Annotated in this window: 414 protein-coding genes, 4 tRNA genes, 1 other RNA gene and 1 riboswitch (1 of these 420 cut by a window edge); of the genes, 222 read left to right on the forward strand and 197 right to left on the reverse strand. The window is 69.1% G+C overall.

Annotation, left to right across the window (positions count from 1 at the left end):
- Positions 1-76 carry the beginning of a radical SAM/SPASM domain-containing protein gene (locus BLTE_RS00685; RefSeq protein ID WP_126396662.1) on the reverse strand. The gene continues 992 nt to the left of window position 1, outside the view, so the window shows 76 of its 1,068 coding nt (coding positions 1-76); the start codon lies at positions 74-76; the stop codon falls past the left edge of the window.
- Positions 77-315: 239 nt separating this feature from the next.
- Between BLTE_RS00685 and BLTE_RS00690 the strand changes: the two genes are divergently transcribed.
- Positions 316-1,038, forward strand: coding sequence for a type 1 glutamine amidotransferase (locus BLTE_RS00690; protein WP_126396665.1), 723 nt, complete (start codon positions 316-318; stop codon positions 1,036-1,038).
- A 40-nt stretch (positions 1,039-1,078) separates the two neighbouring features.
- On the opposite strand, the gene BLTE_RS00695 is transcribed toward BLTE_RS00690, so the two are convergent.
- Entirely contained in the window at positions 1,079-2,557 is a 1,479-nt protein-coding gene (locus BLTE_RS00695; protein WP_244600061.1) for an alpha/beta hydrolase, read from the reverse strand.
- A 364-nt stretch (positions 2,558-2,921) separates the two neighbouring features.
- On the opposite strand from BLTE_RS00695, the gene BLTE_RS00700 reads away from it, so the two are divergent.
- On the forward strand, positions 2,922-3,632 hold the full coding sequence (locus BLTE_RS00700) for a hypothetical protein (protein ID WP_126396667.1): 711 nt from the start codon (positions 2,922-2,924) through the stop codon (positions 3,630-3,632).
- 76 nt (positions 3,633-3,708) lie between these two features.
- Here BLTE_RS00700 and BLTE_RS00705 read toward each other — a convergent pair.
- Positions 3,709-3,793, reverse strand: a tRNA-Leu gene (locus BLTE_RS00705).
- Between the two features lie 156 nt (positions 3,794-3,949).
- Between BLTE_RS00705 and BLTE_RS00710 the strand changes: the two genes are divergently transcribed.
- Positions 3,950-4,390: a thiol-disulfide oxidoreductase DCC family protein gene (locus tag BLTE_RS00710; RefSeq protein WP_244600062.1), complete on the forward strand. Its 441-nt coding sequence runs from the start codon at positions 3,950-3,952 to the stop codon at positions 4,388-4,390.
- Between the two features lie 16 nt (positions 4,391-4,406).
- Here BLTE_RS00710 and ribA read toward each other — a convergent pair whose 3' ends face one another.
- Positions 4,407-5,510, reverse strand: coding sequence for a GTP cyclohydrolase II RibA (gene ribA, locus BLTE_RS00715; protein WP_244600063.1), 1,104 nt, complete (start codon positions 5,508-5,510; stop codon positions 4,407-4,409).
- 141 nt (positions 5,511-5,651) lie between these two features.
- Positions 5,652-6,080 carry a nucleoside deaminase gene (locus BLTE_RS00720; RefSeq protein WP_126401973.1) on the reverse strand — a complete coding sequence of 143 codons (429 nt, stop codon included), beginning with the start codon at positions 6,078-6,080 and terminating at the stop codon, positions 5,652-5,654.
- A 79-nt stretch (positions 6,081-6,159) separates the two neighbouring features.
- On the opposite strand from BLTE_RS00720, the gene BLTE_RS00725 reads away from it, so the two are divergent.
- Positions 6,160-8,322 (forward strand): pseudouridine synthase, encoded by a 2,163-nt coding sequence (locus tag BLTE_RS00725; RefSeq protein WP_126396671.1) that lies wholly within the window; start codon positions 6,160-6,162, stop codon positions 8,320-8,322.
- 3 nt (positions 8,323-8,325) lie between these two features.
- Positions 8,326-8,886: a 16S rRNA (guanine(966)-N(2))-methyltransferase RsmD gene (gene rsmD / locus BLTE_RS00730; RefSeq protein WP_126396673.1), complete on the forward strand. Its 561-nt coding sequence runs from the start codon at positions 8,326-8,328 to the stop codon at positions 8,884-8,886.
- 3 nt (positions 8,887-8,889) lie between these two features.
- Here rsmD and BLTE_RS00735 read toward each other — a convergent pair whose 3' ends face one another.
- The 5 genes from BLTE_RS00735 to BLTE_RS00755 all read right to left on the reverse strand — a co-directional run bounded on the left by BLTE_RS00735 (position 8,890) and on the right by BLTE_RS00755 (position 13,890).
- A complete protein-coding gene (locus BLTE_RS00735; RefSeq protein WP_197723250.1) occupies positions 8,890-9,231 on the reverse strand; it encodes a type II toxin-antitoxin system PemK/MazF family toxin in 342 nt (113 codons plus the stop codon).
- On the reverse strand, positions 9,228-9,482 hold the full coding sequence (locus BLTE_RS00740) for an AbrB/MazE/SpoVT family DNA-binding domain-containing protein (protein ID WP_126396675.1): 255 nt from the start codon (positions 9,480-9,482) through the stop codon (positions 9,228-9,230). The genes BLTE_RS00735 and BLTE_RS00740 overlap by 4 nt, the downstream gene beginning before the upstream one ends.
- A gap of 54 nt (positions 9,483-9,536) precedes the next feature.
- Complete coding sequence (gene mutL, locus BLTE_RS00745) at positions 9,537-11,321, reverse strand: DNA mismatch repair endonuclease MutL (RefSeq protein WP_126396677.1); 1,785 nt, start codon at positions 11,319-11,321, stop codon at positions 9,537-9,539.
- Between the two features lie 271 nt (positions 11,322-11,592).
- Positions 11,593-12,576: an acrylyl-CoA reductase (NADPH) gene (gene acuI, locus BLTE_RS00750; RefSeq protein WP_126396679.1), complete on the reverse strand. Its 984-nt coding sequence runs from the start codon at positions 12,574-12,576 to the stop codon at positions 11,593-11,595.
- A 45-nt stretch (positions 12,577-12,621) separates the two neighbouring features.
- Complete coding sequence (locus tag BLTE_RS00755) at positions 12,622-13,890, reverse strand: MFS transporter (protein WP_126396681.1); 1,269 nt, start codon at positions 13,888-13,890, stop codon at positions 12,622-12,624.
- Positions 13,891-14,611: 721 nt separating this feature from the next.
- Here BLTE_RS00755 and nadA point away from each other — a divergent pair.
- The 3 genes from nadA (at position 14,612) to nadC (ending at position 18,761) form a co-directional block, all read left to right on the forward strand.
- Positions 14,612-15,709 (forward strand): quinolinate synthase NadA, encoded by a 1,098-nt coding sequence (gene nadA / locus BLTE_RS00760; RefSeq protein WP_126396683.1) that lies wholly within the window; start codon positions 14,612-14,614, stop codon positions 15,707-15,709.
- A gap of 300 nt (positions 15,710-16,009) precedes the next feature.
- A complete protein-coding gene (locus BLTE_RS00765) occupies positions 16,010-17,632 on the forward strand; it encodes an L-aspartate oxidase (protein ID WP_126396686.1) in 1,623 nt (540 codons plus the stop codon).
- 262 nt (positions 17,633-17,894) lie between these two features.
- A complete protein-coding gene (nadC, locus tag BLTE_RS00770; protein WP_126396688.1) occupies positions 17,895-18,761 on the forward strand; it encodes a carboxylating nicotinate-nucleotide diphosphorylase in 867 nt (288 codons plus the stop codon).
- Between the two features lie 45 nt (positions 18,762-18,806).
- On the opposite strand, the gene BLTE_RS00775 is transcribed toward nadC, so the two are convergent.
- The gene (locus BLTE_RS00775; protein WP_126396690.1) at positions 18,807-19,532 is read right to left on the reverse strand and encodes a class I SAM-dependent methyltransferase; all 726 of its coding nucleotides are present in this window, start codon (positions 19,530-19,532) and stop codon (positions 18,807-18,809) included.
- 331 nt (positions 19,533-19,863) lie between these two features.
- Here BLTE_RS00775 and hemA point away from each other — a divergent pair, with 331 nt between their 5' ends.
- Positions 19,864-21,093, forward strand: a complete 1,230-nt coding sequence (hemA, locus tag BLTE_RS00780) for a 5-aminolevulinate synthase (protein ID WP_126396692.1) — start codon at positions 19,864-19,866, stop codon at positions 21,091-21,093.
- A gap of 296 nt (positions 21,094-21,389) precedes the next feature.
- Here hemA and BLTE_RS00785 read toward each other — a convergent pair whose 3' ends face one another.
- Entirely contained in the window at positions 21,390-22,628 is a 1,239-nt protein-coding gene (locus BLTE_RS00785; RefSeq protein ID WP_160140477.1) for a glycosyltransferase, read from the reverse strand.
- Positions 22,629-23,091: 463 nt separating this feature from the next.
- Here BLTE_RS00785 and BLTE_RS00790 point away from each other — a divergent pair, with 463 nt between their 5' ends.
- From BLTE_RS00790 to BLTE_RS00800, 3 genes are all read left to right on the forward strand, one after another.
- Positions 23,092-23,658, forward strand: coding sequence for an HD domain-containing protein (locus tag BLTE_RS00790; protein ID WP_425290284.1), 567 nt, complete (start codon positions 23,092-23,094; stop codon positions 23,656-23,658).
- A gap of 58 nt (positions 23,659-23,716) precedes the next feature.
- Complete coding sequence (locus BLTE_RS00795) at positions 23,717-24,244, forward strand: tyrosine phosphatase family protein (protein ID WP_126396698.1); 528 nt, start codon at positions 23,717-23,719, stop codon at positions 24,242-24,244.
- Positions 24,245-24,325: 81 nt separating this feature from the next.
- On the forward strand, positions 24,326-25,303 hold the full coding sequence (locus tag BLTE_RS00800; RefSeq protein WP_126396700.1) for an NUDIX hydrolase: 978 nt from the start codon (positions 24,326-24,328) through the stop codon (positions 25,301-25,303).
- A 29-nt stretch (positions 25,304-25,332) separates the two neighbouring features.
- Here BLTE_RS00800 and aptA read toward each other — a convergent pair whose 3' ends face one another.
- Positions 25,333-26,676 carry an omega-aminotransferase AptA gene (gene aptA, locus BLTE_RS00805; protein WP_126396702.1) on the reverse strand — a complete coding sequence of 448 codons (1,344 nt, stop codon included), beginning with the start codon at positions 26,674-26,676 and terminating at the stop codon, positions 25,333-25,335.
- Between the two features lie 242 nt (positions 26,677-26,918).
- Between aptA and BLTE_RS00810 the strand changes: the two genes are divergently transcribed.
- On the forward strand, positions 26,919-28,298 hold the full coding sequence (locus tag BLTE_RS00810; protein ID WP_126396704.1) for a sigma-54-dependent transcriptional regulator: 1,380 nt from the start codon (positions 26,919-26,921) through the stop codon (positions 28,296-28,298).
- Between the two features lie 142 nt (positions 28,299-28,440).
- Here BLTE_RS00810 and BLTE_RS00815 read toward each other — a convergent pair whose 3' ends face one another.
- A complete protein-coding gene (locus tag BLTE_RS00815) occupies positions 28,441-28,872 on the reverse strand; it encodes a hypothetical protein (RefSeq protein ID WP_126396706.1) in 432 nt (143 codons plus the stop codon).
- A gap of 218 nt (positions 28,873-29,090) precedes the next feature.
- Here BLTE_RS00815 and hisS point away from each other — a divergent pair, with 218 nt between their 5' ends.
- From hisS to BLTE_RS00830, 3 genes are all read left to right on the forward strand, one after another.
- Entirely contained in the window at positions 29,091-30,644 is a 1,554-nt protein-coding gene (hisS, locus tag BLTE_RS00820) for a histidine--tRNA ligase (protein WP_126396708.1), read from the forward strand.
- A gap of 342 nt (positions 30,645-30,986) precedes the next feature.
- Complete coding sequence (locus tag BLTE_RS00825) at positions 30,987-31,955, forward strand: IS110 family RNA-guided transposase (protein ID WP_126396710.1); 969 nt, start codon at positions 30,987-30,989, stop codon at positions 31,953-31,955.
- A 242-nt stretch (positions 31,956-32,197) separates the two neighbouring features.
- Positions 32,198-33,073 (forward strand): TIGR01459 family HAD-type hydrolase, encoded by an 876-nt coding sequence (locus tag BLTE_RS00830; protein WP_126396712.1) that lies wholly within the window; start codon positions 32,198-32,200, stop codon positions 33,071-33,073.
- Positions 33,074-33,348: 275 nt separating this feature from the next.
- Here BLTE_RS00830 and BLTE_RS18245 read toward each other — a convergent pair whose 3' ends face one another.
- Positions 33,349-34,200 (reverse strand): protein phosphatase CheZ, encoded by an 852-nt coding sequence (locus BLTE_RS18245; protein WP_197723251.1) that lies wholly within the window; start codon positions 34,198-34,200, stop codon positions 33,349-33,351.
- 81 nt (positions 34,201-34,281) lie between these two features.
- Positions 34,282-34,665: a response regulator gene (locus BLTE_RS00840; RefSeq protein ID WP_126396716.1), complete on the reverse strand. Its 384-nt coding sequence runs from the start codon at positions 34,663-34,665 to the stop codon at positions 34,282-34,284.
- Positions 34,666-34,903: 238 nt separating this feature from the next.
- Here BLTE_RS00840 and BLTE_RS00845 point away from each other — a divergent pair, with 238 nt between their 5' ends.
- The 14 genes from BLTE_RS00845 (at position 34,904) to BLTE_RS00910 (ending at position 53,734) form a co-directional block, all read left to right on the forward strand.
- On the forward strand, positions 34,904-35,335 hold the full coding sequence (locus tag BLTE_RS00845; protein WP_126401975.1) for a MaoC family dehydratase: 432 nt from the start codon (positions 34,904-34,906) through the stop codon (positions 35,333-35,335).
- A 226-nt stretch (positions 35,336-35,561) separates the two neighbouring features.
- Complete coding sequence (locus BLTE_RS00850; protein ID WP_126396718.1) at positions 35,562-36,524, forward strand: bifunctional riboflavin kinase/FAD synthetase; 963 nt, start codon at positions 35,562-35,564, stop codon at positions 36,522-36,524.
- A gap of 240 nt (positions 36,525-36,764) precedes the next feature.
- Entirely contained in the window at positions 36,765-38,729 is a 1,965-nt protein-coding gene (locus tag BLTE_RS00855) for a methyl-accepting chemotaxis protein (RefSeq protein WP_126396720.1), read from the forward strand.
- Positions 38,730-39,276: 547 nt separating this feature from the next.
- Positions 39,277-42,300: an isoleucine--tRNA ligase gene (gene ileS / locus BLTE_RS00860; protein WP_126396722.1), complete on the forward strand. Its 3,024-nt coding sequence runs from the start codon at positions 39,277-39,279 to the stop codon at positions 42,298-42,300.
- Positions 42,293-42,814 (forward strand): signal peptidase II, encoded by a 522-nt coding sequence (gene lspA / locus BLTE_RS00865; RefSeq protein WP_244600064.1) that lies wholly within the window; start codon positions 42,293-42,295, stop codon positions 42,812-42,814. The genes ileS and lspA overlap by 8 nt, the downstream gene beginning before the upstream one ends.
- Before the next feature lie 132 nt (positions 42,815-42,946).
- On the forward strand, positions 42,947-43,648 hold the full coding sequence (locus BLTE_RS00870) for a hypothetical protein (protein ID WP_126396724.1): 702 nt from the start codon (positions 42,947-42,949) through the stop codon (positions 43,646-43,648).
- A 206-nt stretch (positions 43,649-43,854) separates the two neighbouring features.
- Complete coding sequence (locus BLTE_RS00875; RefSeq protein WP_126401977.1) at positions 43,855-45,216, forward strand: M16 family metallopeptidase; 1,362 nt, start codon at positions 43,855-43,857, stop codon at positions 45,214-45,216.
- A complete protein-coding gene (locus tag BLTE_RS00880) occupies positions 45,213-46,652 on the forward strand; it encodes a M16 family metallopeptidase (protein WP_244600066.1) in 1,440 nt (479 codons plus the stop codon). The genes BLTE_RS00875 and BLTE_RS00880 overlap by 4 nt, the downstream gene beginning before the upstream one ends.
- 295 nt (positions 46,653-46,947) lie before the next feature.
- Positions 46,948-47,631 carry a hypothetical protein gene (locus tag BLTE_RS00885; RefSeq protein ID WP_126396728.1) on the forward strand — a complete coding sequence of 228 codons (684 nt, stop codon included), beginning with the start codon at positions 46,948-46,950 and terminating at the stop codon, positions 47,629-47,631.
- A gap of 199 nt (positions 47,632-47,830) precedes the next feature.
- A complete protein-coding gene (gcvT, locus tag BLTE_RS00890; protein WP_126396730.1) occupies positions 47,831-49,024 on the forward strand; it encodes a glycine cleavage system aminomethyltransferase GcvT in 1,194 nt (397 codons plus the stop codon).
- 80 nt (positions 49,025-49,104) lie between these two features.
- The gene (gene gcvH, locus BLTE_RS00895; RefSeq protein WP_126396732.1) at positions 49,105-49,482 is read left to right on the forward strand and encodes a glycine cleavage system protein GcvH; all 378 of its coding nucleotides are present in this window, start codon (positions 49,105-49,107) and stop codon (positions 49,480-49,482) included.
- Between the two features lie 58 nt (positions 49,483-49,540).
- Positions 49,541-50,902: an aminomethyl-transferring glycine dehydrogenase subunit GcvPA gene (gene gcvPA / locus BLTE_RS00900; protein WP_126396734.1), complete on the forward strand. Its 1,362-nt coding sequence runs from the start codon at positions 49,541-49,543 to the stop codon at positions 50,900-50,902.
- Positions 50,902-52,452, forward strand: a complete 1,551-nt coding sequence (gcvPB, locus tag BLTE_RS00905; protein WP_126396736.1) for an aminomethyl-transferring glycine dehydrogenase subunit GcvPB — start codon at positions 50,902-50,904, stop codon at positions 52,450-52,452. The genes gcvPA and gcvPB overlap by 1 nt, the downstream gene beginning before the upstream one ends.
- 313 nt (positions 52,453-52,765) lie before the next feature.
- On the forward strand, positions 52,766-53,734 hold the full coding sequence (locus BLTE_RS00910; protein ID WP_126396738.1) for an IS110 family RNA-guided transposase: 969 nt from the start codon (positions 52,766-52,768) through the stop codon (positions 53,732-53,734).
- 110 nt (positions 53,735-53,844) lie between these two features.
- Here BLTE_RS00910 and BLTE_RS00915 read toward each other — a convergent pair whose 3' ends face one another.
- From BLTE_RS00915 to BLTE_RS00950, 8 genes are all read right to left on the reverse strand, one after another.
- Complete coding sequence (locus BLTE_RS00915; protein WP_126396740.1) at positions 53,845-54,330, reverse strand: F0F1 ATP synthase subunit B family protein; 486 nt, start codon at positions 54,328-54,330, stop codon at positions 53,845-53,847.
- A complete protein-coding gene (locus tag BLTE_RS00920) occupies positions 54,327-54,872 on the reverse strand; it encodes a F0F1 ATP synthase subunit B (RefSeq protein ID WP_126396742.1) in 546 nt (181 codons plus the stop codon). The genes BLTE_RS00915 and BLTE_RS00920 overlap by 4 nt, the downstream gene beginning before the upstream one ends.
- Positions 54,873-55,048: 176 nt before the next feature.
- Entirely contained in the window at positions 55,049-55,276 is a 228-nt protein-coding gene (locus tag BLTE_RS00925) for a F0F1 ATP synthase subunit C (protein ID WP_055038050.1), read from the reverse strand.
- Between the two features lie 33 nt (positions 55,277-55,309).
- The gene (locus tag BLTE_RS00930; protein WP_126396744.1) at positions 55,310-56,059 is read right to left on the reverse strand and encodes a F0F1 ATP synthase subunit A; all 750 of its coding nucleotides are present in this window, start codon (positions 56,057-56,059) and stop codon (positions 55,310-55,312) included.
- Positions 56,060-56,103: 44 nt separating this feature from the next.
- Complete coding sequence (locus BLTE_RS00935) at positions 56,104-56,481, reverse strand: AtpZ/AtpI family protein (protein WP_126396746.1); 378 nt, start codon at positions 56,479-56,481, stop codon at positions 56,104-56,106.
- Between the two features lie 439 nt (positions 56,482-56,920).
- The gene (locus BLTE_RS00940) at positions 56,921-60,376 is read right to left on the reverse strand and encodes a chromosome segregation SMC family protein (protein WP_126396748.1); all 3,456 of its coding nucleotides are present in this window, start codon (positions 60,374-60,376) and stop codon (positions 56,921-56,923) included.
- 63 nt (positions 60,377-60,439) lie between these two features.
- Positions 60,440-61,096 carry a DsbA family protein gene (locus tag BLTE_RS00945; RefSeq protein ID WP_126396750.1) on the reverse strand — a complete coding sequence of 219 codons (657 nt, stop codon included), beginning with the start codon at positions 61,094-61,096 and terminating at the stop codon, positions 60,440-60,442.
- Between the two features lie 96 nt (positions 61,097-61,192).
- Entirely contained in the window at positions 61,193-61,672 is a 480-nt protein-coding gene (locus BLTE_RS00950; RefSeq protein ID WP_126396752.1) for a DUF721 domain-containing protein, read from the reverse strand.
- An 18-nt stretch (positions 61,673-61,690) separates the two neighbouring features.
- Between BLTE_RS00950 and mutY the strand changes: the two genes are divergently transcribed.
- From mutY to BLTE_RS01000, 10 genes are all read left to right on the forward strand, one after another.
- Positions 61,691-62,821, forward strand: coding sequence for an A/G-specific adenine glycosylase (mutY, locus tag BLTE_RS00955; protein ID WP_126396754.1), 1,131 nt, complete (start codon positions 61,691-61,693; stop codon positions 62,819-62,821).
- Between the two features lie 123 nt (positions 62,822-62,944).
- The gene (locus tag BLTE_RS00960; RefSeq protein WP_126396756.1) at positions 62,945-63,517 is read left to right on the forward strand and encodes a FixH family protein; all 573 of its coding nucleotides are present in this window, start codon (positions 62,945-62,947) and stop codon (positions 63,515-63,517) included.
- 10 nt (positions 63,518-63,527) lie between these two features.
- Entirely contained in the window at positions 63,528-65,807 is a 2,280-nt protein-coding gene (locus BLTE_RS00965; protein ID WP_126396758.1) for a heavy metal translocating P-type ATPase, read from the forward strand.
- Positions 65,808-65,833: 26 nt separating this feature from the next.
- Positions 65,834-66,046, forward strand: a complete 213-nt coding sequence (gene ccoS, locus BLTE_RS00970) for a cbb3-type cytochrome oxidase assembly protein CcoS (RefSeq protein ID WP_126396760.1) — start codon at positions 65,834-65,836, stop codon at positions 66,044-66,046.
- Positions 66,047-66,227: 181 nt separating this feature from the next.
- The gene (locus BLTE_RS00975; RefSeq protein WP_126396762.1) at positions 66,228-67,037 is read left to right on the forward strand and encodes a universal stress protein; all 810 of its coding nucleotides are present in this window, start codon (positions 66,228-66,230) and stop codon (positions 67,035-67,037) included.
- Positions 67,038-67,208: 171 nt separating this feature from the next.
- Positions 67,209-67,715, forward strand: coding sequence for a carboxymuconolactone decarboxylase family protein (locus tag BLTE_RS00980; RefSeq protein WP_126396764.1), 507 nt, complete (start codon positions 67,209-67,211; stop codon positions 67,713-67,715).
- A 198-nt stretch (positions 67,716-67,913) separates the two neighbouring features.
- A complete protein-coding gene (locus BLTE_RS00985; RefSeq protein WP_126396766.1) occupies positions 67,914-68,150 on the forward strand; it encodes a hypothetical protein in 237 nt (78 codons plus the stop codon).
- Positions 68,151-68,838: 688 nt separating this feature from the next.
- Entirely contained in the window at positions 68,839-69,432 is a 594-nt protein-coding gene (locus BLTE_RS00990; RefSeq protein ID WP_126396768.1) for a hypothetical protein, read from the forward strand.
- 383 nt (positions 69,433-69,815) lie between these two features.
- Positions 69,816-70,922, forward strand: coding sequence for an ImmA/IrrE family metallo-endopeptidase (locus BLTE_RS00995; RefSeq protein WP_244600067.1), 1,107 nt, complete (start codon positions 69,816-69,818; stop codon positions 70,920-70,922).
- The gene (locus BLTE_RS01000) at positions 70,919-71,386 is read left to right on the forward strand and encodes a PIN domain-containing protein (RefSeq protein WP_126396773.1); all 468 of its coding nucleotides are present in this window, start codon (positions 70,919-70,921) and stop codon (positions 71,384-71,386) included. Before BLTE_RS00995 ends, BLTE_RS01000 begins: the two co-directional genes overlap by 4 nt.
- 67 nt (positions 71,387-71,453) lie before the next feature.
- On the opposite strand, the gene BLTE_RS01005 is transcribed toward BLTE_RS01000, so the two are convergent.
- A tRNA-Ser gene (locus BLTE_RS01005) sits at positions 71,454-71,547 on the reverse strand.
- A 277-nt stretch (positions 71,548-71,824) separates the two neighbouring features.
- Entirely contained in the window at positions 71,825-72,094 is a 270-nt protein-coding gene (locus BLTE_RS01010) for an SEL1-like repeat protein (protein ID WP_126396775.1), read from the reverse strand.
- 279 nt (positions 72,095-72,373) lie between these two features.
- Between BLTE_RS01010 and glk the strand changes: the two genes are divergently transcribed.
- Positions 72,374-73,345, forward strand: a complete 972-nt coding sequence (gene glk / locus BLTE_RS01015) for a glucokinase (protein ID WP_126396777.1) — start codon at positions 72,374-72,376, stop codon at positions 73,343-73,345.
- A 229-nt stretch (positions 73,346-73,574) separates the two neighbouring features.
- Entirely contained in the window at positions 73,575-73,844 is a 270-nt protein-coding gene (locus BLTE_RS01020) for an SWIB/MDM2 domain-containing protein (RefSeq protein ID WP_126396779.1), read from the forward strand.
- Between the two features lie 529 nt (positions 73,845-74,373).
- Here BLTE_RS01020 and BLTE_RS01025 read toward each other — a convergent pair.
- Genes BLTE_RS01025 through BLTE_RS01035 form a run of 3 tightly spaced genes read right to left on the reverse strand, consistent with a single transcriptional unit; the run spans position 74,374 to position 78,430 of the window.
- Positions 74,374-76,176: a glycoside hydrolase family 15 protein gene (locus BLTE_RS01025; protein WP_126396781.1), complete on the reverse strand. Its 1,803-nt coding sequence runs from the start codon at positions 76,174-76,176 to the stop codon at positions 74,374-74,376.
- A complete protein-coding gene (otsB, locus tag BLTE_RS01030; protein WP_126401978.1) occupies positions 76,173-77,003 on the reverse strand; it encodes a trehalose-phosphatase in 831 nt (276 codons plus the stop codon). The genes BLTE_RS01025 and otsB overlap by 4 nt, the downstream gene beginning before the upstream one ends.
- Positions 77,004-77,023: 20 nt before the next feature.
- Positions 77,024-78,430 carry an alpha,alpha-trehalose-phosphate synthase (UDP-forming) gene (locus BLTE_RS01035; protein ID WP_126396783.1) on the reverse strand — a complete coding sequence of 469 codons (1,407 nt, stop codon included), beginning with the start codon at positions 78,428-78,430 and terminating at the stop codon, positions 77,024-77,026.
- Positions 78,431-78,682: 252 nt separating this feature from the next.
- On the opposite strand from BLTE_RS01035, the gene BLTE_RS01040 reads away from it, so the two are divergent.
- Positions 78,683-79,456 (forward strand): SDR family NAD(P)-dependent oxidoreductase, encoded by a 774-nt coding sequence (locus BLTE_RS01040; protein ID WP_126396785.1) that lies wholly within the window; start codon positions 78,683-78,685, stop codon positions 79,454-79,456.
- A gap of 481 nt (positions 79,457-79,937) precedes the next feature.
- Here the strand turns inward: BLTE_RS01040 and menA are convergent, their stop codons facing one another.
- The 6 genes from menA to BLTE_RS01070 form a co-directional block, all read right to left on the reverse strand.
- On the reverse strand, positions 79,938-80,855 hold the full coding sequence (gene menA, locus BLTE_RS01045; protein ID WP_126396787.1) for a 1,4-dihydroxy-2-naphthoate octaprenyltransferase: 918 nt from the start codon (positions 80,853-80,855) through the stop codon (positions 79,938-79,940).
- The gene (locus BLTE_RS01050) at positions 80,852-82,042 is read right to left on the reverse strand and encodes a geranylgeranyl diphosphate reductase (RefSeq protein WP_126396789.1); all 1,191 of its coding nucleotides are present in this window, start codon (positions 82,040-82,042) and stop codon (positions 80,852-80,854) included. The genes menA and BLTE_RS01050 overlap by 4 nt, the downstream gene beginning before the upstream one ends.
- Positions 82,043-82,045: 3 nt before the next feature.
- On the reverse strand, positions 82,046-83,389 hold the full coding sequence (locus tag BLTE_RS01055; RefSeq protein WP_197723286.1) for a BCD family MFS transporter: 1,344 nt from the start codon (positions 83,387-83,389) through the stop codon (positions 82,046-82,048).
- A complete protein-coding gene (gene chlG, locus BLTE_RS01060) occupies positions 83,389-84,264 on the reverse strand; it encodes a chlorophyll synthase ChlG (RefSeq protein ID WP_244600172.1) in 876 nt (291 codons plus the stop codon). Before chlG ends, BLTE_RS01055 begins: the two co-directional genes overlap by 1 nt.
- Positions 84,265-84,416: 152 nt before the next feature.
- Positions 84,417-85,847 (reverse strand): transcriptional regulator PpsR, encoded by a 1,431-nt coding sequence (gene ppsR, locus BLTE_RS01065; protein WP_174769503.1) that lies wholly within the window; start codon positions 85,845-85,847, stop codon positions 84,417-84,419.
- Between the two features lie 681 nt (positions 85,848-86,528).
- On the reverse strand, positions 86,529-87,392 hold the full coding sequence (locus BLTE_RS01070) for a cobalamin B12-binding domain-containing protein (protein ID WP_160140478.1): 864 nt from the start codon (positions 87,390-87,392) through the stop codon (positions 86,529-86,531).
- Between the two features lie 323 nt (positions 87,393-87,715).
- Between BLTE_RS01070 and bchF the strand changes: the two genes are divergently transcribed.
- The 11 genes from bchF (at position 87,716) to puhE (ending at position 101,447) form a co-directional block, all read left to right on the forward strand.
- On the forward strand, positions 87,716-88,261 hold the full coding sequence (bchF, locus tag BLTE_RS01075; RefSeq protein ID WP_197723252.1) for a 2-vinyl bacteriochlorophyllide hydratase: 546 nt from the start codon (positions 87,716-87,718) through the stop codon (positions 88,259-88,261).
- Positions 88,262-88,274: 13 nt separating this feature from the next.
- On the forward strand, positions 88,275-89,570 hold the full coding sequence (locus tag BLTE_RS01080) for a ferredoxin:protochlorophyllide reductase (ATP-dependent) subunit N (protein ID WP_126396799.1): 1,296 nt from the start codon (positions 88,275-88,277) through the stop codon (positions 89,568-89,570).
- 3 nt (positions 89,571-89,573) lie between these two features.
- Positions 89,574-91,235 (forward strand): ferredoxin:protochlorophyllide reductase (ATP-dependent) subunit B, encoded by a 1,662-nt coding sequence (gene bchB, locus BLTE_RS01085; protein WP_126396801.1) that lies wholly within the window; start codon positions 89,574-89,576, stop codon positions 91,233-91,235.
- Positions 91,210-94,929, forward strand: a complete 3,720-nt coding sequence (locus tag BLTE_RS01090) for a magnesium chelatase subunit H (RefSeq protein WP_126396803.1) — start codon at positions 91,210-91,212, stop codon at positions 94,927-94,929. Before bchB ends, BLTE_RS01090 begins: the two co-directional genes overlap by 26 nt.
- A gap of 33 nt (positions 94,930-94,962) precedes the next feature.
- Positions 94,963-95,853, forward strand: a complete 891-nt coding sequence (gene bchL / locus BLTE_RS01095; protein ID WP_425290291.1) for a ferredoxin:protochlorophyllide reductase (ATP-dependent) iron-sulfur ATP-binding protein — start codon at positions 94,963-94,965, stop codon at positions 95,851-95,853.
- Entirely contained in the window at positions 95,853-96,566 is a 714-nt protein-coding gene (gene bchM / locus BLTE_RS01100) for a magnesium protoporphyrin IX methyltransferase (RefSeq protein WP_126396807.1), read from the forward strand. Before bchL ends, bchM begins: the two co-directional genes overlap by 1 nt.
- Positions 96,563-97,984 (forward strand): BCD family MFS transporter, encoded by a 1,422-nt coding sequence (locus BLTE_RS01105; protein ID WP_126396809.1) that lies wholly within the window; start codon positions 96,563-96,565, stop codon positions 97,982-97,984. Before bchM ends, BLTE_RS01105 begins: the two co-directional genes overlap by 4 nt.
- Before the next feature lie 91 nt (positions 97,985-98,075).
- Entirely contained in the window at positions 98,076-98,792 is a 717-nt protein-coding gene (puhA, locus tag BLTE_RS01110; protein WP_280177359.1) for a photosynthetic reaction center subunit H, read from the forward strand.
- Positions 98,789-99,541: a photosynthetic complex putative assembly protein PuhB gene (gene puhB, locus BLTE_RS01115; protein ID WP_197723253.1), complete on the forward strand. Its 753-nt coding sequence runs from the start codon at positions 98,789-98,791 to the stop codon at positions 99,539-99,541. The genes puhA and puhB overlap by 4 nt, the downstream gene beginning before the upstream one ends.
- Before the next feature lie 18 nt (positions 99,542-99,559).
- Positions 99,560-100,057 carry a photosynthetic complex assembly protein PuhC gene (gene puhC, locus BLTE_RS01120; RefSeq protein ID WP_126396813.1) on the forward strand — a complete coding sequence of 166 codons (498 nt, stop codon included), beginning with the start codon at positions 99,560-99,562 and terminating at the stop codon, positions 100,055-100,057.
- A 214-nt stretch (positions 100,058-100,271) separates the two neighbouring features.
- The gene (gene puhE, locus BLTE_RS01125) at positions 100,272-101,447 is read left to right on the forward strand and encodes a putative photosynthetic complex assembly protein PuhE (RefSeq protein WP_126396815.1); all 1,176 of its coding nucleotides are present in this window, start codon (positions 100,272-100,274) and stop codon (positions 101,445-101,447) included.
- A 356-nt stretch (positions 101,448-101,803) separates the two neighbouring features.
- Here puhE and rpe read toward each other — a convergent pair whose 3' ends face one another.
- From rpe to BLTE_RS01165, 8 genes are all read right to left on the reverse strand, one after another.
- Positions 101,804-102,484 carry a ribulose-phosphate 3-epimerase gene (gene rpe, locus BLTE_RS01130; RefSeq protein WP_126396817.1) on the reverse strand — a complete coding sequence of 227 codons (681 nt, stop codon included), beginning with the start codon at positions 102,482-102,484 and terminating at the stop codon, positions 101,804-101,806.
- A complete protein-coding gene (gene fba / locus BLTE_RS01135) occupies positions 102,481-103,563 on the reverse strand; it encodes a class II fructose-bisphosphate aldolase (protein WP_126396819.1) in 1,083 nt (360 codons plus the stop codon). The genes rpe and fba overlap by 4 nt, the downstream gene beginning before the upstream one ends.
- A gap of 45 nt (positions 103,564-103,608) precedes the next feature.
- A complete protein-coding gene (gene tkt / locus BLTE_RS01140) occupies positions 103,609-105,627 on the reverse strand; it encodes a transketolase (protein ID WP_126396821.1) in 2,019 nt (672 codons plus the stop codon).
- Positions 105,628-105,644: 17 nt separating this feature from the next.
- Positions 105,645-106,520, reverse strand: coding sequence for a phosphoribulokinase (locus BLTE_RS01145; protein ID WP_126396824.1), 876 nt, complete (start codon positions 106,518-106,520; stop codon positions 105,645-105,647).
- A 101-nt stretch (positions 106,521-106,621) separates the two neighbouring features.
- Positions 106,622-107,680: a class 1 fructose-bisphosphatase gene (locus tag BLTE_RS01150; protein ID WP_126396826.1), complete on the reverse strand. Its 1,059-nt coding sequence runs from the start codon at positions 107,678-107,680 to the stop codon at positions 106,622-106,624.
- 42 nt (positions 107,681-107,722) lie between these two features.
- Positions 107,723-108,679, reverse strand: a complete 957-nt coding sequence (cbbX, locus tag BLTE_RS01155; protein ID WP_126396829.1) for a CbbX protein — start codon at positions 108,677-108,679, stop codon at positions 107,723-107,725.
- A gap of 206 nt (positions 108,680-108,885) precedes the next feature.
- Positions 108,886-109,275 carry a ribulose bisphosphate carboxylase small subunit gene (locus tag BLTE_RS01160; RefSeq protein ID WP_126396831.1) on the reverse strand — a complete coding sequence of 130 codons (390 nt, stop codon included), beginning with the start codon at positions 109,273-109,275 and terminating at the stop codon, positions 108,886-108,888.
- Between the two features lie 14 nt (positions 109,276-109,289).
- Positions 109,290-110,759, reverse strand: coding sequence for a form I ribulose bisphosphate carboxylase large subunit (locus tag BLTE_RS01165; protein ID WP_126396833.1), 1,470 nt, complete (start codon positions 110,757-110,759; stop codon positions 109,290-109,292).
- Positions 110,760-110,851: 92 nt separating this feature from the next.
- Here BLTE_RS01165 and BLTE_RS01170 point away from each other — a divergent pair, with 92 nt between their 5' ends.
- Complete coding sequence (locus tag BLTE_RS01170; RefSeq protein WP_126396835.1) at positions 110,852-111,826, forward strand: LysR family transcriptional regulator; 975 nt, start codon at positions 110,852-110,854, stop codon at positions 111,824-111,826.
- Positions 111,827-111,894: 68 nt separating this feature from the next.
- Here the strand turns inward: BLTE_RS01170 and BLTE_RS18270 are convergent, their stop codons facing one another.
- The 9 genes from BLTE_RS18270 to BLTE_RS01210 all read right to left on the reverse strand — a co-directional run bounded on the left by BLTE_RS18270 (position 111,895) and on the right by BLTE_RS01210 (position 121,522).
- Complete coding sequence (locus BLTE_RS18270) at positions 111,895-112,359, reverse strand: hypothetical protein (protein WP_174769504.1); 465 nt, start codon at positions 112,357-112,359, stop codon at positions 111,895-111,897.
- Between the two features lie 31 nt (positions 112,360-112,390).
- Complete coding sequence (locus BLTE_RS17950) at positions 112,391-112,546, reverse strand: hypothetical protein (RefSeq protein ID WP_160140479.1); 156 nt, start codon at positions 112,544-112,546, stop codon at positions 112,391-112,393.
- Between the two features lie 108 nt (positions 112,547-112,654).
- Positions 112,655-113,809, reverse strand: coding sequence for a phytoene/squalene synthase family protein (locus BLTE_RS01180; RefSeq protein ID WP_126396837.1), 1,155 nt, complete (start codon positions 113,807-113,809; stop codon positions 112,655-112,657).
- Positions 113,790-115,319, reverse strand: coding sequence for a phytoene desaturase family protein (crtI, locus tag BLTE_RS01185; protein ID WP_126396839.1), 1,530 nt, complete (start codon positions 115,317-115,319; stop codon positions 113,790-113,792). Before crtI ends, BLTE_RS01180 begins: the two co-directional genes overlap by 20 nt.
- Before the next feature lie 186 nt (positions 115,320-115,505).
- Entirely contained in the window at positions 115,506-116,390 is an 885-nt protein-coding gene (bchO, locus tag BLTE_RS01190; protein ID WP_126396841.1) for an alpha/beta fold hydrolase BchO, read from the reverse strand.
- Positions 116,387-118,219 carry a magnesium chelatase subunit D gene (locus BLTE_RS01195; protein ID WP_126396843.1) on the reverse strand — a complete coding sequence of 611 codons (1,833 nt, stop codon included), beginning with the start codon at positions 118,217-118,219 and terminating at the stop codon, positions 116,387-116,389. The genes bchO and BLTE_RS01195 overlap by 4 nt, the downstream gene beginning before the upstream one ends.
- Positions 118,216-119,244, reverse strand: a complete 1,029-nt coding sequence (gene bchI / locus BLTE_RS01200; RefSeq protein ID WP_126396845.1) for a magnesium chelatase ATPase subunit I — start codon at positions 119,242-119,244, stop codon at positions 118,216-118,218. The genes BLTE_RS01195 and bchI overlap by 4 nt, the downstream gene beginning before the upstream one ends.
- 311 nt (positions 119,245-119,555) lie before the next feature.
- Entirely contained in the window at positions 119,556-120,590 is a 1,035-nt protein-coding gene (gene ispH, locus BLTE_RS01205; RefSeq protein ID WP_126396847.1) for a 4-hydroxy-3-methylbut-2-enyl diphosphate reductase, read from the reverse strand.
- 149 nt (positions 120,591-120,739) lie between these two features.
- A complete protein-coding gene (locus tag BLTE_RS01210) occupies positions 120,740-121,522 on the reverse strand; it encodes a bestrophin-like domain (protein ID WP_126396849.1) in 783 nt (260 codons plus the stop codon).
- A gap of 216 nt (positions 121,523-121,738) precedes the next feature.
- Here BLTE_RS01210 and BLTE_RS01215 point away from each other — a divergent pair, with 216 nt between their 5' ends.
- From BLTE_RS01215 to BLTE_RS01295, 17 genes are all read left to right on the forward strand, one after another.
- Positions 121,739-122,608: a polyprenyl synthetase family protein gene (locus tag BLTE_RS01215; RefSeq protein ID WP_126396851.1), complete on the forward strand. Its 870-nt coding sequence runs from the start codon at positions 121,739-121,741 to the stop codon at positions 122,606-122,608.
- Between the two features lie 981 nt (positions 122,609-123,589).
- Positions 123,590-124,528, forward strand: coding sequence for a chlorophyll synthesis pathway protein BchC (gene bchC / locus BLTE_RS01220; protein ID WP_126396853.1), 939 nt, complete (start codon positions 123,590-123,592; stop codon positions 124,526-124,528).
- Positions 124,525-125,535, forward strand: coding sequence for a chlorophyllide a reductase iron protein subunit X (locus tag BLTE_RS01225; protein WP_126396855.1), 1,011 nt, complete (start codon positions 124,525-124,527; stop codon positions 125,533-125,535). The genes bchC and BLTE_RS01225 overlap by 4 nt, the downstream gene beginning before the upstream one ends.
- A gap of 16 nt (positions 125,536-125,551) precedes the next feature.
- Positions 125,552-127,138 carry a chlorophyllide a reductase subunit Y gene (bchY, locus tag BLTE_RS01230; protein WP_126396857.1) on the forward strand — a complete coding sequence of 529 codons (1,587 nt, stop codon included), beginning with the start codon at positions 125,552-125,554 and terminating at the stop codon, positions 127,136-127,138.
- Positions 127,138-128,589 carry a chlorophyllide a reductase subunit Z gene (gene bchZ, locus BLTE_RS01235; RefSeq protein WP_126396860.1) on the forward strand — a complete coding sequence of 484 codons (1,452 nt, stop codon included), beginning with the start codon at positions 127,138-127,140 and terminating at the stop codon, positions 128,587-128,589. The genes bchY and bchZ overlap by 1 nt, the downstream gene beginning before the upstream one ends.
- Before the next feature lie 179 nt (positions 128,590-128,768).
- Positions 128,769-128,978, forward strand: a complete 210-nt coding sequence (pufB, locus tag BLTE_RS01240; protein ID WP_126401981.1) for a light-harvesting antenna LH1, beta subunit — start codon at positions 128,769-128,771, stop codon at positions 128,976-128,978.
- A 15-nt stretch (positions 128,979-128,993) separates the two neighbouring features.
- Positions 128,994-129,203 carry a light-harvesting antenna LH1, alpha subunit gene (gene pufA, locus BLTE_RS01245; protein WP_126396862.1) on the forward strand — a complete coding sequence of 70 codons (210 nt, stop codon included), beginning with the start codon at positions 128,994-128,996 and terminating at the stop codon, positions 129,201-129,203.
- A 122-nt stretch (positions 129,204-129,325) separates the two neighbouring features.
- Positions 129,326-130,150, forward strand: coding sequence for a photosynthetic reaction center subunit L (gene pufL, locus BLTE_RS01250; RefSeq protein WP_126396865.1), 825 nt, complete (start codon positions 129,326-129,328; stop codon positions 130,148-130,150).
- A gap of 12 nt (positions 130,151-130,162) precedes the next feature.
- A complete protein-coding gene (gene pufM, locus BLTE_RS01255; protein WP_126396867.1) occupies positions 130,163-131,161 on the forward strand; it encodes a photosynthetic reaction center subunit M in 999 nt (332 codons plus the stop codon).
- A complete protein-coding gene (gene pufC / locus BLTE_RS01260) occupies positions 131,158-132,222 on the forward strand; it encodes a photosynthetic reaction center cytochrome PufC (RefSeq protein ID WP_126396869.1) in 1,065 nt (354 codons plus the stop codon). The genes pufM and pufC overlap by 4 nt, the downstream gene beginning before the upstream one ends.
- 1,220 nt (positions 132,223-133,442) lie before the next feature.
- Positions 133,443-134,375, forward strand: a complete 933-nt coding sequence (locus tag BLTE_RS01265; RefSeq protein ID WP_126396871.1) for a hypothetical protein — start codon at positions 133,443-133,445, stop codon at positions 134,373-134,375.
- Positions 134,376-135,099: 724 nt separating this feature from the next.
- Complete coding sequence (locus tag BLTE_RS01270; protein WP_483189279.1) at positions 135,100-137,940, forward strand: monovalent cation/H+ antiporter subunit A; 2,841 nt, start codon at positions 135,100-135,102, stop codon at positions 137,938-137,940.
- Positions 137,931-138,260, forward strand: a complete 330-nt coding sequence (locus tag BLTE_RS01275) for a Na+/H+ antiporter subunit C (protein ID WP_126396875.1) — start codon at positions 137,931-137,933, stop codon at positions 138,258-138,260. The genes BLTE_RS01270 and BLTE_RS01275 overlap by 10 nt, the downstream gene beginning before the upstream one ends.
- Positions 138,257-139,780, forward strand: a complete 1,524-nt coding sequence (locus BLTE_RS01280; RefSeq protein ID WP_126396877.1) for a monovalent cation/H+ antiporter subunit D — start codon at positions 138,257-138,259, stop codon at positions 139,778-139,780. The genes BLTE_RS01275 and BLTE_RS01280 overlap by 4 nt, the downstream gene beginning before the upstream one ends.
- A complete protein-coding gene (locus BLTE_RS01285; RefSeq protein WP_197723255.1) occupies positions 139,777-140,289 on the forward strand; it encodes a Na+/H+ antiporter subunit E in 513 nt (170 codons plus the stop codon). Before BLTE_RS01280 ends, BLTE_RS01285 begins: the two co-directional genes overlap by 4 nt.
- Positions 140,290-140,321: 32 nt before the next feature.
- Positions 140,322-140,552: a K+/H+ antiporter subunit F gene (locus tag BLTE_RS01290; RefSeq protein ID WP_244600068.1), complete on the forward strand. Its 231-nt coding sequence runs from the start codon at positions 140,322-140,324 to the stop codon at positions 140,550-140,552.
- A 91-nt stretch (positions 140,553-140,643) separates the two neighbouring features.
- Positions 140,644-140,979, forward strand: a complete 336-nt coding sequence (locus BLTE_RS01295; protein ID WP_126396880.1) for a Na+/H+ antiporter subunit G — start codon at positions 140,644-140,646, stop codon at positions 140,977-140,979.
- Positions 140,980-140,983: 4 nt separating this feature from the next.
- On the opposite strand, the gene BLTE_RS01300 is transcribed toward BLTE_RS01295, so the two are convergent.
- The 6 genes from BLTE_RS01300 to BLTE_RS01325 form a co-directional block, all read right to left on the reverse strand.
- Positions 140,984-141,259, reverse strand: coding sequence for a hypothetical protein (locus tag BLTE_RS01300; RefSeq protein ID WP_126396882.1), 276 nt, complete (start codon positions 141,257-141,259; stop codon positions 140,984-140,986).
- Positions 141,256-142,203 (reverse strand): 50S ribosomal protein L3 N(5)-glutamine methyltransferase, encoded by a 948-nt coding sequence (prmB, locus tag BLTE_RS01305; protein ID WP_126396884.1) that lies wholly within the window; start codon positions 142,201-142,203, stop codon positions 141,256-141,258. Before prmB ends, BLTE_RS01300 begins: the two co-directional genes overlap by 4 nt.
- An 80-nt stretch (positions 142,204-142,283) precedes the next feature.
- Complete coding sequence (locus tag BLTE_RS01310) at positions 142,284-142,598, reverse strand: hypothetical protein (protein WP_126396886.1); 315 nt, start codon at positions 142,596-142,598, stop codon at positions 142,284-142,286.
- 233 nt (positions 142,599-142,831) lie between these two features.
- On the reverse strand, positions 142,832-143,176 hold the full coding sequence (locus tag BLTE_RS01315; protein ID WP_126396888.1) for a DUF2293 domain-containing protein: 345 nt from the start codon (positions 143,174-143,176) through the stop codon (positions 142,832-142,834).
- Entirely contained in the window at positions 143,173-143,646 is a 474-nt protein-coding gene (tsaA, locus tag BLTE_RS01320; protein WP_126396890.1) for a tRNA (N6-threonylcarbamoyladenosine(37)-N6)-methyltransferase TrmO, read from the reverse strand. Before tsaA ends, BLTE_RS01315 begins: the two co-directional genes overlap by 4 nt.
- 195 nt (positions 143,647-143,841) lie before the next feature.
- Positions 143,842-146,628, reverse strand: a complete 2,787-nt coding sequence (locus BLTE_RS01325) for an HAD-IC family P-type ATPase (protein WP_126396892.1) — start codon at positions 146,626-146,628, stop codon at positions 143,842-143,844.
- Positions 146,629-146,962: 334 nt separating this feature from the next.
- Here BLTE_RS01325 and BLTE_RS01330 point away from each other — a divergent pair, with 334 nt between their 5' ends.
- On the forward strand, positions 146,963-147,835 hold the full coding sequence (locus BLTE_RS01330) for a universal stress protein (protein WP_126396894.1): 873 nt from the start codon (positions 146,963-146,965) through the stop codon (positions 147,833-147,835).
- A 272-nt stretch (positions 147,836-148,107) separates the two neighbouring features.
- Here the strand turns inward: BLTE_RS01330 and ettA are convergent, their stop codons facing one another.
- Positions 148,108-149,763, reverse strand: a complete 1,656-nt coding sequence (gene ettA, locus BLTE_RS01335; RefSeq protein WP_126396896.1) for an energy-dependent translational throttle protein EttA — start codon at positions 149,761-149,763, stop codon at positions 148,108-148,110.
- A 256-nt stretch (positions 149,764-150,019) separates the two neighbouring features.
- Between ettA and BLTE_RS01340 the strand changes: the two genes are divergently transcribed.
- Positions 150,020-151,654: a putative bifunctional diguanylate cyclase/phosphodiesterase gene (locus tag BLTE_RS01340; protein WP_126396898.1), complete on the forward strand. Its 1,635-nt coding sequence runs from the start codon at positions 150,020-150,022 to the stop codon at positions 151,652-151,654.
- Between the two features lie 15 nt (positions 151,655-151,669).
- A complete protein-coding gene (locus BLTE_RS01345; protein ID WP_244600069.1) occupies positions 151,670-152,167 on the forward strand; it encodes a BLUF domain-containing protein in 498 nt (165 codons plus the stop codon).
- A gap of 62 nt (positions 152,168-152,229) precedes the next feature.
- Here the strand turns inward: BLTE_RS01345 and BLTE_RS01350 are convergent, their stop codons facing one another.
- Positions 152,230-152,865: a 2-dehydro-3-deoxy-6-phosphogalactonate aldolase gene (locus BLTE_RS01350; protein ID WP_126396900.1), complete on the reverse strand. Its 636-nt coding sequence runs from the start codon at positions 152,863-152,865 to the stop codon at positions 152,230-152,232.
- 373 nt (positions 152,866-153,238) lie between these two features.
- Positions 153,239-154,309, reverse strand: a complete 1,071-nt coding sequence (locus BLTE_RS01355) for a CHAD domain-containing protein (RefSeq protein ID WP_160140480.1) — start codon at positions 154,307-154,309, stop codon at positions 153,239-153,241.
- 326 nt (positions 154,310-154,635) lie between these two features.
- Between BLTE_RS01355 and BLTE_RS01360 the strand changes: the two genes are divergently transcribed.
- Positions 154,636-154,712, forward strand: a tRNA-Met gene (locus BLTE_RS01360).
- Between the two features lie 82 nt (positions 154,713-154,794).
- Here the strand turns inward: BLTE_RS01360 and BLTE_RS01365 are convergent.
- Genes BLTE_RS01365 through BLTE_RS01375 form a run of 3 tightly spaced genes read right to left on the reverse strand, consistent with a single transcriptional unit; the run spans position 154,795 to position 156,465 of the window.
- Entirely contained in the window at positions 154,795-155,913 is a 1,119-nt protein-coding gene (locus BLTE_RS01365) for a hypothetical protein (RefSeq protein WP_126396904.1), read from the reverse strand.
- The gene (locus BLTE_RS01370; RefSeq protein ID WP_126396906.1) at positions 155,879-156,118 is read right to left on the reverse strand and encodes a DUF2249 domain-containing protein; all 240 of its coding nucleotides are present in this window, start codon (positions 156,116-156,118) and stop codon (positions 155,879-155,881) included. The genes BLTE_RS01365 and BLTE_RS01370 overlap by 35 nt, the downstream gene beginning before the upstream one ends.
- Positions 156,118-156,465, reverse strand: coding sequence for a metal-sulfur cluster assembly factor (locus BLTE_RS01375; RefSeq protein WP_244600070.1), 348 nt, complete (start codon positions 156,463-156,465; stop codon positions 156,118-156,120). The genes BLTE_RS01370 and BLTE_RS01375 overlap by 1 nt, the downstream gene beginning before the upstream one ends.
- A gap of 188 nt (positions 156,466-156,653) precedes the next feature.
- Between BLTE_RS01375 and BLTE_RS01380 the strand changes: the two genes are divergently transcribed.
- Positions 156,654-156,869 carry a DUF1858 domain-containing protein gene (locus BLTE_RS01380; protein ID WP_126396910.1) on the forward strand — a complete coding sequence of 72 codons (216 nt, stop codon included), beginning with the start codon at positions 156,654-156,656 and terminating at the stop codon, positions 156,867-156,869.
- A gap of 11 nt (positions 156,870-156,880) precedes the next feature.
- Here BLTE_RS01380 and BLTE_RS01385 read toward each other — a convergent pair whose 3' ends face one another.
- From BLTE_RS01385 to BLTE_RS01400, 4 genes are all read right to left on the reverse strand, one after another.
- Entirely contained in the window at positions 156,881-157,576 is a 696-nt protein-coding gene (locus BLTE_RS01385; RefSeq protein ID WP_126401984.1) for a Crp/Fnr family transcriptional regulator, read from the reverse strand.
- 408 nt (positions 157,577-157,984) lie between these two features.
- On the reverse strand, positions 157,985-159,793 hold the full coding sequence (locus BLTE_RS01390; RefSeq protein WP_160140481.1) for a serine/threonine-protein kinase: 1,809 nt from the start codon (positions 159,791-159,793) through the stop codon (positions 157,985-157,987).
- A 28-nt stretch (positions 159,794-159,821) separates the two neighbouring features.
- Positions 159,822-160,610 (reverse strand): protein phosphatase 2C domain-containing protein, encoded by a 789-nt coding sequence (locus BLTE_RS01395; RefSeq protein ID WP_160140482.1) that lies wholly within the window; start codon positions 160,608-160,610, stop codon positions 159,822-159,824.
- 180 nt (positions 160,611-160,790) lie between these two features.
- Positions 160,791-162,497, reverse strand: coding sequence for a trypsin-like peptidase domain-containing protein (locus BLTE_RS01400; protein ID WP_160140483.1), 1,707 nt, complete (start codon positions 162,495-162,497; stop codon positions 160,791-160,793).
- 464 nt (positions 162,498-162,961) lie between these two features.
- Between BLTE_RS01400 and BLTE_RS01405 the strand changes: the two genes are divergently transcribed.
- Positions 162,962-163,375: a hypothetical protein gene (locus BLTE_RS01405; RefSeq protein ID WP_126396918.1), complete on the forward strand. Its 414-nt coding sequence runs from the start codon at positions 162,962-162,964 to the stop codon at positions 163,373-163,375.
- 157 nt (positions 163,376-163,532) lie between these two features.
- On the opposite strand, the gene rnpB is transcribed toward BLTE_RS01405, so the two are convergent.
- The 3 genes from rnpB to BLTE_RS01420 form a co-directional block, all read right to left on the reverse strand.
- An RNA gene (gene rnpB / locus BLTE_RS01410) (RNase P RNA component class A) lies at positions 163,533-163,918 on the reverse strand.
- Positions 163,919-164,204: 286 nt separating this feature from the next.
- Entirely contained in the window at positions 164,205-165,008 is an 804-nt protein-coding gene (locus BLTE_RS01415) for an N-acetylmuramoyl-L-alanine amidase (RefSeq protein WP_244600071.1), read from the reverse strand.
- Positions 165,009-165,019: 11 nt separating this feature from the next.
- Complete coding sequence (locus tag BLTE_RS01420; RefSeq protein WP_126396923.1) at positions 165,020-165,748, reverse strand: TerB family tellurite resistance protein; 729 nt, start codon at positions 165,746-165,748, stop codon at positions 165,020-165,022.
- Positions 165,749-166,192: 444 nt separating this feature from the next.
- Here BLTE_RS01420 and BLTE_RS01425 point away from each other — a divergent pair, with 444 nt between their 5' ends.
- The 10 genes from BLTE_RS01425 (at position 166,193) to murC (ending at position 177,885) form a co-directional block, all read left to right on the forward strand.
- The gene (locus BLTE_RS01425; protein ID WP_126401985.1) at positions 166,193-166,672 is read left to right on the forward strand and encodes a division/cell wall cluster transcriptional repressor MraZ; all 480 of its coding nucleotides are present in this window, start codon (positions 166,193-166,195) and stop codon (positions 166,670-166,672) included.
- Entirely contained in the window at positions 166,669-167,703 is a 1,035-nt protein-coding gene (gene rsmH / locus BLTE_RS01430; protein WP_126396925.1) for a 16S rRNA (cytosine(1402)-N(4))-methyltransferase RsmH, read from the forward strand. The genes BLTE_RS01425 and rsmH overlap by 4 nt, the downstream gene beginning before the upstream one ends.
- Before the next feature lies 1 nt (position 167,704).
- Positions 167,705-168,070, forward strand: coding sequence for a cell division protein FtsL (gene ftsL, locus BLTE_RS01435; RefSeq protein ID WP_126396927.1), 366 nt, complete (start codon positions 167,705-167,707; stop codon positions 168,068-168,070).
- 17 nt (positions 168,071-168,087) lie between these two features.
- The gene (locus BLTE_RS01440) at positions 168,088-169,836 is read left to right on the forward strand and encodes a peptidoglycan D,D-transpeptidase FtsI family protein (RefSeq protein ID WP_126401986.1); all 1,749 of its coding nucleotides are present in this window, start codon (positions 168,088-168,090) and stop codon (positions 169,834-169,836) included.
- Positions 169,833-171,284, forward strand: a complete 1,452-nt coding sequence (locus tag BLTE_RS01445) for a UDP-N-acetylmuramoyl-L-alanyl-D-glutamate--2,6-diaminopimelate ligase (RefSeq protein ID WP_126396929.1) — start codon at positions 169,833-169,835, stop codon at positions 171,282-171,284. Before BLTE_RS01440 ends, BLTE_RS01445 begins: the two co-directional genes overlap by 4 nt.
- Positions 171,285-171,385: 101 nt before the next feature.
- Positions 171,386-172,471, forward strand: coding sequence for a phospho-N-acetylmuramoyl-pentapeptide-transferase (mraY, locus tag BLTE_RS01450; RefSeq protein ID WP_126396931.1), 1,086 nt, complete (start codon positions 171,386-171,388; stop codon positions 172,469-172,471).
- Positions 172,471-173,883 (forward strand): UDP-N-acetylmuramoyl-L-alanine--D-glutamate ligase, encoded by a 1,413-nt coding sequence (gene murD / locus BLTE_RS01455; protein ID WP_126396933.1) that lies wholly within the window; start codon positions 172,471-172,473, stop codon positions 173,881-173,883. The genes mraY and murD overlap by 1 nt, the downstream gene beginning before the upstream one ends.
- 312 nt (positions 173,884-174,195) lie before the next feature.
- On the forward strand, positions 174,196-175,356 hold the full coding sequence (gene ftsW, locus BLTE_RS01460; RefSeq protein ID WP_126396935.1) for a putative lipid II flippase FtsW: 1,161 nt from the start codon (positions 174,196-174,198) through the stop codon (positions 175,354-175,356).
- A complete protein-coding gene (gene murG / locus BLTE_RS01465; protein WP_244600073.1) occupies positions 175,353-176,462 on the forward strand; it encodes an undecaprenyldiphospho-muramoylpentapeptide beta-N-acetylglucosaminyltransferase in 1,110 nt (369 codons plus the stop codon). The genes ftsW and murG overlap by 4 nt, the downstream gene beginning before the upstream one ends.
- 7 nt (positions 176,463-176,469) lie before the next feature.
- A complete protein-coding gene (gene murC, locus BLTE_RS01470) occupies positions 176,470-177,885 on the forward strand; it encodes a UDP-N-acetylmuramate--L-alanine ligase (RefSeq protein WP_126396937.1) in 1,416 nt (471 codons plus the stop codon).
- Between the two features lie 8 nt (positions 177,886-177,893).
- On the opposite strand, the gene BLTE_RS01475 is transcribed toward murC, so the two are convergent.
- Positions 177,894-178,304, reverse strand: coding sequence for a PIN domain-containing protein (locus BLTE_RS01475; RefSeq protein WP_244600074.1), 411 nt, complete (start codon positions 178,302-178,304; stop codon positions 177,894-177,896).
- Positions 178,304-178,654 carry a hypothetical protein gene (locus tag BLTE_RS01480; protein ID WP_244600075.1) on the reverse strand — a complete coding sequence of 117 codons (351 nt, stop codon included), beginning with the start codon at positions 178,652-178,654 and terminating at the stop codon, positions 178,304-178,306. Before BLTE_RS01480 ends, BLTE_RS01475 begins: the two co-directional genes overlap by 1 nt.
- Here BLTE_RS01480 and murB point away from each other — a divergent pair.
- The 8 genes from murB to ligA all read left to right on the forward strand — a co-directional run bounded on the left by murB (position 178,653) and on the right by ligA (position 190,506).
- Positions 178,653-179,576, forward strand: a complete 924-nt coding sequence (murB, locus tag BLTE_RS01485) for a UDP-N-acetylmuramate dehydrogenase (RefSeq protein ID WP_126396941.1) — start codon at positions 178,653-178,655, stop codon at positions 179,574-179,576. The genes BLTE_RS01480 and murB overlap by 2 nt on opposite strands.
- Before the next feature lie 410 nt (positions 179,577-179,986).
- Positions 179,987-180,883 (forward strand): cell division protein FtsQ/DivIB, encoded by an 897-nt coding sequence (locus BLTE_RS01490; RefSeq protein ID WP_244600076.1) that lies wholly within the window; start codon positions 179,987-179,989, stop codon positions 180,881-180,883.
- Entirely contained in the window at positions 180,880-182,199 is a 1,320-nt protein-coding gene (gene ftsA / locus BLTE_RS01495; RefSeq protein ID WP_165439190.1) for a cell division protein FtsA, read from the forward strand. The genes BLTE_RS01490 and ftsA overlap by 4 nt, the downstream gene beginning before the upstream one ends.
- An 84-nt stretch (positions 182,200-182,283) precedes the next feature.
- On the forward strand, positions 182,284-183,954 hold the full coding sequence (ftsZ, locus tag BLTE_RS01500) for a cell division protein FtsZ (RefSeq protein WP_126396945.1): 1,671 nt from the start codon (positions 182,284-182,286) through the stop codon (positions 183,952-183,954).
- Positions 183,955-184,250: 296 nt separating this feature from the next.
- Complete coding sequence (gene lpxC / locus BLTE_RS01505) at positions 184,251-185,204, forward strand: UDP-3-O-acyl-N-acetylglucosamine deacetylase (protein ID WP_126396947.1); 954 nt, start codon at positions 184,251-184,253, stop codon at positions 185,202-185,204.
- Between the two features lie 384 nt (positions 185,205-185,588).
- Entirely contained in the window at positions 185,589-186,443 is an 855-nt protein-coding gene (locus BLTE_RS01510) for an outer membrane protein assembly factor BamD (RefSeq protein ID WP_126396949.1), read from the forward strand.
- 272 nt (positions 186,444-186,715) lie between these two features.
- Positions 186,716-188,386 carry a DNA repair protein RecN gene (gene recN, locus BLTE_RS01515; protein ID WP_126396951.1) on the forward strand — a complete coding sequence of 557 codons (1,671 nt, stop codon included), beginning with the start codon at positions 186,716-186,718 and terminating at the stop codon, positions 188,384-188,386.
- Positions 188,383-190,506 carry an NAD-dependent DNA ligase LigA gene (gene ligA, locus BLTE_RS01520; protein WP_126396953.1) on the forward strand — a complete coding sequence of 708 codons (2,124 nt, stop codon included), beginning with the start codon at positions 188,383-188,385 and terminating at the stop codon, positions 190,504-190,506. The genes recN and ligA overlap by 4 nt, the downstream gene beginning before the upstream one ends.
- A 72-nt stretch (positions 190,507-190,578) precedes the next feature.
- Here ligA and purU read toward each other — a convergent pair whose 3' ends face one another.
- Entirely contained in the window at positions 190,579-191,484 is a 906-nt protein-coding gene (gene purU / locus BLTE_RS01525) for a formyltetrahydrofolate deformylase (RefSeq protein ID WP_126396955.1), read from the reverse strand.
- Between the two features lie 380 nt (positions 191,485-191,864).
- Positions 191,865-192,179 (reverse strand): 30S ribosomal protein S21, encoded by a 315-nt coding sequence (gene rpsU / locus BLTE_RS01530; RefSeq protein ID WP_126401990.1) that lies wholly within the window; start codon positions 192,177-192,179, stop codon positions 191,865-191,867.
- A gap of 350 nt (positions 192,180-192,529) precedes the next feature.
- On the opposite strand from rpsU, the gene BLTE_RS01535 reads away from it, so the two are divergent.
- From BLTE_RS01535 to BLTE_RS01560, 6 genes are all read left to right on the forward strand, one after another.
- Positions 192,530-192,739: a cold-shock protein gene (locus BLTE_RS01535; RefSeq protein ID WP_126396957.1), complete on the forward strand. Its 210-nt coding sequence runs from the start codon at positions 192,530-192,532 to the stop codon at positions 192,737-192,739.
- 221 nt (positions 192,740-192,960) lie between these two features.
- Positions 192,961-193,145: riboswitch (cobalamin riboswitch) on the forward strand.
- A gap of 88 nt (positions 193,146-193,233) precedes the next feature.
- Positions 193,234-193,377, forward strand: a complete 144-nt coding sequence (gene cbpA, locus BLTE_RS01540; protein WP_126396959.1) for a modified peptide precursor CbpA — start codon at positions 193,234-193,236, stop codon at positions 193,375-193,377.
- Positions 193,374-194,810 (forward strand): peptide-modifying radical SAM enzyme CbpB, encoded by a 1,437-nt coding sequence (gene cbpB / locus BLTE_RS01545; protein WP_244600077.1) that lies wholly within the window; start codon positions 193,374-193,376, stop codon positions 194,808-194,810. Before cbpA ends, cbpB begins: the two co-directional genes overlap by 4 nt.
- A gap of 321 nt (positions 194,811-195,131) precedes the next feature.
- Positions 195,132-196,046, forward strand: coding sequence for a retron St85 family effector protein (locus tag BLTE_RS01550; protein ID WP_126396961.1), 915 nt, complete (start codon positions 195,132-195,134; stop codon positions 196,044-196,046).
- Positions 196,036-196,965, forward strand: a complete 930-nt coding sequence (locus tag BLTE_RS01555) for a retron St85 family RNA-directed DNA polymerase (RefSeq protein ID WP_126396963.1) — start codon at positions 196,036-196,038, stop codon at positions 196,963-196,965. Before BLTE_RS01550 ends, BLTE_RS01555 begins: the two co-directional genes overlap by 11 nt.
- Positions 196,966-196,989: 24 nt before the next feature.
- Positions 196,990-197,424, forward strand: coding sequence for a DUF3592 domain-containing protein (locus tag BLTE_RS01560; protein WP_126396965.1), 435 nt, complete (start codon positions 196,990-196,992; stop codon positions 197,422-197,424).
- A gap of 203 nt (positions 197,425-197,627) precedes the next feature.
- Here BLTE_RS01560 and panD read toward each other — a convergent pair whose 3' ends face one another.
- The 3 genes from panD to BLTE_RS01575 are packed head-to-tail and all read right to left on the reverse strand — an operon-like array spanning position 197,628 to position 200,595.
- Positions 197,628-198,032, reverse strand: a complete 405-nt coding sequence (gene panD, locus BLTE_RS01565) for an aspartate 1-decarboxylase (RefSeq protein ID WP_126396967.1) — start codon at positions 198,030-198,032, stop codon at positions 197,628-197,630.
- Between the two features lie 34 nt (positions 198,033-198,066).
- Positions 198,067-198,756 carry an SDR family oxidoreductase gene (locus BLTE_RS01570; protein ID WP_126396969.1) on the reverse strand — a complete coding sequence of 230 codons (690 nt, stop codon included), beginning with the start codon at positions 198,754-198,756 and terminating at the stop codon, positions 198,067-198,069.
- A gap of 15 nt (positions 198,757-198,771) precedes the next feature.
- Complete coding sequence (locus tag BLTE_RS01575; RefSeq protein WP_126396971.1) at positions 198,772-200,595, reverse strand: aminopeptidase P family protein; 1,824 nt, start codon at positions 200,593-200,595, stop codon at positions 198,772-198,774.
- Positions 200,596-200,795: 200 nt separating this feature from the next.
- Here BLTE_RS01575 and BLTE_RS01580 point away from each other — a divergent pair, with 200 nt between their 5' ends.
- Complete coding sequence (locus BLTE_RS01580) at positions 200,796-201,065, forward strand: SemiSWEET family sugar transporter (protein ID WP_126396973.1); 270 nt, start codon at positions 200,796-200,798, stop codon at positions 201,063-201,065.
- Positions 201,066-201,338: 273 nt separating this feature from the next.
- Here BLTE_RS01580 and BLTE_RS01585 read toward each other — a convergent pair whose 3' ends face one another.
- The 3 genes from BLTE_RS01585 to BLTE_RS01595 all read right to left on the reverse strand — a co-directional run bounded on the left by BLTE_RS01585 (position 201,339) and on the right by BLTE_RS01595 (position 203,996).
- Positions 201,339-201,542, reverse strand: coding sequence for a cold-shock protein (locus BLTE_RS01585; protein ID WP_055036222.1), 204 nt, complete (start codon positions 201,540-201,542; stop codon positions 201,339-201,341).
- 574 nt (positions 201,543-202,116) lie between these two features.
- Complete coding sequence (locus tag BLTE_RS01590) at positions 202,117-202,773, reverse strand: glucosaminidase domain-containing protein (protein ID WP_174769505.1); 657 nt, start codon at positions 202,771-202,773, stop codon at positions 202,117-202,119.
- Between the two features lie 215 nt (positions 202,774-202,988).
- Positions 202,989-203,996 (reverse strand): PfkB family carbohydrate kinase, encoded by a 1,008-nt coding sequence (locus BLTE_RS01595; protein ID WP_126396977.1) that lies wholly within the window; start codon positions 203,994-203,996, stop codon positions 202,989-202,991.
- A gap of 150 nt (positions 203,997-204,146) precedes the next feature.
- Here BLTE_RS01595 and BLTE_RS01600 point away from each other — a divergent pair, with 150 nt between their 5' ends.
- Positions 204,147-204,827 carry a GNAT family N-acetyltransferase gene (locus BLTE_RS01600; protein ID WP_126396979.1) on the forward strand — a complete coding sequence of 227 codons (681 nt, stop codon included), beginning with the start codon at positions 204,147-204,149 and terminating at the stop codon, positions 204,825-204,827.
- Positions 204,824-205,690, forward strand: coding sequence for an isocitrate lyase/PEP mutase family protein (locus BLTE_RS01605; protein ID WP_126396981.1), 867 nt, complete (start codon positions 204,824-204,826; stop codon positions 205,688-205,690). Before BLTE_RS01600 ends, BLTE_RS01605 begins: the two co-directional genes overlap by 4 nt.
- A gap of 16 nt (positions 205,691-205,706) precedes the next feature.
- On the opposite strand, the gene radC is transcribed toward BLTE_RS01605, so the two are convergent.
- Positions 205,707-206,384, reverse strand: a complete 678-nt coding sequence (radC, locus tag BLTE_RS01610; protein WP_126401992.1) for a RadC family protein — start codon at positions 206,382-206,384, stop codon at positions 205,707-205,709.
- A 38-nt stretch (positions 206,385-206,422) separates the two neighbouring features.
- Positions 206,423-207,247 carry a type I methionyl aminopeptidase gene (gene map, locus BLTE_RS01615; RefSeq protein ID WP_126396983.1) on the reverse strand — a complete coding sequence of 275 codons (825 nt, stop codon included), beginning with the start codon at positions 207,245-207,247 and terminating at the stop codon, positions 206,423-206,425.
- A 153-nt stretch (positions 207,248-207,400) separates the two neighbouring features.
- Between map and BLTE_RS01620 the strand changes: the two genes are divergently transcribed.
- The gene (locus BLTE_RS01620; protein ID WP_126396985.1) at positions 207,401-208,357 is read left to right on the forward strand and encodes an FkbM family methyltransferase; all 957 of its coding nucleotides are present in this window, start codon (positions 207,401-207,403) and stop codon (positions 208,355-208,357) included.
- Between the two features lie 16 nt (positions 208,358-208,373).
- Here the strand turns inward: BLTE_RS01620 and BLTE_RS01625 are convergent, their stop codons facing one another.
- The 5 genes from BLTE_RS01625 to rimI form a co-directional block, all read right to left on the reverse strand.
- A complete protein-coding gene (locus BLTE_RS01625; RefSeq protein WP_126396987.1) occupies positions 208,374-209,093 on the reverse strand; it encodes a protease inhibitor Inh/omp19 family protein in 720 nt (239 codons plus the stop codon).
- Positions 209,094-209,161: 68 nt separating this feature from the next.
- Positions 209,162-210,097 (reverse strand): 2-hydroxyacid dehydrogenase, encoded by a 936-nt coding sequence (locus BLTE_RS01630; protein WP_174769494.1) that lies wholly within the window; start codon positions 210,095-210,097, stop codon positions 209,162-209,164.
- Positions 210,018-210,989: a DMT family transporter gene (locus BLTE_RS01635; RefSeq protein ID WP_126401993.1), complete on the reverse strand. Its 972-nt coding sequence runs from the start codon at positions 210,987-210,989 to the stop codon at positions 210,018-210,020. The genes BLTE_RS01630 and BLTE_RS01635 overlap by 80 nt, the downstream gene beginning before the upstream one ends.
- Before the next feature lie 382 nt (positions 210,990-211,371).
- Positions 211,372-212,847 (reverse strand): RimK family protein, encoded by a 1,476-nt coding sequence (locus BLTE_RS01640; protein WP_126396991.1) that lies wholly within the window; start codon positions 212,845-212,847, stop codon positions 211,372-211,374.
- Positions 212,848-212,849: 2 nt separating this feature from the next.
- Entirely contained in the window at positions 212,850-213,950 is a 1,101-nt protein-coding gene (gene rimI / locus BLTE_RS01645) for a ribosomal protein S18-alanine N-acetyltransferase (protein ID WP_126396993.1), read from the reverse strand.
- 267 nt (positions 213,951-214,217) lie between these two features.
- On the opposite strand from rimI, the gene BLTE_RS01650 reads away from it, so the two are divergent.
- The 4 genes from BLTE_RS01650 (at position 214,218) to BLTE_RS01665 (ending at position 217,066) form a co-directional block, all read left to right on the forward strand.
- Positions 214,218-214,763 (forward strand): L,D-transpeptidase, encoded by a 546-nt coding sequence (locus tag BLTE_RS01650; protein ID WP_126396995.1) that lies wholly within the window; start codon positions 214,218-214,220, stop codon positions 214,761-214,763.
- A gap of 139 nt (positions 214,764-214,902) precedes the next feature.
- Positions 214,903-215,550 carry a DUF1007 family protein gene (locus BLTE_RS01655; RefSeq protein ID WP_126396997.1) on the forward strand — a complete coding sequence of 216 codons (648 nt, stop codon included), beginning with the start codon at positions 214,903-214,905 and terminating at the stop codon, positions 215,548-215,550.
- Positions 215,541-216,497, forward strand: coding sequence for a nickel/cobalt transporter (locus tag BLTE_RS01660; protein ID WP_126396999.1), 957 nt, complete (start codon positions 215,541-215,543; stop codon positions 216,495-216,497). Before BLTE_RS01655 ends, BLTE_RS01660 begins: the two co-directional genes overlap by 10 nt.
- Before the next feature lie 245 nt (positions 216,498-216,742).
- Positions 216,743-217,066, forward strand: a complete 324-nt coding sequence (locus BLTE_RS01665) for a high potential iron sulfur protein (protein WP_126397001.1) — start codon at positions 216,743-216,745, stop codon at positions 217,064-217,066.
- A 169-nt stretch (positions 217,067-217,235) separates the two neighbouring features.
- Here the strand turns inward: BLTE_RS01665 and BLTE_RS01670 are convergent, their stop codons facing one another.
- From BLTE_RS01670 to BLTE_RS01720, 11 genes are all read right to left on the reverse strand, one after another.
- A complete protein-coding gene (locus tag BLTE_RS01670) occupies positions 217,236-217,787 on the reverse strand; it encodes a 2-oxoacid:acceptor oxidoreductase family protein (protein ID WP_126397003.1) in 552 nt (183 codons plus the stop codon).
- Positions 217,788-217,789: 2 nt separating this feature from the next.
- Complete coding sequence (locus BLTE_RS01675; RefSeq protein WP_126397005.1) at positions 217,790-218,635, reverse strand: 2-oxoacid:ferredoxin oxidoreductase subunit beta; 846 nt, start codon at positions 218,633-218,635, stop codon at positions 217,790-217,792.
- Positions 218,628-219,770, reverse strand: coding sequence for a 2-oxoacid:acceptor oxidoreductase subunit alpha (locus BLTE_RS01680; protein WP_126397007.1), 1,143 nt, complete (start codon positions 219,768-219,770; stop codon positions 218,628-218,630). The genes BLTE_RS01675 and BLTE_RS01680 overlap by 8 nt, the downstream gene beginning before the upstream one ends.
- On the reverse strand, positions 219,770-220,717 hold the full coding sequence (locus tag BLTE_RS01685; protein ID WP_126397009.1) for a 2-oxoacid:acceptor oxidoreductase family protein: 948 nt from the start codon (positions 220,715-220,717) through the stop codon (positions 219,770-219,772). Before BLTE_RS01685 ends, BLTE_RS01680 begins: the two co-directional genes overlap by 1 nt.
- A gap of 166 nt (positions 220,718-220,883) precedes the next feature.
- A complete protein-coding gene (gene iorA, locus BLTE_RS01690) occupies positions 220,884-222,692 on the reverse strand; it encodes an indolepyruvate ferredoxin oxidoreductase subunit alpha (RefSeq protein WP_126397011.1) in 1,809 nt (602 codons plus the stop codon).
- A gap of 196 nt (positions 222,693-222,888) precedes the next feature.
- On the reverse strand, positions 222,889-223,590 hold the full coding sequence (locus BLTE_RS01695) for an ABC transporter ATP-binding protein (protein WP_126397013.1): 702 nt from the start codon (positions 223,588-223,590) through the stop codon (positions 222,889-222,891).
- 22 nt (positions 223,591-223,612) lie between these two features.
- Positions 223,613-224,407, reverse strand: a complete 795-nt coding sequence (locus BLTE_RS01700; protein ID WP_126397015.1) for an ABC transporter ATP-binding protein — start codon at positions 224,405-224,407, stop codon at positions 223,613-223,615.
- Positions 224,404-225,351: a branched-chain amino acid ABC transporter permease gene (locus BLTE_RS01705; RefSeq protein ID WP_126397017.1), complete on the reverse strand. Its 948-nt coding sequence runs from the start codon at positions 225,349-225,351 to the stop codon at positions 224,404-224,406. Before BLTE_RS01705 ends, BLTE_RS01700 begins: the two co-directional genes overlap by 4 nt.
- Positions 225,351-226,223, reverse strand: coding sequence for a branched-chain amino acid ABC transporter permease (locus tag BLTE_RS01710; RefSeq protein WP_126397019.1), 873 nt, complete (start codon positions 226,221-226,223; stop codon positions 225,351-225,353). The genes BLTE_RS01705 and BLTE_RS01710 overlap by 1 nt, the downstream gene beginning before the upstream one ends.
- Before the next feature lie 19 nt (positions 226,224-226,242).
- Positions 226,243-226,455: a hypothetical protein gene (locus BLTE_RS01715; protein ID WP_126397021.1), complete on the reverse strand. Its 213-nt coding sequence runs from the start codon at positions 226,453-226,455 to the stop codon at positions 226,243-226,245.
- 33 nt (positions 226,456-226,488) lie between these two features.
- Positions 226,489-227,682, reverse strand: coding sequence for an ABC transporter substrate-binding protein (locus BLTE_RS01720; RefSeq protein WP_126397023.1), 1,194 nt, complete (start codon positions 227,680-227,682; stop codon positions 226,489-226,491).
- Positions 227,683-228,547: 865 nt separating this feature from the next.
- On the opposite strand from BLTE_RS01720, the gene paaI reads away from it, so the two are divergent.
- From paaI to BLTE_RS01740, 4 genes are all read left to right on the forward strand, one after another.
- Positions 228,548-228,970 carry a hydroxyphenylacetyl-CoA thioesterase PaaI gene (gene paaI, locus BLTE_RS01725; RefSeq protein WP_197723256.1) on the forward strand — a complete coding sequence of 141 codons (423 nt, stop codon included), beginning with the start codon at positions 228,548-228,550 and terminating at the stop codon, positions 228,968-228,970.
- A 51-nt stretch (positions 228,971-229,021) separates the two neighbouring features.
- Positions 229,022-229,636, forward strand: coding sequence for a hypothetical protein (locus BLTE_RS01730; RefSeq protein ID WP_126397025.1), 615 nt, complete (start codon positions 229,022-229,024; stop codon positions 229,634-229,636).
- Between the two features lie 161 nt (positions 229,637-229,797).
- Complete coding sequence (gene paaK, locus BLTE_RS01735; protein ID WP_126397027.1) at positions 229,798-231,108, forward strand: phenylacetate--CoA ligase PaaK; 1,311 nt, start codon at positions 229,798-229,800, stop codon at positions 231,106-231,108.
- A gap of 227 nt (positions 231,109-231,335) precedes the next feature.
- Complete coding sequence (locus tag BLTE_RS01740) at positions 231,336-231,668, forward strand: c-type cytochrome (protein ID WP_126397029.1); 333 nt, start codon at positions 231,336-231,338, stop codon at positions 231,666-231,668.
- Positions 231,669-231,700: 32 nt separating this feature from the next.
- Here the strand turns inward: BLTE_RS01740 and BLTE_RS01745 are convergent, their stop codons facing one another.
- Positions 231,701-232,777, reverse strand: a complete 1,077-nt coding sequence (locus BLTE_RS01745) for a coiled-coil domain-containing protein (protein ID WP_126397031.1) — start codon at positions 232,775-232,777, stop codon at positions 231,701-231,703.
- A gap of 332 nt (positions 232,778-233,109) precedes the next feature.
- Positions 233,110-233,706: a DUF1134 domain-containing protein gene (locus tag BLTE_RS01750; RefSeq protein ID WP_126397033.1), complete on the reverse strand. Its 597-nt coding sequence runs from the start codon at positions 233,704-233,706 to the stop codon at positions 233,110-233,112.
- 245 nt (positions 233,707-233,951) lie between these two features.
- Here BLTE_RS01750 and BLTE_RS01755 point away from each other — a divergent pair, with 245 nt between their 5' ends.
- The gene (locus tag BLTE_RS01755; RefSeq protein ID WP_126397035.1) at positions 233,952-234,356 is read left to right on the forward strand and encodes a YHS domain-containing (seleno)protein; all 405 of its coding nucleotides are present in this window, start codon (positions 233,952-233,954) and stop codon (positions 234,354-234,356) included.
- A 443-nt stretch (positions 234,357-234,799) separates the two neighbouring features.
- Here BLTE_RS01755 and BLTE_RS01760 read toward each other — a convergent pair whose 3' ends face one another.
- Positions 234,800-235,621, reverse strand: coding sequence for a 3'(2'),5'-bisphosphate nucleotidase CysQ family protein (locus tag BLTE_RS01760; RefSeq protein WP_126397037.1), 822 nt, complete (start codon positions 235,619-235,621; stop codon positions 234,800-234,802).
- A gap of 140 nt (positions 235,622-235,761) precedes the next feature.
- Between BLTE_RS01760 and chpT the strand changes: the two genes are divergently transcribed.
- From chpT to BLTE_RS01790, 6 genes are all read left to right on the forward strand, one after another.
- Positions 235,762-236,487, forward strand: coding sequence for a histidine phosphotransferase ChpT (gene chpT / locus BLTE_RS01765; RefSeq protein WP_126397039.1), 726 nt, complete (start codon positions 235,762-235,764; stop codon positions 236,485-236,487).
- A 270-nt stretch (positions 236,488-236,757) separates the two neighbouring features.
- The gene (locus BLTE_RS01770) at positions 236,758-239,589 is read left to right on the forward strand and encodes a hybrid sensor histidine kinase/response regulator (RefSeq protein WP_126397041.1); all 2,832 of its coding nucleotides are present in this window, start codon (positions 236,758-236,760) and stop codon (positions 239,587-239,589) included.
- A gap of 17 nt (positions 239,590-239,606) precedes the next feature.
- On the forward strand, positions 239,607-240,068 hold the full coding sequence (locus BLTE_RS01775) for a chemotaxis protein CheW (protein WP_126401995.1): 462 nt from the start codon (positions 239,607-239,609) through the stop codon (positions 240,066-240,068).
- A 14-nt stretch (positions 240,069-240,082) separates the two neighbouring features.
- Entirely contained in the window at positions 240,083-240,448 is a 366-nt protein-coding gene (locus BLTE_RS01780; RefSeq protein WP_126397043.1) for a response regulator, read from the forward strand.
- Positions 240,449-240,524: 76 nt separating this feature from the next.
- Entirely contained in the window at positions 240,525-241,676 is a 1,152-nt protein-coding gene (locus BLTE_RS01785; protein ID WP_244600078.1) for a protein-glutamate methylesterase/protein-glutamine glutaminase, read from the forward strand.
- Positions 241,673-242,548: a CheR family methyltransferase gene (locus BLTE_RS01790; protein WP_126397045.1), complete on the forward strand. Its 876-nt coding sequence runs from the start codon at positions 241,673-241,675 to the stop codon at positions 242,546-242,548. Before BLTE_RS01785 ends, BLTE_RS01790 begins: the two co-directional genes overlap by 4 nt.
- Positions 242,549-242,699: 151 nt before the next feature.
- Here the strand turns inward: BLTE_RS01790 and BLTE_RS01795 are convergent, their stop codons facing one another.
- Together BLTE_RS01795 and ctrA are read right to left on the reverse strand one after the other, a co-directional pair.
- Complete coding sequence (locus BLTE_RS01795; RefSeq protein ID WP_126397047.1) at positions 242,700-243,143, reverse strand: DUF411 domain-containing protein; 444 nt, start codon at positions 243,141-243,143, stop codon at positions 242,700-242,702.
- A gap of 179 nt (positions 243,144-243,322) precedes the next feature.
- Positions 243,323-244,024, reverse strand: a complete 702-nt coding sequence (gene ctrA / locus BLTE_RS01800; protein ID WP_126397049.1) for a response regulator transcription factor CtrA — start codon at positions 244,022-244,024, stop codon at positions 243,323-243,325.
- 374 nt (positions 244,025-244,398) lie between these two features.
- Between ctrA and fliI the strand changes: the two genes are divergently transcribed.
- Both fliI and fliJ read left to right on the forward strand, forming a co-directional pair.
- Entirely contained in the window at positions 244,399-245,727 is a 1,329-nt protein-coding gene (gene fliI, locus BLTE_RS01805; protein ID WP_126397051.1) for a flagellar protein export ATPase FliI, read from the forward strand.
- A gap of 368 nt (positions 245,728-246,095) precedes the next feature.
- Positions 246,096-246,503 carry a flagellar export protein FliJ gene (fliJ, locus tag BLTE_RS01810; protein ID WP_126397053.1) on the forward strand — a complete coding sequence of 136 codons (408 nt, stop codon included), beginning with the start codon at positions 246,096-246,098 and terminating at the stop codon, positions 246,501-246,503.
- 439 nt (positions 246,504-246,942) lie between these two features.
- Here fliJ and BLTE_RS01815 read toward each other — a convergent pair whose 3' ends face one another.
- Complete coding sequence (locus BLTE_RS01815) at positions 246,943-247,188, reverse strand: hypothetical protein (protein ID WP_126397055.1); 246 nt, start codon at positions 247,186-247,188, stop codon at positions 246,943-246,945.
- 652 nt (positions 247,189-247,840) lie between these two features.
- Between BLTE_RS01815 and BLTE_RS01820 the strand changes: the two genes are divergently transcribed.
- The 6 genes from BLTE_RS01820 to BLTE_RS01845 all read left to right on the forward strand — a co-directional run bounded on the left by BLTE_RS01820 (position 247,841) and on the right by BLTE_RS01845 (position 253,840).
- Positions 247,841-248,878, forward strand: a complete 1,038-nt coding sequence (locus tag BLTE_RS01820; RefSeq protein ID WP_126397057.1) for a TRAP transporter substrate-binding protein — start codon at positions 247,841-247,843, stop codon at positions 248,876-248,878.
- 230 nt (positions 248,879-249,108) lie between these two features.
- The gene (locus BLTE_RS01825) at positions 249,109-249,759 is read left to right on the forward strand and encodes a TRAP transporter small permease (protein ID WP_162499889.1); all 651 of its coding nucleotides are present in this window, start codon (positions 249,109-249,111) and stop codon (positions 249,757-249,759) included.
- A 35-nt stretch (positions 249,760-249,794) separates the two neighbouring features.
- Positions 249,795-251,081, forward strand: a complete 1,287-nt coding sequence (locus tag BLTE_RS01830) for a TRAP transporter large permease (protein ID WP_425290292.1) — start codon at positions 249,795-249,797, stop codon at positions 251,079-251,081.
- A gap of 390 nt (positions 251,082-251,471) precedes the next feature.
- Positions 251,472-252,173, forward strand: coding sequence for a B3/B4 domain-containing protein (locus BLTE_RS01835; RefSeq protein WP_126397063.1), 702 nt, complete (start codon positions 251,472-251,474; stop codon positions 252,171-252,173).
- 230 nt (positions 252,174-252,403) lie between these two features.
- Positions 252,404-253,036: a bacteriochlorophyll 4-vinyl reductase gene (bchJ, locus tag BLTE_RS01840; RefSeq protein WP_244600079.1), complete on the forward strand. Its 633-nt coding sequence runs from the start codon at positions 252,404-252,406 to the stop codon at positions 253,034-253,036.
- Positions 253,037-253,369: 333 nt separating this feature from the next.
- On the forward strand, positions 253,370-253,840 hold the full coding sequence (locus BLTE_RS01845; RefSeq protein ID WP_126397067.1) for a MarR family winged helix-turn-helix transcriptional regulator: 471 nt from the start codon (positions 253,370-253,372) through the stop codon (positions 253,838-253,840).
- Between the two features lie 27 nt (positions 253,841-253,867).
- On the opposite strand, the gene BLTE_RS01850 is transcribed toward BLTE_RS01845, so the two are convergent.
- The 6 genes from BLTE_RS01850 to BLTE_RS01875 form a co-directional block, all read right to left on the reverse strand.
- On the reverse strand, positions 253,868-254,974 hold the full coding sequence (locus BLTE_RS01850) for an ATP-dependent DNA helicase (protein WP_126397069.1): 1,107 nt from the start codon (positions 254,972-254,974) through the stop codon (positions 253,868-253,870).
- A gap of 112 nt (positions 254,975-255,086) precedes the next feature.
- Positions 255,087-255,458, reverse strand: coding sequence for a hypothetical protein (locus tag BLTE_RS01855; RefSeq protein WP_126397071.1), 372 nt, complete (start codon positions 255,456-255,458; stop codon positions 255,087-255,089).
- Between the two features lie 249 nt (positions 255,459-255,707).
- Positions 255,708-256,292: a hypothetical protein gene (locus BLTE_RS01860; protein ID WP_126397073.1), complete on the reverse strand. Its 585-nt coding sequence runs from the start codon at positions 256,290-256,292 to the stop codon at positions 255,708-255,710.
- 264 nt (positions 256,293-256,556) lie between these two features.
- A complete protein-coding gene (locus BLTE_RS01865; RefSeq protein ID WP_126397075.1) occupies positions 256,557-257,279 on the reverse strand; it encodes an SIMPL domain-containing protein in 723 nt (240 codons plus the stop codon).
- Positions 257,280-257,552: 273 nt separating this feature from the next.
- The gene (locus tag BLTE_RS01870) at positions 257,553-258,224 is read right to left on the reverse strand and encodes an Abi family protein (RefSeq protein ID WP_126397077.1); all 672 of its coding nucleotides are present in this window, start codon (positions 258,222-258,224) and stop codon (positions 257,553-257,555) included.
- 122 nt (positions 258,225-258,346) lie between these two features.
- Positions 258,347-258,844 carry a helix-turn-helix domain-containing protein gene (locus tag BLTE_RS01875; RefSeq protein WP_126397079.1) on the reverse strand — a complete coding sequence of 166 codons (498 nt, stop codon included), beginning with the start codon at positions 258,842-258,844 and terminating at the stop codon, positions 258,347-258,349.
- Positions 258,845-260,258: 1,414 nt separating this feature from the next.
- On the opposite strand from BLTE_RS01875, the gene BLTE_RS01885 reads away from it, so the two are divergent.
- The 4 genes from BLTE_RS01885 to BLTE_RS01900 all read left to right on the forward strand — a co-directional run bounded on the left by BLTE_RS01885 (position 260,259) and on the right by BLTE_RS01900 (position 264,390).
- Positions 260,259-261,131: a YicC/YloC family endoribonuclease gene (locus BLTE_RS01885; protein ID WP_126397080.1), complete on the forward strand. Its 873-nt coding sequence runs from the start codon at positions 260,259-260,261 to the stop codon at positions 261,129-261,131.
- Positions 261,132-261,237: 106 nt separating this feature from the next.
- Positions 261,238-261,855 (forward strand): guanylate kinase, encoded by a 618-nt coding sequence (gene gmk, locus BLTE_RS01890; RefSeq protein WP_126401997.1) that lies wholly within the window; start codon positions 261,238-261,240, stop codon positions 261,853-261,855.
- A 1,569-nt stretch (positions 261,856-263,424) separates the two neighbouring features.
- Positions 263,425-263,790 carry a DMT family protein gene (locus BLTE_RS01895; RefSeq protein WP_126397082.1) on the forward strand — a complete coding sequence of 122 codons (366 nt, stop codon included), beginning with the start codon at positions 263,425-263,427 and terminating at the stop codon, positions 263,788-263,790.
- A gap of 99 nt (positions 263,791-263,889) precedes the next feature.
- The gene (locus BLTE_RS01900) at positions 263,890-264,390 is read left to right on the forward strand and encodes a hypothetical protein (protein ID WP_126397084.1); all 501 of its coding nucleotides are present in this window, start codon (positions 263,890-263,892) and stop codon (positions 264,388-264,390) included.
- On the opposite strand, the gene BLTE_RS01905 is transcribed toward BLTE_RS01900, so the two are convergent.
- Positions 264,380-266,401 (reverse strand): putative bifunctional diguanylate cyclase/phosphodiesterase, encoded by a 2,022-nt coding sequence (locus BLTE_RS01905; RefSeq protein ID WP_126397086.1) that lies wholly within the window; start codon positions 266,399-266,401, stop codon positions 264,380-264,382. The genes BLTE_RS01900 and BLTE_RS01905 overlap by 11 nt on opposite strands.
- Positions 266,402-266,663: 262 nt before the next feature.
- On the opposite strand from BLTE_RS01905, the gene BLTE_RS01910 reads away from it, so the two are divergent.
- Positions 266,664-268,010 carry a globin-coupled sensor protein gene (locus tag BLTE_RS01910; RefSeq protein ID WP_126397088.1) on the forward strand — a complete coding sequence of 449 codons (1,347 nt, stop codon included), beginning with the start codon at positions 266,664-266,666 and terminating at the stop codon, positions 268,008-268,010.
- Positions 268,011-268,020: 10 nt separating this feature from the next.
- On the opposite strand, the gene BLTE_RS01915 is transcribed toward BLTE_RS01910, so the two are convergent.
- The 7 genes from BLTE_RS01915 to lgt all read right to left on the reverse strand — a co-directional run bounded on the left by BLTE_RS01915 (position 268,021) and on the right by lgt (position 273,749).
- Positions 268,021-268,497 carry a MaoC family dehydratase gene (locus tag BLTE_RS01915; RefSeq protein WP_126397090.1) on the reverse strand — a complete coding sequence of 159 codons (477 nt, stop codon included), beginning with the start codon at positions 268,495-268,497 and terminating at the stop codon, positions 268,021-268,023.
- The gene (locus BLTE_RS01920; RefSeq protein ID WP_126397092.1) at positions 268,494-268,952 is read right to left on the reverse strand and encodes a MaoC family dehydratase; all 459 of its coding nucleotides are present in this window, start codon (positions 268,950-268,952) and stop codon (positions 268,494-268,496) included. Before BLTE_RS01920 ends, BLTE_RS01915 begins: the two co-directional genes overlap by 4 nt.
- A gap of 63 nt (positions 268,953-269,015) precedes the next feature.
- Positions 269,016-270,113, reverse strand: a complete 1,098-nt coding sequence (ychF, locus tag BLTE_RS01925; protein ID WP_126397093.1) for a redox-regulated ATPase YchF — start codon at positions 270,111-270,113, stop codon at positions 269,016-269,018.
- A gap of 61 nt (positions 270,114-270,174) precedes the next feature.
- Positions 270,175-270,786, reverse strand: a complete 612-nt coding sequence (gene pth / locus BLTE_RS01930; protein ID WP_126397095.1) for an aminoacyl-tRNA hydrolase — start codon at positions 270,784-270,786, stop codon at positions 270,175-270,177.
- A 136-nt stretch (positions 270,787-270,922) separates the two neighbouring features.
- Positions 270,923-271,585: a 50S ribosomal protein L25/general stress protein Ctc gene (locus tag BLTE_RS01935; RefSeq protein ID WP_126397097.1), complete on the reverse strand. Its 663-nt coding sequence runs from the start codon at positions 271,583-271,585 to the stop codon at positions 270,923-270,925.
- Between the two features lie 248 nt (positions 271,586-271,833).
- Positions 271,834-272,916 (reverse strand): class I SAM-dependent methyltransferase, encoded by a 1,083-nt coding sequence (locus BLTE_RS01940; RefSeq protein ID WP_126397099.1) that lies wholly within the window; start codon positions 272,914-272,916, stop codon positions 271,834-271,836.
- Positions 272,913-273,749, reverse strand: a complete 837-nt coding sequence (lgt, locus tag BLTE_RS01945; protein WP_126397101.1) for a prolipoprotein diacylglyceryl transferase — start codon at positions 273,747-273,749, stop codon at positions 272,913-272,915. Before lgt ends, BLTE_RS01940 begins: the two co-directional genes overlap by 4 nt.
- Before the next feature lie 241 nt (positions 273,750-273,990).
- On the opposite strand from lgt, the gene BLTE_RS01950 reads away from it, so the two are divergent.
- The 4 genes from BLTE_RS01950 to BLTE_RS01965 all read left to right on the forward strand — a co-directional run bounded on the left by BLTE_RS01950 (position 273,991) and on the right by BLTE_RS01965 (position 277,392).
- Entirely contained in the window at positions 273,991-274,242 is a 252-nt protein-coding gene (locus tag BLTE_RS01950) for an accessory factor UbiK family protein (RefSeq protein ID WP_126397103.1), read from the forward strand.
- A 304-nt stretch (positions 274,243-274,546) separates the two neighbouring features.
- Complete coding sequence (locus tag BLTE_RS01955) at positions 274,547-275,047, forward strand: type III secretion system chaperone family protein (protein WP_126397106.1); 501 nt, start codon at positions 274,547-274,549, stop codon at positions 275,045-275,047.
- Positions 275,048-275,128: 81 nt separating this feature from the next.
- Complete coding sequence (gene proC, locus BLTE_RS01960; RefSeq protein WP_126397108.1) at positions 275,129-275,953, forward strand: pyrroline-5-carboxylate reductase; 825 nt, start codon at positions 275,129-275,131, stop codon at positions 275,951-275,953.
- A gap of 470 nt (positions 275,954-276,423) precedes the next feature.
- Complete coding sequence (locus BLTE_RS01965) at positions 276,424-277,392, forward strand: IS110 family RNA-guided transposase (protein WP_126397110.1); 969 nt, start codon at positions 276,424-276,426, stop codon at positions 277,390-277,392.
- A 97-nt stretch (positions 277,393-277,489) separates the two neighbouring features.
- Here BLTE_RS01965 and BLTE_RS01970 read toward each other — a convergent pair whose 3' ends face one another.
- Positions 277,490-278,215 carry a TetR/AcrR family transcriptional regulator gene (locus tag BLTE_RS01970; RefSeq protein WP_126397112.1) on the reverse strand — a complete coding sequence of 242 codons (726 nt, stop codon included), beginning with the start codon at positions 278,213-278,215 and terminating at the stop codon, positions 277,490-277,492.
- 185 nt (positions 278,216-278,400) lie between these two features.
- Between BLTE_RS01970 and uvrC the strand changes: the two genes are divergently transcribed.
- The 5 genes from uvrC (at position 278,401) to BLTE_RS01995 (ending at position 282,963) form a co-directional block, all read left to right on the forward strand.
- Positions 278,401-280,512: an excinuclease ABC subunit UvrC gene (gene uvrC, locus BLTE_RS01975; RefSeq protein ID WP_126397114.1), complete on the forward strand. Its 2,112-nt coding sequence runs from the start codon at positions 278,401-278,403 to the stop codon at positions 280,510-280,512.
- A gap of 69 nt (positions 280,513-280,581) precedes the next feature.
- On the forward strand, positions 280,582-281,214 hold the full coding sequence (gene pgsA, locus BLTE_RS01980) for a CDP-diacylglycerol--glycerol-3-phosphate 3-phosphatidyltransferase (RefSeq protein ID WP_162499890.1): 633 nt from the start codon (positions 280,582-280,584) through the stop codon (positions 281,212-281,214).
- A gap of 127 nt (positions 281,215-281,341) precedes the next feature.
- Complete coding sequence (gene moaD, locus BLTE_RS01985; protein WP_126397116.1) at positions 281,342-281,593, forward strand: molybdopterin converting factor subunit 1; 252 nt, start codon at positions 281,342-281,344, stop codon at positions 281,591-281,593.
- A 12-nt stretch (positions 281,594-281,605) separates the two neighbouring features.
- Positions 281,606-282,055: a molybdenum cofactor biosynthesis protein MoaE gene (locus tag BLTE_RS01990; protein WP_126397118.1), complete on the forward strand. Its 450-nt coding sequence runs from the start codon at positions 281,606-281,608 to the stop codon at positions 282,053-282,055.
- Between the two features lie 329 nt (positions 282,056-282,384).
- Positions 282,385-282,963: a hypothetical protein gene (locus BLTE_RS01995; protein WP_126397120.1), complete on the forward strand. Its 579-nt coding sequence runs from the start codon at positions 282,385-282,387 to the stop codon at positions 282,961-282,963.
- 152 nt (positions 282,964-283,115) lie between these two features.
- Here BLTE_RS01995 and BLTE_RS02000 read toward each other — a convergent pair whose 3' ends face one another.
- Positions 283,116-284,003, reverse strand: a complete 888-nt coding sequence (locus tag BLTE_RS02000) for a branched-chain amino acid aminotransferase (RefSeq protein ID WP_126397122.1) — start codon at positions 284,001-284,003, stop codon at positions 283,116-283,118.
- A 199-nt stretch (positions 284,004-284,202) separates the two neighbouring features.
- Between BLTE_RS02000 and BLTE_RS02005 the strand changes: the two genes are divergently transcribed.
- Genes BLTE_RS02005 through BLTE_RS02015 form a run of 3 tightly spaced genes read left to right on the forward strand, consistent with a single transcriptional unit; the run spans position 284,203 to position 286,883 of the window.
- Positions 284,203-284,748: a MarR family winged helix-turn-helix transcriptional regulator gene (locus tag BLTE_RS02005; protein WP_126397124.1), complete on the forward strand. Its 546-nt coding sequence runs from the start codon at positions 284,203-284,205 to the stop codon at positions 284,746-284,748.
- Positions 284,749-284,770: 22 nt separating this feature from the next.
- Positions 284,771-285,481, forward strand: a complete 711-nt coding sequence (locus tag BLTE_RS02010) for a response regulator (protein WP_126397126.1) — start codon at positions 284,771-284,773, stop codon at positions 285,479-285,481.
- Between the two features lie 10 nt (positions 285,482-285,491).
- Positions 285,492-286,883, forward strand: a complete 1,392-nt coding sequence (locus BLTE_RS02015) for an ATP-binding protein (protein ID WP_126397128.1) — start codon at positions 285,492-285,494, stop codon at positions 286,881-286,883.
- 136 nt (positions 286,884-287,019) lie between these two features.
- Here the strand turns inward: BLTE_RS02015 and BLTE_RS02020 are convergent, their stop codons facing one another.
- Together BLTE_RS02020 and BLTE_RS02025 are read right to left on the reverse strand one after the other, a co-directional pair.
- Entirely contained in the window at positions 287,020-287,781 is a 762-nt protein-coding gene (locus tag BLTE_RS02020; protein ID WP_126397131.1) for an SDR family oxidoreductase, read from the reverse strand.
- The gene (locus BLTE_RS02025) at positions 287,778-288,566 is read right to left on the reverse strand and encodes a glycosyltransferase family 2 protein (RefSeq protein ID WP_126401999.1); all 789 of its coding nucleotides are present in this window, start codon (positions 288,564-288,566) and stop codon (positions 287,778-287,780) included. Before BLTE_RS02025 ends, BLTE_RS02020 begins: the two co-directional genes overlap by 4 nt.
- A 338-nt stretch (positions 288,567-288,904) precedes the next feature.
- Here BLTE_RS02025 and BLTE_RS02030 point away from each other — a divergent pair, with 338 nt between their 5' ends.
- Positions 288,905-289,519 carry an outer membrane protein gene (locus tag BLTE_RS02030; RefSeq protein WP_126397133.1) on the forward strand — a complete coding sequence of 205 codons (615 nt, stop codon included), beginning with the start codon at positions 288,905-288,907 and terminating at the stop codon, positions 289,517-289,519.
- A 305-nt stretch (positions 289,520-289,824) separates the two neighbouring features.
- Here BLTE_RS02030 and BLTE_RS02035 read toward each other — a convergent pair whose 3' ends face one another.
- From BLTE_RS02035 to BLTE_RS02045, 3 genes are all read right to left on the reverse strand, one after another.
- Positions 289,825-290,721, reverse strand: coding sequence for a 23S rRNA (adenine(2030)-N(6))-methyltransferase RlmJ (locus tag BLTE_RS02035; protein ID WP_126397135.1), 897 nt, complete (start codon positions 290,719-290,721; stop codon positions 289,825-289,827).
- Between the two features lie 193 nt (positions 290,722-290,914).
- The gene (locus BLTE_RS02040) at positions 290,915-291,571 is read right to left on the reverse strand and encodes a ribonuclease T2 family protein (protein WP_126397137.1); all 657 of its coding nucleotides are present in this window, start codon (positions 291,569-291,571) and stop codon (positions 290,915-290,917) included.
- Positions 291,568-292,077, reverse strand: coding sequence for a hypothetical protein (locus tag BLTE_RS02045; RefSeq protein ID WP_126397139.1), 510 nt, complete (start codon positions 292,075-292,077; stop codon positions 291,568-291,570). The genes BLTE_RS02040 and BLTE_RS02045 overlap by 4 nt, the downstream gene beginning before the upstream one ends.
- Before the next feature lie 259 nt (positions 292,078-292,336).
- On the opposite strand from BLTE_RS02045, the gene BLTE_RS02050 reads away from it, so the two are divergent.
- Positions 292,337-293,554: an alanine racemase gene (locus BLTE_RS02050; protein ID WP_126402000.1), complete on the forward strand. Its 1,218-nt coding sequence runs from the start codon at positions 292,337-292,339 to the stop codon at positions 293,552-293,554.
- Between the two features lie 226 nt (positions 293,555-293,780).
- Here BLTE_RS02050 and BLTE_RS02055 read toward each other — a convergent pair whose 3' ends face one another.
- From BLTE_RS02055 to lptF, 7 genes are all read right to left on the reverse strand, one after another.
- Positions 293,781-294,197, reverse strand: coding sequence for a hypothetical protein (locus BLTE_RS02055; RefSeq protein ID WP_126397140.1), 417 nt, complete (start codon positions 294,195-294,197; stop codon positions 293,781-293,783).
- A 222-nt stretch (positions 294,198-294,419) separates the two neighbouring features.
- Positions 294,420-295,274 carry a 16S rRNA (adenine(1518)-N(6)/adenine(1519)-N(6))-dimethyltransferase RsmA gene (gene rsmA / locus BLTE_RS02060; protein WP_126397142.1) on the reverse strand — a complete coding sequence of 285 codons (855 nt, stop codon included), beginning with the start codon at positions 295,272-295,274 and terminating at the stop codon, positions 294,420-294,422.
- Entirely contained in the window at positions 295,271-296,269 is a 999-nt protein-coding gene (pdxA, locus tag BLTE_RS02065; protein WP_126397144.1) for a 4-hydroxythreonine-4-phosphate dehydrogenase PdxA, read from the reverse strand. Before pdxA ends, rsmA begins: the two co-directional genes overlap by 4 nt.
- Positions 296,270-296,275: 6 nt before the next feature.
- The gene (locus BLTE_RS02070) at positions 296,276-297,211 is read right to left on the reverse strand and encodes a SurA N-terminal domain-containing protein (RefSeq protein WP_126397146.1); all 936 of its coding nucleotides are present in this window, start codon (positions 297,209-297,211) and stop codon (positions 296,276-296,278) included.
- Positions 297,212-297,240: 29 nt separating this feature from the next.
- Positions 297,241-299,688, reverse strand: coding sequence for an LPS-assembly protein LptD (locus tag BLTE_RS02075; RefSeq protein ID WP_126397148.1), 2,448 nt, complete (start codon positions 299,686-299,688; stop codon positions 297,241-297,243).
- Positions 299,688-300,782 (reverse strand): LPS export ABC transporter permease LptG, encoded by a 1,095-nt coding sequence (lptG, locus tag BLTE_RS02080; protein WP_126397150.1) that lies wholly within the window; start codon positions 300,780-300,782, stop codon positions 299,688-299,690. Before lptG ends, BLTE_RS02075 begins: the two co-directional genes overlap by 1 nt.
- Before the next feature lie 10 nt (positions 300,783-300,792).
- Positions 300,793-301,980, reverse strand: coding sequence for an LPS export ABC transporter permease LptF (gene lptF, locus BLTE_RS02085; RefSeq protein ID WP_126397152.1), 1,188 nt, complete (start codon positions 301,978-301,980; stop codon positions 300,793-300,795).
- Positions 301,981-302,125: 145 nt separating this feature from the next.
- Between lptF and BLTE_RS02090 the strand changes: the two genes are divergently transcribed.
- The 5 genes from BLTE_RS02090 to BLTE_RS02110 all read left to right on the forward strand — a co-directional run bounded on the left by BLTE_RS02090 (position 302,126) and on the right by BLTE_RS02110 (position 306,236).
- The gene (locus tag BLTE_RS02090; protein ID WP_126397154.1) at positions 302,126-303,664 is read left to right on the forward strand and encodes a leucyl aminopeptidase; all 1,539 of its coding nucleotides are present in this window, start codon (positions 302,126-302,128) and stop codon (positions 303,662-303,664) included.
- Between the two features lie 29 nt (positions 303,665-303,693).
- Complete coding sequence (locus BLTE_RS02095) at positions 303,694-304,152, forward strand: DNA polymerase III subunit chi (RefSeq protein ID WP_126397156.1); 459 nt, start codon at positions 303,694-303,696, stop codon at positions 304,150-304,152.
- 124 nt (positions 304,153-304,276) lie between these two features.
- Positions 304,277-304,648, forward strand: coding sequence for a hypothetical protein (locus tag BLTE_RS02100; protein ID WP_126397158.1), 372 nt, complete (start codon positions 304,277-304,279; stop codon positions 304,646-304,648).
- 208 nt (positions 304,649-304,856) lie between these two features.
- A complete protein-coding gene (locus BLTE_RS02105) occupies positions 304,857-305,111 on the forward strand; it encodes a hypothetical protein (RefSeq protein ID WP_126397160.1) in 255 nt (84 codons plus the stop codon).
- 156 nt (positions 305,112-305,267) lie between these two features.
- The gene (locus BLTE_RS02110) at positions 305,268-306,236 is read left to right on the forward strand and encodes an IS110 family RNA-guided transposase (RefSeq protein WP_126396710.1); all 969 of its coding nucleotides are present in this window, start codon (positions 305,268-305,270) and stop codon (positions 306,234-306,236) included.
- Positions 306,237-306,466: 230 nt separating this feature from the next.
- On the opposite strand, the gene BLTE_RS02115 is transcribed toward BLTE_RS02110, so the two are convergent.
- Positions 306,467-308,350, reverse strand: coding sequence for an ABC-F family ATP-binding cassette domain-containing protein (locus tag BLTE_RS02115; protein WP_126397162.1), 1,884 nt, complete (start codon positions 308,348-308,350; stop codon positions 306,467-306,469).
- A 113-nt stretch (positions 308,351-308,463) separates the two neighbouring features.
- A complete protein-coding gene (locus BLTE_RS02120; RefSeq protein WP_126397164.1) occupies positions 308,464-309,579 on the reverse strand; it encodes a glycosyltransferase family 4 protein in 1,116 nt (371 codons plus the stop codon).
- A gap of 828 nt (positions 309,580-310,407) precedes the next feature.
- Between BLTE_RS02120 and BLTE_RS02125 the strand changes: the two genes are divergently transcribed.
- A complete protein-coding gene (locus tag BLTE_RS02125; protein WP_126397166.1) occupies positions 310,408-311,376 on the forward strand; it encodes an IS110 family RNA-guided transposase in 969 nt (322 codons plus the stop codon).
- 171 nt (positions 311,377-311,547) lie between these two features.
- Here BLTE_RS02125 and BLTE_RS02130 read toward each other — a convergent pair whose 3' ends face one another.
- The 5 genes from BLTE_RS02130 to petA all read right to left on the reverse strand — a co-directional run bounded on the left by BLTE_RS02130 (position 311,548) and on the right by petA (position 315,826).
- On the reverse strand, positions 311,548-312,075 hold the full coding sequence (locus BLTE_RS02130; protein ID WP_126397168.1) for an adenine phosphoribosyltransferase: 528 nt from the start codon (positions 312,073-312,075) through the stop codon (positions 311,548-311,550).
- Positions 312,076-312,139: 64 nt separating this feature from the next.
- Complete coding sequence (locus BLTE_RS02135; RefSeq protein WP_126397170.1) at positions 312,140-313,018, reverse strand: S-methyl-5'-thioadenosine phosphorylase; 879 nt, start codon at positions 313,016-313,018, stop codon at positions 312,140-312,142.
- Positions 313,019-313,110: 92 nt separating this feature from the next.
- Positions 313,111-313,971, reverse strand: coding sequence for a cytochrome c1 (locus BLTE_RS02140; RefSeq protein ID WP_126397172.1), 861 nt, complete (start codon positions 313,969-313,971; stop codon positions 313,111-313,113).
- 20 nt (positions 313,972-313,991) lie between these two features.
- Positions 313,992-315,251 (reverse strand): cytochrome b, encoded by a 1,260-nt coding sequence (locus BLTE_RS02145; RefSeq protein ID WP_126397174.1) that lies wholly within the window; start codon positions 315,249-315,251, stop codon positions 313,992-313,994.
- Between the two features lie 32 nt (positions 315,252-315,283).
- Complete coding sequence (gene petA / locus BLTE_RS02150; protein WP_126397176.1) at positions 315,284-315,826, reverse strand: ubiquinol-cytochrome c reductase iron-sulfur subunit; 543 nt, start codon at positions 315,824-315,826, stop codon at positions 315,284-315,286.
- Between the two features lie 285 nt (positions 315,827-316,111).
- Here petA and BLTE_RS18365 point away from each other — a divergent pair, with 285 nt between their 5' ends.
- The 3 genes from BLTE_RS18365 to BLTE_RS17955 all read left to right on the forward strand — a co-directional run bounded on the left by BLTE_RS18365 (position 316,112) and on the right by BLTE_RS17955 (position 317,981).
- On the forward strand, positions 316,112-316,585 hold the full coding sequence (locus tag BLTE_RS18365) for a tRNA (cytidine(34)-2'-O)-methyltransferase (protein WP_197723257.1): 474 nt from the start codon (positions 316,112-316,114) through the stop codon (positions 316,583-316,585).
- A 52-nt stretch (positions 316,586-316,637) separates the two neighbouring features.
- The gene (gene hemF / locus BLTE_RS02160; RefSeq protein ID WP_126397180.1) at positions 316,638-317,537 is read left to right on the forward strand and encodes an oxygen-dependent coproporphyrinogen oxidase; all 900 of its coding nucleotides are present in this window, start codon (positions 316,638-316,640) and stop codon (positions 317,535-317,537) included.
- A gap of 246 nt (positions 317,538-317,783) precedes the next feature.
- Positions 317,784-317,981, forward strand: a complete 198-nt coding sequence (locus BLTE_RS17955) for a YodC family protein (RefSeq protein WP_160140484.1) — start codon at positions 317,784-317,786, stop codon at positions 317,979-317,981.
- A gap of 89 nt (positions 317,982-318,070) precedes the next feature.
- Here the strand turns inward: BLTE_RS17955 and BLTE_RS02170 are convergent, their stop codons facing one another.
- The 4 genes from BLTE_RS02170 to BLTE_RS02185 are packed head-to-tail and all read right to left on the reverse strand — an operon-like array spanning position 318,071 to position 320,866.
- Positions 318,071-319,330, reverse strand: a complete 1,260-nt coding sequence (locus BLTE_RS02170) for a CCA tRNA nucleotidyltransferase (protein ID WP_126397207.1) — start codon at positions 319,328-319,330, stop codon at positions 318,071-318,073.
- On the reverse strand, positions 319,327-319,590 hold the full coding sequence (locus BLTE_RS02175) for a DUF6111 family protein (protein WP_126397209.1): 264 nt from the start codon (positions 319,588-319,590) through the stop codon (positions 319,327-319,329). Before BLTE_RS02175 ends, BLTE_RS02170 begins: the two co-directional genes overlap by 4 nt.
- Positions 319,590-320,246 (reverse strand): CoA pyrophosphatase, encoded by a 657-nt coding sequence (locus BLTE_RS02180; RefSeq protein WP_244600080.1) that lies wholly within the window; start codon positions 320,244-320,246, stop codon positions 319,590-319,592. Before BLTE_RS02180 ends, BLTE_RS02175 begins: the two co-directional genes overlap by 1 nt.
- Complete coding sequence (locus BLTE_RS02185) at positions 320,243-320,866, reverse strand: DUF1285 domain-containing protein (protein WP_483189280.1); 624 nt, start codon at positions 320,864-320,866, stop codon at positions 320,243-320,245. Before BLTE_RS02185 ends, BLTE_RS02180 begins: the two co-directional genes overlap by 4 nt.
- A 166-nt stretch (positions 320,867-321,032) precedes the next feature.
- Between BLTE_RS02185 and BLTE_RS02190 the strand changes: the two genes are divergently transcribed.
- From BLTE_RS02190 to BLTE_RS02210, 5 genes are all read left to right on the forward strand, one after another.
- Positions 321,033-322,037, forward strand: coding sequence for an AAA family ATPase (locus BLTE_RS02190; protein ID WP_126397211.1), 1,005 nt, complete (start codon positions 321,033-321,035; stop codon positions 322,035-322,037).
- Entirely contained in the window at positions 322,034-322,972 is a 939-nt protein-coding gene (locus BLTE_RS02195) for a DUF58 domain-containing protein (protein WP_126397213.1), read from the forward strand. Before BLTE_RS02190 ends, BLTE_RS02195 begins: the two co-directional genes overlap by 4 nt.
- Entirely contained in the window at positions 322,972-325,815 is a 2,844-nt protein-coding gene (locus BLTE_RS02200; RefSeq protein ID WP_126397215.1) for a DUF4159 domain-containing protein, read from the forward strand. The genes BLTE_RS02195 and BLTE_RS02200 overlap by 1 nt, the downstream gene beginning before the upstream one ends.
- A 250-nt stretch (positions 325,816-326,065) precedes the next feature.
- Positions 326,066-328,138 carry a hypothetical protein gene (locus tag BLTE_RS02205; protein ID WP_126397217.1) on the forward strand — a complete coding sequence of 691 codons (2,073 nt, stop codon included), beginning with the start codon at positions 326,066-326,068 and terminating at the stop codon, positions 328,136-328,138.
- 39 nt (positions 328,139-328,177) lie between these two features.
- Positions 328,178-328,885 carry a hypothetical protein gene (locus BLTE_RS02210; protein WP_126397219.1) on the forward strand — a complete coding sequence of 236 codons (708 nt, stop codon included), beginning with the start codon at positions 328,178-328,180 and terminating at the stop codon, positions 328,883-328,885.
- 74 nt (positions 328,886-328,959) lie between these two features.
- Here the strand turns inward: BLTE_RS02210 and BLTE_RS02215 are convergent, their stop codons facing one another.
- From BLTE_RS02215 to BLTE_RS02230, 4 genes are all read right to left on the reverse strand, one after another.
- Positions 328,960-329,475 (reverse strand): GNAT family N-acetyltransferase, encoded by a 516-nt coding sequence (locus tag BLTE_RS02215; protein WP_126397221.1) that lies wholly within the window; start codon positions 329,473-329,475, stop codon positions 328,960-328,962.
- A gap of 114 nt (positions 329,476-329,589) precedes the next feature.
- Entirely contained in the window at positions 329,590-330,894 is a 1,305-nt protein-coding gene (locus BLTE_RS02220; RefSeq protein WP_126397223.1) for a hemolysin family protein, read from the reverse strand.
- A gap of 136 nt (positions 330,895-331,030) precedes the next feature.
- Entirely contained in the window at positions 331,031-331,810 is a 780-nt protein-coding gene (locus tag BLTE_RS02225) for a DUF1499 domain-containing protein (RefSeq protein ID WP_126397225.1), read from the reverse strand.
- A gap of 221 nt (positions 331,811-332,031) precedes the next feature.
- A complete protein-coding gene (locus tag BLTE_RS02230) occupies positions 332,032-332,763 on the reverse strand; it encodes an HAD family hydrolase (protein WP_126397227.1) in 732 nt (243 codons plus the stop codon).
- Positions 332,764-332,962: 199 nt separating this feature from the next.
- On the opposite strand from BLTE_RS02230, the gene BLTE_RS02235 reads away from it, so the two are divergent.
- Positions 332,963-334,420, forward strand: coding sequence for an amidase (locus BLTE_RS02235; protein WP_126397229.1), 1,458 nt, complete (start codon positions 332,963-332,965; stop codon positions 334,418-334,420).
- 13 nt (positions 334,421-334,433) lie between these two features.
- Here the strand turns inward: BLTE_RS02235 and BLTE_RS02240 are convergent, their stop codons facing one another.
- Together BLTE_RS02240 and BLTE_RS02245 are read right to left on the reverse strand one after the other, a co-directional pair.
- Positions 334,434-335,417 (reverse strand): magnesium transporter CorA family protein, encoded by a 984-nt coding sequence (locus tag BLTE_RS02240; RefSeq protein WP_126397231.1) that lies wholly within the window; start codon positions 335,415-335,417, stop codon positions 334,434-334,436.
- Positions 335,418-335,686: 269 nt separating this feature from the next.
- Entirely contained in the window at positions 335,687-335,902 is a 216-nt protein-coding gene (locus tag BLTE_RS02245) for a hypothetical protein (RefSeq protein ID WP_126397233.1), read from the reverse strand.
- A 440-nt stretch (positions 335,903-336,342) separates the two neighbouring features.
- On the opposite strand from BLTE_RS02245, the gene BLTE_RS02250 reads away from it, so the two are divergent.
- Positions 336,343-336,957: a L,D-transpeptidase gene (locus BLTE_RS02250; protein ID WP_126397234.1), complete on the forward strand. Its 615-nt coding sequence runs from the start codon at positions 336,343-336,345 to the stop codon at positions 336,955-336,957.
- A 41-nt stretch (positions 336,958-336,998) separates the two neighbouring features.
- On the opposite strand, the gene BLTE_RS02255 is transcribed toward BLTE_RS02250, so the two are convergent.
- The 3 genes from BLTE_RS02255 to BLTE_RS02265 form a co-directional block, all read right to left on the reverse strand.
- The gene (locus BLTE_RS02255) at positions 336,999-337,862 is read right to left on the reverse strand and encodes a metallophosphoesterase (RefSeq protein WP_126402003.1); all 864 of its coding nucleotides are present in this window, start codon (positions 337,860-337,862) and stop codon (positions 336,999-337,001) included.
- Positions 337,863-337,893: 31 nt separating this feature from the next.
- Complete coding sequence (locus tag BLTE_RS02260) at positions 337,894-339,273, reverse strand: aminotransferase (RefSeq protein WP_126397236.1); 1,380 nt, start codon at positions 339,271-339,273, stop codon at positions 337,894-337,896.
- A gap of 146 nt (positions 339,274-339,419) precedes the next feature.
- Complete coding sequence (locus tag BLTE_RS02265) at positions 339,420-340,571, reverse strand: extensin-like domain-containing protein (RefSeq protein WP_160140485.1); 1,152 nt, start codon at positions 340,569-340,571, stop codon at positions 339,420-339,422.
- Between the two features lie 461 nt (positions 340,572-341,032).
- Between BLTE_RS02265 and BLTE_RS02270 the strand changes: the two genes are divergently transcribed.
- Positions 341,033-342,499: a succinyl-CoA:acetate CoA-transferase ScpC gene (locus tag BLTE_RS02270; protein ID WP_174769506.1), complete on the forward strand. Its 1,467-nt coding sequence runs from the start codon at positions 341,033-341,035 to the stop codon at positions 342,497-342,499.
- Positions 342,500-342,598: 99 nt separating this feature from the next.
- Here the strand turns inward: BLTE_RS02270 and BLTE_RS02275 are convergent, their stop codons facing one another.
- Positions 342,599-343,030 carry an NUDIX domain-containing protein gene (locus tag BLTE_RS02275; RefSeq protein WP_126402004.1) on the reverse strand — a complete coding sequence of 144 codons (432 nt, stop codon included), beginning with the start codon at positions 343,028-343,030 and terminating at the stop codon, positions 342,599-342,601.
- Positions 343,031-343,231: 201 nt separating this feature from the next.
- Between BLTE_RS02275 and BLTE_RS02280 the strand changes: the two genes are divergently transcribed.
- Complete coding sequence (locus BLTE_RS02280; protein WP_244600082.1) at positions 343,232-344,194, forward strand: metallophosphoesterase family protein; 963 nt, start codon at positions 343,232-343,234, stop codon at positions 344,192-344,194.
- Between the two features lie 89 nt (positions 344,195-344,283).
- Here the strand turns inward: BLTE_RS02280 and BLTE_RS02285 are convergent, their stop codons facing one another.
- The 3 genes from BLTE_RS02285 to purE all read right to left on the reverse strand — a co-directional run bounded on the left by BLTE_RS02285 (position 344,284) and on the right by purE (position 347,577).
- Positions 344,284-345,525 (reverse strand): calcium-binding protein, encoded by a 1,242-nt coding sequence (locus BLTE_RS02285; protein ID WP_126397242.1) that lies wholly within the window; start codon positions 345,523-345,525, stop codon positions 344,284-344,286.
- Between the two features lie 451 nt (positions 345,526-345,976).
- Positions 345,977-347,074, reverse strand: a complete 1,098-nt coding sequence (locus BLTE_RS02290) for a 5-(carboxyamino)imidazole ribonucleotide synthase (RefSeq protein ID WP_126397244.1) — start codon at positions 347,072-347,074, stop codon at positions 345,977-345,979.
- A gap of 11 nt (positions 347,075-347,085) precedes the next feature.
- Positions 347,086-347,577 (reverse strand): 5-(carboxyamino)imidazole ribonucleotide mutase, encoded by a 492-nt coding sequence (purE, locus tag BLTE_RS02295; protein WP_126397246.1) that lies wholly within the window; start codon positions 347,575-347,577, stop codon positions 347,086-347,088.
- A gap of 122 nt (positions 347,578-347,699) precedes the next feature.
- On the opposite strand from purE, the gene BLTE_RS02300 reads away from it, so the two are divergent.
- Positions 347,700-348,368, forward strand: coding sequence for a GGDEF domain-containing protein (locus BLTE_RS02300; RefSeq protein ID WP_126397248.1), 669 nt, complete (start codon positions 347,700-347,702; stop codon positions 348,366-348,368).
- Positions 348,369-348,569: 201 nt separating this feature from the next.
- On the opposite strand, the gene rnhA is transcribed toward BLTE_RS02300, so the two are convergent.
- From rnhA to BLTE_RS02330, 6 genes are all read right to left on the reverse strand, one after another.
- Positions 348,570-349,061: a ribonuclease HI gene (rnhA, locus tag BLTE_RS02305; protein WP_126397250.1), complete on the reverse strand. Its 492-nt coding sequence runs from the start codon at positions 349,059-349,061 to the stop codon at positions 348,570-348,572.
- Positions 349,058-350,023 (reverse strand): homoserine kinase, encoded by a 966-nt coding sequence (locus BLTE_RS02310; RefSeq protein ID WP_126397252.1) that lies wholly within the window; start codon positions 350,021-350,023, stop codon positions 349,058-349,060. Before BLTE_RS02310 ends, rnhA begins: the two co-directional genes overlap by 4 nt.
- A 216-nt stretch (positions 350,024-350,239) precedes the next feature.
- A complete protein-coding gene (gene ispH, locus BLTE_RS02315; protein ID WP_126397254.1) occupies positions 350,240-351,214 on the reverse strand; it encodes a 4-hydroxy-3-methylbut-2-enyl diphosphate reductase in 975 nt (324 codons plus the stop codon).
- A gap of 31 nt (positions 351,215-351,245) precedes the next feature.
- The gene (gene pyk, locus BLTE_RS02320) at positions 351,246-352,718 is read right to left on the reverse strand and encodes a pyruvate kinase (RefSeq protein WP_126397256.1); all 1,473 of its coding nucleotides are present in this window, start codon (positions 352,716-352,718) and stop codon (positions 351,246-351,248) included.
- Between the two features lie 19 nt (positions 352,719-352,737).
- Positions 352,738-353,229 (reverse strand): DUF1036 domain-containing protein, encoded by a 492-nt coding sequence (locus tag BLTE_RS02325; protein ID WP_126397258.1) that lies wholly within the window; start codon positions 353,227-353,229, stop codon positions 352,738-352,740.
- 412 nt (positions 353,230-353,641) lie between these two features.
- Complete coding sequence (locus BLTE_RS02330) at positions 353,642-354,343, reverse strand: DUF1013 domain-containing protein (protein ID WP_126397260.1); 702 nt, start codon at positions 354,341-354,343, stop codon at positions 353,642-353,644.
- 290 nt (positions 354,344-354,633) lie between these two features.
- On the opposite strand from BLTE_RS02330, the gene ruvC reads away from it, so the two are divergent.
- Both ruvC and ruvA read left to right on the forward strand, forming a co-directional pair.
- A complete protein-coding gene (gene ruvC, locus BLTE_RS02335) occupies positions 354,634-355,122 on the forward strand; it encodes a crossover junction endodeoxyribonuclease RuvC (protein ID WP_126397261.1) in 489 nt (162 codons plus the stop codon).
- A gap of 63 nt (positions 355,123-355,185) precedes the next feature.
- The gene (gene ruvA / locus BLTE_RS02340) at positions 355,186-355,803 is read left to right on the forward strand and encodes a Holliday junction branch migration protein RuvA (RefSeq protein WP_126397263.1); all 618 of its coding nucleotides are present in this window, start codon (positions 355,186-355,188) and stop codon (positions 355,801-355,803) included.
- A gap of 13 nt (positions 355,804-355,816) precedes the next feature.
- Here ruvA and BLTE_RS02345 read toward each other — a convergent pair whose 3' ends face one another.
- On the reverse strand, positions 355,817-356,401 hold the full coding sequence (locus BLTE_RS02345; protein WP_244600083.1) for a Uma2 family endonuclease: 585 nt from the start codon (positions 356,399-356,401) through the stop codon (positions 355,817-355,819).
- A gap of 128 nt (positions 356,402-356,529) precedes the next feature.
- Between BLTE_RS02345 and BLTE_RS02350 the strand changes: the two genes are divergently transcribed.
- The 15 genes from BLTE_RS02350 to BLTE_RS17960 all read left to right on the forward strand — a co-directional run bounded on the left by BLTE_RS02350 (position 356,530) and on the right by BLTE_RS17960 (position 369,645).
- Complete coding sequence (locus BLTE_RS02350) at positions 356,530-356,805, forward strand: type II toxin-antitoxin system ParD family antitoxin (protein ID WP_126397265.1); 276 nt, start codon at positions 356,530-356,532, stop codon at positions 356,803-356,805.
- Positions 356,795-357,106, forward strand: a complete 312-nt coding sequence (locus tag BLTE_RS02355; RefSeq protein WP_126397267.1) for a type II toxin-antitoxin system RelE/ParE family toxin — start codon at positions 356,795-356,797, stop codon at positions 357,104-357,106. The genes BLTE_RS02350 and BLTE_RS02355 overlap by 11 nt, the downstream gene beginning before the upstream one ends.
- Before the next feature lie 125 nt (positions 357,107-357,231).
- On the forward strand, positions 357,232-358,278 hold the full coding sequence (gene ruvB / locus BLTE_RS02360) for a Holliday junction branch migration DNA helicase RuvB (protein WP_126397269.1): 1,047 nt from the start codon (positions 357,232-357,234) through the stop codon (positions 358,276-358,278).
- Positions 358,279-358,281: 3 nt separating this feature from the next.
- Positions 358,282-358,917: a hypothetical protein gene (locus BLTE_RS02365; RefSeq protein ID WP_126397271.1), complete on the forward strand. Its 636-nt coding sequence runs from the start codon at positions 358,282-358,284 to the stop codon at positions 358,915-358,917.
- Positions 358,918-358,971: 54 nt separating this feature from the next.
- The gene (locus BLTE_RS02370; RefSeq protein WP_126397273.1) at positions 358,972-359,484 is read left to right on the forward strand and encodes a phasin family protein; all 513 of its coding nucleotides are present in this window, start codon (positions 358,972-358,974) and stop codon (positions 359,482-359,484) included.
- Positions 359,485-359,580: 96 nt separating this feature from the next.
- Positions 359,581-360,018, forward strand: a complete 438-nt coding sequence (gene ybgC / locus BLTE_RS02375) for a tol-pal system-associated acyl-CoA thioesterase (protein WP_244600175.1) — start codon at positions 359,581-359,583, stop codon at positions 360,016-360,018.
- Between the two features lie 158 nt (positions 360,019-360,176).
- Complete coding sequence (locus BLTE_RS02380; protein ID WP_126397277.1) at positions 360,177-360,638, forward strand: hypothetical protein; 462 nt, start codon at positions 360,177-360,179, stop codon at positions 360,636-360,638.
- A 241-nt stretch (positions 360,639-360,879) separates the two neighbouring features.
- Complete coding sequence (locus BLTE_RS02385) at positions 360,880-361,353, forward strand: hypothetical protein (RefSeq protein ID WP_126397278.1); 474 nt, start codon at positions 360,880-360,882, stop codon at positions 361,351-361,353.
- Between the two features lie 108 nt (positions 361,354-361,461).
- A complete protein-coding gene (locus BLTE_RS02390) occupies positions 361,462-362,112 on the forward strand; it encodes a TetR/AcrR family transcriptional regulator (RefSeq protein ID WP_126397280.1) in 651 nt (216 codons plus the stop codon).
- Positions 362,113-362,230: 118 nt separating this feature from the next.
- Positions 362,231-362,740 (forward strand): DUF2852 domain-containing protein, encoded by a 510-nt coding sequence (locus BLTE_RS02395; RefSeq protein WP_126397282.1) that lies wholly within the window; start codon positions 362,231-362,233, stop codon positions 362,738-362,740.
- Between the two features lie 500 nt (positions 362,741-363,240).
- Positions 363,241-363,933, forward strand: coding sequence for a protein TolQ (gene tolQ / locus BLTE_RS02400; RefSeq protein WP_126397284.1), 693 nt, complete (start codon positions 363,241-363,243; stop codon positions 363,931-363,933).
- Positions 363,934-363,998: 65 nt separating this feature from the next.
- Positions 363,999-364,457 (forward strand): protein TolR, encoded by a 459-nt coding sequence (tolR, locus tag BLTE_RS02405; RefSeq protein ID WP_126397286.1) that lies wholly within the window; start codon positions 363,999-364,001, stop codon positions 364,455-364,457.
- Positions 364,457-365,485, forward strand: a complete 1,029-nt coding sequence (locus BLTE_RS02410) for a cell envelope integrity TolA family protein (RefSeq protein WP_126397288.1) — start codon at positions 364,457-364,459, stop codon at positions 365,483-365,485. The genes tolR and BLTE_RS02410 overlap by 1 nt, the downstream gene beginning before the upstream one ends.
- 24 nt (positions 365,486-365,509) lie before the next feature.
- Positions 365,510-366,841, forward strand: coding sequence for a Tol-Pal system beta propeller repeat protein TolB (tolB, locus tag BLTE_RS02415; RefSeq protein WP_126397290.1), 1,332 nt, complete (start codon positions 365,510-365,512; stop codon positions 366,839-366,841).
- 227 nt (positions 366,842-367,068) lie between these two features.
- On the forward strand, positions 367,069-369,645 hold the full coding sequence (locus tag BLTE_RS17960) for a response regulator (RefSeq protein ID WP_160140486.1): 2,577 nt from the start codon (positions 367,069-367,071) through the stop codon (positions 369,643-369,645).
- 99 nt (positions 369,646-369,744) lie between these two features.
- Here the strand turns inward: BLTE_RS17960 and BLTE_RS02425 are convergent, their stop codons facing one another.
- The gene (locus BLTE_RS02425; protein WP_126396489.1) at positions 369,745-370,701 is read right to left on the reverse strand and encodes an IS481 family transposase; all 957 of its coding nucleotides are present in this window, start codon (positions 370,699-370,701) and stop codon (positions 369,745-369,747) included.
- Between the two features lie 677 nt (positions 370,702-371,378).
- Between BLTE_RS02425 and BLTE_RS02430 the strand changes: the two genes are divergently transcribed.
- Entirely contained in the window at positions 371,379-371,588 is a 210-nt protein-coding gene (locus BLTE_RS02430; protein WP_126397292.1) for a cold-shock protein, read from the forward strand.
- Between the two features lie 392 nt (positions 371,589-371,980).
- Complete coding sequence (locus BLTE_RS02435; protein ID WP_126397293.1) at positions 371,981-372,229, forward strand: hypothetical protein; 249 nt, start codon at positions 371,981-371,983, stop codon at positions 372,227-372,229.
- Between the two features lie 307 nt (positions 372,230-372,536).
- Here the strand turns inward: BLTE_RS02435 and BLTE_RS02440 are convergent, their stop codons facing one another.
- The gene (locus BLTE_RS02440) at positions 372,537-373,124 is read right to left on the reverse strand and encodes a TetR/AcrR family transcriptional regulator (protein WP_160140487.1); all 588 of its coding nucleotides are present in this window, start codon (positions 373,122-373,124) and stop codon (positions 372,537-372,539) included.
- A 213-nt stretch (positions 373,125-373,337) separates the two neighbouring features.
- Between BLTE_RS02440 and BLTE_RS02445 the strand changes: the two genes are divergently transcribed.
- The 6 genes from BLTE_RS02445 (at position 373,338) to ftsH (ending at position 382,973) form a co-directional block, all read left to right on the forward strand.
- The gene (locus tag BLTE_RS02445) at positions 373,338-374,468 is read left to right on the forward strand and encodes an efflux RND transporter periplasmic adaptor subunit (RefSeq protein WP_126397295.1); all 1,131 of its coding nucleotides are present in this window, start codon (positions 373,338-373,340) and stop codon (positions 374,466-374,468) included.
- Positions 374,465-377,554 carry an efflux RND transporter permease subunit gene (locus BLTE_RS02450; protein WP_126397296.1) on the forward strand — a complete coding sequence of 1,030 codons (3,090 nt, stop codon included), beginning with the start codon at positions 374,465-374,467 and terminating at the stop codon, positions 377,552-377,554. The genes BLTE_RS02445 and BLTE_RS02450 overlap by 4 nt, the downstream gene beginning before the upstream one ends.
- 350 nt (positions 377,555-377,904) lie before the next feature.
- Positions 377,905-378,411 carry a peptidoglycan-associated lipoprotein Pal gene (gene pal, locus BLTE_RS02455; RefSeq protein ID WP_126397298.1) on the forward strand — a complete coding sequence of 169 codons (507 nt, stop codon included), beginning with the start codon at positions 377,905-377,907 and terminating at the stop codon, positions 378,409-378,411.
- A gap of 188 nt (positions 378,412-378,599) precedes the next feature.
- Complete coding sequence (ybgF, locus tag BLTE_RS02460) at positions 378,600-379,769, forward strand: tol-pal system protein YbgF (RefSeq protein WP_244600084.1); 1,170 nt, start codon at positions 378,600-378,602, stop codon at positions 379,767-379,769.
- Positions 379,756-380,829, forward strand: coding sequence for a tRNA lysidine(34) synthetase TilS (tilS, locus tag BLTE_RS02465; RefSeq protein WP_126397300.1), 1,074 nt, complete (start codon positions 379,756-379,758; stop codon positions 380,827-380,829). Before ybgF ends, tilS begins: the two co-directional genes overlap by 14 nt.
- 233 nt (positions 380,830-381,062) lie before the next feature.
- Positions 381,063-382,973: an ATP-dependent zinc metalloprotease FtsH gene (gene ftsH / locus BLTE_RS02470; RefSeq protein WP_126397302.1), complete on the forward strand. Its 1,911-nt coding sequence runs from the start codon at positions 381,063-381,065 to the stop codon at positions 382,971-382,973.
- A gap of 281 nt (positions 382,974-383,254) precedes the next feature.
- On the opposite strand, the gene BLTE_RS02475 is transcribed toward ftsH, so the two are convergent.
- The 4 genes from BLTE_RS02475 to BLTE_RS02490 form a co-directional block, all read right to left on the reverse strand.
- Positions 383,255-383,869, reverse strand: coding sequence for a tetratricopeptide repeat protein (locus BLTE_RS02475; protein ID WP_244600085.1), 615 nt, complete (start codon positions 383,867-383,869; stop codon positions 383,255-383,257).
- 222 nt (positions 383,870-384,091) lie between these two features.
- Positions 384,092-384,217, reverse strand: coding sequence for a type B 50S ribosomal protein L36 (gene ykgO, locus BLTE_RS02480; RefSeq protein ID WP_055038661.1), 126 nt, complete (start codon positions 384,215-384,217; stop codon positions 384,092-384,094).
- A 189-nt stretch (positions 384,218-384,406) separates the two neighbouring features.
- Positions 384,407-384,480: transfer RNA gene (locus tag BLTE_RS02485), tRNA-Cys, on the reverse strand.
- Between the two features lie 263 nt (positions 384,481-384,743).
- Positions 384,744-385,886 (reverse strand): MGDG synthase family glycosyltransferase, encoded by a 1,143-nt coding sequence (locus BLTE_RS02490; protein ID WP_126397304.1) that lies wholly within the window; start codon positions 385,884-385,886, stop codon positions 384,744-384,746.
- A 137-nt stretch (positions 385,887-386,023) separates the two neighbouring features.
- Here BLTE_RS02490 and BLTE_RS02495 point away from each other — a divergent pair, with 137 nt between their 5' ends.
- Positions 386,024-387,025, forward strand: a complete 1,002-nt coding sequence (locus BLTE_RS02495) for a threonine ammonia-lyase (protein WP_126397306.1) — start codon at positions 386,024-386,026, stop codon at positions 387,023-387,025.
- On the opposite strand, the gene BLTE_RS02500 is transcribed toward BLTE_RS02495, so the two are convergent.
- From BLTE_RS02500 to dgcN, 3 genes are all read right to left on the reverse strand, one after another.
- Complete coding sequence (locus BLTE_RS02500; protein WP_126397308.1) at positions 387,018-388,736, reverse strand: hypothetical protein; 1,719 nt, start codon at positions 388,734-388,736, stop codon at positions 387,018-387,020. The genes BLTE_RS02495 and BLTE_RS02500 overlap by 8 nt on opposite strands.
- Positions 388,737-388,978: 242 nt before the next feature.
- Positions 388,979-389,965 carry an N-acetyl-D-Glu racemase DgcA gene (dgcA, locus tag BLTE_RS02505; protein WP_126397310.1) on the reverse strand — a complete coding sequence of 329 codons (987 nt, stop codon included), beginning with the start codon at positions 389,963-389,965 and terminating at the stop codon, positions 388,979-388,981.
- The gene (gene dgcN / locus BLTE_RS18370) at positions 389,962-390,975 is read right to left on the reverse strand and encodes an N-acetyltransferase DgcN (protein WP_126397312.1); all 1,014 of its coding nucleotides are present in this window, start codon (positions 390,973-390,975) and stop codon (positions 389,962-389,964) included. Before dgcN ends, dgcA begins: the two co-directional genes overlap by 4 nt.
- Positions 390,976-391,163: 188 nt before the next feature.
- Here dgcN and BLTE_RS02515 point away from each other — a divergent pair, with 188 nt between their 5' ends.
- From BLTE_RS02515 to BLTE_RS02530, 4 genes are all read left to right on the forward strand, one after another.
- On the forward strand, positions 391,164-392,297 hold the full coding sequence (locus tag BLTE_RS02515) for an MlaE family ABC transporter permease (RefSeq protein WP_126397314.1): 1,134 nt from the start codon (positions 391,164-391,166) through the stop codon (positions 392,295-392,297).
- A gap of 10 nt (positions 392,298-392,307) precedes the next feature.
- Complete coding sequence (locus BLTE_RS02520; RefSeq protein ID WP_126397316.1) at positions 392,308-393,078, forward strand: ABC transporter ATP-binding protein; 771 nt, start codon at positions 392,308-392,310, stop codon at positions 393,076-393,078.
- Between the two features lie 383 nt (positions 393,079-393,461).
- The gene (locus BLTE_RS02525) at positions 393,462-394,388 is read left to right on the forward strand and encodes an MlaD family protein (protein ID WP_126397318.1); all 927 of its coding nucleotides are present in this window, start codon (positions 393,462-393,464) and stop codon (positions 394,386-394,388) included.
- Between the two features lie 140 nt (positions 394,389-394,528).
- The gene (locus tag BLTE_RS02530; protein ID WP_244600086.1) at positions 394,529-395,134 is read left to right on the forward strand and encodes an ABC-type transport auxiliary lipoprotein family protein; all 606 of its coding nucleotides are present in this window, start codon (positions 394,529-394,531) and stop codon (positions 395,132-395,134) included.
- Between the two features lie 239 nt (positions 395,135-395,373).
- On the opposite strand, the gene BLTE_RS02535 is transcribed toward BLTE_RS02530, so the two are convergent.
- On the reverse strand, positions 395,374-402,675 hold the full coding sequence (locus BLTE_RS02535) for an apolipoprotein A-IV repeat region-like domain-containing protein (RefSeq protein ID WP_126397320.1): 7,302 nt from the start codon (positions 402,673-402,675) through the stop codon (positions 395,374-395,376).
- 246 nt (positions 402,676-402,921) lie between these two features.
- Between BLTE_RS02535 and BLTE_RS02540 the strand changes: the two genes are divergently transcribed.
- Positions 402,922-403,233: a hypothetical protein gene (locus tag BLTE_RS02540; protein WP_197723258.1), complete on the forward strand. Its 312-nt coding sequence runs from the start codon at positions 402,922-402,924 to the stop codon at positions 403,231-403,233.
- Positions 403,234-403,476: 243 nt separating this feature from the next.
- Complete coding sequence (locus BLTE_RS02545) at positions 403,477-403,857, forward strand: Hpt domain-containing protein (protein ID WP_160140488.1); 381 nt, start codon at positions 403,477-403,479, stop codon at positions 403,855-403,857.
- Between the two features lie 57 nt (positions 403,858-403,914).
- On the opposite strand, the gene BLTE_RS02550 is transcribed toward BLTE_RS02545, so the two are convergent.
- Complete coding sequence (locus tag BLTE_RS02550; protein WP_126397324.1) at positions 403,915-404,463, reverse strand: hypothetical protein; 549 nt, start codon at positions 404,461-404,463, stop codon at positions 403,915-403,917.
- Positions 404,464-404,813: 350 nt separating this feature from the next.
- On the opposite strand from BLTE_RS02550, the gene BLTE_RS02555 reads away from it, so the two are divergent.
- Together BLTE_RS02555 and BLTE_RS02560 are read left to right on the forward strand one after the other, a co-directional pair.
- A complete protein-coding gene (locus BLTE_RS02555) occupies positions 404,814-405,134 on the forward strand; it encodes a 2Fe-2S iron-sulfur cluster-binding protein (RefSeq protein ID WP_126397326.1) in 321 nt (106 codons plus the stop codon).
- Positions 405,135-405,349: 215 nt separating this feature from the next.
- A complete protein-coding gene (locus BLTE_RS02560) occupies positions 405,350-406,402 on the forward strand; it encodes an NAD(P)/FAD-dependent oxidoreductase (RefSeq protein WP_126397328.1) in 1,053 nt (350 codons plus the stop codon).
- A 274-nt stretch (positions 406,403-406,676) separates the two neighbouring features.
- Here BLTE_RS02560 and BLTE_RS02565 read toward each other — a convergent pair whose 3' ends face one another.
- Complete coding sequence (locus tag BLTE_RS02565) at positions 406,677-408,734, reverse strand: SGNH/GDSL hydrolase family protein (protein ID WP_126397330.1); 2,058 nt, start codon at positions 408,732-408,734, stop codon at positions 406,677-406,679.
- 352 nt (positions 408,735-409,086) lie between these two features.
- On the opposite strand from BLTE_RS02565, the gene BLTE_RS02570 reads away from it, so the two are divergent.
- A complete protein-coding gene (locus tag BLTE_RS02570; RefSeq protein WP_126397332.1) occupies positions 409,087-410,793 on the forward strand; it encodes a methyl-accepting chemotaxis protein in 1,707 nt (568 codons plus the stop codon).
- 110 nt (positions 410,794-410,903) lie between these two features.
- Here BLTE_RS02570 and BLTE_RS02575 read toward each other — a convergent pair whose 3' ends face one another.
- Complete coding sequence (locus BLTE_RS02575; RefSeq protein ID WP_126397334.1) at positions 410,904-411,476, reverse strand: YdbT family protein; 573 nt, start codon at positions 411,474-411,476, stop codon at positions 410,904-410,906.
- Positions 411,477-411,652: 176 nt separating this feature from the next.
- Between BLTE_RS02575 and BLTE_RS02580 the strand changes: the two genes are divergently transcribed.
- A complete protein-coding gene (locus tag BLTE_RS02580) occupies positions 411,653-412,828 on the forward strand; it encodes a vWA domain-containing protein (RefSeq protein ID WP_126397336.1) in 1,176 nt (391 codons plus the stop codon).
- 111 nt (positions 412,829-412,939) lie between these two features.
- Here BLTE_RS02580 and BLTE_RS02585 read toward each other — a convergent pair whose 3' ends face one another.
- On the reverse strand, positions 412,940-414,364 hold the full coding sequence (locus tag BLTE_RS02585; protein ID WP_160140489.1) for an outer membrane protein: 1,425 nt from the start codon (positions 414,362-414,364) through the stop codon (positions 412,940-412,942).
- 127 nt (positions 414,365-414,491) lie between these two features.
- Here BLTE_RS02585 and BLTE_RS02590 point away from each other — a divergent pair, with 127 nt between their 5' ends.
- Positions 414,492-414,848 (forward strand): DUF423 domain-containing protein, encoded by a 357-nt coding sequence (locus BLTE_RS02590; RefSeq protein ID WP_126397340.1) that lies wholly within the window; start codon positions 414,492-414,494, stop codon positions 414,846-414,848.
- Positions 414,849-414,869: 21 nt separating this feature from the next.
- Here the strand turns inward: BLTE_RS02590 and BLTE_RS02595 are convergent, their stop codons facing one another.
- The 4 genes from BLTE_RS02595 to BLTE_RS02610 form a co-directional block, all read right to left on the reverse strand.
- On the reverse strand, positions 414,870-415,310 hold the full coding sequence (locus tag BLTE_RS02595) for a universal stress protein (RefSeq protein WP_126397342.1): 441 nt from the start codon (positions 415,308-415,310) through the stop codon (positions 414,870-414,872).
- Between the two features lie 81 nt (positions 415,311-415,391).
- The gene (locus BLTE_RS02600) at positions 415,392-416,630 is read right to left on the reverse strand and encodes a YcjF family protein (RefSeq protein ID WP_126397344.1); all 1,239 of its coding nucleotides are present in this window, start codon (positions 416,628-416,630) and stop codon (positions 415,392-415,394) included.
- A 118-nt stretch (positions 416,631-416,748) separates the two neighbouring features.
- Positions 416,749-418,221, reverse strand: coding sequence for a YcjX family GTP-binding protein (locus BLTE_RS02605; protein ID WP_126397346.1), 1,473 nt, complete (start codon positions 418,219-418,221; stop codon positions 416,749-416,751).
- Complete coding sequence (locus tag BLTE_RS02610) at positions 418,221-418,745, reverse strand: SixA phosphatase family protein (RefSeq protein WP_126397348.1); 525 nt, start codon at positions 418,743-418,745, stop codon at positions 418,221-418,223. The genes BLTE_RS02605 and BLTE_RS02610 overlap by 1 nt, the downstream gene beginning before the upstream one ends.
- A gap of 76 nt (positions 418,746-418,821) precedes the next feature.
- On the opposite strand from BLTE_RS02610, the gene BLTE_RS02615 reads away from it, so the two are divergent.
- Entirely contained in the window at positions 418,822-420,285 is a 1,464-nt protein-coding gene (locus tag BLTE_RS02615) for an NAD(P)/FAD-dependent oxidoreductase (RefSeq protein WP_160140490.1), read from the forward strand.
- Positions 420,286-420,329: 44 nt separating this feature from the next.
- Here BLTE_RS02615 and BLTE_RS02620 read toward each other — a convergent pair whose 3' ends face one another.
- From BLTE_RS02620 to BLTE_RS02655, 8 genes are all read right to left on the reverse strand, one after another.
- Positions 420,330-421,175 carry an AAA family ATPase gene (locus BLTE_RS02620; protein WP_126397353.1) on the reverse strand — a complete coding sequence of 282 codons (846 nt, stop codon included), beginning with the start codon at positions 421,173-421,175 and terminating at the stop codon, positions 420,330-420,332.
- A 217-nt stretch (positions 421,176-421,392) separates the two neighbouring features.
- The gene (gene flbT / locus BLTE_RS02625; RefSeq protein WP_126397355.1) at positions 421,393-421,797 is read right to left on the reverse strand and encodes a flagellar biosynthesis repressor FlbT; all 405 of its coding nucleotides are present in this window, start codon (positions 421,795-421,797) and stop codon (positions 421,393-421,395) included.
- 6 nt (positions 421,798-421,803) lie between these two features.
- On the reverse strand, positions 421,804-422,205 hold the full coding sequence (gene flaF / locus BLTE_RS02630; protein ID WP_126397357.1) for a flagellar biosynthesis regulator FlaF: 402 nt from the start codon (positions 422,203-422,205) through the stop codon (positions 421,804-421,806).
- Between the two features lie 45 nt (positions 422,206-422,250).
- Entirely contained in the window at positions 422,251-423,087 is an 837-nt protein-coding gene (locus tag BLTE_RS02635) for a flagellin N-terminal helical domain-containing protein (RefSeq protein ID WP_126397359.1), read from the reverse strand.
- A gap of 185 nt (positions 423,088-423,272) precedes the next feature.
- The gene (locus BLTE_RS02640) at positions 423,273-423,686 is read right to left on the reverse strand and encodes a hypothetical protein (RefSeq protein ID WP_126397361.1); all 414 of its coding nucleotides are present in this window, start codon (positions 423,684-423,686) and stop codon (positions 423,273-423,275) included.
- 318 nt (positions 423,687-424,004) lie between these two features.
- The gene (locus BLTE_RS02645) at positions 424,005-424,424 is read right to left on the reverse strand and encodes a hypothetical protein (protein ID WP_126397363.1); all 420 of its coding nucleotides are present in this window, start codon (positions 424,422-424,424) and stop codon (positions 424,005-424,007) included.
- Complete coding sequence (locus BLTE_RS02650) at positions 424,424-424,738, reverse strand: rod-binding protein (RefSeq protein WP_126397365.1); 315 nt, start codon at positions 424,736-424,738, stop codon at positions 424,424-424,426. Before BLTE_RS02650 ends, BLTE_RS02645 begins: the two co-directional genes overlap by 1 nt.
- Entirely contained in the window at positions 424,738-425,856 is a 1,119-nt protein-coding gene (locus BLTE_RS02655; protein WP_126397367.1) for a flagellar basal body P-ring protein FlgI, read from the reverse strand. Before BLTE_RS02655 ends, BLTE_RS02650 begins: the two co-directional genes overlap by 1 nt.
- A gap of 249 nt (positions 425,857-426,105) precedes the next feature.
- Here BLTE_RS02655 and BLTE_RS02660 point away from each other — a divergent pair, with 249 nt between their 5' ends.
- Both BLTE_RS02660 and dksA read left to right on the forward strand, forming a co-directional pair.
- Positions 426,106-426,528 (forward strand): flagellar assembly protein FliX, encoded by a 423-nt coding sequence (locus BLTE_RS02660; RefSeq protein WP_126397369.1) that lies wholly within the window; start codon positions 426,106-426,108, stop codon positions 426,526-426,528.
- A 220-nt stretch (positions 426,529-426,748) separates the two neighbouring features.
- On the forward strand, positions 426,749-427,114 hold the full coding sequence (dksA, locus tag BLTE_RS02665; RefSeq protein WP_244600176.1) for an RNA polymerase-binding protein DksA: 366 nt from the start codon (positions 426,749-426,751) through the stop codon (positions 427,112-427,114).
- A gap of 142 nt (positions 427,115-427,256) precedes the next feature.
- Here the strand turns inward: dksA and BLTE_RS02670 are convergent, their stop codons facing one another.
- Entirely contained in the window at positions 427,257-428,150 is an 894-nt protein-coding gene (locus BLTE_RS02670) for a LysR family transcriptional regulator (RefSeq protein ID WP_126397371.1), read from the reverse strand.
- 198 nt (positions 428,151-428,348) lie between these two features.
- On the opposite strand from BLTE_RS02670, the gene BLTE_RS02675 reads away from it, so the two are divergent.
- Together BLTE_RS02675 and BLTE_RS02680 are read left to right on the forward strand one after the other, a co-directional pair.
- The gene (locus BLTE_RS02675; RefSeq protein WP_126397373.1) at positions 428,349-429,344 is read left to right on the forward strand and encodes an aldo/keto reductase; all 996 of its coding nucleotides are present in this window, start codon (positions 428,349-428,351) and stop codon (positions 429,342-429,344) included.
- 157 nt (positions 429,345-429,501) lie between these two features.
- The gene (locus BLTE_RS02680) at positions 429,502-430,569 is read left to right on the forward strand and encodes an NAD(P)-dependent alcohol dehydrogenase (RefSeq protein WP_126397375.1); all 1,068 of its coding nucleotides are present in this window, start codon (positions 429,502-429,504) and stop codon (positions 430,567-430,569) included.
- A 225-nt stretch (positions 430,570-430,794) separates the two neighbouring features.
- Here BLTE_RS02680 and flgH read toward each other — a convergent pair whose 3' ends face one another.
- The 4 genes from flgH to flgF are packed head-to-tail and all read right to left on the reverse strand — an operon-like array spanning position 430,795 to position 434,282.
- Positions 430,795-431,562, reverse strand: coding sequence for a flagellar basal body L-ring protein FlgH (gene flgH / locus BLTE_RS02685; protein ID WP_126397377.1), 768 nt, complete (start codon positions 431,560-431,562; stop codon positions 430,795-430,797).
- Between the two features lie 26 nt (positions 431,563-431,588).
- Complete coding sequence (flgA, locus tag BLTE_RS02690; RefSeq protein ID WP_160140491.1) at positions 431,589-432,674, reverse strand: flagellar basal body P-ring formation chaperone FlgA; 1,086 nt, start codon at positions 432,672-432,674, stop codon at positions 431,589-431,591.
- Between the two features lie 30 nt (positions 432,675-432,704).
- Complete coding sequence (gene flgG, locus BLTE_RS02695) at positions 432,705-433,493, reverse strand: flagellar basal-body rod protein FlgG (RefSeq protein ID WP_126397381.1); 789 nt, start codon at positions 433,491-433,493, stop codon at positions 432,705-432,707.
- A 33-nt stretch (positions 433,494-433,526) separates the two neighbouring features.
- Positions 433,527-434,282 carry a flagellar basal-body rod protein FlgF gene (flgF, locus tag BLTE_RS02700; protein WP_126397383.1) on the reverse strand — a complete coding sequence of 252 codons (756 nt, stop codon included), beginning with the start codon at positions 434,280-434,282 and terminating at the stop codon, positions 433,527-433,529.
- A 314-nt stretch (positions 434,283-434,596) separates the two neighbouring features.
- Here flgF and BLTE_RS02705 point away from each other — a divergent pair, with 314 nt between their 5' ends.
- Genes BLTE_RS02705 through BLTE_RS02725 form a run of 5 tightly spaced genes read left to right on the forward strand, consistent with a single transcriptional unit; the run spans position 434,597 to position 441,485 of the window.
- On the forward strand, positions 434,597-435,106 hold the full coding sequence (locus tag BLTE_RS02705; protein WP_126397385.1) for a flagellar basal body-associated FliL family protein: 510 nt from the start codon (positions 434,597-434,599) through the stop codon (positions 435,104-435,106).
- Positions 435,107-435,118: 12 nt separating this feature from the next.
- On the forward strand, positions 435,119-436,345 hold the full coding sequence (gene fliM, locus BLTE_RS02710; protein ID WP_126397387.1) for a flagellar motor switch protein FliM: 1,227 nt from the start codon (positions 435,119-435,121) through the stop codon (positions 436,343-436,345).
- Entirely contained in the window at positions 436,342-436,923 is a 582-nt protein-coding gene (locus BLTE_RS02715) for a DUF6468 domain-containing protein (RefSeq protein ID WP_126397389.1), read from the forward strand. Before fliM ends, BLTE_RS02715 begins: the two co-directional genes overlap by 4 nt.
- 18 nt (positions 436,924-436,941) lie before the next feature.
- On the forward strand, positions 436,942-437,673 hold the full coding sequence (locus tag BLTE_RS02720) for a MotE family protein (RefSeq protein WP_126397391.1): 732 nt from the start codon (positions 436,942-436,944) through the stop codon (positions 437,671-437,673).
- A gap of 53 nt (positions 437,674-437,726) precedes the next feature.
- Entirely contained in the window at positions 437,727-441,485 is a 3,759-nt protein-coding gene (locus BLTE_RS02725; protein ID WP_126397393.1) for a tetratricopeptide repeat protein, read from the forward strand.
- 120 nt (positions 441,486-441,605) lie between these two features.
- Here BLTE_RS02725 and fliP read toward each other — a convergent pair whose 3' ends face one another.
- Both fliP and BLTE_RS02735 read right to left on the reverse strand, forming a co-directional pair.
- A complete protein-coding gene (gene fliP / locus BLTE_RS02730) occupies positions 441,606-442,331 on the reverse strand; it encodes a flagellar type III secretion system pore protein FliP (protein ID WP_126402012.1) in 726 nt (241 codons plus the stop codon).
- A gap of 2 nt (positions 442,332-442,333) precedes the next feature.
- Positions 442,334-443,536 carry a flagellar biosynthetic protein FliO gene (locus BLTE_RS02735; protein WP_126397395.1) on the reverse strand — a complete coding sequence of 401 codons (1,203 nt, stop codon included), beginning with the start codon at positions 443,534-443,536 and terminating at the stop codon, positions 442,334-442,336.
- 255 nt (positions 443,537-443,791) lie between these two features.
- Between BLTE_RS02735 and flgB the strand changes: the two genes are divergently transcribed.
- The 8 genes from flgB (at position 443,792) to BLTE_RS02775 (ending at position 450,869) form a co-directional block, all read left to right on the forward strand.
- Positions 443,792-444,205, forward strand: a complete 414-nt coding sequence (gene flgB / locus BLTE_RS02740; protein ID WP_126397397.1) for a flagellar basal body rod protein FlgB — start codon at positions 443,792-443,794, stop codon at positions 444,203-444,205.
- A gap of 12 nt (positions 444,206-444,217) precedes the next feature.
- Positions 444,218-444,628 (forward strand): flagellar basal body rod protein FlgC, encoded by a 411-nt coding sequence (gene flgC / locus BLTE_RS02745; RefSeq protein ID WP_126397399.1) that lies wholly within the window; start codon positions 444,218-444,220, stop codon positions 444,626-444,628.
- Between the two features lie 105 nt (positions 444,629-444,733).
- Positions 444,734-445,069 (forward strand): flagellar hook-basal body complex protein FliE, encoded by a 336-nt coding sequence (gene fliE / locus BLTE_RS02750; protein WP_126397401.1) that lies wholly within the window; start codon positions 444,734-444,736, stop codon positions 445,067-445,069.
- Positions 445,070-445,201: 132 nt separating this feature from the next.
- Positions 445,202-445,468: a flagellar biosynthesis protein FliQ gene (fliQ, locus tag BLTE_RS02755; protein ID WP_126397403.1), complete on the forward strand. Its 267-nt coding sequence runs from the start codon at positions 445,202-445,204 to the stop codon at positions 445,466-445,468.
- A 46-nt stretch (positions 445,469-445,514) separates the two neighbouring features.
- Positions 445,515-446,282, forward strand: a complete 768-nt coding sequence (gene fliR, locus BLTE_RS02760) for a flagellar biosynthetic protein FliR (RefSeq protein ID WP_126397405.1) — start codon at positions 445,515-445,517, stop codon at positions 446,280-446,282.
- A 12-nt stretch (positions 446,283-446,294) separates the two neighbouring features.
- The gene (gene flhB, locus BLTE_RS02765) at positions 446,295-447,368 is read left to right on the forward strand and encodes a flagellar biosynthesis protein FlhB (protein ID WP_126397407.1); all 1,074 of its coding nucleotides are present in this window, start codon (positions 446,295-446,297) and stop codon (positions 447,366-447,368) included.
- 343 nt (positions 447,369-447,711) lie between these two features.
- Entirely contained in the window at positions 447,712-450,207 is a 2,496-nt protein-coding gene (gene cckA, locus BLTE_RS02770) for a cell cycle histidine kinase CckA (RefSeq protein WP_126402013.1), read from the forward strand.
- A 218-nt stretch (positions 450,208-450,425) separates the two neighbouring features.
- Entirely contained in the window at positions 450,426-450,869 is a 444-nt protein-coding gene (locus BLTE_RS02775) for a cache domain-containing protein (RefSeq protein WP_126397409.1), read from the forward strand.
- Positions 450,870-451,073: the final 204 nt, after the last annotated feature.

Raw genomic sequence — 451,073 nt, forward strand, 5'->3', positions numbered from 1 at the left:
GGCGGAAGCGCTCCTCGTAGCAGTGCCGGCACTTGCGGTGGCAGGCCCAGCACATGACGTAATAGATCGATTCCATTCCGGCCTCTGCCCATTCCGTGATGGCCTGCCGACTGCCGTGGCACATCTCCATAAGATTGTCCGAATCCTCCATGCAACGGCAAGGTGCCGCTGCGTGCGAATTGAGACGATCGCACTCTGCCGGCAGGAGGGTCGACCCGCCGCCTGCCGCCATTGGACAAGCCGTGCCAAGCGTGCCATCGAAGCGACCATCCGTCAGCAAGCCGGGTGGCCAACAGCACCAGAAAAGGGGGAGCCATGCGCTTTCTGGTTTTCCAGCATGTCGATGTCGAGCATCCTGGAACGTTCCGCGAGCTGTGGCGTGAGGCCGGCATCGAATGGGATGCGGTCGAGCTCGATGCCGGCGAACCGATCCCGGCGCTGGAGCCCTATGACGCGCTGGTCGTCATGGGTGGGCCGATGGACGTGTGGGAGGAGGAAGAGCACCCCTGGATGGTGGCCGAGAAGCTGGCGATCAGCCACTGGGTGCGCGCCCTCGACCGGCCCTATCTCGGCGTCTGCCTCGGCCACCAGCTGCTGGCCGACGTCATGGGCGGGGCGGTCGACCTCGCCAAGGAGCCGGAAGTGGGGCTCGGCACCGTCGACCTGACCCCGGCGGGCGCCGCCGATCCGCTGTTCGCCGGCTTTTCGAATCCGGTCGAGACCTTCCAGTGGCACGGCGCCGAAGTGACGCGCCCGCCCACCGGCGCCGTCGTGCTGGCCGCCAATGCTGCCTGCGCGGTGCAGGCGCTGCGCATCGGGCGCGCGGCCTATGGCGTGCAGTACCATGTCGAGATCGGCGAGGACACGGTGCACGACTGGCAGGCGATCCCCGCCTATGCCGCCTCGCTGGAGCGGGCGCTGGGCAAGGAGCGCGCCGACCGGCTGGCCGGCGAGACGCTGGCGCGCCTGCCTGACTTCGCCGCCGCCGCCCGCCGTTTCAACGACAATTTCCTGCGGCTGGTGAGCGGGCGGGGGTGACCTTCCTGCGATTCACCGGCCTTGCAGGCCGGGAACCGTATCATCCGATGATCGGGAAGGTGGTGGCGATGGCCCAGGCGAAGATGATCGCATTGGCCAGCGCCGCGGCCAGCGGCTCGTTGGTGCGGTTGAAGGCCCAGCGGCTGATCAGGCCGTAGACCACGAACATCGCCACCATGATCGGCGAGGCGATCATCAGAAAGAACAGCCGCGGCGGGTTGAGCGCCACCGCCAGAGCGAGCGACACCAGGAAGCACGCCTTGGTGAGCGCATAGGCGCCGCGCAGCGGCTTCAATCCGCGCACCAGCCATTCGTCGGCGACGAAATAGACGGCGGTGCCCGCGGCCATGGCCAGGATCAGCGGCACGCGCGGCTCGATCGGCGCCACCGATGACACGAAATGATCGGCCGGCCAGCCGATGGCGAACAGGCCGTAGGCGGCAATCGCCGCAAAGGCGAGCCCGAACCGCCACAGCGACACCGAGGCCGGCGGCGGGGCGGGGATGGCCTTCCACCAGCGCACCAGCCGCAGTGTGGCGAACGTCACCAGCCCATAAACGGCGAAGTGGAAATAGAGATACTCGCCGAGCAGCAGCGGCAGCGTGTTGACCGGTGACGCCCACAGGATCAGCGGCGTCAGGATGACCGGCGCCACCGCGACCAGCAGAAGCGGGCGCCATGTCAAATTCGCGCCGCGCGGCGCCTGCGCCACCACCGGCAGGAGCCGGGTCAGCGGCCGGGCCAGCACGAGAAGCCCGCCGAACAGCAGCAGGAACCACCAGCCGCGGGCGTCGATCAGGCCGGTCTGGTCGCGGCTGAACACCGCGTTCAGCCAGTCGCGCGCCTCCTTAAGGCTGGTGGCGCTGAACAGCACGGCGATGTGCTCGACGCCGGGGGCGATGGCGACCCGCCGCGCGGTGCCGTCCTCGAACCGCCCATAGGTGACGCCGGCCTCCACCGGCCCGCCGGTGGCCACCGACACCGCCCGGTAGGCCTCCTTCATCAGGTGCGGATCCTCGATGGCGCCGACCACCACCAGCAGGTTGCGCGGCCCCGTGGCGTCCGGCTCCGGCGAGAACAGCGAGATCGTCACGGTGGCGGCGATGTCGGTCCGCGCCTTGGCGTCGCGTGCCACCAGATCCGAGGCCATGGAATGGCCGAGCAGTGCGACGCGGCCATCCACACCCGGCAGCGACTTGGCGTAGGCGATCACCTTGTCGAGCTCGGGCAGCAGCCGCTGGGCGCGGGCGTTGCGGTCGACCAGACCGCCGGCGAGCGCGTTCGGATTGAAGCCGTGGCCGGCGAAATCGAATGTCACCGCAACATAGCCGCTCTGGGCCAGCGTGACGGCGAATGGCTCCATCAGCTTCTGGGAGCCGGCGAAACCATGGGCAATGATGACGGCCGGGGCCGGCGCGCCGCCGGGCAGGCGGAACACGCTCACCGGCGTGTTGCCGATCTGCGTGCGGCGGATCTCGAGCCCGCTGCTGGCCGCGAAGAGCTGCCACAGCGCGAACATGATGGCGATAATTGCGCCGGTGGGGACAAACAGCCGGAGTCCCCGCGCCAGAGGCGTCGGGCCCTCGCCACTGCGCGTCAAGGGACGGTGCCCGCTGGCCTCGGAACTCATGGGGCCGAACGAATGCGCAAGCTTGCGGCCGCGATCAAGCCCAACATTGGCATAACCGGGTTGCCGGGTGTCCACGGCCGCTCCGTTCCTGCCCGGCCCTGGGCGGGCGGGTGCAGGCTTCGTTTACGCAGATTTCGTCTACGCGGGTTTCATCGGCCGGGATCAGGGCCATCGTGACGTTTCGTTGGGACTCTTCACCCGAGAGGAGAGAATCGATTCTATTTTCACGGGGACGTTGAGGGGAAGCCGGGCGATGCGGATCGAGATTCCGGGCGAGCCGAAGCTGTGGCAGCCGGTGCCGCCACCCCAAACGGTGTCGCTGCCGCTGGAGGCGAGGACCCGGATCGGCGTCCTCGGCGGGCTTTTGATCTTGCCGGTGCTGGGGGTGGCCTTGGGCATGGTGTTCGGCGCGGCGATCATGATCCAGTTCCTGGCCACCGCCGAGACGGTGTCCCCGAGCGACGTCGTTGCGGTTCTGCTCGCAGTTTTCGGGGGCGTCACCAGCGTGACGGTTGTTGGGGCGGTGGTGACGCTCCTGGCCGACCGCTGGCGCAACGCCCCGCTTGTCATCGACGCCGGATCGATCCGCGATGGGCGGCTGCGCTTGGCACCGGTTCCCTGGTCCGATGTCGCGCACGCCTGGGTCGTCTATAAAGGTTCGCCTGTCGGAGGTGGCGACATCGAGGGTATCGGCTTTGAGCTTCGAAAGCCGGTCTTTGCCTGCCATGAGCCATACCGGCTCGGGGTCTTCGGGTTTCATTGGTGGCGCGGGCAGCCCGGGGACACCTGGATCAATAGGGAGTATGCGGCCCTGTTCATTTTCACGGGCGGCCTCGTCCGCCGGCACCCGCGCGACAACGAGGTCTATATCCCGCTGCGGGCTTTGTCGGTGCGGCGGCACGTGCTTGTCCACACCATCGCAGCGCTCGTCCGCCAGCATGGCGGCAGCGTGGACATACTGTAGGGCGTGAATTTCTTGGGACTGTCGAAAGCGCGATGCGCGGCGACAACTCGCGGCATCCAGCCTCTCAGCGAGAGACTGGTGCCCAGGAGAGGACTCGAACCTCCACGGCTTGCACCACTGGTACCTGAAACCAGCGCGTCTACCAATTCCGCCACCTGGGCCCGCCTGAGCGGTGGCGCGCTTGGTATGATGCCGGCCGAGGCTTGTCAACATGGCTGTCGCGGATCGTCGTCCCGGCGTGCGTGATCCGCCGGCCGAGGCGGACGTATGGAGGGGTATTGGGGCCGAACGCCCGCTGTCGCAGGAGAACCTCTCGCATGTCGCTGCCGGCCGTGACCGATTCGCCGCCCGCCAAGATGCCCGAAAATCTGCCTGCGGAGGCAGGCGCACCGGCCCTGACCGTCTATTACGACGGTTCCTGCCCGGTGTGCTCGCGCGAGATCGCGCTCTATCGCGGCTGCGAGGGCGCGGACGCCATCGTGTGGACCGACATCACCAAGGCCACGGGCGACGCGCTGGCGCCCGATCTCTCGCGAGCCGAGGCGATGGCGCGCTTCCATGTCCGCCGCGCCGATGGGTCGCTGGTCGATGGCGGGCGCGCCTTCGCCGAGATTTGGCAGGCGCTGCCGCGGTTTCGCCGGGCCGGGCGGCTGTTCGCCAGCGGCGTGGGCGCCCGACTCATCGAGGTGGCCTACCGGCTGTGGCTCCGCGTGATGCCGCTGGTGCGCCGATTCGGCCGGCCGGCTTCGCAAGGATAACCGTTCGATCTCCGAATCAGCCCGGGTCGGAGCGCGTCTTGGACACCGCATCTGCGAGGGGCGCGTCGGCATCGAGCCGGTGGCCGGCGCGGTCGCGCTTGGCGGTGAGGTAGCGGATGTTTTCGGGCGTGCGGCGGCCGAGCACGCGCTCCTCGGCCACCACGTCGAGGCCGGCCTCGCGCAGCGCCGCCACCTTGTGCGGGTTGTTGGTGAGCAGGCGGACTTTTGCCACGCCGAGCTGGCGCAGCATGGCGGCGGCGAAGTCGAATCGCCGGCCGTCGAACTCGAAGCCCAGCGCCTCATCGGCGTCGAAGGTGTCGAAGCCGCGGCTCTGCAGCCGGTAGGCGCGGATCTTGTTGGCGATGCCGTTGCCGCGGCCTTCCTGGTCCAGATAGAGAATGATACCGCCGCCGCCCGCCGCCATGGCGCGGGCGGTGGAGCGCAATTGGTCGCCGCAGTCGCAGGCGAGGCTACCGAACAGATCGCCGGTCAGGCAGGCCGAATGCAACCGCACCGGCACGGTGCCATTGAAATCCGGCCGGCCGATGATCACCGCCACCTGATCGCGCAGGCCCTCGCCGCCGCGGAACACCACGAACTCGGTCTCCGGCGCCCCCTCCAGCGGCACCGGTGCCCGGCCGACGATGCGCAGCCGTTCGATCTCGCCGGCCCGGTAGCGGCCGATCGCCGCGGCCGGAACGGTCATCAGGTCGGCAAAGGCGGCGGAGCCTGCCGCCGCGAGCGGCGCCACCAGCAGGGCCGGCAGGATCAGCGCCAGCCGGGCGAGCTCAAGCGCGGCCTCGTCGATGGAGGCGGCGGGGCCGATCGGGGCATCGAGGGCGGCATCGAGCGCCAGGGTCAGCCGTTCGATGCGGGCGAGATCGATCGCCGGAAGCGCGAGCGTGCCGGCGGCGGTGCGCTCCAGGCCGAGCCGCCGCAGCCGTGCGGCCGGCAGCACCAGCCGTGCCGGGCCGGCCGTGGCCAGGCGGGCGGCGAGTGCGGCATCGAGCCCCTCGACGCCGACGGCGAGAACCGGGCCGCCCTCCCCGGTGATGACCACCGGGCGCCCGGCGCGGATCTCGGCCAGAGCGCGCTCGACCGCCACATGTTCGTCGTGCAACCCACACTCCACTCGTTCATGCGGTTTTCCGGCCTGAACAGCCGAAACCCGTATCGGCCACCTCGGCCGTCATTCCTGTCGACCGCCATTCCTGTCGGCCGCGATGTTCCTAGCAAAACCGCGGCCACCCGCCATTCGATCTCACCGCCGCTCGCGGAAGAAATCGCGGAGCAGCCCGGCCGCGTCCTGCTCGGCGAGGCCGCAATAGACCTCCGGCCGGTGGTGGCAGGTGGGGCTGGCATAGAGCCGCACGCCGCTGTCCACCGCGCCGCCCTTGGGGTCGGCGGCGCCATAATAGAGCCGCCGGATGCGGGCGAACGAGATGGCTGCCGCGCACATCGGGCAGGGCTCCAGCGTCACGTAGAGGTCGCAGCCGATCAGCCGCTCGGAGCCGAGCGCGCAGGCTGCGGCGCGGATGGCGAGCAATTCGGCGTGAGCGGTGGGATCCTTCAGCTCCAGCGTGCGGTTGCCGGCGCGCGCCACCACCGCGCCATCCTTGACGATGACGCAGCCGATCGGCACCTCGCCGCGGCCTGCTGCCGCGCGCGCCTCTTCGAGCGCAATGTCCATGAAGGCGGGGCGCACCGCTCGTATTCCCGTCCGCGCCGTGCTACAGGCGCCCTCCTTCTCCAGGTCGCACGGAACCGCCATGCCCCGCAAGCCGACGGACGATGGTCCGCGCCGCCCGTTTTCCTCATCTCGCGGCCCCCGCAAGGGGGCGCCCGGCCGCGCCGGCGCAAGGTTCGACGACAGGCCCGGCGACGGATTCGCCAAGAGGCCCGGCGCCAAGGCTGGCGCCAAGCCCGGCTTCAAGTCCGGAGCGAAGCCCGGCTTTCGCAAAGGGCCGGCGAAGCCCGGCGCGGGGCCGGAGCGGCCGCCGCGCGATGAGAGGCCCCGCAGCGGGTCGAAGACCCGGACCACGCTCGCCCGCCCGCCGCGCGCGGACCTGCCGGCGCCGGTGGTCAAGGAACGCGAGCGCGTCGCCAAGGTGATCGCCCGTGCCGGGCTCGGCTCGCGCCGCGAGATCGAGGAGTGGATCGAGGCCGGCCGGGTGGCGGTGAATGGCCAGGTGCTCGACAGCCCGGCCTTCACGGTCGCGGAGTCCGACCGCATCGAGGTCGATGGCGCGCCGCTGCCGGAGAAGGAGCGCACCCGCCTTTTTCTGTTCCACAAGCCGCGCGGCCTCGTCACCACCACGGACGACCCCGAGGGACGGCCGACGGTGTTCGACGTGCTGCCTGCCGGACTGCCGCGCCTCGTCAGCGTCGGCCGGCTCGACTTCAACACCGAGGGCCTGCTGCTGCTGACCAATGACGGCGGGCTGGCGCGCGTGCTGGAACTGCCGGAGACCGGCTGGCTGCGCCGCTACCGTGCGCGCGCCTTCGGCGAAGTGACGCAGGACCAGCTCGACCGGCTCGCCGAGGGCGTGGAGGTCGAGGGGTTCCAGTACGGCCCGATCGAGGCCGTGCTCGACCGCGAGCAGGGCTCGAACGTGTGGATCACGGTGGCGCTGCGCGAGGGCAAGAAGCGCGAGATCCGCACCGTGCTCGGCGCGCTCGGCGTCCACGTCAACCGGCTGATCCGCGTCTCCTACGGCCCGTTCCAGCTCGGCGAGCTGGCGGAAGGCGCGATCGAGGAGATCAAGACGCGGGTGCTGCGCGACCAGATCGGCGAGCAGCTCGCGGCGCTGGCCGGCGCCGATTTCGACGCGCCGCTGCGCGACTATGACGAGGTCAAGCCTGCCCGCAGGGAACCGGCTCGCAAGGAGCCCGTCCGGACCGAGCGTCCCGCACGCCCAGAGCGGCCCGAACGGCCGGCGCGCGACCGCTTCGAGGACCGCCCCGAATGTGGTGAACGGCGCGGGCGCCCCGAGCGGAGCGATCGGCCGCTGCGCGAGCCGTCCAATCGCCGCAAGCCCAGCATCTGGCGCGCCGCGCCGGAGGGCGAGGAGGTGCCGAAGCGGCGGCTGCCGCGGCGCGAACGCGCCGCCATTCCGCCGGCCTCCGAGGACACGCGGCCGAAGCGCCGCGGCAAGACCGAGGACCGCAAGGGCCGTTCGATCCTGGTCGAGCGGGTCGGCTCGCCGGCACCGCCGCCCGAGGCGTCGGCAATGTCCGCCGAGCGCGCGCGCCCGTTCATCCGGCACGGTGACAACCCGCCGGGAGATCGTCCGTTCAAGCCGCGGGGCGACAAGCCTTTCCGCGATCGCGGCGAGGGCGGCGAGCGTCCGTTCCGTGCCCGCAGCGAGCGGCCCGAGGGCGACCGGCCGTTCAAGCCGCGTGGCGACCGGCCGTTCCGCGATCGGGGCGAGGGCGGTGAGCGTCCGTTCCGTGCCCGCAGCGAGCGGCCCGAGGGCGACCGTCCGTTCAAGCCGCGTGGCGACCGGCCGTTCCGCGAACGGGGCGAGGGTGGCGAGCGTCCGTTCCGTACCCGCAGCGAGCGGCCCGAGGGGGATCGTCCGTTCAAGCCGCGCGGCGACCGGCCGTTCCGCGACCGGGGCGAGGGCGGCGAGCGTCCGTTCCGCGCCCGCAGCGAGCGTCCCGAGGGCGATCGTCCGTTCAAGCCACGGGGTGACCGGCCGTTCCGGGATCGGGGCGAAGGCGGCGAGCGTCCGTTCCGTGCCCGCGGCGATCGTCCCGAGGGCGACCGCCCGTTCAAGCCGCGTGGCGACCGTCCGGGCGGCAAGTTCGGTGGCAACAAGTTCGGCGGCAAGCCGGGGGGAGCGCGACCGGGCCGCCCCGGCGGCAAACCTGGCTTCGGCAAGCCCGGCTTCGACAAGCCGCGCGGTCCGCGCAAGCCGCGGCCGGAGTAGGCAATGCGCATCGTCGGAGGGCGGTTCAAGGGCCGCGCGCTGGCGAGCCCGAAATCGCACGACATCCGGCCGACCGCCGACCGGCTGCGCGAGAGCCTGTTCAACGTCCTGGCCCACGCCTATGGCGACGTGTGCGAGGGGGCGCGGGTGCTGGACCTCTTCGCCGGCACCGGGGCGCTGGGGCTGGAGGCGCTGTCGCGCGGGGCGCGCTTTGCCGCCTTCGTCGATGACGGCGCCGAGGCGCGCGGGCTGATCCGCGCCAATATCGATGCGTTGGGGCTCGCCGGCATGACGCGGGTGCTGCGCCGCGACGCCACGAAGCTCGGCCCCGCTGCGCCGTTCGAGCCGTTCACGCTGGTGTTCTGCGATCCGCCCTACCGCCGGGGCCTTGCCGAAGTCGCTCTCGCTGGCGCCCGCGACGGCGGCTGGCTCGCGCCCGAGGCGCTGGTGGTGGTGGAGGAGGCGGCCGAGGCCGGCTTCACCGCGCCCGAGGGCTTCGCCGAACTGGAGCGCCGAAGCTATGGCGAGAGCGAGGTGACGGTGCTGCAGCACACGGGCGCTTGAGCTCTACGCTTGGAACATCGTGACAAGCGTCTCCAGCATCTCACCGGCAACTGCCGGATCGAGCGTTCCCAACCGGCGCCGCAGCCGCTGCTTGTCGACCGAGCGGATATGATCGAGCGCAATATCGCCGGTCCTGCCGCCGAACTCGACCACGACCCGGCTCGGCCAGCGTTTGTGCGTGCTGGTCAAGGGCGCCACGATCACGGTGGCGAGGACGGCGTTCATCTGGTCCGGCGAAATCACCACGCAAGGCCGAACCTTGCTGATCTCCGATCCGATTGTCGGATCGAGTGCGACCTGCCAGACCTCGAACCGTTTCGGCTCGGGTCGCACCTGTTCGCTCACCACGTCCAGTCCTTGTCGTCGAACTCGGTCAGGCTGCCGGCCCCGGCCCAGGGATTTTCGTCGTCGGGCCGCGGCGGGTCGGCCCGGAACGCCTCCTCCCAGCCGGCGCGGGGGTGGGTGACCGGGCTCAGCACCAATTCGCCGCCGCGTACGGTCATCTCGACCGCGTCGGTGAAGCCGAGCTGGTCGCGGATCGCCTTGGGGATCCGTACGCCCTTGGAATTGCCGATCCTGACGAGACTGGTCCGCATCACATCCTCCGGACTTACAATGTAGGTCCTCGTCCGTGGCCGAACAAGCGCAGGTTATCGCCGCCCGAACAGCCGCTCGATGTCGGCCAGCGACAGCGTGACATAGGTCGGCCGGCCGTGATTGCACTGGCCGGCGTTCGGGGTGGTCTCCATCTCGCGCAGCAGCGCGTTCATCTCCTCCGGCTTGAGGCGGCGGCCGGCGCGCACCGAGCCATGGCAGGCCATGGTGGCGGCGACGTGCAGGAGGCGCCGCTCCAGCGGCAGCGCGTCGTCCCATTCGGCGAGGTGGTCGGCGAGGTCGCGCACCATCTTCACCACGTCGGCTTCGCCGAGCAGCGCCGGCACCTCGCGCACCATCACCGCGCCGGGGCCGAAACCCTCCAGCACCAGCCCGAAGCCGGCCAGCACTTCGGCCCGCGCCGCGAGCCTTGCCGCGTCGTCGGGGTCCATCTCGATCACCGCCGGCACCAGCAGCATCTGGCGGGCGATGCCGCCATTGGCGAGCTGTCGCTTCATGCGCTCATAGACGAGGCGCTCATGGGCGGCGTGCTGGTCGACGATGACGAGGCCACCCTCGGTCTCGGCGATGATGTAGGTGGTGTGAAGCTGGGCGCGGGCGGCGCCGAGCGGGTGGCCCGCCGGCTCGTTGGCTGGTGCGGCTTGGCCGGCGCGGGCATCGGCCGAGGGCGCAAGGTCCGCGAACGCCGCCTGCCGCGGTTCGCACAGTCCGGGAGGTGCGGCCGGCGAGGTCTCCGGCCGCCAGCCGGCGATGCCGGCGGGACGCGGCGGGCTCATTGGCCTCAGCGTCTGGAACGGCCGGGCGGGGGCGGCAGCCGAGCGGTGGCTTTCGCCGTGCAGTGCGGCGCGCAGGCCCGAGACCAAGAGCCCGCGCACCAGCCCGGCGTCGCGGAAGCGCACCTCGGTCTTGGCGGGGTGGACGTTGACGTCGACCTCGCGCGGGTCGAGTTCCAGCCACAGCGCGGCGGCGGCGAAGCGGCCGGCCGGCACGAGGTCGGCATAGGCCGCGCGCAGCGCGCCGAGCAGCAGCTTGTCCTTCACCGGCCGGCCATTGACGAACAGATATTGCGACAGCGCATTGCCGCGGGCCACCGCCGGCAGGCCGGCGACGCCGGCAAGCCTCACGCCCTCCTTCTCGGCCGACACCGGCACGGCGTTGGCGCGGAACTCGGGGCCCAAGATGTCGCCGACGCGGGCGAGGCGGGCGGCGATGTCGTGGCCGCGCGCGGCATAGGTGACGGGGTCGCGCTCTTCGGTGACCAGCGTGAAGCCGATGTCCGGCCGGCTCATGGCCAGCCGCTTGACGACGTCGGCGGCTGCCGAACTCTCGGCGCGCTCGCTCTTGAGGAACTTCAGCCGCGCCGGCGTGGCGAAGAACAGGTCGCGCACCTCGACGCGGGTGCCGGCGGTGAGCGCTGCCGGCCTGAGGGCGGATTTCCGTCCGGCCACCACCTCGATCTGATGGGCCTCGCCGCCCTGGGTGCGCGAGGCGATCAAGAGTTTCGCCACCGCGCCGATCGAGGGCAGCGCCTCGCCGCGAAAGCCGAGCGTGGCGATGGCGAGCAGGTCGGATTCGGCGGTGAGCTTGGAGGTGGCATGGCGCTCGACCGCGAGTTCGAGGTCGGAGGGCGCCATGCCGATGCCGTCATCGGCAACCCGGATGAGGCGGCGCCCGCCGCCATCCACCACCACCTCGATGCGGCTTGAGCCGGCATCGAGCGCATTCTCGACCAGTTCCTTGACCACGGAGGCCGGCCGCTCGACCACCTCGCCAGCGGCGATGCGGTCGATCACGACGGGAGGCAGCAGGCGGACCGGCATCGGGGTTCGGGGCTCAGGGAGGAGGGGCAGCTCGTCTGGGTGGCTCGCCCGGGCAGGGCGGAATAGCGTCAGCGTAATCCGCCAAAATCTTCTGCCAAGATCAGTCCGGAATCGAGATGGGCGCAACACGCTGACCCTATTGCGCACGCCGCGCTCGTCATCCCGGCCAAGCGGCGAAGCCGCGCGCGCCGGGATCGTCCGCAGGAAAAGGCACCCTTTCCGGAGAACGGTCCCGGCTCGGCGCTTCGCGCCGTCCAGGAATACCAGCGCGTCACCCGATCTCGACCACCAGCCGGCCGCGGACGTGCCCGGCGAGGATGTCGCGGCCGGCTGCCTCGACATCCTTGAGCCCGATGGTGCGGGTCATGGCCGCGAGCTTGGCGCGGTCGAGGTCGGCGGCGAGCCGCGCCCACCCCTCGCGGCGGCGCGGGCCGGGGCACATCACCGAATCGATGCCGAGCAGCGACACGCCGCGCAGGATGAACGGCGCCACCGAGGTGGGGAGGTCCATGCCGGCGGCGAGCCCGCAGGCTGCCACCGAACCGCCATAGCGGATCATCGACAGCATGTTGGCGAGCGGGGTGGAGCCGACGGTATCGATGCCGGCGGCCCAGCGCTCCTTGGCGAGCGGGCGGGGGGCGCCGGCGAGCTCCGCGCGGTCGATCACCTCGGCGGCGCCGAGCTCCTTGAGGTAGTCCGCCTCATTGAGGCGCCCAGTCGAGGCGACGACATGCCAGCCGAGCTTGGCGAGCAGCGCGATCGCCACCGAGCCGACGCCGCCGGCCGCCCCCGTCACGATCACCGGGCCGCGGTCGGGCGACAGCCGCTGGCGCTCCAGCGCCATCACGCTCAGCATGGCGGTGAAGCCGGCGGTGCCGATGGCCATAGCCTCGGCCGCGCTCAGGCTCTCGGGCAGCGGCACCAGCCAGTCGCCCTTGACGCGGGCCTTCTCGGCAAAGCCGCCGAGATGCGTCTCGCCGACGCCCCAGCCATTCAGAATCACCGCATTGCCAGGCTTCCAGTCCGGGTGCGAGGAGGCCTCGACCTCGCCGGCGAAGTCGATGCCGGGGATCATCGGCCAGCGCCGCACCACCGGCGCCTTGCCGGTCAGCGCCAGCCCGTCCTTGTAGTTCACCGTCGAGTGGGTGATGCGCACCGTCACGTCGCCATCCATCAGCTCGGCCTCGTCGAAATCGACGAGGCCGACCGTCTGGCCGCCATCGGTCTTGTCCACCCGGATTGCCTTGAAGGTCATCGTCACCTCCCCTTGCCGCCGGGTCTCTGCCCGCCGGTCTTCTTGTCACGCCGAAACCGGCGCCGCCCGCACCACGGCGCGTTCCTGGATCGGCAGGTGAACCAGCGCCGCGAACAGGCCGAGCGCGACGCCGAGCCACCACACCACGTCATAGCTGCCGGTGGAATCATAGAGGAGCCCCGCCAGCCATACGCCGAGGAACCCGCCGATCTGGTGTGACAGGAACACCACGCCGAAAAGCATCGCCATCCAGCGCGGGCCGAACATCACCAGCACCAGGCCGGAGGTTGGCGGCACGGTCGACAGCCACAGAAGGCCGATGCCGGCGCCGAAGGCGAGCGCGGTCAAAGGCGTCAGCGGCAGCAGCACGAAGCCGACGATCAGGGCAGCGCGAGCCGCATAGATCGCCGACAGGAGGTAGGGCTTCGACACCTTGCCACTCCAATAGCCGGCGAGCAGCGAGCCGGCGAGGTTGAACAGGCCGATCAGCGCCATCACCCAGCCGCCGACGGCGTTCGAGATGCCGTGGTCCACCAGATATTTCGGCAGATGGATGGTGATGAAGGCGAGGTGGAAGCCGCACACGAAGAAGCCGGCCACGAGAAGATTGTAGGAGCGGTGGCCGAACGCCTCGGCGAGCGCCGCCTTCAGCGTCTGGGTCTCGGCGGCCGATGGGTCGCCGGCCGGTTCTTCGGCGCGCGGCGTCATCAGCACCACCGACAGCGGCAGCACCATCACCATGGCGGCGCCGAACAGCGTCAGCGTCGCCTCCCAGCCGATGGTGCCCTTCAGGAACACCGTGAGCGGGGCGAACAGGAACTGGCCGAACGAGCCCGCCGCCGAGCCGGCGCCCAGCGCCATCGGCCGCCAGGACAGCGGCAAGAGCTTGCCGAAGGCCGCCAGCACCAGATTGAACGAGCAGCCGGCGAGGCCGAAGCCGATCAGCACGCCCGCCGACATATGAAGCGAGAACGGGTCGGCGGCGTGGGCCATCCAGACGAGGCCCAGCGCGTAGAGCACCGCGCCGGCCATCAGCACGCGGGTGACGCCGAAACGGTCGGCCAGCGCCCCGGCGAAGGGCTGGCCGATGCCCCACAGGATGTTCTGGATGGCGGCCGACAGCGAAAACACCGCCAGCGCCCAGCCGCGGTCGACCGACATCTCGTTGGTGAAGAAGCCCATGGCCGAGCGCGGGCCGAACGAGATCATGGCGATCAGGCAGCCGGCGAGCACGATCACGCCCGGCGTGCGCCAGCCCGGCCGCGACGCGGAGACGGTGGCCGGGCGCGCGGCGGGGGCGGGCGTCGCGGTCATCAGAAAGGCTCCGGAGAATGGTCGCAGAAACAACCATGACCGCCCGGCGGACGCAATGCATGGGCCCGACACGACGGCGTGACGCAACTGCATGGCTGGCGGTCGCAGAATGATGCGGTTTCCGGCGGGGCGGCCGTAGGGGCATCGCCGGGGCGCGCCTCACCCTCCCGCTCGGGCCATATTGTGACCCTGAGGACACACCCCGCGGAAAATCGCGGATGGACATGCGGTTACGGAAGGGCTGGGTCTGGCCGCCGGCCGGCGGCGGCTCGGGGGCGGGCTCTCAATAAGGCAGGCGAGTCAGTATTTTGCCGGCAACACGGACTTGGCCGTGGCAGGCGGCGGTGGCGCGCCGGGCATTTGTCGACGCCTTCGAGCGGACCAAACATCGCACTTCTCATTTTTGTGACGATGGGGTATAAGGGATGTGCTCTAAATGAGAATAAGTGCTCGGTTCGACGTGCCGGCGAACCAGCCATCCGCGCCCGGACTTTCGACCGATGGGGCGCGACGGAAGACGAACTTGCGGCTGCGATGACCGTTCGACTGCGATAACCGTGCGACCGGCACGACCTTCGCGACAAGATCGGGCTTGCGCGAGCGACAGGCGCTTGCGCGACCTATGACATTCCGCACGAGACGCTGGCGGGTCCGGCTTGCGCCGGGTATTTCGCAACCCATATATGCTCAAATTGAGCATATATGACAGGAGGGACTGCCGATGGCCGCTCTTCATTCCGTTGCTGCACTGCGGGCGGTGCCGACCGCACTGGAAGCGCTGCCGGCCACCGGGCAAGGCCTGCGCTTTCCGCCGGTCCAGGTGCCGGACCTGACCTATACGCCCGAGGTGGCGCGCGAGACGGCGCATCTCTACGACAAGGTCGCGCGGGTCATTCCGCCGGTCGAATGGCCGTTCTTCGCGCCCTATGTGCGGGCGATCAATGAGGTGAAGCGGCAGCGCAACGCCGTCATCCTGGCGCACAACTATCAGACGCCGGAAATCTACAACTGCGTTGCCGACGTGGTTGGGGATTCGCTGCAGCTTGCCCGCGAGGCAGCGCGCGCCGATGCCGAGGTCATCGTGCAGGGCGGCGTGCATTTCATGGCCGAGACTTCGAAGATCCTCAGCCCCGACAAGACGGTGCTGATCCCGGACAGCCGTGCCGGCTGCTCGCTCGCGTCCTCGATCACGGGAGCCGACGTACGGGCGCTGCGCGCCAGCTATCCGGGCGTGCCGATCGTCGCTTATGTCAACACCTCGGCCGAGGTGAAGGCGGAGGTCGACATCTGCTGCACCTCATCCAACGCCATCCATGTGGTCGAGAGCCTCGGCGTGCCGCGGGTGATCATGGTGCCGGACCAGTTTCTGGCCAAGTTCGTCGCCGCGCGCACCAAGGTCGAGATCATCGCTTGGCACGGCGCCTGCGAGGTGCACGAGCGTTTCACGGCCGACGAGATGCGCCGCTTCAAGCTCGACGATCCGTCTGTGCGCATCGTCGCCCATCCGGAGTGCCCGCCGGAGGTGATCGCCGAGAGCGATTTCGCCGGCTCGACCGCGGCGATGATCGACTGGGTGAAGAAGAACCGGCCCGGCCGGGTGGTGCTGGTCACCGAGTGCTCGATGGCCGACAATGTGATGGCGGAGACGCCGGACGTCGAGTTCGTGCGCCCGTGCAATCTCTGCCCGCACATGAAGCGCATCACGCTGCCGAAGATCCTCGACAGCCTCGTCAACATGACCGAGGAGGTCGTGATCGACCCCGACGTCGCGGCGCGCGCCCGGCGCTCGGTCGAGCGGATGATCGCGCTGAAGGCTTGATGCGAAGCGCCGGCTCACGGGCCGGCGTTTCGACGCGTGCGTTTCCGGGCGATGTCATTGAACCCGGAAACCGGATGACACGGCCTCCGCGAGACCGCTTTGCGATCGCGGTTGCCGGCGAGGCTCGTTGCGGGGCATCGGCTCCGCCGGCCTCCTGGGGATGCGCCAGGGTCTGGAGACGCGCCGACGTCGTGCGATGCGTCCGGACCCTGGGACGTCCCGGGGCGCGTTCCGCGCCGACTGCTGAACCGGGCCGCTCTTCCAGCTGTGGGAGAGGCGTCCGGGAGAGGATCAAGTCTGATGTCTGATGAAGCCAAGACCGCCCCGACGCTCGCGCCAGCCTCGTGGGGCGGCATCGACGATGTCGTCATCGTCGGCGGCGGGCTGGCCGGTCTGTTCTGCGCGCTGAAGCTGGCGCCGCGGCCGGTCACCATCGTCACCGCCGCGCCGATGGGCGAGGGTGCCTCGTCGGTCTGGGCGCAGGGCGGCATCGCCGCCGCGCTCGGCGAGGGCGACACGCCCGAGGCCCACGTGGCCGACACCATCGCCGCCGGGGCGGGCATCGTCGATGTCCGCATGGCCGAGCTGATGGCGCGCGAGGCCGACGAACGCATCCGCGATCTGCTGCGCTACGGCGTGCCGTTCGACCGCGACCTCGAAGGCCGGCTTGCGCTGTCACGCGAAGCGGCGCATTCGGCGCGGCGCATCGTGCGGGTGCGCGGCGACCGCGCGGGCGCCGCCATCATGGCGGCGCTGGTGTCGGCGGTGCGCGCCACGCCGTCGATCCGCATTCTGGAGAACTATGTCGCCGAGGATCTGGCGCACGAGGGCCGCTTCGTCGCCGGTCTCGTCGCGCGCCCGGCCAAGGGCCGCGCCGCGGTGCCGGTGATCCTGCCGGCCCGCGCGGTGGTGCTGGCCTCGGGCGGCATCGGCCACCTCTATGCCGTCACCACCAATCCGGTGCAGGCGTGCGGCGGCGGCCTCGCCATGGCGGCGCAGGCCGGCGCGGTGATCGCCGATCCTGAATTCGTGCAGTTCCACCCGACCGCGATCGCGGTGGGGCTCGATCCCGCTCCGCTCGCCACCGAGGCGCTGCGCGGCGAGGGCGCGGTGCTGATCGACCGCGACGGCAACCGCTTCATGGAAAGCCTGCACCCGGCGGCGGAGCTGGCGCCGCGCGACGTGGTGGCGCGCGGCGTGTTCGCCTCGATCGCCGCCGGCAAGGGGGCGTTCCTCGATGCCCGCAAGGCGGTGGGCGCAGCGTTCCCCGACAAGTTCCCCACCGTGTTTGAGGCCTGCCGCGAGGCGGGGCTCGACCCGGTTACCCAGCCGATCCCGATCGCGCCGGCGGCGCACTACCACATGGGCGGCATCCTCACCGACGCCAACGGCCGTACCTCGCTCGACGGGCTGTGGGCGGCGGGCGAGGTGGCCTCCACCGGCGCCCACGGCGCCAACCGGCTGGCGTCGAACTCGCTCCTGGAGGCCGTGGTGTTCTCCGCCCGCATCGCCGAGGACATCCAGGGCCTGTTGCCGGTGTCGAACCAGCTGCCGCTCAGGGTGGCCAATGGCCAGCTCGCGCTTGCCGGCCCCTCCGGCCAGGAGGCCGAGCAGATCACCCGGCTGCGCGGGACGATGAGCGCCGATGTCGGCGTGGTGCGCGCGCATGCCGGGCTCGAACACGCGCTCGTGGTGGCGCGCGACCTTCTGGGGCAGGCGCGCACGGCGCGGCTGAAGGCGATGGCCACATGCGCCCTGCTGATCGCATCGGCGGCGCTGCGCCGCACCGAAAGCCGCGGCGCCCACTGCCGCTCCGACTGTCCGCAGACCGAGCCCGCCTGGGCGCACCGCACCTTCACCAGTCTGGACGAGGCGAAGACGCTGGCCGATGCCATCGCCGCCAAGGCGGGCGTGGCGGCGTGATGATCCGGGGCTGCAACCTGTCGTCCCCGGCGAGCATGGCGAAGCCATGCGAGGGAAGGGGACCCAGGACCTGCACCGTGGACCTGCACTGTTGCCCAGACTTTGGGTTTGGGGTGCCACGGAGTTTCCTTCGGACGCACCGCCCTTCGTATCCAGCGTATCCAGCCGCCTACGCGTGGTCCCTGGGTCCCCTTCCCGCGCGCGATGCTGGCGCGTCGCCCGCGCCGGGGACGACCGCGTGGCCTTTGATTTGGATTCATTCATGACACCGCTTGCGCCCAATGCCTTCCTGTCGCCGCTGATCGTCGAGGACGCGGTGCGCCGCGCGCTCGACGAGGATCTCGGCCGGGCCGGCGACATCACCTCGATTGCGACGATTCCCGCGGGTGCAGCGGCGCGCGCGGTGTTCGTGGCGAGGAAGCCCGGCGTCGTGGCCGGCTTGCCGCTGGCCGATGCCGCGTTCCGGCTGATCGATCCCGCCGTGCGCTTCACCGCTCACGTCGCGGACGGCAGGCGTATCGCACCCGGCGACGTGCTGGCGACCGTCGAGGGGCCGGCGCGGGCGGTGCTGTCGGGCGAGCGGGTGGCACTCAATTTCCTCGGCCACCTGTCGGGCATTGCCACCGCCACCGCCGCCTATGCCGACCGCATCAAACACACCAAGGCCAGGATCACCTGCACTCGCAAGACCACGCCGGGCTTAAGGGCGCTGGAGAAGTACGCTGTGAAATGCGGCGGCGGCTCCAACCACCGCTACGGCCTTGATGATGCGGTGCTGATCAAGGACAACCACATCGCGGTGGCCGGCGGTGTTGCCGCTGTGCTGGGGCGCGCTCGCGCCGCGGTCGGCCATCTCGTGCGCATCGAGATCGAGGTCGATACGCTCGACCAGCTTGCCGAGGTGCTCGCAGCCGGCGGCGCCGACGTGGTGCTGCTCGACAACATGCCGCCCGCCGTGCTGCGGCAGGCGGTGGAGCTTGTGGCCGGGAAGCTGGTGACCGAGGCCTCCGGCGGCATCAATCTCGACACGGTCGCCGCGGTCGCCGAGACCGGGGTCGACTACATCTCGTCGGGCGCGCTCACCCATTCGGTGACCACGCTCGACATCGGCCTCGACATCGAGATGTGAGGTCATTCGGTTTCCGGCCTGCAGGGTCGGAGAACCGTAGTCCGATCAACCTCCCGGCTTCGTCGCGATGTGGATGGCGGCGATGCCGAAGGACAGGTCGATCCAGCGCACGCCCTCCAACCCCGCCTCGCCGATCAGGCCGGCGAACGCCTGCTGGTCGGGGAAGCGGCGGATGGATTCGATGAGGTAGCGGTAGGCGCTGGGACTGCCAGCGACGCCCGCGCCGAGAACCGGGATCACGGTCGAGGACCATGCCCGATAGAAGGGGTGGATCACCGGGTGGGCGCGCGAGAATTCCAGGCACAGGAAGCGTCCGCCTGGCTTCAGCACCCGGCAGATCTCGGTCAGCGCCCGTCCCAGATGGGTGACGTTTCGGATGCCGAACGAGACGGTGAGGCAGTCGATCGAGTTGTCGGCGAACGGCAGGTGCTCGCCCTCGCCGCCGACGAACAGGACCCGGTCATCGGGCCGGCGGCCGGCCAGCATCATCGCGGTGGACGGGTCGACCACCAGCACCGCGGCGCCGCTCTGGGCCATCAGACGTGCGACGTCGCCGGTGCCACCGGCAAGGTCGACCACCGTCTCGCCGGGCTTCGCCGCGGCCAGCGCCGCGAACCGGCGCTTCCACAGCCGGTGGATGCCGAAGCTCATCAGGTCGTTCATCAGGTCGTAGCGCGGGGCGACCTCGACGAACACGCGGCGGATCAGTGCGCGGCGTTCCTGCGGCGAGACGGTCGTGGTGCCGAAGCTTTCGGACAGCGGGTCGGTCATGGCGTGCGCATCCTCTCTGCCGGGCGGCCGGTGGGTCCTGCAAGGTGGATTCTGCATGCGGGATTCCCGCGCGGATTGCCACCGTCAAGCCGTCGGATCCGGCCTTCGCCGCCCGGGCCGGCAAGCGCACTGAAATACCACTGTCAGGGCAGATTGACGCAGCCCCTTTCCATCCTGCTGCATCTGCCTGAAAAATAGGCCTGCGCGGCGCGCGATCGGCGGTCTTTGTCACTTGGTGTTGACACAGATCAAGGCCGTTGCGCGCGACCGGAGTCCATGCTGATTAAAGCATGCACTGGACCGGCCCCAAGAGGGCTCCGAGGAGCGTAGCATGGATTACCAAGATTTTTTCCGCGGTGCCGTCGATAGTCTGAAGGCCGAACGCCGCTATCGCGTTTTCGCCGAACTGGAGCGGCGCGCCGGGGAATTCCCTCACGCCACGTGGCACTCGCCCGAGGGGCCGCGCGACGTGGTGATCTGGTGCTCCAACGATTATCTCGGCATGGGCCAGCACCCGGCGGTGGTCGCGGCGATGACTGAGACAGCATCCCGCATGGGAACCGGCGCCGGCGGCACCCGCAACATCTCTGGCACCAACCATCCGCTGGTGATGCTGGAGGCCGAACTTGCCGATCTGCACGGCAAGGAAGCGGGCCTCGTCTTCACCTCCGGCTACGTCTCCAATCAGACCGGCATCTCCACCATCGCCAAGCTGATGCCGGACTGCCTGATCCTGTCGGACTCGCTCAACCACAACTCGATGATTGAGGGCGTCAAGCAGGCCGGCTGCGAGAAGAAGGTGTTCCGCCACAACGACATGGAACACCTCGAAGACCTGCTGAAGGCTGCCGGCAAGGACCGCCCGAAGCTGATCGTGTTCGAGAGCGTCTATTCGATGGACGGCGACATCGGCAAGATCCGCGAAATCTGCGATCTCGCCGAGAAATACTGGGCGATGACCTATATCGACGAGGTGCATGCCGTCGGCATGTACGGACCGCGCGGTGCCGGCATTGCCGAGCGTGATGGCCAGATGCACCGCATCGACGTGGTCGAGGGTACGCTGGCCAAGGCGTTCGGCTGCCTCGGCGGCTACATCACCTCCACTGCGGCCGTCGTCGACGCCGTCCGCTCGCACGCGGCGGGCTTCATCTTCACCACCGCGCTGCCGCCGGCGATCTGCGCCGCCGCCACCGCCTCGATCCGCCACCTCAAGGCCTCGGGCGCCGAGCGCCAGGGCCAGCAGGCTCAGGCGGCGCGTACCAAGGCGGTGCTGTCGGCTGCCGGCCTGCCGGTGATGCCGACCGACACCCACATCGTGCCGGTGATGGTACGCGACGCCGAGAAGTGCAAGGCGGCCACCGACATGCTGCTTGCCGAGCACGGCATCTACATCCAGCCGATCAATTACCCGACCGTGCCGGTCGGCACCGAGCGGCTGCGCATCACTCCCTCGCCGTTCCACCATGACGGGCTGGTCGACGAGCTCGCCACGGCGCTGGTGGCGGTGTGGAAGAAGCTCGGCCTGCCGCTCAACCGTCAGGCGATCGCCGCCGAGTGAGGCGGGCCCCGGGCCGGCTCAGACGGAGAACGTTTGAGCGCGCCGGCGTCCGGCGCCGATAGACTGCAATCAAGCCGCCGGCCTCACGGTCCGGCGGCTTTTGCGTCTCTGGCGGCTCTTGCGTCCGGGCGCGGCGCTCGCGTCTGCGTCTCTCGCGTCTGTGGTTACGGCGCTATACGGTTTCCGGTTGATCCCTTCGGAATACCGGAAACAGTCTCGCCGAAAATCCCGTGTCCGATAACGGGATTTTCGACGATCGGAATACGGTTCTCCAGCTTGATCAGCCGGAAACCATATTACACCCTGATCCGCCGCCGCTGGAAGCTGCGGCTGATGATCTGGTTCAGGATGGTGGCGATCTCGAACACCGCGAAATTCTTGGGAACGTTCTGGTCGATGTTCTTCCTGTAGGTGTCGAGGTCGCGCAGCATCGTCTGGATCGCCTCGACGATGTCCTTCTCGAAGGACTTCACGGCGATGCCGACGCCCATCTCCAGGATCCAGTCGACATTGGGCCGTTCCTGAACCATGGTGTCGGCGTTGCTTTCGACGATCACCGGGCAGCCCATATGGATGGCTTCGCTGACGGAGCCGGGGCCGGGCTTGCCGATGAAGACGTCGGCCAACTGCATGTAATCGGCGACATTGGACACGAAGCCGACGGCGCGGCAGCCGGCACGGCCGCGCACATTGGCAAAGAGCTTCTTGTTGTGGCCGCACATCACGATCATCTGCAGATTCAGCTTGGCCGCCTCGATCTGGTTGATGATGTCGATGGTTGCCGCAAAGGTGCCGTTGCCGCCGAACATGATGATGGCAGTGGGCACGTCGTCGCGCAGGTTGAGATCGCGGCGGGTCAGCCTGACCTCTCCGGGCTTCCGGTAGAAGGACTTCCGCAGGATCATGCCGGAGACCTCGAAGATGTTCTCCGGCCGGTAGAACCGCGTTGCCTTGGCCTGTCGCACCGCCTTCTTGGTGCCGCAGATGATGAACTGGTCCTGCTTCTCCATCCAGAAGTGCGGCGGGCAGTCCACCATGTCGGTCATGATGGTGACGAAGGGCGTTGCCGGGTAGACGTCCTTCAGGGCGCGGAAGATGACGCCATTGAAATTGGGCACCACCGACACCACGAGGTGCGGCTGCTCGGCGCCCGGCTGGCGCCAGTGCCGCTGCAGGATGGCTTCGATCTTCGGGGCGTTGAGCTCGATATACATCTGCAGGATCGGCTGGATGGCGCCGAGCCCCAGCGACACCCCGCGCTTCAGCGCCGTATTGTAGATGTCCTGCGCCTGCACCGGGCCGACCGTGAGGTTCGGCGCGATCGGCTCCAGGAACCGGTGCAGCGGTCGTGAGATGGTGTTGGTGAGGCGGTGGATCGGGTCAGCCGGCTCGAGCAGCTTCTGCAGATCTACGGGCTTGACGTGCCACGCCGGGTAGCGCGCGTCGAGAAGTTCCTTGAGCGCGCTCATGGCGCTGCGGTGACCGCCACCTGCATCGAAATACAGGATCTCGATCACAGCCCGGTGTCTGATCATGCGACGCGACTCTGCGGCCGGGCAGGGGCGCGACTGGCTGGGGCGCGACTGAAAAGGGCGCGATTGGCAGGGACGATCGGCATCGGCGTGATTGGCGTGGGCATGTGCTCGGAGATGTGCTTGGGCGTGACTGGGTGGAACCGACCGTGTCCGTCCGGGTGGCCCGCAGACGGCGGAAGACGCAACCTCATGCCCACACTCCTGCCGCACCCCGGCCAGCATGCCCGATGAGCCGGACGGATCGATCCCGCCCGGCGGGCGCCCGACACTTTGTTATCCCACCGGCGGGGATCCGGATAGGGCGTCCACGGACGGGCCTGGGGGCTGGCCGCATCCCCGTTCGGCCGGCCGGCGCGGCCCACTGGTGCCGCTCGCGAGGCTTGCCCGCCGCCGCCGCCTCCTGTAGCCCGCACGCACCATGGCCCGTCCCGATACGTCTGAAAAACCGCGAGCCTGGCAGCGCATGCTGTCCGGCCGCCGGCTCGATCTGCTCGACCCCTCGCCGCTCGACATCGAGATCGAGGACATCGCCCATGGGCTTGCGCGGGTCGCCCGCTGGAACGGCCAGACCAAGGGACCGCACATCTATTCGGTGGCGCAGCACGTTCTCCTGGTCGAATCGATTTCGCGGCGGATGGCGCCCAATGTCGACCGGTCGTGGCGGCTTGTCGTGCTGCTGCATGATGCGCCCGAATATGTGATCGGCGACATGATTTCGCCATTCAAGGCGGTGATCGGCGGCGCCTACAAGTCGGTGGAGGCGCGGCTGCTGGCCGCCATCCATATCCGCTTCGGCCTGCCGCCGCTGCAGCCGCCGGAACTGGTGAAGCTGACCAAGGCGGCCGACCGCGGCGCGGCCTATCTGGAGGCGACGCGGCTCGCCGGCTTCTCGGAGGAGGAGGCGCGGCGCTTCTTCGGCGCCCCGCCCGAGCTCGATCCCGCCAGCACCGAGCGGCTGCTCGCGCCGTGGACCGCCGGCGAGGCCGAACGGAAATTCCTGACGCGTTTTCGCGCCCTGTCGGGGAATTGATCGGATTGCACGCACAACGATCACAACAGTTTCGAATTGGGGCCGCATGATATCGGCCATGTCTCAGGTCTGTTCGATCCATGTCTGCTCGCTCGCCCGCCTGCACGACACGGTGGCAACCACGGGTGCCCGCCATGTGGTGACGCTGATCAATGCCGCAACCTCCGTGGCGCGGCCGGCAGCGATCGCCGAATCGAATCATTTGTTCATCGGCATCAACGACATCGTCGAGGAGGTGCCGGGCTTCGTCGCGCCGGGCGAGGCGCACGTGGTCCGGCTGCTCCATTTCGTGCGGGCGTGGCACGCTGAGCGCGCGGCGCCGCTGGTGGTGCATTGCTGGGCCGGCATCAGCCGCTCGACGGCGGCGGCGTTCACCACCGTCTGCGCGCTGGCGCCGGGCCGCGACGAGCTGGAGATCGCGCGGGCGTTGCGCGCTGCCTCGCCGACCGCCACGCCCAATCTGCGCATCGTTCGTCACGCCGATGCGCTGCTCGGCCGCGGCGGCCGCATGGTGGCGGCGGTCGAGGCGATCGGCCGCGGCGTCGAGAGCCCGGAAGGCACGCCCTTCAGCCTCTCGCTCGATTGAGCCGCGCCCGCGCCTCGCGCATAAGGGTGGTACCACCACACGGAACCCGGTGAGCGTCAGTTGCGGACCAGCGATTTGCGGATGAGCGATCAGCGCACGCCCCTCGAGATCGGCCTCGCCGCCGCCATCGTCGCCGTCGATGCCGACCAGCCGCTGATCCTGGCGGCGCGCACCGGCCGCGAGCTCGGCCTGCCCTACGGGCCGTTCGATCCGCTCGCCCACCGGACGTTCGAGATCGCGCTGCGCGCGTTCGTCGCCGAGCAGAGCGCGCTCGACATCGGCTATGTCGAGCAGCTCTACACCTTCGGCGACCGCGGCCGCCACGCCCGCGAGGGCGACACCGGCCCGCACGTGGTGTCGGTGGGCTATCTGGCGCTCACCCGCCTGCCGGAGGACAAGGCGGCGCTGGCCGCCGCCGGCGCCGGCTTCCTGCCGTGGTACCGGTTCTTCCCGTGGGAGGACTGGCGGGGCGGGCGGCCGCGCATCCTCGACGAGCTGGTGCTGCCGGCGATCGACCGCTGGGCCAAGGCCGGCTCGGGCTGCGAGCCCGGCCGGGCGCTCGGCCGGCGCGAGCGGGTGCGGCTCGCCTTCGGCGGCGAGGCGGTGCCGTGGGACGAGGAGAAGGTGCTCGACCGCTACGAGCTGCTCTACGAGGCCGGGCTGGTGGCGGAGGCCAAGCGAGATGGCCGCGAGGCGGCGCTGGCGCGGCCCGACCTGCCGCCGCTCGGCGAGCCGATGCGGTTCGACCACCGCCGCATCCTCGCCACCGCCATCGCCCGGCTGCGCGCCAAGCTGAAGTACCGCCCGGTGGTGTTCGAGCTGATGCCGGCCGAGTTCACTCTCACCACGCTGCAGCGCACGGTCGAGGCGATCTCCGGGCGGCACCTGCACAAGCAGAACTTCCGGCGGCTGGTGGAGGCCGGCGCGCTGGTGGAGCCGACCGGCGAGACCTCGATGACCACCGGCGGCCGGCCGGCGGCGCTCTACCGCTTCCGCCGCGAGGTGCTGCAGGAGCGCCCGGCGCCCGGCCTGCGGCTCGGCGGCAGCCGGGCCGGCTAGGCGATACGGTATCTAAGCACCGTAAGCCGTCACCCCACCTTGCGGATCGCTCCGGCCAGGATGCCGGTGAGCCGGCCGATGGTGGCGTCGTCGACGATCAGCGGCGGCGACAGCGCGATGGTGTCGGCGGTGACGCGCACCATGGCGCCAGCCTCATAGGCCGCCACCATCACCTCATAGGCCCGCCGGCCGGGCGCGCCGGGGCGCGGGTCGAGGTCGATGCCGGCCGCGAGCCCGACGGTGCGGATGTCGAGAATGCCGGGCAGGGACTTCAGCGCCATCACCGCGTCGGCCCATCGCGGCTCCAGCGCGCGGGCGCGCTCGAACAGGCCCTCGTCGCGATAGAGGTCGAGCGCGGCGACGGCCGCCGCCGCCGCCAGCGGGTGGCCGGAATAGGTGTAGCCGTGCGGCAGCTCGATCGCGCCCTCCGGCCCCTGCATGAAGGCGTCGAACACCGGCTTTCTCACAATCGCGCCGCCCATCGGCACGGTGCCGGAGTTCACCGCCTTGGCGAAGGTGAGGATGTCCGGCACCACGCCGTAGCGCTCGGCGGCGAAGGCAAAGCCCAGCCGGCCGAAGCCGGTGATCACCTCGTCGAATATGAGCAGTATCCCGTAACGATCGCAGATCGCCCGCAGCTTCTGCAGGTAGCCCTTGGGGGAGGGCAGCACGCCGGTCGAGCCGGCCATCGGCTCGACGATGACGGCGGCGATGGTCGAGGCGTCGTGCAGGCCGACGATGCGCTCCAACTCGTCGGCGAGGTGGGCGCCCCACTCCGGCTCGCCTTTCGTGAAAGCTTGCTGTTCGCGACTGTAGATTGTCGGCAGATGATCGACGCCGGTGAGCAATGTGCCATACATCTTGCGGTTGCCGACGATGCCGCCGACCGAGATGCCGCCGAAGCCGACGCCGTGATAGCCGCGCTCGCGCCCGATCAGCCGGGTGCGGCCGCCCTTGCCGGTAACATTCTGATAGGCCAGCGCAATTTTGAGCGCGGTGTCGACCGCCTCCGATCCCGAATTGGCGAAGAACACGTGGTCGAGGTCGCCCGGCGCCAGGGCGGCGATGCGGCTTGCCGCCTCGAACGCCTTGGGATGGCCGAACTGGAAGGGCGGGGCATAGTCGAGCTCGCCGGCCTGGCGGCGGATCGCCTCGACGATCGGCGCGCGATTATGCCCGGCATTGCAACACCATAGGCCGGATGTGCCGTCGATGACGCGGCGGCCGTCGGTGGTAACATATTCCAATCCCTCGGCGCCGACGATCAGCCGCGGCGCCGCCTTGAACGCCCGGTTGGGCGTAAACGGCATCCAGAAGCTTTCGAGATCGTTGGGCGTTGGATTGGCGGCGGCGCGCGCGGACGGAGCGGTCATCTCGGCTTTCCCTGTGCGGATGGTTCGGGCCACACTGGTCCTGCCGCCGGTGCCTGTCAAAGTACCATGGGGAAAGCACTGCGGGCGCAAACGCCGGCCCGGCTTCACAATTTCCTGGGCAATTTCCGGGAAGGCCGCAGTGCCAACGCTTTTTTTACCCTGTTGGGCGAAGGTTGCGCCATGCGGAGCGGGGCATCCCGGCTGGCTCCGCGCAATCGTCCTGGTCGAGGGGTCGCCTGGACATGCAGATCAAGACGGGCTCGCACGAGCCCCGGCGCATACTCGTCGTCGATGACGATCCGGTCGTCCGCAGGTTGTGCCTTGCGACGCTCGATCGCCACCATGCACTGGTCGCCGACGACGTTGCGGCGCTCGATCGCGGCCTTGCGCGGCTTCCCGGCTGCGTTGCAGCGGTGGTGGCGATCGAAGGCGACGCGGAACCGATCGAAACCATTCGCGAGGCCGGCTTCACCGGGCCGGTGATCGCCACCAGCCGCTCGGGCTCGGTGTCGCTGGCAGTGGCGGCGATGCGGGCCGGCGCCGACGACGTCATGGTGAAGCCGTTCGCCCCGGCCGAGCTGGTGCGCCGGCTGCAGGCGCTGCTGGCGAAGGAGGCCGCCGCCCCCCGCCGCCCGGCGCGGCGCGCGGCCCAGGCCGAGGCCGAGGCCGAATCATCGTTCGAAGGATTCATCGGCACCTCGGACGTGATGCAGGAGGTGTTCGAGCAGATCGTGCGGATCGCGCCGTCCAAGGCGCCGGCCTTCATCACCGGCGAGAGCGGCACCGGCAAGGAGGTCACCGCCGAAGCGATCCATGCCCGCTCGCCACGAGCGGGCGGGCCGTTCATCGCCCTGAACTGCGGGGCGATCCCCAAGGACCTGATGGAGAGCGAGATCTTCGGCCACGTGAAGGGCGCCTTCACCGGCGCCCATGACGACCGGCCGGGCGCCGCCGAACTCGCCAATGGCGGTACGCTGTTCCTCGACGAGATCTGCGAGATGGAGCTGTCGCTGCAGGCGAAGCTCCTGCGCTTCATCCAGACCGGCGAACTCAAGCGCGTCGGCGACGGCCGTACCCGCACGCTGGATGTGCGCTTCGTCTGCGCCACCAATCGCGATCCGGCGGCGGAGGTCGCGGCCGGCCGCTTCCGCGAGGATTTGTTCTACCGCCTGCACGTGTTGCCGATCCACCTGCCGCCGCTCAGGGCGCGCGGCGGCGACGTGATCGCGCTGGCGCGGGCCTTCCTCGCCCGCTTCGCGGCGGAGGAGGGCAAGAGTTTCCAGGGCTTCACGCCCGAGGCCGAGCGGCTGATCGCCGCCTGCGACTGGCCGGGCAATGTCCGCCAGCTTCAGAACGTCATCCGCCGCGTGGTGGTGCTGCACGATGGCGAGGCGGTCGAGGCGTCGATGCTGGCGCTGCCGATCGTCGCCTCCGGCTCGCCGCTCGCGGCAAGTCCGGCGCCGCAGGCGGGCGCCGCCGTCGAGCCGTTCGTGGTGCAGGAGCAGCGCATCATCGAGCGGGCGCTGAAGGCCTGCGACGGCAATATCCCCAAGGCCGCAGCCGCGCTCGGCATCGCGCCCTCGACCATCTACCGCAAGCGCCAGGCTTGGGGCGCGCAGTAGGTTTTGGTTCTGGGGTCATCCCGGCCAAGCGGCGCCAGCCGCGCGAGCCGGGATCGCCTGCCGACGTGTGACCTTTTCCGGATGACGTTCCCGGGTCTCGCGTCGCTCGCCCGGGACGACGGCCGCCCGCGACGCGCCCCTCTCAATTGCCGTTGATGCAGGCGTTGCCGAAGGCCGCCCGGTTCTTGGAGCCGTAGAGCCCGCCATATTGGTTGCAGCGGATGGCGCGGTCCTGGAACGTCTCGTTGGGCCGCACTTGGCCGGGCACCTCGATGCGCCCGCCATAGGGCGCACTCGGCATCGGCACGGTGGCGCTGCGGTTGTCGTAGCGCTGCGGCGGCGCCGCCTGGATGCGGGGCGTGGGGCGCTGGCGGCGCGCGTTCGCGCCGGTCTCGGGCACGTAGACCTTCAGCCCGGACGACGAGGTCGACGGCATCCGGGTGGTGGGGGCCGAGCCCATGCTCGGCACATAGACCGGCGTCTGGGCGAGAGCCGGCGGCGGCGCGATGGCGAGGCCGGCCGGCATGGCCAAGCCGACCAGCATGGCAGTGAGGACGGCGGGTTTTGCGATCATGGATCCAAGATAGTGTCGGCCGGCGCGGCCGCCAGCCCCCGCCCCGGGCCGCGACGCACCGTTCGCAAAACCGGTTTCCACTTTCGCGGAGAATGCGCTAGCACCCGGCCGAGCGTGTTTTCCGCCAGGGCCGAGCCGGTTTCGCGGCAGACGACGCGAGACTGCAAGCGTTGGAGCCCCGGTCCGGACCGGAGCGAGGCTCCGGACCCGAGAGAGCCATGTCCGAATCGAAGTCCGAATCGAAGCCCGACAAGAAGCCCCACCGCGTGAGCGCCCGCCTGCCGCGCGGCTTTGCCGACCGCGGCCCGGCCGAGCTTGCCGCCACCCGCGACATGCTGGACACCATCCGCAAGGTCTATGAGCGCTACGGCTTCGAGGCGGTCGAGACCCCGGCGTTCGAATACACCGACGCGCTGGGCAAGTTCCTGCCCGATCAGGACCGGCCGAACGAGGGCGTCTTTTCGCTGCAGGACGACGACGAGCAGTGGCTCAGCTTGCGCTACGACCTGACGGCGCCGCTGGCGCGCTTTGTCGCGGAGAATTTCGACCGGCTGCCCAAGCCCTACCGCAGCTATCGGGCGGGCTGGGTGTTCCGCAACGAGAAGCCGGGGCCGGGCCGCTTCCGCCAGTTCATGCAGTTCGACGCCGACACGGTGGGGTCGGGCTCGGTCGCGGCCGATGCCGAGATCTGCATGATGGCCGCCGACACGCTGGAGGCGCTGGGCATCGCGCGCGGCGACTATGTGATCAAGGTCAACAACCGCAAGGTTCTCGACGGGGTGATGGAGGCGATCGGCCTCGCCGGCGACGAGAATGCCGGGCGGCGGCTGACGGTGCTGCGGGCGATCGACAAGCTGGACCGACTGGGCGTCGAGGGCGTGCGGTTGCTGCTGGGGCCGGGCCGTAAGGACGACAGCGGAGATTTCACAAAAGGAGCGGGGCTGAATGAGGAGCAGGTTCAGCGGTTGCTGCTTTTCACAGGGTGGGGTGAGCCTACTGGCGCAGAACGTGCCGTATCTGTGAACAAGCTTCGGCTGGACAGCTTTGAGAGGGCGGTTGGAGAATCTTCATCTGGTCTCGCGGGACACGCTGAGCTCGTTGAGCTTCGCGAATATTGCAAATGCTCCGGCTACGATGATCGAATTATTATAGATCCCTCCGTCGTCCGCGGGCTGGAATACTACACCGGCCCGGTGTTCGAGGCCGAGCTGACCTTCGAGATCCCCGGCGATGACGGCAAGCCGGTGCGCTTCGGCTCGGTCGGCGGCGGCGGGCGCTATGACGGGCTGGTCTCGCGCTTCCGCGGCGAGAAGGTGCCGGCCACCGGCTTCTCGATCGGCGTCTCCCGCCTCGCCGCAGCACTTCAGAAGCTCGGCAAGCTGGCCTCCGCCGAGCCGGTCGGCCCCGTCGTGGTGGTGCCGCGCACCGCGGCGCTGGCGCCGCACTGCATGCGGCTGGTGCAACAGCTTCGCGACGACGAGAGCTTGCGCGCGCTGCCCGGCTTCGCCGCCGAAATGTATCTCGGCGGCGGCTCGTTCAAGGGCGGCCTGCGCTATGCCGACAAGCGGCGCTGCGTCGTCGCCATCATGATCGGCGAGAGCGAGATTGAGGCCGGCAAGGCGGTGGTGAAGGACCTGATCGAGGGCACCGAGCAGGCCAAGGCGATCGAGACCAACGCCGAATACCGCGCCCAGCGCCTCGCCCAGTTCGAGGCCACCGAGGCCGAGCTTCCGGCCGCGATCCGCGAGATCCTGGCGCGGCATTCGGCTTGATGCGCGTTGCCGGGCTGTCGTCCCGGGCAAGGGCGCAAAGCGCCCGCGACCCGGGACCGTTTTCCGTTTCGCGTCGTCCCGGACGGCGCGGGATGCGCAGCATCCGGCGCCGAGCCGGGACCGTTTTCCGGAAGGGGGCCTTTTCCTGCGGACGATCCCGGGTTGGAACGGCGAACTGTGCTTTGATGGGTGCACCGGCTCGGGGTGGCCACCCCGAGCCGGTGCGGGCGGCACGCCGTGTCCCGGGTGAGCCTTCGAGGCCGTCGCGAGCAGAAGCGGCCGTCCGTCCCAAGCCAACCCGAACAGTTGCACGGGGCTTTTGACCCCGCTTCCAAGCCTGGGATGCTTGCCATGCTGCCACACCCGACGCCGCTTGCCACCCACCTTGTGGGCATCGATGTCTCCAAGGACTGGCTCGACATCGCCTTCGACGACACCAAGGTCGAGCGCGTCGATAACACCCCCGCGGCTCTCCAGCGCTTGGCCAGGCGCCTGGTGAAGGCCGGGCTCACCACCGCCGGCCTGGAGCCGACCGGCGGCTATGAACGCCTGGCGGTCGCGGTGCTGCGCGAGGCCGGCCTCACCGTGCTGCAGGTCGACAGCTGGCGCTGCCGCCAGTTCGCCAAGGCCTGCGGCCAGCGCGCCAAGAGCGATCCGCTCGACGCCCGCATCATCCGCGCCTTCATGCTGCATCACCCCTGCCGGCCGTTCCCGGAGCCCTCGCAAGCGCAGAGCGACCTGACCGCCTGGGTGCGCGAAATCACCCGCGCCGAGGCCGACATCCGCCGCCTCGAGAACCGCAAGGCCCACCCCACCCTGGCGGCCATCACCGCCCGGCTCGATGCCGAAATCGCCGCCCTGCGCGAGACCGTCGCCGCGGCCGAACAGGCCATCGAGGCGTTGATCGCCGCCGATCCGGCGATGGACGCCAAGGCCAAGATCATCACCTCGGTGCCGGGGATCGCCAACAAGACGGCCCGCGTCCTGCTCGCAGAAGCTCCCGAACTCGGCCGGTTCACCCCCCGCCAAGCCGGTGCCATCGGCGGCTGCGCACCCTATCGCAACGACAGCGGCAAAGCGCGGCGGCCGGCCCATATCGAGGCCGGACGCCGCGCGCTCAAGCGCGCCTGCTATCTCGCCGCCTTCGCCGCCATCCACTGGAACCCGTGGGCCAAACAGCTCTACGCCGACCTCAAAGCCCGCGGAAAACCCGCTAAGGTCGCCCTCATCGCCATCGCCAGAAAGCTCCTGACCATCCTCAACGCCATGATTCGAGACAACAAACCCTGGCGAGACCCCAAAACCGCATGACAGTTGCTCTTCGCTTCGCTCCGCCCGGGATGACGAGGCACGGAGAAGGGCGATCCCGGCTTTCGCTTTCGCTCGGCCGGGATGACGAGGCACGGAGAAGGGCGACCCCGGGCCACGATCTCGCTCGCTCATGACGGCCATTCCGCGCGCCGCCATTTGCGGCGGCGCGCGTTCGGCCTATGTGTTCGCCCGCCGAGTCGCCCCATCCGCCAATCGTCCTCGTTCCAACCTCACGGCCCCCCATGCTCACAACCTCCCTGCCGCCGATGATCGCCGGCCTGTCGGCGCTGGCCGGCCGCTATGACGTGCTGCTCTGCGACGTGTGGGGGGTGATCCATGACGGCGCCGCGGCCCACGCGCCGGCCTGCGAGGCGCTGCAACGCTTCCGCGCGGGCGGCGGCACCGTGGTGCTGGTCTCCAATGCGCCGCGGCCGGGCCGGGCGGTGATGCCGCAGCTTGCCGGCTATGGCGTGCCGGACGGGACGTTCGACGCCATCGTCGCCTCGGGCGACGTGTCGCGCGCGGTGCTGGCGGCGCGGCCGGGCGTGCGGGTGTTCCATATCGGGCCGGACCGCGACCTGCCGCTGTTCGAGGGGCTCGACGCAAGGCGGGTGCCGCTCGACGAGGCCGAGCTGGTGCTGTGCACCGGGCCGTGGAACGACGAGGTCGAGACGCCCGAGGACTACCGGGCGCTGCTGCAGGACGTGCTCGCGCGCCGGCTGATGATGGTGTGCGGCAACCCGGACGTGGTGGTGGAGCGCGGCGGCCGGCTGATCTATTGCGCCGGCGCCATCGCCGATCTCTACGCCGCTATGGACGGCGAGGTGCTCTATGCCGGCAAGCCGCACCCGCCGATCTATCGGCAGGCGCTGGCCGCGGCCGAGGCGCTGCGCGGCGCGCCGGTCGATCCGGCCCGCGTGCTGGCGATCGGCGACTCGGTGCGCACCGACCTTGCCGGCGCGGCGGCGCAGGGGCTCGACTGCCTGTTCATCCTGGCCGGCATCCATGCCGGCGAGATCGGCGACCCCGCCACCCGCGAAGGGGCGGCGGCGCTGGCGACGCTGTTCTCGGCGGCGCTGGTGCAGCCGGTGGCGACGATGCACCATCTGGCGTGGTGAGGCCGGGAAACCGTATCAGTTTGCCACCGGAAACCCGACCCGCCGGCGAGGAAAACGCCTCGCCGCCGGGAGCCGTCGGGGTGCGGTTGACCCGGACACTCTCGGTTTCGACGACGCGCGCCGGGGCGTTCTGCCCCCCACCCCCGACCCCTCCCCACCATTCACTGCGTTCATGGGGGGAGGGGAGAAGCGGCGCGCCCCCTTCTCCCCTCCCCCCGCGAGCTTTGCGAGCGGTGGGGAGGGGTCGGGGGTGGGGGGCTTCGGACGCTTCCTGTTCAGGCGAACAGCTTGTCGATATCGTCCTGGCTGGCCTTGTCCTCGGCCGCGTCCGGCGCGGTCGGCGGCGCCTTGACCGGCGCGGCGGCGACGGCGGGCTTGGGCGCAGCGGCGGGCTTGGGCGCGGCGGCGGGTTTGGGCGCGGGCGCAGGGGCGGCGGCGGCCTTTGCCGGGGCGGGCTGGGCCGGTTTGGCTGCGGGCTGGGCCGGCGTGCCGCTCAGCATGCTGTCGACGTCCGACTGGCTGACGCCCTGGCCGGCGAGCTGCGGCCCGTGCAGCAGCAGCTTCTCGGCGCGGGCGGCCTTGGCCGCCTCCTCGGCGGTGGCGAAGCCGCGGGCGTCGCGGGTGCGGGTGGCGGCGGCGAAGCGGCCGACGCGGGTCTCGATCGCCTTCAGCGTCTGCACCACCTTGGCGACGCGCTGGCCGGTGATGTCCTGGAACGAGCAGGCCTCGAACACCGCCATCATGCGCTCGTCGACGAACGCCTTGTAGGCGTCGGGGTCGGAGGCGTCCGCGGCCATGATCTCCTCGGCCGCGGTCATGATGGTGTTGGTGGCGGCTTCCGTCGCCTTGACGATGGCGTCGAGCTCCTGGCCGGCCGCGGGGATGCGCGTTTCCTTCAGGTCGTGAACCTGCAGCGCACCGATCTCCTCCTTCATCGACTGGATGTATTCGGCGATCTCGCGCAGCTCGCGATAGACCGCCTTGTCCAGCGTCAGGAAGAATGCCTGCAGAGATTCGGCCGTGATCTCGGCGAGGGCCACAACGTCCGAGAGGGACACTTCAACCCCCTTCTTGTCTCTGAGGAAACCGACGATACGCTCAAGGTGCTCCGTCTGGTAGGCGCTCACGGAACTTACTCCCCGGGACGGCCCGTCCTGGACCGCCATCGCTGTCATCGCTTCGTGTTCTTGGTGTTTTCTTGAAAACCGTCAGTCCGCGAAGACGGCCTCGATCTTGGTCTTGAGCGTCTGCGCGTTGAACGGCTTGACGATGTAGTTGTTGACGCCGGCCTTCTTGGCGGCGATCACGTTCTCGGTCTTGGACTCGGCGGTGACCATGATGAAGGGCGTCTTGGCCAGCGACGGATCGCCGCGGACCTCCTTCAGAAGCTCGTATCCGGTCATCGGCTCCATGTTCCAGTCGGAGATCACGAGGCCGTAGCGCTTCTCGCGCAGCTTGCCGAGCGCAGCAGAACCGTCGGCGGCGTCATCGATATCCTCGAAGCCGAGCTGCTTCAGAAGATTACGAATGATGCGCACCATCGTGCTGTAATCGTCGACAACCAAGATGGGCATCGAAAGGTCGACAGCCATTTCTTCTACTCCGTCGGCATTCTGGCGGCGTTGCGCCTATTATGGACTAATCCGGCAGAGTCTCCCTCTGTCCGAACGTCCCCCTGTACTTGGGCAATTTAGCGAAGAGCTTTGAACATCCGGTTAATCGCCCGGAGCGATGGCCGCGACCTTCGGCGTATTGCGGTGCAGCACGAAGTTCAGCATCCTGATACCAAACACGGAGGCCGAATTGAGCGACGTTCAGACCCGCCTGGGCATGCGCAGCCTGTATTTCGAGGATCTCGCGGTCGGCATGCGCGAGAGCATCATGAAGACGGTGATGGCCGACGACATTGTCGGCTTCGCGGATCTGTCGGGCGACCACAACCCGATCCATCTGTGCGACCTCTATGCTGCCGGCACGCGGTTCGGCGGCCGCATCGCCCATGGCCTCTACACGGCAAGCCTGATCTCGGCCGTGGTCGGCACCCGGCTGCCCGGCCCCGGCGCGATCTACCGCTCGCAGACGCTGAACTTCCACGCGCCGGTGAAGATCGGCGACGTGGTGGCGGTGTCGGTGGAGGTGGCCGAGCTGGTCGAGAAGGGCCGGCGCGCCCGCCTGCACTGCGAGGCGACGGTGGACGGCAAGGTGGTGCTGGACGGCGAAGCCTGGGTGTCGGTGCCGCCGCGGCCGCAACCGCACGCTTGACGGGACAGGGTGGCGGGGGGCAGGGTGCCGCCCACGCGCATCGCCGCCGGCGGGCGGGACGGTTCCCGGTAACGCCGTCGGATACCCAGCCAGCGGACGTGTGGGTGGGACCGGTTAGCTCCGCGCGAACGGTCCTCAATCGCAAGCGGATCCCGTACATCAGCGGACCCAAGCGCCAGCATACGCGACCGCGGCATCCCCGTTACCGTCTCCGCAACCGATTGCCATGACCCCCTTCGATCTCCCTTCCGCGCCCGCCTTCCGGGTGGTTCGCGACCTTGAACCCGTGCCCGCCGACCTGAGGGGCGCAGTGGTGGCGATCGGCAATTTCGACGGCGTCCATCGCGGCCACCGGGCGGTGATCGACGCCGCCGCCGAACGGGCGCGGGCGCTCGGCCGGCCGGTGGCGGCGCTGACCTTCGAGCCGCATCCGCGCGCGGTGTTCGCGCCGCACGCGCCGCTGTTCCGGCTGACGCCGGAGCCGGTGAAGCTGGCGGCGCTGGCGCGCGCCGGCTGCGATGCCGCATTCGTGATGACGTTCGATGCCGCCTTTGCCGGCGTCAGCGCCGATGACTTCGTCGACCAAGTGCTGGTGGAGCGGCTCGCCATCTCCGGCGCGGCGGTCGGTTTCGATTTCCATTTCGGCAGCAGGCGGGGCGGCTCGCCCGCCTTCCTGGTGCAGGCCGGCGCCCGCCGCGGTTTCGCGGTCGATGTGGTCGGCCCGCTGCATCATGAGGGGCGGCCGGTGTCGTCGAGCGCCATCCGCAGCCTGCTCGCCTCGGGCCGCATCGCCGAGGCCAACGACCTGCTCGGCTATCCGTGGTTCATCATCGGCACGGTGATCCGCGGCGACCAGCGCGGCCGCACGCTGGGCTATCCCACCGCCAATATCCGGCTCGATCCAGCCTGCGGTCTGGCGCATGGCATCTATGCAGTGCGCGCAGATGTCGCCGGCCGCCGCTACGACGCGGTGGCGAGCTTCGGCCGCCGGCCGACCTTCGACAATGGTGCGCCGCTTTTGGAAGTGTTCCTATTCGACTTCTCGGGCGACCTCTATGGCGCCGAGTTGGCGGTTACCTTCCACGCCCGCCTGCGCGAGGAGCGCAAGTTCGACAGCGTGGCGGCGCTTGTGACTCAGATGAATGCGGATTCCGCCGACGCGCGCCTCGCTCTGGCCGGCTGCGCCTGAGGGCGCGGCAGCCGCCATCCGCGGCACTGGCGGCCGGACGATTTTAGGAAAATATACCCGAGACGCGCCAGCCATCCGCGCGCCGCTCGGCGGCCCGCGCCTCAACCTCCGGCAGCACGAAATGCCTCCGGCCACGCGATGGTGAAGACGGAATTTCTCCGGCCTGTCGTAATTCCGTGACTCGATTACCATCCGTTAGGATCCCCTGCCCATTTTCACGCCACCTGCAGGGAGGGGAACATGAGGCTTCAAACCGGGCTGACACTGGCAATCTGCGGCAGCCTTGCGGTAGCGGCAGTCGGGTTCTTTTCGACCAGCCGGTGGTTCACCGAAAAAATCGTCTCGGAAAGCCTGCACAGCCGGTTGGCCAGCGAGTCGGCCCGGTTCGAGAGCGAGGTGGCCTCGCAGGCGATGCGGGCGCTGTCGCTGTCGCGGCTGGTCGCCAGCCTGCCGGAGGTGAAGCGCGCCTTCGCCGCCGGGGAGCGCGATGCGCTTCACACCATGCTGGCGCCGGCCTTCGCGGCGCTGCGCGCCGACGGCATCGAGCAGTTCCAGTTCCACACCCCGCCGGCCACCTCGTTCCTGCGGCTGCACAAGCCGGAGCGGTTCGGCGACGACCTGTCGGGCTTCCGCCCGACCGTGGTCGAGGCCAATGCCCGCAAGTCCGAGGTCCACGGCCTGGAGAACGGCGTTGCCGGCGCCAGCGTGCGCGGGGTGGTGCCGGTGCAGGATGGCGACGCCCATATCGGCTCGGTCGAGTTCGGCATCGCCTTCGGCGAGGACCTCGCCATGCAGTTCACCCAGCGCACCGCCACCTGGGTGGCGCTGTTCGTCGACGGCAAGACCGGCTTGACCCAGGTCGCCTCGACCTTCCCCAACGGTTTTGCCCCGACGCCCGAGCAGCTTTCGGCCGCCCGCAACGATGCGGTGCTGGACGACCACGCCATCCTCGACGGCTCGTCGCTGGCGATCAAATACGCGCCGCTGAACGACCTCGAGGGCCGCACCGTCGGCGTCGTCGCGCTCGGCATCGACCGCACCGACCTCGACGCCATGCAGTGGCAGTCGACAATGGTGTTCGGCGCGGTGTCGCTGGCCGCCCTGCTGCTGGGCTTCGGCATCGCCTTCCGGCTCAATGGCGTCATCGCCAAGCCGCTGAATTCCCTGGGCAGCTGCATGAAGGAGCTGGCCGGCGGCTCGACCGCGACCGCCATTCCGCCCAAGACCCAGATCGACGAGATCAACCAGATGACCGAGACGGTCGCGGTGTTCCGCGACACCGCGATCGAGCGCGAGCGGCTGGCGGCCGAGACCGCCCGCGCCCAGGCCGAGCGCGACCGCGCCAACCAGCGCATGGAGGCGGCGATCGAGAGCTTCCGCACCTCGGTGGCCGGCGTGCTCGACGCGGTGGACGCCAATACCGAGCGGCTGCGCGGCACCGCCCATGCGCTGGGCGACCTCGCCGGCAATGCCAGCCGCGAGGCCGGCTCGGCCGCCGTCGCCTCGGAGGAGACCACCTCCTCGGTGCAGGCGGTGGCGAGCGCGGCGGAGGAGCTGTCGTCGTCGATCCAGGAGATCGCCCGGCAGGTGGCCACCGCCAGCGGCGTCATCACCCAGGCCGGCACCACCACCGAGGCTTCGGCGCGCGAGATCGAGGCATTGGCCGCGGCCGGCGCCAAGATCGGCGCGGTGGTCGACCTGATCCAGGCGATCGCCGCCCAGACCAACCTGCTCGCGCTCAACGCCACCATCGAGGCGGCGCGGGCGGGCGACGCCGGCCGCGGCTTCGCGGTGGTCGCCTCCGAGGTCAAGTCTCTGGCCGCCCAGACCGCCAGCGCCACCGAGGAGATCGCCAGCCAGATCGCCACGATTCAGGCCTCGACCAAGACGGCGGTGGGGGCGATCCGCGAGGTGTCGCACGCGATGAGCGACATCCAGGGGGTCACCGGCTCCATCGCCTCGGCGGTCGAGCAGCAGAGTGCCGCGACCAACGAGATCGCCGCGAGCATCCAGCGCGCCGCCGACGTCACCACTTCGCTGGCGGCCAATGTCTCGGGCGTCACGGTGGCGATCAACGAGACCGGCACCTCGGCGACCGAGGTGCAGTCGGCCTCCGACGACCTCGCCCGCCAGTCGGAGCGGCTGGCGGCGGAGGTGAAGGACTTCCTGCACCGCCTGCGCAGCGACGACGCCGCGGCGGCGTGACACCAAGGGCAAGACGTGCGGGATCCGGCCTGAGCGGCCGGGTCCCGTTTCGTTTTCGGGGCAGGGCTGGTTGGCGGGCGGGCGCGCTCGGTCCGGCGGCGACGTGTGGGGGCGCGTGGAGGCAGCGTGTGGGTTCCCTTCCCCTCGCCGCTTCGCGGCTCGGCCGGGAACGACCGCGGCGTTTGGACCGCAGCGCTCATGAAGGATGGCCGGGAGCCACGGCCGGTCGTTCCCGGCGAGCGCACCTGCGGTGCGCGAGGGAAGGGAACCCAGAAGAAGGGAACCTAGTTGAAGGGAACCCAAGCGCCTCCTCCCGCCGATCCGGCGCGACCCGGCGCACGGAATGACCTGCGACCGGCCGGAACATGGCGCGCGACGCTTTATCCGCGCCGCCGGGCTTGCTAAGAGGGGCGCATGCAGCGCGCGCCCGTTCGTCTCCACGTCACGGCACGAATTCGCCGCCCGGCCTCCGGCCGGGCCTGACGGTCCGTCGGGGGTCGGGATCGCCGCCCGAAATCCGTCCCTTTGCTGCCCAAAGCACACCGCCATGACCAAGACTGACGCCGGCGCCTCCGACGCCAACACCGCTTCGACTGAAACCGGGTTCGACTATTCGCAGACCCTGTTCCTGCCGCAGACCGCGTTTCCGATGCGCGCCGGCCTGCCGCAGAAGGAGCCCGAGCTTCTGAAAGCCTGGGAGGAGGGCGACCTCTACGGCAAGCTGCGCCAGGCCGCGGCCGGCCGGCCGAAATTCGTGCTGCACGACGGCCCTCCCTACGCCAACGGCAACATCCACATCGGCCACGCGCTCAACAAGATCCTCAAGGACGTGGTGACCAAGTCCCAGCAGATGCTGGGCTTCGACTCCAACTACGTGCCGGGCTGGGACTGCCACGGCCTGCCGATCGAGTGGAAGATCGAGGAGCAGTACCGCGCCAAGGGCAAGAACAAGGACGCGGTGCCGGTGGTGGAGTTCCGCAAGGAGTGCCGCACCTTCGCCGAGCATTGGCTTGACGTGCAGCGGGGCGAGTTCAAGCGCCTCGGCGTGATCGGCGACTGGGACCACCCGTATTCGACCATGAGCTTCCCGGCCGAGGCCCAGATCGCCCGCGAGATCATGAAATTCGCCATGACCGGCCAGCTCTATCGCGGCTCCAAGCCGGTGATGTGGAGCGTGGTCGAGAAGACGGCGCTGGCCGAGGCCGAGGTCGAGTACGAGGACCACGCGAGCGATACGGTGTGGGTGAAGTTTCCGGTTGTGAGGAAGGCCTACTTCGGGCGCACTACTCCCACGCCCGAGGATATCCTGCCGCGAGAAGACTTGCGCGAAGCCCACGTCGTCATCTGGACGACCACGCCCTGGACCATCCCCGGCAACCGGGCGATCAGTTTCTCGTCGCGCATCGCCTACGGCCTCTATGAGGTGACCGAGGCGCCGGCCGACAATTGGGCCAAGGTTGGCGAAAAACTGATCCTGGCCGACAAGCTGGCGGAAGACGTGTTCAAGCAGGCGCGGGTCACCGCCTACGCTCGCCGGGCCGACATGCCGGCAGAGGTGCTGAAGGATCTCGTTTGTGCTCATCCGCTGCAGGGGGTAGGCGGCGGCTATTACTTCGACGTCCCCCTGCTCGACGGCGACCATGTCACCGACGATACCGGCACCGGCTTCGTCCACACCGCGCCGGGCCACGGCCGCGAGGACTTCGAGATCTGGATGGCGAACAAGCGCGCTCTCGAAGCGCGCGGCATCGAGTCCACCATCCCCTACACCGTTGAGGCCGACGGCACCTACACCAAGGAGGCACCGGGTTTTGTCGGCAAGCACGTAATCACCGCCAAGGGCGAGCAGGGCGACGCCAACAAGGCGGTGATCGCCGCGCTGACCGAGGCCGGCGCGCTGATCGCCCGCGGCAAGCTCAAGCACCAGTACCCGCACTCCTGGCGCTCCAAGAAGCCGGTGATCTTCCGAAACACCCCGCAATGGTTCATCGCGCTGGACAAGCCGGTCGAGACGCTCGACGGCGCCACACTTCGCGAGGTGGCGCTGCGCTCGATCGCCGAGACCCGCTGGGTGCCGGCGGCCGGCGAGAACCGCATCAATGGCATGATCGCCAACCGCCCCGATTGGGTGGTGTCGCGCCAGCGCGCCTGGGGCGTGCCGATCACCGTGTTCGTCAACCGCGAGACGGCTGAAATCCTCAAGGACGAGCGGGTGAATGCCCGCATCGCCGACGCCTTCGCCAAGGAGGGTGCGGACGCCTGGTTCGCCGATGCCGACGGGTCGCGCTTCCTCGCGCCCGACCACGATCCGAAAGACTGGGAGAAGGTCACCGACGTGCTCGATGTGTGGTTCGATTCCGGCTCGACCCACGCCTATACGCTCGAAGACCCGGTGCATTTCCCGGGCCTCGCCGGCATCCGGAGGAAGCGCGACGGCGGCACCGACACCGTGATGTATCTGGAGGGCTCCGACCAGCACCGCGGCTGGTTCCACTCCTCGCTCTTGGAAAGCTGCGGCACGCGCGGCCGCGCCCCCTATGACGTGGTGCTGACCCACGGCTTCGTGCTGGACGAAGAGGGGCGCAAGATGTCGAAGTCGCTCGGCAACACGGTGGCGCCGCAGGACGTCATCAAGGCGTCGGGCGCCGATATCCTCAGGCTCTGGGTGTGTGCGTCGGACTATTCCGACGATCTGCGCATCGGCCCGGAGATCCTCAAGACCACCGCCGACACCTATCGCAAGCTGCGCAACACGCTGCGCTGGATGCTGGGCTCGCTCGCCCATTTCCGCGACGAGGACCGGGTGGCCTTCGCCGACATGCCCGAGCTCGAGCGGCTGATGCTGCACGAGCTCGCCCTGCTCGATCCCGTGGTGCGGCAGGCCTATGCCGACTTCGACTACAAGAAGATCCACGCGGCGCTGACCGCGTTCATGACCTCGGATCTCTCGGCGTTCTATTTCGACGTGCGCAAGGACGCGCTCTATTGCGAGCCGATCTCGTCGGTGAAGCGCAAGGCGGCGCTCACCGTCATCGACCGGCTGTTCCACGCGCTGGTGACGTGGCTGGCGCCGGTGCTGTCCTTCACCGCCGAGGAGGCGTGGCTGGCGCGCTACGGGTCCGGCTCGGTGCATCTGGAGCTGTTCCCGGCCATCCCGGCCGAGTGGCGCGACGAGGCGCTGGCTTCGAAGTGGGAGCAGATCCGCCGCGTCCGCCGCGTCGTCACCGGCGCGCTGGAGATCGAGCGGGCGAACAAGCGCATCGGATCGAGCCTGGAGGCGGCGCCGGTGGTGTTCTTCACTGAGGACGCGTTGCGGGCGGTGATCGGAAGCGTCGATTTCGCCGAGGTGTGCATCACCTCCGGCCTCAAGCTTGAGGCCGGGACCGGTCCGGCCGAGGCCTTCCGCCTTGCCGAGGTCGAGGGCGTTTCGGTGGTGCCGGCCAAGGCGGAGGGGAAGAAGTGCGCCCGCTCCTGGCGCATCACTGCCGACGTCGGCGCCGACCCGGCGTTTCCGGACCTCTCCTTGCGCGACGCGCAGGCGATGCGAGAATGGAAAGCGGCGCATGGCTGAGATGGACCCCGCGACTGCGGAGACCGGGGCGCGGCGGCATGTCCGCCTCGGCCTGATCGCCCTTCTTCTCACCCTGGCGATCGATCAGGGCTTCAAGCTGTGGATGATCCACGGCTTCGACATCGCCGACCGCGGCATCGTCGCCGTCGGCCCCTATCTCGATCTGGTGATGGCCTGGAACAAGGGCATCTCCTACGGCCTGTTCCAGCAGGACGGCGAGACCGGCCGCTGGGTGCTGGTCGGCATCAAGGCGGTGGCGGCGGTGGTGTTCGGGGCGTGGCTGCTCCGGGCCGAGACCCGGCCGACCGCGATCGGGCTCGGGCTGATCATCGGCGGGGCGCTCGGCAACGCCATCGACCGGGTGGCGTGGGGGGCGGTGGCCGATTTCTTCTCGTTCCACGTCGGCACTTTCCGCTGGTACGTGTTCAATCTGGCCGACGCCGCCATCGTGCTTGGGGTTATCCTGCTGCTTTACGATGCGCTTTTCGGCCCTGCCGCAAAAAAGCCGGCATGAGGGACGAGTGAGGGAGTTCAGAGGAAGGGGAGTCGAGGGCCGTCCGGCCGTCGCCCGTTCCGGTCGAATTTCCACGCGATCCCGGCCGCCCTGCCGGCCGCCGCCCTGACCGCGTTTCGAAGGAGTGTCGCGATGAAGGCCCGTCTCGTGCGCCACGTTCTTCCCCTCGTCATGCTCGCCGCGGTGGCAGCGCCGCAGACCGTGCGGGCCGACGATGAGGAGCCCTCCTTCGAGCAGAAGATCATCAAGCAGATCCTCGGCGGCGTCGGACTGATCGAGGACAGGGCGCCGATCGACTATCGCGAACGGGCGCCGCTGGTGGTGCCGCCGACCGCCGAGGCGCTGCCGCCGCCGGCCTCCGAGGACGTCACCGCCGCCAATCCGGCCTGGCCGAAGGATCCGGACGTCGCCCGCGCCAAGGCCGCCGAGGCGGGTTCGGACAAGCCGGTCGTGCGGCTCGATGCCGGGCGCACGCTGGGCATCGACGAGATCCGCCGCGGCACCAGCAAGACCAAGCAGGCCAAGAGCGACCGGCCCGAGACGTCGAGCGACCGCTTCGAAGGCGCCAACGACCGTCTGTCGCCCACCCAGCTCGGCTTCAAGGGCTGGGGCTCGAAGAAGGAAGAGAAGATCGTCTTCACCGGCGAGCCCGAGCGCACGCGCCTCACCCAGCCGCCGCCGGGCCTGCAGACGCCCTCGCCCGACCAGCCCTATGGCGTGGTCGGCGACGACAAGCTCGACGACAACTGGCTGAACCGCATCTTCTCGCCGAGCAAGGTTGCCGAAGGCCGCGACACCGGCGGCAGCCGCACGGCGCGCGACAGCACGCGCTGAGCGCTCGCCGTCCTGAGAGGGCCGGATTTGCGATGGCCGGTCTTGCAGTAACCGGGTTTGCGATGGTCCGGCCTGCGAAAACCGGACCCCTGATGACCGGACTGTGATCGCACGCCGGGCGAGGCGGGCCGGACTTTGCCGCGGTTTCATGTGACAGTCTGGCCGAATCCCCGCCCCGGAGGGAGCCAGTCTTGCTGAAAGCCGCGATGCGAACACTTGCCGCCGCCGCCACCGCCGCCACCCTCGCCTGCCCTGCCCACGCGAAACCTGCCGAGGTCAAGCAGGGTCCCGATGTCTCCCATTTCACGCTGGCCAACGGGCTGGAGGTTGTGGTGATCCCCGACCACCGGGTGCCGGTGGTCACGCACATGATCTGGTACCGGGTGGGCGCGGCCGACGAGCAGCCCGGCAAGTCGGGCATCGCCCACTTCCTCGAACACCTGATGTTCAAGGGCACCAAGGCCAATCCGGCCGGCGTGTTCTCGGCCATCGTCGCCGAGGTCGGCGGCCAGGAGAACGCCTTCACCTCCAACGACTACACCAGCTACTTCCAGCGCGTGGCGCGCGACGAGCTGGAGACCATGATGCGGCTCGAGGCCGACCGCATGACCGGTCTCGAACTCACCGACGCGGTGGTGCTGCCCGAGCGCGACGTGGTGCTGGAGGAGCGCCGCATGCGCACCGACAACGACCCCGCCGCCCAGCTCGGCGAGGAGATGGCGGCGTCGATGTTCCGCAACCACCCCTATGGCGTGCCGGTGATCGGCTGGGAGCACGAGATCAAGGGGCTCGACCGCGACGACGCGCTGGCGTTCTACCGGCGCTTCTACACCCCCAACAACGCCATCCTGGTGGTGGCCGGCGACGTCACCGCCGACGAGGTGCGCACGCTGGCCGAGCGCACCTATGGCAAGATCGCGCCGCGCGCCGAGGTGACGCCGCGGGTGCGGCCGGCCGAGCCGCCGCCGCGCGCCGGCCGGCTGGTGACGCTGGCCGATCCGCGCGTCGCCCAGCCCTCCATCCAGCGCCAGTATCTGGTGCCGTCCTATTCGCGGGCGGCGCCGCGCGAGGCCGAGGCGCTCGACCTCTTGGCCCAGGTGCTGGGCGCCAGCCAGACCAGCCGCCTGCACCGCAAGCTGGTGGTGGAGAAGAAGCTCGCCACCTCGGCTTCGGCCTGGTACCACGGCTCGGCCTATGACGAGACGCGGTTCGGGGTGTGGGCGAGCCCGCGCCCCGACGTGTCGCTGGAAGACCTCGAGGCGGCGATCGACGCCGTGCTGGCCGAGGTGGTCGAGACCGGCATCTCCGAGGACGAGCTTGCCCGCGCCAAGACCCGCCTCGTCGCCGACACCGTCTATGCCCAGGACAGCCAGACCGCGCTCGCCCGCATCTATGGCGTGGCGCTCACCACCGGCTCGTCGATCGAGGATGTCCGCGCCTGGCCCGAGCGGGTGAAGGCCATCTCCGCGGCCGAGGTGCAGGCGGCGGCGCGCAAATGGCTCGACATGCGGCGGTCGGTGACCGGCCATCTGGTCAAGGCGCCGCCGGCCGGGGAGAAGCGCTCGTGACCGGTCTCCATGCGTTCGGGCGCCGGCTCGGCGTTCCGCTGCTTGCCGCAACATCTCTCACTCTGTCGCCGGTCACCTTGATGCCGCTCACCGCCACCACGCTCGCCCTGGTCTCCGAAGCCGATGCCGAAACCGCGACCCGCATCGAGCGGGTGGCGAGCCCCGGCGGCATCGAGGCGTGGCTGGTGCGCGAGCCGGCGGTGCCGCTGATCGCGCTGGAATTCGCCGTCACCGGCGGCTCGACCCAGGATGCGCCCGGCAAGGCCGGCACCGCCAATCTGGTGTCCGGCCTGCTCGACGAGGGGGCGGGCGATCTCGACAGCGCCGCCTTCCAGGACCGGCTCGAAGCCAAGGCGATCGAGCTGCGCTTCAGCGCCGGCCGCGACCATCTGAGCGGCAGCCTCAAGACGCTCGCCGAGAACCGCGACGAGGCGTTCGGCCTGTTGGCGCTGGCGCTGAACACGCCGCGCTTCGACGCCGAGCCGGTGGAGCGGGTGCGCCAGCAGGTGCTGGCCGGCATCCGCCGCAAGTCCACCAATCCCAACTCGCTGGCGTCGGAGGCGTGGTGGGCGGCGGCCTTTCCCGGCCACGTCTATGGCCGCCCGGTCGAGGGCACGGCCGAGACCGTCGCCGCGATCGGGCCGGAGGATCTGCGCGCCTTCGTCGGCCGGGTGCTGACTCGCGACACGCTGAAGATCGCCGTCGTCGGCGACATCGACGCCGCCACCCTGGCGCCGCTGCTCGACAAGGTGTTCGGCCCGCTGCCGGCCAAGGGCCAGCGGCTGGCCGTCGCCGAGGCCGCGCCGCAGGGGCTCGGCCAACGGCTGGTGATCGATGTCGACGTGCCGCAGACGGTGCTGACCTTCGGCTGGCCCGGCCTGAAGCGCAGCGATCCCGATTTCGTGCCGGCCTATGTGCTGAACCACATCCTGGGCGGCGGCACCTTCTCCTCGCGCTTCTACCGCGAGGTGCGCGAGAAGCGCGGGCTGGCCTATTCGGTCTACAGCTACCTGATGCCGCTCGACCATGCCGGGCTGATGATCGGCGGGGTGTCCACCCGCAACGACCGGGCCGCCGAATCGCTGTCGGTGATCGAGGCCGAGATCGCCCGCCTCGCCAAGGAGGGGCCGAGCGCCGACGAGCTGGACAAGGCCAAGAAGTACCTGATCGGCGCCTACGCGCTGCGCTTCGACACCTCCGGCAAGATCGCCGGCCAACTGCTGCAGATCCAGCTCGACGATCTCGGCATCGACTATATCCACCGCCGCAACGGTCTGGTGGCGGCGGTGACGATCGAGGATGTCCGGCGCGTCGCCGCCCGGCTGCTGAACGACAAGCTGCTGGTGACCGCGGCCGGCCGGCCGGTGGGGATCGGCGGCGCGGCCGGCGGCGGGCAGAGCGGCACCGGGCAGGGCGGCACCGGGCAGGGCGGCTGAGCGCTCCCCGCGCAGGCGGACCGGCTTGACCGGACCGGCTTGGCCCGATCGGCGCGGTGGAGAACCGGGGCGGCGAGGGGCCTGAACGTCGTTCCGGTCGAACGGCTGCCGCAAAGTGGCCCTAATCCACAGTCGAAACCATCCATGGTTTCCGGGTGATCGGCTCGGAGGAGCTGCCGGCTGGAGCTGCTCTTCTTCGCTCCGTCGCGAGAGCGCGCGCATGCGAGCGCGCGCCCGGCCGGGAGAGGGAAGGAAGAGCGGGTCGATCATCCGGACTGCGTATGAGGGGGCGTCGATGACGATGAGGGGTTGGCGGATCGCGGGCCGGCTCGGGCCGGCGGTGGCGGTTGCATTGGCGGTGGCCGGCTGCGGCACCACCGGACAGATCGGCGAGACGTCGGCGGGATCGGGGGGATCGGGGGGCGGCACCTCGTTCACCGACCGGGTCGGCCGGATGTTCGCGACCGGGGCGTCCTCGCCCGAGCCGGCGCCGGAGGAGACGGGCAAGATGACCCATTACGAGTGCCCGATGGTGACCGTCCGCACCGGCGCGGCCGCCTATCAGGTGTTCGCGAACACCCGCGATGCCGGCCAGCAGCTGCGCTATCAGGCGACGTTCGGCCAGACCGCGCGCGAATGCGCCGCGCTCGGCCAGATGATGACCATGAAGGTGGGCGTCGAGGGCCGGCTGCTCGCCGGGCAGGCCGGCGGCCCCGGCAAGGTCGACGTGCCGCTGCGCATCGCCGTGGTGCACGAGGGCACCACGCCCAAGACGGTGTGGACGCAGTTCTATCTGGTGCCGGCGCAGATGCCGGACGGACGCACGCAGTCGACCTTCCTGCACATCGAGGAAGACGTCAGTTTTCCGCTGCCGAAGGCGGACGATCTTGAAAACTACGTCGTCTATGTCGGGTTCGATCCCACCGGAAAGCCCGACAAGCCCGGGCGGAAGGCGAAGACATCCGGGCGCAGCGGTTGACGGCCGCGGCGGACCTTTCCGGGCTCCCGGCGCGAACGGGGCGTCGGCCGGCGGGGATGTGCGGGCCGGGCGCAATCGCCGCTTGCCCTGGCGCGCGTTCGGGTCTGAACTCCCGTCTGTGCCTGAAGCCGTGCCGCGCCTGAAGTCCTGCCGCGTCCGAAGTTTTGCCGCGTCCGAAGTCCTGTCCGAGGCCAAGCCCATGACCGATCAATCGACGACCGATCAGCCGTCCGACCGGCCGACCGACGCGCCTGCCGCCGAGCCCCGGCAACCGCTTCGGCAGACGCCGCTCCATGCCCGCCACGCCGCGCGCGGCGCCCGGTTCGTCGGCTTTGCCGGCTATGAGATGCCGGTGCAGTATCCCGCCGGCATCCTGGCCGAGCACGCCCACACCCGCACCAAGGCCGGCCTGTTCGACATCTCGCACATGGGGCAGGCGTTCCTGCTCGGCCCCGACCACGAGACGACGGCGCGGGCGCTGGAGGCGCTGGTGCCGGCCGACATTGTCGGCCTGAAGCCGGGGCGGCTGCGCTACACCCAGCTTCTCAACGACGAGGGCGGCATCCTCGACGATCTGATGGTCACCCGCTCCGACGAGCCGGGCGAGGACGGGGTGCTGATGCTGGTGGTCAACGCCGCCAACAAGGCCGCCGATTTCGACCGGATCGAGCGGCACCTGCCGGACGCCGTGCGGCTGATGCGGGCCGACCACCGGGCGCTGCTGGCGCTGCAGGGGCCGACCGCCGCCGAGGTGCTGGCGCGCCATCTGCCCGGCATCGCCGACATGGTGTTCCTGTCGGCGAAGAGCTTCCGCATCGGCCGCATCGAGGTGTTCGTCTCGCGCTCCGGCTACACTGGCGAGGACGGCTTCGAGCTGTCGGCGCGGGCCGACCGGGTGGTCGAGCTGTGGGACATCCTCTCGGCCGACCGCGACGTGATGCCGGCCGGGCTCGGCGCCCGCGATTCGCTGCGGCTCGAAGCCGGCCTGCCGCTCCATGGCCACGACATCGACGCCGCGACCACGCCGGTCGAGGCGGGGCTCGCCTGGTCGATCCCGCCGCGGCGGCGCGCCGAGGGCGGCTTCCCCGGTGCCGAGCGCATCCTCAAGGAGATCGCCGAGGGGCCGGCGCGGCTGCGGGTCGGCCTGTTGCCGGAGGACCGGGCGCCGGCCCGCGAGGGCGCCGAGATCGTCGATACCGAGGACCGGCCGGTCGGCACGGTGACCTCGGGCGGGTTCGGCCCCAGCGTCGGCGGGCCGGTGGCGATGGGCTACGTCAACCGCCGCTTCGCCGAGCCGGGAACGCCGGTGAAGCTGATGGTGCGGGGAAAACCCCTGGCCGCGCGGGTGGTGGCGCTGCCATTCGTGCCGCATCGCTATGTCCGGGGCGTATGATTGCTGCCGATTCCGGTGGAGCGCGCGAGGGCGTGTGCCGTTTCCGCGAGCATCACGAAGCTGAGAGATGAGGGGTCAGAATGCCGAACACGCGCTACACCAAAGAGCATGAATGGGTTCGCCTGGAGGGCGATGCCGCCGTCGTCGGAATCACCGACTACGCCCAGACCCAGCTCGGGGATGTGGTCTATGTCGAGCTCCCGGCCGTCGGCGCCACGCTGGAGAAGGGCGCGGAAGCGGCGGTGGTCGAGAGCGTGAAGGCGGCGAGCGAAGTCTATGCGCCGTTGGCCGGCGAGGTGGTCGCGGTCAATGACCGGCTGGTCGACGCGCCGGGCCTCGTCAATGAGGATGCCGAGGGGCGCGGCTGGTTCATCAAGCTCAAGCTCAACGACCCGGCCGCGCTCGAGACGCTGATGACAGCCGATCAATACAGATTGTACATAGAAACCGTCAGTTGAGATTCCTTGAGGCTCCCCCCGTCGGTGTCGCGAGCCGGAGCCACCGAAAGACAGGATAATGCGCTATCTGCCGCTGACGCCCGAGGACCGCGCCGAGATGATGGCGCGGGCCGGCATAGAGGGCGTCGATGAACTGTTCGCCGACGTGCCCCCCGGCAAGCTGCTCGGCGACCTGCCCGATCTGCCGCCCGCCAAATCCGAGATCGAGGTCGAACGGCTGATGGGGCGCCTCGCGGCGCGGAACGTCGCCGCCGGCGCGGTGCCGTTCTTCTGCGGCGCGGGCGCCTATCGCCACCACGTGCCGGCCAGCGTCGACCACCTGATTCAGCGCTCGGAATTCCTCACCAGCTACACGCCCTATCAGCCCGAGATCGCCCAGGGCACGCTGCACTATCTGTTCGAGTTTCAGACCCAGGTGGCGCTTCTCACCGGCATGGAGGTGGCCAACGCCTCGATGTATGACGGCTCGACCGCCGCCGCCGAGGCGGTGCTGATGGCCCACCGCATCACCCGCCGCCGGAAGGCGGTGCTGGCCGGCAACCTCCACCCGCACTATCGCGACACCATCGCCACGCTCTCGCGCATGGCCGGCGACGAGCTGGTGGTGGCGCCGCCCGCGCCGAGCGACGCCGAACGGCTCGCCGCGCTGATCGACGATGAGACCGCCTGCGTGGTGGTGCAGACGCCCGACGTGTTCGGCCACCTGCACGACCTCCACACCATCGCCGCGGCCGCCCACGCCAATGGCGTGCTGGTGATCGCGGTGGTGACGGAGGCGGTCTCGTTCGGCCTTGTTTCCCCGCCCGGCGCCATGGGCGCGGACATCGTGGTGGCCGAGGGCCAGTCGTTGGGCAACGGCCTCAATTTCGGCGGCCCCTATGTCGGGCTGTTCGCCACCCGCCAGAAGTTCGTGCGCCAGATGCCCGGCCGCCTCGCCGGCGAGACGGTGGATGCCGATGGCCGGCGCGGCTTCGTGCTGACGCTGTCGGCGCGCGAGCAGCACATCCGCCGCGAGAAGGCGACCTCCAACATCTGCACCAATTCCGGCCTGTGCGCGCTGGCCTTCACCATCCATTTGACGCTGCTGGGCGAGACCGGCCTGCGGCGCCTCGCCGAATTGAACCACGCGGGCGCGGTGGAATTGGCCGACCGGCTCGCCGCCATTCCCGGTGTCAGCGTGCTCAACCACACCTTCTTCAACGAGTTCACCGTGAAGCTGCCCAAGCCCGCCGCCGGCGTGGTGGAGGCGCTGGCCGCGCGCGGCGTGCTGGGCGGCGTGCCGTATTCGCGGCTCGATCCCGGCCATCCCGAGCTCGCCGATCTCCTGATCGTCGCGGCGACGGAGACCGCGACCGCCGAGGATCGCGCGGCGTTCGTCGCGGCGCTGACGGACTTGCTGGCCGGCGGGGAGGGCGCGTGATGCTGAACCGCCAGGGCCGCCCCACCGATATCGGCGAACCCACCGAAGCCATCCCGGAGACCTTCACCGGCAATCGCGCCCTCATCATCGAGGAGCCGCTGATCTTCGAAAGCGGCCGGCCGGAGGTGACGGGCGTCGATCTGCCGGAGGCGCCGAAGGTGGCCCACCGGCTGGGCGCGCTTGCGCGATCCGCCCCGATCGGCCTGCCCGGCCTCTCCGAGCCCGAGGCGATGCGCCATTATGTGCGGCTGTCGCAGAAGAATTTCGGCATCGATTCGGGCATGTTCCCGCTCGGCTCGTGCACGATGAAGCACAATCCGCGCCTGGGCGAGAAGATGGCGCGGCTTGCCGGCTTCGCCGACATCCATCCGCTGCAGCCGCTCTCGACCGTGCCCGGCGCGCTCGAGCTGATGGAGCGGCTGGCGCAGGCGCTGCTCGAACTCACCGGCATGCAGGCGGTGGCGCTGACGCCGAAGGCCGGCGCGCACGGCGAGTTGTGCGGCATGATGGCGATCAAGGCGGCGCTTGAGGCGCGCGGCGAGGGCCAGCGCAAGGTGGTGCTGGTGCCCAATTCGGCGCACGGCACCAACCCGGCCACCGCCGCGCTGCTCGGCTTCCAGGTGTCGCCGCTGGCGGCGCGCGACGACGGCACCGTCGATCCCGCCGAGGTCGTCGACCAGCTCACGCCGGACGTCGCGGCGATCATGCTCACCAACCCCAACACCTGCGGGCTGTTCGAGCGCGACGTGGTGCAGATCGCCGAGCTGATCCATCAGGCCGGCGGGCTGGTCTATGCCGACGGCGCCAATTTCAACGCCATCGTCGGCAAGGTGCGGCCGGGCGATCTCGGCGTCGACGCCATGCACATCAACCTGCACAAGACGTTCTCGACGCCGCACGGCGGCGGCGGGCCGGGGGCGGGGCCGGTGGTGCTGTCCGAAACGCTGGCGCCGTTCGCGCCGGTGCCGTTCCTGCGCCGCGACGGCGGGCGGCTCACGCTGGTCGAGCACGAATCGGGCGAGGGCGTTTCGCCGTTCGGCCGCATGTCGGCGTTCCACGGCCAGATGGGCATGTTCGTGCGCGCGCTCGCCTACATCCTGTCGCACGGCGCCGATGGCCTGAAGCAGGCGTCGGAGGATGCGGTGCTGAGCGCCAACTACATCAAGGCGTCGCTGGCCGACGTGATGTCGCTGCCCTTCCCCGACCGGCCGGCGATGCACGAGGTGCTGTTCGACGATTCCTGGCTGGAGGATACCGGCGTCACCACGCTCGACATCGCCAAGGTGCTGATCGACGAGGGCTTCCACCCGATGACGGTGTATTTCCCGCTCGTGGTGCACGGCGCCATGCTGATCGAGCCGACCGAGAGCGAATCGAAGGCGTCGCTCGATCTGTTCATCGCCACGCTGCGCGACATCGCGATGAGCGTGCGGCGTGGCGATACGGCGCGGTTTGCCGGCGCGCCGCACTTCGCGCCGCGCCGCCGTCTCGACGAGACCCGCGCCGCCCGCACGCCGGTGCTGCGCTGGACGAGGCCCGTGGTGGAGTAGGGCAGGGTCCACCATTGCAGGCACGTCGTCCCGGGCAAGCGGCTGAAAGCCGCGCGACCCGGGACCGTCTTCCGGAAGGGGGCCTATTTTCTGCGGACGGAAGGGGGCGTCATGTTCTGCGGACGATCCCGGGTTGGAACGGCGAACTGTGCTTTGATGGGTGCACCGGCTCGGGGTGGCCACCCCGAGCCGGTGCGGGCGGCACGCCGTATCCCGGGTGAGCCTTCGAGGCCGTCGCGAGCAGAAGCGGCCGTCCGTCCCAAGCCAACCCGAACAGTTGCACGGGGCTTTTGACCCCGCTTCCAAGCCTGGGATGCTTGTCATGCTGCCACACCCGACGCCGTTTGCCACCCACCTTGTGGGCATCGATGTCTCCAAGGACTGGCTCGACATCGCCTTCGACGACACCAAGGTCGAGCGCGTCGATAACACCCCCGCGGCTCTCCAGCGCTTGGCCAGGCGCCTGGTGAAGGCCGGGCTCACCACCGCCGGCCTGGAGCCGACCGGCGGCTATGAACGCCTGGCGGTCGCGGTGCTGCGCGAGGCCGGCCTCACCGTGCTGCAGGTCGACAGCTGGCGCTGCCGCCAGTTCGCCAAGGCCTGCGGCCAGCGCGCCAAGAGCGATCCGCTCGACGCCCGCATCATCCGCGCCTTCATGCTGCATCACCCCTGCCGGCCGTTCCCGGAGCCCTCGCAAGCGCAGAGCGACCTGACCGCCTGGGTGCGCGAAATCACCCGCGCCGAGGCCGACATCCGCCGCCTGGAGAACCGCAAGGCCCACCCCACCCTGGCGGCCATCACCGCCCGGCTCGATGCCGAAATCGCCGCCCTGCGCGAGACCGTCGCCGCGGCCGAACAGGCCATCGAGGCGTTGATCGCCGCCGACCCGGCGATGGACGCCAAGGCCAAGATCATCACCTCGGTGCCGGGGATCGCCAACAAGACGGCCCGCGTCCTGCTCGCAGAAGCTCCCGAACTCGGCCGGTTCACCCCCCGCCAAGCCGGTGCCATCGGCGGCTGCGCACCCTATCGCAACGACAGCGGCAAAGCGCGGCGGCCGGCCCATATCGAGGCCGGACGCCGCGCGCTCAAGCGCGCCTGCTATCTCGCCGCCTTCGCCGCCATCCACTGGAACCCGTGGGCCAAACAGCTCTACGCCGACCTCAAAGCCCGCGGAAAACCCGCCAAGGTCGCCCTCATCGCCATCGCCAGAAAGCTCCTGACCATCCTCAACGCAATGATTCGAGACAACAAACCCTGGCGAGACCCCAAAACCGCATGACAGTTGCTCGCTGCGCTCGCCCGGGATGACGAGGCCCAAGGTGTTGTTGCAAGCGCCCAACAAAAAAGGCCGCTCGCGCGGCCTTTCTCAATCGCAATTCGTAAGCCGGCTCAGTTCAGCCGGGCCTTGACGGCGTCGAGGCCGCTGCCGAGCAGATCCTCGGCGACCTTGCCCTTCACCTCGCGCACCAGCAGGTGCTCGGCGGCCTTGGCGGCAGCCTCGGCGGCGGCGGCGCGCACCTCCTCCATGGCCTGGGCCTCGGCCTGGGCGATCTTGGATTCGGCGAGCTTGGTACGGCGGGCGACGAACTCCTCGACCTTGGCCTTGCCTTCGGCCGCGATGCGCTCGGCCTCCTGGCGGGCGAAGGCGATGATGGCGTCAGCCTCGGCGTGGGCCTCTTCCTCGCGCCGCTTGTAGTCGGCCAGCACCTTGGCGGCCTCCTCGCGCAGGCGGCTCGCCTCGGCGATCTCGGTGCTGATCCGCGCTGCGCGCGAATCGAGCGAGGCGACCATCAGCGTGTGCACCTTGAAGTAGCCAAGGATGCCCAGGAAGATGAAGAAGGCGACGCCGACCCAGAATTCAGGCGACTCGATCATGCCCGTCCTCCCCGCGTCGCGTCGGCCACCGCAGTGCGGACGGCGTCGGACGACGGCGTCTTGCCGATCAGCTTCTCGACGATGGCTGATGCCGCCTCACCGGCGATCGCCTCGACATTGGCCATCGCCTTGGCCTTGGTGTCGGCGATCGTGGTCTCGGCGGCGGCGAGCTTCTCGGCGAGCTGGGCCTCGATGGCCTTGCGGCGCTCGTCGGCCTCGGCGTTGAGCTTGTCGCGAGTCGCCCCGGCAATGGCGTGCGCCTTGCCGCGGGCTTCGGCCAGCGCCTTCTCGTAGGCGGCGACGGCGGCCTCGCTGTCGCGCTTGAACTGCTCGGCCTCGGCGATGGCGCCGTCGATGTGGCCGCGCCGCTCCTCGAGGATCGAGCCGATGCGCGGCAGCGCCACCTTGGCCATCATCACATAGAGCAGGATGAAGGTGATCCCGAGCCAGGTGAGCTGGGAGGGGAATGTCTCCTTGTTGAACGGAGGAAACACGCCCTTGTGCCCGCCCGGCACCTCGGTATGCGCAGTGGTTTCAGCCATCGGCCGACTCCCCGATCACGGCGTCACGCGAAAGCGTCGCGACGTGCTGGTTCTCCAAAGGGTTTCCGGCCGCCCCCTGCGGGGTGCCGGAAACGGCCTCGCCGAAAATCCGCGACGGAGATGGGATTTCCGGCAACCGGACTACGGTTCTCCGGCCGGACCGGCCGGACTCCGTATCAGAGGGCGAACAGCAGCAGCAGCGCGATCAGCAGCGAGAAGATGCCGAGCGCTTCGGTCACGGCGAAGCCGAAAATCAGGTTGCCGAACTGGCCCTGCGCGGCCGACGGATTGCGCAGCGCGGCAGCGAGATACTGACCGAAGATGGTGCCGACGCCGACGCCGGCGCCACCCATGCCGATGCAAGCGATACCAGCGCCGATGTACTTCGCGGCGATCGGGTCCATAACGCAGCTCCTTCTTGAGGTTGAACCGGCGCCTCAGTGGCCCGGGTGGATCGCATCGTTGAGATAGATGCAGGTGAGGATGGTGAAGACGTAGGCCTGGAGGAACGCCACCAGGAATTCCAGCGCGGTCAGCGCCACCACCAGCGCCAGCGGCAGCGCGGCGCCGAGCCAGCCGGCCACGCCGAAGCCGCTGAGCATGACGATGAAGCCGGCGAACACCTTCAAGGTGATGTGGCCGGCCAGCATGTTGGCGAACAGACGGACGCTGTGGGAGACCGGGCGCGACAGGAACGACATCACCTCGATCAGCACGATCAGCGGCAGGATGTAGATCGGCACGCCGCTCGGCACGAACAGCTTGAAGAACTTGAAGCCGTTCTTCCAGAAGCCGTAGACCAGCACGGTGGCGAACACCAGGAGCGCCAGCGCCGCGGTGATGATGATGTGGCTCGTCACCGTGAAGGCACCGGGAATCATGCCGATGAGGTTGGCGACGAGGATGAAGGTGAACAGCGAGAACACCAGCGGGAAGAAGCGCATGCCCTCCCGGCCCGCGGTCGATTGTATGGTGTTCGCGACGAATTCGTAGCTCAGCTCGGCCACCGATTGCAGCCGGCCCGGCACCACTGCGCGCGACGTCGTCGACAGCAGCAGGAAGCCGACGATGATCACCGTGGTGGCGATCATGAACGCCGCCGAGTTGGTGATGCTCATATCGGCGGGGCCGATATTGGCGAGGGGAACGAGAGTTTTGATCTCGAACTGGTGGATCGGATCGGCCATCGCCCGCCCCGGCTCCTCATTGCGGGCTCAGCGCCCGGTCCACACTACCGGTCCGGCGCGCCCGGACCCGATCCGCTCTCCTTCGCCGCCGCGCGCATCACGTTGAGCACGCCGGCCGCGAAGCCGAGCATTAAGAAAACGATCATCCCCCACGGCGTGATGCCGAGGACACGATCAAGCAGCCACCCGAGACCGCCGCCGACCAGCACGCCGCCGACGAACTCGCTCGACAGGCGGGCCGCCCGGGCGTACCCGGACCCGGCCGATTGCGGACTTGGTTCCCCGGTCGCCTGCCCGGATTTCTCCTTGCCCTGCAGCAAGTCGATCTTCCGGCCCAGCCGTTCCAGGCGCGCCGCGAGCTCGGCCTCGCTCGGCCGTTTCCCGGCGCCGTCGCGTCCGTCGCTCGTGCCGCCATTGGTCATAGCCTGGCACCGCTCCCGACTCGACGTTTCGCGGATGGGTTTGAGAGACGCTCCGGCCGCCAACTCCCGCGCCCGGACCACACGACTTCTGCCGCGCCGAAAATGGCGGGCTCCACCCCTGAAAGTCGGCGCGGACCATAGTGACGGCCCGGAACCGTGTCAAGAAACGAGCCAACAGAAGAAGTGTTTGAAACGAAAGTCGGAACAAGCGCGGAACAGGATTCTGCCGGTATTGCGCGGCAGGTTTTTCCGCGCCGCGCGACAAGGCTGTGGACGACTCGGCCGACCGGGCCAAGATGGCGGTAAGAAGGTCCTCTCATGCGGTTTCCGGTCGATCCCTTCGGGATACCGGAAACGGTCTCGCCGAAGAATTCTTGATCAGATGAGGATTCTTCGGCGAACGGCATGCGGTTTCCGGCCTTGCAGGCCGCAAACCGCATCACGCCACGTTCCGGTAGCTCTGGGCCTCTTCCAGATCGACCGCGACGAGCTGGGAGACGCCGCGCTCGGCCATGGTGACGCCGTAGAGCCGGTTCATCCGCGCCATGGTGATCGGGTTGTGGGTGATCACCAGGAATCGCGTGTCGGTCGAGCAGGCCATCTCCTCCAAGAGGTTGCAGAAGCGGTCGACATTGTGGTCGTCGAGCGGGGCATCGACCTCGTCCAGCACGCAGATCGGCGCCGGATTGGTGAGGAACACCGCGAAGATCAGCGCCATGGCGGTCAGCGCCTGCTCGCCGCCCGAGAGCAGCGACAGCGATTGCGGCTTCTTGCCCGGCGGCTTGGCGAGAATCTCCAGGCCCGCCTCCAGCGGATCGTCCGAATCGGTGAGCTGCAGTTCCGCCACGCCGCCGCCGAACAGCTTCTCGAACAGGGTGCGGAAATGGCCGTCGACGGTGGTGAACGAGGCGGCCAGCCGCTCGCGCGCCTCGCGGTTGAGATTGGCGATGCCGGTGCGCAGGCGGCGAATCGCCTCGATCAGGTCGTCGCGCTCGCTCGTCAGGCCGTCGTGCTGGGTCTGGACCTCGGTCAGTTCCTCGTCGGCGCGCAGATTGACCGCGCCCAGCCGCTCGCGGTCGCGCCGGGCGCGCTCAAGCTCGGCCTCGAGCTCGGCGGGATCGGGCAGCGGCTTGCCGGGCTTGAAGTCGGCGTGCTTCACCGCGTCCTCGGGCGCGCAGTCGAGCGTCTCGGCGATCTCGCGGATCGCCGTCTCCAGCCGCTCGCGGCCCTGGGAGAGGCGCTCCTGGGTGCGCACCGCGTCCTCGCGCGCGGCGCTCATCTCGGTCAGCGCGGTGCGGGCGCGCCTGTCGGCGTCGGCCAGCGCGGCCTCGGCCTCGGCCAGCCGGTCGGCGGCCTCGCGCCGGGTGGCCTCGGCGGTGGCGATCTCGCTCATCAGCGCCCGGCGCTGCTCGGCGAATCGCGAGGGCAGGTCGTCGAACTCGGCGCGCTCGGCGGCGGTCTCGTCGCGCCGCGCCTCGATGTCGGCGATGCGGGCGCCGGCGCCGGCCGAGCGATCGATCCACTGCCGCCGCTCCTCGGCGATCGCCTTGAGGCGGCGGGCGGCGGCGTCGCGTTCGCGCTCGATGGTCTGCACCTCGGCGCGGATCTCGGCGAGCTGGGCGCGGTCCAGAGCGAGCCGGGTCTTGGCCTCGTCGAGCGCGCGGTCGAGCTCGGGGGCGGCGGCGAGACCGGCTTCGGCCGCTTCCGCCTCGGCGAGGCTGGCGGCGGCCTCCTCGCGGCTGTCGCCAAGGCGCGCCTTGGCCTCGGCGAGGGCGGACAGGCGCTGGGCGCGCTCGGCGGTGCGCCGCTCGGCTGTGGCCAGCGCCTCGCGGGCCGCGTCGAGCTGGCGGCGGGCGGTGCGCACGCCCTCGCGCGCCGCGGTCTCGGCGCTGGCGGCGGCGCGCAGCCGGGTCTCGGCCTCGTCGAGCACGCTCTTCAGCCGGGCGGCCTCGCGCCGCGCCTCGTCCAGCGTCTCGGTGAGGTCGCCGAGCCGGTTCTTCTCGGCCAGCCGCCGGGCGGCGGCGGTCGGGGCGTGGGCGGCGGCGACGAAGCCGTCCCAGCGCCACAGATCGCCTTCCGGTGACACCAGCCGCTGGCCGGGCTTGAGCCTGTCGCGCAGCGCCGGGCCGTCGGCGCGGGCGACCACGCCGATCTGGGCGAGGCGCCGGGCCAGCGCCTCGGGCCCCTGCACGAAACGGCTCAGCGGCTCGACGCCTTCGGGTAGCGCCGGGTCGGCGGGGTCGAGCGCGGCGCCGCCCCAATGCACCGGCGCGCTGGGCTCGGCGGGAACTTCGAGGTCGTCGCCAAGCGCCGCGCCGAGCGCGGTCTCGTAGCCCTTGGCGACCACCAGCTGCTCCAGCACCGGCGGCCACAGATCGCCGGTGGTGGGGGCGAGCAGCTTGGTCAGCGTGCGCACCTCGGCATCGAGGCGCTGGGCCCTGGTCTCGGCGTCGCGCTGCGGCTTCCTGGCGGCCTCGATCGCCTCGCGGGCCGCTTCGTGCGCGGCCTCCGCGTCGATGGCGCGCTCCTCGGCATAGGCGAGCGACTCCTGGGCCTCCATCATGGCTTCGCGCCGCGCTTCCAGGTCGTCGTCGACGCCGGCATCCGCCAGCCGGGCGAGGTCGGCCTCGACGCCGGCCATCTGGCTATCGAGGCGGCTCAGCCGTTCGCGATGCTCGCGCACCGCACGCTGGGCCTGGGCGCGCTGGGCGGCGAGGTCGGCGGCGGCCGCGGTCGCCTCGGCGAAGCGCTTCTCGCTCTCGGCCAGCGCGCTCTCGGCGGCGGCAAGGCGCGGGCCGGCGGACAGGGCGGCCTCCTCCTGGCGGGCGCGTTCGGCCGCAACCTCCGCCTCCTCGGCGTCGAGCCGCGCCAGCACGGACTGCGCATCGGTGGCCAGCGTCTTCTCGCGGGCAATATCGTGGGCGAGCTGGGCAAGCTGGCGGTCGAGCTCGTCGCGGCGCTGGGCGGCGCGCTGCTCCTCGCGCTCCAGCGCGTCGCGCGCCGCCGACAGGCGGGCCAGCGCCGCGCCGGCCTTGGCCTCGGTGTCGCGCAGCGGCGGCAGGGCGTGGGCCGCGACCGCCTGATCGCGGGCGGCCTCGGCCTGCAGCCGGGTCTTCTCGGCGACGTCCCGCTCGCCCTCGCGCAGCGCCGTCTCGGCAGCGGCGAGCAGCTTGTTCGCCTCGCTCCAGCGCAGGTGCAGAAGGCCGGCTTCCGCCTTGCGGATCTCGGCCGACAGCGCGCGGTAGCGCACCGACTGGCGGGCCTGGCGCTTCAGCGCATCGATCTGGCCTCCGATCTGGCCGATCACGTCGTCGAGCCGGGTGAGGTTGGTCTCGGCGGCCTTGAGGCGGATCTCGGCCTCGTGGCGGCGGGCGTGCAGGCCGGCGACGCCGGCCGCTTCCTCCAGGATGCGGCGGCGCGCCGACGGCTTGGCGTTGATGATCTCGGCGATCTGGCCCTGGCGCACCAGCGCCGGCGAGCGTGAGCCGGAGGAGGCGTCGGCGAACAGCAGCGTCACGTCGCGGGCGCGGGCCTCGCGGCCATTGATGCGGTAGGCCGAGCCGGCGTCGCGCTCGATGCGGCGCGACACCTCGATGGTCTCGTGCTCGTTGAAGGCGGCGGGCGCGGTGCGCGAGGAATTGTCGACCGACAGCACCACCTCGGCGGCGTTGCGCGCCGGCCGGTTGTTGGTGCCGGAGAAGATGACGGCTTCCATGTCGTTGGCGCGCATCGCCTTGTGGGACGATTCGCCCATCACCCAGCGCAGCGCCTCGACCAGATTGGACTTGCCGCAGCCATTGGGGCCGACCACCCCGGTCAGCCCCGGCTCGATCGGCACGTCGGTCGGCTCGACGAAAGTCTTGAAGCCGATCAGCCGCAACCGCGTGAATTTCATGCACAGCCTCCGGCCACGGGCCACCGCCGCCCAGGCCGCGCCGGCCGTCGAGTCAGCCGAACGTCAGCGGACGAGCGGGTCGAGTATCTTGGCGAGATCCTCGAAGGACATGGCCCCGACGTGCTTTTCGCCATTGATGAAGAAGGTCGGAGTCGAATTGACGCCGAATTTCTCCGAGCCGCGTGTGCGGACAGCCTCTATTCCTGACAACACCTGCTGATTCTTCAAGCAGGCTTCGAAAGTTTCCTGTGAGAAACCGGCCTGCTTGGCAAACTGCAGCAGCGAATTATACGGGGTCTTGGTGAAGGCCCAGCCCTTCTGGGTGGCGAAGAGCGCTTCGACCAGTGGGAAATATTTGTCGTCACCGGCGCAGCGCGCCAGCATGTAGCCGGCGGCGGACACCGGATCGAGCGGAAATTCCCGCAGGATCAGCCGCAGCTTGCCGGTGTCGATATAGTCCGACTTGAGCCGGGGGTAGACGTCGGCATGGAAATGCGCGCAGTGCGAGCAGGTGAGCGACGAGTATTCGATCATCGTCACCGGCGCGCTGGCGCTGCCCAGCACCTTCTCGGGCAGCGGGCCGGGCACCAGCAGGTCGGCGGCAGCGAAACTTTCGGCGCCGGCCGGGCCTGCGAACGGGGCACCCGCGAGCGGGGCCAGGGCCAGCGGGGCCAAGGCGGCAAGGCCGGCGGCCAGCACGGTTCTGCGCGTCGGGGTCATCCTGTCTCTCCGTCCGATCCGGCGTGTCGGGTAGCGTGATCGGCCGACGGTGGCAAGGTTGCGGCGGCCGGTGTTCACGCCTTCGTCAGCGTGCTCTCACCGCTTGCGGCCGTGCACGAAGGCGCCGAGCCGCGCCAGACTCTCCTTCAGCCCGTCATCGGCGATCGCGTCGAGCTGCGCGCGCTCCTGCGCCACCAGGTCGGGGTCGGGCTCGGGCGGCGGCGGAGGCGGCCCGGCCTTCGGCGTCACCGGCCCCTGCCGCAGCGCCAGCCGGCCGACGCAGGCCCAGCCGAAGGTGCGGTTGATGCGCTCGACCACCTGCGGGGCGGCGAACTGCAGGTCGAGCGCATGGGTGCCTTCGACCCGCACCACCAGCGTGGCGCCGCGATTGTTGGGGTCGTCCTTGGGCGGCCACACCAGCCGCACCGGCTCGCTCGCCGCCGCGAGATCCTCGCCGACGATCTCCGGCCAGTGGGTCAGAAGCTCGACGGCGGCAAATCCGTGGGCGCGGGCCGCCTCGCCGAGCGAGCCGGCGATCAGGTCGGCGAGCGGCCGGACGCGCGGGCGTTTGGACATCGGGTGGCGGCGCCTAATATGAATCGCGTGGATTCAACAGCGAACCTATCAGCGGCGACTCCCGCCGGGAAGCGCGCCGCGCCCGCGGCCGAACACCTGCTCGTGTGGTACGACCGCCATCGCCGGCGCCTGCCGTGGCGGGCCGAGCCGGGCGTCGCGGCCGACCCCTACAAGGTGTGGCTGTCGGAGATCATGCTGCAGCAGACCACGGTGAAGGCGGTCGGTCCCTATTTCGCGGCGTTCCTCGATGCCTTCCCCACCGTCGAGGCGCTGGCGGCGGTGCCTCTGGAGGAGGTGCTGCGGCGCTGGGCCGGCCTCGGCTATTACGCGCGCGCCCGCAACCTGCACGCCTGTGCCCGCGCGGTGGTGGAGCGGCACGGCGGCCGCTTCCCGGACACCGAGGCGGGCCTGCGGGCGCTCCCCGGCATCGGCCCCTACACCGCCGCGGCGGTGGCGGCGATCGCCTTCGACCAGCCGGCGGCGGCGGTGGACGGCAATGTCGAGCGGGTGATCGCCCGCCTCGTCGCGCTGGAGACACCATTGCCAGCCGCGAAACCGGAAATCCGGGCGCTGGCCGAACGTCTGGTGCCTCTGGCGCGGGCCGGGGATTTCGCCCAGGCGCTGATGGATCTCGGTGCCACAATCTGCACGCCGCGCGCGCCGGCCTGCGTGCTCTGCCCGTGGGGTGAGGCCTGCGCGGCGCGGGCCGCCGGCACCCAGGAGACGTTTCCGCGCAAGGTCGCCAAGGCGGCGCGGCCGCTCAAGCGCGGCGCGGCGTTCTGGTTGGTGCGCGGCGGCGCCGAGGTGCTGCTGCGCCGCCGGCCGCAGAAGGGGCTGCTCGGCGGCATGGCCGAGGTGCCGGGGACGGCGTGGCAGGCAGAGTTCGATGCGGCCGGGGCGCTCGCTGCGGCGCCGCTCGCGGCAGACTGGCGCAGGCTCGCCGGCACGGTGCGCCACGGCTTCACCCATTTCGAATTGGAGCTTCTGGTGTTCGCCGCCGACGTGCCGGCCTCGACGCCGGTGCCGGACGGCGGCTGGTGGCAGCCGGTTGAGGACATCGACGGCGCCGGCCTGCCGACGGTGATGATGAAGATCGCCCGGCTGGCGTCAGCAGTGCGGGACTCTGACCGGGACGGGCGAAGCTGGTAGGATGAGACGGTCGGGCTCTTCGGCAGGCGTGGCCAGTTATGCACCAGTAGCCAAGCCCGGGGAGAGCCCTAAGTGTGCCTGGGGTGCCGGCGTCGGCCGAGCCCCTGCCGGAGACTGCGATCGATGTCGTTTCCCCCCAAATCCGCCTCCGCCCAATCCGCCTCTGCCAAGCCGTCTCTCGTCAAACCGTCCCTTCGCGAATCCGAGCCCGGCACCGGCCGGCCGCTGACCGGCCGCGCGGTGCTGGTCTGGATTCTCGGCTTCTTCGCCGTGGTCATCTGCGTCAATGCGGCGATGGCGTGGCTGGCGATCTCCAGCTTCAGCGGCACGGTGGTCGACAGCGCCTATCGCGCCGGCCAGGACTTCAACCACGAGATCGAGGCCGCCCGCGCCCAGGCCGCCCGCCACTGGGCGGTGAGCGTCGATGTCGCCCGTACCGCCGAGGGCGGCGCCGAATTGCGCCTCACCGCGCGCGACGGCGACGGCCAGCCGGTCGGCGGCCATCACGCGCGGGTGGAGCTGCAGCGGCCGGCCGACCGGCGCGGCGACGTGGTGCTGGAGCTGAACGAGGCGGGCGGCGGGCTGTTCACCGGCCGGGTGGCGGCGCTGGAGGCCGGCCAGTGGGACGTGGTGATCGCCATCGAGGGGCGCGACGGGCCGGTGTTCCGCTCGCGCAACCGCCTCGTCGTGCCGTGAGGGCGCCGCGATGACCACGGGGCGGGACCTGTCGGCGCGGGATCTTTCGGTTTTCGTCACCCGCCTCGATGGCGGCGTCGCCCGCATGGACCTCGCCGTCGAGGGCATCACCTGCGCCGCCTGCATGATCGAGATCGAGGGCGGGCTTTCGACGCTGCCGGCGGTCACCCGCGCCCGCGTCAACCTCACCAACCGCCGCGTCGTGGTGGAATGGAAGGACGGCGAGGTCGATCCGGCGCGGCTGATCGACCGGCTCAGCGAACTCGGCTACCGCGCCCATCCGTTCGACCCCGCCCAGGCCGAGGCCGAGGAGGCGCGCGAGGCGCGCTGGCTGCTCACCTGCCTCGCGGTCGCTGGCTTCGCGGCGATGAACATCATGCTGCTGTCGGTGTCGGTGTGGTCGGGCAATGTGAGCGACATCACGCCGGAGACGCGCGACTTCTTTCATTGGCTGTCGGCGCTGATCGCCATTCCCGCCGTCGCCTATGCCGGCCAGCCGTTCTTCCGCTCGGCGATGCGGGCGCTGCTGCACGGCTCGCTCAACATGGACGTGCCGATCACGCTCGGCGTGCTGCTCGCGGTCGGCATGAGCGTGGTCGAGACCATGAACCACGCCGAGCACGCCTATTTCGACTCGGCGGTGATGCTGCTGTTCTTCCTGCTCACCGGCCGCTTCCTCGACATCAACATGCGCCGCCGCACCCGGGCGGTCGCCGGCAATCTCGCGGCGCTGAAGGCCGAGACTGCCGTCAAGTTCATCACCCCCGCCGAGATTTCCGAAGTGCCGGTGGCGGCGATCAGGCCGGGCGACCTCGTGCTGGTGCGGCCGGGCGAGCGCATCGCCGTCGACGGCGTGGTGGAGGAGGGCCGCTCCGAGGTCGATGCGGCGCTGGTGACCGGCGAGAGCGCGCATGCCGAGGTCGAGCCCGGCACGCCGGTCTATGCCGGCACGGTCAATATCAGCGGCACGCTGCGGGTGCGCGTCGCGGCGGCGGCTTCAGGCACGCTGCTCGACGAGGTGATGCGGCTGCTCGACCATGCGGTGCAGGCGCGCTCGCACTATGTCCGCCTCGCCGACCGCGCGGCGAGGCTCTACGCGCCGATGGTGCATCTCACCGCGCTGCTCACCTTCGCCGGCTGGATGCTGGTTGGCGCCACTTGGCAGACGGCGCTGGTGGTGGCGATCACCGTGCTGATCATCACCTGCCCGTGCGCGCTGGCGCTGGCGGTGCCGACGGTGCAGGTGGTGGCCTCGGGCGCTCTGTTTCGCCGGCAGGTGCTGCTCAATGCCGGCGACGCCATCGAGCGCTTCGCCGCGGTCGATACCGTGGTGTTCGACAAGACCGGCACGCTGACCGCGCCGGAGCCGGCGGTGGCCAATCGTGACGCCATCCCGCCCGACGTGCTGGAACTCGCCGGCCGGCTGGCGCTGGGCAGCCGCCACCCGATGGCGGCGGCGCTGGCGCGGGCCGCCGGCGCCCGCCAGCCGCTGGCGGGGGCGCGCGAGGAGCCCGGCCAGGGCGTTGCCGCCACGCTGGATGGCGTCGAGATCCGGCTCGGCCGGCCGTCCTTCTGCGGCGCCGAGGCGGAGGCCGCGGCGCTGGCCGAGGCCGAGCCCGACGCCTCGCTGATCGCGTTCGCGCGCGGCGAGGCGCGCTGCGTGTTCGCGCTGCGCCAGATGCTGCGGCCGGACGCCGCCGCGGTGGTGGCCGAGATTGCCGCGCGCGGCTACGCGATCGAGATGCTGACCGGGGACCGCGAGGCCCCGGCGGCGCAGGTGGCCGAGGCGCTGGGATTTGCGAACTGGCGCGCCGGACTGACGCCGGCCGAGAAGATCGCCCGCATCGCCGAACTCAAGGCCGCCGGCCGCACGGTGATGATGGTCGGCGACGGGCTGAACGACGCGCCCGCGCTCGCCGCCGCCGACGTGTCGCTGTCGCCGGTCACGGCGGTGCATCTGGCGCAGGCGGCGGCCGATGCGGTGTTTCTCGGCGATCGCCTTGCGCCGGTCGCGGCGACACTGGCGATCTGCGGCAATGCGCGGCAGCTCATGCGCCAGAACCTGATGCTCGCCGTCGTCTATAATGCGATCGCCGTTCCGGTGGCGGTCGCCGGGATGGTGACGCCGCTGATCGCGGCGCTGGCGATGTCCGGCTCCTCGCTGCTGGTCACCGTCAATGCGCTGCGGGCGGGCGTGGGCGCGGACGGGCCGCGTCCTGCCGACGACCAGCCGGCGGATGCGCCGCCGGTGAACCGGCAGCCGGCGCGGGAGCAGGTGGCCGAAAGTTAGAGTGTCCGTGGGAGGAGAGGCGCGCGATGGAGGTTCTGGTCTATCTCGTGCCGATGGCGCTTCTGCTCGGCCTGCTGGGGCTCGGCGCGTTCGTGTGGTCGATGAAGACCGGCCAGTTCGACGATCTCGACGGCGCGGCGTGGCGGGCGATCATGGACGATGACGACGCGCCGCCGCGCCGCCCGGACCAAAGCGAGCCCGCCGCGAAGGCTGCCCCGCCCGGCAAGCCGGCGACGTGAAACAACGCTCTCCCTCCCTGAAAGCACGGATTTGGTCCGCCGGGATGCCGCCGGGCGGCCTCGCCGGCTGGCACCCCCGACCAAGGATGGTTTGACGCGGCGCACGAATTTTCGATGATGTTGGTCCAACGACATCCGGCAGCACGCACGCCGGCAAAGACTTCAGGGAGGACTGACGACTATGGCGCTTGCGAACATCCTGGTTCATCTCGATTCGACCCCGCGCACCGGCGTGCGGCTGGCCTTGGCGGTCCGCCTCGCCGAGCGGTTCGGCGCCCGCCTTACCGGGCTGTTCGCGGAGGTCTCGGAGGCCTACCGCGTCGGCGTCGTCGCCACCTGGCCGAGCGCCGAGCATGTGGCGGCGGTGGCCGCCGCCCGCACCGCCTTCGCGGTCGCGACCGCCAAGCTCGGCGAGCGCGCCGCCTTCGATGAGGTCAATCGCGGCGGCGAGCAGGAGATCCTGGCCCGCACCACCGATATCGCCCGCACCTTCGACCTCGTGATCCTCGGCCAGACCGAGGAGGGCGTGCGAGTGCCGGTCGATCTGCCCGAGCAGGTGATCCTGGAAAGCGGCCGGCCGGTGCTGGTGATCCCCTATGCCGGCAGCTATTCCGATCTCGGACGCCGGCCGCTGTTCGCCTGGAACCGCTCGCGCGGCGCCGCCCGCGCGCTGCACGACGCGCTGCCGCTGATCGCCGAAGGCGCGGCGGGGCTGGTGGTGGAGGCACGCCGCCCCAGCGAGCCGCTCGACGAATTCGCCGAGATGGTGATAGCCCAGCTCGCCGCCCATAAGGTCGCCGCGCGCTTCCAGGGCGTGGTCGTCGACGAGATCAAGCTGATGGATACGCTCTTGAATCAGGCCGCCGACCATTCGGCGGACCTGCTGGCGATCGGCGCGTTCGACAGCAGCGGCTTCTCCTTCCTCGGCCGCGGCTCCGGCACCCGCTACATCCTGCGCCACATGACGCTGCCGACGCTGTTCTCGCATTGATACGGTTTCCGGTTGATCCCTTCGGGATACCGGAAACCGTATGAGGCCGGCGGCCCGGGCCGGCGCTTGCGGCGATCAATAGGTTTTGATGCTGCCTGCGCCGAAGGCAAGGTTCAAAAGCGGCTCTCCTGAACGTTGAACGCCATCGTGCACGCGTTCAGGAGAACTTCCATGCGTAGAGCACATCAAGTCATCGCCCTGATCGGTCTCGCCGTCTCGGCGAATGCGTCAACTCAACTGGTTGCGCCAGCCGCCGCGCAGAATGCTTCGGCTCAAGCTGCCTACCAGGACATCGAGCAGACTTTCGGCTTCGTGCCGGACTTCTTCAGGAAGGTGCCGGAAGCAGCCATCGCCGGGGCCTGGATGGAGATGAAGTCGCTTCAGCTGAACCCGAAGACGAAGCTCGACGGCAAGACCAAGGAGCTGATCGGCCTTGCCGTCTCGGCCCAAGTGCCGTGCCACTACTGCATCTACTTCCACACCCAGGCCGCCAAGGCCTCTGGTGCCACCGACGAGGAGATCAAGGAGGCGGTGGCGATGGCCGGGATCACCCGCCACTGGAGCACGGTGCTGAACGGCATGGACATCGACCTCGCCGCCTTCAAGCGCGACACCGACGCGGCCTTGAAGGCGGCCGGCGAGCGTACCGGCTCGACCACCGGCATGAGCACGCGGTGAGGCCGGCCGAAGGCGATGGCGCGCCGATTCCGCGCGGGCAGTGTTGCGAAATTTTACCTCCGCGCGGCAACGAAGTGTTTCAACTCCGGTCCGGAGGAGTACGATGAGCGTGGAAAGGCGGGGATTCGCAAGCATTTGCCGGCGCGGGCGGCGAGATGGCCGGCGCGTGATGGATTTGGGCTCACGCAGGAGGGCAGGATGCAGGAAGAGGCGCAGACCGAGGGGGTGGTGAAGATCGAGGCCGCCGTCAAGGGACGTCTCCCGTTCGCCGCTGCATTGGTCGCCGTGCTGGCCGTGCTTGCCGTCTACATGCTCATCGCGTGGCTGATCTATGCGCTGGCGGTTCATCTGTGGCCGGTGTTCATCGCGCTGGTGCTGCTGGCGGCGTGGTGGATTTCCCGCCGCCCCGGCGACGGCTTGCCGACGTTGCGCTGAGCGGCCGGCCGGCGCTCCGGCCGGGGGCTGCGCCCGCGTCTCCAGGGGCTCCGGCTCCAGACAGAAAGTGTCCGGGCCGGGCCACCCCCAACGACTTCCGGCGGCGAGGCGTTTCCTCGTCTGTGTGTCGGGTTTCCGGTCGAAAGCCGAGACGGCTTTTCGCCAATTTCCGGTTTCGAGCTGCGCCGCGCCCCCTCGATTGTTCAACCGGGAAGATGGTCGACACTTTGGACCGGGATGATGGTCGACAGGTCTGGGTCGGGGTTTGCGGTTCGTTCCGCCGCTTCGCGGAGCCCCCGACGAAAGCGCCGGCCCGGCGGGGACGGGCGGGCGCCTGTGCGGGGCCATGGGGGGGCGGCGGACCCTGGCGGCTGGTCCGATCGTCGCCCGGGAGGGGCGGGCCTGACCGCGCCGCCCGGCTGTCAACGGGAGCGGCCGGGCATGCTCCGGATGTCGAACAAAGTCGAAATCGTTACCATATCGTTTAACTATAGTTATTAACCGTAGGCGCCCTGCGTCATCTTCAGAATATCGCACCATAAACCAGACGGGTTAAGCCTAATCCACAGATATTTTAGCCAACTCAATATTGAATGATACGTTCCGTGCCGCTTCTGTGGCCGGTCATGACGCTTCCATCAGGCGAGTGACCGGTCAGACCAAGGATAATGGCACGAGGAGTTCCTGTATGACGATCCTGAGGGGCGCTGTGATCGCCGCAGCGGTATCGATTGTTTTGCCCTTTTCCTCAATGGCCTACAGCAAGGAGGCGCGCACCGAGCAGGTTCGGGGTCACAGCGCCGGAAAGACGTGCGCGAAGACGGGGCAGACGGCGTCGAAGAGCTCGCATGCAGCCCGGACCAAGCGCGCCGGGATCAAACGCACCGGGGCCGCGCGCGCCGGGCGCGCGCGCACCCTTGCGGCGCGCGATCCCTCGGGGCTGGCGCTGACCGCCGGCGTGGTGAAGCCGCTGGCCGACAAGGCCGCCGAGATCGTCGCGGCCTGCGGCGCGCGCGTCATCAGCGGCGTCCGCCACACCCGCGTCGCCGGCACCCGGACGATGTCGCTGCACGCCAGCGGCCAGGCGATCGACATGCGGGGCAATCCGGCCTGCATCTACCGGCACCTGCAGGGCTGGCCCGGCGGCTACACCACCGATTACGGCCGCGCGCAGCACGTCCACATCAGCTATGGCGGGCGGGAGCACGGGCTGCGGTTCGCCCATGGCGGAAAGTCCCCGTCGCGCAAGGCAAGCCGCAATATCCAGATCGCCCGCCGTTGAGGGGGACCATCCCGCCGGCCGCTGGCGACGAAAAGTCCCGTAGGCATGCTCGGCGCGGATTGGTATGCGGGCGGGATTTTCAGGAAAGGGCGGAGTTAGGGAAACGGGGTGCGAGTCTTCTAGACTGGCTTGTTCGTAAATGCTCGTAAATTGTGGAAGGTCGAGAATGTTGCGACTAGACCATCCGAGACCGCCGCAGAGCCTCAAGAATCCGATGCGCTCAATCGACTCGCACCTCGATTCGCCGCTTCCGTCGAGCCGCCGCATAAGGCAAGAAGAACCTCTGGTCTACGCCGCTACGCCGAGAGCCTGATATGCCTCGATCCGCACCAGTCATTGGCGTAACGCCAGCTGTTTTGAGATGGGCGCGCGAGAGTGCGAACATGTCGACGGCCGACGTCGCCGAACGGCTTAAGAAAGCGGTCGAACTTATCGAGGCTTGGGAGAGCGGTGAGGATGCGCCGACTTATCCCCAGTTGGAGACGCTGGCCTACGAGGTCTACAAGCGTCCGTTGGCCCTGTTCTTTATGCCGTTCCCGCCGGATGAGCCGCGCGCCCGAGCCGAATTCCGCTCGTTGCCTGATGCCGACCTTGCCCATCTTGCGCGCGAGACGACCTTGCTGATCCGCAAGGCGCGCGCCTTTCAGTTTGCCCTAATCGATCTGTATGGCGATCGGAACCCGGTCGCACAGCCTATCTGGCGACAGGTGCGGGTGGACCCGCGCGGCAATGTTGCGCGGCAGGCTGCGCTCGTCCGGCACGCGTTGGGCGTCAGCCTCGAGGACATTAGGCAGCAGCCTGACGATGACAGCGCCCTGAAACTGTGGCGCCGTGCCATCGAGCGTAGCGGTGTTCATGTCTTCAAGGAGAGTTTCAAGCAGAGAGAACTCTCCGGCTTCTGCCTGTGGCATCCAGAGTTCCCGGTCATCCTAATCAACAATAGCACGACGAAGACCCGGCAGGTTTTCAGCCTGATGCACGAGCTAGCACATTTGCTGTGCGACCGCAGCGGCATAAGCCGGTTCGATGATAGGGGCATTGATGACCTCCCCCCGCCCGATCGGGCCATCGAGCGTTTCAGCAATGCGTTGGCGGGGGAAATACTCGTGCCCATGGTGGACTTTGCGGCCGCCACTGCAGCATTCGCGCCTGACCGGGCCAGCGATGAGCAATTTTCCGCGCTGGCCGCGCGCTATCGTGTGAGCCGGAGCGTGATCCTGCGCCGTTTCGTCGAGCGCGGTGCGGCGACAATGGATTTCTACCTCGCAAAGGACCGCGAGTGGGCGGAGCAACGCCGCGAAACGGCAGGTGGTGGCGGAAGCTACTACAACACCCAAGGGGCTTATCTTAGCGAGCAGTTCCTTCGGGAAGTCGTGTCGCGCTATTCGCGCCGTCTCCTGACCAAGGCCGAAGCGGCAGACCTTATCGGCGTGAAGCCGCGCAATTTCGAGCGGTTCGAAGAACTCGTGCTGCGGGGTGCCGCCGCATGATCTACGTCTTCGATACAAACACGTTTTCGGAGATGAGCCCTCTGCTTCCGGACGTCTTCCCCGCATTCTGGGTACGATTTGAAGCGGCCGTTGCCGCTGGTGAGATCACTTCAACACGTGAAGTGCTACGAGAACTCAGCGACGGCGCAAATAACCATGTGCTTGATTGGTGTAACCGTAACAGGACGATTTTCGCAACGCCTAACGATGCTGAGACCTCGTTCCTCCCGCGCATCTTCGCGGTGCCCCACTTCCAGCAGATTATCAGCGAGAAAGCGCGTCTTCGTGGCACCCCAGTTGCCGATCCCTTCATCATCGCGCGGGCTCACGCGCTGGGCGGAACCGTGGTGACTGAGGAAAGCCCACGCCCCAACAAGCCCAACATTCCCGCCATTTGCCAGCATTTCAACATACCCTGCATGAAGCTTGGCGACTTCATGCGAGCTATGCGCTGGACATTCTAAGGCGCCATCTGGGCAGTACGATTCAATTGATAGCAGCCTTTCGCAATTCTGCGAATTTCTGCGCAAATGGCGGAGCCGGAGGGATTCGAACCCTCGATAGGGCTTTACAACCCTATAACGGTTTAGCAAACCGCCGCCTTCAGCCTCTCGGCCACAGCTCCGTGCGCACAGCTATGCCCGACGACGGCGAGGCTGGCAAGCCGGCTGTGCATACCGAAGTGCGTCCGCCGATCCGATCGCACCAGGCGGGCGCCCCAAGCTCTTGAGGTGTCGCCACCTCCTGCGCAAAACCGGCCCCGCTGTTGCTGAGAATGCTCCGGCACGATGGCACCGTGCCGAGCCTCTGCCTCGCGGGTGCCGCCGGTCGGCCGCGCCGTGGCTTGCGCCGTTGCGAGGTGGCGCCGTCGAAGGTCGCTGCGATCCGGTTGGCGGCCGTCGTCAACGTCCCTTGGCCCATTCGCGGGCGGCGCGCAGCGCGGTGGCGATCTCGGCCTCGGTCATCTCGGCCGCCAGTTCGCGGCGCAGCCGGATCGCCTCGGCATTGCCGCGCATCGCCGCCAGATTGAACCATTTGTGGGCCGTCACCCGGTCCGTCTCCACCGCGCCACCCGTCGAGTACATCAGGCCCAAGCGGTAGAAGATGTCGCCCGATGCCTGCCCGGCGGCGATCGCGGCGGTCTCCAATTCGGCGATCTCGTAACGCCCCATGCTACTCTCCCGTCGGATACCGGCGGTATTGCCGGTGGACTATCCTGTCGCGCCTCCCAAGCCCGACGATCGAAACAATGAAGACAACAATTGAATCGTCGTTTAATCATTGCGCCTAATGAATCGTTGTTTTCGAAAATGGTGGTCGCCATTCAGGACGCGTTAAGCAATACATTTGGTTAAGCCCGACGGCCTCTCCGATGCGGCGGGCGGGCCGCGCGGCTGGCCGGGCCGGGATCGGGGTTGCGCCGTGGCACCCGCTGGCTTAGGCCGGGCGGCATGACCACCGCGCCGGCCGTTCCCGAAGCCACGCTGCTCGCCGATCTCGGCGGCACCAATGCCCGGTTCGCGCTGCATGAGGGCGGCCGGCTCGGCCGCATCGTCCGCCTGCCGGTGGCCGAGCATGCGAGCCTGCCGGCGGCGATTTCCGCGTTCCTGGCCGCTGAGGGCGCCGGCCGGCGCATCGGCCGCGCCGTGCTGGCGATCGCCGGGCCGGTGGAGAACGGGCGCGCCGACTTCACCAATACCGATTGGGTCGCCGATTCAGACGAGCTGGCGCAGCGCTTCGGCTTCGCCGCGGTGCGGCTGATCAATGATTTCGCCGCCCAGGCCTGGGCGCTGCCCGATCTCGCCGCGGCCGACCTCCGCCCGCTCGGCGGCGGGCGGGCGGTGGCCGGCGCGCCGATGGCGGTGCTGGGCCCCGGCACCGGGCTCGGCGTCGCCGCCCTGGTGCCGGCCGCGGGCGGCGCCGTCGCAGTCGCCACCGAAGGCGGGCACGTCACGCTGCCCGGCACCTCGGCGCGCGACGACGCCATCATCGCCATCCTGCGCCAGCGCTTCGGCCACGTGTCGGCGGAATGCGTGCTGTCGGGGCCGGGGCTGGTCAATCTGCACGCGGCCATCGCCACGCTCGACGGCGCGGCCCACGTGCCGCGCAGCGCCGCCGACATCACCGCGGCGGCGCTGGCCGGCACCTGCCCGGTGTGCCGCGCGGCGCTGGATACGTTCTGCGCCATGCTCGGCACGGTGGCCGGCAACCTCGCGCTGTCGTTCGGCGCACGCGGCGGGGTGTTCATTGCCGGGGGCATCGCGCCACGCATCGTCGACCATCTGGCGGGCTCGGCGTTCCGGGCGCGGTTCGAGGCCAAGGGCCGGTTTGGCGACTATCTGGCGGCGATCCCGGTGCATGTGGTGCTGCATTCCGACCCCGCCTTTGTCGGGCTTTCCGCCCTCGCGCGGGCCGGAGGATAGAGCGCGGGCTCGGCCGCCTGGGAAAATCCGCCGATCGGCATTCAAATCTGCCGGGAACCCGCTATGGTGCCGGGAATCGCAGGCGGGTCCGCTCGCGGGCGCCTGGTTCCGGGGATCGACATGCGATCGTCCGGACGCCGGATCATTCGAAAACCCCGACCGGGTCGGTTTCGTCTCGAACCAGCCGTGGTCAGGCCCGGGAAGCCAAGAGGACCAATCGGAGGACACGATGGCCACTACGACAAAGACCACCGGAAAACCCAACGCCCTGCAGAAGCCCATGCAGCCTTCGCCCGAGCTGGCGGCGGTGGTCGGTGCCGGTCCGCTGGCCCGCTCCGAGGTCGTGAGCAAGATCTGGGACTACATCAAGTCCAACAACCTGCAGAATCCCGCCAACAAGCGCGAGATCCTCGCCGACGACAAGCTTCAGAAGGTGTTCGGCAAGGATAAAGTGTCGATGTTCGAGATGAACAAGTTCATCTCCGCCCACCTGAAGTGATGCTGCCGCCGGGGGATCACATCGTGATCCCCCGGGCGATGCAGGGTGCCGGCATTTCCAGACGGTTACCGGTTGATTGGTTCGGCTTCTTCCTTCCCTCTCCCCTTGCGGGAGAGGGTGGCGAGACCGAGCGACGCGAGGTCGAGCCGGGTGAGGGGTAAACCCTGACGCGCCTTTCGGAATTCACCCCTCACCCGCCTCACGATCTTCGATCGCTCGGCACCCTCTCCCGCAAGGGGAGAGGGAAAGAAGGCGGCTCCCGGCCAGCGGTTGATTCCTTTCGGGGCGCCGGAGACGGTCTCGCCGAAAACCCCAAGTCTGCAAGAGACCGTCGATAATTCCAACGGCCCCAGACGCTGACGCGTGGGGCCGTCGTCTCTCGTGGATTTTCTTTTGAAAAAGCGGGGATTTCACGAAAATCCGCGATCGGAACCAACGGTCTGCTTTTGCTGTCGTTGGAATAATGAGATCTTCGGCGATCGGAACACGGCGTTCCGGTTGATCCCGAAGGGATCATCCGGGAGCCGCCTCACAGCGCGTCCTCCCAGCTCCGGCTGAGGCGCACGGCGCTGTTGATCAGGCCGACCATCGAATAGGTCTGCGGGAAATTCCCCCACAATTCGCCGGTCGTCAGGTCGGCGTCCTCCGACAGCAGCCCGAACGAGTTGCGGTAGCCGAGCAACTGCTCGAACAATTCGCGCGCCTCCTCGCGCCGGCCGATCGCCCACAGCGCATCGACATACCAGAAGCCGCAGATCAGGAAGCCGGTCTGCATGTGGCCGAAATCGTCGGCGGTGTCGTAGCGCACGAACAGCGAGCCGCGCTTGAGCTGGCGGCCCACCGCCTCGACGGTGGCGATGAAGCGCGGATCATTGGCGGCGATGAAGCCGAGATCGGCGAGCAGCAGCAGGGTGGCGTCGAGATCCTCGCCGTCGAAGGTGGACACGAACGAATTGCGTTTGGCGTTGAAGGCGCGGTCGGCGATGACCGCGTGCATGCGGTCGGCCTCCGTCCGCCAGATCTTCGCCCGCTCCGGCCGCCCCAGGCCGTTGGCGATCAGGGCCAGCCGGTCGGCGGCGGCCCAGCACATCACGCTTGAGAAGGTGTGGACGGAGGCCTTGGTGCGCAGCTCCCAGGGCCCGGCGTCGGGCACGTCGAACACCGCCACCGCGCGGGCGGCGAGCCGTTCGAGGCCGGCGAACAGGTCGCTCTCGCTGCTGCGGATCAGCCGCCGGTCGAAGAAGGCGTGCACCGAGGCCAGCACGAGGGCGCCATAGGCGTCGTTCTGGATCTGGGTGTAGGCGGCGTTGCCCACCCGCACCGGCCCCATGCCGCGATAGCCGGTCAGCGCCGCGGCCAGCCGCTCGTCGAGCTCGGCCTCGCGGGTGATGCCGAACAGCGGCGGCATGTCGAGCCGGCCGGGCAAGAGGCCGAGATCGCCGGCGATATTGGTCATATAGGTGATGAACGCCTCCATCGTGCCGGTCTGGCCGAGGCGGTTCAGCGCGTTGATGACGAAATAGGCGTCGCGCAGCCAGCAATAGCGGTAGTCCCAGTTGCGCTCGGTGCCCGGCGCCTCGGGGATCGAGGTGGTGAGCGCCGCGACGATGGCGCCGGTCTCCTCGAAATTGCACAGTTTCAAGGTGATCGCCGCGCGGATCACCGCCTCCTGCCAGTCGAACGGGATCGACAGCGCGCGCACCCAGTCGCGCCAATGGTCGACGGTCGAATCCAGGAACTCGCGCGCCGTCGAATCGGCGTTCGAGCGCAGCGGCTCGTCGGCGCCGAGGAAGAACGACATCGGCCGGTCGATCACGAACTGGCGCTGTTCGAGGATGTAGGACACCGGCGCGTCGGTGGTCAGCCGCACCGTCTGGCTCGGCCCGACATAGCGGATGTGGTTGGCGCCGCGGGTGATCTCCGGCTTGCGCGCGCCGCACTCGAAGGTCGGCAGCACCCGCACCACCAGATGCGGCCGTCCGCGCAGCGGCCGCACCCGCCGGATCAGCGAGGGCGGCCGGTGGATGCGGCCGAAATGGGTGAAGCGCGGCGCGAAGTCCGTGATCTCCAGCGCATTGCCGTCGCGGTCGGTGAGCACCGACACCAGCACGGCGGTGTTGTCGAGATAGCGCTGATGGCAGGACACTTGGCCGACCAACTCCATCGCGAAGCTGCCGCAGGCATCGTCGGCCTTGCGGCCGCCGTCGAGCAGCTCGTTGAAGATCGGGTCGCCGTCGAAACGCGGGAAGCAGCACCACACGATGCGGGCGCGGCGGTCGATCAGCGCGGCAACCATGCAGTTGCCGACGACCGCCAGATCGAGCGAACTCATAGAGACTCCGTGGTCGTGTGGGCAGTCGTAGCGGGAGACGCGGCGGCGGGGGACGCGGCAGAGGTTTCGGCCGTCGCGAGGCCGATCGGGCCGCCATCCGCCCAGCGCGCGATCAGGGCGCGCACCTCGGCCGGCGAGGCGAGGCGGGCCTGCGCCCGGGTCGGCCCGGCGCCGACATGGATGGTGAGGCCGCCGCGGGCGTTCACCACTTCGAAACCATGCTCGTCGGTGAGGTCGTCGCCGATGAACACCGGGCAGCGGTCGCGATAGGGCGGCTCGGCCAGGAAGCGCGAGATCGCCACGCCCTTGGAGGCGCCGACCGGCACGATCTCGGCCACGGCCTTGCCGTGCTGCAGCCGGTAGGCGCCGCCGAGATCGGCGACGATCGCCGCCATCGCCGCCATCGCATCCTCGGCGCGCTCGGGCGCCTTGCGCCAGTGCAGCGAGACGGCCTTGCCCTTGTCCTCGACCAGCAGGCCGCTGTCGGCGCCGAACCGGTGCTTCAGGTCGTCGACCACCCGGCGGAAGTGCGTCGGCTCGGGATGGTCGAAATGCGTCCGCTCGCCGAGGCGGCATTCGGCGCCGTGCAGGCCCGAGGCATCGAAGCGGTGGGGCGCGAACAGCGCATCCAGCGTCGCGAGGTTGCGGCCGGAGACGATGGCGAGCGCGCCGCCGAGCCGCCGCTGCAGCCGCACCAGCGCATCGCGCGTGGCGGGGTCGAGCACCACCGCGTCCGGCCGCTCGGCGATGTCGACGAGGGTGCCGTCGAAATCGAGAAACAGGGCGAAACGGCGCGCCGCGAGGCTGCCGGTGTCGGGGCCCGGCATGTCCGGCTGAAGGGAGTCTGTCATGCAATCGTCTCGGTCCGGCTGACGCCGGGGCTGAAGCGGGGGAGGGCGGCGAGCGGCGCGCTTGCGGTGAGGGCGTCGAGGAAGCTTTGCGTCCACCACCCAATATCGTGCCGGCACAGGCCCTCATACAAGACCCGCCAGCGGGCGATGCGCTCGTCCTTCGGCATCGCCAGCGCGGTGCCGATGGCCTCGGCGACCTCGAACTTGTCGAACGGATTGACGATCAGCGCCTCGCGCATCTGCTCGGCGGCGCCGGCGAAGCGCGACAGCACCAGCACGCCGGGGTCGTCCGGGCGCTGGGCGGCGACGTATTCCTTGGCGACCAGATTCATGCCGTCGCGCATCGGCGTCACCAGCCCGACCGCGGCGTTGCGGAACAGCCCGGCCAGCACCGGGCGGGTGTAGCTGCGCTTGACGAAGCGGATCGGCATCCAGCCCGTATCGCCGAGCGAGGAGTTGATGCGGCCGAGCGTCTCGTCGGTCTGGCGACCGACCTGCTCGTATTCGGGCACCTCGCTGCGCGAGGGCGGGGCGATCTGCAGCAGCGTGACGTTGCCGCGCCGGTCGGGATTGGCGACCAGGAAGCGCTCGAAGGCTTCCAGCCGCTCGACGATGCCCTTGGAATAGTCGAGCCGGTCGACGCCGATCACCAGCGGCCGGTCGCCGAGCCCGGAGATCATGCGCTGCACCACCGAATTGGCGTCGGCGTGCTGGGCGGCGGCGCGGAAGGCGGCGGTGTCGATGCCGATCGGCAGTGCGATGATGCGCGGCGCCGCCGGCACCGGCATGCCGCCCACCGGCTCGGCGAAGGAGCGGGCGAGGTTGCCGGCGTCGCGCTCGGTGTGCACGCCGACGAGATCGTAGGCGGCGAGCGCAGTGAGAAGATCGCCCGCGCCCGGCAGCGCGCCGAACACGTCGATCGGCGGCCAGGGGATGTGGTGGAAATAGCCGATGCGGTTTTGGATGCCGAGCCGGCGCAGCTCGGCCGCGAACGGGATCAGGTGATAGTCGTGGACCCAGATCAGATCGTCCGGCTCGATGATCGCCGCCAGCGCCGCGGCGAAGCGCCGGTTGACGCGCATGTAGCCGGCGAACTCGGCGCGGGAGAACTGGGTGAGCCCGAGCCGATAGTGCATGTTCGGCCACAGCGCGCGGTTGGCGAAGCCGAGATAGTATTCGTCGCGGTCGAGGGGGGTGATGTCGACCACCGCGTAGCCGACCCGGCCGCGCTGGACGATGTGCGGCAGCTCGGCCGGCGCCTCCGAGACCCGGCCGCTCCAGCCGAACCACACCCCGCCGCGCTCGCGCAGCGCCGCCCGCAGCGCCACCGCGAGTCCACCGACCCCGGCCTTGCCTTCCCTGTTCGGGGCCGACACCCGGTTGGACACAACGACAAGGCGCATGGATGCTCCAAAGATGGCTGCCAGTAATATGGCGGCCAGACGGACGGCGGCCAGGGCTTTCGCAAGCGCAACGCCTTTCGCAGGCGCAACATCCAACGCCTCAGCTTGGGCAAAGTTCACCGCACTGCGAAAACGCCGGGTGTGGCGGGCCTTGCGGCGGGGAGTCCAGCGGGCGGAGCGCTGCGGCGAGCCTCGCCCGCGGCGCGTGCCTCGCTTATGGTGAAACATCACCTCCATTGCCCGCAGGCCACCATGTACGCGATGCTCGATCCCTCCCGCTTCACCGTGTTCGTCACCGGCGCCACCTCCGGCTTCGGCGAGGCGATCTGCCGCCGGTTCGCCGCGGCCGGGGCCCGCATCGTCGCCTGCGGCCGCCGCGCCGACCGGCTGGAGACGCTCAAGGCCGAGCTGGGCGACCGCTGCCACGCCTTCGCGCTCGACGTGCGCGACGCCAAGGCGGTGCATGCCGCGGTGGCGGCGCTGCCGGCGCCGTTCGACGAGATCGACGTGTGTGTCGCCAATGCCGGGCTGGCGCTGGGGCTGGAGCCGGCGCACCAGGCCGATTTCGACGAATGGCAGCAGATGATCGAGACCAACTGCCTGGGCCTCGCCGCCACGGTGCATGCGGTGCTGCCGGGGATGGTGGCGCGCGGACGGGGTCATGTCGTCACCCTGGGCTCGATTGCCGGCGATCACCCCTACCCCGGGGGCAATGTCTATGGGGCCACCAAGGCATTCGTGCGGCTGTTGGCGCAAAATCTGCGCGCCGACCTCGCCGGCACCGGGGTGCGGGCGACCAATATCGAGCCGGGGCTGGCCGAGACCGAGTTCTCGCTGGTGCGCTTCCGCGGCGATGCCGAGCGGGCAGGGGGCCTCTACCGCGGCGCCGATCCCATCACCGCCGAGGACGTCGCCGAGACGGTGTTCTGGTCCACCACGATGCCGGCGCACCTCAACATCGTCCGCATGGAGATCATGCCGACCTCGCAGGGCTTCGGCCCGACGGTGGTGAAGCGGCGGGGGTGAAAGAGATGACAGGACGGGGCAGGCGTCCGGCCGGACTCATCGCAGCGGGGAGCCGCGTTCCTTCCCTCTCCCGCAAGGGGCTACGGCATTCACGGATCTGATTCTGTGCTGAGCCATCAATGGCTTAATGGACAGGCTGCGGTTGTCTCATCGAGAACGCGGTGGATCGGCAGTTACCGGGGGCCGCAGGATTGAACTCGTCATGCCCGCGCTTGCAGCCAAGCTTGCGCAGGCTGCATGAATTTGCCTGCGCGGGCATCCACGTCTTGAAAACCTATTTGAAAACAAAGACGTGGATGGCCGGGACAAGCCCGGCCATGACGACGGCGGGCTTGTGCCAGACGCCGCAGGCGCAAGTCACGCCGAAAGAGATCGCGTTTCGGCTCGATCTCTCTCGGCCCAGGCGATTCAGATCCATGAATACCATAGCCCGCAAGGGGAGAGGGAAGAAAGGCGCCGCCCCTGTGGGCCGGAACCCGCCTCACACGCCGATCAAGAGCCCGATCATCAGCAGGCCGCCGAGCACGGCCTGGAACTGGGCGGTGCGGGCGAGAATCGCGTTGAGGCCGCGGCCGATCGGCTCGGCGGCCATGTCGCGGCTGAGGCTCAGCGCCAAAGGCAGGGCGGTCAGCGTCGCCAGCGGGCCGAACGAGCGGGTCACCACCGCCACGACGACGCCGAACAGGCAGGCGGCGACCAGGAACAGCCGGTAGAGCCTGCGGGTGGCATCGGGGCCGAGCAGGATGGCCAGCGTGCGGCGGCCGGACGCCGCGTCGCCCTCGCGGTCGCGGTGGTTGTTGACCAGCAGCACGGCCGCCGCCGGCAGGCCGATCTGCAGGCCGCAGACGATCGCGGCGAGCGACCACGTGCCGACCATCAGCCAATAGGTGCCGAGCACCGCCACGCCGCCGAAGAAGGCGAGCACGAACACCTCGCCGAACGGCGAATCGGAGATCGGCCAGGGGCCGCGCGAATAGCAGTAGCCGGCGACGATCGAGGTGGCGGCGATCACCGCCATCGCCGGGCCGCCGATCGCCACGGCGAGCGCGCCGGCCGCCGCCGCATAGAGGAAGGCGGCATAGGCCATGCGCTTCACGGCGTCCGGCGCGATCAGGCCGCTCGCGGTCACCCGCGTCGGGCCGATCCGGTCCACGGTGTCGAGGCCGGTCCTGGCGTCGCGCCAGTCATTGAACAGATTGGTGCCGATCTGGATGGCGAGCGCCGCCGACAGCGCCAGCAGGAACTGCGGCGCAGCGAAGCTGCCGGTGACGGAAAGTGCCGCCGCCGCGCCGGTCAGCACCGGCACGATGGCCATGGTCAGCGTCTTGGGGCGGATGGCGAGCCACCACGCCGCGGCCGGCGTCGGTGCGGCGCCGGCCGGTCCGCTGCCGGCCGTCACGGCCGCACGACGCCGAGCAGGTGGGCGATGTCCTTGAACAGGATCTTGACGTGCGCCGCCGGCTTCTTGCGCACCAGCTCCTTGTTCATATAGGCCTCCCACGTCAGCTTCTGGACGTCCTTGTCCTGGCAGATGCTGACGAAGCGCTCGCGCCGCTTGTCGTTGCTGTAGAAGAAGCGCTGCAGCAGGCCGAGGATCCAGAACACCCGGCCGTGGTCCTTCATGAAGCGCTTCCTGGCGGTGGCGAGCGCGCGGGCATCGCCGGTGGCGAGGAACTGCTCGACCGCCTCGGCGGCGAGGCGGCCGCCGGTCATGGCGTAGAAGATGCCTTCGCCCGAGGCCGGCGCCACCACGCCCGCCGCGTCGCCGGCCAGCAGCACGTCGCGGCCATTGTCCCAGCGCTTGAGCGGATGCAGCGGGATCGGCGCGCCCTCGTGGCGGATCATCTCGCAGCCTTCGAGGCCGGCGCGCTTGCGCAGGATCGCCGTGGCGTCGCGCAGCGCGAAGCCCTTGTGGGCGGAGCCGACGCCGACGCTGACGGTCGGCCCGTGCGGGAACACCCAGCCGTAGAAGTCGGGCGAGACGTCGCCCTGGTAATAGACGTCGCAGCGGCGCGGGTCGTAGGTGCCGGTGCCCGGCTCCGGGGCGTTGATGATCTCGTGATAGGCGAAGACGTAGGGCACCTTGTCGGCGCCCGGCACGGTCTGGCGCGCCACTTCCGAGCGGGCGCCGTCGGCGCCGATCACCGCATGGGCGCGCACGGCCACCATCTCGCCGCCGCCCTTGGGCTGGTAGCGCACCAGCGCCACGCCGTCGCTGTCGCGGTCGATGCGCTCGAAGGTGCCGGCGCGGCGCTCGGCGCCGGATTGGGCTGCGCGCTCGCGCAGCCATTCGTCGAAGGTGGCGCGGTCGACCATGCCGACATAGCCGTCCTCGATCGGCATATCGACTTCCTTGTTCGAGGGCGCCACCATGCGCGCCGCCGTGACCTTGGCGACGATCTGGGAGTCGGGAATTTCGAAGTCGCGGATCGCGCGCGGCGGAATGGCGCCGCCGCACGGCTTGATGCGGCCGGCCTTGTCCAGCAGCAGCACCGTATGGCCGCGGCGGGCGAGGTCGGTTGCCGCCGTCGCGCCGGCCGGGCCGCCGCCGACCACCACCACGTCGAAGGTTTCGTGCCCGCTCATGGCTCATCCCCTCCCTGTGCCGGCGGCGAAGCTCTCCTCGCCCGTCCGGACCCGGTCGCGCGCGACCGGCTGATCAAGACCGTGAATCTGAGTTGCGAGAACGGCGGAGACGACGAACAGCAGCGCTTCCGTCGCGAACACGCCGGTATAGGCGACCACCGGGTCGCCGACGACATAGCGGACGATGTCGACGGCAACCGTGCCGACGAATCCCCCGAGCCCGAAGGCCAATGCCTGCGAGGCGCCCCACAGGCCCATGCGCACGCCTTCGCGTGAGGCATGACCCTGGCCGGCGAGGCCCATCATCGAGGCGATGGCGGCGCCGGCAAAGGCGCCGTTCGCCGCACCGAGCACAAATACCGATGCCCGGAGCGGCCAGCCCGGACCGACCGCACCGGCGGCGACGAGGCTCGCCAGCGCCGCAGCCGACACCAGACAGCCGCCGACCACCCATTGGCGCATCGAGCCCAGCCAGCCGCGGCAGAGCGACGAGCCGGCGAGCGCCACCGCGATCAGGCCGGCGAGCACGCCGCTGTGCTGGATGCCGGACAGCTTGGTCGACTCGCCCGGCGTCATGCCGAACACCGCGCCGGCAAACGGCTCCAGGATCAGGTCCTGGGCGGAATAGGCCAGCATCGACATGAAGAGGAAGATGGTGAAGCGGCGCGCCTCGGGCTCGGCCCACACCTCGGCGAGCGCGACGCGGAAGGGCGGCTTGGCCTCCGGGGCGGCGGCGGGCGCGGCGGCAGCCTTGCCTTCGAGGCCCCACACGGCGACGACGGCGAGCAGGAAGGCTGCGACCGCGAGGCCCGACGTGACGGCCACCAGCCGCTCGGGCGAGAACGGATCGAGCAGGCTGCCGGCGACCCCTGCGGTCACCGCGAAGCCGGCGATCATCATGATCCAGACGATGGTGGCGGCCGGGGCGCGGCGCGGCTCGGCCACGCGCTTGGCCAGCAGCACCAGAAGCGAGGTGCCGGCGGCGCCGACGCCGATGCCGATCAGCGTGAAGGCGATGACGGCCAGCGTCACGCCGGCCGTCACATTGGTCGACATCCAGGCGGTGGCGATGGCCGCGCCGATGCCGCCGAGGCCCAGCACCGCCATGCCGCCGATGATCCAGGGCGTGCGGCGGCCACCGACATCGGAGCCGTAGCCCCAGCGCGGCCGCAGCGTCTGCAGCGCGTAATGCCACGTGACCAGCGCACCGGGCAGCATGGCCGGCAGCGCCAGCTCCACCACCATCACCCGGTTCATGGTCGAGGTGGTGAGGACGATGATGGCGCCCAGAGCCGTCTGGACCAGACCAAGGCGGACGATGCCGAACCAGCTCAGGGGCTTTGCGATCATGCGCCCCCCGAGCCGAGCGCGAAGGCGGCTGTCAGCATCCCCAGGACATAGAGTGTGGTGCCGGTGGCGTTGTACCACGCGGCCTTGCCCTTGGGATCCTTGAGCAGCGGCACCATCAGCACGAACTGGGCCGCCAGCAGCACGGCGACGATGACGGCGTGGACCGGCCGGTCCCAATAGGCGAGGAGGCCGATCACCACCACCTGCGGCAGCGCCATCACCACGCAGGCGAGGCGGGCGGCGGTGTCCTCGCCCAGCATCACCGGCAGCGAGCGGACGCCGAGCTTGCGGTCGCCCTCCACCGCCTTGAAGTCGTTGGTGGTCATGATGCCGTGGGCGCCGAAGCTGTAGAGAAAGGCGAGCAGGATGATCCGCCAGTCCGGCATCACGGCGGCCATCACGGCGGCGCCGGTGAACCAGGGCAGGCCCTCATAGCTCAGCGCCACCGCGCTGTTGCCGAGCCAGCCATTCTGCTTCAGCCGCACCGGCGGGGCGCTGTAGAGCCAAGCCAGCGCCAGCCCGACCACGGCGGCGCCTAGCACCCACGGCCCCAGCATCGCCGCCACCGCCAGCGACAAAGCGGTGCCGGTCATCGCAATATAAAGACCCCAGCGGCCGGGAATGCGGCCCGAGGGGATCGGCCGGTTCGGCTCGTTGATGGCGTCGACGTGGCGGTCGAACCAGTCGTTGATGGCCTGGCTGGTGGCGCACACCAGCGGACCGGCGAGCACGATGCCCGCCAGGATCACCGGCCAGCGCTCCGACGCCGGCAGGCCGGACGAGACCACGCCACAGGCGAAGGCCCACATGGGCGCGAACCATGTGATCGGCTTGAGCAGCTCGAGAACTGCAGCAGGGGTCGGGCGTTGCATGGCGCGGACACTATTCATGACACTTCGGGCCGTCAATTGAACCTGACAGTCGCACAGACCTCGTGCCAGACCGGATGGACGGCGGCACCAGAATGGCGGGGGGAAGGGGTGATACGGTTTCCGGCCGATCGAGCCTTCGAACCGTATCCGGGTCAGCTCTCCTCGCCCTCCTCGGGGCCAAGGTCGCCCATGCCGAAGCGGCGCAGCTTGGCATAGAGGCTCTGGCGGCTCAGGCCCAGCATCTGGGCGGCGGAGGCGCGGTTGTCGCCGGTGTGGGTCAGCGCCGCCTCGATGCACAGCCGCTCGATCACGTCGGTGGTCTCGCGCACCAGCTCCTTCAGCGAGACGCGGCCGACGAGGCTGGTGAGCTGCTCCACCGAGCGCGGCAGCTGCTTCTCGCCCGCCGCCTCGCCGGTTTCGGGCCGCCGGGCGTGGCGGATCATGAAGCCGAAGCACGGCTGGTCGCCGGCATTCACCGCCACCGCCGAGATCTCGACATCCTCGATCGAGCCGAACTCGCCATGCACCACGGTGCTGAAATTGCGCACCGAGCCGTATTCGCGCAGGTTCGCCATCAGCACGTTGAAATCGACGGTGTTGCGGCCGAGCCAGCGATCGAGCGGCTCGCCGCGCGCCTGCTCCTCGGTGGCGAGCTGGGCCATGTCGAGGAAGGCGGGGTTGGCGTCGAGGATGGCGTGGTCGGGCCCGGTGACGACCAGGGCGTCCGGCAGGCTGTCGACCACCTTGAGCAGCTTCGAGCGGGCGCGCGACAGGCCGGGGCCGGGCTCGTTGTGCAGCGAGGACAGCCGGATCAGGAAATGCGAGGCATTCTCCTGACGGAAGATCGAGGCGGAGACCGAGAACTCCTGCCCGCCATCGGCAAGGCGGGCGCGCACGTCGTCGGCCCAGCCGGCGCCGCGCACGGCGACCAGCAGGTTCTGCACCGCTGTCGCGCCACTGCTTTCGAACAGCTCGGTGATCGGGCGGCCGACCAGCCGGCCGGCCGGCACGCCCAGAAGCTGGGCCGCCGCCGGATTGGCCTCGACGATCTTCTGGGTCGAGACATCGACGATCAGCACCGCCTCGGCGGCGAGGTGGAACAGCAGGCGGTAGCGGGTTTCGGCGTGGCGCAGCCGGGCGTATTCGCGCTCCATCGACTGCTGGGCGGCCACCAGCCGCTGCTGCAGGCTGGCGATGGTGCGCAGATCGCGGCCGATCGCCACCGCCCGGCCGTCGTCGCCGAGCCGCACCGTCGAGTAGCGCACGAGGAGATTGGTGCCGCGCGGGGCCGGGTGGCTGATCTCGCGCCAGCGCGGATTGGCGCCGGCAGCCGCCTCCTTGAGAAGCTGCTCGACCTTCGGCCGGCTCTCCAGGCTGACGGTGTCGATCCACTTCTGGCCCAGCCACTGGCCAAGGCCCTCCTTCTGCAGGTCCTCACTGCCGAAGGAGACGTCCTCGATGACCCCCTCCCGATTGACGATCAGCGCGATGTCCGCCGCGGCCGCAATCAGCTTCGCCGCCCCGAGCGTGTCGAGCCCGCCGAGCGACTTCTCCGGAGTCTTGAATCGCGATACCGGGGTCAAGTGACCAGTCAACGTCCCTGATGGGGGCACCCGATCCGACGGCCTCGAGCCGGACGCCCCGCGTTATTGTCTCGCCGCAGTCTCGCCTGCAGAACCGCATTGCCGCTCCTGCGAAGACTGCGACCACTACGCTGCACAGTGAATGGAACCCGACGCCTCAAACCCAACTGGAAGTCGGAACCCGAAGGGAGCGCGGAACCCGATCGGAACCCGACTGGCGGAAGATGTCATTCACGGACTCGGCAACCCATCGACCGACACGCCCTGACCTTTGCAGATAGATTTGCCGATGCAAAGGTCAGGTGTGGACCAATCGAGCATCCGTCCCCTTTTTCGAGGCGGACGGACACTGCAGCTCTTGAGTCAATTCGGTAGCTCTTGAGTCAATTCGGTCTCGTTCGCAAAAACCGGGATCCATTCCTGCGGACAACGGTCGGAGAATGCTCCTGAGCCCCCGCCGATCCGGCTGAACCGGGCGGACGCTCCAAGTCCTTGGTTTATCAAGTTCTTGGCTTATCGCATCCTCTTTCGCAAAACCGGTCCCCACTCTTGCGGAGAATGCTCCAGTGGACGAAATCCGACGCTCGGCGCCCACGCGGCGGAAAATTTCATCCACAGAATCAATAGTTTGTGGGCCGACTTGTCCTGACATTTGCGGATGCGAATGTCAGGGCCGGACCACTAGCACCGCCGCGCCATCAGGCCCAGCAGGCTCTGGGCCTGCAGGATGGCCTGACGCCCGTCGACGGCCACCGCGTCGGCGCCGACCTGCGTCACCCGCTCGGGGTGGTCGGCAAAGGCCGAGCCGCTGACCATGATGCCGACGGCGTGGTTGCACGACGCCCGGCGGACGGCGCGGATGATCGCGGCCACCTGCTCCAGCGCGGTGTCGGTGTTCACCGTCAGGCCGACGAGGTCGAACCATTCGCGGCGGACGATCGAGACCATCTCGTCGGCCGAGCCGGGGCTGCCGCCCCACACGTCCCAGCCGGCGCGGCGGAAGAACTCCTCGGCCATCCGCAGGCCGAAGGCGTTCTGCATGCCGAAGGTGCAGCAGGGGGTGTTGGGCAGCGACGCCCACAGCACGCGCCGGCCGTGGGTGTGGCTCTCGACCTCGGTCTCGAAGGCGGGGCTGTACTCGCGCAGCAGCTGCTGGAGGTGGCACAGGCCGACGGTAACATCCGTCGAATCGCAGAGGTCGGCCTGCCACATCTCCTCGAGCAGGCGGGCGGCCGGCGCCAAGAGGTCGAGGAACAGCGTCTCGAGGGACAGGCCCTGCGTCCGCAGCGCCTCAATGTAGCCGCAGGCCTCGGCGATGTCGTGGGACATCACCAGCTGCGCGAACTCGGCCACCTCGGCGGAGCCGAGGGCCGGACGGTCGGCCAGCGGCAGCGCGGCGCCCGCCGCCTCCATCCGGTGGACCAGCATCAGGCGCGGAATGATCTCGCCCTCGATGGTGCGGGCGAGCTGGGCGGTTTCGAGGTGGGGGCCGCCCGCCTGGGCGAACAGAACTGCGGTCCCCTCGGTTTCGTCACTGTTCGGCAATCCATCTCGCGTTGCCGCGAGCGGCAATACGCCGGCCATGGGCGTCTCCCTGAGCTTGCCTAGACACGCGTGTGGAGGGAATTTTGAAACCGTAGGGGTAGAAGCGGCAGGCGCCTCCCGGCCCTCGGCCCTCTTTTCGGGCCACTTAAGTACATTTCCGGGCAACATGCGATCAGGGCCTCCCCGTATTCGACTCCGTCATCCGTCGGCCGTAAAGTCCCGTTGACGTCCAAATTCTTTGACACGCGCTTGTGCCGGTTTTAGAGTCCGCTGCCTGAGCAAGAAGGCTCGGCACGGTGGACCGGCGCGAGCGAGGAGAAGTGATGCGTCAGCCGGGCCAAAGAATGCCTCTCTATACCCCCGAAGAGCGTCGGCGCCGCGATGAAACGCGGTGGACCCTCGTACAGGGCGTGCTCGCCCCGCTGCAGTTCGCAGTGTTCCTGGTGAGTCTGTGGTTGGTCGTCCGTTACCTCCTGACGGGGGACGGTTACACGGCCGCAACCGTATCGGTCGTCGTCAAGACGCTCGTCCTCTATACCATCATGGTGACCGGCTCGATCTGGGAAAAGGTCGTGTTCGGCAAATATTTGTTCGCGCGCCCGTTCTTCTGGGAGGATGTGTTCTCCATCCTGGTGCTGGCGCTGCACACGGCCTATCTCGTCGCCCTGTTCGCCGGCGCCGAGCCGCGCAACCAGATGTTCCTCGCGCTGGCGGCCTATGTGACCTACGTCATCAACGCCACCCAGTTCCTGCTGAAGCTGCGGGCGGCGCGGCTCGACAGCGCGGCCGCCAAGAGCGCTGGCGAGCAGGACGGCTCCGCTCCGGCGAACCGTCAGGCCAACCCTGGCATGGTGGGGCTGACGAAATGACCGGGCTTGCGACATGAGTGGGCTTGCAGCGGTGCCTCGTTCGACGGTCCCCTCGGGCTGCGGCGAGCTTGCGGTGCTGCGCGAGCGCGGCCAGCGCGAAGTGTTCTGCGGGCTGGCCGGCATCGTCTGGCTGCACCGCAAGATCCAGGACGCCTTCTTCCTCATCGTCGGCTCGCGCACCTGCGCCCACCTGATGCAGTCGGCGGCCGGGGTGATGATCTTCGCCGAGCCGCGCTTCGGCACCGCCATCATCGAGGAGCGCGACCTCGCCGGCACCGCCGACGCCAATGCCGAGCTCGACCGCATTGTCGCCCGGCTCTTGGAGCGGCGCTCCGACATCCGGCTCCTGTTCCTGGTCGGCTCGTGTCCGTCCGAGGTGATCAAGCTCGACCTCAACCGCGCCGCCGAGCGGCTCGACCACGCCTATACCGGGCGCGGCGTGCGGGTGCTCAGCTATTCCGGCAGCGGGCTGGAGACCACCTTCACACAGGGCGAGGATGCCTGCCTCGCGGCGCTGGTGCCGCACATGCCGGCGGAAGCCGCCGACGCGCCGCCGTCGTTGCTGGTGGTCGGCGCGCTCGCCGACGTGGTCGAGGATCAGTTCGGCCGGCTGTTTTCCGATCTCGGCATCGGGCCGGTGCGCTATCTGCCCGCCCGCCATGCCGACGACCTGCCGCCGGTCGGTCCCAACACGCGGGTGCTGATGGCCCAGCCCTTCGTGTCCGACACGGTGCGGGCGCTGGAGCAGCGCGGGGCCAAACGGCTCGTCGCGCCGTTCCCGTTCGGGGCCGAGGGCACCACGGCATGGCTGGCCGCGGCGGCCGACGCGTTCGGCGTTCCGGCCGAGCGGTTCCGCACGGTGACCGCGCTCGGCCAGGAGCGGGCGAAGCGCGCATTGGCGCGCTACCGCGGCGAGCTCGAAGGCAAGCGCATCTTCTTCTTCCCCGACTCGCAGCTCGAAATCCCGCTGGCGCGCATGCTCGCGCGTGAACTCGGGATGACGCTGACCGAGGTCGGTACGCCCTATCTGCACCGCCAGAATCTCGCCGCCGAGCTGGCGCTGCTGCCGGCCGACGTGGTGCTGAGCGAAGGCCAGCATGTCGAGTCCCAGCTCGACCGCTGCCGCGCCGCGCGGCCCGATCTGGTGGTGTGCGGGCTCGGCCTCGCCAACCCGCTGGAGGCCGAGGGGCTGACCACTAAGTGGTCGATCGAACTGGTGTTCTCGCCCATCCATGGCTACGAGCAGGCCGGCGATCTTGCCGAGGTGTTCGCCCGTCCGTTGTTGCGTCGCGCGCGGCTGGAGGTCTAGGCCATGCAGCTTACGGTCTGGACCTACGAGGGGCCGCCCCAAGTGGGAGCGATGCGCGTCGCCACCGCGATGGAGGGGCTGCACTACGTGATCCATGCCCCGCAGGGCGACAGCTATGCGGACCTGCTGTTCACGATGATCGAGCGCCGGGCCAAGCGCCCGCCGGTCAGCTACACCACCTTCCAAGCCCGCGACCTCGGCACCGATACCGCCGAATTGTTCCAGTCGGCGGCGCGCGACGTCTATGAGCGCTTCCAGCCGCAGGCGCTGCTCGTCGGCTCGTCCTGCACCGCCGAACTGCTGCAGGACGATCCCGGCGGCCTCGCCAAGGCCCTGAACCTGCCGATCCCGGTGGTGCCGCTCGACCTGCCCTCCTATCAGCGCAAGGAAAATTGGGGCGCGGCCGAGACCTTCTACCAGCTCGTGCGGGTGCTGTGCTCGCCGCATGCGCCGAAACCCGGTGAGGCGCGCCCGGCGCGGGCGGCGGGGACCGAGTCTGAAGGCGTCAAGCCGCGCTGCAACCTGCTGGGGCCGACGGCGCTGGGCTTCCGCCACCGCGACGACGTGGCGGAGATCACCAAGCTTCTCGGCGAGCTCGGCATCGAGGTGGCTGTGACCGCGCCGCTCGGCGCGAGCCCGGCCGACATCGCCAGGCTCGGCGAGGCCGATTTCAACGTCGTGCTGTATCCCGAGACCGCCGGGCAGGCGGCCGGGTGGCTCAAGCGCACCTTCGGCCAGCCCTTCACCACGGTGGTACCGATCGGCTACGGCGCGACGCGCGACTTCATCAAGGAGGTGGCGCAGCTTGCGGGGGTGGACCCGGCGCCGCTGCTCGACGGCGTGCGCTCGCGCCTGCCGTGGTATTCGCGCTCGGTCGACTCGACCTATCTCACCGGCAAGCGCGTGTTCATCTTCGCCGACGCCACCCACGCGGTGGCCGCCGCCCGCATCGCCACCGAGGAGTTCGGGTTTCAGGTGGTGGGGCTTGGCACCTATGCCCGCGAGTTCGCCCGCGAGGTGCGCGAGGCCGCCAAGCGCTACGGCGTCGAGCCGCTGATCACCGACGACTATCTGGAGGTCGAGGCCAAGGTGGCCGAGGCCCATCCCGAGCTGGTGCTCGGCACGCAGATGGAGCGGCATATCGCGAAAAGGCTCGGCGTTCCGTGCGCGGTGATCTCGGCGCCGGTCCACGTGCAGGACTTCCCGGCGCGCTATTCGCCGCAGATGGGGTTCGAAGGCACGAACGTCATCTTCGACACCTGGGTCCATCCGCTGATGATGGGTCTGGAGGAGCATCTGCTGACGATGTTCCGCAAGGATTCCGAATTCCACGAGGCGCCCTCGCATCTCGGCGCGGCGGTGGCGCCGCCGCTGGCCGCCGAGGTGCCGCCGGCCGCTCCGGACCGCGCGGCGCCGGGCGCCGTTTCAGACACCGTGCCATCTGCCCAGCCTGCCGCATCACCGTCAGGTTCCGTCGCACCGCCGGCGTCGCCGGCGCCTGCGGCGTTAATCTGGGCCCCCGAGGCGGAGAAGGAATTGCACAAGATTCCGTTCTTCGTCCGCGGCAAGGCCCGTCGCAACACCGAACGCTACGCCGCCGAGCGGGGCGTTTCGCTCATCACCGTGGACACGCTCTACGATGCAAAAGCGCACTTCGGCCGCTGACACGACGGGCATCCGCGTCGTTATCGTCACGCTCGACAACCATCTGTCGAGCGCGGCGGAACGCGCCTCCGCCACGCTTCGCCGCGAGTTGCCCGGGCTGACGCTCACCCTGCACGCCGCCACGGAATATCAGGCGGATGCCGAGGCGCTGGAGCGCTGCCGCGCCGACATCGAGAAGGCCGACATCATCATCGCCACCATGCTGTTCATGGAGGACCACATCCAGCCGGTCCTGCCCTGGCTGGAGAAGCGGCGCGACGACTGCGACGCGATGGTGGTGTGCATGTCGGCGGCCGACGTCAGCAAGCTCACCCGGCTCGGCCGGTTCAAGATGGGCGAGGGCGGCGGCGCGCTGGGCTTCCTCAAGCGGCTGCGCGGCAAGGATTCCTCGAAGCCCGGCGGCTCGGCCGGCGCCCAGCAGATGAAGATGCTGCGGCGGATCCCCAAGATCCTGCGCTTCATCCCCGGCACCGCCCAGGACGTGCGCGCCTACTTCCTGACCATGCAGTACTGGATGGCGGGCTCGGAGGAGAACGTCGCCAACATGGTCCGCCTCTTGGTGGACCGTTACGCCGACGGCCCGCGCAAGGGCCTGCGCGGCGCGCTGAAGGCGGCCGCCCCGCTCGAATATCCCGAGGTCGGCGTCTACCACCCGCGGATGAAGGACAAGATCGGCGAGCGTGCCGACAAGCTGCCGACGGTGCCGGGTGCCCGCGGCAAGGTCGGCCTGCTGGTCATGCGCTCCTACGTGCTGGCCGGCAATGCCGGCCATTATGACGGGGTGATCAAGGCGATCGAGGCGCGCGGCCTGTCGGTGGTGCCGTGCTTCGCCTGTGGCCTCGATGCGCGGCCGGCGGTCGAGCAGTTCTTCCTCGACCACGGCCGGCCGACGGTCGATGCCGTGGTGTCGCTCACCGGCTTCTCGCTGGTCGGCGGCCCGGCCTACAATGATTCCAAGGCCGCCCAGGAAGTGCTCGCCAAGCTCGACGTGCCCTATCTGTCGGTCACGCCGGTGGAGTTCCAGACCATCGAGCAGTGGGAGGCCAATGAGCGCGGCCTGCTGCCGGTCGAGGCGACCATGATGGTCGCGATTCCCGAGCTCGACGGCGCCACCGGCTCGATGGTGTTCGGCGGCCGCTCGGTCGCTGCGTCGGACGAGCAGGCGCGCGACATGCAGCCCCACGAGGAGCGCGCGGCGATGCTGGCGGCGCGCGTCGATCGCATGATCAGCCTGCGCAAGCGCGCGCGGGCCGAGCGCAAGATCGCCATCGTGCTGTTCAACTTCCCGCCCAATGCCGGCAACACCGGCACGGCGGCGTACCTGTCGGTGTTCGCCTCGCTGTTCAACACGCTCACCGCGATGAAGGCGGCCGGCTATCAGGTCGAGGTGCCCGAGAGCGTGGATGCGCTGCGCGAGCGCATCGTCAACGGCAACGCCTCGCGCTACGGCGCCCACGCCAATGTCCACCTCCGCATTCCGGCGGCCGACCACGTCAAGCGCGAGCCCCATCTCGCCGAGCTTGAGAAGATGTGGGGGCCGGCGCCCGGCAAGCAGCAGAGCGACGGCTCGTCGATCTTCCTGCTCGGCGAGCAGTTCGGCAACGTGTTCGTCGGCGTCCAGCCCGCCTTCGGCTATGAGGGCGACCCGATGCGCCTTCTGTTCGAGAAGGGCTTCGTGCCGACCCACGCCTTCACCGCCTTCTACCGCTGGATCCGCGAGGACTTCGGCGCCGACGCCGTGCTGCATTTCGGCACCCATGGCGCGCTGGAGTTCATGCCGGGCAAGCAGGCGGGCCTGTCGGCCGCGTGCTGGCCGGACCGGCTGATCGGCGACCTGCCGAACCTCTATCTCTACGCCTCCAACAATCCGTCCGAAGGCACGCTGGCCAAGCGGCGCGGCAATGCCACGCTGATCAGCTACCTCACCCCGCCGATCGCCCATGCCGGGCTCTATCGCGGCCTCCTGGAACTCAAGGGCTCGATCGAGCGCTGGCGCCAGCTGCCGCCGGAGGCGGCGGCCGAGCGGCGCGAGCTCGCCGTGCTGATCCAGGCGCAGGCGGCGACCGTCGACCTCGCCCAGGCCGAGCCGGCCTGGGAGGAGGCGGAGGTCGATCAGCGCATCCTGGCGCTGAACACCGCGGTGCTCGAACTCGAATACACGCTGATCCCGCACGGCCTGCACGTGATCGGCGAGGCGGCCTCGCCGGCCGAGCGCGTCGACCTGCTGCTGTCGGTGGCCGAGGCCACCCACGGGCTGAAGCCCTCGAGGGAGGCGATCGAGGCGCTGGTCGAGGGCGCGCCGGCCGATCAGGCGCTGGCGATGAGCGGCCTCGCCCACGACGAGACGACGCTGGCGGTGTTCCGCGAACTGGCGGAGACCGACCGGCTGCTGGCCAAGGACCACGAGATCGAGGCGGTGCTGCGGGCGCTCGACGGCCGCTTCATCCCGCCGGCGCCGGGCGGCGACCTTCTGCGCACGCCGGCGATCCTGCCGACCGGCCGCAACCTGCACGGTTTCGATCCGTTCCGCATTCCGAGCGCGTTCGCCATCAAGGACGGCGCCCAGCAGGCGGCGCGGCTGCTCGCCCGCTATGTCGAGGACGGCAATCCGTTCCCCGAATCGATCGCGCTGGTGCTGTGGGGCACCGACAATCTGAAGTCCGAGGGCGGGCCGATCGCCCAGGCCTTGGCGCTGATCGGCGCCAAGCCGCGCTATGACAATTACGGCCGGCTGTGCGGCGCCCAGCTCATCCCGCTGGCCGAACTCGGCCGGCCGCGCGTCGACGTGGTGATGACGCTGTCGGGCATCTTCCGCGATCTGCTGCCGCTGCAGATCAAGCTCCTGGCCGAGGCCTCCTATCTCGCCGCCACCGCCGAGGAGCCGGAGGAGCTGAACTTCGTGCGCAAGCACGTGCTGGCCTACCAGAAGGCCAACAATTGCGACATCGACACCGCGGCGCTGCGCGTGTTCTCCAACGCCGACGGCGCCTATGGCTCGAACGTCAACCAGCTCATCGGCAACAGCCGCTGGGAGGACGAGGACGAGTTGGCCGAAACCTATACCCGCCGCAAGTGCTACGCCTATGGCCGCACCGGCGGCGCGGTGCGCCAGCCCGAGCTGCTGACCAGCGTGCTGTCCAACGTCCAGCTCGCCTACCAGAATCTGGAATCGGTCGAGCTCGGCGTCACCACCATCGACCACTATTTCGACACGCTGGGCGGCATCAGCCGCGCGGTGAAGCGCTCCAAGGGCGGCAGCGACCTGCCGGTCTATATCGGCGACCAGACCCGCGGCGACGGCGTGGTGCGCACGCTCGGCGAGCAGGTCGCGCTGGAGACGCGGACCCGCATGTTGAACCCCAAATGGTACGAGGGTATGCTGAAGCACGGCTATGAAGGCGTGCGTCAGATCGAGGAGCACGTCACCAACACGATGGGCTGGTCGGCGACCACGGGACAGGTGGCGCCCTGGGTCTATCAACAGCTCACGCAGACCTATATGCTGGACGACGAAATGCGCCAACGCATGGCAGCGCTGAACCCGACGGCGTCCGCCAAGGTTGCCAACCGCCTGCTGGAAGCGCACGCACGCAATTACTGGAACCCGGATCCCGAGACGTTGGAGGCGTTGCGGCGGGCCGGGGAAGAGCTGGAAGATCGACTCGAAGGCGTCGGCGTCGATGTCGCGGCGTGATCGCGGCAGCGCAGGGAGACTCTGGTGAAGCCCATTACCCTACTCGACAGCGGTTCCCAGCGGCCGGACGGCGAGGGCAGCGTGCAGGTCCATATGGACCAGCGGCTCAACCTCGGCACCGCGAAGATCTTCTCGATCTACGGCAAGGGCGGCATCGGCAAGTCGACCACCTCCTCCAACCTGTCGGTGGCGTTCTCCAAGCTCGGCAAGCGGGTGCTGCAGATCGGCTGCGACCCCAAGCACGATTCGACCTTCACGCTCACCAAGCGGCTGGTGCCGACGGTGATCGATATCCTCGAGGGCGTGGACTACCACTCCGAGGAACTGCGGCCCGAAGACTATGTGTTCGAGGGCTATAACGGCGTGATGTGCGTGGAGGCGGGCGGCCCGCCGGCCGGCACCGGCTGCGGCGGATACGTTGTCGGCCAGACGGTGAAGCTCCTTAAGGAGCATCACCTACTCGAAGATACCGATGTGGTGATCTTCGACGTGCTCGGCGACGTGGTGTGCGGCGGCTTCGCGGCCCCGCTCCAGCACTCCGAGCGGGCGCTGATCGTCGCCGCCAACGACTTCGATTCGATCTTCGCCATGAACCGAATCGTCGCGGCGATTCAGGCGAAATCGAAGAATTATCCGGTGCGGCTGGGCGGCGTGATCGCCAACCGCAGCGCCCAGACCGACCAGATCGACAAATTCAACGAAGCTGTGGGACTCAAGACCCGCGCCCACATTCCGGCTCTCGACGTGATCCGCCTGAGCCGACTAAAGAAGGCAACATTGTTCGAGATGGAGCCGACGCCGGATGTGCTCGCCGTGCAGAAGGAGTATCTTCAGCTCGCCGAGACTCTCTATGCCGGGGTCGATCCGCTGGTGGTGAAGCCGCTCAAGGACCGTGAAATTTTCGACCTTTTGGGGTTCGATTGATGACGACTGCGTCCTACCAGGAGCGCCGGGGGGAGCTTGAGACCTACTTCGACCGCACGGCGGTCGAGGCGTGGTCCAAGCTGACGTCCGATGCGCCGGTGAGCGGCATCCGCGCGACGGTCCGGGCCGGACGCGACGAGATGCGCCGCACGCTGTTGTCGTGGCTGCCGGCGGACCTCGCCGGGCGGCGGCTCCTGGATGCCGGCTGCGGCACCGGCGCGCTGTCGGTTGAGGCGGCGCGGCGCGGCGCCGAAGTGGTGGCGATCGACCTGTCGCCGACGCTGGTGGGGCTTGCGGCCGAGCGCCTGCCGGAGGATCTTGCGGCAGGGGCCGGCCCCGGACGCATCGATTTCCGGGTCGGCGACATGCTCGATCCCGGCCTGGGGGCGTTCGATCACGTGGTGGCGATGGATTCGCTGATCCATTACGAGCCGTCCGACATCGTGCGGGTGCTGGCCGGCATCGCGCCGCGCACCGCGCGCTCGATTCTCTTCACCATCGCTCCGCGAACGCCGCTGCTGACGCTGATGCACGCGGTGGGGCGCGTCTTCCCGCGCAGCGACCGCGCCCCGGCCATCGTGCCGGTGGCGGCGAAGCACCTGACGGCGCTGGTCGCCGCCGAGCCGGCGCTGGCCGGCTGGCGGCCGGGCCGCTTGCATCGGGTGGCCCGTGGCTTCTACATTTCCGAAGCTCTGGAGTTTGTCCGGTCATGAGTAACGAGACACCCTCCGTCCAGTTTTGGAACAAGTTCGCGACGGACTTCATGCCGTTCGCGGACGCGGCGTCGAAGGACCTGCCGCTCGGCCGTCTGTTCCGCCTGTCGCTGTTCCAGGTCACCGTCGGCATGGCGACCGCGATGCTGGTCGGCACGCTCAACCGGGTGATGATCGTCGAGCTCGGCATGGGCGCTTGGCTCGTCGCCTCGATGATCGCGATTCCGCTGCTGGTGGCGCCGTTCCGCGCCTTCATCGGCTTCAAGTCGGACCACCACCGCTCGGCGCTGGGCTGGAAGCGCGTGCCCTACATCTGGTTCGGCACGCTGCTGCAGTTCGGCGGCTTCGCCTTCATGCCGTGGGCGCTGATGATCATGTCCGGCGACGCGGTGGGACCGATCTGGGTCGGCCATGTCGGCGGCGCGCTGGCCTTCCTGGCGGTCGGTGCCGGCATGCAGACCGTGCAGACCGCGGGGCTGGCGCTGGCCACCGACGTGGCGTCGGAGGAGACCCGGCCGCGCGTGGTGGCGCTGATGTACGTCATGCTGCTGGTCGGCATGGTGGCCGGCGCGTTCGGCTACGGCCTTCTGCTGCAGGAGTTCAGCATCTTCCGGCTGATCCAGGTGATCCAGGGTCTGGCGCTGGTCACGCTGGTGCTGAACTTCGTCGCGCTGTGGCGCCAGGAGGCTCGCAGCCGCGATCGTGCCAACATCGTCGAGCCGCCGTTCGGCCAGGTGTGGGGCAAGTTCATCAAGCAGAATCACGCTGCCCGCTTCCTGGTCGCGCTCGGCCTGGGCACGGCGGCGTTCAATATGCAGGATATCGTGCTGGAACCGTATGGCGGCGAGATTCTCGGCCTGTCGGTTTCGGCCACCACCGCGCTGACGGCGTTGATGGCGGCAGGGTCGCTCGTCGCCTTCGGGCTCTCCGCCCGCCTGCTCAGCCGCGGTACCGATCCGTGTCGGCTCGCCTCCATTGGCGGGCTGATAGGACTGGCGGCGTTCTGCGCCGTCATTCTCGCCGGCCCGCTGGGGCTGCCACTGCTGTTCCGTATCGGCGTCGCGCTGATCGGTTTCGCCAGTGGCCTGTTCGCAGTGGGTACCCTGACCTATGCCATGGGTCTCGACGCCGAGCACAATGGGCTCGCGCTCGGGGCCTGGGGCGCGGTCCAGGCCACCGCCGCCGGTGGGGCGATCGCACTCGGCGGCACGCTGCGTGACGTAATCTCCGAGTTCGCTTCCCTCGGGCTGCTCGGCCCGGCGATGAACAGCCCGCTCGCCGGATATGAGTTCGTCTATCTCCTCGAAGTGCTCATGCTGTTCGCCGCGCTCGTCGCGATCGGCCCGCTGGTAAGACCCCACGGCCAGCACCGTTCTCGTCGGGATTCATCATTTGGTCTTGCCGAATTCCCCGGCTAGACGTTACCTGCCCACGGAGGTTCTTATGTATTACGGCGCTCTCGCAAACCATCTAGATATCGCGCAACTTGCGTGGTACGGGCACTGGCTCGTGATCTGGACGGTCGTTCTGTTCTACCTGCGCCGCGAAGACCGGCGCGAAGGCTATCCGCTGGTGGAGCCGCTCGGACTCGTCAAGCTGCCGTCGCCGGATGTCCAGTCGGGCGAGCTGCCCTATCCCAAGACCTTCACCCTCTATCATGGCGGCACCGTCCAGGCTCCGAACCCGAACCGCCGCTACGAGACCCGCGAGCTGAAGCTGGCGCAGACCGACGGCTTCGAAGGCGCTCCGCTGGCGCCCACCGGCAACCCGATGGTCGACGGCGTCGGCCCCGCCTCGTGGGCGGAGCGTTCGGAAGTGGTCGACTCGACCTTCGAAGGCAAGGCCAAGATCGTCCCGCTGCGCGCTGCGCCTGAGTTCTACATCGCCGAGGGTGACCTCGACCCGCGCGGCCTGCCCGTGTTCGGCGCCGACGGCATCGAAGCCGGCACCGTCACCGACCTGTGGGTCGACCGCTCGGAGTACTACTTCCGCTACCTCGAAATCTCGGTGGCCGGCAGCGCCCGCACCGCCCTGATGCCGCTCGGCTTCGCCAGCATCACCAAGGACGGCGTCAAGGTGCAGGCGATCCTCGCCAGCCAGTTCGCCAACGTGCCGCGTCTGCAGAGCCGTGACCAGATCACGCTCCGCGAAGAGGACAAGGTGTCGGCCTACTATGCCGGCGGCCTGCTCTATGCGACGCCGGAACGTGCGGAACCGTTGCTGTGAGCCATCACGACGACGAGTTCGAGCCCTATGTCAAAGGCCTGCCGGGACCACTCCCGGCAGGCGAAGACATGCTGTGGCAGGGAGAACCGCAGTGGTGGCGTTTCGCCATCACTGCACTCCATGTGCGTAAGGTCGCGATCTACTTCCTGCTGCTGGCGATTTGGCGGTTCGCCAACGGGATCAGCGCGCAGGAGACGCTTCCGGAGATGACCGCCGGCATCACGTGGCTGATCACCGCCGGCGCGGGCGTGGTCGGCATCATCGTGCTCGGCGCCCGGTGGATTTGCAGCACGAGCGTCTACACCATCACCACCAAGCGCGTGGTGCTGCAGTTCGGCGTCGTCCTGCAGATGACGTTCAATCTGCCGTTCTCATCGATCAATCATGCCGCGCTCAAGACCTATTCCGACGGAACCGGGGACATCCCGCTCTCGCTGATCGAGGGCAAGGGAAAGCGTCTCGGCTATATGGTGCTGTGGCCGCACGTCCGGCCGTGGCGGTTCGAGCGGCCGGAACCGATGATGCGGTGCGTGCCGGACGCGCGGAAGGTGTCCGAGATTCTCGCCAACGCAATCGCGGCCGATACGGCGCGTCGCGCGGCGGAGGAAGCCCAGGCCGAAGCGGCGGAAGCCGCGGCCGAGGCGGCGGATGCGGGTTCGGAGGTGGCCAGCGCCACCGAGTCCGGACAGGCGCCGGCCGGACAGGTTGCGGCTGGACAGGCTGCGCCGGCCGCGGCGGCCACGAGCTGAGCCGCAGGAGTAGGTATCTTGTCTGGCTCGAAGCCCTACAAACTTTCGCTCGGCTCCAAGATCTGGCTTGGGCTGGTGGTGCTTGGCGGCATCGTCCTGGTGTTCGGCCCGCATTTCGGCGGCATTCGCGATACGCTGTCCGGCAAGGAGGAGGCCGTCCCGTCGGCGCAGCTGCCGCTGGTCGAGAGCCGTGATCTGCGGTTCGTGACCGGGCAGGACTCCAGCCTCTCGATCATCGATGCCGAGTCGAACGAGGTGATCGTGGTGCTGCGGGGCAATTCGGACGGCTTCATCCGTGGCATGGTGCGGGCGCTCAGCCACGACCGGCGGATGAATGCCGACGAGACCTCCGGTGCGCCGTACCGGCTGTCGCTGTTCGCGAACGGCCGGCTCACTTTGACGGATCTGGCGACCAACCGGGAGCTGGTGATCAACGCGTTCGGGCCGACCAACATTGCGTCGATGGGACGCCTGCTCAAGTCGCAGCAGGCCAAGCCCGCCGAGCAGCCGCAATGACCGGCCCAATTCGAATGGGCGGCGGGCGCCCGTGCCGGGGCCCGCTGATCCTCATGAACGAGACGAGCCGCAATCGCCGGACCGCCCCGCAACGCGGAGCGGGCGGGGCGACCGCGACCGGCGATGCGGCACCTGAGGCGGGCGTCGTCCCGCCGGATGGGCCGTACCCGCCGCCAGCACGGGTTCGTCCAGTCCCCTCCCAATAGGGGAGGCAATGGTGGCCGAATACGGCATTGCCGTGCTTTACGCCCTCTTTCTGTGGTGGTTCAGCACGGGCGTCATTCTGTTTCTCGACGGGTTGCCGCGCTGGACCTTCAAATGGAGCATGGCGGGCGCCACCGTGCTGCTGGTCGGCGCGCTGCATGGCGTGTGGGCGACCTCGCACGAGCAGACGCCGTTCGGCGCCTATGCTGGCTTCAGTTGCGGGCTGATGGTGTGGGCGTGGAACGAGATGGCGTTCCTGATGGGCTACGCCACCGGGCCGGTGCGGGTGCCGTGCCCGCCGGGCGTGACCGGCTGGGCGCGGTTCGCGCTCGCCACCAAGACCATCCTGCACCATGAGCTGGCGATCCTGATCTCGGCGGCGGTGGTGGTCGCGGTCACCTGGGGCGCACCGAACCAGGTCGGCACGGTGACGTTCTTCGTGCTGTGGCTGATGCGGCTGTCGACCAAGTTCAACATCTTCCTTGGCGTGCCCAATCTCAGCGAAGAATTCCTGCCGAGTCACCTCGAATACCTGAAGACCTATTTCGTGCGCCGGCCGATGAACATGCTGTTTCCGTTCACGGTCACGGCGGCGACCCTGTTCACCACCTATCTGCTGCACATGGCGGCGACCTCGGCACCGTTCCCGGCCACGGCATATGCGCTGCTGTCGACGCTGTCGGCGCTGGCCGTCATCGAGCACTGGTTCCTGGTGGTGCCGCTGCCGGTGGCGGCGCTGTGGCGGTGGGGATTGCGCACGCATGACAATCTGCGCCCCGAGCCCGATCCGTGGCCGGCGTTGTGCGAAGGCTGTCCGATCGTCAAGGAGGCCGACCACGACCGCCCCGACGACGGCTCGGTGCCGCATCTGCGGGCGTGGAGCATCCCGCTGGATGTCGAATGCGACCCGGCGCGGCTGAAGGTGCTGCTCGATGCCATCGGCAATGGCAGCTACGGCAAGGTCGAGAGCGTCGACGGCATCGTCCGGGCCGGCGCGCGCTGGATCCGGTTCGATCTCGAAGGCATGTCGCCGGTCGAACTGCCGCCCGGCGGCCAGCCGCGGCACCAGCCGCGGGTCGTGGCGGTCGGCCATGCGCTGGACGGCACGCGGCTGCAGGCGGCGTTCGCCGACTGCGCGGCCCGCCCGGCCGAGCTGCTGCGGCGCGAGGCCGGCGGCGGGCATTGATCCCAACGGCCCCAGACGCTGACGCGTGGGGCCGTTGACTCTCGCGGATTTTCTCATCCGAAATCAATGATTTCGCGAAAATCTGCGACCGGAGCCAACGGTCCGCTTTCGGGCCGTTGGTATGAGCCCGAGGCCGGCGTCGGCCGGTCCGGCGTGGTCCGGCGGCCGAGCGGCGACGCGGAAAGCTCTTGGCGGAAAGCACATGGAAAAAGCCCCGGCGAGGGTGTCGCCGGGGCTCTTTCGTATGTGCAGTCCGTCTTCGGCCGGATCAGGCTGGAGAGCCGAATCGGCCTCGCTTTCGGCCGCGGCCCTATTGGGCTGCGGCCCTGATCGCCCGCGCGCTGTTCGGCAACGACCTATTCGGCGGCGACCTGGAAGGCGGCGGCGACCTCGTCGCGCATCGCCTTGATGGTGGCGGCGTAATCGCTTGAGCCGAAGATCGCGCTGCCGGCGACGAAGGTGTCGGCGCCCGCGCGGGCGATGCGGCCGATATTCTTCGCCGAGACGCCGCCATCGATCTGCAGGCGGATGTCGCGGCCGGACTCGTCGATCAGCCGGCGGGTGGCGGCGACCTTGGGGATCATGGCCTCGATGAAGGCCTGCCCGCCGAAGCCGGGATTGACGGTCATCAGCAGCACCAGATCGAGCTTGGGCAGAACCCAGTCGAGCACCGAGAGCGGTGTGGCCGGGTTGAGAACGAGGCCCGCCTGGCAGCCCTTGGAGCGGATCAGCTCGATGGTGCGGTCGACGTGGCGGCTCGCCTCCGGGTGGAAGCTGATGAGATTGGCGCCGGCGGCGGCGAACATCTCGACCAGCGCGTCGACCGGCTCGACCATCAGGTGCACGTCGATCGGCGCCGTCGTCACCTTGCGCAGCGAGGCCAGCACCGGCGGGCCGATGGTCAGGTTCGGCACGTAGTGGCCGTCCATCACGTCGAAATGGATCCAGTCGGCACCGCCGGCGAGGACGGCGTTCACCTCCTCGCCGAGACGGGCGAAATCGGCCGACAGGATCGACGGCGCGATCACGATGCTCATGCAGCGGCCTTTCCGCTCGTCACCACCTGGGTCAGTTCGCCCTTCTTGTAGCGCTGCGCCATCACGTCGAGCTCGATCGGCTTGATCTTGGGCGCCTGTCCGGCGCAGCCGAAGGCTTCGAGCCGGGCGATGACCACCTTCTTGGCCGCGTCCTGCGCCACTTCGAGATATTTGCGCGGGTCGAACTCGCCCTTCTTGGTGGCCAGCACGCGGCGGATGGCGGCGGTCATGGCCAGGCGGATGTCGGTGTCGATATTGACCTTGCGCACGCCGTGCCTGATGCCCTGGACGATCTCCTCGACTGGGACGCCGTAGGTCTCCTTCATGTCGCCGCCGAACTCGCGGATCTCGGCCAGCAATTCCTGCGGCACCGAGGAGGAGCCGTGCATCACCAGATGGGTGTTGGGGATGCGGGCGTGGATCTCCTTGATGCGGTCGATGGCGAGGATGTCGCCGGTCGGCTTGCGGCTGAACTTGTAGGCGCCGTGCGAGGTGCCGATGGCGATGGCCAGCGCGTCGACCTGGGTCTCGGCGACGAAGCGGGCGGCCTCCTCGGGGTCGGTGAGGAGCTGCTCACGGGTCATGGTGCCCTCGGCGCCGTGGCCGTCCTCCTTGTCGCCCTTCATGGTCTCGAGCGAGCCGAGCACGCCGAGCTCGCCCTCCACCGACACGCCGATCGAGTGGGAGATCTCGACCACCTTGCGGGTGACCTCGGCATTGTAGGCGTGGTCGGCCGGGGTCTTGCCGTCCTCGCGCAGCGAGCCGTCCATCATCACCGAGGTGAAGCCGTTGCGGATGGCCGAGACGCACACCGCCGGCGAGGCGCCGTGGTCCTGGTGCATGACGATCGGGATCTCGGGATAGGACTCGACGGCGGCGGTGATGAGGTGGCGCAGGAAGTGCTCGCCGGCATATTTGCGGGCGCCGGCGGAGGCCTGGAGAATCACCGGCGCCTGCACGGCGCGGGCGCCCTCCATGATGGCGCGGACCTGCTCCAGATTGTTGACGTTGAAGGCCGGCAGGCCATAGTCGTGCTCGGCGGCGTGGTCGAGCAGCTGGCGCAGCGAAACGAGAGCCATAGGCGCGGATCTCCTGAAGAGTGTTGGACCGCCTCCAGGCGGAGGTCAGCGGGACAATACGGTTTTCACGGTATCGGCGACGCGCTGCGGCGTGAAGCCGAAATGGGCCAGCAGGTCCTTCTCGGGGCCGGATTCGCCGAAGCGGTCGATCCCCACCACCGCGCCGGCAAAGCCGACCACAGCCTGCCAGCCGCGGGTGGCGCCCGCCTCCACCGCCACATGCGGCAGCGACCGATCGATCACCTTGGCCTGATCGGCCGGGGCGAGGCGCTCGAACGCCTCGCGGCAGGGAATCGACACCACACGCACCGGAATGTTCCCGGCCGCCAGCAGATCGCGGGCCGCCACCGCCAGCGCCACCTCCGAGCCGGTGGCCACCAGCACCGCCGCGGGCGCAGTCGCCGGCTCCGACAGCACATAGCCGCCATTGGCGATGGCGGTTTCGGTTGCCGCGTCGCGCGGCTGGGCGGGCAGAGTCTGGCGCGACAGGATGATGGCGGTCGGCCCGTCGCGGCGGGCCAGCGCCGCGCGCCACGCATAGGCGGTCTCGACGGCGTCGGCCGGGCGCCAGACGTCGAGATTGGGGATCAGCCGCAGGCTTTCGACATGCTCGACCGGCTGGTGGGTGGGGCCGTCCTCGCCGAGCGCGATCGAATCATGGGTGAAGACATAGACCACGCGCTGGCCCATCAGCGCGCTCATGCGGATGGCGTTCCGGGCATAGTCCGAGAACACCAGGAAGGTGGCGACGAACGGGATGAAGCCGCCATGGAGCGCGATGCCGTTGGCGATCGCGCTCATGCCGAACTCGCGCACCCCGAACAGGATGGTGTTGCCGGCCTCGTCGCGGGTGATGGGCAGCGTGCCCTTGAAATTGGTCAAATTGGAGTGGGTGAGGTCGGCCGAGCCGCCGAGCAGCTCGGGGAAGTCGGGAGCGAAGGCGGAGAGCACCACCTGACCGGCCTTGCGGCTGGCGACATTGCCGGCGGCCTTGGCCTCGGTGACGGCGCGCGCGGCGGCCTCGGTGAAGCCCTTCGGCAGGTCGCCGGCCACCCGCCGCTCGAACTCGGCGGCCAGATCCGGGAAGGCCTGGCGGTAGGCCTCGAAGCGGGCGGTCCAGTCGGCGTGGAGGCCCGCGCCGCGGGGGCGCTGGTCCCACATCGCATAGACATCGGCCGGCACCTCGAACGGCGGGTGGCTCCAGCCGAACACGGCCTTGGCCTGGGCCGCCTCCTCTGGGCCGAGCGGGGCGCCGTGCGAGTTCTCGGTGCCCTGCTTGGTCGGCGCGCCGCGGCCGATCACCGTCTTGCAGCAGATCAGGCTGGGCTTGCCGCTGGCGAGCGCCGCGGTGATCGCCGCGTCGATGGCGCCGGGATGGTGGCCGTCGACATTGCGGATGACGTTCCAGCCATAGGATTCGAAGCGGGCCGGGGTGTCGTCGGCGAACCATTCCTCGACCTTGCCGTCGATCGAGATGCCGTTGTCGTCATAGAGGGCGACCAGCTTGCCGAGCTTGAGGCGCCCGGCGAGCGAGGCGGCCTCGTGGCTGATGCCCTCCATCAGGCAGCCGTCGCCGAGGAAGACGAAGGTGCGGTGGTCGACGATGGTGTGGCCGGGGCGGTTGAACTGGGCGGCCAGCGTCTTCTCGGCGATCGCCATGCCCACGGCATTGGCGAAGCCCTGGCCGAGCGGGCCGGTGGTGGTCTCGACGCCCACCGTCACCCCCACCTCGGGATGGCCGGCGGTCTTGGAGTGGAGCTGGCGGAAGCGCTTGATCTCGCTCATCGGCAGGTCGTAGCCGGTGAGGTGGAGCAGGCCGTAGATCAGCATCGAGGCGTGACCGTTCGACAGCACGAAGCGGTCGCGGTCCGGCCATTTCGGGTCGGCCGGGTCGTGGCGCAGATGCTGGCGCCACAGCACGGCGGCCATCTCGGCCATGCCCATCGGCGCGCCGGGGTGGCCGGACTTGGCGGCCTCGACGGCGTCGATGGCGAGCGCACGCAGGGCCGCGGTGACCGGCCAGGAGAGGCTGTCGGCGGCGGTGATCTTCTGGATCTGGTTCATGGGTCTGGCCTCCTGCCTCACAGCGACCGGCGCTTCAGTTCGATCAGTTTCAGGATCATCGGCGTCAGGATGAGCTGCATGGCGATATCGAGCCTGCCGCCCGGAATGACGATCGAGTTCGCCCGGCTCATCCAGCTCCCGTCGATCATCGACAGGAGATAGGGGAAGTCGATGCCGCGCGGGTTCTTGAAGCGGATCACCACGATCGATTCGTCGGCGGTGGGGATCCATCGGGCGACGAAGGGGTTGGAGGTGTCGACCGTCGGCGCGCGCTGGAAGTTGATGTCGGTCTCGGTGAACTGCGGGCAGATATAGTGCACGTAGTCCGGCATGCGGCGCAGGATGGTCTCGGTGACGTTTTCGGTCGTGTAGCCGCGGGTGGCCTTGTCGCGGTGCAGCTTCTGGATCCATTCCAGATTGATCACCGGCACCACGCCGATCTTGAGGTCGACGTGCTGGGCGACATTGATGTCCTCGGTCACCACGGCGCCGTGCAGGCCCTCATAGAACAGCAGGTCGGTGTTGCCCTGGATGTCCTCCCACGGGGTGAAGCGGCCGGGCTCGGCGCCGTAGAGCTGCTGCTCCTCGGCGTCGTGGACGTAGCGGCGGACGCGGCCGCTGCCAGAGCGGCCGTATTCGGCGAACAGCTCCTCCAGCTCCTTGAGCAGATTGGTCTCGGGCGAGAAGTGGCTGAAGTTCTTGTTGCCCTTCTTGCCCTCCTCGGCCATGCGCTCGCGCATCTCGTAGCGGTCGTAGCGGTGGAAGGAGTCGCCCTCGACGAAGGCGGCGCTGACGCCCTCGCGGCGGAAGATCTGCTCGAAGGTGCGCTTGACGGAGGTGGTGCCGGCGCCGGACGAACCGGTCACGGCAATGATCGGGTGCTTGCGGGACATGGCTTCATCGCCCTCGTAACGGGTGTTCGGAATGCGGTGGCGGCCGGCGCGTCGCCGGTCGGGGCCAGGGGCCGATCAGGGCCAGGGCCGATCAGGGCCGGTCAGGGCCGGAACAGGCCGCGCTTGGCGAACAGCGGCGATCGCTCGGCGATCGATTCGGGGGCGGCCACGTAGCGGGCGACCCGGCGGACCTTCTCGCTGGAGCCGAACACCAGGGGCACGCGCTGGTGCAGCGTGGTCGGCACGAGGTCGAGAATCGGCTCGGCGCCGTTGGAGGCGCCGCCGCCCGCCTGCTCCATCAGGAACGCGATCGGGTTGCCCTCATAGATCAGGCGCAGGCGGCCGGCTGTGTAGCCCCGGCGCGCATCCGACGGATAGAGATAGACGCCGCCGCGGATCAGGATGCGATGGGCCTCGGCCACCATCGAGGCCACCCAGCGCATGTTGTAGTCGACGTCGCGCGGCCCCTCCTGGCCCTTCAGCAGGTCGTCGATATAGAGCCGGATGGGCTCGTCCCAATGCCGGTAGTTCGACATGTTGATGGCGAACTCGCGGGCATCGGGCGGCACCGCCACGCGCTCGGTGACCAGGGCGAAGCGCCGGGTTTCGGGATGGAGCACGAACAGCTGGGTGCCGGCGCCGACCGTCAGCACCAGCGAGGTGTTGGGGCCGTAGATGACATAGCCGGCGGCGAGCTGGTCGCGGCCGCGCTGCAGGAAGGCGTCGGCCGAAGCCGGATCGATGTCGGCCGGGGCGGGCAGGACCGAGAAGATGGTGCCGATCGCGGTGTTGGTGTCGATGTTGGAGGAACCGTCGAGCGGATCGACCGCGACGATCACCGGCCCGCCGGCCTTCACCGCCACCGGCTCGTCGGCCTCCTCGGAGGCCATCGCCGCCACCGGCGCATCATTGAGGTGGCGCAGGATGAGCTGGTCGGCGATGACGTCGAGCTCCTTCTGCGCGTCGCCGCCGCCCTTGTCGACGCGTGCCGCCCCGAGATCGCCGGCCAGCGGGCCGAAGGCGATCAGCGCGGCGATCTCGGTCGTCGCGCGGGCCAGCGCCACGACGGTGTCGGCCACCGCCCTGCGCGAGGCATCGGTGCCGGCCCAGACGTCCAGATAATCCTCAAGCAGCGGTCTGGCTTGTGGCGCGTGTGTCATTGGCGGTCCCCCGGTCTCCCCAGCCTGTAGGCTTTGTTTTTGTCATTTCATCACGCGGCTCGCCAGAATCTCGGCTGCCGATATGGTCATCAGATCGTCGCGCCCGATGGGACCGGGCGAGTCGAACAGGCGTACCGCCTGGCGCAGACGCGCCCGGTCGAAGGCGTTGCGGATCGAGCGCGCATTGGCGAAGTTGGGCTGGGTGCGCCGCTTGGCGATGTAGTCGACCAAAGCCGCCTTGGCGGCGTCGTCGAAGTGGTAGCCCTCGGCCCCAGCCATGGTCTCGGCGATGCGCAGCAATTCCGCGTCGGTATAGTCGGGAAACTCGATGTGGTGGGCGATGCGCGAGCGGAAGCCCGGATTGGCCGAGAAGAAGGTGTCCATGCGGTCGGCATAGCCGGCGAGGATGACAACGAGGTCGTCGCGCTGGTTCTCCATCACCTGCAGCAGGATCTCGATCGCCTCCTGGCCGTAGTCCTTCTCGTTCTCCGGCCGGTAGAGATAATAGGCCTCGTCGATGAACAGCACGCCGCCCATGGCGCGCTTGAGCACTTCCTTGGTCTTGGGCGCGGTGTGGCCGATATACTGGCCGACCAGATCGTCGCGCGTCACGGTGACGAGGTGGCCTTTGCGCACATAGCCCAGGCGATGCAGGATGCCCGCCATGCGCAGCGCAACCGTGGTCTTGCCGGTGCCGGGGTTGCCGGTGAACGCCATGTGCAGGGTCGGCGGCGCGGAGGAGAGGCCCATCTTCTCGCGGGCGCGCGCCACCAGGAGGAAGGCGGCGATCTCGCGGATGCGGTCCTTGACCGGCTTCAGCCCCACCAGCTCGCGGTCGAGATCGGCCAGGAGCGAGCCGATGTCGGTGTCGCGGTACATCGCCTGGAGATCGACCGCGGCCGCCGTCTCCGGCGTTGCGGCCTCCGGTGTTGCGGCGTCCGAGGGTGCAGCCGCCAACGGTGCAGCCTCTGCAGACGGCGTGGGGGCGGGCGCGTTCATCGGACTCTCCGGCTCTTGATGCGAAATCCGGCCCGTTCGGCCGGATCCGCAGGATTCGGGCGCGGGGGGCGCCCGTCGTAGGGTTTCCGGCCGATCAGCCTGGAGAACCGCAAGAGGCTTTCCTGGACCCTTCCGGGCTCGTGCCCGGGAATGTCCCGTTGGTGGTCTCGCCGGCCGCGGGCGGGGGAGGGGCCGCGGCCGGCGGATCAGCGCACCGTCACCAGCGTGTAGCGCTGGGTGCGGCCCTCGATCTCGGTCCGCTCAAGGCGGAAGGTCGGCTCGACCTTGGGCCGCTGGACGATGAAGGACAGCCGCACCGCCTCCCAGCCGCGGCTGGAGTCGAAGGCGTTGAGGCGGATGTAGTGATCGGGGTTGGCGGCGCGGCACGCCGCCAGCTCCTGCATCACCCCGACCGGATCGACGAGGTCGAACATCGGGTTGCCCCACATCTCCCAATAGGTGTTGCGGGGGTGGGGGTCGTCGGTGAACTCGATCGACACCGCCCAGCCCTTGTCGAGGCAATGGGCGATCTGCTTCTTGATCTGCTCGTCCGTCAGATCGGGCAGGAACGAGAAGGCTCCCTGGGTCACGCGCATCGGTTCCTCCCGGTTCAGGCGGCGCTGACGGTCGGCACGAAGTCCGACGTGTCGGTCGAGGTATAGTCGAAGGTGATCTCGCCCCAGGTGTCGAGGGCGGCACGCAGCGGCTGGCACCGTTTGGCGGCGTCGGCCAGAATCTCGGGGCCCTCGGCCAGGATGTCGCGGCCCTCGTTGCGGGCCAGCACCATCGTTTCGAGCGCGACGCGGTTGGCGGTGGCGCCGGCCTGGATGCCCATCGGATGGCCGATGGTGCCGCCGCCGAACTGCATCACCACGTCGTCGCCGAACAGGCTGAGGAGCTGGTGCATCTGGCCGGCATGGATGCCGCCGGAAGCCACCGGCATCACCGGACGGATGTCCGCCCAGTCCTGCTCGAAGAACAGGCCGCGCTGAAGGTCGACCTCGCTCTTGGCGTCGCGGCAGACCTTATAATAGCCCTGCACCATATTGGGGTCGCCCTCCAGCTTGCCGACCGCAGTGCCGGCATGCAGATGATCGACACCGGCGAGACGCAGCCACTTGGCGATGACGCGGAACGACACGCCGTGGTTCTTCTGCCGCGTATAGGTGCCGTGGCCGGCGCGGTGCATGTGCAGGATCATGTCGTTGGCGCGGCACCATTCGGCGATCGACTGGATGGCGGTCCAGCCGACGATGAGGTCGACCATCACGATCACCGAGCCGAGATCCTTGGCGAACTCGGCGCGCCGGTACATCTCCTCCATGGTGCCGGCGGTGATGTTGAGATAGTGCCCCTTCACCTCGCCGGTGGCGGCCTGGGCCTTGTTCACCGCCTCCATGCAGTAGAGGAAGCGGTCGCGCCAGTGCATGAACGGCTGCGAATTGATGTTCTCGTCGTCCTTGACGAAGTCGAGACCGCCCTTCAGCGCCTCATAGACCACGCGGCCGTAGTTCTTGCCGGACAGGCCGAGCTTCGGCTTGGTGGTGGCGCCGAGCAGCGGCCGGCCGAACTTGTCGAGACGCTCGCGCTCGACGACGATGCCGGTCGGCGGACCCTTGAAGGTCTTCACGTACGCCACCGGCAGGCGCATGTCCTCGAGGCGCGCCGCCTTGACCGGCTTGAACGAGAAGACGTTGCCGATGATCGAGGCGGTGAGGTTGGCGATCGAGCCTTCCTCGAACAGCACGAGATCGTAGGCGACATAGACGAAGTACTGGCCGGGGGTGCTGGGCACCGGCTCGACCTTGTAGCACTTGGCCCGGTAGGTGTCGCAGGCGGTCAGCCGGTCGGTCCACACGACGGTCCACGTCGCGGTGGAGCTTTCGCCGGCGACGGCGGCGCCGGCTTCGATCGGGTCGACGCCATCCTGCGGCGTGACGCGGAACAGGGCCAGCAGGTCGGTGTCCTTGGGCACGTAGTCGCCGTCCCAATAGCCCATCTGGGCGTATTTGAGCACGCCGGCCTTGTAGCGGCTCTTGGCGTCCTTGATGGCGGCGGGTGTGGCGGTGTCTTGCGGCATGTGGTGTTCCCTCGCGATGGCGCGCATCTAAGGGCAGGTCCGAACATTAGTAAATTTGAATTCGCTGATTGTCATGTTAAGTTCTGCTGAACATGCGCCACGCCACCCTGAAACAGCTCCGCCTGCTCGCCGCCGCCGCCCGCACCGGCAGCTTCGCCGCGGCGGCCGAGGCCTGCGGCGTCACCGCCCCGGCAGTGACCATGCAGATGAAGAACCTGGAGGCCGAGGTCGGGCTGCCGCTGTTCGAGCGCGACGCCCGCGGCCTGCACCTCACCGCGGCCGGCGAGGAGCTTGCCGCCTGCGCCCGGCGCATCGACATCGCGATCGCCGACTGCGATTCGGCGGTGAAGGCGCTGAAGTCGCTGGAGGGCGGCCGGGTGGTGCTGGGCGTGGTGTCGACCGCCAAGTATTTCGCGCCGTTCGCGCTGGCGGCGTTCGCCAAGCTCCATCCCGGCGTCGAGACCGAACTGGTCATCGGCAATCGCGGCGAGATCGTCGCCAAGTTCGAGGATGGCGCGCTCGACGTGACCATCATGGGCCGGCCGCCCGAGCACATGGCGGTGGAGAGCGCGCCGATCGGCGAGCACCCGCACCTCATCGTGGCGGCGCCCGACCATCCGCTGGTCGGGCGGGGGGGGCTCAAGCCCGCCGACCTCGTATCCTATCCGATGCTGACCCGCGAGGCGGGCTCGGGCACGCGCACGCTGATGGAGCAGTATTTCCGCGAGGCGCACGTCAGCCCGCGCATCGGCATGGAGATCGGCTCCAACGAGACCATCAAGCAGGCGGTGATGGCCGGGCTCGGGCTCGCGGTGATCTCCGGCCACACGGTGGCGACCGAGCTTGCGGACGGGCGGCTGGTGTCGCTGCCGGTGGAGGGCGTGCCGCTGTGGCGGCGCTGGTTCGTGGTGCGCTCGCAGGCCAAGCGGCTGATGCCGGCGGCGCGGGCGCTGCGCGACTATCTCGCCACCGAGGGCCACCGCTTCCTGCCGCAAGTGGATTTGCCGCAGGTGGAACTGCCCAAGGTGGATTTGCCCAAGGTGGATTTGCCGAAACCGACCTTGTAGCCGTCCTCTTTCCCTCTCCCACAAGGGGAGAGGGAAGCCAGAAGCCGCGCCGGCCGCCCGGTCCCCGGTCAGGCCGCGCCGGGCGCGGGCGTCGCAGCGGCGGGCGCCGGTTCGGCGGCCTCGGCCGGCGTGGCCTCGACGGCCTGCTCGGTCACGGCCGGCGCCGCCGGCTTGTTGGGAACCGCCGACACCCGGTAGTCGATGTGCATGACCAGCCAGATGCCATAGCCGGTGAGCGCCGCCAGCAGGCCGATGAAGGTGAAGATGCCGATCGCGCCGGCGATCAGGGCAATCGCGCCGACGAAGCCGAGGAAGGTCACGAAGGCCAGACCGGTCGGGCGCAGCATCATCGCCGTCTTGCCGGCGGTCCAGATATAGGCCGGCTTCTCCTCCTCGACGTGGCCGAGCTCTTCGGCCTTCTGGCGCAGGTCCACCACGCGCCGGACGTGGGCCTGGGCGTGGTAGAACAGCCCGCCGCCGACGCCCACACCCACCAGACCGACGATCAAATCCTGAAGGCCGATCGCATCCATCGCCATTCTCCTTTGCGTACGGTGCCCTCATTTAACCCAGGAACGGGCCGCGCGCACCAAGCTCCGATGTGACGGTTCGGCCGCTGCCGCCGCCGCTCATACGGTTTCCGGTTGATCCCTTCGGGATACCGGAAACGGCCTCGCCGAAAAATCCTTGATCCGGAAGGGATTTTTCGGCGAACAGCATACGGTTCTCCGGCTTGATCAGCCGGAAACCGTATCATGGCTTCGCCGCCGATCCGGGCATGCGCCCGCGGCGAAGCCGGCTCATTGTCCTCGTCTCACCGTCCTCGTCTCACCGGGCGCCGACCGTCCGGTCGATGCGGCCGCGCGGAATCGGCGCGATGCCGTGCGTGGCGCAGATGCGGTCACGCTCGCGCTCGGCGACGGTGGCGAACATGTCGATCATCGCCGCCACCCGGCCGTTGACGTCCCACCACGCGATCTCGTTGTCGCCGCGCTGGGCTGCGGGCTCGGGCGTGCCGGCCACCGCATCGACCAGGAAGGCGACCTCCGGCAGCGGCGGCGCGCTCTCGCTGCGTCCCGGCAGCGGCGCCAGCGCCAGCGCCCGGCCGAGCAGCCGCGCCTTGCAGCCGGCCGACACCACCGCCCGCTGCGACACCGAATCATAACCGTTGCGCGCCACCTCGCGGCCGATCTCGGCATAGATCAGCCGGGCCGCCCAGATGCCGGGCCGGCAGCTCAGCGGCAGCTTGGCGATGCCGGCCTCCGAGCGGGCATAGAGCCGGTCGGCCTCATCGATCATCCGCTTCACCACCGCGGCGAGCCGGTCGTCGAACACCGGATCGGCCAGGAAGGCCTCGGGGTCGAGGCCGGCCTCGCGCATCCAGTCGAGCGGCAGATAGATCCGCCCGGCGCGGGCATCCTCGCCGACGTCGCGGACGATGTTGGTGAGCTGCATCGCCACGCCGAGATCGCAGGCGCGCGCCATGGCGTCGGGGGCGCGCACGCCCATCAGCACCGTCATCATCGCGCCGACGGCGGCGGCGACGCGCGCAGAATAGGCGACGACGCCGGAGAAGTCGTCGTAGCGGCGGCCCTCGGAATCCCAGGCGAAGCCTTCGAGCAGCGCCTCGGGCAGCGCCCGCGGCACGGCATAGCGTTCCACCGTCTCGGCGAAGGCGCGGTCGACCGGATCGGGCATCGGCCGGCCGGCATAGGCGCGCTCCAGCCGCTCGCGCAGCTCCGCCAGCGCGGCGCTGCGGTCGACACCGAGATCGACCGCGTCGTCGGCGACGCGGCAGAAGGCGTAGAGCGTGCAGGCGGCGGCACGCACCGTCGGCGGCAGCACCATCGAGGCGGTGTAGAACGAGCGCGAGCCGGTGCGCAGCAGCTCGCGGCAGGCGGCGACGTCATCCGCCGTCAGGCAGGGCGGGGGCGTTGCCAGGCTCTCGGCCGGCGAGGAAGTGTCAGACCAATTGTTTTGCATCGGGCACCACCTTGTCGAGAATCTTCGCCGAGGCCAGCACCGCCGGCAGCCCGGCACCCGGATGGGTGCCGGCGCCGACCAGGTAGAGGCCGTCCACGTCTTCGCTGAGATTGTGCGGTCGGAAATAGGCGCTCTGGGACATGATCGGCTCAAGGCCGAATGCCGCGCCGTTCAGGGACAGAAGCTCGTCGCGGAAATGCAGCGGCGTCACCATCCGCGAGGTGACGACCGAGCCCTTGAGCCCGGGCAGGAGGGTGCTGTCGAGCCGGTCCTCGATCGCCTGGCGGTAGGGCTCCGCGGCCTTCGTCCAGTCGGCGTCGCCCTGCAGGTTCGGCACCGGCGACAGCGCATAGAAGCTGTCGCAGCCCTTGGGCGCCATCGACGGGTCGGTGGCGGTGGGCCGGTAGATGTAGAGGCTGAAATCGGAGGCCAGGAACTTGCGGTCGAAAATGTCCTTGAGCAGGTCCTTGTAGCGCGGACCCATCAGGATCGTATGGTGGGGCACCTCCGGCCATTGGCGGTTGGTGCCGAAGTACCAGACGAACAGGCTCATCGAATAGCGCGAGCGGTCGAGCTTGCGGTCGCTCCAGCGGCGGCGCACCTCCGGCGGCAGCAGGCGGCGATAGGTGAAGGCGGAGTCGGCGTTCGAGACCACGATGTCGGCGGGAATGGTCTCGCCCGAGGCCAGCCGGATGCCGTTGGCGCGCCGGCCGTCGAGGGTGATGGCCGCCACCTCCTCGTTGAAGCGCAGAACGCCACCCTGACCCTTGATGAGGTCGGCCAGACCGTCCGCCAGCTTGCCGGTTCCACCCATCGCGAAATGCACGCCCCAGTGCTTCTCCAGAAATGTGATCAGACAGTAGAAGGCCGTGGTGGAGAAGGGATTTCCGCCGATGAACAGCGGGTGGAACGACAGCGCCTTGCGCAGCCGCTCATCCTTCACGTAACGCGACACCAGACCATAGACCGTGCGGTACCCCTGCAGACGGACGACAGCGCCCATGATCAATGACATATCCCAAATCGAGCGGAATGGGACGTCGGAGACTTCCTGGTAGACGTCGCGAAAAAGCGCCTCGCTGTGGGCCATGAAACGGTCCCAGCCGTCGAGGTCGGCGGGGGAAAGCTTGGCCACCTGGGCGCGCATCGCCTCGCTGTCCTGGCAGGCGTCGAAGGTCGTGCCGTCGTTGAAGACGACGCGGTAGAACGGGTTCATCGCCACCAGCGGCACGTGGTCGGCCATCCTCTGGCCGCACAGCTCCCACAGCTCCTCGAACATATGCGGTGCGGTGACGATGGTCGGGCCGGCATCGAACGTATAGCCGTCCTGATGGAAGGCATGGCCGCGCCCGCCCGGGCCGTCGAGCCGGTCGATGACGGTGACCCGATAGCCGCGCACGCCGAGACGGATGGCGGCGGCGAGGCCGCCGAAGCCGGCGCCGATGACCACCGCATGCGGGCGGCGGTCGGCGTTGGCGGCAAAGAGCTGCGGATCGGGGGCAACGGTCACGACAATTCTCCTCTCACTGGAGCGGACCAGTCAGTGGGTCGGCAGGGTGTTGCTGGAAACGCGGACATGCCGGGCCCTTTCGGCAGCCGATCGGCGCGTGCGCCGGCCGAGCCGTCCGGCCGCGCGCGAACGCGGCACCGGTCGGCACCGGCATGGCGCCGCCGGAACGCCGGGCCAACGATGTTCTCACGCCGCGAGGATGCCGGCGGCGCGGGCCTCCTCGACGATGACATGGGCGATTTCCTTGGGGTTTTCCTCGTGGGCGAGATGTCCGACGCCTTTCACCGGCACGACCTTGGCGTGCTTGAGCAGCTTCTCGATGACCTCGACAGCCTCTTCGGGCGGGATGGTCCGGTCGTTGCGGCCGACGATCAGCGTCACCGGCGTCTTCAGCCGCGGCAGGTCGCGCACCAGATGGGCGAGGTTCCAGCGCGCCATCATGCCGAGCGCACCGGCGACGTGGCCGCGGTTCTGGAACAGCCGCACATAGAGCTGCAGGTTCTTGGGATCGATGGTCGAGCCGGTGGCGGTGATCACCTTCTTCACCGTCGCCGGATCGGCGTTCCAGGCATAGACATAGGCCATCAGCGGGTTGCGGAAGAGAAGCTGGGCCATCGGGATGATGATCTGCCCCGCCAGCCCGCGGAACGGCATCAGCGCGGCATTGATGCCGATGATCAGGCGCGGCTCGATCAGGTGGTCGAGCGTCATGCGGGCGATCGCCGCCATTCCGGCCGAATGGCCGGCGCCGATCACCGGCGACAGCTTCATCGCCCGCAGCAGATCGGCGATCGCATGCGACATGCCGTGGATCGACAGCCTGTTGGTGCGCGGAAAGCCGGAGAAGCCGTGGCCCGGCAGGTCCGGCGCCACCACCGTGAAATGCTCGGCCAACAGCGGCAGCAGGCCGCCCCAGCTGTGGGTGGCCGCGCCCGTGCCGTGCAGCAGCAGCAGCACCGGCCCTTCGCCCATCACCTGGACGTGCCACTCGATGCCGGCGGCGTGGACGAAACGGCTGGCCGCGCGGTTCGGCCAATCGAGCCCGTCCTTGTTCCACGCCAGCCTGCTCATCGCGCCGGCGCCCCGTTGCGCTGGGCCGGCAGCACGGTCGCCCGCACCGCGGCGGAGATCGCGCCGGCATCGGCATAGGGCAGGGCGACATACATCGCGCCCATCTCGCCAGCGAGCTTCTTGGCGCGCGGCTCGGCGTGCGGGGAGTTGTCGACCAGGAGCGCGGTCAGGTTGGCGCTGCGCACCAGCTTGGCGGCGGCCAGCGCGTCCTCCTCGGCCTTGGGGCGGCCGGGCGAGCCGTCGCGGGCGATGTTGCCGCGGCCGTCGGTGAGGAAGACGATGGTCGGCGTCTGGCCGCGGCGGCGAATGTCCTCGGCCAAGAGCGCCGCCGAGATGATGCCGGCGGCCAGCGGCGTGCCGCCGCCGCCGGGCAGCGCGGCAAGGCACTTCTTGGCGCGGAACAGCGAGCGGGTCGGCGGCAGCAGCAGCTCCGCCTCCTTGCCGCGGAAGGCCAGCATCGCCACCTGATCGCGCCGCACATAGCAGTCGGCGAGCAGCAGCTCGACCGCGCCCTTGGCCTCGGCGAGGCGGTTCAGCGCCGTCGAGCCCGAGGCATCGACCACGAAGATGGTGGTGGTCTCGGAGCGGTGCTTGTAGCGGGTGACGCGGAAATCGTCGCGCCGCACCTCGACGCGCGGCTGCGGACGCACCGCGACCCGCTTGCCCCGACCTTTCGCCGTCGGAGCGGGCGTGGGCTCGCCGGCCTCGCCGCGGCGCAGCTTCTGCCACGGCGCGGCCGAGCGCAGCGTCTCCACCACATTGATGCGCACCCCGGCGCGCGGATCGCCGCGGCGGGAGCCGATCGGCCGGCCGCGCAGCTTCGACTGGTGCAGCTCGCCGGCCTTGCCGGAGGAGCGCTGGCGCTGGCGGCCGCCGAACATCTTGAGCTGCGCCAGCAGGCCCGCGGGAATCGCCGCCTTGGCGGCTTCGAGAAGCACGTCCTCCAGCGGCTGGACGTCGGCCTCCTCCTCCTCGCCCTGGTCGGGCGGCTCGGGCTCGTCCTCGTCGGGCTGGTCGGGCGGCGGGGGCGGCTCCTCCATCGGCGGCAGCCGGGTGGCGCGGGCGCCGAACACCAGACGCGCGGCGAGCGCCGCATCCTCCGGCCCGATGGTGTCGCGCTCATCCAACGCCGCCGAGGCGCGGGCGGCGGCGAGCGCCAGGAGCGGCGCGCGCAGCGAATCGATGCCGAGCTGGACGGCGACGCCGACCATCGCCTCGATCACGTCGTCGCCGACTGTGATCGACGACAGCCGCGCGCGGGCCTCGGCGATGTCTTCGGATTCGTAGAACTGCTCGATGGCGTCGCGGGTGGAGACCATCGAGAGGTCGAGCCGGATGCCCAGCCGGTCGAGCAGCGCGCCGGGCGGGCGCTCGTCGGGGGTCAGCCCCTCGTCGAGCGCGATGACGCCGAAGCGGGTATCGAAGCGCATGGCGAGGCCGTCGCGCTCCAGCAACACCTCGCCGGTGTCGAGCGTCGCCGAGAGGCGCGCGGCGGTGCCGCCGGCCATGCGCTCGGCCATGGCCGCGATCAGCACGCCGCCATCGACGTCGGCGAGCAGACCCTGCTCGGCCACCGGCCGGCCGGCCGCGAGCGTCGCGGCGAGGTCGAGCCCGCCGAGCAGGCGGGCGTCGGTGATGTGCAGAGGCAGCCGGCGCACCGGCACGCTCGCGGGCAGCAGCTCGCGCACATGGTCGAGCCAGCGGTCGCGCACCGGGCCGGCATGGGCGCGCAGCACGATGCCGGCAACGCCGATGGGATCGACCGCAAACAGCGCCGCGGCCCGGACCGCGTCCACCCACGGCGAGGTGGTGCCTGCCGGCTCGCTCATGCCCCGAACATCTCCGTCACGGCGCGCTCGACGCGCACGGTGGAGCCGACCTCGTCGAGCGGGTTGCGGCGCAGGCGGTGGCGCAGCGCCGAGGGCGCCACGCGCTTGAGCTGATCGTCGGTCACCTCGTCCGCGCCATCGAGGGCGGCGAGCGCGCGGGCGGCGCGGATCAGCGTCAGCTCGCCGCGCAGGCCGTCGGTGCCGAGCGACATGCAGAGCTGGGCCGCGCGCTCCAGCGCGGCGTCCGGCACCTTCACCTCGGGCAGATGCTCGCGGGCGGTGGAGAGCTTCTTGCGAACCTTCTCGTCCTGCTTCTTCCAGTGGGCGACGTAGCCTTCCGGATCGTGCTCGAAGGCATCGCGGCGGCGCACCACCTCGATGCGGGTCTTGATGTCCTCGGGCGTCTTGACTTCGACCGACAGGCCGAAGCGGTCGAGCAATTGCGGGCGCAGTTCGCCCTCCTCGGGATTGCCCGAGCCGATGAGCACGAAGCGCGCCGGATGGCGGATCGACAGGCCCTCGCGCTCGACCACGTTCTCGCCGGAGGCGGCGACGTCGAGCAGCAGGTCGACGAGATGGTCCTCCAGCAGATTGACCTCGTCGATATAGAGGAAGCCGCGATGGGCGCGGGCGAGCAGGCCGGGCTCGAACGCCTTCTCGCCCTTGGCCAGAGCGCGCTCGAGATCCAGCGCGCCGACCACGCGGTCCTCGGTGGCGCCGAGCGGCAGATCGACCACCGGCACCGGAATCTGCTTGGATTTCAGCGTCTCGCCATTGGCCACCCGCTCGCGGCAGGAATAGCAGTGGGTGCCGGGCGTGGCCGGATCGCAGCCATAGGGACAGCCGACGATGGCCTTCATCTTGGGGAGAAGGGCGGCCAGCGCCCGGACGGCGGTGGACTTGCCGGTGCCGCGATCGCCGAAGGCGAGCACGCCGCCGACCGACGGGTCGACGGCGGCGATCAGGAGGGCAAGCTTCATTTCCTCCTGGCCGACGATGGCGGTGAAGGGAAACACGACGCGCATGGTCACTCCGTAGGGCGGCGCGGTAGGCCGATCGACATAAGGGGCCGAGCCGCCTGCGGTGTGGACGGCAAGTCGGCATCAATCAAGTCCGAAACGAACTCCGCCGCCGGTTCTCCAGCGGAATCCGGGTCGCCGCAATAGCGCCAACCGTTTGTCTTGTCAGGTCTTTCCCGCAGAATCGGCATCCGCTCTCGCTGAAAATGCTCCATTGGGCTCCGCCGGCCCGAACGTAGCCGAGCGGACGCTCCAAGTTTTTGATCCATTTCATCTTCTGACGAAAAAACCGGCTCCCACCTGTCGCGGACAAGGCCTCAGCGATCCTGTGACAGCACCGTGCCGCGGCCGAGCGGGGCGCCGCCGCCGGGGCCGGGATAGCCGGAGCCCGCCGCCTCGGGCCGCTCGCCGGCATGGCGCAGGCGGGAGGGCAGGCGGAATCGGACGTGCTCCTCGGGGCCGTCGAGCACGTCGATCTCGACCGCGCGCAGCGCCTTGAGGCGGGTCATCACCGCCTCGATCAGCGCGTCGGGCGTGGAGGGGCCGGCGGCAAGGCCGAGCGTGGCCAGACCGTCGAGGGCCGTGGCATCGAGGGCGGCGGCGCTCTCGACCAGCCGGGTCGGCACGCCGGTGGCGGCGACGATCTCCATCAGGCGGCGGGTGGTGGTCGAGGTCGAGGTGCCGACCACGAACACCGCCTCGACGCGGCGGGCGAGCTTGAGCGCCGCCTTCTGGCGGTCGTGGACGGCGGAGCAGGCGTCGCCGTCCGGCGCGGCGAGGCGCGGAAACCGGTGCTTGAGGGCCGCGACGATGTCCTGGGTGTCGATGCCGCCGAGCGTGGTCTGCATGATGCAGGCGACGCGGGCAGGGTCGGCGACCTCCAGCCGGCCGACATCGGCGACCTGCGACACCACATGGACGCGGCCGGGAATGCGGCTGGCGATGCCCTCAACCTCGTCGTCGCCCGGCCGGCCGATCAGCGCCACGTCGTAGCCGCGCTCGGCGAAGCGGCGCGCCTCCTTGTGGAGCTTCAGCACCAGCGGGCAGGTGGCATCGACCACGTCGTGGCCGCGCCGCTCGCAATCGTGCTCGATATCCTCGGCGACGCCATGGGCGCCGAACACCACCAGGGCGCCGTCCGGCACCTCGCCGAGGTCGTCGACGAACACGGCGCCGCGTGCCCGCAGGCCGTCGACGACGTGGCGGTCATGAATGATCTCGTGGCGGACATAGACCGGCGGCCCATAGACCGCGAGCGCCCGCTCGACGGTCTCGGCCGCGCGGCGAACACCCGCACAGACGCCGCATGGCTTGGTCAGAAATACCCGAAGGGGGGTTCCGTTCGCCGGCATGACGTTACGCTTGCTCCCGGGACGCGGCGGCACGCTAGCATGTGTCAGCCTGCCGCGTCACCCCGCATGTCTCGCCGGCTTGACATATTGCGGTGCCCCGTTGCCGCCGCCGAGGCGATGGCCGCTGCGGCATCCGGGTTCCGACAGACTCATTTGGGCGCGGAAACGGTGGCCAGGGCGTTCTCCAGCGGGGCCGGCGAGATGCTGATGGCGCCGCTGAACGGGTGCTCCTGCAGCGCGATCAGCCCCAGCGCGACGATGGCGGCGAGCGAGAACACCGCGACCCCGGCGCCATGGGCGCGCGGCCGCTCCAGATGCACCAGCGCGATGGCGAACTGGGTGATGATCCCGAGGATCAGCACGGTGAGCCACTTGATGTCATTGGTGCGGTCGGAGGCCAGCGCCAGCCGGTCGGCGCGGGCATCGCGGATGCGGATCACCGCATTCAGCAGCGCGGTGTGTACCGCCTGACCGGCGGCCGGGGCCATCCTGGAATCGCTCACCTCGCGCAGCAGCGCCTCGAAGGCGGCGTCGGTGTCGGCCGAATGGTCGCCGTCGGCCATGCGCGGCCAGTCGTCGGTCACCACCGACTGCAGATAGATGCGGAGCGGACCGCGGATGCGGGCCATGTCCTCGCCCGTGGCCGGGCTCAGAGTATGAAGTGTCTCGGCGGCGCTGGACTCGCTGTGCACCGCCCGCCAGGCCTGCCGGTTGCGGTCGGAGATGTCGCTGGCGAGGAAGCCGGTCAGCAGCGAGAACAGCACGCTCACCGTGCTGATGAAGGGGGCGGCGACGCCGACGAAGGTCTTGAACCTGCCGTGCACCGGCGAGGACGAGGTGAGCCAGACGAACAGCGTGCCGGTCGCCGCATAGAAGGCGATCAGCACGGCGAACATCCCCGCCGTCGGGAGATCAAGCCAAGTTTCGATCACGCGCCGGTTCCTCGTTGCAACGAGGACGGATGTGACGGGTTTTTCCTACCGTCCGGTAAAGCGGCGCGTGCGATCGGGCGACGCCGATGGGCCGCGGGGCGCCCGGCGTCACGGCAGATTGCTCATTGACACCACTCCGCGGCCTGTCCATCCTGTTTGACACCTGCGGCTGACAAAACAACGTGACACTGCTGGGCCTTCCAGGCGGAGTGCATCATGGATCCGATGGCGCGCATCGAGGAGGCCCTGGAAGCGGCCCTGGTGACGGCGGAGGCGGAGGGGTGCCCGCCGACCCTGGCGCAGGCGCTGCGCTATGGGGTGTTTCCCGGCGGGGCGCGCATCCGGCCGCGGCTGTGTCTGGCGGTGGCCTGGGCCTGCGGCGACGACAATCCGGCACTGGCCGATGCCGCGGCCGCCTCGATCGAGCTTTTGCACTGCGCCTCGCTGATCCATGACGATCTGCCGTGCTTCGACGACGCGCCGATCCGGCGCGGCAAGCCGACCGTGCATAAAGTGTATGGCGAGAACGCCGCGGTGCTGGCCGGCGACGCGCTGATCGTGCTGGCGTTCGAGACGCTGGCCCGCGGCGCCGCCGGCTCGCCCGAGCGGCTGGCCAAGCTGTTGCCGATCGTCAGCAGCGCCGTCGGCTCGCCGCACGGCATCATCGCCGGGCAGGCCTGGGAGTGCGAGCCGCACGTCGAACTCACCGCCTATCACCGCGCCAAGACCGGCGCGCTGTTCGCCGCCGCCACCGTGGCCGGCGCGGCAGCCGCCGGCCACGACGCCGAGCCGTGGCGCGCGCTCGGCGAGCGTCTGGGCGAAGCCTATCAGGTCGCCGACGATCTGCGCGACGTCGCCGCCGACGCCGAGGAGATCGGCAAGCCGGCCGGCCGGGACGCCGAGCTCGGCCGCCCGAGCGCGGCGCGCGAGCTTGGGGTGACCGGCGCCATCCAGCGCTTCGACGCGCTGGTCGCGGCCGCCGTCGACTCCATTCCGGCCTGTCCGCGGGTGAACGAGCTGCGCGGCCTGATCTCGCTGGAAGGCAAGCGCTTCCTGCCCAAGAGCCTGGCGCTGCGCGCGGCCTGAGCGGCGTTTTCCTCTCGCCGTTTCGTCGTGGTCTTGTAGGGCGGAACAGCGAAAGCGTATTCCGCCAGGAACGCCTGAATCTCATACGGTTTCCGGTTGATCCCTTCGGGATGCCGGAAGCGATCTCGCCGAAAACCCCAGGTCCTCAAGAGATTCTCGATAACGGGATTTTCGGCGGTCGGAATACGGCTGTCGGCTTGATCAGCCGGAAACAGTATCAGGCCGGCGGAATACGCTGCGCTATCGCGCCCTGCGCATCTCACCCCACACATTCCGCCATTCGCATTTCGGTCGTCGTCCCGAGGCAGGCAGCGAAAGCCGCGCGACCCGGAATCGCTATCCGCAAAGGGTGCTCTTCCTGCAAACGGCCCCGGCTCGGCGCTGCGCGCCGTCCGGGACGACGACCTCTTCCCTTCGTCATCGCGGGAGAGGCGGGATGCGGAGCATCCGGCCGAGACCCGGAATCTCCGTCCTTATGGTGTCATCCCGGGCGTAGCGAAGCGAAGACCCGGGATCGTCCTCCGAAAATGGCGCACCTTCCTGCGGACGGTCCCGGCTCGGCGCCGGATGCTGCGCATCCCCCGCCGTCCGGGACGGCGACGGCCAGCAACGGTATCCCGCAGCCGTTGCGGGTGTGTGTCAAGCCGGCTTGTCAGAGGTAACGGGTGGGCTTCCCGAGGCTTGGGCAAGAGTCAATTTCGGCTTCTACCTACCCACCCCGGCACCGCCCGCGAGGCGGCGACGGCAAAGCTTCCGGGCGGAACTGAATACCCTTTTGCGGTCAAGGTGTTTCGACCGGAATCGTTATGCGGCAAGGGCTTGGCGATTTTTTGCCGGCTCGGCGAGGGGCGGCTTCGGGCGGCGTTTCGGGGGCGTAAGTCACGCTTGACATGGGGGGTCGTCAAGTTAGAGTGACAACAACCCTGCAGCGCGTGGCCGCTCGTTGCGTAGCCGCTCTGTGTCCCGTTACCAGGTGTTTGGATGAACACGATCGCCGTGGTGCTACAGGAGCCGGAACAGCTCGTCCTGAGCCGTCTCGCGCTCACGCCGCCGGGCGACGACGATGTGGTCGTCGATATCGAGTGGAGCGGTATCAGCACCGGCACTGAACGGCTGTTCTATTCCGGCCGCATGCCGCATTTCCCGGGCATGGGTTATCCGCTGGTTCCCGGCTACGAGTCGGTAGGGCGCATCACCGAGGCCGGCGCCAATGCCACCGCGCGGATCGGCGAGCGCGTGTTCGTTCCCGGTGCCCGCTGCTATGGCGAGGTGCGCGGCCTGTTCGGCGGCGCCGCCTCGCGTGTCGTGGTGCCGTCGTCGCGGGCGCTGCCGATCGATGAACAGCTCGGCGAGCAGGGCGTGCTGCTGGCGCTGGCCGCCACCGCCTATCACGCCACCCATGCCGAGGGCGCGCGCCATCCGGATCTGATCGTCGGGCACGGCGTGCTCGGCCGCCTGCTGGCGCGTCTGGCGCTGCTGTCGGGCGGGCCGGCGGTGGTGTGGGAGCGCAATCGCACGCGCGCCGAAGGCGGCACGCGCTATCGCGTGCTTGATCCCGCCGAGGACAGCCGCAACGACTACAACGCCATCTACGATGTCAGCGGCGATCCGGCGATTCTGGACACGCTGATCTCGCGTCTCGCCCCGTGCGGCGAGATCGTGCTGGCCGGCTTCTACGAGGAGCCGCTGCGCTTCAATTTCCCGCCGGCCTTCCTGCGCGAGGCGCGCATCCGCGTCGCCGCCGAATGGCGTCCGGAAGACCTCGTGGCGGTGAAGCAGTTGATCGAGTCCGGGCGCTTGTCGCTCGACGGCCTGATCACGCATCGCCAGGATGCGCAAAACGCCACCGAGGCGTATCGGACCGCGTTCAACGATCCGACCTGCCTCAAAATGGTTCTCGACTGGAGATCCTGCTCATGACGTCCCCCGCCAGAGCAGTGTCGCTGCAGCCGCTTCTCGATGCCCGCTTGCGGGCGGAGGCGGCGATCGAGCCCGATCCGGTGCCTGCCGCGGCGCCGAGCAAGACGACGCAAATCATCGCCATCTACGGCAAGGGTGGCATCGGCAAAAGCTTCACGCTGGCCAATCTCAGCTACATGATGGCCCAGCAGGGCAAGAAGGTGCTGCTGATCGGCTGCGATCCCAAGGCCGACACCACCTCGCTGCTGTTCGGCGGGCGCGCGTGCCCGACCATCATCGAGACCTCGGCGAAGAAGAAGTTGGCCGGCGAAGAGGTGAAGGTCGGCGACGTCTGCTTCAAGCGCGACGGCGTGTTCGCCATGGAGCTCGGCGGCCCGGAGGTCGGGCGCGGCTGCGGCGGGCGCGGCATCATCCACGGCTTCGAGCTTCTGGAGAAGCTCGGCTTCCATGATTGGGGCTTCGACTACATCCTGCTCGACTTCCTGGGCGACGTGGTGTGCGGCGGCTTCGGCCTGCCGATCGCCCGCGACATGTGCCAGAAGGTCATCGTGGTCGGCTCCAACGACCTGCAGTCGCTCTACGTCGCCAACAATGTCTGCTCGGCGGTGGAATATTTCCGCAAGCTCGGCGGCAATGTCGGCGTGGCCGGCATGGTCATCAACAAGGATGACGGCACCGGCGAGGCGCAGGCTTTCGCCAAGGCCGCCGGCATTCCGGTGCTCGCCGCCATTCCGGCGGACGAGGACATCCGCCGCAAGAGCGCGGCCTATCAGATCGTCGGCAAGCCGGGCGGCCACTGGGCGCCGCTGTTCGAAGGGCTCGCCGGCAATGTCGCCGAGGCGCCGCCGATCCGGCCGAAGCCGCTGAGCCAGGACGAACTGCTCGGCCTGTTCACCAGCGAGGCAGTCGGCCGCGACGTGGTGCTCGAGCCGGCGACGATGGAAGACATGTGCGGGTCGGCGGTGATCGAGAAGCCGTCGCTCGAAGTGATTTACGATACGGTGTGATTTGGGACAGGACGCCATGAAGGCAGCCGACAATGTTCCGATCGACACCGTCCGAGGCGGTGAGCCGGCGTCAGCCGGCCCGACGCCGCGCGTCGACGCCGTGGCAGGTGCGGGGGATCTGCCACGCGTCGACGTCGCTGCTTTCCAGAGCGCGCCGTCGCACGGCGCGCCTCTCCAGGGCGTGAAGGGCTGCCGGTCCGGCGCCATCACGCCGTTCCGCGACGCCGTGCAGTCCGGCGGCGCGACGCCCGAGGCGCCGCACGACCAGCCGCAGACTATGTGCCCGGCCTTCGGGTCGCTGCGCGTCGGCCTGCGCATGCGGCGCACCGCGACCGTGCTGTGCGGCTCGGCCTGCTGTGTCTATGGGCTGACCTTCACCTCGCATTTCTACGGAGCGCGGCGCACGGTCGGCTATGTGCCGTTCAGCTCCGAGACGCTGGTCACCGGCAAGCTGTTCGAGGACATTCACGAGGCGGTCCACAAGCTCGCCGACCCGGCGAAGTACGACGCGATCATCGTGACGAATCTGTGCGTGCCGACGGCGGCGGGCGTGCCGCTGCGCCTGCTGCCCAAGCAGGTCAATGGCGTGCGCATCATCGGCGTCGATGTGCCGGGCTTCGGCACCGGCACCCACGCCGAGGCCAAGGACATTCTGGCGGCGGCGATGCTCAATCGCGCCCGCCACGAGGCCGAGCAGGGGCCGGTGCAGGCGCCGCGCGGCGGCCGGGCCGACCGTCCGACGGTGACGCTGCTCGGCGAGATGTTCCCGGCCGATCCGGTGAACATCAGCATGATGCTGGCGCCGCTGGGTCTCGCCGCCGGGCCGGCGGTGCCGACCGCCGAATGGCGCGAGCTCTATGCCGCGCTCGATTGCGGCGTGGTGGCGGCGATCCATCCGATCTACACCAACGTGCTGCGCGAGTTCGAGGCGGCCGGCCGCAAGGCGGTGGGCTCGGCCCCGATCGGCTATGAAGGCACGGCGGCGTGGCTCGATGCCATCGGCGCGGCCTGCGACGTGCCGCGGCCGACGGTGGAGGCCGCGAAGAACAAGCTCCTGCCGCCGATTCGGGCGGCGTTGGACAGCGCCCGCATTCATGGTCGTATCACCATGTTCGGATATGAGGGATCCGAGCTTCTGGTGGCGCGACTGATGGTGGAAAGCGGCGCGGATGTGCGCTATGTCGGCACCGCCTGTCCGCGCACGCCCTGGTCCGAGGCCGATCGCGACTGGCTCGAGTCGAGGGGCGTCCACGTGCAGTTCCGCGCCACGCACGAGCAGGATCTGGCGGCCATCGTCGAGTTCCGGCCGGACCTCGCCATCGGCACGACGCCGATGGTGCAGAAGGCCAAGGAACTGTCGATTCCCTCGATCTATTTCACCAATCTGATCTCGACGCTGCCGATGTTCGGCGCCGCCGGAGCCGGCTCGCTCGCCAGGCTCATCAATGCGGCGATCAACAACAAGGCGCGGTTCGATCGCATGAGCGAATTCTTCGCCGGCATCGGCGAAGCCGAGGAGGATGACCGACCCGAATTCCGCGAGGCGTATCGGCGCCGGCTCGCCGCGCAGGCGAAGCAGCGCAAGGCCGAGGAGGTCGGGTGATGCTGGTTCTCGATCTCGATCGCGCGGGCGGCTATTGGGGCGCGTCGTACGTCTTCTCGTCGGTGAAGGGCTTGCAGGTGGTGATCGACGGCCCTGTCGGCTGCGAGAACCTGCCGGTGTCGGCGGTGCTGCACTACACCGACGCGGTGACGCCGCACGAGCTGCCGGTGGTGGTCACCGGCCTGTCGGAAGAACAGCTCGGCCAGACCGGCACTGAGGCGTCGATGATTCGGGCGCACAAGACGCTCGATCCCGGCCTGCCGGCGGTGGTGTTGACCGGCTCGATCGCTGAGATGATCGGCGGCGGCGTGACGCCGGAGGGAACGAATCTCAAGCGCTTCCTGGCGCGCACGATCGACGAGGATCAGTGGCAGTGCTCCGATCGCGCCCTGAATTGGCTGTGGTCGGAATTCGGCCTCAAGCGCGTGCCGGATCCGAAGCCGCGCAAGGAAGGCCAGAAGCCGCGCGTCAACATCATCGGCGCGGTGCTGGGCACCTTCAACATGTACTCCGACGTGGCCGAGATGAAGCGGCTCGTAGAGGGAATCGGCTGCGAGGTGAATCTGGTGTTCCCGCTCGGGAGCCACCTCGCCGACATTCCGCGGCTGGTCGATGCCGACGTCAATATCTGCATGTACCGCGAGTTCGGCCGCATGCTGTGCGAGACGCTCGGGCGGCCCTATCTGCAGGCGCCGATCGGCCTGCATTCGACGACCGCTTTCCTGCGCAAACTGGGCGAATTGGTCGGGCTCGACCCCGAGCCGTTCATCACCCGCGAGAAGCACACCACGATCCGTCCGCTGTGGGATCTGTGGCGTTCGATGACGCAGGATTTTTTTGGCACGTCGAGCTTCGGAATTTGTGCGAACGAGACGTATGCACGTGGTCTTCGCCATTTCCTTGAGGAGGAAATGGGGCTAGTGTGCAGCTTCTCCTTCCCGCGGCGACCGGGCGTGAAGCCCGACAACGACGCGGTCCGCCAGGCGGTCCAGGGCGCCACGCCCTTGATCGTGTTCGGCTCCTACAATGAGCGCATGTATCTCGCCGAAATCCGCTCGCGGGCAATCTTCATTCCCGCGTCGTTTCCCGGTGCGATCGTGCGGCGGCACACCGGCACGCCCTTCATGGGATACGCCGGGGCCACCTATGTCGTGCAGGAAGTGTGTAACGGTCTTTACGATGCGCTGTTCAACATCCTTCCGCTCGGCTCAGAACTTGATAAGGTTGAGGCGACGCCTGCCCGGCTGCATGATGAAATGCCCTGGCATGACGACGCGAGAATCGCGCTAGACAAATCTGTCGAAGCGCTGCCGGTGCTGATCCGCACCTCGGCCGTCAAGCGTCTGCGTGACGCTGCCGAACGAGATGCGCGAGCAGCGGGGGAAGAGCAGGTTACGGTCGCGTGCGTTGCTCGCGCTCGTGCCGCACTCGTCGGGGGACAGGCCGCGTAACAGCGGTTAGTCGCTCTTCCTTCGAAGGGTTCGGTCCACGGTTCGCCGGGGGTCGAATCGGAGAGGTCTTTGCCCGGCTTGCCGGGTGGAGAATTCGTCGTGGCAACGCCACGGTGATCCCTGCCGCGCGGGACATGCGCGGTGACGGCCGCAAGGCCCGCATTGATGAGGGTATCGAAATGGCTGACTTGAAACCGAGCCTGACAGGGCTGACAGAAGAAGAAGCCAAGGAATTCCACAGCGTGTTCGTGTCCAGCATGGTGCTGTACCTCGCTACCGCCGTGATCGTGCACTATCTGGTGTGGACGGCTCGTCCGTGGATCGCTCCCATCCCGAAGGGCTGGGTGAACCTGGACGGCGTCACCACGGCGCTTTCGTATCTCGTCTGAGCGGAGGACTGACACATGGCTAACGAAAACCCTCGCAGCGCTTCGTGGAAGCTCTGGCTCATTCTTGATCCGCGCCGGGTTCTGACCGCGCTGTTCATCTACCTGACGGTTATCGCTCTGCTGATCCACTTCGGTCTGCTGAGCACCAACCGTCTGAACTGGTGGGAATTCCAGCGCGGGCTGCCGGCCGCGTCGCTCGTGGTCGTTCCGCCGGCTGTCGGCTGACCTGAACCCGTTTAACTGGGCGGAAGGTCGGGTGGTGGGCGAGGCCCGGTGGGGTTTCGCCCGCCACCCAAATCCAGGGGCGAGGTGGCGCTGGCAACGCCCCTCAAGCGGAGGACAGAGCAATGGCACTGCTCAGCTTTGAGAGAAAGTATCGCGTCCGCGGGGGGACGCTGATCGGGGGAGATTTGTTCGATTTCTGGGTGGGGCCGTTCTATGTCGGCTTCTTCGGAGTTTCGGCGATCTTCTTCATTTTCCTAGGCGTTTCCCTGATCGGGTATGCTGCGTCCCAGGGACCCAGCCTGGATCCCTTTGCGATCAGCATCAACCCGCCTGATCTTAAGTACGGATTTGCGGGCGCGCCGCTGCTGGAAGGCGGTTTCTGGCAGGCTATCACGGTCTGCGCGATCGGCGCCTTCATTTCGTGGCAGCTGCGTGAGGTCGAGATTTCCCGGAAGCTCGGAATGGGTTGGCACGTTCCGATCGCGTTCGGCGTTCCGATCTTCATGTTCCTGGTTCTGCAGGTGTTTCGCCCGATTCTCATGGGCGGCTGGGGTTTCGCATTCCCCTACGGCATCCTGAGCCATCTCGACTGGGTGAACAATTTCGGGTTCCAGTACCTCAACTGGCACTACAACCCCGGTCACATGTCGTCGGTTTCGTTCCTGTTCGCTAACGCGATGGCTCTGGGCCTTCACGGCGGCCTGATCCTGTCGGTTGCGAACCCGGGCGACGGCGACAAGGTGAAGACCGCGGAACACGAGAACGCGTATTTCCGCGACGTCGTCGGCTACTCGATTGGTGCGCTCGCCATCCATCGTCTCGGCCTGTTCCTGGCCTCCAACATCTTCCTGACGGGCGCCTTTGGCACCATCGCCAGCGGTCCGTTCTGGACCCGCGGCTGGCCGGAGTGGTGGGGCTGGTGGCTCGACATTCCGTTCTGGAGCTAAGGGGGGCGCACAATGGCTGACTTCCAGACGATCTACACGCAAATTCAGGCCCGCGGGCCGGACCATTTCGGTCCCTCGGGTCAGTGGGGCGACATCGATCGCGTCGGCAAGCCGATCTTCATCAAGTGGCTCGGCCGCATCGGCGACGCTCAGATTGGTCCCGTCTATCTCGGTGCTTCCGGCGTCGGCGGCATCGCGTTCGGGTTGACGGCGATTCTGATCATCGGGTTCAACATGTTGGCCCAGGTCAGCTTCGACCCGCTGCAGTTCTTCCGCCAGTTCTTCTGGCTGGGGCTCTATCCGCCGAAGGCGCAGTACGGCATGGGCATTCCTCCGCTGAATGACGGCGGTTGGTGGCTGATGGCCGGCCTGATGATGACGCTGTCGCTTGGCTGCTGGTGGATCCGGGTCTACTCCCGGGCCCGGGCGCTTGGCCTCGGCACGCACATCGCCTGGAACTTCGCCATGGCGATCTTCTTCGTGCTCTGCATCGGCTTCTTCCATCCCGTGCTGGTGGGAAGCTGGTCGGAAGCCGTTCCGTTCGGCATCTTCCCGCACCTGGACTGGCTGACCGCGTTCTCCATGCGCTACGGCAACTTCTACTATTGCCCGTGGCATGGCTTCTCGATCGGCTTCGCCTATGGCTGCGGCCTGCTGTTCGCGGCTCACGGCGCCACCATCCTGGCTGTTGCCCGGTTCGGCGGCGATCGCGAAATCGAGCAGATCACGGACCGTGGTACCGCGGTCGAGCGTGCGGCGCTGTTCTGGCGCTGGACGATGGGCTTCAACGCGACGATCGAATCGATCCACCGCTGGGGCTGGTTCTTCTCCTTCATGGTGATGTTCTCCGCCTCCGTCGGGATCCTCCTCACCGGCACGTTCGTCGACAACTGGTATCTGTGGTGTGTCAAGCACGGCGCGGCTCCGGACTATCCGGCCTTCCTGCCTGCTACGCCCGATCCGCGTGCCGGCACGTTTGATCCTCGTACGCTGACGGGAGTGCCGCAATGAAACACATGATCGCTAAATCGGTCGCGACCGTCGCGCTGGCGTCGCTCGTGTCCGGATGTTTCGAGCCGCCCCCGGCCATCTCGACGCAGACCGGCTTCCGTGGCCTGTCGATGGGTGAAGTTCTCCACCCGGCGACGGTCGCTGCGAAGAAGGAGCGTGACGCGCAGTATCCGCCGGCGCTGCCGGCGGTGAAGGCGGAAGGCCAGCCGGTCAGCAAGGTCTACAAGAACGTCAAGGTGCTCGGTGACCTCACCGAACCCGAGTTCCTGCGGACCATGACCGCGATGACCGAGTGGGTGTCGCCGAAGGAAGGGTGCACCTACTGCCACGACGAGGCCGATCTCTCGTCGGAAGCGAAGTACCCCTTCAAGGTGGCGCGGCGCATGCTCGAAATGACCCGCCACATCAACACCGACTGGACGAGTCACGTCGCCCAGACCGGCGTCACCTGCTACACCTGCCATCGTGGCCGGCCGGTGCCGCCGTATATCCGCTACCTCGAACCGCGCCTGCCGCTCGACAACGCGATCAAGCCGACCTTCGTGGAAGCGGACAATTCGGGTCACGTCGTTCGTCTCGCCAAGAACACCGCGTATTCGGCTCTGAACTACGATCCGTTCGCGATGTTCCTGGCCAACGACAAGCGTGAGATCCGCTTCGTGCCGCAGACCGCGCTGCCGCCGGTTGGTGTCAGCCGTGGCATGGAACGTCGCCCGCTGTCGGACGCGTATGCGACCTTCGCGCTGATGATGTTCATCTCGGACGCCATCGGCACGAACTGCACCTTCTGCCACAACCCGCAGACCTTCGAGAGCTGGGGTAACAAGAGCACGCCGCAGCGTGCCATCGCGTGGCAGGGGATCAAGATGACGCGCGATCTCAACATGAACTTCCTGTCGCCGCTGAAGCCCGTCTATCCGGCCAACCGGCTGGGTGCGCAGGGCGAGGCGCCGATGGCGGACTGCCGCACCTGCCACCAGGGCGTGACGAAGCCGCTGTTCGGAGCGAGCCGGATGAAGGACTATCCGGAACTCGGCCCGGTCAAGGCCGCCGCGAAGTGATGTGGAAGTGATGTGAATGGGCGGGGCGCCTCGTGCGCCCCGCACTTCAGGAAAACGCCGGGACCCGCGTCCCGGCGTTTTTCGTTTTGGCGAGGCGGCGCCATTTCAAATCCGGCAGGGGAAGGCCGGGCGCGCGCGAGGATGGGGGACAGTTGGTCGCTCCCGGCGGACCGGCCGGATTTCTTAAGCCTATCCGAGCGCGGCTTGGATGCCGATGATAGGTACAGGGGGCGCTGGTTTCGCCCAGGTGCGGCACCGGCCAATTCACAGTGCGTGGCGGCATGCCGACGCGCACTCGAAAGTGGAAGTCGCGAGTTTTATGCGCGCGAGACATGCAAAAGCGTGCGCGGCGTCATGATACCGTCGTTCAGCAGTGCAAAGCTTCATCCGGGTTCGATTCGCATTCCGCGAAGCTCGGAGACGCCGATGCACAATATTCTGATCGTCGCGCGCGCCAGTTTCGGGCACCGCGTGGACATCGAGGCGATCGGGCGGTTCAACGCGTCGGTTCGGCGGTGGATGCGAGCTCTGTCGATGCGCTGAACGTAAAGGGGGCACCGGTCCGGCGATCGGGTGCCGGATCGTGCCCCGCGGCGTGGCGTCGGCAGTGGCGTGATCAACGGCGGCCGGCCGTGCCGGAGCGATCAGCCGGCGGGCGTGGGCTGTGTCGGCGGGCCGGGTGGGTCCGGGAGCGCGGTCGGGCGGTGGCCGATGACGGGTCCGGGGCCCGCGATGGATCCGAGCCCAGCCCGCACGACGGGCACGCCGAAAGTCTGGTGCCCGCTGGAAGCCGTCGGAACCGAATTCGCGCACGTGGATTCCTCGAAGCGGAATCGTCGAAGCCGAATCGCCGGAGCCGCGCGACGTTGGCCACATTGGCGCGCCGGAGGTGCGGCGCATTAGAGCGTGATCCGGTCTGACTGCATCGGATCGGACGCTCCAAGTTTCTGGTTTGTCGCATTTTCCTTCGCGCAACCGGTATCCACTTGTGCGGAAAATGCTCTAGCCGGACCACGGCACACGGGCGTCCAGCCGCCCGGCCGAAGCGGCCAAAGTGTTGCGCGGTCGCAACAGGCATCGCTATTTAAGCGAACGGTTCGCAATTTCAGGCGCGGGACGGCGGGACGGAATTGCCGCTGACCTATCGTCGCCGTAAAATGTAACACTATAACAGTTCTAAACTGGGGTGTTGCGAGATGGGCATTCGGGGTTTGATCGTGATGGCTGCGGCCGCGGCGCTGCCGCTCGGCCTGCAGGCGGGGCCGGCTGTGGCGGCGGATCTGAAGGGCAAGGCGCCTGTCGCCGCTGCGGAGCCGCAGCTCTGCAAGGAGACGACCGAGGTCAATCCCGACATCTTCGGCTTCTCGAGCGGCACCGATGTGGCGACGCCGGGCTCGCTGGCGCTGGGCATCGAATATGGCGGCGGCTTCGGCGTTCGGTCGGGCCGGGCGATGTCGACCGACGGCAAGGTGCAGCTGTCCTACGGGCTGGTGCCGTGTGTCGAGATCGGACCTGCGGTCGTGTTCGGCAACTCCTATGAGGAGACGAATGACGGGGTGGCGCGTACCGAAAGCGACGCGCTCGGCGCCTCCATCGAGGCCAAGTTCAAGCTGCTCGGCCGCGCGCAGACCGGCTTCGGCATGACGTTCGTCGTCGAGCCGGGCTGGGCGCGGGTGAAGGAGCGCACGCGCTTCGCCAACGGCATTGCGAACGAGACCAGCAATCACGACGAGACCAGCCTCGCCATGAAGCTGCTGTTCGACACGGTGCTGGTGCCCGACCGGGTGTTCTTCGCCCTCAATTTCGTCCACGAGGCGGCGTGGATCGACGTGACGCCGCAGGAGGAGGAGTCGGCCTTCATCACCTCGGCGGCGCTGACCCTGCAGGCCTCCGAGAACTTCTTCGTCGGTGTCGAGGGCAGCTACCGGCAGGCCTATGCCGGCGCCTGGTTCGACCACGCGCAGGGCGATGGCTGGTATATCGGCCCGACCTTCTTCTGGGCGCTCAGCGAGAACGTCGCGCTGTCGGGCGCGCTGGCGGTCCAGGTCAGCGGCAACGAGAAGTCCTCTGAGGACTATATTGCCATGGGCGACCTCAACCTCGTGGACTTCAGCCAGTACGACGCCAAGCTGAAGCTCGGCATCTCGTTCTGATGCGCGGCGGAATCCGGCCGTCGGGTCCGGATTCCACGCAACGCCTGCGCCCACGCGAGCCCGCGTCCGGCGTGGGATGACGACCTCCCCAAAGCCCGCGTCGGCCGTGTGAACGTGCCGCGCGGGCTTTGACGTTTCGGACGGCCTCCGGCTGATCCGATAGGGGTGGCGGGAACGGTCGTGGCGCGCCATGCGGCGCCGTGAGTTCGGGCGACCGGAGCCCGAAATTCCGGCGGGGCCGGCTCGATCTCGCACCAACCGCATGGCCGACCAGCCTCGCCGATTGCCCCGCGGTGACGACACCTGGCCCCCGCCGGTTCGCCCGGACCGATCTGCATCGCGCCGAGGCCGTGCGGTTCGGCTGGCGTTGGGCCCGCGCCGCCTCCGCCTCCCGTCATGCTCCGACCATCGCCGCCAGATCACCCGGCGCGGCGCGCGCGATTTCACAAGACTACCCGCGACGGCCGATTGGAGTTGGCAATCCAGCTCCAATTCACTACAAATCGATCCGGAATTGGAGGGGTGGCGGCTTGATCGAATTGGAGCGGAAGTTCCAACGCCTTGAGTTCGCACACCCTATCTCGCGGATCCGGCTGCCGGTTCTGCGCCGGATGCTCTGGATGGCGAGGCCCGGCCGGCTCATGGGAGCCGAATCTACGCTTCCCAATGTTCCCGAGCATCGCCAACGGGCTGAGCGATGTCGGTGCTGATTGTCCTGGCCTTGATGGCCCTGCTTGCGGGCGCAGCGCTCGCGCCCGTCGCCGCGCGTTTCGGGCGTGTGCGTGCGTCGCAGACCGCGGCGGCAGCCCTCATTGGGGCGCTGGCGCTGCTCGCGCCGTTGGCGCCCGGCGTGCTGTCCGGTCAGGTCGTGGTGGCCTCCTGGTCCTGGTTGCCGGAGTGGGGGCTCGACCTCGCCTTCCGCTTCGACGGGCTGTCGCTGCTGTTTGCGCTGCTCATTCTCGGCATCGGCCTCTTGATCGTCCTCTATGCCAGCTACTATCTGCCGGTGGCGGACCGGATGGGGCGGTTCCTGGGGCTGCTGCTGGTGTTCGCCGCCGGCATGCTGGGCATCGTGCTGTCCGAGAACATCCTGCTTCTCCTGGTGTTCTGGGAGATCACCAGCGTCACCTCCTTCCTCCTGATCGCCTACAAGTACGAGGCGCATGACGGGCGCATCGCCGCGCGCATGGCGCTGGCGGTCACCGGCGGCGGCGGGCTGGCGATGCTCGCCGGCTTTCTGCTGCTCGGGCACATCGCCGGCTCGTTCGAACTGTCGGACATTCTCGCCCGCGGCGCGCAGATCCGCGCCCATCCGCTCTATGCGCCGACGCTGGTGCTGATCCTGCTCGGCGCCTTCACCAAGTCGGCGCAGTTTCCGCTGCATTTCTGGCTGCCGAACGCGATGGCCGCGCCGACCCCGGTCTCGGCCTATCTGCACTCGGCGACCATGGTGAAGGCCGGCGTGTTCCTGCTTGCGCGCCTGCACCCGGCGCTGGCCGGAACCGAGCTGTGGTTCGGCCTCGTCAGCTCGGTCGGCGCGGCGACCTTCGTGTACGGCGCCTATGTGGCGCTGCTGAAACACGACTTCAAAGGGCTTCTGGCCTATTCCACGGTCAGCCATCTCGGGCTGATCACGCTGCTGTTCGGCCTCGATACGCCGCTCAGCGTGGTGGCCGGCGTGTTCCACATCATCAACCACGCGGTGTTCAAGGCGTCGCTGTTCATGGCGGCCGGCATCATCGACCATGAATGCGGCACGCGCGACATGCGGCGCATCAACGGGCTGTTCAAGTACATGCCCTACACCGCGACGCTCGGCATCGTCGCGGCGGGGGCGATGGCCGGCGTGCCGCTGCTCAACGGCTTCCTCAGCAAGGAGATGTTCTTTGCCGAGGCCATCGAGCACCCGCATTTCGGCGCCCACACCTGGGTGCTGCCGGTGTTCGCCACCATCGCCGGCACGCTGTCGGTCGCCTATTCGACGCGCTTCATCCACGACGTGTTCTTCAATGGCGAGCCGATCAACCTGCCGCGCTCGCCGCACGAGCCGCCGCGCTGGATGCGCTTCCCGGTCGAAATCCTGGTGCTGCTGTGCATCGCGGTCGGCGTCGCGCCGCAGCTTTCGGTCGGCCCGCTGCTCGATGCCGCCGCCGGCGCGGCGCTTCTCGGCAACCTGCCGGCGTTCAAACTGTCGGTCTGGCACGGCTTCAACCTGCCGCTGGTCATGAGCTTCGTCGCGCTGGCCGCCGGCATCGTCTATTACCTCAACCGGCGCTTCCTGTTCGAGTTGCACGAGCGCTATCTGCCCGATCTTCAGAGTCCGGTGGCGTTCGAGCGCGTCTATCAGGCGATGACAGCCGCAGCCGCGCGGGTGATGGCGCTCGTCGACAGCGGCGCACCGCGGCGTTATCTCGCGCCGCTCCTGGTGTTCGCGATCGCGCTCGGCCTGTGGGCCTATTGGTCGGCGCATCCGGACGGCCTCGCGCTTGCCGGCGGGGCGGCCGGGGCGCCGGCGGGTCCATTGGTCCAGGCGCTGGCGCTGGCCGGCCTCGCCGCGCTCGCAGCCGGCTGCCTCGGCGTCGTCGCCTGTCACCGCCAGCGCCTGCTCGCCATCATCTTCATGAGCGTGGTCGGCCTCGTGGTGTCGATGACCTTCGTGCTGCTGTCGGCGCCCGATCTGGCGCTGACGCAGATTTCGGTCGAGGTGGTGACCATCGTGGTGATGCTGCTGGCGCTGCGCTTCCTGCCGGCACGGGCGGAGACGGCCGAGCCGCGCGGGCGCCGGTTGCGCGACATGGCGATCGCCGGGCTTGCCGGCGGCGGGGTGGCCGCCCTCAGCTACGCCATGCTGACGCGGCCGTTCGAGACGATCTCGAACTTCTATCTCGCCAACGCCGTGCCGGGCGGCGGCGGCGCCAACGCGGTCAATGTCATCCTGGTCGATTTCCGCGGCTTCGACACGCTGGGCGAGATCACCGTGCTGGCCATGGCGGCGCTGGGCGCGCACGCGCTGGTCAGCGGCCTGCGGCTCGCCCCCTATGCCGGCAGCGCTGAACGCGAGGCCGACCGCCACCCGATCATGCTGGCCATGCTGGTGCGGCCGCTGTTGCCGCTGGCGCTCGCCGTCTCGCTCTACATCCTGTTGCGCGGCCACAATCTGCCGGGCGGCGGGTTCATCGCCGGCCTCGTCACCTCGGTGGCGCTGATCCTGCAGTACATCGCCTGCGGCATCGATTTCGGCCGCGCCCGCCTGCCGCTCGACCAGCCGCGGCTGATCGCGGCGGGCCTCGCCATCGCCGGGGCCACCGGCCTTGCGAGCTGGCTGTTCGGCGCGCCCTTCCTCACCAGCGCGCACGGCCATGTCCATCTGCCGCTCATCGGCGATGTCGAGCTTGCCTCCGCCATGCTGTTCGATCTCGGCGTCTATCTGGTGGTGGTGGGCGGCACGCTGCTGGTGCTCACCGAGCTCGGGGCGCTGAGCCGGCGCGAGCTTGCCGCCGAGGGTGCGACAAGGGAGGCTGCGACGCGAGAACCTGCGACGCAGGAGCCGGCACCATGGAACTGATCGTCGCCGCCGGCATCGGCCTGCTCACGGCTTGCGGCCTCTATCTCGTGCTGCGGGCGGAGACCTTCTCCGTCGTGCTCGGCCTCACCCTGCTGTCCTACGCGGTCAATCTGGTGCTGTTCGCCAGCGGCCGGCTGGTGGCCAATGCGCCGCCGCTGCTGGTCGAGGGCGTTCCGCGCCACACCGATCCGCTGCCGCAGGCGCTGGTGCTCACCGCCATCGTCATCAGCTTCGGCATGACGGCCTATCTCGTCGCGCTGGCGCTGCGCGCCAAGGGCGAGAGCGGCCGTGACGGATTCGACGGCGGCGACCCGACATGAGCCATCTTGCGATCATCCCGATTCTGCTGCCGCTCGCCGCCGGCATCGCCTGTCTGGCGCTGGAGCGCGCGGGGCTCGTTGCGCAGCGCGCCGTTTCGCTCGCCGCGGCGCTGATGATGATGGCGGTTGCGGCACTGCTGCTGCGGCACGCCGGCACCGGCGCGATCGACGTCTATGCGCTCGGCAACTGGCCGGCGCCGTTCGGCATCGTGCTGGTGCTCGACCGGCTCTCGGCGCTGATGGTGGCGGTGTGCGCGGCGCTGGCGCTGCCGGCGCTGATCTATGCCAGCGGCGGCACCGATGCGCTGGGCCGCCATTTCCACGCGCTGTTCCAATTCCAGATCGCCGGCCTCAACGGCGCCTTCCTCACCGGCGACCTGTTCAACCTGTTCGTCTTCTTCGAGGTGCTGCTGCTCGCCTCCTACGGCCTGCTGGTGCACGGCAACGGCCGGGCGCGGGCGAATGCCGGCCTCGCCTATGTCGTGCTCAACCTCACCGGCTCGGCGCTGTTCCTGATCGCGCTTGGGCTGCTCTACGGCACGCTGGGCACGCTCAACATGGCCGATATGGCGCATGCGCTGGCCCGCGTGCCTGCGGCGGATCAGGCGCTGGTGCGCACGGCCGCGAGCCTGCTGGTGGTGGTGTTCGCGCTCAAGGCGGCGCTGTTTCCGCTGTCGTTCTGGCTGCCAAGCGTCTATGGCGCGGCGGTCGCGCCGGCGGCGGCGCTGTTCGCCATCATGACCAAGGTCGGCGTCTATGCGCTGCTGCGGGTCTCCAGCGCCAGCTTCGCCGGTGCGCCGGTCACCGCCGATCTGCTGCAGCCCTGGCTGATGCCGCTGGCGATCGCCACCATCGTCGCCGGCACGCTGGGCGCGCTGGCGGCGCGGCGGCTGGCCGTGGTGGTGGCGAGCCTCGTCGTGGTCTCCACCGGCACGCTGCTCGCGGCGATCGCCGCATCCGGCATCGAGGCGATCGCCGCGGCGCTGTTCTATCTCGTCCATTCGACACTGGTGGCCGGCGGCTTCTTCCTGCTGGCCGGGCGCATCGCGAGTGCGCGCGGCGAGGCGGGCGACGGCTTCCGCACCGGCCAGACCGCCACGCGGGCGGTGACGCTGGGGGCCGCCTATCTGGTGTTTGCGCTGGCGATCAGCGGCGTGCCGCCGCTCTCCGGCTTCCTCGCCAAGCTGATGATCCTGCGGTCGATCCAGGAGGCCCCGTTCGGACCCCTTGCGTGGACGGCGCTGCTGTCCTCGAGCCTGCTGCCGGCGCTGGTGCTGGCGCGCGCCGCCAGCGTGTTCTTCTGGGAGGCGAAGCCGGCGCCCGCCGCCACCGCCGAGGCGCGGCTCGGCCTGCCGGCGCTCGCCATGCTGACGATGCTGGCGGCGAGCCCGCTGCTGGTGGCGTTCGCCGCACCGGTGGCCGATTATGCGCGGGCCACCGCCATGCAGCTCCGCTCGCCCGCGGCCTCCGAAGCCGTGCTCGGCGCCGATCCCGCCACTGCCCGCGAGCGCCGGCCATGACAGGGTTTCCGATGTCCGTTCTGCACGCTCTCGTGCCGGCGCCGGTGCTCAGCCTGATGATCCTGGGGCTGTGGCTCGCGCTGGCGCCGCAGATCACGCCCGGCCAGTTCGTGCTCGGCGCGGTCGTCGCGCTGGCCATCCCGCGGCTCACCGCCGCATTCTGGCCCGACCGGCCGCGCCTCGCGCGGCCGCTGGCGGCGCTGCGCCTCGCCGGCACGGTGCTGGCCGACATCGTGGTGGCGAACTTCGCGGTGGCGCGCCGCGTCGTCGGGCCGCTCCATCGGCTGCATCCCGCCTTCGTCGAGGTGCCGCTCGATCTGCGCGACGGCTTCGTCGCCACCATTCTCGGCAGCATCGTGTCGCTGACGCCAGGCACGGTCTCGATCGAGATCGACCGTGAGCGCTGGATCCTGTTCGTCCATGCGCTCGACGACACCGATCCGCAGCAGCTCGTCGACACCATCAAGCGGCGCTACGAGGCGCCGCTGCGGGAGGCCTTCGCATGCTAGCCGTCGTCGTGCCCGTAGCAGTGGGACTGGTCGTGGCCGCCATCGCGCTCACGCTGTGGCGGCTGTTGCGCGGCCCAGGCGTGATGGACCGCGTGCTGGCGCTCGATACGCTCGCCATCAACGCCATCGCCCTGGTCATCCTGTTCGACATCCTGTTCGGCAACGCCATCTCGTTCGAGGCGGCGCTGCTGATCGCGATGATGGGCTTCGTCGGCACCGCCGCGCTGTGCAAGTTCCGCCTCAGCGGCGATGTGATCGAATAGGGCATGATGCGCAAATCCGGGAACCGGTTTTGCGAGAACATCATGCTGAAACAACGCGTTGGAACATGATGCGCAGGAGTGCGAATCCGCGATGCTGACCGAGGTGCTGACATCGGCGCTGGTGCTGATCGGGGCGGCGTTCGTGCTGCTCGGCGCGGTTGGGCTGGCGCGGCTGCCCGATCTGTTCACCCGCCTGCACGGCCCGACCAAGGCCACCACGCTCGGCGTCGGTGCGATGGTCGTGGGCTCGATGATCCACTTCAATGCTCAAGGCGACGGCGTGAGCCTGCGCGACCTGACGATCGTGCTGTTCCTGTTCATCACCGCGCCGGTGAGCGCCCACATGATCGCCAAGGCGGCGCTGAAGGAGCGCGAGCGCGCGCCGCAGGCGGAGCCGCCGGCCCAACAAGACCCCTCCGAAACCTGAAAGATCAGCGCGGCAGGCCGCAGCGGGCGTAGACGGCGGCGCCGAGCCGCTCGGCGGGGCGGAGGCCATCGGTGCGCCGCTCCGGCGCGGCGCGGTCATCGCGGTCATCGGCAGGGGGCGCGTATTGCTGGGTGACTCGGGCGATGCAGCCGGCGGTGCGCGAATTGCGCTCGGCCGGCGGGCGCTGGCGCATCTCGGCATCCTCGCCGGCCGCGGCAGGCAAGGCGGACGCGGCGACCATGGCCGCAAGCAGCCCGGCCCGCGCCAGCCGCGCCGTCACGGCAGCCGGCCGCGTGTCGTGGCCGGCGTGAAATCCTCCGCCCGCAGCCAGAATACCTCGTCCTCGCTGGTCTCGGTATCGAGCCAGAACAGCGGCAGATCGGGGAAGGCAGCCTCCAGCGCCGGTCGGCCGCGGCCGACCTCGCACATCATCGCGCCCGACAGCGCGAGATGGGCCGGCGCCTCGGCCAGGATGCGGCGGACGATGTCGAGCCCGTCGGCGCCGCCGTCGAGCGCCATCTGCGGCTCGTGCGCGGCCTCCAGCGGCAGGCCGGCCATGCCCTCGGCATCGACATAGGGCGGGTTGGTGAGGATGAGGTCGTAGTGCGCGCCGGCCACCGGCGCGAACAGGTCGCCGCGGAACAGGGTGATGCGGTCGGCGAAGCCGCTGTTGGCGATGTTTTGGGCAGCGACCTCGGCGGCATCGGCCGACAGTTCCACCGCGTCGATCATCGCGTTCGGGAAGACGTGGGCGGCGAGGATGGCGAGGCAGCCCGAGCCGGTGCACAGATCGAGCACGCGCTCGACCGCGCCGACATCTGCGATCAGGGCGCCGTCGGGGCCGATCAGGTCGGTGCGGAACAGAAGCTCGCCGATGAAGGAGCGCGGAATGATCACCCGCGGGTCGACCGCGAACGGCACGCCCTGGATATAGGCGCGGCCGACGAGATAAGGGGCGGGCATGCGGGTGGCCACCCGCGCCTCGATCAGCTCCAGCACCCGGCGCCGCTCGGCCCGCGTCAGCCGGGCATCGAGCCAGGGCGAGAGGTCGTCGATCGGCAGATGCAGCGCTTCCAGGATCAGGAACGCCGCTTCGTCGAGCGCGGTCTCGGTGCCGTAGCCGTAGGAGATGCCGGCGGCATTGAAACGGCTGACCGCGCAGCGCACGAGGTCGCGCACGGTCAGGAGGTCTTCGGCGTCGGTGTCGGCGGTGCTGTCGGTCACATCAGCCCGATAGCCGCCCGGCGGGGCGGACGCAAGAGCCGCGTGTCGCTGCCGCCGCCGCGCTCAGCCGTGGGGTTGGATCACTCGCACACTTCCATGCGGCGGACGGTCCAGCCATAGCCTTCCACCCAGACGCGGCGCTTGGTCATGTAGCAGACCGGCGCCTCGACCGGCTCGTAGTAGTAGACGCGGCGCGGCGGCGGGGCCGGATAGTAGTAGGTCGGCGCGGCATTGGCGGCGGCCGCCCCGATCATGGCGCCGGCGGCGAGTCCCATCACCGCACCGGCGGCCACCGCGCCACCGCGGTAATAGGCCTCGGCCGGAGCGGGCGCTGCGGCCATGGTGGCGGCGGCGACCAGCCCCGCACAGGCGAGGGTCGAGAACGTGCGTGTCATGGTGACCTCCATGCGCTGCGGGAGCGGCACCGCCGCTTCCGAGCCGTCAAGTCTATGGCTCGAGTCTTGACGATCAATTGCGCCAAAACATCGGCAGATCGGCGGGATCCGGTCGCACGGCGTGGTGTTGCGGATGTGGCGCATGGACACGGACGCCTGCTCGCCGCTCGGCGGTTGCAATAACGCCAAAATTCGCGCGAAATCAGGGCGCCCGTGCTTGCGGGCGGTCGCAATCAGGCCGGAAACTGCTCGATTTCAGTGTCTTCGACTTCCGGATCGACCAGCCGGGTCGCGCCCCACTGCGTTAATATTTCGTTCATCCTGTCGACGACGAAAAACCGCGCCGCGTCGCGGTCGTAGCCGTCGGCGAGCAGCGCGTCATAATCGGTGTGGCGGTGGCGGATGTGGGCGGTGGTGGCCAGCCACACGGCGATGGAGGGCGGCAGGCTGCGCAGCGTCGGCGCCGACAGCGCCTCGCGGAAGATCGGCTCGGCATCGGCCAGCGGAATGTGCGGCGCAAGCTCGCGGATCGCCTTGCGCAGGGCGCGCTGGCGGCGGGTGCCGGCCGCGCCGCTCATGGTCCGGCCCGCCGGCCGGCATCCGCCTGATGCGGCTTGAGGTCGATCAGCGGCGTGCCGTCCAGGCAATCCAGCCCGCGCACGGTGAGAAAGCGCCCCTCCACCTTCACCAGCGGGCAGGCCGACAGGCCGATCGGGTTGGGGCGCACCGGCGAGCGCAGGGCGAAGGCGCCGCGCGGATCCGGCCGGTGGTGCGGCCGCTGCACCATCACCGTGCGCAGCGAGCGGTGGAGCCAATAGAGCACGTCGAACTCGGCGTGGGCCTCGATGCCGAGCAGCGCGTCGGCGAAGCGCTCGAACACCTCGATGGTGCAGAGCGCGTCGCTGTCGGCGCCGCTTCGCGGGCAATCCTCGCGCCGCAGGAAGGGGGTGCGGATGGTGCCGATGAAATAGAGGCCGGCGTCGAACGACTCCGGCAGCTCGATGCCGATCTCCCCGTCGCGGAGGGTGGAGTCGAAGATTGCCGTCATGATGCCTCCCGCCGATCCGGCGCCCGCTCTCGCGAAGAAGACCTCAGCCACGAACGCGTCATACGGTTTCCGGTTGATCCCTTCGGGATGCCGGAAACGGTCTCGCCGAAAATCCCAGTTCCGCAAGAGGCTCGCGATAACGGGATTTTCGGCGACCGGAATACGGTTCTCCGGCCTTGAAGGCCGGAAACCGTATCAACCACCCGTCCGGGCATTGGCGACCGCCCTGCGCAGCAGCTTCTCGGCCTCGATGACGATCAGCAGCAGCACACCAGCGCCGAGGATGACGGCGCCGTCCAGCAGCGACATCGGCCGCGTCTCGAAGGCCGCATTGAACGCCGGCACATAGGTGAAGGCAAGCTGGGCGATCACGGTGGCGCCGACGCCGATCAGCACCGCCCGCGTGCCGAGCACGCCCTGCCAGGTGAGCGAGGAGCCGTGCACGTAGCGGACATTGAACAGATAGAAGATCTCGAGCACCACGATGGTGTTGACGACGATGGTGCGCGCCTCCTCGATCGGCAGGCCGCGCTGCTCGGCCCAGAAGAACATGCCGAAGGCGAAGATCGCGAACAGCATGGTCACCAGGAGGATCTGCCAGGCGATCTCGCCGGAGATGAGCGGCTCGTCGCGCCGGCGGGGCGGGCGCGACATGCTGCCGGGCTCGGCCGGCTCGAAGGCCAGCGTCATGCCCAGCGCCACCGCCGACACCATGTTCACCCACAGGATCTGGACCGGGGTGATCGGCAGGGTCCAGCCCATCGCCACTGCGCCCAGAATGGTGATGGCCTGACCGCCATTGGTGGGCAGCGTCCAGCCGATCACCTTGCGCAGATTGTCGTAGACGGTGCGCCCCTCCTTCACCGCCGTGACGATCGAGGCGAAATTGTCGTCGGCCAGCACCATCTCGGCGGCCTGCTTGGAGGCCTCGGTGCCCTTGCAGCCCATGGCGACGCCGACATCGGCGCGCTTGAGCGCAGGCGCATCGTTGACGCCGTCGCCGGTCATCGCCACCGTCAGCCCCTGCGCCTGCAGGGCGCTGACGAGGCGCAGCTTGTGTTCGGGCGTGGTGCGGGCGAACACGGTGGTGTCGCGCACCGCCCGCGCCATGTCAGCATCGTCGAGCCGGTCGATCTCATCGCCGGTGCGCACCACCGGCGCCCGCGCCAGCCCCAATTGCTGGCCGATCTCGCGGGCGGTGATGGCGTGGTCGCCGGTGATCATCACCACCCGGATGCCGGCGGACTGGCACTCGGCCACCGCGGCGACCGCCTCGCCGCGCGGCGGGTCGATGAAGCCGACGAGGCCGAGCAGCACGAGGCCGTCCTCGACATCGGCGAAGGTCAGGCTCTGCTGGCCGGCGCCGGCCGGCTTGACCGCGAAGGCCAGGACGCGCTGGCCCTGGGCGGCGAGGTCGTCGGCGCGGGCGCTCCAGATCTCGCGGTCGATCGGCCGGTCGCCGTCCCGGGTGCGGGCGGCGTGGGCCATGGCGAGAAGGCGCTCGGGCGCGCCCTTGACGACGATGAAGGCGTTGCCCTCATGGTCGTGGTGCAGGGTCGCCATGAAGCGGTGGGCGGCATCGAACGGAATCTCGTCGGTGCGCGGGATGGCCTTGCGCAAGGCGGGAACGTCGAGCCCGGCCTTGGCGCCGAGCACCACCAGCGCCCCTTCCATGGGATCGCCGTCGACCAGCCATGCCGCGTCCGCCGGCTGCATCTCGGTCTGGCGCGTCTCGGCATCGTTGCAGAGCACGGCGGCGCGGATCAGATCGACCAGCGGCGCCTGCTGCGCCGGGTCGACCTCGATGCCGGCGCGGGTGAAGGCGCCGGCCGGGATGTAGCCGGCACCGCCGACCTCGTAGCTCGCCTCCGCCGTCACCACCGCCTGCACGGTCATCTCGTTGCGGGTGAGGGTGCCGGTCTTGTCGGAACAGATGACCGACACCGAGCCCAGCGTCTCCACCGCCGGCAGGCGGCGGATGATGGCGTTGCGCTCGGCCATGCGCTGCACGCCCACCGCCAGGGTGATGGTCATCACCGCCGGCAGCCCTTCGGGAATCGCCGCGACCGCGAGGCCGACCATCGCCATGAAGGCCTCCTCCATGTCGTAGCTGCGCAGCAGCACCGCGAACACGAAGGCGGCGGCGGAGATTCCGAGCACCACCAGCGTGATCTGGCGGGCGAACCGGTCCATCTGCTCGATCAGCGGCGTCTTCATCTCCTCGACCGTGCCGAGCAGGCGGCTGATGCGCCCGAGCTCGGTGGCCGCGCCCGCCGCCACCACGACGCCGCTCGCCTGACCGCCGGTGACGAGGGTGCCCGAATAGGCCATCGCGGTGCGCTCGGCGAGCGGGGCGACCTCCGCCACCGGGGCCGTGGTCTTCTCCACCGGCACGGATTCGCCGGTCAGGATCGCCTCGTCGATGCGCAGGTTGCGGCTGCGCAGCAGGCGCAGGTCGGCCGGCACGCGGTCGCCGGCCTCCAGCAGCACGATGTCGCCGCACACCACCTCGTCGGCGGCGACGGTGCGCCGCGCGCCCTCGCGCAGCACCGTCGCCTTGGGGTCGATCATGGCGCGGATGGCATCGAGCGCGCGTTCCGCCTTGCCCTCCTGCAGGAAACCGATGATCGCGTTGAGCACGACGACGATGAGGATGACCAGGGAATCGAGCAGGTGGCCGAGCAGCAGCGACACCAGCGCCGAGGCCAGCAGGACGTAGATGAGAAGATTGTGGAACTGCAGGGCGAAGCGCACGAGCGGCCCGCGCCGCGGCGCCTCGGGCAGGCGGTTCGGACCGTCGGCGGCAAGGCGCGAAGCCGCCTCGGCCGCGGAGAGCCCGTCGCTGCCGCTCGCGAGCTGCGCCAGGCATTCGGGGGCCTCGATCGCGTGCCAATTCGGGGTGGCGGCGCCGCCCGGGGCGGTGCTGAGCCGGTCTGTGTTGCCCCGGTCGTTGTTGTCCCGCTTCTCGTCGCCCTGGCTCATGACGCGGTTGCCTTCCTCTGCTGCAGGCGCCTTCTTCTGCTGCAGGCGCGTTGGGTCCCAGATTGCAGGATCGCGACCCGCCGGGTCCGGGAAGGTCCGCTGCGCGGTGGGTCTCGAACAGCGGCTCAAGGTGCGGCGGGCGGATCGGGCGAGCGCGCGTGTCAGGGCATCGAAATCACCTCAACGTATCGAAAACACTCGATAAATCTTGAGTTTACGATAGACGATCTCGACAGGTGCGGCGGGGATTGACATCGATCAAGCCAAGGAAATGGATACGGCCTAGCCTGATATCAAGTGCTGTCGCCAAGGTGCCGTAAAGGAGTTCGATGGAATGCAGACGATTCTGGTGGCCACCGATCTTTCGCCGCGGTCGGATCGTGCCGTCCGCCGTGCGCTGCTGCTGGCGCGGGCGAGCGGAGCTTCGCTATCCTTGGTGCACGTGGTCGATGACGATCAACCGCGCGCGGTGATCGAGGCCGAGTGCGCCGCCGCCGAGCGGATCCTGGCCGATCAGGCGCGCTCGCTGCAGGAGATCGACGGCGTCGAATGCGCCCACCACATCACGACGGGCGATGCGTTCGCCGGCATTCTCCAGGTCGTGCGCGAGGGCGGCTATCCGCTGCTGGTGCTCGGCCCGCACCGCCGGCAGCTTCTGCGCGACGTGTTCGTCGGTACCACCGCCGAGCGGGTGATCCGCGCGTGCGCGGCGCCGGTGCTGATGGCCAATGCCGTGCCCGCCGCGCCCTACCGGCACGCGCTGGCGGCGGTCGATTTTTCCGACAGCGCGATGCATGCGCTCGACGTGGTGTCGCGGATCGCGGCGCTGTCGAAGGTGCCGATCACCATCGGCCATGCCTTCGACGCGCCGGAGACCGGGCTGATGAAGCGCGCGGCGGTGGCCGCGGCCGACATCGATCTGCATGTCGGCGAGGTCAAGCGCGACGTCACGGCCGAGCTGCACGCGCGTCTGGCCAAGATGCCGGTCGAGCCGGCTCAGATCATCACCCGGCTGGCGCAGGCGAGCACTGCCGCGGCCATTCAGGCGATGGCGCGGGAGGTCGGGGCCGACCTCGTGATCGTCGGCACGCGCGGGCGCACCGGCCTCGCCAAGGCGCTGCTCGGCAGCGTGGCCGAGGCGGTGCTGCGCAATGCCGAGTGCGACGTGCTGGCCATTCCGCCGATGGCCGACACGGTGTCCGGCTGATCGCTGCGGGATCGCGGACACGAACGCGCCGCGTGGCCTGCTCTTCGGCTTATGCGGCGAATGTGTCCCCCCACCCCCGACCCCTCCCCGCCGCAAGCGGGGGGAGGGGAGAAGGGTGCGGCGTCGATCTCAAGCTCTGGTTCGAGGAGAAGAGCGTCGTCTTTCCCCTCCCCCCATGAGCGTAGCGAATGGCGGGGAGGGGTCAGGGGTGGGGGGCGCCTTCCGAAAAACCGGCGTCCACGCCCGCGGGCGCCGAGACGCCAGCGCGCCGCTCAGCGCGAGAACTTCTTGTACTTCAGCCGGTGCGGCATGATCGAGTCGGTGCCGAGCCGCCGCATCTTGTCCTTCTCGTAGTCCTCGAAGTTGCCCTCGAACCACTCGACATGGCTGTCGCCCTCGAAGGCCAGGATGTGGGTGGCGATGCGGTCGAGGAACCAGCGGTCGTGGCTGATGATCACGGCGCAGCCGGCGTAATCCTCCAGCGCCTCTTCCAGTGCGCGCAGCGTGTCGACGTCGAGGTCGTTGGTCGGTTCGTCGAGCAGCAGCACGTTGGCGCCGGACTTCAGCATCTTGGCGAGGTGGACGCGGTTGCGCTCGCCGCCCGAGAGCTGGCCGACCTTCTTCTGCTGGTCGGGGCCCTTGAAGTTGAAGGCCGAGCAGTAGGCGCGCGAGTTCACCTCGCGCCGGCCGAGCTGCAGCATGTCGAGCCCGCCGGAGATCTCCTCCCACACGGTCTTCTTGCCGTCGAGTGAATCGCGGCTCTGGTCGACATAGCCGAGCTTCACCGACTCGCCGACGGTGATGGTGCCGGCGTCCGGCTGCTCCTGGCCGGTGATCATGCGGAACAGCGTCGTCTTGCCGGCGCCGTTGGGGCCGATCACGCCGACGATGCCGCCGGGCGGCAGCTCGAAGGAGAGGCCGTCGATCAGGAGCTTGTCGCCGAACGCCTTCGACAGATCCTTGAACGAGATGACGTTGTTGCCGAGCCGCTCGGCCACCGGAATGACGATCTGGGCGGTGGTCGGCGCCTTCTCGGAGGCCTTGGCCAAGAGCTCGTCATAGCGCTGGTAGCGCGCCTTCGACTTGGCCTGACGAGCTTTCGGCGAGGCGGCGATCCACTCCTGCTCGCGGGCCAAAGTGCGCTGGCGCGCCTCGTCCTCGCGGGATTCCTGCTCCAGCCGCTTCTGCTTCTGCCCCAGCCACGAGGAATAATTGCCCTCATAGGGGATGCCGCGGCCGCGGTCGAGTTCGAGAATCCAGCTCGTGACGTTGTCGAGGAAGTAGCGGTCGTGGGTGACGATGAGGATGGCGCCGGGATAGCTGCGCAGGTGCCCTTCCAGCCAGTTCACCGTTTCGGCGTCGAGATGGTTGGTCGGCTCGTCGAGCAGCAGCAGCTCGGGCTGCTCCAGCAGCAGGCGGCAGAGCGCGACGCGGCGCTTCTCGCCGCCCGAGAGCCGGTCCACCGCCCAGTCGTCCGGCGGGCAGCCCAGCGCGTCCATCGCCTGCTCGACCTGGGACTCGAGGTCCCACAGATTCTGCGAGTCGATCTTGTCCTGGAGCGCGGCGGCCTCTTCCGCCGTCTCGTCGGAATAGTCCATCATCAGCTCGTTGTAGCGGTCGAGGATGGCCTTCTTCGCCGCCACGCCGAGCATGACGTTGCCGCGCACGTCGAGCGAGGGATCGAGCGGCGGCTCCTGCGGCAGGTAGCCGACGCGGGCGCCCTCGGCCACCCAGCCGTCGCCGGTATATTCGGTGTCGATGCCGGCCATGATGCGCAGGAGCGTCGACTTGCCGGCGCCGTTGACGCCGAGCACGCCGATCTTGGCATCCGGGTAGAACGACAGATTGATGTTGTTCAGAACCTGCTTGCCGCCGGGATAGGTCTTGGACAGACCCCGCATGTGGTAGATGAATTGACGTCCGTTCATGTCGATTGCTGCGGTCAGGCCGTGGTCAAGGCCATGCCGCCCTTTCTGGCGTTTCAGGGAATTGCGGCCGTTCTAGTCGAGCGCCCTGCCGGTGGCAACGGGTGGGCGCGGGCGGGGTGGCGCCGGGCGCGCCGGCCACGGACCGTCTTCGCATCCGCGAAAATTCGGGCTTGCGCGCAACCGCCTGGAAAGACTCCTGGGTTTACGTCGAACCTGGTCGATTGCCCCCCCAACAGCCGATCGGGATTGCGCGCCAATGGCTCTGGCAGCCTCATCAGGACCGATTTCAGCCGACGACGCCGCCGGCGCACAGGCGCCCGGCGCGTTGGCGCTGGAGGCGCTGGGCGCGCTGGCCGTGGGCGTCGCGGTGATCGGCGCCGACCGCCGGATCCTCCTGGAGACCCCGCGCTTTCGCGAGCTGCTCGGCACCTGCGCCCGGGCGGAGGCGCTGCAGGGCTGGGGCGAGGATCTCGCGCCGCGCGAGATCGAGCTTGCGTGCGGCCGGCGGGTGCGTCTGGCCGCTGCGCGCCTTGCCCAGGGGCTCCTGGTGAGCGCCGAGGACGTGCGCGGCTGCGTCGATCCCAAGCGGGTGGCCGATCTGGCGCGCATCGATCCCCTGACCGGCCTCGGCAACCGGCTGATGTTCCAGGAGCGGCTGGCCGAGTTCGCGGCCCGGCGCGACGCCAAGGCGGGGGCGGTCGCGGTGCTGACGATCGGCCTCGGCCGCTTCAAGGATATCCGCGAGTCGCTCGGCCATCCGGTGGGCGACGCGCTGCAGCGTCTGGTGGCCGACCGGCTGCGGCAGGTGCTGGGCCCCGACGATCTCGCCGCCCGCTTCGGCGGCGACGAGTTCGGCCTGATCCAGGCCGGCCGGCCGCAGCCGCAATCGGCCGCGGCGCTGGCGGACCGCGTCATCGATCTGCTCGGCCGTCCCTATGTGGTGGAGGGCCATCTGCTCAACACGCCGGTCAATGTCGGCATAGCGCTGATGCCGGCGGGCGAGGGCGACGGCAGCCTGACGCTGCGGGGCGCCGACCTGGCGCTGTGCCGGGCGCGGGACGCCGGCCACGGCACCTTCCGCTTCTTCGAAGCGGCGATGGACGACCAAGTGCAGACGCGCCGGCGGCTGGAGCTCGATCTGCGTCGCGCGCTGGCGATGCGCGAGTTCGTGCTACTCTATCAGCCGCAGCTCAATCTCGCCTCGCACGAGATCACCGGCTTCGAGGCGCTGCTGCGCTGGCACAGCCCCCGGCACGGCGTCGTGCCGCCGTCGGTGTTCATTCCGCTCGCCGAGGAGTTCGGCCTGATCGGCGCCATCGGCGAGTGGGTCATCCGCACCGCCTGCCGCGAGGCCGCCGGCTGGGAGCGGCCGCTCAGCGTCGCGGTCAATGTCTCGGCTGCGCAGTTCGGCGCCTCCAACCTCGTGCCGGTGGTGCTGTCGGCGCTGGGGGAGAGCGGGCTCGATCCGCGCCGGCTGGAGCTGGAGATCACCGAGAGCGTGCTGCTGAAGGATGATGGCTCCGTGCTCGACGTGCTGCGCATGGTGCGCCGGATCGGCGTGCATGTGTCGATGGACGATTTCGGCACCGGCTATTCGTCGCTGTCGCGGCTGCACAGCTTTCCGTTCGACAAGATCAAGATCGACCAGACCTTCGTCCGGGTCCAGCCGAACGACACGAGTGCGACCGCGATCGTGCGGGCCATTTCGGCGCTCGGCCGAAGCCTCGGCATCGCCACCATCGCCGAGGGCGTCGAGACCGCCGAGCAGTTCGACCGCGTTGCCGCCGCCGGCTGCACCGACGTGCAGGGCTATCTGATCAGCCCGCCGGTGCCGGCCGACCGGATTGCCGATGTCATGCGCGAACACAGCGCCAGTCCCGCCGGGACGTGAGCCAGGACCACCGCAATGATGGCCGCCGAACCCGATCTCTACCGCCTGGTCTATTGCAGCCGGAACCGCATTCTCGGCTCGCCGCCGGATGTCGCGGCGCAGATCGAGGCGATCCTGGCGACATCGCGGCGCCTGAATGCCCGCGTCGGCATCACCGGGGCGCTGGTGTTCAATGCCGGCATGTTCGCCCAGGTGCTGGAAGGCGCGCGCGACCATGTGGAAGCGACCATGGAGCGGATTCTCCGCGATGAGCGCCACGGCAACATCCAGGTGCTCGGCTTCGACCGCGCCGAGGCGCGCGGCTTCCCGTCATGGTCGATGGGCTATCTCGGGCGCTCGCGCGAGGGCCAGAGCCTGTTTGCCCATATCGGCGAGTCGACGGGGTTCGAGGCGGCGCGGCTCGACGGCGAGCATATCTACAATGTGATGCGCGCCATCGCGGTGGAGGAGGAAGCCGCCGCGGGACGGCTCAATCTCCTACGCGATCCTTTGCGCGATCCCTTGCGCGCGTGAGCGTGCCGGCGGCTGCCCCGCGCGCTCTTGCGGCTTCCGGCTGAACGGCCGGCGAACCCGTCTCACGCCATCTGCAGATCGGCCAGCGCCGCATGGAAGGCGGCGGCGCGCTCGGCCACCTCGGCCGGCGAGCGCCCGGCGGCGTAGAGCGCCGCGCCCAGGCCGAACCCGTTGGCACCGGCCGCGAAATAGGCCGCCATGCTCTCCGGCGTGATGCCGCCGGCCGGGATCAGCTTGATCGAGGGCGGCACCACCACGCGCAGCGACTTCACCACCTCGGGGCGGATCATCTCCGCCGGGAACAGCTTCACCGTGGTGACGCCGAGCGCGGTGGCGGCGAACAGCTCGCTCGGCGTCGCCACGCCCGGCATCGGCGTCAGGCCGTATTTCTTGGTGAGGCGGACGACGGTCTCATCATAGCTCGGGCAATCGACCAGGCGTCCGCCGACGCGCGCGACATCGGCCACCTGACGCTCGCTCACAACGGCGCCGGCGCCGATCACCGTGGTGTCGCCGAACGCATCGACCAGCCGGCGGATGCTGCTCAGCGCATCGGGGGTGGTGAGCGGAACCTGCATGACACTGAAGCCGGCATCGACCAGGACCTTGCCGATCGGCACCGCCTCGTCGGGGGTCACGCCGCGCAGAATCGCGACCAGCGGGCAGGCGGCCAATGCCGCATCGAATGTCACAGGCATGTCATCGTCCTCACAAAGCTCGGCGCTTGCCGGAGAGTGCAGGCGGCAAAGCCGATGCACCGCAAACGCCGCGCCGCGCGGCGGCGGACGCGCAGCAGATCGCTCCAGGCAAAGGCGCGTAAGCTCATCGCGCTCCAATCGAGTGCAAACGGACGCCTGTCAATCGATGGCGGCCGCTCCGCTCCGGAAGTCCCGACAATATCGCAGAGTCGTTCCTAGCATTTCCTGTCCGGCACGTCGCCTCGTGGTCACACGATCCTCAACGCCGGGTGCGATGCGGCAAGTGGTTGCGCGCGGTCGCATTTCTGCCGGCCGGCGGCTCATCCTGGGATGTCCGCGCCAGCCGCCGGCACGTCGATGATCGCAGCCGTCTTTACGGTGACGAATCACCGGCGGACCCGTTGGTTTGCCGGCTTTGGTCTTTCGCGCCGGGGGTCCGCTTCGCCGCGCCGCGCCGCCGAGGCTTGCGGGGAGCAGTGTCGGCCGGGGTGTGGCCGGGGGTGTCCGCCGCCGGGCCGGCCGGGGCAGGGGCCGGCGTGTGGGGTCGGGGCGCCGTCAGCCGGTGCGCGCCGGCATAGGCGAGCAGCCGCTCGGCGAAGGCGTGCGGCCGCTCGGCGGCGAGCCGGGCCATCTGCTGCTCGGCGGCGGCGACGTGCTGGCCCTGGCGGGTGCGAATCGCCGCCATCAGGCGGGCGTGCCGGCCGGCATCGAGCAGGCGCGGCGCGCCGGCCAGGAAGTGGCTCAGCGCCTCCAGATCCTGGCCCTGGCCCAGCCGATCGCGCAGCCGTTGCACCTCGTCGATCCACACCTCGATCGGCCGCGGCCACAGCGGCAGCGCCAGCTCTATCTGGTAGCGATGGATCACCGCCGCCTTGCGAAGCTCGTGCAGCGAATCGGCGGAGGCCGCCGACCAGTCCTGCGGCGCGGCGTGCACCATGCGGCGAAAGCCCCGGGCAAGGCCGGCGATCAGCGCGCGCAGCGGCAGGTCGGCCTCGGCGATTCGCGCGGCCGCCGCCCGGGCGCGGCCGAGGAAGGCCAGCACGTCGGCGCGCACCGTGGTGTCGAGGCTCGCCGCCTCGCTGGCCCGGCGCGCCGCCTCCAGCGCCTCGCGCACCGGCGCGGCGAGATCGGGGCGAATCAGCTTCTTGTCGATGAGGTCGTCGAGCCCCTCGCGCGCGGCGGTGAGGTCGCGGGCGCCGGACAGCCGGCGCGCCAGCGCCCCGGCCTCGCGGCGCTCGGCCTTGGCCGCCTCGCCGCGCAGCGGCTCGGTGAGCCGCAGCAGCGCCCGGTGGCGCTTCATCGCCTTGCGGAACTCGTGGATGGCGACATCGTCGCGGTGGCGGCCGGATTCGAGGGTGGCGGCGGCGTCCTCCACGCCGGCGATCAGCGCGCGCGACAGCTCGCCAGCCGCCGCATCCTCCGCATCCGGCATGCGCTTGGCCATATTTTCCTGCTCCCTGCGCTCTGCCGGCGGCGGTTCACGCGCTGTCCCCACCTTTGTCGCCGGCCCGGTCGCCGGTGCAGTTTCGTTGCCAACGTGCCGGGCATTTTCGGGAGGGGAGAATTTCATACGCGAAATCAATGACCTGCCGGCCGCCCCGGCCCCCGCATCGATGGCTGCGGGCCTGTCCGGTGGCGTCTCGCGCTCTCCCTCGCCGGCTTTGGCAACAATGATATGACAAAAATGTCGTGCCGCGGCCTTCCCTTTGCGGGGGGCAGTTGCTAGATAACCGGCGCGCCGCCGCTCTTACGGAGTCGCAGCGCCCCTGTCGCGGGGTGGAGCAGCCCGGTAGCTCGTCAGGCTCATAACCTGAAGGTCAGAGGTTCAAATCCTCTCCCCGCAACCAACAAAAAGCCCGCCGTCTCGGTGAGACGGTGGGCTTTTTGACTCTCGGCCTCGCCGCCGAGGGGGGTGCGCTACAGCTTGCGTCAGACGCGTCTGGCTGCGGCCGTGCCGGCCAGCGTTGCCACGAAGCCGAGCAGCGCGACGACGGTCAGCGGCCCGCTCCAGGCGCGGCCATCCGGCCAGGCCAGCATGTCGCCCATGACGCGCAGCGCCACCGAGGCATGCAGCACGACGAGCGGCACGTAGAGGATCGGCCGATAGGCGAGGCGCACCCGCGCCACCGCCGGCAGGATGATCAGCGCGTGGCCGAACACCATCGACAGCACGAAGCCGACCAGCACGGCGTGCAGCGCCGCGTCATAGCCGAAGGTGGCGGTGGCCGGGGGCGCGGCCAGCAGCAGCACGCCGGCACCACCGAGCCACGCATAGCCGGCAGCCATGCACGCCGCCATGAACCGGGTCTGGCCGGTCTGGCGCAGCGTGATGCGCACCACGTCGTGGCGCGCCAGCCAGGCGGTCATCGTGGTCAGGGCAAGGCCGGTCATCGCGGCGCCGCGCCTGTCGATGATGCCATAGGCCACACCGGCGAGCAGCAGCAGAACGGCGAGGGCGAACAGCGCCACGCTGCCGCGCTTGGGCGCGGTCAGCCGGCTGAGTTCGAGCCGTTCGCCGGCAATGGTGAGAATCAGGAAGGCGAGCCACCAGCCGGTGACGTCCGGCACGCTCCGGCCGGCGAGCCACAGCAGGTTGCCGGCGAGCCAGGACAGCGCACCGAGCGACAATGTTGCCGTGAACAGCGCCGGCTGCCGGGTGGTGATGACCAGCGTCGCGGCGGACAGCGCCGCGGCGGCGAGCACGTAGGCGAGGGCACCGAAGGCGGGCGGCAGGCCGGCCAGCAGGCTCAGGCTGCCGAGCGCGGCAAAAGCCGGGGCCGCATATGCCGCATCGCGCCCCAGCGCCACCGCGCGCTCCAGGCTGATCACCGTGCCGAACAGCCCGCACACCAGCAGCGGCCCGTGCAGCTCGGCCAGCCGCTCGCCGGGCGGCAGCGCCCAGCCGAGCCGCAAAAGCCCGCCATAGAGCCCGGTGAGCATGGCGAGCGCGCCGAGCCCGAGCAGGGCGATGCGAAACGGGATCCGGCTCGTCGGCGAGGTTGCGCGCGTGGTTTCACGCGGTGCGCTCGATGCGGACGCGCCAGACATCGGGGCCATCCTCCAGATAATCCCAGGCGAACTGGTCGGGATGCGACAGATCGAGATAGGTGCGCAGCGGCTGGGGGTCGTGGTCGTTGACGATGGTCAGCACCGCGCCGGGCTCCAGCTCCTCCAGGGTGCGCACGAGGGTGTTGCGGCAGGTGCCCGGCGTCAGGGTGCGGACATCGATGATGGCGGAAGCGGCGGTGGTCATCAGGCTTGGTTCCTCGGTGCGCGGCCCAACAGCGTCAGGCCGCGATCGGTGATGCGGTCGGGGCTCCAGGCCGGCTCCCAGACCAGGGCGACATCGATGGCGGGGGCGTCGGCGAAACGCCGCCGCAGGGCGGCGCGGGCATCCTCGACGATCATGTCGCCGAGCGGGCAGGCCTGGGCGGTGAGGGTGAGGTCGACCTCGATGGCGTCGGGGGTGCGGCTGGCGCGATAGACCAGCCCGAGGTCGACCACGCTGAGCCCGATCTCCGGATCGACAACCGCGGTGAGGCAGTCGAGGATCTCGGGATCGAGCGCAGCGGACGGGGGAGACGAGAGGGGGGACGTCACGTTCGACACGGCGCACCTCGCTGGAGAGGTCGCCACCATGACGAAGCGGGACGGGCGGCTCTTTGTCGGGGCGCAAACTCGGCAACGATTGCGCGGCGTGGTCGCGCCGGTTTGTCCGGGCACAAAGACCGGGCGGGGCCTGCGGCCTAGAACTCCGCGCATCAATGGCGCTTCGCCGCGGAGGACCGATGGCCGTTCAGCCCTGGCACGCCGTGGCCGACGTGATGGGCCGCGCGCCGGCAACGATCCGGGTGTTCCTGGATCACCGCATGCATTGCGTGGGGTGTCCGATCGCCCGCTTCCACAGTGTCGAGGAGGCGTGCCGCGAGCACGGGCTGGCGCTGCCGCCGGTGCTCGCCGCCCTCGATGCCGCGGTGGCGGTTCACCAGGACGCGCCGCCGTGACGGAGGTGGGGTCAGAAGCTGCCTTCGGCCAGCATCATCAGCTGGTGGGGCTGGCGCAGCGTGATCTTCTGGCGCGTGCTCTCGACCAGGCCGCGCGCCTCCCAGGCGCTGAGGATGCGGCTCACGGTGTGCAGCGTGGTGCCCGTCATCTCGGCGATGTCCTGCCGGGAGATCGGAAAATCGATCGTCACCCCGGTCTCGACCTTGCGCCCGGCCTGCTGGGCGAGGCGCAGCAGCGCGTGGGCGACGCGGCGCTCGACCTCCAGCGTCGACATCTCGACGATGCGGGTGTGCATGTCCTGCAGCCGTGCGCCCACCGTCTGCAGCGTGTTGCCGGCGAGTTCGGGATGCGCCGCCACCAGCCGCGGCCACGCCGCCGACGGCCATTGCAGGGCGATGCTGTCCACCACCGCCACCGCCGTGCCGGGATAGGCGGTGCGGCCGATCGCCATGGCGACGCCGAACACCTCGCCCGGCACGACGAAGCGCACCACCACCTGCTGGCCGTCCGGCGTCAGCTTGAACACCCGCAGATGCCCGTGCAGCAGCACGAAGAAGGCGTGGGCCTCGGCGTCCTGGTGGAACACCGCCGCACCCTTGGGATATCGCACCGATTGGGCCTCGCGCAGCAGCGCGTCGAGGTGTTCGGGCGCGAGGCCGGCGAACAGGGGAAGGTTCGCGATCAGCGTCCGGTCCAGGCTCGCCAACATCTCCTCCGATCCGACAGCCGCTCTGGGTCGTGGCACATTTTTCGACCCGCGGAGCCGGCACGCCAGTCTACAGGGTGGCGCCCGGCATGACGCGGTTCAACAGCGCCGCATGCCCTTTTGGCTCGCGATCCGATCCGACGGCATCGGATCCGGCGCGCCAGGGCTTTGAATTTTCGCATTCTCGCCGGCAAGACCGGCTGCCGCTGTTGTGGAAACGGCTCCCGGTCCCATCGACATTCATCGGAACCGGATGGTTGCCGCGGCGAGGCCGGCGAAGCCCACGACGTGCGGCTTGCGTCGCTCGTATCGGGTGGAGGTTCCGGATTCGGCGTACAAGGAACGGAGCGGCGACAGGGCGACCAGCCGCCCCGGGTATGACCGCTCAGGCCTTCAAGCCTTGAAGGCCTATTGATGACCGCCCTGCATCGCTTCGATGTTCTTCCGGGCGGCAGCGGATTTCGGCGACGTGCTCTGCGCCACGCGCGAGAACAGCTCGAACGCCTTGCCGTTGTCCGGCTGCGCCACGCCCTCGCCCTTGTAGTACATCAGGGCGAGGAAGTAGGTGGCCTCCATGTCGCCGGCGTCCGCCGCCCGCGTGTACCATTCGAGCGCGCGCTGGAGATCGACCGCCACGCCGCCCCAGCCCTGCTGGTAGAACGCGCCGACGCGATAGGCGGACTTGGCGTGCCCCTTCTCGGCGGCGCGTCGGTACCAGCGGAATGCCTCGGCCATGTTCCTCTCGGTGCCGCGGCCGAATTCGTAGAGCTTCGCCACCAGGAACTGTGCGTCGCGATTGTCCTGCTTCGCCCAGGGCAAAGCGAGGGCGAGCGCCTTGTCATAATCCTTCTCGCCATAGGCGATCTCGGCGTCGGCGAGATGGCCCTCGGGTTCCGGTGGTGGGCGTGTTGCGGAGTCGGACTCCGCGTCGGAGCCGGACTCCATTTGCATCTCGAGCCCCTTGCCGCCGAACCGCGGCGCAATATTGGCCGGGTTGTTGGCCGGGGCGAGCCCGCGCTCGGGCGCCTGCGTCCTCGACGTGCCGCCCGGCTTCATGAACAGTTCGTTCCTGAGCCTGTCGGCCTGGCTCGGCGACGCGCTCGAACCCGGGGTGTAGACGCCCTGTCCGGCGCGGGGCGCTGCGGTTGGCGTGCCGGCCGGTGCGCGGGTCTGGAACGGCGACTGGGGGGATTGCCGGGAGGACGGCGAGGTTTCGTCATCCCACAGCAGGACGGCGGCAGCACCGCCAGCCATGGCGACGGCGGCAAGCGCGATCGCCGCGATCCGGGCTCGCGTACCTCCAAAGCGGCCGGTGGTGCCGGATGCCGGCGAATTGGCCGAAGACTTGACGGACGCTGCCTGTGTCCGTGGGTCCAGGATCGCGGCAAGGCTCTGGCGGCGGCCGTGTTCGGCGGCGGCGGCGCGCACTGCCTCGATGAAGCTTGCGACGTCGGGAAAGCGCCGGTCGGGGGACTTCTCGAGCGCCTTGAGGATGACCGCGTCGAGCGGCCCGCCGGCACCGGCGCCGAGGCTGCTCGGGCGCGACGGCGTCTGGCTGATCTGCGCCTGCATCAGCTCGTAATCGGTGGCGCCCCGGAACGGCGTCGCGCCGGTGAGCATTTCGTAGAACACGGTTGCGAGGCCGTAGAGGTCCGAGCGCTGGTCGCCTTCCGCGCCCTTCAACTGCTCGGGCGCCATGTAGGCCAGCGTGCCGATGATGCTGCCGTCGCGCGTCAGCCGGTTGCCGCCCTGCACGCGGGCAATGCCGAAATCCATGATCTTCAGCACGCCGCTGCTGGTCACCATCAGGTTGGCCGGCTTGACGTCGCGGTGGATGACGCCGGCCGAATGGGCGTAGGACAGCCCATCGCCGGCCTGGGCGATCAGGTCGATCGCGGTTGCCATGTCGAGCCTGCCGCCGCGCTTGGCGAGGATGGCTTCGAGGGTGGCGCCGCGCACCGCCTCCATCACCATGTGCAGGCCGCCATGCTCGGTGAGCAGCGCATAGAGCGTGGTGATGTTGGGGTGGTTGAGCTTGGCGAGGCTGGTCGCCTCGGCGCGAAACCGCTTGGCGAAGTTCTCGTCGTTCATCAGCTCCGGCCGCAGCGACTTTATCGCCACCTCGCGGCCCAGCACCGTATCGACGGCCAGATGCACCTGGCCGATGCCGCCCTGGCCCAGCAGGCCGGAGATTTCGTACTGGCCGATCTTCGTCATCGTGACGGTCTCCCCCGCCGTGCGGCGGTCAGTCTCCGGCGGCTGGTGCCGGCCCCCGGAAGGCGGGAAGCCGGCGGGTCTCAACGTCCGTTGCGGCGGACGGCTCGGCGGCGACATGAAAGACGCCGACCGAGATGTTGTCGGAACCGTCCAGCTCTGCGGCGGTGCGGATCAGGCGCTGGCAGGCGGTGAAGGGCGGATGGGCGCGGCACTCGGTGCTGATGATGTCGGCCCCCACCGCGCCGGTGAGCCCGTCCGAGCACAGGACGAAAATGTCGCCCGGCCGGATCTCGATGCCGGTCTCGTCGATGGTCGGACGGATCTGCTCGCGCGTGCCGAGCGCCTGCAGGATGATGTGGCGCTGCGGATGGGTCTCCGCCTCCTCGCGGCTGATCAACCCTTCGCGGACCATCTGCTCGACCAGCGTCTGGTCGTCGCTGATCTGCGCGATTCCGCCGTCGCGGATGAGATAGGCGCGGCTGTCGCCGATGTGGGCGAGCCAGGCGCGCCCGTCCTGGAAGGCGAGGGCGGTGCAGGTGGTGCCCATGCCGGCAAGCGACCGGTCGGCCGCCGCCTCGGCCAGGATGGCGGCATTGGCTTCGCGCAGGCAGGCGCGCAGGCGCGCGGCCGGCGGCTCGCCGCTGTTCCAGTAGCCCTGGACGATGATCTCGGTGGCGATCTCGCTGGCCCGCTCGCCGGCAGCGTGGCCGCCCATGCCGTCGCACACCACGGCGATGGCGCCGAGAAAGCCGTCGCCGCAGCCATTGCCGGCATGACGCTCGCTGTAGGCGACGCGATCCTCATTCGCCGCCCGCACGGGGCCGCACTCGGAAAGCATCGCGCCCCGCACGCAAAGGGAAGCCGCCGGATCGGCCATCTCTCACCGCCATGCCGGTCTCGCAGCGTCCGGTCCGGCCGGGCCGGTGCGGGACAGTGCGAGCCGTCGTTCAGGTTGTCTCAGTTCGCAAAAACGGTTCCCGCTCTTGCGGAGAAGGCTCTAGTTGCTGCGCTGCGCCTGCAGGAGCGCGCGGCCGTGCTTGATCGGCACCGCGAGCGAGACGCGGATGTCGCCGAGCGAGCGGCCATAGGTGAACAGGCCGATGACCTTGCCGTCGCGGTTGAACACCGGGCCGCCGCTGTTGCCGGCGCCGGTGGTGTTGATGCTGAGCTGGAAGGCATCGCCGAAGTTCGAGAAGGTGGTGAGCGTGCTGCCTTCCTGGCGGATGGCCGAGCCGACCCGCGAGATGATGCCTTCGGTGACCGTCGGCTGCGGGATGTCCTCGGCGCGGGTGCGCGCCGATCCCGCCTCGTTGATGGTGAGCAGCGCCTTGTCCTCGATCGACACCGCCGGATAGCCGAGCACCGTGACCCGGTCGCCGACCACCAGATCGTCGCCCTCGGCGATGTCGACCTTGGTCAGGGCCTGGGGGGTCTCGATCTTGATCAGCGCCGCATCGGCGTCGGTGGAGGCGCGCACGAACTGCGCGCTCATGCCGAGCCGGCTGAGCGGGAATCGCACCAGCAGTTCCTCGATGCGGCCGGCGAAGATGCCCGGCCGCGAAATGCGGATGGGGGCGTTGTTGGCGAAGATGATGCCCTTGTCCTGCTCGGGCACCCAGTTCCTCGGTTCACCCGGCCGCGCCGACAGGTCGTCGAGGGTCTTGTGGTATTTCACGATGTCGCGCGCATAATGCTTCTGGGCCGGCAGCCGCTCGTTCTCGGGAATGAGCAGGATCTCGGGCGAGGAGAACGGCCACTCGTAGCGCGTCATCCAGGGGGCGGCGACGTGCTTGTTGGTGAGGATGAAGCCGTTCTCGCTGACCACGAACCCGGATGCCATGCCTCGGCCGAACACCCGCTTGTTGGTGCGGAACTCGTCCTCCAGGGTCAGCCAGGGAACGACGGTGTTGTCTCTGGTCAGAATGAAGCAGGGCCGCAGGTTGCGCTGCCCGTCGTAGAGCGTCTTGATGAGAAGCGGCTTGCCGGTCTCCTGGTCGTAGAGGCCCCAGGACACCTCGATCTTCACCGTCGAGTCGCCCCATTTCTCGACGATCTCGCGCGAGGTGGTGCCGATCTCCTTGGTGAGGGCGGCGGCGCTCTCGGTCTTGGCGCGCTCGATCTCTTCGGCGTGCTGCTGAATCTGAGCCTGCGCGTCCTCATAGACTTGGCTGGCGGTGCGCTGGGCGTTCCAATAGAGGCCGCCGGCGACGATGAGGATGGCCGCGCCGAGCCCGGCGCCGATGCCGATCCACGACCGCTTGGCCGCCGACCGTTCGGCCACCAGCATGCGCTCGACAGTCTCCTTGCCGACGCCGGGCTTGGGCGGCGGCATGGTGTCGTGCATCGGCGCGATGATCGGCTCGTCGAGACCCGCCGGCCGGGGGATCATCCGGGTGACCGCGGTGTCGACGGCGGACATGACGCGGGTCTTGCCGGCATAGCCCTCGGGACGCGGCTGGATGTCGAAAACGAACTTCGGGCCATCCTTGCCGAGCTCGACGGTGTCGTCGGGAAAAAGCTCGGTCGCCTCGGAAATGCGGACGCCGTTGACGTAGGTGCCGTTGCTGCTGCCGGCGTCCTTGATCGTGAAGATCAGATTCTCGGGGTCGACCAGTGTGACGACTGCGTGTTCCCGGCTGACGAGGTCATCCTGAACCGCATCGTAAAGCACCTCCGATCCGGCCTTGCGGCCGATATGGATCACGAGGTTCTCCGAGATGTCGAACTTGTCGATGCGGTTTGCTCGAGATCCGCTGATATGACGAAACAACACGCCCCGCACTGACGACTCCATAACCGCGCCCCCTCGCACGCTTCCTGACCTGACCGCAGGTAGATACCGGCACTGCACAAAATTCTAGTTTGTGCGACCGACGATTGCAACGGATCATGTTTTGGCTATAATCCGCGAACTGCGGATCGTGAGTGTCGGTTTCTCGGCATTGTGTATTGTCGTGAATGATCGGTAAACGCGGTATGCTGTTTCAATGTCTTGCGACGAAAGCTGTTTGTCGTTTTTCAAATTCTCAATTGGCGGCGTGGTGGATTTGAAGCTTTACGGGTCTCTGATGCGACAGGGGTTGAGACATGATCTCGATGTCATCTGACGCCGGCAGGACGGCGTTGGCCATGCGTGGAAAATCATCCTGGTTCCGGTCGAGAACGCTGGTGGCCGTGTGCGTCGCGGCGCTGTGCCTGCCGGCGCTGCCGCAACCGGCAGCGGCGGGGAATGGGCGCGCCGTCGGCGCCATCGTCGGCGTCGGCTTGGCGCTTGGCCTGGCGGCCGCGCTGGCGAGCCAGGCGCAGGCCAATCAGCACCGCTACGCCACCGGGAAATCCAGGTCGGCCAACAAGTCGACCGTCCGGCGCGCCAAGAAGAACAAGTCGTCGGAACCGAATGTCGCGCTGCAGAAGCCGGCGGCGCCGGTGCAGGAGACAGCCGCCAAGCCGGGCCGGGCGACCGAGCCGCGTCTCGTCGAAAGCGAGGCGGCGGCCGACAGGCCGGTGCCGCTGGCGGCGAATGCGAAAATGTCGGCGCCCAAGCCCCTGCCGGTCGAAGGCGTTCCCGAGCCGGTCGAATAGACCAAGCCCGCGCAGACGCGCGCGCCCGCTTGCCGGGCAGCCCAACGGGCTGCCCGGAGAGGCCGCGAGGCATGCCAACGCCGGACAGGAGGCGGAAATCCGGGCAGGGGGCAGGACGCGGGGGCAGGAAAAAAGGGGCAAGAAAGCAAAGGGGGCAGGTGCCAGCCGGCCTGTAAGCCGGGTTCTGTAGGGCCCGGGGTCGCCCCCGGACGTGACGGCCATTCCTCTGGGACGGCGCTCGCGCGCCGCCTCAAGCAACCAACCCGGGTGGCGGCCCGGAGACGGGCCTGGGCGCGGCCTTTCGGTCCGCCCGCGCCACCCCTATTCGGTTTTGCTCCCGGTGGGGTTTGCCGTGCCGTCCCCGTTGCCGGGTCCGCGGTGCGCTCTTACCGCACCCTTTCACCCTCACCCCGGCCGGGGCCGAGGCGGTCTGCTTTCTGTGGCACTTTCCCTGGGGTCGCCCCCGCCGGACGTTATCCGGCACCGTGTCTCCATGGAGCCCGGACTTTCCTCCGCGTGAGCGGCGGCCGTCCGGCCGACTGGCAAGGGTGGAATGGGGGTGCCGGCCGGCCGCGTCAAGGGCGGCGGGCCGTCGGGCCACAAAAAGGGGCGGGGTGACGCGGTCCGGAACCTGATCGTCCACAGGCCCTGCGGGTCCAGACCCGACGGTCCCGGGTTGCGCAGCTTCGCCGCTTGCCCGGGACGACGACCTGGGCCTTGTCATCCCGGCCGAGCGTCAGCGAGAGCCGGGATCGTTCTCCGAAAAAGGCCCCATCCTGCAAACGGTCCCGGGGCGCGCAGCTTCGCTGCTTGCCCGGGACGACGGGCTTCAGACGCGGGGGGTCGCCGTGCTTGCCCGCGATGCCTTCAGGCCGGCGTCGCGCGCCGCGATCAGGTCGCGCAGCGTGGTGACGGTGGAGACGTCCGCGACGCCATCGACGCGGGCAGGGCGGAAGTGGCGCTGGAAGGCCGCGACCACCGCCTCGGTGGTTTCGTCGAACAGGCCGGTGATGTCGACGCCATAGCCATAGAGCGCCAGCATCGCCTGCAGTGCCTCCACCGGCAGTCCGCGCTCGCCGCGGACGATGAAGCGGCCGTCGGCGGCCGGGGCGGGCGGCACCCACAGGCCGACGCCGGCCGCGGCCAGCGCCTGCCACGGAAACTTCTCGCCGGGGTCGCGCTTGCGCAGGGGCGCGACGTCGGAATGGGCGAGCACGCGGTCGGGCCGGATGGCGCGGCGGGCGATGATGTCGCGGCAGAGCGCGATCACCGCATCGATCTGCGCCTGCGGAAAATCGGGGCAGCCGAAATCATGGCCGGGATTGGCGATCTCGATGCCGATCGAGCGCGAATTGACGTCGGTGTCGCCGGCCCAGATCGACTCGCCGGCGTGCCAGGCGCGGCTGTGCTCCGGCACGAGCTGCAGCACCCGGCCCGAGTCCTCGACGACATAGTGGCAGGATACGGTGCCGTCCGGCCCGGCGAGGCAGGCCAGCGCCTCGGCCAGCGACGGCAGGCCGGTGTAGTGCAGCACGATGGCGTCGGGCATGCCGCTGCCGCGCCGCTCGCCGAAGCGCGGCGAGGGCATGACGGCGGTGACCAGGGGGCAATCGGGGGCGAAGGAGTCGGGCATCGGATACTCGTTCATCGGCCGGCGGTGCGCTCGGCGCGGATGGTCTCGTAGGCGGCGTTGATGGCGGCGAGCTTGTCGGTGGCGAGGCGGATCGCCTCGGGCGGCAGGCCCTGGCCGATCAGCCGGTCGGGGTGGGTCTCCATCACCAGCCGCCGCCACGCCTTGGTGATCTCCTCATTGCTGGCCTGCCGCGACACGCCGAGCGCGAGATAGGGGTCGCCCTTGCCGGGGGCGAGATGGCGCGCCTCCATGGCGGCGAACTCGGCCTCCGAGAAGCCGAAGATCGCCGCCACCTCGCGCAGGAAGGCGCGCTCGTTGGGATGCACCGCCCGGTCTGCCTTGGCGATGTGGAAGAGGGCGTCGATCACCTCCTCCTTCACCTCCGGGGCGTCGGCGAAGATGTCGGCGAGCTGGCGGGCATAGGCCTCGAAGCCGGCGACCGAGCCCATGGCGAGATCGAACACCCGGCGCACATTGGCCATCTCGTCGTCGGGCACCTCGAACACTTCGTGGAACGCCTCGACCTCGAGCGGCGTCACCACGCCGTCGGCCTTGGCCATCTTGGCCGACAGCGCCACCACGCCGATGGTGAAGGCGAGCGATTTCGCCTGCGGATCGGCAGGGCGGCCGAACGGCACGTCGATGATGAAGTGGCCGGCGATGCCGCCGACCAGCGCGCCCAGCGGGCCGCCGACCGCGAGGCCGACGCTGGCGCCGCCGAGCTTTCCCCAAATGGTCATCGGCCGGGTGTCCTCGACTGGGGCCGGGAGATCACGTCATGGTCCCGAATCCGGAACGCGCCGAAATCCTAAAAGGGGCGGGGGCGTTCGGCGATCGAAATGCGACCCTTCCGGCGTGCTGCGCGGTCTTCGCAGCCCGGTCCGGCCGTGGCGGGGCTGCCGGCGGCAAGGCTGCCGGCGGGAGGGCAACCGTTCCTTAACCTTCAGAGAGCGTAAATCCAATGGCATCCTGGCGCGACGTGCGTCTCGCCCCCGTCCGATTCCATTGACGACCATATTTGCCCATGTTATCCCAAACCATCCCGCTCGGATGGGCCGCGTCGGGCGCGGTCCGGTGTGCGCGGTCCAGCCGACCCCAGTCGGGCGGCGTTCGGGCCTGCGCATGCGGGCTGGACATTCCGGCGCCCGTCGGCGCGCGCGTCGAGCTGGGGGATGGCGACCGCGATGGACCGCTTCGTGTCCAGCTACACGATGCGTCTGGACGCCAAGGGGCGCGTGTCGATTCCTGCTCCCTATCGCACGGTGCTGGCCCGCGACGGCTTCGACGGGGCCTATTGCCTGCCGGCCCTCGATGCGCCGGCGATCGATGGCGGGGGGCGGATGCTGATCGACGAGATCGACCGGCTGATCGCGATGCTGCCGCCCTATTCGGACGAGCGCGACGAGATGTCGAGGGCGCTCTACGGCTCGAGCGAGCTGATGAAGCTCGATCCGGAAGGCCGCGTCATGCTCAGCGAGACCCTCAAGAGCCACGCCCACATCAAGGACGGCGTCACCTTCGTCGGGCTCGGCCACAAGTTTCAGATCTGGGAACCGGAGCGTTTTCGCACGCACCTCGACGAGGCCAAGACGAGAGTGCGCGATCTTCGCAAACGCCTCGGACACCCGGATGCGCCAGCGCGCGCCCCTGGAGCACGGGAATGATGGCGGGCGGCGGACCCGACCAACGGGCCGCCGGCGGACCTGCCCGCCACATTCCCGTGCTGGTGGGGGAGGTGCTGGCGGCGCTGGCGCCGCAGGACGGCGACGTGATCATCGACGGCACGTTCGGGGCCGGCGGCTACAGCCGCGCCATCCTCGCCGCCGCCGATTGCCGGGTGGTGGCGATCGACCGCGACCGCACCGCTATCCTCGCCGGCTGGGATCTGGTCAATGCCGCCGACGGCCGCCTGACGCTGGTCGAGGACCGGTTCTCGCGGCTCGATGTGGTCGCCGCCGACCTCGGCTTCGCGCAGGTCGATGGTGTGGTGCTCGATATCGGCGTGTCGTCGATGCAACTCGACGAGGCCGGGCGCGGCTTCTCGTTCCGGGCCGATGCGCCGCTCGACATGCGCATGGCCAGCGAGGGCGAGAGCGCCGCCGACCTGATCGCCCGGCTCGATGCGGCGACGCTGGCCAACGTGATCCATCTCTTCGGCGAGGAGCGGCACGCACGCGCCGTGGCGCGGGCGATCGTCGCGGCACGCGCCGAGGCGCCGATCACCACGACGCGCCAGCTTGCCGACATCGTCGCCCGCGTGGTGCACGTCAAGCCCGGCGACATCCACCCGGCGACCCGCACCTTCCAGGCGCTGCGCATCGCGGTGAACGAGGAGCTCGACGAACTCGCCGACGCTCTTCTCGCCGCCGAGCGCGTGCTGAAGCCGGGCGGGCGGCTGGTGGTGGTGAGCTTCCATTCGCTGGAGGACCGCATCGTCAAGACCTTCCTCACCGAGCGCTCGCGCGCCTCGGCCGGCGGCTCGCGCCACCAGCCCGAGGCCGCCGTCGCGCCGGCCACGTTCGCGCGCATCGGCCGCAAGCCGGTCGAGGCGTCGGACGCCGAGGTCGCCACAAATCCGCGCGCCCGCTCGGCCAAGCTGCGCGCGGCGGTGCGGACCGCGGCTCCGGCCAGGCGCGAGGCTCCGGCGCCGGGCTGGGTGCCCGATCCGTTCGCCGCCACCGGCCGGAGGCGCTGACATGCTTCGCATCCTCAACACCATCGTCGTGCTGGCGCTGATCGCCGCCGCGGGCAGCGTCTATCAGGTCAAGTACGAATCGACGCTGCAGGCCGAAAAGATCGCCAAGCTGCGCAACGAGATCCGTCAGGAGAAGGAGGCGATCGCGCTGCTGCGGGCGGAATGGAGCCAGCTGACGCGGCCCGACCGCATTCAGGCGCTGGCCAGCCGCCACTTGGCGCTCAAGACCTTCGACCTCGACCAGCTCGACAGGCTCGACAAGCTGCCGGACCGGCCTGCGCCGCCGGGCGATCCGATCGGCGACATGCTGGACGACATGGAACCGCGCGACGCCATCGACGGCGCCGAGACGGGAGACGGGCTATGAGCGGGCCGCGCGCCGACATGCCGGCATCCGGCCGGTCGGGAGTGGCGGAGCCGAAGCCGGCGAGACGGCCTGGCGCCGATCCGCAAGCCGTCTCGCGCGGCCGGCTTCGGCTGGTGATCGCGCTGTTCGCGGTGATCTTCACGATCATCGCCGGCAAGACCGCCTTTCTCGCCGCCGACGCCGATGGCGGCGCCGGCCGCCGCGGCGCGACGAACGAGGCGCTGGCCTCGGTGCGGCCCGACATTCTCGACCGCAACGGCGAGATCCTCGCCACCGACGTCAAGACCCCTTCGCTGTTCGCCGAACCGAAGCGCATCATCGATGTCGACGAGGCGCTCGAACTGCTGTCGGCGGTGATGCCGGACCTCGATATGGCCGAGGTGCGCGAGCGGCTGTCGGCCAAGACCCGCGGCTTCGCCTGGCTCAAGCGCGAGATCACCCGCCAGCAGCAGGCGCAGATCCATCGCCTCGGCATTCCCGGCATCGGCTTCCTGCGCGAGAACAAGCGCGTCTATCCGATCGGGGCCACCGCGGGCCACGTGCTCGGCCACGTCAATATCGACAACCAGGGTATCGCCGGCATCGAGAAGTGGGTCGACTCGAGCGGCCTTGCCTTTTTGCATCAGGTCGGGCTCGCCACCGACCGCGCCCAGGTTCCGGTCGAGATGGCGCTCGATCTGCGCGTCCAGCACGCGATGCGCGACGAGCTGATGCAGGCGAGGACGAAGTTCAAGGCCAAGGCGGCCTCCGGCGCCATCCTCGACGTCAATACCGGCGAGGTGGTGGCGATGGTGTCGCTGCCCGACTACGACCCCAGCAAGCCAGCGACCTCGAAGGACGATGCCGCCATCAACCGGCTCACCACCGGCGTCTACGAGATGGGCTCGACCTTCAAGGCGCTGACGCTGGCGATGGCGCTCGATTCGGGCAAGGTCTCGCTGAACTCGACGTGGGACGCCCGCGCGCCGCTGCGCTACGGCCGCTTCGCCATCAACGATTTCCACCCCACCCACCGCATCCTGTCGACGCCGGAGGTGTTCATCCACTCCTCCAACATCGGCACCGCGCGCATGGCGCTCCTGATCGGCGTCGAGGGCCACAAGGCGTTCCTCAAGAAGATGGGCCAGCTCGACCGGCTGCGCACCGAGCTGCCCGAGAGCGCCGAGCCGCTGGTGCCCAAGCGCTGGGGCGAACTCAATACCGTCACCATCGCCTTCGGCCACGGCCTGTCGGTGGCGCCGCTGCAGGCGGCGGCCGCGGTGTGTGCGCTGGTCAATGGCGGCGTGCTCATTCCGCCGACCTTCCTCAAGCGCACGCCCGAGGAGGCGCGCAAGCTCGGCACGCAGGTGATCAAGCCCGAGACCTCCGACAAGATGCGCTATCTGATGCGCCTCAATGCCGAGAAGGGCTCGGCCACCAAGGCCGAGGTGAAGGGCTACTATGTCGGCGGCAAGACCGGCACCGCCGAAAAGGTGATCAATGGCCGCTACGCCAAGAACAAGCTGCTCACCGCCTTCATGGGCATCCTGCCGGCCGATGCGCCGAAGTATCTGGTGCTGGTGATGCTCGATGAGCCGCAGGGTCTGCCCGAGACCCATGGTTACGCCACCTCCGGCTGGAACGCGGCGCCCACCACCGGCAGGATCATCGCCCGTGTCGCACCGATGCTCGGCCTGGAGAAGCGCGACGAACTGCCGCCGGCCGAGGCGCTGCTGAAGGGCGGGCCGCGCATCGCGGCTGCGCGTTCGCTGGTAGGTTCGCAATGACCACGCTCGCCGACCTGTTCGCCGCCGACCTGCCGCCCGGCCATCGCGCCGCCGGCCTCAAGGTCTCGGGGCTTGCCGCCGACAGCCGCAAGGTGCCGCCCGGCAGTGCCTTCGTCGCCGTGCCGGGCACCAATGCCGACGGCCTCGCCTATGCGCCGGCCGCGGTCGCCAAGGGGGCGGTGGCGGTGATCGCGGCGCAGGCGCCGCCCGGCGATCTCGGCGTGCCGGTGATCGTGGTTGCGGACGTGCGTGGCGCGCTGGCGCGGGCGGCGGCGCGGCTCTATCCGCGCCAGCCGGCGACCCAGGTGGCGGTGACCGGCACCAGCGGCAAGACCTCGGTGGCCGCATTTACCCGCCAGATCTGGACGGCGCTCGGCCACAAGGCGGCCAGCGTCGGCACCATCGGCGTGGTGGCGCCCTCAGGCGCCGGCTATGGCTCGCTGACCACGCCCGATCCGCTGACGCTGCATGCCACGCTCGACCGGCTGGCCGGCGAGGGGGTGACGCACCTCGCCATCGAGGCGTCCTCGCACGGGCTCGACCAGCGCCGGCTCGACGGCATGCGGTTCGCGGCAGGCGCCTTCCTCAACCTGTCGCGCGACCATCTCGACTATCATTTGACGCTCGACGCCTATTTCGCCTCCAAGCTGCGGCTGTTCGAGGCGCTGCTGCCGCCGGGCGCCGGCGTGGTGGTGGATGCCGACCTGCCGGAGGCCGACCGGGTGCGGGCGGTGGCGCGGCCGCGCGGCCTGCGCGTGTTCTCGATCGGCCGGGGCGGCGCCGGCATCCGGCTGGTGTCGGCCGCGGTCGAGGGCTTCGCCCAGCGGCTGGAGGTGGAGACCGGCGGCCGGTTCTATTCGGTTCGGCTGCCGCTGGCTGGCGCGTTCCAGGTGGCCAATGCGCTGGCGGCGGCGGGGCTCGCCATCGTCACCGGCTCGGAGCCGGCTTCGGTGTTCGCGGCGCTGGAGCATCTCGAAGGCGCCAAGGGCCGGCTGGAAAAGGTGGCGGAGGTCGATGGCGCGCTGGTGTTCGTCGACTACGCCCACAAGCCGGACGGGCTGGAGAAGGTGCTCTTGACGCTGCGTCCCTATGCCGCCGGCCGGCTGGTCGTGCTGTTCGGAGCGGGCGGCGACCGCGATCCCGGCAAGCGGCGGATGATGGGCGAGGTGGCCGCACGGCTGGCCGACCACGTCATCGTCACCGACGACAATCCGCGGAGCGAGGATCCGGCCTTGATCCGCCGGGCGATCCTGGAGGGCGCGCCGGGGGCGGAGGAGATCGCCGGCCGGCACGCGGCGATTGCTCAGGCGGTGGCCGCGCTCAGGCCCGGCGACGTGCTGGTGGTGGCCGGCAAGGGCCACGAGACCGGCCAGATCGTCGGCGACCGGGTGCTGCCGTTCTCCGACCATGACGAGGTCGCTGCGGCCGTAGCCGCACGCGGCGGTTGATTTCAGGCGAACCTGGAACACAAGAGCCTTGCCGAACCATCGGCCGGGCGGCTATGCCGGGCGCCGCCTCGAAGCGGGCGGCAGGAGAACGGGAGAGCGGCATGCTCACGTGGTTGGTCGAGCTCTCGGGCACCGTGTCCGCCTTCAACGTCTTCCGCTACATCACCTTCCGCACCGGCGGCGCGATGCTGACGGCGCTGCTGTTCGTGTTCCTGTTCGGGCCGACCATCATCGCCGCGCTGCGCATCCGCCAGGGCAAGGGCCAGCCGATCCGCGAGGACGGGCCGAAGTCGCACATCCTGTCCAAGAAGGGCACGCCCACCATGGGCGGGCTGATGATCCTGTCGGGCCTGCTGGTGTCGACGCTGCTGTGGGCCAATCCCGCCAACCCCTATGTGTGGGTGGTGCTGTTCGTCACCGTCGGCTTCGGGCTGGTCGGCTTCTATGACGACTATCTCAAGGTGACCAAGCAGACCCACATGGGCTATTCGGGCAAGGCGCGGCTTGCCATCGAGGCGGCGATCGCCGGCGTTGCGGTGCTGGCGCTGATGTACGTGGCCAAGGGGCCGCTCGCCACCTCGATCTCGTTTCCCTTCGTCAAGGACGTGCTGATCAATATCGGCTGGGTTTTCCTGATCTTCGGCACCTTCGTCATCATCGGCGCCGGCAATGCGGTGAACCTCACCGATGGGCTCGACGGGCTCGCCATCGTGCCGGTGATGATCGCCGCCGCCACCTTCGGCCTGATCGCCTATCTCTCCGGCAACGTCATCTTCGCCGACTACCTGCAGATCCAGCACGTGCCGGGCACCGGCGAGCTGGCGGTGATCATGGGGGCGGTGGTCGGCGCCGGGCTGGGCTTCCTGTGGTTCAACGCTCCCCCGGCGCAGATCTTCATGGGCGACACCGGCTCGCTGGCGCTCGGCGGCCTGCTCGGCACCGTTGCGGTCGCCACCAAGCACGAGATCGTGCTGGCGGTGGTCGGCGGCCTGTTCGTGCTGGAGGCGCTCAGCGTCATCATCCAGGTGACGAGCTTCAAGCTGATCGGCAAGCGCGTGTTCAAGATGGCGCCGATCCACCATCATTTCGAGCAGCTCGGCTGGACCGAGCCGCAGATCGTGATCCGCTTCTGGATCATCTCGGTGGTGCTGGCGCTGGCCGGCCTCGCCACGCTGAAGCTGCGCTGATGATCCCCGTCACCTCATTCAAGGACCGCGCCGTCGCCGTGTTCGGGCTCGGCGCCTCGGGCCTCGCCACCGCCGAAGCGCTGAAGGCGGGCGGCGCCCAGCCGATCCTCGACGATGACGGCGAGGCGCGCCGCGCCGAGGCGGCCGCACGCGGCTTCGACGTCCGCTCCCTGCGCGAGGTCGATTGGAGCGGCATTGCCGCGCTGGTGCTGTCGCCCGGCGTGCCGCTCACCCATCCGGCGCCGCACTGGAGCGTCGGGCTCGCCCGCAATGCCGCGGTCGAGGTGATCGGCGACATCGAGCTGTTCGTGCGTGAGCGCCGCCGCATCTATCCGACCAGCCCGTTCGTCGCCATCACCGGCACCAACGGCAAGTCGACCACCACGGCGCTGATCGCCCACATTCTCAAGCTGGCCGGGCGCGACGTGCAGCTCGGCGGCAATTTCGGCACGGCCATCCTGTCGCTGGAGCCGCCGCGCTCGGGGCGGGTCCACGTCGTCGAGTGCTCGTCGTTCCAGATCGACCTTGCGCCCTCGCTCGATCCGTCCTGCGGCGTGCTGCTCAACCTGACGCCCGACCATCTCGACCGCCACGGCACCATGGAGGCCTATGCTGCGATCAAGGAGCGGCTTGTCGCCGGCGTCCAGCATGGCGGCACGGCGGTGGTCGGCGTCGACGACAATTTGTGCCAAGCCATCGCCGACCGGCTGGAGCGCGCCGGCACCCATGTGGTGCGCGTCTCGGTGCGCCGGCCCTTGGCCGACGGCCTCTATCTCGACGGCAACGAGATCGTGCTGGCCCAGGGTGGCGCCCGGCGCTTCTCGGTCGGGCTCGCCGGCATCGGCTCGCTGCGCGGCGTCCACAATGCCCAGAATGCGGCGGCCGCCTTCGCCGCGGCCACCGCCTGCGGCCTCGCGCCGGAGATCGCGGCGGCGGCCTTGCGCAGCTTTCCCGGCCTCGCTCACCGCATGGAGGAGGTCGGCCGCAGCGGCAACGTGCTGTTCATCAACGATTCCAAGGCCACCAACGCCGATGCCGCGGCGCGCGCGCTGGCCTCGTTCGAGGACATCTACTGGATTGCCGGCGGCAAACCCAAGGCCGGCGGCATCACCACGCTCACCGGCTTCTTCCCGCGCATCGCCAAGGCCTATCTGATCGGTGCCGCAGCGGACGAGTTCGCCGAGACGCTGGGCGGGCGGGTGGCGCATGTCATGGCCGGCACGCTCGATGAAGCGGTGGCACGGGCCGCGGCCGACGCCGCGGCCGAGGGGCGGCCACACCCGGTGGTGCTGCTGTCGCCGGCCTGCGCCTCCTACGACCAGTTCCGCGACTTCGAGGAGCGTGGCCAGACATTCGCGGCCCTGGTGCGGGCCCTGATCGCGGATGCCGCCAATTCGGGAACCGGCAATTAACGCTTTGTTGGGCATGTTGGGGCGTCACGCCCGCAGCGCGGCGTGATGCGGTATCCGGCTGATCGGCCCGGCTCTTCTCTTCCCTTCCCTCTCCCCTTGCGGGAGAGGGTGGCGAGACCGAGCAAAGCAAGGTCGAGCCGGGTGAGGGGTGCGCGTCGCGGACGCTCGAAGTCTTACCCCTCACCCGCCTCGCGATCCCGGATCGCTCGGCACCCTCTCCCGCAAGGGGAGAGGGAAAGAGTGGCTCCCGGCCAGTCGACTAGTCCGAGTCGATCATCCGGAAACCGTGTGAATCCTGTCGGCGAGGCGGCCATGGTGTCGAGACGCGAGAAGACGAGGTTCGGCGAGTGGTGGTGGAGCGTGGACCGCATCACGCTGTTCGCCATCGGCGCGCTCATCGTGATCGGCGTCGTGCTGTCGCTGGCGGCAAGCCCCGCGGTGGCCCACCGGCTCGGGCTCGAACCGTTCCACTTCGTCAACCGCCAAGCCTTCTATCTGGTGCCGGCGATTGCGGTGATGATCGGCACCTCGCTTCTGAGCCCGCGCGACCTGCGCCGGCTGTGCGTGGTGATCTTCGCCGTCAGCGTGGTGATGGTGTTCGCCACGCTGGTGTTCGGCGCCGAGATCAAGGGCGCGCGCCGCTGGCTGGTGATTGCCGGCATCAACATCCAGCCCTCCGAGATGCTGAAGCCGGCCTTCGTGGTGCTGGCGGCGTGGCTGTTCGCCGAATCGACGCGGCGCAGCGATGTGCCGGCGCTGCCCCTCGCCTTCGCGCTGCTCGGCGTCAGCGTGGTGCCGCTGGCGGCGCAGCCCGATATCGGCCAGACCGTGCTGGTGGTGACGGTGTGGTGCGCGCTGTTCTTCCTCGCCGGCCTGCAATGGATCTGGATGGTCGGCCTCGGCGGCGTCGCGGTGACAGGCCTGATGGCCGCCTACACGCTGGTGCCGCACGTCACCAAGCGCGTCGACAAGTTCCTCAATCCCGACGCCGCCCATGACGGCTTCCAGATCGAGACCGCGCTCGGCAGCTTCGCCTCGGGCGGCTGGTTCGGCCGCGGGCCGGGCGAGGGCACGGTCAAGCGCATCCTGCCGGACAGCCACGCCGACTTCATCTTCGCGGTGGCGGCGGAGGAGTTCGGCTCCATCCTGTGCATCGCCATCGTCGGGCTGTTCGCGCTGGTGGTGCTGCGCTCGCTGGTGCTGGCGCTGCGCGACGAGGACCCCTTCACCCGCTTCGCCACGGCCGGGCTCGCGCTCTTGTTCGGCATGCAGGCGGCGATCAACATGTCGGTGAACCTGCATCTGATTCCGGCCAAGGGCATGACGCTTCCCTTCATCTCCTATGGCGGCTCGTCGCTGATCTCGCTGGCCTTCGGCGTCGGCATGCTGCTCGCCTTCACCCGCCGGCGGCCCCGCGCGGAAATCGCGGCCGAGGCCGAGTCGGCCCTGCGGCTGGCGGAGCAGCCGCGGTGAGCGCCCCGCTGGTCCTGCTCGCGGCCGGCGGCACCGGCGGCCATCTGTTCCCGGCCGAGGCGCTGGCGAACGAGCTTGCCCGCCGCGGCGCCGTGGTCGATCTCGTCACCGACGCCCGCGCCGCCGCCTATGCCGGCGCGTTTCCCGCCCGCGCCCGCCACGTGGTGCCGGCCGATACCATACGTGGCCGCGACCCGGCCTCGCTCGCCCGCTTCGGCCTCGCCATGGCGCAGGGCCTTTATGCCGGGTGGCGGCTGATGCGGCAGATCAGGCCCGACGTGGTGGTGGGCTTCGGTGGCTACCCGACCGTGCCGCCGCTGTGGGCGGCGAGCCTTGCCCGCATCCCCACCGTCATCCATGAGCAGAACGCCGTGCCCGGCCGCGCCAACCGTCTTCTGGCACCGCGGGCGAGCCGCATCGCCACCGGCTTTCCCGACGTGTTCGCAGGCTCCCCGGCGCTTGCCGCCAAGGCCGTCTTCACCGGCAATCCCACCCGCCCGGCGGTGATCGCCGCCTCGGGCAGCCGCTATGACGCGCCGGTGCCGGGCGGCCGCTTGCGCCTTCTGGTGTTCGGCGGCAGCCAGGGCGCGCGGGTGATGAGCGAGGTCGTGCCGACCGCCATCTCGCTGTTGCCGGCGGAGCTGCGCGCCCGGCTCGATCTCGTGCAGCAGGCGCGCGCCGAGGACCTCGATGCCGTAACGGCAGCCTATGGCGCGCTCGGCGTTGCGGCCGAGGTGGCGCCGTTCTTCTCCGATTTGCCGGCGCGCATGGCATCGGCGCACCTCGTGGTGTCGCGGGCCGGCGCCTCGACCGTCGCTGAGCTGGCGGTGATCGGCCGCCCGGCGATCCTGGTGCCGCTGCCCGGCGCGCTAGACCAGGACCAGCTCGCCAATGCCCGCTCGCTGGCCGAGGCCGGCGCCGCCCTGCTGGTGCCGCAATCGGACTTCACCCCCGAGCGGCTTGCTGATCTTGTGGCCGGGCTGGCGCGCGAGCCGGCCCGCCTTGCCGGCATGGCCTCGGCCGCCGCCGCCCAGGGGCGGCCGGACGCGAGCGCCCGCCTTGCCGACCTCGTGCTTGCCGCCGTCCGGCAGGCCAGACCGGAGTGACCCTGCCATGAAACTTCCCCGCCAGCTCGGCCCGATCCATTTCGTCGGCATCGGCGGCATCGGCATGAGCGGCATTGCCGAGGTGCTGGTCAATCTCGGCTACACCGTGCAGGGCTCCGACCTCGCCGAGAACGCCAACGTCAAGCGGCTGCGCGACAAGGGCGTCAAGGTCGCCATCGGCCATGCGGAAGCCAATCTCGGCGAGGCCGAGGTGATGGTGGTGTCCTCCGCCGTCAAGCGCGACAACCCCGAGCTGGTTGCGGCGCGGGCGCGGCGCGTGCCGGTGGTCCGCCGCGCCGAGATGCTGGCCGAGCTGATGCGGCTCAAGAGCTGCATCGCCATTGCCGGCACCCACGGGAAGACGACGACCACCTCCATCGTGGCGACATTGCTCGACGCCGCCAATTTCGACCCCACCGTGATCAATGGCGGCATCATCAACGCCTACGGCACCAATGCGCGGCTCGGCGGCGGCGACTGGATGGTGGTGGAGGCGGACGAGAGCGACGGCACCTTCCTCAAGCTGCCGGCCGATATCGCCATCGTCACCAATGTCGACCCCGAGCACCTCGACCATTTCGGCACCTTCGAGGCGGTGAAGGATGCGTTCCGCGATTTCGTCGAGAACGTGCCGTTCTACGGCTTTGCGGTGATGTGCATCGACCACCCGACGGTGCAGGAACTGGTCGGCCGCATCGAGGACCGCCGCGTCGTCACCTATGGCGAGAACCCGCAGGCCGACGTGCGCATCTTCGGCATCGAGCCAGACGGCATGCAGACGCACTTCTCGGTGCAGATCCGCGACCGCACCGGCGCCGTGGTCAAGACGCTGGAAAATCTCGCAATGCCGGTGCCGGGCCGCCACAATGCGCTGAACGCCACGGCGGCGATTGCGGTGGCGCACGAGCTCGGCATATCCGACGACACCATCCGCAGCGCGCTCGCCGGCTTCGGCGGCGTCAAGCGGCGCTTCACCCGCACCGGCGAGTGGAACGGCGTCACGGTGATCGACGATTACGGCCACCACCCGGTGGAGATCGCCGCCGTGCTGCGCGCCGCGCGCGGCGCCGCCAAGGGGCAGGTGGTGGCCGTGGTGCAGCCGCACCGCTATACCCGCCTGCAGTCGCTGTTCGAGCAGTTCTGCACCTGCTTCAACGATGCCGATACGGTGATCGTGGCCCCAGTCTATGCGGCCGGCGAGGCGCCCATCGAGGGCATCGACCGCGATGCGCTGGTGGCGGGCCTTAGGGCGCGCGGCCATCGCAAGGTGCTGCCGCTGGAGGGCGCGCCGCAGCTTGCGCCGCTGGTGGCGGGGCTGGTGCAGCCGGGCGACTATGTCATCTGCCTCGGCGCCGGCTCGATCTCGCAATGGGCCTACGCGCTGCCGGGGGAGCTTGCCGCGACGCGCACCGCCGCGGAGTAGGGGCAGCCTCAATCCCGAAACGGGTTGATGATCGTCACACCCGCGAGGCGTTCGCCGTGCGACAGGTCCTCGCTGAGAAGCTCCTGGCAACCCGACGCCGAGGCCGCCGCGACAATTGCCGCGTCCCAGTACGACAGGCCGTGCCGCGCGCGGATGTCGAGTGCGGACGCCAGAACCTGGAGCGTGGTCTCCTGCACCGGGAAGCGCAGCCAACTGTGGATGAAGGTGACCGCAAGCTCGTGAGGCAAACGGTCAGCCCGGCTGGTCCGGGTCGCCTGGACGTAGAATTCCTGCAGAACCTGGACCGACAGTGCGAGATCGTCGCTTTCGAGGATCGCCTCGGCGATTTGCCGTTTGCGCGTTTCGGCAGGCGCACGACTGATCGAATAGAGCAGGATGTTCGTGTCGAGGAACCGCATCACGGCTCGTCGCGGCGGCGATGCACCGCATTGCGGTCGAGCCTGTCGGCGGCGCTGAAAGCGGTGATCTGGGCGCGCGCTGCGCGTTCCAGGCGCTTCAGCCTTTCGCGTTCACTCTCGGTGGCCGCCGCATAGTCGGCAAGAAAGCTACGCACCACGGCGGACACCGACGTGTCTTCCGACGCGGCGCGCGTGCGTGCCATGCGATAAGTGTCTTCGTCCACAGAAACTGTGATATTTTTCATATTTTCACAGTATGCTCGGTCCCTGGTTGCGTCAATCGCCGGCTCTGCGGTATCGCCGCACACCGGCTCCGCGTCCGCGCTGGTGTCTTCGGCAGTTCCGATCATGTCCTTCCCCGATCTCGTTCCCGATCTCGCCCGCGCGCTGCCCGAGCTGCGCGGGCGGCTGGTTGCCAACCAGCCGATGGCCGAGCTGACCTGGTTCCGGGTCGGCGGGCCGGCGCAGGTGATGTTCACCCCGCTCGATGCCGACGACCTCGCCTATGCGCTCGCGCACCTGCCCAGGGATTTGCCGGTCACCGTGGTCGGCGTCGGCTCCAATTTGATCGTGCGCGACGGCGGCATTCCCGGCATGGTGATCCGGCTGACGGCCAAGGGCTTCGGTGCCATCGAGAGTCTGGGCGAGGGACGGCTCCGGGTCGGTGCCGCGGCACTCGACAAGCGGGTGGCGACGGCTGCGGCCGAGGCCGGTCTCGCCGGCTTCGAGTTCCTGTCCGGCATCCCCGGCACCCTCGGCGGGGCGCTGCGCATGAATGCCGGCGCCCATGGCGGCGAGATGAAGGACATCGTGCGGGAGGCCTACGCCGTCGGGCCGGACGGGGCGCGCCTCGTCCTGAGCCTGGCCGATCTCGGCTTCTCCTACCGCAGGAGCGCGGTGGCCGACGGGGTGATCTTCACCGGCGCGCTGCTGGCCGGCACGCCAGGCGACGCGGCCGAAATCGCCGCGCGCATGGCCGAGATCGCCCGCCACCGCGAGGAGGCCCAGCCGATTCGGGCCCGCACCGGCGGCTCGACCTTCAAGAACCCGCCGGGCACCAGCGCCTGGAAGCTGATCGATGCGGCAGGCTGCCGCGGCCTGCGCGTCGGCGGCGCCCAGGTCTCGGAGCTCCACTGCAATTTTCTGCTCAACACCGGCGACGCCAGCGCCGCCGACATCGAGACGCTGGGCGAGACCGTGCGCCGAAGGGTGTTGGAGACCAGCGGCGTGACGCTGGACTGGGAGATCAAGCGGATCGGGATACCGCTTTAGGGCGCCTTCCGCAACGATAGGAGCCGGGTCCGCGGATGAAAATGCGGGGCCGCGAAACCCTGGCGCGGCGTTGCGATCCGGCCTGATCGGACCGGGGTACCGCCATGGAACCCGCAAAGCTGTCGCATTTCGTTAACCTCGCATAATCCTAAACGCTTTGTTAACCGACGCGCTCCAAGACTCATACGGACGGCGCACCATGTTCGGGGTCGCAAGGGGCGCAGTCGCAGGTCACCGGTAAACCCGGTGGAATCCGGCGACGTCCGCAGCCCGCGGCGGCCCTTCATCGTGAACGAATTTGGCGCGTCCGCGCGGCCTTATCGCAGCCGCAGGGAACGGGCATGGAACGGGTCGGACGCAGATCGCGCAAGCCGACCCCGCCGGGACTCCGGGCGGGGGCGGAGGACCGCGTGGCCTCTGCCGCGCCGCGTCAGGCGGCGCCGGCTGGCGGCCCGGGGCCGCTTGCTGCGGCCATCCACGGCATTGCCCGCCGGGTGGCGCGGCTGCCGCTGCCGCGCGGCGCCGGTATCTATGGCACCTTCGCGCTGTTTCTCGGCGCCGGCATCTATGGCAGCGTCGTCGGCGGCCACGTGCCGGCCATCATCACCGCAGTGCACGACGCCGCCGACGCCGGCGCGCGGGCCGCGGGCTTCGGCCTCAACACCGTCACCATTTCCGGTCGCAAGTATCTCTCTGAGGCCGAGATCCGGCAGGCCGCCGGCATCGGGCCCGGCACCTCGCTGCTGTTCCTCGACGCGGTCGCCGCCCGCGAGGGCCTGCTGGCGGTGCCGTGGATCGCCGAGGCGCAGGTCCGCAAGCTCTATCCCGACCGCGTCGACATCGAGATCGTCGAGCGCGAGGCGTTCGCGTTCTGGCAGCTCAAGGGCAAGGTGCAGGTGATCGCCGAGGACGGAACCGTGATTGCGCCGGTCGAGCTCGCGCCGCGTCCCGATCTGCCGCTGGTGGTCGGTGTCGGTGCCGACAAGCGGGCGAAGGGGATCGTCAAGCTGCTCGCCAAATTCCCCGATATCGCCGCCCAGACCCGGGCCGCGGTGCTGGTGGCCGAGCGGCGCTGGAACCTGCGCATGAAGAACGGCATCGACGTGCGCCTGCCCGAGACCGATCCGGCCGGCGCGCTGGCTCAGCTTGCGGTGCTCGACCGCGAGAAGAAACTGCTCAGCCGCGACGTGGCGGCGATCGACCTCCGGCTGCCCGACCGCATCACCGTCCGGCTCTCCGACGACGCCGCCAAGGCGCGCGAGGAGGCGATGAAGCCCAAATCCAAACGCAAGGGAGCGGACACGTGAACGCTCGCCTTGATCTCACCCCCCGGCTGCGCCCGCTGTCGCCGCGGCGCTCGGCCATCCTGTCGGTGCTCGACGTCGGCACCAACAAGATCGCCTGCCTGATTGCCAAGCTGAAGCCGCGTACCGGCGGCGAGGCGCTGAAGCGCCGCACCCATTCGATCGAGATCCTCGGCGTCGGCCATATCCGCTCGCGCGGCGTCAAGTGCGGCACGGTGGTCGATCTCGCCGCGGCCGAGGACGCCATCCGCCATGCCATCGACGCCGCCGAGCGCTCGGCCCGGCTGCAGGTCGAGCAGGTGATCGTGTCGCTCACCGCCGGCCGGCTGAACTCGGAAGCCTACCGCGCCGGCATCGACCTGAAGCGGGCGGCGGTCTCCGACACCGACGTCGAGCGCGTGCTGTCGGCGGCCGGCGCCTATGCGGTGCAGGGCGGCCGCACCGTGCTGCACGCGCTGCCGATCGGCTTCTCGGTCGACGACAACACCGGCATCAAGGATCCGCGCGGCATGCTCGGCCGCCGGCTCGGCGCCGACCTCAATGTCATCACCGCCGACATGGCCGGCGCCCGCAACCTGATGCTGGCGGTCGAGCGCAGCCACCTCGAGGTGGCCGGCGTGGTGGCCGCTCCCTATGCCAGCGCGCTGGCGACGCTGACCGACGACGAGGCCGAGATCGGCGTCGCCTGCGTCGACATGGGCGGCGGCACCACCACCATCTCGGTGGTCAGCGACGGCCAGATCGTCCATGCGGACGCGGTGGCCATCGGTGGCCATCACGTCACCATGGATCTGGCGCGCGGCCTGTCGTGCCGCATCGGCGACGCCGAGCGGCTGAAGACGCTGTTCGGCAGCGTGGTGGCGGCCGGCGCCGACGACCACGACTCGGTCACCGTGCCGGTGCTGGGCGAGGACGACCGCACCCACCGCAATTCGGTGACCAAGGCGCAGCTGGTGCGCATCGTGCGCCCGCGCGTCGACGAAATCCTGGAGCTGGTGCGCGACCGGCTGATCCGCTCCGGCTTTGCCGGCATTGCCGGCGGACGGATCGTGCTCACGGGCGGCGCGGCGCAGCTCACCGGCATCGCCGATCTCGCCAGCCGCGTGCTCGGCCGGCAGGTGCGCATCGGCCGGCCGCTCGGCATCTCCGGCCTGCCGGAGGCGGCCAAGGGTCCGTCCTTCGCTGCGGCCTGCGGCCTCCTGGTCTATCCGCAGGTGGCGGCGAGCGAACATTTCGAACCCCGTCCGCACCTTCGGCGTGGGCAGGCGTCCGGGGGCTACATCGCCCGCGTCGGGCGGTGGCTGAAAGAGAGTTTCTGAGGTGACGACCCCGGCCGGCGGCGGTCCGGCCTTCTGGACTGTGAATGACGGTGCCCGCCGGCGCCGGAGACGAGGTGGAGACCCATGACGATCAACCTGAAGAAGCCCGATATTCGGGAGCTGCGGCCAAGAATCACTGTGTTCGGCGTTGGTGGCGCGGGCGGCAATGCCGTCAACAACATGATCTCGGCCGGGCTTGCGGGGGTCGAGTTCGTGGTCGCCAACACCGACGCCCAGGCGCTGGCTTCGACCAAGTCCGAGCGCGTCGTCCAGATGGGCGTGCAGGTCACCGAGGGCCTCGGTGCCGGCTCGATGCCCGAGGTCGGCCGCGCCGCCGCCGAGGAGGTCCTCGACGAAATCCGCGATCACCTGTCGGGGTCGCACATGGTGTTCGTCACCGCCGGCATGGGCGGCGGCACCGGCACCGGCGCCTCGCCGGTGATTGCGCGTGCCGCTCGCGAACTGGGCATCCTGACGGTCGGGGTCGTCACCAAGCCCTTCCACTTCGAAGGTGCGCGCCGCATGCGGGTTGCCGAGTCCGGCATCACCGAGATGCAGAAGAATGTCGATACGCTGATCGTCATTCCCAACCAGAACCTGTTCCGGGTCGCCAACGAGCGCACCACCTTCGCCGACGCCTTCGCGGTGGCCGATCAGGTGCTGTTCTCGGGCGTCGCCTGCATCACCGACCTGATGGTGAAGGAAGGCCTGATCAATCTCGACTTCGCCGACGTGCGCGTGGTGATGCGCGAGATGGGCAAGGCGATGATGGGCACCGGCGAAGCCTCGGGCGAGCGCCGCGCCATCCTCGCCGCCGAAGCCGCGATCGCCAACCCGCTGCTCGACGAGACCTCGATGCGCGGCGCCCGCGGCCTGCTGATCTCGATCACCGGCGGCCGCGACCTCACCCTCTACGAGGTCGACGAGGCGGCCACCCGCATCCGCGAGGAGGTCGACCCCGACGCCAACATCATCCTGGGCGCCACCTTCGACCAGAACCTCGAAGGCATCGTCCGCGTCTCGGTGGTGGCCACCGGCATCGACCCGTCCGTCATTCCGGACGCGGTGACCCCGGTCACCGACCGCCAGCGCTCCAATGCCGGGCGGCTGCGCCTGGAGGACGAGCAGCGCCCCGAGGTGATCTTCGGCGAGCCGCGCCAGCCGGCCGTCGGCGCCCCGCCGCCGCGCCCGGGTGCGGCGATCGACGACGTCACCATCCGTCCGCTGCCGCCCAAGCCGAACTACTACGTCGATCAGGCTCCCCAGGCGCCCGCCCACCATGGCGTGGCCGAACAAGAGGAGCACCATCCCTTCATCCCCCCGGTCCCTGAGCGGCCGGCGGCCGCGCGCCAGATGCGCATGCCGCGGGCCGACGAGTTTCCGCTGCCGGGCCAGGCGCAGTTGCGCGCGGCCGGCCACAGCGATGCTCACGACGGTCCCGACAAGAAGAAGATGACCCTGCTGCAGCGCCTCGCCGCGGTCGGCCTTGGCCGCAAGGAGGGCGAGGACGAGCCGCCGGCGCACGCCCGGCCGGTGATCCGCGACATCCAGCCCTCGCTGGAGGTGCCGCGGCCGCCCCGCCCGCAGCCGCAGCCCTCGCCGGAGATCCTGTCGGAATACGGCAAGCGCCCGGCGGCCCCGCCGCCCCGTCCGGCACCGCAGGGTCTCGACCAGCACGGGCGTCAGGCGCCCCTGCCGGCCGCCGAGGATGACCACCTCGACATTCCGGCGTTCCTGCGCCGTCAGGCCAATTGACCAAGCCCCGAAATAGCAGCGCACCCGGCCGATTTAGGGCCGGGTGCAACTATTTGATTTCGCGTCTGTTCCTCGGGTCACGGACCAGCCGCCACGCGGATGTGGACGGTAACAAAGCGCAAAGAACCGTGACTTGGCCTCAACCGACACCCCCCCTAAGGTGCCGGTCACCAAACGGTCCGATTCGCGCAAATGAATCGACATCTGTCGGACGCCCGCGCGACGCAAATACGGCCAAGCTAGAGGAGGCTCGGAAAGCCGTCCGTAGTTCGGATGAACTTTCCACCTGTGTATTCATGAAAGCAGGCCGGCAGACGACGGTACGAGATCGAATCGTTCTAACGGGCCTCGGAGTTCATTCCGGTGCTCTTGCCACCCTGTCTCTTCTACCAGCCAAGGCCGACACCGGAATCGTCTTCCTGCGCATCGGCGAGGAGGGCGAGCGCTCGGTGAAGGTCGGGCCGGACGCGGTCAGCACCACGGAGCTGGCCACCGTCCTGGGCGACGCCTCCGGCGCCGTCGTCGCCACCGTCGAGCACCTGCTGTCGGCGCTCTCCGGGCTCGGCGTGGACAATGCGATCTGCGAGATCGACGGTCCCGAAGTGCCGATCATGGACGGCTCGGCCGCAGCCTTCGTGGCTGCCATCGAGTCCGCGGGCCTGCGCACCCTGACTGCGCCGCGCCGCTGCATCCGCATTCTCAAGCCGGTCAAGGTCGCCATGGGGCGCGGCTGGGGCGAGCTTCGCCCGCGCGACGGCGGCCTGCGGGTCGAGGTCGAGATCGATTTCGACAATTCGACGATCGGCCGGCAGGCCTATGCCGCCGACATCGACCCTGTCACCTTCCGCCGCGACCTCGCCCGCGCCCGCACGTTTGGCTTCCTGTCCGACGTGTCGCGGCTGTGGAGCGCGGGCTATGCGCTCGGCGCCTCGCTCGACAACACGCTGGTGGTGGCCGAGGACCGGGTGCTCAATCCCGAAGGACTGCGCTACGCCGACGAGTTCGTCCGCCACAAGACGCTGGACGCGATCGGCGATCTCGCGCTGGCCGGCGCCCCTCTGATCGGCCTCTACCGCTCCTATTGCGGTGGCCACCGGCTGAACTATGCGGTGGTGCGGGCGCTGCTCGCCGATGCCACCGCGTGGTGCTGGACCGATGCCGCCGCCGAGCGTCCGGCCGCTGCCCGCCCGTCCTATGCCGGACGCGGCGCCCAGCTCGCGATGCCGGCGTTCCGCGCCGACCACAGCTGATTGCGGTTTCTCGCCTCCATCCCGGCGCTCATCCTCGCGGGTCGAGCGGGGAGGGCGCAGCGCGTGCCGGCGGCCGTGCCAAGGTTGCCGTGCCGAGGCCGGATCTTTCCCTGCCTACAGGGCAAGCTCGTGGGCAATTCCGCCACAATCCCGTCCCGTTGTGACGTTAGCGCCTTGGCTGGATGAGCGCCTTGCCGCGCGTGCCCGCTCGTCTCCGTTTGCCGGGGCGTACGCGGCCCGGCGGGTCGACAAGGAAGTCGCAGGCCACTCGGCCGCAAGCCGTCATCGCGACAGAAGCCCGGTCGGGACGTTGTTGTCTTCCGGCCCGGGGCTCTCTGGCCTAAAAACCGATCGCTGGACCAACTGCAGGACCAATCGAAGGTGATGCGTCGTTTCCTTCCGCCTCCCTCACGCCTGCGGGCGGTCATTCGCGGGCTCGCCATCGGCCTGCTCGCGGTCTCGCTGTCCGCCTGCGCCATGTTCGAGAAGAAGCCCGAGCAGCTTGCGCCCGACGAGCCGGCGGACAAGCTCTACAATGAAGGGCTGACGCTGGTCGCCAAGAAGGAATACAAGGACGCCGCCAAGAAGTTCGAGGAGCTCGACCGTCAGCACCCCTATTCGGAGTGGGCGCGCAAGTCGCTGCTGATGACGGCCTATGTCAAGTACGAGGCCGGCGAGTACGAGGAGTGCATCGCCGCCGCCCGGCGCTATGTGACGCTGCATCCCGGCAGCCCCGACGCGGCCTATGCGCTCTATCTCGTCGGCGCCTCCTATTTCGACCAGATCGCCGACATCACCCGCGATCAGGGGCGCACCGAACGGGCGATCCAGGCGCTCGACGAAGTGGTGCGCAAGTACCCGGACAGCGAATACGCCGAGAGCGCGCGGCGCAAGATCACCATTGCCCGCGACCAGCTCGCCGGCAAGGAGATGACGATCGGCCGCTACTATCAGGAGAAGCGCAACTACATCGGCGCCATCAACCGCTTCAAGACGGTGGTGGTTCAGTACCAGACGACGCGGCAGGTCGAGGAGGCGCTGATGCGCCTCGTCGAGTGCTACATGGCCATGGGCATCACCCAGGAGGCGCAGACCGCGGCGGCCGTGCTCGGCCACAATTTCCCGGACAGCCCCTGGTACAAGGATGCCTACAAGCTGCTGCAGAGCGGCGGGCTGGAGCCGCGCGAGGACAAGTCGTCCTGGATCAGCCGCGCCTTCAAGAAGCTCGGCCTGGGGTAAGCCTGCGCCGCTCGGGATGAGCGCGCACGGCTCGGGATGAGCGCCCCCGATCTGTGTTATACGGTTTCCGGTTGATCCCTTCGGGATACCGGAAACGGTCTCGCCGAAAACCCTTTGTTTGATAACGGGATTTTCGGCGATCGGAATACGGTTCTCCGGCTTGATCAGCCGGAAACCGTATTAGAACACGCCGGCCGCCGCACCGCGGGCAGGGTCCGCGACCCTGCGGGCCTTGCCGCAAGCCATCGGTTCGTGCCGTTCTGCCATTCGCCATGCTCGCCCAGCTCGCGATTCGCGATATCGTCCTGATCGACAAGCTCGACCTCGCCTTCGACGGCGGGCTGTCGGTGCTGACCGGCGAGACCGGCGCCGGCAAGTCGATCCTGCTCGATGCGTTCGCGCTGGCGCTTGGCGCGCGCGGCGATGCCGGCCTCGTCCGCCACGGCGCCGAGCAGGGGCAGGTCACCGCGGTGTTCGACCTTGCGGCGGCCCATCCCGCCCGCGCCGTCGTCGCCGAGGGCGGCATCGATGCCGAGGGCGACCTCATCCTGCGCCGGGTGCAGTATGCCGACGGCCGCACCCGCGCCTTCGTCAATGATCAGGCGGTCTCCGTCCAGCTTCTGCGCACGCTGGCCTTGAGCCTCGTCGAGATCCACGGCCAGCACGACGACCGCGCGCTGGTCGATCCCACCAGCCACCGCGCGCTGCTCGATGCCTATGGCGGCCTGACCGAGCCCGCCTCCGAGGTTGCCCGCCTGTTCGCGGCGTGGCGGGCGGCGGACAGGACGGCGGCGGCCGAGCGCGCCCGGCTGGAGAAGGCCGAGGCCGAGGCCGATTTCATCCGTCACGCGGTGGAGGAACTGACCAAGCTCAAGCCCGAGCCCGGCGAGGAGAGCGCGCTGGCCGAGCGCCGAGCGGCGATGATGCGTGCCGAGAAGGTGGCGCAGGACCTCGAGGATGCGCACAGCGCGGTGGCGGGCCAGGGCTCGCCGGTGCCGCAGCTTGCCTCGGCGGTGCGGCGGCTGGAGCGGCGCGGCGCCGAGGCGCGCGATCTGGTCGAGCCGGCGATCGCCGCCCTCGATCAGGCGCTGAACGCCCTCGACGAGGCGCGGGGCCATCTGGAGCACGCGCTGCGGGTGGCGGCGTTCGATCCGCGCGAATTGGAGCGCATCGAGGAGCGGCTGTTCGCCCTCCGGGCCGCGGCGCGAAAATACGGCGTGGCGGTCGATGCGCTGGCGGCGCGGGCCGAGGCGTTCGCCGCCGACCTCGCCGCGCTCGACCGCTCGGCGGCGCATCTCAAGGCGCTGGATGCGGCGGCGCGCGCCGCCGAGACCGCCTACCGGGCGGCAGCGGCCGACCTCTCGAAGCGCCGCCGGGCGGTCGCGGCCGAGCTCGACGCCGCGGTGAATGCCGAGTTGCCGGCGCTGAAGCTGGAGCGGGCGCGCTTCTTCACCGAGATCGTCACCGATGCCGCGGCCGGCGGGCCGGAAGGCTATGACCAGGTCGGCTTCTTCGTGCAGACCAATCCCGGCACAAGGCCCGGGCCGATCGCCAGGATCGCCTCGGGCGGCGAACTGTCGCGCTTCATGCTGGCGCTCAAGGTGGCGCTGGCCGACCGCGGCTCGGCGCCGACGCTGATCTTCGACGAGATCGATTCGGGCGTCGGTGGCGCGGTGGCGGACGCCATCGGCGTGCGGCTCGCCCGCCTCGCCGAGCGGGTGCAGGTGGTCGCGGTCACCCACGCGCCGCAGGTCGCCGCCCGCGCCGCGCGCCACTACCTGATCCAGAAGGAGAGCGTGGAGGAGGGCGGTCGCGTCGCCACCCGCGTCGCGCGCCTTGAGAAGGATCTGCGGCGCGAGGAGATCGCCCGCATGCTGTCGGGCGCCGAGATTACCAAGGAGGCGCGCGCCGCCGCCGCCAAGCTGATCAAGAGCGGACAATGAAAACCAGCGCTGCCACTTTGCCGGTCGAGCTGCTGTCGCCCGACGAGGCGGCGGCCGAGCTGAAGCGGCTTGCCCGCGAGATCGCCGAGCACGACCGCCTCTACTATCAGGAGGACGCGCCGACCGTCTCCGACGCCGACTATGACGCGCTGCGCGCCCGCAACGAGGCGATCGAGGCGCGCTTCCCTGAGCTCGTTCGCGACGACAGCCCCTCGCGAAAGGTCGGCGCGGCGCCGGCCGCCAAGTTCGCCAAGGTGCGGCACGCGGTGCCGATGCTGTCGCTGCAGAATGCGATGAGCGAAGGCGAAGCGGTGGAGTTCGTCGCCCGCATGCGGCGCTTCCTCGGCCTCGCCGACGACGCGGCGCTGGCGATCACCGCCGAGCCCAAGATCGACGGTCTGTCGTGCTCGCTGCGCTATGTCGGCGGCCGGCTGGAGGTGGCGGCGACCCGCGGCGACGGCTTCGAGGGCGAGGACGTCACCGCCAATGTCCGCACCATCTCCGACGTGCCGGAGCGGCTTTCCGGCGACGTGCCGGAGGTGTTCGAGGTGCGCGGCGAGGTGTACCTGTCACACGCCGATTTCGCCGCCATCAACGCCCGGCAGGCGGCGGAGGGAAAGCCCGCCTTCGCCAATCCCCGCAACGCCGCGGCCGGCTCGCTGCGTCAGCTTGACCCGGCGGTGACGGCGTCAAGGCCGCTGAAATTCTTCGCCTATGGCTGGGGCGAGGTGGCGGGCGATTTGCCGGCCGACACCCAGTTCGGCATGGTGGCGGCGCTGAAGCGCATTGGCTTCGTCACCAACGATCTCACCGTCCTGTGCCACTCGACCGAGGAGCTGCTGGCGCACTACCGGCTGATCGAAAGCCGGCGCGCCTCGCTCGGCTATGACATCGACGGCGTGGTCTACAAGCTCGACCGGCTCGATTTGCAGGAGCGGCTGGGCTTCGTGTCGCGCTCGCCGCGCTGGGCCATCGCCCACAAATTCTCGGCCGAGAAGGCGAAGACGGTGGTGCGCGACATCGAGATTCAGGTCGGCCGCACCGGCGCGCATACCCCGGTGGCGAAGCTGGAGCCGGTGACGGTCGGCGGCGTGGTGGTGCAGAACGCCACGCTGCACAATGCCGACGAGATCGCCCGGCTCGGCGTCCGCATCGGCGACACGGTGGAGATCCAGCGCGCCGGCGACGTGATCCCGCAGGTGCTGCGGGTGATCGAGGATGCGCCGCGGGGGGCGGAGCCATACCAGTTCCCCGAGGTCTGCCAGTGCGAGCTGAAGACGCCGCTCGTGCGCGAGGAGCTGGCCTCCGGCGAGAAGAGCGCGGTGCGGCGCTGCTCCGGCGAGTTCGCCTGCCCGTATCAGCGCGTCGAGCATCTGCGGCACTTCGTGTCGCGCCGGGCCTTCGACATCGAGGGGCTGGGCGAGAAGCAGGTCGCCTTCTTCTTCGAGGATGCGGATCTGCCGGTGAAGGAGCCGGCCGACATCTTCACGCTGGCGCGGCGCGACGCCGAGAATTTCAAGAAGCTCAAGGACAAGGAAGGCTTCGGCGTCGTCTCGGCGCGGAACCTGTTCAATGCCATCGAGGCGCGGCGCACCATCGCGCTCGACCGCTTCCTCTATGCGCTCGGCATCCGCCATGTCGGCGAGACCACGGCCCGCCAGCTTGCCCGTGCCTATGGCTCGTGGGCGGACTTCGAGGCGGCGGCGCGCCGCATTGCCGCCGGTGACGAGGCCGCGCGCGCCGAGATGGATGCCATCGACCAGATCGGCGAGGCGGTGGTGGACGCGGTCGCCACCTATTTCGGCGAGGCGCACAATCGCGCGCTGGTCGATCGGCTGGTGGCCGAGGTCACCATCGTCGATGCCGAGGCGCCGCGCATCGAGAGCCCGGTCGCCGGCAAGACGGTGGTGTTCACCGGCACGCTGGAGAAAATGACGCGCGACGAGGCCAAGGCGACGGCCGAGCGGCTGGGCGCCAAGGTGGCGGGCTCGGTGTCGTCGAAGACCCACTATGTCGTCGCCGGCCCCGGCGCCGGATCCAAGCTAGAGAAGGCGCGCAGCCTCGGCGTCAGCGTGCTGAGCGAGGACGAGTGGTTCAAGCTGATCGGCGGGGAGCGGTAGCGCGCCTGATACGGGTTCCGGGTGATCGCTTCGGAGCGGCTCAGCCGGAAACCGGATCAGGTCTGCGGCAGATCAGCGGAACACGACCGTCTTGGTGCCGTTGGGCAGCACGCGGTGCTGGGTATGCCAGCGCACCGCGCGCGACAGCACGCGCGTTTCGATGTCGCGGCCGATGGTGATCAGTTCGTCCACCGTCAGCGTGTGGTCGACGCGCTCGACGTCCTGCTCGATGATCGGACCCTCATCGAGATCCTTGGTGACGTAGTGGGCGGTGGCGCCGATCAGCTTCACGCCGCGGGCGTGGGCCTGATGGTAGGGCATGGCGCCCTTGAAGCTCGGCAGGAACGAGTGGTGGATGTTGATCGCCCGCCACGCCAGCGCCTCGCACAGCCGGGGCGACAGGATCTGCATGTATCGGGCGAGCACCACGAGGTCGATCTTCAGGTCATCGACCAGCTTGATGATCTTCTCTTCCTGCAGGGCGCGCGTCTCGTTGGTGACCGGCAGGTGATAGAACGGGATGCGGTGCCAGCCGCTCATCTGCTCCAGGTCGCGGTGGTTGGAGACGATGGCCGGAATCTCGATGCCCAGGCTGCCGCTCAGATAGAGATAGAGCATGTTGTTGAGGCAGTGGCCCTGCTTCGAGACCATGAGCAGCACGCGATCCCGGCGCGCCTCGTCGTGGAACCACCACCGCATCTGGAACTTGTTGCCGATCGGCGTGAATTTCGGCGTCAGGTCCGCAAACGACATGCCCGGCGGCAGCAGGAAGGCCGTGCGCATGAAGAACTGGCCGGTCTCGGTGTCGCCGAAATGCTGGGACGAGGTGATGAAGCACTCGTGATGGGCGAGGAAGCCTGAGACCTCCGCCACCACGCCGATGCGGTCGGGACAGGAGATCGTCAGCGTGTACTGGGTCTGGGCAGGCCCGGAGCCGGTGGCCTGCACGATCTGGTTCTGCGGAAGCTGAAGCTGCATGGTCGCGTGTCCGGAACTCGAAGCCGCCAGAGCGGGGGCGGGATCGATGCAACGGAACCCTCGGGAGTGTGGGCTTCGCCGCGTCGAACAGGTGATGTCGAGCGTCTTGTCGGTGGGCAGCAGAGAACGCGAGAGCGCAAACCCCGGACACAAATCCCCGTGGCGCAAGTCTCGGCACTGCGATTCTCGGCACTGCGATGCCCACGGCGCACGCAGTTAGCATTGTCTGCGGGCGCTGACATCGGGTGTTTGCGCGTAGGGGCGGAATATAGGTTTCAAGATACCTATATTCCGCCCCTGCGGAGGTATTATATTGAATTAGTCTGAATTCAGAGGGCGCGCTGCGACAATCGGGCGCGCTGCCCGCGCCGCAGGCCGGCTCAAACGCCGGCCGCCGTGGCCGGCGCAGCCGGGCGCGGTCCGAAGCCGGACGGACGCGGTCCGAAGCCGGGACGGCCGCGGGCATCGCGCAGCGGCTTCTTCGGCGCCGGCAGGAGACCCTCGCGCTGGGCCTGCTTGCGGGCGGCCTTGCGCATGCGGCGGACGGCCTCGGCCTTCTCGCGGGTCTTGCGCTCCGATGGCTTCTCGTAGGACCGCCGCTGCTTCATTTCGCGGAAGATGCCTTCGCGCTGCATCTTTTTCTTGAGAACCTTCAGCGCCTGGTCAACATTGTTGTCACGTACGAGAACCTGCAAGACGATGATCCAATCTTGGTTGGAGTGGGTGAGGTGACGGCCCGGCATGCACCGGCCGCACAGGATGAAGCGCCCTCTTAGCACGCCAGACGGCCCGCGCCGCAACAATTCGTCGTGGGACGAGAATTCGTCGTGGGGCGGGGAAATGCGGCCGATGGCGGCATCCGGCGCTTGTGGCGGGCGCGGGAGGCGCCTATATGACCGCATCGACGTTGGCCGGACGATCGGGCCGTTACGCCCTTGCGACTGCCGGGCGCGGGTTCTCAAGTCTTTCCAAACATCGACGAACCAGACCGCGGGAGGCGTCGCATCCCGCATCGATGTGCTTCCAGCAGCCGGGGGAGGAATCCATGATCACGGGCACCGTGAAATTCTATAACGATCAAAAGGGCTATGGCTTCATCCGGCCGGACAATGGCGGCAAGGACGTGTTCGTCCACGCCACCGCGCTGGAGCGCGCCGGCATGCGCGGCCTCGCCGAGGGCCAGAAGGTCGCCTTCGACACCGCCGAGGACCGCCGCAGCGGCAAGGTCGCGGTCAACAACATCCAGCCGGCGTAATGCGGTGTCCGGGAGAGCCCCCAGGGCTCCCGGACACAAGCTCGCCGAAAGATCCTTGATCAGAATGGGATTTTTCGGCGGTCGGACTGCGGTTCTACGGCCCTGAGGCCGGAAACCGCAGCAGACGACCGGTGTTCCCATTCGAACGGCCGCGTCCGGCACCCGGGCGCGGCCGTTTCGCGTGTGAAGGCCCCGATTGACGGCGCAGTTGGGGCCGGGTTAGCTGCCGCCATCGTTCCAGTATCCCGGAACACGGTGAAACTCCGTGGCGGACCCGCCGCTGTAATCGGGGACGCCGCCTTCGAGGGCGAGAGCCAGGCCACTGATGGGGACCACCCCGTTGGGAAGGCTTGAGGGCGGCGGTTGATCCGAGAGCCAGAAGACCTGCTGGAACAATCTGACCGGGCGAAATCCGATGGCAAAGGGTTTCGGCAGAACCGTGCGCTTGCGTGCGGTGCTGTCGGACGCCCGGTCCGTCATCAGGAGCCCGAGGAATGGACCAGACCACCACCCCCATCCGCCCCGCCGCCGAGGCGCCCGCGCCGCGCCCGGCCGTCATTGCCATCCGCAAGAGCTGCGATGCCGAGGGCACCGGCCTGTCGCACTTCGTGCTGATGGACAAAGAGGCGGCGAAATGAACGCGCCGTTGATGGCAACAGGGCGTCTTGCGGCGCCTGGAGCGGCCCCCTCGCGGGGCCGCTTCGTCAACAGCGGCAATGGCCCGGCGTTCCAGCCCTACGACATCGGCCATCCCACCCACATCGCGTTGATCGCGCCCGACACCGCGTTCTGGGCGCTGATCGCCAAGGACCGGCTGGCAGAGACGCTGGCCGGCGGCGCGCTCATCGACGGCTATCGCGAGCAGGCGGATGCCTTCGCGCGCGAGATGGCGGCGTTGCGGTTCGGGCTGAAGCCGTCGGCGGTCTATGTCAATGCCACCGAGCGCTGCAATCTCAACTGCACCTATTGCTACATCCCCGCCGAGATGCGCCGCGACGGCACCGACATGGACGCATCGACGCTGCTCGATGCGCTGGCGCGACTGGATGCCTATTTCCGCCGCCACATGCCGGAGGGGCGCAAGCCGCAGATCATCTTCCACGGCGCCGAGCCGATGATCGCCAAGGACGCGATCTTTGCCGGCATCGATGCCTTCCGGGACCGCTTCCGCTTCGGCGTGCAGACCAACGCCACGCTGCTCGACGACAAGGCGGTGGATTTCCTCACCAGCCGCGGCGTCGGCATCGGCCTGTCGCTGGATGCGCCGGTGCCCGAGATCGCCGACCGCACCCGCGCCAACTGGAACGGCGCCGGGGTCTACGCCAAGGTGGTGGAGGCGATCGCGCGGCTGAAGGGCTATCCGGCCTTCAACGTCATCTGCACCATGTCGACCGAGAACCTCGACCAGCTCGTGCCGATGGTCGAGTTCCTGCACGCCCGCGAGGTGCCGGCCTGCATGCTCAACGTCATCCGCTGCACGCTGCCGGGCGCGCGCACCGTGCGCGCCGACGACGCGCCGCTGGCGCATGCGTTCATCGCGGCGCTGGAGCGGAGCCACGCGCTCTACCGCGAAACGGGGCGCAAGCTGGTGGTGGCAAACTTCGCCAACATCCTGATCGGCATCCTGGCGCCGACGGCGCGGCGGCTGATGTGCGATATCTCGCCGTGCGGCGGCGGGCGGGCGTTCTTCGCGCTGGCGCCGAACGGCGACCTCTTCCCGTGCAGCGAGTTCATCGGCCTGCCCGCCTTCAAGGGCGGCAATCTGTTCGCCGACGACATCGATGAGGTGCTGGCGCGCCCGGCGTTCACAAAGGTCTCCGGCCGCAGGGTCGAGGACATCGCGCCGTGCCGCACCTGCGCCATCCGTCACTTCTGCGGCTCGCCGTGCCCGGCCGAGGCGCACGAGATGAATGGCGGCATGGAGAAGACCGGCGCCTATTGCGAGTTCTATGAGGAGCAGACGCGCACCGCCTTCCGGCTGATCGCCGAGGGCCGGCACGACGACTTCCTGTGGGACGGCTGGGACGCCGGCACCGAGACGGTGTTCGACGCCCGCGCGTTGGGGTGGTGAGGTACGCTCAACTTATCGAATCAAGGTTCTAATCGGTGGCCAAATGCCTGGAGACCTTCACGTTGCGCTTAGGCAATTAGGGAAGCTATTTCTGTTGAGGTTCCGTTCGGGGACTTGTTCGATTCCGCGCTTCGAAGCAGAATTCGACTCGCCTCTTAGCTGGGTGCGAGCCCTTTGGGGCAACACTCTATGCCGGGTGTAAACCAGGCTGAATCAGATTGAGTGAGTTTGGGCGCCGACTTCGGGTCCCGGAGCGGCGCCGGCTCACACTCGGCGCCGCTCCGGGACCCGAAGTCGGCCGCTTTGAGTAAGAGGCAAAGTGTGGACCACCCGCTGCGTGAGACTAGGAACCAAGCGCTCAGGCAGCGGGTGGTCCGTTTCTTAAGAGATTCATACAGTGTTCTTGGGGGCGGAAATATTGTATTTGTTTGCGGTGGGAATGGCTCTCACCATATGCGCACTAAGTTCCGCGATTATTGCAATAACAACCACAATGATATTATAATATTTTTTCCCGAATTTGCGATGCATGATTATTTTTCTGGGTCAATGTATAATTTTTTGAACTTAGCAGATTTTGAAAAAATGATCGCGGATTTATCTCATGCGATAGTTTTATTTCCAGAGGCTGCGGGGTCTTACGCAGAAGTTGGCTATTTTGCTGGCGTAAAGCAGATCGCGAAGAAAACAATACTTGTTCTGGACTCAAAATTTCAAGGAAGCGATAGCTTTATCTCAATGGGGCCAGCCAGAAAGATCGATAAAATCTCGATGTATGCGGGAAACATTCAAATTTGTTATGATAATCCAGATTTTTCTTGCGTAATATCTAGAATTAAGCGTAATAAATTTTCGCTAAACAGAAGAAAGATATTATTTTCTACTTATAACGACATTTCTAATTTTGAGAGAATGTGTATTATACACAAATGCTGTGAAATACTTTCGGTTGCGACATTCGATGACATTGTCTTCGTTCTGAAGGGTGTATTTTCTGCTAGAATCTCGACTGAGAATGTAAAGCAGTTGATGTCGATATTGGTTGGTTCTGGTTTTATAAGGCGTGTTGGTTCGTATGGGCATTATTGTGCTGTGGAGGGAAGGAAGGGGTTTCTTTTTCCTCGGGAAGGGTTCGTTGAGAAGGAGAGTAGTTTAAAGCTCGAAATTGCTTCGATTTGCGACGATACTGAAGGCGAATTTTATAGGTTGATCGACGGGGTTGCAAATGCTTCTTGAGCGCCTTGAAAGGCAGAGTCGCCTATCGCGCGGACAGTTGGAGCAGTTTGCTATTACGGCTTCAAAGCGCTATAAAATTTATAATATTCCCAAGAGGAATGGAGGGGAAAGGCAAATCGAGCAGCCAAGTCGCGCAATTAAAGCTATCCAGCGCTGGCTGAATCTCAACTTGATAAGAAAATTTCCCATTCATATTTCTTCGACTGCGTATAATAAAGGTTCGAGCATTCTAAGAAATGCAGAATTCCACAAAAATACAAATTTTACTGTAAGAATTGACTTCGAAGACTATTTTCCATCATTTAGAGACAATGGTATTGAAAGATTTTTGCAAGAAAATAGATCTGTAATTGGTGACCCCCTAGACGATAATGATATTTCATTTATAAGAAATATAGTATGTCGGCATGGGCGGTTAACAATTGGCGCGCCGTCTTCTCCGCTTCTTACAAATGCAATTATGTTTCAGTTCGACGGTATTGTTTATCAGTTTTGTCAGAGTAGAGGGTTGGTCTATACGAGATATGCAGATGATATATTCATCTCTGCGACAAGAGCTAATTCATTGGGTGACGTTGCGGATTTTGTTGCAAGTGTGTCGACTGGGTATCCCTACGCTAATCTTACAATCAATTGTAGGAAGACGGTATTTCTTTCAAAAAAATATAGGAGGGTGGTGACGGGTATGGTAATTACCCCTCAGGGAAGCGTTTCCGTTGGAAGAAATTTGAAGGATGAGGTTAGAAGTGGTGTATATAAATTCAAGAATGGAATAATTGATGGTGATGAAATTGCAAGAATTCGAGGGCTTGTTGCGTATATTTACGGTGTTGAGCCGTCGTTCCTGGGTATCTTGGAGAGAAAATACGGGGATGAGACGATCGGGAGGCTTTTGGGTGGTCGCCCTCTCGTTAAATAGCGGTGCGTGTTCCTGGAATTGAGAGTGATCACCCGTCTCGCTCTTGCCGCCCTCGGCATCCTGCTGGTCGCCTGGGGCCTCGGCATGCCGCTGGTGGCGACGTTCGGCGCCGAGGCCGAGGGCCGCGTTACCCATGTTCGTCGTCAGGGCGGCGAGCGGGGCGAGGCGGTGCCCAACCGCTACACCTACGCCATCGCCTATGAGTTCCGCCTGCCGGACGGCACGCTCGCCGAGGGCGTCACGCAGCGCGTGGGCGACGCGTTCGCGCCGCGGCTTTCCGAGGGCGGCCGCCCGCTCAAGGTGCGCTACCTGCCGAGTTTTCCGCGCATCAGCACGCTTGGCTGGCGGTGGGAGAATGCCATCGAGAATCTGATCGTCGCCGCGGTGGGCAGCCTTTTGATCGTGCTGCCGTGGCGGAGCCGCAAGGGGGCCGAAAAGCGGGCGCGCCGTCAGGCGTGAGGGGGCTTTGCTGCTTTGAAGCGTCTTCGAGCTTCGTCATCCCGGCCGAGCGCAGCGAGAGCCGGGATCGGATGCAGGAGGGGCACGATACTGAAAGCGGTCCCGGGTCGCGCAGCTGCGCTGCTTGCCCGGGACGACGACATCTTCCACTGCGATCCGTCGCCGTCTCCCCGCAACGCGGCTTCAGAGTTGGCGAGCGGCGCTCAGCTCATCAACCGCGCTTCAGTGGGGTCGGCCGGCCCCGGAATTTCGGCGCGGATGTCGGTGATGCGGTTCTGCTCATCCACCCGCACCACGGTCGGGGTGTGGGCGCGGGCCTCCTCGAAGCCCATGTCGGCGAAGGTGGCGAGGATGACGAGGTCGCCCGGCCGGTTGCCGTGGGCGGCGGCGCCGTTGATGCAGATGACGCCGGAGCCGCGCGGCCCCTCGATGGCGTAGGTGACGAGGCGGGTGCCGCGGGTGACGTTCCACACGTGCAGTTCCTGGTTCGGCAGGATGCGCGCGGCGTCCATCAGGTCGGTGTCGATGGTGCAGCTTCCCTCGTAATGGAGGTCGGCATGGGTGATGGTCGCGCGGTGGATCTTCGACCAGAACATCCGCAGGTGCATGGGGGCGCCCTTCAATCCTTGTTTGCCGTGCGGCTTACCACGCCAACGGCGTGCCGTCATAGTTGAGAAAGCTGCCGGTCTTCTCCAGGGTCAGGTCGTCGATGGTGGCGACGAGGTTGCGCACCGACTCGCCCACCGCCAGCGGCGCCTTGGGGCCGCCCATGTCGGTCTTCACCCAGCCGGGGTGCACCGAGACGACGGTGATACCGTCGTCCTTCAGCGCCAGCGCGAGGCCCTGCATCACCTTGTTCACCGCCGCCTTGGACGCGCAATAGGCGATGTCGCCGGCCATCGACTGCGCCATCTGGCCGAGGATGCTCGACACGATGACGATGCGCGGATTGGTGCCGGCCTTGAGGTTCTCGATCAGCGCCTGCGACACCCGGAGCGGCGACAGGGTGTTGACCGCCAGCGTATGCGCGAACCCGTCGAAATCCATGTCGAGCGCGCCCTGACGGTGGGGGCCGTGCACGCCGGCATTGTTGATCAGCACGTCGAGCGGCTGGCCGGCGATGGCGTCGGCCAGGGCATCGACCGAGGTCTGGTCCGTCACATCCAGGCGGTGGAGGGTGAGCTGGTCGGGATACTTGGCGGCGAGCACGCCGAGATGGTCGACGTCGGGATTGCGGGCACAGGCGAACACCCGGTCGCCGCGCTGCACCAGCCGTTCGACGAAGCCGTAGCCGATGCCGCGATTGGCGCCGGTGATCAGATAACTGGCCATGGGAGCCTCCTTCGCTCAGCATATGGGACGGGTTGCGGCATCGAGCCAGGCCGCCGTCGGTGCATCCACCAGCGGGCCGATCTCGGCGGCGACGCGGGCGTGGTAGGCATCGATCCAGGCGATCTCGTCCGGCGCCAGCAGCGCCGGATCGATCAGTCGGCGGTCGATCGGCGCCAGGGTCAGCGTCTCGAATCCGAGCAGCGGCCGCTCGCCGCCCTCCGGCGCCGGCACCTCGCGTACCAGTTCGAGGTTCTCGATGCGGATGCCGTATTCGCCGGCCCGGTAATAGCCCGGCTCGTTGGACAGGATCATGCCCGGTTCGAGCTTGGCGTGGCCGATGCGCGAGATGCGCGCTGGCACTTCGTGCACCGAAAGATAACTTCCGACGCCGTGGCCGGTGCCATGGTCGAAATCGAGCCCCGCCGCCCACAGCGCCCGGCGGGCGAAGGGGTCGAGCTGGGCGCCGGTGCTGCCGGCCGGAAAGACGGCGGTGGCGACGGCGATGTGCCCCTTCAGCACCAGCGTGAAATGCCGCTTCATGGCGGCGGTGGGGGTGCCGATGGCGATGGTGCGGGTGACGTCGGTGGTGCCGTCCTGGTACTGGGCACCGGAATCGACCAGCAGGATGCCGGGCTCGATGCGCCGGTTGGTGGCGGTGGTGACGCGGTAGTGCGGCAGCGCGGCGTTGGGGCCGGCCCCGGCGATGGTCGGAAACGAGATGTCGCGCAGCACGCCGGTGTCGCGCCGGAAGCTCTCCAGCGCCTCGGTCACCGCGATCTCGGTGAGGGTGCCCTTGGGCGCCTCGCGGTCGATCCAGGCGAGGAAGCGGGCGAGGGCTGCGCCGTCGCGGCGGTGGGCGGCACGGGCACCCGCGATCTCGACGGCGTTCTTGCACGCCTTCAGCCGGGCGATGGGGTCGTCGCCGAGGCCGGCGCTGCCGCCGGCACGCTCGACCACGCCGACCAGCCGGTCGGGGGCGCTCGCTCGGTCGAAATGGATGGTGGCGCCGGTGGCGGCGAGCGCCGAGAGCTGGGGCTCGAGCTCGGCCGGCTCGGCCAGGATGGCGGCGTCGGCCAGCGCGCCGCGCACCTCGCCGGCGAGCTTGCGCGGATCGAGGAACAGCAGCGGCCGGCCCTCGCGCGCGATCAGCGCCCAGCCCAGCGGCAGCGGGGTGTGGGCGACGTCGCCGCCGCGAATGTTGAAGGTCCAGGCCAGCGCATGCGGATCGGAGACCAGCAGCGCATCGGCCTTCGTCTCGGCCAGCGCCGCCTGGATGCGGGCAAGCTTGGCCGCGGCCGGCTCGCCGGCAAAGGCGATGGGGTGGAGCACCACCGGCGCGCAGGGCGGCGCCGGCCGGTCGGTCCAGACCTGATCGATCGGGTTCGACTCGACGGCGACGAGGCAGCCGCCGGCCGCCCTGGCCGCGGCGGCGAGTTTCGAGGCCTGATCGCGGGTGTGCAGCCAGGGGTCATAGCCCAGCCGGCCGCCGGCCAGATTGGCGGCGATCCAGGCCTCGGCCGTCCGGTCGGCGATGTTGTGCGGGGCGAACACCGCCGGGTCGGCCTCGGCCGTCACCTGCAGCGTGTAGCGGCCGTCGACGAAGATCGCCGCCTTGTCGGCCAGCACCACGGCGGTGCCGGCCGAGCCGGCAAAGCCGGTGAGCCAGCGCAGTCGCTCCTCGCCGGTCGGCACGTATTCGTTCTGGTGGGCGTCGGCGCGCGGCACCACGAAGCCGTCGAGGCCGCTTCGGGCCAACTCGGCGCGCAGCAGCGCGACGCGCTCCGCGCCCACGGACGGATCGGCCGCCGAGCCGAAAGACTGGAAGATCGCTTCGAACATGGTGATCCAACGTAGAGGCAAGCGGCACCGTGGCGCAATCGGCCGGAAGGCGGGCGCCGTCCCCACGACGTCCGGAGGCCGATCGGCTATCAGGAGCCGCGCGCCGCCCTCACTGGCCCGGATTCGCCGGCCGGTGAGGAAATGCCGGCGCCTGGACCAGGGGATCGTGACGCGGTCCTGCGGATCAGACAGGATGTGCGATGGAATTGAGCCCGGACGCCGCAATCGAGGCCATCGGCTTCGCCGCGGCCATCACCACCACGCTGTGCTGGCTGCCACAGGCGGTCCGGCTGATCCGCACCCGCGAGACGCGAGGCATCTCGCTGTCCAGCTACGGGTTCTTTTCGGCGGGGATCGCCCTGTGGCTGATCTATGGGCTGCTCATCGGCAATGCGCCGATGATCGCGGCCAATACGGTCACGCTGGCGCTGACTTTGGTGATCGTGGCGATGAAGCTGCGCTACGGCTGATGCGGCTCTAGGGCCTGCACGGCCTTCGAGCCGCATTCCTGTCGCCGAGAAATCCTGGTTGGATCAAGGATTTTCGGCGAGACCGTTTTCGGCATCCCGCAGGGATCAGCCGGAACCCCGATGATGCCGGGGTGGGCGGTGCCTTATCGGCCGGAGACGATACCGAACACCGCCCCGCGGCCGACCGGTCAGGCCGCCTGGCGCTGGAGAGCTGTGCAATCGCGGGTCCTGATGCAGAAAGCCCCGCCGAAGCGGGGCTCAAGGGTGCGCGCCTCAGCCGACGCGGAGATTTTCGGCCGCGGTCTTGCCGCGGTTGGTCACCAGATCGAAGGTGACGGTCTGACCCTCGTTCAGGGTCGTCAGGCCGGCACGCTCGACTGCGCTGATGTGGACGAACACGTCCTTGCCGCCGGTCGCCGGCTGAATGAACCCGTACCCCTTGGTCGGGTTGAACCACTTGACGGTGCCCTTTTGCATCGTCGGTCTCCGAAATAAGTGAAGTCTCGACACCGCGCGTGTTTGCACGCTCGACGCCACACCCTGGGATTTTGGTGTTTCCGAGAGACGTCAAAGGCCGTTCGGCGAAAGACGAGGCCGGAACGGCCAAAACCCGCATGCGTTGGAATCGTGCTTCATTCCCGCGACGAAAACAAGGCTCTTGTTGAAATCACCGGCTGCTGCGGACAGCGCCCACCGTTCCCGGTAAACGCGCATTTATGCTCGCGCGCCCGCCAAGTTGCTCGCCTCGCCGCCAGCGGCCGCCCGCACGCAAAAATTGCAGCGTGAAGCGGCTGAGGCACTAAAATAAAAGTGAACTCGAAACGCTGCGGTTCCGCAAGTCCGAGGTTTCCGGAGGGGCGTCTTCAACAAAGGCACCGGGCGATTCCGCCCCGGTCAGGGGAATCATGCGGCCGGCGGGGGCGCTTCGGCAGGGACGGCGGTGGTCGCGGATGAAACTTTTGTTGGTACGGAGCGCCATCGGCGGCCCGAGGCGGCAGCGCCCCGGGCCGTCACGATCTCACATCGTCCGGCTGATCGGCCGGATCTCGGCTCAGAACATCAGCTTGCGGAACAGGCTGGTGCGGGTCGAGCCGGTGGGGGCGGGATCGGCCGAGAGCCGGCTCGGCGCGGGCTCGTTCTCGGCGAAGCGCACTTCGCAGAAATTGCCGAAGAACTGGTCGGCCACCGCCGCGATATCGTCGGAATAGTCGCGGTCGTGGGGCGACCATTTGCGGGTCAGGTCGGTGTAGGTGACCGGCCGGCGCAGCTTGTGCGCCCATCCCGGTATCTCGCCCCATCCCTGGACCAGCCGGGTGCGGACGGCCACCGGATTGTCGACCGCCTCGCCGGCATACATCGAGATGTGCTGCAGATGGGCGAGCACGCCGGTCGAGACGTCGGAGAACGCCTCGCCCGAATGTCCACGGCCGGTGGCGCCGATGCCGGCGAAATTGTTCTGGTCGGGAGACACGAGGCCCGGACGGCCGCTGGCCTGATGGAAGCGCAGCCAATTGGTCTCGACGATCATCTGGAAGAAGGCGTAGTCCCAGCGGATGCCGAGCGTCCGGCCGTGCTGCTCATAGTGCGCAGCGATGGTTTCCAGCCGGGAATCGATGTCGCCGTGGCGGGACTTGAGAAACGCGGTGAGGCGCGTCGGAGTGACGCAGGCGGGAACTTCATTGCCGCTGGCCGCTTTAATGGGCGGCAACGTCGCCGCAAGGGCGGGGACGTCTCCCAACGCAAGTATGCCAATAACGCCGGCGGCAAGGGTGGTGGCGATCGTGTGAAATCGAATCATACAGCCCCCCGGACCTGGACGGTGCACGGGGGAGTTTGTCGTCCGTCAAGGTTACCGAGTGGTTAACGGCTCTGGTGGGACAAAGCCGTTTGGCGGTAGCCGGGGACAGATGACACCCGTGTCCGTCAGTGACAGGGTGGGACTTGACCGCCAAATGGGTCCTTAGCTGGGCCGTTCCGTGGTCCGCTGACGGCTTTGTCGGGGCCGGCTGGGCGTATTGCGCCCTCCGCAAGACTCAGCCCGGTGCGCGCCGCCTCCTCCGGCGGCTGGCCGGTCAGGCGGGCCGCGAGATAGCCGGCGTCAAATTCTTCCCCTGCGGCAATCTGTTTCGCCGCCGGCTCTTTCTGGGCCTCGCCCTGGGATTCAGTCAGGGATTCGACCTGTTCGGCCGCGACCGGCCCGGCCGTGACGCGGCGCACCTCGCCGCCGCTCATCACCAGCACACCCTCGGTCCCGGCTTTGACCGCGACCTCGGCGGCGCCGGCCGCCGCCAGCCGGTCGAGCGTGGCGGCCGGCGACACGTCGCCATAGAGCAGCGCCTCGTCGGCGAAATTGGCGAGAGCGATGTCGGTGCGGCACAACACCTCGGCCAGCACGGCGCGGGCGCGCGCGGCATCCCCGCCCCAGCCCTGCGGCTGGAACCGGCCGCCGAAAGCGATCGTGGCGCCGCGCTCGCGCGCCACCTCCAGAGTGGCGAGCAGCCGGCCGAGGCCGACATTGTCGTAGAGCGACAGGGTGACGCCGGAAACGTAGACGAGGCGCGCCAGCGTCATCGCCTCGGCCAGCGCACCCCAGCCCTGCACCGAGAAGAGCTGGCGGGCCGGCGCGCCATCGCGCCAGCCATGGACAAGGCGCTCGCCGCTGGTCGCCGTGTCGATCAAGGTGAGGTTCGGCTTGGTGCCGGCGATCCGCACGATCAGGTCGGTCGCCAGTCCCTCGGCTTCGAGCGCGGCGATGATGGTGCGTGAATAGGGATCGTCGCCGAGCGCGGTGGCGAAGGCGGTGGGCACGCCGAGGCGGCCGAGGCGCACGGCGGTGCGGAAGACGTCGCCGCCGAACGACAGGGCATAGCGCCCGTCGTCGCCGCGGAAGAGTTCGATCGACACCTCGCCGATGGCGACGACGCGGGACATGGGCACCTCCTGTCTGGAGCGGCGCACAATGGCCCGGCGGGGCGCGGGTGTCCACGCCGGGGCCGGCGCCGAGCGTTGGGTCGGATAGGCTCGTCTTGGCGGGCGGGCTTCGCTATCAAGCCCGGGCTGGGTCGCCGCAGGAGGGAATCGATGGTCGAAGGCACGGGGACGCGAGACCTGTCGGACTGGGCGCCGCGGCCCATGCCGGACGGCCGGCCGCTCGCGGGGCGTTTCGTGCGGCTGGAGCGGCTCGATCCCGCCCGCCACGGTGCCGATCTCGCCCGGACCACGGCGGCCCCGGCCGCGCTCTACGATTTCCTGTTCGAGCCGCCGCCGGCCGATCCGGCCGAGGTGGTGGGTTGGGTGGCGCAGGCGGCGGCGAGCCTCGATCCGTTCTTCTATGCGGTGGTCGACCAGGCCAGCGGCGAGGCGGTGGGGCGGCTCGCTCTGATGCGCATCGATGCGAAGAACGGCGTGATCGAGGTCGGCTCGATCCTGTTCGGACCGCGGCTTCAGCGCACCGCCGGGGCGACCGAGGCGATCGCGCTCATTGCCGGCCACGTGTTCGACGATCTCGGCTACCGGCGCCTGGAATGGAAGTGCAACGACCGCAATCTTCCCTCCAAGCAGGCGGCTTTGCGCTTCGGCTTCAGCTATGAAGGGCTGTTCCGCCAGCATATGGTGGTGAAGGGCGAAAACCGCGACACGGCGTGGTTCGCCATGCTCGACCAGGAATGGCCGCGGCGGAAACGCGCCTTCGCCGCGTGGCTCGATGTGGCGAATTTCGATGCCGACGGCCGGCAGCGGCGGCGCCTCGAGGAGTTCCGATGAGCGGGCAGGCGGAGAAGGCTGCGCGGTTCCGGGCCCTGCACGCGGCGCCGGGCGCCTTCGTCATTCCCAATCCGTGGGACGCCGGCACTGCCAAACTGCTGACATCCTTTGGCTTCCCGGCGCTGGCCACCACCAGCGCCGGCTTCGCATACAGCCTCGGGCGGCCGGACGGGATGGGCCTCTTGCGACGCGAGGAGTTGCTGATCAATGCCGCCGACATCGCCGGGGCGACCGCGCTGCCGGTGTCGGGCGATCTGGAGAACGGCTTCGGCGACCGCGATCTCGACATCGAGACCACCATCATCGGCGCCTCAGCGGCCGGGCTGGTCGGCGGCTCGATCGAGGACGCCACCGGCAATGCCGAGGCGCCGATCTACGAATTCGACACCGCCGTCGCCCGCATCCGCACCGCCGCGGCGGCGGCCCGCAGCCTGCCGCACGATTTCGTGCTGGTGGCGCGGGCCGAGAATTTCCTGCACGGCCGGCCCGATTTCGACGACACGCTGAAGCGGCTCGTCGCCTATGCCGAGGCCGGGGCTGACTGTCTTTATGCGCCGGGCGTCAGCGATCCCGAGTCGATCAAGGCGATCGTACGGGCGGTGGCGCCCAAGCCGGTCAATGTGCTGGTGCCGGGCAAGGCCGGGCTGTCGGCCGCCGACCTCGCCGCACTCGGCGTCAAGCGCGTCTCGCTGGGCTCGGCCCTGGTGCGGGTGTGCATCGGCGCGCTGATGCGCGCGGCCGAGGAGATCACCATCCACGGCACCTTCACCGCCCTGCACGGCGCGGTCGCCTATGGCGACGTGCAGACGCGGTTCCGCGACCTGCTGGAGCGGGAACGGGCGGACGCCGTCGGGCAGGGCTGACCGACCGGAAACCGTCTCACATCAGCCCCAGGCCGCGGAAAGAGGCGTGGCCGTTCTTGCCGATGATCAGATGGTCGTGCAGCGTGATGCCGAGCGGCGCCGCGGCCTCGACGATCTTGCAGGTCATGTGGATGTCGGCGGTGGAGGGGGTGGGATCGCCCGAGGGGTGATTGTGCACCAGGATCAAGGCGCTCGCCGACAGTTCCAGGGCGCGCTTGACCACCTCGCGCGGATAGACCGGGGTGTGGTCGATGGTGCCGCGCGACAACACCTCGTCGGCGATGAGCTGGTTGCGCTTGTCGAGGAACAGAATCCGGAACTCCTCGCGCTCGGCGAAGGCCATCGCGGCGCGGCAGAAGTCCAGCACCTGCGACCAGGAGCCCAGCACCGGGCGATCCCTGACCGCGCCCCTGGCGAGGCGCTGGGCCGCCGCCTGGATGATCTTCAGCTCCGCCGCCACCGCCTCGCCGACGCCTTCCACCTCCACCAGCCGCGCCGGGGGCGCGGACAGCACCTCGGCGAACGAGCCGAAGCGGCTGAGCAGGGCCTTGGCCAGCGGCTTGGTGTCCTGTCGCGGCAGCGCGCGGAACAGCACCAGTTCGAGCAGCTCGTAGTCGGGCAGGGCGTCGGGGCCGGCTTCCAAGAAGCGGGCGCGCAGGCGTGCGCGGTGGCCGGCGAAATGCGGCTCCGACATCCCCGGCGGCGATTTCGGGGCCCAGGCCACGGCTGGCCTCACACGTCGTAGGGTGGCTTGTGCAGCCCCTTGGGCGACAGCGTGAAGATCTCGACGCCGGTCTCGGTGACGCCAACCGCATGCTCGAACTGCGCCGACAGCGAGCGGTCGCGGGTCACCGCGGTCCAGCCGTCTGACAGCACCTTCACATGCGCCCGGCCGAGATTGATCATCGGCTCGACGGTGAAGAACATCCCGGGCTTCAGCACCGCCCCTTCGCCGGGGCGGCCGACATGGACGATGTTCGGCTCGTCATGGAACAGGCGCCCCAGGCCGTGGCCGCAGAAATCGCGCACCACGCTCATGTGGCGCGGCTCGACGAAATCCTGGATGGCGGCGCCGATGTCGCCGACCGTCGCCCCCGGCTTGATCACGGCAATGCCGCGCATCATCGCCTCGTAGGTGGTCTCGATCAGCTTCTCGGCGCGGCGGGGAATCTCGCCCACCGGGTACATCCGGCTGGAATCGCCGTGCCAGCCGTCGAGGATCAGGGTGACGTCGACATTGACGATGTCGCCCTCGCGCAGCGGCTTGTCGTTGGGGATGCCGTGGCAGACCACATGGTTGATCGAGGTGCAGGTCGACTTGCGGTAGCCGCGGTACATCAGCGTCGCCGGCAGCGCGCCGTGGTCCATGGCGAACTCGAACACCGCCCGGTCGATGGCGTCGGTGGCCACCCCCGGCTGGATCATCGGGGTGATCAGGTCCAGCGCCTCGGCCACCAGACGGCCGGCCTTGCGCATGCCGTTGAAGTCGGCGTGCCCGTGGAGCTTGATCTGGCCGTTCTTGCGAAGCGGCGCGACGGTTGCATCGACATAGGTCATTCGGTTGCACTCGAAACCGGGCGGCGGCTGCCTCTTGCCTCGCCGGTTCGGGCAATGTAGGCGATCGGCAGGCTCGCGCAAGGATGCGTCGCAGGTTTCAGGCGGCCGCGGCCGCGCTGTCCTGCCGGAGGCCAACCGCACTGGAGTTCGGGATTGCCGGAACGCGACAACGACTCCAGCCCTTACGGCGCCTGCGAGCCCGGCGCTTTCGCCTCGCGCATCATCCGCCTGACCCGCCGCATTCCCGACCGTTGGCTGTACCGGCGCCTCGCGTTCACGCTGCGGCGGCTGGTGACCATGCGTCTGGCCGGCCGGCCGCTCGACGTCGAATCGATGGGCGCGCGCTTCCGGCTCTATCCGTTCAACAATGTCTGCGAAAAGCGCATCCTGTTCACGCCGCAGTATTTCGACCCGGTCGAGCGGGCGGCGCTGGCTGCGTTCATCGACCAGCGGATCGGCTGCGGCCTCGATGTCACCTTCGTCGATATCGGCGCCAATATCGGCGGCTACAGCCTGTTCGTGGCGGCGCGCACCAGGGGGCACGGCCGGCTTCTGGCGATCGAGCCGCAACCGGTCGTGTTCGACCGGCTGTGCTTCAATATCGGGGCCAATCCCGGCTGCGGGGTGAAGGCGCTGTCGGTCGCGGTGGCCGACCGGGAAGGGCCGCTGACGCTGTTCCTGGCGGCGCGCAACAAGGGCGAATCGAGCGTCAAGGTGCTCGGCTTCGATGCCGGCGAGGGCGCCAGCGTCACGGTGCCGGCGGCGCCCCTGAACCGGATCCTGGATAGCGAGGGCATCGATCGCATCGACGCCATGAAGATCGATGTCGAGGGGGCGGAAGACCTGGTGCTGCTGCCGTTCTTCCGCAGCGCGCCGGCGGCGCGCTGGCCGGCGCTGCTGATCCTGGCCAACCGACCTGACCTCTGGCACTCCGACGTTCACGCGCTGCTGGCCGAGCACGGCTATGTGCTGCGCGGCACCTCGCGGCTGAAGCGGCTCTATGAGCGGCCGGACGAGGCCGCGGCCGGCGGCGCGCAGGACCCTTCCCGTGAAGAAAAAGAGTCTCCGGAGGCGCCGGCTGCTGGCGAACAGCGGATGGCGTCGCGCTGAAGGCGCGGCGGTCCGCTCAGCGGATCAGCAGCAGCGGCCGGTTGCCCTCGGGTACCTTGCGCCAGACATTGTCCTCGGTCTGCTCGAAGCGGAGCTGGTCGCCGCGGCTTGAGAGGATCACCACGTCGGCGCGCTCGATCCGCCACGACACCGGGGCAAACGACGTGATGGTCTGGTCGCAGCCCGTGGCGAGCGACAGCTTGAAGGTGTCGGCGGCGGCCGGCTCCTCAGTCAGCGTCACCTTGCAGATCGGCCGGTCCGGCTGGCGGGCGAAGCTCCAGGTGCCGGCGAGATCGGCCGGCACCGGGCCGGGCGGCTCCGAGCCGCCGGCGCGCGCCAGAAAGAAGATGCCCTCGCCGGAGCGCGCCATCTCGAACAGGCCGTCCTCGGTCTCGCCGAACTCGGCCACGGTGCGGCCGGCGCCGTCGATGAGGCGGATGGCGCCGGCCGGGCCCAGCGCCCAGGCGGTCACCGTCGTCAGGAAGGGCATGGCGGCGGAACAGGCCGGCTTGTCGAACGCCAAGCCGAAGCCGCCATTCTGCACGCGGATGTCCAGGGTCATCGCGCAGCGGCGGGTCGATTCGGCATCGGTGATCTCGAATGCCCCAGCGAGGTCGCGCACCTCGTCGGGCACCTTCATGACCGGCGCCGCTTCGGGCACCTTCGGCGGCTTGGCGGTCTCGGCGGCGGTGGGGCTGGCCAAGGACAAGGCCAGAAGAAGCAGAAATGCGCGCATGCCCTCAGTCCCAGCAGATCCAAACCTTATGGATTCAAACGATGAACCCCGATTTGGGCAACAAAATATCACGCGTCGCGCGAATTCCGCCACGGCGTTTCCGGTACCGGGGTTAACGGGCCGCGCCCATCGAACCAGCTCACCAGATTGTCGATCGTGAGCTGCGCCATGGCCTCGCGGGTGTAGAGCGCGGCCGAGCCGACATGCGGCAGCAGCACCACATGGTCCATGGCGATCAGCTCGGCCGGCACGTTCGGCTCATCGGCGAACACGTCGAGCCCGGCGGAGAGGATAGTGCGGGTCTTCAGCGCCTCGATCAGCGCCGGCTCGTCGACCACCGAGCCGCGGGCGACATTGATCAGGATGCCGCGCGGCCCGAGGGCGGCCAGCACCTCGGCATTGATGGCGTTGCGGGTCTCCGGCGTGCCCGGGGCGATGGCGATCAGCGTGTCGACGTTGCGGGCGAGCGAGACGAGGTCGGGATAGTAGGGGTAGGGCATGTCGGCGTGGGCGGTGCGGCTGAAATAGGCCACCGGCACGCCGAAGGCGTCGAGCCGGCGGGCGATGGCCCGGCCGATGCGCCCCATGCCGTAGATGCCGACAACGCGGTCGCGCAGCGAGGGGCTCAGCGGAAAGTTCGCCTCATGCCACTTGCCGGCGCGCAGATAACGCTCGGCCTGCGGCAGCTGGCGCACCGTGCTGATCAGCAGGCCGAGCGCGGCGTCGGCCACCTCCTCGGTCAGCACGTCGGGGGTGTTGGTCACCACCACGCCGCGCCGGCCGGCAGCCGCGGCGTCGATATGGTCGTAGCCCACTCCGAAACTGGCGATGATCTCGAGCTTCGGCAGGCGGTCGAGCAGCGCTTCATCGACCGGCGCGCCGCCCACGGTGGAGGCGAGGCCGCGGATGTGCGGGGCGGCCGCCTCAAGCGCCGTCTCGCCGCCCGGCTCCCACTGCCGGATCAGATGGAAGCGCCGGCCGAGTTGGTCGAGAACCATCGGCATCAGGGGCCGGGGCACCAGGATCCGGGGCAGGGTGTCGGTCATGCAGGTCTCCATCTGGCGCGGCCGTGCGGCGGGCCCGCTCGCGATAGATCAAATACAGGCCCGAGGCGATGACGATGGCGCTGCCGGCGACTGTCCACAGGTCCGGCAGGTCGCCGAACACCAGATAGCCGGCGATCACCATCCAGACGATCTGGGTATAGATGAACGGCGCCAGCACGCCGGCCGGCGCCTTGCGGTGGGCCTTGATGAGCAGCCAGTGGCCGATGCTGCCGAAGGCGCCCACCGCCACCATGGCGGCGATCTGCAGCGGCTCGTCGGGCGCCACCCACACCAGGGGCAGCGGCACCGAGGTGACCAGGAAGCCGACCAGATTGGAATAGAACAGCGTGGTCAGCGTCGAATCGTAACCCGCGAGCACGCGGGTCGAGATGTTGTAGACCGCGTAGGCCACCGCCCCGAGCAGCGACAGGCCGGCGGCCCAATGGACGTCGCCGAGGCCGGGCCGGGTGATCACCAAGACGCCGCAGAACCCGACCAGGATCGCCAGCCAGCGCCGCCAGCCGATCCATTCGCCGAGGATCGGCCCGGCCAGCACCGCGACGAAGAACGGCGTGGTGAAGACGATCGACATGGTCTGGTCGAGGCGCAGATAGCGCAGCGCCATGAAATTGAGCACCGTCGAGGCCAGGAGCAGCGCCGAGCGGCCGAGTTGCAGCGCCGGCCGCCGGGTGCGGATCAGGCCGGGCACCGTCCAGGGATTGACGACGATTAGGGTCAGCAGGAAGGCCGCGGCATAGCGCGCCCACACCACCTGGAGCGTGTCCATGTGGAGGCTGAGCCATTTGGCGGAGGTGTCGAGGCAGCAGAAGCAGGCGAGCGCCGCGCACATCAGGGCGATGCCGGCGAGGCGCTGCCGCCGCGGCTGGGTCACGACGACCGGAGGAGGGGCGGAGGCGGTCACGGGGATTCGGGGGACGGAGGGCGGCAGTCGGCCGGGTCAGGCAAGGCGGCTCCAACAATCATGGCAGGACCGATCAGGGCAACAACAATCGCGGCAAGCCCGATCACGGCAAGTCTGGGCGCGTTCCCTGGGCCCCTTTCCCGACCGCCTGACGGCGGTCGCCGGGGGCGACGGGCACGGGGCCGGCACGCATTGTCTGGGGGACGAACCGCTGTTGAGAGCCTCAGCCAGTCATCCCCGGCGAGCATGGCGAAGCCATGCGAGGAAAGGGGATCCAGGACCATGCCGGCTCGCTCGGCGCGATTTCGGATCACGCCTCCAGCTTGTGGATGAACCAGCCCAGCAGGCGCCGCCACACCTCGTCCTTCTCGGCGGCGTCCTCGACGCCGTGCTCGATGTTGGGGTTGTCGTTGACCTCGATGACGTAGAGCCCGCTGCCGGTCTGCTTGATGTCGACGCCATAGAGGCCGTTGCCGATCGGGCGGGTGGCGCGGATGGCGAGGTCCAGCACCTCGCGCGGCGCACCATTGAGCGGCAGGGTACGGAAGCCGCCCTCCCGGGCGGTGCCGCCGGGCTCGTGCTTGAGGATCTGCCAGTGGCCGCGCGCCATCATGTACTGGCAGGCGAACAGCGGCTCGCCGCCCAGCATGCCGACCCGCCAGTCGTATTCGGTCGGCATGAACTTCTGGGCGATGACGAGGTCGGTGTCGTCGAACATGTGCTCGACGACACGCGTCAGTTCCGCGACGGTCGAGACCTTGTAGACGCCGCGCGAGAACGAGCCGTCGGGAATCTTCACCACCAGCGGCAGGCCGAGCGTATCGATCGCCCGCTCCAGCTCGCCATCCTCACCCGACAGCAGGAGCGAGGGCGGCATCGCCACCTCGTGCCCGGCGAGCAGCTCCATCAGATAGACCTTGTTGGTGCAGCGGATCATCGAGATCGGATCGTCGATGACCGGCATGCCCTCCTGCACCGCGCGGCGGGCGAAGCGGTAGGTGTGGTTGTTGATCGAGGTGGTCTCGCGGATGAACAGCGCGTCGTATTCGGCGAGGTCGGAAAGCTGGCGCTTGGTGATGGTCTGCACCTCGACCGACATCTTGTCGGCGACGCGGGCGAAATGGTGCAGCGTCGACGTCGAGCTCGGCGGCAGCTTCTCCTGCGGATCGTGCAGCACCGCGAGGTCGTACTTGGCGACGGCGCGCGCCTTGGGGCGCCGCCAGTCGCGCTTGGTGTAGGCGTGCAGGGCCTCGGCGAAGAACTTGACGTCGCCGTTCTCCAGCTTGGTGATGGGGCGGGCGCGCAGGCGCTCGATCGAGATCCAGGTGTTCTCCGCGCTGCCGGGCTCCAGCGACACCTCGATCGCCGGGCAGCGGCACCAGTCGAACAGCAGCTTGGCGAACGACTCGAAACGCTCGTCGGCGATGCGGCCGAAGCACACCATCAGCTTGTGGTCGGCCTCGGGCTGCCAGCCGGTCTTGCGGGCGCAGCGGTTCAGCTCGTCCTCAAGCTCGGGCAGCGCCTTTTCGTAGAGCTTGGATTCGCGCAGCTCCAGCATCGTCTCGACGGTCGGCATCACCCGGTGGCCGCGCGCCTCGGCCAAGAGCGAGGCGTAGTAGCCCTGGCTCTGGTAGTTGTAGGAGCGCGACAGATTGATGAGCTTGGGACGTTCGCTGTCGAACAGCCGCGGACGGGCGAGATAATCGCTCGTGGTGATGACCTTGTGGGGCGTGTCGGCGTTGCGGAAGTCCTTGGGCTGATCGACGATGATCACCCAACCGTTCATGGTCAGCGTCCCTTTCGGACCAGAACCGCGGCGCGGAGATTGTCACGGCCGAAGCGCGCCATGCGGTGAAACTCGGCGGTGGGAATGGGCAGGTTGGCGGCGGCGATGAAACTCTCGCGCGACTCGGCCTCCAGCCATGGATCGTGAACGAAGATGTGGCGCTCGTCGCGGCCGAACGCCAGCACCCAGTGCGGCTCCTTGCGGCGGTACATGCGGTAGCCGGACACCAGGACAAGCGCGAGCGTAGCCCCGTCAAGCACCGCGCCGAAATCGGCGAGCGGCCCGGCCGAATCGGAAATGCCGAGATCGTGCGCCTCCTCGCGGAAGCCTTCCTGGACGACGCGCATCACGTCCTTCTTCTCGGGAGAGCGCACGCCATCAAGGAAATAGGGGCCAGCATGCGACACCCGCACCTCGGGGTCGAGTCCGCGATGCTTGAGGGTGACTGCAAGGCCATAGGGATCGCACCCGCCGGGGCCGGACGTCATGAAGATCGTCGTCGAATCGCGCCACAGCTTGAGTTCGAGCGACCGTCTCGGGCGGAGCGACCGGTCGGCCCAGGCGAGCGCCATCAGCATGCACGCCGGCCCGCATGTGAAATCGGTGGTTTGTTGAAAGTAAGGCGGGGCCTCGACCGGCGGCGCCACCTCGGCCAGCAGCCGCTTCTCCAGCCGCAGCGCCGGTTCGTGGTCCTCGTAATAATCGGCGACGCGGGCGATCTGGCGGTAGCCGCTGGCGCGGTAGAGGGCGATGGCGGTGGCGTTGTCCTCGCGCACCTCCAGCCGCAGGAACAGGCAGTCGCGCGCCTCCGCCGCGGCCTCCGCCGCCTGCAGCAGCGCCCGGCCGATGCCGTGGCCGGCGGCCTCCGGTGCCACCGCGATCGAGTAGAGCCGCCCGAGCGCGGTGCCGCGCCGGAAGATCACCAGGGCATAGCCGACGACGCCGCCCTCCTGCTCGGCCACCAATAGCTCGTCGCGGTCCTCGGTGAGGAAGTGGCGGAACGAGCGGCGCGACAGCCGGTCGGTGGCGAACACTCGCGTTTCGAGCGCGGCCAGCGCGTCGAGATCGTCGAGATGGGCAGGCCGGATGGTGGCTGGCAGCATGGCCGGAATGGGGCGCGAGACGGCGCGGGCGAGGAGGCGCGGGATGTGCCGGGCGGGCGGTTCCGCCCGATGGCGGCGCAGCGGTCGGGTAACGAGTTTAACCGTCTTTTCAACGCAACGTGGTCAAATCGTGGCGTTGGCCGAGCGCAGCCGGACAGCCCGCGGGTCAAGCGTGAGCTTGACCTCATTGTGGCAAAAATGAACCTGAAGGTGGGCTTCTGCGTCTTAGAGTCAGTTGAGTAAGCAGTGGGGCGGAAGACCATGTTGATGGCGCAACGGAATACGGTGCTCGCGCTCGCCGCGGCGGTGATCCTTTCGGTGGCGGTCTCGACGCAGAGCTTCGCGGCGACGGAGCGCGGCGACCGGTCGGTGCGGCCTGGGCCGCAGCTCGTGGATTTCGACGGGGCCTATGAGCCCGGCACGCTGGTGGTGAAGACCTCCGAGCGCCGGCTCTATCTGACCCTCGGCAACGGCAAGGCCTACCGCTACGCCATCGCGGTCGGCGAGCCGATCCGGCAATGGTCGGGCGAGAGCTGGGTTTCGGCCAAGCGCGCCAATCCCGACTGGCGGCCGACGGCGCGCATGCGCAACGCCAATCCTTCCCTGCCGAGCTACATGCCGGGCGGCCCCGGCAATCCGCTCGGCGTGCGCGCGCTCTATCTGGGCTGGAGCGAGTACCGCATCCACGGCACCACCAAGCCGTGGTCGATCGGCACCGCCTCGTCCAATGGCTGCTTCCGCATGCACAATTCGGACGTGGTCGATCTCTATGAGCGCGTCCATGTCGGCGCGCCGGTGATCGTGCTGCGCTGAGCGTTTCCGAACCGGACATCCCTTGCGGCGGGCGGCCACCGTTCCGCCGCACTCCCGGCTGACACCCGTTGCCACGCCGCAAAGGGGAGCGTGGATGGGAGTTCGCCGGAAGTCCATGGGAGCTCGCCGGACGTCATTGATGGGCTGGGCGTTTGCCGCGGCTCTCGGCCTCGTGCTGGCGGGGCTGGTGCCGGGTGCGGCGCGCGCCCATCCGCACGTCTGGGTGATCGCCAAGAGCGAGCTGGTCTACACTCCCGATGGCGCGGTGAGCGGCATCCGGCTGACCTGGGAATTCGACGACATGTTCTCGGCCTTTGCATCGCAGGGGCTGGATGCCGACCATGACGGCAAACTGTCACGCGAGGAGCTGGCCGAGCTTGCCAAGACCAATGTCGAATCCCTGAAGGAATTCGACTACTTCACCTATGCCAAGGCCGGGTCGCGCAAGCTCGCTTTCGCCGATCCGACCGAGTATTACCTCGAGCAGCAGAAGGATGTGCTGGTGCTGCACTTCACGCTGCCGCTGCAGAAGCCGGTGGCGTCCAAGGGCAGCCTGCGGCTCGAAGTCTATGATCCGACGATGTTCGTGTCGTTCGCCTTTGCCGATGGCGATGACGCGATCACGCTCGCCGGTGCGCCGGCCGGCTGTCGTGTTGCGGTCGAGCGGCCGAAGCCGCTGCAGCCCGGCCAGCCGCTGACGCTGTCCGAGTCGTTCTTCAACAGCCTCACCGCCTCCAGCGATTTCGGTGCGCAGTTCGCCAACCGTGCGACGGTGACATGCCCGTGAACCGGCGCGCGGTTCGGGCCGGCGTGATGCTGGCCGCCATTGCGCTGCTGGCGGTGCCGGCGCTGGCCCAGAGCGGGCCGTTCGGCGTCGGCCCCAAGCCGCCCCCGCCGCTGCCGGACGGAATCCTCGGCTGGATCCTGTCGGTGCAGGCGGAGTTCTACCGCAGCCTGACTCAGGCGCTCCGGGCGGCCCGCAGCGACCCGAGTGCGGCGGGCGGGCTCGTGGCCTTGAGCCTCGCCTATGGGGTGTTCCATGCCGCCGGCCCCGGCCACGGCAAGGCGGTGATCTCGGCCTATCTGCTGGCAAACGAGGCGACATGGCGGCGCGGTACGGCGCTCGCGTTCGCCTCTGCGATGGTGCAGGCGCTCGTTGCGGTGGCGCTCGTCGGCGTTGCGGCGACGATGGTGCGCATGACCGCGGTCGAGATGGGGGCGACGGTCCAGGTGATCGAGACCACGGCCTATGCCGGCGTGCTCGGGCTCGGCCTGTGGCTGACCTGGACCAAGGGCCGGGCGCTGTGGACAGCATGGCGCGGCGGCGCGGTGGCGGGCTGCGGCCCGGGCTGCGATCATACCGCCCATCTCGATCCGGCGGATCTCGCCGCACCCGGCGGCCTGGCGCGCGCCGCCGCGGCGGTGCTGTCGGTGGGGCTTCGTCCGTGTTCGGGGGCGCTGGTGGTGCTGGTGTTCGCGCTGGCCAATGGCGTGCTGTGGCTCGGCGTGGCGGCGACCTTCGCCATGGCGCTCGGCACGGCGACGACGGTGGCGGCCATCGCGGCGCTGGCGGTGTTCGCCAAGCAGTCTGCGGTGCGGCTCGCCGCCGCCGGCTCCGGCCGGGGCGAGCCGCTGATGCGCGGGCTGGAGCTTGCGGCGGCGCTGGCGGTGGCGGGGTTCGGCGCGGCGCTGCTCGCCGGCTACATGGTCGCCGAGCGGGTGATGCCGTTTTGAGGGGCGTCGGCCTCATACGGTTTCCGGTTGATCCCTTCGGGATACCGGAAACGGTCTCGCCGAAAAACCCTTGGTCGGAAGAGGATTTTTCGGCGAGCGGAATGCGAACCTCCGGCCCTGCAGGCCGGATTTCGCATCAAGCTGACAAAACCCTGACATCTCCCGTCACCCGGCCGTCAGTGCCTCGCGCCTAGCGTGCCATGCCCGCGATTCGGTTCCGGGCGGGGGAATGGAAGACGACTGCCATGACATACTCTTGCGAAAACCCGTCGCGGCGCGGTCTGCTGCGCGGCGGCGCCGGCGCGGCTGCGGCGGTGCTGATCGGCATCCCGGCTTCGAGCGGACCGGCCGGCGCCTTCGGGCCGCCGCCGGGGCAGAGCTGGGCGGACTGGGCCGAGGCCAACACGCCCCGGAAATCGACGCAGCGCGACGCCGAGTATCACGTCGCCTCGGGCAGCAGGCGCTGCGCCAATTGCGCGAACTTCAAGTCGCCGAACCACTGCGCCGTCGTCGAGGGCGCGAACAGCCCCGAGGGCGTGTGCAGGCTCTATTACGGCGCCCGGCGGTGAGACGGTCGCAGCCCGCAGGGTGCAATAGCGACAGCGTATTGCACCGGGATGCGGCGATACCGATTGGCGGAATACGCTGACGCTATTCCGCCCTACGCCGGCTTGCTCGGGACGGAAAACGGTCCCGGGTCGTGCACCTTCGGTGCTTGCCCGGGACGACGGGCGGGTCTCACCCCGCGGGCGCGAGGCGCTCGATCGCGAAGCCTTCCTTCACCGCGGCGATGTTGAGCTCGGCGAATTTCGGCGGCGTCTCCAGGCACACCGCGGTCTCCAGCGAATCCTTGCCGCACACGCCCGACAGCTTCGCCATCGCGCCGAGCGCGATGATGTTGGCGATGCGCGGCGAGCCGATGGCGGCGGCGCGCTGGCTGAGCGGCAGCACATGCAGATTGAACGGGCCCGTGGGCGGCGTCTCGACGAGGCGCTCGTCGACGATCACCAGCGCGCCCGGCTTGATGAACGGCAATGAGCGGTCGATGCCCACTTGGGAGAGGGCGGCGATCATGTCGAGGCCGGTGACCAGCGGATAGTCGGACGGATCGCTGGCGAGGATCAGGTCGGAATAGCAGTAGCCGCCGCGCGAGGTCGGCTCGTAGCTCTGCGACTGGGCGGCGCGCTTGCCTTCCAGGCCCAGCGCGCGGAACAGGATCTGCATGCCCAGGATCAGGCCCTGGCCGCCGGAGCCGGCGAGGCGGATTTCGGTGCGCTCCATTCCGGTCATGGTCAGCCCTCCGTCCCGGCGCGCAGCTCGGCCGAGCGCTCGCGATAGGTTCGGCCGTATTCGGGCCGGGCGTGGCGGGCGAGGATGCCGGTGGCCATGCGGTTGGGCCGGAACGGCTGGTCCGGCGCATTGCCGAGCCCGTCCGGCACCATGTCGCTCTTCTGGCTCAGGATCATCTCGGGCGACTCGCCGAGCTCGTTCTTGCGGCCATAGATCTCGGTGCAGTCCGACATCACCTCGACGAACGAGAAGCCGTCGTGCTCGATCGCGGCGCGGATCAGGTTCTTCAGCGCCGGCGCCTGCCGCGTCACCTCGCGGCCGACGAAGCTCGCGCCCGCCGCATCCGCCAGCTTGCAGGCGTCGAAGGTCGGCTCGGCATTGCCGGTCGGCGTGGTCGAGGTCACGCGCGTCGCGGTGGTGGTCGGCGACACCTGACCGCCGGTCATGCCGTAGATCTCGTTGTTGAGCATCAGGCAGGTGATGTCGAGATTGCGCCGGCAGGCGTGGATGAGATGATTGCCGCCGATGGCAAGACAGTCGCCGTCGCCGGTGATCACCACCACGGTCAGGTCGGGGCGCGCCAGCTTCAGCCCGGTGGCGAAGGCGAGCGGCCGGCCGTGGGTGGTGTGGAAGGTGTTGGCATCGACATAGGCGCCGGTGCGGCCCGAGCAGCCGATGCCGCAGACGACGGCGAGCCTGTTGCGGTCGATGCCGAGCTCATGCACCGCCCACAGCAGCGAGCGCAGCGCGATGCCGTGGCCGCAGCCCGGGCACATGAAGTGCGGCATCAGATTGAGCCGCAGATAGTCCTTCACGTCGAAGTCGGACACGCGGGCGATCTCATTCATCGGCGACAAGCTCCCGAACCTTCTGGGCGATGGCGGCGGGCGGGATCGGTTCGCCGTCCACGCGGTTGAGGCCTGAAACCCTGGCGCGGCCGCCGACCACGCGCTGAACCTCATGGATGAGCTGGCCGGCGTTCATCTCCGGCACCAGCACGTTGCGGGCATTGGCGGTGGCGGCGCGTAGCGCCTCGTCCGGGAACGGCCACAGCGTCACCGGCCGCACCAGGCCGGCGCGGATGCCTTCGCCGCGCAGCGTCTGCACTGCGCGGCGGGCGGCGCGCGCGGCGATGCCGACGGCAACGATGACGGTGCCGGCGTCGGCGGTCTCGATCTGCTCGACCTTGTCGATCTCGGCGCGGTTGCGCTCGATCTTGTCGAGGATGCGGTTCAGCGCGCGCGACGCGAGGTCGGGCTTCTGGGTGGGGAAGCCGTCCTCGGTGTGGGTGAGGCCGGTGACATGCAGGCGGTGGCCATCGCCGGGGCGGGCCATCACCGGCACCAGATCATCGGTCTCGGCGTAGGGCTTGAAGCCCTCCTCGGTGCCGCTCGCCCATTTGCGCTCGACCGTGTGGATCGAGTCCTTGGGCGGCAGCTCAACGGTCTCGATCAGGTGGGCGATGATCTGGTCGTAGAGCACCACCACCGGCACGCGGAACCGTTCCGACAGGTTGAAGGCGCGGATGGTCTCGGCATAGACCTCCTGCACCGAGGCCGGCGCCACCACGATGATGGGGTGGTCGCCGTGGGTGCCCCAGCGCGCCTGCATGATGTCGCCCTGCGCCGGCTTGGTCGGCATGCCGGTGGAGGGGCCGCCGCGCATCACATTGATGATGACGCAGGGCACCTCGGTCATCGCGGCGAAGCCGAGATTCTCCTGCATCAGCGAGAAGCCGGGGCCGGAGGTGGCGGTCATCGCCTTCGAGCCGCCGAGCGAGGCGCCGATCACCGCGGCGAGCGAGGCGATCTCGTCCTCCATCTGCACGAACACGCCGTCGACGCGCGGCAGCTCGCGCGACATCTGCTCGGCGATCTCTGAGGAGGGGGTGATGGGGTAGCCGGCGAAGAAGCGGCAACCGGCGGCAATGGCCGCCAGCGCGCAGGCCTTGTTGCCTTGAAGCGAATGAAGCGAGGAGGACATCACGCGGTCGCGGATTCACGCACGTTGGTTTTGACGGAAATGGCGAAGTCCGGGCACAGCCATTCGCACACATGGCAGCCGGTGCAGGCATCGGGGTGCTTCACGGTGGCGACCTGCTCGCGCGACATCGCGAGGCAGCGCTCCGGGCAGAGCTTGACGCAGATGTCGCAGCCCTTGCACCACGCGGCGTTGACCGTGACCTCGAACGACACTTCGGGGTGCGGCGCGCGGGCGGCGGGCCGCCGCGTGATCGACTTGTCGAAGCGCAGCTCGGGGTCGCGGCGCGCGGCCTCGGCCCAGGCGCGGCCGGCCTCGAACGCCTTGCGGTTGATCTCGCGGGTGCGCTTCGGGACGAGCTCCTCGATCACCGCCAGCCATTCGGCCGGCGGATCGTCGAGCGACACCGACAGCGTGCCGAGCAGCACGGTGTTGGCGGCGCGCACGTCGCCCAGCTCCTCGGCGATCGAGGTGGCGTCGAGCGCGTAGCCGTCGGCGATGCGGCCGACGATCTCGGCCGGGGTTTCGCGGGCATAATTGGTGGTGGCGCCGTGCTTGCGGCTGCGGCATGCAAACGGCGGCACGATGCGCCTTGTGTCGGCGATGAACACGCCGGAGTCGGGCTTGAGATAATCGAGCCAGCGCAGCCCTTCCGCCCATTCCAGCGCGATCAGCGCGTCGGCGTCGCCCTTGGCGATGGTCGGCGACCACACCTCCTTGCCGAAGCGCACATGGCTGAACACGATGCCGCCGCGCTTGGCCATGCCGTGCACTTCGCTCTGCTTGACCTGCAGGCCCTGGCGCTGGCCGAGCAGCGCCATCACCTTGGAGATCATCAGCACGCCCTGGCCGCCGACGCCGACGATCATGATGTTGCGCGGCTGCGCCGGGTTGGGGTCGGCCGCGGGCGCGGCGCCGTCCAAGGGAAGAGCGGTATCTGCAGCGGTCATCTTCTTGCGCCTGGCGTTCACGGGAGCATCGGCCTGACTGATCGGATCGGAGCGGTGCCCGACGTCCTGGAGGTGTTGCGGTGTCGTCTGCAAAGGTCTCGTTGGCAGGGGTGGTTTGCGCAAAATCTCTTTGCGCAAAACCGGTTCCCACTCTTGCGCATCATGCTCAGTGCACCGGCTGGATGCAGTCCGAGGGGCAGACCTGGGCGCACACCGTGCAGCCGATGCAGGTCGCGGTGTCGATCTTCACCTTGTGGCGGCCCTCATGCACCTCGTCCGACCAGGTGATGGAGGGGCAGCCGAGATTCATGCACGACTGGCAGGCGACGCAGCCGGCCGCGTTGACCGCCAGCGGCGTGCCCTTGATCTTGACCGGATCGAGCACGCACGGCCGGCGGGCGATGACCACCGACACGCCCTTGGTCGAGATCGCCTCGCGCAGCGTCTGATAGAGCCGGCCGACCTCGTAGGGATCGACGACGCGCACCGACTCGACGCCCACCGCGCGGCACAGCTTCTCGTAATCGACCCGCGGCGCCGGCTCGCCGCGCAGCGTGCGGCCGGTGCCGGGATGGTCCTGGCCGCCGGTCATCGCGGTGATGCCGTTGTCGAGGATCACCACCGTGATGTTGGCCTTGTGATAGACGGCGTCGATCAGCGGCGGAATGCCGGAGTGCAGGAAGGTCGAGTCGCCGATGGTGGCGACGATCGGCTTGGTCTCGGTGCCCGACAGCGCCATGCCGGTGGCGTTGGCGATGGAGGCGCCCATGCACACGGTGGTGTCGATCGAGCGCAGCGGCTCGACGGCGGCCAGCGTGTAGCAGCCGATGTCGCCGGCGACGCGCGCGCTCAAGCCGCGCAGCGCCAGGAAGGTGGCGGTGTGCGGGCAGCCCGAGCACAGCACCGGCGGCCGGGCCATCGGCTCGATGTCGAGCGAGATTGTCGGCGGCGCCGGGTCCATCAGCCCGGCCTTGGCGAGGCCGGCGCGAACCACCTCCGGCGAGAATTCGCCGATGCGCGGGAAGAACGCCTTGCCCTCGGCCGCAAGCCCGAGCCCCCGGATCTCCTTCTCCAGCACCGGCTCCAGCTCCTCGACCACGATCAGGCGGTCGACCGAGGCGGCGAACGCCTTGATGGTCTCCTCGGGCAGCGGATAGGCGGTGCCGAGCTTGAGGATGGCGGCGGTGGGGGCGACCTCCTTGACGTAGAGATAGGAGGTGGCGCCGGTGACGATGCCGAAACGGGTGTCGCCCTTCTCCCAGCGGGTGAGCGGGGAGTCTTCGAGAAACTTCGCCAGCCGCGCCTCGCGCTCGATCAGCTTGGGGTGCAGGCGCCGGGCATTGGCGGGGATGGTCACGGTCTTGGTCGGCTGGTCGACGAAGCCCTTGGGCATCGGCACCTTGCGGCTGCCGACCCGCACCACCGAGCGGGTGTGCGACAGGCGGGTGGTCGAGCGCACGATCACCGGCGTGTCGAAGGCTTCCGAGATCTCGAACGCCAGCTTGGTGAATTCATACGCCTCCTGGGCGTCGGCGGGCTCCAGCACCGGCACGCCGGCCAGCTTGGCGAACAGGCGGGTGTCCTGCTCGTTCTGGGAGGAATGGATGCCGGGGTCGTCGCAGACGATCAGGACGAGGCCGCCATGGACGCCGATATAGGACTGCGACATCAGCGAGTCGGCGGCGACGTTGAGGCCGACATGCTTCATGGTGCAGATCGCCCGCACGCCCGACAGCGCCGCGCCGATGGCGACGTCCAGCGCCACCTTCTCGTTGGTCGACCAGTCGGCGTAGAGGTCGGACGCCGGATAGGTGGCCAGCGACTCCAGGATCTCGGTGCTCGGCGTGCCGGGATAGGCGGCGGCGACGCGCACGCCCGCCTCCCAGGCGCCGCGGGCAATGGCCTCATTGCCCATCAGCGGCAGCGTTTCCGTGCCCGCCGCCTCGACCTCGACATCTCTGACTTGAAGGTTCATCGCGATACCGGCCCTTTTCGGGATTTCCTGCCCTTTTCGGGATTTCCTGCCCTTTCGGGATTTGCTGCCCCGCGGGAATGTCATGCCCCTGTCAAGGGCGGCGCACTCTATAGAACTGTTCAATTGCACGCCACCCTGGCCATTGCCTGAGCAGGCGCGCAATGCGGAAAACCGCGTTCGGCGGCCTTGCGGCCGGTTACAACCCCAGATATGCCTCGCGGACCCGCGGCTCGGCGATCAGCGCCGCGCCGGTGCCGGAAAGCGCGATGCGGCCGGTCTCGATGACATAGCCGCGGTCGGCGATCTGCAGCGCGGCGAAGGCGTTCTGCTCGACCACGAGCACGGTCACCCCCTCGGCCGCGAGCCGCCTGATCACCGCGAACACCTGCTCGACCAGAAGCGGCGCGAGGCCCATGCTCGGCTCGTCCAGCAGGAGCAGCTTCGGCCGCGACATGAGGGCGCGGCCCATCGCCAGCATCTGCTGCTGGCCGCCGGAGAGCGCGCCGGCCGCCTGATCGCGCCGCTCCTTCAGCACCGGGAACATGTCGTAGACATGCTCAAGGCTCAGCGCGGCCTCGGCCCGGCCGCGGCGATAGGCGCCGAGCCGGAGATTGTCGGCGACGCTGAGCGGCTTGAACACGTGCCGGCCCTCGGGCACCTGCGCCAGGCCCAGCGCCACGCGGCGGTGGGCGGCCAAGGCCTCGATGCGCTGGCCGGCGAAGGTGACGGTGCCGCGCCGGATCGGCTGCACGCCGGAGATGGCGCGCAGCAGCGTGGTCTTGCCGGCGCCGTTGGCGCCGACCAGGGCCACGACCTCGCCGGCCTCGACCTTGAGCGAGACGCCGTGCAGGGCCTCGATGCGGCCATAGGCGCTGACGAGGTCGGCGACTTCAAGCATCGGCGCCTCAAGCATCGGCGTCTCAAGCATAGGAGGGGGCCTCGGCGAGGCGGTGGGCGGCGTCGCGGCCGAGATAGGCCTCGATCACCCGCGGATCGCGCGCCACCGCGTGCGGCTCGCCCTCGGTCAAGACCCGGCCCTCGACCAGCACCAGCACGCGGTTCGAGATGCCCATCACCAGCTTCATGTCGTGCTCGATCAGCACGATCGTGATGCCGCTCGCGGCGATCTCGACCAGCAGGCGGTCGATCTCCTCGGTCTCGGCGGCGTTGCAGCCGGCGGCGGGCTCGTCGAGCAGCAGCAGGCGCGGCTCGGTGGCGAGCGCGCGGGCGATCTCCAGCCGCTTCATCGCGCCATAGGGCAGGGCGCCGGCCAGCCGTCCGGCCTCGCCGTCCAGCCCGACGCGGGCGAGGCAGGCCATGGCCAGCTCGCGCGAGCGCCGCTCCTGGGCGCGGGTGGCCGGCGAGCGCACGAGATGGCCGAGGATCGCCCGCGTCTCGTGGCGGTGGCGGCCGGTCATCGCGTTCTCCAGCACCGTCATGCGGGTGAAGAGCTGCAGGTTCTGGAAGGTGCGCGACAGGCCGAGGCTGGCCAGGGTCGCCGGCCGCAGGCCGGTGACGTCGAGGCCGTCGACGGCGATGGTGCCGTCCGCCGTGCGGTAGACGCCGGAGATCAGGTTGAACAGCGTGGTCTTGCCGGCGCCGTTCGGGCCGATGATCGAGAAGATCATCCCGCGCGGCACCGCGAACGACACGTCGTCGAGGGCGCGGATGCCGCCAAACGCGATGCCGAGGCCGTCGACCTTGAGAATGCTCATGGCGTGGGCCTCGACGTCAGGCGCGCCGCGAGCCCGGGCACGATGCCGCCGCGCAGGAAGATCATGAACAGGATGATCATCACCCCCAGCACCAGTGTCTCGTACTCCTGAAACACGGTGAGCACCTGGGGCAGGATGACCAGCACCGCGGCGCCGACGATCGAGCCGAGGATCGAGCCGAGCCCGCCGATCACCGCCATGGTCACGAACTCGACCGAGCGCAGGAAGCTGCCGACGTCCGGCGTGACGTGGCCGCTGAACAGCGCGAGCGCCGCGCCGGCCACGGCGGCATAGATGGAAGCCGCGACGAACACCACGAGCTTGTAGCGGGCGACGTCGATGCCCAGCACCTCGGCGGCGACCTCGGAATCGTGCAGCGCGCGCAGCGCCCGCCCGGTCGGGCTGTTGAGCAGGTTGAGCGCGGCGACGACGCCGAGGATCAAGAGGCCGCCGCTGATCCAGTACCAGGTTTCCGGCGCGCGCAGCTTGAAGCCGAACACCGTGGCGCGGGCCACCGCCATGCCGTCCGGGCCGCCGGTGACGGCGACCTCGGCATTCAGCACCATGGTGATCAGCATGCCGATGCCGAGCGTGGCGACGGCGAGGTGCTGGCCGCGAAGCCGCAGGATCGGCCGGCCGATGGCGAAGGCCAGGGCTGCGGCCAGCGCGACGCCGGTGACGGCGGCCAGCAATGGCGGCCAGCCGAACTGCGCCGGCAGGATGGCGGTGCCATAGGCGCCGATAGCGAAGAAGCCGGCATGGCCGAGGCTGACCTGGCCGGCATAGCCCATCAGCAGATTGAGGCCGATCACCGCCAGCGCGCTGATGAACACCAGGGCGCCGACCCGGTAGTAATAGGCCGAGGGCAGCACGAGGCCCGGCAGCACGACGATCAGCACGGTGGCGGCCAGGATCAGCACCGCGGGGGAGATCTTCAGCGCCATCACACCCGCTCCACGTGCTTCACCCGGGCGAGCCCGCCCGGCATGACGATCAGCACGGCGATGAGGATGGCGAAGGCCACCGCGTCCTTATAGGTGGAGGACAGATAGCCGGCCGCAAACGATTCCAGCAGGCCGAGCAGCAGCCCGCCGGCCACCGCGCCCAGCGGATTGCCGATGCCGCCCAGCACCGCCGCGGCGAAGCCCTTGAGCGACAGGATCACGCCGACATCGTAGCTGGTCAGCGTGATCGGCGTGACCAGGATGCCGGCAATGGCGCCGATGGCGGCCGACATGGCGAAGCAGAAGCCGACGATGACGGAGGTGTTGATGCCGGCGAGGCGCGCCGCCATGCGGTCGGCGGCGGTGGCGAGCACCGCCTTGCCGAACAGCGTGCGGGCGAGGAACACCCTCAGCGCCAGCACGATCACCGCCATGCCGCCGACCACCCAGAACGCCTGCGGCTGCACCGAAGCGCCCAATAGCGACACCGGCTCCTCGCCCGAGAAGCCGGGCAGCTTGTGGAACTGCTTGTCGAACACCAGGGGCGCGGCGCCGCGCAGCACCAGCGACACGCCGATGGTGAGGATGATCAGCGTCACCGCATTGGCGCCGCGTGCCGGCTCGATGACGAGGGTGTGCACCAGCAGGCCGGTCGCCACCGCCACCGCCACGGCGATGAGCGCCGCCAGCGGAATCGGCAGGCCGAGCGCGGCGAGGAACACGGTCGCCATGCCGCCCAGCATGACGAACTCGCCCTGGGCGAAGTTCACCACGCTGGAGGCGTTGTAGATCAGCGTGAAGCCCAGCGCGACGAGCGCATAGACGGCGCCGACGGTCAGCCCCGACATGGCGAACTGGACGAAATCGGCCATCAGGCGCGTCCCGGTACGATTACGGTGTGTCGTCATCCCGGGGCTCGCGCAGCGAGAACCCGGGATCGTCTGCAGCGTGCAGCGGCTGGAGCGCGACCTGATCCGACTGCATCAGATCTGGCGCTCTAACTCTTTGAATTGTCGCATTCTCTTTTGCAAAACCGGTATCCACTTTTGCGGAGAATGCTTCAATCTCCACGCGGTCCCGGGTCGCGCGGCGGATGCTGCGCATGCCGCCGCTTGCCCGGGACGACGCAGTTTGCCGTCACTCCACCAGCGTCCAGTCGCCGCTGCGCACTTCGAGCAGTTTGAAGGCGGTGAGGTCGAGGCCCATATGGTCGTCCGGCGTCATGTTGAAGATGCCGGCGGTGCCGATGAAGCCCTGGGTCTTCTCGATCTCGTCGCGGATCCTGGCGGCGTCCGACGATTTCGCCCGGTCGAGCGCGCCCTTGAGGATGAACAGCGCGTCGAAGGCGTGGCCGCCGAAGGTCGAGACTTGGCCCTTGGTGGCCGCCTCATAGGAGGTCTTGTAGCCCAGCGCGATGGCCTTCTGGGGGTCGCTGTCGGGCAGCTTCTCGGCCACCAGCAGGGCGGCGGCGGGCAGGCGCACGCCCTCGGCGGCGTCGCCGGCCAGCTCGATGAAGCTTTTCGAGGCAACGCCGTGGCTCTGATAGAGCGGCAAGGTGATGCCGAGCTGGCGCACGTTGCGCGTCACGATCGCCGGCCCCTGGCCCATGCCGGGATTGACCAGCGCCTGGATGCCGGGCGCACCCTTGAGGTTGGTGAGCTGGGCGGTCATGTCGGAATCGCGCGGGCCGTAGGTTTCCTCGGCGACGATCTCGATGCCGTACTTGGCATTGACCTTGACGCACTGGTCGCGCATCGACTTGCCGAAGCCGTCGGTGCCGGAGATGATGCCGACCTTGGCCAAATTCTGCTTCTTGAGATCCTCGAAGATCTTCTCGCAGGCCATGCGGTCGGTGTGCGGGGTCTTGAACACCCACTTCTTGGTGGGCTCGACGATGCCGACCGCCCCGGCGAACGAGACGAACGGGATCTCGGCATCCTCGAACACCGGGATCATCGCCATGGTGGTGCCCGACGTGGTGCCGCCCAGCACCGCGGCCACCTTGTCCTCCTCCACCAGCCGGGTGGCGAAGGTGCGCGCCTTGTCGGCGTCGCCGCCATCGTCATAGATGATCAGCTTGATGGTATCGCCGTTGATGCCGCCGGCCTTGTTGATCTCCTCGGCATAGAGCTTCAGCGTCTTCTCCTCGGGATCGCCGAGGAAGGCGGCGGGGCCGGTCGCCGACAGGACCGAGCCGATCCTGATCTCCCCGGCCTGGGCCGCGCCGCCGAAACCGGCCGCGAGGCCGAGCGCCAGCGTGGATGCCGTTGCGGTCAGCCGGGCGGCCGCCAGCAGTCTTGCCGTCACTGTCGTCGTCGCTCTTGCCGTCATGGGTGCTCCCCCTCGATGGTGCGGTTGGTCCGCGCATTTTTCTGAATTGTTGTCAGGCTGCGCTCATAGCGCATCGCTGCCTTGCGTGGAAAGCTGCTCTTTTGGCGAGCCCGGCGTATTGACCTCTGTCAATTCCCGGCGCGCGCCGCAGCCGTCCGGACGGAATCGCGCCGCGGGGCCCGGTGTGGGGCCGCGGCCGAGATCTCATACGGTTTCCGGTTGATCCCTTCGGGATACCGGAAACGGGCTCGCCGAAAACCCTTTTGTTCGGGAACGGGATTTTCGGCGATCGGAATACGATTCTCCGGCTTGATCAGCCGGAAATCGTATCAGCGGAAATCCTTGTTCGGAAACGCGATTCCTGGCGGAATGGCGGTTGATCGCCGCCACTTCGGGCCGTAATCCTTGACTAAACCGAACGTGTCCGGGCCGACCCCACCCCAACGGCTCCCGGCGGCAAGCCGCCTTCATCGTCGGAGGGTCGGATTTCCGGCGGCAGATCGAGACGGCGTCCGGCCAATTTCTGGATTCTGGCTTCGCTGCGCCACCGCGAAGCCCCCAACCCCTCCCCACCGCTCGCGAAGCTCGCGGGGGGAGGGGAGAAGCGGGATGCCTCTTCTGCCCTCCATGAGCACAATGAGGATCGGCGGGGACGGGCGCACGGCCTTCTTCTCCCCTCCCCCCATGAACGAAAGTGAATGGCGGGGAGGGGTCGGGGGTGGGGGGCGCGGAATGCCCCGGCGCGCGTCGTCTAAACGGAACGTGTCCGGGCCGACCCCACCCAACGGCTCCCGGCGGCGAGGCGCCTTCGTCGCCGGCGGGTCGGATTTTCGGTATCAAACTGATAGAAAACGTGAGAACGCGAATGGACATGACGCCCGAGGAAATCGCCCGCCGCTCCGCCGATGCGATGATGCCCGACGACAAGGCGCCTGCTGCGCTCGGCATCGTCATCGAGGCGGTGGGACCGGGCGAGGCCGCCGCGTCGATGGTGGTGACCGAGGCGATGGTCAACGGCCACGGCACCTGCCATGGCGGCTACATCTTCGCGCTGGCCGACACCGCCTTCGCCTATGCCTGCAATTCCTACGGCCAGCGGGCGGTGGCGCAGCACTGCTCGATCAGCTTCCTCAAGCCGGCCCAGATCGGCATGAAGCTCACCGCGCTGGCCCGCGAGCGCCACCGGGCCGAGCGCTCCGGCATCTATGACGTGACCTTGACCGCGGACGGCGCGACGATCGCCGAGTTCCGCGGCCACAGCCGCATCGTGCCGGGCACGCTGATCTGATCTGATCCGCCGGCCGGGCGTAGGACCATGGGTCACCATTTGGAGCTATCCATGACGGCTTTCGGACGGTTTGTTGCGGCGCTTGCGGTGCCGCTCGCGCTTGCCGCGCCGCTGGCGTTTGGCCCCGCCGGTGCGGCGTTGGCTGAGACCTCGGCGGCGGAGACGGCGGAAGCCTCGCGCTGCCCCGGCATCGCCGACGCGGCCGAGCGGCTCCGGTGCTTCGACGCCGAGAGCGCCAAGGCGACGCAGACCGACAAGGCGGCGCGGACCGACAGGCCCGCGGCTGAGACCCAGCCTGCCGGCTGGGTGCTGGAGCGCCGGCGCGATCCCCTCACCGATGGCGTGGCCTGCGTCATCTCCCCGCCCGGCAGGCCCGATGTCCGGGTCGGCCGCGAGGAGATGGTTGTCAGGTTCGGGCAGCGCGGCGGCGTCGCGCGCTACCGCTTCCGGATCGACAATTCCGAGCCGAGCCGGGTGCGCACCCTGCCGCGCAGGGACCGCGCCGTGCAGGAGGTGCGCTTCCGCGGCAAGGTGTTCGACCGCATCCTGGTCGGCCGCCGCCTCGTGCTCGAAGTCACGACCTTCGGCGCCGGCGTGGTGACCGAGGAATTCGATCTGGCCGGGCTTTCGGCCCAGCACGACCGCTTGCTGCGCGAGTGCCCGTGATCCCTTGTTCAGGCAGAGGGGCGGGCGGCCAAAAAAATCGCCGCGGCCCGCCGGCTACGTGATCAACCGCAATGAAGCGCGAGGAAGGCCGGCGCTATTGCCTGCCCCCGAACGTGGCGTTCGCGTGTCCGGACCGCCCAAGCCTGAGGAAGGAAAGCACGATGTTGGACCTCTCACCGCGCCCGGGCGATCTCGAGCCGATCGAAACCGCCTCGCGCGACGAACTGTCGGCGGTGCAGTTCGAGCGCCTGAAATGGACGCTGCGCCACGCCTATGAGAACGTCCCGCATTACCGTGCCAAGTTCGCCGCCGCCGGCGTCCATCCCGACGACCTGAAGACCCTGGCCGATCTCGGCAAATTCCCCTTCACCACCAAGCAGGACCTGCGTGACACCTATCCCTTCGGCATGTTCGCGGTGCCGCAGTCGCAGGTGCTCCGCGTCCACGCTTCCTCCGGCACCACCGGCCGGCCGACCGTGGTCGGCTACTCCAAGGCCGACATCGACATGTGGGCCGACGTGATGGCGCGCTCGATGCGCGCGGCCGGCGCCCGGCCGGGCATGAAGGTCCACGTCTCCTATGGCTATGGCCTGTTCACCGGCGGGCTCGGCGCCCATTACGGCGCGGAGCGGCTGGGCTGCACCGTCATTCCGGTGTCCGGCGGCATGACCGAGCGTCAGGTGCAGCTGATGCGCGACTTCCAGCCCGACGTCATCATGGTGACGCCGTCCTACATGCTGGCGCTGCTCGACGAGTTCCGGCGCATCAAGGTCGACGCCCGCACCTGCAGCCTGAAGGTCGGCATGTTCGGCGCCGAGCCGTGGACCAACGCCATGCGCCACGAGATCGAGGAGGCGTTCGACATGCACGCCATCGACGTCTACGGCCTGTCGGAGGTGATCGGCCCGGGCGTCGCAAATGAGTGCGTCGAGACCAAGGACGGCCTGCACGTCTGGGAGGACCACTTCTATCCCGAGATCATCGATCCGGTGACCGGGGCGGTGCTGCCGGACGGCGAATTCGGCGAGCTGGTGTTCACGTCCCTCACCAAGGAGGCGATGCCGATCATCCGCTACCGCACCCGTGATCTCAGCCGGCTCCTGCCCGGCACCGCGCGCTCGATGCGGCGGATGGAGAAGGTGTCGGGCCGCTCCGACGATATGATCATCCTGCGCGGCGTCAACGTGTTTCCGAGCCAGATCGAGGAGCAGATCCTCAAATGCTCGGGGCTCGCGCCGCACTACGTCATCGAGCTCGGCCGAGAAGGCCGCCTCGACACCATGAGCGTGCTGGTCGAGGCTCGGCCGGAAGCCACCGACGCGGCCGTCCGCGCCACCCAGGCCAAGGAGCTGATGCACCACGTCAAGGCGGTGGTGGGCGTCTCCGTCCGGGTCAATGTGGTCGATCCCAATTCGATCGAGCGCTCGATCGGCAAGGCCAAGCGCGTGCTCGACATGCGGCCCAGGGAATAGCAAGGGAATAGACAAGCCGGGGCAGGGCGTTGCCGGGGCCGGCCCGCTCTGCGACACTCGCACTGTTTCCGGTTGATCCCTTCGGGATACCGGAAACGATCTCGCCGAAAATCCTTGTTCGAGGACGGGATTTTCGGCGAATGGAATACGGTTCTCCGGCCCTTGGGCCGGAAACCGTATGATCCCGCCACGCTTCGCGGCATCGCGACAAACGCAGCAGGTGCATCATGCGGCTTTCTGGAACCGGCATCGCCCTCGGGGCTTCGATCGTGTGGCTCGCGCTGGCGGGCGCAGGGCAGCCGGTGGCGGCGCCGGGCGCCGATGCGGCGGCCGGCCGGGTGCTGGCCGAGCGCTGGTGCTCCGGCTGTCATCTGGTCGATGACCAGCAGCCGCAGGGCAATGACGGGGTGCCGACCTTCCGCTCGATCGGCGCCAAGCCCTGGACGGACGCCACCTTCGCCGCCGCCATCGCTTCGCCGCACCCGCCGATGCCGAAGCTCGACCTCACCCGCAAGGAGATGGCCGACCTGCTCGCCTTCGTCCGCAGCCGGGCGCAGTGATACGAAACCGGGCCTGAGCTGCCGCCCAGGCGTCAGGGGTTGGCGGCGCGGGCCTGAAGGGTGCGGATGCGCTCGGCGAGCGAGGCGGGAGCCGCGGGCGCCTCCGTGCCCGCCCCGTTCAGTCTGGCGGGTTCGGCGATCAGCGCCGGGATCGGCGAGCCGGGTCCCTCGATCTGGGCGGTGAGGCGGGCGATCTCGGCGGCGACGTCGGTGATGCGTTCGCGCAGCAGCGCGTTCTCGCTGCGCTCGGCCGCGCCGGTGCCCTCGGCCTGCCGCTTGGCCTCGACCAGATCATGCCGCAGCCGGGCGATCTCCTCGCGGGCCTGGGCCAGCGCACTCTCCAGCACGCCATTCTCGGTGGTCAGCGCCGCCATTGCGGCGTTGAGCGCGGCGGGGCCGCGCTCGGCCTCGCCTTCGAGCACGGCGATGCGCTTCATCAGCATGTCGCGCTCGCGCACATGGCCGGCCAGCCGGTTCTCGAGGTCGGCGAGGCGGACGGCCATGCGCGCGGCCCGGTTGCGCTCGTCGAGGACCTGCTCCAGCTCCTGCTCCCGCGCCGCAAGCCGCTGGCGCAGGCTCGCCGCCTGGGCGGTGAGCGTGGCGATCTCGGCCTTCTGGTCGTGCGACAGGTTGGCGGTCTCATCGACGAGCCGCTGCAGGCCGGCGAGCGAGGCCTCGCGGTCCGACAGCAGAGCGGAGACCTGTTCGAGCGTCTGGGTGCGGGCGGCAAGCTCCTGCTGCACGGCGGCCAGATGGTCGGCCAGCGCCCGGTCCTGCGAGCCCAGCGCCTGCAGGCTCGCGTCCTTCTCGGCAAGCTCGGCCTTGAGGGCGAGGATGGTCTCGGTCCTGCGGCCGATCTCGGCCAGCTGCTCGGCGGACTTCTGGCGCAGCGTCTCGGCCTCGATCTCCACCCGCCGGACGGCCACCGCATATTCGGCGCGGATCTGGTCCTTGTCGGCCTGGATCTCGGCGAGCGAGACCGGCACGAGGCTCTCGATCCGCCGGCGGGTGAGGCGGACGGCGCGGTTCCACACCGCCGGCATCGCGGTGAGCGCGAGCGCGGTGGCCAGGAGGAAGCCGAGGGCGAAATACATGATCGCTTCGATCATGTGCGACCTTTCTGCGGGAGCCGGCGGCGAGCGCCGCGGCCCCGGCCTTGAGAAGCGCCGCATGCCCTGGGCCGAACGGACGATTTCCGGCAGGGACACGCTCCCGGAACGCGGTTCCGGGGCCGCGCGGCCCGGGCGTTGCGGCGGGCCGCGATTTCGCAGCATTCATGCCATGGCGGCACGGCGGCTGCCAGTAAAAGCACGGCCCGCCGCAGCACAAAGATGCGGTGGCGGACCAGGGGCGCCGCCGTTGCGGCCGCCGGAGGATCCCGCAGGATCCGTCACGATGCGGCAGGCGGCCCGGCAGGGAGCGCAGCAGGCCGCAACCCGGGTCAGAACGGGTTCCAGGTCGGCTGCCGCGTGAACTTCAGATAGCCGACATTGGCGCCGAGACGCAGGCCGATGCCCGAGCGGATCGGCACCACCGTCACGCCATCGGCGGTGAGCGCGGTGATGCCGAAGCCGGCGACCAGATAGGCCGAGCCGGCGATGCCGGGGAAGCGCTGGAAGATGTCGGTCACCTGCCGCATGTTGTAGACCAGCATCATGGTGCGGGCGCCGTCGCCGCCGAAGTCGAAGCCGAGCGAGGGCCCCTGCCAGAACACCGGCATGTCGCCGGCATTGCGGGTGTAGAGCGTGCCCTCGCCATAGCGCAGGCCGACGGCGAAGGCGCCGGTGCCCTCCTGGCCGAGGATGTAGCCGTTCGGCAGGCCCCATTTCGACACCACGTCCTGGATGGCTTCGGCCAGCCCGCGCGAGATGCTGCCGAAGAAGCTGTGGCCGGCCTGGACCAGCTCGTCGGGCTTGAAATGGCCGACGCGGCTCTGCGGGGGCGGCGCCTGATCGTGACCCTGGGCCTGACCGGGTGCGAACGGGGCGCCGGCAAGAACAGCAAGGAGGGCGAACAGCAGAATCCGAAGGCGGATCATCGGTCGTGCTCCGGTTGGACGGGATGAAGGATTAACGCGGCGCTCACCGCCCGTTCCTATACTCGGTCTGGTACGCGATCTTGGCGAAGGTTCTCCGCGCCGCAGGCGGCGCGAATCGCCACAGCGAAGGCAAAGTAATAGACATGAGTATGGCGTGTACTGGGCAGTCGCGGTGGCGGGCGCTCCGCCGGTGGCGCCCCGCGTGGCCAGCGCTCCTGATCGCCTTTGCACTGCTCGGCTCGGCCGTGGCCGCCACCAATGAGCGGGTGGTGGCCGACCGCCATTCGGGCCTGGCGCTGTGGGGCTACGACCCGGTGGCCTACCATTTGGAGGGCGCGGCCCGGCAGGGCAGCGCCAAGTATGAGCTTGCGCACGCGAATGTCGTCTGGCGCTTCGTCAATGCCGGCAACCTCGCCGCCTTCAAGGAGGCGCCCGACGACTATATGCCGGCGTTCGGCGGCCACGATCCCTCGGCGGTGGCCCGCAAGGCGGCGGTGCCCGGCAATCCCGAAGTGTTCGCGGTGTGGTCCGGCCGGCTCCTGCTGTTCCGCAACGAGGCCAGCCGCGAGCGGTTCTTCACCGATCCGGCAAACGCCTTCCGGGCCGCCGAATCCGGCTGGGACGAGGCCGCCAGGACGCTGCCGCGGTGAGACAGTCGTCCGGGCGATCGGCCTGGAATCGTGGTCGGAAGACCGCTGCCCAGGTGGGCTACGGTATTCACGGATCTGATTCTGTGCTGAGCCATCAATGGCTTAATGGACAGGCTGCGGATGTCTCATCGAGAACGCGGTGGATCGGCAGTTACCGGGGGCCGCAGGATTGAACTCGTCATGCCCGCGCTTGCAGCCAAGCTTGCGCAGGCTGCATGAATTTGCCTGCGCGGGCATCCACGTCTTGAAAACCTATTTGAAAACAAAGACGTGGATGGCCGGGACAAGCCCGGCCATGACGACGGCGGGCTTGTGCCAGACGCCGCAGGCGCAAATCACGCCGAAAGAGATCGCGTTTCGGCTCGATCTCTCTCGGCCCAGGCGATTCAGATCCGTGAATGCCGTAGGCCCGGGTGGGAGAGGGAAGAAAGAAGCAGCGCCGGTCAATCCGAGGCCGGCGCGCCCGAGGCCCGGAAGCCGTTGACGGCAAAGCCTTCCTCCGCCTTGCCATAGAGGAGGGGCGAGCCGTCCGGCGCCGTCACCGTGCCGCCGGCGGCGATCAGCAGCGCGTGGCCGGCGGCGATGTCCCATTCGCGCACCATGCCCAGCCGCAGATAGAGGTCAGCCCGGCCCTCGGCGATGACGGCGAACTTCAGCGCCGAGCCGAGCCTGAGGCAGGTCGTTGGGCCGAGCGCGGCCACCGCCCGCTCGGTCTCCGGGTCGAGATGGGTGCGGCTCAGCGCCACGGTCGGCACCGCCGGGCGCGGCCGGCAATGGATCGGCTGCCAGGCCGAGCGCGGCGCGAGCCCGTCCCGCGCCGGGGCGGCCCGCCAGGCGCCGGCGCCGACCAGCCCGAGCCAGGTGTCGCCGCCCACCGGCGCGTGCACCACGCCGAGCACCGGCCGGCCACCGACGACGAGCGCGATATTGACGGCGTATTCGCCGTTGCCGGCCAGGAATTCCTTGGTGCCGTCGAGCGGATCGACCAGGAACAGCCTGTCCTTGGCCGGGGGCACGATGCCGGCCGCCACCGCCTCCTCGGAGGCCGCCGGAATGCCGGGGCAGAGGTCGGCGAGGCCGGCGAGCACGATCGCCTCCGAGGCCCGGTCGGCCTCGGTGACAGGGCTGCCGTCCGCCTTCAGGTGGGCCGGGGCGCCGGCGGTGCGCACCGCCTCGATGCGGCGGCCGGCCTGGACGGCGAGGTTGCCCAGAGCGGCGAGCAGGTCGAGGTCACGCAGGCGGCAATCGCCGTTCGAATCAATCATGTTGCCCAATCGCGCCGTCAGCCTTGGCAGCGCGGGGCATGCCGGTGTATCCGAACCCAGCCGCGACGTCGGCGAATCGTGGCACTCTCTCCGGCCACCGGAAGGCTCCCATGTCGAACGCTCCGATGTCGAACGCTCCGATGTCCGACCCTTTCAAGTCCGAGGCTCCCAAGGCTGACGCTCCCAAGGCCGATGCTCCCAAGGCTGAGGCTTTCAAGACCGAGGCTGCGGCCTCCGAGGTGTTCGCCCTCGAAGGCCTCGATCTTGCGGCTCTTGTCGCGAGCCGCGTCTGTCATGATGTCATCAGCCCGGTCGGGGCGATCGTCAATGGCCTGGAGGTTCTCGACGAGAACAACCAGGACGAGGACATGCGGGCCTTCGCCCTCAACCTCATCCGCAAGAGCGCGCGGCAGGCCTCGGCCCGCCTGCAGTTCTGCCGGCTGGCGTTCGGCGCCGCCGGCTCGGCCGGCGCCGAGGTCGATACCGGCGATGCCGAGACGGTCGCCCGCGGCGTGCTCGACGACGAGCGCACCAAGCTGATCTGGGACGTGCCGCGCCGGCTGATGCCGAAGAACCGGGTGAAGCTCCTGCTCAATCTGGTGGTGCTGGCGGGCAACACGATCCCGCGCGGCGGCGTCATCCAGGTGCGCAGCGAAGGCGACGGCTTCCGGGTGGTGGCCGAAGGCACCAATCCGCGCGTGCCCGCCGGCATCCGCGAGCTTCTGGCCGGCCATCCCGCCAACGGCCATATCGACGGCACTCTGATCCAGCCCTTCTATACCGGGCTGCTCGCCCGCACCGCCGGCCTGAGCGTGACGGTGGCGGTGGAGCCGGGCGGCGTGTCGTTCAACGTCGCCAGCGCCTGACCCTGCACCCCTGCCGCTACGCGGCGGCGCGGCGCCTCCGGTAACCGTTTCGAGCGGGCCGGATGCGCGCGGTACGTGCGCGAGGATCAATACTGGCGCAATCCTGGTTTGTGCGAGCGAATACCGTAAACGGATTGTCTACCTTACCGGCCGGGCAATGGTTCCCGCCGATTCATTTCAGTCAATTTTAACGCATGTCTCCGACACTGCCTGAATGATCCGGGCGATCGTCCGGTTCAGTCCGCCATGTGCGACCGAGGCGTGCCCCTCATGGACGATCTACTTCGCGAATTCCTGACCGAGACCAACGAGAGCTTGGATACGGTCGACGTTCAGCTTGTCCGGTTCGAACAGGACCCGAACGACAAGAAGATCCTCGACAATATCTTCCGTCTTGTTCACACCATCAAGGGAACCTGCGGCTTCCTCGGCCTGCCCCGGCTGGAAGCCCTGGCGCATGCCGCCGAGACCCTGATGGGCAAGTTCCGTGACGGCATGCCGGTGACCGGCGAGGCGGTGACGCTGATCCTGTCCACCATCGACCGGCTGAAGCTGGTGCTGGACGGGCTGGAGCGCCAGGAGGAGGAGCCGGCCGGCTCCGACGAGGACCTGATCGGCCAGCTCGAACAGATGGCGCTCCACGGCGCCGCCGAGATCGCCGCGCCGCCCACCGCGCCGGAGGCCGAGAGCCCGCAGGCGCAGCCGGAAGCGGAGCCGGAGACGGCTGTCGGCGTCCTGGTCGAGCAGACGCTGGAGCGGCCGCTGCGGCCGGGCGAGGTGTCGCTCGACGAGCTGGAGCGGGCGTTCCGCGAGACCGCGGTCGAGCTGCCGGAGCCGGTGGCCGAGCCGGCCCAGGTCGCGATGGACCTCGAAGCGGCCGACATCGAGGTGGTCGAGGCGAAGGCGCCCGAACCCATGGCAGCCGAGGCGAAGAAGCCCGAGCCCAATAAGGTCGAGGCCAAGACGCCTGAGGCCAAGAAGCCCGAGGTGAAGAAGCCCGAGGTGAAGAAGGCCGCTCCCAAGGCCGAGGACGACGACAAGGCGCCGGAGTCGATGGTCAAGAACCAGAGCATCCGCGTCAATGTCGAGACGCTCGAACACCTGATGACCATGGTGTCCGAGCTGGTGCTGACCCGCAATCAGCTGCTCGAAATCGTCCGCCGCCACGAGGATTCCGAATTCAAGGTGCCGCTGCAGCGGCTGTCCAACGTCACCGCCGAGCTGCAGGAAGGCGTGATGAAGACGCGCATGCAGCCGATCGGCAATGCGTGGCAGAAGCTGCCGCGCATCGTGCGCGACCTCGCCAACGAGCTTGGCAAGTCGATCGAGCTGGAATCCGTGGGCGCGGAGACCGAGCTCGACCGGCAGGTGCTCGACCTGATCAAGGACCCGCTCACCCACATGGTGCGCAACTCCGCCGACCACGGGCTCGAAGGCCCGGAGGAGCGGCGCGCCAACGGCAAGTCGGAGACCGGAACCATCCGCCTGTCCGCCTTCCACGAGGGCGGCCACATCATCATCGAGATCGCCGACGACGGGCGCGGCCTCAACACCGAGAAGATCAAGGCCAAGGCGATCGCCAACGGGCTGGTCAGCGAGGCCGACGCCGAGAAGCTGTCGGAGAGCCAGATCCAGAAGTTCATCTTCGCGCCGGGCTTCTCGACCGCGGCCAAGGTGACCTCGGTGTCGGGGCGCGGCGTCGGCATGGACGTGGTGCGCACCAATATCGACCAGATCGGCGGCACCATCGATCTCAAGTCGGTCTATGGCGAAGGCACCACCGTCACCATCAAGATCCCGCTGACGCTCGCCATCGTCTCGGCGCTGATCGTCGAGGCCGGCGGCGACCGCTTCGCCATTCCGCAGCTGGCGGTGGTCGAGCTGGTGCGGGCGCAGACCAATTCCGACCACCGCATCGAGCGCATCAAGGACACCCCGGTGCTCCGCCTGCGCAACAAGCTTCTGCCGCTCGTGCATCTGAAGCGGCTGCTCAAGATCGACGGCGGCCAGAAGCTCGACGAGGAGTCCGGCTTCATCGTGGTGACGCAGGTCGGCAACCAGACCTTCGGCATCGTGGTCGACGGCGTGTTCCACACCGAGGAAATCGTCGTCAAGCCGATGTCCTCGAAGCTGCGCCACATCCCGATGTTCTCCGGCAACACCATTCTCGGCGACGGCTCGGTGATCATGATCATCGATCCGAACGGCATCGCCGCGGCGTTCGGCGCCGGCACCGAGGCGCACCGCGCCGAGGAGGACGATGCCGAGGCGGCGCACGCGCAGGCCGCCGGTCAGACGCTGTCGATGCTGGTGTTCCGCGCCGGCTCGCCCGAGCCCAAGGCGGTGCCGCTGTCGCTGGTGACGCGCCTGGAGGAGATCGACGCGACCAAGATCGAGCGTTCCAACGGCCGCTGGCTGGTGCAGTATCGTGGCAGCCTGATGCCGCTGGTCACCGTCAATCCGCACGTCACGGTGCGCAGCGAGGGAACCCAGCCGATGCTGGTGTTCTCCGAGGCCGGCCGCTCGATGGGCCTCGTCGTCGACGAGATCGTCGACATCGTCGAGGATCGCCTCAACATCGAGGTGGCGAGCGAGCAGCCGGGCGTGCTCGGCTCGGCGGTGATCAAGGGTCAGGCGACCGAGGTCATCGACATCGGCCACTATCTGCCGATGGCGTTCGAGGACTGGATGTCGCGCAAGTCGATCCGCGTCGGCGGTCCGTCGCCGAAGCTGCTGTTCGTCGACGACTCGCCGTTCTTCCGCAACATGCTGACGCCGGTGCTGCGGGCGGCGGGCTACGAGGTGGTGGCCTGCACCGACGGCGAGGCGGCGCTGGCGACGCTGAAGCAGGATCCGCGCTTCGACATCGTCGTCGCCGACGTCGAGATGCCGGGCATGGACGGCTTCGAGCTGGCCGAGCAGGTCAAGGCCGATCCGCGCACCAAGCACATGCCGATGATCGCGCTGTCGTCGGTGGCGACGCCCGCCTCCATCGAGCGCGGCCGCAGCGTCGGCTTCGACGATCACATCGCCAAGTTCGACCGCCAGGGCCTGATCGCCGCGCTCAAGGAATGCTCGGTCGAGTGGGAGAAGGCGGCGTGAGCGGCGAGGGAACCACCATGACCACGGCAATGAGCCAGGACACCACGGAATTCGTCACCGTGCTGATCGGCGGGCAGCTGTTCGGGCTTCCCATCGAGCGCGTGCACGACGTGTTCATGCCCGACCGGCTGACGCGCGTGCCGCTGGCGGCGCCGGAGCTGGCCGGCGTGCTCAATCTGCGCGGCCGCATCGTCACCGCCATCGACATGCGGGTGCGGCTCGGGCTGCCCGCCCGCGACGACGGCAAGACCAACATGGCTGTCGGCATCGAGCACAAGGGCGAAAGCTACGGCCTGCTGATCGATCAGGTCGGCGAGGTGCTGAAGGTGTCGGAAGCGACGCACGAGGCCAATCCGGCCAATCTCGATCCGCGCTGGGCGCGGGTGTCGGCCGGCGTGCATCGCCTCGACGGCCAGTTGATGGTGATCCTCGATGTCGATCGGGTGCTCGACAACGGCATCGACGCCCTCGCGGCCTGAACGGAGTGGATGACATGAAGACGTGTCTGGTGGTCGACGATTCGAGCGTCATCCGGAAGGTGGCGCGCCGCATCATCGAGGGCTTCAAGTTCTCGGTGAACGAGGCCGAGGACGGCGAGAAGGCGCTGGATGCCTGCCGCCGGCAGATGCCCGACGCCGTGCTGCTCGACTGGAACATGCCGGTGATGGACGGCTACGAGTTCCTCAAGCACCTGCGCGCCATGCCGGGCGGCTCGGCGCCGAAGGTGGTGTTCTGCACCACCGAGAACGACGTCGCCCACATCGCCCGCGCGCTGCACGCCGGCGCAAACGAATACATCATGAAGCCGTTCGACAAGGAGATCGTCGAGGCCAAGTTCCAGGAAGTCGGCTTGATCTGAGCCGCGCCGATCCGGCACGGGCCGCGTGCGTGGTGCGCGGGCCCGGACCCATTCCCCCTTGCGACGCGTGCCGAAGATGACTGCCACCGCTCCGATCCTCGCCTCCACCGACCAGCCGATCCGCGTGATGATCGTGGACGACGCCGTCGTCGTGCGCGGCCTCGTGTCGCGGTGGCTGGCCGAGGAGACGGGCGTCGAGGTCGTGGCCTCGCTGCGCAACGGCCGCGAGGCGGTCGACCAGTTCAACCGCTACGATCCGGACGTGGTGGTGCTGGACATCGAGATGCCCGAGCTCGACGGCATCTCCACCCTGCCGCTGCTGCTTGAGAAGAAACGCGATCTCATCGTCATAATGGCGTCGACGCTGACGCGCCGCAACGCCGAGATCTCGCTCAAGGCGCTGTCGCTCGGCGCCGCCGACTACATCCCCAAGCCCGAGACCAACCGCGACGTCACCACCTCGACGACGTTCCGCCGCGAGCTGGTCGACAAGATCAAGAGCCTCGCCGCGCGCCGCCGCCGCACCGCGCCGCGGCCGGCGCCGGCCGTGGCGCCGGTGGCCGGCCGGCCGGCCGCACCGCCCTTGACGCCGCGCCTCGGGCCGCTGCCCGCCGACATCAGGCTGCGGCCGTTTCCGCCGACGCCGCCGCGCGTCATCGCCATCGGCTCGTCGACCGGCGGGCCGCAGGCGCTGCAGGTGGTGCTGAAGGGGCTGGCGCCGATCGCGGCGCGCTTTCCCATCATCATCACCCAGCACATGCCGCCGACCTTCACCACCATTCTCGCCGAGCATCTCGGCCGCGCCAGTGGCCGGCCGGCGCACGAGGGCATCGACGGCGAGCCGATCACCGCCGGCACCATCTATGTCGCGCCGGGCGGCCGCCACATGGTCATCAAGCGCGTCAACAACGTGCCGGTGATCGGGCTCGAGGACGGGCCGCCGGTGAACTACTGCAAGCCGGCGGTCGACCCGCTGTTCGCTTCGGCCGCCGACGCCTATGGCGCGGGCCTGCTCGCGGTCGTGCTCACCGGCATGGGCTCGGACGGCGCCCATGGCGCGGGCGACGTCGTCGCCCATGGCGGGGGGGTCATCGCCCAGGACGAGGCGACCAGCGTCGTCTGGGGCATGCCCGGCGCCACCGCTCATTCCGGGGTGTGTTCGGCGGTGCTGCCGCTCAATGACATCGCCCCGCGCATCATCCGTCTCGCATCGGGAGATCGCCTGTGACGCCGCTCGATTACGAGTATCTGCGCAAGTTCCTCAAGGAGCGCTCCGGGCTGCTGCTGTCCAACGACAAGCAGTATCTCATCGAAAGCCGCCTGCTGCCGGTGGCGCGGAAGGCGGGGCTCGCCTCGATCTCCGATCTCGTCGCCAAGCTGAAGGCGCCGGGCGCCGAGCGGCTCGCGGTCGAGGTCACCGAGGCGATGACCACCAACGAGTCGTTCTTCTTCCGCGACAAGGTGCCGTTCGACCATTTCCGCGACACCATGCTGCCGAAGGCGATGGCGCTGCGGGCCAAGGAGCGCCGCCTGCGCATCTGGTGCGCGGCTGCCTCCACCGGCCAGGAGCCCTATTCGCTGGCCATCCTGCTCAAGGAGGCCGCCGACAGACTGGTCGGCTGGCGGGTCGAGATCATCGGCACCGACCTGTCGAACGAGGTGCTGGAGAAGGCCAGGGCCGGCGTCTACAGCCAGTTCGAGGTGCAGCGCGGCCTGCCGATCCAGATGCTGGTGAAGTATTTCGACCAGTCCGGCGACATCTGGCAGATCAAGCCCGAGATCCGGGCGATGGTGCAGTACCGGCCGCTCAACCTGCTGAACGATTTCTCGTCGCTCGGCACGTTCGACATCGTGTTCTGCCGCAACGTGCTGATCTATTTCGACCAGGACACCAAGATCGACGTGCTGAAGCGGATCGCCAAGATCACCGTGCCGGAAGGCTTCCTGGTGCTCGGCGCCGCCGAGACGGTGGTGGGCCTCACCGACGCCTTCGTGCCGGTGCCGGACAAGCGCGGTCTCTATCAGCCCAATGTCAGCGGCAAGCCGGGGCTCGGCTCGATCGGCCAGCCGCGCCTCGCGGCGGCGGGCGCGCGGGTGTGATCCGGTTTCCGGCTGATCAAGCCGGAGAACCGTATTCCGATCGCCGAAAAATCCCTTCCAACTCAAGGATTTTTCGGCGAGACCGTTTCCGGTATCCCGAAGGGATCAACCGGAAACCGTATGATCCGTTGTGGATGGCCGCCGCGTCCGCTCAATATGTCGCGTAAGGGCGAGTGCCGCCCCGAAGATCGATCAGCAGGACATCGAAGCGTTCGCGCGGGGCGCCTTCCATGCCGGGCGAGCCGCCGGGCATGCCCGGCACCGTGAGACCGCGGGCCGGCGCATTCTCGGCGATCAGCCGCCGGATGTCGGCGGCCGGGACGTGACCTTCCACGACATAGCCGCCGACCAGCGCCGTGTGGCACGAGGCGAGTGCATCGGTGATTCCGCGTGCGCGCTTCAGTGCGGCGAGGGCGTCGGCTGCGAGATCGTGGGTTCGCACCCGGAAACCGTTCGCCTCGAGGTGGCGCACCCAGGCGCCGCAGCATCCGCAGGACGGATCGCTGTAGACGTCGATGTCGGGCGCCGCCGCCCAGGCCCGCCGGGGTGCGAGGGCGAGGAGGCCGAGGGCGAGGACGGCGCGGCGATGGAGCATGGCGGCCTCCCGGATGACGCGGCGACGCGACAGCTTCGGACGGCCTGAACGCACCGTCAACTGCCGTTAGAGCGTGATCCGATCTGACCGCATCAGGGCGGAGAATGCTCTATTGGAGCCCGGAATACAAAAGGCCCCGCGTGAGCGGGGCCAGGACGGGGGGCTTGCGGAAGAGGGTCTCAGGCTGGAATACGCTCGTCGGTGTCGGACGGCTCGCGCAGCACGTAGCCGCGGCCCCACACGGTCTCGATGTAGTTTTTGCCGTTGGAGGCGTTGGCCAGCTTCTTGCGCAGCTTGCAGATGAAGACGTCGATGATCTTCAGCTCCGGCTCGTCCATGCCGCCATAGAGATGGTTGAGGAACATCTCCTTGGTCAGCGTCGTGCCCTTGCGCAGGCTGAGGAGTTCCAGCATCTGGTACTCCTTGCCGGTGAGATGGACGCGGGCGCCGTGCACCTCGACGGTCTTGGTGTCGAGATTGACGATCAGGTCGCCGGTGGCGATGACCGATTGGGCGTGCCCCTTCGAGCGCCGCACGATGGCGTGGATGCGCGCGATCAGCTCGTCCTTGTGGAACGGCTTGGTCAGGTAGTCGTCGGCGCCGAAGCCGAGACCCTTCACCTTGTCCTCGATGCCGGCGAGGCCGGAGAGGATCAGGATGGGCGTCTTGACCTTGGAGACGCGCAGGGTGCGCAGCACCTCGTAGCCGGACATGTCCGGCAAGTTGAGGTCGAGCAGGATGATGTCGTAGTCGTAGAGCTTGCCCAAGTCGACGCCTTCCTCACCGAGGTCGGTCGTATAGACGTTGAAGCTCTCCGACTTGAGCATCAGCTCGATGCTCTGCGCGGTCGCGCTGTCGTCCTCAATCAGCAGGACACGCATAAGTATCCCCTTCCCGCCAATAAGCGGCGACCCGGACCCCAGCCGCTCGTCTCACGAACTCGGTTCGGAACAATCGATTCGATCCTAACGAACGATGGTTAACAAAGTCTGATTCGGCGGCGCAATAGGCCCCTGCACGACTCCTTACGAATCACGCTAAGATTCGTCCATCGACCGCGTTTCGTATCGCACCCCGTTCATGCATCGCCGGAGGAATTCCGCATAAATGGTTTGTCCGTTGAGACCTTTGGCCGCTGCTGCCGACCGTCTCCCCGAACCGGACCGATTATTAACGAGGCGGGTAAACAAATCGTTTACTCCGGCGGCGCCTTTGCGGCGATCCACCAAATTGCCGCCATTCGAGGGACCGAGACATGAAGGCGCTGGCCGATCAGATCGCCGAGATCGGCGCGGTGGAGATCTATGGCCGCGTCGCCACGGTGCGCGGCCTGCTGGTCGAGGTCGCCGGGCCGGTCAATTCGATGCCGATCGGCGCGCGCATCTCGGTGGAGACGGCGCCGGGGCGCGCGATCCCCTGCGAGGTGGTCGGCTTCGTCGCCGGCCGGGCGCTGCTGATGCCGTTCTCCGACCTTGAGGGCGTGCGGCGCGGCTGCCGGGCCATCGTGTCGCCGGTGGTGCCGAGCGTGCGGCCCTCGGCCGGCTGGCTGGGCCGGGTCGTCAACGCCATGGGCGAGCCGGTGGACGGCAAGGGGCCGCTGCCGCCAGGTGCCGAGCCCTATCCGTTCCGCAATTCGCCGCCCTCCGCCCATGCCCGCCGCCGGGTCGGCGGGCCGCTCGATCTCGGGGTGCGGGCGTTGAACACCTTCCTCACCTGCTGCCGCGGCCAGCGCATGGGCATCTTCGCCGGCTCCGGCGTCGGCAAGTCGGTGCTGCTGTCGATGCTGGCGCGGAACACCGTGGCCGATGTGTCGGTGATCGGCCTGGTCGGCGAGCGCGGCCGCGAGGTCAAGGAGTTCCTGGAGGACGATCTCGGCGAGGAGGGGCTCAAGCGGGCGGTGGTGGTGGTGGCCACCTCCGACGAGCCGGCCCTGATGCGCCGGCAGGCGGCCTATCTGACGCTGGCGATCGCCGAATATTTTCGCGACCAGGGCGCCGACGTGCTGTGCATGATGGATTCGGTCACCCGCTTCGCCATGGCGCAGCGTGAGATCGGCCTCTCCACCGGCGAGCCGCCGACCGCCAAGGGCTATACGCCCACCGTGTTCACCGAGCTGCCGCGGCTGCTGGAGCGCGCCGGCCCCGGGGTCGGCGAGGGCACCATCACCGGCATCTTCTCGGTGCTGGTGGATGGCGACGACCACAACGAGCCGGTGGCCGACGCGGTGCGCGGGATTCTCGACGGCCATATCGTGATGGAGCGGTCGATCGCCGAGCGCGGGCGCTATCCGGCGATCAATGTGCTGAAGTCGGTGTCGCGCACCATGCCGCGGTCCTGCGACCCGGCCTATTGGCCGGCGGTGCAGCGGGCCAAGCGGGTGCTCGCCACCTATGCCGACATGGAGGAGCTGATCCGGCTCGGCGCCTACCGGGCCGGCGCCAGCCCCGAGGTGGACGAGGCGATCGGGCTCACGCCGGCGCTGGAGACGTTCCTGGCCCAGGCCAAGGACGATTCCACCTCGCTCGCCGACGGCTACCGCCGGCTGGCCGAGATCGTCGGCGTGGCGAAGGCCGGGACGAAATGATGCTGCCTCCAGCTTGAGCAGCCGGAAGCCTTATAACGTAACGTCAGGTTGCCGGCGCAGCCGGCGACAATTCCCGATCGATCTTAAGGTTTACCGGAGATCACCTCGGGTCCCTCGGTAGGTGGCTCTATCTTATCTTATTGTTTTCAAGGGATATTCCTGCGGGTGGGCTTTGGCGCGCCGGCCCCTGAAGCCGGATTTCGCATCTTTCGCGAGCCGGGGCGAGGCCACTCCCGCGGCCGGATTTCAGATCGGCGGTTTCCCGGTAACCAAAGTTCAACGCCTCGCCCCTATGGTCAGGACGTTCAGCTGCATCCTGCCGTTGTCCCGATTTCGAAGGCGATCTGCCGCATTCCAGTGTCGAGTCCATGAAGTCGCGTGAAACGCTCATCCGCTTGAAACGCTTCCAGGTCGACGAACGTCGCCGGCATGTGGTTCAGATCGAGTCCATGATCGCCGATTTCGAGCGGATGGCCTCCGATCTCGACCGCGAGATCCTGACCGAACAGGAACGCGCCGGCATCGACGATCCCGGCCATTTCGCCTATCCGACCTACGCCAAGGCGGCGATGACGCGGCGCGACAATCTGCGCCGGTCGGCCGACGAGCTGCGGGCCCAGCTCGACGACGCCCGCGCGCAACTGGGCGAGGCGTTCGAGGAGCTGAAGAAGGTCGAGATCCTCGAGGAGCGCGACCAGGAGCGTGAGCGGCTGGTCGAGGCGGCGCGCGAGCAGGTCGAGCTCGACCGCATCGGCGCCCAATTGCGCCACGCCTGATATCAACGGCCGGCGTTCGCTGCCGTTGGCAGGATCGGCGTTCCGGCCCCGCAGGGCCGGACGTCCGCCTGGAACCTCCCCGACACTGAACAACGCTCCCTTGCCGGCCTCCCCGGCGAGGGATTTGCCGTTGGCGCGCATCGGGATGGGCGGGATGTGCGCCCGCGGCCCTCTCATACGGTTTTCGGCTGATCAGCCGGAGAACCGTATTCCGATCGCCGAAAAACCCGTTATCGAACAAGGGGTTTTCGGCGAGACTGTTTCCGGTATCCCGAAGGGATCAACCGGAAACCGTATCAGCCGCCGGCATCGGCGGCCAAGCTTCCGGCGTGTTCCCATCGCGTGGGCGGGAGGCGGACAAAAAAGAAGCCCCTCACGCCGGAGCGGGAGAGGCCAGAGGGGAGGTTATTCGAAATCGCTGGGTGCGGTCAGGTGGCGCTCACCGGACGAGGTGATCGGTCGCCTCCTGGTGCTGCACGATCACCTTCGGGGCCGGCCGCGCGATCTCGGGCGCGCTGGCCGACAGGGTGATGGTGGAACGGGATGTCGTACGGGAGTCCGCGGTCATCTGCGGCGTATGGGCCAGGATGGCGGTGAGCGTGACGACGATGCCGAGACCGAGCGCCGCAACCACGCCGACGCGCAGGTCCGTATCCTTGGAGCTCGAAATCAGATTGCTGGTCATCGTCCTGCCTCGCTGTCCCAAAGTCCCGTCGCGCTGTCTCGCTTTTTCCCGTCCGGGCTCGTCACTCTGTCGTGCCGGCACGCGGATAGGTTCGACGTGTTGCTGAATTGACGCACAGGCCGGGAATTTGTTCCATGCCATTTTCCCGCCATACTTACTTTCCGCGGCACCTACTTTTTCGCCACAATTGGCTTCGCCCGGCCGCGTCGTCTCCGGTCGCCGGAAGCGGGCGCCTCGCACCCGCTCTTCCGTTGCCGGCTGCCAGCGCTGAAGCATCATCTCGGTGGGACGATAGCGCTATACTTTGAAGCAATCACTGATTAATAGATTTTAGGGTTTCGTGAGGTAAATCTGTCGCTGTATATTGCAGGGCTTTCGATTCATATTTGATTAAATATGCTTCGTCCGCACCGGGGAGTGCCTGTGTGGCCACGGTGGACGACGGTGCGCGGCCCGCCTTTGGCCGGGCCGGCTGCGCGCTGCCTTGGCCGTGTCCCGGCCTGACCTTCGCAGCCCGGCCCGCCGGTTCTGCGCCGATAGGTGGCCTGGGCTCTATTTCAAGAGGCGGATACGGAAATCCCTAATGGCGAATGCCTTCCGTTCCTGATTAGTTGGTTGCCGGGCCAACCAGTCCTGCCACGAGGAAACGCTCATGAAAATTACAAGGCTCGCGCCTCGCGCTACGGCAATTCTCGGTGCTGCGGCAATTGTTGCCGCTGCGGCAAGCCTTTTGCTGTCGTCGCAGCCCGCGCGTGCGGACCAGCCGATCGTCATCAAGTTCAGCCACGTGGTGGCGCCGGACACGCCCAAGGGCAAGGGGGCGGATCGTTTCCGGGAACTGGCGGAGAAGTACACGGACGGCGCGGTCAAGGTTGAGGTCTATCCCAATTCCCAGCTCTACAAGGACAAGGAGGAGCTGGAGGCGCTGCAGCTTGGCGCGGTGCAGATGCTGGCGCCCTCGCTCGCTAAGTTCGGCCCGCTCGGCGTGCGCGAGTTCGAGGTGTTCGACCTGCCCTTCATCTTCCCGGACAAGGCGGCGCTGCGGAAGGTCACCGACGGCCCGATCGGCAAGGAACTCCTGGCCAAGCTTGAGCCGAAGGGCATCGTCGGGCTGGCCTATTGGGACAACGGCTTCAAGGTGATGAGCGCCAACCGGCCGCTCAAGACGCCGGACGACTTCCTCGGCCTCAAGATGCGCATCCAGTCCTCCAAGGTGCTGGAGGCGGAGATGAAGGCGCTGGGCGCTGTGCCGCAGGTGATGGCGTTCTCGGAAGTCTATCAGGCGCTGCAGACCGGCGTGGTCGACGGCACCGAGAACCCGCCCTCCAACATGTATACCCAGAAGATGCACGAGGTGCAGAAGCACGCCACGGTCTCCAATCACGGCTATCTTGGCTATGCGGTGATCGCCAATAAGGCGTTCTGGGAGGGGTTGAAGCCCGAGATCCGCGAAGGCCTGGAAAAGGCGATGGCGGAAGCCACCGAATATGCCAACTCGATCGCCCAGCAGGAGAATGACGACTCGCTGGCGGCGATGAAGGCGGCCGGCAAGACGACGTTCCACGAGTTCACGCCCAAGGAGAAGGAGGCGTGGATCAAGGCGCTGCTGCCGGTGCACGAGGAGATGGCGAGCCGTATCGGCGCCGATCTCATCGCCCGCACGCAGAAGGAAACCGGCCTCGTTCCGTGAGGCTTCGATGCGGCGGCCCGGCACCCCCGCCGGGCCGTTTCGCATCCGGCCTGTCCGCGGGGCGGTGGGGCGCCGCGCCGCACTGATCATCCGAAGGCCGCACGAAAGCGGGACTTGCGGCGGTCGGTGGCGGAGCGTCCGCGCGGCCGGCGGACCATCCTGCCAAAGAAAATCGCCGAACAAACCCGCCCAAGAAATTTGCCGAGGATTTTGCCGAGGAAGCCTGCGTGATGCTGAGACTGCTCGACCGGCTCGAAGAGACGCTGATTGCGACGCTGATGGCGGCGGCCACCATCGTCATCTTCATCGCCGTCGCCCACCGCTACAGCCTGGGCGGCATCGCCTCCGTGTTCAATTACGGCCGCGCCCACGAGATTGGCTGGCTGACCGACTTCGGGCGCGCCGGCTTCATGTGGCTGCGCAGCATCAACCTCACCTGGGCGCAGGAGTTGTGCATCTACATGTTCGTGTGGATGGCCAAGTTCGGCGCCGCCTATGGCGTGCGCACCGGCGTGCATGTCGGCGTCGATGTGCTGGTCAACCGGCTGCCGGCGGACCGGCAGCGCAAGGTGGTGCTGTTCGCGCTGATGTGCGGCGCGCTGTTCACCGCCATCGTCGGCACGCTGGGCGCCACGTTCGTGTGGGAGATGGCCCACACCCAGCAGGTCTCGGCCGACCTCGAAATGCCGATGTGGCTGGTCTATCTGTGCGTGCCGCTCGGGTCCTATCTGATGTGTTTCCGCTTCCTCCAGGTGGCCTGGACCTTCTGGTTCACGGGTGACCTGCCTCATCACGACCATGCCTATGTCGAGGGCATGACCGAGGAGGACGGCACGCCGGCCGGCACCGGCCATCATCCCGGCGAGGAGGTGAAGCCGTGAACGTCGTCATCATTTTCAGCCTCCTCGTCGCCTTGATGCTGACGGGGATGCCCATCTCGATCGCGCTGGGCCTCACCGTCCTCACCTTCCTGTTCACCATGACCAGCGTGCCGATCGAGTCGGTGGCGCTGAAGCTGTTCACCGGCATCGAGAAGTTCGAGATCATGGCGATCCCGTTCTTCATCCTGGCCGGCAATTTCCTCACCCATGGCGGCGTCGCCCGCCGGATGATCGCCTTCGCCTCGTCGATGGTCGGCCACTGGCATGGCGGCCTGGGGCTGGCCGGCGTCATGGCCTGCGCGCTGTTCGCCGCGGTGTCGGGCTCCTCGCCCGCCACCGTGGTGGCGATCGGCTCGATCATCCTGCCGGCGATGCAGAAGCAGGGCTTTCCGCCGCGCTTCGGCGCCGGCGTCGTCGCCACCTCCGGCGCGCTCGGCATCCTGATCCCGCCCTCGATCGTGATGGTGATGTATGCCGTGGCCACCGCCGGCCAAGTGGTCACCGGCCCCGAGGGCGAGCGGGTCACCTCCGCATCGGTCGGGCAGCTGTTCATGGCCGGCGTCATTCCCGGCCTGATGCTGGCGACGCTGCTCGGCCTCACCACCTTCTACCGCGCCTGGAAGAACAATTATCCGCGCATGCCGCAGGCCAACTGGGCCGAGCGCTGGACCTCGTTCCGCGAGGCGATCTGGGGCCTGCTGCTCATCGTCATCGTCATCGGCGGCATCTATTCGGGCGCCTTCACGCCGACGGAGGCTGCGGCGATGAGCGCGGTCTATGCCTTCGTCATCGCCGTGTTCGTCTACAAGGACATGCGGCTGCGCGACGTGCCGCGCGTGCTGCTGGCATCCGCCAACACCTCGGCGATGCTGCTCTACATCATCACCAACGCGGTGCTGTTCTCGTTCCTGATGACGCACGAGAACATTCCCCAGACCATGGCGGCGTGGATCGTCGACACCGGCGTGGGCTGGATCGGCTTCCTGCTGTTCGTCAACATCCTGCTGCTGCTCGCCGGCAATGTGATGGAGCCGTCCTCGATCGTGCTGATCATGGCGCCGATCCTGTTCCCGGTGGCGGTGAAGCTCGGCATCGACCCGATCCATTTCGGCATCCTGATCGTGGTCAATATGGAGGTCGGCATGTGCCACCCCCCTGTGGGGCTCAACCTCTATGTCGCCTCCAGCATTACCAGGATGGGCATCACCGAACTCACCATCGCGGTGTGGCCGTGGCTGCTGACCATGCTCGGCTTCCTGGTGGTGGTGACCTACATACCGGCCATCTCGCTGTGGCTGCCGCGGACGCTAGGGATGATGTAGTGTTGCGGCACCGTCATACGGTTTCCGGTTAATCCCTTCGGGATGCCGGAAACCGTATCGAGGTCTGCAATCGCGCCTGGACAGGACGTGGGTCGTCCCCGGCGACCGCCGAAGGCGGTCGGGAAGGGGACCCAGGGACCACGCCTCTGATCCAGACTCACGACAGGGTCTTCGGGCTTCCGAGGCGCAACACGACCCATGCTGACGGCCAGCGTTCGCTGCCGTTGGTACTGTGGGTTCCCTTCCCCTCGCCGCTGACGCGGCTCGGCCGGGAACGACCGGCATGGCCTTGCCGGCGGTCGCCTGCCTGCACTCGAAAGCGCTCGCACGTCGTCCTTCTTTCGCTTCGCGCTGCTTGCGCTTGGCCGCGGCGGCGGCCACAACGCGGGCATGCTGCTGTCGATCGAAGAGCTTCTGCCGCGCTTTCCCGCCATCCGCATCGCCGCGGTGGTGGCCGAGGATCTCGCAATTCCCGGCGCGCGGCCGCCGGAACTCGAAGCGCTGATCGCGGCGCGCGAGGCTGCCTGCCGGGCGCAGTGGGCGGGCCTGGAACTCTCCGCCATTCCCGGCATCGCGGCGTGGCGCGCCGCCTACAAGGGATTCGGCATCAAATCGACCTCCTACCGCTCCTCGGTCGAACGGCTGGTCAAGAACGTGCTGGCCGGGCGGACGCTGCCGGCGATCAACGGCTTCGTCGACGCCTACAATGCGGTGTCGCTGGCGCACGTGCTGCCGGCCGGCGCCGACGATCTCGCCCACGTCGTGGGCGATGTCGCCTTCCGCTTCGCGCGCGAGGGCGACAGCTTCGAGGACATGAGCGGCGACGGCGAGCTTGGCGGGCCGCCGAAGCCGGGCGAGGTGGTCTATGCCGATGCCGCCAAGGTGCTGTGCCGGCGCTGGAACTGGCGGCAGGACGGCCGCTCGGTGATCACGCCGGCCACCCGGCGGACGCTGGTCACCCTGCAGTCCAACGGCGTCGGCGACGTCGCGGCGGCTGCCGACGATCTTTGCGGCCTGATCGGGCGCTTCGCCGGGGGCCGCGCGCAGGTGGCGATCGCCGACGCCGATCAGCCGGTGATTCCGCTGGACTAACCGGCGGCCCGGCCGCGACTCCACAATTGTCAGGAAAAGTGTACGTTAAGCGCGCTTGACACTTTTGCTGGCGGACCTTGCCTCGCGGGGACGGGGGAGGCCGGCGGCCAGTGTCGAATCCGGCCCGTCGCGCCGGAGCGCCAAGCCATATGACATTTGACGCCCGGCGGGATGCGGTCCGGCGGGATGCGGTCCGGTGGTCCGGACGAGGGGACGGAGGGGGGCGTTTGTTGGATCAAGCGAACGGCAAGGGAGATAACGGCAAGGGACATTCGGACGAGGCGGCTCGGATCGGTCCGAACGCCATCATCCGGATTGCCGAGGCGCTGGAACGGGATGTCGGCCGGGATGGCGCGGAGAAGCTGCTCCAGGATGCGGGGCTGGAATCCTATATCGGCAATCTGCCGAGCCAGATGGTCGATGAGCGCGAGGTGACGCGGCTGCATCAGGCCATGCGCGCCAGGCTGGGTATGGAGCATGCCCGCGCCATTGCGCGCGAGGCCGGGCGCACCACCGGCGACTATCTCCTCGCCCACCGCATCCCGCGCGGCGTCCAGATCGTGCTGAAGATGCTGCCGCCCTCGGCCGCGGCGCGGCTGCTGTTTGCCGCCATCAGCCGCAATGCCTGGACGTTTGCCGGTGGCGGGGCGTTCCACGTGCTCGCCGGCACGCCGCTACGCTTCACCATCGCCGGCGGGCCGATCAGCCGCGGCGCGCGGAGCGATGTGCCGGTGTGCGACTATTATGCGGCGACGTTCGAGCGGCTGTTCCGGGCGCTGGTCAGCCCGGCGACGACGGTGGTCGAGATTGCCTGCGAGGCGCTGGGCGATCCGGCCTGCGTGTTCGAGGTGCGCTGGGCGTGATGCGGTTTCCAGTGTCCCGAAGCGACCGGACGGGGACTGCCTGAAACAGTACGGGCCGCACCGGCGGGGGCTGGTGCGGCCCGTTTCCGTAACGATACCCGAGGGGCGCGTAGCGTTACGGTCTCTTGGTCTTCCCCACCGCGGCGACCGGAGGGCTCGCCGCGAGTCTTCTTGTGCTCACTTCCAACACATCGCGAACGATCTAATCGCGTGGGTTATATGTGGCAGATCCGCGAATGACTGTCAAGCGCTTGCGATTGGATTGCGCGCGATTTATTCGTATGCAACGCTGCGTCGCCGCCTGGGTGCGGCTGCGATTCCTGTGAGGAGACGATGCCCGAGTCCGCCCGCCAGCCGCACGGCGAGCCGCATGACGGCCCCTTCCTCGGCGATTTCGTCTGCTTTTCCATCTATTCGGCGTCGCTGGCCTTCAACCGCGTCTACAAGCCGCTGCTCGCCGAGATGGGGCTGACCTATCCGCAGTATCTGGTGATGGTGGTGCTGTGGGAGGGCGACGACCGCACCGTGGGCGGCATCGGCGAGGTGCTGTCGCTCGACTCCAGCACGCTGACGCCGCTGCTCAAGCGCCTGGAAGGCATGGGACATCTGACGCGCGAGCGCGATACGCAGGATGAGCGCGTCGTGCGGGTGCGCCTGACGCCGGCCGGCCGCAATCTGCGCCTCAAGGCGCGGGTGGTTCCCGGCTGCATATTGGAGGCCACCGGCATGTCGATGGACGAGCTGCGCCGCCTGCAGAGCGAGATCGACGCGCTGCGCCGCAACCTCGAGGCGGCGAACGGGTAGGGCCGGCCCAGCTGCCAGTAATGGGCGCTACACCACCACGCACAGCCGTTTCGCGGCGCGGGTGATGCCGGTGTAGAGCCAGCGGGCGCGGCTGTCGGGGAAGGCGAAGCTCTCGTCGAACAACACCACGTCGTCCCACTGCGAGCCCTGCGCCTTGTGGACGGTGAGCACGTAACCGTAATCGAATTCGTCGAAGTTCCGGCGCATCTGCCAGTCGAGCTGCTCCAGCCCGCCGAGGAAGCATTCCGAGCGCACCGAGACCTTCAGCGGCTTCCGCCGGCCCTCGTCCTCCGGCTTCAGCACCATCTTGACCAGCGCGCGGGTGCGGCCGGGCGTGGCCTCGACCACCGACCACAGCGCGCCATTGAATAGGCCCTTCTTGCGGTTGTTGCGCAGGCACACCAGCCGGTCGGAGGCGACCGGCATCGGATCGGTGAAGCCGCGGTGCTGGCGCAGGCGCTGATTGTAGGCGCGCCTTGTGTTGTTGCGGCCGACCAGTACCTGTTCGGCGCCGATCACCCGCTGGGGATCGAGCGAATCGCGCCGCACCACTTCCGTCTCGCCCCAGCAGCCGGGGGCAAGCTGGCCGCCGGTGCGCACGGTCATCGACAGGCGGATGATCGGGTCGCCCGCCGCCTGCCGGTGGACCTCCTCCAGCATGGCGTCGGGCGCCGCATTGGTGAAGAAGCCGCCGCCCTGGATCGGCGGCAGCTGCGCCGGGTCGCCCAGCACCAAGAGCGGCACGCCGAAGGAGAGCAGGTCGCGCCCCAGCTCCTCGTCGACCATCGAGCACTCGTCGATGATGATCAGCCTGGCCTTGGAGGCCGGGGCGTCGTCCCAGAGCTGGAAGCTCGGCACCTCCTCCTCGCTCTCCTGCGCCCGGTAGATCAGCGAATGGATGGTGGAGGCGCCCTCGCAGCCGCGCTGGCGCATCACGCTTGCCGCCTTGCCGGTGAAGGCGGCGAATTTCACGGTTCCCTCAACGCCTTCGGCGATGTGGCGGGCGAGCGTGGTCTTGCCGGTGCCGGCATAGCCGAACAGCCGGAACACCTGGGTCGCGCCATTGGGCCGGCTCTTCAGCCAGCGCGCCACCGCGGTCAGCGCGGCGTCCTGTTCGGGGGTGAAGACGGGCATGGCGCGACCATAGCCAATGACACAGAGTCGCGCGAGCCGATGGCGACGAACGAAACCGCCGCCGGGCGGGGGGGCACGGCGGCGGCTTCGGGACGCAGACGGAATGCTCGGTTCAGGGGCAAACCTCGACATCCCGCCACACGACGCGACCCGATCGGGTCACGACTCGGCGCTGTTCGATCCAGCATTCGGCGACATAGACTCCGCGCGGCTGGGCGGCGAGGGCGCCGAGCGCCAGCCCGCCGAGCACGCCGGCCGCGACCGCCCCGCCATTGTCCCAGCCGCGATAGTAGCCGCGGCCGTAATAGGGGCGGGGGCCGTAATAGGGGCCGGGCCGCGGGCCATAGTGGCGCGGACCGTAATGCCGGGGCCCGTAATACTGGGCCTCGGCCGGCACGCTGGTGGCCACGCTGGCCCCACCCGCCAAAACCAGCCCGGTCAGGCCGGCGACCAGAAATGTCTTCGTGCGGAGCCAGAGGGACATTTCACCAAATCCTTCGTCTCATACGCTGGTTTTCAAATATATGATCAGCAAAAACGGTCAAAATAAGACGTTGCTCAAGATTAACAGTTCTTCATCTTCCGCCCGCTGCGGGCTCAGGCTGCGGATGTCGGGCGGATTCCGTTCGGCAATGCCTTCGGGCGCATGCGCTCGCCGAAAAATCCCTTTTTGACCAGGGATCCTTCGGCGAGGCGAATGCGCAGGGCCGGCCGCATGGGCCGGCGCCGCGTCCTACCAGGTACACCAGCAGCGCCGGCCGCCGATATAGTAGGTCGGCAGGTTGTTGATCGAGCCGTAATAGGCTGGAGCATAGGGGTAGTAGGTGGGCTCGACGTAATAGTTGTCGGTCGCATAATAGGGGCTGTCATAGGCCCACAGCGGACCCGTCGCCGCGCCGAGCGCGAAGCCGGCCGCGGCCGCCCCCCACGGATACCAGCGCCGGTAACGCCAATCGTTGCGGTAGGCCCAGCGGTAACCGCCGCCGCGCCAATAGGCGCCGCGATACGCTCCGCCGCGCCAGTAAGCACCGCGATATGCGCCGCCACGATAAACGGCGCCGCGATAGCCGCCGCGCCAAGCCCCGCCGCGGTACACGCCACCGCGATACACGGCGCCGCGATAGCCGCCGCCGCGCCAAGCCCCGGCACGCACCGCGCCGCCGCGATAGCCGCCGCCGGGACGCGCCTCGGCCGGGCTCGACCACACGGCAGAGGCCGCGGTTACGGCAAATGTCGAGACTGCCAGTGGGGTTGCGGACATCATCACCGCAGCCAGCCCGGCCATCGCCGCCATCTTCGCTTGCCTGATGCAATGCATGACGCGTTCCTCCCACACAATATTGCGCGAGGAAAACCCGGCGGGCGGAGAATTGTTCGCACCCCGGCGCAAAATCGCTGCCGCCATGCTTCACGCAACGTTGCGGGCGACCGTTGCGGCGGCGTAGGGCGGCGTTGCAGTGGTCGAAAAAGACGCTGGCGCGCCCTCAGGGCGCACTGCGGCGCCGTATCGGCGCCGCGCCGCGGCGGTCCCGCGCAGGCGGGGCCGCGATGACGGGTTCCGGCCTGCCGGCCGGAAGCCGCGTCAGTTGTCCAGTTCCCAGGTGACCGAGATCTGCACCTTCACCGTCTGCTCGCCGGGGGCGACCGGCACCGCCGCCGCATCCGGCGCGGCGGCGCGCAGCGCCAGCGGCCGCGGCACCGGCGGCGCATCAACTTCGGAGAGCGCCATCACCCGGCCGAGGCGGGCGCCGGCGGCATTGGCGTAGAGCTCGGCCTTGCGGCGGGCGTCCTTCACGGCGTCGGTGCGCACGGCATCGCGCAGCTTGCCCTCGTCGGCGAGGCCGAAGCGGATGTCGGAAATCTGGTTGGCGCCGGCCGACACCAGCTTGTCGAGCAGTTCGCCGAGCTTGGCCGGGTCGGTGAGACGCACATTCACCTGGTTGGAGACGGTGTAGCCGGAGATGCGCGGGCCGCGGTCGGCATCCTTGGAGGAGGGATAGACCACCATCGGCTGCACCGACACGGTGCTGGTGCGGATGTCCCCGTCCTCCAGCCCGGCCTCGCGCAGCACGCGCAGCACTTCGGTCATGGTGCGGGAGTTGGCCGCCAGCGCGTCGCGGGCGCTCTTGCCCTGGGTGGTCACCCCGGCGGTGACGAAGGCGCGGTCGGCCGCCGCCTCGAGCCGGGCCTCGCCGAGCACGGTGAGCAGGCGTGGAGCGGGCTGGGCGGCGAGCGGGCCGGTGAACAGCAGCGACGCGGCGAGCGCCAGGAGCAGGCTGGCGAGGGGCAGACGGGCAGGGACCATGGTGCACTCCGGTTTCGCGGGGAAGATTTGGCCCGCCTTCGCGATGTCTTCAAGGCCAAACTGCAAATCGGCCCCGAACCCCGGCCCCGCCCGGATTTGACGGCAATTCGTTGCGGCCGTGGGGGAAATATCCGTGCCTCGAGGGCAGGCGACGGTCGCAAGCGAGATGCAATCGTGACCGCTGCGTCCTCTTGCGGAGGAGGCCGCAACTGAAATGCTTGGAACACCTTCATTCCGGATTGGGGTTATGGGTTGAATTGCGGTTGGGCTCGGCTACGCGATCGCCGACGAACGCACGAGCGAGATGCCGTCTGGCGGATAGACGGCATGGAAGCGCGACACATCTTGGGACCATGCCGCGGCCACCGGCGACAGCCAATGCGTCAGTTGCAGGATGGCTTCATAATGCTTCGGCAAGTCCCAATATAGAATTGGCTCGTGATGGGCGATGCGATTGCGCAAGGTTCGGATGGGTGCGAGAGGCCTGGAGAACTGCTTGCGCACCAAGCCTTTGCCATCCTCCCGGCGGGCAATGTCCTTCAGGGTTCTTTGCCAGAGGTCTTCGTATTCACGGCCGACCATGGCCGTCCAGTAGCCGAAGGTGAGGGCGGCAACGAGGCGACCGGACGTCTCTGGCTTGCGGGCGTCTGCGATGTCTCGGCGGGCCTTGGTGAGCATGTCGGTCTGCACCGGGTTGGCCTGATAGGCGGCTTCGTCAAACCATCTCTCACCGTGGGCGGCAGCCATCACGTGATGAATGCGGTTGCGCAGGGCGATTTCCAGCATGTGCAGGGGGGCTTGGAGGCTTTCCGAGAGAGCGACATTGAGGGTGTAGAGTGCGATTGCCTGATTGCGGTCCCCGTTCGCCCAGCCCAGATAGGAGGCGAAGCGGTCGGCGGAGAGGGCCTCTTCCAAACCGGGGTATGTGTGATCGGTGGAGTTCATGTCATGCTGGGGTTGATTTTTCCCCCACTCTCGCCTACTTCTACAGCGTAAACCCCGGACCCGTCTCTGCCTCTGGCATGCGGCCGGGGTAATTTATTTCTTGGTACAGACGTCCTGTTTCCTCAGTCATTCGGAATCTTGTGACGCTTGCCCTTGGGGGTCTCCACCCTCCGCCGTGCGGCTTCGCTCTTGCGTTTCTCCTCGGCGAACTCCGGCTCAAGCTCCTGGATCCTGGCGATAAGCCCGTCCAACAGGTAGGTGTTGGCGCCCCAGTCGCCGGCAGCAGTCTTGTGCTGCACCCTCTGAATAAGCCCCGCTTTTTCTAGAGCCTTCATGTTGGGCTTGATGCTCGACACCTTGATGCCAATGCGATCAGCAAGCTGCTGCTTGGTGGGGAAGGGCGGTCGATCCGGCGACCAGTACAGGTCAAGCAGGTGGACCAGCAGGCAAAACTGGGTGCTATTGATGCCGAGCCGATGCTGGCTTCGCAGCAGGATGGTCGGGATGGCAGCGTAGCCATGGCTCTTGACCTTCTTGCCCCAGATTTTTTCCAGGCTTGTGGGCTGATTGAGAGCGTTCTTTTCGGGGAACGCTACGATGTTGGAGGGTTCGGTGCTCATAGGGGGGCTCGTGACAACAGGAAATTGTCGTTGAGATAAGAGCACGTGCAAAAACCAGCGCAAGGGGTGCAGGCCTGCCCAGTGGGGCAGATTCCTACCCCAGGGGATTGTCCGTGATTCCGCTTCCCCGATCTGACGATGAGACGATGAATCTGATTGGCTGACAGGTTCCCGACCCCAGGTGGGGCAGAAGATGGCCCGACGGTCGGTCAGAAATCCAGCCCACCCGGCGGCGTTTATTAGGCCACCGTGCGCAAGCCCGGCTCCAGATCATCACGATCGCGGCCAGCCATCGGCGCGTCGCCGATGCGGTGACACCGCTCCATGATCCGCCCGGCCATCCGTTCGGCCGTGAGCTGAGTGGCGCTGACGCGGAGGACGTGGCGGCGCGAAGGACGTTGCGGAAAGTGTCTTCGATGTCGGCCACGGCGTCCTGCCCGTCGCCTATTCTGGAGCGTCCGCCGATCAGGCTGGATCGGGCGGACGCTCCAATTTTCTGGTTCGGCGCATTCTCCTGCGCAAGACCGGTGTCCGCTCCTGCGGAGAATGCGGTGAACCGGGATCGGGCTTCCGCCACCGCGGCTCGACCCGCGAAGCGCGCGGCCGCATCAAACAGCCATCACGCACGCCACCGCGGGCCGGCCCGTTCTCACCCGGTTTGTCGGTTTCTCACCGTGACTGTCACCGCCCGGCGGGCGGCCCAAACACGCCACCCGGCGGGTGGACGGCGACAATGGCGGGGTTCTCCTGGCGGCCGATTCGCCTCGTGTGCTCCATCACTGGTCTCCCTTGTTTCCGGAAGGCTCCTTCAAACGGCCGGGGAGCCGCAGACTGCTTCCGGGTTTTACCCGATGAAGTACGGCCCGACCCGGCTGCCGGTTCATCCACTGGCCGGCGCCCGCGGTCGAACCGTGCCGCCCAACCTGTCGTCCCGGACGGCAGAGGATGCGCAGCATCCGGCGCCGAGCCGGGACCGTGCTCCGGAAGGGGTGCCTTTTCCGGATGACGGCCCCGGGTCTCGCGTTGCTCGCCCGGGCGACAGCCTCCCCCCGGCGAGCGTGGCGAAGCCACGCGAGGGAAGGGGGCCCAGCCGCCATGGCCGGATCGGTTCGCTGCGCCCGCAAAACCGGTTCCCACTTTTGCGGAGAATGGGTCTCTCGTGGCGCATTCTCTGCTCGCAAAACCGGTTCCCACGTTTGCGGAGAATGGCTCTCTCGCGGCGCATTCTCCACTCGCAAAACCGGTTCCCACTTTTGCGGAGAATGCTTTAGGGTCCGGCCGCCCCGCCGACCCTGACTCGGCCCCGAGGCGGGGGGAGTGTGTCATGTCCTCTGCCAGCTCGTCTCCTGCCAGCTTGTCCTCTGCCAGCTTGTCTCCTGCCAGCCCGGCCGCCGCCATCCCAGCGGTCGCCAGCATGACCGGCTTCGCCCGTGCCGAGGGCGCGCTCGCCGGCACCAGCTGGGCGTGGGAGCTGCGCTCGGTCAATGGCAAGTCGCTCGATCTGCGCCTGCGCACGCCGCCGGGCTTCGAGGCGGTGGAGGCCAAGGTGCGGCCGCTGGTGCAGGGGCGCTTCGCCCGCGGCACCATCAATGCCACGCTGACGCTGCAGGCCTCGACCCGCGTCACCGAGGCGCGCATCAACGAGCCGGTGCTGGCGGCGGTGATCGAGGCGGCGCGGCTCATCGCCACCCGCATCGATGCCGGCGCGCCCAGCGTCGACGGCCTCCTGGCGCTCAAGGGTGTGATCGAGATCGTCGAGGCCGAGCCGAGCGCCGATCAGCGCACGGCGCTCGACGCCGCGATCCTCGCAAGCTTCGAGACCGCGCTCGACGCCCTGGCTGCGGCGCGGCTGTCGGAAGGCGCGGCGATCGGCGCGGTGCTGGGCGGGCGCGTCGATGAGATCGCCCGGCTGACCGCGGCGGCCGAGGCCTGCCCGGCGCGCACGGCCGAGGCCATCCGCGCCCGCCTCGCCGAGCAGGTACGCGTGCTGCTGGAGGGCGCGGGCGGCCTCGATCCCGACCGGCTGCACCAGGAGGCGGTGCTGATGGCCGCCAAGGCCGACGTGCGCGAGGAGCTCGACCGGCTCATCGCCCATGTCGCCCAGGCGCGCCGCCTGCTCGCCGAGGGCGGGCCGGTCGGCCGCAAGCTCGATTTCCTGGCCCAGGAGTTCGGCCGCGAGGCCAACACGCTGTGCGCCAAGGCCAACGACGTGTCGCTGACCCAGATCGGCCTCGACCTCAAGCACGTCATCGATCAGTTCCGTGAGCAGGTCCAGAACCTGGAGTGAAACCAGAACCTGGAGTGAATCCAGAACTTGGAGTGAATCCAGAACTTGGAGTGAAACCTTGAGCCCGCATCCCGAACCCGCCCGCGCGCCCGCCCGCCGCGGGCTGATGCTTGTGCTGTCCTCGCCCTCGGGCGCCGGCAAGAGCGCCCTGTCGCGCCGGCTGCTGGAGGCCGAGCCGGGGATCACCATGTCGGTGTCGGTGACCACCCGCACGCCGCGGCCGGGCGAGGTCGACGGCGTGGACTACCGGTTCATCGACCTTGCCCGTTTCGAGGCGATGGTGGCGCGCGACGAGCTTCTGGAATGGGCGCCGGTGTTCGACCATCACTACGGCACGCCGAAGGGGCCGGTCGAGGCGGCGCTGGCGGGCGGCCGCGACGTGCTGTTCGACATCGACTGGCAGGGCACGCAGCAGCTGCGCGAAAGCGCGCGCGACGACCTCGTCACGGTGTTCGTGCTGCCGCCCTCGGTCGCCGAGCTGGAGCGGCGGCTGCACACCCGCGCCCAGGATTCCGACGAGGTGATCCGAAAGCGCATGTCGAAGGCGGCGGGCGAGCTCAGCCACTGGGCCGAATACGACTACGTCATCGTCAATGATGCGTTCGAGGCCGCCTTCGAGTCGCTGCGGACCATCCTCGCCGCCGAGCGGCTGAAGCGCCGGCGCCAGACCGGCCTGACCGACTTCGTGCGCGGCCTGATCCGCGACCTCGAACCGGCGGGGTGACGGGGAGAGGCTGTCGTCCCGGGCAAGGGCCGCAGGCCCGCGACCCGGGACCGTTTGCCGGAAGGGGTGTCTTGTTCGGATGACGATCCCGGCTCTCGCGTTGCTCGCCCGGGGCGACGAGGCGGCTGCGTACCCGCGATGGCGCCACCGCACGAACGACCACCGCCGCGGTGGATGGCGCTTCTGCACCATCCCCGCGGCGGCGTGGTCGGCCAGCCGGCGAAATCGTTACGAGAGGATCAGCGGCACGACGCAGATGGCGCCGGCGGCAGCGACGGTGACCTTTTCCACGATCGTGAGACCGGAAGTATTGGACATCGGACATCTCCTGTTTCAAGGTGGTGACGAGTCTCGAACCGAGCTCATCGGTGGTGAAGACTTCGTGATCTGCAGCTTGAACCGCAGTTCGGCTTGAGAAGCAGCCTCTCATGCTCGCTTCTACTGGTTAATACGCCCCCGCCCTGAAACCCGATCACCGGCGGCCGATCACAGAACGGTGAGGATGGGGATGGCGGAGCGCCGGGGGGCGCCTTGTCGGGCGGGCGTCCCGGCTCGCGGCTCGCGCTCGTCTGCGACGACAGCCTCCCCCGGTCGCCCCCGGCGAGCGGGGCGAAGCCACGCGAGGGAAGGGGGCCCAGGGAACGCGGCGCCATCGCGGAACGGCTTGGCGGAACAGCCCGCCCTCACCGCGCCGTCAGATCGGGCACGTTCCTCTATCCGGCGGAGGCTGTGGGTTCCCTTCCCCTCGCCGCTTCGCGGCTCGGCCGGGAACGACCGGCGGAGATGTTCGACCCGGGACGACGTGGCTTGAAGAAAGCGATTCCCGGACGACGCGCCCGAAAAACCACAGCCCGAAACGATCGACGGCCCGACACTCCGGTTGCGCACCGGGGGGTCGGGCCGTCGTTCGGGCAGGTTGTCGGGTCGTCTCGCCGGTCAGGAAACTCCGGCCGTCCGGCCGGAGTTTGCCAAGTGTCGGTCAGACCCAGAAGAAGGGGACGATATTGATGGCGAAGGCGCTCGCGACAAGGAGCTTTTCCTTGTTGGTGGCGGCGGGGAACAGCATGTGTCACGTCTCCTTGGCTGATGGTGCGTCTGGGCCCGTCGTCGGAGCCCGGGAGTGGGGGTCATCAGGCCGCAGCCGTGGCTGCGGCGGAGCGGGTGCAACCGAGGCGGTGTCCTGTCTCGGAACCGGGCTGGTTGCTTCTTGCGTTCGTTACGTCCAGAAGAACGGCACGAAGTAGATGGCGAGCGCAAGGCCAACAGCAGCCTTTTCCTGGACGGTGGTCTGGGGCAGCTTCAACATCGGACATCTCCCGTTTGATGTTTCGACGAACTTCTGTGAAAAGTTCGCTAGTGGACAAGAGCAGGACTTTCCACGGCCGGGGCCGCAGCTTGAGAAGCCGCTCTTTGCTGCGTGCTTCTGCTGGTTAATACGGGGTGATGCCGGAGGCCGATCACCGTGCCTGATCACAGAGTGGTGAGCACCGCGGCCGCCCGCCGCGCGGCGTTTGCCGGCCGGCTGCCGCCGTGCTGCAAGCAGCTTCTCCACCGCCTTCGTGAGTCGCCATGACCAGCCTCCTCTCCGCCGTCACGTCTCCCTATGTGGCGCCGATCCTGCTCCTGATCGGCTCCAACGTGTTCATGACCATCGCCTGGTACGGCCATCTGCAGTTCAAGTCGTATTCGCTGGCGGCGGTGATCGTGACGAGCTGGCTGATCGCCTTCGTCGAATACTGCATGGCGGTGCCGGCCAACCGGATGGGGCACGCCGTCTATTCGGCGGCCGAGCTGAAGACGATCCAGGAGGTGATCACGCTGTCGATCTTCGGCGTGTTCTCGGTCGTGGTGCTGAAGGAGTCGCTCGGCTGGAACCACCTCGTCGGCTACGCCCTCATCGCCGCCGGCGCCGGCATCATCTTCCGCGGCAGCTGACCGGGCCGATGGCCCTGGGCAAACGGCGCATTGTCGGCGATGGTGGCGCGGCTGTCGGCAAGCCCGTCCGCGGCCGCGCCGCCATATGAGTTCGACCGCATGACGCAAACCGCCGGCTTCGTCTTTGCCGCAATCATCATCGCCTTCTTCGTGGGGATCGCGCTCTACCGCCGCCACCGCGTCGGCTCGTTCCGGCGGGCGGTGCGGGCGCTGGGCGGCGCGCCGACCCGGCCCGGGCCGCTGCCCGAATCCGTCGACTGGGCCGGCACCGAGATCATGGCGGCGCGCGCCTTCGAGCTCGTTCCGGGCGTGCCGGCGACGCTGGTTGCGCTGATGCGCGCCGCCGCCCCCGCGGCCTCCGACGATTTCGGCACCACGCCGGCCGATCCGTTCCTGCTGCTGCGGCTGCCGGCCGAGGCGATCGCCGACGAGGCGGCGTTCCGCGACGCGCTGTCGCGGGCGGTGTCGCTCGATGCGGTGATCCGCGACGACACCGGCCATGCGGTGGTGATGGTGCGGGCGCTGCACACCGGCGCCGCGGTGACGGCGCTGGTCGAGGCGGCACGGACGGGGGTAAAGTCGTTACGCGTCAGCCGGTGACGAGCTGGAGCGCGGGCGTCCGGCGCGGGTCGGCCAGCACCGTGTGCGGCTGCAGCAGATAGGGCGCCACCTCGGCCTCCGGCAGCGGCCGGCTGAAATGGAAGCCCTGCAGGAAGTCGCAGCCGAGATCGCGCAGCAGCGCCGCCTGGGCCGCGTGCTCGATGCCCTCGGCGGTGACCAGCATGTTCAGGGTGCGGCCGAGCGAGACGATGGTGCGCAGGATGTGGGCGACGTGGCGGTCGTTGGCCTGCCAGCCGACGATGAACGAGCGGTCGATCTTGATCTTGTCGAACGGGAAGCGCCACAGATAGCCGAGGCTTGAATAGCCGGTGCCGAAATCGTCCATGGCGATCGACACGCCGATCTCGCGCAGGCCCTGGAGCTGGTGCAGCACGCTTTCGGTGTGCTTCAGCAGCAGGCCCTCGGTGATCTCGAGCTCGAGCCGGCGCGGCGCGAGGCCGGAGGCGGCGAGCGCCTGCGCCACCACCTGGTTGAGGTCGGCGCCGCTGAACTGCAGGGGCGACAGATTGACGGCGACGCCGAGCGCATCGGGCCAGCCGGCCGCCGCCCGACAGGCGCGGTTCAGCGCCCAGGCGCCGATGCCGTTGATCAGCCCGAGATCCTCGGCGATCGGCACGAAGATCGACGGCGGCACGTAGCCGCCGCCCGGCCGGGGCAGCCGCAGCAGCGCCTCGAAATAGACCGGGGCGCCGTCGCGCGCCGACACCACCGGCTGGAAGTGCAGCTCGAAGGCGTCGTTGGCGGCGGCGTTCTCGACCAGGGCTTCCAGCTCGCGGCGGTGGCGGATCTCGTCCTCCATGCCCAGCTCGAAGCGGCAGACATGGTTGCGCACGCCCGGCGACTGGGCGGCGTCGAGCGCCAGCTCCGAACTGTGCAGCAGGGCTTCGGCGGTGGCGCCGTGGCCCGGCGCGATGGCGACGCCGATCGCCGCGCCGCTGGCGAGGTCGAGGCCCTTGACCACGAACGGACGGTCCAGCGAGTCCTTGAGACGGGCGGCGAAGCGGATGGCGTCCGCCGGGCTTTCCACCTCGTCCTGCACCACGAGGAAGCCGTTGCCGCTGATGCGGCCGATCAGGTCGACCTCGCCGATCGCCTCGCTCAGCGTCTCGGCCACGGCGCGGATCAGGCCGTCGCCGATATCGTAGCCGTGGGTGTCGTTGACGGTCTTGAGGTGGCCCAGATCGATATTGTGGACGGCGAGGCCGAGCCCGGTCTCGGGCAGCCGGCCGAGCCGCTTGGAGAGCCGGTCGAGCAGGGTGGCGCGGTTCAGAAGGCCGGTCAGCTCGTCGCGCTGGGCCAGGAACTCGGCGCGCACCTGCGCCACCTTGCGCTCGATCGCCAGGTGCTCCGCCGTCTGGTCGGAGGCCTGCTTCTGCTGGGCGCGCAGCCGGAGCGCGATCGCCGAGGCGCCGAAGGCGAGGGCCGTCAGCCCGGCGAACACGATGCCGAGCGTGGACAGGAGATGGTCGAAGCGGGCGCGCTTCTGCGTCTGGTCGATGAACGCCTTGACCACCGCCGCGACATGCGCGCCGACCACCACCGGCTGGTAGGATTCGGCATAGACCGGCGGCAGCAGCGGGTGGTCGCTGTGGCGCAGCGTGGTGATCGGCCGGCCGTTGGCCACCACCTCGGCGACCCGCCCGTCGACCGAATCGGCGGCCGGCAGCCATTTGGTCTCGACCTGGTCGGACACCAGCGCCAGATGGCCGTCGCGGCCATAGACCTCGAAGCGGAACACCCGCGTGCCGCCGCGCTGCTTGGCCAGAAACGAGGCGCTCTGAGGCGATGGGGTTGCGCCGGCGGCGATCTGGCCGATGTCGTCGATCTGGATGGCGAAATGATTGACCCAGCCCGCCGCGGCGATCTCGGCGTCGTCGCGGATCAGCCGTTCGACTGTGACGTCGACCAGCGTCAGCGCGGCGCCGGCCAGCAGCAGCAGCGCCGCGGACAGGCCGAGACAGAAATGCACGCCGATTTGCCTGAAGGTCATGACCACGCCCCTGCAGCGGTACGATGCGGCCGAATAGCAAACATCCGGTTACGGGAGCGGTATTCTGGTAAATGCAAAGGGGTGAACGTCCCGGCGCGGTAAACAAATACTCAGCGCAGGCATCGCTTCTCTGCCGCGAGCAACTTGGCGGCCGAAACCGGAGATTGCGTTTGTGCGAGCCGTTATTATTCGAACCGCTTCACTTTTCAGTAAATCCGCCGGTCTATTGATAGTGCGAAAGCCCTGTTTGGAGGTTTCGCGCATGGCCGTCGACGAGTCGCTCCAGAACCGCGTTCAGTTCATGCGCATCGATGCCGAGACCCGGCGTCACCTCAGGGAGATGAAGCCGCTGCTGGAGGCGGCGATGCCGCGGGCGCTCGACGGCTTCTATGCCCACGTCTCGGCGACGCCGGACATGGCGCGCATGTTCCGCAACCCCGAGCACATGCGCCACGCCCGCACCAAGCAGATCCAGCACTGGACGCTGATCTGCGAGGCGACGTTCGACGACGCCTATGTCGACTCGGTCACCCGCGTCGGGCGCGCCCACAACCGGCTGGGGCTGGAGCCCGGCTGGTACATTGGCGGCTACGCCTTCCTGATCAATGAAGTGATCGGGGCGCTGCTCGAAGGCGGCTCCGGCCTGTTCCGCCGCGGCGTGTCGGCGGATGTGCGCGCCAAGGTCGCGGCCTTCACGCGGGCGGCGATGCTCGACATGGATTTCGCCATCAGCGTCTATCTGGACGAGAGCCGGCGCGAGAAGCGCGAGGCGCTGGCCAAGCTCGCCGACGTGTTCCAGTCCTCGGTCGGCACCATCACCCAGGCGGCCGAGACCGCGACGCAGGACATGCACCACAGCGCCGACGAGATGGCGGCGACCGCGCAGCGCACCCGGCAGCGCGCCACCAGCGTGGCGTCGGTGGCCGAGGAATCGACCGCCAATGTGGGCTCGGTGGCGGCGGCGGTGGAGGAGCTGTCGTCGTCGATCCACGAGATTTCGGCGCGGGTGCAGTCGGCGGCGGCCACCGCCAGCGGCGCGGCCGAGCGGGCGCGCGAGACCAGCACGGTGGTGGGCAATCTCGTCAAGGTCGCCGACGAGATCGGCGGCATCATCACCCTGATCAAGACCATCGCGGCGCAGACCAATCTGCTCGCGCTCAACGCCACCATCGAGGCGGCGCGGGCGGGCGAGGCGGGCCGCGGCTTCGCGGTGGTCGCCTCCGAGGTCAAGACGCTGGCCAGCCAGACCACCAAGGCGACCGAGGACATCGAGCGGCAGATCGGCACCATCCAGGCGGTGACCAGCCAGACCGCCTCGGCGATCGAGGAGATCAACCACGCCAATGTGCAGGTGAACGAGGCCTTCACCTCGATCGCTGCGGCGGTGGAGGAGCAGTCGGCCGCCACCCAGGAGATCGCGCGCTCGACCGGCGACGCCGAGGCCGGCTCGCGCAATGTCACGCAGGAGATGAGCGGCGTGCGCGCCGACGCCGAGGTGTCGGGCGAGGTCGCGGCCCACCTGCTGGCCGCCAGCGCCACGCTGAGCGAGCAGATCGCCCGGCTGCGGAGCGAGGCGGCGGGCTTCCTCGACCGCATTCGCGCGGCGTGAGGACGCCGCATCAGCCCGGCCGGCGCTCCAGGAACACCGTGCCGTCGAAGGCGAACACCAGCTCGCCCGCCTGATTGGTGGCGGTGACGGCGATCGACAGCAGCCCCCAGCCCGGCCGCGAGGCGGACGGCCGGGTGGCGGTGGCCTCGGTGCGATAGGTCAGCACGTCGCCGGCGCGCACCGGCTTCAGCCAGCGCATGTTGCGAAAGCCGGGCGAGGGGCCGAACCGCGCCACCGCCTCGCCGCGGGCCGCCATCTCCTCGTCGCGGCGGCGGCAATAGCCGGTCCAGAGCTGCATGAACACGGCGCCGGTATGCCAGCCCGAGGCGACGAGACCGCCGAAATGGCTTTCCTCCGCCGCCGCCTCGTCGAGGTGGAACGGCTGGGGATCGAAGGCCGAGGCGAAGCGCTTGATGTCCTCGGCGGTGAAGACGTGGCTGCCGAGCTCGTCGATCTCGCCTGTCGCGATGTCCTCCAGAAACTTCATGCCGCCTCCGCGCCGCGCCGGCCGATCATCTTGGTGTGGATCTGGCGCATCAGGGTCGCGCCGTCGGCGTCCACCAGCTCGAAACGGAAGCGCACCAGCCCGACGCCGGGCCGGCTCTTCGAGGCGCGGGCGTCGATCACCGCGCCGCGCATGGTGATGCGGGCGCCGGGGCGCAGCGGCTTCAGCCACGCCACCTCCTCGATGCCGGGGGCGCCGTGGCTCGCGGCATCATTGAGGAAGGCGTCGCACATCATCCGCATCAGGATGGCGCACATGTGCCAGCCCGAGGCGGCGAGCCCGCCCAGCAGCGACGCCTTGCCCGCCTCCTCGTCGAGGTGGAAGGGCTGGGGGTCGAACTCGGCGGCAAACGCCACGATCTCCTCGCGGCTGACGAGGCGCGGGCCGAAACTGATCGTCCAGTCCGGCGTGAAGTCTTCGAAGAACAAACGCGGCATCGGGGTTCCGAGCGGGACCGGGCGGCTCGCCCGTGAAATTGCCTATATCACGGGAAGCTGCGATCAATTCGCAAAGCGGAAGTGCATCACGTCACCGTCGGCGACCACATAGTCCTTGCCTTCCAGCCTGAGCTTGCCGGCCTCACGCGCGCCGGCCTCGCCGCCATGGGCGACGAAATCGGCATAGGCGATGGTCTCGGCGCGGATGAAGCCCTTCTCGAAGTCGGTGTGGATGACGCCGGCGGCGGCCGGCGCCTTGGTGCCGGCGGTGATGGTCCAGGCGCGGGTCTCCTTCGGCCCGACGGTGAAATAGGTGATGAGACCCAGAAGCGCATAGCCCTCGCGGATCAGCCGGTCGAGGCCGGGCTCGGTCAGGCCCACCGCGTCGAGATATTCCTTGCGCTCGTCCATCGGCAGCACGGCGATCTCGCTCTCGATCTTGGCGGAGATGACGACCGAGCGCTCGCCTTCCTCCTTCGCCCGCTGGGCGACCTTGGCGGAGGCGGAATTGCCGGTGGTGGCCGAGCCCTCCTCGACATTGCAGACATAGAGCACGGGCTTGGAGGACAAGAGGCCCAGGCCCGCGAACGCCTTCTCCTCCTCGGGCCGGCGCTCGACGAGGCGGGCGGGCTTGCCCTCGCGCAGCAGCACCAGCGCGCGCATCATCAGGTCGAGCAGCTCCTTCGACTCCTTGTCGCCGCCCTTGGCCTTCTTCTCCAGCGCGACGACGCGCTTCTCCAGGCTGTCGAGGTCGGCCAGCATCAGCTCGGTCTCGATGGTCTCGATGTCGGCGATGGGGTCGATCTTGCCCTCGACGTGGGTGACGTCGTCATCCTCGAAGCAGCGCACCACGTGGGCGATGGCATCGACCTCGCGGATGTTGGCGAGGAACTGGTTGCCGAGCCCCTCGCCCTTGGAGGCGCCGCGCACCAGGCCGGCGATGTCGACGAAGGTCAGCCGGGTCGGGATGATCTGCGCCGACTTGCCGAGCCGCGCCAGCTCCTCCTGCCTGGGGTCTGGCACCGCCACCTCGCCGACATTGGGCTCGATGGTGCAGAAGGGATAGTTGGCCGCCTGCGCCGCCGCGGTCTGGGTCAGCGCGTTGAACAGGGTCGACTTGCCGACGTTCGGCAGGCCGACGATGCCGCATTTGAAGCCCATGAGGCCGCTCCGTTGATCAGGTTGGGGCAGATCAGCTTTTTGGGCGGATCAGCGTTCGGGGTCAGGTTTCCGGCCTGCCCGGCCGTTTGGGGTTGGCGAAGCCCTTCGAGTCGAGCGCGAGATGCACCCGGTTCTGGAAGGTGGCGTCGTCGCCGGCCGCGATCAGCTCGGCGAAGTCGGCCACCGCGTCGGCCACCGCCTCCACCCACGGGCGTTCGGACTTGGCGAAGTCGCCCAGCACATAGTCGTGCACCAGCGCCTTGTCGCCGGGGTGGCCGATGCCGAGCCGTACCCGCCAGTAATCATTGCCGCAATGGGCGGTGATCGAGCGCAGGCCGTTGTGGCCGGCGATGCCGCCGCCCAGCTTCACCCGCACCTTGGCCGGCGGCAGGTCGAGCTCGTCGTGGAGCACCACGAGATCGGCGAGTGGAAGCTTGTAGAAGCGCTGCGCCTCGGCCACCGCGCGGCCGGACTCGTTCATGTAGGTGGTCGGCTTGAGCAGGATGACGCGCTCGCGGCCGATCGCCCCTTCGCTCGCCTCGCCCTGGAAGCGGCGCCGCCACGGCGCGAGGCCGTGGCGGCGGTGGATGGCGTCAAGCGCCATCGCGCCGATATTGTGCCGGTTCCCCGCATAGCGGGCCCCGGGATTGCCGAGGCCGACGATCAGCTTCATTGCGGGAAACCGTCAATCCTCTGGGAGCCGGAGGATCACGGTGTGATCCCGGCTCCGGTTCTCGCCGAAAATCCCGCCTGGAAGGGATTTTCGGCGACCAGACTCCGAAACTCCGGCCTTCCGGCCGGATTTCGGATCACTTCTTGCCGGCCGGAGCCTTGGCTGCCGGAGCCGCCTTGGCCGCCGCAGGCGCCGCCGCAGCGGCAGCCGCCGGGGCCGCCTCGTCCTTGAAGCCGGACGGCGCGACGATGGTCACCAGCGTCGGGTTCTCGTCCTTGGCCGCCGCCAGCACGCCTTCCGGCAGGGTGATGTCGCCGAGATGGACCGACTGGTTGATCTCGAGGCCGGTGAGGTCGATCTCGATGGCGGTCGGAATGGCCTCGGGCGGGCACAGCAGCGCGAGCTTGTGCTCGACGATGTTGACGGCGCCGCCGCGCTTCACGCCCGGCGAGGCTTCCGGCTTGATCACGTGGATCGGCACCTCGACGCGGATCTTGTGGCCGGCGACCAGACGCTGGAAATCGACGTGGATCGGCAGGTCGGTCACCGGGTGGAGCTGGTAGTCGCGCGGGATGACGCGGTGCTTCTCGCCGTCGAGCTCGATGTCGAACACGGTGGTGAGGAACCGGCCGGCATAGATGCGGGTGCGGATCTCGTCGGCTTCGAGCGAAATCGTGATGGGGGGCAGCTTGGCGCCGTAGATCACGGCCGGGGTGCGGTCGGCACGACGTTCGGCACGCGCGGCCCCCTTGCCGCTGCGCGGACGCGCCGTCGCCTTGAGTTCGCGAATGGTGGTCATGGTATCCTCAAGATGGAAAACGCCGCCCCGTGGGCGGCTTTCGAGCATCCGCCGATCCAAATGGATCATGCGGCTGCTCTAAGTTTTTGAGTTATCGCATTTTCTTCGCAAAACCGGTTCCCACTTTTGCGGAAAATGCTCCAGAGCCCGCGCGTCGCCTCCAGGGGTGCGAAGGCGCGCAGGGACGCGCGTACATAGCGGCGATGCGGGTCAAGTTCAACTCGCGGCGGGCGAAAGTGCCGGGCGCCTCAGCCCGCGAACCCCGCGAGCGGGCCGAGCTTGGGGTCGGCGATCGCCAGCGCCTTGAACAGACTGCCCATGGCGTCCGGGGCGGTGAGCCGGTGCAATGCGGCGTCGATGTCCTGGGCTTGGCCGGGCGCGGCCGCCTTCAGCCGCGCTGCCCGCACCGCGATGCCGAGCGCGGCGAGAAATGCCCCCTGCGTCACCGGGCCGTGGACGGCGGCCCCTTCCGCGCGGGCCGCCGCCGCAAGCGATGCGAAATCGACATGGCTCGTCAGGTCGGCCTCGCCGGGCTCCGCCAGCGGGTCGGCGAAGGCGTGGCCCTTCACCGCCTGCAGCGTGTCGCCGGGGCTGCTTCGGGTGTGGCCGTAATCGACGATCAGCGCCGCGCCGCCGTGCGCGACCAGCCGCCGGGCGATCTCGCGCGCCACCGCCGCCCGCTCGGGCGACAGTTCGATCAGGCTGCCCGGCGGGGCTGCGCGGAGCGGCGCCGGCACCAGGGCGTCGGGCAGGCGGGCCGGCGACAGGCCGAAGGCGAGGCGGCTCTCGGCGTCGAGCCCCACCTGCCGCTCGTGCCAGCCATCGGCGGCGCGCACGAGCTGGGTCACCGGCAGGGCGTCGAGGAACTCGTTGGCGACGATCAGGCTCGGGCCTTCCGGCACATCCTCCAGCCGGGCATGCCAGATGACCGGCACGCCGGCCGCGGCGAGTGCCGTGCGCTGGCACGCCTGCAATGCAGGGCTGGTCTCCACCAGATGCACGGCAAGGCTGGCCCGCAGCGCCGGCACAACCTTCAGTGCCCGCAGCGCATCGGCCATCAGCGTGCCGCGGCCGGGGCCGAGCTCGACCAGCGCCACCCGCTCCGGCGCGCCCATGCGGCTCCAGGCGTCGGCGCACCACAGGCCGATCAGCTCGCCGAACATCTGCGAGATCTCCGGCGCGGTGACGAAGTCGCCGGCGCGGCCGAGCGGATCGCGGGTGAGGTAATAGCCGTGGCGCGGATGGCCGAGGCAGAGCGCCATGAAGCGCGCGACCGGGATCGGGCCGTCGGCGCGGATGAGGTCGGCAAGCTCGCGCCCGAGCGGGGTCATCCCCGCGGCGGCGTGACGAGGGCGCGGCGGATGAACCACAGGCCGGCCAGGATCATCGGCACCGACAGGATCATGCCCATGGTCAGGCCGAAGGCGAAGAAGCCGAGCTGCGGATCGGGCTGGCGGAACATCTCGCCGATGATGCGCACGATGCCGTAGAGGGTGGCGAACAGCGCCGCCACCAGCCCGGGCCGGCGCAGCGCGCCCATGCGCACCGCGATCATGCCGACCGCGAACAGCAGAAGCCCTTCGAGCCCCGCCTGATAGAGCTGGCTCGGATGGCGCGGCTCCGGCCCGCCGGTGGGAAAGATCACCGCCCACGGCACGTCGGCGACGCGGCCCCACAGCTCGCCATTGACGAAATTGGCGATGCGGCCGAGGAACAGGCCGATCGGCACGGTTGCGGCCACGAGGTCGAACAGCGACAGCACCGAAATGCCGCGGCTTCTGGCGAACAGCACCATCGCCACCACCGCGCCGAGGAAGCCGCCGTGGAACGACATGCCGCCGCGCCAGACCATCAGCGCATCGAGCGGGTGGGCGGCGTAATAGTCGAAATTGTAGACCAGCACGAAGCCGAGCCGGCCGCCGAGGATGACGCCGAGCGCGATCCACAGCAGCGCGTCGTCGAGGTCGGCGGGCTGCATCGGCGCGGTGCCGCCCCACAGCGACGGGTTCGACACCAGCCGCCGCGTCAGCCACCAGCCGCCGAGCAGCCCGACGATATAGGCCAGCGCATACCAGCGGATGGCGAACGGGCCGATCGACACCAGCACCGGGTCGAAGGCCGGGAAGGGGATGGCGAGGAGCGGCGGTGCGAGGAGCGGCAGCATGGCGGCAGGCTGTGCCCGCCGGGGCGGGGCGCGTCAAGCCCGCGCCTGTGTGCCGCGTTGGATGAGAGCGGCGGAACCCTTGCGCCCGGCCGGCGCCGCCACCATTGTGTCGCCATTCTAGGCCTATAGATCCAGGTTGCGACTTTGGCACAGCACGCCGACCGGATTCAGGCTATGACCCGGAATGGAATTCGCTCGAACGTCAACGGCTCGGGCGGACCGCGTATCAGGAGATGAGGTCATGACTCAGACCACGAGCCGGTTCTTCGACGATGTTTCGCGCCTGGTGAACGATGCCGCCGGCATGGCCGACGGCGTGCGCCGCGAGGTCGAGACGATTGTGCGCGCCCAGGCCGAGCGCATCCTGCGCGATCTCGACGTGCCCTCGCGCGAAGAGTTCGAGGTCATGCGCGACATGGTGATCAAGGCGCGCGAGGAGAACGAGGCGCTGGCCGCCCGTCTCGCCGCGCTCGAAGCCAAGGTGAACGGCTGACGTGGTCTTCGCCCCCGGCCTTGGCGGCCGGCGGGACGCAGTCTTTCCCTCTCCGACAAGGGGAGAGGGAGGACGAAAGCCGAGCGGATCGGCTGGCAGGAAGATGTGCATATAGCCGGCTATTTGCTTGAATCCGTTGTGCGAATCCAATCGCGTCGGATACAGAGGGCGGTAGCCGGCCGCTCAAGAGCCACGATATGATTTCCGCAGGCGATGATTCGCGTTCAACTTCTCGCGGGAGTGGATCATCGCCGTTTCGAAGTTGCGACCGCGCCCCACGACCCTGGATCGCGAGGTAGGCCGGATGAGCTTAATCGAAATCGACGTCGAGCATCGCTCCAATCCGGTGGATCTGGTCGAACGACTCGCCAGCGCGAACGACTGGACGTTCGAGCGTTCGGGCGACGACGAGATCACCCTGTCGCTGGATGGCCGCTGGAGCGACTACCACGTCTCCTTCTCCTGGATGGACCAGGTCGAGGCGCTGCACATGGCGTGCGCCTTCGACCTCAAGGTGCCGGAGGGGCGGCGGCCCGAGGTGCTGAAGCTCCTGGCCATGGTCAATGAGCAGATGTGGCTCGGCCATTTCGACCTGTGGTCGAGCGAAGGGGTGGTGATGTTCCGCCACGCCCAGCTTCTGGCCGGCGGCGCCTCGATGGGCCATTCGCAGTGCGAGGCGCTGCTGCAGGCCGCGGTTGACGCGGTCGAGCGCTTCTACCCGGCCTTCCAGTTCGTGGTGTGGGCCGGCAAGAGCGCGCGCGAGGCGCTCGACGCCTCGCTGCTCGACACGGTCGGCGAGGCCTGATAGCCCTCGACGGGAACGGCGCGCCTCCTCTCCCGCGCGGGGAGAGGAGAGCGATGCGATCGCCGAATCCTGTGTGACATCATGGCACTTCCTTCATTCTCAGGTCCGCTCGTGCTGCTCGGCGCGGGCAAGATGGGTGGCGCGCTGCTGGAGGGCTGGCTCGCCGAGGGGCTCGATCCCGGCCGGGTCGCGGTGGTCGACCCCGCCCCGCCGCCCGAGGCGGCGGCGCTGATCGGCGCGCGCGGCATCGCCCTCAATCCCGACCTTTCGGCCCTGCCGGCGCCGGCGGTGATCCTGCTCGCGGTCAAGCCGCAGGTGGCGGCGGCCGCCCTGCCGGCGGTGGCGGGCTGCGCCGCTCCCGGCACGCTGGTGGTGTCGATCATGGCCGGCAAGACGCTGGCCAATCTGGAAGCCGCCTTTCCGGCCGGCACCGCCATCGTCCGCTCGATCCCCAACACCCCGGCCGCGGTCGGCCGCGGCATCACCGTGGCGGTGCCCAATGGCCGGCTGACGCCGGCCCAGCGGGAGCTTGCGCACGCGCTGCTCGCCGCCACCGGCGCCTGCGAATGGATCGACGACGAGGCGCTGATGGACGCCGCCACCGCGGTGTCGGGCTCAGGCCCCGCCTATGTGTTCCTGCTGGTGGAAAGCCTGGCGCGGGCGGGGGCTGCGGCCGGCCTGCCGGCCGACCTCGCCGCGCGGCTGGCGCGGGCCACCGTGATCGGCTCGGGCGAGCTGCTGCGGCTGTCCGACCTGCCGGCCGACCAGCTTCGCCGCAACGTCACCTCGCCGGGCGGCACCACGGCGGCGGCGCTGGCGGTGCTGATGGCCGAGGCCGGGTTCGACCCGCTGCTGGAACAGGCAGTGGCGGCGGCGACCGCACGCGGGCGCGAACTCGCGGGGTGAGCGGGCGTCGTCATCCCGGACGAGCGTGAACGAGGCCGGTCGTTCCCGGCCGAGCCGCGTCAGCGGCGAGGGGAAGGGAACCCACAGGCTTCGCCGTGGGGAGGCGCTTGCCCGATCCGGCCGCGCGATGAGGGCGGGGCAGGTTATCCCTCCGGCGTCATGCAATGCGCCATGTCCCTCAATGCGCCATGTCCCCCAATGCGCCATGTCCCCTGGGCCCCCTTCCCTCGCGCGGCTGCGCCACGCTCGCCGGGGGCGACGGCTGACCCCTTCCGGCGCACGGTCCCGGGTTGGAACGGCGAAATGTGCTTTGATGGGTGCACCGGCTCGGGGTGGCCACCCCGAGCCGGTGCGGGCGGCACGCCGTGTCCCGGGTGAGCCTTCGAGGCCGTCGCGAGCAGAAGCGGCCGTCCGTCCCAAGCCAACCCGAACAGTTGCACGGGGCTTTTGACCCCGCTTCCAAGCCTGGGATGCTTGCCATGCTGCCACACCCGACGCCGTTTGCCACCCACCTTGTGGGCATCGATGTCTCCAAGGACTGGCTCGACATCGCCTTCGACGACACCAAGGTCGAGCGCGTCGATAACACCCCCGCGGCTCTCCAGCGCTTGGCCAGGCGCCTGGTGAAGGCCGGGCTCACCACCGCCGGCCTGGAGCCGACCGGCGGCTATGAACGCCTGGCGGTCGCGGTGCTGCGCGAGGCCGGCCTCACCGTGCTGCAGGTCGACAGCTGGCGCTGCCGCCAGTTCGCCAAGGCCTGCGGCCAGCGCGCCAAGAGCGATCCGCTCGACGCCCGCATCATCCGCGCCTTCATGCTGCATCACCCCTGCCGGCCGTTCCCGGAGCCCTCGCAAGCGCAGAGCGACCTGACCGCCTGGGTGCGCGAAATCACCCGCGCCGAGGCCGACATCCGCCGCCTGGAGAACCGCAAGGCCCACCCCACCCTGGCGGCCATCACCGCCCGGCTCGATGCCGAAATCGCCGCCCTGCGCGAGACCGTCGCCGCGGCCGAACAGGCCATCGAGGCGTTGATCGCCGCCGATCCGGCGATGGACGCCAAGGCCAAGATCATCACCTCGGTGCCGGGGATCGCCACCAAGACGGCCCGCGTCCTGCTCGCAGAAGCTCCCGAACTCGGCCGGTTCACCCCCCGCCAAGCCGGTGCCATCGGCGGCTGCGCACCCTATCGCAACGACAGCGGCAAAGCGCGGCGGCCGGCCCATATCGAGGCCGGACGCCGCGCGCTCAAGCGCGCCTGCTATCTCGCCGCCTTCGCCGCCATCCACTGGAACCCGTGGGCCAAACAGCTCTACGCCGACCTCAAAGCCCGCGGAAAACCCGCCAAGGTCGCCCTCATCGCCATCGCCAGAAAGCTCCTGACCATCCTCAACGCCATGATTCGAGACAACAAACCCTGGCGAGACCCCAAAACCGCATGACAGTTGCTCGCGCGGCTTCGCCGCTTGCCCGGGACGACGTGAAACGGGGGCAGGTCGCTGGCCTTCGGCCCTTGCCCGGGACGACGCGGCGGCCCGTTCAGATCGCCGCGGCGGGGGCGGTCTCGTCGCCGGGGCGGGAGGTGTCGGCCCAGCTCCGCGCCGCGCGCTCGCGCCGGCAGCGCGGGCGGGGGATCATCCGGCAGAACTCGCCGATTCGGGTCGACCAGTCCCAGGCGCGGGCCAGCTCGCGGTCGAGCGTCGCCATGGTGCGCGACAGGTCGGGATCGTCGTCGTCGAGCCAGGTCTCCGACACGCGGGCGAACAGCATCGCCAGACCCTGGGCGCGGGCCATGCCGCTCAGGCCCGAGGCCTCGATGCCGGCGCCGGCCAGCATCCACTGCATCGAGCGCAGCGACAGCCGCCCCAGCGCCATGCCGAGCGGCGGGTAGCGCAGGCCGGAGGCGCGCAGGTTCTGCACCGCCCGCCGGTGCGGCGCCAGAATCTCGAAGCGCTGCATCATCACGTCGAACAGCCGCTCGCGCGGGGTGACCTCGGCGTCGTCATCGGCGGCGGTGGCGGCCAGCACCTTGCGGTCGAGGTCCCTGGAGAACGCCGCCACGATGTCGAAGGTGGAGCCGAACTCGCGGCGGAACTGGGCCAGCGGCACGCCGGCCCGTTCGCCCACCGTCTTGAGGTCGATGTCCTCGAACCGCCGCTCGGCGAGCAGGCCGAGGAAGGCCTCGATCAGCCGCTCGCGCGGGGACGCCTCGGCCATGCCGGGGGCCGCCGGCTCGCTGTTGGCGCCGTTCGAATTGTCGGTCATAGCCGCCTCCTCGAAAATGGGGGAGCCGCAGGCCCGCTCTGCGGGCTGCGGACGTTTTCGCGTCGCCTCAACATAGGACGTGCGCCGGCTGGCGCAACGGCAGCGCGGTCCGCGTCGAAACGTCGAGCGCGAACCATTATATATCGCCCCGGCAGTTCCGCCCCCAGCAACCGAAAAGACCGATCGTGGCTCCCCCCGCCCCGCGCGCCAATCTCGATCCCGATCTCGACCGCCGCGAGGCCGAGGCCGAGGTTGCGGCCGACCGGGCGATCGCGGACGAGGCGTTCGCCGCCGATCTGGCCGAGACGCTGGCGGAGGATTTCGGCGACGAGGCGGGGGAGGGCGCGGGGCCGGTGGTCGGCGAGCTCGCGCGCGGCGCGGCGCTGATCCGCGAGCTGGCCCGCCACGCGCCGACCGGCCCCGGCGTCTACCGCATGACGGGGGCCACGGGCGACGTGCTCTATGTCGGCAAGGCCAAGAGCATCAGGCGGCGCGTGCTGTCCTATGCCCGCGCCGCCGGCCACACCAACCGCATCGCCCGCATGGTGTCGCTGACCATGGCGATGGAGTTCGTCTCGACCCGCACCGAGACCGAGGCGCTGCTGCTCGAAGCCAATCTGATCAAGCGGCTGCGCCCGCGCTTCAACGTGGTGCTGCGCGACGACAAGTCGTTCCCCTACATCCTGATCACCGGCGACCATCCGGCGCCGCAGATCTGCAAGCATCGCGGCGCCCGCACGCTGCCCGGCAAGTATTACGGGCCGTTCGCCAGCGTGTGGGCGGTCAACCGCACGCTGAACGCGCTGCAGCGGGCGTTCCTCATCCGCTCGTGCTCGGACGCGGTGTTCGAAAGCCGCACCCGGCCCTGCCTGCTGTTCCAGATCAAGCGCTGCGCCGGCCCCTGCACCGGCGAGGTGACGGCCGAGGCCTACCAGCGGCTGGTGAGCGAGGCCAACGCCTTCCTGTCCGGGCGCTCGCGGGCGGTGAAGGAGGAGCTTGCCGCCGACATGGAGGCCGCCGCCGAGGTGCTCGATTTCGAGCGCGCCGCGGTGCTGCGCGACCGCTTGGCGGCGCTGTCGGCGGTGCAGGCGCACCAGGGCGTCAATCCCAGCGGGGTGGAGGAGGCCGACGTGTTCGCCATCGCCCAGGCGGCCGGGCAGACCTGCGTCGAGGTGTTCTTCTTCCGCACCGGCCAGAACTGGGGCAACCGGGCGTTCTTCCCGCGCGCCGACCGCTCGCTGGAGCCGGGCGAGGTGCTGGCGAGCTTCATCAGCCAGTTCTACGACGACAAGCCGGTGCCGCGGATGGTGCTGGCCTCGCACGCCCTGCCCGAGGCGGCGCTGATCGCCGAGGCGCTGTCGGCCAAGGCCGAGCGCCGCGTCGAGCTGATCTCGCCCCAGCGCGGCGAGAAGAAGATGCTGGTCGACAATGCCCGCCAGAACGCCGCCGAGGCGCTGGGGCGGCGGCTGGCCGAAAGCGCCTCGCAGATGAAGCTGCTGGCGGCGCTGGCCGAAGCCTTCGCGCTGCCGCGCCCGCCGGTGCGGGTCGAGGTGTTCGACAATTCCCACATCATGGGCACCAATGCGGTGGGCGCCATGGTGGTGGCCGGGCCGGAGGGCTTCCGCAAGAAGGAATACCGCACCTTCAACATCCGCTCGGCCGACATCACCCCCGGCGACGATTTCGGCATGATGCGCGAGGTGCTGCGCCGCCGCTTCGCCCGGCTGATGAAGGAGACGCCGCGGCCGGCCGAGCCGCAGACCGCACAGCAAACCGCACCGCAAGCCGCGCCCGCGGACGAGACCGCCGATGCTGCCGATTCGGTGTCCGCCGCCGAGGCCAAGTGGCCGGACCTGGTGCTGATCGACGGCGGCGCCGGCCAGCTTTCGGCGGCGCGCGCGGTGCTGGACGAGCTTGGGGTCGAGGGCGTGGCGCTGGTCGGCATCGCCAAGGGGCCGGACCGCAACGCCGGCCGCGAGCATTTCTTCGTGACCGGGCGCGAGCCGTTCATGCTGCCGCCGCGCGATCCGGTGCTCTATTTCGTCCAGAGGCTGCGCGACGAGGCCCACCGGTTCGCCATCGGCACCCACCGCAAGAAGCGCGGGCGCGACATCCGCGAAGGGGGCCTGCAGGAGATCCCGGGCGTCGGGCCGGCGCGCAAGCGGGCGCTGCTGCGCCACTTCGGCACGCTGAAGGCGGTGGAGCAGGCGGCGATGCGCGACCTCGAGGCGGTGGCCGGCATCAATGCCGAGACCGCGCGGCGGATATACGATTTCTTCCATGAACGCGGCGGCTGAACGCATGAATATCCCTCCGATGCGTCAGGACGCGTTGACGGCTCGCCCGCTTGATGGCTTGTTGACCGCATGACTGATGCCGCCGGTTCCATCGCCCCGCCCCGTCCGGCCTCCACGCGCTCGGCGCACGTGCTGAGCCTGCCCAATGTGCTGACCTACGGCCGCATCCTGGCGGTGCCGGTGGTGGCGGCGCTGCTGTTCCTGTCGGACATCCTGGCGTTCGGGGAGTGGCTGCGCTGGCCGGCGCTGGGGGTGTTCGTGCTGGCGGCGATCACCGATTATTTCGACGGCTACCTCGCCCGCTCCTGGAACCAGATCTCGCAGCTCGGGCGCATGCTCGACCCGATCGCCGACAAGCTGCTGGTGTCGGTGTGCCTGCTGATGCTGGCGGCCGACGGAACCATCCGCGGCTGGTCGATCTGGGCGGCCATCGTCATCCTGATGCGCGAGATCCTGGTGTCCGGTCTGCGCGAGTTCCTGGCCGGGGTGCAGGTGTCGGTGCCGGTGACGCGGCTGGCCAAGTGGAAGACCGTGCTGCAGCTCATCGCCATCGGCTTCCTGGTGGCCGGGGCGGCGGGCGACGCGGTGCTGCCCGGCAACACCCTGATCGGCCTCACCTTGCTGTGGCTGTCGGCCATCCTGACGCTCTACACCGGCTGGGACTATTTCCGCTCCGGCATGCGCCACGTGCTGAACGAGTGACCGCCGTAGGGGCGTCTTCCCTCTCCCCTTGCGGGAGAGGGTGGCGAGACCCAGCGAAGCGAGGTCGAGCCGGGTGAGGGGCGAGGTCGAGCCGACCTGCGGGTTTGGAATGAACGCCGGAGGGGCGATGCGGCTGGTCTATTTCGCCTGGGTGCGCGAGCGCATCGGCGTCGCGGAGGAGACGGTGGACCTGCCGGCCGACGTCGCCACCGTCGCCGATCTGGTGGCGTGGCTGAAGACGCGCGGCGAGGGCTACGGCCACGCCTTCGAGAACCCGGCGGTGGTGCGGGCCGCGATCGACCGTACCCACGTCAAGCCCGACGCCTCGCTCATCGGTGCCCGCGAGGTGGCGTTCTTTCCGCCGATGACCGGCGGCTGACCCTTCGCATCCATGACCGTCCGCATCCAGACCGCGCCGTTCGATGCCGAGGCCGAGGTGGCGGCGCTCACCGCCGGCCGCACCGATATCGGCGCGGTGGTGAGCTTCACCGGCCTCTGCCGCGGCGATGACGGGCTCGTGGCGATGACGCTCGACTGCTACGTCGAGATGGCCGAGGCCGAGATCGGCCGCCTGATCGAGGCGGCACGCGCCCGCTGGCCGCTGGAAGGGGTCACCGTCATCCACCGCCATGGCCGGCTTCTGCCGGGCGATCCCATCGTGCTGGTGGCGGTGGCCTCGAAGCATCGCCGGGCGGCGTTCGCGGCGGCCGAGTTCCTGATGGACCATCTCAAGACCCGCGCGCCGTTCTGGAAGCAGGAGGAGCGGGCAGGGGGCGCCGCCTGGGTCGAGGCGACCGAGGCCGACGACGCGGCCGCCGCGCGCTGGGCGCCGGAGCGCTGATCGCCGGGCCGACAGCTCGGGCCTCGTCATCCCGGGCTTCGCAACGCGAAGACCCAGGATCGTCATCCGAACAAGACACCTCTTCCTGCGAACGGTCCCGGGTCGCGGGCGCTTCGCGCCCTTGCCCGGGACGACGATCTCTTCCCACGCGTCATTCCGGCCGAACGCTGCCGCCGGTCGTTCCCGGCCGAGCCGCGTCAGCGGCGAGGGGAAGGGAACCCAAGCTTCGTCCCTGGGTTGCGTCGTTAACCCTTTCTTAACGATGTTGTCGCGCGCGGCAGGGGGCCGCCTTAACCTCGTTCCGCCCCGGAACAATGGCGAGGCAGGCGATGACGCGGCTGATCGTGCTGGCTGTGGCGATCTATGTGGCGGTGGTGGCGACGCTGGCCGGCGTGCTGGCCGACCCGGCGCAGCTGTTCGAGCCGGTCCCGTGGTATCGGGCGGCGGACTTCTGGGTGCGGCCCGAAACCTCGGCCGAGCGCCTGCATGCGCTCGCCGCGGCGGGGCGCGGTTCGGAGGGTCTGCTCTACACCGCGGTGCTCGGGGCGTCGGCCGTCCTGCTCAGCGCGCTGGCGAGCCTCGGCGCCGGTCTGGGATTGGCGTCCGACACCGGCCGGCGGCTGCTGCCGGCGCGCGAGGCGCTGCTGTTCCTGTGCGTGCTGCTCTTGGTGGTGCTGACGGCCGATCCGCTGGTGGCGCTGGCGCGCGACCTTGAGGCGCAAGGGGTGGCGCCGCGGGCCGGCATTTACGCCATGCCCGCCTACTGGATCGCCACCATCATGCTCACCTGCGCCATGCTCGGCCGTTACGCGGCGCTCTTGGCGCACGATGCGGCGGCCTGGGCGCGGGCCGGCTGGCAGCGTGCCGGCGGGACGGGGTGGTCCTCGTCCCGGCCGAGCGAAGCGTAGGGCGGAATAGCGCAGCGTATTCCGCCACTTGCCCCCTGCGTCCGCCGCTTGCCCCGGCGCAATACGCTGCGCTATTGCGCCCTACGGGATTGCTGCCCGCGGTCCCGGCTCGGCGCTTTGCGCCGTCCGGGACGACGAGGTGTTAACATCCGTTACGCCGCCGCCTTCTTGGGCTGCACCTCGGCGGTGTAGTCCTCGATCAGCGTCTCGGTGAGCTTGGCCGGCGTGAAGCGGTAGGGGCCGATCTCGCCGACCGGCGTCACCTCGGCGGCGGTGCCGGTGACGAAGCATTCGCTGAAGCCCGCCAGCTCCTCCGGCAGGATGCGGCGCTCGACCACCTCGATGCCGCGGCGCTTGGCCAGATCGATCACGGTCTGGCGGGTCAGGCCGTTGAGGAAGCAGTCGGCGATCGGCGTGTGGATCACTCCGTCCTTGACGAAGAAGATGTTGGCGCCGGTGCACTCGGCGACGCGGCCCTGCCAGTCCAGCATCATGGCGTCGGTGTAGCCCTTGGCCATGGCGCGATGCTTGGAGATGGTGCAGATCATGTAGAGGCCGGCCGCCTTGGCGGTGGAGGGCGCGGTCGCCGGATCGGGGCGGCGATAGTCGGCGATGTCGAGCCGGATGCCCTTCTTGCGCATCTCGGGGTCGAAATAGCTCGGCCACTCCCAGGTGGCGATCGCCAGATGGATGGTGTTGGCGTGGGCGCCGACGCCCATCTCCTCCGAGCCGCGCCACGCCACCGGCCGGACATAGCAGTCGGTGTGGCCGTTGGCCGCCATGACCTCGAGCTTGGCCGCGTCGATCTGCTCGACCGTCCACGGCACCTCGAAATCGAGGATCCGGGCGGAATCCTTCAGCCGCTGCGAATGCTCGCGCGAGCGGAACACGACGCCGCCATAGGCGCGCTCGCCCTCGAACACACCGGAACCGTAATGCAGGGCGTGGGTCAAGACGTGAATCTTGGCGTCGCGCCACGGCACCAGCTTGCCGTCGAACCAGATGAATCCGTCACGGTCGTCGTACGGCATCAGGGCCATGGTTACATCCTCCAACAGGTCGGCGGCGCGGCCGCCGATAAACCTTTGCGATAAACCTTTGATCGTCCGGCAGATGCCGGGTTCGGCTCGCCTTCGCGGCGCATATTTGGTAAGCATCGCTGACCCGACCCGGCGGGGTTGGCACGATCGTTTCGCCAACACGGCGGTTTGGGTAACAATCGGACCGGAATAAGTCAATATGGCTGACATAAATTTCGCAGCCGAGCAGACCGGCCCTGCCGGACCCGCAGCCGCACCCGCGGATCCGGCCGAGCCGGCCTATGACCTGATCGAGCTCATGTTCTTCGCCTACCGGGCGTTCACCGGCGATGCCGACGGCATGCTCGCACGTTACGGTTTCGGCCGCGCCCATCACCGGGCGCTGCATTTCGTCGCCCGCCATCCGGGCATCACCGTGGCGGAGCTGCTCGACATCCTGAAGATCACCAAGCAGAGCCTGGGGCGGGTGCTGCGCGAGCTGGTCGAGACCGGCTACGTCGTCCAGCGCGAGGGCCATGCCGACCGCCGCCAGCGCCTGCTCTACCTCACCGACAAGGGCGCCAAGCTCGCCGCCGAGGTGGCGCAGGTGCAGACCGGGCGGCTGATGCGCGCGCTCGCCGATTCCGGCGAGACCCGCGAGGGCGCCTGCCGGCTGTTCAACGGCATTCTCGACCCCGACCAGCGCCGCGAGGTGGAGAAGCTGATCCTGCGCGGCGACGGCAACCGGCGCGACCGCCACAAATAGCAACAGGCAGAAGGAGGCTGCGGTGCCCCGACCGATCGTGGTTCCTCCCGACGACGCGCCCCATCTGCTGGTGGTCGACGACGACGCCCGCATCCTGGCGCTGCTGTCGCGTTACCTCACCGAGAACGGCTACCGCGTCACCACCGTGGCCTCGGCCGCCGATGCGCGCGCGCGCCTCGAAAGCCTGTCGTTCGACCTGCTGGTGCTCGACGTGATGATGCCGGGCGAGTCGGGCCTCGACCTCGCCCGGTCCTTGCGCGGCAAGTCCGACGTGCCGATTTTGATGCTGACCGCGCGCACCGAGCCCTCCGAGCGCATCGCCGGTTTCGAATCCGGCGCCGACGACTATCTCGGCAAGCCGTTCGAGCCGCGCGAGCTCCTGCTGCGCATCGGCGCCATCCTCAAGCGCAGCACCGCGCCCCAGCCCTCCAAGCCGCCCGAGGTGGTGTGCTTCGGCGAGTTCGTGTTCCAGCTCGAGCGCGGCGAGCTCAGGCGCGGCGCCGAGCTGGTGCGCATCACCGACCGCGAGCGCGACATGCTCCGCGTGCTGGCGCGCACCCCCGGCGAGACCGTGCCGCGCATCGACCTCGCCGCGCCGGGCGCCGAGGCCAGCGAGCGCGCGGTGGACGTGCAGGTCAACCGGCTGCGCCGCAAGATCGAGGACGATCCGGCCAACCCGCTGTTCATCCAGACGGTGCGCGGCGTCGGCTATCGCCTCGTCGTGTCGCCGTGAGCGTGCCGCGATGAGCGTTTCGGAAGCCGGCGCGGAAGTCGGGCGCCTCGCCGCCGCGGTGGCAAGGCGTGTCTGGAACCGCGTCACCGTCGGGCTGAAGGGGCGGATGCCGCAGGGCCTCTATGCCCGCTCGCTCCTGATCATCGTCACGCCGATGGTGCTGCTGCAGGCGGTGGTGGCGTTCGTGTTCATGGAACGCCACTGGCAGACGGTGACCTACCGGCTGTCGGCCTCCGTTACCCAGGACATCGCGGCGCTGATCGACGTCTACCGGCTCTATCCGCAGGACAAGGATGCGACGACGCTGCGCCGCATCGCCATGGAGCGCCAGGGCCTCACGCTCAATTTCCGCACCGGCGAGACGCTGCCGCCCGCCGGCCCCAAGCCCTTCTTCTCGCTGCTCGATTCGGCGCTGTCGCGCGAGATCAGGCGCCAGATCGGCAAGCCGTTCTGGATCGACACGGTGGGCAATTCCTCGCTGGTCGAGATCCGCATCCAGCTCGAGCCCGGCGTGATCCTGCAGGTGTTCGCCCGACGCAGCCAGGCCTATGCCTCCAACTCGCACATCTTCCTGGTGTGGATGGTCGGCACCTCGCTGGTGCTGGTCGGCGTGGCGGTGGCCTTCCTGCGCAACCAGATCCGGCCGATCCAGACCCTGGCCGACGCCGCCGAGAGCTTCGGCAAGGGGCGCGACGTCGAGGGCTTCCGGCCGCGCGGCGCGCGCGAGGTGCGGCGCGCCTCGCACGCCTTCCTGGAGATGAAGCGGCGCATCGAGCGCCAGATCGAGCAGCGCACCACCATGCTGGCCGGGGTGTCGCACGACCTGCGCACCATCCTCACCCGCTTCAAGCTGGAGCTCGCGCTGCTCGACGAGTCCGCCGAGATCGACGCCATGAAGAAGGACGTCGACGAGATGAGCCGCATGCTGGAGGACTATCTGGCCTTCGCGCGCGGCGACTCCGGCGAGCAGGCGGCGCCGACCGACATGGAGCTGCTGCTGGCCGAGCTGTGCGACGAGGTCGAGCGCACCGGCGACAAGGCCAACGTCACCTACAACGGCCAGCCGATGGTGACGGTGCGGCCGGACGCCTTCAAGCGGCTCCTGCACAATCTCGTCGCCAACGCCTCGCGTTTCGCCGACACGGTGGAGATCACCGCCAACCGCGACGCGCGCTGGTTCACCGTGACCGTGGACGATGACGGCCCCGGCATTCCGCCCGAGATGCGCGACGAGGTGTTCCGGCCGTTCCTGCGGCTCGACGACGCCCGCAACCAGGACCAGGGCGGCTCGGGGCTCGGGCTCGCCATCGCCCGCGACGTGGCGCGCAGCCACGGCGGCGACATCACGCTGTCGGAGTCGCCGCTCGGCGGCCTGCGCGCCACCGTGCGCGTGCCGGTGTGAGGGGCTTGCGGTTGTCGCGTAGGGCGCAATAGCGTGAGCGTATTGCGCCGAGGCTGGCGGTGGACGTGGCAGTGCAAGTGGCGGAATACGCTTCGCTATTCCGCCCTACGCTCGCTTCGTCCGGGATGACGCATTCTCACTCCGCGATGCCCTCGACATCGGGCGTGCGCCAGGCGAGGTGCTGGCCGCCATCGACGGCGATCATCTGGCCGGTGACGCTCTTCGCCTCGGTGAGATAGAGCACGGCGCTGGCGATCTCGGCCGGCGTGGCGGCGCGGCCGAGCGGAACGGCCGCCGCCTGCCGGGCGAAATCGTCCTCGCTCTGGCGCGGATTGGCGAGCGTCGGCCCCGGCCCCACGGCATTGACGCGGATGCGCGGCGCCAGGGCCTGGGCCATGGTGCGGGTCGCCGTCCACAGCGCCGACTTGGCCAGCGTGTAGGAGACGAAGCGCGGCGTCGGCCGCCACACCCGCTGGTCGAGGACATTGATCACGCAGCCGTCGCGACCTTCGGGAAGCTGGCGGGCGAAGGCCTCGGCGAGGAACACCGGCGCGGTGAGATTGACCGCAAGCTGGCGCTCGAAACGGGCGCGCTCCAGCGTGCCGATCTCGTCGGGCTCGAACTCGGAGGCCGAATTGACCAGCAGCGTCAGCGGCCCGACGCCCGCGACTGCGGCCGGCACCAGGGCGGCCACCGCCTCGGGGTCGGCGAGGTCGGCGCACACGGCGACGGCGCGCCGGCCGCGTCGGTTGAGCGCCTCGACCAGCGCCTGCGCTTCCGCGGTCGAGCGGCCGTAATGGATGGCGAGCGCGTAGCCGCGCTCCCCCAGGGCCTCGGCGATGGCGCGGCCGATGCGCTTCGCGCCGCCGGTGATCAGCGCCGCGCCGGGGGCAGTCATTGTTCGCCCCGCGCCTGCCGGATCATCCGGCGTTCGAGATGCTTGGCGAGCCGCAGATAGCGGAAGAAGGCGTAGTTGGCGGCGGTCATCACGCCATAGAGGCCGCGCACGAAGTGGCGGCGCCCGACATAGGCCTTGAGGAAGGCGGCGGGAAACTCGGTGAACAGCCGCCAGACCGGGAGCTTGACGCCGCGCCGGTCGAGATCGTCGGCCTGCTGGTCGGTATAGGCGTTGAGCTTGGCGATCTGCTCGCCGAGCGAGCGCACCGAGAAATGGTGGATGCGGCCCTTGAGCCGGCCGACGCGGGCGCCCTCGGCCAGCACCACGCGGTCGTGCACCGGGCTGTCGGAATAGCGGCCGCGGTCGGTGCGGTAGAGCCGCACCGGCGCCAGCGAATAGGCCCAGGGGTGCGGCGCGGTCTCGACCGGGAACACCTCGGCGATGGCGATTTCGTAGGCGTCGCACGGCGGCTCGCCGCCCGCGAACAGCGCCCGCAGCTCGGCGACGAGATCGGGCGGCATCACCTCGTCGGCGTCGATGTTCAGCACCCAGCGGTGGCGGCACAGGCTCTCGGCGAAGCGCTTCTGCGGGCCGTAGCCGGGCCAGGGATTGTGCACCACCCGGGCGCCGAAGCTCTCGGCGATCCTGGGCGTGTCGTCGGTTGAGCCGGAATCGACCAGCACGATATCGTCGGTGAGGCCCTGGACGGCCTGGAGCGTGCGCCCGAGCCGGTCGGCCTCGTTGCAGGCGATCAGGAAGATCGAGACGGGGATCGCTGCCGGCATCGCCTCACTCACGAAACGTCTCGTCTCGATGCCATGGCGTTCGCCGGCCGGCAAGCGACTCGGCGCGGCAGATGCAGAATCGGCAGTAACAAATAATTAATCATGTCGGGTGGGTCGGGCATCCAAGGTATCGTCACGTTACTGCTGCGATCCTGGCTACATTCTGCCATGTTTTCTGCAGAATAAAAGGCATTATCGTGGATATTTACGTTTAATTCATCATGGCGTCCGGTTTCGCTGGGCGCATTCCGGCGCCCGAGGCACAGGGTGAATCGTTCACTCTATAATTCGCGACAAGAGCGGCGGTGTTCGCGACCGCGAGACAAGGAGTACGACCAATGACCAAAATCGCAGGAGCGTTCGCGGCTGTGGTGCTCACGGCCATGCCGGCGATGGCGGCGGACATGATCCAGCGTCAGCCCTCGCCCTATTCCGCGGCGCCGGCGGCCTACAGCTGGAACGGCTTCTATCTCGGCCTCAATGCCGGCTTCGCCTCGGGCGACCTGTCGAATTCCGGCGGCCTGGAGCCGTCTGGCTTCGTCGGCGGCCTCACCGGCGGCGCCAACTGGCAGTGGGGCAATGTGGTGTTCGGCCTGGAGACCGACATCAACTATTCGGGCGTCGATGACGGCCTCTATTACGACAAGTGGGAGCTCGACTGGCTCGGCACCACGCGCGTGCGCCTCGGCTATGCCTGGGACCGCTTCCTGCCCTACCTCACCGGCGGCTTCGCCTATGGCAGCGGCACCTACAAATATTGGGGCGGCAAGGACGACGCCAACCATATCGGCTGGACGCTGGGCGCCGGCGTCGAGGGCGCCATCACCCAGAGCGTGTCGGCCAAGATCGAATATCTCTATGTCGACCTCGGCGACAAGCACTATGGCGAGCTGCCGTGGAAGAACGAGTTCGACGCCAGCCTGCTGCGCGCCGGCGTGAACTATCACTTCTGATCCATATTCACGCCACGTTTACTGGGACAATTATAAAATCTGATCGATTGCTCCAGACGACTTCGCGGGCGTCCGCCGATCCGGCCGGGCGCCCGAATTTTTTCGGGCGGGTGGCGCCTCCGCCGCGAGACCGGCGGCGCATGCCGGGTGATACCAAAGGCCTTCCAGCTTGACTCGTCATGCCCGCGCTTGTCGCGGGCATCCACGGCCTAAAGTGTTTTGAAATCAAAGACGTGGATGGCCGGGACAAGCCCGGCCATGACGACGTAGGTGGGTCGAGTTCAAGGGCCGTTGGTATGAGAGGGCTATTTCCGACCCCGGGCCGGCGCTTTTCCCGGCCTCACCGGCGCCGCGGCCTCCGCCGCCAGCCGGTCGAGCCGGAAGCGGCCGCCGCCGTGCCCAAGCTGATCCTGCCCCAGGCGTTCGGCCAGCGCCGGCAGCAGCGCCTTCAGGTCGGCTTCCAGCGTCCAGGGCGGGTTGACCACCACCATGCCGCAGCCGTTCAGCGGACCGTCGGCGCGGATCGGCCCGACCCGGAGCTCGGCGCGGAGGATGTCGGGGATGCCGGCATGGGCGAGCTGGCTGCCGAACGCCTCGGCCGCCGCGACGTCCTTCAGCGGATACCACAGCAGATAGGTGCCGGTCGGCCAGCGGGCGTGCGCTTTGGCGAGGCCGTGGCGCAGCCGCTCGAACTCGCCGGGTTCCTCGAAGGGCGGATCGACCAGCACCAGGCCGCGCCGCTCCGGCGGCGGCACGAAGGCCGGCAGCGCCAGCCAGCCGTCGAGCTCGGTCACCTTCACCCGCCGGTCGCGCCGGAACAGCGCCGCGAGCGCGGCCGCATCCTCCGGGTGGCGCTCGACGAAATGCAGCCGGTCGTCCGGCCGGGCCAGGGCGGCGATGATGGATGGCGAGCCGGGATAGTGCGTGGCCTCGACCGCAGCGAGCGCGGCGCGGAACGGCGCCAGCACCTCTTCGGCCGCGGCATCGAGCGGCGCGTCGCGCAGCCGGCCGATGCCGCCCCGCCACTCGCCGGTGCGGGTGGCTTCGCTGGCCGCAAGGTCATAGAGGCCGCGCCCGGCGTGGGTGTCGATGGCGCAGAACGGCGCGGGCTTGCGGCCGAGATGGGCGAGCACCCGCGCGAGCACCGCGTGCTTGAGGATGTCGGCGAAATTGCCGGCGTGGAAGGCGTGGCGGTAGTTCATGCGGTGTGCGAGTTGCTGGCGCTCGGCCGGGACGACGCGGGGAGAGATTGTCGTCCCGGGCAAGCGCGCGTGGCGCGCGCGACCTGGGACCGTTGTCAGAAAGGGGGCCTCTTCCTGATGACGATCCCGGCTCTCGCTGGCGCTCGGCCGGGATGACGCGGCTCGAAGAAACGATCCTGGCCGCGAAACAATATCACCCGCCGCGGGCGGGCGGCACCTCGATGCGGCCGGCGCGGCAGGCCCGGCGGTCGACCTCCGGGCAGGGGCGGAAGGCGAGATCGCGCGTGAGGCAGACGCGCACCTCGCGCAGCAGCCCCTCGCGGCAATCGACGGCGATCATGTCGCGATCGAGCCCGGCATTGTCGCGGACGAAGGCGTTCTCGACCTCGACCGGGGCCATCTGGCGCGGCCGGTCGGGATCGCGGAACTCGGCCGGGATTCTGACGCGCTCGGCGGCGCGGCGGACGGTGTCGAAGAAGTCGGCCGGCTCCAGGCCCGAGCAGGTGCCGTGCTTGCGCCATTGGTGCAGGATCAGGCCGAAGCTCGGGGTCAGGTCCAGCATCGAGCGCACCAGCCGGTCGTCGAGCCGGGGCGGGCGGGCGACGCAATTGGCCGGGTAGCCGCGCTCAAACTGCGGCCACAGGCCGTGGACGATGAAGCTGTAGGGGCGGCTCGACCGGCACTGCTCGGCCTCGCGCCGCGCCCCCTCCTGGCGGCACCATGTCGGCGACCAGGACAGCGCCAGCACGTAGAAATCGAACGCGCCGGGCGTATCGGCGCGGGCCGGCGCGGGGGCGGTGACGAGACAGGCGGCAAGCGACAGGGCCGCCGCGAAAGCCTTCAGCCTCACGGGCGCGCCATCTGGCAGTCCGGCGCGTAGGTCCAGCTGCGGTCGAGGCCCTGCACGCACCACTCGACGCCCGAGCCCATGCCGGCGAACCCGCCATCCTCGATCAGCGAGTAGTAGATGGTGCGCGGCTTGCCGTCGGAAATCAGGGCCACGGCCTCGCAATAGCGGCGGGGAATCTTGGCATAGCCCCACGGCCGGTAGGCGATCTCGCGGATCTTCTCATAACCCTGGATGCGCAGCGGCGAGGCCCAGAACGAGCGCTCCGTCTCCGCGAAGAAGGCGTTGATGCGGGTGAGCGCCCAGGAGTCCTCGCATGGGGGGACCCAGCCGTAATAGTGCCGCTCGATCGGGGTGGGGTCGACCGGCGTGTGTTCCATGATCACCGACCGGTCGAGCGAATAGGGGGCGGGGTTGACGCGACCTTGCGCGTTCGCCGCCGACATCTGGCCCCAGCACGCCAACGCCGCGGCCAGCGCCACAACCTTCATCCGCCATACGTCGTGCATGGGTGCATTCCCGCTCGCTCTGCCTGATGTGACGATGCAAGGCCCTCCGTCCAGGGTCAAGGGCCGGAAGGGCGCCGGACGGGGCATCCGGGGCGCCGGGCGGCCCGTGGTGGGCTCCGCCATGCGTTTTTCTTGGAAACGCGGTATGGACGCAACAGTCCGGCCCGGCCGCCGCGGCCGAACCGGCGGGCGGGAACGGTTGTGCTTGCGCCGGAGAGTGACCATGCCCGCGCCTTCGCGAATCACCGCCAAGCCGGCGATGCCGCGCTTTGCCACCGCTTTTGAGGCGGCGATGCGGCTGCGGCCCGACCAGCCGGTCTATTGCTTCCGGCCCGGCGTGCTCGCCGCCGATATCCGCGCCTTCCGCACGGCCTTCCGCGGCAAGACCGCCTATGCGGTGAAGACCAATGGCGAGCCGATGGTGCTGTCGGTGCTGGCCGCCGAGGGCGTCGACAGCTTCGACGTGGCGAGCCCCGCCGAGTTCGCCGCGGTGCGGGCGGCGGCGCCGGGGGCGGAGCTGCTCTACATGCACCCGGTCAAGGCGCAGTCCGACATCCGGCTGGCGCTGGAGACCTACGGCATCCGCACGCTGGCGCTCGACCATGAGGACGAGGTCGCCAAGATCCTGCGGGTGGTGCGGGCCATGGACATCGACCCCGGCGAGATCACCCTGTTCGTGCGGCTCGCCACCAAGAGCGAGGCGGCCTACGAGCTGTCGAAGAAGTTCGGCGCCGCCCCCGGCCACGCCGCCGAGCTCGCCCAGCGCATCGACGGCATCGGCTTCCGGGTCGGGCTGGCGTTCCATGTCGGCAGCCAGGTCGAGGATCCGGACGCCTACGATCAGGCGCTGGCGATCGCCGCCGCGGTGCGCAGGCGCGCCGGCGTGCCGATCGCCGGGCTCGACATCGGCGGCGGCTTTCCCGCCCGCTACGGCCGCGAGCCCGGCCGCAAGGCGCCGCTGCCGCCGCCGACCGAGGCGCTGCTCGACGAGATCCAGCGCGAGGTGGTGGAATTCGGCTTCGGCGACGTGCCGCTGATCGCCGAGCCGGGACGGGTGATCGTCGCCCGCGCCTTCTCGGTGATCGTGCGGGTGCTGCTGAAGAAGGGCCAGCGCGTCTACATCAATGACGGGGTGTGGGGCTCGCTGTCCGATTCCTGGACCGGCAAGATTCCGCTGCCCGTGCGGCTGATGCCCGACCCCGTCCGCCGGCGCCGCACCGGCAACCCGGCCAAGATCGAGCCGTTCCGGGTGTGCGGCGCCACCTGCGATTCGGTCGATATCCTGTCGCGGCCGTTCTATCTGCCCGAGAGCGTCGATACCGGCGACTGGATCGAGATCGGCCACATCGGCGCCTATTCGCTGGGCCTGCGCACCCGCTTCAACGGCTTCTATCCGGATACCTTCGTCGAGGTGGACGAGGCGTTCGACCTCGACGCCGCCGACGGTCTGGCCGAGCCCGCGGTTCCGGCGGGGTGAGAGAGCCGTCGTCCCGGCCAAGCGCCGAGGGCGCGCGAGCCGGGACCGTTTTCGGCCACCCGGTCGTCCCGGACCGAGCGCAGCGAGGAGCCGGGACCGTTTTCAGGAAGGGGTGTCTTTTTCCGCGGACGATCCCGGCTCGGCGCTTCGCGCCGTCCGGGATGACGACCTGTCATGGAGCGGACACGGCGGAATACGCTTCGCTATTCCGCCCTACGGCCTGCGTTCACCCGTCCGATTTCGTCCGGGTGAGCACCATGGCCGCCGGCACCGCCGCCATCCACACCAGCATCGGCGCGAACAGGTCGCCCTTGGCGATGGCGGCGAAGGTGAAGGCATCGGCCACCTCGCTCGTCGGCCGGCCGGCGAACAGCATCAGCACCATCTCGATGCCGAGCGTCAGCACGAACCAGCCGGTGCCGATGACGAACGCATCGCCAAGGCTCGGCCGGGCGCGCAGGGCGAACAGCGCCGCCGTCGTGCCGATGAGGATGATGCCGAGAATGCCCGACACCGGCAGGGCCACGTCGCCGAGCCACGGCTCCAGCACCTTCACCCGCAGCGCCCCATTGGCGAAGGCGAGGGCGAACATGCCAAGCCAGACGGCCAGCGCGACGAGATAGAGGCGGATGCGGCGGGGCATGCGGACTTTCCAGGCAACGCGTCAGAATGAATGGGGTTTCCGGCCGATCCCCCCGGGGGTGCCGGAACCTCGAACCGACCGGCGCGCCGGGCGGCGGCGCCGTGCCGCGGCTCCCTTGAGGGCGATCCGACCGGGACCGCGCCTCGGGCCTGCCGCGACGCAGCCAAAACTACCGTTCCGGGACCGGCCTGCAAAGACGTGGCGGCCGTTTAAGGCGTTACCTTAGCCGCTGCGGGGCTCCGGCGTCAGCGCCCGGGCCAGCGCCACGAAGCCCGGAACCGGCACGGTCTCGGCGCGCTGGGTGGGGTCGAGGCCGGCCGCCGCGATCAGCGCGGCGGCATCGCCGCCCAGCGATTTCAGCGACTGCCGCAGCATCTTGCGGCGCTGGCCGAAGGCCGCCGCCGTCACCCGCTCCAGCGCCGCGCAGGCGCAGGGCAGGGGGGCGGCACGCGGCACCAGATGCACCACCGAGGAGGTGACCTTGGGCGGCGGCACGAAGGCGGAGGCCGGCACGTCGAACAGGATCCTCGCCTCGGTGCGCCAGCCGGCCAGCACGGCGAGCCGGCCATAGGCCTCGTCGCCGGGGTCGGCGGTGATGCGCTGGGCGACCTCCTTCTGGAACATCAGCGTCATCGACGCCCACCAGGGCGGCCAGCGCTCGCCGGTGAGCCAGCCCACCAGCAGCAGGCTGGCGACGTTGTAGGGCAGGTTGGCGACGATCTTCACCGTGCCGGGGCCGGCCGCGGCAGCAAGGTCGGTGGCGAGCGCATCGCCCTGGATCACCTCCAGCCGGCCGGGATAGTGCGCGGCGATCTCGGCCAGCGCCGGCAGGCAGCGCGCGTCGCGCTCGACCGCCACCACCCTGCGGGCGCCGCAGGCGAGCAGCGCCCGGGTGAGCCCGCCGGGGCCGGGGCCGACCTCGACCACCGTGACCTCATCGAGCGGGCCGGCGGCGCGGGCAATCCGGGCGGTGAGGTTGAGATCGAACAGGAAGTTCTGGCCCAGCGCCTTGGTGGCGCTCAGACCATGGGTGCGCACCACCTCGCGCAGCGGCGGCAAGTCGTCGATCTGGCTCATGAGCGGGAGGACAGCCGGTGCGCCAGCCGCAGCGCGGCGATGAGGCTCGACGGGCTGGCGCGCCCGGTGCCGGCCAGCTCGAAGGCGGTGCCATGGTCGGGCGAGGTGCGCACGAACGGCAGCCCCAGCGTGACATTGACGGCGGTGTCGAACGCCAGGGCCTTGGCCGGCGCCAGCACCTGATCGTGATACATGCCGAGCGCGGCATCATAGGTGGCGCGCGCCGCGGCATGGAACAGCGTGTCGGCCGGCAGCGGCCCGCGCACGTCGAGGCCGAGGCCGCGCAGCGTCTCGACCGCCGGGCGGACGATCTCCTCATCCTCGCGGCCGAGCGTGCCGCCTTCGCCGGCGTGCGGGTTGAGACCGCACACCGCGAGGCGCGGCCGGGCGATGCCGAATCGGACGGCGAGGTCGCGGGCGGTGATCGTCGCGGTCTCGACGATCAGTTCGCAGGTGAGGCGGCGCGGCACCTCGGCGAGCGGAATGTGGATGGTCACCGGCACCACCGCCACCAGCTCGGACCAGATCATCATCACCGGTTGGGGTTTTGCACCGTCGCCCGCCGCCAGCTCGGCCAGGAACTCGGTGTGGCCGGGGAAGGCGAAGCCGGCCTGATACATCACCGACTTGGCGATCGGGTTGGTCACCACCGCGGCGGCGCGGCCGGCCCGGACCAGGGCCACCGCGGTCTCGATCGCGGCCTTCGCCGCCGGGGCGCTGGCGGCATCCGGCTGGCCCGGCGCGGCGGTGGCGGGATGGCCGGTCGCCAGCACCGGCAGCGCGCGGGGAAAGGTGGCGGCGGCGGTCTCGGGCGTGGCCGGCGCCACCGGCACGTCGAGGCCGAGCATGCGGGCGCGGGCGGCGAGCAGATCGGGGTCGCCGATCAGCAGGAACGGGGGAAGATCGAGCGCCTGCCGCGCCGCCCAGGCGGCGAGCGCGATGTCGGGACCGATGCCGGCCGGCTCGCCGAGCGTGAGCGCGAGCGGGGCGGCCATGAAGCGTCAGCGGTATTCGATCAGCGCAGCGCGGCGCAGCTCCGCCATATAGCGCTTGGCCTGGCTCTGCAGGCGCTCGCTCACCAGCTCCTGGCGCACCTCGTTCATCACCGCGGTCTGGCCGGCGACCTCGCGGCGGCTGCACACGGCGACGACCTCGACGCCCGCCGCGGTGCGCTCGGGCGGGGTGAGCTTGCCGTCGGGGGTGGAATTGAGCAGTTCGCGCAGGGCCGGCGTCAGGTCGGCGGACGCCTTCCGCACCGAATTGCGCACCACCACCTCCTTCATGCCGCGGGCGATGGCGAAGCCGTCGTCGCAGCTCTGGAAGCGGCCGCGCAGCGCCTCGGCCTCGCGGCGGCGCGCGTCGTAGGTGGCGTCGCTGGCGCCGCGCGGCACCACGAACACCACCGTGCGCAGCGTGTATTCGGTGATGCGCTGGGGCACCTCCTGCTTGCGGGCGCTGAGGGCCGCGGCGACGTCATTGTCGCCGACTTGGGCGATGACCTTGTAGCGGGCGCGAACCAGCCCGCCCCAGGCGATCTCGGCGCGCAGGCGGTCCTTGAAGCTGCGCTCGTTGGAGCCCTGGGCGCTGAGCATCTGGCCGAACTGGGCCGTCGACATGTTGGCCCGGCTGGCGATGTTGCCGAAGGCGGAATCCACCTCGCTGTCGGAGGGCACGGCGCCGAACTTCTTGGCCTCGCGCAGCTTCAGCCGTTCGTCGATGAGTTCCTCGAGCACCGACTTGCGGTCCGGGCTGCGGCCCTGGTTCATCAGGGTCAGCAGGCGGGTGCGGTGGGCGACATCGAGCGCGGTGATCGGCTCGCCATTGACCAGGGCCACCACCTGCGCCTTGGCCGGCGCCACCGGAACGAGAACCGCCGCCGCCACGAGCGCGAGGCCGGCCAGCACGGTCCGCATGCGAATGCGAATCAAGGACACCATCACCCCTCTGTTCCACCAGATTGCGGCAGTTACGGGGTCAGCGACCCCACATTGGTCGAGAAGCCGCCTTCGCCCAGCGTGCGCAGGTCGATCTTGAACAGAACCTTGTGCACGTTCTCGGCGTTGCCGCTCTCGGTATAGTCGGTCACGTAGTTGACGCTGAGGCCGAAGCAGTCGTCGAGATACTTGATGCCGAAATTGGTGGTGTCGATCTTCTCGTTGATCAAATCGTAGCGCACCGCGGCGCTGACCGACCAGTTGCTGCTGATCTTCAGCCCGGTCGAGCCGACCACCGCCTCGCGCCAATCGGTGTAGCCGAGCAGCGGCTGCGGGGCGTAGCGCCCATAGAGCGCCGCCAGATTGAGCCGCTCGTACTTGGCGCCGCCCTGCAGCTCGAACCGGCGCACCTCGAAATCCGTCTCGGCGAAACGGTAGTGCGACGACAATGTGTAGACGCTGTCCGGCTGGTAGGTGAGGCGCGCCACATAGTCCGAGCGCGTGGTGTCGAGGCCGGAGTCGAGGCCGGTATTGGCCATGTCGGCCTGGGCGAACGAGTTCAGGCCGAACAGGTGATAGGACTGGCCGAACAGGGCGTTGACGGTGCCGGCGCCGTTGAGCTGGGCGGTGTACTGCAGGCCGGCATTGACGCGGCCGCCGCCCTCGACCCGGTCATAGCCGGAATACTTGTTGATCTCGAACAGGTTGGTGTCGTCGAACACCAGGCTCTGGGCGTCCTCGTTCGGCAGCTTGCCGATCTGGCTCTCGTTCGGGCGGACGATGACCTGGGCGATCGGCTCCAGCGTCTGGGTGCCCCAGGACTGCACGGCGATGAACGGCCAGCGGTATTCGAGGCCGGCCGCCGCCATGCCGCGCGAGACCATCTGGTTGTCGCTGCTGACGAACTCGGTGGAGTAGTCGTAGGTCGGCGCATCGCGCCAGCCGGCGTCGCCGCGCACCATCAGGAACGGCGTCACCACCTGCCCGGTGGTCGGCTCGATCAGCCGCTTCTTCCAGTACATGTCGGCCGACAGGCGCGAATAGGTGCCCGGCGCGCCGCGCATCACGCAATTGTTGCGGCTGACGTCGGTCGACAGCGCCGAGCAGTCGGAGCCGTTGATGCCGTCGAGGTCGGCCTGCGTGCGCGACATGCTGGCGACGTTGACGTTGAAGCCGGCCTCGCCGCCCCACACCGGCGGCAGGAAGACGTAGTTGTAGTCGATGATCGGGTGGGTGATCGGCAGCTGCTTCTGAATGTCGTACTCCGACAGGCCCATGTAATAGACCGAACGGGCGTCGAAGAAGCTGCGGTCGCCCAGGCCGGTGATGAAGACCTGCGAGCGGATTTCCTTCTGACCGAACGAGAAGACCGTGTGCTTGTCGAGGTCGTAGTCCTGCAGGAACGTCTTGTCCGACAGCATGGCGGCGTCCCAGCCCCACCGCCAGCGATCGTTGAGCCAGAATTCGCCGTGCGACTCGATCATGCCGCGGTCTTCGCGGTAGCCGGGTGTGGTGGAGCCGTCGCTGCGGACGAAGACGCTCAGATCCTCCTGGTGGATGCCGGCGGCGCGGATGGTGTAGGCGCCGTTGATCAGGCGCTGACGCCACTCGGCCTGCATCAGCAGGCCCTGCTCGGTGGTGATGGTCGGCGTCAGGGTGACGTCGTAGTCCGGCGCCAGCGCCCAATAATAGGGAATGCCGGCGGAGAAGCCGAACTTGGTGCTCTGTGAGAGCTCCGGCATCAGGAAGCCGGACTTGCGCTTCACCGTCGGGTCGGGATGCGAGAAGTACGGGAACCACGCGATCGGCAGGCCGAACATCTCGACCGTGGCGTTCTCGTAATAGACCATCCGCTCACCCTCCTTGTGGATGATGCGGGCGGCCTTGACCTGCCAGGCGACGGGCTTCTTGGGGTCTTCCTTGCAGGGCTCGCAGGCGGTGTAGACGCCGGAGCGCAGCACCGTCACGTCGCCTTCGCGGCGGTCGGCGCTGGCGGCGGCGAAATGGGTCCGGTCGGCGCCTTCCAGGCGCAGCGACTGGACGAAGCCTTCCTTGAAGTCCTGGGTCAGCTCCAGCCGCTCGGCATAGACGACGTCGCCGGACTTGCTCTTCAGGCGGACGTTGCCCTCGCCGTACATCTTGTTGGCGCGGCGGTCATAGGTGACGCGGTCGGCCTCGAGCACCGAGCCGTCATTGTAGATCTGGACGTGGCCGACGGCCGAGACGCGGTCGTTCTGGTAGTCGTATTGCAGCTCGTCGGCGGTGACGAGCATCTCCTTGCCGGCCTGCAGGCGCGGCGCCTCCAGCCCGGTGCCGATCGCAGGTCCGCGCGACTGGGCCTGCGCCGGCGCGAGCGCGCCGCTCGAGGCGAGCGCGAGCGCGCCCGCGGCCGTGCCGAGCAGGAGCGTGCGCACCAGCGCCAGACCGGCTTCGGTGCCGGTTCCTCCGGAGGGATGCGGCGGTCGACCCCGATCCGTCATCACCCATCCTCCTGCTGAAGCAGCACCATGAAGCCCAGCAACACCGTCGCTGCGGCCGGACCCCAGGCCGCAGGCACAACACCAATCATTCCCGCCGAAGCGAGATCTTCAGCGAGTTCGGAGCCGACATAAAGCAGAAAGCCGGCGACCACGCCACTCAGAATCATCGGGGCGATCCCGCCGATCCGGAAGAACCTGAGGCTCACCGCGGCGGCGATCATCACCATTGCCAGGAACAGCAGAGGCCTAGCCATAAGGCTCTGATACTGAAGCTGGAAGCGCGCAGGCGACAGGCCGGCCTCGCGGGCGGCGACGATGGCGTCGGGCAGATCCCAGAACGACACCGAATCGGCCTTGGAGAGCGAATCGCGCACCTGATCTGCGGTCAGGGTGGTGGCGAGCCGGTAGGTGTCGAGGCTGCGCGGCTGCGTGGTGGCGGAGAAGATTCGCACCGTTTCGAGAATCCAGGCGCGGTCCTCGAGGCGGGCGGTGGCGGCCTCGATGCGCTCCTGCAGCTGGCCGTTGGCATCCAGCGTCAGCACGATGACGCCGGTGAGGCGGCGCCCGTACTCGGCCGCCGCCTTGGCATTGAGGATCGCCGGGCCCGATTCGCTCGACTGGCGCAGCCAGATGTCGCCCTCGCCGCCGCCCTGGAAGAACAGCGAGCGGCCGCCGAAGATGTCGGCCTCCAGCGTGCTGGCGTGCTCCTTCAGCGCCGCCGCCACCGGGTTGTAGAGGACGGTGGCGAACAGCCCCACCGCGAGGCTGCAGGCCACCGCCGGGAAGGTGAACTGCCACACCGACACGCCGGCGGCGCGGGTGACCACCAGTTCCAGCCGGCGCGACAGCATCAGGAAGCTGCCCATCGCCGCGAACAGGATGGCGAAGGGCAGCATCTGCTCGACCAGCGAGGGCACGCGCGACAGCGTGAGCTGGGCCAACAGCAGCACGGTGGCCTTCGGCGTGTCGCCGGTCCGCCGCAGCATCTCGACGAAATCGACCACCGCGATCAGCAGCGCCGACCCCAGGAACACCATGATCAGCGCTTCCATGAAGCGCCGCGCGAAATAGATGCCGAGGGTGCGGCCGATCATGCGCGCCCCCTCACGCCCGCATCGGGCGGATGAGCCGCCCGAGCTGGCTGGACACCGCGCTGCCGATCCGGTCGAGGGCGGAGGCGCCGGCGACCTCCAGCCGGCCGGAGCCGGCGAGATAGCCCAGCGCGATGGCCGAGATCGGCAGCAGGTACATCAGCGGCACGAAGGCCGCCGAGCGCACGGTCAGGCCGGTGACGGCGAACCCGAGGAGCCGCAGCACGCCGGTGGCGGCCACCGCGGCCACCGCCGCGGCGCTGCGTCCCTCGCGGGTCGAGCGGGCCTGTCCGAGAAACGCGAACGCACACATCACAAACGCCAACGGGTAGAGCGGAGCCGTCAGCCGCTCGTGAATCTCCGACCGGAACCGTCCGGGCTGCATCTGGAAGTACGGATCGGCCGGATCGGGGGACATCAGGTCCGAGAGTGTGCGCTCACGTGGTTTATAATGAATTGCCGCCGGCTCGCCGGAGAACTGCGACAGGTCGAAGGCGTAGCGCTCGAAGAACACGATCGAGGTATCCTGGTCCTTCTTGGTGCGGCGCTGCAGGCTGCCGTCCTGCAGGACCAGGAACATGCCGTCCCCCGAATCGATGATCTGGCCGCGCTCGGCCAGATAGATCATCTCCTGGTTGGGGTCGCGCCGGTCGGCGACCAGCAGGCCGCGCAGCTCGCCATTGGCCTGACGGGCGCGGATGTGGAAGGTGAGGTTCTTCTCCACCGAGGTGAAGCGGCCCGGCTGGACGATGTTGGCCACCACGTCGGCGCGGATCTTGGTGATCTCCTGGCGCAGCAGGCGCATGGAGGCCGGGGCGAGGTGGATGCTCATCGCCCCCACCACCACCGCCACCGCGCAGGCCAGCAGCACGATCGGCCGCACCACGTGCGTCGGCGACATGCCGGCCGAGGTCATCACGATCAGCTCGGAGTCCGAGCCCAGCCGGTTGTAGGTGAAGATGACCGCCAGAAACAGCGCGATCGGCGCGATCACCAGGAACAGCAGCGGCAGCGACAGGCCGGTGACGACGAAGAACACGATCACCGTCTGCCCCTTGGAGGTGAGCAGATCGAACTCGCGCAACGCCTGGGTGACCCAGATGACGCCGGTGAGGGTGACGAGAACCATCACGAACGCCGAGCTGGTCATCCGCAGCACGTAGAGCTCGATGCGGTGCAGTCCCAGCCTCAACGCGGTCACCCTTCGGTCCTGAATCTGCGCCGATTAGAGCGCGTTTGAGGCGCCAGCGGGGCGGCGGTTCCGCCTGCGGCAACGCTTTTCCGCACCTGTTGCCATTTCGGCACACTGCGCCGTATTGCTTAGGGATTCCCCGCTGGAGCGTTCCATGTCGCATATGCCCAAGATCACCTTCGCCAAGCCGCCGGCTGCCGCCGAGGACGGCATTCTCGTCGTGTTCGTCGACGACCGCCTGGAGACCGGGCCGGCCGCCCGCGCCGCGCTGGAGCCGGCGGCGGGCCTGATCGCGCGGGCCGCCACCGCCGCCCGCTTCAAGGGCAAGCTCGCGGCGACGCTCGACGTGCTGGCGCCGGCGGGCCTCGCCGCCGAGCGGCTGATCGTGGTGGGGCTCGGTGCCGTGGCGGAGCTGAAGCCAGCCGACCTGCTCAAGCTCGGCGGCGCGGTGATGGGCAAGCTGCCGGCCGCCGCCAGGGAGGTGACGGTGGTGCTGGAGCGGCCGGGCGGCGAGTTCACGCCAGCCGACATCGCCGAGTTCGCACTCGGTCTGACGCTGCGCGCCTATGCCTTCGACCGCTACAAGACCAAGAAGAAGGAGGACGAGGAGGAGGAGGGGACGAGCCGGGCCCGCATCAATCTGGTCTGCGCCGATGACGGCGCCGCCAAGAAGGCGTGGCGGGCCAAGGAGCCGGTGGCGAACGGCGTCATCCTCGCCCGCGACCTCGTCAACGAGCCGCCGAACGTGCTGCATCCGCCGGAGTTCGCCCACCGCGCCGAGGCGCTGTCCAAGCTCGGCGTCGAGGTCGAGGTGCTCGACCCCAAGGCGATGAAGAAGCTCGGCATGAACGCGCTGCTCGGCGTCGCCCAGGGCTCGCAGCACGAGGCGCGCCTCGTAGTGATGCGCTGGAAGGGTACGCAGGGCGAGGGCAAGCAAGGTGAGAACAAACAGCACGAGAGCAAGCCGGTCGCCTTCGTCGGCAAGGGCGTGACGTTCGATTCCGGCGGCATCTCGATCAAGCCGGCGGCGAGCATGGAGGAGATGAAGGGCGACATGGCGGGCGCCGCCTGCGTCGTCGGCCTGATGCACGCGCTGGCCGCGCGCAAGGCCAAGGTCGACGCGGTGGGGGTGATCGGCCTCGTCGAGAACATGCCCGACGCCGAGGCGCAGCGGCCCGGCGACATCGTCAAGTCGATGTCGGGCCAGACCATCGAGATCATCAACACCGACGCCGAGGGCCGGCTCGTGCTGGCCGACGCGCTGTGGTACGTCAAGGACCGCTTCAAGCCGGCCGCGATCATCGACCTCGCCACGCTGACCGGCGCCATCCTGGTGGCGCTCGGCCACGAGCATGCCGGCCTGTTCACCAATGACGACACGCTGGCCGACAAGCTCACCGCCGCCGGCCTCGCCACCGGCGAGCGAGTGTGGCGCATGCCGCTCGGCAGCGATTACGACAAGCTGATCGACTCCAAGTTCGCCGACATGAAGAACACCGGCGGCCGCAATGCCGGCTCGATCACCGCCGCGCAGTTCCTGCAGCGCTTCGTCGACGGCACGCCGTGGGCGCATCTCGACATCGCCGGCACCGGCATGGGCGCGCCGGCCAGCGACATCAACAAGAGCTGGGGCCCGGGCTGGGGCGTGCGCCTGCTCGACCGGCTGATCGCCGACGTCTACGAGGAGGGGTGATCGTCGGCGGGACGGAGGGGCGAGGCCGGATGACCGAGGTTCTGTTCTACCATCTGCAGCGGCGCACCCTGGAGCAGGTGCTGCCGCCGCTCTTGGCCAAGTGCCTGGAGCGCGGCTGGCGAGTGGTGGTGCAGGCGGCCTCCGCCGAGCGGGTGGCGGCGCTCGATGCCCATCTGTGGACCTATGACGACGAGAGCTTCCTGCCGCACGGCCCGGCCGGCGACCGCGACGCCGCCGACCAGCCGATCCTGCTCACCACCGCCCCCACCAACCCCAATGGCGCGAGCGTGCGCTTCCTGGTCGACGGCGCCGAGCTCGACGATCCCGCCGCCTATGCGCCCTATGCGCGGGCGGTCTTCCTGTTCGACGGCAATGACGACGAGGCGGTCGCGAGCGCCCGCGGCCGCTGGACGGCGCTGAAGGCCGCCGGCCACGAGGTGACCTATTGGCGCCAGGACGAGGCCGGCCGCTGGGAGCGCAAGGGCTGAGGTTGCAGCGGTGAGCCGATTGGCGCAAACCTGCCGGCCGCCCGACTGGGCGGCAATTCTCAATACGGGTCGGACGGCAATGACGGTTCGTTTCGGGTCGGTTTCTTTTTCGGGTTTGGCTGTCGTGGCGGCCGTGCTGCTCGCCGGCTGCGCCGGGGAGGGCACCGTGCCGGCGCGCGGCGCGGGGGCCGCGGGCGGCAGCGGGCCGGTGCCGCCCGGCGAGCTGGTCAGCGCCGAGGGGGCTTGCGGCGAGGCGGCCGAGGGCAATGCGCCGAGCAAGCTCGATTTCGGCCTCACCGAGTGCGAGGTGGTGCGGCTCGTCGGGCCGTTCGACCGGGTCGAGATCGGCGACGCCCAGGGCGTGCGGGTGGTGACGATGGTCTCGACCGCCGGCGCCCGGCCGGGCATCTACCGCTTCGAGGCCGGCCGCCTGAAATCGGTGGAGGCCGCGCCCGAGCCGGAGAAGAAGAAGGGCAAGCCGGCGCCGAGGCATTGAGCGGGCTTGGTCGTTCCGGGCATCAGGGGCTTGTCGTCCCGGGCAAGCGCGCACAGCGCGCGCGACCCGGGACCGTGTTCCGGAAGCTACGGCGTTCACGGATCTGATTCTGTGCTGAGCCATCAATGGCTTAATGGACAGGCTGCGGATGTCTCATCGAGAACGCGGTGGATCGGCAGTCACCGGGGGCCGCAGGATTGAACTCGTCATGCCCGCGCTTGTCGCGGGCATCCACGTCTTGAAAACCTATTTGAAAACAAAGACGTGGATGGCCGGGACAAGCCCGGCCATGACGACGGCGGGCTTGTGCCAGACGCCGCAGGCGCAAGTCACGCCGAAAGAGATCGCGTTTCGGCTCGATCTCTCTCGGCCCAGGCGATTCAGAACCATGAATACCGTAGGTTCCGGAAGGGGGGCTTTTCCGGACGACGATCCCGGGTTGGAACGGCGAACTGTGCTTTGATGGGTGCACCGGCTCGGGGTGGCCACCCCGAGCCGGTGCGGGCGGCACGCCGTGTCCCGGGTGAGCCTTCGAGGCCGTCGCGAGCAGAAGCGGCCGTCCGTCCCAAGCCAACCCGAACAGTTGCACGGGGCTTTTGACCCCGCTTCCAAGCCTGGGATGCTTGCCATGCTGCCACACCCGACGCCGCTTGCCACCCACCTTGTGGGCATCGATGTCTCCAAGGACTGGCTCGACATCGCCTTCGACGACACCAAGGTCGAGCGCGTCGATAACACCCCCGCGGCTCTCCAGCGCTTGGCCAGGCGCCTGGTGAAGGCCGGGCTCACCACCGCCGGCCTGGAGCCGACCGGCGGCTATGAACGCCTGGCGGTCGCGGTGCTGCGCGAGGCCGGCCTCACCGTGCTGCAGGTCGACAGCTGGCGCTGCCGCCAGTTCGCCAAGGCCTGCGGCCAGCGCGCCAAGAGCGATCCGCTCGACGCCCGCATCATCCGCGCCTTCATGCTGCATCACCCCTGCCGGCCGTTCCCGGAGCCCTCGCAAGCGCAGAGCGACCTGACCGCCTGGGTGCGCGAAATCACCCGCGCCGAGGCCGACATCCGCCGCCTCGAGAACCGCAAGGCCCACCCCACCCTGGCGGCCATCACCGCCCGGCTCGATGCCGAAATCGCCGCCCTGCGCGAGACCGTCGCCGCGGCCGAACAGGCCATCGAGGCGTTGATCGCCGCCGATCCGGCGATGGACGCCAAGGCCAAGATCATCACCTCGGTGCCGGGGATCGCCAACAAGACGGCCCGCGTCCTGCTCGCAGAAGCTCCCGAACTCGGCCGGTTCACCCCCCGCCAAGCCGGTGCCATCGGCGGCTGCGCACCCTATCGCAACGACAGCGGCAAAGCGCGGCGGCCGGCCCATATCGAGGCCGGACGCCGCGCGCTCAAGCGCGCCTGCTATCTCGCCGCCTTCGCCGCCATCCACTGGAACCCGTGGGCCAAACAGCTCTACGCCGACCTCAAAGCCCGCGGAAAACCCGCCAAGGTCGCCCTCATCGCCATCGCTCGAAAGCTCCTGACCATCCTCAACGCCATGATTCGAGACAACAAACCCTGGCGAGACCCCAAAACCGCATGACAGTTGCTCGCTTTGCTCGCCCGGGATGACGAGGCCGAGGCTGTCGTCCCGGGCAAGCGCGCACAGCGCGCGCGACCCGGGACCGTGCGCAGGATGGGGTGTCTTTTCTTGAGGACGATCCCGGCTCGGCGCTGCGCGCCGTCCGGGATGACGCGGCCCCGGAGTGGTGGGTGGAATACGCTTCGCTATTCCACCCTTGAGCGACACTCCCCCCGGCCGCGCTGCGCGTGTCACCCGCTGATCGCCGCCTCGTATTCGGCGGTGGCCTCCAGCCACGCTTCCTCGGCGGCGGCAAGCGCGGTCGCGGCATCCGCCCGGCGCTTCGACAGCTTCGCCGCTTTGGCCGGATCGCGCGTGTAGATGTCGCCGTTCGCCAGCGTCGCGTCGATCTCGGCGATCTCGGTCTCGCGCGCGGCGATCTCCTTCTCCGCCGCGGTGACGCGCTTCTTGATGGGGGCCGCCGCCGAGCGCCGCTCGGCCGCCGAGCGCCGCTCCTCCGCCCGCGACGGGCCCTTGTCGGCCGCCTGCTTCGGCGCGGCGTCGCCCGCGGCGCGCGACAGCACCAGCTTGCGATAGTCGTCGAGGTCGCCGTCGAAATTGGTCACCGTGCCGTCGGCGACCAGCCACAGCCGGTCGACGGTGGCGGCGATCAAATGGCGGTCGTGCGAGATCAGGATCACCGCGCCGGGAAAGTCGTTGATGGCGTTGGCCAGCGCGTCGCGGGCATCGACGTCGAGATGGTTGGTCGGCTCGTCGAGCACCAGAAGATGCGGCTTGCGGAAGGTGGCGAGCCCGAGCAGCAGCCGCGCCTTCTCGCCGCCAGACAGCTTCTCCACGGGCGTGTCGGCGCGCTCGCCGGAGAAGCCGATCTGGGCGGTGCGGGCGCGCACGTCGGATTCGGCCGCCATTGGCATCAGCGTGCGCACGTGCTGGTAGGGGCTCTCCTTGGGCCTGAGCTCGTCGAGCTGGTGCTGGGCGAAATAGGCGATCTCCAGCTTGTCGGCGACCGTCATGCGGCCTGACAGCGGGGCAAGGCGCCCGGTGATCAGCTTGGCCAGCGTCGACTTGCCGTTGCCGTTGGAGCCGAGCAGCGCGATGCGGTCGTCGGTGTCGATACGCAGATCGAGGCTGCGCAGCACCGGCTTCTCGGGCGCGTAGCCGACCGAGACCTGATCGAGCGCCAGGATCGGCGGCGAGGGCAGGCGGGCCGGCGCCGGAATGACGATCGGCACCGACTCCTCGTTCACCGCCACCGCCAGCGGCGCCAGTCTCTCCAGCATCTTCAGGCGCGACTGCGCCTGGCGCGCCTTGGTCGCCTTGTAGCGGAAGCGGTCGACGAAGGCCTGCAGGTGCTTGCGCTGGGCCTCCTGGCGCTTCTTCATCCTGGCGTCGAGCATCTGCTTCTCGGCGCGCTGGCGCTCGAACGCCGAATAGCCGCCGCGCCACAGCGTGAGGCGCCCTTCGCCGAGATGCAGCGTCCAGTCGACCGCCTGATCGAGCAGGTCGCGGTCATGGCTGATGATGACGACGGTGTGGGGATAGCGGGCGAGATAGTCCTGCAGCCACAGCGTGCCTTCGAGGTCGAGATAGTTGGTCGGCTCGTCGAGCAGCAGCAGGTCCGGCTCGGCGAACAGCACGGCGGCGAGCGCCACGCGCATGCGCCAGCCGCCGGAGAAGTCCGAGCACGGGCGCTGCTGCGCCGCCTCGTCGAACCCCAGGCCGGCGAGGATGCGCGCCGCGCGCGCCGGGGCGGAGTGGGCGCCGATGTCGGCGAGCCGCGTCTCGATCTCGGCGATGCGGTGGGGGTCGGTGGCGGTCGCGCTCTCGGCCATCAGCGCGGCGCGCTCGACATCGGCCGCCAGCACCACGTCGATCAGTGCCTCGGGGCCGGAAGGCGCCTCCTGCGCCACCCGGCCGATGCGGGCGCGCGGCGGCAGCGCGATGCGGCCGGTGTCGGTCGGGTGCTCGCCGCAGATGGCGCGGAACAGCGTGGTCTTGCCGGCACCGTTGCGGCCGACCAGCCCGACATGGCCGCCGGTCGGGATCTGGGCCGAGGCGTTCTCCAGGAGCACCCGGCCCGCGACGCGCAGCGTGATGGAGTCGATGGTGAGCATGGCGCTCACCTCGCCCAAGCGGGCGGAGAAAGCAAGGATGGAGAAAGCAAGGATGATGGCTTCAAGCCTGCTTCTCCGCGGAGCCAGGAGAGGCGCCGCGGAGAAGGGGTAGGTCAGGGCGCATGCACCTCGTTGGGCCGCGCCGCCACCGCGGGCGGCGGCCACGCGGCTTCGAGGTGGGCGGGGGCGGGCAGGCGCGCCGCGCGCCCGAGGGCGCGGTAGATTTCGAGATAGTCGCTGGCCATGCGCTCGGCGGTGAAGCGGGCCTCGAAGCGGGCGCGGATGCGCCGGCGGTCGAGCGCCACCACCTCGGGCAGCGCCAGCAGCGCCTCCTCGAACTCGGTGACGATGCGGCCGGTGATGCCGTCCTCGATCACCTCGGGCACCGAGCCGACGCGGAACGCCAGGAGCGGCGTGGCGCAGGCCATGGCCTCGATCATCACCAGCCCGAACGGCTCGGAGCGGTCGACCGGGAACAGCAGCGCCTGCGCCTCGCCGATGAAGCGTGCCTTGTCGCGGTCGCTGATCTCGCCGACGAACTCGATGCCGCCGTCATAGGCGATCTCGGGCCGCACCACCTCGCGGAAATAGCTCTCGTCGGCCTTGTCGATCTTGGCGGCCATGCGCAGCGGCAGGCCGAGCTCGCGCGCCAACCGGATGGCGGCGAGCGGCCCCTTCTCCGGCGACATGCGGCCGACGAAGGCGAGATAGCCGCCGCGCGGCTCGAAGGTCGGCGCGAACAGATCCTTCGGCAGGCCGTGATGGACGGTGGCGACGACATTGGCGTCGGGGATCGGCGCGCGCTGGTGCTCGGAGACGGCGACAAGCGGCATGTCGGGGAAGCCGCGATAGAGCGCGGCGAGATCCGGCAGATCCTGGCGGCCGTGCAAAGTCGTCACCGTGCGGCGCGGCTGGTCGTTGAACAGCGGGAAGTGCAGCACCTCGGTGTGGAAATGCAGGATGTCGAAGCCGGGCGCGCGGGCGCGCACGCGGTCGAGCATCAGCATGGCGTGCGGCAGCGGATCCTTGACGTTGGACGCATGCCGCAGGCCCTCGCGCGTGCACGCCACGAGTTCGGCGCGGGTGATCGAGTCGCCGCTGGCGAACAGCGTCACCTCGTGTCCGAGATCGACCAGGGCTTCGGTGAGATAGTGGACGACGCGCTCGGTGCCGCCATAGAGACGCGGCGGAACGCTTTCCATCAGCGGCGCGATCTGGGCAATTCGCATGGGCACCTCGTGTTGGTCAGCTCGATGGCGACATCGAGTTGGCGGCCCGCGCACGGGTGCGCCGGCCAGGGGGCAACACAGGCTCGGCCTGGGTCATCTGGACGGTCAACGTGTCGTGGAAGGGCCGGTTCCCGGCGTTGCGTCAGGTGTCGCTGCGGCAATTTGAACCGCCGGCGCGCGGGCGAGGGCGCGTTGTCGCTTGGGCTTTGTCATCCCGGCCGAGCGTGAGCGAGAGCCGGGATCGTTTTCCGGAGGAGGGACAACTTCCGGCGCGCGGTCCCGGGTCGCGCGGCTTTGCCGCTTGCCCGGGACGACAGCGGGGGCTTCGTCATCCCGGCCGAGCGTCAGCGAGAGCCGGGATCGTCCTCCGGAAAAGGGCCCATTTCCGGCGCACGGTCCCGGGTCGCGCGGCTTTGCCGCTTGCCCGGGACGACAGCGGGGCATCGTCATCCCGGCCGAGGCGTGAGCCGAGAGCCGGGATCGTTTTCCGGAAAGGGACGCCCCCTTCCGGCGCACGGTCCCGGGTCGCGGGCCTGCGGCCCTTGCCCGGGACGACAGCGGGGCTTTGTCATCCCGGCCGAGGCGTGAGCCGAGAGCCGGGATCGTTTTCCGGAAAAGGGACGCCCCCTTCCGGCGCACGGTCCCGGGTTGGAACGGCGAACTGTGCTTTGATGGGTGCACCGGCTCGGGGTGGCCACCCCGAGCCGGTGCGGGCGGCACGCCGTGTCCCGGGTGAGCCTTCGAGGCCGTCGCGAGCAGAAGCGGCCGTCCGTCCCAAGCCAACCCGAACAGTTGCACGGGGCTTTTGACCCCGCTTCCAAGCCTGGGATGCTTGCCATGCTGCCACACCCGACGCCGCTTGCCACCCACCTTGTGGGCATCGATGTCTCCAAGGACTGGCTCGACATCGCCTTCGACGACACCAAGGTCGAGCGCGTCGATAACACCCCCGCGGCTCTCCAGCGCTTGGCCAGGCGCCTGGTGAAGGCCGGGCTCACCACCGCCGGCCTGGAGCCGACCGGCGGCTATGAACGCCTGGCGGTCGCGGTGCTGCGCGAGGCCGGCCTCACCGTGCTGCAGGTCGACAGCTGGCGCTGCCGCCAGTTCGCCAAGGCCTGCGGCCAGCGCGCCAAGAGCGATCCGCTCGACGCCCGCATCATCCGCGCCTTCATGCTGCATCACCCCTGCCGGCCGTTCCCGGAGCCCTCGCAAGCGCAGAGCGACCTGACCGCCTGGGTGCGCGAAATCACCCGCGCCGAGGCCGACATCCGCCGCCTCGAGAACCGCAAGGCCCACCCCACCCTGGCGGCCATCACCGCCCGGCTCGATGCCGAAATCGCCGCCCTGCGCGAGACCGTCGCCGCGGCCGAACAGGCCATCGAGGCGTTGATCGCCGCCGATCCGGCGATGGACGCCAAGGCCAAGATCATCACCTCGGTGCCGGGGATCGCCACCAAGACGGCCCGCGTCCTGCTCGCAGAAGCTCCCGAACTCGGCCGGTTCACCCCCCGCCAAGCCGGTGCCATCGGCGGCTGCGCACCCTATCGCAACGACAGCGGCAAAGCGCGGCGGCCGGCCCATATCGAGGCCGGACGCCGCGCGCTCAAGCGCGCCTGCTATCTCGCCGCCTTCGCCGCCATCCACTGGAACCCGTGGGCCAAACAGCTCTACGCCGACCTCAAAGCCCGCGGAAAACCCGCCAAGGTCGCCCTCATCGCCATCGCCAGAAAGCTCCTGACCATCCTCAACGCCATGATTCGAGACAACAAACCCTGGCGAGACCCCAAAACCGCATGACAGTTGCTCGCGCGGCTTCGCCGCTTGCCCGGGACGACAGCGGGGGCCTCGTCATCCCGGCCGAGCGCGGTAGGGCGGAATAGCGTAGCGTATTCCGCCAAGACCGGGATGCCGGGTCGGCGTGTGGGAGCGGCGCAATACGCTTCGCTATTGCGCCCTACGATGCGCGTCTCAGTGCCCCTCGAAGGCGGTGAGCGTGCGCACCGGCACGTCGAGCGCCTCGAGCTTCTGGCGGCCGCCGAGGTCGGGCAGGTCGACGATGAAGCACGCCGCCACGACATTGGCGCCCATGTTGCGCAGCAGGTTGACGGCGCCGGCCGCCGTGCCGCCGGTGGCGATCAGGTCGTCGACCAGGATCACCCGCTCGCCGGCGATCACCGCATCGACGTGCATCTCCATCTCGTCGGTGCCGTATTCGAGGGCGTAGGCCATGCGCACGGTCTGGTGCGGAAGCTTGCCCTTCTTGCGGATCGGCACGAAGCCGGCCGAGAGCTGGTGGGCCACCGCGCCGCCGATGATGAAGCCGCGCGCCTCGATGCCCGCCACCTTGTCGATCTTGTCGCCGGCCCAGGGCTGCACCAGCTCGTCGACCGCCTGGCGGAACGCCTTGGCGCTGCCGAGCAGCGTGGTGATGTCGCGAAACAGGATGCCCGGCTTGGGATAGTCGGGAATGGTGCGGATCGAATCCTTGAGATTCATGCTGGGTCCCCCTCGTCGTGTCGGTGCCGCCGCGCGCGGCACGCCCCCGTCTTGTGTCTTCGTCTCACGCGCTCTTCAGCACGCGCCCGGCCACCGCGTCGAGCTTGCCGAGCAGCAGCGGATCGCGGGCGTCGGGCGCGGTGATGATGGCGTGGTCGAGCGCCCGGTCGGAGCCGATCGGGCAGCGCTCGTGCTCGGCCGGGAAGTCGCGCGCCAGCCGCCCGGCCAGCCGCTTCGCCTTCTCGGCGTTCTCGGTCAGCACGCGGATGATGTCGGTGACGGTGACGGCGTCGTGGTCGGGGTGCCAGCAGTCGTAGTCGGTGACCATGCACACGCTGGCATACGAGATCTCGGCCTCGCGGGCGAGCTTGGCCTCGGGCATGTTGGTCATGCCGATCACGTCATAGCCGGCGGCCTTGTAGCTGAGGCTCTCGGCCAGCGTGGAGAACTGCGGCCCCTCCATGCACACATAGGTGCCGCCCTTCACCGCCGCGATGCCCTCGGCGGCGGCGGCGGCGGCGACGCGCTCCACCAGCTTCGGCGCCACCGGATGGGCCATCGAGACATGGGCGACGCAGCCGCGGCCGAAGAACGAGGAGGCGCGGCGCGTGGTGCGGTCGACGAACTGGTCGACCAGCACGAAGGTGCCCGGCGCCAGCTCTTCCTTGAACGAGCCGCAGGCCGACAGCGACACGAGGTCGGTGACGCCGGCGCGCTTCAGGCAGTCGATATTGGCCCGGTAGTCGATGTCGGTCGGCGACAGGCGGTGGCCGACGTCGTGGCGCGACAGGAACACGATCTCGGTCGTGCCGATGCGCCCGCGCTTGAGCCTTGAGGACGGCGTGCCCCACGGACTGCGGATGTCGATCTCCTCGACGCCCTCCAGTCCGGGCAGGTCGTAGATGCCCGAACCGCCAATGATCCCCAGCACGGCTTTGGTCATGTGAACTACTCCGCAACAACAGAAAAAAGGGGCCCGTCGCCGGGCCCCTCCGTCTCGGTTCGATCAGCAGCGCGGCGCCGAACGGCCGCGCATCAGGCGTGGCCCTTCACCTGCCGCCACACCGTCCATTTGGTGGCATAGAGCAGGCCGGCGAAGATCACCAGGAAGCCCAGCACGTACCAGCCGAGCCGCTTGCGCACGTCGAGCGAGGGCTCGGCCGCCCACATCAGGAATGCCGCAACGTCCTTGGAGTACTGGAGCTGGGTTTCCGGCGTGCCGTCGCCATAGGTGACGAGGCCGTCGGCCAGCGGCGGCGCCATGCCGATGATGTGGCCGGGGAAGTACTTGTTGTAGAACGAGCCGTCCGGCACCTTGAAGCCTTCCGGCGCATCCTCGTAGCCGTTGAGCAGAGCGACGATGTAGTCGACGCCGTTCTCATTGTACTGGGTGAAGATGTCGGTGACCCAGTTGGGGAAGCCGCGCTCGAAGGTGCGGGCCTTGGCGATCACCGACTGGTCCGGCGGCAGCGCGCCATTGTGCATGACGCGGGCCGCTGCTTCGTTCGCATACTGCGAGGGGAAGCGGTCGGCGAGACGCGGGGCGCGCTCGATCGGGTCGCCCTTGTCGTTGATGTCCTTGACCTGGATCGGCCAGCCGGCGGCGATCTGCTGCACCTCCTCCAGCGGCAGTTCCGGCCCGCCCGGTTCGGCGAGGTTGCGGAACGCCACCTTCTCGAGGGTGTGGCAGGAGACGCAGACGGTCTGGAACACCTTGAAGCCGCGCCGGAGCTGGTCCTTGTCGTACTGGCCGAAGAAGCCGGCGAACGACCACTCCTGCAGGTGCGGCGTGTCGCCGCCCGCCGCCTTCGCCGGCAGGGAGGAGACACCCAGGGACGAGACGGCCAGGCCGAGCGCCAGGGCGAGCGGGGCCGCGAAGCGGAACTTGATGGTCATGTCGAGATCTCCCGCTCCGCTCAGCGATTCATCAGCCGGGCGTAGAGGCTTGGCCGCTCGTGGCGGAGCCTCACCGCTTCGCTGATCGACTCCGGCAGCGGTTTCGGCTTTTCGAAATAGCCGAGCGCCGGAATGATGATGAAGAAGTGGGCGAAGTACCAGACCGTGGCCACCTGGGAGAGCGTCGGGAAGATGCCTTCCGGCGGCTTGGCGCCGAGCCAGCCGAGGAAGATGCAGTCCGCCACGAAGATCCAGAAGAACACCCGGTACCACGGACGGTAGGCCGCCGACTTGACCTTCGAGCCGTCGAGCCACGGCAGGAACATCAGCACGATCAGCGCGCCGAACATCGCGATCACGCCGCCGAGCTTATCGGGCACGGCGCGCAGGATGGCGTAGAACGGCAGCAGGTACCATTCCGGCACGATGTGCGCCGGCGTCACGCCCGGATTGGCCGGGATGTAGTTGTCGGCGTGGCCGAGATAGTTCGGCACGTAGAACACGAACCAGGCGAAGGCGATGAAGCACACGCCGATCGCCACCGCGTCCTTGGTCAGCGCGAACGGCGTGAAGCGGACGGTGTCGTCCGGCGTCTTGGGGTCGACATTGTCCGGATTGGTCTGGCCGGTGACGTGCAGCGCCCAGACGTGGAGGATGACCACGCCGACGATGACGAACGGCAGCAGATAGTGCAGCGAGTAGAAGCGGGTGAGCGTCGGGTTGCCGACCGCATAGCCGCCCCACAGCCACGTCACGATCGGATCGCCGACATAGGGGATGGCCGAGAACAGGTTGGTGATGACGGTGGCGCCCCAGAAGCTCATCTGGCCCCACGGCAGCACGTAGCCCATGAAGGCGGTGGCCATCATCAGGATCAGGATGATGACGCCGAGGATCCACAGGATCTCGCGCGGCTCCTTGTACGAGCCGTAATACATGCCGCGGAAGGTGTGCACATAGACGGCGAAGAAGAAGAACGACGCGCCGTTCATGTGGATGTAGCGGATCAGCCAACCGAAGTTGACGTCGCGCATGATGTGTTCGATTGACGCGAACGCCATCTTTTCATGCGGGATGTAGTGCATCGCCAGCACCACGCCGCTCACGATCTGCACGATCAGGAAGACCGCGAGAATGGCGCCGAAGGCGTAGGCGTAGTTGATGTTCTTCGGCACCGGAAACGCGACGAACTGATCGTACACCATGCGTACGATCGGCAGGCGCGTGTCGAGCCAGCGCTCGATCCCCGTGCGGGGCTGATAACTCGAATGTCCGCTCATGGCTTGGACTCTCACCTCGTCTCGCGCGTGTTTCAGGCGCTGGCACCCGCGCCGATGCGGATCTTGGTGTTATCGACGAATTCGTAGGGCGGCAGCGGCAGGTTCAGCGGCGCCGGTCCCCGGCGAACGCGGCCGGCGGTGTCGTAGGCCGAGCCGTGGCACGGGCAGAACCAGCCGCCCCAATCGCCCTGATGGCCGAGCGGAATGCAGCCCAGATGCGTGCAGCTTGCATAGACGACCAGCCACTGCTCCTTGCCGGGCTTGACGCGGGCGCTGTCGGGCGCCGGATCGATCAGCGTGGCGGGGTCGACCGCCTGCTCGTCGGCGATCTCCTTGGGCGTGCGGTGACGCACGAAGATCGGCTTGCCGCGCCAGAACACGCGGATGATCTGGCCTTCCGCCACCGGCGAAAGATCAAGGTCGATCGGTGCCCCGGCCGCGATCGTTGCAGCGTCCGGATTCATCTGATGAATGAAGGGCCAAGCCACTGCCGCTACGCCGACTGCCCCCATGGCGGCGGTCGCGACGTAGAGGAAATCCCGGCGAGTGGATTCGGCCGTATCGGAACTGGCCACGGTATGTCCTTTCGGTCTGTCCGAGCTGGTCGGTCTGATCGCTACGCGGACGCGTTGCGCGCTCCGCTCACTCCGAGACTCGCGCCCCCACGAGCTCTATCGCCGAAAGCATGGTCGGCCCTGCCGAACGTTAAAGTCCGACATTGCCCGCTCCGGCAAATTTCTCATGGCACCGCGTGCCGACCTTGTCTAGAGGGCGTGGTCGGACCACCGTCAACATTGTTTGACACCTGTCGCAACGCGGGTTCATTCCGAAGTGGACAACGCCAACAGCGCTCAAATTTCTTGCACATTGCCCTTTTTCAGCCCGACATTCCGCAGAACGCCGGCACGCTGGCGCGGCTTTGCGCCTGCCTCGGCGTGCCGCTCGCCATCATCGAGCCGGCCGGCTTTCCCACCACCGACCGCGCCTTCCTGCGCGCCGGCATGGACTATCTCGATCTCGCCGCGATCACCCGCCACGCCTCGTTTTCCGCGTTCGAGGACTGGCGCCGGGCGGCGGGCCGCCGCCTCGTGCTGTTTACCACGACGGCAGATCGTTCATTTCTCGACTTCAGCTTTGCAGGCAGCGACGTGCTGCTGTTCGGCCGCGAGTCCGCCGGCGCGCCCGAGCACGTGCACGCGGCCGCCGATGCGCGGCTGACCATTCCGATGGTGAACGGCGTGCGCTCGCTTAACGTCGCGGTGGCGGCGGCGATGGCGCTCACCGAGGCGCTGCGCCAGACCGGCGGCTTCCCGCCCCCCGGCGCCGGGCGTTGACGGCCGGCCGCTCCGGCTTAAGCATCACATTGAGAAGATCGGGAGACCGGCGATGGCTGTCGACGCAACCGAGACGGAAGCGCGAAAAGAGCGCGCGAAGGCGTGGTTCGAGGAATTGCGCGATCGCATCTGCCTCGCATTCGAGGATCTCGAACAGGAGGCGCCGGGGCCGTTCGCCGCCGAGGGCGCGCGGCCGGGGCGGTTCGAGCGCACGCCGTGGGCGCGCACCGACCATTCCGGCGCGCCGGGCGGCGGCGGGGTGATGTCGATCCTGCGCGGGCGGGTGTTCGAGAAGGTCGGCGTCCATGTCTCGACCGTGTTCGGCGAGTTCTCGCCGGAATTCCGCTCCGAGATCCCGGGGGCGGAGGCCGATCCGCGGTTCTGGGCCTCGGGCCTGTCGCTGATCGCCCATCCCGCCAATCCGCACGTGCCGACCGCCCACATGAACACGCGCTTCGTGGTCACGGCGAAGTCGTGGTTCGGCGGCGGGGCGGACCTGACGCCGATGCTGGCCGGCCGGCGCAGCCAGGACGACCCCGACACCCGCGCCTTCCATGCCGCCATGCGCCAAGCCTGCGAGCGCCACGCCGGGGTGGCGAACTACGACAAGTTCAAGATGTGGTGCGACGACTATTTCTTCCTCAAGCACCGCAACGAGCCGCGCGGCGTCGGCGGGATCTTCTTCGACTGGCTCGACAATGGCGACTGGGAGGCCGATTTCGCCTTCGTGCGCCGGGTCGGCGAGGCGTTTCTCTCAGCCTATCCGCCGATCGTGCGCGCCAACTGGGCGACCCGCTGGAGCGGGGCCGAGCGGGCCGAGCAGCTTCAGCGGCGCGGCCGCTACGTCGAGTTCAACCTGCTCTACGACCGCGGCACGCTGTTCGGGCTGAAGACCGGCGGCAATGTCGACGCCATCCTGTCGTCGATGCCGCCGATGGTGGCGTGGCCGTGAGGCCGGGACGGCCAAGGTTCGCAGGGTCAAGGTTCGCACGGTCAAGGTGGGCACGGTCAAGTTTCGCCCTTGCCTGCCGGCGCGATGGCGAACAGCATCGGCGGCGAACGCCCATGGTGCCGATTCGTCCCGGCCGGCGCGCGGCCGGGACCGGCCGTCGCGAGCCGGCCGTCGAGTGGTGACAGGGTGGCTGCGCTGTTGACTGCCGGAATGGACTGCCAGAATAGACGACTAGGAGAGATTGTCATGAAGTTCGAGATCGGTGATATCGCCCAGCTCAAATCGGGCGGCCCGCTGCTGACCGTCAGCAGTGTTGAGAAGAATGCCATCCAGTGCGTGTATTTCGCCGATGAGATTGGCGAATTCCGTACCTATGATTTTGCGCCGGCGCTGCTCGTCCATGTCGAGATCGAGGACGCCGAGGAGGAAGAAGAGGAAGACTGAACCCGCTGCAGAGGCGGGGGATCGTCGCGATCGCCGGCAGCTTCAAGGGTGGGAGTGGGGAGGAGGGGCCGAGCCGCTCCGCCGCCCCGTCACTCCGGGCAGCCCAGCCCCACCGTCGCATCGATGATGCGGGCGATCGCGTCCGGCGCCATGGGGAAGCCTGCGGCGATCCAGGCCGCCTCGGCCTGCGCCAGCGCCTGCCCCAAAACGGGGCCGGGCTTCAGGCCGCGGGCCATCAGGTCGGCGGCCTTGATCGGGCAGGGCTGTGGCGTCCAGCGCTGCGGCAGGTCGAGCCGGTCCGCCCACGAAGGCGCGTCGGCGGCATCGCCCGACATTGCGAGGGCGGCAAGCACGACGTCGCGATAGTCCGGCGCCCCCAGCCGGTAGAGAAGCGTGCGCGCCTCCTCGACGGTCATCGCGATGGCGTGACGCCAGTGCGCGGCGATCCGCGTCAGCCGCCTTGTCTCGTCATTGGCGAGGCGCAGCCGGTCGTGCAGGCGGGCCGCGTCCTCCTCGATGCGCACCGCCAGCACCGCCAGCCGCCGCACCGGATCGGGGGCGAGGCCCTGCGCCGCCTCGATGGCGGCGAGGCGGGCGAAGGGGATCGGCGTGGCGATGCCGCCGAGCACGGCATGGATCAGCCCGGTCTCGGCCATCACCTGCAATGTCGGCCCGGCGTCCGGCGCCTTGAACAGCTTCATCAGCTCCAGCCGGATGCGCTCGCGCGACAGTTTTGCGAGACCCGCCCGCTCGGCGAGGCAGGCGTGGAGGCCGGCAGCGTCCGGCGCGCCCACCCCATAGCCGGCGTGGAAGCGGAAGAAGCGCAGGATGCGCAGATAGTCCTCGCGGATGCGGGTGACGGGATCGCCGATGAACCGCACCCGGCGCCGCGCCAGATCGTCGAAGCCGCCGATCGGGTCATAGACGTGGCCGGTGCGGTCGGCCGAGAAGGCGTTGATGGTGAAGTCGCGGCGCCGCGCATCGGCCTCCCAGTCGCGGCCGAAGGCGACCACGGCGCGCCGTCCGTCGGTCTCGACATCCTGGCGCAGCGTCGTCACCTCGATGCCGACGCCATCGGCCACCACCGTCACCGTGCCGTGGTCGAGCCCGGTCGGCACCGGCTTCAGCCCGGCGGCGAGGGCGCGGCGCATCACCTCGTCCGGGGTGGCGGTGGTGGCGATGTCGATGTCGCCGGGCGGCTGGCCCATCAGGGCGTTGCGGACCGCACCGCCGACCACCCGCGCCTCCTCGCCGTCGCGGTCGAGCACCGCCAGCACCCGGGCCGGCGGCCCGTCGAACAGCCAGGCGGCACCGGCCAGCGAGGGGACGAGGGCGGTGGAACCGGTCATCGGAACTGGCCCGGCACCACCCGGCCATCCTCGATGTGGGGCGGAATGTAGGTCGAGCCGGCGGGCGCGCGCTCGAACTGGGTGAGCAGCAGCAGGCCGGTCACGGTCAGGATCACCGCCAGCCCGCCGCACCACACCAGCACCGGCACGGTCCAGCTCTCGGCGGAGCGCAGCGGCCGGCGGCGAATGGCGAGATAGATCGCGTAGGCCGCGAACGGGGCGAGGAACAGCCCGGCCTGGATGAGAAAGGTGCGGAGCATCAGCGATAGACCCGTTCCCAGAGGTTGCGGAGAATCCCGGCGGTGACGCCCCAGATATAGCGGTCGCCGAACGGCATGGCGTAGTAGGTACGCTCCCGGCCTTTCCACAGGCGCGAATGCTGCAGGTGGTGCGCCGGCTCCATCAGGAAGGCGAGCGGCACCTCGAACGCCTCGTCCACCTCGTGCGGGTTGATCATGAGATCGAAGGGCGGCCGCACCACCGCCACCACCGGCAGGATGCGAAAGCCGGTGCGCGACAGATAGGTGTCGAGCAGCCCCAACGGCGCGACGCGGGCAGGGTCGAGCCCGATCTCCTCCTCGGCCTCGCGCAGCGCCGTGGCGATCGGGGTTTGGTCGGCCGGGTCGATCTTGCCGCCGGGGAAGGCGATCTGGCCCGGGTGCTCGGGCAGCGCCGCCGAGCGCTGGGTGAGCAGCACGGTCGGCTCGGGGCGGGCGATCACCGGCACCAGCACGGCGGCCGGGCGCGGCGGCGGGCTGCCGGGGGGCATGGCCATCGACGGGTCGAGGTCGTGGTCGCCGCGGATCGCCGCCGGCTCGGCATGGTCCGCGCCCACCGGCAGCGGATGAAGCCGGGTCTCGACCCGCGCCAGGAAATCGGCCAGCGGGTCGGCTTCTCTCAGGTCAATATCGCTCACATCAACTCCGCGATCTCGGAGGTCGGCGCCATCGCAAAGAAGCCGCCGCCCGAGGCGATGCCGAACATCGCCCGGCCTTCGACCATCTGCTCCTCGCCCAGCGCCACGAGGTCGTAGAACAGCGGCCGGGTCAGGCGCGCCCACAGGCCGCGGCGCACGTGCAGGTAGGGCTTCAGGCCGCCGCTCGCCCCGGTCTCGAAGCGCAATGGATGCTCCGGGCCGCAGCGCACCACGTCGTCGACATTGGTGCGGAACACCAAGGTGCGCGGGCCGTTGCCGTCGTCCATTGCCATCTCGACCGCCAGGAAGGGCGAATCCTCGACCGTGATCCCGCATTTCTCGGCGGGCGTCACCAGAACATAGCGCTCGCCCTCGCGCTTGAGGATGGCGGCGAACAGCTTCACCAGCGCCGGCCGGCCGATCGGCGAGCCCTGGTAGAACCAGGTGCCGTCGCGGCCGATGCGCATGTCGATGTCGCCGCAGTCGGGCGGCGACCACGCCTCGAGCGGCGGCGGCCCCTTGGCGGCGCCGGCCGCGCGCATCAGCGCCTCCAGCCCGCCGGGGGCAGGGGCATCGCAAGGCTGCGGCGGCGGTTTCCCTGGTTCCGTCATCCGTGTCATGGTCATTCTATCTATCTGCTTCACCTGTATCTGCTTCACCTTTCTCGCGACAACGTGATCCCCGCATGGCAGCTTCGACCGCATTCACGGATAACGTAGTCTGGAACCCTGGGGATCGACGGCGGGGCGCCCTTTGCCCAGCCTGCGACAAGCGGAGATGATGCCGATGCCGGCGGAGACGACCGAAAGCCTGGATGCCCTGGTGGTGCGTGCCGCCGAAAGCACGGCCAACCATGTGCGCTCAGCCCGCGCCGCCATCGGCCAGGTGATCTTCGGCCAGGAGACGGTGGTCGAGCAGGCGCTGATCACCATCCTGTCGGGCGGCCACGCGCTCCTGGTCGGCGTGCCGGGCCTCGCCAAGACCAAGCTCGTCGATACGCTGGGTCTCGTGCTCGGGCTCGATGCAAGGCGCGTGCAGTTCACGCCCGATTTGATGCCCTCCGACATTCTGGGCTCGGAGGTGCTGGAGGAGAGCGCCACCGGCAAGCGGTCGTTCCGCTTCATCTCGGGGCCGGTGTTCGCCCAGCTCTTGATGGCCGACGAGATCAACCGCGCCAGCCCGCGCACCCAGTCGGCGCTGCTGCAGGCGATGCAGGAATATCACGTCACCATCGCTGGCCAGCGCCACGATTTGCCGAAGCCCTTCCACGTGCTCGCCACCCAGAACCCGCTGGAGCAGGAGGGCACCTATCCGCTGCCCGAGGCCCAGCTCGACCGCTTCCTGATGCAGATCGACGTCGACTATCCCGACCGCGAGGCCGAGCGGCGCATCCTGTTCGAGACCACCGGCGCCGAGGAGGCGCGGGCGCACGCGGCGATGACCGCCGAGGACCTGATGGCGGCGCAGCGCCTCGTCCGCCGCCTGCCGGCCGGCGAGTCGGTGGTGAATGCGGTGCTCGACCTCGTGCGCTCAGCCCGGCCGGGCGGCGAGGGCGGCTCGCCGCTCGGATCCGCCATCGCCTGGGGGCCGGGGCCGCGCGCCTCGCAGGCGCTGATGCTGGCGGTGCGCGCCCGCGCCCTGCTCGACGGCCGCTTCGCCCCCTCGGTCGATGACGTGCTGGCGCTGGCCGAGCCGATCCTCAAGCACCGCATGGCGCTCACCTTCCAGGCCCGCGCCGAGGGCGAGACGGTGGCCGGGGTCATCGCCAAGCTGAAAGCAAGGATCGGATGACCGGCGCGACACGCTTCGATGCCGCGCTGCGCCCGGCCGTCCAGGAGGCGGTGGGGCTGGCCGCAAGCCTGCCGCGCCTCGTGCTGGAGGCCCGCCGCATCGCCCAGACCGTGGTGCACGGCCTGCACGGCCGCCGCCGCGCCGGCTCGGGCGAAAATTTCTGGCAATACCGCCGCTTCGCCGATGGCGAGCCGGCGCTGCGGATCGACTGGCGGCGCTCGGCGCGCGACGATCATCTCTATGTGCGCGAGCAGGAATGGGAGGCCGCCCACACCGTGTGGATCTGGCCCGACCGCTCGCGCTCGATGGCCTTCGCCTCGAAGGGGATCGCTCAGACCAAGGGCGAGCGGGCGCTGGTGGTGGCGTTCGCGCTCGCCGACCTCCTGGTGCGCGGCGGCGAGCGGGTCGGCATGCCCGGCACGATGCGCCCCACCGCCAGCCGCAACGTCATTGAGCGCATGGCCGACGCGCTGCTGCATGCCGGCGACGGCGCCGAGAGCCTGCCGCCGCCGTTCGCCGCGCAGCCGCTGTCCGAGGCCGTGATCCTGTCCGACCTGTGGGAGCCGCTCGACAGCATCGCCGCGACCGTCGACCGCCTTGCCGCCCAGGGCCTGCATGGCCATCTGGTGCAGATCGTCGATCCGGCCGAGGAAACCTTCCCCTATGCCGGCCGCGTCGAGTTCCACGAGGAGGAGGCGGGCCTGACCATCACCGCCGGCCGCGCCGAGAGCTGGCGCCAGGACTATCAGACCCGCCTCGCCGCCCATCGCGAGGGGCTGAAGGCCATGGCGCTGGCGCACGGCTGGACCTTCGCCATCCACCGCACCGACCGGCCGGCGACCGAGCTGCTGCTGGCGCTGCACGCCCGCATGGGCGAGGGCCGTCCGGTCGCCAATCGCCGCAGCGCGAGCTTTGAGCCGGCGGAGCCCGCCTGATGCTGCCGCTCGCCTTCGCCTCGCCCGCACTCCTCTTCGCGCTCGCCGCGCTGCCGCTGCTGTGGTGGCTGTTGCGCTTCGTGCCGCCGCGGCCGCGCCGCGTCGCCTTTCCGCCGGCCCGCCTGCTGCTCGATGTCGAGCCGAAGGAGGAGACCCCGGCGCGCTCGCCGTGGTGGCTCCTGCTGCTGCGCCTGCTGCTCGCCGCGCTGGTGATCCTCGCCGCCGCCGGCCCGGTGTGGAACCCGCCGCCGGCCACCCGCGAGGCGGCCGGTCCGCTGGTGCTGCTGATCGACAATGGCTGGACGGCCGCCGCAAGCTGGGAGCGGCGCATGGCGGCGGCCGAAGCCGCGATCACCGAGGCCGAGGCGGGCGGGCGCGGCATCGCCGTGGTGCCAACCGCCGAGCCGCTGCGCGACGTCTCGATCCGCACGCCGAGCGAGGCGCGGGTGCGCCTGCGGGCGTTGAAGCCGCAGCCGTTCACGCCCGACCGCCGGGTGATCCTTCCGGGGCTCGAAAAACTTCTCTCTTCGGCCGGCGAGGCCGGGCTGGTGTGGCTGTCGGATGCCGCCGACACCGGCGACGGCGCGGCCTTCGTCACCGCGCTCGGCCGCCTTGCCGAGGGGCGGCCGGTCACCGTGCTGGCCGGCGGGCTGCCGCCGGCCCGGGCGCTGGCGGCCGCCGCCAATTCCGGCGCCGGCCTCAGCGTCACCGTGCTGCGCGCCAGCGCTGCGGGCGAGGCGTCCGGCATCGTGCGGGCGGTGGATCTGAAGGGCCTGCCGCTCGGCCAGGCGGTGTTCGCGTTCGCGGACGGGGCGCTGGAGGCCACCGCCACCTTCGACCTGCCGATCGAGATCCGGAACGACATCGCCCGGCTGGAGATCGTGGGCGAGCGTTCCTCCGGCGCGGTGCAGCTGCTCGACGAGCGCTGGCGGCGGCGCACGGTCGGCATCGTCACCGGCTCGACCGCCGACACCGCCCAGCCGCTGCTGGCCGGCGGTTTCTATCTCGGCCGCGCCATCGAGCCGTTCGCCGATGTGCGCCTCGCCGAGCGCACCTCGCCGAGCGAGGCGGTGGACCGCTTCATCGACATGGGCCTGCCGCTGATCGTGATGGCCGATGTCGGCACCCTCACCGGCGAGGCGCGCGACGCGCTGATCCGCTGGGTCGAGGCCGGCGGCATCCTGGTGCGCTTCGCCGGCCCGCGGCTCGCGGCCGGTGCCGACGAGCTGCTGCCGGTGCGGCTGCGCCCCGGCGGGCGGGTGCTGGGCGGCAAGCTCTCCTGGGAGCAGCCCCAGAAGATCGGCGGCTTCGCCAAGGAGGGGCCGTTCGCTGGCCTTGCGGTGCCCTCAGACGTCACCATCACCCGGCAGGTGCTGGCCGAGCCCGATGGCCTGCTGTTTGAGCGCACCTGGGCGGCGCTGACCGACGGCACGCCGCTGGTCACCGGCAGCAGGCACGGCAAGGGCGTCGTCGTGCTGTTCCATGTCGCGGCCGACACCTCATGGTCGGACCTGCCGCTGTCGGGCACCTTCGTCGAGATGCTGCGGCGGATCGTGGCGCTCGCCGGCTCCGGTGCCGGCCCCGCCAAGGGCGCGGGCACGGCGGCTGCCACCGGCGAGGCCGGCGCCACCGCCGCCGGCACGGTGCCGCCCGCCCGCCTGCTCGACGGTTTCGGCGCCTTCCAGCCGCCCGGTGCGGCGGCGAAGCCCTTGCCGGCCGGCTTCCGCGGCCGCGGCACGCCGGACAATCCGCCGGGCTTCTACGGCGTCGCCGAGGCGCTGGTGGCGGTCAACACGCTGGCGCCGCAGGACCGCCTCGCGCCGCTCGATCTCGCGCCGCTCGATGCGACGGTCGAGGCCTATCGGGCCGGCGATCCGATCGACCTGCGCCGGCACGTGCTGGCTTTGGCCTTCGGCCTGTTCCTGCTCGATGCGCTGATCGTGCTGGCGATGGCCGGCGGGCTGGCGCGGCTCGGCGCGGCGCGGCGGGCCTCGGGCGTCGCGGTGCTGATCGCGGCGGCGCTCGCGCTCGGTGCCGGCGACGTCAAGGCGCAAGGGGCGAAGGCCGCGCCGCCGCCGCCATCGGTCGATGAGTTCGCGCTGCACGCCGCGGCCAAGACGCGGCTCGCTTATGTCGTTACCGGCGATGCCGAGGTCGACCGCATCTCGCGCGCCGGGCTGGAGGGGCTGTCGCGCTTCCTCGCCCAGCGCACGGCGCTGGAATCGGCCGAGCCGATCGGCGTCGATCCGGCGCGCGACGAATTGGCGTTCTTTCCGCTGCTCTACTGGCCGGTGGTGCCGGGGGTACGGGCGCCGTCGCCGGAGACTTTGGCGCGCATCGACGCCTTCATGAAGAACGGCGGCACCATCCTGTTCGACACGCGCGATGCGCTGGAGGCGGCGCCATTGGAGCGCGGCGCCGCGACGCCGGGCATGGCCGGGCTGCGCACCATCCTGTCGGCGCTCGACATTCCGGCGCTGGAGCCGGTGCCGCGCGATCACGTGCTGACCAAGTCGTTCTACATCCTGCGCGACTTTCCCGGCCGCTACGCCTCCGGCCAGCTGTGGGTGGAGGCGCTGCCGGCGGCGAGCGGCGACGAGGATGCGCGGCCCGCGCGCTCGGGCGACGGCGTGTCGCCGATCCTCATCACCTCGAACGATCTGGCCGGCGCCTGGGCGATCGAGCGCAGCGGCGAGCCGATGCTGCCGCTGGTGCCGGGCGATCTGCGCCAGCGCGAGTTCGCCTACCGCGTCGGCGTCAACATCGTGATGTATGTGCTGACCGGCAGCTACAAGGCCGATCAGGTCCACATCCCGGCGCTGCTGGAACGGCTGGGGCAATGACGATGTTTCGCGGCGATCGGATCGGAATACACGTCGGCCGGGCGCCGCGCGCTCTTTCCCTCTCCCCTTGCGGGAGAGGGTGCCCGAGCGAAGCGAGGGCGGGTGAGGGGTGAATTTGAAACGTGAACCCGCATGCCCCCCTCACCCGGCTCGGACTTCGCGTTGCTCAGTCCTCGCCACCCTCTCCCGCAAGGGGAGAGGGAAGAAAGGAGCCGGGCCAATCGCCTGGAAACCGAATGAGGCGCGCTGAATGAATCTGGGCATCGCCTTCTCGCCGCTGGTGCCGCTGCCCTGGCTTTATGCCGCCATCGCGGCAGCCGGCATCGTGGCGCTGCTGCTTGTCGCGAGCCGCACGCGCGGCGCGGCGTTCCGGGCGCTGGCGCTCGGTCTCGCGGTGCTGGCGCTCGCCAATCCGGCGCTGACCCACGAGGAGCGCGAGCCGCTGCCGGCGGTGGTGGCGGTGGTGGTCGACAGGAGCCCGAGCCAGAATTTCGGCGAACGCCGCGCCGAGACCGAGGCCGCGCGCGCCGAGCTTGCCGAGCGCCTCGCGCGGCTTCCCAACACCGAGGTGCGCTGGATCGACGGCGGCGAGGGTGATGGCGAGAGCGACGGCACGCGGCTGTTCGAGGCGCTGGAAAGCGGGCTCGCCGACGTGCCGCCCGAGCGCATCGCCGGCGCCATCCTGATCACCGACGGCCGCGTGCACGACGTGCCGGCGCAGGCCTCGGCGCTCGGTTTCCAGGCGCCGCTGCACGCGCTGGTCACCGGCCGCGCCGGCGAGCGCGACCGCCGCATCGCCCTGGTGCAGACGCCGCGCTTCGGCATCGTCGGCCAGTCGCAGACCGTCGCCTTCCGCGTCGAGGACGAGGGCACGGCGCCGGGCGGGCGGGCCACCGTCACCGTCCGCCGCGACGGCGACCTGATCGGCATGCTGACGGCGACCGCCGGCGAGGTGATGCGCGTCCCGGTCGAGATCACCCATGCCGGGCCGAACATCGTCGAGATCGAGGCGACGCCGATCGAGGGCGAGCTGACGCCGCTCAACAACCGCGCCGCCATCGCCATCGACGGCGTGCGCGAGAAGCTGCGCGTGCTGCTGGTCTCCGGCGAGCCGCATGCCGGCGAGCGCACATGGCGCAACCTGCTGAAGTCCGACGCCGCGGTCGATCTCATCCACTTCACCATCCTGCGCCCGCCGGAGAAGCAGGACGGCACGCCGATCAACGAGCTGTCGCTGATCGCCTTTCCGACGCGCGAGCTGTTCCAGCAGAAGATCGGCGATTTCGACCTCATCATCTTCGACCGCTACACCCAGCAGGGCGTGCTGCCGCTTTTGTATTTCGAGAACATCGCCCGCTATGTGCGGGGCGGCGGCGCGGTGCTGGTGGCGGCGGGGCCGGATTACGCGAGCTCGGATTCGATCTTCCGCACGCCGCTCGAAGGCGTGCTGCCGGCCGAGCCCACCGGCAACGTCACCGAGAAGCCGTTCCACGCCCGCCTCACCGAGGCCGGCCGCCGCCACCCGGTGACGCGCTCGCTCGACGGCGCGTCGTTCGATCCGCCGCGCTGGAGCCGGTTCTTCCGGGTGGTCGACACCCACGCCACGCCGGGGGCGGCGACCCTGCTCGGCGCGCCGGAGGAGCGGCCGGTGCTGGTGCTGGCGCGCGAGGGCGAGGGCCGGGTGGCGCTGATCCTGTCCGACCACATCTGGCTGTGGGCGCGGGGCTTCGAGGGCGGCGGGCCGCACCTCGACCTGCTGCGCCGGCTGTCGCACTGGCTGATGAAGGAGCCCGAGCTGGAGGAGGAGCGGCTGCGCCTGCTGGTGCGCGGCCGCGGCCTCTTGGTCGAGCGCCAGAGCATGACCGACACCGTGCCGCCGGTGACGCTGACCTCGCCCTCCGGCCAGACCCGCACGGTGACGCTGACCAGCGCCGAGCCCGGCATCTGGCGCGCCGAGGTGGAGGCGCGCGAGCTCGGCCTGTGGCGGGCGAATGACGGCACGCTGTCGGCGCTGGTCAATGTCGGGCCGATCAATCCGCGCGAGGTGTCCGAGGTCACCAGCACCACCGAGGTGCTGGCGCCGATCGCCAAGGCCACCGGCGGCGGGGTGATCCGCATCGCCGCCAAGGATCGCGTCGAGCTGCCGCGCGTGCTGGCGATCCGCGGCACGGACCGCTTCGCCGGCAATGACTGGATCGGCCTCCGGACCCGCGACGCCCATACGGTGACCGGGCTCACGCTATTCCCGGTGCTGGCGGGCCTCGCCGGCCTGCTGCTGCTGCTCGCCGCCTTCACCGCCGCGTGGGTGCGGGAGGGGCGGTAGCGCGGGCGCCCTTCATTTTTCAATTGTGGAGCATAATACATGTATAAAGATGGCTGGGGAGCGATACTCGGCGGGAAGCAAAGTGATATTGAAGACTGGGCTCTCTGCCTAGGAAATGGATTTGACCCTTGTGTTGAGCGAGTCCAGAACGACTTCATACTTAGATCATCGACGTTTGATTCTATTGATAATGCAGAGGATCTTAAGACCAAGGCCGCAGCACTGATTGACACGCTTAACGGGGCGTTGTCGCTCGATCAAAATAGCGGGAGGGTTGAATTCGGCGGTGCTGCTGCGTTCCGAGATGGTAATGTTAACCGAACCATATTTGCCGAGATCCACGAAGGGTTGCGTGTAAAAGCTCGCGCCACAGCAACAGTCATTGACAGGGATGGAAATTTCGTAACCCAAAAGCCGCAGCCCAGCACTGTTCAGAATTGGATATCAAAAATACATAAGGACGAGCTTCTTGAAGATGCTCTTATATTCTTCGGGCGAGCCTCCGACTGGTTTGATCTATATAAATCTCTTGAGTGCCTGATTCGAAGATTTGGGTCAGAGCAGGCTTTCTTTGAGTGGGCCGGGCCTGAGAGTCAGGCCAGACTGTTAAAACAGACGGCAAACTGGCACCGCCACGCTCCCAAGAAAAATGAACGCCCTGTAAGGCCCTTGAGTTTTGACCAAGCACGGGGCGCCCTGGGATTTCTGCTCAATCGCGCTCTGAATGAAACAAGCTCAAATAAGTAGGCAAGAGACCAACAGCAAAAACAGCTCAACGCCTTAAGCTGAGAAGTCCTGAAGGCGTCATTTTGGCATTTTAATTACGCCGCGACGGCCCCATACCCCGGCCGCGCCGGCCCCTCGACGCCCTCGAAGGCGCCGTCCTCAAGCTCGGCGATCAGGATGCGGTCCTTGTCCACCGGTCCGGGCATGATCACCCGGCCGCGCGGCACCCGCTTGAAGCCGAGCTTGGCATAATAGGGCTCGTCGCCGACCAGCAGCACCAGCCGGTGGCCGAGGGCGCGCGAGGCATCGAGCGCGCGTCGAACCAGCGCGCCGCCGATGCCGCGCGAACGGAAGTCGGGATCGACGGTGAGCGGCCCCAGCACCAGCGCCGGCGCCTCGCCGATGGTGATCGGCGACAGCCGCACCGAGCCCACCAGCAGCGTGCCGACTCGGGCAATGAACGACGCCCCGGCGACGTGGGGCACGCCCTCGCGCAGGCGGAAGGCGGCGCGCACATAGCGGCCGGGGCCGAAGGCGTGATCGTTCAGCCGTTCGACGGCCGGGGCGTCCTCGGGCGATTCGGGCAATATGGCGATGGAAAGCTGGGTCATGGCATGCCGCATATCACAGGGGGCGGGGGCGCTTAAGCCCGGGGTCGCCGGCATACGGTTTCCGGAGGATCCCTTCGGGCCGGAAACCGCATCACGCCGCGCGGTGACGCTTGGTCACGCCGCGCGGTGGCGCTTGGGGACGCGCGAGACCATCGCCTTGTCGATGCGGCGGCCGTCGAGATCGACCACCTCGAAGCGCCAGCCATTGGCGTCGACATGCTCGCCGACGCCGGGCAGGTGGCCGAAGCGGTCGAGCAGGAAGCCGGCGAGGGTGTGATAGTCGCGCGTGTCCGGCAGCGGCAGGCCGATCAGGTCGCTCAACTCGTCGATCGGCATGGTGCCGGAGATCAGATAGGAGCCGTCCTCGCGCCGCACCACGTTCGGCTCGGCCGGGCCGCCGGTCTCCGTCTGCAGCGAGCCGACGATCGATTCCAGGATGTCGGCATTGGTGACCACGCCCTGGAAGTGGCCGTACTCGTCGTGCACCAGCCCGATATGCAGTGGCGACTGGCCCAGCAGCTCGACCACCGCCAGCGCGTCGGCGGTCTCGGGGATCACCGGCGCCTCGCGGATCAGCGCGCGCAGGTCGAGCGGCTTGCCGGCCAGATAGGCGTCGACCAGATCCTTGGCCTGGATGACGCCGAGCACGCCGTCCGGCGAGCCGTCATGCACCGGCAGGCGCGAATGGCCGCTGGCCATGATCTCGGCGCGGATGGTGTCGATGTCGTCGCGCAGGTCGATCATGTCGACCTCGGTGCGCGGCGTCATCACCGCCCGCACCGGCCGGTCGCCCAGCCGCATCACCGCCGCGATCATCTGCCGCTCGCCGGGCTCCAGCACGCCGGCAGTCTCCGCCTCGGCGATCAGCGACTTGATCTCCTCCTCGGTGATGCGCTCGACGATCTCGCTGTCGTGGCCGAGCAGCCGCAGCACCGCCTTGCCCGACATGTTGAGCAGCGCCACCACCGGCGAGGAGATCAGGGCCAGGACGTTCATCGCCGGGGCGACGCGGGCGGCCATCGCCTCGGGATTGGACAGGGCCAGCTGCTTGGGCACCAGCTCGCCGATGATCAGCGAGCCATAGGTGATGATGGCGACGACGATGCCGACGCCCAGCGCATCGGCGACGCCCTTGGGCACGCCGAGATCGGCCAGCGCGTCGGTGAGGCGCAGGCCGATGGTGGCGCCGGAGAAGGCGCCCGACAGCACGCCGACCAGCGTGATGCCGATCTGGACGGTGGACAGGAACTTGCCGGGGTCGGAGGCCAGCAGCAGGGCGCGCTCGGCGCCGGCGACCCCCCGCTCGGCCATCATGCGCAGGCGCGCCGGACGGGAGGACACCACGGCCAGTTCGGACATCGCCAGCAGGCCGTTGAGGACGATCAGGGCGACGACAAAGCCGAGTTCGATGATCAACATGGTCTTTTCACATAGCATCCTGCCGGTTCGTCAGCGAGGGCAAAGGGCCCCATACAACCGCAGGCGCAGCGGCCGGTTACCCAGCGCCATCTGAAAATCCATATATGTCAATAACTAAGGAATTGCTGCAGACGCGTCAGCGCCGGGGCGGCTCCCAGTCGTCGAGATCGGCGAGCAAGGCCTTGATCCGGCGGGCATTGGCGCCGATGTCGTGCCTGCCGTAGCGGCTGGCCGAGCGCACGTCGATGCGCGTTCCCTCGGCGGCGGGGCGGATGCGCACCACCACGTCGTCGCGGAAGCCGAACACCAGCGTGCGGACCACCGCCTCGATGCGGCCCTCGCGGCCGGGCCGCGGCGGCACCTGGTCGAGGATGCGCCAGCGCCGCTTCTCGATCAGCGTGCGGGCCGCCTGGAAGGCCTGCTCGGGGGTCCAGTCCTTGATCAGCGGCTTCAAGTCCGGATAGCCGGCCTGCTGCAGCGCCGCCACCCGCTCGCCCTCATAGGCCGCCGGATTGGCGCCGGGCGGGCGGGCCGCCGCCCCGGCGATGATGCGCGGCGGGTCGACGAGATCGGTCGAGATGTCGTGGATCGCCGGCAGGCCAAAGGCGACCACCGCCATCGCCGCCGGCCCGGCCACCACGGCGAGCCCGACGAGAAGCCCGGTCACCGCCTGGGCGAGGCCGCGATAGCCGTCGTTCCAGATCGCCGCCAGCGCCACCAGCGCCACCAGCACCGCCACGGCGGCCACCGCCACCCCGGCGGCGAACACCCCCAGCGCCGCCAGCGTCTCGACGATGTTGAGGCGCGACAGCGCGATGCCGAGCAGCGCCACCGCCAGCGCGAACAGCGCCAGCCGCCGGCTCCAGATCGCCAGATGCGAATAGCGTTCGACCGGTAGCGCCCTGCGTCGGACCATCGGGGTGGGTTCCTCGGCTGTCCCTGCAAAACCGCCCGCACGGCGGTATGGTGAAGGTCGATGCGAAGTCCGGCCCTCGGGGCCGGAGCTTCGCAGTCCGTGCGCCGGAAATCCCGTTTTCTAACAAGGATTTCCGGCGAGCCTGCTTCCGGGATCACGACGTGATCGCCCGGAAGCCGTATTAGGCCGATTCGAGCATGGCGGCACGAACCGGACGTGTTTCACGCCCCTGCCTTCGCCAGCAGGTCCGGCAGCGGGTCGAGCGTGGCGAGAAGGACGTCGGCGAACGGCGCCAGATCGTCGCGCGCAGCAAGCCCGCGCGGGCCGGTGAGCACCGCCACCGCCAGCGCGCCGGCCGCGCGCGCCGCATGCAGATCGTGCAGCGAGTCGCCGACCAGGGCGACCTCGTGCGGGGCGACCCCAACCGCTTCGGCGAACGCCTGCACCGGCCCCGGGCCGGGCTTGCGGCCGTGGCCGGAATCCCAGCCCGAATAGAAGGCGAGGTGGCGGTCGAGGCCGAGCGCCGCCATCTGGGCGCGGGCGCTGGCCTCGCCGTCATTGGTGGCGATGCCCATCGCCACGCCGCGGCTGGCCAGCGTGTCGAGCACCGGGCCGGGCGCGCCGACCGGCGCCACCCAGTCGAGGCCATGGGCCAGGAACAGCGCGTCCATCTCGGCGAAGAACGCCGCGCTGGCCGGCCGCCGCAGCGCCTCGGCCCATTGCGGGCCGTAGTCGCCGCTGGAGCCGGCGATCACCGGCGAGGTCGGGCGGAAGCGGCGGGCGGCGAGATCGTAGTCGGCGACGTCGAGCAGGCGGGCCAGCGCGTCGTCGTCCCCGCCCGCCAGCGCCCGCATCACCGCGAGCCCGGCGGGACCCCAGGTGGCGTCGAAATCGACCAGGGTGCCGTCCTTGTCGAACAGCACGGCGCGGATGGCGTGGGCACGGACCGGCATGCCGGCATCAACACCACCGCACGGCCGGCTGTAAAGCGCATCACGCTTCGACTTGACCAGTGAACCGGCGGCCGGCGGGTGCTAAACAAAGGGTTGCCATCACGACGCCTCCGGCTTCGCGCGGGCGCCTTCGCGGCCTCGTACCAACGGCCAGCTTTCGCGGTCGCTGGCCTCACCGTCTTGCGCAACGGAGATCACCATGACGCTCGATGCCCATCTGCTCGCGCCGGCGCATGTGCTGCTGGCGCGGCTGGCCGCCGGGGAGGTGTCGGCGGCCGACCTCACCGAGGCGGCGCTGGCGCGCATCGGCGCCCTCGACGGCCGGCTCAATGCGGTGGTGACGCGCGACCCCGAGGGGGCCCGCGCCGCGGCGCAGCGAAGCGACTGCCGGCGGGCGGAGGGGCGGGCCGGGCCGCTGGAGGGCCTGCCGATCACCATCAAGGATGCGTTCGCGGTCAAGGGCATGCGCTCCACCGGCGGGGTGCCGGCGCTGTCGGCCTACGTGCCCGACGATGACGCGGTGGCGGTGGCGCGGCTGCGGGCGGCCGGCGCGGTGATCCTCGGCAAGACCAACGTGCCGCCCTATTCCGGTGATTTCGTCGCCAACAATCCGATCTTCGGCCGCACCTCCAATCCGTGGGACCTCGGCTATTCGCCGGGCGGCTCGTCGGGCGGCGCGGCGGCGGCGGTGGCCTGCGGCTTCAGCGCCTTCGAACTCGGCTCCGATCTCGGCGGCTCGATCCGCTGGCCGGCGCACGCCTGCGGCCTGTTCGGGCTGAAGACCAGCTTCGGCGTGGTGCCGCTCGCGGGCATCGTGCCGCCGGCCTCGCCCGACCTGCCGGAGCTCGATCTGTGGGCGCTGGGGCCCCTCGCGCGCTCGGCGCGCGACCTCGAACTGGTGCTGGACGTGCTGGCGCCGCCGGGCGACCGGCGGGGCGCCTTCGTGCTCGACCTGCCCGAGCCGCGCCAGCGCGACGGCCGCGGCCTGCGCATCGCGCTGTGGGACGCCGACGGCTTCGCCCCAGTCGATTTCAGCGTGGCGCACGCCATCTCGGTCGCCGCCGGCCGGCTCGCCGAAGCCGGCGCCGTCATCAACATCGCCCGGCCGGCGGTGTCGCTCGACGAATGCTACGAGATCTACGCCATCCTCAACGCCGCCCAGTTCACCGCCGAGCTGCCGGAGCTGATCCGGCGCCGGCTCGCCGCGCGGGCCAGCGACACCGCGCCCGACGAGATCTCGCACGCGGCGCTGCAGACCCGCGGCGTGGTGCTGTCGTTCCGCGACTGGCTGATGCTCACCGCCCGGCGTCAGGCGATGAAGCGGGCGTGGGCGGCGTTCTTCGCCGACTACGACGCCATCCTGCTGCCGCCGGCGCCGGTGGGGGCGGTGCCGCACCCGACGACCGACGATCTGACGAAGCGCACGCTCAGCGTCGACGGCACGGAGCGGCCGTGGCTCGATTTCCTGCTGTGGTCGTCGCTCGCCAGCCTCGCCCACCTGCCGGCGGCGGTGGCGCCGGTCGAGCGCGGCCCTGACGGCCTGCCGCGCGGGGTGCAGATCGTCTGCGCCGAGGGCAACGACCGGATGGCGGTGGCGGTCGCCGCGCTGCTGGAGGAACGCGGCTCGGCCTTCGTGCCGCCGCCGCTGGCGGGGTGAGACGGTTTCCGACCTACAGCCACTTCTTCCAGCGGAACAGCAGATAGGGCAGCACGGCGGCGAGGAACATCACCGCGACCGCCAGCGGGTAGCCGTAATGCCAATCCAGCTCCGGCATGTATTTGAAGTTCATGCCGTAGATGGAGGCGACCAGGGTCGGCGGCATCAACACCACCGACAGCACCGCGAAGATCTTGATGACGTTGTTCTGGTCGATGGTGACGAGGCCGAGCGTCGCATCGAGCAGGAACTGCACCTTGTCGCCGAGATAGCTGGCATGGTCGGTGAGCGAGGCGACGTCGCGGCTCATCGACTTGATCTGGGCGCGCATGTCCTTCGACAGCTTGAGCGTGTCGCTCTCGTTCTGCATGTACAGGAGCAGCCGGCCGATCGACACCAGCGCCTCGCGCGCCTTGGAGGTGAGGTCGCCGCGCCGGCCGACGGCCCGCAGAATGTGCTTGAAGTCGATCTTGCCGGTGCCCTCGCGGGTGGTGGCGAACACCCGGCCGGACAGATTGTCGACCTCGGCCGACAGCCGCTCCATGGTGTCGGCGGCGCGGTCGACGATCGCCTCCAGCAGATCCATGAACACCTGCAGCCCGGTCACCGTCGGCGGGCAGGTGCGGGCCAGCTTGGCGCCGAGAATGGCGAACGGCCGCGGCTCGTCGTAACGCACCGTTACCAGCTTGCTGCCGTGCAGGATGAAGGTGACCGGCGACAGGCGCGGCTGGGCGGTTTCCGACTGGCACAGCAGCGTCGCCGTCATGTAGCGCGCGCCGTTCTCCTCATAGAGCCGGCTCGACGGCTCGATCTCCTGCATCTCCTCGCGGGTCGGCACCTCGAAGCCGAGCAGCGTCTCCACCGCCTTGGCCTCGGCGGGGGTGGGGGAGATCAGATCGAGCCAGACCGCGCCGGGCTCCAGCGCCGGCGGGGTGTCCTGGCTGCCGAGCTGCGAGCGGACCAGCGAGGCGCCATTGGGCGTGAAGACGGCGAGCATGCGCAAACTCGCAGGTTGGCGGACGGATGGCTGGCGACTCGATCCGGCGTGGATCGGTCGCCTGTTACGGTTTCTGGATGAATCCTTCCGGACCGCGGCAAGACGCCCGCCGACAATCCCGGTTCGGGACCGGGATCCTCGGCGGCCGGACCGCGAGGCTCCGGCCGTTCAGCCGAGGTTCGTATCAGCGCAGGCCATAGCAGAAAAGCCCTGCCGCATGGTCAGCGGCAGGGCCATCGAGATTGTCTTTTCGAGCCGAGGCCGACGGATCAGCCGAGAAGCATGATCTGGTCGGTGGTGAGCTTGCTGCGGTCCGGCGCCGGGGCGTGATCGTCATTGCGCAGCGGGCCGGCATAACGCGCGGCCGCCGCCACGGCGGAAATACCGATACGCCGGTACTTCTCGTCGAGATTGGGTTGGTCCAAGAGCGGGTCGGGCCGTTGCTGAACCGCTGGCTGGCTCTCACTCATGTCGTCTTCCTCCACCGTCGTCGCCCCTTTTTGGCAGCCCGTGAGCCCATCATTTAAGCTCGAACTGCGGCAAATCTAGGCAGATTGTTGCCCGTATGACCGCCGACGCAACGCGGCGAACGGTCACGTCATACGAAATGAGGGGGATTGGTTGGTGATCTGTGAAACGGATTCGCTGAAAACCCTTGGTGTGAAATGGGATTTTCCGCGGATGGATGCGGGATGCCGGCGATTTGCCGACGCGCGAATCCTTATCGGATCGGCCTTAAGACGACGTGAAGCCGGGCGGTAGAATGTTCCGCAAGGCCGGAGCCGTCCAGCCCGCCGCACTGTGGCATATGGGTGACATCCCGGATGGTTCGCACGCCTGCGCCCCTGTCGGACATTGGCAACGCCCTCGCCAATCAGTTAAGTCGAGTGATCACGACATGTTCGGGCCGAAGGTGGAGGGATCGATGCGGATTCGCGTTGCAGGCGCGTTGCTGGCGGCGATGCTGGCCGCCGGGTGCAATTCGGTCTCGTATGATCCGGTGCCCGAGAGCGCGTTCACCGCGCGCGACCGGCAGGAATTCGCCAAGCAGTCCTTCACCAATGTGCTGCCGGAGCCGGATCATCTGCGCCAGATCGTCACCGATCCGACGCGCGAGAACCCCGGCACCATCGTCGTCGACACCCAGAATCGCTGGCTCTATTTCGTGCTGCCGGAGGGCAAGGCCATCCGCTACGGTGTCGCCGTCGGCAAGGAGGCGTTCGCGTGGTCGGGCGTCGCCAAGGTCGGCCGCAAGGAGCAGTGGCCGGGCTGGACGCCGACCGAAGGCATCCACAGCCGCATGCGCCAAGCCGGCTTCAGCCTGCCGAGCCACATGCCGGGCTCGGCCGACAATCCGCTCGGCGCCCGCGCGCTCTACCTCTACGAGGGCGGCAAGGACACGCTGTTCCGCATCCACGGCACCAACGAGCCCGAGTTGATCGGTTCGGCGGTGTCCTCGGGCTGCATCCGCATGCTGAACGCCGACGTGATCGACCTCTTCAACCGCACGCCGGTCGGCGCGAAGGTGATCGTGATCTGACGAGATCTGCCGGCGGCCGCGCAGCGCGCCCGTCGGGTCTCTCACCCCAGCGTCAGCAGCACGATTTCCGGCGGCATGCCAAGCCGGACCGGCAGCATCGACACCCCGAGCCCGCCGGACACCAGAAGGTGGCGGCCGTCCTCCACCACGTGGCCATAGGCGAAGCGGTTGCGGTAGCTCGAGGGCACCTGCGGCGAATAGCCGAACAGCCGCACCTGCCCGCCATGGGTGTGGCCCGACAGGGTGATGGACACGCGCTCCGGTACCTTGACGAACAGATCCGGCTCGTGGGCGGCGAGGATCACCGGCGCGCCGTCCGGCACCCGGGCCAGCGTGCCGGGCAGGTCGTCGAAACCGCGGAAGCGGCGCCAGCCGATCGGCACCGCGATCATCGAGGCGGTGCCGATCAGGTGCACCGGCCCCTGCGGCGTCGCCAGCGGCACCACGCCGTTCTCCAGCAGCGGAATGCCGGTTTCGGCGAAGGCGGCGCGGAACGGCTCGACGCCGTGCCAGTAGTCATGATTGCCGAGAATGCCGTAGACGCCGAGCGGCGCGGCGAGGCGGGCAAGCTGCGCGAAGGTCTCGGCCGGCTCGATGCGGCGAGTGAGGAAGGGGTGGTCGGCGCGGTAGTCGCCGAGCAGCAGGATCAGGTCCGGCTTGAGCGCATTGGTGCGCGCCACGATCTCGGCCACGCGGCCGATCGGCATGAAGGGAGCGCCGGCATGCAGGTCGGCGATCAGCGCCACCCGCATGGTCAGGCCGTGCGGCCAGCGCGGCGGCGTGATGCGGTATTCGGTGACGTCGAGCCGCCACGCCGGCTCGATCCACATGCCATAGGCGGCGGTGGCGAAGCTCGCGCCGAGGAGTCCCACCAGACCCTTCAGGGCCGTGCGGCGCGAGACCATGCTCATGCTGGAGAACTCCTGCGGCCGGACCTCATGCGGCCAGCAGGTTCTCGCGCTTCGCCCAGTCGAGCGTGCGGTCGAGCGTGCGGCCGAGCCGGTCGAACAGATCGTCGATCTCCTCGGGCGTGATGATCAGCGGCGGGCAGACCGCCATCGAGTCGCCGAGCGAGCGGATCAGCACGCCTTCCTCCTGGGCGAACGCCATCGCCTTCGGGCCGACCCCCTTCTTGGGATCGAAGGCGCGCTTGGTCGCCTTGTCGGCCACCATCTCGACCGCGCCGATCAGGCCCATCCCGCGCACCTCGCCGACCAGCGGGTGATCGGCGAACGCCTTGAGGCGCGCCTGGAACTGCGGCGCCTTGGCGGCGGCCTGCTCGAAGATCCGGTCGCGCTGGTAGATCTCCAGCACCTTCAGCGCCACCGCGGCGCCGACCGGGTGGCCGGAATAGGTGAAGCCGTGGCCGAACGAGCCGATCTTGCGGCTCTCATCCAGCAGCGCCTGATGCATGATCTCGGGCACCATCACCGCGGCGATCGGGAAATAGGCCGAGGACAGCGCCTTGGCCACCGAGATGGCGTCGGGCAGATAGCCCAGCACCGGCGCGCCGAACGCCGCGCCAAGCCGGCCGAAGGCGCAGATCACCTCGTCGGCGATCATGTAGACGTCGTATTTGCGGCAGACGTCCATGATCTTCGGAAAATAGCTCTTGGGCGGCACGATCACCCCGCCCGCGCCCATGATCGGCTCGGCGATGAAGGCGGCGACCGTCTCCGGCCCCTCGCGCAGGATCAGCGCCTCCAGCTCGGCGGCGAGGCGGGTGGCGAAGTCGTCCTCGCTCTCGCCGGGCTCGGCGTTGCGGTAATAATAGGGGGCGGCGGTGTGGAAGATGCCGGCGATCGGCAGGTCGAAATCGGTGTGGTTGGCCGGCAGGCCGGTGAGCGAGCCCGAGGCGATGGTGACGCCGTGATAGGCGCGCTGGCGCGAGATGATCTTCTTCTTCTGCGGCCGGCCGAGCGCGTTGTTCATGTACCAGACCAGCTTGATCTGGCTGTCGTTGGCCTCCGAGCCCGAGCCGGCAAAGAACACCTTGGAGATCGGCACCGGCGCCATCTCCTTCAGCTTCTCGGCCAACTCGATCGCCGGATCGTGGCTCTTGCCGCCGAACAGATGGGTGAAGGACAGCTTGCGCATCTGGCTGGCGGCGGCCTCGACCACCTCCTCGTTGCCGTAGCCGAGCGCCGTGCACCACAGGCCGGACAGGCCCTCGATATAGGGCTTGCCGTCGACGTCGTAGACATGGATGCCCTTGGCGCGCTCGAGCACCAGCGGTCCCGTTTCGCGCAGCGCAGCGAGATTGGTGTAGGGGTGGACCAGGGTCTCGACGTCGCGGGTCTGCAGATTGGTGAGCATCAAGGTCTCCGGCGGCGGGGAAAAGCGAAGCGCACTTGTACCCGCGGACCCCTGCGCCACCAAGCCCGTGGCCCTGCGCCAGCATCGCGGCTGGCGTGCGGCGCGATGCGATCGCGCCGTGTCTGATGCTTATGGTCGCGGGCCCCTCACTCCGAGCCGGCGAAGCCGATCCGCTCGGGGGCGTCGGGCATGGCGGCGGCGGGCATCTCATCGGCCGGCGGCTCATCGGTCTTCTGGGTGCCGGCCGGGCGGAGATCGGAGGCCGGCGCGGGCGGGCGCGGCTTGACCGGCGCAAGCGGCGCGCGGGCGGTGGCGAGGCGGGGCGAGGGCGTTGCCGCCTCCTTCGCCGCCTCCTTCGCCGCATCCTTCGGCGCCGCCTTCGGGGCGCCCTGCGCCACCAGAGGCTCGTCCATCTTCCAGCCGCACAGCTTGCGGCCATTGGCGCGCTCGGCGAGATCGACGTGGATGTGGTTCTCGTGGTAGCCGTCCGAGCCTGGGCCGAGCACGGTCATGAAGCGTTCGCAGGCGCCGCGCTTCATCTCGGCCATCAGGGCCTTGGGCATGTCCGGGCTGTCGATGAAGCGCCAGCGGCCATCGGTGCTCTCGAAGCCGCGGATGTCGATGGCATTGGCGCGGCCGTGCTCGCTCATCATCGCATAGGGATTGCGGTTGCGGCCGCGGCAGTCATAGCTCGCGAAATTCTTCAGCGCCTTGAACGGCTGGCCGATGCGCGTCGCGCTCGGCGCCAGATCCTCGCGCACCCAGCGCGCCAGCCCCTCGGCCATGCGGCAGTTGAGCGTCGCCGCCGGCTCGATGGCGACGCGCGAGCCGTCGGCCAGCGTCACCGCCGACAGTTCCACCGCCTCGCCGGTGCCGCAGGCGCCGGAGCCCTTCACCGGCGCGATCGCCTTGGCCTCCGCATAGCCCAGCGCGAACACGTTGCGGCAGCTTGTGCCGGTCGCAACGTCCGCCGCGCGGCCGCGCAGGGAGGCGGCCGGCTGGTCGCCGATCGAGGCCAGCGCGAGGCCCGCCTGCGGCAGCGCCGGGCGCGGCCGGGGAAGCGGCGCCACCGCGGCGATGGCGGCGAGCGCAGTTTTTGGGAGCAGGGCGGTTTTGGGCGCCGCCTCTTGGGTCGGCGCCGCGGCCGTCGCGAGCGCAGGCGGGGCGGCGGCGATCGACCAGGGCGACAGCGCGTGCTGGGGCGGCAGCGGCAGCACGCCGGCCGCGGCGAGGCCGCCGGGCAGGCCGGTCTCCACCGGCAGCGTCGCGAACGCGAACACCGCCTTGTGCAAGGGCAATGGTGGCACGATCTCGATGTTGGGCCCGCCTTGCGCGGGGGCATTGCTGGCCGCGCTTTGCGCGGCTGCGGATCCGGTTGCCCCCGCGGCGAGGGCCAACGCCAGAACAGTTACCTGACACACCTGCATCCGGCGCCTATAGCACGGCCATGATGGAGAGATCATGGCGAAACGCCGCAGGCCGCGGGCGCCGGCCGCAATCTGCCGGCGAGATTGGTTGGCCGCAGCCGCCTACCGCCACGCATGATTGCCGAAAATAAATCCGCGCGCAACGAATGCGCCTTCAAATACCGCTTACTTTATCCGCAAGTATTATGCCTTTTGTCTATTTCCCCCTCCCGCAACGCGTCGCGGTGAAGTAAATGCGTGACAACGAAAACGGGCTGAAATGCCACCGCTTGACGGAGGGTAATTTGACGGACTCAAATAGAATTGCTTGCAACCGTCTGCGCTCCAAGGTGATGAGCGCCGACGACGCGGCCAGATTCATCGAATCCGGCACGACCGTGGGCATGAGCGGCTTCACCGGCTCTGGCTATCCCAAGGCGGTGCCGGTGGCGCTGGCCACCCGCATCGACGCCGAGCACGATGCCGGCCGGCCGTTCCGGGTGCGGGTGTGGACCGGCGCCTCCACCGGCCCCGAGCTCGACGGCGCGCTGGCCAAGGTCGACGCCATCGAGTTCCGCCTGCCGTACAATTCCGATCCCACCGTCCGCGACAAGATCAACCGCGGCCAGATGGAATATTTCGACATGCACCTGAGCCAGGTCGCGCCGGTGGCGTGGCAGGGCTTCCTCGGGCCGCTGGACACCGCGGTGGTCGAGATCACCGCGATCCGCCCCGACGGCTCGCTGGTGCCCTCGACCTCGGTCGGCAACAACAAGACGTGGCTGGAGCGGGCGAGCAAGGTCATCCTGGAGGTCAACTCCTGGCAGAACGCCGCGCTCGAGGGCATGCACGACATCTATTACGGCACGGCGCTGCCGCCGCACCGCTCGCCGATCCCGCTGATCCGGCCGGACGGCCGCATCGGCCAGCCGACGCTGCGCGTCGACCCCGACAAGATCGTCGCCATCGTCGAGACCCACGCGCCCGACCGCAACCTGCCGTTCTCGCAGCCCGACGAGGTGGCCTACGCGATCGCCGGCCACATCATCGAGTTCCTGCAGCACGAGGTGAAGAAGGGCCGCCTGCCGCACGAGCTGCTGCCGCTGCAGTCGGGCGTCGGCAACATTCCCAATGCGGTGCTGAAGGGCCTGCTCGACGCGCCGTTCGAGAACATGACCTCCTACACCGAGGTGGTGCAGGACGGCATGCTCGACCTGCTGGAGACCGGCAAGCTGCGCATGGCCTCGGCCACCGCCTTCTCGCTGAGCCCTGACGCGGCCGAGAAGCTCAACGCCAATCTGGAGCGCTTCCGCAACAAGATCATCCTGCGGCCGCAGGAGATCTCCAACCACCCCGAGGTGATCCGCCGCCTCGGCTGCATCGCCATGAACGGGCTGATCGAGGCCGACATCTACGGCAACGTCAATTCGACGCACGTCATGGGCTCGCGCATCCAGAACGGCATCGGCGGCTCGGGCGACTTCGCCCGCAACGCCTATGTGTCGATCTTCATGACGCCGTCGACCGCCAAGGGCGGCAAGATCTCGGCCATCGTGCCGCAGTGCAGCCATGTCGACCACATCAACCAGGACGTCCAGGTGATCGTCACCGAATACGGCCTGGCGGATCTGCGCGGCCTGTCGCCCAAGCAGCGCGCCGAGACGATCATCGCCAAGTGCGCGCATCCGGACTACCGCCCGGCGCTGGCCGACTATTTCAAGCGCGCCCGGGAACACAGCTACGGCCAGCATGCGCCGGCGCTGCTGACGGAATCGCTGTCCTGGCACCAGCGCTTCATCGAGACCGGCTCGATGAAGTGATGCGGTTTCCGGCCCGCAGGGCCGGAGCGCCGCTTTTCATGATGCAGTTCCGGGGGATCATGATGTGGTCCCCCGGTCCCGGTTTTGCCGGCGGCCGCCTCACCAGCGCGGCGATGGCGCCGTCCCCGACAGCACCTCGCCGATCCGGCGCCGGGTGCCCGGCGTCGTTTCTTCCGGCAGCGCGTCGGCTGCGAACCAGCCGCAGGCGGCGATCTCGTGATTGGCGGCGGGCAGAGCGGGCTGGGCGTAGTGCTCGGCCACGAACAGCGCGACATGGTCGCGGGTCGAGGCGGTGGGATTGTAGAACACCCCGTGCAGCCGCGGCGGCGCGGAGAGGCTGATATTGCCCTCCTCGGCCAGTTCGCGGCCGAGCGCCTCGAGCAGCGTCTCGCCGACCTCGACGCCGCCGCCCGGAAGCTGCCAGCCCGGCACATAGGTGTGGCGGATCAAGAAGACCCGGCCGCCATCGAGCACCAGCCCGCGCACCCCAAGCGTCATGCCGCGCTGGAACCGCCAATAGGTGTGAAACATCCGGTGCACGATCCGACTGCGCAACGCCCCGCTCCCTGGTCGATTCAACGGCTCTGCAACCCTGCCGGGGGTATAGGCGAGGCGGCGGTCGATGGCCACCTTCTCGTTGTGGCGAGTTGCGGTCCGCGTCGCCTCGCCATGGGCTCTGTGCGTGGCCACCGGTCCATCCTATAAGCGGCGCGGCCGGCGCCGGGGTTCCGGATGGTGGAGAACCGGTGGCCGGGTGACCGTACCAAGCCCCACCGGCCCGACGCGCCCAATTCGGAGACGACGCTGTTCACCCTCGCCCATCTGTCGGACCCGCATCTCGGGCCGCTGCCGCCGGCCCGCCGCCGCGAACTGGCGGGAAAGCGCCTGCTCGGCTGGCTCAACTGGCAGCGCGGCCGCGCCCGGCGCCACACCGCCGGCACGCTGCGGCTGATCGAGGCCGACATCGCCCGCCACCAGCCTGACCATGTCGCGGTGACCGGCGATCTGGTCAATATCGCGCTGGCGGCCGAGTTTGCGCCGGCCGCCGACTGGCTCGCCGGTCTCGGTTTGCCGGACCGGGTCTCGGTGGTGCCCGGCAATCACGACGCCTATGTCGCCCGCACCGCCGGTCTCGCCCGGCTGCATTGGGGCGACTACATGACCGGCGATCGCGGCGAGGCCGGCTTTCCCTATGTGCGCCGGCGCGGCGCGGTGGCGCTGGTGGGCGTGTCGAGCGCGGTGCCGACCGCGCCGTTCCTGGCCACCGGCCGGCTCGGGCCGCAGCAGATCGAAGCGCTCGCCGAGGCGCTCGACGCGCTGGGCCGGGCGGGGGCTTGCCGCATCGTGCTGATCCATCATCCGCCGGTCGGCCGGTTCGATTTCCAGAAGCGGCTGATCGACGGGCAGGCGGTGCGGGCGGTGCTGGCGCGCACCGGCGCCGAGCTGGTGCTCCACGGCCACACCCACGTGCCGGCCCGCCACGCCGTCGACGGGCCGCATGGACCGATCCCGGTGATCGGCGTGCCCTCGGCCTCGGCCGGGCCGGTCTCCGCGCACCCCGCCGGCTGGAACCGGTTCGTCATCGCCGATGGCGGGGCTGCACGAACCCTGTGGCGGATCGAGCTGGAGCGGCGCGGCCTGCGCCATGGCGGCGCGGTCATCGACACGCTGGAGCGCACGGTGCTGGCCGGGTGACCACCAGCACAGCGGAGCAGGCGCGGGCGGACTGAAATGATCCGCACGGCCGGGCCGAAGCCCGGCCATGCGGCGTCGGGGTGGCCTGCTCAGAACAGGGCGAAGTGCTCCGCCTTCAGCGCGCCCAGGTCGACATTGGCCAGCGTCAGCGAGGTGTCGGAGGCGGCGTGGTGGAAGACCGCGTCGCTGCCGACCTGCTCGGCCGCTGCCAGCAGCGACGCCAGATCCTGGAACACGACGTGCGACACCAGCACGATGTCGTGCTCCGGCCCGCCGAGGACGAAGTCGGTGACCACGTCGTCGCCGCTCCACGCCATGAACACGAACGTGTCGCGGCCGCCGCCGCCGGTCAGGATGTCGTCGCCGGCGCCGCCGCTGAGGATGTCGTTGCCCTCATCGCCGGCCAGAACGTCATCGCCGCTACCGCCGTCGATGGTGTCGTCGCCATGGCCGCCCGAGACATCGTCGCTGCCGGTGCCGGCCAGGATCAGGTCGTTGCCATTGCCGCCCGCGATCGTGTCGCTGCCGTCGCCGCCGTCGATCCTGTCGTCGCCGTCGCCGCCGTCGATGGTGTCGTTGCCGGTGCCGCCGCCGATGCGGTCGTTGCCGGTGCCGCCGGTGACGGTGTCGTTGCCGTCGCCGGCCACGATCAGGTCGTTGCCGTCGCCGCCGTCGATTGTGTCGTTGCCGGCGGCGCCCTCGAGCGCGTCGTCGCCGCTGCCGCCGTCGATCTGGTCATTGCCGGCGCCGCCGCTGATGCGGTCGTCGCCGGTGCCGCCGATGGCGGTGTCGTTGCCGTCGCCGGCGACGATCAGGTCGTTGCCGTCGCCGCCGTCGATGGTGTCGTTGCCGGCGGCGCCCTCGAGCGCGTCGTCGCCGCTGCCGCCATCGATCGCGTCGATGCCGGCGCCGCCGCTGATGCGGTCGTCGCCGGTGCCGCCGGTGACGGTGTCGTTGCCGTCATCGGCCAGGATCAGGTCGTTGCCGCTGCCGCCGTCGATCGTGTCGTTGCCGGTGCCGCCGCTGATGCGGTCGTCGCCGGTGCCGCCGGAGACGGTGTCGTTGCCGTCGCCGGCCAGGATCAGGTCGTTGCCGTCGGTGCCGTCAATGGTGTCGTTGCCGGTATTGCCCATGGGGAGCTCTATGATGGTAATGAAGGAAAGGGTTATTGGAGTCGCCGAGGGAAGCGGAACATGTGCTTCCGATGCCGTGGCCAGAATGTTCTGCCAATAACTCTCACGGTAGGTTAGTCCAGGAATCCTGGCCTCGGTGATGGTTCGGGGGGATTCACTGGCTTCGAGGCCGTTTTGATCTTCAATTTTCGTGGTCATTGAACCGCCCCGCGCCTGCTGGATACTTCGCTCCCGCCCTGAGGTCCGGTCGATCCCGGATGCCCGTTCTGCGTGCGGGAGATTGCATCAATACACGCGTAATTTTATGCAGCCGGGTGTCACTTTTTTAACGAATGGACGACACGCCAAGCTTTCCCGCCGGCAGCCATGCGCGGGTCCGGCGATCTGCGTCAGGAAATCTGGTAAAAACTCTGGAGGCGGACTGAAAAGGCTTCGTGGATCGTAGGTATATCCGGGCGGAATCCAGCGAGCCGGTTCAAATTTAACGGAGCGCTGCGATTATCGTCAGTCGAATGGCGATCCGTTTCGGCGTTGAAATTTCAGGGTTGCGCCAAAAGTCTCGCGCCCGTGCGTCGCGCCCGGGTTTGGACCGGACGGCGACAATGCTGCAACCGAGCAAAACCTGGGGGTGTCTTGCCCTTCGGTCACATCAGGAAAGCGGGTCCAGCCTTGTGACGTGGCCCATTTTTCGGCCGGGGCGGGCCTCGGCCTTGCCGTAAAGGTGCAGCGCGGCGCCGGGCTCGGCCAGCAGCTCGCGCCAGCTCTCGACCTCGGCGCCGATCAGATTGGTCATCACCACCCGGCCGAGCCGGCGCGGGCTCGCCAGCGGCAGGCCGCACACCGCGCGCACGTGCTGCTCGAACTGCGACACGGTGCAGCCGTCGAGCGTCCAGTGGCCGGAATTGTGCACCCGCGGGGCGATCTCGTTGACGACGAGGCGCGATTCCGCCCCCTGTGGCAGCACGAACAGCTCGACCGCAAACACGCCGACGAAGTCGAGCCCCGCGCCGATCGCCGCGGCGATCGCCATCGCCTCCTCGGCCACCGCCGCCGGCACGTCGGCCGGCACGGTGGAGGTGTGGAGGATGTGGTCGCGGTGGACGTTCTCGGTGAGGTCGAAGGGCCGCACCGTGCCGTCGGCGCCGCGCGCCGCCACTACCGAGGCCTCGCGCTCGAACGGCACGAAGGCCTCCAGGATCGAGGGCGCCATGCCCACCGCCCGCCACGCCGCGTCGAGGTCGGTGCCCGCACGGATCGCCGCCTGACCCTTGCCGTCATAGCCGAGGCGGCGGGTCTTGAGGATCGCCGGGCGGCCGATGGCGGCGACCGCCGCCTCGAGGTCGGCGCGCGAGGAGACCTCGGCGAATTCGGCGGTGGCAAGGCCGAGCCCACGCACGAAACGCTTCTCGCTCAGCCGGTCCTGGGTGGTGGCCAGCGCGCGGACGCCGGGCAGCACCGGCCGCAGCCGCTCAAGCAGCGCCACCGCGGAATCGGGGATGTTCTCGAATTCGTAGGTGACGATATCGACCGACTGGGCGAAGCGGGCGAGCGCCGCCTCGTCGGCATAGTCGGCGCAGGTGGTGTCGCGCACCACCTCGAAGGCCGGGCTGTCCGGCCGGTCGGCATAGACGTGGCAGGGGATGCCGAGGCGGGCGGCGGCAAGCGCCAGCATGCGGCCGAGCTGGCCGCCGCCGAGGATGCCGAGCCGGACGCCGGGCGAGACGCCGGGCGCGGGCAGGGGGGGCATGCCGGGTCCGCTCATGCCGGGGAGATGGGCTGCTCGGCCACGGCCGCGGTCTGTCGCGCCCGCCACGCCGCGAGCCGCCCGGCGATCGCCGCATCCGACAGCGCCAGGATGGCGGCCGCCAGCAGCGCGGCATTGATGGCGCCGGCCTTGCCGATGGCCAGCGTGCCGACCGGGATGCCGGCCGGCATCTGGACGATCGAGTGCAGGCTGTCCACCCCGCGCAGCGCGTGGCTCTCCATCGGCACGCCGAGCACCGGCAGCGGCGTCAGCGCCGCCGTCATGCCCGGCAGGTGGGCGGCACCGCCGGCACCGGCGATGATCACCTTGAAGCCGTGATCCTTGGCGCCCCTGGCGAAGGCATAGAGCCGCTCGGGCGTGCGGTGGGCCGATACGATACGGGCATCGAACGGCACTTCGAGCGCATCCAGCGTCTCGGCAGCGTGCCGCATGGTGTCCCAATCGGATTGGCTGCCCATGATGATGGCAACGGGCGGCGCGGTCATGTCGGGTCTTTTTTTGGAGAATCCGGATCGGAAGAGGCGCAATTTATAGGTATCCGCGGCGTCGCGACAAGGCGACGAAATCATTTTGACGGGCTACACTCTCTTTGGACTGGGAGTGTGTCATGGACGGCAAAGGCGAACAGCGTCAGGAGATCACCATCCCCCGCCGGGATATCGACACCCGCCGTGCGGTACCGGATTTGCCGGACGCCACCCAATTGCCGCTGCCGACCCGCACGATGCTGATGCAGCTCGTGGCCGAGGTCGAGCGGCTGGAGGCGGAACTGGCGGCGGCCCGCGCCGAGTCCGACCAGCTTGCCGCCCGCGCCGAGGAAGACCCGCTGACCGGCCTCGCCAACCGCCGCGGTTTCGAGCGGGAAATGGTCCGCACGCTGTCCTACATCCAGCGCTACGGCGCGACGGCGGCGCTGCTCTATATCGACCTCGACGGCTTCAAGGGCATCAATGACCGGCGCGGCCACGCCGCCGGCGACGCCGTGCTGCGGTCGGTGGCCGAGTGCCTCGGCGACCATGTGCGCGCCTCCGACCGGGCGGCGCGGCTGGGCGGCGACGAGTTCGCGCTGATCCTGTGGAACATCTCGGCCGAGGACGCCGAGCGCAAGGCCCGCCGCATCGAGGAGATGATCGCCGCCCTGCCGGACACGGCGGGCGAGCTTGGCGCCTCGGTGGGGGTGACCATGCTGAGCGGCGACGACACGCCGGCCGTCGCCGAGGCGCGGGCCGACCGGGCGATGTACATCCGCAAGGCGGCGCGCACCGCCGAGCGGTGAGTGGCCATAAATTGTGTTGTCATCCCGGCCGAGCGTAACGAGACCCGGGATCGCTTTTTTGTGTTTCGTCATCCCGGACGGCGCGTAGCGCCGAGCCGGGATCGTGATCCGGAAAAGAACACCCCTTCCGGAGAACGGTCCCGGGTCGCGCGGCTGACGCTGCTTGCCCGGGACGACAGCTCCTCCAAGGCTCCGCACAGCTCAGCCGCCGCGCCGTCCCTTCAGGAACGGCGCCATGCCGGCGCGGGCGAGTTCGTCGGCGCGCTCGTTCTCGGGGTGGCCGGCGTGGCCGCGCACCCAATGCCAGCGCACGGTGTGGGCGGTGCGGGCGGCGTCGAGCCGCTGCCACAGATCGACATTCTTGACCGGCGAGCCGGAGGCGGTGCGCCAGCCCTTGCGCTTCCAGCCGGCGATCCACTCGGTGATGCCCTGGCGCAGATATTGGCTGTCGGTGTGCAGGTCGACCACGCACGGCCGCTTCAGCGCCTCCAGCGCCGAGATCGCCGCCAGCAGCTCCATGCGGTTGTTGGTGGTGAAGGCCTCGCCGCCGCTGAACTCCTTCTCGACGCCGTCGCAGGCCAGGATGGCGCCCCAGCCGCCGGGCCCGGGATTGCCGGAGCAGGCGCCGTCGGTCCACACCTCGACGCGCTTCGGCGCCTTGCCGGCCGCCATACCGGTCGCATCCTCGCTCATGCCGCGAGCCCGTAGTCGCGCGCCGAGGAGGCGTAGCGGTGGAAGCGCAGCTTCTTCAGGTACTCGATCGGGTTCTTCGGCCGCACCAGGGCGCCCGGCGGCACGTTCAGCCAGTCGACGAGGCGGGTGAGCAGGAAGCGCAGGGCCGCGCCGCGGCAGAGCAGCGGCAGCGCCGCCCGCTCGGCCTCCGACAGCGGCCGCACGGCCTCGTAGCGCTGCAGCAGCGCCCGGCCCTTGGTGACGTTGAACGAGCCGTCGGGCTCGAAGCACCAGGCGTTGAGGCACACCGCGATGTCATAGGCCAGCGTGTCGGTGCAGGCGAAGTAGAAGTCGATCAGCCCGGAGAGCCGGTTGCCGAGGAAGAACACATTGTCCGGAAACAGGTCGGCGTGGATGACGCCTTCGGGAAGCCCGTTGGGCCAGCTCGCCTCGACCACGGCGAGCTCCTCCTCGATGAGGGCGGCAAGCCCCGGCGCCACGGTGTCGGCGCGGTGGCCGGCGCGCTTGGCGAGCGGCCGCCAGCCCGCGACCGACAGCGCGTTGGCGCGCTGACGCGCGAAATCGGCGCCGGCAAGGTGCAGCCGGGCCAGCGCCTCGCCGACCTCGGCGCAATGGGTGACGGCGGGCTGGCGCACCGACATGCCGTCGAGAAAGGTGACGATGGCCGCCGGCCGCCCGGCCAGCGTGCCGAGCGCGGTGCCGGCGCGGGTCTTCACCGGCAGCGGGCAGATGAGGCCGCGGCCGGCGAGGTGCTCCATCAGCGCGAGGAAAAACGGCAGGTCGGCCGGGTCCACCCGCTTCTCATAGAGCGTCAGGATGTAGTGCCCGGCGGCGGTGTGGATCAGGAAGTTGGAATTCTCCACCCCCTCGGCGATGCCCTTGCAGGACAGAAGCTCGCCAAGATCGTAATGGTCGAGGAACGCCGAAAGCTCTTCGGTTCCGACCTCGGTATAGACAGCCATTGCGTATCCGCCAGAGTTCGTGCGGTTTCCACTTTTGCGGAAAATGCTCCAGCGAGATCGAGCCGTGTGAGGGGTCGCTTCAATCTCGCCCAACCTCACCCCTCACCCGCCTCGCGATCCTTGATCGCTCGGCACCCTCTCCCGCAAGGGGAGAGGGAAGAAGAGGCCGCGCCTTCCCACGGTTTCCGGAGTATCGCTTCAGGATCCCGGAAACGGTCAGGCCGCGTCCGGGCGCAGCTCGCGCGGCAGCGGGAAGAACATGTCTTCCTTGACGGTGGTCACCGTCTCGACCGTGATCGCGAAGCGCTCGGCGAAGGCCTCCATGATCTCCTCGATCAGCACGTCCGGCGCCGAGGCTCCGGCGGTGAGGCCGATGCGGGAGACGCCCTCGAACCGGCTCCAGTCGAGGTCGCTGGCGCGCTGCACCAGCACGGCGACCTTGCAGCCCAGCCGCTCGGCGGCTTCGCGCAGGCGCTGCGAGTTCGACGAGTTCGGCGCGCCGACCACCACCATGGCCTCGACCTGCGGCGCCACCTGCTTCACCGCCTCCTGACGGTTGGTGGTGGCGTAGCAGATGTCCTCGATGTGGGGGCCGGAGATGGCCGGGAAGCGGCGCTTGAGCGTGGCGATGGCGTCGCGGGTGTCGTCGACCGACAGCGTGGTCTGGGTGACGAAGGCAAGCTCCTTGCCGGCCGGCGGCTCGAACGCCTCGATGTCGTCCACCGTCTCGACCAGGGTCACGGCCCCATCAGGGAGTTGGCCCATGGTGCCGACCACCTCGGGGTGGCCGGCGTGGCCGACCAGGATGACGTGGCGGCCGCGCTTGAAATGGATCTCCGCCTCGCGGTGCACCTTGGTCACCAGCGGGCAGGTGGCGTCGAGCGTGGTCAGCTTGCGGCTGGCGGCGGCCTCGCTCACGGTCTTGGGCACGCCATGGGCCGAGAAGATCACCGGCGCCGCGGTGTCGGGCACCTCGTCCAGTTCCTTGACGAACACCGCGCCCTTGGCCTTGAGGCTCTCGACCACGAAGCGGTTGTGGACGATCTCGTGGCGGACATAGACCGGCGGCCCGAAACGCTTGAGCGCGGTCTCCACGACATCGATCGCCCGCGTGACGCCGGCGCAGAAGCCACGCGGCGAGCACAGCAGGATTTGCAGAGGCGGTTTGGCGGGTGCGGCAGGCTCGGTCATGCCGGCACATGACCTCTGTGCCGGCGGAGTGTCAAGGCGCGGCGGTTGCGGATCGGGTCGCACCCGAACCGGCCGGCTCCGCGGCATCGTTGCCGACGAAGGCGATGCGCAGCATGTTGGTGGCGCCCGGGGTGCCGAGCGGCACGCCTGCGACAATAATGACCCGCCGGCCGGGCACGGTGAAGCCGTCGAGATAGGCGAGGCGGCAGGCGCGGCTGACCATGTCGTCGAGGTCGCGCGGATCCTCGGCGACGATCGGGTGGACGCCCCACACCAGAGCGAGCCGGCGGGCGGTCTCCCAGCACTTGGAGATGGCGACGATGTGGGGCTTCGGCCGCTCGCGCACCACGCGCAGCGCGGTGGCGCCGGAGGCGGTCCAGCAGGCGATGGCGTCGAGCGCCAGGGTCTCGCCGATCTCGCGGGCGCCGGCGGCGATGGCGTCGGCGCCGGTGGCCTCGGGCTCGGTGCGCTGGTTGCGCAGCAGCGTGTGGTAGTTGGGGTCGCGCTCCACCTGCTCGGCGATGCGGTTCATCTGCGCCACCGCCTCGACCGGATACTTGCCGGCGGCGCTCTCGGCCGACAGCATGATGGCGTCGGCGCCCTCGAACACGGCGGTGGCGACGTCCGACACCTCGGCGCGGGTGGGGGAGGGATACTCGATCATCGATTCGAGCATCTGGGTGGCCACCACCACCGGCCGGCCGATGCGGCGGGCGTGGCGGGTGATCTGCTTCTGCAGGCCGGGCACCTGCTCCAGCGGCAGCTCGACGCCGAGGTCGCCGCGCGCCACCATCAAGGCGTCGGCGATCTCCATGATCTCGTGCAGGCGGGCGATGGCCTGCGGCTTCTCGATCTTGGCCAGCACCTTGGCGCGGCCGCGCGCCACCTTCAGCACCTCGGCGACGTCCTCGGGCTTCTGCACGAAGGACAGCGCGATCCACTCGACCCCGGCGTCGAGCGCCGCCTCCAGGTCGCTGCGGTCCTTCTCGGTGAGCGCCGAGAACGGGATGGTGGTGTCGGGCAGGCTCACGCCCTTGCGGTTGGAGATCTGGCCGCCGACCTCGACCCGCGTCACCGCGCGCTCGGGCGAAGCTTCCTCGACCACCAGCAGCAGGCGGCCGTCATCGACCAGCAGGCGGTGGCCGGGTTCCAGCGCGCCGAGGATTTCCGGATGCGGCAGGTGCACGCGCGTCGCGTCGCCGGGGGTGCGGTCGGCATCGAGCACGAAGCGGTCGCCGACCGCCAGCGTCTCCTTGCCGGCGGCGAAGGTGCCGACCCGCAGCTTGGGCCCCTGCAGGTCGACCAGGATGCCGATCGGCCGCCCGAACTCGTGCTCGACATCGCGAATCATCGCCACGAAGCGGCGCATGCCGGCGATCGGCGTGTGGCTCATATTGATGCGGAAGACATCGGCGCCGGCCTGGAACAGGCGGGCGATCATGTCCCTGTCGCTGGACGCCGGGCCCAGCGTGGCGACGATCTTGGTGCGGCGCTGGCGTCTCATGTCCGCGGCGGGGCGATTGTCAGCGGGGTTTGACCTTGCCGGTGGAAGCAGGCTCGCTCTGCATCGCATCTGTGAGCTGAACCGTCCAGCTTTTTTGTTCACTGGTGTCGACTTCAAAGAAGCCGGTGCGGTCATAGCCGCGCGCCAGGCAATCCTCGATGCCGCGAATTGTGAACTCTTTATCGCGGGTGCACATGAAAGCCTTGCCGGCCCACTCGCCGCCGCGGTCATAGTCTACGCCGTAGATATAATAGAACCGGGCGACCAGCGCGCCGCGCATCAATGTTTCGCAAGAGTTGGGTGGGAGGTTCCACCAGCCCTCGGTGGTCCAGCGCTCGCCCTCCTTGTAGCCGACGGCGAGGCCGACGCGGCTTCCGGTCTTGTTGCAGACGCGAAAGTCGGCGAAGGCGGAACTGCTGGCGGCCTCGGCAGCCACCGCGGCGGCCACCAGGGCCGCGAGGGCGATGGCGAGCCTGGCGTGACGGTGGAACCGAAGAACGCTGCCGGACATGACCCTACAAAGATGACGTTACGACCAGACGACAGGATGCGGCCGATCATGACGTTTCCGGTGTCCCGAAGGGATCGACCGGAAACCTTATGATCCGCCATCCAATCTCGCAGAAAATCCTTGGCGGGGAACGGGATTCCTGAAGATGGGATTCCTGGCGACGGGATTCCTCACGAGCGGACCACGACGGCCGCCCCGGCGGGGGCATATCGTGTGGCGTGGCGGTATTCACCCGCGCCGGGTGGCGCAGTCAACGCGCCGATCATGGCAGCGGCGGGGCAGAATCGGGCGCGGCAAGACCGGCGCCTGCATGACCGCTGGGCGGCAACCCTGCCCGGCGAAGCCATGCGGGTTCCATCGACCGGTGCTTTTCTTCCCTCTCCCGCAAGGGGAGAGGGAAAGCAGGCCCGCCTCACTCCTCGTCGTCGTCGTGGCCGCGGCTGTCCTGGAACTTGGCGAACACCTTGGAGAGGTCGACCTCGGACTTGCCCGGGCGCGCCTCTTCCTCCTCCTCCGGCTCGATCTCGTCGGCGCGGGTGGTGATCTCGGCGGGCAGCAGCGTGGTGCCGCCGGCGGTCGGCAGCGGCTTCTCCTTGGCGGCGCGCTGGACCTCCAGGTCGAGGTCGATCTGCGAGCACAGGCCGAGCGTCACCGGGTCCATCGGCTGAAGATTGGCGCTGTTCCAGTGGGTGCGCTCGCGCACCGCCTCGATGGTCGACTTGGTGGTGCCGACGAGGCGCATGATCTGCGCGTCCTTCAGCTCGGGGTGGTTGCGCACCAGCCACAGGATGGCGTTGGGCCGGTCCTGGCGCTTGGACACCGGGGTGTAGCGCGGCCCGCGCCGGCTCTTCGGCTCCGGCACCCGCACCTTCGATTCGAGCAGCTTGAGGCGGCGATGGGGGTCGGCGATGGCGAGGTCTAGCTCCTCGCGCGACAGCTGGCCGGTGGCCACCGGGTCGAGGCCCTTGATGCCCTGGGCGGCCTCGCCGTCGGCGATCGCCTTCACCTCCAGCGGGTGCAGCTTGCAGTAGTCGGCGATCTGATCGAACGTCAGCGAGGTGTTCTCGACCAGCCAAACCGCGGTCGCCTTCGGCATCAGAGGGGCGTTGGCCATCACGATCTCCTGGACACAGCGAGGGGGCCCAATAGGGGGATTCGACGGGGCAAGTTCAAGAGGCTCTCGGTCAATAGTTCTCTGCGCGCCGCCGTCCTTCCGGACGGAGCCCCGCATCGCTCTCGATGGTCGGGATTTTCGCGCACTATAGGGATTGCGTTTCCGATCCGCAATCGGTGCGGCGCTTGCCGGCGGCGGCCATGGCGGCTAACCCGGACGTGCGGCGCCGCCCCGCGAAGCTTCCGGAAGGTATGCCGTTCCGATGGTCCCCAACCCATGATCCTCAAGACATGATCCGCATCATCGGTCTCGATCCCGGCCTGCGGCGCACCGGCTGGGGCATCATCGCGGTCGAGGGCTCGCGGCTCGGCTTCGTCGCCTGCGGCACCGTTGTCTCCGACAGCGCCGAGGCGCTGGCCTTGCGCCTCAAGGCGCTGCACGAGGGGCTCTGCGCGGTGATCGCGGCCCACCGGCCGGACGAGGCGGCGGTGGAGGAGACGTTCGTCAACAAGGATGCCGGCGCGACGCTGAAGCTCGGCCAGGCGCGCGGCATCGCGCTCCTGGTGCCGGCGCAGGCCGGCCTCGCGGTCGCCGAATACGCCCCCAATCTGATCAAGAAGACGGTGGTCGGCGCCGGCCATGCCGACAAGGTGCAGATCCAGGCCATGGTGCGGCTGCTGCTGCCCAAGGCCGACCCGCAGAGCGCCGACGCCGCCGACGCGCTGGCGGTGGCGATCACCCACGCCCACCACCGCACCATCCGCAAGCTGGTGGGGTGAGGGGCGGGAAGCGGGCGGGAAACTTGCCAAGATGCGGGACAGGAAACCAGTCGAGACGGCGGCATGATCGGCAAGCTCAAGGGCGTCATCGATTCCTATGGCGAGGATTTTGTGATCCTCGACGTGCATGGCGTCGGCTATCAGGTCCACTGCTCGGCGCGCACGCTGCAGGCGCTGCCGGCACCCGGCGAGGCGGCGACGCTGGCGATCGACACCTTCGTGCGCGAGGACCAGATCCGGCTGTTCGGCTTTGCCGCCGACACGGAGCGCGAATGGTTCCGCCTGCTGCAGACGGTGCAGGGGGTGGGCACCAAGGTGGCGCTGGCCATTCTCTCCACGCTCAAGCCGGCCGAACTGGCCAGCGCGATCGCGCTCGCCGACAAGGCGATGGTGGCCCGCGCGCCCGGTGTCGGGCCGAAGGTGGCGGCGCGCATCGTCGCCGAACTCAAGGACAGGGCGCCGGCCTATGCCGAGGTCGATCCGGCGGTGGCGAAGCTCGCCGGCGCGGTCGAGGACAAGCGGGCACCGGCGCCGGTGGCCGACGCGGTCTCGGCGCTGGTCAATCTCGGCTACGGCCAGCCGCAGGCCGCCGCCGCCATCGCCGCCGCGGTGCGCGAGGCCGGCGAGGACGCCGAGACAGCCAAGCTGATCCGGCTGGGGCTGAAGGAACTGGCGAAGTGAGCGCGGCCGCCGCTCAGGACAGCACGTCGCGGTAGACCTCGGCCACCGGCATCTCGAAGCCGATGGCGGGCAGGGTGAGCAGGGCTGACGGGTCGCTGATCGTCGGCCGCTCAAGCCAGCCTTCGCCCTGGCGGTCCAGCACGTCGATGGCGACCTCGTCGCGGGCGACGATGACATAATGCTGCAGCGAGGGGAGGCGCTTGTAGAGGCTCCATTTCTCGCCGCGGTCGCGGCGCGCGGTGCCGCCGGAGGCCACCTCGACCAGGACGGTGGGGTCGGAGAGCGACGTCGCCTCCTTCTCCAGCGGTCCGCAGCGGACCATCACGTCCGGCAGCGCGGCGAGGTCCATGAACCGCTGCTTCAGGTAGAAGGTTTCGGCGAACGGCCGGCAGTCGGAGCCGCGGCGGCGGAAGTCGACCATCATCGCCGTGGTGATGTTCTGGACGATGCGGTTGTGCTCCCAGCGCGCGCCGACCATCATCTTGACGACCCGCCCGCCGAGAAGCTCCCACTTCTCGTTGGCCGGCTTGTCGGCGAGATAGTCCTCGAAATCGTCGAGGCTCATATATTCGAAGCCGTCCTCCGAGCGCGCCCGCATGGCCGTTCTCCTGATCGAACAACTATACGCGGGAACGCCCTCGAGCGGGACTCGGTGCGTGCGAGGCGTTCGCGACTTGACGCTTTCCCTGCTCTGCATGACACTGTCATACGCGAGGAGGAGCGCCCATGCGCAGCAGCAAGCCGATCACCGTCACCCTGGGCGCCCAGCAGAGCAGTCTCGACCGGCGGCTGGCCTCGGGCGCCTACAGTTCGGCCAGCGAGGTGCTGCGGGCGGGCCTGCGGGCGCTGGACCGGGAGGAGGCGGCGCTCGACGAGATCCTGCGTGAAAAGGTCCGGGCGTCGCTTGCCGATCCGCGGCCGAGCCTGCCGGCGGAGGACGTTTTCGCCGGTCTGCGCCAGCGCCATGCCGCGCGGCTGAAGGCCGGCGACCGTGACGCATGAGGTCCGGTTCCGGCCCTCGGCCGTTGCCGATCTGGCGTCGCTCTACGACCATATTGCCGAAAGGGCCGGCCCCCGGATCGCCGGGGACTATCTGTCGCGCATCGAGGCGGCGTGCCGCCGGCTCGAAGCGTTTCCGGAACGCGGCACCCGGCGGGACGATCTCGCGCCGGGCCTCCGCACGATCGGATTCGAACGGCGGGTCACCATCGCATTCCGGGTGCTGGGACGCGTCGTCGAGATCGTCGCCATCGCCTATGGCGGGCGCGATTTCGGGCCGGAGCTTCTCGAAGGCGAAGAGTAGAGCCTGAGCCTCCGGTAGGACGGCATCAGATCGGATGCCCAAAGGCGATACCGGCCCACCCGACCTGCCCGGGTGCCCTCTCCGGCGCACCGCAGTATAAGCGCCCCATCTCCTGAGGGAATCGCATGGCCACCCCGCCCCGCCGCCTGGTGCAGCCCGACAAGCGCGACGACGATGCCGACGCCACGCTGCGGCCGCAGCGGCTGGCCGATTTCGTCGGCCAGGAGCAGGCGCGGGCAAACCTGAGCGTGTTCATCGCCGCCGCCCGCCAGCGCGCCGAGGCGCTCGACCACGTGCTGTTCGTCGGGCCGCCGGGCCTCGGCAAGACGACGCTGGCGCAGATCGTGGCGAAGGAACTCGGCGTCGGCTTCCGCGCCACCTCCGGACCCGTCATCGCCAAGGCCGGCGACCTCGCCGCGCTGCTCACCAATCTCGAAGAGCGCGACGTGCTGTTCATCGACGAGATTCACCGCCTCAATCCGGCGGTGGAGGAAATCCTTTATCCGGCGATGGAGGATTTCCAGCTCGATCTGATCATCGGCGAGGGGCCGGCGGCGCGCTCGGTGCGCATCGACCTCGCCAAGTTCACCCTGGTCGGCGCTACCACCCGCGCCGGCCTTCTCACCACGCCGCTGCGCGACCGTTTCGGCATTCCGGTGCGGCTGAACTTCTACACGGTGGCGGAGCTGGAGTTCATCGTCAGCCGCGGCGCCCGCGTGCTCGGCATCGGCATGACGCCGGAAGGCGCCAACGAGATCGCCCGGCGCGCCCGCGGCACGCCGCGCATCGCCGGCCGGCTGCTGAGACGGGTGCGCGACTTCGCGCTGGTCGACAACAGCCCGGCGATCGACCGGGCGGTGGCCGACCGGGCGCTGGTGGCGCTGGAGGTCGATGCCGCCGGGCTCGATGCCATGGACCGGCGCTACCTCTCGGTGATTGCGCTCAATTATGGCGGCGGGCCGGTGGGGATCGAGACCATCGCCGCGGCGCTGTCGGAGCCGCGCGACGCCATCGAGGACATCATCGAGCCGTTCCTGATCCAGCAGGGCTTCGTGCAGCGCACGCCGCGCGGCCGGCTGATCACCGCCCACGCCTTCCGCCACCTTGGCCTCGCCGAGCCGGCGCGGGAGAGCGGGCAGTTCACGCTGTTTCAGGATCCCGCCGAGGATTGAGCGATGTTCTCGGACGACGCCGTCTGCCTTCGAGCGCTGACCGCGTTGGGTGGCGACGAGCGCACCCTCTTGGCCATGATCGCGGCGGAACAGGCGATCGGCGGCGACCCGTTCGGCCTCGATCCCATCGAGCGCGTCCTGGTGCGGCTGTGGACGTCGTCCGGCTCCTGGCATCGCATCTTCAATGGGGAGATGGACGGGCGTCCGCTCGCGCTCGGCGATTATCGTGGCGTGTTCGTCCTGCAAGCGCGGTTCGACACCGCGATCCGCAAGCTGCCCAGTTTCGCCGGGGTGTGTTTCCGCGGCGTTCGTGCAGTGCCTCCATCAACTGAACGCCTGGAGCCTGTACAGATGGGATCGGCTCGCACCAACGCACCGGATTGGCGAGCTTTCTGGGTAGATCGCGTTGGTCAAACCTTGCGTTGGAATCGTTACTCCAGTGCGTCTGCTGATCCGGACCGCGCCTTTTCTGGTGAGCTTTTGTTCACGATCGTGTCGAGGGCCGGCCGGCGGCTTCAGGGCTATGCGGAAGACGAGGGTGAGCAGGAGATCCTTTTCCTGCCGGGCACACTGTTCCATATGATAGAGTGCATTGCTTGTGGCGACCGCCTGAACGTCACCCTGATCGAGATCGTGTGACGGCGGTGCGGGCCGAACCGGGGATCACGGGCCGTCCGTGAACGCGTGGCAGACATGAACATCGCGGCGAGCGACCTCAGAGCCCAGATCGAGAGCGCCCGGGCGCTGCTCGCGGACGAGGCCGACAAGGTCCGCCATGTTCGTGAGCGGTTGGCCGAGCCTGTGCCTTCCCATGCCCCTTCGACGCCGCTGCTCGACCGCATGCAGTCCGGTTGGCGGGATTGCGAATTCTTGGTGTCGGGCGCGGAGATCGCCGAGAACCGCCTTGCCGCGGCATTGTCGGAGGCGATCGACAGGCTCGGAGAGGCGCAGGCGGCAATCCGCGCCGCGCCGGCCACGGCCATCGCCGACCTCGGCGAGCGGGCGATCGGCTATGCCGAGACCACCATGGCAGCGAGTGTCGATATGGCACAGCGCCTGTTGCGCGCGCGTGACGTCCAGGAGATGTTGCAAATCCAGGCCGAGTTCGTGCAGAAGCAGATCGCGACGCTGGCGGCGCAGGCAGAGGCTCTCCATGCAACCGCTGCGCAGCGGTTGCATGGAGACGGCGATACGGCCGTCCGCTGATCTCGAGTTCCTGACGTGACATCCGTTCCGAATTTCGTCGGCGGCGAAGGCCGCTCGTGGCCCGACCTTGCCGGCCGCCTCGTACCCGGCGGCCATGTGCTGGCGGTGCGGGTCTATTACGAAGACACCGACTTCTCCGGCTTCGTCTACCACGCCAATTTCCTGCGCTACATGGAGCGCGGCCGCTCGGACTATCTGCGCCTGCTCGGTGTCGAGCAGGGGTCGCTGTTCGAGGAGGCGGTGGCGGAGGTCGGGGCCGGCTTCGCCTTCGTGGTGCGCCACATGGACCTCGATTTCCGCCGGCCGGCGAAGATCGATGACATTCTCGAGGTCCACACCCACCCGGCCGAGGTGCGCGGCGCCTCGCTGACGCTGGCGCAGACCGTGCGGCGCGGCGAGGAGATCCTGATCGCCGCCAGGATCAAGGTCGCGTTCGTGGCCGGCGAGCGCGCGACCCGCATTCCGCTCGGCCTGCGCAAGGCGATGGGCGCCGATGTCGACGCCACCACGGTGGACGCCACCCCTGCGGGCTGAGCCCGCAAGGGAACCTCCAGCCGCATGCGGCATTGTCCTAATCCACAGCGTGACCAGGGCCGATGGCCGGACCGGCGGGGCGCGTCCCCACACCGGCCGATCGGGAAAAGCGGTCCGCGCGAGATACGGGACAGGACAGCGGTGAGAGGAGTTGGCGCATGGGCGAGATGGGTCGTCACACGATCGAGTTCCGGCGGGTGGAGCCGGGTGACCAGGTGATTCTGACGACCTTCGGCCGCAGCGAGGCGCGCGGCTTCGCCGCGGCCGGTGCGCCGGGCGTGGCGGTGTGCCTGCCGCCGGGCACCGAGGTCCGCTTCAACGAGCCGATCGCCTGCGAGACGGCCGCCGGCCTCGTGCCCGACATTCCGGCGGGCGAGCAGGTCGCCTGGATCCGGCAGGTCAGCGTCGACATTCCCTGCATCCACCACGATGCGCTGGAGCTCGCCGATGGCCGGGTGGTGATGTTCACCCAGCTGCGCGAGGGCCAGCAGGCGACGGTGGTGCGGATGCCGGCCACCGCCATCGGCGGGCCGGGCGGCGGCACGCCGCGGCTGCCGCTGGAAGCGTTCCGCGCCCTGGCCGAGCCGGCCGACGACAGCGGCCAGCCGATGTTCATCTGAACGCCCTGATGGCGACGTCGCGAGGCAAGGTCGAACGACTTGACCGCGCGACGTTGCCGCAGGGGGCGGAAATCCGGAACCTCGGCCCGTCCCCGAACATTCCTGCTCATCATCGACGTTCCCCATCGACAGCCCCGGATCGGCCGCACCGAACCGGGAACCGGGGGCGGCTTGGCCAACGCCACGCCCGCGGCAGGGGAGGGCCTTCGCGGCCGATCGTCAGAACAGGAAGGATGCTCACATGTGCGACTACAGTCTTCACCATGTGATGTCCCGGCCGGCACGGGTCGGAGAGACGCTGGTAGCGACGATGTTCGTCAACTCCATCACCCGCGGCTTTGCCGCGCCGGACGATCCGGATGTCGCGGTCTGCCTGCTGCCGGGAACCGAGCTCGGGTTCGACAAACCCGTCGAGTTCGAGCCGGCGTTCGGCGCCTTCGCCAACCGGACGGCCGGCAGCAATCTGGCGCGGTTCCGCCAGATCAACATGGACAACCCCTATCTCCACCACGACGCGCTGGAGTTTCCGGACGGCCAGGTGGTGCTGGTGACGCACCTGTGCGCCGGGCAGCGGGCGACCGTGCTGCAGCTGCCGGCGGGCGCCGCGATCGAGGAGCATCGCCACGCGGAGGCCGGCGGCGAGACGGCTGCGCCGGCCGGCCCGTCCGCTCCGGCCGAGGCCGCGGGCGGGCAGCACGAACCGCAGACGGCATGAGGACACCCGCCACACCGCGCGCGCGGCGCGGAACGGACATCCGGCTGACAGGGCGGCGGCGCGCGGCATGGTCGACGCTGCCGCCCGGCTCATGTAATAGCTCGTTACATGAGCTGGTCCAAGGACGGCGGCCGGGCCGGGTCGCGCGCGTATCACCACGGCAACCTCAAGGAGGCGCTGGTCCGCGCCGCCCTGGAACTGATCGCCGAGAAGGGGCCGGCCGGCTTCACCTTCGCGGAGGCCGCGCGCTGGGCCGGGGTGAGCCCGGCCGCGCCCTACCGCCATTTCCGCGACCGCGACGAGCTGCTGACCGACGTGGCGCGGCGCGGCTTCGAAATCCTGGCCGGCCAGCTCGCTTCGGCCTGGAACGGCGGCCGGCCCGAGCCGTTCGCGGCGTTCGAACGGCTGGGCAAGGCGTATCTGGCGTTCGCCCGCGCCGAGCCGGCCTATTATTCGGCGATGTTCGAGGCCGGCGTGCCGCCGGACGGCTCGCCGGAGCTGCGCGAGGCGGGCGAGCAGATCTTCGCCATCCTGCGCGAGGCCTCCGAGGCGGTGGCCGCCACCATGCCGGCGGGCCGGCCGCCGGCGGCGATGATGGCGCTGCACATCTGGTCGCTGGCGCACGGCATCGCCTCGCTGTTCGGCCGCGGCGACAAGGCACGGCGCAAGCTGCCCATGCCGCCCGAGGATCTGCTGGAGGCGGGCCTCCTGGTCTATTGGCGCGGCCTCGGCCTGCCGCCGGGCGGCGCCATGGGGTGAGCGCGGCCGGAACGCATCTGCAGACGCGGCTTCTTGAGACGATGCCCCTGGAGGGCCCTTGACAATCACCATGCCCCTTCCCATCATGTAAATGTAATTAACATTGACGGAGGTCACGATGAGCGACGCTGCACGCGCTCAATACTGGGATGGCCGGTATGAAGGCGAAGACCGGTGGCGGGCCGGGCGGCTCCATCCGGGCCGGATCGCGCTGATCGTGATCGCCTTCATCCTGTGGTGGCCGATTGGGTTGGCCGTATTGATCTATTCGATCTGGAGCGGACGCATGGACTGCTGGAACGATTCCTCGCGCTACGAGCGCAAGATGGCGCGGATGCAGGAGAAGATGGACCGCATGCGCGCACACATGGATGGCCGCGGCTCGGACGTCCGCGGCTCGGGCGGCGGTTCCTGGTGGGGCGGCCGGCGCGAGCCCGCCGCCGGATCGAGCGGCAACCGGGCGTTCGACGAGTACCGCGCCGAGACGCTGAAGCGCCTTGAGGAGGAGGAGCGCGGGTTCCGCGACTTCCTGGAGCGGCTGCGTCAGGCCAAGGACAAGGCCGAGTTCGACCAGTTCATGGCCGAGCGCCGCCGCGTCGCCGAGCCGGAGCGTCCGGCGGACGCGTGACGGTCTCGACCGCTGAAGGGACTACGAGCCGCCGGTGCCGCAAGGTGCCGGCGGCTTTGCGTTCCCCCTTGGGGGCGTCGTCCCGGCCAAGCGCCGAAGGCGCGCGAGCCGGGACGTTTTCAGGAAGGGGTGTGGGGTGTCTTTATCTCGCGGACGGTCCCGGCTCGGCGCTTCGCGCCGTCCGGGACGACGCCGGGATTGACGCTCGCCCCAGGACGCCGGGGCACGCGCTGCCTCCCCTGCGCACGACTTTTCATCATCGTTAACCGGACGTTAATCGGCTGAGGATCATCTGGAGCCGAGGAACGGGGCGTGCCGCGCCCTTAGTTCAGCCATATTCGGCGGCAAGACGAGCCTTGAGAGACCGAGCTTGGCCGGCCGTCATCGCAGGCGCCCCACAGGCGCCTTGGCCTGAACATCGTCGCCGACGGCGCCGGCCGTGATCCCGTCCGAGCGTGGCGCCGAGCGATGCCGGAGACGGACGACCGAAAGCAGTGCCGATGACCCCCGACCTGACTCCTTCCGTCGACATGTCGCTCCTGACCCTGTTCCTGCAGGCGCATTGGGTCGTCAAGAGCGTGATGATCGGGCTGATCTGCGCCTCGATCTGGGTGTGGGCGATCGCCATCGACAAGTGGCTGCTGTTCCGGCGCACCCGCGCCGCCTGCGACCAGTTCGAGCAGGCGTTCTGGTCCGGCCAGTCGCTGGAGGAGCTCTACCGCACGCTGTCGGCGCGGCCGGCCGATTCGATGGCGGGGCTGTTCGTGGCGGCGATGCGCGAGTGGAAGCGCACCTTCGAGGGTGGCGCCCGTTCGTTCGCCGGGCTGCAGCAGCGCATCGACCGGGTGATGGACGTGTCGATATCGCGCGAGGTCGAGCGGCTCGAGTCGAAGCTTCTGGTGCTGGCCACGGTCGGCTCGGCCGGCCCGTTCATCGGCCTGTTCGGCACGGTGTGGGGCATCATGACCAGCTTCCAGTCGATCGCCGCGTCGAAGAACACTTCGCTCGCGGTGGTGGCGCCGGGCATCGCCGAGGCGCTGTTCGCCACCGCAATGGGGCTGATCGCTGCCATACCGGCGACGATTTTCTACAATAAGTTCACCTCCGAAGTGAACAAGCAGGCCGCGCGGCTGGAAGGTTTCGCCGACGAGTTCTCGGCGATCCTGTCGCGCCAGATCGACGAGAACGCTTAAGCCGCAAGGTTTCAGGCCGCAGGGTTTCGGACCTCAAGATTTCAGGGGCGCAGGGTTTCAGGGCAATGGGCGCTGGCACCGTATCCTCGGGCGACAAGACCGGCCGTCGCCGCCGGCGGGGCGGGCGCGCCGTGATGAGCGAGATCAACGTCACGCCGTTCGTCGACGTGATGCTGGTGCTGCTCATCATCTTCATGGTGTCGGCGCCGCTGCTCACCGTCGGCGTGCCGATCGACCTGCCGCAGACCCAGGCCAAGGGCATCGAGCAGAACACCGAGCCGGTGACCATCTCGGTCAACACCAAGGGCCAGGTGTTCCTGATGAACAGCGAGATCCAGATCGACGAGCTGGTGCCGAAGCTGCAGGCCATCGCCCAGGCGCGCGGCGGCGGCCAGGACGAGCGGGTGTTCGTGCGCGGCGACAAGTCGGTCGATTACGGCACGGTGATGAAGGTCATGGGCCGGCTGTCGTCCGCCGGCTTCAAGCGCGTGGCGCTGGTCACCGAAGTGGAGCAGGGGGGCTGATGCGCTCGGATCGGAGCTTCGTCGCCTCGGCCTCGCTGCACGCGGTGGTCCTCGGCATCGGGCTCGTCACCTTCGACGCCCGGCCGATGGTGGTCGCGCCGACGGAGTCGATGCCGGTCGACATCATGTCGATGTCGGAGTTCTCCCAGCTCACCCGCGGCCAGAAGACCGCGCCCAAGGCGGAAAAGCCCAGGCACGTCGCCGAGAAGACCGGCGAGGTGAAGCCGCCCGACACCGAAACCAAGAAGATCGCCGACAAGACCATCGACTCGGCGACCCCGCCGCCGTTGCCGCCGAAGGTCGAGCGTCCGCCCGAGCCGGACAAGAAGGCCGAGTCCAAGCCGGAGCCCGAGCCCAAGAAGGTGGAGGCCAAGCCCGAGGCCAAGCCGGAGCCGAAGAAGGCCGAGCCCAAGCCGGAGATCAAGCCCGACGCCGAGGCGCTGGAGAAGCTGATCGAGAAGGCGGAGAAGACCGAGAAGAAGCCCGAGCCGCAGAAGAAGGCCGAGGTCAAGCCGCCGCCGACACCGCCGGCCAAGCCGGTGGCGCGGCCGAAGCAGCCGCCGCCCCCGCCGGTGGCCCAGACCCCGCCCGATCCGAACTCGAAGTTCGACACCAGCAAGATCGCCGCGCTGCTCGACAAGCGCGCGCCGCAGCGCACGGCCGCCAGCGCCGCGGAGGTGTCGCACACCGCCTCGCTCGGCTCGGTCACCGGGCAGGCGCAGCAATTGTCGCAGACCGAGATCGACGCGCTGCGCGCCCAGATCCAGCGCTGCTGGAACCCGCCGGTGGGCGCCGCCGAGGCGCGCGATCTCATCGTCCGCGTCCGCATCGCCCTCAACCAGGACGGCTCGCTCGCCGGCCAGCCGATGCTGGTCGACCACAGCGGCGGCGGCTATTTCCAGGTGGCGGCGGAGAGCGCGATGCGGGCGATCCGCCGCTGCGCGCCCTACACCCTGCCCGTCGCCAAGTACGAGGCGTGGCGCGACGTCGAGGTCACCTTCGATCCGCGCGACATGTTCCGGGGCTGACCCCGCCCTTCGCCCGAGACCCAAATGCCCGCTTTCCTTCCGACACGACGCGATCTCCTCCTCGCCGGGGCTGCCGGCGCGACCGTTCTCGGCCTGCCGCGGCCGGCGGGCGCGGTGCTCAAGCTCGACATCACCCAGGGCGTGGTGCAGCCGCTCCCCATCGCGCTGCCCGATTTCGTCGGCGCCAGCGCGCCGGATGCCGAGTTCGGACGAAACGTCACCCAGGTTATCACCGCCGATCTCAAGCGATCCGGCCTGTTCGCGCCGATCTCGCCGCAGGCGTTCATCGAGCGCATCACCAATTTCGACCAGCAGCCGCGCTACCCGGACTGGCGGGTGATCAACGCCCAGGCGCTGGTCACCGGCCGCATGACCCGCCAGCCGGACGGCCGGCTGCGCGCCGAGTTCCGGCTGTGGGACGTGTTCGGCGGCGCCCAGCTCACCGGCCAGCAGTATTTCACCACGCCCGAGAACTGGCGCCGCGTCGCCCACATCATCGCCGACGCCATCTATGAGCGGCTGACCGGCGAGAAGGGCTATTTCGACACCCGCATCGTGTTCGTCGACGAATCTGGACGCAAGGAACGCCGGGTCAAGCGGCTGGCGGTGATGGACCAGGACGGCGCCAATGTGCGCTATCTCAGCCGCGGCGACGAGGACGTGATCACCCCGCGCTTCTCGCCCAACAGCCAGGACATCACCTACATGGCGCTGAACCGCGGCGCCTGGCGGGTGTACCTGATGAACATCGAGACCGGCCAGCGCGAGGCGGTGGGCAACTTCCCCGGCATGACGCTGAGTCCGCGCTTCTCGCCGGACGGCCAGCGCGTGGTGTTCTCGGCCGAGCAGGGCGGGGTGACCTCGATCCATGTGATGGACCTGCGCTCCAAGCAGATCTTCCGCCTGTCCAATTCCGGCGCCATCGACGTGGCGCCGTGCTACTCGCCGGACGGCCGGCAGATCGTGTTCGCCTCCGACCGCGGCGGCTCGGCGCAGCTCTATGTCATGGGCGCGGACGGCTCCGGCCAGCGCCGGCTGTCGTTCGGCGATGGCAGCTACACCACGCCGGTGTGGTCGCCGCGCGGCGACCTGATCGCCTTCACCAAGCAGGGCGGCGGCCAGTTCGCCATCGGCGTGATGCGCCCGGACGGCTCGGGCGAGCGCATCCTGACTGCCGGCTACCACAATGAGGGGCCGACCTGGGCCCCCAACGGCCGGGTGGTGATGTTCTGGCGCGACCCCGGCGGCGCCGGCGGTCCGTCGCTCTACACCGTCGACCTCACCGGCCAGAACGAGCAGCGCATACCCACGCCGAGCTACGCCTCCGACCCGGCCTGGAGCCCGCTTCTCAGCTGATCCGGATTACTGGGGATGGCGCCGCGATCCGGCCTCTCGACCCGCTGAAAGCCCTTGCGCTGCAAGGGGATTTTCGGACGCCCGACCGGACAGCCCGAAGCTTGGCCGGCCGGTGCGCGCGCTGGAGCCGGCCGGGCGCCGGGCGCGTTTCTGTACCGGGCGGTCCAGGTCTGCTATCAGAGGCGGTGTGGGCCGGGGGCCCGGAGACATGCGATTCGGTGAGGGTGGTGGCTTCCAACCTGGGGAGCGGATCAGGCCGCCCGGCAGGGCGCACGCTGTGGGCGCTGCTGGCCGCCATCATCGTTGTCCCGCTGCTGGTGTTCGCCGGCGCGGCAGCGGTCTCCTATCGCAATCAGTTCGCCGATGCCAATGAGCGCCTGCAGCGCTTCCTCGACGTCGTGCACGAGCACGCGGTCAAGGTGTTCGAGACGCACGAGCTGGCGGCCGGCCAGGTCAATGCGATGCTCTATCCGCTCAGCGACGAGGCGATCGCCGGCCAGCAGGAGCAGCTGAACCCCAGGCTGAAGCTCCTGATCGAGCGTCTGCCGCAGGTCGGCGCCATCTGGGTGCTGGACGAGACCGGCCATCCGCTGCTGAGCAGCAATTTCGTGCCGGCGCCGCGCGATCTCGACCTGTCGGACCGCGAATATTTCAGCGTCCACCGCGACGGCCGCGTCGGCCCGGGCGCCACCTATATCAGCGAGATCCTGCAGGGCCGGGCCAATCCCGGCGCCCGCTTCTTCCAGCTCACCAAGCGGCGCGACCGCGCCGGGCGGTTCGCGGGCGTGATCGCGGTGTCGATCCGGCCGGACTATTTCGAGAATTTCTACGAGCAGGCGGCGCGCTCGGGCTTCGATGCCGTCGGCCTCATCCGCGTCGACGGCTCCATCCTCGCCCGCTATCCGACGCGCGAGGACATGAAGCAGCGCCTCGCGCCGACCAGCGGGCTGATGCGGACGGTGGCCAAGAACCCCGATGCCGGCAGCTACGAGACGATTTCGGACGTCGACGGCGTCGACCGGCTGATGGCCTATCGCCGCCTGCCCGGCGAGTCGGTCTACCTCACCGTCGGGCTCGACCGCGCGCGCATCCTGGGCAACTGGCGCGCGGCGCTTGCGACGCACATGATCTACGGCGTGCCGGCGACCCTCGGCCTCGGCGTGCTGGGGCTGGTGGCGATGCGCCGCACCCGGCGCGAGGCCGACGCGCTCGCCCGCCTCGCCGCCGAGACGCTGCACCGCGCCGAGATCGAGGAGCAGCTCCGCCACTCCCAGAAGATGGAGGCGATCGGCCAGCTCACCGGCGGCATCGCCCACGACTTCAACAATCTGCTGCAGATCGCCATCGGCAGCCTGGACATTCTCAAGCGCCGCCTGCCGAACGGCGATCCGCGCAGCCGCGAGCTGGTGGAATCGGCGCTCGACGGCATGACGCGGGCCGCCAGCCTGACGCAGCGCCTGCTCGCCTATGCCCGCCGGCAGCCGCTGGATCCCAAGACGGTGGACGTCAACCATCTGGTCCAGAACGTGTCGGAGCTGTTGCGCAGCACGCTGGGCGAGACCGTGCGCATCGAGACGGTGCTGGCCGGCGGGCTGTGGCCGGCCTATGTCGACGCCAACCAGCTCGAAAGCGCCATCGTCAATCTCGCGGTCAATGCCCGGGACGCCATGCCCCATGGCGGGCGGCTGACGGTGGAGACCGGCAACGCCCATCTCGACGATTCCTATGCCGAGCAGAATCCGGACGTCATGCCCGGCCAGTACGTGCTGGTGTCGATCACCGACACCGGCACCGGCATGACGCCGGAGGTGATCGCCAAGGCGTTCGAGCCATTCTTCACCACCAAGCCGGCCGGGCAGGGCACCGGGCTCGGCCTGTCGCAGGTCTATGGCTTCGTCAAGCAGTCGGGCGGCCACGTCAAGATCTACAGCGAGACCGGCAGCGGCACGGCGGTGAAGCTCTATCTGCCGCGGCGCTACGGCCACGAGGTGATGGGCGAGATCCATCTCGACCGGGTGCCGGCGCAGGCGGCCGACAATTCCGCCGCCATCCTGGTGGTGGAGGACGAGGACGGCGTGCGGCACTTCGTGTGCGGGGCGCTGCGCGACCTCGGCTACCGGGTGGTCGAAGCCTCCAGCGGCCGGCAGGCGCTGGAGCTGCTGCGGACCCATCCCGAGGTCGGGCTGCTGCTGTCGGACGTGGTGATGCCGGAGATGAACGGCCGCGATCTCGCCGATCTCGCGCTCGCCCAGTATCCGGATCTGCGGGTGATGTTCATGACCGGCTACACCCGCAACGCCATCGTCCACAATGGCGTGCTCGATCCGCAGATGCGGCTGATCAGCAAGCCGTTCACCGTCACACAGCTCGCCACCAAGGTGAAGGAGGCCTTCGGCGAGGAGACGGCGGAGGCGCCGGCGGCCGCGACCGGGCGGCCGCTCGTGCCCGACGGGCCGCTGCGCATCCTGGTGGTCGACGACGAGCCGCTGGTGTCGCTGGGGCTGGTCGATCTGCTGGAAGGCGAGGGCCACGCGGTGATCGAGGCCAGCTCGGCCAAGGAGGCGATCGACCGGCTGTCGGAGGAGAATTTCGACGTCGTGGTCACCGACCACACCATGCCGGGCATGACCGGCAGCGAGCTCGCCCGCGTCATCCGCACCCGCTGGCCCGGGGTCGGCATCGTGCTGTCGTCCGGCCATGTCGACCTGCCGGGCGCCGACATCGCCCGCCTGCCGCGGCTCGACAAGCCCTACCGCATCGATCAGGTGCGCCGGGCGGTCGATCAGGCGATCTGCCGGCATTAGAGCTTTTTCCGCACAAGTGGATACCGGTTGTGCGAAAGAAAATGCGACAAACCAGGAACTTAGAGCGCCCGATCTGATCCGGTCAGATCGGAGAGCGTTCTAGCTGTGGAGCCTCAACAGGTTGTCCTCGGTCAGACCGAGGCGGCTGATGGGTGTCTTGGCTTGCAAGCTACCATGGGGCCTGTGCCAATTGTAGCGATGCAGCCAGATCGGCAGCTCTGCGGCGCGCTGATCGGAGTGCAGATAAGCTTTGGCGTAGGCCCATTCGCGCAAGCTCGTTTGGACGAAGCGCTCGGCCTTGCCGTTGGTCTTGGGCGTATACGGCTTGGTGCGCAGGTGCTTGATCTCGAGTAGGCGCAGCGCCCTGGCATAGCGGAAGGAGCGGAAGCTGGCGCCGTTGTCGGTCATCACGCGCTGAACCTTGACGCCATGGGCCCTGAAGAAGCGCAGTGCATTGAACAGAAAGCGCAGACAGGACGGGCGCTTTTCGTCGGGCAGGATTTCCGAGTAGGCGACCCGCGAATGATCGTCGATGGCGAGATGCAGGCACTCCCAGCCGACCCCGCGGCTGTTGCTTTGCCCGCTGCGATCGCCGGTGATGCGGTGGCCCACCGTGTTGAACCGGCCGAGCTTTTTGATGTCGATGTGAATGATCTCGCCGGGATGCTGGCGTTCGTAGCGCCGGACCGGTTCGGCCGGCTCCAGGGCGCTGAGCTTGTTCAAGCCGCGCCGCCGCAGGATACGGCTGACGGTGGCCGGCGAGAGGCCGAGCTCGGCCGCGATCTGCTTGCCGGTGCAGCGCTGGCGGCGCAACGCCTCGACCGCAGCGCACGTGGCGGGCGCTGTTTGGCCTGGCGATGAAAGCGGCCTGGAGGAGCGGTCGCGCAAACCATCGACACCCTCGGCGCGGAAGCGCCCGACCCATTTGGCGACCGTCTTCGGCGTGGTGTTGTAGCGACGCGCGGCCTCGGCATTGGTCAGTCCGCCATCCACCACGGCGCCCACCATCACCTCTCGACCTTTCGGGGTCAGGCGAGCATTCTTGTGAGTGTCCATTCGGTCCTCCGCGAATCACTGACGTCTGGCGACATCAGCGTTCCCGGCCAGGGCCGAATGGACAACCTCCTGAAAGCCCACATCTAGGGCTTTTTCCGCACGAGCGGTTCCCGCCTTTGCGGCGAAGGTGCTGGGGTCCTTCGTCGGTGCCGCGGCCTATCCTGCAGCTTATACCAACGGCCCCAGATGCTGACGCGTGGGGCCGTTGACTCTCGCGGATTTTCTATTGGGAAATCAAAGATTTCGCGAAAATCCGCGACCGGAACCAACGGCCCGCGTTCGCGGCCGTTGGTATTATCCAATCGGATGCGGCCTGCGGCATCCGGCCGGGCCGGGAAAATGGTGCGCCCACTCCGATCGGCCGGCTGCGTCAAGGTGTTGATTTGATGGATTTTCCATCGCGAAGCCGGGAACAATTTTTTCGTTGAATGCTTTTACTTGCTCGCGATGGCGCGAACGGGAATTTTGCATGGTCATGAAAATGCGGTGCTCAGGTTGTTTTTCCTTGCCTTATCCAGGAGGCTCGTTTATAAAGCATCATCGAGCTTCGGCCAGACGACTTGGCCTCGCCGCGTGAAGCGCGCGTGACTGACGGTTCTTCTCCAAAATCTCGACCCAAGACCTACGTGCGGTCGCGCAAGCGTGCCGCCACTCTACTCATATCTAGGATTGAATACATGACGCAGGGAACCGTGAAGTGGTTCAACGGCCAGAAGGGCTTCGGATTCATCCAGCCGGATGACGGCACCAAGGATGTGTTCGTTCACATCAGCGCGGTCGAGCGCGCTGGCATGTACGGCCTCAATGAAGGTCAGCGCGTGTCCTTCGACGTCGTTGCCGACCGCCGGACCGGAAAGTCCTCCGCCGACAATCTGAAGGCGGCGTGAGGCGTTCTCCGGTCCGATGCAACGGATCGGATAAGCCAAGCCTTCGAGGCACCAAGCCTTCGACGCTCCGAGCTTCGGACGCTTCAAGCCTTCGAGACGACGCATTCAATTTCGCAACAGGGGTCTCCCCCTGTTGCAGGGAATACTCTGAGCGCAGCCCATCTGATCGGGATTTCGGCTGAACAGGCCTGAGATCCCCGCTGCGCCCCAGATGTCTCGTCAGCGAACGGGACCTTCGGGGGCGCATGTTTTCTTGGATCACGGCGTGATCCGTCGGAAACAGTTGGATTGCGGGGTTTGACCACGGATGTACTGGCAAATCTCGAGATTGAGCCTCGCGTCCGGCTTGCCGGACAGCGAGGTTTTTCTTTTTCAGCCATAAGGGCGCCAAGATGAACGACAGCCACCCGCAGAGTGCGGCGGCCCGGAAGGCCAATCGGCATTTCCGAAAGGAAGCGTCCGAGAGGGAAGGTGTGGCGGCTTTGGCCGAGTATCGGGCCGATCAGACCGCCCTCCTCGAAAAGACCGCGAGATTGCGCGAATTGCGCCTCGCACGGGATGCGGCCCTGCCGAAGCCCGCGCCGAAGGCCGCACCGAAGGCCAAGCGCAAGACGGTCTGCCGGGCATTGTCCTCGCGATAGCGGCGCGCCGGCGAGGGCGCAGCCGTCGCTGGAGATGCACGAGACCTGATACCAACGGCCCCAGACGCTGACGCGTGGGGCCGTCGACTCTCGTGGATTTTCTTTTGGGAAATCAGAGATTTCGCGAAAATTCCCCGACCGGAACCAACGGTCCGCGTTCGCAGCCGTTGGTATAACCCCGACACGCGGTCATGACGGCGGCGGGCCGCGCCCGTGCGTTCGGTCTGCTGCCGATTTCGGCCGATCTACGGTTTCCGGCTGACCAAGCCGTCGAGGCGCAGTCCGAAGAGATCGCCCGGAACGCCTGTCACTGCGGCGGGGGGCACTGCGGCTGGGGCAAAGCGCGGCAGTCGAGCAGCCGGTCGAGCGCGGCCAGAACGCGTTCGCGATCCTCGGGGCTGACCGGGCTGATGCCGAACATGTCGAGCGACATCAGCCCGTGCACCGCGAGCCAGGCGATGACCGAAAGTTCGGGACAGTCGCTGGCCTGCAGCATCGCCCATTCCTCCGCCGCCACCTTGCGCACTGGCTCCAGCAGGCTGGGATTTTCCGATATGGCGGCCAGCATGCCGCTGGCGACGTCGCGGCCGTGGCTGGCACAATGGGCGAGGTCGGAGGCGATGATGCAGCGGGCCTCGACATTGGGCCGGTGGGCGTTGGCGGAGCGCGAGGCCTCGCGCTCATTGACGCCATCTTCCACCATGCGCTCGATCATCGCCTGCAGCAGCGCGTCCTTGCTCGGGAAATTGTAGAGCAGGCCGCCCTTGCTCAGCCCGGCCCGTTCGGCCACCGCGTCCAGCGTCATCTTTCCGGCACCGATCTCGGCAACGATCTCGGCGGCCGCATCGAGGATGCGGGTTCGCGAGCTGGTTCGGGTGCGACGTTCGCCGGTCATTCGCAGGGGTGCTCCTTTCTGTACCGTCCGGACGGTTGGCCCTCTTGCGCTGCACCGTCCGGACGGTATATAAGCTACGACCATGACCGGCAGCGCCGCAAGAGCTTTTCGCCGGCCGGCCCGCGTCTCCGCCCTGTCCGGCGGTGCGGGTCCGGCCTTGCGGAGCCCGCCTCCCCCTTTTCCCCCGTCTTCCCCTTTCCCAAGTGTGAACTCATGAAACGGCGCATCGTCGTCTTCCTGGTGGCCTTTCTGGCGGTCGGCCTGTGTGGCGCGCTGGTGTGGTTCAATTTCTTCCGCGACAAGCTGATTGCCGACATCTTCGCCAACATGCCGCGGCCGGCGCAGACGGTGTCGGCGGCCGAGGTCAAGGCGACCACCTGGAGGCCGGGCATCGCGGCGATCGGCACCGCGCGGGCCGAGAACGGCGTGGAGCTCGCGGTGCAGATCGGCGGGCTGGTCAAGGAGATCCGGTTCCAGCCCAATCAGGCGGTCGAGAAGGGCAGCATCGTCGTCCAGATCGACGATGCGGTGGAGCGCGCCGACCTGATCGACGCCGAAGCGGCGGTCAAGCTCGGCGAATCCAACCTCAAGCGCACCGAGACGCTGCGCACGCGCGGCTTCGACACCGATGCGCAACTCGACCAGATGGTGGCGCAGCTCGCCGCCGCCCGCTCCAAGCTCGAACGCTACAAGGCGATCATCGACCAGAAGGCGCTGAAGGCGCCGTTCTCCGGCACCATCGGCATCGCCCGCATCAATCCCGGTCAGTATGTGCAGCCGGGCACGGTGGTGGCGACGCTGCAGAACCTCGACCAGATGAAGGTCGATTTCACCGTGCCCGAGCAGCTCGTCGACAAGGTGCGGATCGGCCAGCCGGTGCGCTTCGGCGCCTCCGAAAGCCGGCTCGACCGCACCGGCAGGATCATCGGCATCGATCCGCGCATCGACCCGCAGACCCGGCTGGTGTCGGTGCAGGCGCTGCTCGACGACAATCGCGACCGGGCGGTGGTCCCCGGCCAGTTCCTGCGCGTGCGCATCGACCTGCCGGACGAGCCCAATGTGGTGGTGGTGCCGCAGACCGCGGTGGTGACCAGCCTCTATGGCGACTACGTCTATGTGGTCGAGGAGACGGCGAAGGACGGCCAGCCGGCGCTCACCGTCAAGCAGGTGTTCGTCAAGGTCGGCCGGCGCGACGGCGGCCGCTCCGAGGTGCTGTCCGGCCTGATGCCGGGCGAGCGCATCGTCGTCTCCGGCCAGAACAAGCTGCAGGCCGGCGCGCCGGTCAAGATCGACAACACCATTGATGTCACCGGCATTCCGGTGCGGGATCCGGCGCGGCCATGAGCTTTACCGAACTCTTCATCCGCCGGCCGGTGCTGTCGGCGGTGGTCAGCCTGTTGATCATGCTGCTCGGCGCGCAGGGTCTGATGAACCTGCAGCTGCGCGAGCATCCCAAGATCGACGAGACCACCATCACCATCACCACCATCTACACCGGTGCGTCCGCCGACCTGATCCAGGGCTTCATCTCCGAGCCGATCGCCAAGGCGGTCTCCAGCGCGGAGGGCGTCGACTACGTCACCTCGCAGAGCCGCCTCGGCACCTCGAAGGTGTCGGTGCGCATGCGGCTGAACACCGACCCCAACGCCGCGCTGACCGAGGTGACCGCCAAGGTGCAGACGGTGCGCGCGCAATTGCCGACCGACGCCGAGGATCCGGTGATCGTCAAGGGCACCGGCCAGTCGATCGCCCTGATGTACCTCACCTTCGCCTCATCCGAGATGACACCGGAGCAGGTGACGGAATTCCTCACCCGCGTGGTGCAGCCGCGCTTTGCCACGCTGAACGGCGTCGGCTCGGCGGAGATCCTGGGCGGGCGCGAATTCTCGATGCGGGTGTGGCTCGATCCCATCCGCCTCGCCGCGCGCAATGTCACGGCGAGCGACGTGCTGGCGGCGATCCGCGCCTCGAACTTCCTCGCCGCGCCGGGCAAGACGCAGAACGAGTACGTCGCCTACGCCATCGAGATGCAGACGACGCTGCAGACGCCCGAATCGTTCGGCGCGCTGCCGATCCGCGCCTTGGGCGACCAGCTCGTGCGGCTGCGCGACGTCGCCGATGTCGCGCTCGGCCCCGAGAACACCGACACCAAGGTGAGCTTCAGCGGGCGCGAAGGCACCTTCATCGGCATCACGCCGGCGCCCGGCGCCAATCCGCTGTCGGTGGCGCGCGAGATCCATCAGGCGATCAAGGATATCCGGCCGACGCTGCCGCGCGGCATGACCGCCGAGGTGGTCTATGACGCCTCGAACTTCATCTCCGCCTCGATCAAGGAAGTGTTCTTCACCATTGGCGAGGCGGCGCTGATCGTCATCCTGGTCATCCTGCTGTTCCTGGGCTCGATCCGCTCGGTGATCATTCCGGTGGTCACCATTCCGCTGTCGCTGATCGGCGTCGGCCTCGTGCTGTTCATACTCGGCTATTCGATCAACCTGCTGACGCTGCTGGCGATGGTGCTGGCGATCGGCCTCGTGGTCGACGACGCCATCGTGGTGGTGGAGAATATCCACCGCCACATCGAGGAGGGACTCGATCCGGTCGATGCGGCGATCGTCGGCATGAAGGAGATCTTCAGCCCGATCGTGTCGATGACCATCACGCTCGCCGCGGTCTATGCGCCGATCGGCTTCACGCAGGGGCTCACCGGCACGCTGTTCCGCGAGTTCGCCTTCACGCTGGCCGGCGCGGTCATCATCTCCGGCATCATCGCGGTGACGCTGTCGCCGATGATGTCGTCCAAGCTCCTGAAGGCGCACGGCGGCCACACCGGCTTCTCCGGCTTCGTCGATCGCGTGTTCACCCATGTCGAGAACTGGTACGGCCGCCGCCTCAAGGGCTCGCTTGCCTACCGGCCGGTGACGCTCGGCATTGTGGTGGTGATGCTCGCCACCACCGCCTTCCTGTTCACCAAGACCCAGTCCGAGCTTGCCCCGGACGAGGACCAGGGCGCCTTCCTCGGTCTGGTCGAGACGCCGAAATACGCCACCGTCGACTATGCGCAGCGCTTCGCCGACGGCTTCCTCACGCCCGACGGCCGGATCCCGGAAGTGGTCGACACCTTCGCCATTCTCGGCATCGACGGCGGCGGCTCGGGCTTCATCGGCTTCAAGCTGAAGGAGTGGGACGAGCGCAAGGACCGCAAGGCCGAGGCGATCAAGCAGGACATCCAGAAGATGCTGGATGCCAATGCCGGCCTGCAGGCGTTCGTGTTCGCGCCGCCCTCGCTGCCGGGCACCGGCGACGGCCTGCCGGTGCAGTACGTGCTGCGCACCATCGGCGATGCGGCGCAGGTCTACGAGGTCGCCGAGCAGGTGCGCCAGAAGGCGCTGGCCACGGGCAAGTTCATCGTGGTGCAGAACTCGGTGTCCTTCGAGACGCCGCGGGCGCGCATCGTCATCGACCGCGACCGCGCCGCGGCACTCGGCGTGTCGGTGGCCGATATCGGCACCACGCTGGGCACGCTGGTGGGCGGCGCGTCGATCTCGAAATTCGACCGCGACAACCGCTCCTACGACGTCATCACCCAGGTCAACCAGATCGACCGCCTCAATCCGGAGCGGCTCGGCGAATACTATGTGCGGGCGGTGACCGGCGCGATGGTGCCGCTGTCGGCGCTGGTGCGCATCGACACCGATGCCTCGCCGGCGGCGATCGAGCAGTTCAACCAGCTCAATTCGTCGACCATCTCGGCGCTGCCGGTGCCCGGCGTCACCACCACCGAGGCGCTGCAGACGCTGCGCCAGGTGGCGGCCGGCCTCATGCCGGTCGGCTTCTACGAGGACTATGCCGGCCAGTCGCGGCTGGAGGTGCAGGAATCGAGCTCGATCGGGCTCGCCTTCGGCCTCGCGCTGATCGTCATCTATCTGGTGCTGGCCGCCCAGTTCGAGAGCTTCCGCGATCCGTTCGTGATCATGATGTCGGTGCCGCTGTCGATGTTCGGCGCCATCACCTTCCTCAATCTCGGCGTCGCCACGCTGAACATCTACACCGAGGTCGGGCTGATCACGCTGATCGGCCTGATCACCAAGCATGGCATCCTGATCGTGCAGTTCGCCAACGAGCTGCAGATCAGCAAGGGCCTGGACCGGATGGCGGCGGTGCAGGAGGCGGCGCGCATCCGCCTGCGGCCGATCCTGATGACCACGGCGGCGATGGTGCTGGGCGTGGTGCCGCTGCTCTACGCCTCGGGCGCGGGTGCGGCGGCGCGCTTCTCAATGGGCCTCGTCATCGCCACCGGCATGTCGATCGGCACGGTGTTCACGCTGTTCGTGGTGCCGATGTTCTACACCTTCATCGCCAAGGACAAACGGGTGGCGGCGAAGACGCCGTCGCCGATGCTGGCGCAGGGCAGCCCGGCGCAGCCGGTCTGATACGGTTTCCGGTTGATCCCTTCGGGATGCCGGAAACCGTATGATTCGCGAATCACACAGGATCCGCGGGCGTGGCCGATTCTCCGGCCGTGCCCGCGGATCGTGCATTTGCGGCCCGGACGCGTGGCCGAGTTGGTTTCGGGCGAGTCGGATTCGGCGAGGAACGTCAGCGGCTTCGCCATCCGCCATTAAGTCGCCGTTAACCCTTGCAAACAGTTCACGATCACGATCGGCAAATGCCGCTTTTTCGCCGCGCGGTGGAAAGGTTCCGTCAAGGTTGACGGATCATTCCTGAGTGCGACGGCCGCTCCTGCGTTGGCGGGGGCGGTTCACATAGGAGTCGAAGCGTCATGACGCGCACCCTGCGATCCCTTCGCACCGTTCGCTTCGCCGTCGCCATCGCGGCGGCCCTCTCTGCCGGCGCCTGCGCCACCAATCCCAATGGCGACCAGGCGGGCCTCGGCGGCGCCGGCATGGCCACGCCCGGTTCCACCCAGGACTTCATCGTCAATGTCGGCGACCGCGTGTTCTTCGAGACCGATTCGTCCGACCTGACGACGACCGCGCGCGCCACCCTCGACAAGCAGGCGCAGTGGCTGAACCGCTACAGCCGCTACAACTTCACCATCGAGGGCCACGCCGACGAACGCGGCACCCGCGAATACAACATCGCGCTCGGCGCCCGCCGCGCCCAGACGGTGCGCGACTATCTCACCGCGCGCGGCATCAGCTCTCAGCGCATGCGCACCGTGTCCTACGGCAAGGAGCGGCCGGTGGCGGTGTGCAACGACATCTCGTGCTGGTCGCAGAACCGCCGCGCGGTCACCGCGCTCGACGGCGCCGCCGCGGGCTCGTGAGGCCATCGCCGGCAGGGTGCAGGGGCCGGTGCGCGCACCGGCCCGCCGACGCCCTCTCGGAGATGCACGTCCCGCCGGGTGCGGCGGTGACGGCCGCCACAGGCGGGATGGCGCTGCCGCGGGTCACATTTTGGCCGTGGTCCGCCGGGTAATCTGCACGTGTCATGCCACAGCGAGAGTCGCCGTTCATGCGCGCAGGTTCGCGTGTCCGTAATCCGTTCGTCTTCGGGGTGTTCGCCAGCCGGGTGTTCTCCAGGGGGTTGACCGCCGCCGGGGTGGTGGCCGCGCTCGCTGTGGCGCCGGCCAGCGCCCAGTATGGCGACGGGCGCCCGCCCGCCGAGGTCGGCTCGCCGCTGGCGCAGCTGTTCGGCTCCCCGCCGCAGGCCGAGCCGCAGATGAACAGCGGCGATCTGGTGGTGCGGCTCAACCAGATCGAGGGTCTGGTCCGCCAGCTCAACGGCCAGATCGAGCAGCTCCAGTTCCGCAACCAGCAGCTCGAACAGAACCTCCGGCGCATGCAGGAGGACTACGAGTTCCGCTTCCAGGAGCTCGGCGGGCGTGGCGGCGCCGGCCGTCCGGCGACGCCGCCGCCCCAGCGCTCGCAGCAAAGTCCGGTTCCCGGCCAGAGTCCCGCCCAGGCGCCGCTTGGCACGCAGCGGCGCTCCGATGCGTTCGACCCTGCGGCCGATCCCACTGCGCCGGGCGCGCCGCGCTCGCTCGGCGGCGGACCGGGGCCGGTGGCCAGCGCGCCCGCCCAGGCCCTGCCGCCGATTCCGCCGGGCGACGGCCCGGTCGGGACCCCTGGCGGCCGCGAGTTCGGCCAGCCGCTCGATATCACCACGCTGGCGTCGCGGGCGGCGGCCGACCCCAGCCTGCCGCCGCCGCCGCCGCCGCCGGTGATCCCGCCGGCCACGCCCGGCCGCGCCGCATCCCAGCCGCCGGCCGCCCAGCAGGCGGCGCTGCCGCCGGGCGGCGGTTCGCCGCAGGCGGACTACCAGCGCGCCTACAATGCCGTGCTGCAGCAGGACCATGACGGCGCCGAGGCCGGCTTCCGCAGCTTCCTGCGCACCTATCCGCGCGACAAGCTGGCGCCCAACGCCACCTACTGGCTCGGCGAAAGCCTCTATCAGCGCCAGCGCTACCGCGACGCGGCCGAGCAGTTCCTCAAGATCTCCACAGACTTCCCCAACGCCCAAGTGGCGCCGAACGCGCTTCTGCGGCTCGGCCAGTCGCTCGCCGCGCTCGGCGAGCGCGAGGCGGCGTGCGCCACCTTCGTCGAGGCGGGCCGCAAGCATCCCGGCGCGCCGCAGAGCGTGCGCCAAGGGCTGGAGCAGGAGAAGAAGCGTGCCCGCTGCTGAGGCAGCGCCGCTCGACGCTTCCGAAGCCGCCCGCCTGTTCGCCCCGCTCGCCGGTCTTCCCCGGCTCATTCTCGCCATTTCCGGCGGTCCCGATTCCACCGCGCTCCTGGTGCTCGCTGCCGAGCAGCGCCGCACGGCACCCCGCTTCCCCGATCTCCTCGCCGTCACCGTCGATCACCGCCTGCGCCCGGAGGCCGAGGCCGAGGCCGAAGCCGTGGCGGGGCTCGCGGCCGGCCTCGGCGTGCCCCACCGCACGCTGGCCTGGCTCGGCGACAAGCCTATGAGCGGCGTGATGGCGGCGGCGCGCACGGCCCGCTACGGCCTCATCGCCGAAGCCGCCGCGGCGTTCGGGGCCTGCGACGTCGCCACCGCCCACACGCTGGACGATCAGGCGGAGACCGTGCTGCTGCGGCTCGCGGCGGGCTCCGGGCCGGCGGGGCTCGCGGCGATGCGGGCGGTCGAGCCGCGGGGGCTGATCCGCCTGCACCGGCCGTTCCTCGCCGTGGCCAAGGCGCGGCTGATCGCGACGCTGGCGGCGCGGGGCATCATCTGGAGCGGCGACCCCTCCAATGCCGACCCGCGCTTCGCGCGGCCGCGGCTGCGGGCGGCATGGGAGGCGCTGGCGCGCGAGGGCCTCACCGCCGGGCGGCTGGCCCGGCTCGCCGCCCGGCAGGCGCGGGCCGAGGCGGCGCTGGAGGCCGCCACCGACGCGGCCGAAGCGGCGCTGGCCGGGGCGGGGGCGGGCGGCGCTGTCCGGCTGCCGGTGGCGGAATTTGTCGCGCTGCCGGCGGAGATTTCGCTGCGGCTGCTCGGCCGGGCCATCGGCCGCGTCGGCACCGAGGGGCCGGTGGAGCTCGCCAAGCTCGAACGGCTGCACGACGCCCTTCACGAATACGTGCAGACATCGCGGCAACACGCCCCGGCGGGCGGGGAGACGTATCGTCGCACATTGGCCGGCGCGGTGATCAGCGTGACGCAGGGAGCCGTATCGATCGGACCCGCGCCGCCGCGGCGCGCCCGGAAGGCTGGCGTTAAGGAAGGGGCGCCAGAGTCCGGGTGACGAACGTTCGGGTAGACGGACGTTCAGTTTGGGACGTTCGGTTTGGGACGCTCAGGTTGCGGCAATTGCGTTCGGCCGAAGGGGCGCTTCCCTTGTGATGGCCGGGAGCGAGCCCTAGATTAGGTCTCAATTGCGCGGGACGCCTTGCCGATGGCGTCTCCAAGAATCGTGCGGAGCGGGGTACCGGTCCGGACAAGACGCGGGCGAACGCGATCGCGCCGCAGGGGAACCCGATGAACGGAAACTTTCGGAATTTCGCGCTCTGGGTCATCATCGTCCTGTTGCTGCTTGCTCTTTTCACGCTGTTCCAGAATCCGGCGCAGCGCCAGCAGGCCAATGAGATCCCGTTCTCGCAGCTTCTGGCGGAGATCGACCAGAACCGGGTTCGCGATGTGGTGATCGAAGGCTCGAACGTGACCGGTCATTTCAATGACGGTCGCGGCTTCCAGACCTATGCGCCCGACGATCCCGGCCTCGTGCAGCGGCTCTACACCAAGGGCGTGACCATCACCGCCCGGCCGCAGCAGGACACGCCCTGGTTCCTCCAGCTTCTGTTCTCCTGGCTGCCGTTCGTGGCGCTGATCGGCGTGTGGATCTTCCTGTCGCGGCAGATGCAGGGCGGCGCCGGCAAGGCGATGGGCTTCGGCAAGAGCCGCGCCAAGCTGCTGACCGAGGCGCACGGCCGCGTCACCTTCGAGGACGTGGCGGGCGTCGACGAGGCCAAGCAGGATCTGCAGGAGATCGTCGAGTTCCTGCGCGACCCGCAGAAGTTCCAGCGGCTCGGCGGCCGCATCCCGCGCGGCGTGCTCCTCGTCGGCCCTCCGGGCACCGGCAAGACCCTCATCGCCCGCGCGGTGGCCGGCGAAGCCAATGTGCCGTTCTTCACCATCTCGGGCTCGGACTTCGTCGAGATGTTCGTCGGCGTCGGCGCGTCGCGGGTGCGCGACATGTTCGAGCAGGCCAAGAAGAACGCGCCGTGCATCATCTTCATCGACGAGATCGACGCGGTCGGCCGTCATCGCGGCGCCGGCCTCGGCGGCGGCAATGACGAGCGCGAGCAGACGCTGAACCAGCTGCTCGTCGAGATGGACGGCTTCGAGGCCAATGAAGGCATCATCCTGATCGCCGCCACCAACCGGCCCGACGTGCTGGATCCGGCGCTGCTGCGTCCCGGCCGCTTCGACCGGCAGGTGGTGGTGCCGAACCCGGACGTGGTCGGCCGCGAGCAGATCCTGAAGGTCCACGTGCGCAAGGTGCCGCTGGCGCCGGACGTGAACCTGAAGACCATCGCCCGCGGCACCCCCGGCTTCTCCGGCGCGGACCTGATGAACCTCGTCAACGAGGCGGCCCTGATGGCGGCCCGGCGCAACAAGCGCATGGTCACCCAGCAGGAGTTCGAGGACGCCAAGGACAAGGTGATGATGGGCGCCGAGCGCAAGTCGATGGTGATGACCGAGGAGGAGAAGCTCCTCACCGCCTATCACGAGGGCGGGCATGCCATCGTCGCGCTCAGCGTGCCGGCGACCGATCCGGTGCACAAGGCCACCATCATTCCGCGCGGCCGGGCGCTGGGCATGGTCATGCAGCTGCCCGAGCGCGACAAGCTGTCGATGAGCTACGAGCAGATGACCTCGCGCCTCGCCATCATGATGGGCGGCCGGGTCGCCGAGGAGCTGGTGTTCGGCAAGAACAAGGTCACCTCGGGCGCGCAGTCGGACATCGAGCAGGCGACGCGTCTGGCCCGCATGATGGTCACCCGCTGGGGCTTCTCCGACCAGCTCGGCACGGTGGCCTATGGCGAGAACCAGGACGAGGTGTTCCTCGGCATGTCGGTGTCGCGCCAGCAGAACATCTCCGAGGCGACCGCTCAGACCATCGACAAGGAGGTCCGGCGGCTGGTCGAGGAGGGCCACAGCGAGGCGACCCGCATCCTGAACGAGCGGCGCGACGCGCTGGAGGCGCTGGCCAGGGGCCTGCTCGAATACGAGACGCTGAGCGGCGATGAGATCAAGAACCTGCTCGACGGCAACCCGCCGGTGCGCGACGTCGAGATCGAGCCGGCCCAGCCGCGCTCCTCGGCCATCCCGCGCCGGCCGCGCCCGAAGGGCGGCGAGGGCGAGCTGGAGCCGCAGCCGCAGGCTTGAGGCACTGCCGATCAACGAAAACGGCCGGAGGGACACCTCCGGCCGTTTTGCTGTTGGGGGTCATACCAACGGTCGCGAACGCGGACCGTTGGTTCCGGTCGCGGATTTTCGCGAAATCTCTGATTTCCCAAAAGAAAATCCGCGAGAGTCAACGGCCTCACGCGTCAGCGTCTGGGGCCGTTGTTATCAGTTGGGGCTCGCACGATGCCGCCGTCCTCCCGGTGCAGCGACGGCGCGCGAGGGAAGGGGCCCTTGGCGCCGGTTGCAGGGGATCAGGCGGCTCAGATCTCGCGGCCTTCGACCTTCGGGGCGAGCTGCTTGATGAGGTCGGGCACGCGTTCGAGATAGGGGTTGATCGCCAGCGCCTGACGGAACGCCTCCAGCGCCTGCTTCTCCTGGCCGATATCCTCCAGGATCAGGCCGAGCCCCACCAGCGCGCCGAAATGGCGCGGCTCGCGCGCCAGCGTCTCGGCGACGTCGTGCAGCGCGCTGCCATAGTCCTTGCGCATGTAGTTGACGGTGGCCCGGCGGTTCCAGGCCTCGACATAGTCCGGCACCACGGTGACCAGCGCGTCGAGCAGTTGCAGCGCGACCTCGGTGTCGTTGTCGTCCATGGCGGCGCGCGCCCGCGCCATCAGCAGGTCGGCGGTGTCGCTGCCCGAACTGAACCACTGGCCCCAGATGCGGGCCTCGACCAGCTTCGCCGTGTCCCGGTCGGGGGCGTGCTGCAGCAGCGTGAACAGGCGGTCGAGGTCGGCCCGGCCGGTGGGGCGCTTCAATTCCTGGGGCGGCTCGGGAGGCCGCTCGGGCGGCCTGAGCGGGCTCTGCGCGGCGACCGGCAGGACGAAGGCCAAAGCGAGGAGGGCGGCGGTAAGGGGGCGTGAAGGCAGCATCATGCCGCCACCCTACGAAGCGATCTCGCGCCGGCAAAGCCGCGAATATCCGCATGCGTCAGCGCGCCGCGCCCCGGCGGGCGCGGGCGTTGATCCGTCATCCGAAATACCGATGGCGCAGACCGCCGGATGCAGGAAAAATCCGCCGCGACGGGCGGGCAGCAATCCGGTGGCGGAGGTCCGCAGATCGCGAGGCCGGGTGCGGGGAGCACCCGGGCCCCGGTCTCAGCCCTGGCGGGCCTTGAAGCGGCGCTGGGTCTTGTTGATGACGTAGACGCGGCCCTTGCGGCGGACGAGACGGTTGTCGCGGTGGCGCCCGCGCAGGGACTTCAACGAATTACGGACTTTCATGACACGTTCCTCGGTGACCGGAAGCGCGGGCCACCGGCTGAATTTGGAGCGCTGCGTGTAACTGGCGAGGCTCGACCGTGTCAACTCCGGCGGCCGTCTTCGCCAATGGAAGATCCCTGCGCGCAACCGCCGAATCGGAGCCGGTCTGAGGGGAGTCGCGCGTGAGGGACGCAGGCGGGGGAAAGGGACTGGAGGCCTCGTCCGGATTCGAACCGGAGTACACGGATTTGCAGTCCGCTGCGTAGCCACTCCGCCACGAGGCCATCCGACACCTGTTCCTAGTTGCTCCGCGGCTGCAGGGCAAGGCCCGCCCCGGCGCTCGGGCGGACGAATCGCAGTTTTATACGGTTTCCGGCCGATCCCTTCGCGACACCGGAAACGGTCCCGCCGAAAACCGCTTGTTCGATAACGGGATTCTCGGCGAGCGGATGGCGGCTTCCCGGCTGGATCAGCCGGAAACCATATTCCGACGCGCGGCCTCGGGATTCGCGGACTCGGGATTTTCGGCCCGGGTGGGCGCTGCCGCTCAGGCCTTCAGCAGTCCGCTCAGGCGCGCCACGATCTCGGTGGTGGCGTGGGGGCGGCCGAGCGCCCGCGAGCTTTCGGCCATCACCGCCAGCGCTGCCCGGTCCGGGCCGAACAGCGACACCACGGCCTCGGCGATCGCTTCCGGCTGGCGGATGAACCGGCCGCCGCCGCGGGCCACCACGTAATCGACATTGCCTTCCTCCTGGCCGGGGATGAAGCCCGAGAACAGGATCGGCAGGCCGCAGATGGTGGCCTCGGCGATGGTGCCGGGACCGGCCTTGGTGACCAGCAGGTCGCAGGCGTGCATCAGCTCGGCCATCCGGTCGACGAAGCCGAGCACCGCCACCGGCGCCGGCCATTGCACGGCGTCAAGCTCCGCCTTGAGGCGCCCATTGCGGCCGCACACCACGGCGATCTGGCCGCGGCCGTCCCGCCCGAGCGCCGCGGCACAGGCCCGTACGATGGCGCCGACCGGGCCGATGCCGTCGCCGCCGCCCATCACCAGCACGGCCGGCAGGTCGGGCCTGAGGCCGAAGGCGGCGCGGGCGGCAGTCCGGCTGGCCGGCGGCTCGGCGAATTCGGCCCGCACCGGCAGGCCGCAGACGTGCACGCTGGCGCGCGGCCGGCCGGTCCGCAGCGCGATCTCCGCCGCCTCTTCGGTGGGCACGAACAGCACCTTCGTGCCGCCGTTGAACCAGGTCGGGTGGAAGCTGCCGAGGTCGGTGACCACGGTGGCGAAGGGCGTGGCGGGCGCCACGTCGGCCAGCACCGGCGCCACCAGGGCATTGACCAGCGGGTGGACCGACACCACGAGATCGGGGGCCGAGGCGGCGAGCAGGCGCTTGATGCGCGGGCGCGACAGCACCCGCACGGCGCGCGACACCGGGTCCGTCAGCCGAGTCCAGCGGGTCTGCTGCCACAGCAGCTCCCACAGCCAGGGTGTCCGGTTGACCAGGAAGTCGTAGCTGCCGGGCAGGCGGTTGATCGGGTAGACGAGGTGGTCGATCAGGGCGTCGACGATCTCGACCGCCACGCCGGGGCGCTGGCGCTCGAACTCGGCCGCCAGGGCGCGCGCGCTCGCCAGGTGGCCACCGCCGGTCCTGCTCATCAGGATCAGAACACGCGACTCGGAAACGGGCATGAATCCGCAGGACCCTCGCGGGGGAACCTCCTGATCACTGTTTCGGGGCCACCCGTCAAGGTTCGGTTGCCGCAGGGACCTCCGCTCGGTTACGGTCTTGCGGCTTTGCCGCAGGCTTCCTATCGGGCGCAGGCACCATGGAACCGCTTCGGGCCATACCCACCGTTTCGGACGTGCATGCCGCGGCAACGCGGCTGATGGGCGTCGCCGTGCGCACCCCGCTCCTGTCGTTTCCGGTGCTGGACGCGGCGGCCGGCCGGCGCGTGCTGGTGAAGCCGGAGACGCTGCAGCGCACCGGCTCGTTCAAGTTCCGCGGCGCCTACAACCGCATTGCCCAGATTGCGCCCGGGCAGCGGGCCGCGGGCGTGGTGGCGTGGTCGTCGGGCAACCACGCCCAGGGCGTGGCGGCGGCCGCCGGCCTGCTCGGGCTCAACGCCACCATCGTGATGCCGGCCGACGCCCCCGCCGCCAAGATCGCCCGCACCAGGGCGCTCGGCGCCGAGGTCGTCACCTACGACCGGGTGCGCGAAAGCCGCGAGGAGATCGGCAAGGGGATCGCCGCGGCGCGCGGCGCCGTCATCGTGCCGCCGTTCGACGATCCGGACGTCATCGCCGGCCAGGGCACAGTGGGGCTGGAGATCGCCGCCGATTGCGCGCTGCTCGGCGTGGCGCCGGAGGCGGTGGTGGTGCCCGCCTCGGGCGGCGGACTGCTCGCCGGCATCGCCCTGGCCATGGCCGAGCGCTTCCCCGCGGCGCGGGTGATGAGCGCCGAGCCCGCCGGCTTCGACGATCACGCCCGCTCGTTCGCCAGCGGCCGGCGCGAGCGCAATGACGCGCTCTCGGGCTCGATCTGCGACGCGCTGCTGATGCCGACGCCGGGCGAGATCACCTTCGAGATCAACCGCACGCTGGTGGCGGGCGGCGTGAGCGTCAGCGACGCCGAGGTGGAGGCGGCGATGCGCTTCGCCTTCGCGGAGATGAAGCTGGTGGTGGAGCCGGGCGGGGCAGTGGCGCTGGCGGCGGTGCTGGCCGGGCGGATCGGCGCCGCCCGCACCGTCGCGGTGGTGCTGTCGGGCGGCAATGTCGATACCGGCACCTATGCCGGCATCATCGCCAACCCCGACGCGGAGATCAGCTGAACAGCGCGATCCGCTCGGCCGGGGCGAGGCGGTCGATCTCGGCGGTGGAGAGCCGCGCCGCCGGCTGAACCGGCGCCAGGCTCGGCGCGTCGGGCGTCGTCGCCATTTCGGCCTTCTCGTCGGCTATCTCTTCAGTCGTTGCTTCGGCGTCCACGTCGGTGGTCGCCGCTTCGGGCGCCGTGTTGGTGGGCGCCGTGTCGGTGGGCTCGGACGGCTCGTGGTCGAGCGGCTCGACGTCGATCGCCACGATGTCGAACATCAGCGAGTCGAACGGCGCGGTTATCGTAACCAGGGCCGGGTCCGGCGCGGCCGCGGCAATGTCGGTCGTGGCACTGTCCGCCTCGGCGCTGTCCACCTCGACGCTGTCCACCTGGGCGCGGTCCATCCGGGCGCGGTCGGCTGTGTCGATGTCGCCGGTCTCGCCCGTGTCGGCACCGGCCTCCGCCTGCGGGAACGCCGGGCTGTCGAGATCGGCGGCGATCGAGGGCGCTTCGATGGCCTGCGCCATGTCGCCCGTGGCCGTCTCCACCGCATCGCCGTCCGCCTGCGGCGCGCCGGCATCCTCGTCCGGCAGGTCCACCTCGTCCGGCAGTTCGACATCGACCGCCACGAGGTCCATCTCGATGGCCGGAACCTCGACCGTGTCGAGATTGAACCGGTCGATATCGACCGCCTCCATGACGATGTCGTCGATCTCGATGGTCTCGACCACGGCCTCGACGATCGCCGATTCGTCGGCGGTCTGCTCGTCGCCGGTCTCGCTGTCGCGGGTCTCGTCGGCGGCGGTCTCGTTGTCGGCAGTCTCGGTTTCGTCGGTCCCGCTGTCGTCGGTCCCGGGGGCGGCCTCAGCCGCCTCTTCCGCGGTCGCCGCGGGCTCGATGGCCGCGAAGTCTGCGTCGTCGATCGCGATGCGCGCGAAATCCAGGTCGGCACCCAGTTCCGCACCCAGGTCCGTATCAGGCTCGCCGGCATCCAGCCCGCCGAGCATGGCGTCGATCGACGTCTGCTCCAGCCCCATGCCCGGCAAGGCCGGGCCGTTGGCAAGCTGGCGGCCGAGCGGTGCGTCGGCCTTGTCGGCGGCGTCCGCGCCGGGGCGCGCGGTTGCCCCGGCGCGGGCGACGGGCGCGCCGTCCAGCCCCCAGATGTCGATCATGGCGTTGATGCGCGCTTCGAGATAGCGCAGCACGCCGATCACCTTGCGGGTGCGCTGGCCGGTCAGATCCTGGAACGAGCAGGCGGTGTAGATGTCGGTCGCCCGCTCGTCGAGCAGGTCGCAGATCGGGCCTTCGAAGCCGCGCTCGCGCAGCGTCCAGGCCACTTCCTGGATCTGCTCAGCGGCGTGCAGGATGTCGCCGGTGGCGGTCTCGGTGGTGGTGACGATGGCGTCGAGTTCCTCGGTCGCCTCGCCGAAGCGGCCGTCGACCTCCTGGGTCGGCTTGATGGCGGCGATCTCGTCCTTGGTGCGGGCGATCGCCTGGGCCATCTCCATGATGCTCATCTGCATCCGCTCGAAATGCGGGTCGCGGGCGGGCGTATCGATCTTGTCCTCGATCCGCTGCAGCGCCTCGCGCATCAGGTCGGTCTCGGCCTGGCGGGTGCGGCGGGCGTATTCGGCGAGAAACCATTGTCCCCGCGCGGTTTCCATGACCGCGGATTCGATCGCCTGATAGTCCGCGTCGGACATCGGCAAGGTCATGGGAGGGGCGGCCATGGCGAAGGGTCTCCGTCGCTCGCGGGCGGACTCGGCCCCAACGATGGCCGGCGAATCGTTCACTCTGCCTTAAGATCGAAGCAAAACTGCCGACCGTTGCCGCAATCCGGGGCCTGTGCCCCGCGCCCTGGTCGGTGCCGGCGATACCGGCGAAATCCTTGGTTGCGAAGCGGAATTCCGGCGGCCGCGATGGGCGGGGCTGCCGTTGCGTCGTGCCTTGGCGGCAGGAGCGGGTGATTCGCTCAGCCCCAAAGCGCGGGCTGGGGTGGAAAGACCAGCGAACCGTCGTAGCGCAGGCCGCCGACGCGGTCCTTGGCGAGCAGCAGCGGGCCGTCGAGATCCACCCAGCGGGCGCCCTGCGCCAGCAGCAGGGCCGGCGCCATGGCGAGCGAGGAGCCGACCATGCAGCCGATCATCAGATCGAGGCCGAGGCCGCGCGCGGCCCGGGCCAGCTCGATCGCCTCGGTGAGGCCGCCGGTCTTGTCGAGCTTGATGTTGATGGCATCGTAGCGGCCGGCGAGTTCGGGAAGCGTGTTGCGGTCATGCACGCTCTCGTCGGCACACACCGGGATCGGCCGGCGAATCGCCGCCAGCGCCTCGTCGTGCCCGGCCGGCAGCGGCTGCTCCACCATTTCCACCCCCGCCGCGGCGCAGGCGGCGAGGTTCGCCTCCAGCATGTCCGGCGTCCATGCCTCGTTGGCATCGACGATCAGCCGCGCGCGCGGCGCGGTTGCCCGCACGGCGCGGATGCGCTCGGCATCGCCGGCACCGCCGAGCTTGATCTTCAGCAGCGGCCGGCTGGAGGCGGCGCGAGCGACGGCGGCCATCGCCTCGGGCGTGCCGAGCGAGATGGTGTAGGCGGTGACAACCGGCTTCGGCTCCGGCAGGCCGGCGAGCGCCCAGGCCGGGCGGTGGGCGAGCTTGGCCTCCAGATCCCACAGCGCGCAATCGACGGCGTTGCGGGCGGCGCCCGCGCGCATCTGCTGCGTCAGGCGGCGGCGGTCGAGCCCGCCGGCGACATCGGCCGCCAGCGCCTCGATGGCGGACAGGGTGCCCTCCACCGTCTCGCCATAGCGGGGGTAGGGCACGCACTCGCCATGGCCGCGGGTCGTGCCCTGGCTGATCTCGACCACCACCACCCGCGCCTCGGTGCGCGAGCCGCGGGAGATGGTGAAGACCCCGGCGAGCGGGAAGGTCTCGGTCCGGACGGTGAGCTTGCGGGCGGTCACGGCGGGCCGAACTCCGCCGCCAGCCGGTCGACGATCGCCTCGACGCCGAAGCGCACCGGGTCGGTGGCGGGCAGGCCCTCGGCCTGAGCGGTCTCGGCGATGACGCGCCTTGCTGCGTCCTCGTCGAGGCGCTCGGTGTTGATGGCGATGCCGATGCAGCGAATGTCGGGATTGGTCAGCCGGCCGCAGGCGACCGTAAGCGCGATGACCTCGCGGATGGCCGGCAGCGGATGGGCGACGCCGCGCATGTGGGTGCGGGTCGGCTCGTGGCAGACCACGAAGGCATCGGGCTGGGCGCCGTGCAGCAGGCCGAGCGTGACGCCGGCAAACGAGGGGTGGAACAGCGAGCCCTGGCCCTCGACGATGTCCCAATGGTGCGGGTGGTTGGCCGGCGTCAACCATTCGGCGGCGCCGGAGATGAAGTCGGCCACCACCGCATCCACCGACACGCCGCGTCCGGAGATGAACACCCCCGTCTGGCCGGTGGCGCGGAACGCGGCGGCATAGCCACGGGCGGCCATGGCGCGCTCCAGCGCCAGCGCGGTGTATTTCTTGCCGACCGAGCAGTCGGTGCCGACGGTGAGCAGGCGCCGGCCCGGCCGCTTGGTGCCCTTGCCGGTGGCGAAGCGCTCGGCGGAATGGCGCACGTCGAACAGCTTGCGGCCGTGGGCGGCGGCTGCCGCCGCGACCTCCGGGATGCTGCCGAGCCGCACGTGCAGGCCCGAGGCCACGTCCATGCCGGCCGCGATCGCCGCGACGATGGTGGCGGTCCAATGGTCGGGCAGCACGCCGCCGGCATTGGCGACGCCGATGATCAGGGTCTTCGCGCCGCGGGCACGGGCCTCGTCGATGCCGAGGTCGGTCAGGCCGGTGTCGGCCATGCAGCCCTCGAGCCGCAACTGGCCGACGCACCAGTCCCGCCGCCAATCGACGATTCCGAGCGCGGTCTTGGCCGCAAGCTGGTCCGGCGCATCGCCGAGAAAGAGCAGATAGGGCTTTTCGATTTCCATGAAGCGTGCTCGGGGAACCGCGAAGGGGGCGCTGGCCGCCAGAGCTTCCGCGGATCAGGCGGATGCTCTAAGCTCTTGAATTGTCGCATTCTCTTTCGCAAAACCGGTTCCCACTTCTGCGAAGAATGCTCTAGTATCGCCGACGCACATCTTGCGACAAGATCCGGATTGCTGGAGATTTTTTTGTGATGGCGGGGCCGCTTCTGCACAGCACGCGCCAGGGTCGCAGCCTTGTGATCGAGGCTGGCGGCGCGTGGACGGCCGCCCGCGCGGCGGAGATGGAAAAGCTGGTCGAGGCGGTGGCCGCCGAGCCGGCGGATGTCGATGCCGTCGAGATCCGGGTTGCCGGCATCGCCCGGCTCGACACCTATGGCGCGTGGCTGATCGAGCGGCTGCGGCGCGCCTTCGGCCGCGGCGCGGTCCAGGCGCAGGTGGTGGGGCTCGATCCGCGCTTCGACGCGCTGATCGACAGCATGCACGAATCGAACCGCCACATGCCGCCGGCCCGCCCGAAGCGCAACCGCATCCTCGCCTTCATCGAGGGGACCGGCAAGGCAGTGGTCGGCATCGGCCGCGACGTCGTCGAGATGACCGCCTTTCTCGGCGAGGCGACGGCGGCGGCGGCGCGGGCGCTGCGCCGCCCGGCGCAGTTCCGGCCGATCGCCATCGTCAACCAGATCGACCGGGTCGGCCTCGGCGCGGTGCCGATCATCGTGCTGATCACCTTCCTCATCGGCGCCATCGTCGCCCAGCAGGGCGTGTTCCATTTCCGCAAGTTCGGTGCCGAGACCTATGTCGTCGACATGATCGGCATCCTCGTGCTGCGCGAATTGGCGGTACTGCTGGTCGCGATCATGCTCGCTGGCCGTTCCGGCTCGGCCTACACCGCCGAGCTCGGCTCGATGAAGATGCGCGAAGAGACCGACGCGATGCGGGTGATGGGGCTCGATCCCGTAGAGGTGCTGGTGCTGCCGCGGCTGATCGCGCTGGTCGTCGTCATGCCGCTGCTCACCTTCGTCGGCGCCATGTCGGCGCTCACCGGCGGCGGGCTGGTCACCTGGCTCTATGGCGGCATGAGCCCGGAAATCTTTCTCGACCGGCTGCGCGAGGCGATCACCATGTCGACCTTCCAGGTTGGGCTGATCAAGGCGCCGTTCATGGCGCTGGTGATCGGGCTGATCGCCTGCGTCGAGGGCTTCCGCGTGCAGGGCAGCGCCGAATCGCTCGGCCGGCAGACCACGGCCTCGGTGGTGAAGGCCATCTTCATGGTCATCGTGCTGGACGGGCTGTTCGCCATGTTCTTCGCCGCCGTGGACATGTGAGGATCGACCGGTGCGCGGTTCCAACGAAACGGTGATTCGGGTCCGGGGCCTTGAGGTCGGCTTCGGCGAGACGCTGGTGCTCAAGGGCGTCGACCTCGACGTCTGGCGCGGCGAGATTCTCGGCTTCGTCGGTACCTCGGGCGGCGGCAAGTCGGTGCTGATGCGCACGATTCTCGGCCTGCTGCCCAAGCGGGCGGGCACGGTGGAGGTGTGCGGCATCGACCTCGATTCGTGCAGCCGCACCCAGCACCGCAGGCTGGAGCAGCGCTGGGGCGTGCTGTTCCAGAACGGCGCGCTGTTCTCCTCGCTGACGGTGAAGCAGAACATCCAGGTGCCGATCCGGGAGTATCTCAAGCTCTCCCAGAAGCTGATGGACGAGATCGCCTTCGCCAAGCTGGAGATGGTGGGCCTTTCCGTCGATGCCGCCGACAAGTTCCCCTCGGAGCTGTCGGGCGGCATGATCAAGCGCGCGGCGCTGGCGCGGGCCTTGGCGCTTGACCCCGACATCCTGTTCCTGGACGAGCCGACCTCCGGCCTCGATCCGATCCGCGCCACCGAGTTCGACGAGCTGATCACCACCCTGCAGCGCACGCTCGGGCTCACTGTCTTCATGGTGACCCACGACCTCGACAGCCTGCACGACAGTTGCGACCGCATCGCCGCGCTGGCCGACGGGCGGATCATCGCCGACGGGCCGATCGAGACCATGCTGGCCTCCGAGCACCCCTGGTTGAAGGCCTATTTCCGCGGCAAGCGGGCGCGGGCGGCGGGAATCGTCTGATGCGGTTTCCGGTTGATCCCTTCGGGATACCGGGAACGATCTCGCCGAAAAATCCTTGATCCGGAAGGGATTTTTCGGCGAACAGCATACGGCTCGAAGGCTTGATCAGCCGGAAGCCGTATGAGCCGGCCTTCGCGGCCCCGGCCGTGATCGCGGAACCACACTCGGCGAAAATCCGACCGCCGGGCCGGGTTTTTCGGCCGTAGCCGTACGGATTTTCGGCCGCGCAGGCCAGAATCAGTCTGATTCGGAGTCTGCCGGGTCTTGTGATGGCCCGGATCCCAATCTCGCCAAAAAACCGTTGTTCAAGAGCGGGCCCTTGGCGAAACGCCGGTGCCGGCGCCTGCAGGGACCGCGATTGCGACGCTCAACCGGGACGTGCGATGGAAACCAGGGCCAACTATCTGATCGTCGGCCTGTTCACCCTGGCGGTCATCGCCTCCGGGTTCGTGTTCGTCTGGTGGTTCTCGCAGCCGGCGCAGCGCGCCCAGGGCAGCACGATCGAGGTGGCCTATGACGGCGCGGTCTCGGGCCTGCGCGCCGGCTCCTCGGTGCTGTTCAACGGCATCTGGGTGGGCGAGGTGCGCAGCCTGCGGCTCGACCCCGACGACCCGCGCCGGGTGATCGCGGTGGCGACGGTGCAGGCGTCCACGCCCATCCGCGCCGACACCAAGGCCGGGCTCGAATATCAGGGCCTCACCGGCATCGCCTCGATCAGCCTCACCGGCGGCCAGCCGGATGCGCCGCCGCCGCCGCCCGGCCCCAACGGGCTGCCGCGCATCGTCGCCCAGAGCTCCTCGCTGCAGGACATGATGTCGGTGGTGCGCACGGTGGGCGGCCAGGCCGAGGACGTGCTGAAGCGGATCGAGCGGCTGCTCGCCGACAACCAGGCCGACGTGCGCACGGCGGTGTCCAACATCGCCCGCTTCTCCGAGGCGCTGGGACGCAATTCGGAGGCGATCGACGGCTTCGTCAAGGACGCCTCGTCGGCGGCGAAAAGTCTCGCCAGCGTCTCGGCCAGGATCGATCAGCTCGTCTCGGGCGAGGACGGCAAGGGCGTGGTCGCCGATATCTCGGGCGCTGCCCGCGCGGTGCGCGAGCTGGCCGAGAACCTCGACAAGCGGACGGCGGAGATCACCGTCGGCGTCACCCGCTTCACCAATCAGGGCCTGCGCGAGTTCGAGGCGATGGCCACCGACGGGCGGCGGACCATCAATGATTTCGACCGCACGCTGCGCAAGTTCGAGCGCAACCCGCGCGAATTCATCTTTGGCGGCAGCGGCGTGCCCGAGTACAGTGGCCGGCGGTAAATCCTCAGAACCGGCAGTATCGAGTGGAAGACTAAGCTTCTGATCCGTCACGTTTTATGATGCAGGACCAGTTTCCATTCCGGCGCGTCATGCTCTAAAGAGGGGTCATACGTGGCGGCGGGCGTGAAGGGGGCAGGCTGATGGCGCAGGCAGGCATGGGCGGTCGCGCGGTTCGCGCCACGCTGGTGCTCGGAGCGGCCGCGCTGTGGCTTGCGGGCTGTGGCACCACGCCGAAGGCGACGTTCGATCTCAGCGCGCCGCGCGACATCGCGGTCGCCCAGGGCCCGGCGCGCGGCCTGATGGTGGTGGCGACGCCGACCGCGCTGCAGGTGCTCGATACCGACAGCATCGTCGTCATGCCGCGGCCGGGCGAGGTCACCTATGCCGACGACAGCCAGTGGACCGACCGGCTGCCGAACCTGCTGCAGGCCCGCATCATCCAGGCGTTCGAGAACGCCAGCCGGCTGCGCGCGGTCGGCCGCCCCGGCGACCGTCTGACGCCGGACTGGACGCTGGTCACCGAGATCCGCCAGTTCGGCGTGGTGGTGGAGGACGGCCAGCCGACTGCGGTGGTGGAACTGGCGGTCAAGCTGGTGACCGATCGCGGCGGGCGCATCGCCGCCGGCAAGGTGTTCAAGGGCACGAGCCCGGGCGCCACCGACGGCGCCGGAGCGGCGGCGGCGCTCGACCGCGCGCTGGCCACCGTGCTGCGCGACATGGTGCGCTGGGCCACCGCGCGCATCTGATCCGTTCTGCCGGTTCTCGGCAGTCCGCGGGCGCCTATCCGCCTGTCATCCCGGCCGAGCGAAGCGAGAGCCGGGATCGTCCTCCGGAAAAGATGCCCCCTTTCTGCAGACGGTCCCGGGTCGCGCGGCTGCGCCGCTTGCCCGGGACGACGACCCCTTGTGGCAGGCGTCCCGAACGACGCTGAAACGAAAAAAGGGCGCGCCGCGGCGCGCCCTTTTCGTTTCGATCGCGCGTCCGCTCAGTCGAAGCGGCCGGCGGCGTGGGCCAGCAGAGTGTAGACCTTGCCGGTGTCGGAGGTGAGGTAGGTCTTGGTCAGCACCTGACCGCCGTCCTGCCGGGCCACCTGATCGAGCAGGCGCTCGAACTCCTCGACATAGCGGTCGACGGTGGTGCGGAACTCACCGTCGCTGCGGTAGCGGCGGCGGACCTCCTCGAAGCGCTGCTGGCCCTGCATCGTATAGAGCCGGCGGGTGAAGACGTTGCGCTCGCCGCGCTTGTAGCGCTCCCACAGATCGACCGCGGCATCGTGGTCAATCATGCGGGCGACATCCATCGCCAGCGAGTCGAGCGACTCGATGGCGTGGTGGGGCGGACGGGCCTGACGGCTCGCCGCGCTCGCCTTCGGCTGCAGCGCGGCCGGCTCCTCCTGCGAGGCGCGGGCCAGCAGGTCCGACAGCCAGCCGCTGCCGCCCGACGACGGCGCGGACGGGGCCGTGTCGATGCGCGGCGGCGCGGTGCGGGCGACCGGCGCTTCGGCCGGCGGCTCGTGGCGGGTCGACGTGCGGGTGCCGCCGCTGGCCGCCACCGCCTCGACCCGGCGCGCCGGCTCCACCACATCGACGCCGCGGCCGTGGCGGGCGACGATGTCGTTGAGGTCGCCCAGCGCCTTGATCTGCTCGGCCAGCACCCGGCGCATCGCCGCGGCGCTCTCCTGGGTCTCCTGCGGCAGTTCGAGCACGCCGCGCTTCATCTCCGTGCGCGTGGTGTCGAGTGCCGTGCGGACCTCGTCGGTCATCGCCTTCATCTCGCGCGCCAGATCGGCGAAGTGCTTGAAGCGCTGGTCGATCTCGGCGCCATAGGCCGAGATGTTGCTGGCCAGCGTCTCCAGCGCCTCGCGCCGCTGGTCGAGCGTGGCGTCGATCCGGCGGTGCGTCTCGTCGAGCGAGCCGGCGGTCGAGGCGATGATCTTGCTCTGCTCCTGGAAGCGCTGGGCGAGGCTGCCGACGTCCTTGAGGATGCCGGTGGTCGTGCCCTCCAGATGCGCCACGCGCTCGTTCAGCAGGTCGCTGGAGGCGCGGAACGCCTTGAAGCGCTCGGTGAAGGTGCCTTCGAGGTTCTCCAGGTTGCGCGTGGCGGCGGTCATCACCTGCTGCATCATCGCATTGGCGTCGCGGATGCGGTCCACCACCTGGGCGAGGTCGCCCTTCACCGTGTCGCCGGCCGTGGTCAGCTCGCCGACCGTGCTGCGGCCGATGCGGTCGAGCGCCGCGATCAGCTCGTCGCCGGACTGCGACGCGGTGCGGGCGAAGCCGGCGGCGCTGGCGGCGATCGACTCGGCGATGGCCGCGCCGCGCTGCTCCACCGCCTTCACCATGGTGTCGCTCATCCGGTCGATCTCGGTGGCGAACGAGGCGGTGCGCTCGGCGAGCGCGGTGACCAGCGTCGACGACTTGTCGTCGAGCAGGCGGGTGAGGTCGTGGGTGCGCGCGGTCAGCTCGCTCGACACCTCGCCGGCCCGGGAGCCGAGCCCGATGATGACGGCGTTGGAGCGCTCGTCGAGCAGCTTGGCCAGCTCCTCGGTGCGGGCGGTCAGTTCGCCGGTCATCGTCGCGACGCGTTCATTGAGCGTCGAGGTCATGGCGCGGGTGCGGTTGTCGAGCAGGTCGGCAAGCTCGCTGGTGCGCTGGCCGAGCGAGACGGCCACCTCCTCGGCGCGGGCGCCGAGCACCTGGACCACGGCGCCGGAGCGGATGTCGAGGGTCTTCGAGATCTGCTCGGCGCTGGCCGACAGTTCGGCGGCGACGGTGGAGGCGCTGGCGGTGAGCGCCGCGGTCATGCGGTTGGCCCGCTCGTCCAGCAGGTCGGTCAGCTCGGCGGTGCGCTGGCCGAGCGTGGCGGCCACCTCGTCGGCGCGGGTGCCGAGCGCGGCCACCAGCGTGCCCGAGCGCTCGTCCAGCATCTTGGCGAGATATTCGGTGCTGGCGGTGAGGTCGGTGGTGACGGCGGAGGCGCGAACGCCGAGCACCTGGGCCATGGCGTTTGAGCGCTCGTCGAGCAGCTTCACCAGCCCCTCGGTGCGGGTCGACAGGTCGTTGGCGACCGCGCTGACGCGGGCGCTGACGGTCGAGGCCATCGACTCGGAGCGCTCGTCGAGCAGCCTGGCCAGCTCGGCGGTGCGCTGGCCGAGGGTGGCGGCCACCTCCTCGGCGCGGCCGCCCAGCGCCTGCACCAGCGTGCCGGAATTCTCGTCGAGGATCCGGGCGAGGCGTTCGGTGCTGGCGGCCAGTTCGCCGGTGACGGCGGAGACCTGGGTGCCGAGCGCCTGAACCATGGTTTCGGAGCGCTCGTCGAGCAGCTTCGCCAGCTCCTCGGTGCGGGTGGTCAGCACGTTCGCCACCGAGGCGACGCGGCTGCCGAGCACGCTCGACATCTTCTCGGAGCGGTCGTCGAGCAGGCCGGCAAGCTCGGCGGTGCGCTGGCCGAGCGTCGAGGCCACCTCGTCGGCACGGCTGCCGATCGCCGCCACCAGCGCGCCGGAGCGCTCGTCCAGCAGCTTGGCGAGGTGCTCGGTGCTGGCGGTGATGTCGGCGGTGACGGTGGAGGCGCGGATGCCCAGCACCTGGGTCATGGCGGTGGTGCGCTCGTCGAGCAGCTTCACCAGCCCTTCGGTGCGGGTCGACAGATCGCCGGCGGCCGCCGCGACATGGGCGGTGACGTTCGACGCCATGGTCTCGGAGCGTTCGTCGAGCAGCTTCGCCAGTTCGGTGGTGCGCTGGCCGAGCGTGGCGGCGACCTCGTCGGCACGGCTGCCGATCGCCTGCACCAGCGAGCCGGTGCGTTCGTCCAGCATCTTCACAAGATGCTCGGTGCTGGCGGCGATGTCGGCGGTGACGGTGGAGGCGCGCAGGCCCAGCACCTGGGCCATGGCGGTGGAGCGCTCGTCGAGCAGCTTCGCCAGCCCTTCGGTGCGGGCGGAGAGATCGTCGGCGACCGCGGCGGCGCGGCTGCCGAGCGCGCTCGTCATCCGCTCGGAGCGCTCGTCCAGCAGGCCGGCGAGTTCGGCGGTGCGCTGGCCCAGCGTCGCGGCCACTTCGTCGGCGCGGCTGCCGATGGCCTGGACCATCGTGCCGGTGCGCTCGTCGAGCAGGCCGGCCAGCTCGGTGGTGCGCTGGCCGAGCGTCGAGGCGACCTCCTCGGCGCGGGCGCCGATGGCCTGCACCAGCGTGCCGGAGCTCTGGTCGAGCAGCCGGGCGAGTTCGCCGGTGCGGGCGGCGAGATCGTCGGTGACGGCGGCGACGCGGCTGCCGAGCACGTTCGACATCCGCTCGGTGCGCTCGTCGAGCAGGCCTGCCAGCTCGGTGGTGCGCTGGCCGAGCGTCGAGGCGACCTCCTCGGCGCGGGCGCCGATGGCCTGCACCAGCGTGCCGGAGCTCTGGTCGAGCAGCTTGGCCAGCCCCTCGGTGCGGGCGGTGAGGTCGTCGGTGACCGCGGCGACGCGGTTGCTGAGCACGGAGGTCATCGCCGCGGAGCGCTCGTCGAGCATCTTCGCCAGCCCCTCGGTGCGGGCGGTCAGATCCTCGGAGACCGCGGCGGCGCGGCTGGTGAGCGAGGCGGTCATCGTCTCCGAGCGCTCGTCGAGCAGCTTGGTCAGCTCGGCGGTGCTGGTGGCGAGATCGCTGGTGACGGCGGCGGCGCTGGCGCCGAGCGAGGAGGCCATGCGGGCCGCGCGGTCGTCCAGCAGATGGGCGAGTTCGGCGGTGCGCCGGCCGAGCGCGGCCGCGACCTGATCGGCGCGGGCGCCGAGCGCCTGCACCAGCGTGCCCGAGCGCTCGTCCAGCAGCTTGGCAAGCTGCTCGGTGGTGGTGGTCAGTTCGGTGGTGACGGTCGAGGCGCGCGAGCCGAGCGCCTGCGTCATCGTCTCCGAGCGCTCGTAGAGCAGGCGGGTCAGCTGCTCGGTGGCCGTGGTCAGTTCGGTGGTGACGGCGGAGGCGCGGCTGCCCAGCGCCTCGACCATGGAATTGGAGCGCTCGTCGAGCAGATGGGTGAGCTGCTCGGTGGCCGTGGTCAGCTCGGTGGTGACGGCGGAGGCGCGGCTGCCCAGCGCCTCGACCATGGTGTTGGAGCGTTCGTCCAGCAGCTTGGCAAGCTGCTCGGTGGTCGCCGCCAGATCGGTGGTGACGGTGGCGGCGCGGCTGCCGAGCGCGGTGACCAGCGTGCCGGAGCGCTCGTCCAGCAGCCTGGCGAGCTGTTCGGTGGTCGCCGCCAGTTCGGTGGTGACGGCGGAGGCGCGGCTGCCGAGCGCGGCGGTGAGCTTGTTCGAACGCTCGTCGAGCAGGCTCGCCAGTTCGGCGGTGCGCTGGCCGAGGGTGGAGGCCACCTCGTCGGCCCGACTGCCGAGCGCCTGGACGACGATGCCCGAGCGCTCGTCGAGCAGCTTGGCAAGCTGCTCGGTGGTCGCGGTGATCTCGCTGGTGACGGACGAGGCGCGTGCGCCCAGCACCGAGTTCATCGTCGCGGTGCGCTCGTCGAGCAGCTGGGCGAGCTCGTTGGTGCGCTGGCCGATGGCCGCCGCCACGTCGTTGGCGCGGGTTCCGAGCGCCTGATGGATGTGGTCGCTGAGGCCGACCAGCGTGCGCTCGACCACCTGGGCGTCGTTGCGCAGCGTGTTGGACACCGCCTCGATCTTGGAGGTCAGCGCGTCGGTGAAGGCGACGCCGCGGACCTCGATCGAGGTCGACACCGACTCCAGACGGCCGACGATCAGCTCCTCGAAGCGCGAGATGCGGTTGTCCATGTTGCCGGCCATCTCGACGGCGCGGGCGCTGAGCTTGCTGTCGACGATCTCGGTGCTGTCGAGCAGCAGGTCGCTGAGCTCCTTGGTCTTCTGGGTGAAGACGCCAGAGAGTTCGTGGACCTTCTGGTCGAGCAGGTCGACCGTGCCGTTGGAGCCCTCGCCGAGCGCCTTGGCGAACTCCAGCGTGCGCTGGGCCAGCGTCTGGTTGAGGTTCTGGGCGCGCGCCTCCAGCGTCTGCTCGACGCGCGAGATGCGCTGGTCGAGGGTGGCGGCGATCTCGTTGGTCTTGGCGGCGACGCGGTCGTCGAAGGTGGCGAGATTGACGCGGAAGCTCTCGCCGACGCTGTCGACGCGCTTGGACACCTGCTCCAGCAGCTCGGTGCCGTGGACCCGCACGGTCTGGTCGAAATTGGTCAGGCCGTCGCCGATCGACTTGGCCAGCACGCCGGTGTCGGTGGTGATGCGGTCGGCCAATTCGCCGCCGCGGATGGTGATGGTCTCCTCGAACGCCTTGAGGCGGGCGTTGAGCATCTCCTTCACCGCGTCGCCCTTGGCCGAGATGGTGGTGGCGAGCGTCTCGGCGGTCTCGCGGAAGGCGTCGGTGACCTTGATGCCGCGCACGCCGATGGCCTTCGACACCTCGGTGCCGACGGCGGCCAGCCGCTCGGTCAGCTCGTTGCCGCGGCCGGCGATCAGCTTGGTGACCTCGGCGCCGACGATGGCCAGCCGCTCGGTCATCTCGGTGCTGCGGCCGGCGATGGCGCGCGACACCTCGTCGCCGACCAGCGACAGGCGCTCGGTGACGTCGGCGCCGCCGGTGGTCAGCGTCTCGGCGACGCGGGTGCCGACCTCCTCCAGCTTGCGCACGACCTCGCCGCCGCGCATCGACAGATCGAGGATCAGCGTCTCGCTGGTGGACTTGAGGGTGAGGTCGACCTCGCCGGCGCGGATGGCGATCTCGTCGGCGAGCTTGGTGCCGGTGGCGACCAGCGCGTTGGTGATCTCGGCCGAACGGCTCTCCAGCGTCTCGGTGGCGAGTTGGGTGCTGGCGGTCAGCGTGCCGGCCATCTCGGCGGTGCGCTGGGTCAGCGTGTCGGCCAGCGCGGCCGTGGTCTGCAGCACGGTGGCCGAAACCGCCTCGCTGCGCTGGGCCATGGTCTCGGCCAGATCGCTGGTGACCTTCACCACATTGGCCGTCATCTCCTCGGCGCGGCTGCTCAGCGTGTCGGCCAGATTGCTGGTGGTGCGCAGCACGCTGGCGGTCAGCTCCTCGGTGCGGTTGCCCAGCGTGTCGGCGATCTCGGTGGTGGTGCGCAGCATGTTCGCCGTCACCTCGTCGGTGCGGCGGTTCAGCGTGTCGGCGAGATCGGTGGTGGTGCGGACCACGGCCGAGGAGATCTCGTCGGTGCGCGAGATCATCGACTCGGTCAGCTCGGTGGTCGCGGCGTTGAGGCGGCCGGTGATCTCGTCGATCTGGCCGCGCATGGCCGAGACCAGCTGCTCGGAGGATTCCGACAGCGTGGTGTTGACCTCGAGGCCGGTGGCGCTCAGCCGCTCCAGCAGGTCGCCGCCCTTGTCGACGATCGCCTCGATCATCTGGTCGCCGACGCGGCCCAGCGCGATGGTGATGTGCTCGCCGCGGTCGGCGAGGCTGACGGTGACGCGGTCGCCGGCTTCCTGGATCGCGGCGTTGATGCGCTCGGAGACGCCCTGCACCTCCTGGGTGAAGGCCTCGTGGGCGCCGGAAATGGTGCTGCCGATGCGGTCGGCATGGGCGATGATCGCCTCGCGCTCGGTGACCAGACGATCGACGAGGTTGCGCACGCGCATCTCGTTCTGCTCGTAGGAGCGCTCGAGCGTCGAGACCTCGTTGCGGACCATCGTCTCGAGCTCGCTGGCGCGGGCGACCGCGCGCTCGATGCCGTCATTGACGGCCGAGACCTCGCGGCGGATCGCCTGACCCAGCGTCATGATGCCGTCGGTGGCCAGCTCGCCCGGCTGGGCGAGCAGCAGGGCGACCTCGGTCATCGAGCGGGCGGTGTGGCGCAACTCCTGCGAGCGGCGGATCAGGCCGGCGACGGCGAAGAAGAAAAACACCGGCAGCACGATGCCGGCGGCGATGCCCAGAAGGTGCGGCTGGGCGGCGAGGCCGGCCTGCGAGCCGAGGGCGCGGATGTCGTTGGAATAGGCGGCCCAGGACAGGCCGCCGGCGATGCCCACCCAGGCGAGCGAGAACACCAGCGCCGCCCAATAGGGGGCAGGCGAGGGCCGGCGCTGCATGTTGGCGAGGATCTGGCCGACATTGCGCCGGTCGTCATTGGCGGCGCGGCGCGGCGCCAGCGGCCGCTCGGCCCGTTCGGGGCGCTCCGCGGGCGGGGGCAGCACAGGGGCTTCGTCGTCGATCGGCACCCGGGCCCGGAGGGGCCGGCGTTCGTCGGCATGGTCCTGCGCCATGCTCAACGCCTCTTGCACCGCCGAAAGCGCCGCTTCCGCCGGGTCCTGAATTTTCTTGGGTGCCTTCGCCATCGTCCGTCGCCTCCGGTCCGTACTCATGACCTCGACCGGCGTGCTGCCGTTCGGGCCGGGTCGGCATGCTCGCGTCCGGCCGAACACCGCCGGACGCCACTTCCAGATACCACCCGCCGCGCGCCAGGATTGCATCCTGGCTGGGAGGTATCTTAGTCCACCGCACGAGACATCCTACCGGTGCAAACTGTCAAAAGAAACCCGCCGAGGGCGCGGTTTCCGATCATCGTTAACGGATTGGTTACCATGATGACACGTCGTGACGGCGACTCGGGCCAAGCGCCCCAAGGCGTTCCAGCCGCTGGCGAAGCGCCGCGGCCGACCGAGGCGCAGCGGCGCTATCTGATGCGTGGGCTTGGCCAAGCCGGTGGAAAACTCCCGCTGTTCGACGCCGACGGCCGGGAAGTCCCGCACAAGACAATCGAGGCGTGCATCGCGCACGGCTGGGCGGAGCGCTGGATTGCCAATCCGGTCAAGCCCGATTGGCTGGTCTGCCGGCTGACGGCGGCGGGCTATCGCGTGCTGGGCGCGGAACCGCCGGCCGGGGCGCAGACTTGAGCGTCCGGCGAGGCTCTGTCGCGGGGAGGGGGGCTTTTCGGGGCTTGCTTCGGGGGGCTTGCTTCGGGGGTCTTGCGCCGCCGCGTTAAGGCCCCATTTGGCAATCTATCGTATAAGGGAAATCCCTGCAGGCCGTTTCCGATGCCGACCCCCGAGCCGCCTTACCATTCCCATCACTCAGCTTGCCCGCACGCCTTCCTCCCCCTGAGTACTCTCTGCGAGTATTCCTCCCCAGGACGCACCATGGACACAGCCATTCTGGAACTGCCGAAGTCGGCAGCGGCGGCCGACCGGCCGGTCGATCTCGTGCATCTGTCGCGGGTCACGTTCGGTGACCGGGCGCTGGAGCGGGAGGTGCTGGGGCTGTTCCTGCGGCAGTCGGCCATCCAGCTCGACCGGCTGAAGGAGGCGCGCACGGTCCAGACGTTCGGCGCAGCCGCCCACACGCTGAAAGGGTCGGCCCAGGGCATCGGCGCCCGGCAGGTGGCGATGGTCGCGGCCGAGGCCGAAGCGCTGGCCGCCCGCCACGACACCGCCGAGGTGTTCGAGGTGCTGGCGCGGCTGGAGGCGCGGGTCGTCGAGTGCCGCCTCTACATCTCGCAGCTTCTGTCGAACGGGGCGTGATCCGCCGCCCGGCCGGGCGGCCGGGGTCATCGGGTTTTTGGGACACCGGAAACCGCATCACGACAGCCTGCGGGCGCAGGCGCTGTCCGCCGGGCGCGGCGCCCGGCAGGGCGTGCACGGGGCGCGCCCCAGGCGCTCCAGCGCGACCGCGATGCCTTCGGCGAGCAGGCGGGCCTCGGTGAGGGCAATGGCCGCCGCCGCGCGGTCGGCCGGGGCGTGCGCGCAATCCGCCGCCACCCGGACCGCGGCCGGGCCGAACACCGCCGCGAGTTCCCCCGCGACCCGGGCCGCAGCCTTGAACAGCGTGCGAGTGTCGTCGACGTCGAGCGTGTCGCGCACGCCGGCCAGGAGCCGCGCCAGCATGCGGGTGCGCAGCAGCAGGGCCTGCGCCTCGCGCTCCTCGATGGTCGCGGCCAGGTGGGCGGACAGGCCGCCGAACGGCGGCCGCGCCTGCGGCGATTGGCTCTCCACCAGGCACATGGCGGTCTCGAAGGCATAGCCGCCGGTGGCCGGAGCCGGGGACTTCATCACGAGGTCGGCCAGCAGTCCGGCGAAGGCCGGGGAGGCGAACTCCCGGAGGAGTTGTTCATTGGGATGCAATGACATCTGAAATACCTTTCAGTCGATTGGGGGGATGCGGTTGATCGCATCGATTGGCGCGACTATGCGCCAGAGCCGCTGACGGGAGCCTGTCCGCCGCCGTCAGCGTTCCGTCATCCTGGGCGTGGCGAAGCGGACGGCGCGAGACGGTTTCCGGCTGATCCGTTCGGGATTCCGGGGACGGTCTTGCCGAAAATCCCTGATCGGAATGGGATTTTCTGGCGATAGACCTGCGAAACGCCGGCCTGATCGGCCGGATTTCGTATGATGGTCGGCAATGACGGGGGCTTGGCGGCCCAGTTGGGACCGCCTATAAGGCGCGACCGCGCGTTTGCCCAATAATTCAGCGTTCTGCCATGCCCAAAATCACCTTCATCGACCCCACCGGGACGGCTCACACGGTCGAGGCCGAAATCGACTCCACCGTGATGGAAGGCGCCATCAAGAATGGCGTGCCCGGAATCGAAGCCGAATGCGGCGGGGCCTGCGCCTGCGCCACCTGCCACGTCTATGTCGACGAGGCCTGGCTGGAGCGGACCGGCGAGCCGGTGGCGATGGAGCAGGACATGCTCGACTTCGCCTTCGACGTGCGCGCCAATTCGCGCCTGTCGTGCCAGATCAAGGTCACCGAGGAGCTCGACGGGCTCGTCGTCACGGTTCCCGACAAGCAGGGCTAGGACCTTCGCCTCCGCAGGAGCGGCGTGCGCCCCTGCGCAGAGTGCTCTTGAGTTCTCGCACTCTCTGCCGCACAACCTTGTCCCGCCTGTGCGGGAGAGCGCTCAAGCTCTTCGGTTGTCGCAATCCCTGTCGCCAAGCCGGTTTTCACGGTCGCGACAGGCTGCTCCCAACGAGGCCGCATCCCTGTCCGTCCCCAGTTCCGAGAGGTTCGACCATGCTGGACCCCACCGCCGCGCCGGGCGGCGACGTCATTGAAACCGATGCCCTGATCATCGGGGCCGGGCCGGTCGGCCTGTTCGCGGTGTTCGAGCTCGGCCTGCTCGACGTCAAGGCGCACCTCGTCGACATCATGGACAAGGTCGGCGGCCAGTGCTCCGAGCTCTATCCCGAGAAGCCGATCTACGACATTCCCGGCTATCCGGAGATCAGCGGCCAGGAGCTGGTCAACAAGCTGATGGAGCAGATCAAGCCGTTCGGGCCCACCTTCCACCTCGGCGAGATGGTGGAGAAGTTGAAGCACCGGCCCGAGGGCGGCTTCGAAGTGGTGACCGACGGCGGCAAAACCTTCCACGCTAAGGTGGTGGTGATCGCGGCCGGCGGCGGTTCGTTCCAGCCCAAGCGCCCGCCGATCCCCGGCATCGAGCACTATGAGGGCACCAGCGTCTTCTACTCCGTCAAGAAGATGGAGGCGTTCCGCGGCAAGAAGGTGCTGATCGTCGGCGGCGGCGATTCCGCGCTCGACTGGACGCTGAACCTGCAGCCCTTGGCCGAGCGCCTGACGCTGATCCACCGCCGCGACGAGTTCCGCGGCGCGCCCGACAGCGTCAAGAAGATGCGCTCGCTGGTCGAGGCCGGCGCCATGGATCTCAGGATCGGTCAGGTGCTGAACATCCGCGGCGAGGGCGGCAAGCTGGAAGCGGCGATCTGCCGCGACAATGCCGGCGCCTCGTTCGAGATCGAGACCGACACCATGCTGCCGTTCTTCGGCCTGACCATGAAGCTCGGGCCGGTGGCGCACTGGGGACTGGAGCTGCACGACCATCTGATCCCGGTCGACACCGCGTCGTTCGAGACCTCGGTGCCCGGCATCTTCGCCATCGGCGACATCAACACCTATCCCGGCAAGCTGAAGCTGATCCTCTCCGGCTTCCACGAAGGCGCGCTGATGGCCCAGAAGGCGGCGCGCTACGTCTATCCGGACAAGCGGATGGTGTTCCAGTACACCACCTCCTCGACCAGCCTGCAGAAGAAGCTCGGCGTCAATTGACGCCGGGCTGACCTGAAAAGGTGATTTGAGGACACGGCTGGTGGGGCGGACCGGCGTCAGCGTATTCCGCCACTCCGGCGTCCCGGCTGATCCTGGCGGAATACGCTGACGCTATTCCGCCCCAAGGTTTTGCTTGTGCCTCGTCATCCCGGACGGCGCGGAGCGCCGAGCCGGGATCGTCATCCGGAAACGGCATCCCCTTCCTGAGAACGGTCCCGGCTCGGCACTGCGTGCCGTCCGGGACGAGGATCTCACCCCCGCCAGTGTCGCCCCGTCACTGCACCGGCGCAGGCGGCAGAGCTGCCGCCGGCGGAGGAATCGGCTCGGCGAGGATCGCCGGCGGGGCGGAGAGGCCGAGCAGGCGGCGGGCCGCCGGCATGGCGGCATCCGCCATCGCCGCGTGGCCCTCGGCGGTGGGATGGATGGCGCCGCCATAGACGGCCGTCTTCAGCCCCCACAGGCCGTCATGATTGCTCTGGGGCGCCTGCAGCACGCCATACGGGAAAGTCATGGCGGCGAAGTATGCGTCGTTGGGGGTGCGGATCCAGCGCGCCCGCGGCGCATAGGGACGGTAGTCGGAGGGGCTGCAGCCATCGGTCATCGGCTGCTCCAGCGCGTCGCTGTCGGCGCGGAAGCTCTTGCCGTCCTTGCGGAAGCAGGCGACGTCGAAGTCGGGCTCGCTCACCGTCGGGTCGGCCGGCTCGGTGGCGCAGAAGCCGGCGCGGGCGAACGCCTGATCGTGGCCGTCGACATAGGTCATGCGCTCGGTCTCGGGATCGACGCAGCCGCCGCCGGCATTGCAGCGGGCGAGCTGCTCCAGCTTGGGGAAGAAGCTTCTGGTCACGAAGTCGGAGACCGACTGCAGCCGCGGCGCCGAGACCTCGAAGGCGGGGTGGATGTCCATGCCGTGGCGGCCGCCGCCGCAGGCGCGGCCCGGCGCCTCAAGGGCCGGGTGGCCGTAGCGGACATAGACCACGTGGTCGAGCGAGCCGCCGAGCAGCGGCTTCAGCGCGGCGCGCAGCTTGCGGAAATTGGCCGGAAGCTCCTTCTGCAGCGTGGCGGCGGCCTCCTTGGCGGTCTTGATCATGCCGAAGCGGTTGAGCACGTCGTACTCGTCCTCCTTCTGGTCGACCATGATGCCGGCGACCATCGGCGAGAAGCCGATGTCGTTGGCGCCGATGGTGAGCAGGAGCAGGTCGAGGTCGCGCTCGGGCGCGAGCTGGAGGTAGCGGCCGAGCTGGGCGATCTGCGGCGGCACGCTGGTGACGCATTTGCGCTGGCCTGCCGCCTGCTCGCAGGCCTTGGCGAAATCGCGGATCGGCTGGCTGCCGAGCAGTCCCTCGTCGATCTGGGCGCCGGTGCAGGCGAGCGGCAGGAAGGTGATGGCGACGTGCGGGTTCTCGACCGCCAACGCCAGGGCGGTGCGCACCTGATAGCCATAGAGCGAGCGGTGGCAGGCCGGGCTCATCCAGTCGGCGCCGGCGCGCGCCCATTCGGCCTGGGCGGATCCCTGGGCGGTGGGCGCGGCGTCGCGGACCGGCGTGGTGGGGCCGCAGTCGCGCATGCCGCGATAGTCGCGCCGCGACGGGCGGAAGTATTCGGAGAAGGTGCCGCCGAGCAGGCGGCGGTAGCAGAAGCCCTTGTCGGACAGCATCACCGGCGAATCCGGATTGCCCTCGCCGGAGGCGATGGAATCGCCCATGCCGGCGACCAGCAGGTCGCGCACCTCCAGATCGGATTCCAGGATGGCGACCACCTCCTCGCCGCGCTGCACCGTCACCGACACCTTGGTGCCGATGCCGGCGGCGAGGTCGTCGATCACCTCCGCGCTGCAGGGCAGGTCGAACTGGCGGCCGGGCGGGGCGGCGTCCCACAGCGTCCAGCGGCAGGCGAGGCCGGGCTCGGCGGGAATATTCCGCAAGGTGAGGCCGACGCGGTGGTCGCGCGGGTTGAGGGTGCTCTCGGCCTTCCGGCGGTCGCTTGCCGGCTTGCCGGTGCGGGGCGCCTCATAGGTGCGCTCGCAGCGGTCGAGCAGCGTGCTGGTGACCGGGTCGACGCAGAGATTGTGGACCATGTCGCGCGCCCAGCCGAAGCCGTCGGTGCCGCGCGCCAGCTTGCGCTCGACGGCGAGAATGGTGCTGCCCGGCCCGTGGGCGACGGCGTGGGTCTGGAAATCCTGCTCGTTCTTGAACAGCCGGAAGCGGTTCTTGACCTGCCAGTCGATGCAGGGCTCGGCCGACTCGGCGGTGCACGTTTGTGCACGCGCCGGCGTCGGCGTCAGCGCGGCAGCAAGCGGCAAAAGAAGCGCGGCGAGCGCGAGGGGGGCGCGCATCGGATGATCCTCGTGACGGTGTCGGGTCGAAATCGGGTCAAGCCAAAGGTCGGGGGCGGCTTCGCCCGGACGGGTGTTGATTGACCGACGCTCGGGGCGATTTTGCGGCGGCGCGGCAGCACGCAGGCCGGGAAGTTGTTCTGCAGGCAACCAATCGATGTTGCGCCGCGAAATACGTAAATTCACCACGCGAAATCTACATAGCAGTAAGTTTTAATCCGTAGTGCGTAAGATAGTAACGGCTTATTTAAAGATCTCGGGCAGCTTTTCTTAGCGCAACCCCAGTCGATGCAGAGTGGCCGGTCGTGCGGCCCAGGGGTTCGGGGCAGCCGCGCGCCGGTTGGAGACGGACATGAATTTCCTGGCCCACTTCAGGATCCTGACCAAGCTGTTCGGGATCATATTGATCCTCGGCTCGGTGGCAGGCGCCATCACCTATCTCGGCATCTCGTCGCTGAGTTCGCTCAATGACGCCACCGACCAAATGGAGGCTGCGGCAGGGCAAGCACTCGCGGCGCAGCAGCTGACAAACAATCTGCTGGCAGTGAACCGCGCCGAGTTCCGCATCGCCGCCGATCCGCGCGCAGAGAACTACAAGGAGGCGCGCCAAGCCATCGACCAGGAACTGGCGAAGTTCCGTGAACGCTTCGATGAGCTGAACAAGAATATCATCGGCGCCGAACGCGCCAAGCTGGAGGCCGTGCGCGCCAAGTTCGAGGAGTATCAGCGCGAGCTGCAGGGCACGTTCCGGGCGGCGGAAGCGGTCAAGAACTTCCAGATGACCGACGAACTCATGCGGCTGCGCGACGAAGCCTTCTCCAGCCGCAAGCTGGCCGAGGAGACCCGCCAACTGATCGCCACTCTTGCCGCCGACCTCGACAATATCGTCTCAGATGAATCCAAGCAGGCGACCGAGGAATATCTCGCCGCCAGCCGGCTGATGCTGCTGCTCGCCGGCATCGGCATCGCGCTCGGTGTGCTCGCCGGCTTCGTCGTCGGCCAGTTCGGCATCGTCAAGCCGATCCGCGATCTCGTCGCCGCGCTGCAGCGGCTCGCCAGTGGCGACTACAGCTTGGAGGTGCAGGGCGCCGACCGCAAGGACGAGGTGGGCGAGGTGGCCCGGACGGCGCGGGTGTTCCGTGAGAACGGCCTGGCGAACCAGCGCATGCAGCAGGAGCAGAAGGACGCGGAAGCCCGCGCCGCGGCCGAGAAGAAGCAGGCGATGCACCAGCTGGCCGAGAGCTTCGAGCGGGCGGTCGGCGGCATCATCGGCGCGGTGTCGAGTGCCTCCTCCCAACTCCAGGGCGCGGCGCAGACCATGTCGGCGGCGGCCGAGCAGACCAACCGCCAGTCGGTGGCGGTGGCCTCGGCTTCGGAGGAAGCCTCCTCCAACGTCCAGACCGTGGCCTCGGCGGCGGAAGAGCTTGCCACCTCGGTCGCCGAGATCGGCCGGCGGGTCAATGAATCGGCCGCCATCGCCGCGGAGGCGGCGCGCGATGCCGACGCCACCGCCCAGAAGGTCAGCCGGCTGTCGCAGGCGGCGCAGAAGATCGGCGACATCGTCGGACTGATCTCGACCATCGCCGGCCAGACCAACCTGCTCGCGCTCAATGCCACCATCGAGGCGGCGCGGGCGGGCGAGGCCGGCCGCGGCTTCGCGGTGGTGGCGAGCGAGGTCAAGAGCCTTGCCGACCAGACGGCGAAGGCCACGGCCGAAATCTCGGCGCAGATCGAGGAGATCCAGGCCTCGACCGCCGACTCGGCGCACGCCATCGGCCAGATCACCGAGATCATCCGGCGGATGAACGAGATCGCCACCACCATCGCCTCGGCGGTGGAGGAGCAGGGGGCGGCGACCACCGAGATTGCCCGCAACGTGCAGCAGGCCTCTGCCGGCACGGCGGAGGTGTCGAGCAACATCACCGGCGTCACCAAGGCGGCGTCCGACTCGTCGGCGGCATCGTCGCAGGTGCTGGCCTCGGCCGGCGACCTCGCCACCCAGTCGGGGGTGCTGCAGCAGGAGGTGGCCAAGTTCCTCGCCACGGTGCGGGCGGCTTGATTGGGTTTCCGGGTGATCCCTTCGGGATCCCGGAAACCGTCTCGCGCGATCCGGCACAGCGAAACGTTCGGACGGCCGCGGGCTCCCCGCGGCCGTTTCCGTCTCCAGCCCTATCCCTGCATCAGATGCGGGGCTTGGAACGAATAGGCCACGGCGATGCGGCGGGCGACGTCCTGCGGATCGGCAAGGCCGCCCAGCACCAGCTCGGCGCCCGACTGCGAGCCGTCGATGATGGTGAGGCTCACCGCGCCCGAGCCGTCGCGCTGGCGCACCATGTCGATCCAGGCGATGCGGTCGGCGGCGGTCGCCTCCAGCTTGGGGATCGCGCCGTCGCGCAGCACCAGGATGCGGCGGTCGGTGAGGCCGTAGACCGTCTCGCCGGCCCGCCGCCACACCCCGAACGCCAGCATGCCGATCAGCGCGGCGCCCACCAGCAGCGACAGGCCGGCGACATAGGCCGGGCCGCCGCCAGTGCCGAGCGCCAGGATGGTGCCGAGCGGCACGGCGATGGCGCCGAGCCACAGCGGCACCATGAAGCCGCGGTCGCGCACCACCGACCACGGGTCGGGCCGGTCGGCCCACAGCAGACGCTCGCCGGGCTCCAGATGGTCGAACAGCCGGGCGGCCGCGGCGCGGTTGCCGCTGGCCGGCGCCCTCGGGGCGGGAAAAGGCACCACCACCATCGCGTGCTCGCTTGTCTGTTCGCGTCCGCGTCCATCGGCGGCGCGGCCACCGGCCGGCGCCACGGTGCGACGGGGCTCGCGGCCTTGTCAATCGCGCCCGCCACCGACTGCGGCATCGCGTTCCGGGCGGTGGCGCCGGTGCGGCATGATAATATTGCCGGAACAGGGGGTGGCCGATGTTCGTCAGCTTCTTCTACGACCTCAAGGCGGCCGGCGTGCCGGTGACCTTGCGCGAATATCTGACGCTGATGGAGGGGATGGAGCGCGACGTCGCCGGCCGCCGGGTCGAGGACTTCTATTACCTGTCGCGCGCCGCCCTGGTGAAGGACGAGCGCAACCTCGACAGGTTCGACCGGGTGTTCGCGCACGTCTTCAAGGGGTTGGAGACGGTGGCCGATGCCGCCACCGCCGAGATCCCGGCCGAGTGGCTGAAGAAGCTCGCCGAGAAGTTCCTGACCGAGGAGGAGAAGGCGCAGATCGAGGCGCTGGGCGGCTTCGAGAAGCTGATGGAGACGCTGCGCCAGCGGCTCGCCGAGCAGACCGAGCGCCACCAGGGCGGCAACAAATGGATCGGCACCGCCGGAACCTCGCCGTTCGGCGCCTATGGCTACAATCCGGAGGGCGTGCGCATCGGCCAAGCCGAAAGCCGCCACCGCCGGGCGGTCAAGGTATGGGACCGGCGCGAGTTCAAGGATCTCGACGGCGACGTCGAGCTCGGCACCCGCAACATCAAGATCGCGCTGCGGCGCCTGCGCAGGTTCGCCCGCACCGGGGCGGCCGACGAGCTCGACCTCGACGAGACCATCCGCGGCACGGCGCACAAGGGCTATCTCGACATCCGGCTGCGGCCCGAGCGGCACAATGCGGTCAAGGTGCTGCTGTTCTTCGATGTCGGCGGTTCGATGGACTGGCACGTCTCGGCCACCGAGGAGCTGTTCTCGGCGGCGCGGACCGAGTTCAAGCATCTCGACTATTTCTACTTCCACAACTGCCTCTATGAGCGGGTGTGGAAGAACAATGCCCGCCGCTACCAGGAGACCATCCCGACCTGGCAGGTGCTGCACACCTTCGGCGCCGACTACAAGGTGATCTTCGTCGGCGACGCCTCGATGAGCCCCTACGAGATCAGCGCGGTCGGCGGCTCGGTCGAGCACATGAACGACGAGCCGGGGCGGGTGTGGCTGGAGCGGGTGTTCGCCACCTATCCGCACGCGGTGTGGCTCAACCCCGTGCCGCAGGCCCACTGGGACGTGACGCCGTCGACCCGGACGATCCGCCAGCTCATCGGCGGGCGGATGTTTGCGCTGACGCTCGAAGGGCTCGACGGGGCGATGCGCGAACTCAGCCGGTGAGGGGGGGCGTGATACGGTTCTCCGGCTTGATCAGCCGGAAGCCGTATGAAACGGCAACGGGCCGGCGCAAGGCCGGCCCGCTGGCAGTCGTTGGGCGGAGGAAGTTCGAAATCAGTATTTGGCGACCACCGGCGCGGGGGTGGGATTGAACTTGTAGGACACGCGCGCCAGCACGCTCGAGAAGCTCAGGTCGTTCTCGTAGGACATCCAGCCGTCGGGGCGGGCGTCGCCGCCGTACTTCTGGTCGCCGAGGTCGTAGTAATTGTATTCGACGCCGACCAGCCAGTTGCCCCAGGCATATTCGAGGCCGCCGCCGAGGGTCCAGCCGACGTGATCGTTCTTCTCGGAGAAGGAGAACGTGTCGCCGCCCCAGCGGATCGACGCCGTGCTCTCGGCCTGACCGAAGGCGGTGCCGCCCTTGCCGTAGAGCTGCCAGGGGCCCCAGGTGTAGCCCAGGCGCAGCGTGGTGGTGGCGATCCAGTTCAGCTCGCTGGACACCGACGCGCCCGCGCCGGCCACCAGCAGATCTTCCGGCACCTCGCCGCTCTTCTTCAGGCCGGTCCAGGCGAAGGTGCCTTCCGTGCCGAGCACCCAATTGCCGATCTGGCCCATATAGCCGATCTGGACGCCGAACAGGCCGCCATCGAAGTCGAAATCGCGGCTGCCGCCGCCGCCGACGAGCGAGCCGGCATACAGCGTCTGGTCGCTGGTGCCCCAGGCATAGCCGCCCTGCAGACCGAGATAGAGGCCGTTCCACAGCCCGCCCGGGGTCGCCGGGCCGAGGAGGGCGGCGGCGAGCGGGTTGCCGCCGGCGCCGAACTTGTAGGACAGCCGGGCCAGCACGGTGGAGAAGGCGATGTCGGCGGTGTAGTCGGCGAACGACGAGGCGACGCCGCCGCCGTAACGCTCATCGCCGAGGTCGATGTAGTTGTATTCGAGGCCGAGGATCCAGTTCGGCGCCAGCGCGTATTCGGCGCCGAGGCCGAGAGTCCAGCCGATATGATCGTTGGTCTCGCGGAAGTAGCGCGAGCCATTGTCGTTGGTCAGCGTGCTCTTGACCTCGCCATAGGCGACACCGCCCTTGCCGTAGAACAGCCACGCGCCGCTGGCGAAGCCGAGGCGGGCGACGAAGGTGGAGACGTTCTCGATCTCGGTCTTGTAGGTCGCGCCGCCGAAGCCGTTGAACACCGCGGTGTCCTTGCCCTCGATGCCCGACCACGCGGTGGTGCCTTCGAGGCCGAACACGACATTGCCGACCTGCCAGTTCCAGCCGGTCTGGAAGCCGAACAGCCCGCCGTCGATGTCATGGTCGAGGCTGGCGCCGGCCGGCGCAAAGTGTTCGTAGAACGGGTGCGGGTCGAACTGGTTGTCGGCGCTGCCCCAGCCATAGCCGCCATTGAGGCCGATATAGCCGCCGGTCCAGCTCCAGGCCGGCGCCATCACCTCCGGCGACTTGGCGAGCCGAAGATCGGCAGCGGCCGCTGAACCGGCGAGCCCCACCACGCACATCAAACCGCCGATCACCACTCGCTTCATGGCACTGCCTTTTGAATCACGCTGCATTCAACGACGTACTGTAGTTGAAGGCTGCTCGTCCGGCTGGTGCGGGGATGCAACACTTGCGATATTTCGGAAGGATCGGGCGACGGGAGAGGAGGCGGCGATGGCCAGGGACAGCGCAGCGGCGCAGCGCGGCTTGACGCTGGCGGGCGGGCTGGCGGGGGCCGCCGGGGTGGCGCTGGCGGCGGCCGGGTCGCACGGCGGTCATCCGGGCCTCCAGACCGCCGGGCTGCTGCTGGTGATGCATGCCGCGGCGGTGCTGGCGCTTGCCGGGCGCGGCGGCCTGTCCGGGCTGGCGGCGGCGCTGCTGCTCGCCGGCAGTGCGCTGTTTGCCGGCGACCTCGCGGCGCGGGTCTATCTCCGCACCCGGCTGTTTCCGTTCGCCGCGCCGGCCGGCGGGCTGACGATGATCGCCGGCTGGCTGGTGGTGGCGCTCACGGCGCTGCTGCGGGGACGGTAGACCCTGCCGTTCTGCCGCCGGTCACGGCGCTTCGGCGCGGCTGCGCACCACCATCACCGAGCAGTGGGCGTGACGCACCACCTGGGCGGCGTTGGAGCCGATGAAATAGGTGCGCAGGCCGGGATCGTGCGAGCTCATGACGATCAGGTCGGCGCCGAACTCCTTGGCCTCCTCCAGCACCTCGTGATGGACCGGGCCGATCCGCACCGCGGCCGAGATGTTGGCGGGGTGCAGGTCGAGGCCGCCGGCGAGCTTGGCGAGCGCCTCGGAGGCGTTCTTCTGCTGGATCTCGTCGAAGTCCGCCGGCAGGTACTCCGCCATCATCGCCGGCAGGAGCTGGAGCACGTTGAGCAGGCGCAGCGTGGCGCCGTCGGTCCGCGCGATGCTCAGCGCGGCGTCGAGCGCCGGTTTCGAGAAATCGAGCTCGGCGAGGTCGACCGGCACGAGGATCTTCTTGAACATGACGTCCCTCCCAGCTTCGCATCCGGACCCTTGGCATCCGGACCGTTCACGTCCGGATCCGGAGCATAGCGCCATTCCGCATCAATTGCGGTCCTCGGCATTGGCGTCCTCGGCCTTGGCGCGGCGCGTCAGGTCGGCCGCCAGTTCGCGCACCGTCGGCTTGGGCAGGGCGGAGAAGGGCAGCGGCCGGATCGCATGGATGGCGGCGACGCCGAGGCGGACGGTCAGCATGCCGTTGAGCAGGCCCTGGCCGAGCTTGGCCGAGAGCTTGGCGGCAAGGCCGTGGCCGACCATCTGCTGCAGCACCGCATCGCCGACGGCGAGGCCGCCGGTCACCGCCAGCAGCGACAGCGTCTGCCGGCCGATCTTGATGAGGCCGAGCGCGCCGGGCCGGCCGCCATAGAGCAGGCCCAGCCGGCGCACCAGACTGATGGCGCTCGCCGCCACGAACAGGATGTCGACCAGGGCGTTGGGCGACACCGCAGTGACCACCGAGACGCGCGCCGCGGTCTCCGCCACCATGCGCCGCGCCTCGGAGTCGAGCGGACCCATCAGCTCGCGCTCGGCGAGATGGATCAGGTCGCGGCCGTCGATGATCGCGTCGAGATGCCCCGCGAGGTCGGCGCGGGCGCGGGTGAGGCGCGGATTCTCGGCGGCGAAGCTGAGCAGGTTCTTGACCACGGTCTCGGCGCGGGCGCGGTCGTCGGTCGCGGACGCCTGCTCGGCCTCGCTGCGCACCTTGGCCATGTTCTCCAGGCGCAGCAGGCCGACCAGCTCGCGCAGGCCGACCACCAGCGCCGCCACCGCCACGATCAGCGCCAGCAGCGAGGCCAGCGAGCCGAGCAGCGCCGAGCGGGCGAACGCCTCCTCGATGAGCTGCCAGATCTGCAGGCTGACGAAGATCGAGATCAGGCCGACCACCGCCGACCACGCCAGCGTGCCGAGCCGGCTCTTGGGCTTGGCCGGGGTCGGCGTCGACACGATCGTGGTGCTCTGCGGGCGCGAGCGGGGCGCCGGCGCCGGGCGCGGCTCGACATCGATGCGGGTCGGCGGCGGCTCGGGCGCCTTGGCGGCCGCCGGCCTCGGGGCGGGCTTGGCGGGCGAAGGCTTCGCCGCGGCTGGGCCGGTCGCGGCCGCGGGTTCGGCGCCGGCCGGCTCGGACGGGCGCGGCTCGGGCGGGCGTTGCTCGGACTGGCGATGCTCAGGGGCACGCGCGGCCGGCTGCGGGCGGGCCTGCGGCGGCGCGCTCGGATCGGACACGACGACCGTGGGATCGTCGAGGCGGAAGACGACGGGACGTCGGCGCGGCGGTTCGGTCATGATCGACCCTGAAATTCTAGAGCATTCTCCGCAGGCGTGGGAACCGGTCTTGCGAAAGAGAATGCGATGAACGAAGAGCTTGGAGCATCCGCCCGGTCCGGCCGGACCGGCGGACGCCCTAGCCCAAACGGTCGCCGAAAAGGAACTGCAGCGTGCGGTCGAGGCGGATGTGGGGCAGCGGCGCGCCGCGCGGCACGATCGGCGGGCGGAAGCGCAGGAAGCGGTAGTCCGCCTCGGAAGGGTCGGCGGCGGTCAGGCCGCGGAACACCGGCCCGCCGCTGAACAGCAGGTCGGGGTCGGCCGGCAGCTCGCCGGGGAACATCGCCACCTCGACCTTGCCGTCGAACACGTCGCCGCCGGCGCGCTCGCCGGCCAGCGGCGTGCCGACGATCGCCTCATAGTCGAAGCCGCTGTTGCGCACCCGCGCCTCGCGAGTGGCGCGCACGGCGGCGACGGCGGCGACGTCGATCGTCGCGCCGGTGTAGGAGACGCGGCGGATGGCGCGGTCGGCGAGGCGGCGCAGGAAGGCCTCCAGCCGGTCGTGGCTCGCATGGTGCAGATGGTCGGCCTTGGTGGCGGCGAACAGCACACGGTCGATGCGCGGGCGTACCAGGCTGGAGAGCAGGTTGCGCCGGCCGGTGCGGAAGGCCTCCAGGATGGTGGCGATGGCGTTCTCCAGGTCGCACACCGCCTCCGGCCCGGCATTGAGGGCGGAGAGCACGTCGACCAGCACGATCTGGCGGTCGAGCCGGGCGAAGTGGTCGCGAAAGAACGGCCGCACCACGGCCGAGCGGTAGGCCTCGTAGCGGCGCTCCATCATCGCCCGCATCGAGCCGGGTACCGCCTCGCCCGGAAACTCGGGCAAATCGAGCGGCGCGAAGGTGAGCGCCGGGGAATTCTCGAGATCCCCCGGCATCAGGAAGCGGCCGGGCGGCAGCAGCGACAGCGAGAAGCGCTCCTGGCGGCAGGCGGTGAGGTAGCGCCGGAACAGGGTCGCCGCCTTCACCGCCTCGGTCTCGGCGGCCGGCGCGTCGGGATCGAGCGTCTGGAGGTGGGCGTGCCAGTCGGCGGCGATCGGCGCCCGCACCGGCTCGCGCGACAGCCGCACCGCCTCGCGCGACCAGTCGAGATAGCTGCGGGTCAGCAGCGGCAGGTCGAGCAGCCATTCGCCGGGGTAGTCGACGATGTCGATCACCAGCGTGCGCTCATTGGTGCCGAAGCCGCGCTTGGGCTGGTAGGTGAGGGCGATGCGCAGCTCGGAAATCCGGGTGGTGGATTCCGGCCAGCGCCGGTCGACGCCGGTGAGGGTCGACATGTGCCGTTCCACGTCGAATCGCGGCACGGCGTCGTCGGGCTGCGGCTCCAGCACGGCACGGGCGATGCGGCCCGAGGCCATGGCCTCGAACACCGGCAGCGCGCCGCCGTGCAGCAGCGCATCGACCAGCGCGGTGATGAACACGGTCTTGCCCGCGCGCGACAGGCCGGTGACGCCGAGCCTGAGGGTGGGGCGGCTGAAGCCGCCCACGTAATCGCGCGCCGCCCGGGCGGCGATGCGGGCATCCTCGAAGTAGTTTGTCCAGTGTGACGACATCAGTCGGCCGGGGCATCCAGCATCTTGGGAACGACGAATCGGTCGAGCCGGCCGGAACGGGGATGCACGGCGCTCCAATCGTCGACGGCGAAGTCGATCACCGTCAAGCCGCCGGTCGGATATTTCTCGGCGAGCCGGCGGCGTGCGTCGGCATCGCCGGTTGCGACGAGCCGGAGCGCCAGATCCTGCAGGCCGGGATTGTGGCCGACCACCAGCAGCTGGTGGCAGGTCTCGGGCTGGTCGCGCAGCATGTCGAGCAGGAGATCGGCGGACGCCTCGTAGATGCGCTCGTCGATCACCGGCTCGCAGGCCGGCGACAGCGGCCGCGAGGCGAGTTCCCAGGTCTCCAGCGTGCGGCGGGATGGCGAGACCAGGATGCGGTCGGGCAGAAGCGCATGGCGGGCCAGATAGGCGCCCATCAGCGGGGCGACCTCCCGCCCGCGCTCGTTCAGCGGCCGGCCGCGATCGGCCGCGCCCTGCGGCCAATCCGATTTCGTGTGGCGCAACAACATCAGCCGGCGCATGGGCTCCGTCCGTCCTCCGCATGGTCTCGCCGCGAGGTTATTGCTCCCCGGAGGCCGGCCGTCTACACCCCCCGGCATGGTCAATGTCGCTTCCGACACCTTCTTCGAGGCCACCGCGGTGGCGCGGCCGGACCGTCCGGCTCTCAGGACCGACCTCGATTGCGAGGTGGTGGTGGTGGGTGGCGGGCTCGCCGGCCTGTGGACGGCGCTGGCCCTGGCCCGCCGCGGCCGCGATGTGGCGGTGGTCGAGGCCGGGCGGATCGGCGCCGGCGCCTCGGGGCGCAATGCCGGGGTCGTCTCCGCCGGCTACGCGGAAATCCCGAGCCGCATCCTGTCCCGCGTCGGCGAGGACCATGCCCGCACCTTATGGCAGCTCTCGGCCGCGGGGGCGGAGGCGGTGCGCGGCCTGATCGCCGAGACCGGCATGCCGGGGGTCGATCCGGCGGGGGTCGATCCGGCGCCCGGCCGGCTCATCGCCTTCCGGGCGGCGGGCGAGAGCGTGGCCGCCCGCGTCGCCGAGCGGATGACGCGCTGGGGCACCCGGGCCGAGGCGTGGCCGCGGGCGCAGGTGCGCGAGGTGCTGCGCAGCGCGCGCTACCACGCCGCGCTGCACATGCCCGAGGCGTTCCAGATCCACCCGCTCAATTTCGTCCTCGGGCTGGCGGCGGCGGTCGAGGCGGCGGGCGGGCGCATCTACGAATCGACCCCGGTCCAGGCCGGCGACGTGGCCGGCGTGCGCAAGGCGATCGAGACGCCGCAGGCGCGGCTGCGGGCGCACGAGGTGGTGTTCTGCGGCTCGGCCGGCATCGGCGGCGCCTTCCCGGCGCTGGGCCGCTGCATCCTCCCCGTTGCGAGCCATATCGGCGTCAGCGCGCCGCTCGGCGAACGGCTCGACTCGGCGATCCGCTTTGCCGGCGCGGTCTCCGACACGCGCCAGGGCGGCGACCATTACCGGATCATCGGCGACCGGCTGCTGTGGGGCGGTGGCCTCACCACACGCACCAGCCCGCCGGCTCGGCTCGACCGGCTGATCGCCGCCGACATCGCCGCGGTCTATCCGCAGCTCGGGCCGGTCGAGATCACACACGCTTGGCGCGGGGTCATCGGCTATCCCGTCCACCGCATGCCGCAGATCGGCCGGCTCGGGCCGGGCCTGTGGATCGCCTCGGCGTTCGGCGGCCAGGGGATCGCGCCCACCGCCATCGCCGGCGAGCTCGTCGCCTCGGCCATCCTCGACGGCGACGACCGCTGGCGGCTGTTCATTCCGTTCGGGCTGGTGCCGGCGACCGGGGTGTTCGGCGGCTTCGCCACCCAGCTTGCCTTCTGGTCGCGGCGGCTGCACGACCGCCTCGACGAGGCGTTGATCGGCCGGGCCGAGCAGCAGGACGCGGCTGGGGCGGCGAAGGTGCCGCCGCCCGAAAGCCCGCCGCCGGAAATGGTGCCGCCCGAGATCCTGGTGCCTGAGAGCCCGACACTCCAGAGCCCACCCGAGCCGCCGGCCGCTCCTGTCGAGGATGTCGCAGCGGCCCGCTCGGCCTGAGCGTCGCGCTGACATCGGTTGCGGCGCTCGGGCCGCGTTTTCCGTCAGCGCCCCTCGCGGCGGCTGAGGAAGGCCAGCCGCTCGAACAGATGCACGTCCTGCTCGTTCTTGAGCAGCGCGCCGTGCAGCGGCGGGATCAGCTTCTTGGGGTCGCGCTCGCGAAGCTGCTCGGGGCCGATGTCCTCCACCATGAGCAGCTTCAGCCAGTCGAGCAGTTCCGAGGTCGAGGGCTTCTTCTTCAGGCCCGACACGTCGCGCATGTCGTAGAAGACGCGCAGCGCCTCGGCCACCAGCTTCTGCTTGATGCCAGGGAAATGCACATCGACGATGGCCCGCATGGTATCGGGGTCGGGGAAGCGGATGTAGTGGAAGAAGCAGCGGCGCAGGAAGGCGTCCGGCAGCTCCTTCTCATTGTTGGAGGTGATGATCACCACCGGCCGGCGCTGCGCCTTCACCGTCTCGCCGGTCTCGTAGACGAAGAACTCCATGCGATCGAGTTCCTGCAGCAGGTCGTTGGGAAACTCGATGTCGGCCTTGTCGATCTCGTCGATGAGCAGCACCGGCCGCTCGTCGCAGACGAACGCCTCCCACAGCTTGCCGCGCTTGATGTAGTTGCGGATATCCTTGACGCGCTCGTCGCCGAGCTGGCTGTCGCGCAGGCGCGACACCGCATCGTATTCATAGAGGCCCTGGTGCGCCTTGGTGGTCGACTTGATGTGCCACTCGATCAAAGGCGCGCTAAGCGCCTTGGCGATCTCCAGCGCCAGCACCGTCTTGCCGGTGCCGGGCTCGCCCTTCACCAGCAGCGGACGCTCCAGCACGATGGCGGCATTGACCGCGACCTTGAGGTCGTCGGTGGCGACGTAGTCGGCGGTGCCCTCAAAGCGCATGTCCGCGGTCCTGCCCCTGATGCTGGTGTCCGATCCCCGAGACCATGACAGTAGAAATGCCGTGGCGTGCCGGCAAGGCGGGGCCGGCAGGTTTTGCCGGGTCGGGCGGCCGCGGGGCGGGCTGAGTGCTGCGGCCGTGCTGCGGCATTCTGTCGCCAAGCTGCGGCGGCGCCGGATGATGCGGTGCGGCGGTGGGAAACGGACGCCGAGCTTCGGCTCAGGGTGCGGGCGTGCCGGCGCGCGCCTGCGCCATCAACTCGGCCTCGTAGGCGACCAGCGCCCGGGTTTCCTTCAGCGCCTTGTAGATCGCGTTGGCGGCGATGTGGGCGCTGATCGCCTCGACATAAGGCAGGGTGGAGGGCGCGGCCTTCACCACCTCGTCGACCAGCTCCAGATACAGCTCCTGCTGCTTCTGCGGATTGCCGGTGAGGTACATGAGCTGGACGATGAGATAGATGCGCTTGCAGGGGGTGTCGGCCTCCGACACCGTCATGATGTCCTTCTCGCGCAGGATCGGCGCTTCGCCATCGATCAGCAGGCGGGCGCGGTGGTCGCCATTGGTGACCACGCTCTGGCCGATGATGATACGCTCGCCCGGCTTCAGTTCGACCTTGAGCGCCATGATCTGTCACCCGGTTTGGCGGTTGAGGATAGAACGCGCCGGCGCGGCGAGGCCGGCCGCGATCTGGCGGTTGATGTTGATCAGCGAACGCAGCGCCTCGCGCCGCGGCGCCGCCTGGATCGCCAGCGTGTGCGACAGCACGAACAGGCCGATATTGGCGACGTTCTGGCGGATGGCGGCGGGCAGGGGATGATCGGGCCGCGCCGCCGAGGACACGAACACCGTCCAGAGCTTGCGGTTGAAGCGCAATGCTGCTTCCAACTCGCCGCCGTCGGGCCTGCGCTCGTCCCAATGATCGTGGAGCGCCTGCAGGCGCGAGGCCGCCCGCAGCAGCAGCGCCGCCTCCAGCTCGCGCGGCGAGCCGGTCTTGCGGGCAACGGTTCCGTAGGCCTGCGCTGCCGACTGCATCGCACCAGACTCCGCAGGACTGAGCGCCGCGCCCGCGGGGCGGACTCAGCTGAACAGCCGCAGCACCGCCTGATCGGCCTGGGCGGCGAGCGAGGCGGTGGTGGTGGACAATTGCTGGCGGACCTGCAGAGCGAGAAGATTGGCGCCTTCCTCGCCGGGGGCGCTGAGCCCGAGGCCTTCCGCGCCGGTCTGCAGGATGTCGATCATCGATCGGGTGAAGCCGCTGCGCTCCTGCACCGAGGCGAGGCTCGAGGCGATGCCCGATGACAGCGTGCCCAGCATGTCGAGGCTCGACGACAGCGCCGCCACCTGTTCGTCGACGATGTCGTCCGAGGCGAGGTCGGCCGCATCGAGCGCGGCGATGCTGTCGGTCAATGCGGCGAGCGTGGCGGTGCGGCCGTCGGCGTCGCGCAGCCGGATCTCGATCGAGGCCTTGCCCGAGGCGTTGACGGCGAGCTTCAGCTCGTCACCCTGCAGCAGATTGACGCCGTTGACCGCGGCGCCGTCGATGAGCGCGTCGAGCGTATTGCGCAACGCATTGAACTGGTCGGCGAGGGTCGTGCGCGCGTCATCGGTCGCGGCGCCAGCCGCGCCATCGAGCAGGAGCGTGCGCATCGTCTCGACGGTGGCGGCGATGGCACCGAGGCTGCCGTCCGCGGCCTCCAGCGTCGCGACGCCTGTCGCCATCGAATCGAACAGAGCGTTGAGGTCGTTCGCCCGGGACGGCAGACCGCTGGCGCTGACGACGCCGGTGGAATCGGCGGCCGGCGCGGCGCTGCCGCCATCGGCACGGCGGTCGCGGGCCGCTGCCGCCGGCTGGGCCGGCGATTGCGCTGATGCCAGGCTCTGACGGATGCCGGCGGACACGACGAGGTCGGCCATCTCTCGATCCTCGATTCTCGACGACGCGCTCGACGCGCGCCGTCACGGTCTTGGCGAGCGCCGTCACGGCACCCGCCGCGACAATGATCGAGTAACCCTAACCGCTGGTTAAGGCAGACCGCGGGCAGGCGGCGGCGTGGAGTGCGGCGGCGATGGCTGGGGCGGCGATGGCTGGGGGCGGGCCGTCAGGCGGCGAGATTGGAGTGCGCGGCCACGGCGCTCGGGGTTTCGCCGGAGGCGAGCGCCCGGGTGTAGGCGCGCAGACGCAGCAGCGCCTGATCGGGCACCTGCTCGACCACCTTGCGGGTCCGCACGTCGATCATGCGGAAGACGACCTCGCTCGACTGCAGGTCAAGCAGAACCCGGCCGTCGAGATAGTCGAAGGGGTTGGCGGACAGGGTGGCCATCTGGGCTTCGGTGCCCTGGCGCGAGGGGCTGCCGGGCTGGGCCTGGGTATTGGTGCTGGCGGCGGAGGCGGTGACCGTCTGCGATGGCGCAAGCTCGGTCGGCGCGGCCTTCGGCACCGGCAGGGCATCGTCCCGCCCGACCCCGATCTGGGTCGGGGACGATGTCGGCTTGATCGTTACGCCCGCGTCCATCCTGGCCTCCCTGCCGGACGGGACGGCTGGGCCATCCCGGGGTTCCGGTGGAGCAATCGAAGGCTCCCCGAATCACGGTGGCATGGAGGCGTTAAGCTGACGTTAGGAAGTCTGGTTAATGCCGGCTTGGCGTGATTCGGAACCGGCCGCGCGGCCGGGCACTTGCGGGGGGGGCGCCGCCCTCACAAGCGCCGACGGGCGGGACGGGCGGCAAATGCCGCCCCTCGGCCGCCGGATTTGGCAATCGGGACTTGGCGTCCGGGACCTGGCCTCTGAGACTTGGCCTCTGAGACTTGGCCTCTGAAATCTGGCGTCGCCTCAGCGGCCGGCCTGCGCGCGGGCATAGGCCGCGCCGTCCGCCGCACCGGCATGAGTTGCGCCGGAATGGGTTGCGCCGCCCGGCCGCTGCGCCATCATTGCCAGATTGACCTGGAGTGCCGCGCGGAACTGGGCGTAGCCCTCGCGGAATTCCGCCACCAGCTCGGGAATGGCGTGCCCGATATAGGGGGCGTTGGCCTTGAGGCATTCGATGTCGTGGATGTAGCGGCGGGCGAGCATCACCTTGCCGGCCTCGATGTCGTCGAGGTGGGTGTGCTCGCCGACGCGCAGCACCTCGGTTTCGGTCTCGACCAGCTCCAGGAGCTTGTCCATGGTGTCGGCGAGACGCAGCACAAGATCGCGTGCGCTCTCCGGCGTATCGATGGCGACCGTGGGGATCGCCTCGGCGGGGTGGGTCATCACCGTTTCTCCTGCAGTGCGAGGATGTCGCTGTAGATCTGGTTGGCGAGGCCGATGCCGCCGGCGGCGGCGATCGACTTGGACCATTCCTCGACCATCATGCCGCGCCAGGTTTCGACGCCGCTGCCGCCGCCGAACGGCCCTTCGTTGCCGAGGCCTTCGAACATCGGTTCGAACATGGAGTTGAGGAACACCGCCTCGAAGTCCTGGGCGGCTGCCCAGATCTTCGGGTCCTTGCCGGCCGGCGCGGGGGTGACGGCGTTGGTCGCCATGCCGCCGCGCGAGATGAGCGCCGTGGAGGGAATGGATGCCATCACATCACCTCGATTTCAGCCTGGATCGCACCGGAGGCCTTGATCGCCTGCAGGATGGAGATCATGTCGCGCGGGCCGATGCCGAGCGCGTTGAGCCCGTCGACGAGCTGCTGCAGCGACACGCCGGCCTCGACGACCGCCAGCTTGTGGCCGTCCTCCTTCACGTCGATCTGGGTGCGCGGCACCACCACGGTGCGGCCGTCGGAGAAGGCCTGCGGCTGGCTGACCTGCGCCCCCTCGGTGACGGTGACGGTGAGGTTGCCCTGGGCGACGGCGACGGTGGACACCCGGACGTCGCGTCCCATCACGATGATGCCCGACTGCTCGTCGATCACCACCCGCGCGGTCTGGTCGGGCTCGACGCGAAGCTGCTCGACCTCGGTGAGCAGGCGCACGATGTTGCCCTGGTAGTTCTTGGGGACGGTGACGTTGACGGTGCCGCGGTCGAGCGGCTCGGCGGTGGGGCCGCCGACGAAATCGTTGATCGCCGCGGCGATGCGCCGGGCGGTGGTGAGGTCGGGATTGCGCAGCGCCAGCCGCAGGCTGTTCATGCGCGGCAGCACGAAGTCGATCTCGCGCTCGATGATGGCGCCATTGGCGATGCGGCCGACGGTGGGCACGCCGCGGGTGATCCTGGCCGCCTGACCCTCGGCCTCGAAGCCGGCGATGGCGACGGTGCCCTGCGCCACCGCATAGACATTGCCGTCGGCGCCGAGCAGCGGCGTCACCAGCAGCGTGCCGCCCTTCAGGCTCTTGGAGTCGCCGAGCGCGGACACCACGATGTCGATGCGGGTGCCCTGCGTGCCGAACGGCGGCAGCTTGGCCGTCACCATCACCGCCGCCACATTGCCGGTGCGCATGGTGACGCCGCGGGTGTTGACGCCCAGGCGCTCCAGCATCGCCTGCAGCGACTGCCGGGTGAAGGGCGAGTTGTTGAGCGTGTCGCCGGTGCCGTTGAGGCCGACGACGAGGCCGTAGCCGATGAGCTGGTTCTCGCGCACGCCTTCGATGTCGACCAGATCCTTGATGCGCGACTGGGCGAAGGCGGGACCGGCGACGAGCGCCACCAGCCCGATGACGGCGAGGCGGCTCCCAAGCCGGGCTAGAAAGGACAGCATCAGGCACTCCCCACGACGCGAACGGTGACGCGAACGGGCACGCCCTTGCGAGAGCCGTGCCAAGCCGGAAAAGGCCGATGATTGCTGGATCCGGGGGCAAGCGCGGGCGGCGCCGGACGGCCGCAGCCGGGCAAATCCTGCCGAGCCCGGCAAATCCTGCCCAGGCGTTCACGAACTGTTAATGATGGGAGTCCAGTGTTTCCAACGGATCTGTTTCCAGCTCATCCGCAAGGCGGGTGGAGGAGCGGCATGCTGATCGTGGGACCGGGCAAGGCAGGCAATGTGACGGCGGCCGGCCGCACGCGGCGGGCGCGCGGCGCCGGCACGGCCTTCAGCCTGGACGATGCGGCCGATGTCGCCGAGCCGACCCGGACCACCGCGGCGGCGCCAGCCCGCGCCCTCGACGGGCTGCTGATGGTGCAGGAGGCCGACCCGCGCGAGCGCCGCCGCCGGGCGATCGCCCGCGGCCGGATGGCCCTCGACCTGCTCGACGAGGTGAAGCTGGCGCTGATGGCCGGCGCGAATCTCGGCCCGGCTTTGGCCCGGCTGGAGCAGGCCGCCGCCACGCTGCGCGAGAATTCGGGCGAGCCGGGGCTCGAGGCGGTGATCGACGCGATCGAGCTGCGCGTCGCGGTTGAACTCGCCAAGCACGGGCGTTCCGTTGGGCGCTGACGCGGCGGCCGACGCTGCGTTATGCTATTTGACGTTACGACGACATCCTTGACCGTTGATACCGCCGGTGCACATGGCTATAAGCCTGTCGCGCGACAGGATATTCTCGATGCAGAACGGTGTTGCCATGACCAATGCTTCGAGCAACGAGACGTTCGATCCGACGGTCTCGTCCATCGTGATCGACGGCAATTACCAGCCGTCCGAGCACGAACCCTTCATGAATGAACGTCAGCGTGAGTACTTCCGCAAGAAGCTGCTCAACTGGAAGGACGACATCCTGAAGGAGAGCCGCGAGACGCTGCTCAATCTACAGGAAGAGAACCAGAATCATTCGGATCTTGCCGATCGGGCCTCCTCGGAAACCGATCGCGCCATCGAATTGCGGGCGCGGGACCGCCAGCGCAAGCTGATCGCCAAGATCGACGCCGCGCTCGACCGTCTGGAGGACGGCTCCTACGGCTATTGCGAGGAGACCGGCGAGCCGATCTCCCTCAAGCGCCTGGAGGCACGGCCGATCGCGACGCTCTCGGTGGAGGCGCAGGAGCGCCACGAGCGCCGCGAGCGGGTCTATCGCGACGACTGAGTCGGCGCCTCCCGCCTGTCCGGCCCGCAGCTCTTGGCTGCAGCGGGCCGTCCACGATCTTCGAGTCACGATTTTCGAACGCCGGCCCCGGGGCCGGCGTTCGGCGTTTCAGGCCGAAGCGGCATGCGCCTCATGCCGCGAATTACCCGCGGTAGCGCAGCGCCTCGACGAGCAGGGCCAGAGCCGGCGTCGGCTGGCGGCGGCTCGGATAATAGAGGTGGTAGCCGGGAAAGGGCGGGCACCAGTCGTCGAGCACGCGCACCAGCCGGCCCGCACGCAGCTCCGCCGCCATGTCGACCTCCAGCAGACAGGCGATACCCAACCCGGCGACGGCGGCGTCGACGATCAGCCCCACGGTGTTGAACGCCAGCTGGCCCTCGACCCGCACCCTGAGCTCGCGTCCGTCCTTCGCGAACTCCCAGGCATAGAGGCCGCCATAGGTCGGCAGGCGCAGATTGATGCAATTGTGGGCGGTGAGATCCTGGGGGGTGCGCGGCGGCGGCCGGGTGGCGAAATAGCTCGGCGCGGCGGCCGCGGCCATGCGCATCTCCGGCCCGACCGGCACCGCGATCATGTCCTTCGCGACCTGCTCGCCGAGCCGCACTCCGGCGTCGAACCGTTCGGCGACGATGTCGGTCAGGCCGTAGTCGACCTCGATCTCGACCTTGATGTCCGGGTAGTGCGGCAGCAGCCGCTTGAGAGCCGGCCACAGGATCGCCTGGGCGGCGTACTCGCCGGCGGTGATGCGGATGGCGCCGGCCGGCGTGTCGCGCAGCGCGCTGAGCGCGGCGATCTCGGCGTCGATGTCCTCGAACGCCGGGCCGATCGTCCTGAGCAGGCGCTCGCCGGCCGCGGTCGGCATCACCCGCCGGGTGGTCCGAGTCAGCAGGCGAACGCCGAGCCGTTCCTCCAGCCGCCGCACCGTATGGCTGAGCGCGGACTGGGAGGTGCCGAGCTTGGCGGCGGCGCGGGTGAAGCTCAGCTCCTCCGCGACGGTGAGAAAGACCGCAAGGTCGCCGAGTTCGTCCCGCCGCATGGGTCACCTGTTGGCAATTCATGAATTATCGATATCAGTTCAATCTCATTTAGGCCTCTAATCGCTCAAAGCTGCCAGCGTTATCTTATGTTCGTGGGGCGCGCAGGCGGCTGCCGTGGACGTCGCACGCAGCGGCGCCCGCCGTCCGTCAAACCGGTCCAGCCGGATGCCGCCCCAGTCATGAAAGCGATTGAGCAGATGCAAAAACGCAAGCTTGGCAGCAGCGGTCTGGAAGTCTCGGCCATCGGCCTGGGCTGCATGGGCATGAGCTTTTCCTACGGGCCGCCGGCCGACCGGCAGGAGATGATCGGGCTCCTGCGGACGGCGGTGGAGCGCGGCGTGACGTTCTTCGACACCGCCGAGGTCTATGGCCCGTTCATCAATGAGGAACTGGTCGGCGAGGCGCTGTCGCCGCTGCGCGAGCAGGTGGTGATCGCCACCAAGTTCGGCTTCAAGCTCGATCCCGCCGGAGGGCGGCGGTGGATCGGCCTCGACAGCCGGCCCGCCCACATCCGCGAGGTCGCCGAGGCGTCGCTCAAGCGGCTGCGGATCGAGGCGATCGATCTGTTCTACCAGCACCGCGTCGATCCGGCGGTGCCGATCGAGGATGTCGCCGGCGCGGTGAAGGATTTGATCCAGGCCGGCAAGGTGCGCCATTTCGGCCTGTCGGAGGCCGGCATCGACACCATCCGCCGCGCCCATGCCGTGCAGCCGGTCACCGCGCTGCAGAGCGAATATTCGCTGTGGTGGCGCCAGCCGGAGGCCGAGGTGCTGCCGCTGCTGGAGACGCTCGGCATCGGCTTCGTGCCCTACAGCCCGCTCGGCCGCGGCTTCCTGACCGGGGCGATCAGTGCCGCCACCACCTTCGATGCCAGCGACTTCCGCAATGCGCTGCCGCGCTTCTCGCCGGAAGCCCGCGCCGCCAATCAGGCGCTGGTCGATCTCCTGGCCGGCATCGCCCGGCGCAGGCAGGCCACGCCGGCGCAGATCGCGCTGGCGTGGCTGCTGGCCCGCAAGCCGTGGATCGTGCCGATTCCCGGCACCACCAAGCTGCACCGGCTGGAGGAGAACATCGGCGCGGCGGCGCTGGAGCTTGCGCCCGACGACCTGCGCGAGATCGATGCCGCCGCCGCCGCGGTGCCGGTGCAGGGCGCGCGCTATCCCGAGGAACTGGAGGAGATGACCGGCCGCTGAGGTGCCAGCGGCGCGGCGGCCCTCAGCGACGGGACGCCGGCAGTGACGAGGCCTGTTCCGGCCCACCGAAGACCAGCGTCCGCGGCGAGGCGTCTCATCGCCGTGGGCGAACCCCGCCTGTTCCCTCCAACGCGATACGACAGGAAGACCGCAAACCATGTTCAGCTGCGTCGGATTTGCCGCCGAAGACCCCACCAAGCCGCTTCTGCCCTACAGCTTCAACCGCCGCGATCCGGGGCCGGAGGACGTCGCCATCGAGATCCTCTATTGCGGCGTCTGCCATTCCGATCTGCACACGGTGCGCTCCGAATGGCCCGGCACGCTCTATCCCTGCATTCCCGGCCACGAGATCGTCGGCCGGGTGATCGCGGTCGGCGATCAGGTGAGGCGCTTCAAGGCCGGCGACCTCGCCGCGGTCGGCTGCCTGGTCGATTCGTGCCGCACCTGTCCGAGCTGCCGCGAGGGGCTCGAGCAGTATTGCGAGACCGGCTTCGTCGCCACCTATAACGGCCCCGACAAGGTGCTGGGCGGCCACACCTTCGGCGGCTATTCCAGCCACATCGTGGTGACGCAGGACTTCGTGCTGCGCGTGCCCGACAATCTCGATCCGGCCGCCGCCGCGCCGCTGCTCTGCGCCGGCATCACCACCTATTCGCCGCTCAAGCGCTGGGGTGCCGGCCCGGGCAAGCGGGTGGGCGTGGTCGGCCTCGGTGGTCTCGGCCACATGGCGGTGAAGCTCGCCCACGCCATGGGCGCCGAGGTCACGCTGTTCACCACCTCGCCGTCCAAGATCGCCGACGGACACCGCCTCGGTGCCGATGCCGGCGTGCTGTCGACCGATCCGGCGGCGATGAAGGCGCAAGCGTCGCGCTTCGACCTGATCATCGACACGGTGGCCGCGCCGCACGACATCAATGCCTATCTCGGGCTGCTGAAGCGCGATGCGACGCTGGTACAGGTGGGGGCCCCCGACAAGCCGCTGCCGGTGAACGTGTTCAGTCTGATCATGAGCCGCCGCAACTTCGCGGGCTCGCTGATCGGCGGCATCAGGGAGACGCAGGAGATGCTCGACTTCTGCGGCGCCCACAACATCACTGCCGATATCGAGATTATCCCGATCCAGCAGATCGAGGAGGCCTATGTGCGGATGGTGAAGTCGGCCGTGAAGTACCGCTTCGTGATCGACATGGGCTCGCTGAAGGGGGCGGCCGCGGGTCGGCCGTGAACCCAGTTGAGCGCTGACGTCGTCGAGCGGCGCGGTTCTTGAGCCACCATGAAACGGATGCGCGGTCCCCGCGGGGAGAGCGGAGACCGCGCGCCGATGCCGTCGCAATTGGGGAGCTGACGGCTGGGGAGGGCTCGGCCGCGGTGCGGCCGGTAGATTCGGGCGAAGGGTGACGCGAGACCTGTACCTCTTCGCCCGCGGGCCAAAGCCCGCAAACGGGTGCCGTCAGAACGGCAGGATGATGTCCATGACCTGCTGGCCGTAGCGCGGCTGCTGGATGTCGGTGATCTGGCCGCGGCCGCCATAGGCGATGCGGGCCTGGGCGATCTTCTCCGACGAGATGGTGTTGTCGGATTCGATGTCCTCGGGCCGGACGATGCCGCCGACGATGAGTTCGCGGATCTCGAAATTCACCCGGATTTCCTGCTTGCCCTCGACCACCAGATTGCCGTTCGGCAAAACCTGGGTGACGACGGCGGCGACGCTGGTGGTCAGCTCTTCCGAGCGGGTGACGCTGCCCTTGCCCTCGCTGACCGAGAGGGAGTCGGTCGACAGCAGGGTCGAGGGGATGGCGGCGCCGAGGATCGGCAGCTTGTTCTTGCCGAGCATCGCCTCGAGGTTCGTCTCCTCGGAGTTGACGCGCTCGCGCTTGGTCTCGTTCTCGATCTCAGCCTTGTCGTTGAATTTCACCTTGACGGTGAGAATGTCGCCGACCTGCTGGGCGCGCTGGTCCTTGAAGAAGGCGCGCGAGCCGTTCCGCCACAGCGAATTGGGGCTGTAGGAGGCGGGGATCGGGTCGGGCATCGGCATCTGCACCGGCCGATAGCCGGGCTGGGAGGTGGGGTTGTCGATCGCCGACAGCGCCGGCTGCTGGCCGACATTCGCCAGCCGGTCGAACGCGGCGCAGCCGCCGAGGCCGGCAGCCGAGACGCCGATGAGCGCCAGCCGCGTGAGCGAGAAGGAGAGGGGCCGGAGTCTGGAGCGCGGGGACATCGGATACGCCTTTCGGGAACGACGGCTCAACTGTGGGGCTGGGGCGCGGTGGCGAGCCCGGACGCGGGACGGATGATCTCGGTGCGCACCGGGGTTGACTGGATCGAGCCGGTCACGGTCGGATCGGTCGGCAGCACGGAGCTGGTGGAGACCGCATTGGCCAGCACGCTCACCGTGCCGGGTCCGGTGACCACGCCCTGGATGATGCGCTTGGACTGGAGATTGGTGACGCTGACCGTCTCGCCTTCGCCGCCCGACGAGTTCGCCTTGCCGCGGGTGGAGACGGTCACGCCCGGCGCCTCGAACACCAGGGTGACGATGTCGTTGCGCGTCACCAGATCGGGCTTCATCAGGTCGGCGGCGCGCAGGAGCTGGCCGGCGGCCAGCGCCCGTCGCGGCGCCATGCCGATGGCCGAGTCGGGGGCAATGAAGCCGTCCGAGCCAAGCTCGGTGCGCGGGCGGCGCTCGATGATCAGGTCGGTCGGCCGCAGCATCTCGCCGCGTCCCACCGCACGCGCCAGCACCACCGCCTCCACCGTCGCCACCGCGGCGCCGGTGAGACGCGTCGCCTGCCGGCGCAGCGCCTCGGAACCGGGAAGGTCGAGCGTGGCGTCGAAGCGGCCGGTGCGCGGATCGTAATAGAGGTGCTTCACCTGCAGCTCGCCGGTGGCCGCCTCCTCGACCTGCAGCGTCTGCGGCTGGCGGTCGAGACTGATCAGCAGATCCTTGGCCTGGGCGGTGCGGGTCTGGGCGGCGATGGCGTTGGCCAGGGTCGCCTTCATGTGGTCGGGATGGATGGTGCGGCTGCGGCGGCTGACCACCACGTCCGACAGGCCGCGCGTGTCGAGCGCCGACAGGCCGAACGGCTTCAGCGCCTCCAGCACGCGATCGACGCCGACCGTGCCGGTGGTGCCGAGGTCGGGCGCGCGGAAGATCGGTACGGTGGCGGCCGGGCCGGCATTCTCGACGAGATCGCCGATCCGCACGAGATCGCCGGAAATCGACACCGACGAGCGCAGCGCGGGCGGCTGCAGCTCGGGAAGCTGTGCCGTGCCGGCCTGCGCGGCGGTGCCGGCGAGAATGGCGGTCAGCAGCGCGGCAACTCTGGTCATGACGCTCATCATGGCGCTCACCCCTCAGGTTCAGCGCGACAGGTTCGCGGTGGTCTGCGACATCTCGTCCGCCGCGGTGATGACGCGGGCGTTCATCTCGTAGGCGCGCTGGGCGGAGATGAGGTCGGTCAATTCGGTGACCGAGTTGACGTTGGACGCTTCGAGATAGCGCTGCAGCGTGGTGCCGAAGCCTTCCGAGCCGGGCGTGCCCTGCTGGGGCGTGCCGGAGGCCGCGGTCTCCAGGAACAGATTGTCGCCGATCGCCTCGAGGCCGGACTTGTTGATGAAGCGCACGAGCTGCAGCTGGCCGAGTGTCGTCGAGGCGGTGGCGGTGCCGATCACCGCGGTGATCTGCCCCTGCGAGTTGATGGTGATGTTGCTGGCATTGTTGGGGATGGTGATGCCGGGGTCGACGGTGTAGCCGTCCACCGTCACCAGCTTGCCGTTGGCGTCGAGCTCGAACGAGCCGTCGCGGGTATAGGCGGTGCGGCCGTCGGGCAGCTCGATCTGGAAGAAGCCCTCGCCGCGGATGGCGACGTCGAAGTCGCGGTCGGTGGCGGTCAGCGTCCCCTGGCTCATGATGCGCGAGGTGCCGGCGGTCTTGACGCCCGAGCCGACCTGCACGCCGGTCGGCACCATGGTGCCCTGGTCGGAGGTCTGCGAGCCGACGCGGCGCAGGCTCTCATAGAGCAGATCCTGGAATTCGGCGCGCTGGCGCTTGTATCCGGTGGTCCGCATGTTGGCGATGTTGTTGGAGATGACGGAGACGTTCAGCTCCTGGGCCATCATGCCGGTGGCGGCGGTGTGCATGGCGCGCATGGTCGAACCTTTTCACGGACGGTTGGCGGGGGGTCAGGACTGGACTTCGGCGAGCGTCTTGATGGCGTCTTGCCGCAGGTCGTCTCCGCTCTTCAGCAGGGCGGCGAGGCTGGCGTAGGAGCGCGTCACCTCCATCATCCGGGCGATCTGGGCGATCGCCTGGACGTTCGACTGCTCGACCGCGCCCTGCACGACGCGCGTGGTCGACAACGGAGCCTCGGCGGCCTGGCCGGTCCGCCAGGTCGAGACGCTGTCCTTCTCCAGCCCATTGCGATCGGAGAAGCGGGCGAGCTTGAGCTTGCCGCGTGTCTGCGTGCCCGTTGCGTTGACGATCGAGATTGTGCCGTCGGAGGCGATGGTGATGTCGGTATCGGTGGGCTCGAAGCGGATCGGCCCGGATTCGCCCAGGACCTGATAGCCCTCCTGCGACACCAGCTCGCCGTCGCTGTTGATCTGAAAGCTGCCGCTGCGCTGGTAGCGCTCCCCGTCGGGTGCCTGGACGGTGAAGAATGCGTCGCCGTCGATCGCCAGATCGAGCGGATTGCCGGTCGTCCGGAGCGCGCCGGGCGTGTGGTCGTGCGCGGTGGCGCGGTCCTGGACGTAGGAGACGCTGGCGTCCGGATTCTGGAAGCTCTCGTCGCGCGCCACCGGCATCAAATATTCTTCAAAGAGCACGCGCTCGCTCTTGAAGCCCGTCGTCGTCAGGTTCGCCAGATTGTTGGCAATGACATCGAGCTCCCGGCGCAGGGCGACCTGGCGCGAAAGCCCGATGAGAGAGGTATTCTCCATCGGTCTGCTCCCCACGGGATCGCCCAACTCCCCAGCGAGGCGATCCCGCGGCCAACAAAGCAGCCGGCGTGCCAACCCGGAAATTCTCTTCTCGGCAGATACTTATCAAAAACGGCCGTTCGATTTGGCGCGGCAATAAACTCCGCGTTTACCATGTTGACCCGGCAGAAATTGCCGATCGCAAGCATTCATTAACCAATCCAGCGATAAAGTTAACCCGTTGGCGCAAGGGGTCGTGCGCCTGCGGCGGGCATGCCCGCGCGCGGCCGGCCCCGCGTGCCGTCGAAGCCGACAAGACGGACATCGGAACCGATATGGCCAAGAAACCGGGCAAGGCGGACAGCGAGCGCGAAGACGGCGCGGCCGACGGCGAGGCGCCTGCTGGCGGCGGCAAGAAGAAGCTGATCCTGATCGGCGCCGCGGTGCTGGTTCTGGCGCTCGGCGGCGGCGGCTTCTTCCTGTTCAAGGGCAAGGGCAAGAGCGACGAGCACGCCGCAGAGGCCAAGCCCGCGGCGAAGCCCGTGATGTTCTTCGAGGTGCCGGACATCACCGTCAACCTCGCCGGCAATCCCAACCGGCCGCTCTACATGCGGGTCAAGGCGGTGATCGAGGTACCCGACGAGGCGGCGATGCAGGCGCTCAAGCCGATGATGCCGCGCGTCGTCGACTCCTTCCAGGTGCATCTGCGCGAGATGCGCCAGACCGATCTCGAAGGCTCCGCCGGCATCTATCGGCTGCGCGAGGAGCTGACACGGCGGGTCAATGCCGCCATCGCCCCGGCGCGCATCAACGCCGTGCTGTTCAAGGAAATCGTTGTCCAGTGAGCGGATCGCGTCATGGCCGGCATGAATGATATCGATCAGGACGCGCTTGCCGCCGAATGGGGCATGGCGCTGGAAGAGCAGGCCAAGGGCGGCGGCGGCGGCCCCGGTGCCGCGGCGCTGCCCGACGATCCGGGCAGCGAGGGCACCGATGACTCGATGGCCGCGCAGTGGTCGGCCATGGTCGATGACGGCGGCCAGTTCCTGCAGGCCGCCAAGGGCGGCGCCGAGCGCATCCTGAATCAGGACGAGATCGACAGCCTGCTTGGCTTCAGCCTTGATACGCTGAACTTCGGCGACAATTCGGGCATCCGCGCCATCATCGACTCGGCGATGGTGTCCTACGAGCGTCTGCCGATGCTCGAGATCGTCTTCGACCGCCTGGTGCGGCTGATGACGACCAGCTTGCGCAACTTCACCTCGGACAATGTCGAGGTGTCGCTCGACCGCATCACCTCGGTGCGCTTCGGCGAGTATCTCAACTCCATTCCGCTGCCGGCCATCCTGTCGGTGTTCAAGGCTGAGGAATGGGAGAATTTCGGCATCTTCACCGTCGATTCGGCGCTGATCTACGCCATGATCGATGTGCTGCTCGGCGGGCGGCGCGGCCAGACCGCGGTGCGCGTCGACGGCCGGCCCTACACCACCATCGAGATCAATCTGGTCAAGCGGATGATCGAGGTGGTGCTGGCCGACGCCGAGCAGGCGTTCCGGCCGGTGTCGCCGGTGCACTTCAACATCGACCGGCTGGAGACCAATCCGCGGTTTGCCGCCATCTCGCGGCCGACCAACGCCGCCATCCTGGTGCGGCTGCGCATCGACATGGAGGATCGCGGCGGAACCATCGAGCTGCTGCTGCCCTATGCGACGATCGAGCCGATCCGCGAGACGCTGCTGCAGATGTTCATGGGCGACAAGTTCGGCCGTGATCCGATCTGGGAAGGCCACCTCGCCACCGAGATTTGGCAGGCCGAGATCGCCATCGATTCCGTGCTCTACGAGGCCGAGCTGCCGCTGTCGCGCATCATGTCGCTGAGAGAGGGCGACACGCTGATGCTCGACATCAAGCCGGATGCTCTCGTCAAGGTTCGCTGCGGCAACGCGGTGCTGACCGAAGGCCGCATGGGCCGGGTCGGCGACCGCGTCGCGGTCCGGGTCGCCCGCCCGCTGCGCAAATCGAAGACCACCCTCGCAATGTTCGAAATGGCAGACGCGTCCAAGAAGCGGATGGAAGCAGCATGACCGGATCCTGGCTCGGCATGGCAATCGAGTTGATCGTCGCTGGCCTGTTGGCGACGACCATCGTCTATTGTGTCCTTCTCAACAAGCGGCTGACGCGGCTGCGCAGCGACGAGCGCGCGCTGAAGCAGACCATCGGCGAACTGATCAACGTCACCGAGAGCGCCGAGCGGGCGATCGCCGGGCTCAAGGCGACGGTGCGCGAGTGCGACGCCAATCTCGGCGACCGCATCCGGCTCGCCGAGCGCTTCACCGCCGAGATGGACCGGCAGCTTCGCGCCGGCCGCGACGTGGTCGAACGCATCGTCCAGATCACCGATGCGGCGCGCCCCAGCGTGATGGCGCCGCGGCCGGTGGTGGCGCCGGTGGCCGCGCCGCCGGTGAGCATCGAGCCGGTTGCCGCGGCCGCGCCGAAGCGCGCCGAGCCGGTGCGGATCGATCCCGCCAAGCTCGACGGCTTCGCCGGCGCCGGCCTCGCCGCCTTCCGCGCTGCGGCCGAACGCCGGCCGATGAACGCCACGGCGACGCTGCAGACGGCGCAGGCGCTGGCCGAGCGCACCCGCCAGCGGGCGGCCGGCTGAGGTTTCAGGAGGCAGCACTTGCGCGAGTTCCGTCTCATTCCGATCGTGCTGGTTGCGGCTGGCAGCCTGCTGGTGCTCAAGACGCTGTGGCTGGTGACCGGCGGCGGCTCGGACCACGGGCCGCAGACCGTCGCCGCCGCACCCGCGCCCGCCGCCGTCCAACAGATGGAGCCGGACGTGACGGTGACCGGCTCGGCGGCCAAGTCCGAAAAGCCGAAGGAGCCGCCCAAGCCCGAGCCCAAGGAGCCGCCCGGCCCGCTGCCGGGGCCGGTGACGCAGGTGCCGACCGAGCCGGACCAGAGCACGCTTCCGGCCGGCGAGAAGGCGTTGCTGCAGCGCCTGCAGGAGCGGCGCCAGGAGCTGGAGGCGCGCGAGCGCGAGCTCGACATGCGCGAGGGCATGCTCAAGGCCGCCGAGACGCGCATGGAGGCCCGCCTTCAGGAGCTCAAGGCGACCGAGGCCCGCATCACGGCGGCGACCGCCGAGAAGGACGAGGCCGAGAAGGAGCGGTTCAAGGGCCTCGTGGTGATGTACGAGGCGATGCGCGCCAAGGATGCCGCGCGCATCTTCGACCGGCTCGACGTGAAGCTGGCGGTCGATGTCGTGAACCTGATGAATCCGCGCAAGTTCTCGGAGGTGCTGGCGCAGATGTCGCCGGAGGCCGCCGAGCGCCTGACCGTGGAACTGGCCAATCGCAAGACTGTGACCCCGACATCCGATCTGCCGAAAATCGAAGGCCGGAAATTGTAGGCTGCGTCAAGCGGACGTTAAACCACCCCGCCTAGTGTGCACGGATCGGGACGATGACGAGCGAGGCTGGGATGCTGGGCTTGGGCTGCAAAGCGCAGCGCCGCCGCCGCGGAGGGCAGGCCGCCGCATGGGGGAGGCTGCGCCTCCTGGCCATGCTCGGCGCCATGGTGCTCGTCGTGTCGGAGCCCGGCGCGTTCTTAAGCCCGGCGCACGCCCAGGAGCGCGTCAAGGCCGAGGTCGCCGGGCAGGTGGCCAACGGCTTCGCGCGGCTGGTCTTCACGTTCCAGGACATGGTGTCGCCGCAGGTGCAGGTCACCAACGGCATCGTCGTCATCACCACCGACCGGCCGATCAAGCTCTCGGCGGCGCGGGTCGACCGCCTGCCGGCCGAGCTGGGTGCGAGCTATCTATCGGCGGCGCGGGTCGATCCCGACGGCCGCGGCATCCGCATCGGGCTCGGGCGCAAGCTCACCGTCAACAGCATGGAGGCGGGCGAGAAGCTGTTCATCGACCTGTTGCCGGACGGCTGGCGCGGCCTGCCGCCGGGCCTGCCGCAGGAGGTAGTGGACGACCTCGCCAAGCGGGCACGGGAGGCCGAGCATCGCATCCGCCAGCTCGGCGACAGCGCCAAGCATCAGCGCCATGTCGTGCGGCTGCATCTGGCCGAGGCGCCGACCTTCTCGCGCTTCGCCTTCGACGTGCCGGCCGGCGTCGAGGTCCTGACCCATCGCGACGACACCGGCTACACCGTGCTGTTCCGCGGCGGCGACGTGGAGATCGAGCCCGGCGACACCAAGGGCCGGCTGCCGCCCAAGGTCGCCAGCCTCGACATCGATTACAGCGAGAACGGCGCCGCCGTGCGGCTGGCGCTGGATCCGGAGGTGGACGTGCGCGCCTTCCAGGAGGACCGCACGTTCTCGGTGGATGTGACGCCGCCCAAGGCGGCTCGGGCCGCTGCCGCCGCGGCGGCGCGCAAGGCGCAGGGCGGCCGCCCCGGCGCGCCGGGGCCGCACCCGCCCGAGCGCCAGCGCGGCGAGGGCGATGCCATCCCCATTCCGGCGCCGCCGGCGACCATGACGCCGCCCGTCGTCGAAGCACCCAAGGCCGAGCCCGGCAGGGCGTCCGGCGACAGCCGGCAGGCCGCGGCCGCGCCGCCCGCCACCGTGTCCGCCGCCCCGTCGCCTGCGCCGTCCACTGCGCCCGAGCCGGTGCTGGTGGATGTGGTGCCGCCCCTGCTGCCGGCACCGTCGCCTGCGACCACACCTGCGCCCACACCCGCAGCAGCACCTGCCTCCGCACCTGCGCCGGCACCTGCGCCGGCCGCCGCGTCCCTGCCTGCTGCCGCGCAACCGGCACCCGCTTCGGCCTCGCCGGCCGCGGAGGAGCGCACCGGCACGGTGGTGGCCGACATGGTCCGCCAGGGCAGCGTTCTCAAGCTCAGCTTCCCGTTCGCCGAGCCGACCGCGGCGGCGGTGTTCCGCCGCGGCGAGGTGCTGTGGCTGATCTTCGATAGCGAGAAGCCGATCGACGTCGATGCGCTGACCAAGGACAAGTCGGGCACGTTCCGCGATGTCCAGTCCACCGAGACGGGCGACGGCATCGTCGTGCGCATGCGCCTCGCCCGGCCGTGGGTGGTGGGCGCGGAAGGGCAGGGCTTCGCCTGGACCATCACGCTCGGCGACACCATCCTGGAGCCGACCCAGCCGATCGCCCCGAACCGTCTCTTGGTCGATGGCCGCTCGGTGCTGTCGCTGCCGCTGGAGGGCGCCCACCGCGTCCACCGGCTCACCGATCCGGATGCGGGCGACCTGATCCTGGCCGCCACCGCGCCGGGGCCGACGCGCGGCATCTCCCGCAACCAGGACTATGTCGAGTTCTCGCTGATCGCCACCACCCATGGCGTGGCCGTGCTGCCGGTGGCCGACGACATCGCCGTCGATGCGAACGGCAACCATGTGGCAGTGTCGCGGCCGTCCGGTCTGGTGCTGTCGGCGCCCGGCGCGGCCGGCGGCGGACATTCGATGATCGGCGCGCAGCCGGTGGCGCTCGATCCGCAATTGTGGGGGGCCGAGCGCACCCAGCCGTTCCAGCAGCGCCAAGCCGAGCTGATCGAGACGGCGGCCGATGCGGGCGAGGCCGGCCGGCAGGGGGCGCGGCTCAATCTGGCGCGGTTCTATCTGGCGAACGGCTTCGCAGCCGAGGCGCGCGGCGTGCTCGACACGATCATCGGCGACGGCGTGCCCTCCGACGATGCCGTGCCCTACCTCATGCGGTCGATGGCCTGGATGGAGCTCGGCCGCAATGCCGAGGCGATGAAGGATCTGGCGCATCCGCTGCTCGCCACCTCGCTCGATGCGGCGGCGCTGCGGGGCATCGTCCATGTCCATGAGGGCCGCTGGCGCGAGGCGCGCGAGAATTTCGCCGCCGCGGCCGGCGTGGTCGGCACGCTGCCGATCGACATGCAGCGGCGAATGGTGCTGGCGGCGACGCGCGCGGCGTTGGAGATGGGCGATTTCCGCGAGGCGGCGCGGGTCTTCGCCGAATTCGAGACGATCGGCGTGCCGGACGAGCTTGCCGCCGAGGTGGCGGTGCTGGCCGGCCGCATCGCCGAACACGACGGCAAGACCGACGAGGCGCTCGTCGCCTATGAGCGGGCCGAGCGCGCGAAGGAGGGCCCGGCCGCCGCCGAGGCGCGTTTCCGTGTCCTGGCGGCCCGGCTCGGCGCCGGCAAGATCAGCCGCGATCAGGCGATCAACGAGCTCGAAGGCTTCACCGTGATGTGGCGCGGCGACCGCACCGAGGCCGAGGCGCTGGGCCTGCTCGGCCGGCTCTATGTCGACGCCAACCGCCACCGCGATGCGTTCCGCACGCTGGAGGCGGCGACGATCTCGCATCCGACGTCCGACGTCATCCGCGCGCTGCAGCAGACCATGACCGGCGCCTTCGCCGACCTGTTCCTGGAGCAGCGCGGCGAGGAGCTGTCGGCGCTGGAGGCGCTCGGCATCTTCTACGACTATTCGGAACTGGTGCCGGTCGGCCGCCGCGGCGACGAGATGATCCGCCGCCTCGCCGACCGGCTGATCTCGGTCGATCTCCTGGAGCAGGCGAGCGAGCTTCTGCAGCATCAGGTCGACAAGCGCCTGCAGGGCGCGGCGCGGGCGCAGGTCGCCGCCAAGCTCGCCATGGTGCAGCTCAAGAACCGCAAGCCGGACAAGGCGCTGCGCACGCTGCGCGCCACCAGCCTGGCCGAGCTGCCGAGCGACATCCGCGAGCAGCGCCTGCTGCTGGAGGCCCGCGCCACCTCCGAGACCGGGCGCCACGAGCTTGCGCTCGAACTGCTGGAAGGGCTGCGCGGCAAGGACGTGGACCGGCTGCGCGCCGACATCCTGTGGGCGGGCAAGCGCTACGCCGAATCCGCCGAGGCGATCGAGCGCGCCTATGGCGACCGCTGGCAGAGCTTCGCGCCGCTCGCCGACCACGAGCGCCACGACATCCTCAAGGCGGCGGTCGGCTACGCGCTCGGCGACGACAGGCTCGGCCTCGACCGCTTCCGCAGCCGCTACGCCGCCAAGATGGCCGACAGCCCGGACCGCGCCGCCTTCGAGGCGGTGTCGACCTCGTTCGGCCTCGATGCCACCGACTTCAAGGACATCGCCCGCGCGGTCTCCTCGGTCGATTCGCTCGACCGCTTCCTGCGCGACTACCGCGCCCGCTATGGCGACGACAAGACGCCGGAGGGCGGGCCCGAGGCGCCGCAGCCGGCTGCGCCGCCTCCGCGCCAGAGCCAGGCCCCGGCGCCGGCGCGCGGCTGATACGGTTTCCGGTTGATCCCTTCGGGATACCGGAAACGGTCTCGCCGAAAACCCCTTGTTTGATAACGGGGGGGCGGCGATCGGAATACGGCTCGAAGGCCTGATCAGCCGGCGTTCGCGTCACACGCCGTAGCTCTTGACCAGCGAGCCGGCCACCAGATTCCAGCCGTCGACCAGCACGAAGAAGATCAGCTTGAACGGCAGCGACACCACGATCGGCGGCAGCATCATCATGCCCATCGACATCAGGATCGAGGCGACCACGAGGTCGATGACCAGGAAGGGCACGAACAGCAGGAAGCCGATCTCGAAGGCGCGGCGCAGTTCGGAGATCATGAAGGCCGGCATCAGCACCCGCAGAGACACCTGAGCCGGCTCGCTCGGCCGCGGGCCGCCGGCCAGATCCATGAACAGCGCCAAATCCTTCTCGCGGACATTGGCGAGCATGAAGGTCTTGAACGGCTCGGCCGTGCGCTCGAACGCCTGCTCGAGCGTGATCTCGTTCTGCGTCAGCGGCCGCAGGCCGGTCTGCCAGGCGCGTTCGAAGGTTGGCGCCATGACGAAGGCGGTGAGGAACAGCGCGAGGCTGACCATCACCGCATTGGGTGGCGCCGTACCGGTGCCGAGCGCCGAGCGCAGCAGCGACAGCACCACGACGATGCGGGTGAAGGACGTCGCCATCACCAGGATCGAGGGCGCGAGCGACATCACGCTGAGCAGGGCGATGAGCTGCACCGCCCGCTCGGTCACGCCCGCACCCTGTCCGAGGGTGATCGAGAAGTCCTGCGCCGCCGCCGGCTGAAGCGTGAGGACCACGACTCCGGCGGCGAGCGCCAGCCGACCCATGGTCACGGGCGGTTTCCGCCGCGGCCGAGCAGGCTCGCCATCTCGTCTTCCAGATTGTCGAACACCGTGCGGCCGGCCTTGTCGTCCGGCTCGGCCGGGGGCGTCGGCCCGGCGGCGGCTTGCGCCGGAGCCTCCGGTGCCGGTGTCGCCGCGGCGGGCGCAGCCGGGGCGCTCGGTGCCTCGGCGGCGGGTGCGGCCACGGTGGGAGCCGGAATAGTCGGGGCCGGAATAGTTGGGGCCGGTGCGGCCGCAGGCGTGGCGGGCGCCGTCGAGACGCTTGGTGCGGCAACGATCGGCGCGGCGACGGTCGGCGTCGCGATGGTGGGCGGTGCGACCGCTGGCGCGGCCGGCGCAGGCGGCGTCGTTGCCGGCGGCGCGGCGGGCAGGATCACCCGCGGCTCAAGCCGCGGCTCCGGCGCAGGCGGGGTGGCCGGGGCTGCCGCCGGCTGCGGGCGGATGTCGCCGAGCGGCTTGCGCGCGGCGGGCTCGGCCCGCGTCGGCTGCAGCAGCCGTTCGAGCTCGGTGAATTCGGGCGGCGGCGGGGTCGGCGACAGCGGGCGCAGGCCCGGCGCCGGGGCGGCAGGCGCGGCCGGCTCGGGGCGCTGGGGCGTCGTCAGCGAGCGCAGGATGGATTCGGCGCGGGTTGCCGGTTCCGGCGTGCGCGCCGGGGCGGCACGGGGCGGCGCCTCCGGGCGGGCGGGCGGCTCCGGGCGCTCGCGGCGCAACGGCATCTCGGTGCGCGGCGGCAGGTCCGGCCGGGCGGGGGCGGCGAGCGGTTCGGCCGGCAGGGCGGGCGGCACGGCGCCGGGCATCTGGGGGGCAGGCATCTGGGGGGCGGCCATCTGGGGGCCGGCGCCGGCGCGCGCCTCGGCATAGGCGTCGCGGGCCTGTGTCCCTTCGCGCTGCGGCGGCGCGCTGCGGATGATGCCGGTCTCGATCACCACGTCGGTCGGCCCGCCGATCATGATGAGATGCTCGACATTGTCGCGGCGGATCAGCACCAGCCGGCGCCTGGCGTCGACCACGGCATGGTCGAGCACGCCCAGCCGCGGCATGCGTCCGCGCCCGCCGCTGCCGCCGGCGGCGGTGCCGCCGCCGAGCTTGCGCACCAGGAACAGCGTGCCGCCGAGCAGGCCGAGGACGAACAGGAGTGCGGCCAGATATTTCAGGAAGGTGCCCAGTTCGACACCCAGGATATCGGACATGGTTTCCTCCCGGAGGATTTTCGCGCGCAATGTCCACCCGCGCGCGGACAGCTTAATGCCGAGCGGCAAACCTTGCCCGGCGCAGGCTTAAGAACTGATGAAGAAACGTGACGTTCCCAAGGCAGGCCGCTCAGCAAACACACGATTCTGTCCCGGCCGGCAATCGGCCGGCCACGTATGTTAACTCCAAATTAACCATTCGGCCGGCAAATTGTGCCCGGATAGGCGCCAAGTTGCGCCGATGAGGACCGAGCGATGATTCTGGCCGATGTCCCCCTGGTCGGCATGTTGAAGACCCGCATGGGCTGGCTGCAGTCGCGCCAGCGCGTGCTGGCGCAGAACGTTGCCCATGCCGACACGCCGGGCTTCCGCGCCCGCGACCTCGAACCTGTCGACTTCAAGAAGATCCTGACCCAGGTGCCGATGCAGCGGACGGCGATGGCGGTCACCAATCCCGAGCACATCGCCGGGGCGGCGAGCGTCGAGACCGACCGGTTCGGGCAGCCGCGCGCCTCGGGGAAATTCGAGATCCGTCCCAGCGGCAACGCGGTGGCGCTCGAAGAAGAGATGATGAAGGTCGCCCAGACCCAGTTGGACTACCAGACGGCGACCTCGCTTTATTCTCGCAGTCTCGGCCTGATCAAGACGGCGCTGGGCAAGACGAAATAGGGGTAGGGCGCCATGGACTTCATGAAATCTCTCAGCATTGCGGCTTCCGGACTGCGGACGCAGGCCGGCCGCATGCGGATCATCGCCGAGAACCTTGCCAACGCCAATTCGACCGCGGGCGCGTCCGGCGGCGAGCCCTATCGGCGCAAGGTGCCGACGTTCCAGGCGAAATTCGACCGCGATCTCGAGGCGCAGGTCGTCACGCTCGGGCGGGTGCAGCGCGACAAGAGCTCGTTCATCAGCCGCTACGAGCCCGGGCACCCGGCCGCCGACGGCCGCGGCTACGTCCAATATCCCAATGTGAATTCGCTGATCGAAACGGCCGACCTGAAGGAAGCGCAGCGGAGCTACGAGGCGAACCTCAACGTCGTTTCCGCCACCCGGCGGATGATCTCGCGAACTCTCGACCTGCTGCGTGTCTGAAGCAGGCTTCACCGCGTGTCCGATCGATCCGTTGCGTATTCGCCAGACCCGTCTCGTCCCCCGCCAGACCCGTTGCGTATCCGCTAGACTCTTGGAGCCCTCGCCATGTCGACTGCCAGCCTCGTCGCCAACGCCTACGCCGCCGCCGCCCGTGCCGCCAACACCGGTGATCATACCCGCATGCCGCTGCGCGACCACGGCGCCGGCCTGGACGATTCCACGTCCACCGGCTTCGGCGCGATGCTGGAGAACACGCTCGCCAACACCATGGCCGCCGGCCGCGCCAGCGAGCACAAGGCGCAGGCGCTGGTGGCCGGCAAGGCCGATCTCGTCGACGTCGTCACCGCGGTCGCCGAGACCGAGGTCGCCATCGAATCGCTGGTGTCGATCCGCGACAAGGTGATCCAGGCCTACCAGGAAATCATGCAGATGCCGATCTGATCTGCGCCGGCACGCTGGAGCGTCATCCGATCTGACCGTATCGGATCGGACACTCCAAGTTCTTGGTTTGTCGCATTCTCTCTCGCAAGACCTGTGCCCACTTTTGCGGAGAATGCTCTGGAGGGCCGCGCCATGACCGGACCGGAAGTGCTCGACGTGGCGCGCGACGGCATCCTCACGCTGCTGTGGGTCTGCGCGCCGATGATGCTGGCGGGACTCGCCGTCGGCGTCGTAATCTCGCTGCTGCAGGCGCTGACCCAGATCCAGGAGATGACGCTGGTCTTCGTGCCGAAGATCATCGCCATGTTCTCGGTCATGCTGGTGGTGCTGCCGTTCATGGGCGACATGATGTCGGCCCACATGGCGCGGGTGGCAGCCCACATCATCGCCGGACATTGAGGGCGCGGCACGTCGGGCCGCAACGGGCGGAAGGCGGCGCTGCGCAATGACGGTCAGCCTCACGTTCCTGCCGGTGGTTGCCGCCGCCTTTGTGCTGATGTTCGCCCGGATGGGCACGCTGATGATGCTGCTGCCGGCGTTCGGCGAGCGCAACATCCCGGTGCGGATCCGCCTCGCGGCCGCGGTGCTGATGACCTTCATGCTGTTTCCGCTGCACCGGGACGCCTATCAGGTCGAGCTGTCCGGCTTCGGGCCGCTGGTGTTCATGCTGTTCGGCGAGCTCGCCATCGGCTTCGTGCTGGGGCTTGCGGCCCGCGTCGCCATGGCATCGCTGCAGGTGGCCGGCACGGTGATCGCCAACCAGCTCGGGCTGGGGTTCGTCACCGCGGTCGATCCGACCCAGGCGCAGCAGGGGGCTCTGCTCGGCACGTTCCTGGCGCTGCTCGGCGTCACGCTGGTGTTCGCGAGCGACCTGCACTATGTAGCCATCGCCGCCATCGCCAACAGCTACAAGGTGTTCGCGCCCGGTGTGCCGCCGCTCACCGGCGACGCGCTGCAATTGTCGGTGCGGATGGTCGCCGACGCCTTCCGCATCGGCGTGCAGATTTCCGCGCCGTTCCTGCTGTTCGGGATGGTGTTCAATGTCGGGCTGGGGCTCCTGGCGCGGCTGATGCCGCAGCTTCAGGTGTATTTCCTCGCCATGCCGCTGTCGATCTTCGCCGGCTTCGCGATCCTGCTGGCGCTGGTCGGGGCGATGATGGGCGTCTATGTCGATTTCCTCGGCGGCGTGCTCGCCATGCTGGCCGGGCGCTGAGGGGAGGCCGCCATGGCCGAGAGCGGCGACGATACCGAACGCACGGAAGAGCCGACCCCAAAGCGAATAGAAGAGGCGATCGAGCGCGGCGACGTCGCCAAGAGCCAGGAGGTCAACACTTGGTTCGTGCTCAGCGCCGGGGCGCTGATGCTGCTGATGTTCGGCCCCAGCACCGCCGAAAGCCTGACGGCCAGCTTCCGCGGCATCCTCGCCAACGCCGCCACCGTCCCGGCCGATGCCGGCGGGTTGACGCGCTTCGTCGTCCAGGTGGCGGTCGAGACGGCGCAGGCGGTCGCCCTGCCGCTGATGATGATGGCGCTGGCCGGTGTCGCCTCCAACATTGTCCAGCACCGCCTGCTGTGGACCACCGAGCCGATCACGCCCAAGCTGTCCAAGATCTCGCCGATCAACGGGCTGAAGCGCGTGTTCGGCAAGGAGGCGCTGGTCCAGTTCGTCAAGGGGTTGGTCAAGATCGCCATCGTCGGCGGCGTGCTGTACGCCATCCTGTGGCCGCAGCGCGAACGGCTGGCGCTGGTGGTGGCCTCCGACCTCGCGACGCTGCCGGAACTGGCGCTTGCGCTGTCGCTCAAGCTGTTCATCGGCGTCATCGCGGTGATGACGGTCGTCGCGGTGCTCGACTATCTCTATCAGTGGACGAGCTGGCGCAAGCGGCTGCGCATGAGCCTGCGCGAGATCCGCGAGGAGTTCAAGCAGAGCGAAGGCGATCCCCACGTCAAGGCGCGAATCAAGTCGATCCGCCAGAGCCGCATGAAGAAGCGGATGATCGCCCAGGTGCCCAAGGCCTCGGTGGTGATCACCAACCCCACCCACTACGCGGTGGCGCTGCAGTACGAGAAGGGCATGACGGCGCCGGTGTGCGTGGCCAAGGGCCTGGACGCGCTGGCGCTGCGCATCCGCGAGGAGGCCGAGAAGCACGACATTCCGGTGGTCGAGAACCCGCCGCTGGCCCGCGCCCTGCACGCCAGCGTCGGCCTCGACGAGGAGATCACGCCCGAGCACTACAAGGCGGTGGCGGAAGTGATCGGCTACGTGCTCAGCCTGCGCCGGCGCTGGCGGCCGTCCTGACCGGATGGCGGCCGGGCACGGGCGGCGCGCGACCCGATTCCACTCGGGCGGATTGTGCGCTAGAGCACGGCGCAGGGTGAACGGCGGGGGAACTTGCCGGCGACCGCCCGGCGCAGACGGGGGCGCCGGAAAGCGGCGCAGGGCAGGGGTTCAGGACTGGGGCTCAAGGCAGGAGCCTCGGCCGTTGCCGGCCTGCCCCGGCGGGTCGGCAGGATGAGCGTAATCGTTTATCGTATTTTTTGTCGGATTCCTTGCGCAAGACCGGCTCCCGGACGTGCGGAGACTGCGCGAGTGCCGTCGAAAGGGGCGGGTCGTGACCATCGGTGACGAAAGAAACGGCGAGATGCTGGAGGCCGTCGACAGGAGCGATGCCGCCGGCTCCATCGGTCTCGTCGTGGTGATCGCGCTGGCGATGGTCGCGGCGGTGGTGTCCTTCCTGTTCATCGGCCGCGACGATGCCGAGCCGTGGGTGGTCGGGCTCCTGGCGCTGCTGGCGGTGATGGGCGTGTTCGCGCTGTTCGCGGTGGCCGCCGGCATCCTGCAGTTCGCCGGCAAGTCGGGCCGGTTCGACCTGACCAAGGCGCTGATCGACGGCTCGGCCGAGGGCACGGTGGTGGTCGATCCCTCGGGCCGCGTGCTCTACGCCAATGCCGCCTATCTGGAGTTGGCCGGGGCGACCTCGGCCGACGACGTGGTGCCGGTCGAGCGGCTCTACACCTCCGAGCCGGAGGTGGCGGAGGTGATCTACCGCCTCGCCCAGGCGGCCCGCGCCGGCCGGGCGGCCTCGGAGGAGGTGCGGGCGGCGGGCCGCAAGGGCGAAACCGGGCGCTGGCTGCGGCTGAAGGTGCGCCCGGCCGGAGCGCAGGGGCGGCTCGCCAAGCTCATCGCCTGGACGGTGGCCGACGTGACGCGCGAACGCCTGCGCCAGGAGGACGCCTACGTCCAGCTCCAGCAGGTGATCGACTATCTCGACCACGGCCCGGCCGGCTTCTTCTCGGCCGAGCCCGATGGCACCCTGGTCTATATCAATGCCACGCTGGCCGAATGGCTGGGCTACGACTTCGCCGAGGTGGCGACCGGCGGGCTGAAGGTCTCCGACATCCTGCCCGGCCCCGGCGTGGCGCTGCTGGCGCCGCAGCCCGGCAGTGCCGGCGAGGTCAAGACCGAGGTGATCGACATCGACCTCAAGCGCCGCAGCGGCGAGCCGCTGCCGGTGCGGCTCCACCACAAGGTGGCGGTGGCGCCGGACGGCACGGCGGGCGCCTCGCGCACGCTGGTGCTGGACCGCTCGCGCGGCCGGGCCGGCGCCGACCTCGCCCGCGCCGCCGAGGTGCGCTTCGCCCGCTTCTTCAACTCGACGCCGATGGCGATCGCCACCGTCGACCGGGTGGGGCGCATCGCCCGGGTGAACGCGCTGTTCGCGCGGCTGTTCGGCGGCCCGGTCGAGGTGCGCCCCGGCGGCGAGACGCGCTCGGTGCTGACCGGCATCGCCGAGGCCGACCGGCCGGCGCTGGAGGCGGCGATCAAGGCCGCCGCCGACGGCAAGGGCGACATCGCCCCCGTCGATGCCGGCATGCCGGGCGGGCGGGCGGTGCGCTTCTATGTGGTGCCGGTGGAGGAGGACGAGCGCGACCAGGAGGCCGCGATCGTCTACGCCATCGAGACCACCCAGCAGCGGGCGCTGGAAACCCAGGTGGCGCAGTCGCAGAAGATGACTGCGATCGGCCAGCTGGCCGGCGGCGTGGCGCACGACTTCAACAATGTGCTGACCGCCATCATCGGCCATGCCGACTTTCTGCTGGAGAGCCACCGGCCGACCGATCCGTCCTTCCAGGACATCATGCAGATCAAGCACAATGCCAACCGGGCGGCGGGCCTGGTGCGGCAGCTTCTCGCCTTCTCGCGCCGCCAGACCCTGCGCCCGCAGGTGATCCAGCTCGGCGACGCGATGAGCGAGGTCACCATGCTGCTGCGGCGGCTGCTGGGCGAGACGGTGAGCCTCGACATCCGGCACGGGCGCGACCTTTGGCCGGTCTATATCGACGTCAACCAGTTCGAGCAGGTGATCGTCAATCTGTCGGTCAATGCCCGCGACGCCATGCCGACCGGCGGCAAGCTGACCGTGCGTACCGCCAACGTGCCGGCCGCCGAGACCAAGACCTTCGGCGACCCTCAGCTTCCCTCGGCCGATTTCGTGCTGGTCGAGGTGACCGACACCGGCACCGGCATGCCGCCGGAGATCCTCGACAAGATTTTCGATCCCTTCTTCACCACCAAGGAGGTGGGCAAGGGCACCGGGCTCGGCCTGTCGACGGTCTACGGCATCGTCAAGCAGACCGGCGGCCACGTCTCCTGCGACTCCAGGGTCGGGGTCGGCACCACCTTCCGCATCTTCCTGCCGCGCCACATCGCCACCGAGGCGCCGGTGGCGGCGGAGGAGCCGGCCCAGGCCAAGGCCGCCGACCTCACCGGGCGCGGCACCATCCTCTTGGTCGAGGACGAGGATTCGGTGCGGGCGTTCGGCTCGCGGGCGCTGACCTCGCGCGGCTACACCGTGCTGCAGGCGGCCTCCGGCATCGAGGCGCTGGAACTGTTCGCCGACCATGACGGTTCGATCGACCTCGTGGTCTCCGACGTGGTGATGCCGGAGATGGACGGGCCGACCCTGCTGCGCGAGCTGCGCAGCCGCCGGCCCGACCTCAAGGTGATCTTCGTCTCCGGCTATGCCGAGGACGCCTTCCGCAAGAACCTGCCCGAGGGCGAGCAGTTCGCCTTCCTGCCCAAGCCCTTCACGCTGAAGCAGCTGGTCGAGGCGGTGAAGGAGACGATGGCGGCGTGAGGGCGGCCGGTTCGGGTCCAGGAGTGGGGCCCATGAGGCGGGCCCATGCGCCGAACGGGTCAGGCGAGGCCCATGAGCCGCGGTTCACATGAGCCGTGCCTGCGGCGGCCGGCACGCGACCAAAGACGCAGATGCCTTCCCGATAGTTTCGTTTAGGATCGGTTCGCCCCCGCAGGCGAAGAACTGCGATCAAAAACGAACCAATAGGGAGTCACGCGATGAAATCAGGACGTCTCGCTCTGGCCGCCGCCTTTGCGCTCGCGCTTTCCGTGCCGGCCTATGCGGCCGACTTCGGCACCGCTGCCGAGGCCAAGGCCATGCTGGAGAAGGCGGTCACCGCGCTGAAGGCCGACAAGGCCAAGGCGCTCGCCGAGTTCGCCAAGGGCGAGGGCGGGTTCAAGGACCGCGACCTCTATCCGTTCTGTGGCGGTCCGGACGGCAACTTCACCGCGCATCCGACGCTCACCGGCAAGAGCCTGAAGGACCTCAAGGACAAGACCGGCAAGGCGCTGGGCGAGCAGATCTACGCCGTCGCGGCCGAGGGCAAGATCAGCGAAGTCGACTATATGTGGCCGCGGCCGGGCACCACCGATCCGGTGCAGAAGGTGTCGTTCGTCACCAAGGTCGGCGACCAGACCTGCGCCGTCGGCTACTACAAGTGATGAAAACGGCCCCAGCCGCCAGCGCGTGGGGCCTTTGAGCCTCGCGGATTTTCTCGGAATCAGGGATTTCGAGAAAATCCGCGATCGGCGTTAAGGCCGGCCTTCTGGCCGGTCTCCTCCTCCCTCGCCATGGCGGCGGAGCCCTGCGCCCCGGCCAGACGCCCTCCTGGCGTGCCGTTTCGCGCGTGGGCCTGCGGCGCCGAC

The organism is Blastochloris tepida (assembly GCF_003966715.1).
Taxonomy (GTDB): domain Bacteria; phylum Pseudomonadota; class Alphaproteobacteria; order Rhizobiales; family Xanthobacteraceae; genus Blastochloris; species Blastochloris tepida.

Bases quoted from the DNA above. Each gene is read 5' to 3' on its own strand.
- BLTE_RS02725 (WP_126397393.1), top strand. From the start codon at position 437,727: ATGACGAGCGAGGCTGGGATGCTGGGCTTGGGCTGCAAAGCGCAGCGC.
- flbT (WP_126397355.1), bottom strand. From the start codon at position 421,797: ATGGCGCTCAAGGTCGAACTGAAGCCGGGCGAGCGTATCATCATCGGC.
- ccoS (WP_126396760.1), top strand. From the start codon at position 65,834: ATGGAGGTTCTGGTCTATCTCGTGCCGATGGCGCTTCTGCTCGGCCTG.
- purU (WP_126396955.1), bottom strand. From the start codon at position 191,484: ATGCAGCTTCAGCTTCCGCAGAACCAGATCGTGCAGGCCACCGGCTCC.
- ispH (WP_126397254.1), bottom strand. From the start codon at position 351,214: ATGACCGAGCCTGCCGCACCCGCCAAACCGCCTCTGCAAATCCTGCTG.
- rsmD (WP_126396673.1), top strand. From the start codon at position 8,326: ATGCGCATCGTCGGAGGGCGGTTCAAGGGCCGCGCGCTGGCGAGCCCG.
- BLTE_RS01860 (WP_126397073.1), bottom strand. From the start codon at position 256,292: ATGCATTGCATCAGGCAAGCGAAGATGGCGGCGATGGCCGGGCTGGCT.
- pth (WP_126397095.1), bottom strand. From the start codon at position 270,786: ATGAAGCTGATCGTCGGCCTCGGCAATCCCGGGGCCCGCTATGCGGGG.
- rsmA (WP_126397142.1), bottom strand. From the start codon at position 295,274: ATGAGCCAGATCGACGACTTGCCGCCGCTGCGCGAGGTGGTGCGCACC.
- BLTE_RS01640 (WP_126396991.1), bottom strand. From the start codon at position 212,847: ATGAACGGTTGGGTGATCATCGTCGATCAGCCCAAGGACTTCCGCAAC.
- BLTE_RS01555 (WP_126396963.1), top strand. From the start codon at position 196,036: ATGCTTCTTGAGCGCCTTGAAAGGCAGAGTCGCCTATCGCGCGGACAG.
- BLTE_RS02145 (WP_126397174.1), bottom strand. From the start codon at position 315,251: ATGAGCGGACATTCGAGTTATCAGCCCCGCACGGGGATCGAGCGCTGG.
- BLTE_RS00720 (WP_126401973.1), bottom strand. From the start codon at position 6,080: ATGGACATTGCGCTCGAAGAGGCGCGCGCGGCAGCAGGCCGCGGCGAG.
- BLTE_RS00875 (WP_126401977.1), top strand. From the start codon at position 43,855: ATGCGAACACTTGCCGCCGCCGCCACCGCCGCCACCCTCGCCTGCCCT.
- tsaA (WP_126396890.1), bottom strand. From the start codon at position 143,646: ATGACGGCAATCTTCGACTCCACCCTCCGCGACGGGGAGATCGGCATC.
- pufM (WP_126396867.1), top strand. From the start codon at position 130,163: ATGGCTGACTTCCAGACGATCTACACGCAAATTCAGGCCCGCGGGCCG.
- BLTE_RS02200 (WP_126397215.1), top strand. From the start codon at position 322,972: ATGCTGCCGCTCGCCTTCGCCTCGCCCGCACTCCTCTTCGCGCTCGCC.
- BLTE_RS02225 (WP_126397225.1), bottom strand. From the start codon at position 331,810: ATGGTCCGACGCAGGGCGCTACCGGTCGAACGCTATTCGCATCTGGCG.
- ruvC (WP_126397261.1), top strand. From the start codon at position 354,634: ATGATCCGCATCATCGGTCTCGATCCCGGCCTGCGGCGCACCGGCTGG.
- BLTE_RS02210 (WP_126397219.1), top strand. From the start codon at position 328,178: ATGTATAAAGATGGCTGGGGAGCGATACTCGGCGGGAAGCAAAGTGAT.
- BLTE_RS01665 (WP_126397001.1), top strand. From the start codon at position 216,743: ATGACATACTCTTGCGAAAACCCGTCGCGGCGCGGTCTGCTGCGCGGC.
- ctrA (WP_126397049.1), bottom strand. From the start codon at position 244,024: ATGCGTGTCCTGCTGATTGAGGACGACAGCGCGACCGCGCAGAGCATC.
- BLTE_RS02255 (WP_126402003.1), bottom strand. From the start codon at position 337,862: ATGGTCTCGCGCCGCACGGCCCTGAAGGGTCTGGTGGGACTCCTCGGC.
- pufA (WP_126396862.1), top strand. From the start codon at position 128,994: ATGGCTAACGAAAACCCTCGCAGCGCTTCGTGGAAGCTCTGGCTCATT.
- BLTE_RS02620 (WP_126397353.1), bottom strand. From the start codon at position 421,175: ATGCGCTTTGAGGGCACCGCCGACTACGTCGCCACCGACGACCTCAAG.
- pal (WP_126397298.1), top strand. From the start codon at position 377,905: ATGACGCGCACCCTGCGATCCCTTCGCACCGTTCGCTTCGCCGTCGCC.
- BLTE_RS01040 (WP_126396785.1), top strand. From the start codon at position 78,683: ATGTACGCGATGCTCGATCCCTCCCGCTTCACCGTGTTCGTCACCGGC.
- BLTE_RS02680 (WP_126397375.1), top strand. From the start codon at position 429,502: ATGTTCAGCTGCGTCGGATTTGCCGCCGAAGACCCCACCAAGCCGCTT.
- BLTE_RS02440 (WP_160140487.1), bottom strand. From the start codon at position 373,124: ATGACCGGCGAACGTCGCACCCGAACCAGCTCGCGAACCCGCATCCTC.
- pufL (WP_126396865.1), top strand. From the start codon at position 129,326: ATGGCACTGCTCAGCTTTGAGAGAAAGTATCGCGTCCGCGGGGGGACG.
- BLTE_RS00855 (WP_126396720.1), top strand. From the start codon at position 36,765: ATGAGGCTTCAAACCGGGCTGACACTGGCAATCTGCGGCAGCCTTGCG.
- BLTE_RS01325 (WP_126396892.1), bottom strand. From the start codon at position 146,628: ATGAGCCAGGGCGACGAGAAGCGGGACAACAACGACCGGGGCAACACA.
- mraY (WP_126396931.1), top strand. From the start codon at position 171,386: ATGCTCACGTGGTTGGTCGAGCTCTCGGGCACCGTGTCCGCCTTCAAC.
- BLTE_RS01815 (WP_126397055.1), bottom strand. From the start codon at position 247,188: ATGACCAGCAATCTGATTTCGAGCTCCAAGGATACGGACCTGCGCGTC.
- nadA (WP_126396683.1), top strand. From the start codon at position 14,612: ATGGCCGCTCTTCATTCCGTTGCTGCACTGCGGGCGGTGCCGACCGCA.
- BLTE_RS02535 (WP_126397320.1), bottom strand. From the start codon at position 402,675: ATGGCGAAGGCACCCAAGAAAATTCAGGACCCGGCGGAAGCGGCGCTT.
- murB (WP_126396941.1), top strand. From the start codon at position 178,653: ATGTCCTTCCCCGATCTCGTTCCCGATCTCGCCCGCGCGCTGCCCGAG.
- cbpA (WP_126396959.1), top strand. From the start codon at position 193,234: ATGGACCAGACCACCACCCCCATCCGCCCCGCCGCCGAGGCGCCCGCG.
- BLTE_RS01170 (WP_126396835.1), top strand. From the start codon at position 110,852: ATGCGCCACGCCACCCTGAAACAGCTCCGCCTGCTCGCCGCCGCCGCC.
- tolQ (WP_126397284.1), top strand. From the start codon at position 363,241: ATGACCCCCGACCTGACTCCTTCCGTCGACATGTCGCTCCTGACCCTG.
- BLTE_RS01420 (WP_126396923.1), bottom strand. From the start codon at position 165,748: ATGACCATTTGGGGAAAGCTCGGCGGCGCCAGCGTCGGCCTCGCGGTC.
- BLTE_RS02135 (WP_126397170.1), bottom strand. From the start codon at position 313,018: ATGACCAAAGCCGTGCTGGGGATCATTGGCGGTTCGGGCATCTACGAC.
- BLTE_RS02105 (WP_126397160.1), top strand. From the start codon at position 304,857: ATGCCCGCGCTTGTCGCGGGCATCCACGTCTTGAAAACCTATTTGAAA.
- BLTE_RS02390 (WP_126397280.1), top strand. From the start codon at position 361,462: ATGAGCTGGTCCAAGGACGGCGGCCGGGCCGGGTCGCGCGCGTATCAC.
- BLTE_RS01750 (WP_126397033.1), bottom strand. From the start codon at position 233,706: ATGATCCGCCTTCGGATTCTGCTGTTCGCCCTCCTTGCTGTTCTTGCC.
- gcvH (WP_126396732.1), top strand. From the start codon at position 49,105: ATGCCGAACACGCGCTACACCAAAGAGCATGAATGGGTTCGCCTGGAG.
- BLTE_RS01760 (WP_126397037.1), bottom strand. From the start codon at position 235,621: ATGATTGATTCGAACGGCGATTGCCGCCTGCGTGACCTCGACCTGCTC.
- BLTE_RS01340 (WP_126396898.1), top strand. From the start codon at position 150,020: ATGGCTCTGGCAGCCTCATCAGGACCGATTTCAGCCGACGACGCCGCC.
- BLTE_RS01895 (WP_126397082.1), top strand. From the start codon at position 263,425: ATGACCAGCCTCCTCTCCGCCGTCACGTCTCCCTATGTGGCGCCGATC.
- cbpB (WP_244600077.1), top strand. From the start codon at position 193,374: ATGAACGCGCCGTTGATGGCAACAGGGCGTCTTGCGGCGCCTGGAGCG.
- hemA (WP_126396692.1), top strand. From the start codon at position 19,864: ATGGATTACCAAGATTTTTTCCGCGGTGCCGTCGATAGTCTGAAGGCC.
- BLTE_RS02325 (WP_126397258.1), bottom strand. From the start codon at position 353,229: ATGTCCGGCAGCGTTCTTCGGTTCCACCGTCACGCCAGGCTCGCCATC.
- BLTE_RS01965 (WP_126397110.1), top strand. From the start codon at position 276,424: ATGCTTGCCATGCTGCCACACCCGACGCCGTTTGCCACCCACCTTGTG.
- BLTE_RS02380 (WP_126397277.1), top strand. From the start codon at position 360,177: ATGGGCGAGATGGGTCGTCACACGATCGAGTTCCGGCGGGTGGAGCCG.
- BLTE_RS02675 (WP_126397373.1), top strand. From the start codon at position 428,349: ATGCAAAAACGCAAGCTTGGCAGCAGCGGTCTGGAAGTCTCGGCCATC.
- BLTE_RS01425 (WP_126401985.1), top strand. From the start codon at position 166,193: ATGGACCGCTTCGTGTCCAGCTACACGATGCGTCTGGACGCCAAGGGG.
- BLTE_RS02270 (WP_174769506.1), top strand. From the start codon at position 341,033: ATGAGCGCCGACGACGCGGCCAGATTCATCGAATCCGGCACGACCGTG.
- BLTE_RS02735 (WP_126397395.1), bottom strand. From the start codon at position 443,536: ATGTCCGATATCCTGGGTGTCGAACTGGGCACCTTCCTGAAATATCTG.
- BLTE_RS00695 (WP_244600061.1), bottom strand. From the start codon at position 2,557: ATGTTCGCGCTGTGGCAGCTCTTCGCGGCCAGCAGCGGGCTCGAGATC.
- BLTE_RS01915 (WP_126397090.1), bottom strand. From the start codon at position 268,497: ATGAAGTTTCTGGAGGACATCGCGACAGGCGAGATCGACGAGCTCGGC.
- flgB (WP_126397397.1), top strand. From the start codon at position 443,792: ATGATTCTGGCCGATGTCCCCCTGGTCGGCATGTTGAAGACCCGCATG.
- BLTE_RS02250 (WP_126397234.1), top strand. From the start codon at position 336,343: ATGCGGATTCGCGTTGCAGGCGCGTTGCTGGCGGCGATGCTGGCCGCC.
- BLTE_RS01600 (WP_126396979.1), top strand. From the start codon at position 204,147: ATGGTCGAAGGCACGGGGACGCGAGACCTGTCGGACTGGGCGCCGCGG.
- BLTE_RS02185 (WP_483189280.1), bottom strand. From the start codon at position 320,866: ATGACACGGATGACGGAACCAGGGAAACCGCCGCCGCAGCCTTGCGAT.
- acuI (WP_126396679.1), bottom strand. From the start codon at position 12,576: ATGACCTTCAAGGCAATCCGGGTGGACAAGACCGATGGCGGCCAGACG.
- ftsL (WP_126396927.1), top strand. From the start codon at position 167,705: ATGCTTCGCATCCTCAACACCATCGTCGTGCTGGCGCTGATCGCCGCC.
- BLTE_RS00925 (WP_055038050.1), bottom strand. From the start codon at position 55,276: ATGGACCCGATCGCCGCGAAGTACATCGGCGCTGGTATCGCTTGCATC.
- BLTE_RS02290 (WP_126397244.1), bottom strand. From the start codon at position 347,074: ATGCCCCCCCTGCCCGCGCCCGGCGTCTCGCCCGGCGTCCGGCTCGGC.
- BLTE_RS01445 (WP_126396929.1), top strand. From the start codon at position 169,833: ATGACCACGCTCGCCGACCTGTTCGCCGCCGACCTGCCGCCCGGCCAT.
- BLTE_RS00885 (WP_126396728.1), top strand. From the start codon at position 46,948: ATGACGATGAGGGGTTGGCGGATCGCGGGCCGGCTCGGGCCGGCGGTG.
- BLTE_RS00920 (WP_126396742.1), bottom strand. From the start codon at position 54,872: ATGGCTGAAACCACTGCGCATACCGAGGTGCCGGGCGGGCACAAGGGC.
- BLTE_RS01370 (WP_126396906.1), bottom strand. From the start codon at position 156,118: ATGACCACCGCCGCTTCCGCCATCATCGATGTCCGCACCCTGACGCCG.
- BLTE_RS02600 (WP_126397344.1), bottom strand. From the start codon at position 416,630: ATGACCGAACCGCCGCGCCGACGTCCCGTCGTCTTCCGCCTCGACGAT.
- BLTE_RS01835 (WP_126397063.1), top strand. From the start codon at position 251,472: ATGCTGCTGTCGATCGAAGAGCTTCTGCCGCGCTTTCCCGCCATCCGC.
- gcvT (WP_126396730.1), top strand. From the start codon at position 47,831: ATGACCGATCAATCGACGACCGATCAGCCGTCCGACCGGCCGACCGAC.
- chlG (WP_244600172.1), bottom strand. From the start codon at position 84,264: ATGCAACGCCCGACCCCTGCTGCAGTTCTCGAGCTGCTCAAGCCGATC.
- dgcN (WP_126397312.1), bottom strand. From the start codon at position 390,975: ATGGAAATCGAAAAGCCCTATCTGCTCTTTCTCGGCGATGCGCCGGAC.
- fba (WP_126396819.1), bottom strand. From the start codon at position 103,563: ATGGCTCTCGTTTCGCTGCGCCAGCTGCTCGACCACGCCGCCGAGCAC.
- BLTE_RS02385 (WP_126397278.1), top strand. From the start codon at position 360,880: ATGTGCGACTACAGTCTTCACCATGTGATGTCCCGGCCGGCACGGGTC.
- BLTE_RS00785 (WP_160140477.1), bottom strand. From the start codon at position 22,628: ATGATCAGACACCGGGCTGTGATCGAGATCCTGTATTTCGATGCAGGT.
- BLTE_RS02540 (WP_197723258.1), top strand. From the start codon at position 402,922: ATGATGACACGTCGTGACGGCGACTCGGGCCAAGCGCCCCAAGGCGTT.
- BLTE_RS01845 (WP_126397067.1), top strand. From the start codon at position 253,370: ATGCCCGAGTCCGCCCGCCAGCCGCACGGCGAGCCGCATGACGGCCCC.
- BLTE_RS01265 (WP_126396871.1), top strand. From the start codon at position 133,443: ATGGCTGCGGCCGCGGCGCTGCCGCTCGGCCTGCAGGCGGGGCCGGCT.
- bchY (WP_126396857.1), top strand. From the start codon at position 125,552: ATGAAGGCAGCCGACAATGTTCCGATCGACACCGTCCGAGGCGGTGAG.
- puhE (WP_126396815.1), top strand. From the start codon at position 100,272: ATGGTGGCCGAATACGGCATTGCCGTGCTTTACGCCCTCTTTCTGTGG.
- fliM (WP_126397387.1), top strand. From the start codon at position 435,119: ATGGCCGGCATGAATGATATCGATCAGGACGCGCTTGCCGCCGAATGG.
- BLTE_RS00915 (WP_126396740.1), bottom strand. From the start codon at position 54,330: ATGATCGAGTCGCCTGAATTCTGGGTCGGCGTCGCCTTCTTCATCTTC.
- BLTE_RS18270 (WP_174769504.1), bottom strand. From the start codon at position 112,359: ATGGATGCGATCGGCCTTCAGGATTTGATCGTCGGTCTGGTGGGTGTG.
- BLTE_RS00775 (WP_126396690.1), bottom strand. From the start codon at position 19,532: ATGACCGACCCGCTGTCCGAAAGCTTCGGCACCACGACCGTCTCGCCG.
- fliQ (WP_126397403.1), top strand. From the start codon at position 445,202: ATGACCGGACCGGAAGTGCTCGACGTGGCGCGCGACGGCATCCTCACG.
- BLTE_RS02175 (WP_126397209.1), bottom strand. From the start codon at position 319,590: ATGCTCCGCACCTTTCTCATCCAGGCCGGGCTGTTCCTCGCCCCGTTC.
- gcvPA (WP_126396734.1), top strand. From the start codon at position 49,541: ATGCGCTATCTGCCGCTGACGCCCGAGGACCGCGCCGAGATGATGGCG.
- proC (WP_126397108.1), top strand. From the start codon at position 275,129: ATGGCACTTCCTTCATTCTCAGGTCCGCTCGTGCTGCTCGGCGCGGGC.
- BLTE_RS02230 (WP_126397227.1), bottom strand. From the start codon at position 332,763: ATGCCGGTCCGTGCCCACGCCATCCGCGCCGTGCTGTTCGACAAGGAC.
- BLTE_RS01605 (WP_126396981.1), top strand. From the start codon at position 204,824: ATGAGCGGGCAGGCGGAGAAGGCTGCGCGGTTCCGGGCCCTGCACGCG.
- BLTE_RS00815 (WP_126396706.1), bottom strand. From the start codon at position 28,872: ATGATCGCAAAACCCGCCGTCCTCACTGCCATGCTGGTCGGCTTGGCC.
- otsB (WP_126401978.1), bottom strand. From the start codon at position 77,003: ATGCCGGGCCCCGACACCGGCAGCCTCGCGGCGCGCCGTTTCGCCCTG.
- gcvPB (WP_126396736.1), top strand. From the start codon at position 50,902: ATGCTGAACCGCCAGGGCCGCCCCACCGATATCGGCGAACCCACCGAA.
- BLTE_RS01480 (WP_244600075.1), bottom strand. From the start codon at position 178,654: ATGATCGGAACTGCCGAAGACACCAGCGCGGACGCGGAGCCGGTGTGC.
- ykgO (WP_055038661.1), bottom strand. From the start codon at position 384,217: ATGAAAGTCCGTAATTCGTTGAAGTCCCTGCGCGGGCGCCACCGCGAC.
- BLTE_RS02610 (WP_126397348.1), bottom strand. From the start codon at position 418,745: ATGCGCCGGCTGATGTTGTTGCGCCACACGAAATCGGATTGGCCGCAG.
- hemF (WP_126397180.1), top strand. From the start codon at position 316,638: ATGGCTGTCGACGCAACCGAGACGGAAGCGCGAAAAGAGCGCGCGAAG.
- BLTE_RS02130 (WP_126397168.1), bottom strand. From the start codon at position 312,075: ATGAATCTCAAGGATTCGATCCGCACCATTCCCGACTATCCCAAGCCG.
- BLTE_RS02170 (WP_126397207.1), bottom strand. From the start codon at position 319,330: ATGACCGGTTCCACCGCCCTCGTCCCCTCGCTGGCCGGTGCCGCCTGG.
- BLTE_RS00960 (WP_126396756.1), top strand. From the start codon at position 62,945: ATGTCGTTTCCCCCCAAATCCGCCTCCGCCCAATCCGCCTCTGCCAAG.
- BLTE_RS02560 (WP_126397328.1), top strand. From the start codon at position 405,350: ATGCTGGACCCCACCGCCGCGCCGGGCGGCGACGTCATTGAAACCGAT.
- moaD (WP_126397116.1), top strand. From the start codon at position 281,342: ATGCGGCTGGTCTATTTCGCCTGGGTGCGCGAGCGCATCGGCGTCGCG.
- BLTE_RS00940 (WP_126396748.1), bottom strand. From the start codon at position 60,376: ATGAAATTCACGCGGTTGCGGCTGATCGGCTTCAAGACTTTCGTCGAG.
- BLTE_RS00690 (WP_126396665.1), top strand. From the start codon at position 316: ATGCGCTTTCTGGTTTTCCAGCATGTCGATGTCGAGCATCCTGGAACG.
- BLTE_RS00710 (WP_244600062.1), top strand. From the start codon at position 3,950: ATGTCGCTGCCGGCCGTGACCGATTCGCCGCCCGCCAAGATGCCCGAA.
- BLTE_RS01350 (WP_126396900.1), bottom strand. From the start codon at position 152,865: ATGCCTGTGACATTCGATGCGGCATTGGCCGCCTGCCCGCTGGTCGCG.
- BLTE_RS01025 (WP_126396781.1), bottom strand. From the start codon at position 76,176: ATGAGTTCGCTCGATCTGGCGGTCGTCGGCAACTGCATGGTTGCCGCG.
- pyk (WP_126397256.1), bottom strand. From the start codon at position 352,718: ATGAGACGCCAGCGCCGCACCAAGATCGTCGCCACGCTGGGCCCGGCG.
- BLTE_RS02640 (WP_126397361.1), bottom strand. From the start codon at position 423,686: ATGGACGCGGGCGTAACGATCAAGCCGACATCGTCCCCGACCCAGATC.
- BLTE_RS00930 (WP_126396744.1), bottom strand. From the start codon at position 56,059: ATGGCCGATCCGATCCACCAGTTCGAGATCAAAACTCTCGTTCCCCTC.
- BLTE_RS01670 (WP_126397003.1), bottom strand. From the start codon at position 217,787: ATGACCGGAATGGAGCGCACCGAAATCCGCCTCGCCGGCTCCGGCGGC.
- BLTE_RS02425 (WP_126396489.1), bottom strand. From the start codon at position 370,701: ATGGACACTCACAAGAATGCTCGCCTGACCCCGAAAGGTCGAGAGGTG.
- BLTE_RS01865 (WP_126397075.1), bottom strand. From the start codon at position 257,279: ATGGTCCCTGCCCGTCTGCCCCTCGCCAGCCTGCTCCTGGCGCTCGCC.
- murC (WP_126396937.1), top strand. From the start codon at position 176,470: ATGAAACTTCCCCGCCAGCTCGGCCCGATCCATTTCGTCGGCATCGGC.
- flaF (WP_126397357.1), bottom strand. From the start codon at position 422,205: ATGCAGTCGGCAGCGCAGGCCTACGGAACCGTTGCCCGCAAGACCGGC.
- BLTE_RS00840 (WP_126396716.1), bottom strand. From the start codon at position 34,665: ATGGCTGTCGACCTTTCGATGCCCATCTTGGTTGTCGACGATTACAGC.
- BLTE_RS01010 (WP_126396775.1), bottom strand. From the start codon at position 72,094: ATGGGGCGTTACGAGATCGCCGAATTGGAGACCGCCGCGATCGCCGCC.
- BLTE_RS02275 (WP_126402004.1), bottom strand. From the start codon at position 343,030: ATGTTTCACACCTATTGGCGGTTCCAGCGCGGCATGACGCTTGGGGTG.
- BLTE_RS02025 (WP_126401999.1), bottom strand. From the start codon at position 288,566: ATGCCGGCAGCGATCCCCGTCTCGATCTTCCTGATCGCCTGCAACGAG.
- BLTE_RS00850 (WP_126396718.1), top strand. From the start codon at position 35,562: ATGACCCCCTTCGATCTCCCTTCCGCGCCCGCCTTCCGGGTGGTTCGC.
- BLTE_RS02430 (WP_126397292.1), top strand. From the start codon at position 371,379: ATGACGCAGGGAACCGTGAAGTGGTTCAACGGCCAGAAGGGCTTCGGA.
- BLTE_RS02565 (WP_126397330.1), bottom strand. From the start codon at position 408,734: ATGCGCGCCCCCCTCGCGCTCGCCGCGCTTCTTTTGCCGCTTGCTGCC.
- BLTE_RS01685 (WP_126397009.1), bottom strand. From the start codon at position 220,717: ATGACCGCTGCAGATACCGCTCTTCCCTTGGACGGCGCCGCGCCCGCG.
- BLTE_RS00980 (WP_126396764.1), top strand. From the start codon at position 67,209: ATGCGTAGAGCACATCAAGTCATCGCCCTGATCGGTCTCGCCGTCTCG.
- BLTE_RS01635 (WP_126401993.1), bottom strand. From the start codon at position 210,989: ATGTGCGCGGCGCTCGCCTGCTTCTGCTGCCTCGACACCTCCGCCAAA.
- BLTE_RS01020 (WP_126396779.1), top strand. From the start codon at position 73,575: ATGGCCACTACGACAAAGACCACCGGAAAACCCAACGCCCTGCAGAAG.
- BLTE_RS01165 (WP_126396833.1), bottom strand. From the start codon at position 110,759: ATGCCGCAAGACACCGCCACACCCGCCGCCATCAAGGACGCCAAGAGC.
- bchB (WP_126396801.1), top strand. From the start codon at position 89,574: ATGCAGCTTACGGTCTGGACCTACGAGGGGCCGCCCCAAGTGGGAGCG.
- rpe (WP_126396817.1), bottom strand. From the start codon at position 102,484: ATGAGCATCGTGATCGCGCCGTCGATCCTGTCGGCCGATTTCGCCCGT.
- BLTE_RS01000 (WP_126396773.1), top strand. From the start codon at position 70,919: ATGATCTACGTCTTCGATACAAACACGTTTTCGGAGATGAGCCCTCTG.
- BLTE_RS02310 (WP_126397252.1), bottom strand. From the start codon at position 350,023: ATGGCTGTCTATACCGAGGTCGGAACCGAAGAGCTTTCGGCGTTCCTC.
- BLTE_RS02655 (WP_126397367.1), bottom strand. From the start codon at position 425,856: ATGCTGTCCTTTCTAGCCCGGCTTGGGAGCCGCCTCGCCGTCATCGGG.
- fliP (WP_126402012.1), bottom strand. From the start codon at position 442,331: ATGGGTCGGCTGGCGCTCGCCGCCGGAGTCGTGGTCCTCACGCTTCAG.
- BLTE_RS02495 (WP_126397306.1), top strand. From the start codon at position 386,024: ATGGAACCGCTTCGGGCCATACCCACCGTTTCGGACGTGCATGCCGCG.
- BLTE_RS01355 (WP_160140480.1), bottom strand. From the start codon at position 154,309: ATGGCCAAGCGCATGCCGGATGCGGAGGATGCGGCGGCTGGCGAGCTG.
- BLTE_RS00995 (WP_244600067.1), top strand. From the start codon at position 69,816: ATGTCGACGGCCGACGTCGCCGAACGGCTTAAGAAAGCGGTCGAACTT.
- BLTE_RS00975 (WP_126396762.1), top strand. From the start codon at position 66,228: ATGGCGCTTGCGAACATCCTGGTTCATCTCGATTCGACCCCGCGCACC.
- BLTE_RS02140 (WP_126397172.1), bottom strand. From the start codon at position 313,971: ATGACCATCAAGTTCCGCTTCGCGGCCCCGCTCGCCCTGGCGCTCGGC.
- BLTE_RS02110 (WP_126396710.1), top strand. From the start codon at position 305,268: ATGCTTGCCATGCTGCCACACCCGACGCCGCTTGCCACCCACCTTGTG.
- ispH (WP_126396847.1), bottom strand. From the start codon at position 120,590: ATGCCGGCGAACGGAACCCCCCTTCGGGTATTTCTGACCAAGCCATGC.
- BLTE_RS02280 (WP_244600082.1), top strand. From the start codon at position 343,232: ATGGTGGAGAACCGGTGGCCGGGTGACCGTACCAAGCCCCACCGGCCC.
- BLTE_RS02090 (WP_126397154.1), top strand. From the start codon at position 302,126: ATGTCGCATATGCCCAAGATCACCTTCGCCAAGCCGCCGGCTGCCGCC.
- BLTE_RS00825 (WP_126396710.1), top strand. From the start codon at position 30,987: ATGCTTGCCATGCTGCCACACCCGACGCCGCTTGCCACCCACCTTGTG.
- BLTE_RS01180 (WP_126396837.1), bottom strand. From the start codon at position 113,809: ATGCAAAACAATTGGTCTGACACTTCCTCGCCGGCCGAGAGCCTGGCA.
- BLTE_RS02005 (WP_126397124.1), top strand. From the start codon at position 284,203: ATGGCTGACATAAATTTCGCAGCCGAGCAGACCGGCCCTGCCGGACCC.
- BLTE_RS02490 (WP_126397304.1), bottom strand. From the start codon at position 385,886: ATGCCCGTTTCCGAGTCGCGTGTTCTGATCCTGATGAGCAGGACCGGC.
- ileS (WP_126396722.1), top strand. From the start codon at position 39,277: ATGACCAAGACTGACGCCGGCGCCTCCGACGCCAACACCGCTTCGACT.
- BLTE_RS01740 (WP_126397029.1), top strand. From the start codon at position 231,336: ATGCGGCTTTCTGGAACCGGCATCGCCCTCGGGGCTTCGATCGTGTGG.
- BLTE_RS01990 (WP_126397118.1), top strand. From the start codon at position 281,606: ATGACCGTCCGCATCCAGACCGCGCCGTTCGATGCCGAGGCCGAGGTG.
- BLTE_RS01955 (WP_126397106.1), top strand. From the start codon at position 274,547: ATGAGCTTAATCGAAATCGACGTCGAGCATCGCTCCAATCCGGTGGAT.
- ftsW (WP_126396935.1), top strand. From the start codon at position 174,196: ATGGTGTCGAGACGCGAGAAGACGAGGTTCGGCGAGTGGTGGTGGAGC.
- BLTE_RS02095 (WP_126397156.1), top strand. From the start codon at position 303,694: ATGACCGAGGTTCTGTTCTACCATCTGCAGCGGCGCACCCTGGAGCAG.
- BLTE_RS01630 (WP_174769494.1), bottom strand. From the start codon at position 210,097: ATGCCGATGGTTCTCGACCAACTCGGCCGGCGCTTCCATCTGATCCGG.
- BLTE_RS00910 (WP_126396738.1), top strand. From the start codon at position 52,766: ATGCTTGTCATGCTGCCACACCCGACGCCGTTTGCCACCCACCTTGTG.
- BLTE_RS02260 (WP_126397236.1), bottom strand. From the start codon at position 339,273: ATGCTCACCAATCTGCAGACCCGCGACGTCGAGACCCTGGTCCACCCC.
- BLTE_RS01580 (WP_126396973.1), top strand. From the start codon at position 200,796: ATGGAATTGAGCCCGGACGCCGCAATCGAGGCCATCGGCTTCGCCGCG.
- BLTE_RS01535 (WP_126396957.1), top strand. From the start codon at position 192,530: ATGATCACGGGCACCGTGAAATTCTATAACGATCAAAAGGGCTATGGC.
- BLTE_RS01595 (WP_126396977.1), bottom strand. From the start codon at position 203,996: ATGTCCCGCGTCGTCGCCATCGGCGAGGTGTCGATCGAACTCTTCCGC.
- ligA (WP_126396953.1), top strand. From the start codon at position 188,383: ATGAAAACCAGCGCTGCCACTTTGCCGGTCGAGCTGCTGTCGCCCGAC.
- BLTE_RS02615 (WP_160140490.1), top strand. From the start codon at position 418,822: ATGGTCAATGTCGCTTCCGACACCTTCTTCGAGGCCACCGCGGTGGCG.
- BLTE_RS02370 (WP_126397273.1), top strand. From the start codon at position 358,972: ATGAACATCGCGGCGAGCGACCTCAGAGCCCAGATCGAGAGCGCCCGG.
- BLTE_RS01275 (WP_126396875.1), top strand. From the start codon at position 137,931: ATGGAACTGATCGTCGCCGCCGGCATCGGCCTGCTCACGGCTTGCGGC.
- BLTE_RS02000 (WP_126397122.1), bottom strand. From the start codon at position 284,003: ATGGCCCTGATGCCGTACGACGACCGTGACGGATTCATCTGGTTCGAC.
- BLTE_RS02595 (WP_126397342.1), bottom strand. From the start codon at position 415,310: ATGTTCAAGAAGATCCTCGTGCCGGTCGACCTCGCCGAGCTCGATTTC.
- BLTE_RS00845 (WP_126401975.1), top strand. From the start codon at position 34,904: ATGCGCAGCCTGTATTTCGAGGATCTCGCGGTCGGCATGCGCGAGAGC.
- BLTE_RS02585 (WP_160140489.1), bottom strand. From the start codon at position 414,364: ATGAAGCGAGTGGTGATCGGCGGTTTGATGTGCGTGGTGGGGCTCGCC.
- BLTE_RS02445 (WP_126397295.1), top strand. From the start codon at position 373,338: ATGAAACGGCGCATCGTCGTCTTCCTGGTGGCCTTTCTGGCGGTCGGC.
- BLTE_RS02035 (WP_126397135.1), bottom strand. From the start codon at position 290,721: ATGAACTACCGCCACGCCTTCCACGCCGGCAATTTCGCCGACATCCTC.
- BLTE_RS00795 (WP_126396698.1), top strand. From the start codon at position 23,717: ATGTCTCAGGTCTGTTCGATCCATGTCTGCTCGCTCGCCCGCCTGCAC.
- aptA (WP_126396702.1), bottom strand. From the start codon at position 26,676: ATGACCGCTCCGTCCGCGCGCGCCGCCGCCAATCCAACGCCCAACGAT.
- hisS (WP_126396708.1), top strand. From the start codon at position 29,091: ATGTCCGAATCGAAGTCCGAATCGAAGCCCGACAAGAAGCCCCACCGC.
- BLTE_RS02670 (WP_126397371.1), bottom strand. From the start codon at position 428,150: ATGCGGCGGGACGAACTCGGCGACCTTGCGGTCTTTCTCACCGTCGCG.
- BLTE_RS01570 (WP_126396969.1), bottom strand. From the start codon at position 198,756: ATGGCCAGTTATCTGATCACCGGCGCCAATCGCGGCATCGGCTACGGC.
- ettA (WP_126396896.1), bottom strand. From the start codon at position 149,763: ATGAACGGACGTCAATTCATCTACCACATGCGGGGTCTGTCCAAGACC.
- BLTE_RS02045 (WP_126397139.1), bottom strand. From the start codon at position 292,077: ATGCACGACGTATGGCGGATGAAGGTTGTGGCGCTGGCCGCGGCGTTG.
- BLTE_RS00765 (WP_126396686.1), top strand. From the start codon at position 16,010: ATGTCTGATGAAGCCAAGACCGCCCCGACGCTCGCGCCAGCCTCGTGG.
- BLTE_RS01950 (WP_126397103.1), top strand. From the start codon at position 273,991: ATGACTCAGACCACGAGCCGGTTCTTCGACGATGTTTCGCGCCTGGTG.
- BLTE_RS00790 (WP_425290284.1), top strand. From the start codon at position 23,092: ATGCTGTCCGGCCGCCGGCTCGATCTGCTCGACCCCTCGCCGCTCGAC.
- BLTE_RS01680 (WP_126397007.1), bottom strand. From the start codon at position 219,770: ATGTCCTCCTCGCTTCATTCGCTTCAAGGCAACAAGGCCTGCGCGCTG.
- lptG (WP_126397150.1), bottom strand. From the start codon at position 300,782: ATGATCGGCCGCACCCTCGGCATCTATTTCGCGCGGCGCTTCATGGAA.
- BLTE_RS00810 (WP_126396704.1), top strand. From the start codon at position 26,919: ATGCAGATCAAGACGGGCTCGCACGAGCCCCGGCGCATACTCGTCGTC.
- flgC (WP_126397399.1), top strand. From the start codon at position 444,218: ATGGACTTCATGAAATCTCTCAGCATTGCGGCTTCCGGACTGCGGACG.
- ruvA (WP_126397263.1), top strand. From the start codon at position 355,186: ATGATCGGCAAGCTCAAGGGCGTCATCGATTCCTATGGCGAGGATTTT.
- BLTE_RS01715 (WP_126397021.1), bottom strand. From the start codon at position 226,455: ATGCGCAGCATCCGCCGCGCGACCCGGGACCGCGTGGAGATTGAAGCA.
- BLTE_RS01910 (WP_126397088.1), top strand. From the start codon at position 266,664: ATGGCCGTCGACGAGTCGCTCCAGAACCGCGTTCAGTTCATGCGCATC.
- BLTE_RS02205 (WP_126397217.1), top strand. From the start codon at position 326,066: ATGAATCTGGGCATCGCCTTCTCGCCGCTGGTGCCGCTGCCCTGGCTT.
- BLTE_RS00935 (WP_126396746.1), bottom strand. From the start codon at position 56,481: ATGACCAATGGCGGCACGAGCGACGGACGCGACGGCGCCGGGAAACGG.
- BLTE_RS00740 (WP_126396675.1), bottom strand. From the start codon at position 9,482: ATGCGGACCAGTCTCGTCAGGATCGGCAATTCCAAGGGCGTACGGATC.
- BLTE_RS02715 (WP_126397389.1), top strand. From the start codon at position 436,342: ATGACCGGATCCTGGCTCGGCATGGCAATCGAGTTGATCGTCGCTGGC.
- BLTE_RS01720 (WP_126397023.1), bottom strand. From the start codon at position 227,682: ATGACGGCAAGAGCGACGACGACAGTGACGGCAAGACTGCTGGCGGCC.
- BLTE_RS02475 (WP_244600085.1), bottom strand. From the start codon at position 383,869: ATGATGCTGCCTTCACGCCCCCTTACCGCCGCCCTCCTCGCTTTGGCC.
- BLTE_RS02220 (WP_126397223.1), bottom strand. From the start codon at position 330,894: ATGTTGATCATCGAACTCGGCTTTGTCGTCGCCCTGATCGTCCTCAAC.
- BLTE_RS02660 (WP_126397369.1), top strand. From the start codon at position 426,106: ATGCTGATCGTGGGACCGGGCAAGGCAGGCAATGTGACGGCGGCCGGC.
- BLTE_RS01380 (WP_126396910.1), top strand. From the start codon at position 156,654: ATGGCCGTTCAGCCCTGGCACGCCGTGGCCGACGTGATGGGCCGCGCG.
- bchF (WP_197723252.1), top strand. From the start codon at position 87,716: ATGCGTCAGCCGGGCCAAAGAATGCCTCTCTATACCCCCGAAGAGCGT.
- BLTE_RS02580 (WP_126397336.1), top strand. From the start codon at position 411,653: ATGTTCGTCAGCTTCTTCTACGACCTCAAGGCGGCCGGCGTGCCGGTG.
- BLTE_RS01440 (WP_126401986.1), top strand. From the start codon at position 168,088: ATGCCGGCATCCGGCCGGTCGGGAGTGGCGGAGCCGAAGCCGGCGAGA.
- BLTE_RS02195 (WP_126397213.1), top strand. From the start codon at position 322,034: ATGACCGGCGCGACACGCTTCGATGCCGCGCTGCGCCCGGCCGTCCAG.
- BLTE_RS01315 (WP_126396888.1), bottom strand. From the start codon at position 143,176: ATGAGCGGCGCGGCCGGCACCCGCCGCCAGCGCGCCCTGCGCAAGGCG.
- BLTE_RS02350 (WP_126397265.1), top strand. From the start codon at position 356,530: ATGCGCAGCAGCAAGCCGATCACCGTCACCCTGGGCGCCCAGCAGAGC.
- BLTE_RS01035 (WP_126396783.1), bottom strand. From the start codon at position 78,430: ATGCGCCTTGTCGTTGTGTCCAACCGGGTGTCGGCCCCGAACAGGGAA.
- nadC (WP_126396688.1), top strand. From the start codon at position 17,895: ATGACACCGCTTGCGCCCAATGCCTTCCTGTCGCCGCTGATCGTCGAG.
- fliI (WP_126397051.1), top strand. From the start codon at position 244,399: ATGAAGGCGCTGGCCGATCAGATCGCCGAGATCGGCGCGGTGGAGATC.
- BLTE_RS01745 (WP_126397031.1), bottom strand. From the start codon at position 232,777: ATGATCGAAGCGATCATGTATTTCGCCCTCGGCTTCCTCCTGGCCACC.
- BLTE_RS02650 (WP_126397365.1), bottom strand. From the start codon at position 424,738: ATGGCATCCATTCCCTCCACGGCGCTCATCTCGCGCGGCGGCATGGCG.
- bchI (WP_126396845.1), bottom strand. From the start codon at position 119,244: ATGCGCGTCGTGTTTCCCTTCACCGCCATCGTCGGCCAGGAGGAAATG.
- rsmH (WP_126396925.1), top strand. From the start codon at position 166,669: ATGATGGCGGGCGGCGGACCCGACCAACGGGCCGCCGGCGGACCTGCC.
- BLTE_RS01875 (WP_126397079.1), bottom strand. From the start codon at position 258,844: ATGAGCACCGAACCCTCCAACATCGTAGCGTTCCCCGAAAAGAACGCT.
- BLTE_RS01330 (WP_126396894.1), top strand. From the start codon at position 146,963: ATGCAGACGATTCTGGTGGCCACCGATCTTTCGCCGCGGTCGGATCGT.
- BLTE_RS02215 (WP_126397221.1), bottom strand. From the start codon at position 329,475: ATGACCCAGCTTTCCATCGCCATATTGCCCGAATCGCCCGAGGACGCC.
- pufC (WP_126396869.1), top strand. From the start codon at position 131,158: ATGAAACACATGATCGCTAAATCGGTCGCGACCGTCGCGCTGGCGTCG.
- ruvB (WP_126397269.1), top strand. From the start codon at position 357,232: ATGGCCACCCCGCCCCGCCGCCTGGTGCAGCCCGACAAGCGCGACGAC.
- radC (WP_126401992.1), bottom strand. From the start codon at position 206,384: ATGTCGGAGCCGCATTTCGCCGGCCACCGCGCACGCCTGCGCGCCCGC.
- BLTE_RS02550 (WP_126397324.1), bottom strand. From the start codon at position 404,463: ATGTCATTGCATCCCAATGAACAACTCCTCCGGGAGTTCGCCTCCCCG.
- BLTE_RS02285 (WP_126397242.1), bottom strand. From the start codon at position 345,525: ATGACCACGAAAATTGAAGATCAAAACGGCCTCGAAGCCAGTGAATCC.
- BLTE_RS02555 (WP_126397326.1), top strand. From the start codon at position 404,814: ATGCCCAAAATCACCTTCATCGACCCCACCGGGACGGCTCACACGGTC.
- glk (WP_126396777.1), top strand. From the start codon at position 72,374: ATGACCACCGCGCCGGCCGTTCCCGAAGCCACGCTGCTCGCCGATCTC.
- BLTE_RS02120 (WP_126397164.1), bottom strand. From the start codon at position 309,579: ATGCGAATTGCCCAGATCGCGCCGCTGATGGAAAGCGTTCCGCCGCGT.
- ftsH (WP_126397302.1), top strand. From the start codon at position 381,063: ATGAACGGAAACTTTCGGAATTTCGCGCTCTGGGTCATCATCGTCCTG.
- paaI (WP_197723256.1), top strand. From the start codon at position 228,548: ATGGACATGACGCCCGAGGAAATCGCCCGCCGCTCCGCCGATGCGATG.
- rimI (WP_126396993.1), bottom strand. From the start codon at position 213,950: ATGCTGCCAGCCACCATCCGGCCTGCCCATCTCGACGATCTCGACGCG.
- BLTE_RS01900 (WP_126397084.1), top strand. From the start codon at position 263,890: ATGACGCAAACCGCCGGCTTCGTCTTTGCCGCAATCATCATCGCCTTC.
- pufB (WP_126401981.1), top strand. From the start codon at position 128,769: ATGGCTGACTTGAAACCGAGCCTGACAGGGCTGACAGAAGAAGAAGCC.
- BLTE_RS01655 (WP_126396997.1), top strand. From the start codon at position 214,903: ATGGGCTGGGCGTTTGCCGCGGCTCTCGGCCTCGTGCTGGCGGGGCTG.
- BLTE_RS02055 (WP_126397140.1), bottom strand. From the start codon at position 294,197: ATGCCCCGCCGCATCCGCCTCTATCTCGTCGCGCTGGCCGTCTGGCTT.
- BLTE_RS01575 (WP_126396971.1), bottom strand. From the start codon at position 200,595: ATGTTCGAAGCGATCTTCCAGTCTTTCGGCTCGGCGGCCGATCCGTCC.
- BLTE_RS02705 (WP_126397385.1), top strand. From the start codon at position 434,597: ATGGCCAAGAAACCGGGCAAGGCGGACAGCGAGCGCGAAGACGGCGCG.
- BLTE_RS17955 (WP_160140484.1), top strand. From the start codon at position 317,784: ATGAAGTTCGAGATCGGTGATATCGCCCAGCTCAAATCGGGCGGCCCG.
- BLTE_RS02775 (WP_126397409.1), top strand. From the start codon at position 450,426: ATGAAATCAGGACGTCTCGCTCTGGCCGCCGCCTTTGCGCTCGCGCTT.
- BLTE_RS01700 (WP_126397015.1), bottom strand. From the start codon at position 224,407: ATGAGCATTCTCAAGGTCGACGGCCTCGGCATCGCGTTTGGCGGCATC.
- dksA (WP_244600176.1), top strand. From the start codon at position 426,749: ATGAATGAACGTCAGCGTGAGTACTTCCGCAAGAAGCTGCTCAACTGG.
- BLTE_RS02525 (WP_126397318.1), top strand. From the start codon at position 393,462: ATGGAAACCAGGGCCAACTATCTGATCGTCGGCCTGTTCACCCTGGCG.
- bchO (WP_126396841.1), bottom strand. From the start codon at position 116,390: ATGAGCAGGCTGGCGTGGAACAAGGACGGGCTCGATTGGCCGAACCGC.
- BLTE_RS17950 (WP_160140479.1), bottom strand. From the start codon at position 112,546: ATGCTGTTCGCCGAAAAATCCCTTCCGGATCAAGGATTTTTCGGCGAG.
- ychF (WP_126397093.1), bottom strand. From the start codon at position 270,113: ATGGGCTTCAAATGCGGCATCGTCGGCCTGCCGAACGTCGGCAAGTCG.
- BLTE_RS01710 (WP_126397019.1), bottom strand. From the start codon at position 226,223: ATGGCCGATTTCGTCCAGTTCGCCATGTCGGGGCTGACCGTCGGCGCC.
- BLTE_RS02395 (WP_126397282.1), top strand. From the start codon at position 362,231: ATGAGCGACGCTGCACGCGCTCAATACTGGGATGGCCGGTATGAAGGC.
- BLTE_RS01160 (WP_126396831.1), bottom strand. From the start codon at position 109,275: ATGCGCGTGACCCAGGGAGCCTTCTCGTTCCTGCCCGATCTGACGGAC.
- BLTE_RS01650 (WP_126396995.1), top strand. From the start codon at position 214,218: ATGGCGCAACGGAATACGGTGCTCGCGCTCGCCGCGGCGGTGATCCTT.
- flgA (WP_160140491.1), bottom strand. From the start codon at position 432,674: ATGACCAGAGTTGCCGCGCTGCTGACCGCCATTCTCGCCGGCACCGCC.
- BLTE_RS02410 (WP_126397288.1), top strand. From the start codon at position 364,457: ATGCGCTCGGATCGGAGCTTCGTCGCCTCGGCCTCGCTGCACGCGGTG.
- BLTE_RS02365 (WP_126397271.1), top strand. From the start codon at position 358,282: ATGTTCTCGGACGACGCCGTCTGCCTTCGAGCGCTGACCGCGTTGGGT.
- cbbX (WP_126396829.1), bottom strand. From the start codon at position 108,679: ATGAACGCGCCCGCCCCCACGCCGTCTGCAGAGGCTGCACCGTTGGCG.
- rnhA (WP_126397250.1), bottom strand. From the start codon at position 349,061: ATGAGCGAGGATGCGACCGGTATGGCGGCCGGCAAGGCGCCGAAGCGC.
- BLTE_RS01940 (WP_126397099.1), bottom strand. From the start codon at position 272,916: ATGACCCCGCTCGGGCGCGAGCTTGCCGACCTCATCCGCGCCGACGGC.
- BLTE_RS01285 (WP_197723255.1), top strand. From the start codon at position 139,777: ATGACAGGGTTTCCGATGTCCGTTCTGCACGCTCTCGTGCCGGCGCCG.
- BLTE_RS01885 (WP_126397080.1), top strand. From the start codon at position 260,259: ATGACCGGCTTCGCCCGTGCCGAGGGCGCGCTCGCCGGCACCAGCTGG.
- BLTE_RS02545 (WP_160140488.1), top strand. From the start codon at position 403,477: ATGGACACAGCCATTCTGGAACTGCCGAAGTCGGCAGCGGCGGCCGAC.
- BLTE_RS02075 (WP_126397148.1), bottom strand. From the start codon at position 299,688: ATGACGGATCGGGGTCGACCGCCGCATCCCTCCGGAGGAACCGGCACC.
- purE (WP_126397246.1), bottom strand. From the start codon at position 347,577: ATGACCGCGCCGCCCGTTGCCATCATCATGGGCAGCCAATCCGATTGG.
- BLTE_RS02435 (WP_126397293.1), top strand. From the start codon at position 371,981: ATGAACGACAGCCACCCGCAGAGTGCGGCGGCCCGGAAGGCCAATCGG.
- BLTE_RS02570 (WP_126397332.1), top strand. From the start codon at position 409,087: ATGAATTTCCTGGCCCACTTCAGGATCCTGACCAAGCTGTTCGGGATC.
- BLTE_RS01145 (WP_126396824.1), bottom strand. From the start codon at position 106,520: ATGTCCCGCAAGCACCCGATCATTGCCGTGACCGGTTCGTCCGGCGCC.
- BLTE_RS02240 (WP_126397231.1), bottom strand. From the start codon at position 335,417: ATGCTCGCCGTCTTCACGCCCAATGGCGCCTCGCTGGTCCGCTCGCAG.
- BLTE_RS01695 (WP_126397013.1), bottom strand. From the start codon at position 223,590: ATGCTTGAAGTCGCCGACCTCGTCAGCGCCTATGGCCGCATCGAGGCC.
- BLTE_RS01935 (WP_126397097.1), bottom strand. From the start codon at position 271,585: ATGACCACCATTCGCGAACTCAAGGCGACGGCGCGTCCGCGCAGCGGC.
- BLTE_RS01625 (WP_126396987.1), bottom strand. From the start codon at position 209,093: ATGCGCGCATTTCTGCTTCTTCTGGCCTTGTCCTTGGCCAGCCCCACC.
- BLTE_RS02190 (WP_126397211.1), top strand. From the start codon at position 321,033: ATGCCGGCGGAGACGACCGAAAGCCTGGATGCCCTGGTGGTGCGTGCC.
- BLTE_RS02030 (WP_126397133.1), top strand. From the start codon at position 288,905: ATGACCAAAATCGCAGGAGCGTTCGCGGCTGTGGTGCTCACGGCCATG.
- panD (WP_126396967.1), bottom strand. From the start codon at position 198,032: ATGCACCTGCGGATGTTCTGGTCGAAGATCCACCGCGCGACCATCACC.
- BLTE_RS01780 (WP_126397043.1), top strand. From the start codon at position 240,083: ATGAAGACGTGTCTGGTGGTCGACGATTCGAGCGTCATCCGGAAGGTG.
- BLTE_RS00945 (WP_126396750.1), bottom strand. From the start codon at position 61,096: ATGACCCCGACGCGCAGAACCGTGCTGGCCGCCGGCCTTGCCGCCTTG.
- BLTE_RS01795 (WP_126397047.1), bottom strand. From the start codon at position 243,143: ATGCTCCATCGCCGCGCCGTCCTCGCCCTCGGCCTCCTCGCCCTCGCA.
- BLTE_RS01415 (WP_244600071.1), bottom strand. From the start codon at position 165,008: ATGCCCGACTCCTTCGCCCCCGATTGCCCCCTGGTCACCGCCGTCATG.
- BLTE_RS01105 (WP_126396809.1), top strand. From the start codon at position 96,563: ATGAGTAACGAGACACCCTCCGTCCAGTTTTGGAACAAGTTCGCGACG.
- iorA (WP_126397011.1), bottom strand. From the start codon at position 222,692: ATGAACCTTCAAGTCAGAGATGTCGAGGTCGAGGCGGCGGGCACGGAA.
- BLTE_RS00800 (WP_126396700.1), top strand. From the start codon at position 24,326: ATGAGCGATCAGCGCACGCCCCTCGAGATCGGCCTCGCCGCCGCCATC.
- flhB (WP_126397407.1), top strand. From the start codon at position 446,295: ATGGCCGAGAGCGGCGACGATACCGAACGCACGGAAGAGCCGACCCCA.
- BLTE_RS00950 (WP_126396752.1), bottom strand. From the start codon at position 61,672: ATGTCCAAACGCCCGCGCGTCCGGCCGCTCGCCGACCTGATCGCCGGC.
- BLTE_RS01775 (WP_126401995.1), top strand. From the start codon at position 239,607: ATGACCACGGCAATGAGCCAGGACACCACGGAATTCGTCACCGTGCTG.
- bchC (WP_126396853.1), top strand. From the start codon at position 123,590: ATGAACACGATCGCCGTGGTGCTACAGGAGCCGGAACAGCTCGTCCTG.
- BLTE_RS01905 (WP_126397086.1), bottom strand. From the start codon at position 266,401: ATGACCTTCAGGCAAATCGGCGTGCATTTCTGTCTCGGCCTGTCCGCG.
- BLTE_RS01660 (WP_126396999.1), top strand. From the start codon at position 215,541: ATGCCCGTGAACCGGCGCGCGGTTCGGGCCGGCGTGATGCTGGCCGCC.
- BLTE_RS00870 (WP_126396724.1), top strand. From the start codon at position 42,947: ATGAAGGCCCGTCTCGTGCGCCACGTTCTTCCCCTCGTCATGCTCGCC.
- mutY (WP_126396754.1), top strand. From the start codon at position 61,691: ATGAATCGCGTGGATTCAACAGCGAACCTATCAGCGGCGACTCCCGCC.
- BLTE_RS02050 (WP_126402000.1), top strand. From the start codon at position 292,337: ATGCCGCGCTTTGCCACCGCTTTTGAGGCGGCGATGCGGCTGCGGCCC.
- BLTE_RS01825 (WP_162499889.1), top strand. From the start codon at position 249,109: ATGCTGAGACTGCTCGACCGGCTCGAAGAGACGCTGATTGCGACGCTG.
- BLTE_RS01280 (WP_126396877.1), top strand. From the start codon at position 138,257: ATGAGCCATCTTGCGATCATCCCGATTCTGCTGCCGCTCGCCGCCGGC.
- BLTE_RS02635 (WP_126397359.1), bottom strand. From the start codon at position 423,087: ATGGCCGACCTCGTCGTGTCCGCCGGCATCCGTCAGAGCCTGGCATCA.
- BLTE_RS01090 (WP_126396803.1), top strand. From the start codon at position 91,210: ATGCAAAAGCGCACTTCGGCCGCTGACACGACGGGCATCCGCGTCGTT.
- fliJ (WP_126397053.1), top strand. From the start codon at position 246,096: ATGAAGTCGCGTGAAACGCTCATCCGCTTGAAACGCTTCCAGGTCGAC.
- BLTE_RS02515 (WP_126397314.1), top strand. From the start codon at position 391,164: ATGGCGGGGCCGCTTCTGCACAGCACGCGCCAGGGTCGCAGCCTTGTG.
- BLTE_RS01365 (WP_126396904.1), bottom strand. From the start codon at position 155,913: ATGTCTGGCGCGTCCGCATCGAGCGCACCGCGTGAAACCACGCGCGCA.
- BLTE_RS01830 (WP_425290292.1), top strand. From the start codon at position 249,795: ATGCTGACGGGGATGCCCATCTCGATCGCGCTGGGCCTCACCGTCCTC.
- BLTE_RS01785 (WP_244600078.1), top strand. From the start codon at position 240,525: ATGACTGCCACCGCTCCGATCCTCGCCTCCACCGACCAGCCGATCCGC.
- BLTE_RS02015 (WP_126397128.1), top strand. From the start codon at position 285,492: ATGAGCGTTTCGGAAGCCGGCGCGGAAGTCGGGCGCCTCGCCGCCGCG.
- fliE (WP_126397401.1), top strand. From the start codon at position 444,734: ATGTCGACTGCCAGCCTCGTCGCCAACGCCTACGCCGCCGCCGCCCGT.
- BLTE_RS01675 (WP_126397005.1), bottom strand. From the start codon at position 218,635: ATGAATGAGATCGCCCGCGTGTCCGACTTCGACGTGAAGGACTATCTG.
- lgt (WP_126397101.1), bottom strand. From the start codon at position 273,749: ATGCTGCCGCTCCTCGCACCGCCGCTCCTCGCCATCCCCTTCCCGGCC.
- BLTE_RS01390 (WP_160140481.1), bottom strand. From the start codon at position 159,793: ATGACGAAGATCGGCCAGTACGAAATCTCCGGCCTGCTGGGCCAGGGC.
- tolB (WP_126397290.1), top strand. From the start codon at position 365,510: ATGCCCGCTTTCCTTCCGACACGACGCGATCTCCTCCTCGCCGGGGCT.
- BLTE_RS01475 (WP_244600074.1), bottom strand. From the start codon at position 178,304: ATGCGGTTCCTCGACACGAACATCCTGCTCTATTCGATCAGTCGTGCG.
- BLTE_RS01705 (WP_126397017.1), bottom strand. From the start codon at position 225,351: ATGGCGCTGAAGATCTCCCCCGCGGTGCTGATCCTGGCCGCCACCGTG.
- BLTE_RS02450 (WP_126397296.1), top strand. From the start codon at position 374,465: ATGAGCTTTACCGAACTCTTCATCCGCCGGCCGGTGCTGTCGGCGGTG.
- BLTE_RS02235 (WP_126397229.1), top strand. From the start codon at position 332,963: ATGACGCTCGATGCCCATCTGCTCGCGCCGGCGCATGTGCTGCTGGCG.
- BLTE_RS02070 (WP_126397146.1), bottom strand. From the start codon at position 297,211: ATGGTGTCCTTGATTCGCATTCGCATGCGGACCGTGCTGGCCGGCCTC.
- BLTE_RS02500 (WP_126397308.1), bottom strand. From the start codon at position 388,736: ATGGCCGCCCCTCCCATGACCTTGCCGATGTCCGACGCGGACTATCAG.
- ftsZ (WP_126396945.1), top strand. From the start codon at position 182,284: ATGACGATCAACCTGAAGAAGCCCGATATTCGGGAGCTGCGGCCAAGA.
- BLTE_RS01295 (WP_126396880.1), top strand. From the start codon at position 140,644: ATGCTGACCGAGGTGCTGACATCGGCGCTGGTGCTGATCGGGGCGGCG.
- BLTE_RS01510 (WP_126396949.1), top strand. From the start codon at position 185,589: ATGCGTCGTTTCCTTCCGCCTCCCTCACGCCTGCGGGCGGTCATTCGC.
- flgH (WP_126397377.1), bottom strand. From the start codon at position 431,562: ATGTCCCCGCGCTCCAGACTCCGGCCCCTCTCCTTCTCGCTCACGCGG.
- BLTE_RS02115 (WP_126397162.1), bottom strand. From the start codon at position 308,350: ATGCTCACCATCGACTCCATCACGCTGCGCGTCGCGGGCCGGGTGCTC.
- BLTE_RS00990 (WP_126396768.1), top strand. From the start codon at position 68,839: ATGACGATCCTGAGGGGCGCTGTGATCGCCGCAGCGGTATCGATTGTT.
- gmk (WP_126401997.1), top strand. From the start codon at position 261,238: ATGCTTGTGCTGTCCTCGCCCTCGGGCGCCGGCAAGAGCGCCCTGTCG.
- BLTE_RS01050 (WP_126396789.1), bottom strand. From the start codon at position 82,042: ATGAGCGGGCACGAAACCTTCGACGTGGTGGTGGTCGGCGGCGGCCCG.
- BLTE_RS01855 (WP_126397071.1), bottom strand. From the start codon at position 255,458: ATGTCCCTCTGGCTCCGCACGAAGACATTTCTGGTCGCCGGCCTGACC.
- BLTE_RS00700 (WP_126396667.1), top strand. From the start codon at position 2,922: ATGCGGATCGAGATTCCGGGCGAGCCGAAGCTGTGGCAGCCGGTGCCG.
- BLTE_RS02300 (WP_126397248.1), top strand. From the start codon at position 347,700: ATGGACGGCAAAGGCGAACAGCGTCAGGAGATCACCATCCCCCGCCGG.
- murD (WP_126396933.1), top strand. From the start codon at position 172,471: ATGATCCCCGTCACCTCATTCAAGGACCGCGCCGTCGCCGTGTTCGGG.
- recN (WP_126396951.1), top strand. From the start codon at position 186,716: ATGCTCGCCCAGCTCGCGATTCGCGATATCGTCCTGATCGACAAGCTC.
- BLTE_RS02020 (WP_126397131.1), bottom strand. From the start codon at position 287,781: ATGACTGCCCCCGGCGCGGCGCTGATCACCGGCGGCGCGAAGCGCATC.
- BLTE_RS02590 (WP_126397340.1), top strand. From the start codon at position 414,492: ATGGCCAGGGACAGCGCAGCGGCGCAGCGCGGCTTGACGCTGGCGGGC.
- BLTE_RS01310 (WP_126396886.1), bottom strand. From the start codon at position 142,598: ATGACACGCACGTTCTCGACCCTCGCCTGTGCGGGGCTGGTCGCCGCC.
- BLTE_RS02345 (WP_244600083.1), bottom strand. From the start codon at position 356,401: ATGCGGGCGCGCTCGGAGGACGGCTTCGAATATATGAGCCTCGACGAT.
- BLTE_RS02125 (WP_126397166.1), top strand. From the start codon at position 310,408: ATGCTTGCCATGCTGCCACACCCGACGCCGCTTGCCACCCACCTTGTG.
- BLTE_RS01225 (WP_126396855.1), top strand. From the start codon at position 124,525: ATGACGTCCCCCGCCAGAGCAGTGTCGCTGCAGCCGCTTCTCGATGCC.
- BLTE_RS01195 (WP_126396843.1), bottom strand. From the start codon at position 118,219: ATGAGCGAGCCGGCAGGCACCACCTCGCCGTGGGTGGACGCGGTCCGG.
- flgG (WP_126397381.1), bottom strand. From the start codon at position 433,493: ATGCGCGCCATGCACACCGCCGCCACCGGCATGATGGCCCAGGAGCTG.
- BLTE_RS00985 (WP_126396766.1), top strand. From the start codon at position 67,914: ATGCAGGAAGAGGCGCAGACCGAGGGGGTGGTGAAGATCGAGGCCGCC.
- BLTE_RS01345 (WP_244600069.1), top strand. From the start codon at position 151,670: ATGATGGCCGCCGAACCCGATCTCTACCGCCTGGTCTATTGCAGCCGG.
- ybgF (WP_244600084.1), top strand. From the start codon at position 378,600: ATGCGCGCAGGTTCGCGTGTCCGTAATCCGTTCGTCTTCGGGGTGTTC.
- BLTE_RS02575 (WP_126397334.1), bottom strand. From the start codon at position 411,476: ATGGTGGTGGTGCCTTTTCCCGCCCCGAGGGCGCCGGCCAGCGGCAAC.
- cckA (WP_126402013.1), top strand. From the start codon at position 447,712: ATGCTGGAGGCCGTCGACAGGAGCGATGCCGCCGGCTCCATCGGTCTC.
- chpT (WP_126397039.1), top strand. From the start codon at position 235,762: ATGTCCGACCCTTTCAAGTCCGAGGCTCCCAAGGCTGACGCTCCCAAG.
- bchM (WP_126396807.1), top strand. From the start codon at position 95,853: ATGACGACTGCGTCCTACCAGGAGCGCCGGGGGGAGCTTGAGACCTAC.
- paaK (WP_126397027.1), top strand. From the start codon at position 229,798: ATGTTGGACCTCTCACCGCGCCCGGGCGATCTCGAGCCGATCGAAACC.
- BLTE_RS01585 (WP_055036222.1), bottom strand. From the start codon at position 201,542: ATGCAAAAGGGCACCGTCAAGTGGTTCAACCCGACCAAGGGGTACGGG.
- flgF (WP_126397383.1), bottom strand. From the start codon at position 434,282: ATGGAGAATACCTCTCTCATCGGGCTTTCGCGCCAGGTCGCCCTGCGC.
- BLTE_RS01995 (WP_126397120.1), top strand. From the start codon at position 282,385: ATGACGCGGCTGATCGTGCTGGCTGTGGCGATCTATGTGGCGGTGGTG.
- tkt (WP_126396821.1), bottom strand. From the start codon at position 105,627: ATGAACCAGATCCAGAAGATCACCGCCGCCGACAGCCTCTCCTGGCCG.
- BLTE_RS00830 (WP_126396712.1), top strand. From the start codon at position 32,198: ATGCTCACAACCTCCCTGCCGCCGATGATCGCCGGCCTGTCGGCGCTG.
- pdxA (WP_126397144.1), bottom strand. From the start codon at position 296,269: ATGGCCGCCCCGCTCGCGCTCACGCTCGGCGAGCCGGCCGGCATCGGT.
- lspA (WP_244600064.1), top strand. From the start codon at position 42,293: ATGGCTGAGATGGACCCCGCGACTGCGGAGACCGGGGCGCGGCGGCAT.
- BLTE_RS01150 (WP_126396826.1), bottom strand. From the start codon at position 107,680: ATGACACACGCGCCACAAGCCAGACCGCTGCTTGAGGATTATCTGGAC.
- BLTE_RS01870 (WP_126397077.1), bottom strand. From the start codon at position 258,224: ATGAACTCCACCGATCACACATACCCCGGTTTGGAAGAGGCCCTCTCC.
- fliR (WP_126397405.1), top strand. From the start codon at position 445,515: ATGACGGTCAGCCTCACGTTCCTGCCGGTGGTTGCCGCCGCCTTTGTG.
- BLTE_RS02330 (WP_126397260.1), bottom strand. From the start codon at position 354,343: ATGGCCAACGCCCCTCTGATGCCGAAGGCGACCGCGGTTTGGCTGGTC.
- BLTE_RS01920 (WP_126397092.1), bottom strand. From the start codon at position 268,952: ATGCCGCGTTTGTTCTTCGAAGACTTCACGCCGGACTGGACGATCAGT.
- BLTE_RS01215 (WP_126396851.1), top strand. From the start codon at position 121,739: ATGGATCCGATGGCGCGCATCGAGGAGGCCCTGGAAGCGGCCCTGGTG.
- BLTE_RS01770 (WP_126397041.1), top strand. From the start codon at position 236,758: ATGGACGATCTACTTCGCGAATTCCTGACCGAGACCAACGAGAGCTTG.
- BLTE_RS00725 (WP_126396671.1), top strand. From the start codon at position 6,160: ATGCCCCGCAAGCCGACGGACGATGGTCCGCGCCGCCCGTTTTCCTCA.
- BLTE_RS01970 (WP_126397112.1), bottom strand. From the start codon at position 278,215: ATGACCGACAATTCGAACGGCGCCAACAGCGAGCCGGCGGCCCCCGGC.
- BLTE_RS02530 (WP_244600086.1), top strand. From the start codon at position 394,529: ATGGCGCAGGCAGGCATGGGCGGTCGCGCGGTTCGCGCCACGCTGGTG.
- BLTE_RS02645 (WP_126397363.1), bottom strand. From the start codon at position 424,424: ATGACCCACCCCGCCGAGGCGATCCCCACGGTCGCCATCGATACGCCG.
- BLTE_RS00965 (WP_126396758.1), top strand. From the start codon at position 63,528: ATGACCACGGGGCGGGACCTGTCGGCGCGGGATCTTTCGGTTTTCGTC.
- map (WP_126396983.1), bottom strand. From the start codon at position 207,247: ATGACCTATGTCGATGCAACCGTCGCGCCGCTTCGCAAGAACGGCCAG.
- BLTE_RS01080 (WP_126396799.1), top strand. From the start codon at position 88,275: ATGAGTGGGCTTGCAGCGGTGCCTCGTTCGACGGTCCCCTCGGGCTGC.
- BLTE_RS00755 (WP_126396681.1), bottom strand. From the start codon at position 13,890: ATGACCGCGACGCCCGCCCCCGCCGCGCGCCCGGCCACCGTCTCCGCG.
- mutL (WP_126396677.1), bottom strand. From the start codon at position 11,321: ATGCCGGTCCGCCTGCTGCCTCCCGTCGTGATCGACCGCATCGCCGCT.
- BLTE_RS01850 (WP_126397069.1), bottom strand. From the start codon at position 254,974: ATGCCCGTCTTCACCCCCGAACAGGACGCCGCGCTGACCGCGGTGGCG.
- lpxC (WP_126396947.1), top strand. From the start codon at position 184,251: ATGAAAGCAGGCCGGCAGACGACGGTACGAGATCGAATCGTTCTAACG.
- BLTE_RS01730 (WP_126397025.1), top strand. From the start codon at position 229,022: ATGACGGCTTTCGGACGGTTTGTTGCGGCGCTTGCGGTGCCGCTCGCG.
- BLTE_RS01820 (WP_126397057.1), top strand. From the start codon at position 247,841: ATGAAAATTACAAGGCTCGCGCCTCGCGCTACGGCAATTCTCGGTGCT.
- BLTE_RS01270 (WP_483189279.1), top strand. From the start codon at position 135,100: ATGGCCCTGCTTGCGGGCGCAGCGCTCGCGCCCGTCGCCGCGCGTTTC.
- BLTE_RS02605 (WP_126397346.1), bottom strand. From the start codon at position 418,221: ATGTCGTCACACTGGACAAACTACTTCGAGGATGCCCGCATCGCCGCC.
- pgsA (WP_162499890.1), top strand. From the start codon at position 280,582: ATGACTGATGCCGCCGGTTCCATCGCCCCGCCCCGTCCGGCCTCCACG.
- tolR (WP_126397286.1), top strand. From the start codon at position 363,999: ATGGGCGCTGGCACCGTATCCTCGGGCGACAAGACCGGCCGTCGCCGC.
- bchZ (WP_126396860.1), top strand. From the start codon at position 127,138: ATGCTGGTTCTCGATCTCGATCGCGCGGGCGGCTATTGGGGCGCGTCG.